General features: G+C 71.6%; 407 protein-coding genes, 1 tRNA gene, 3 rRNA genes, 11 pseudogenes and 1 riboswitch (2 of these 423 only partly in view). Of the genes and pseudogenes, 256 read left to right on the top strand and 166 right to left on the bottom strand.

The window, feature by feature from the left end; genetic code table 11:
* Both O7608_RS24135 and O7608_RS24130 read left to right on the top strand, forming a co-directional pair.
* Positions 1–6186, top strand: the 3' portion of a protein-coding gene (locus tag O7608_RS24135) for a polymorphic toxin-type HINT domain-containing protein (protein ID WP_289206764.1). The gene continues 702 nt to the left of window position 1, outside the view; the window shows 6186 of its 6888 coding nt (coding positions 703–6888); its start codon lies off the left edge, out of view; the stop codon is at positions 6184–6186.
* Entirely contained in the window at positions 6183–6686 is a 504-nt protein-coding gene (locus tag O7608_RS24130; protein ID WP_289206763.1) for an SUKH-3 domain-containing protein, read from the top strand. Before O7608_RS24135 ends, O7608_RS24130 begins: the two co-directional genes overlap by 4 nt.
* Before the next feature lie 615 nt (positions 6687–7301).
* On the opposite strand, the pseudogene O7608_RS32205 reads toward O7608_RS24130, so the two are convergent.
* From O7608_RS32205 to O7608_RS24115, 3 genes and pseudogenes are all read right to left on the bottom strand, one after another.
* A pseudogene (locus O7608_RS32205) lies at positions 7302–7415 on the bottom strand (transposase); the annotation flags it as partial.
* Positions 7416–7936: 521 nt separating this feature from the next.
* Complete coding sequence (locus tag O7608_RS24120; protein WP_289206762.1) at positions 7937–8155, bottom strand: DUF397 domain-containing protein; 219 nt, start codon at positions 8153–8155, stop codon at positions 7937–7939.
* A 2-nt stretch (positions 8156–8157) separates the two neighbouring features.
* Positions 8158–8997, bottom strand: a complete 840-nt coding sequence (locus tag O7608_RS24115) for a helix-turn-helix domain-containing protein (protein ID WP_289206761.1) — start codon at positions 8995–8997, stop codon at positions 8158–8160.
* A 636-nt stretch (positions 8998–9633) separates the two neighbouring features.
* Here O7608_RS24115 and O7608_RS24110 point away from each other — a divergent pair.
* Entirely contained in the window at positions 9634–9774 is a 141-nt protein-coding gene (locus tag O7608_RS24110; RefSeq protein ID WP_289206760.1) for a hypothetical protein, read from the top strand.
* Positions 9775–9925: 151 nt separating this feature from the next.
* Positions 9926–11899 (top strand): phosphatase PAP2 family protein, encoded by a 1974-nt coding sequence (locus O7608_RS24105; protein WP_289206759.1) that lies wholly within the window; start codon positions 9926–9928, stop codon positions 11897–11899.
* Between the two features lie 75 nt (positions 11900–11974).
* Here the strand turns inward: O7608_RS24105 and O7608_RS24100 are convergent, their stop codons facing one another.
* Positions 11975–12748 carry a hypothetical protein gene (locus O7608_RS24100; RefSeq protein ID WP_289206758.1) on the bottom strand — a complete coding sequence of 258 codons (774 nt, stop codon included), beginning with the start codon at positions 12746–12748 and terminating at the stop codon, positions 11975–11977.
* A gap of 233 nt (positions 12749–12981) precedes the next feature.
* Here O7608_RS24100 and O7608_RS24095 point away from each other — a divergent pair, with 233 nt between their 5' ends.
* Complete coding sequence (locus O7608_RS24095) at positions 12982–15438, top strand: low temperature requirement protein A (RefSeq protein ID WP_289206757.1); 2457 nt, start codon at positions 12982–12984, stop codon at positions 15436–15438.
* Here the strand turns inward: O7608_RS24095 and O7608_RS24090 are convergent.
* Positions 15398–16264: an SGNH/GDSL hydrolase family protein gene (locus tag O7608_RS24090; RefSeq protein WP_289206756.1), complete on the bottom strand. Its 867-nt coding sequence runs from the start codon at positions 16262–16264 to the stop codon at positions 15398–15400. The two genes, O7608_RS24095 and O7608_RS24090, sit on opposite strands and share 41 nt — an antisense overlap.
* Before the next feature lie 172 nt (positions 16265–16436).
* Between O7608_RS24090 and O7608_RS24085 the strand changes: the two genes are divergently transcribed.
* Positions 16437–17246: a hypothetical protein gene (locus tag O7608_RS24085; protein WP_289206755.1), complete on the top strand. Its 810-nt coding sequence runs from the start codon at positions 16437–16439 to the stop codon at positions 17244–17246.
* Position 17247: 1 nt separating this feature from the next.
* Here the strand turns inward: O7608_RS24085 and O7608_RS24080 are convergent, their stop codons facing one another.
* The 4 genes from O7608_RS24080 to O7608_RS24065 form a co-directional block, all read right to left on the bottom strand.
* Positions 17248–18402 carry a MalY/PatB family protein gene (locus O7608_RS24080; RefSeq protein ID WP_289206754.1) on the bottom strand — a complete coding sequence of 385 codons (1155 nt, stop codon included), beginning with the start codon at positions 18400–18402 and terminating at the stop codon, positions 17248–17250.
* 26 nt (positions 18403–18428) lie between these two features.
* On the bottom strand, positions 18429–19055 hold the full coding sequence (locus O7608_RS24075) for an RloB family protein (RefSeq protein WP_289206753.1): 627 nt from the start codon (positions 19053–19055) through the stop codon (positions 18429–18431).
* A 3-nt stretch (positions 19056–19058) separates the two neighbouring features.
* Positions 19059–20330 carry an AAA family ATPase gene (locus tag O7608_RS24070; RefSeq protein ID WP_289206752.1) on the bottom strand — a complete coding sequence of 424 codons (1272 nt, stop codon included), beginning with the start codon at positions 20328–20330 and terminating at the stop codon, positions 19059–19061.
* A gap of 108 nt (positions 20331–20438) precedes the next feature.
* Complete coding sequence (locus tag O7608_RS24065) at positions 20439–20876, bottom strand: Lrp/AsnC family transcriptional regulator (RefSeq protein WP_282227942.1); 438 nt, start codon at positions 20874–20876, stop codon at positions 20439–20441.
* A 142-nt stretch (positions 20877–21018) separates the two neighbouring features.
* Here O7608_RS24065 and O7608_RS24060 point away from each other — a divergent pair, with 142 nt between their 5' ends.
* Genes O7608_RS24060 through O7608_RS24010 form a run of 11 tightly spaced genes read left to right on the top strand, consistent with a single transcriptional unit; the run spans position 21019 to position 31627 of the window.
* Complete coding sequence (locus O7608_RS24060) at positions 21019–21912, top strand: tryptophan 2,3-dioxygenase (protein WP_289206751.1); 894 nt, start codon at positions 21019–21021, stop codon at positions 21910–21912.
* A gap of 11 nt (positions 21913–21923) precedes the next feature.
* Positions 21924–23213 carry a kynureninase gene (gene kynU / locus O7608_RS24055; protein ID WP_289206750.1) on the top strand — a complete coding sequence of 430 codons (1290 nt, stop codon included), beginning with the start codon at positions 21924–21926 and terminating at the stop codon, positions 23211–23213.
* On the top strand, positions 23206–24591 hold the full coding sequence (locus tag O7608_RS24050; protein ID WP_289206749.1) for an FAD-dependent oxidoreductase: 1386 nt from the start codon (positions 23206–23208) through the stop codon (positions 24589–24591). Before kynU ends, O7608_RS24050 begins: the two co-directional genes overlap by 8 nt.
* Entirely contained in the window at positions 24588–26096 is a 1509-nt protein-coding gene (locus tag O7608_RS24045; protein ID WP_289206748.1) for a 2-hydroxymuconic semialdehyde dehydrogenase, read from the top strand. The genes O7608_RS24050 and O7608_RS24045 overlap by 4 nt, the downstream gene beginning before the upstream one ends.
* On the top strand, positions 26093–26923 hold the full coding sequence (locus O7608_RS24040) for a 2-keto-4-pentenoate hydratase (protein WP_289206747.1): 831 nt from the start codon (positions 26093–26095) through the stop codon (positions 26921–26923). The genes O7608_RS24045 and O7608_RS24040 overlap by 4 nt, the downstream gene beginning before the upstream one ends.
* Positions 26923–27849, top strand: coding sequence for an acetaldehyde dehydrogenase (acetylating) (locus tag O7608_RS24035; RefSeq protein ID WP_289206746.1), 927 nt, complete (start codon positions 26923–26925; stop codon positions 27847–27849). Before O7608_RS24040 ends, O7608_RS24035 begins: the two co-directional genes overlap by 1 nt.
* Positions 27846–28877, top strand: a complete 1032-nt coding sequence (gene dmpG / locus O7608_RS24030) for a 4-hydroxy-2-oxovalerate aldolase (RefSeq protein WP_289206745.1) — start codon at positions 27846–27848, stop codon at positions 28875–28877. The genes O7608_RS24035 and dmpG overlap by 4 nt, the downstream gene beginning before the upstream one ends.
* Positions 28874–29653 (top strand): 2-keto-4-pentenoate hydratase, encoded by a 780-nt coding sequence (locus tag O7608_RS24025; RefSeq protein ID WP_289206744.1) that lies wholly within the window; start codon positions 28874–28876, stop codon positions 29651–29653. The genes dmpG and O7608_RS24025 overlap by 4 nt, the downstream gene beginning before the upstream one ends.
* Complete coding sequence (locus O7608_RS24020) at positions 29650–30081, top strand: RidA family protein (protein WP_289206743.1); 432 nt, start codon at positions 29650–29652, stop codon at positions 30079–30081. Before O7608_RS24025 ends, O7608_RS24020 begins: the two co-directional genes overlap by 4 nt.
* Before the next feature lie 5 nt (positions 30082–30086).
* Entirely contained in the window at positions 30087–30611 is a 525-nt protein-coding gene (locus O7608_RS24015; protein ID WP_289206742.1) for a 3-hydroxyanthranilate 3,4-dioxygenase, read from the top strand.
* A complete protein-coding gene (locus tag O7608_RS24010; protein ID WP_421357015.1) occupies positions 30581–31627 on the top strand; it encodes an amidohydrolase family protein in 1047 nt (348 codons plus the stop codon). Before O7608_RS24015 ends, O7608_RS24010 begins: the two co-directional genes overlap by 31 nt.
* Here the strand turns inward: O7608_RS24010 and O7608_RS24005 are convergent.
* On the bottom strand, positions 31606–32040 hold the full coding sequence (locus O7608_RS24005) for a MarR family winged helix-turn-helix transcriptional regulator (RefSeq protein WP_289206740.1): 435 nt from the start codon (positions 32038–32040) through the stop codon (positions 31606–31608). The genes O7608_RS24010 and O7608_RS24005 overlap by 22 nt on opposite strands.
* 96 nt (positions 32041–32136) lie before the next feature.
* Here O7608_RS24005 and O7608_RS24000 point away from each other — a divergent pair, with 96 nt between their 5' ends.
* Positions 32137–33396 carry an oxidoreductase gene (locus O7608_RS24000; protein ID WP_289206739.1) on the top strand — a complete coding sequence of 420 codons (1260 nt, stop codon included), beginning with the start codon at positions 32137–32139 and terminating at the stop codon, positions 33394–33396.
* Here the strand turns inward: O7608_RS24000 and O7608_RS23995 are convergent.
* From O7608_RS23995 to O7608_RS23980, 4 genes are all read right to left on the bottom strand, one after another.
* Positions 33365–33565, bottom strand: a complete 201-nt coding sequence (locus O7608_RS23995) for a DUF397 domain-containing protein (RefSeq protein WP_289206738.1) — start codon at positions 33563–33565, stop codon at positions 33365–33367. The genes O7608_RS24000 and O7608_RS23995 overlap by 32 nt on opposite strands.
* On the bottom strand, positions 33556–34320 hold the full coding sequence (locus tag O7608_RS23990) for a helix-turn-helix domain-containing protein (protein ID WP_289206737.1): 765 nt from the start codon (positions 34318–34320) through the stop codon (positions 33556–33558). Before O7608_RS23990 ends, O7608_RS23995 begins: the two co-directional genes overlap by 10 nt.
* Positions 34321–34492: 172 nt before the next feature.
* Positions 34493–34885 carry an MmcQ/YjbR family DNA-binding protein gene (locus O7608_RS23985; protein WP_289206736.1) on the bottom strand — a complete coding sequence of 131 codons (393 nt, stop codon included), beginning with the start codon at positions 34883–34885 and terminating at the stop codon, positions 34493–34495.
* A gap of 40 nt (positions 34886–34925) precedes the next feature.
* Complete coding sequence (locus O7608_RS23980) at positions 34926–35678, bottom strand: MerR family transcriptional regulator (protein ID WP_289206735.1); 753 nt, start codon at positions 35676–35678, stop codon at positions 34926–34928.
* A 63-nt stretch (positions 35679–35741) separates the two neighbouring features.
* On the opposite strand from O7608_RS23980, the gene O7608_RS23975 reads away from it, so the two are divergent.
* Both O7608_RS23975 and O7608_RS23970 read left to right on the top strand, forming a co-directional pair.
* The gene (locus O7608_RS23975; protein WP_289206734.1) at positions 35742–36437 is read left to right on the top strand and encodes a hypothetical protein; all 696 of its coding nucleotides are present in this window, start codon (positions 35742–35744) and stop codon (positions 36435–36437) included.
* A gap of 20 nt (positions 36438–36457) precedes the next feature.
* Positions 36458–36973: an RNA 2'-phosphotransferase gene (locus tag O7608_RS23970; protein WP_502959225.1), complete on the top strand. Its 516-nt coding sequence runs from the start codon at positions 36458–36460 to the stop codon at positions 36971–36973.
* Here O7608_RS23970 and O7608_RS23965 read toward each other — a convergent pair.
* The gene (locus O7608_RS23965) at positions 36958–37926 is read right to left on the bottom strand and encodes an aldo/keto reductase (protein WP_289206732.1); all 969 of its coding nucleotides are present in this window, start codon (positions 37924–37926) and stop codon (positions 36958–36960) included. The two genes, O7608_RS23970 and O7608_RS23965, sit on opposite strands and share 16 nt — an antisense overlap.
* Before the next feature lie 339 nt (positions 37927–38265).
* On the opposite strand from O7608_RS23965, the gene O7608_RS23960 reads away from it, so the two are divergent.
* Together O7608_RS23960 and O7608_RS23955 are read left to right on the top strand one after the other, a co-directional pair.
* Positions 38266–38751, top strand: coding sequence for a hypothetical protein (locus O7608_RS23960; protein ID WP_289206731.1), 486 nt, complete (start codon positions 38266–38268; stop codon positions 38749–38751).
* A 129-nt stretch (positions 38752–38880) separates the two neighbouring features.
* Positions 38881–39744, top strand: a complete 864-nt coding sequence (locus O7608_RS23955) for a phosphotransferase (protein WP_289206730.1) — start codon at positions 38881–38883, stop codon at positions 39742–39744.
* 125 nt (positions 39745–39869) lie between these two features.
* On the opposite strand, the gene O7608_RS23950 is transcribed toward O7608_RS23955, so the two are convergent.
* Complete coding sequence (locus O7608_RS23950) at positions 39870–41237, bottom strand: hypothetical protein (RefSeq protein ID WP_289206729.1); 1368 nt, start codon at positions 41235–41237, stop codon at positions 39870–39872.
* 223 nt (positions 41238–41460) lie between these two features.
* On the opposite strand from O7608_RS23950, the gene O7608_RS23945 reads away from it, so the two are divergent.
* Both O7608_RS23945 and O7608_RS23940 read left to right on the top strand, forming a co-directional pair.
* On the top strand, positions 41461–43353 hold the full coding sequence (locus tag O7608_RS23945) for a DUF6461 domain-containing protein (RefSeq protein WP_289206728.1): 1893 nt from the start codon (positions 41461–41463) through the stop codon (positions 43351–43353).
* Between the two features lie 115 nt (positions 43354–43468).
* Positions 43469–44605 carry a cellulose binding domain-containing protein gene (locus O7608_RS23940; RefSeq protein ID WP_289206727.1) on the top strand — a complete coding sequence of 379 codons (1137 nt, stop codon included), beginning with the start codon at positions 43469–43471 and terminating at the stop codon, positions 44603–44605.
* Between the two features lie 119 nt (positions 44606–44724).
* Here the strand turns inward: O7608_RS23940 and O7608_RS23935 are convergent, their stop codons facing one another.
* The 3 genes from O7608_RS23935 to O7608_RS23925 form a co-directional block, all read right to left on the bottom strand.
* Positions 44725–49338, bottom strand: a complete 4614-nt coding sequence (locus tag O7608_RS23935; RefSeq protein ID WP_289206726.1) for a S8 family serine peptidase — start codon at positions 49336–49338, stop codon at positions 44725–44727.
* Between the two features lie 48 nt (positions 49339–49386).
* A complete protein-coding gene (locus O7608_RS23930; protein WP_289206725.1) occupies positions 49387–49572 on the bottom strand; it encodes a hypothetical protein in 186 nt (61 codons plus the stop codon).
* 112 nt (positions 49573–49684) lie between these two features.
* Positions 49685–52615 carry a helix-turn-helix transcriptional regulator gene (locus O7608_RS23925; RefSeq protein WP_289206724.1) on the bottom strand — a complete coding sequence of 977 codons (2931 nt, stop codon included), beginning with the start codon at positions 52613–52615 and terminating at the stop codon, positions 49685–49687.
* A 281-nt stretch (positions 52616–52896) separates the two neighbouring features.
* Between O7608_RS23925 and O7608_RS23920 the strand changes: the two genes are divergently transcribed.
* Both O7608_RS23920 and O7608_RS23915 read left to right on the top strand, forming a co-directional pair.
* Complete coding sequence (locus O7608_RS23920; RefSeq protein WP_289206723.1) at positions 52897–54477, top strand: pectate lyase family protein; 1581 nt, start codon at positions 52897–52899, stop codon at positions 54475–54477.
* 448 nt (positions 54478–54925) lie between these two features.
* Positions 54926–56113: an ATP-binding cassette domain-containing protein gene (locus O7608_RS23915; protein ID WP_289206722.1), complete on the top strand. Its 1188-nt coding sequence runs from the start codon at positions 54926–54928 to the stop codon at positions 56111–56113.
* Positions 56114–56138: 25 nt separating this feature from the next.
* Here O7608_RS23915 and O7608_RS23910 read toward each other — a convergent pair whose 3' ends face one another.
* From O7608_RS23910 to O7608_RS23900, 3 genes are read right to left on the bottom strand one after another with little or no spacing between them, the layout of a single operon-like run.
* The gene (locus O7608_RS23910; RefSeq protein ID WP_289206721.1) at positions 56139–56672 is read right to left on the bottom strand and encodes a hypothetical protein; all 534 of its coding nucleotides are present in this window, start codon (positions 56670–56672) and stop codon (positions 56139–56141) included.
* Between the two features lie 52 nt (positions 56673–56724).
* Complete coding sequence (locus tag O7608_RS23905; protein ID WP_289206720.1) at positions 56725–58164, bottom strand: HAMP domain-containing sensor histidine kinase; 1440 nt, start codon at positions 58162–58164, stop codon at positions 56725–56727.
* Positions 58157–58852, bottom strand: coding sequence for a response regulator transcription factor (locus tag O7608_RS23900; protein WP_289206719.1), 696 nt, complete (start codon positions 58850–58852; stop codon positions 58157–58159). Before O7608_RS23900 ends, O7608_RS23905 begins: the two co-directional genes overlap by 8 nt.
* Before the next feature lie 297 nt (positions 58853–59149).
* Between O7608_RS23900 and O7608_RS23895 the strand changes: the two genes are divergently transcribed.
* Positions 59150–60205 carry a hypothetical protein gene (locus O7608_RS23895; protein WP_289206718.1) on the top strand — a complete coding sequence of 352 codons (1056 nt, stop codon included), beginning with the start codon at positions 59150–59152 and terminating at the stop codon, positions 60203–60205.
* Positions 60206–60278: 73 nt separating this feature from the next.
* Here the strand turns inward: O7608_RS23895 and O7608_RS23890 are convergent, their stop codons facing one another.
* Complete coding sequence (locus O7608_RS23890) at positions 60279–62708, bottom strand: Tex family protein (RefSeq protein WP_289206717.1); 2430 nt, start codon at positions 62706–62708, stop codon at positions 60279–60281.
* A gap of 184 nt (positions 62709–62892) precedes the next feature.
* Positions 62893–63582 (bottom strand): GOLPH3/VPS74 family protein, encoded by a 690-nt coding sequence (locus O7608_RS23885; RefSeq protein WP_289206716.1) that lies wholly within the window; start codon positions 63580–63582, stop codon positions 62893–62895.
* A gap of 208 nt (positions 63583–63790) precedes the next feature.
* On the opposite strand from O7608_RS23885, the gene O7608_RS23880 reads away from it, so the two are divergent.
* Positions 63791–65344 (top strand): deoxyguanosinetriphosphate triphosphohydrolase family protein, encoded by a 1554-nt coding sequence (locus O7608_RS23880; protein WP_289206715.1) that lies wholly within the window; start codon positions 63791–63793, stop codon positions 65342–65344.
* Positions 65345–65378: 34 nt separating this feature from the next.
* On the opposite strand, the gene O7608_RS23875 is transcribed toward O7608_RS23880, so the two are convergent.
* The 3 genes from O7608_RS23875 to O7608_RS23865 all read right to left on the bottom strand — a co-directional run bounded on the left by O7608_RS23875 (position 65379) and on the right by O7608_RS23865 (position 67368).
* Positions 65379–65711, bottom strand: coding sequence for a recombinase zinc ribbon domain-containing protein (locus tag O7608_RS23875; RefSeq protein WP_289206714.1), 333 nt, complete (start codon positions 65709–65711; stop codon positions 65379–65381).
* A 96-nt stretch (positions 65712–65807) separates the two neighbouring features.
* Positions 65808–66206: a PaaI family thioesterase gene (locus tag O7608_RS23870; protein WP_289206713.1), complete on the bottom strand. Its 399-nt coding sequence runs from the start codon at positions 66204–66206 to the stop codon at positions 65808–65810.
* Positions 66207–66258: 52 nt separating this feature from the next.
* The gene (locus O7608_RS23865; RefSeq protein ID WP_289206712.1) at positions 66259–67368 is read right to left on the bottom strand and encodes an acyltransferase family protein; all 1110 of its coding nucleotides are present in this window, start codon (positions 67366–67368) and stop codon (positions 66259–66261) included.
* Between the two features lie 154 nt (positions 67369–67522).
* Here O7608_RS23865 and O7608_RS23860 point away from each other — a divergent pair, with 154 nt between their 5' ends.
* Positions 67523–69925 (top strand): putative bifunctional diguanylate cyclase/phosphodiesterase, encoded by a 2403-nt coding sequence (locus O7608_RS23860; RefSeq protein ID WP_289206711.1) that lies wholly within the window; start codon positions 67523–67525, stop codon positions 69923–69925.
* On the opposite strand, the gene O7608_RS23855 is transcribed toward O7608_RS23860, so the two are convergent.
* Positions 69901–70452, bottom strand: coding sequence for a hypothetical protein (locus O7608_RS23855; RefSeq protein WP_289206710.1), 552 nt, complete (start codon positions 70450–70452; stop codon positions 69901–69903). The genes O7608_RS23860 and O7608_RS23855 overlap by 25 nt on opposite strands.
* A gap of 300 nt (positions 70453–70752) precedes the next feature.
* Here O7608_RS23855 and O7608_RS23850 point away from each other — a divergent pair, with 300 nt between their 5' ends.
* Entirely contained in the window at positions 70753–72084 is a 1332-nt protein-coding gene (locus tag O7608_RS23850) for a hypothetical protein (protein ID WP_289206709.1), read from the top strand.
* A 64-nt stretch (positions 72085–72148) separates the two neighbouring features.
* On the opposite strand, the gene hrpA is transcribed toward O7608_RS23850, so the two are convergent.
* Positions 72149–76123, bottom strand: coding sequence for an ATP-dependent RNA helicase HrpA (gene hrpA, locus O7608_RS23845; RefSeq protein WP_289206708.1), 3975 nt, complete (start codon positions 76121–76123; stop codon positions 72149–72151).
* Between the two features lie 86 nt (positions 76124–76209).
* A complete protein-coding gene (locus O7608_RS23840; protein ID WP_289206707.1) occupies positions 76210–77376 on the bottom strand; it encodes a phosphotransferase in 1167 nt (388 codons plus the stop codon).
* Between the two features lie 202 nt (positions 77377–77578).
* Between O7608_RS23840 and O7608_RS23835 the strand changes: the two genes are divergently transcribed.
* A complete protein-coding gene (locus tag O7608_RS23835; protein ID WP_289206706.1) occupies positions 77579–78085 on the top strand; it encodes a hypothetical protein in 507 nt (168 codons plus the stop codon).
* A gap of 56 nt (positions 78086–78141) precedes the next feature.
* On the opposite strand, the pseudogene O7608_RS23830 reads toward O7608_RS23835, so the two are convergent.
* Together O7608_RS23830 and O7608_RS23825 are read right to left on the bottom strand one after the other, a co-directional pair.
* A pseudogene (locus tag O7608_RS23830) lies at positions 78142–78882 on the bottom strand (class I SAM-dependent methyltransferase); the annotation flags it as partial.
* Between the two features lie 70 nt (positions 78883–78952).
* On the bottom strand, positions 78953–79366 hold the full coding sequence (locus O7608_RS23825) for a hypothetical protein (RefSeq protein WP_289206705.1): 414 nt from the start codon (positions 79364–79366) through the stop codon (positions 78953–78955).
* A gap of 160 nt (positions 79367–79526) precedes the next feature.
* Here O7608_RS23825 and O7608_RS23820 point away from each other — a divergent pair, with 160 nt between their 5' ends.
* The 3 genes and pseudogenes from O7608_RS23820 to O7608_RS23810 all read left to right on the top strand — a co-directional run bounded on the left by O7608_RS23820 (position 79527) and on the right by O7608_RS23810 (position 81215).
* Positions 79527–80345, top strand: coding sequence for a helix-turn-helix domain-containing protein (locus O7608_RS23820; protein ID WP_289206704.1), 819 nt, complete (start codon positions 79527–79529; stop codon positions 80343–80345).
* Positions 80305–80505, top strand: a complete 201-nt coding sequence (locus O7608_RS23815; protein ID WP_289206703.1) for a DUF397 domain-containing protein — start codon at positions 80305–80307, stop codon at positions 80503–80505. The genes O7608_RS23820 and O7608_RS23815 overlap by 41 nt, the downstream gene beginning before the upstream one ends.
* A gap of 164 nt (positions 80506–80669) precedes the next feature.
* Positions 80670–81215: pseudogene (locus tag O7608_RS23810) on the top strand (histidine phosphatase family protein).
* Between the two features lie 26 nt (positions 81216–81241).
* Here O7608_RS23810 and O7608_RS23805 read toward each other — a convergent pair.
* Together O7608_RS23805 and O7608_RS23800 are read right to left on the bottom strand one after the other, a co-directional pair.
* Positions 81242–82117 carry an RluA family pseudouridine synthase gene (locus tag O7608_RS23805; protein WP_289206702.1) on the bottom strand — a complete coding sequence of 292 codons (876 nt, stop codon included), beginning with the start codon at positions 82115–82117 and terminating at the stop codon, positions 81242–81244.
* A gap of 84 nt (positions 82118–82201) precedes the next feature.
* Positions 82202–82882 (bottom strand): hypothetical protein, encoded by a 681-nt coding sequence (locus tag O7608_RS23800; protein ID WP_289211011.1) that lies wholly within the window; start codon positions 82880–82882, stop codon positions 82202–82204.
* Between the two features lie 168 nt (positions 82883–83050).
* Here O7608_RS23800 and O7608_RS23795 point away from each other — a divergent pair, with 168 nt between their 5' ends.
* Positions 83051–83896, top strand: coding sequence for an alpha/beta fold hydrolase (locus tag O7608_RS23795; RefSeq protein ID WP_289206701.1), 846 nt, complete (start codon positions 83051–83053; stop codon positions 83894–83896).
* Between the two features lie 52 nt (positions 83897–83948).
* Positions 83949–84470, top strand: coding sequence for a hypothetical protein (locus tag O7608_RS23790; RefSeq protein WP_289206700.1), 522 nt, complete (start codon positions 83949–83951; stop codon positions 84468–84470).
* Between the two features lie 16 nt (positions 84471–84486).
* Here O7608_RS23790 and O7608_RS23785 read toward each other — a convergent pair whose 3' ends face one another.
* Positions 84487–84693, bottom strand: coding sequence for a DUF397 domain-containing protein (locus O7608_RS23785; protein ID WP_289206699.1), 207 nt, complete (start codon positions 84691–84693; stop codon positions 84487–84489).
* Complete coding sequence (locus tag O7608_RS23780) at positions 84684–85469, bottom strand: helix-turn-helix domain-containing protein (RefSeq protein WP_289206698.1); 786 nt, start codon at positions 85467–85469, stop codon at positions 84684–84686. The genes O7608_RS23785 and O7608_RS23780 overlap by 10 nt, the downstream gene beginning before the upstream one ends.
* Positions 85470–85634: 165 nt before the next feature.
* On the opposite strand from O7608_RS23780, the gene O7608_RS23775 reads away from it, so the two are divergent.
* Complete coding sequence (locus O7608_RS23775) at positions 85635–85997, top strand: hypothetical protein (protein WP_289206697.1); 363 nt, start codon at positions 85635–85637, stop codon at positions 85995–85997.
* A gap of 7 nt (positions 85998–86004) precedes the next feature.
* Here O7608_RS23775 and O7608_RS23770 read toward each other — a convergent pair whose 3' ends face one another.
* On the bottom strand, positions 86005–88521 hold the full coding sequence (locus tag O7608_RS23770) for a DEAD/DEAH box helicase (RefSeq protein ID WP_289206696.1): 2517 nt from the start codon (positions 88519–88521) through the stop codon (positions 86005–86007).
* A 53-nt stretch (positions 88522–88574) separates the two neighbouring features.
* The gene (trmB, locus tag O7608_RS23765; RefSeq protein WP_421356992.1) at positions 88575–89258 is read right to left on the bottom strand and encodes a tRNA (guanosine(46)-N7)-methyltransferase TrmB; all 684 of its coding nucleotides are present in this window, start codon (positions 89256–89258) and stop codon (positions 88575–88577) included.
* A gap of 101 nt (positions 89259–89359) precedes the next feature.
* Here trmB and O7608_RS23760 point away from each other — a divergent pair, with 101 nt between their 5' ends.
* From O7608_RS23760 to gnd, 3 genes are all read left to right on the top strand, one after another.
* Positions 89360–89881, top strand: coding sequence for a hypothetical protein (locus O7608_RS23760; RefSeq protein ID WP_289206694.1), 522 nt, complete (start codon positions 89360–89362; stop codon positions 89879–89881).
* Between the two features lie 30 nt (positions 89882–89911).
* On the top strand, positions 89912–90526 hold the full coding sequence (locus O7608_RS23755; RefSeq protein ID WP_289206693.1) for a class F sortase: 615 nt from the start codon (positions 89912–89914) through the stop codon (positions 90524–90526).
* A 287-nt stretch (positions 90527–90813) separates the two neighbouring features.
* Positions 90814–92247: an NADP-dependent phosphogluconate dehydrogenase gene (gnd, locus tag O7608_RS23750; RefSeq protein ID WP_289206692.1), complete on the top strand. Its 1434-nt coding sequence runs from the start codon at positions 90814–90816 to the stop codon at positions 92245–92247.
* Positions 92248–92317: 70 nt separating this feature from the next.
* On the opposite strand, the gene O7608_RS23745 is transcribed toward gnd, so the two are convergent.
* The gene (locus tag O7608_RS23745) at positions 92318–93085 is read right to left on the bottom strand and encodes an exodeoxyribonuclease III (protein ID WP_289206691.1); all 768 of its coding nucleotides are present in this window, start codon (positions 93083–93085) and stop codon (positions 92318–92320) included.
* Between the two features lie 7 nt (positions 93086–93092).
* Positions 93093–94016, bottom strand: coding sequence for a proteasome assembly chaperone family protein (locus O7608_RS23740; RefSeq protein ID WP_289206690.1), 924 nt, complete (start codon positions 94014–94016; stop codon positions 93093–93095).
* 480 nt (positions 94017–94496) lie between these two features.
* Here O7608_RS23740 and O7608_RS23735 point away from each other — a divergent pair, with 480 nt between their 5' ends.
* Positions 94497–95429, top strand: a complete 933-nt coding sequence (locus O7608_RS23735) for a hypothetical protein (protein WP_289206689.1) — start codon at positions 94497–94499, stop codon at positions 95427–95429.
* Between the two features lie 46 nt (positions 95430–95475).
* On the opposite strand, the gene O7608_RS23730 is transcribed toward O7608_RS23735, so the two are convergent.
* From O7608_RS23730 to O7608_RS23705, 6 genes are all read right to left on the bottom strand, one after another.
* Positions 95476–96336 (bottom strand): SGNH/GDSL hydrolase family protein, encoded by an 861-nt coding sequence (locus O7608_RS23730; protein WP_289206688.1) that lies wholly within the window; start codon positions 96334–96336, stop codon positions 95476–95478.
* A gap of 65 nt (positions 96337–96401) precedes the next feature.
* Entirely contained in the window at positions 96402–97376 is a 975-nt protein-coding gene (locus O7608_RS23725) for an NAD-dependent epimerase/dehydratase family protein (RefSeq protein WP_289206687.1), read from the bottom strand.
* On the bottom strand, positions 97373–98521 hold the full coding sequence (locus O7608_RS23720) for a cytochrome P450 family protein (protein ID WP_289206686.1): 1149 nt from the start codon (positions 98519–98521) through the stop codon (positions 97373–97375). The genes O7608_RS23725 and O7608_RS23720 overlap by 4 nt, the downstream gene beginning before the upstream one ends.
* Complete coding sequence (locus O7608_RS23715; RefSeq protein ID WP_289206685.1) at positions 98518–100044, bottom strand: class I adenylate-forming enzyme family protein; 1527 nt, start codon at positions 100042–100044, stop codon at positions 98518–98520. Before O7608_RS23715 ends, O7608_RS23720 begins: the two co-directional genes overlap by 4 nt.
* A gap of 40 nt (positions 100045–100084) precedes the next feature.
* On the bottom strand, positions 100085–100873 hold the full coding sequence (locus O7608_RS23710) for a glycosyltransferase family A protein (protein ID WP_289206684.1): 789 nt from the start codon (positions 100871–100873) through the stop codon (positions 100085–100087).
* Positions 100870–101898 carry a 3-oxoacyl-ACP synthase III family protein gene (locus O7608_RS23705; RefSeq protein WP_289206683.1) on the bottom strand — a complete coding sequence of 343 codons (1029 nt, stop codon included), beginning with the start codon at positions 101896–101898 and terminating at the stop codon, positions 100870–100872. The genes O7608_RS23710 and O7608_RS23705 overlap by 4 nt, the downstream gene beginning before the upstream one ends.
* A gap of 143 nt (positions 101899–102041) precedes the next feature.
* Here O7608_RS23705 and O7608_RS23700 point away from each other — a divergent pair, with 143 nt between their 5' ends.
* The 5 genes and pseudogenes from O7608_RS23700 to O7608_RS23680 all read left to right on the top strand — a co-directional run.
* Positions 102042–102308 (top strand): DUF6343 family protein, encoded by a 267-nt coding sequence (locus O7608_RS23700; protein WP_289206682.1) that lies wholly within the window; start codon positions 102042–102044, stop codon positions 102306–102308.
* A gap of 60 nt (positions 102309–102368) precedes the next feature.
* Positions 102369–103331: a TIGR03885 family FMN-dependent LLM class oxidoreductase gene (locus O7608_RS23695; protein WP_289206681.1), complete on the top strand. Its 963-nt coding sequence runs from the start codon at positions 102369–102371 to the stop codon at positions 103329–103331.
* Positions 103332–103693: 362 nt separating this feature from the next.
* Entirely contained in the window at positions 103694–104881 is a 1188-nt protein-coding gene (gene tuf / locus O7608_RS23690; RefSeq protein WP_289211010.1) for an elongation factor Tu, read from the top strand.
* 134 nt (positions 104882–105015) lie between these two features.
* Positions 105016–105630: an ATP-dependent Clp protease proteolytic subunit gene (locus O7608_RS23685; RefSeq protein WP_282227873.1), complete on the top strand. Its 615-nt coding sequence runs from the start codon at positions 105016–105018 to the stop codon at positions 105628–105630.
* A gap of 234 nt (positions 105631–105864) precedes the next feature.
* Positions 105865–106063, top strand: a pseudogene (locus tag O7608_RS23680) (helix-turn-helix domain-containing protein); the annotation flags it as partial.
* A 276-nt stretch (positions 106064–106339) separates the two neighbouring features.
* Here O7608_RS23680 and O7608_RS23675 read toward each other — a convergent pair.
* The 8 genes from O7608_RS23675 to O7608_RS23640 form a co-directional block, all read right to left on the bottom strand.
* Positions 106340–107158 (bottom strand): Rossmann-like domain-containing protein, encoded by an 819-nt coding sequence (locus O7608_RS23675; RefSeq protein WP_289206680.1) that lies wholly within the window; start codon positions 107156–107158, stop codon positions 106340–106342.
* A gap of 44 nt (positions 107159–107202) precedes the next feature.
* Positions 107203–109146: a B12-binding domain-containing radical SAM protein gene (locus O7608_RS23670; protein ID WP_289206679.1), complete on the bottom strand. Its 1944-nt coding sequence runs from the start codon at positions 109144–109146 to the stop codon at positions 107203–107205.
* 72 nt (positions 109147–109218) lie between these two features.
* Positions 109219–109665 (bottom strand): nuclear transport factor 2 family protein, encoded by a 447-nt coding sequence (locus O7608_RS23665; protein WP_289206678.1) that lies wholly within the window; start codon positions 109663–109665, stop codon positions 109219–109221.
* A 2-nt stretch (positions 109666–109667) separates the two neighbouring features.
* A complete protein-coding gene (locus tag O7608_RS23660) occupies positions 109668–110885 on the bottom strand; it encodes a cytochrome P450 family protein (protein WP_289206677.1) in 1218 nt (405 codons plus the stop codon).
* Positions 110886–110894: 9 nt separating this feature from the next.
* Positions 110895–111836 carry an SDR family NAD(P)-dependent oxidoreductase gene (locus tag O7608_RS23655; protein WP_289206676.1) on the bottom strand — a complete coding sequence of 314 codons (942 nt, stop codon included), beginning with the start codon at positions 111834–111836 and terminating at the stop codon, positions 110895–110897.
* Complete coding sequence (locus tag O7608_RS23650; protein WP_289206675.1) at positions 111820–113280, bottom strand: phthiocerol/phthiodiolone dimycocerosyl transferase family protein; 1461 nt, start codon at positions 113278–113280, stop codon at positions 111820–111822. The genes O7608_RS23655 and O7608_RS23650 overlap by 17 nt, the downstream gene beginning before the upstream one ends.
* A complete protein-coding gene (locus O7608_RS23645) occupies positions 113277–114440 on the bottom strand; it encodes an FAD-dependent oxidoreductase (protein WP_289206674.1) in 1164 nt (387 codons plus the stop codon). The genes O7608_RS23650 and O7608_RS23645 overlap by 4 nt, the downstream gene beginning before the upstream one ends.
* A gap of 4 nt (positions 114441–114444) precedes the next feature.
* A complete protein-coding gene (locus O7608_RS23640; protein WP_289206673.1) occupies positions 114445–121782 on the bottom strand; it encodes a non-ribosomal peptide synthetase in 7338 nt (2445 codons plus the stop codon).
* A gap of 155 nt (positions 121783–121937) precedes the next feature.
* Here O7608_RS23640 and O7608_RS23635 point away from each other — a divergent pair, with 155 nt between their 5' ends.
* Positions 121938–122390, top strand: coding sequence for a YbaK/EbsC family protein (locus O7608_RS23635; protein ID WP_289206672.1), 453 nt, complete (start codon positions 121938–121940; stop codon positions 122388–122390).
* Between the two features lie 13 nt (positions 122391–122403).
* On the opposite strand, the gene O7608_RS23630 is transcribed toward O7608_RS23635, so the two are convergent.
* The gene (locus tag O7608_RS23630) at positions 122404–123465 is read right to left on the bottom strand and encodes a helix-turn-helix transcriptional regulator (protein ID WP_289206671.1); all 1062 of its coding nucleotides are present in this window, start codon (positions 123463–123465) and stop codon (positions 122404–122406) included.
* A gap of 509 nt (positions 123466–123974) precedes the next feature.
* On the opposite strand from O7608_RS23630, the gene O7608_RS23625 reads away from it, so the two are divergent.
* Both O7608_RS23625 and O7608_RS23620 read left to right on the top strand, forming a co-directional pair.
* A complete protein-coding gene (locus tag O7608_RS23625; RefSeq protein ID WP_289206670.1) occupies positions 123975–124970 on the top strand; it encodes a 3-oxoacyl-ACP synthase III family protein in 996 nt (331 codons plus the stop codon).
* The gene (locus tag O7608_RS23620; RefSeq protein WP_289206669.1) at positions 124952–125896 is read left to right on the top strand and encodes a 3-hydroxybutyryl-CoA dehydrogenase; all 945 of its coding nucleotides are present in this window, start codon (positions 124952–124954) and stop codon (positions 125894–125896) included. The genes O7608_RS23625 and O7608_RS23620 overlap by 19 nt, the downstream gene beginning before the upstream one ends.
* Before the next feature lie 166 nt (positions 125897–126062).
* Here O7608_RS23620 and O7608_RS23615 read toward each other — a convergent pair whose 3' ends face one another.
* The gene (locus tag O7608_RS23615; RefSeq protein ID WP_289206668.1) at positions 126063–129119 is read right to left on the bottom strand and encodes a glycoside hydrolase family 9 protein; all 3057 of its coding nucleotides are present in this window, start codon (positions 129117–129119) and stop codon (positions 126063–126065) included.
* Between the two features lie 252 nt (positions 129120–129371).
* Here O7608_RS23615 and O7608_RS23610 point away from each other — a divergent pair, with 252 nt between their 5' ends.
* On the top strand, positions 129372–130103 hold the full coding sequence (locus O7608_RS23610; protein WP_289206667.1) for a PP2C family protein-serine/threonine phosphatase: 732 nt from the start codon (positions 129372–129374) through the stop codon (positions 130101–130103).
* 105 nt (positions 130104–130208) lie between these two features.
* Here O7608_RS23610 and O7608_RS23605 read toward each other — a convergent pair whose 3' ends face one another.
* Positions 130209–130997, bottom strand: a complete 789-nt coding sequence (locus tag O7608_RS23605; protein WP_289211009.1) for a SigB/SigF/SigG family RNA polymerase sigma factor — start codon at positions 130995–130997, stop codon at positions 130209–130211.
* Positions 130998–131263: 266 nt separating this feature from the next.
* Entirely contained in the window at positions 131264–132082 is an 819-nt protein-coding gene (locus O7608_RS23600) for a transglutaminase-like domain-containing protein (RefSeq protein WP_289206666.1), read from the bottom strand.
* Positions 132083–132185: 103 nt separating this feature from the next.
* On the opposite strand from O7608_RS23600, the gene O7608_RS23595 reads away from it, so the two are divergent.
* Together O7608_RS23595 and O7608_RS23590 are read left to right on the top strand one after the other, a co-directional pair.
* Entirely contained in the window at positions 132186–132716 is a 531-nt protein-coding gene (locus tag O7608_RS23595) for a MarR family winged helix-turn-helix transcriptional regulator (RefSeq protein WP_289206665.1), read from the top strand.
* Entirely contained in the window at positions 132716–133705 is a 990-nt protein-coding gene (locus tag O7608_RS23590; protein WP_289206664.1) for a pirin family protein, read from the top strand. Before O7608_RS23595 ends, O7608_RS23590 begins: the two co-directional genes overlap by 1 nt.
* A gap of 15 nt (positions 133706–133720) precedes the next feature.
* Here the strand turns inward: O7608_RS23590 and O7608_RS23585 are convergent, their stop codons facing one another.
* The 5 genes from O7608_RS23585 to O7608_RS23565 form a co-directional block, all read right to left on the bottom strand.
* The gene (locus O7608_RS23585; protein WP_282227855.1) at positions 133721–133855 is read right to left on the bottom strand and encodes a hypothetical protein; all 135 of its coding nucleotides are present in this window, start codon (positions 133853–133855) and stop codon (positions 133721–133723) included.
* Between the two features lie 270 nt (positions 133856–134125).
* On the bottom strand, positions 134126–134722 hold the full coding sequence (locus O7608_RS23580) for a YflT domain-containing protein (protein ID WP_289206663.1): 597 nt from the start codon (positions 134720–134722) through the stop codon (positions 134126–134128).
* A gap of 182 nt (positions 134723–134904) precedes the next feature.
* Positions 134905–136275 carry a glycoside hydrolase family 6 protein gene (locus O7608_RS23575; protein WP_289206662.1) on the bottom strand — a complete coding sequence of 457 codons (1371 nt, stop codon included), beginning with the start codon at positions 136273–136275 and terminating at the stop codon, positions 134905–134907.
* 166 nt (positions 136276–136441) lie between these two features.
* On the bottom strand, positions 136442–137224 hold the full coding sequence (locus O7608_RS23570) for a VOC family protein (RefSeq protein WP_289206661.1): 783 nt from the start codon (positions 137222–137224) through the stop codon (positions 136442–136444).
* 121 nt (positions 137225–137345) lie between these two features.
* Positions 137346–139508 carry an ATP-binding SpoIIE family protein phosphatase gene (locus O7608_RS23565; RefSeq protein ID WP_289206660.1) on the bottom strand — a complete coding sequence of 721 codons (2163 nt, stop codon included), beginning with the start codon at positions 139506–139508 and terminating at the stop codon, positions 137346–137348.
* A 141-nt stretch (positions 139509–139649) separates the two neighbouring features.
* Between O7608_RS23565 and O7608_RS23560 the strand changes: the two genes are divergently transcribed.
* On the top strand, positions 139650–140555 hold the full coding sequence (locus O7608_RS23560; protein ID WP_289206659.1) for a mechanosensitive ion channel family protein: 906 nt from the start codon (positions 139650–139652) through the stop codon (positions 140553–140555).
* A gap of 120 nt (positions 140556–140675) precedes the next feature.
* On the opposite strand, the gene O7608_RS23555 is transcribed toward O7608_RS23560, so the two are convergent.
* From O7608_RS23555 to O7608_RS23530, 6 genes are all read right to left on the bottom strand, one after another.
* Positions 140676–141044, bottom strand: coding sequence for a DUF6401 family natural product biosynthesis protein (locus tag O7608_RS23555; RefSeq protein ID WP_289206658.1), 369 nt, complete (start codon positions 141042–141044; stop codon positions 140676–140678).
* 16 nt (positions 141045–141060) lie between these two features.
* Positions 141061–141276, bottom strand: coding sequence for a hypothetical protein (locus O7608_RS23550; protein ID WP_289206657.1), 216 nt, complete (start codon positions 141274–141276; stop codon positions 141061–141063).
* Between the two features lie 158 nt (positions 141277–141434).
* Complete coding sequence (locus tag O7608_RS23545; protein ID WP_289206656.1) at positions 141435–141677, bottom strand: hypothetical protein; 243 nt, start codon at positions 141675–141677, stop codon at positions 141435–141437.
* 152 nt (positions 141678–141829) lie between these two features.
* On the bottom strand, positions 141830–142294 hold the full coding sequence (locus O7608_RS23540; RefSeq protein WP_289206655.1) for an SRPBCC family protein: 465 nt from the start codon (positions 142292–142294) through the stop codon (positions 141830–141832).
* A gap of 42 nt (positions 142295–142336) precedes the next feature.
* Positions 142337–142747 (bottom strand): DUF2795 domain-containing protein, encoded by a 411-nt coding sequence (locus O7608_RS23535; protein ID WP_289206654.1) that lies wholly within the window; start codon positions 142745–142747, stop codon positions 142337–142339.
* 50 nt (positions 142748–142797) lie between these two features.
* Positions 142798–143763 (bottom strand): YihY/virulence factor BrkB family protein, encoded by a 966-nt coding sequence (locus O7608_RS23530; RefSeq protein WP_289206653.1) that lies wholly within the window; start codon positions 143761–143763, stop codon positions 142798–142800.
* Between the two features lie 112 nt (positions 143764–143875).
* Here O7608_RS23530 and O7608_RS23525 point away from each other — a divergent pair, with 112 nt between their 5' ends.
* Positions 143876–144274, top strand: coding sequence for a ChaB family protein (locus O7608_RS23525; RefSeq protein ID WP_289206652.1), 399 nt, complete (start codon positions 143876–143878; stop codon positions 144272–144274).
* Positions 144275–144329: 55 nt separating this feature from the next.
* Here the strand turns inward: O7608_RS23525 and O7608_RS23520 are convergent, their stop codons facing one another.
* A complete protein-coding gene (locus O7608_RS23520) occupies positions 144330–145772 on the bottom strand; it encodes an aldehyde dehydrogenase family protein (protein WP_289206651.1) in 1443 nt (480 codons plus the stop codon).
* A gap of 69 nt (positions 145773–145841) precedes the next feature.
* Between O7608_RS23520 and O7608_RS23515 the strand changes: the two genes are divergently transcribed.
* Positions 145842–147446, top strand: a complete 1605-nt coding sequence (locus tag O7608_RS23515; RefSeq protein WP_289206650.1) for a phytoene desaturase family protein — start codon at positions 145842–145844, stop codon at positions 147444–147446.
* A 41-nt stretch (positions 147447–147487) separates the two neighbouring features.
* Here the strand turns inward: O7608_RS23515 and O7608_RS23510 are convergent, their stop codons facing one another.
* The 5 genes from O7608_RS23510 to O7608_RS23490 form a co-directional block, all read right to left on the bottom strand.
* Positions 147488–147976 carry a hypothetical protein gene (locus O7608_RS23510; protein WP_289206649.1) on the bottom strand — a complete coding sequence of 163 codons (489 nt, stop codon included), beginning with the start codon at positions 147974–147976 and terminating at the stop codon, positions 147488–147490.
* A 148-nt stretch (positions 147977–148124) separates the two neighbouring features.
* Entirely contained in the window at positions 148125–149540 is a 1416-nt protein-coding gene (locus tag O7608_RS23505; protein ID WP_289206648.1) for a hypothetical protein, read from the bottom strand.
* Positions 149540–149953, bottom strand: coding sequence for a hypothetical protein (locus O7608_RS23500; RefSeq protein ID WP_289206647.1), 414 nt, complete (start codon positions 149951–149953; stop codon positions 149540–149542). The genes O7608_RS23505 and O7608_RS23500 overlap by 1 nt, the downstream gene beginning before the upstream one ends.
* Positions 149954–150177: 224 nt before the next feature.
* Positions 150178–151239: an SDR family oxidoreductase gene (locus tag O7608_RS23495; RefSeq protein WP_289206646.1), complete on the bottom strand. Its 1062-nt coding sequence runs from the start codon at positions 151237–151239 to the stop codon at positions 150178–150180.
* 38 nt (positions 151240–151277) lie between these two features.
* Complete coding sequence (locus O7608_RS23490) at positions 151278–151727, bottom strand: SRPBCC family protein (protein ID WP_289206645.1); 450 nt, start codon at positions 151725–151727, stop codon at positions 151278–151280.
* Between the two features lie 76 nt (positions 151728–151803).
* Between O7608_RS23490 and O7608_RS23485 the strand changes: the two genes are divergently transcribed.
* Genes O7608_RS23485 through O7608_RS23450 form a run of 8 tightly spaced genes read left to right on the top strand, consistent with a single transcriptional unit; the run spans position 151804 to position 160519 of the window.
* Positions 151804–153480: an HAD-IIIA family hydrolase gene (locus O7608_RS23485; protein ID WP_421356982.1), complete on the top strand. Its 1677-nt coding sequence runs from the start codon at positions 151804–151806 to the stop codon at positions 153478–153480.
* On the top strand, positions 153477–154454 hold the full coding sequence (locus O7608_RS23480) for a glycosyltransferase (RefSeq protein WP_289206643.1): 978 nt from the start codon (positions 153477–153479) through the stop codon (positions 154452–154454). Before O7608_RS23485 ends, O7608_RS23480 begins: the two co-directional genes overlap by 4 nt.
* Positions 154439–155665, top strand: a complete 1227-nt coding sequence (locus O7608_RS23475; protein WP_289206642.1) for a glycosyltransferase — start codon at positions 154439–154441, stop codon at positions 155663–155665. Before O7608_RS23480 ends, O7608_RS23475 begins: the two co-directional genes overlap by 16 nt.
* Positions 155662–156372, top strand: coding sequence for a D-sedoheptulose-7-phosphate isomerase (locus O7608_RS23470; RefSeq protein ID WP_289206641.1), 711 nt, complete (start codon positions 155662–155664; stop codon positions 156370–156372). The genes O7608_RS23475 and O7608_RS23470 overlap by 4 nt, the downstream gene beginning before the upstream one ends.
* Positions 156369–157853 carry a PfkB family carbohydrate kinase gene (locus tag O7608_RS23465; protein ID WP_289206640.1) on the top strand — a complete coding sequence of 495 codons (1485 nt, stop codon included), beginning with the start codon at positions 156369–156371 and terminating at the stop codon, positions 157851–157853. The genes O7608_RS23470 and O7608_RS23465 overlap by 4 nt, the downstream gene beginning before the upstream one ends.
* On the top strand, positions 157850–158545 hold the full coding sequence (locus O7608_RS23460; RefSeq protein WP_289206639.1) for an SDR family oxidoreductase: 696 nt from the start codon (positions 157850–157852) through the stop codon (positions 158543–158545). The genes O7608_RS23465 and O7608_RS23460 overlap by 4 nt, the downstream gene beginning before the upstream one ends.
* On the top strand, positions 158542–159549 hold the full coding sequence (locus O7608_RS23455) for a glycosyltransferase family 9 protein (RefSeq protein WP_289206638.1): 1008 nt from the start codon (positions 158542–158544) through the stop codon (positions 159547–159549). The genes O7608_RS23460 and O7608_RS23455 overlap by 4 nt, the downstream gene beginning before the upstream one ends.
* Entirely contained in the window at positions 159533–160519 is a 987-nt protein-coding gene (locus O7608_RS23450; protein WP_289206637.1) for a DNA topoisomerase IB, read from the top strand. The genes O7608_RS23455 and O7608_RS23450 overlap by 17 nt, the downstream gene beginning before the upstream one ends.
* Here the strand turns inward: O7608_RS23450 and O7608_RS23445 are convergent.
* From O7608_RS23445 to O7608_RS23430, 4 genes are all read right to left on the bottom strand, one after another.
* Complete coding sequence (locus tag O7608_RS23445) at positions 160511–161305, bottom strand: TerC family protein (RefSeq protein WP_289206636.1); 795 nt, start codon at positions 161303–161305, stop codon at positions 160511–160513. The genes O7608_RS23450 and O7608_RS23445 overlap by 9 nt on opposite strands.
* A 99-nt stretch (positions 161306–161404) precedes the next feature.
* Positions 161405–161914, bottom strand: coding sequence for a hypothetical protein (locus O7608_RS23440; RefSeq protein ID WP_421356980.1), 510 nt, complete (start codon positions 161912–161914; stop codon positions 161405–161407).
* Positions 161915–161963: 49 nt separating this feature from the next.
* The gene (locus O7608_RS23435; RefSeq protein WP_289206635.1) at positions 161964–163601 is read right to left on the bottom strand and encodes a RecQ family ATP-dependent DNA helicase; all 1638 of its coding nucleotides are present in this window, start codon (positions 163599–163601) and stop codon (positions 161964–161966) included.
* Between the two features lie 52 nt (positions 163602–163653).
* Positions 163654–163779 carry a hypothetical protein gene (locus O7608_RS23430; RefSeq protein WP_289206634.1) on the bottom strand — a complete coding sequence of 42 codons (126 nt, stop codon included), beginning with the start codon at positions 163777–163779 and terminating at the stop codon, positions 163654–163656.
* A 165-nt stretch (positions 163780–163944) separates the two neighbouring features.
* Here O7608_RS23430 and O7608_RS23425 point away from each other — a divergent pair, with 165 nt between their 5' ends.
* On the top strand, positions 163945–165561 hold the full coding sequence (locus tag O7608_RS23425; RefSeq protein WP_289206633.1) for a glycoside hydrolase family 3 protein: 1617 nt from the start codon (positions 163945–163947) through the stop codon (positions 165559–165561).
* On the opposite strand, the gene O7608_RS23420 is transcribed toward O7608_RS23425, so the two are convergent.
* Together O7608_RS23420 and O7608_RS23415 are read right to left on the bottom strand one after the other, a co-directional pair.
* Positions 165551–166645 (bottom strand): PQQ-dependent sugar dehydrogenase, encoded by a 1095-nt coding sequence (locus O7608_RS23420; protein ID WP_289206632.1) that lies wholly within the window; start codon positions 166643–166645, stop codon positions 165551–165553. The genes O7608_RS23425 and O7608_RS23420 overlap by 11 nt on opposite strands.
* Positions 166638–166916, bottom strand: coding sequence for a GNAT family N-acetyltransferase (locus tag O7608_RS23415; RefSeq protein ID WP_289211007.1), 279 nt, complete (start codon positions 166914–166916; stop codon positions 166638–166640). The genes O7608_RS23420 and O7608_RS23415 overlap by 8 nt, the downstream gene beginning before the upstream one ends.
* Before the next feature lie 228 nt (positions 166917–167144).
* Between O7608_RS23415 and O7608_RS23410 the strand changes: the two genes are divergently transcribed.
* The 7 genes from O7608_RS23410 to O7608_RS23380 all read left to right on the top strand — a co-directional run bounded on the left by O7608_RS23410 (position 167145) and on the right by O7608_RS23380 (position 171372).
* The gene (locus O7608_RS23410) at positions 167145–167519 is read left to right on the top strand and encodes a hypothetical protein (RefSeq protein ID WP_289211006.1); all 375 of its coding nucleotides are present in this window, start codon (positions 167145–167147) and stop codon (positions 167517–167519) included.
* Between the two features lie 78 nt (positions 167520–167597).
* Positions 167598–168419, top strand: a complete 822-nt coding sequence (locus tag O7608_RS23405; RefSeq protein ID WP_289206631.1) for a DUF1206 domain-containing protein — start codon at positions 167598–167600, stop codon at positions 168417–168419.
* A 189-nt stretch (positions 168420–168608) separates the two neighbouring features.
* Positions 168609–169862, top strand: a complete 1254-nt coding sequence (locus O7608_RS23400) for a mechanosensitive ion channel family protein (RefSeq protein WP_289206630.1) — start codon at positions 168609–168611, stop codon at positions 169860–169862.
* 50 nt (positions 169863–169912) lie between these two features.
* Positions 169913–170335, top strand: a complete 423-nt coding sequence (locus O7608_RS23395) for a phage holin family protein (RefSeq protein WP_289206629.1) — start codon at positions 169913–169915, stop codon at positions 170333–170335.
* On the top strand, positions 170332–170658 hold the full coding sequence (locus O7608_RS23390; protein WP_289206628.1) for a DUF3618 domain-containing protein: 327 nt from the start codon (positions 170332–170334) through the stop codon (positions 170656–170658). The genes O7608_RS23395 and O7608_RS23390 overlap by 4 nt, the downstream gene beginning before the upstream one ends.
* Positions 170655–170927, top strand: a complete 273-nt coding sequence (locus O7608_RS23385) for a DUF4235 domain-containing protein (protein WP_289206627.1) — start codon at positions 170655–170657, stop codon at positions 170925–170927. Before O7608_RS23390 ends, O7608_RS23385 begins: the two co-directional genes overlap by 4 nt.
* A 241-nt stretch (positions 170928–171168) precedes the next feature.
* On the top strand, positions 171169–171372 hold the full coding sequence (locus tag O7608_RS23380; protein ID WP_007075740.1) for a cold-shock protein: 204 nt from the start codon (positions 171169–171171) through the stop codon (positions 171370–171372).
* A 175-nt stretch (positions 171373–171547) separates the two neighbouring features.
* Here O7608_RS23380 and O7608_RS23375 read toward each other — a convergent pair whose 3' ends face one another.
* A complete protein-coding gene (locus O7608_RS23375) occupies positions 171548–172531 on the bottom strand; it encodes an aldo/keto reductase (RefSeq protein ID WP_289206626.1) in 984 nt (327 codons plus the stop codon).
* Between the two features lie 94 nt (positions 172532–172625).
* Here O7608_RS23375 and O7608_RS23370 point away from each other — a divergent pair, with 94 nt between their 5' ends.
* Entirely contained in the window at positions 172626–173678 is a 1053-nt protein-coding gene (locus tag O7608_RS23370) for an adenosine deaminase (RefSeq protein ID WP_289206625.1), read from the top strand.
* Here O7608_RS23370 and O7608_RS23365 read toward each other — a convergent pair.
* The 6 genes from O7608_RS23365 to O7608_RS23340 form a co-directional block, all read right to left on the bottom strand.
* On the bottom strand, positions 173666–173902 hold the full coding sequence (locus O7608_RS23365) for a hypothetical protein (protein ID WP_289206624.1): 237 nt from the start codon (positions 173900–173902) through the stop codon (positions 173666–173668). The two genes, O7608_RS23370 and O7608_RS23365, sit on opposite strands and share 13 nt — an antisense overlap.
* A gap of 296 nt (positions 173903–174198) precedes the next feature.
* Complete coding sequence (locus tag O7608_RS23360; RefSeq protein ID WP_289206623.1) at positions 174199–175605, bottom strand: HAMP domain-containing sensor histidine kinase; 1407 nt, start codon at positions 175603–175605, stop codon at positions 174199–174201.
* 29 nt (positions 175606–175634) lie between these two features.
* Positions 175635–176324 (bottom strand): response regulator transcription factor, encoded by a 690-nt coding sequence (locus O7608_RS23355; RefSeq protein WP_282227815.1) that lies wholly within the window; start codon positions 176322–176324, stop codon positions 175635–175637.
* Between the two features lie 67 nt (positions 176325–176391).
* Positions 176392–177348 carry a glycoside hydrolase family 3 protein gene (locus O7608_RS23350; RefSeq protein ID WP_289206622.1) on the bottom strand — a complete coding sequence of 319 codons (957 nt, stop codon included), beginning with the start codon at positions 177346–177348 and terminating at the stop codon, positions 176392–176394.
* 321 nt (positions 177349–177669) lie between these two features.
* Entirely contained in the window at positions 177670–177966 is a 297-nt protein-coding gene (locus O7608_RS23345) for a hypothetical protein (protein ID WP_289206621.1), read from the bottom strand.
* Between the two features lie 39 nt (positions 177967–178005).
* Positions 178006–179148 (bottom strand): class I SAM-dependent methyltransferase, encoded by a 1143-nt coding sequence (locus tag O7608_RS23340; RefSeq protein ID WP_289206620.1) that lies wholly within the window; start codon positions 179146–179148, stop codon positions 178006–178008.
* A 195-nt stretch (positions 179149–179343) separates the two neighbouring features.
* Here O7608_RS23340 and thrS point away from each other — a divergent pair, with 195 nt between their 5' ends.
* Positions 179344–181353, top strand: a complete 2010-nt coding sequence (gene thrS, locus O7608_RS23335; protein WP_289206619.1) for a threonine--tRNA ligase — start codon at positions 179344–179346, stop codon at positions 181351–181353.
* A gap of 115 nt (positions 181354–181468) precedes the next feature.
* Entirely contained in the window at positions 181469–182008 is a 540-nt protein-coding gene (locus O7608_RS23330; protein WP_421356976.1) for an HIT family protein, read from the top strand.
* Between the two features lie 130 nt (positions 182009–182138).
* Here O7608_RS23330 and O7608_RS23325 read toward each other — a convergent pair whose 3' ends face one another.
* The gene (locus O7608_RS23325) at positions 182139–184262 is read right to left on the bottom strand and encodes an elongation factor G-like protein EF-G2 (protein WP_289206618.1); all 2124 of its coding nucleotides are present in this window, start codon (positions 184260–184262) and stop codon (positions 182139–182141) included.
* A gap of 318 nt (positions 184263–184580) precedes the next feature.
* Between O7608_RS23325 and pgsA the strand changes: the two genes are divergently transcribed.
* The 7 genes from pgsA to O7608_RS23290 all read left to right on the top strand — a co-directional run bounded on the left by pgsA (position 184581) and on the right by O7608_RS23290 (position 190384).
* Positions 184581–185219 (top strand): phosphatidylinositol phosphate synthase, encoded by a 639-nt coding sequence (pgsA, locus tag O7608_RS23320; RefSeq protein WP_289206617.1) that lies wholly within the window; start codon positions 184581–184583, stop codon positions 185217–185219.
* A complete protein-coding gene (locus O7608_RS23315; RefSeq protein WP_289206616.1) occupies positions 185216–186148 on the top strand; it encodes a phosphatidylinositol mannoside acyltransferase in 933 nt (310 codons plus the stop codon). Before pgsA ends, O7608_RS23315 begins: the two co-directional genes overlap by 4 nt.
* A gap of 12 nt (positions 186149–186160) precedes the next feature.
* Entirely contained in the window at positions 186161–187321 is a 1161-nt protein-coding gene (locus tag O7608_RS23310; protein WP_289206615.1) for a glycosyltransferase family 4 protein, read from the top strand.
* Between the two features lie 43 nt (positions 187322–187364).
* Positions 187365–187898 (top strand): hypothetical protein, encoded by a 534-nt coding sequence (locus tag O7608_RS23305; protein ID WP_289206614.1) that lies wholly within the window; start codon positions 187365–187367, stop codon positions 187896–187898.
* Positions 187899–188114: 216 nt separating this feature from the next.
* On the top strand, positions 188115–188993 hold the full coding sequence (gene pdxS / locus O7608_RS23300) for a pyridoxal 5'-phosphate synthase lyase subunit PdxS (protein ID WP_289211004.1): 879 nt from the start codon (positions 188115–188117) through the stop codon (positions 188991–188993).
* A gap of 14 nt (positions 188994–189007) precedes the next feature.
* Positions 189008–189604 (top strand): pyridoxal 5'-phosphate synthase glutaminase subunit PdxT, encoded by a 597-nt coding sequence (gene pdxT / locus O7608_RS23295; RefSeq protein WP_281555546.1) that lies wholly within the window; start codon positions 189008–189010, stop codon positions 189602–189604.
* A 30-nt stretch (positions 189605–189634) separates the two neighbouring features.
* Positions 189635–190384: a YebC/PmpR family DNA-binding transcriptional regulator gene (locus tag O7608_RS23290; protein WP_123601103.1), complete on the top strand. Its 750-nt coding sequence runs from the start codon at positions 189635–189637 to the stop codon at positions 190382–190384.
* A 682-nt stretch (positions 190385–191066) separates the two neighbouring features.
* On the opposite strand, the gene O7608_RS23285 is transcribed toward O7608_RS23290, so the two are convergent.
* Together O7608_RS23285 and O7608_RS23280 are read right to left on the bottom strand one after the other, a co-directional pair.
* Complete coding sequence (locus O7608_RS23285; RefSeq protein WP_282230377.1) at positions 191067–191255, bottom strand: DUF397 domain-containing protein; 189 nt, start codon at positions 191253–191255, stop codon at positions 191067–191069.
* Positions 191242–192231 carry a helix-turn-helix domain-containing protein gene (locus tag O7608_RS23280; RefSeq protein ID WP_289206613.1) on the bottom strand — a complete coding sequence of 330 codons (990 nt, stop codon included), beginning with the start codon at positions 192229–192231 and terminating at the stop codon, positions 191242–191244. Before O7608_RS23280 ends, O7608_RS23285 begins: the two co-directional genes overlap by 14 nt.
* A 75-nt stretch (positions 192232–192306) precedes the next feature.
* Between O7608_RS23280 and O7608_RS23275 the strand changes: the two genes are divergently transcribed.
* The 12 genes from O7608_RS23275 to O7608_RS23220 all read left to right on the top strand — a co-directional run bounded on the left by O7608_RS23275 (position 192307) and on the right by O7608_RS23220 (position 203613).
* Positions 192307–192591, top strand: coding sequence for a hypothetical protein (locus O7608_RS23275; protein ID WP_289206612.1), 285 nt, complete (start codon positions 192307–192309; stop codon positions 192589–192591).
* Entirely contained in the window at positions 192584–192928 is a 345-nt protein-coding gene (locus O7608_RS23270; RefSeq protein WP_289206611.1) for a hypothetical protein, read from the top strand. Before O7608_RS23275 ends, O7608_RS23270 begins: the two co-directional genes overlap by 8 nt.
* 159 nt (positions 192929–193087) lie before the next feature.
* Positions 193088–193300 carry a type II toxin-antitoxin system VapB family antitoxin gene (locus tag O7608_RS23265; RefSeq protein ID WP_281554480.1) on the top strand — a complete coding sequence of 71 codons (213 nt, stop codon included), beginning with the start codon at positions 193088–193090 and terminating at the stop codon, positions 193298–193300.
* 212 nt (positions 193301–193512) lie between these two features.
* Positions 193513–194085: a DUF4352 domain-containing protein gene (locus O7608_RS23260; protein WP_289206610.1), complete on the top strand. Its 573-nt coding sequence runs from the start codon at positions 193513–193515 to the stop codon at positions 194083–194085.
* Positions 194086–194200: 115 nt separating this feature from the next.
* A complete protein-coding gene (ruvC, locus tag O7608_RS23255) occupies positions 194201–194728 on the top strand; it encodes a crossover junction endodeoxyribonuclease RuvC (RefSeq protein ID WP_289206609.1) in 528 nt (175 codons plus the stop codon).
* A complete protein-coding gene (ruvA, locus tag O7608_RS23250; RefSeq protein WP_289206608.1) occupies positions 194725–195327 on the top strand; it encodes a Holliday junction branch migration protein RuvA in 603 nt (200 codons plus the stop codon). The genes ruvC and ruvA overlap by 4 nt, the downstream gene beginning before the upstream one ends.
* Positions 195328–195346: 19 nt before the next feature.
* On the top strand, positions 195347–196438 hold the full coding sequence (gene ruvB / locus O7608_RS23245) for a Holliday junction branch migration DNA helicase RuvB (RefSeq protein ID WP_289206607.1): 1092 nt from the start codon (positions 195347–195349) through the stop codon (positions 196436–196438).
* Positions 196439–196584: 146 nt separating this feature from the next.
* Positions 196585–196932 carry a preprotein translocase subunit YajC gene (yajC, locus tag O7608_RS23240; RefSeq protein ID WP_289206606.1) on the top strand — a complete coding sequence of 116 codons (348 nt, stop codon included), beginning with the start codon at positions 196585–196587 and terminating at the stop codon, positions 196930–196932.
* Between the two features lie 184 nt (positions 196933–197116).
* Positions 197117–199015: a protein translocase subunit SecD gene (gene secD, locus O7608_RS23235; protein WP_289206605.1), complete on the top strand. Its 1899-nt coding sequence runs from the start codon at positions 197117–197119 to the stop codon at positions 199013–199015.
* A 1-nt stretch (position 199016) separates the two neighbouring features.
* The gene (secF, locus tag O7608_RS23230) at positions 199017–200228 is read left to right on the top strand and encodes a protein translocase subunit SecF (RefSeq protein WP_289206604.1); all 1212 of its coding nucleotides are present in this window, start codon (positions 199017–199019) and stop codon (positions 200226–200228) included.
* Between the two features lie 126 nt (positions 200229–200354).
* Positions 200355–200918 (top strand): adenine phosphoribosyltransferase, encoded by a 564-nt coding sequence (locus O7608_RS23225; protein ID WP_289206603.1) that lies wholly within the window; start codon positions 200355–200357, stop codon positions 200916–200918.
* Positions 200919–201093: 175 nt separating this feature from the next.
* Positions 201094–203613, top strand: coding sequence for a RelA/SpoT family protein (locus tag O7608_RS23220; protein ID WP_289206602.1), 2520 nt, complete (start codon positions 201094–201096; stop codon positions 203611–203613).
* Between the two features lie 150 nt (positions 203614–203763).
* On the opposite strand, the gene O7608_RS23215 is transcribed toward O7608_RS23220, so the two are convergent.
* Both O7608_RS23215 and O7608_RS23210 read right to left on the bottom strand, forming a co-directional pair.
* Complete coding sequence (locus O7608_RS23215) at positions 203764–204591, bottom strand: peptidylprolyl isomerase (RefSeq protein ID WP_289206601.1); 828 nt, start codon at positions 204589–204591, stop codon at positions 203764–203766.
* A gap of 44 nt (positions 204592–204635) precedes the next feature.
* Positions 204636–205550 (bottom strand): peptidylprolyl isomerase, encoded by a 915-nt coding sequence (locus O7608_RS23210; protein ID WP_289206600.1) that lies wholly within the window; start codon positions 205548–205550, stop codon positions 204636–204638.
* Between the two features lie 293 nt (positions 205551–205843).
* On the opposite strand from O7608_RS23210, the gene O7608_RS23205 reads away from it, so the two are divergent.
* From O7608_RS23205 to urtE, 8 genes are all read left to right on the top strand, one after another.
* Positions 205844–206560: an MBL fold metallo-hydrolase gene (locus O7608_RS23205; RefSeq protein WP_289206599.1), complete on the top strand. Its 717-nt coding sequence runs from the start codon at positions 205844–205846 to the stop codon at positions 206558–206560.
* Between the two features lie 14 nt (positions 206561–206574).
* Positions 206575–207936 carry a histidine--tRNA ligase gene (hisS, locus tag O7608_RS23200; protein ID WP_289206598.1) on the top strand — a complete coding sequence of 454 codons (1362 nt, stop codon included), beginning with the start codon at positions 206575–206577 and terminating at the stop codon, positions 207934–207936.
* Between the two features lie 143 nt (positions 207937–208079).
* Positions 208080–208997, top strand: a complete 918-nt coding sequence (locus O7608_RS23195; RefSeq protein ID WP_289211003.1) for an acyl-ACP desaturase — start codon at positions 208080–208082, stop codon at positions 208995–208997.
* 196 nt (positions 208998–209193) lie between these two features.
* A complete protein-coding gene (gene urtA / locus O7608_RS23190) occupies positions 209194–210417 on the top strand; it encodes an urea ABC transporter substrate-binding protein (protein ID WP_289206597.1) in 1224 nt (407 codons plus the stop codon).
* A gap of 33 nt (positions 210418–210450) precedes the next feature.
* Positions 210451–211326: an urea ABC transporter permease subunit UrtB gene (gene urtB, locus O7608_RS23185; protein ID WP_289206596.1), complete on the top strand. Its 876-nt coding sequence runs from the start codon at positions 210451–210453 to the stop codon at positions 211324–211326.
* The gene (gene urtC, locus O7608_RS23180) at positions 211323–212540 is read left to right on the top strand and encodes an urea ABC transporter permease subunit UrtC (protein WP_289206595.1); all 1218 of its coding nucleotides are present in this window, start codon (positions 211323–211325) and stop codon (positions 212538–212540) included. Before urtB ends, urtC begins: the two co-directional genes overlap by 4 nt.
* Entirely contained in the window at positions 212537–213310 is a 774-nt protein-coding gene (gene urtD / locus O7608_RS23175) for an urea ABC transporter ATP-binding protein UrtD (protein WP_289206594.1), read from the top strand. The genes urtC and urtD overlap by 4 nt, the downstream gene beginning before the upstream one ends.
* 5 nt (positions 213311–213315) lie before the next feature.
* Entirely contained in the window at positions 213316–214008 is a 693-nt protein-coding gene (gene urtE / locus O7608_RS23170; protein WP_289211002.1) for an urea ABC transporter ATP-binding subunit UrtE, read from the top strand.
* Between the two features lie 22 nt (positions 214009–214030).
* Here urtE and O7608_RS23165 read toward each other — a convergent pair whose 3' ends face one another.
* Positions 214031–214564, bottom strand: a complete 534-nt coding sequence (locus O7608_RS23165) for a PaaI family thioesterase (RefSeq protein WP_289206593.1) — start codon at positions 214562–214564, stop codon at positions 214031–214033.
* Between the two features lie 56 nt (positions 214565–214620).
* Between O7608_RS23165 and O7608_RS23160 the strand changes: the two genes are divergently transcribed.
* A complete protein-coding gene (locus O7608_RS23160) occupies positions 214621–215103 on the top strand; it encodes a winged helix-turn-helix transcriptional regulator (protein ID WP_289206592.1) in 483 nt (160 codons plus the stop codon).
* A gap of 18 nt (positions 215104–215121) precedes the next feature.
* The gene (locus O7608_RS23155) at positions 215122–215514 is read left to right on the top strand and encodes a VOC family protein (RefSeq protein ID WP_289206591.1); all 393 of its coding nucleotides are present in this window, start codon (positions 215122–215124) and stop codon (positions 215512–215514) included.
* A gap of 15 nt (positions 215515–215529) precedes the next feature.
* On the opposite strand, the gene O7608_RS23150 is transcribed toward O7608_RS23155, so the two are convergent.
* Together O7608_RS23150 and O7608_RS23145 are read right to left on the bottom strand one after the other, a co-directional pair.
* On the bottom strand, positions 215530–216213 hold the full coding sequence (locus O7608_RS23150; protein ID WP_289206590.1) for a response regulator: 684 nt from the start codon (positions 216211–216213) through the stop codon (positions 215530–215532).
* A complete protein-coding gene (locus tag O7608_RS23145; RefSeq protein WP_289206589.1) occupies positions 216210–217337 on the bottom strand; it encodes a sensor histidine kinase in 1128 nt (375 codons plus the stop codon). Before O7608_RS23145 ends, O7608_RS23150 begins: the two co-directional genes overlap by 4 nt.
* 136 nt (positions 217338–217473) lie before the next feature.
* Here O7608_RS23145 and O7608_RS23140 point away from each other — a divergent pair, with 136 nt between their 5' ends.
* Together O7608_RS23140 and O7608_RS23135 are read left to right on the top strand one after the other, a co-directional pair.
* Positions 217474–218202: an ABC transporter ATP-binding protein gene (locus O7608_RS23140; RefSeq protein ID WP_289206588.1), complete on the top strand. Its 729-nt coding sequence runs from the start codon at positions 217474–217476 to the stop codon at positions 218200–218202.
* 31 nt (positions 218203–218233) lie between these two features.
* On the top strand, positions 218234–219010 hold the full coding sequence (locus tag O7608_RS23135; RefSeq protein ID WP_289206587.1) for an ABC transporter permease: 777 nt from the start codon (positions 218234–218236) through the stop codon (positions 219008–219010).
* 43 nt (positions 219011–219053) lie between these two features.
* On the opposite strand, the gene O7608_RS23130 is transcribed toward O7608_RS23135, so the two are convergent.
* From O7608_RS23130 to O7608_RS23110, 5 genes are all read right to left on the bottom strand, one after another.
* Complete coding sequence (locus tag O7608_RS23130; RefSeq protein ID WP_289206586.1) at positions 219054–219890, bottom strand: ABC transporter ATP-binding protein; 837 nt, start codon at positions 219888–219890, stop codon at positions 219054–219056.
* Positions 219887–220759: an ABC transporter permease gene (locus tag O7608_RS23125; RefSeq protein ID WP_289206585.1), complete on the bottom strand. Its 873-nt coding sequence runs from the start codon at positions 220757–220759 to the stop codon at positions 219887–219889. Before O7608_RS23125 ends, O7608_RS23130 begins: the two co-directional genes overlap by 4 nt.
* Complete coding sequence (locus O7608_RS23120; RefSeq protein ID WP_289206584.1) at positions 220756–221790, bottom strand: ABC transporter substrate-binding protein; 1035 nt, start codon at positions 221788–221790, stop codon at positions 220756–220758. Before O7608_RS23120 ends, O7608_RS23125 begins: the two co-directional genes overlap by 4 nt.
* A gap of 49 nt (positions 221791–221839) precedes the next feature.
* Positions 221840–223006, bottom strand: coding sequence for an agmatinase family protein (locus tag O7608_RS23115; RefSeq protein WP_289206583.1), 1167 nt, complete (start codon positions 223004–223006; stop codon positions 221840–221842).
* Positions 223007–223236: 230 nt separating this feature from the next.
* Positions 223237–224184 carry a helix-turn-helix domain-containing protein gene (locus O7608_RS23110; RefSeq protein WP_289206582.1) on the bottom strand — a complete coding sequence of 316 codons (948 nt, stop codon included), beginning with the start codon at positions 224182–224184 and terminating at the stop codon, positions 223237–223239.
* Between the two features lie 68 nt (positions 224185–224252).
* On the opposite strand from O7608_RS23110, the gene O7608_RS23105 reads away from it, so the two are divergent.
* The 4 genes from O7608_RS23105 (at position 224253) to O7608_RS23090 (ending at position 227714) form a co-directional block, all read left to right on the top strand.
* On the top strand, positions 224253–224456 hold the full coding sequence (locus tag O7608_RS23105; protein WP_348650086.1) for a hypothetical protein: 204 nt from the start codon (positions 224253–224255) through the stop codon (positions 224454–224456).
* 83 nt (positions 224457–224539) lie between these two features.
* Entirely contained in the window at positions 224540–225340 is an 801-nt protein-coding gene (locus O7608_RS23100; RefSeq protein WP_289206581.1) for a class I SAM-dependent methyltransferase, read from the top strand.
* 38 nt (positions 225341–225378) lie between these two features.
* The gene (locus O7608_RS23095; RefSeq protein WP_289206580.1) at positions 225379–226485 is read left to right on the top strand and encodes a mandelate racemase/muconate lactonizing enzyme family protein; all 1107 of its coding nucleotides are present in this window, start codon (positions 225379–225381) and stop codon (positions 226483–226485) included.
* Positions 226485–227714 (top strand): MFS transporter, encoded by a 1230-nt coding sequence (locus O7608_RS23090; RefSeq protein ID WP_282230403.1) that lies wholly within the window; start codon positions 226485–226487, stop codon positions 227712–227714. Before O7608_RS23095 ends, O7608_RS23090 begins: the two co-directional genes overlap by 1 nt.
* Positions 227715–227720: 6 nt before the next feature.
* Here O7608_RS23090 and O7608_RS23085 read toward each other — a convergent pair whose 3' ends face one another.
* Complete coding sequence (locus tag O7608_RS23085; RefSeq protein WP_282230404.1) at positions 227721–228842, bottom strand: pyridoxal-phosphate dependent enzyme; 1122 nt, start codon at positions 228840–228842, stop codon at positions 227721–227723.
* A 297-nt stretch (positions 228843–229139) separates the two neighbouring features.
* Here O7608_RS23085 and O7608_RS23080 point away from each other — a divergent pair, with 297 nt between their 5' ends.
* From O7608_RS23080 to O7608_RS23070, 3 genes are read left to right on the top strand one after another with little or no spacing between them, the layout of a single operon-like run.
* On the top strand, positions 229140–229919 hold the full coding sequence (locus tag O7608_RS23080) for a class I SAM-dependent methyltransferase (RefSeq protein WP_289206579.1): 780 nt from the start codon (positions 229140–229142) through the stop codon (positions 229917–229919).
* Positions 229916–231139: an ATP-grasp domain-containing protein gene (locus tag O7608_RS23075; RefSeq protein ID WP_289206578.1), complete on the top strand. Its 1224-nt coding sequence runs from the start codon at positions 229916–229918 to the stop codon at positions 231137–231139. Before O7608_RS23080 ends, O7608_RS23075 begins: the two co-directional genes overlap by 4 nt.
* Before the next feature lie 19 nt (positions 231140–231158).
* Complete coding sequence (locus O7608_RS23070; protein ID WP_282230407.1) at positions 231159–231917, top strand: class I SAM-dependent DNA methyltransferase; 759 nt, start codon at positions 231159–231161, stop codon at positions 231915–231917.
* On the opposite strand, the gene O7608_RS23065 is transcribed toward O7608_RS23070, so the two are convergent.
* From O7608_RS23065 to O7608_RS23045, 5 genes are all read right to left on the bottom strand, one after another.
* Positions 231887–232705 (bottom strand): ABC transporter ATP-binding protein, encoded by an 819-nt coding sequence (locus O7608_RS23065; protein ID WP_289206577.1) that lies wholly within the window; start codon positions 232703–232705, stop codon positions 231887–231889. The two genes, O7608_RS23070 and O7608_RS23065, sit on opposite strands and share 31 nt — an antisense overlap.
* 3 nt (positions 232706–232708) lie before the next feature.
* On the bottom strand, positions 232709–234667 hold the full coding sequence (locus O7608_RS23060; RefSeq protein ID WP_289206576.1) for a dipeptide/oligopeptide/nickel ABC transporter permease/ATP-binding protein: 1959 nt from the start codon (positions 234665–234667) through the stop codon (positions 232709–232711).
* Positions 234668–234690: 23 nt separating this feature from the next.
* Positions 234691–235656 (bottom strand): ABC transporter permease, encoded by a 966-nt coding sequence (locus O7608_RS23055; protein WP_289206575.1) that lies wholly within the window; start codon positions 235654–235656, stop codon positions 234691–234693.
* On the bottom strand, positions 235653–237209 hold the full coding sequence (locus tag O7608_RS23050) for an ABC transporter substrate-binding protein (RefSeq protein WP_281554514.1): 1557 nt from the start codon (positions 237207–237209) through the stop codon (positions 235653–235655). The genes O7608_RS23055 and O7608_RS23050 overlap by 4 nt, the downstream gene beginning before the upstream one ends.
* Before the next feature lie 170 nt (positions 237210–237379).
* Positions 237380–237934: a TetR/AcrR family transcriptional regulator gene (locus tag O7608_RS23045; protein ID WP_289206574.1), complete on the bottom strand. Its 555-nt coding sequence runs from the start codon at positions 237932–237934 to the stop codon at positions 237380–237382.
* A gap of 93 nt (positions 237935–238027) precedes the next feature.
* On the opposite strand from O7608_RS23045, the gene O7608_RS23040 reads away from it, so the two are divergent.
* Genes O7608_RS23040 through O7608_RS23020 form a run of 5 tightly spaced genes read left to right on the top strand, consistent with a single transcriptional unit; the run spans position 238028 to position 243156 of the window.
* Positions 238028–238906, top strand: a complete 879-nt coding sequence (locus tag O7608_RS23040) for an oxidoreductase (protein ID WP_281554516.1) — start codon at positions 238028–238030, stop codon at positions 238904–238906.
* Between the two features lie 52 nt (positions 238907–238958).
* On the top strand, positions 238959–239837 hold the full coding sequence (locus O7608_RS23035; RefSeq protein ID WP_281554517.1) for a maleylpyruvate isomerase N-terminal domain-containing protein: 879 nt from the start codon (positions 238959–238961) through the stop codon (positions 239835–239837).
* A 52-nt stretch (positions 239838–239889) separates the two neighbouring features.
* Positions 239890–240339, top strand: coding sequence for a helix-turn-helix transcriptional regulator (locus O7608_RS23030; RefSeq protein ID WP_289206573.1), 450 nt, complete (start codon positions 239890–239892; stop codon positions 240337–240339).
* 5 nt (positions 240340–240344) lie between these two features.
* Positions 240345–240755, top strand: a complete 411-nt coding sequence (locus O7608_RS23025; RefSeq protein WP_289206572.1) for a VOC family protein — start codon at positions 240345–240347, stop codon at positions 240753–240755.
* A 13-nt stretch (positions 240756–240768) separates the two neighbouring features.
* Positions 240769–243156, top strand: coding sequence for an ATP-binding cassette domain-containing protein (locus O7608_RS23020; RefSeq protein WP_289206571.1), 2388 nt, complete (start codon positions 240769–240771; stop codon positions 243154–243156).
* Here the strand turns inward: O7608_RS23020 and O7608_RS23015 are convergent.
* The 7 genes from O7608_RS23015 to O7608_RS22985 all read right to left on the bottom strand — a co-directional run bounded on the left by O7608_RS23015 (position 243141) and on the right by O7608_RS22985 (position 248609).
* Positions 243141–243929: an urease accessory protein UreD gene (locus tag O7608_RS23015; protein WP_289206570.1), complete on the bottom strand. Its 789-nt coding sequence runs from the start codon at positions 243927–243929 to the stop codon at positions 243141–243143. The two genes, O7608_RS23020 and O7608_RS23015, sit on opposite strands and share 16 nt — an antisense overlap.
* A complete protein-coding gene (gene ureG, locus O7608_RS23010; RefSeq protein WP_289206569.1) occupies positions 243929–244687 on the bottom strand; it encodes an urease accessory protein UreG in 759 nt (252 codons plus the stop codon). The genes O7608_RS23015 and ureG overlap by 1 nt, the downstream gene beginning before the upstream one ends.
* The gene (locus O7608_RS23005; protein WP_289206568.1) at positions 244677–245369 is read right to left on the bottom strand and encodes an urease accessory protein UreF; all 693 of its coding nucleotides are present in this window, start codon (positions 245367–245369) and stop codon (positions 244677–244679) included. The genes ureG and O7608_RS23005 overlap by 11 nt, the downstream gene beginning before the upstream one ends.
* A 20-nt stretch (positions 245370–245389) precedes the next feature.
* Positions 245390–247126: an urease subunit alpha gene (locus O7608_RS23000; RefSeq protein ID WP_289206567.1), complete on the bottom strand. Its 1737-nt coding sequence runs from the start codon at positions 247124–247126 to the stop codon at positions 245390–245392.
* Complete coding sequence (locus tag O7608_RS22995) at positions 247123–247545, bottom strand: urease subunit beta (protein WP_289206566.1); 423 nt, start codon at positions 247543–247545, stop codon at positions 247123–247125. The genes O7608_RS23000 and O7608_RS22995 overlap by 4 nt, the downstream gene beginning before the upstream one ends.
* Positions 247546–247553: 8 nt before the next feature.
* On the bottom strand, positions 247554–247856 hold the full coding sequence (locus O7608_RS22990) for an urease subunit gamma (protein ID WP_123601150.1): 303 nt from the start codon (positions 247854–247856) through the stop codon (positions 247554–247556).
* Between the two features lie 132 nt (positions 247857–247988).
* A complete protein-coding gene (locus O7608_RS22985; RefSeq protein WP_289206565.1) occupies positions 247989–248609 on the bottom strand; it encodes a hypothetical protein in 621 nt (206 codons plus the stop codon).
* Positions 248610–248936: 327 nt separating this feature from the next.
* On the opposite strand from O7608_RS22985, the gene O7608_RS22980 reads away from it, so the two are divergent.
* Complete coding sequence (locus tag O7608_RS22980; protein ID WP_289206564.1) at positions 248937–249596, top strand: hypothetical protein; 660 nt, start codon at positions 248937–248939, stop codon at positions 249594–249596.
* Between the two features lie 26 nt (positions 249597–249622).
* Here O7608_RS22980 and O7608_RS22975 read toward each other — a convergent pair whose 3' ends face one another.
* The gene (locus O7608_RS22975; RefSeq protein ID WP_289206563.1) at positions 249623–250828 is read right to left on the bottom strand and encodes a cation:proton antiporter; all 1206 of its coding nucleotides are present in this window, start codon (positions 250826–250828) and stop codon (positions 249623–249625) included.
* 134 nt (positions 250829–250962) lie between these two features.
* On the opposite strand from O7608_RS22975, the gene aspS reads away from it, so the two are divergent.
* From aspS to O7608_RS22910, 13 genes are all read left to right on the top strand, one after another.
* Positions 250963–252783 (top strand): aspartate--tRNA ligase, encoded by a 1821-nt coding sequence (gene aspS, locus O7608_RS22970; RefSeq protein ID WP_289206562.1) that lies wholly within the window; start codon positions 250963–250965, stop codon positions 252781–252783.
* A 143-nt stretch (positions 252784–252926) separates the two neighbouring features.
* Complete coding sequence (locus tag O7608_RS22965) at positions 252927–253550, top strand: winged helix-turn-helix domain-containing protein (RefSeq protein ID WP_289206561.1); 624 nt, start codon at positions 252927–252929, stop codon at positions 253548–253550.
* Positions 253547–254836, top strand: a complete 1290-nt coding sequence (locus O7608_RS22960) for an MFS transporter (RefSeq protein ID WP_289206560.1) — start codon at positions 253547–253549, stop codon at positions 254834–254836. The genes O7608_RS22965 and O7608_RS22960 overlap by 4 nt, the downstream gene beginning before the upstream one ends.
* 95 nt (positions 254837–254931) lie before the next feature.
* Positions 254932–255111 carry a hypothetical protein gene (locus O7608_RS22955; RefSeq protein ID WP_289206559.1) on the top strand — a complete coding sequence of 60 codons (180 nt, stop codon included), beginning with the start codon at positions 254932–254934 and terminating at the stop codon, positions 255109–255111.
* 192 nt (positions 255112–255303) lie between these two features.
* On the top strand, positions 255304–256770 hold the full coding sequence (locus tag O7608_RS22950) for a replication-associated recombination protein A (RefSeq protein ID WP_289206558.1): 1467 nt from the start codon (positions 255304–255306) through the stop codon (positions 256768–256770).
* A 1212-nt stretch (positions 256771–257982) separates the two neighbouring features.
* On the top strand, positions 257983–258363 hold the full coding sequence (locus O7608_RS22945; protein WP_289206557.1) for a hypothetical protein: 381 nt from the start codon (positions 257983–257985) through the stop codon (positions 258361–258363).
* Positions 258364–258614: 251 nt separating this feature from the next.
* A complete protein-coding gene (locus tag O7608_RS22940; RefSeq protein ID WP_421361232.1) occupies positions 258615–259361 on the top strand; it encodes a hypothetical protein in 747 nt (248 codons plus the stop codon).
* 147 nt (positions 259362–259508) lie between these two features.
* Positions 259509–259970, top strand: coding sequence for a DUF948 domain-containing protein (locus O7608_RS22935; RefSeq protein WP_282227752.1), 462 nt, complete (start codon positions 259509–259511; stop codon positions 259968–259970).
* A 16-nt stretch (positions 259971–259986) separates the two neighbouring features.
* Positions 259987–260292, top strand: coding sequence for a hypothetical protein (locus tag O7608_RS22930; RefSeq protein ID WP_282227751.1), 306 nt, complete (start codon positions 259987–259989; stop codon positions 260290–260292).
* A complete protein-coding gene (alaS, locus tag O7608_RS22925; RefSeq protein ID WP_289206556.1) occupies positions 260289–262973 on the top strand; it encodes an alanine--tRNA ligase in 2685 nt (894 codons plus the stop codon). The genes O7608_RS22930 and alaS overlap by 4 nt, the downstream gene beginning before the upstream one ends.
* Positions 262970–263467 carry a Holliday junction resolvase RuvX gene (ruvX, locus tag O7608_RS22920; protein WP_289206555.1) on the top strand — a complete coding sequence of 166 codons (498 nt, stop codon included), beginning with the start codon at positions 262970–262972 and terminating at the stop codon, positions 263465–263467. Before alaS ends, ruvX begins: the two co-directional genes overlap by 4 nt.
* Complete coding sequence (gene mltG, locus O7608_RS22915) at positions 263467–264660, top strand: endolytic transglycosylase MltG (RefSeq protein WP_289206554.1); 1194 nt, start codon at positions 263467–263469, stop codon at positions 264658–264660. Before ruvX ends, mltG begins: the two co-directional genes overlap by 1 nt.
* Entirely contained in the window at positions 264647–265555 is a 909-nt protein-coding gene (locus O7608_RS22910) for a shikimate dehydrogenase (RefSeq protein WP_289206553.1), read from the top strand. Before mltG ends, O7608_RS22910 begins: the two co-directional genes overlap by 14 nt.
* Here the strand turns inward: O7608_RS22910 and O7608_RS22905 are convergent.
* Positions 265511–266701 (bottom strand): multidrug effflux MFS transporter, encoded by a 1191-nt coding sequence (locus tag O7608_RS22905; RefSeq protein ID WP_289206552.1) that lies wholly within the window; start codon positions 266699–266701, stop codon positions 265511–265513. The two genes, O7608_RS22910 and O7608_RS22905, sit on opposite strands and share 45 nt — an antisense overlap.
* A gap of 184 nt (positions 266702–266885) precedes the next feature.
* Here O7608_RS22905 and aroC point away from each other — a divergent pair, with 184 nt between their 5' ends.
* The 6 genes and pseudogenes from aroC (at position 266886) to nusB (ending at position 271165) form a co-directional block, all read left to right on the top strand.
* Positions 266886–268064, top strand: a complete 1179-nt coding sequence (aroC, locus tag O7608_RS22900; RefSeq protein WP_289206551.1) for a chorismate synthase — start codon at positions 266886–266888, stop codon at positions 268062–268064.
* Positions 268064–268558, top strand: a pseudogene (locus O7608_RS22895) (shikimate kinase); the annotation flags it as partial. The gene aroC and the pseudogene O7608_RS22895, both read left to right, overlap by 1 nt.
* 39 nt (positions 268559–268597) lie before the next feature.
* Positions 268598–269677, top strand: a complete 1080-nt coding sequence (aroB, locus tag O7608_RS22890; protein ID WP_289211000.1) for a 3-dehydroquinate synthase — start codon at positions 268598–268600, stop codon at positions 269675–269677.
* Positions 269674–270135 (top strand): type II 3-dehydroquinate dehydratase, encoded by a 462-nt coding sequence (aroQ, locus tag O7608_RS22885; RefSeq protein WP_289206550.1) that lies wholly within the window; start codon positions 269674–269676, stop codon positions 270133–270135. The genes aroB and aroQ overlap by 4 nt, the downstream gene beginning before the upstream one ends.
* A gap of 41 nt (positions 270136–270176) precedes the next feature.
* Entirely contained in the window at positions 270177–270734 is a 558-nt protein-coding gene (gene efp / locus O7608_RS22880) for an elongation factor P (protein WP_289206549.1), read from the top strand.
* Positions 270735–270757: 23 nt separating this feature from the next.
* Positions 270758–271165, top strand: a complete 408-nt coding sequence (gene nusB / locus O7608_RS22875; protein WP_289210999.1) for a transcription antitermination factor NusB — start codon at positions 270758–270760, stop codon at positions 271163–271165.
* Positions 271166–271298: 133 nt separating this feature from the next.
* Here nusB and bldD read toward each other — a convergent pair whose 3' ends face one another.
* Positions 271299–271787: a transcriptional regulator BldD gene (gene bldD, locus O7608_RS22870; protein WP_282227742.1), complete on the bottom strand. Its 489-nt coding sequence runs from the start codon at positions 271785–271787 to the stop codon at positions 271299–271301.
* A gap of 288 nt (positions 271788–272075) precedes the next feature.
* Between bldD and pyrR the strand changes: the two genes are divergently transcribed.
* The 14 genes from pyrR (at position 272076) to O7608_RS22800 (ending at position 288997) form a co-directional block, all read left to right on the top strand.
* Positions 272076–272702: a bifunctional pyr operon transcriptional regulator/uracil phosphoribosyltransferase PyrR gene (pyrR, locus tag O7608_RS22865; RefSeq protein WP_502959140.1), complete on the top strand. Its 627-nt coding sequence runs from the start codon at positions 272076–272078 to the stop codon at positions 272700–272702.
* Positions 272699–273625 (top strand): aspartate carbamoyltransferase catalytic subunit, encoded by a 927-nt coding sequence (locus O7608_RS22860; protein WP_289206547.1) that lies wholly within the window; start codon positions 272699–272701, stop codon positions 273623–273625. Before pyrR ends, O7608_RS22860 begins: the two co-directional genes overlap by 4 nt.
* A gap of 94 nt (positions 273626–273719) precedes the next feature.
* The gene (locus tag O7608_RS22855; protein ID WP_289206546.1) at positions 273720–275018 is read left to right on the top strand and encodes a dihydroorotase; all 1299 of its coding nucleotides are present in this window, start codon (positions 273720–273722) and stop codon (positions 275016–275018) included.
* Positions 275019–275038: 20 nt separating this feature from the next.
* A complete protein-coding gene (gene carA, locus O7608_RS22850) occupies positions 275039–276154 on the top strand; it encodes a glutamine-hydrolyzing carbamoyl-phosphate synthase small subunit (protein ID WP_289210998.1) in 1116 nt (371 codons plus the stop codon).
* Positions 276147–279488, top strand: a complete 3342-nt coding sequence (carB, locus tag O7608_RS22845) for a carbamoyl-phosphate synthase large subunit (protein ID WP_289206545.1) — start codon at positions 276147–276149, stop codon at positions 279486–279488. The genes carA and carB overlap by 8 nt, the downstream gene beginning before the upstream one ends.
* Positions 279485–280555, top strand: a complete 1071-nt coding sequence (locus O7608_RS22840) for a quinone-dependent dihydroorotate dehydrogenase (protein WP_289206544.1) — start codon at positions 279485–279487, stop codon at positions 280553–280555. The genes carB and O7608_RS22840 overlap by 4 nt, the downstream gene beginning before the upstream one ends.
* On the top strand, positions 280552–281952 hold the full coding sequence (bioA, locus tag O7608_RS22835; RefSeq protein WP_289206543.1) for an adenosylmethionine--8-amino-7-oxononanoate transaminase: 1401 nt from the start codon (positions 280552–280554) through the stop codon (positions 281950–281952). The genes O7608_RS22840 and bioA overlap by 4 nt, the downstream gene beginning before the upstream one ends.
* A gap of 55 nt (positions 281953–282007) precedes the next feature.
* The gene (gene pyrF / locus O7608_RS22830; protein ID WP_289206542.1) at positions 282008–282847 is read left to right on the top strand and encodes an orotidine-5'-phosphate decarboxylase; all 840 of its coding nucleotides are present in this window, start codon (positions 282008–282010) and stop codon (positions 282845–282847) included.
* 175 nt (positions 282848–283022) lie between these two features.
* Entirely contained in the window at positions 283023–283340 is a 318-nt protein-coding gene (mihF, locus tag O7608_RS22825; protein ID WP_123601181.1) for an integration host factor, actinobacterial type, read from the top strand.
* A gap of 32 nt (positions 283341–283372) precedes the next feature.
* Positions 283373–283975 (top strand): guanylate kinase, encoded by a 603-nt coding sequence (gene gmk, locus O7608_RS22820; protein WP_289206541.1) that lies wholly within the window; start codon positions 283373–283375, stop codon positions 283973–283975.
* A 93-nt stretch (positions 283976–284068) separates the two neighbouring features.
* The gene (gene rpoZ / locus O7608_RS22815) at positions 284069–284332 is read left to right on the top strand and encodes a DNA-directed RNA polymerase subunit omega (protein WP_282227731.1); all 264 of its coding nucleotides are present in this window, start codon (positions 284069–284071) and stop codon (positions 284330–284332) included.
* Positions 284329–285630, top strand: coding sequence for a bifunctional phosphopantothenoylcysteine decarboxylase/phosphopantothenate--cysteine ligase CoaBC (gene coaBC / locus O7608_RS22810; RefSeq protein WP_289210997.1), 1302 nt, complete (start codon positions 284329–284331; stop codon positions 285628–285630). The genes rpoZ and coaBC overlap by 4 nt, the downstream gene beginning before the upstream one ends.
* A gap of 79 nt (positions 285631–285709) precedes the next feature.
* Positions 285710–286906 carry a methionine adenosyltransferase gene (metK, locus tag O7608_RS22805; protein ID WP_289206540.1) on the top strand — a complete coding sequence of 399 codons (1197 nt, stop codon included), beginning with the start codon at positions 285710–285712 and terminating at the stop codon, positions 286904–286906.
* Positions 286907–287035: 129 nt separating this feature from the next.
* The gene (locus O7608_RS22800) at positions 287036–288997 is read left to right on the top strand and encodes a primosomal protein N' (protein WP_289210996.1); all 1962 of its coding nucleotides are present in this window, start codon (positions 287036–287038) and stop codon (positions 288995–288997) included.
* Positions 288998–289060: 63 nt separating this feature from the next.
* Here O7608_RS22800 and O7608_RS22795 read toward each other — a convergent pair whose 3' ends face one another.
* Both O7608_RS22795 and O7608_RS22790 read right to left on the bottom strand, forming a co-directional pair.
* Positions 289061–290575 carry a family 43 glycosylhydrolase gene (locus tag O7608_RS22795; protein ID WP_289206539.1) on the bottom strand — a complete coding sequence of 505 codons (1515 nt, stop codon included), beginning with the start codon at positions 290573–290575 and terminating at the stop codon, positions 289061–289063.
* A 5-nt stretch (positions 290576–290580) separates the two neighbouring features.
* Positions 290581–293133, bottom strand: coding sequence for an alpha-L-arabinofuranosidase family protein (locus tag O7608_RS22790; RefSeq protein WP_289206538.1), 2553 nt, complete (start codon positions 293131–293133; stop codon positions 290581–290583).
* Positions 293134–293465: 332 nt separating this feature from the next.
* Between O7608_RS22790 and def the strand changes: the two genes are divergently transcribed.
* Genes def through O7608_RS22775 form a run of 3 tightly spaced genes read left to right on the top strand, consistent with a single transcriptional unit; the run spans position 293466 to position 296388 of the window.
* Positions 293466–294056, top strand: a complete 591-nt coding sequence (gene def, locus O7608_RS22785) for a peptide deformylase (RefSeq protein WP_289206537.1) — start codon at positions 293466–293468, stop codon at positions 294054–294056.
* 5 nt (positions 294057–294061) lie between these two features.
* Positions 294062–294988 carry a methionyl-tRNA formyltransferase gene (gene fmt, locus O7608_RS22780; protein ID WP_289206536.1) on the top strand — a complete coding sequence of 309 codons (927 nt, stop codon included), beginning with the start codon at positions 294062–294064 and terminating at the stop codon, positions 294986–294988.
* Positions 294985–296388 (top strand): RsmB/NOP family class I SAM-dependent RNA methyltransferase, encoded by a 1404-nt coding sequence (locus O7608_RS22775; RefSeq protein WP_289206535.1) that lies wholly within the window; start codon positions 294985–294987, stop codon positions 296386–296388. The genes fmt and O7608_RS22775 overlap by 4 nt, the downstream gene beginning before the upstream one ends.
* A 42-nt stretch (positions 296389–296430) precedes the next feature.
* Here O7608_RS22775 and O7608_RS22770 read toward each other — a convergent pair whose 3' ends face one another.
* Positions 296431–297336: a septum formation family protein gene (locus O7608_RS22770; RefSeq protein ID WP_289206534.1), complete on the bottom strand. Its 906-nt coding sequence runs from the start codon at positions 297334–297336 to the stop codon at positions 296431–296433.
* A gap of 157 nt (positions 297337–297493) precedes the next feature.
* Entirely contained in the window at positions 297494–298426 is a 933-nt protein-coding gene (locus O7608_RS22765) for a hypothetical protein (RefSeq protein WP_289206533.1), read from the bottom strand.
* Positions 298427–298905: 479 nt separating this feature from the next.
* Between O7608_RS22765 and O7608_RS22760 the strand changes: the two are divergent.
* A pseudogene (locus tag O7608_RS22760) lies at positions 298906–299565 on the top strand (YceI family protein).
* Between the two features lie 23 nt (positions 299566–299588).
* On the opposite strand, the gene O7608_RS22755 reads toward O7608_RS22760, so the two are convergent.
* Positions 299589–300611 (bottom strand): LacI family DNA-binding transcriptional regulator, encoded by a 1023-nt coding sequence (locus tag O7608_RS22755; RefSeq protein ID WP_289206532.1) that lies wholly within the window; start codon positions 300609–300611, stop codon positions 299589–299591.
* A gap of 145 nt (positions 300612–300756) precedes the next feature.
* On the opposite strand from O7608_RS22755, the gene O7608_RS22750 reads away from it, so the two are divergent.
* The 9 genes from O7608_RS22750 (at position 300757) to O7608_RS22710 (ending at position 312895) form a co-directional block, all read left to right on the top strand.
* On the top strand, positions 300757–302784 hold the full coding sequence (locus tag O7608_RS22750) for a beta-galactosidase (RefSeq protein WP_289206531.1): 2028 nt from the start codon (positions 300757–300759) through the stop codon (positions 302782–302784).
* Positions 302781–303695: a carbohydrate ABC transporter permease gene (locus O7608_RS22745; RefSeq protein WP_289206530.1), complete on the top strand. Its 915-nt coding sequence runs from the start codon at positions 302781–302783 to the stop codon at positions 303693–303695. Before O7608_RS22750 ends, O7608_RS22745 begins: the two co-directional genes overlap by 4 nt.
* Positions 303692–304582, top strand: coding sequence for a carbohydrate ABC transporter permease (locus tag O7608_RS22740; RefSeq protein WP_353850457.1), 891 nt, complete (start codon positions 303692–303694; stop codon positions 304580–304582). The genes O7608_RS22745 and O7608_RS22740 overlap by 4 nt, the downstream gene beginning before the upstream one ends.
* A gap of 56 nt (positions 304583–304638) precedes the next feature.
* Complete coding sequence (locus tag O7608_RS22735; protein WP_289206529.1) at positions 304639–305973, top strand: ABC transporter substrate-binding protein; 1335 nt, start codon at positions 304639–304641, stop codon at positions 305971–305973.
* Between the two features lie 4 nt (positions 305974–305977).
* The gene (locus O7608_RS22730; protein WP_289206528.1) at positions 305978–308101 is read left to right on the top strand and encodes an alpha-galactosidase; all 2124 of its coding nucleotides are present in this window, start codon (positions 305978–305980) and stop codon (positions 308099–308101) included.
* 138 nt (positions 308102–308239) lie between these two features.
* A complete protein-coding gene (locus O7608_RS22725) occupies positions 308240–310519 on the top strand; it encodes an FAD-dependent monooxygenase (RefSeq protein WP_289206527.1) in 2280 nt (759 codons plus the stop codon).
* Complete coding sequence (locus O7608_RS22720) at positions 310516–310878, top strand: putative quinol monooxygenase (protein ID WP_289206526.1); 363 nt, start codon at positions 310516–310518, stop codon at positions 310876–310878. Before O7608_RS22725 ends, O7608_RS22720 begins: the two co-directional genes overlap by 4 nt.
* Positions 310875–312116 (top strand): cytochrome P450 family protein, encoded by a 1242-nt coding sequence (locus tag O7608_RS22715; protein ID WP_289206525.1) that lies wholly within the window; start codon positions 310875–310877, stop codon positions 312114–312116. The genes O7608_RS22720 and O7608_RS22715 overlap by 4 nt, the downstream gene beginning before the upstream one ends.
* 101 nt (positions 312117–312217) lie before the next feature.
* Positions 312218–312895, top strand: a complete 678-nt coding sequence (locus O7608_RS22710; protein WP_289206524.1) for a TcmI family type II polyketide cyclase — start codon at positions 312218–312220, stop codon at positions 312893–312895.
* Here O7608_RS22710 and O7608_RS22705 read toward each other — a convergent pair.
* The 4 genes from O7608_RS22705 to brig1 form a co-directional block, all read right to left on the bottom strand.
* Positions 312871–313857, bottom strand: coding sequence for a hypothetical protein (locus O7608_RS22705; RefSeq protein ID WP_289206523.1), 987 nt, complete (start codon positions 313855–313857; stop codon positions 312871–312873). The two genes, O7608_RS22710 and O7608_RS22705, sit on opposite strands and share 25 nt — an antisense overlap.
* 22 nt (positions 313858–313879) lie before the next feature.
* Positions 313880–316468 carry a DUF6493 family protein gene (locus tag O7608_RS22700; protein WP_289206522.1) on the bottom strand — a complete coding sequence of 863 codons (2589 nt, stop codon included), beginning with the start codon at positions 316466–316468 and terminating at the stop codon, positions 313880–313882.
* Positions 316465–317799, bottom strand: a complete 1335-nt coding sequence (locus tag O7608_RS22695; protein ID WP_289206521.1) for an SWIM zinc finger family protein — start codon at positions 317797–317799, stop codon at positions 316465–316467. Before O7608_RS22695 ends, O7608_RS22700 begins: the two co-directional genes overlap by 4 nt.
* Before the next feature lie 61 nt (positions 317800–317860).
* On the bottom strand, positions 317861–318934 hold the full coding sequence (gene brig1 / locus O7608_RS22690; RefSeq protein ID WP_289206520.1) for an anti-phage DNA glycosylase Brig1: 1074 nt from the start codon (positions 318932–318934) through the stop codon (positions 317861–317863).
* 121 nt (positions 318935–319055) lie between these two features.
* Between brig1 and O7608_RS22685 the strand changes: the two genes are divergently transcribed.
* Positions 319056–320171: an SGNH/GDSL hydrolase family protein gene (locus O7608_RS22685; protein ID WP_289206519.1), complete on the top strand. Its 1116-nt coding sequence runs from the start codon at positions 319056–319058 to the stop codon at positions 320169–320171.
* A 36-nt stretch (positions 320172–320207) separates the two neighbouring features.
* Here O7608_RS22685 and O7608_RS22680 read toward each other — a convergent pair whose 3' ends face one another.
* On the bottom strand, positions 320208–321248 hold the full coding sequence (locus tag O7608_RS22680; RefSeq protein WP_289206518.1) for an SMP-30/gluconolactonase/LRE family protein: 1041 nt from the start codon (positions 321246–321248) through the stop codon (positions 320208–320210).
* Positions 321249–321385: 137 nt separating this feature from the next.
* Between O7608_RS22680 and dapF the strand changes: the two genes are divergently transcribed.
* From dapF to O7608_RS22665, 3 genes are all read left to right on the top strand, one after another.
* On the top strand, positions 321386–322429 hold the full coding sequence (gene dapF, locus O7608_RS22675; protein ID WP_289206517.1) for a diaminopimelate epimerase: 1044 nt from the start codon (positions 321386–321388) through the stop codon (positions 322427–322429).
* Positions 322430–322738: 309 nt separating this feature from the next.
* Positions 322739–324625 carry a S8 family serine peptidase gene (locus tag O7608_RS22670; protein ID WP_289206516.1) on the top strand — a complete coding sequence of 629 codons (1887 nt, stop codon included), beginning with the start codon at positions 322739–322741 and terminating at the stop codon, positions 324623–324625.
* A 276-nt stretch (positions 324626–324901) separates the two neighbouring features.
* A complete protein-coding gene (locus tag O7608_RS22665) occupies positions 324902–325282 on the top strand; it encodes a cellulose binding domain-containing protein (protein ID WP_289206515.1) in 381 nt (126 codons plus the stop codon).
* An 89-nt stretch (positions 325283–325371) separates the two neighbouring features.
* On the opposite strand, the gene O7608_RS22660 is transcribed toward O7608_RS22665, so the two are convergent.
* On the bottom strand, positions 325372–327198 hold the full coding sequence (locus O7608_RS22660) for a hypothetical protein (protein ID WP_289206514.1): 1827 nt from the start codon (positions 327196–327198) through the stop codon (positions 325372–325374).
* Positions 327199–327553: 355 nt separating this feature from the next.
* Positions 327554–328399 (bottom strand): SCO4651 family lipoprotein, encoded by an 846-nt coding sequence (locus O7608_RS22655; RefSeq protein WP_289206513.1) that lies wholly within the window; start codon positions 328397–328399, stop codon positions 327554–327556.
* A gap of 379 nt (positions 328400–328778) precedes the next feature.
* On the opposite strand from O7608_RS22655, the gene O7608_RS22650 reads away from it, so the two are divergent.
* From O7608_RS22650 to O7608_RS22625, 6 genes are all read left to right on the top strand, one after another.
* Entirely contained in the window at positions 328779–328985 is a 207-nt protein-coding gene (locus O7608_RS22650; RefSeq protein WP_289206512.1) for a hypothetical protein, read from the top strand.
* A 109-nt stretch (positions 328986–329094) separates the two neighbouring features.
* Entirely contained in the window at positions 329095–330708 is a 1614-nt protein-coding gene (locus O7608_RS22645) for a sensor histidine kinase (protein WP_289206511.1), read from the top strand.
* A 25-nt stretch (positions 330709–330733) separates the two neighbouring features.
* Positions 330734–331411: a response regulator transcription factor gene (locus O7608_RS22640; protein ID WP_289206510.1), complete on the top strand. Its 678-nt coding sequence runs from the start codon at positions 330734–330736 to the stop codon at positions 331409–331411.
* 100 nt (positions 331412–331511) lie between these two features.
* Positions 331512–332837, top strand: a complete 1326-nt coding sequence (locus O7608_RS22635; RefSeq protein ID WP_289206509.1) for an MFS transporter — start codon at positions 331512–331514, stop codon at positions 332835–332837.
* Positions 332838–332915: 78 nt separating this feature from the next.
* Positions 332916–334685 carry a GNAT family N-acetyltransferase gene (locus tag O7608_RS22630; protein ID WP_289206508.1) on the top strand — a complete coding sequence of 590 codons (1770 nt, stop codon included), beginning with the start codon at positions 332916–332918 and terminating at the stop codon, positions 334683–334685.
* A gap of 103 nt (positions 334686–334788) precedes the next feature.
* Positions 334789–335652: an aldo/keto reductase gene (locus tag O7608_RS22625; RefSeq protein ID WP_289206507.1), complete on the top strand. Its 864-nt coding sequence runs from the start codon at positions 334789–334791 to the stop codon at positions 335650–335652.
* An 82-nt stretch (positions 335653–335734) separates the two neighbouring features.
* Here O7608_RS22625 and O7608_RS22620 read toward each other — a convergent pair.
* The 4 genes and pseudogenes from O7608_RS22620 to O7608_RS22605 form a co-directional block, all read right to left on the bottom strand.
* Positions 335735–336051, bottom strand: a pseudogene (locus O7608_RS22620) (methyltransferase domain-containing protein); the annotation flags it as partial.
* A 137-nt stretch (positions 336052–336188) separates the two neighbouring features.
* Complete coding sequence (locus O7608_RS22615) at positions 336189–339905, bottom strand: MMPL family transporter (RefSeq protein ID WP_289206506.1); 3717 nt, start codon at positions 339903–339905, stop codon at positions 336189–336191.
* Between the two features lie 149 nt (positions 339906–340054).
* Complete coding sequence (locus O7608_RS22610; RefSeq protein WP_289206505.1) at positions 340055–341536, bottom strand: sensor histidine kinase; 1482 nt, start codon at positions 341534–341536, stop codon at positions 340055–340057.
* Between the two features lie 2 nt (positions 341537–341538).
* Entirely contained in the window at positions 341539–342252 is a 714-nt protein-coding gene (locus O7608_RS22605; protein ID WP_421361229.1) for a response regulator transcription factor, read from the bottom strand.
* Between the two features lie 203 nt (positions 342253–342455).
* Here O7608_RS22605 and O7608_RS22600 point away from each other — a divergent pair.
* The 3 genes and pseudogenes from O7608_RS22600 to O7608_RS22590 all read left to right on the top strand — a co-directional run.
* Positions 342456–342857 (top strand): annotated as a pseudogene (locus tag O7608_RS22600) (zinc ribbon domain-containing protein); the annotation flags it as partial.
* The gene (locus tag O7608_RS22595) at positions 342827–342964 is read left to right on the top strand and encodes a hypothetical protein (RefSeq protein ID WP_289206504.1); all 138 of its coding nucleotides are present in this window, start codon (positions 342827–342829) and stop codon (positions 342962–342964) included. The pseudogene O7608_RS22600 and the gene O7608_RS22595, both read left to right, overlap by 31 nt.
* Positions 342965–343090: 126 nt before the next feature.
* On the top strand, positions 343091–343765 hold the full coding sequence (locus O7608_RS22590) for a DJ-1/PfpI family protein (protein ID WP_289206503.1): 675 nt from the start codon (positions 343091–343093) through the stop codon (positions 343763–343765).
* A 33-nt stretch (positions 343766–343798) separates the two neighbouring features.
* Here O7608_RS22590 and O7608_RS22585 read toward each other — a convergent pair whose 3' ends face one another.
* Both O7608_RS22585 and O7608_RS22580 read right to left on the bottom strand, forming a co-directional pair.
* Positions 343799–343993: a DUF397 domain-containing protein gene (locus O7608_RS22585; protein WP_289206502.1), complete on the bottom strand. Its 195-nt coding sequence runs from the start codon at positions 343991–343993 to the stop codon at positions 343799–343801.
* A complete protein-coding gene (locus O7608_RS22580; RefSeq protein WP_289206501.1) occupies positions 343990–344817 on the bottom strand; it encodes a DUF5753 domain-containing protein in 828 nt (275 codons plus the stop codon). Before O7608_RS22580 ends, O7608_RS22585 begins: the two co-directional genes overlap by 4 nt.
* A 208-nt stretch (positions 344818–345025) precedes the next feature.
* Between O7608_RS22580 and O7608_RS22575 the strand changes: the two genes are divergently transcribed.
* Positions 345026–345388 carry a hypothetical protein gene (locus tag O7608_RS22575; RefSeq protein ID WP_289206500.1) on the top strand — a complete coding sequence of 121 codons (363 nt, stop codon included), beginning with the start codon at positions 345026–345028 and terminating at the stop codon, positions 345386–345388.
* 187 nt (positions 345389–345575) lie between these two features.
* On the opposite strand, the gene O7608_RS22570 is transcribed toward O7608_RS22575, so the two are convergent.
* Positions 345576–346520 carry a septum formation family protein gene (locus tag O7608_RS22570; RefSeq protein ID WP_289206499.1) on the bottom strand — a complete coding sequence of 315 codons (945 nt, stop codon included), beginning with the start codon at positions 346518–346520 and terminating at the stop codon, positions 345576–345578.
* Positions 346521–346705: 185 nt separating this feature from the next.
* Between O7608_RS22570 and O7608_RS22565 the strand changes: the two genes are divergently transcribed.
* On the top strand, positions 346706–348319 hold the full coding sequence (locus O7608_RS22565) for an FAD-binding oxidoreductase (protein WP_289206498.1): 1614 nt from the start codon (positions 346706–346708) through the stop codon (positions 348317–348319).
* A 37-nt stretch (positions 348320–348356) separates the two neighbouring features.
* Here O7608_RS22565 and O7608_RS22560 read toward each other — a convergent pair whose 3' ends face one another.
* The 5 genes from O7608_RS22560 to O7608_RS22540 form a co-directional block, all read right to left on the bottom strand.
* A complete protein-coding gene (locus O7608_RS22560) occupies positions 348357–349292 on the bottom strand; it encodes a septum formation family protein (RefSeq protein ID WP_289206497.1) in 936 nt (311 codons plus the stop codon).
* A complete protein-coding gene (locus O7608_RS22555; RefSeq protein WP_289206496.1) occupies positions 349289–350224 on the bottom strand; it encodes a septum formation family protein in 936 nt (311 codons plus the stop codon). The genes O7608_RS22560 and O7608_RS22555 overlap by 4 nt, the downstream gene beginning before the upstream one ends.
* Positions 350225–350285: 61 nt before the next feature.
* Positions 350286–351311 carry a polyprenyl synthetase family protein gene (locus O7608_RS22550; RefSeq protein WP_289206495.1) on the bottom strand — a complete coding sequence of 342 codons (1026 nt, stop codon included), beginning with the start codon at positions 351309–351311 and terminating at the stop codon, positions 350286–350288.
* Positions 351308–352339, bottom strand: coding sequence for a terpene synthase family protein (locus O7608_RS22545; protein WP_289206494.1), 1032 nt, complete (start codon positions 352337–352339; stop codon positions 351308–351310). The genes O7608_RS22550 and O7608_RS22545 overlap by 4 nt, the downstream gene beginning before the upstream one ends.
* Positions 352336–353787, bottom strand: a complete 1452-nt coding sequence (locus O7608_RS22540; protein ID WP_289206493.1) for a cytochrome P450 — start codon at positions 353785–353787, stop codon at positions 352336–352338. The genes O7608_RS22545 and O7608_RS22540 overlap by 4 nt, the downstream gene beginning before the upstream one ends.
* A 467-nt stretch (positions 353788–354254) precedes the next feature.
* Here O7608_RS22540 and O7608_RS22535 point away from each other — a divergent pair, with 467 nt between their 5' ends.
* Positions 354255–354935, top strand: a complete 681-nt coding sequence (locus O7608_RS22535; RefSeq protein ID WP_289206492.1) for a response regulator transcription factor — start codon at positions 354255–354257, stop codon at positions 354933–354935.
* A 59-nt stretch (positions 354936–354994) separates the two neighbouring features.
* On the opposite strand, the gene O7608_RS22530 is transcribed toward O7608_RS22535, so the two are convergent.
* The 3 genes from O7608_RS22530 to O7608_RS22520 are packed head-to-tail and all read right to left on the bottom strand — an operon-like array spanning position 354995 to position 358755.
* Positions 354995–355759, bottom strand: coding sequence for an enoyl-CoA hydratase-related protein (locus tag O7608_RS22530; RefSeq protein WP_289206491.1), 765 nt, complete (start codon positions 355757–355759; stop codon positions 354995–354997).
* A gap of 27 nt (positions 355760–355786) precedes the next feature.
* Positions 355787–357127 (bottom strand): FNR domain-containing protein, encoded by a 1341-nt coding sequence (locus O7608_RS22525; RefSeq protein WP_289206490.1) that lies wholly within the window; start codon positions 357125–357127, stop codon positions 355787–355789.
* The gene (locus O7608_RS22520; protein WP_502959139.1) at positions 357124–358755 is read right to left on the bottom strand and encodes an amino acid adenylation domain-containing protein; all 1632 of its coding nucleotides are present in this window, start codon (positions 358753–358755) and stop codon (positions 357124–357126) included. The genes O7608_RS22525 and O7608_RS22520 overlap by 4 nt, the downstream gene beginning before the upstream one ends.
* A gap of 293 nt (positions 358756–359048) precedes the next feature.
* Here O7608_RS22520 and rpe point away from each other — a divergent pair, with 293 nt between their 5' ends.
* The 25 genes and pseudogenes from rpe (at position 359049) to O7608_RS32190 (ending at position 385801) form a co-directional block, all read left to right on the top strand.
* A complete protein-coding gene (gene rpe / locus O7608_RS22515; RefSeq protein WP_289206489.1) occupies positions 359049–359729 on the top strand; it encodes a ribulose-phosphate 3-epimerase in 681 nt (226 codons plus the stop codon).
* The gene (locus O7608_RS22510; RefSeq protein ID WP_289210992.1) at positions 359726–360688 is read left to right on the top strand and encodes a GGDEF domain-containing response regulator; all 963 of its coding nucleotides are present in this window, start codon (positions 359726–359728) and stop codon (positions 360686–360688) included. Before rpe ends, O7608_RS22510 begins: the two co-directional genes overlap by 4 nt.
* 116 nt (positions 360689–360804) lie before the next feature.
* Positions 360805–360992: riboswitch (FMN riboswitch) on the top strand.
* Positions 360993–361198: 206 nt separating this feature from the next.
* Positions 361199–362263 (top strand): bifunctional diaminohydroxyphosphoribosylaminopyrimidine deaminase/5-amino-6-(5-phosphoribosylamino)uracil reductase RibD, encoded by a 1065-nt coding sequence (ribD, locus tag O7608_RS22505; protein WP_289206488.1) that lies wholly within the window; start codon positions 361199–361201, stop codon positions 362261–362263.
* Positions 362264–362267: 4 nt separating this feature from the next.
* Positions 362268–362912, top strand: coding sequence for a riboflavin synthase (locus tag O7608_RS22500; protein ID WP_289206487.1), 645 nt, complete (start codon positions 362268–362270; stop codon positions 362910–362912).
* Positions 362909–364156 carry a bifunctional 3,4-dihydroxy-2-butanone-4-phosphate synthase/GTP cyclohydrolase II gene (locus O7608_RS22495; RefSeq protein ID WP_289206486.1) on the top strand — a complete coding sequence of 416 codons (1248 nt, stop codon included), beginning with the start codon at positions 362909–362911 and terminating at the stop codon, positions 364154–364156. Before O7608_RS22500 ends, O7608_RS22495 begins: the two co-directional genes overlap by 4 nt.
* Entirely contained in the window at positions 364156–364641 is a 486-nt protein-coding gene (gene ribH / locus O7608_RS22490) for a 6,7-dimethyl-8-ribityllumazine synthase (RefSeq protein WP_289206485.1), read from the top strand. Before O7608_RS22495 ends, ribH begins: the two co-directional genes overlap by 1 nt.
* A 107-nt stretch (positions 364642–364748) precedes the next feature.
* Positions 364749–365315, top strand: a complete 567-nt coding sequence (locus O7608_RS22485; protein ID WP_282227669.1) for a SigE family RNA polymerase sigma factor — start codon at positions 364749–364751, stop codon at positions 365313–365315.
* Positions 365315–366415: a GerMN domain-containing protein gene (locus tag O7608_RS22480; protein WP_289206484.1), complete on the top strand. Its 1101-nt coding sequence runs from the start codon at positions 365315–365317 to the stop codon at positions 366413–366415. The genes O7608_RS22485 and O7608_RS22480 overlap by 1 nt, the downstream gene beginning before the upstream one ends.
* Before the next feature lie 103 nt (positions 366416–366518).
* Positions 366519–366782: a phosphoribosyl-ATP diphosphatase gene (locus tag O7608_RS22475; RefSeq protein ID WP_282227667.1), complete on the top strand. Its 264-nt coding sequence runs from the start codon at positions 366519–366521 to the stop codon at positions 366780–366782.
* Positions 366783–366830: 48 nt separating this feature from the next.
* Positions 366831–367679, top strand: a complete 849-nt coding sequence (gene hisG, locus O7608_RS22470; protein ID WP_289206483.1) for an ATP phosphoribosyltransferase — start codon at positions 366831–366833, stop codon at positions 367677–367679.
* Between the two features lie 175 nt (positions 367680–367854).
* Positions 367855–369315: a benzaldehyde dehydrogenase gene (locus tag O7608_RS22465; RefSeq protein WP_289206482.1), complete on the top strand. Its 1461-nt coding sequence runs from the start codon at positions 367855–367857 to the stop codon at positions 369313–369315.
* A gap of 7 nt (positions 369316–369322) precedes the next feature.
* Positions 369323–370234, top strand: coding sequence for a helix-turn-helix domain-containing protein (locus tag O7608_RS22460; protein WP_289206481.1), 912 nt, complete (start codon positions 369323–369325; stop codon positions 370232–370234).
* A gap of 131 nt (positions 370235–370365) precedes the next feature.
* On the top strand, positions 370366–372276 hold the full coding sequence (locus O7608_RS22455) for a maleylacetate reductase and hydroxyquinol 1,2-dioxygenase domain-containing protein (RefSeq protein ID WP_289206480.1): 1911 nt from the start codon (positions 370366–370368) through the stop codon (positions 372274–372276).
* A gap of 44 nt (positions 372277–372320) precedes the next feature.
* Entirely contained in the window at positions 372321–374090 is a 1770-nt protein-coding gene (locus O7608_RS22450; protein ID WP_289206479.1) for an FAD-dependent oxidoreductase, read from the top strand.
* Positions 374091–374349: 259 nt separating this feature from the next.
* Complete coding sequence (locus tag O7608_RS22445) at positions 374350–377556, top strand: RICIN domain-containing protein (RefSeq protein ID WP_289206478.1); 3207 nt, start codon at positions 374350–374352, stop codon at positions 377554–377556.
* 72 nt (positions 377557–377628) lie between these two features.
* Positions 377629–378678, top strand: coding sequence for a DMT family transporter (locus O7608_RS22440; protein ID WP_289206477.1), 1050 nt, complete (start codon positions 377629–377631; stop codon positions 378676–378678).
* Positions 378679–378843: 165 nt separating this feature from the next.
* Entirely contained in the window at positions 378844–379245 is a 402-nt protein-coding gene (locus O7608_RS22435) for a PH domain-containing protein (RefSeq protein ID WP_289210991.1), read from the top strand.
* Between the two features lie 420 nt (positions 379246–379665).
* Complete coding sequence (infC, locus tag O7608_RS22430; protein ID WP_289206476.1) at positions 379666–380280, top strand: translation initiation factor IF-3; 615 nt, start codon at positions 379666–379668, stop codon at positions 380278–380280.
* A 19-nt stretch (positions 380281–380299) separates the two neighbouring features.
* Entirely contained in the window at positions 380300–380494 is a 195-nt protein-coding gene (gene rpmI, locus O7608_RS22425; RefSeq protein ID WP_282227658.1) for a 50S ribosomal protein L35, read from the top strand.
* Positions 380495–380525: 31 nt separating this feature from the next.
* Entirely contained in the window at positions 380526–380918 is a 393-nt protein-coding gene (gene rplT, locus O7608_RS22420) for a 50S ribosomal protein L20 (RefSeq protein ID WP_282227657.1), read from the top strand.
* Positions 380919–381036: 118 nt separating this feature from the next.
* The gene (locus tag O7608_RS22415) at positions 381037–381933 is read left to right on the top strand and encodes a TrmH family RNA methyltransferase (RefSeq protein ID WP_289206475.1); all 897 of its coding nucleotides are present in this window, start codon (positions 381037–381039) and stop codon (positions 381931–381933) included.
* A 223-nt stretch (positions 381934–382156) separates the two neighbouring features.
* Positions 382157–383218: a phenylalanine--tRNA ligase subunit alpha gene (gene pheS, locus O7608_RS22410; protein WP_289206474.1), complete on the top strand. Its 1062-nt coding sequence runs from the start codon at positions 382157–382159 to the stop codon at positions 383216–383218.
* Between the two features lie 3 nt (positions 383219–383221).
* A pseudogene (locus tag O7608_RS32200) lies at positions 383222–384572 on the top strand (phenylalanine--tRNA ligase subunit beta); the annotation flags it as partial.
* A pseudogene (locus O7608_RS32195) lies at positions 384545–385456 on the top strand (phenylalanine--tRNA ligase subunit beta); the annotation flags it as partial. The pseudogenes O7608_RS32200 and O7608_RS32195, both read left to right, overlap by 28 nt.
* Positions 385454–385801, top strand: coding sequence for a phenylalanine--tRNA ligase subunit beta-related protein (locus tag O7608_RS32190; RefSeq protein ID WP_421361226.1), 348 nt, complete (start codon positions 385454–385456; stop codon positions 385799–385801). The pseudogene O7608_RS32195 and the gene O7608_RS32190, both read left to right, overlap by 3 nt.
* Positions 385802–385893: 92 nt before the next feature.
* Here the strand turns inward: O7608_RS32190 and O7608_RS22400 are convergent, their stop codons facing one another.
* Entirely contained in the window at positions 385894–387237 is a 1344-nt protein-coding gene (locus O7608_RS22400) for an SGNH/GDSL hydrolase family protein (protein ID WP_289206472.1), read from the bottom strand.
* 261 nt (positions 387238–387498) lie between these two features.
* On the opposite strand from O7608_RS22400, the gene O7608_RS22395 reads away from it, so the two are divergent.
* On the top strand, positions 387499–387927 hold the full coding sequence (locus tag O7608_RS22395) for a hypothetical protein (RefSeq protein WP_289206471.1): 429 nt from the start codon (positions 387499–387501) through the stop codon (positions 387925–387927).
* Positions 387928–387934: 7 nt separating this feature from the next.
* Here the strand turns inward: O7608_RS22395 and O7608_RS22390 are convergent, their stop codons facing one another.
* Positions 387935–389020, bottom strand: coding sequence for an NUDIX domain-containing protein (locus O7608_RS22390; protein WP_289206470.1), 1086 nt, complete (start codon positions 389018–389020; stop codon positions 387935–387937).
* Positions 389021–389220: 200 nt separating this feature from the next.
* On the opposite strand from O7608_RS22390, the gene O7608_RS22385 reads away from it, so the two are divergent.
* From O7608_RS22385 to argH, 8 genes are all read left to right on the top strand, one after another.
* Positions 389221–389505 carry a DUF427 domain-containing protein gene (locus O7608_RS22385; RefSeq protein WP_289206469.1) on the top strand — a complete coding sequence of 95 codons (285 nt, stop codon included), beginning with the start codon at positions 389221–389223 and terminating at the stop codon, positions 389503–389505.
* A 170-nt stretch (positions 389506–389675) separates the two neighbouring features.
* Positions 389676–390701, top strand: coding sequence for an N-acetyl-gamma-glutamyl-phosphate reductase (gene argC / locus O7608_RS22380; RefSeq protein ID WP_289210990.1), 1026 nt, complete (start codon positions 389676–389678; stop codon positions 390699–390701).
* A 55-nt stretch (positions 390702–390756) separates the two neighbouring features.
* Positions 390757–391926 carry a bifunctional glutamate N-acetyltransferase/amino-acid acetyltransferase ArgJ gene (gene argJ, locus O7608_RS22375; RefSeq protein WP_289206468.1) on the top strand — a complete coding sequence of 390 codons (1170 nt, stop codon included), beginning with the start codon at positions 390757–390759 and terminating at the stop codon, positions 391924–391926.
* The gene (gene argB / locus O7608_RS22370) at positions 391923–392843 is read left to right on the top strand and encodes an acetylglutamate kinase (RefSeq protein WP_289206467.1); all 921 of its coding nucleotides are present in this window, start codon (positions 391923–391925) and stop codon (positions 392841–392843) included. The genes argJ and argB overlap by 4 nt, the downstream gene beginning before the upstream one ends.
* Positions 392844–394061 carry an acetylornithine transaminase gene (locus O7608_RS22365; RefSeq protein WP_289206466.1) on the top strand — a complete coding sequence of 406 codons (1218 nt, stop codon included), beginning with the start codon at positions 392844–392846 and terminating at the stop codon, positions 394059–394061.
* Complete coding sequence (gene argF, locus O7608_RS22360) at positions 394058–395053, top strand: ornithine carbamoyltransferase (RefSeq protein ID WP_289206465.1); 996 nt, start codon at positions 394058–394060, stop codon at positions 395051–395053. Before O7608_RS22365 ends, argF begins: the two co-directional genes overlap by 4 nt.
* On the top strand, positions 395050–395574 hold the full coding sequence (locus tag O7608_RS22355; RefSeq protein WP_289206464.1) for an arginine repressor: 525 nt from the start codon (positions 395050–395052) through the stop codon (positions 395572–395574). The genes argF and O7608_RS22355 overlap by 4 nt, the downstream gene beginning before the upstream one ends.
* Before the next feature lie 8 nt (positions 395575–395582).
* Positions 395583–397046, top strand: a complete 1464-nt coding sequence (argH, locus tag O7608_RS22350) for an argininosuccinate lyase (protein ID WP_289206463.1) — start codon at positions 395583–395585, stop codon at positions 397044–397046.
* 53 nt (positions 397047–397099) lie between these two features.
* On the opposite strand, the gene O7608_RS22345 is transcribed toward argH, so the two are convergent.
* Complete coding sequence (locus tag O7608_RS22345; protein ID WP_289206462.1) at positions 397100–397447, bottom strand: antibiotic biosynthesis monooxygenase family protein; 348 nt, start codon at positions 397445–397447, stop codon at positions 397100–397102.
* Between the two features lie 32 nt (positions 397448–397479).
* On the opposite strand from O7608_RS22345, the gene O7608_RS22340 reads away from it, so the two are divergent.
* The gene (locus O7608_RS22340; protein WP_289206461.1) at positions 397480–398112 is read left to right on the top strand and encodes a DNA-3-methyladenine glycosylase; all 633 of its coding nucleotides are present in this window, start codon (positions 397480–397482) and stop codon (positions 398110–398112) included.
* Between the two features lie 50 nt (positions 398113–398162).
* On the opposite strand, the gene O7608_RS22335 is transcribed toward O7608_RS22340, so the two are convergent.
* Both O7608_RS22335 and O7608_RS22330 read right to left on the bottom strand, forming a co-directional pair.
* Positions 398163–398429, bottom strand: a complete 267-nt coding sequence (locus O7608_RS22335; protein ID WP_289206460.1) for a helix-turn-helix domain-containing protein — start codon at positions 398427–398429, stop codon at positions 398163–398165.
* 74 nt (positions 398430–398503) lie between these two features.
* The gene (locus tag O7608_RS22330) at positions 398504–398647 is read right to left on the bottom strand and encodes a hypothetical protein (RefSeq protein ID WP_289206459.1); all 144 of its coding nucleotides are present in this window, start codon (positions 398645–398647) and stop codon (positions 398504–398506) included.
* A gap of 52 nt (positions 398648–398699) precedes the next feature.
* Between O7608_RS22330 and O7608_RS22325 the strand changes: the two genes are divergently transcribed.
* A complete protein-coding gene (locus O7608_RS22325; protein WP_289206458.1) occupies positions 398700–400040 on the top strand; it encodes a helix-turn-helix domain-containing protein in 1341 nt (446 codons plus the stop codon).
* Here O7608_RS22325 and O7608_RS22320 read toward each other — a convergent pair.
* Positions 400016–400843: a sulfotransferase family protein gene (locus O7608_RS22320; RefSeq protein WP_289206457.1), complete on the bottom strand. Its 828-nt coding sequence runs from the start codon at positions 400841–400843 to the stop codon at positions 400016–400018. The two genes, O7608_RS22325 and O7608_RS22320, sit on opposite strands and share 25 nt — an antisense overlap.
* Before the next feature lie 256 nt (positions 400844–401099).
* Between O7608_RS22320 and O7608_RS22315 the strand changes: the two genes are divergently transcribed.
* On the top strand, positions 401100–402449 hold the full coding sequence (locus O7608_RS22315; RefSeq protein WP_289206456.1) for a hemolysin family protein: 1350 nt from the start codon (positions 401100–401102) through the stop codon (positions 402447–402449).
* 71 nt (positions 402450–402520) lie between these two features.
* Here the strand turns inward: O7608_RS22315 and O7608_RS22310 are convergent, their stop codons facing one another.
* From O7608_RS22310 to O7608_RS22300, 3 genes are read right to left on the bottom strand one after another with little or no spacing between them, the layout of a single operon-like run.
* A complete protein-coding gene (locus tag O7608_RS22310; protein WP_289206455.1) occupies positions 402521–403201 on the bottom strand; it encodes a TRM11 family SAM-dependent methyltransferase in 681 nt (226 codons plus the stop codon).
* Positions 403202–403252: 51 nt separating this feature from the next.
* A complete protein-coding gene (locus O7608_RS22305; protein ID WP_289206454.1) occupies positions 403253–403882 on the bottom strand; it encodes a hypothetical protein in 630 nt (209 codons plus the stop codon).
* Positions 403879–404553 carry a hypothetical protein gene (locus tag O7608_RS22300; protein WP_289206453.1) on the bottom strand — a complete coding sequence of 225 codons (675 nt, stop codon included), beginning with the start codon at positions 404551–404553 and terminating at the stop codon, positions 403879–403881. Before O7608_RS22300 ends, O7608_RS22305 begins: the two co-directional genes overlap by 4 nt.
* Positions 404554–404570: 17 nt before the next feature.
* Between O7608_RS22300 and O7608_RS22295 the strand changes: the two genes are divergently transcribed.
* Entirely contained in the window at positions 404571–404762 is a 192-nt protein-coding gene (locus O7608_RS22295) for a hypothetical protein (protein WP_289206452.1), read from the top strand.
* An 8-nt stretch (positions 404763–404770) separates the two neighbouring features.
* On the opposite strand, the gene O7608_RS22290 is transcribed toward O7608_RS22295, so the two are convergent.
* The 4 genes from O7608_RS22290 to O7608_RS22275 form a co-directional block, all read right to left on the bottom strand.
* Entirely contained in the window at positions 404771–405805 is a 1035-nt protein-coding gene (locus O7608_RS22290) for an App1 family protein phosphatidate phosphatase (protein WP_289210989.1), read from the bottom strand.
* 103 nt (positions 405806–405908) lie between these two features.
* On the bottom strand, positions 405909–406262 hold the full coding sequence (locus O7608_RS22285; protein ID WP_289206451.1) for an ArsR/SmtB family transcription factor: 354 nt from the start codon (positions 406260–406262) through the stop codon (positions 405909–405911).
* 92 nt (positions 406263–406354) lie between these two features.
* The gene (locus tag O7608_RS22280) at positions 406355–406807 is read right to left on the bottom strand and encodes an OsmC family protein (RefSeq protein ID WP_289206450.1); all 453 of its coding nucleotides are present in this window, start codon (positions 406805–406807) and stop codon (positions 406355–406357) included.
* A 212-nt stretch (positions 406808–407019) separates the two neighbouring features.
* Positions 407020–408624 (bottom strand): flavin monoamine oxidase family protein, encoded by a 1605-nt coding sequence (locus tag O7608_RS22275; protein ID WP_289206449.1) that lies wholly within the window; start codon positions 408622–408624, stop codon positions 407020–407022.
* Positions 408625–408784: 160 nt separating this feature from the next.
* Between O7608_RS22275 and tyrS the strand changes: the two genes are divergently transcribed.
* The 6 genes from tyrS (at position 408785) to O7608_RS22245 (ending at position 419286) form a co-directional block, all read left to right on the top strand.
* Positions 408785–410086 (top strand): tyrosine--tRNA ligase, encoded by a 1302-nt coding sequence (gene tyrS, locus O7608_RS22270; RefSeq protein WP_421356908.1) that lies wholly within the window; start codon positions 408785–408787, stop codon positions 410084–410086.
* Positions 410087–410742: 656 nt separating this feature from the next.
* Positions 410743–412259, top strand: a 16S ribosomal RNA gene (locus tag O7608_RS22265).
* A gap of 354 nt (positions 412260–412613) precedes the next feature.
* Positions 412614–415720, top strand: a 23S ribosomal RNA gene (locus O7608_RS22260).
* Positions 415721–415795: 75 nt separating this feature from the next.
* Positions 415796–415912: ribosomal RNA gene (gene rrf, locus O7608_RS22255) — 5S ribosomal RNA — on the top strand.
* Together the 16S, 23S and 5S rRNA genes form the textbook arrangement of a ribosomal RNA operon.
* 1464 nt (positions 415913–417376) lie before the next feature.
* Positions 417377–418204 (top strand): tetratricopeptide repeat protein, encoded by an 828-nt coding sequence (locus tag O7608_RS22250; protein WP_289210988.1) that lies wholly within the window; start codon positions 417377–417379, stop codon positions 418202–418204.
* Entirely contained in the window at positions 418201–419286 is a 1086-nt protein-coding gene (locus O7608_RS22245) for an HAD-IIA family hydrolase (protein WP_289206447.1), read from the top strand. The genes O7608_RS22250 and O7608_RS22245 overlap by 4 nt, the downstream gene beginning before the upstream one ends.
* 40 nt (positions 419287–419326) lie before the next feature.
* On the opposite strand, the gene O7608_RS22240 is transcribed toward O7608_RS22245, so the two are convergent.
* The gene (locus O7608_RS22240; RefSeq protein ID WP_289206446.1) at positions 419327–419665 is read right to left on the bottom strand and encodes an SCP2 sterol-binding domain-containing protein; all 339 of its coding nucleotides are present in this window, start codon (positions 419663–419665) and stop codon (positions 419327–419329) included.
* Between the two features lie 147 nt (positions 419666–419812).
* Between O7608_RS22240 and O7608_RS22235 the strand changes: the two genes are divergently transcribed.
* The 25 genes and pseudogenes from O7608_RS22235 (at position 419813) to O7608_RS22115 (ending at position 446905) form a co-directional block, all read left to right on the top strand.
* Positions 419813–420349 carry a phasin family protein gene (locus tag O7608_RS22235; protein WP_289206445.1) on the top strand — a complete coding sequence of 179 codons (537 nt, stop codon included), beginning with the start codon at positions 419813–419815 and terminating at the stop codon, positions 420347–420349.
* Positions 420346–420603, top strand: a complete 258-nt coding sequence (locus O7608_RS22230; RefSeq protein ID WP_289206444.1) for a hypothetical protein — start codon at positions 420346–420348, stop codon at positions 420601–420603. Before O7608_RS22235 ends, O7608_RS22230 begins: the two co-directional genes overlap by 4 nt.
* A gap of 24 nt (positions 420604–420627) precedes the next feature.
* Positions 420628–421446 carry a TlyA family RNA methyltransferase gene (locus tag O7608_RS22225; RefSeq protein WP_289206443.1) on the top strand — a complete coding sequence of 273 codons (819 nt, stop codon included), beginning with the start codon at positions 420628–420630 and terminating at the stop codon, positions 421444–421446.
* Positions 421443–422372: an NAD kinase gene (locus O7608_RS22220; protein ID WP_502959138.1), complete on the top strand. Its 930-nt coding sequence runs from the start codon at positions 421443–421445 to the stop codon at positions 422370–422372. Before O7608_RS22225 ends, O7608_RS22220 begins: the two co-directional genes overlap by 4 nt.
* Before the next feature lie 49 nt (positions 422373–422421).
* On the top strand, positions 422422–424179 hold the full coding sequence (recN, locus tag O7608_RS22215) for a DNA repair protein RecN (protein ID WP_289210986.1): 1758 nt from the start codon (positions 422422–422424) through the stop codon (positions 424177–424179).
* 208 nt (positions 424180–424387) lie between these two features.
* Positions 424388–425566 carry a putative cytokinetic ring protein SteA gene (gene steA / locus O7608_RS22210; RefSeq protein ID WP_289206442.1) on the top strand — a complete coding sequence of 393 codons (1179 nt, stop codon included), beginning with the start codon at positions 424388–424390 and terminating at the stop codon, positions 425564–425566.
* Positions 425567–425659: 93 nt separating this feature from the next.
* Positions 425660–426595: a copper transporter gene (locus tag O7608_RS22205; protein ID WP_282227620.1), complete on the top strand. Its 936-nt coding sequence runs from the start codon at positions 425660–425662 to the stop codon at positions 426593–426595.
* A 19-nt stretch (positions 426596–426614) separates the two neighbouring features.
* Positions 426615–427472 carry a hypothetical protein gene (locus O7608_RS22200; protein ID WP_353850456.1) on the top strand — a complete coding sequence of 286 codons (858 nt, stop codon included), beginning with the start codon at positions 426615–426617 and terminating at the stop codon, positions 427470–427472.
* Positions 427473–427484: 12 nt separating this feature from the next.
* Positions 427485–429125, top strand: a complete 1641-nt coding sequence (gene murJ / locus O7608_RS22195; protein ID WP_289206441.1) for a murein biosynthesis integral membrane protein MurJ — start codon at positions 427485–427487, stop codon at positions 429123–429125.
* Positions 429122–430318, top strand: a complete 1197-nt coding sequence (locus tag O7608_RS22190) for a glycosyltransferase family 4 protein (RefSeq protein WP_289206440.1) — start codon at positions 429122–429124, stop codon at positions 430316–430318. The genes murJ and O7608_RS22190 overlap by 4 nt, the downstream gene beginning before the upstream one ends.
* A pseudogene (locus tag O7608_RS22185) lies at positions 430318–432492 on the top strand (hypothetical protein); the annotation flags it as partial. The gene O7608_RS22190 and the pseudogene O7608_RS22185, both read left to right, overlap by 1 nt.
* 132 nt (positions 432493–432624) lie before the next feature.
* A complete protein-coding gene (gene pyrG, locus O7608_RS22180; protein WP_289206438.1) occupies positions 432625–434322 on the top strand; it encodes a CTP synthase in 1698 nt (565 codons plus the stop codon).
* Positions 434319–434936, top strand: coding sequence for an NUDIX domain-containing protein (locus O7608_RS22175; RefSeq protein ID WP_289206437.1), 618 nt, complete (start codon positions 434319–434321; stop codon positions 434934–434936). Before pyrG ends, O7608_RS22175 begins: the two co-directional genes overlap by 4 nt.
* Before the next feature lie 185 nt (positions 434937–435121).
* Positions 435122–436237: an alanine dehydrogenase gene (ald, locus tag O7608_RS22170; protein ID WP_289206436.1), complete on the top strand. Its 1116-nt coding sequence runs from the start codon at positions 435122–435124 to the stop codon at positions 436235–436237.
* 17 nt (positions 436238–436254) lie between these two features.
* Positions 436255–437214 (top strand): site-specific tyrosine recombinase XerD, encoded by a 960-nt coding sequence (locus O7608_RS22165; protein WP_289210985.1) that lies wholly within the window; start codon positions 436255–436257, stop codon positions 437212–437214.
* A gap of 194 nt (positions 437215–437408) precedes the next feature.
* The gene (locus tag O7608_RS22160; protein ID WP_282227613.1) at positions 437409–438338 is read left to right on the top strand and encodes a ParA family protein; all 930 of its coding nucleotides are present in this window, start codon (positions 437409–437411) and stop codon (positions 438336–438338) included.
* Positions 438339–438362: 24 nt separating this feature from the next.
* Positions 438363–439352 carry a segregation and condensation protein A gene (locus O7608_RS22155; RefSeq protein WP_421361221.1) on the top strand — a complete coding sequence of 330 codons (990 nt, stop codon included), beginning with the start codon at positions 438363–438365 and terminating at the stop codon, positions 439350–439352.
* Positions 439349–440185 (top strand): SMC-Scp complex subunit ScpB, encoded by an 837-nt coding sequence (gene scpB / locus O7608_RS22150; protein WP_289206435.1) that lies wholly within the window; start codon positions 439349–439351, stop codon positions 440183–440185. Before O7608_RS22155 ends, scpB begins: the two co-directional genes overlap by 4 nt.
* Positions 440172–440912 carry a pseudouridine synthase gene (locus tag O7608_RS22145; protein ID WP_289206434.1) on the top strand — a complete coding sequence of 247 codons (741 nt, stop codon included), beginning with the start codon at positions 440172–440174 and terminating at the stop codon, positions 440910–440912. Before scpB ends, O7608_RS22145 begins: the two co-directional genes overlap by 14 nt.
* A gap of 100 nt (positions 440913–441012) precedes the next feature.
* Positions 441013–441693 carry a (d)CMP kinase gene (cmk, locus tag O7608_RS22140; RefSeq protein WP_289206433.1) on the top strand — a complete coding sequence of 227 codons (681 nt, stop codon included), beginning with the start codon at positions 441013–441015 and terminating at the stop codon, positions 441691–441693.
* Complete coding sequence (der, locus tag O7608_RS22135) at positions 441690–443075, top strand: ribosome biogenesis GTPase Der (protein ID WP_289206432.1); 1386 nt, start codon at positions 441690–441692, stop codon at positions 443073–443075. The genes cmk and der overlap by 4 nt, the downstream gene beginning before the upstream one ends.
* Positions 443076–443168: 93 nt before the next feature.
* A tRNA-Pro gene (locus tag O7608_RS22130) sits at positions 443169–443242 on the top strand.
* A gap of 113 nt (positions 443243–443355) precedes the next feature.
* Complete coding sequence (locus O7608_RS22125; RefSeq protein ID WP_289206431.1) at positions 443356–444315, top strand: tyrosine-type recombinase/integrase; 960 nt, start codon at positions 443356–443358, stop codon at positions 444313–444315.
* A gap of 448 nt (positions 444316–444763) precedes the next feature.
* A complete protein-coding gene (locus O7608_RS22120; RefSeq protein ID WP_289206430.1) occupies positions 444764–445474 on the top strand; it encodes a hypothetical protein in 711 nt (236 codons plus the stop codon).
* A 687-nt stretch (positions 445475–446161) separates the two neighbouring features.
* Complete coding sequence (locus O7608_RS22115) at positions 446162–446905, top strand: transposase (protein WP_289206429.1); 744 nt, start codon at positions 446162–446164, stop codon at positions 446903–446905.
* Here the strand turns inward: O7608_RS22115 and O7608_RS22110 are convergent.
* From O7608_RS22110 to O7608_RS22090, 5 genes are all read right to left on the bottom strand, one after another.
* Positions 446795–447655: a hypothetical protein gene (locus O7608_RS22110; protein WP_289206428.1), complete on the bottom strand. Its 861-nt coding sequence runs from the start codon at positions 447653–447655 to the stop codon at positions 446795–446797. The two genes, O7608_RS22115 and O7608_RS22110, sit on opposite strands and share 111 nt — an antisense overlap.
* Complete coding sequence (locus O7608_RS22105) at positions 447652–448338, bottom strand: SitI3 family protein (protein WP_289206427.1); 687 nt, start codon at positions 448336–448338, stop codon at positions 447652–447654. Before O7608_RS22105 ends, O7608_RS22110 begins: the two co-directional genes overlap by 4 nt.
* Before the next feature lies 1 nt (position 448339).
* Entirely contained in the window at positions 448340–449152 is an 813-nt protein-coding gene (locus O7608_RS22100) for a class I SAM-dependent methyltransferase (protein WP_289206426.1), read from the bottom strand.
* 76 nt (positions 449153–449228) lie between these two features.
* A complete protein-coding gene (locus O7608_RS22095) occupies positions 449229–450038 on the bottom strand; it encodes an ABC transporter permease (RefSeq protein ID WP_289206425.1) in 810 nt (269 codons plus the stop codon).
* Positions 450035–450616, bottom strand: coding sequence for an ABC transporter substrate-binding protein (locus tag O7608_RS22090; RefSeq protein ID WP_289206424.1), 582 nt, complete (start codon positions 450614–450616; stop codon positions 450035–450037). The genes O7608_RS22095 and O7608_RS22090 overlap by 4 nt, the downstream gene beginning before the upstream one ends.
* 31 nt (positions 450617–450647) lie before the next feature.
* Here O7608_RS22090 and O7608_RS22085 point away from each other — a divergent pair, with 31 nt between their 5' ends.
* On the top strand, positions 450648–451277 hold the full coding sequence (locus O7608_RS22085) for an ABC transporter permease (protein ID WP_289210983.1): 630 nt from the start codon (positions 450648–450650) through the stop codon (positions 451275–451277).
* A gap of 104 nt (positions 451278–451381) precedes the next feature.
* Here O7608_RS22085 and O7608_RS22080 read toward each other — a convergent pair whose 3' ends face one another.
* Both O7608_RS22080 and O7608_RS22075 read right to left on the bottom strand, forming a co-directional pair.
* Positions 451382–452602: a hypothetical protein gene (locus tag O7608_RS22080; RefSeq protein WP_289206423.1), complete on the bottom strand. Its 1221-nt coding sequence runs from the start codon at positions 452600–452602 to the stop codon at positions 451382–451384.
* 188 nt (positions 452603–452790) lie between these two features.
* Positions 452791–453612, bottom strand: coding sequence for an HARBI1 family protein (locus O7608_RS22075; RefSeq protein ID WP_289206422.1), 822 nt, complete (start codon positions 453610–453612; stop codon positions 452791–452793).
* A 173-nt stretch (positions 453613–453785) separates the two neighbouring features.
* Here O7608_RS22075 and O7608_RS22070 point away from each other — a divergent pair, with 173 nt between their 5' ends.
* The 4 genes from O7608_RS22070 (at position 453786) to O7608_RS22055 (ending at position 458367) form a co-directional block, all read left to right on the top strand.
* Complete coding sequence (locus tag O7608_RS22070; protein ID WP_289206421.1) at positions 453786–454712, top strand: endo-1,4-beta-xylanase; 927 nt, start codon at positions 453786–453788, stop codon at positions 454710–454712.
* Positions 454713–454841: 129 nt separating this feature from the next.
* Complete coding sequence (locus O7608_RS22065; protein ID WP_289206420.1) at positions 454842–456416, top strand: DUF4139 domain-containing protein; 1575 nt, start codon at positions 454842–454844, stop codon at positions 456414–456416.
* 99 nt (positions 456417–456515) lie between these two features.
* Positions 456516–457427 carry an ATP-grasp domain-containing protein gene (locus O7608_RS22060; RefSeq protein WP_289206419.1) on the top strand — a complete coding sequence of 304 codons (912 nt, stop codon included), beginning with the start codon at positions 456516–456518 and terminating at the stop codon, positions 457425–457427.
* Between the two features lie 142 nt (positions 457428–457569).
* Positions 457570–458367, top strand: coding sequence for an SAM-dependent methyltransferase (locus O7608_RS22055; protein ID WP_289206418.1), 798 nt, complete (start codon positions 457570–457572; stop codon positions 458365–458367).
* A gap of 3 nt (positions 458368–458370) precedes the next feature.
* On the opposite strand, the gene O7608_RS22050 is transcribed toward O7608_RS22055, so the two are convergent.
* The gene (locus O7608_RS22050; protein WP_289206417.1) at positions 458371–459021 is read right to left on the bottom strand and encodes a nucleoside/nucleotide kinase family protein; all 651 of its coding nucleotides are present in this window, start codon (positions 459019–459021) and stop codon (positions 458371–458373) included.
* Between the two features lie 135 nt (positions 459022–459156).
* Between O7608_RS22050 and O7608_RS22045 the strand changes: the two genes are divergently transcribed.
* A complete protein-coding gene (locus tag O7608_RS22045; RefSeq protein WP_289206416.1) occupies positions 459157–460551 on the top strand; it encodes a family 43 glycosylhydrolase in 1395 nt (464 codons plus the stop codon).
* Positions 460552–460609: 58 nt separating this feature from the next.
* Positions 460610–461373: the 5' portion of a glycoside hydrolase family 43 protein gene (locus tag O7608_RS22040; RefSeq protein ID WP_289206415.1), read on the top strand. 691 nt of this gene lie beyond the right edge of the window; only the first 764 of its 1455 coding nucleotides appear in the window; its start codon is at positions 460610–460612; its stop codon lies beyond the right edge, outside the window.

The raw sequence follows: 461373 nt of genomic DNA, 5'->3' as shown, positions 1-461373 counted from the left end.
AGTCTGGTCGCCCTGGTAGCGGGACCTTCGGGCCCGGCCGGGGACCTGGCTGCGACCTCGCTTCTGCCGTCGTCGACCTGGGCAGTCGGCGGCAACTCCGGTACCTTCAGCTGGTCGCATCCTATGCGGGTGCCGCCGGCAGCCGGCGGTCTGGCCCCATCGGTATCGCTGGCGTACTCGTCCCAGTCGGTTGACGGTCGCCACGCGGCTTCCAACAACCAGCCGTCGTGGATCGGCGAAGGATTCGACACCTCGGGCGGCGGGTTCATCGAGCGGCGGTACCGCGCGTGCGCCAACGACATGGGTGGGCAGGCGAACAACACTGTCAAGACCGGCGACCTCTGCTGGGAGACCGACAACGCCGTCCTGTCGATGTTCGGCCGCGGCGGTGAACTGATCTACAACGCGCAGGAGAGCCGGTGGCATCTGCGCAACGACGACGGCTCCCGGATCGAACGGAAGACCGGCGCGACCAACGGTGACAACAACGGCGAGTACTGGGTACTCACCACTACAGACGGCGTCCAGTACTGGTTCGGGGCAAACCGGCTGCCGGGCTGGGCATCGGGCAATCCGGTCACGAACTCCGCCTGGAACGTCCCGGTCTTCGGCAACGACCCGAACGAGCCGTGCCGTGCCGCCACCTTCGCTGCCTCACACTGCATGCAAACCTGGCGGTGGAACCTCGACTACATTGTCGACCTGCACGGCAATTCCGTTTCTTACTGGTACAGCAAGGAGACGAACCGGTACGGTCGTAACCTCGTCGCCACTGACGCGGCGAGCTACGACCGGGGCGGCTGGCTCGACCGGATCGACTACGGCACGCGCCGGGTCAGCGGGGTCGACTCGGTCTTCGCCACCCCGGCCCCGTCGCGGGTCGACTTCGCGGTAGCGGATCGCTGCCTGAGCAATTGTGGCGTGCGTGACGAAGCGCACTGGCCAGACACCCCCTGGGACTCGGAGTGCACGGGTTCACCGTGCACCGGGATCTTCTCGCCAACCTTTTGGATCTCCAAACGGCTGGCCAGCGTCACGACCCAGGTCCGCTCGGGCGGCGCGTACGACAACGTCGAGCGGTGGACCCTCACGCACACCTTCCCGGATCCGGGCGACGCGACCCGGGCAGGACTCTGGCTCTCCACGATCACCCAGACAGGTCTTGTCGGTGCGGCCATCAGCATGCCGGCGATCGAGTTCACCGAGGTGCAGCTCGCAAACCGGGTCGACACCAACGACTTTGCACCGGAAATGAACTGGCTGCGCATCGCGCGGATCCGTCACCAGAGCGGCGGCACCACCAACATCACGTACTCCGAGGAGGACTGCGTCGCGGGGCAGACGCCGACGCCACACACCAACTCCCGCCTCTGCTATCCGGTGATCTGGACCCCTGAGGGCTATCAGCAGCCGGTGACCGACTGGTTCCACAAGTACGTTGTCAAGACCATCTACGAGACCGACCACACCGGTGGGGTGCCGCCACAGGGCAGCCCACGCACGGTTTACTCGTACAGCTATCTCGACGGCGCGGCCTGGCGGTACAGCGACGACGACGGGCTGATTGACCCGGACACCCGGACCTGGTCGAGCTACCGCGGGTTCAAGCGGGTAGGCGTCACCGTCGGTGACCCCGGCGAGCAGACCTACACCGAGACGCGCTTCTTCCAGGGCATGCACGGCGACCGGGCGGGCCCGGCCGGCGGCACCCGCACGGTCACCGTCGACGGCATCAACGACGAGGACTGGTACGTCGGCCTGGCCCGGGAGTCCAGGTCCCTGAACGGGCCCGGCGGCGCGGTGGTGTCCCGGCAGGTCAACGATCCGTGGGCTTCGCCCGTCACCGCTACCCGGACCATCAACGGACAAACGGTGACGGCCCGGTTCGCCCGGGTCGGCTCGGTGCGGCACTACACGGCCTTGGACGCTGGCCGGGGCGAGCGGTCGACCCGGGTAGTGGCGACCTACGACTCGTACGGTATGGCGGCGACCGTCGATGACCACGGCGACGTGAACGTAACCGGGGACGAGCAGTGCACCAAGCTCGACTACACACCCCGCAACGATGCGATCTGGCTGATGGACCGTCCACATCGGGTGCAGTCCTACGCGGTCGGCTGCGGTGCGACCGGCGGCACTCTTGTCGAGGCCGACGTGCTGGGCGAGATGCGGACCCTGTATGACGGGAACGCGTTCGAGACGGCACCTACCCGGGGTCTGGCCACCCGGGCCGACGAGATGTCGGCCTGGAACAACGGGGCACCGACCTTCGTCACGGTGAGCCAGTCGAGCTACGACGCCCACGGCCGGTCGACCTCCGTGCGGGACGCGATGAACTCCGAAACCACCACCGCCTACACCCCGACGACCGGCGGGCCGGTTACGGCGGTCACCATCACCAACGCGATGCAGCACGTCACCTCGACGACGGTGTCACCCGCCTGGGGGCTGCCGATTGCCACCGTCGATCCGAACGGCAAACGCACGGACATGGTGTACGACAGCATCGGCCGGATGACGTCGCTCTGGCTGCCAGGCCGTGACAAGGCGACCCAGTCGGCGAGTGCGACGTATGCCTACCATGTGCGCAACAACGCGGCGACGACGATCGCTACGTCGCGGCTCAACGCCGCAGGCGCCTACGTCACGTCGTACTCTCTGTATGACGGTTTGCTGCGACCCCGGCAGACGCAGACTCCGTCGCCGTCGGGCGGCCGAATCCTGACCGACACGTTCTATGACAGCGCGGGCCGAGTCGTGAAGGAGTACGGCGCCTACCACGACGGGAGCGCCGGCCCTGGCATAAACCTCTTCACCGCGACCGAAGCGGCGTTCGTGCACACCCAGACCCGTGCCGTCTACGACGGCGCCGGGAGGATGCGGGCGGCGGTCTTCCAGCCTTACGCCGACGAGCGATGGCGCACCAGCGTCTACTACGCCGGCGACCGGGTCGACGTCACGCCACCAGCGGGCGGGACCGCGACCTCCACGCTGTCCGACACCCACGGACGCACCGTCGAACTGCGTCAGTATCACGGTGCAACGCCCACCCCAGGCACCGCTGGGAGCTGGGACACCTCGACGTACCACTACAACCGTAAGGGGCTGCTGCAGCGCGTCACCGACGATCTCGGCAACAACTGGACCTACGGTTACGACTTCCGTGGCCGGCAGGTCCAGGTCGTCGACCCTGACAAGGGAACCAGCACCTTCACCTACGACAACGCAGGCAGGGTCACTACCAGCACCGACGCGCGCGGCGAGAAGCTCGCTTACCTGTACGACCCGCTGAACCGCAAGCGAGCGGTCTACGACGACCAGATCGGCAGCACAACGCGGGCCCAGTGGATCTACGACACCATCCTCAAGGGTGCGCTGACCCAGTCCACTCGGATCGAAGGCGGCTCCCTCTACCAGGTGCGGGTGACCGGCTACACCGACAGCTACCAGCCGACCGGCACCCAGATCACCATCCCCACATCCGAGACCGGACTGGGCGGCATCTACAACTCCTTCCTGACGTGGAACCCTGACGACTCCCTGGCGTCGCTGAGCCTCCCGTCGACGAACAACGACCTGCCGGCCGAAACCCTGCTGTACAGCTACAACAGCCTCGGTCTGCCGACCAAGCTTGAAACGCTGTACGGAGGCGTGTCGAGCCAGTATGTCGCCGGTACCAGCTACAACGCGCTCGGCGAGCCCACTCAGATCACCCTCGACACCGACGACATCGCCGGTGGCCGCGTGTGGCAGGCGTTCACCCGTGAACTCGATACAGGGCGGCTGACTCGGGCAGTCACCGCGCGAGACACCGTCGCACCGAACACGATCGCCGATCTGCATTACACCCAGGACCACGCGGGCAACGTCACCAGCATCCGGGACGAGGCCCAGGATCCGGTCGACGACACCCAGTGCTTCAACTACGACCACCTGCGTCGGCTCACTCAGGCCTGGACGCCGAGCTCGGCGGACTGCGCCACGGCCCCGTCCGCTGCCGGCCTGGGCGGCCCCGCACCGTACTGGCATTCCTGGACCTTCGACAGCATCGGCAACCGCCGCACCCAGTCGGTGCACACCACTGGCGGCACCGCCACCACCACGTACAACTACCCGGCGGCGGGCGCGGTCAGGCCACACGCCCTGGCCTCCACGACTGGGGCGCAGACCGGCAGCTACACCTACGATGCGGCGGGCAACACCGCGACTCGGCCGACCGCCACCTCCGGCACGCAGACCTTGGGATGGGACTCCGAGGGTCGGCTGACCAACTCCACCGACAGCAGCGGAGCGACCAGCTACCTCTATGACGCAGACGGCAACCGGCTGATCCGTCGTGATCCGGGTGGGAAGACGCTCTACCTGCCCGGTCAAGAAATCCGCTACAACTCGGCGACGACTTCGACCAGCGCCACCCGCTACTACAGCCACCTAGGCTCCACCGTCGGATCACGGACCGCGAACGGGTTGTCGTGGCTGGCCAGCGACCACCAGGGCACGTCGTCGATTGCAGTCGATTCGGTCAGTCAGGCGTTGACCGTCCGCCGCCAGACCCCGTACGGCACGCCACGGGGCGCGGTGCCGACCTGGCCGAACAGCAAGGGCTTCGTCGGTGGCACCATCGACAACACGGGCCTGACGCATCTGGGCGCCCGCGAGTACGACCCGGTTGCCGGCCGTTTCATCAGCGTCGACCCGGTCCATGACCTGACCGATCCCCAGCAGTGGAACCCTTACAGCTACGCGAACAACAGCCCGATCACGTACAGCGACCCTTCCGGGTTGATCTACACCGACTTCATGGTCGGCAGTGACCCCCACTTCAACGGCAACAACGCTGGCTGGGGCCCGGGTGCGCACGGAAGTGACATGGCGTCACAGCGGACGACCCACTGCAACGGCACCGGCCCCTACAGTTGTCAGGCGAAGGCAGACGCGGGTCGATATGAAAGCTCGGTAGTCATCAAGATGGGTCCGCCGCCGAGCTGGCAGGAAGAGCTTGTTTATGAAACGATTTGTACGTTAAGCGTACTGTGCCGTGGAATCTCTACTGGTTACGATGCGTACCTGATTGGCGAGGCGCTCTTCAACGGTGATTTCCGCGGTGCGGCGGTTGCGACTGTCGGTTTCCTAACCCCCGGTTGCCCCTCCCGCGTCTGCGGAGGGCTTGCTAGGAGGATTTTCGGAGGTTCCTCCACGCCTGATGCGCCTGGTCCGACGGTGAAGCCGAATACTGGCGCCCAATCACCGGACGCGCCCGCTGGTGGCTCAACTGGAAAGCCGACGACGACCAACGCCGGCTCCGGATCTGGCTCCGGCACCGGGGGTGGCAGGGGTCCGGGGAAGCCGGACAAATGCGAAACGGGGAACAGCTTCGTTCCCGGTACGCTCGTGTTGTTGGCGGACGGTTCGCGTAAGCCGATCGAGGACGTCGAGATCGGCGACCGGGTGGTGGCGAGTGATCCAGAGACCGGTGAGACGGCAGTCAAGGCTGTAACCGCGACGATCGAGGGCACCGGCGACAAGGACCTGGTTGAGATCACCGTCGCGGTCGGCGACGGACATGAATCCCAGGTCATTACTGCTACCGACGGCCACCCGTTCTGGGTGGCCAGTCAGGCGACGTGGCGTGACGCCAGCATGCTGCGGCCTGGTGACGAGCTGCTGGCTCCGGACGGCTCCCGCCTGCGGGCCATCGACATCGTCGCCTACCAGCGGCCCGCTACGGTCTACAACCTCACCGTCGCCGACATCCACACGTACTATGTGCTCGCCGGCACAACACCGGTCCTGGTGCACAACTGCGGACTTGAGGATTTCGCTGATAGTGTCCGGAACCAGCCGGGCACCAAGTTCGCAGCGGAATACACATCACCTTCGGGTGCGAAATACTACAGCACGAATAGGCACGGAACGGCCGGCGAGCTAGAAAACATGCCGGAACTCCGGGACGCAGTTCAAGCAGCCGGGCATCACGGTGGCTGCGCCGAGGTGGGATGTCTTATTCAGGCATACCGAGCTGAAGGTCCATCGGCAATAACCGGGGGATCGATGCAAGTAGTGCAGACTCGAAATTCGATGTCACCAAATGCGCCGGTTCATGGTACGCCCGGCTACCCATGTAGACGGCTTTGCAATCCGCTTCTTAAGAGTCTAAACATTTCATTCGAGGCAGGGCCAGGGTGATCGATCTAGATAAAATCTCCTCGGAGAGCTTGTCGGCTCTCCGAGGAGCTGGTTGGCACGAGAATCGGCAGGTGGATGTCTCGGAGTGGATTGAGCTACTTGCTGCGCAGGGGTACCACATCAATGAACCGGCGCGAAGCACCCTGCAGGCCTTCGGTGGATTGTCGGTGGAGCCGGTCAACGAAGTAGGACCGAATTTCGAGAACGGCGAACCGCTCAATTTTGAACCGATCGATGCTGGCTTCGGACATCACTTATTGGCGGAAGAGCTGCATGAGGCACTCGGTGGCAATTGGTACCCGCTTGGCGAGTGGATTAGCTCTTCAAGCGTGTTCGTCGATGATCGCGGTTGGACAGTGGCGACTGGGCTGGGGTGGATCTGGGAACTTGGCAAAACAGTAGAGGAAGCAATTAACCTCGCCCTACTCGCAAATCGTCCCCTGATCTGTTTGAAGGTTCTCACGCCGGGGGCAAAGCCATGGCCGCCGGACGGGAGTTGAAAGTCTGTAGGTTACTTTCGGTGATGATGCGAGTGCTGGCGGACCTGGGTGTGCGCGTGGGTTGCCGTCAAGCGGCGCATCGGATCGACGAACCGTGATGGAAGGTCGATAGCTGGATCGTCGCGACGGATGTTCGGTGGCGTGCCGCGTAGCGGTGCGGCGTCGATCCCCGGAACCGGTTGCTGTGGGATGACCGGGGTGGAGGGATCGTCACGGCCTTGGCCCTCGATCGGCCGACTCCGCCGCCTTCTCGCGGTTCGGGTTGATGGGCGTGCGCGCGGGGCCGTAGGCCTTGAGCGCGTGCGCGCGGCCCGGCGTAGCCGGGCGCTCGTGGGGTCGGCCAGTGGCGCGGTGCCGGGATTGCTCCTGGTCCGTTTCCGCTGGCCGCCCGCCCGAACCGTACGTGCGAGTTGGCCCCGCATACGGCTCTCCGTGTGTCTTGCCCGTTGTTCTTACAGACCCACGAGACAGCTCGCGGTGTTGAAGTCGGTCGCGTGGCAGCGGTTGGCGGCTGGTCAGGGCGAGTTGGACCTGGGGCTGGACGACAGTCCGGACGCGGGCGGTCCGTTGGAGATCACCAGTTCGCGGATGGGGCACCTGTGGGACGCGTTGTGCCGCGGTGTAGACCGGCCGCAACGCCTTCGCGATTGCGTCCCAGTGCTGACGGGCCGCGTACCGGAACGACGCCCGCAGCAGGTGCACGACACACGTCTGGGTCACCGCCAGGGGTGCGGCGTCGACTGGCTCGATGCCGGCGTTGGCCTTGTACCTCACGATGTCCTCGGCGAGGTCTTGGTGTGCTGTGCTGAGGTCGGCGAGTTCCTGAGCGGCGGCGTTCATGCCGTGGACGTCTTTGGCCATCATCGCGTCAACGACGCGGCCGGCGATCTGTTCTGTTTCAGCAGGAACTGGGCTACGCGCCGGTTGAGGTCCGGGTTGTCGACCATGGCCGCAGCGCCCCCGCGCGCCGGATCGGGTTGTCCGTCTGTGCCGGTATACCGCGACCTGCGCGTTCTTGCCCCGCCGTGCCGGTGTACTGCCGCTGCCATTTAGCGAGATTGGTGTCGGTCGGCAAATGCCGGGGCAGCGCTCGGCGTAGTGCTGCGGCAGCAACCGACGGCGGCAGCCGGGGAAGCTCGTCGAGTTCTGGGGCGTGGTGTCACCGGTGTGCGCGCGCGGGGTCGTGGGCCGTGGCGTGTGTGTGCGGTCCGGCTTCGGCCGGACCGCTTCTGGACTTGGTGGAGCAGATCCTAGCCCAGCGACTTCGGTGTGAGCGCTCCGCGTTCGCCGGCCTTGATCGCGTCGATGAATCTGGTCCAGGTGGGAGTGGTGAAGGCGAGGGTTGGCCCGGCCTGGTGTTTGCTGTCGCGGACTGCGGTGGTGGAGGGCATGCTGGCGACTTCGATGCAGGCGCCGCCGTTGTTGTCGCTGCGGCTGGACTTGCGCCAGGTGGGGTGGGATGTGTTCATGGTCAGCCTCTGGTGTCGTCTGCGATCCGCTGGATGAGGGTGCGGGACTCGACCGGGCCGAGTGCGGCGGCGGTGAGTCGTTCCCAGAGCCGAGTGTATGCCCGGACCGCCTCGGGGCCGTCGAGGTAGTCGGCGTCGGTGAGGGTCTCCAGGTAGACGACTTCGGATGCCATCTCCTCGCCGAAGCGCAGGATGATGAAGTTGTACGACGAGGTCTCGTAGGTGGGGGCGTCGAACGGGAAGACCTGGATGGTCAGGTTGGGGTGGTTGGCGAGGGTTGCGAGGTGGGTGAGCTGCTGGTGCATGGCGGCTGGGTCGCCGAGGGTGCGGCGGAGGGCTGACTCGCTGAGGATCAGGTGGAGGTGGGCTCTGTCGGGCTGGTCGATGACCTTCTGCCGTTCGAGTCGTACGGAGATCTGGCGTTCGAGGTCGTCGGTGTGGGTGCGTTGGTTGAGGGCGCGGATGTAGGGCTCGGTCTGGAGGATGCCGGGGATAACTTCTGGTTGGTACCAGCGGATGTGGGTGGCGTCTGCTTCGAGGTCGAGGTATTGGCGGAACCAGTCGGGGATGACGTTGCGGTAGCCACTCCATCTTCCGCGTTGGCGGCCGGCTCGTGCGAGGTTGCGGAGGGGTTCGGCGTCATCGCGGGTGACGCCGTAGAAGTCGAGGAGCAGGGTGAGGTCGGTTTGGCGGATGCCGGACTGGCCGAGTTCGAGTCGGCTGATCTTGCTGGCTGAGGAGTCGATGATCTTGGCGGCGTCGTCCTGGGTTTTGCCTGCGGTTTCGCGGGCGCGTTTGAGGGCGTTGCCGAGGCGTCGGCGTTGGATCGTCGGGTTGACCATGGTGGTGAGTATCTGACGGCTGTCCCGGTGGGTGTGGGACGTGCCGGGTGGGTTCCCAAAGTGTGTCCTCACACGTACCATCGTTTTTGGACTTGCAAATTAGGAGTGCGGTTCGGGCTTGCGGGAGGTCGTGTGTCTGGGCGTGTCACGTACGACTCGTACCTGGTGGCGGTGGCGGTGACGCTGGCTCGCCGGCATCGGCCGGTGTGGTCCTGGCGCAGGTGGCGGCGGATCTGCCGGTGCGGGTCGGTGTTGCCCTGCCGGGCGCGGCACCGGATTCCGATCAACCGGGGTCACTGGCCGGGGGAGACGCGTTGACGACGCATCGTCCTGTCCGGCCGAGCTGGATCTGCGCTGGCTGTGGCCTTTCGTGGCCGTGCGAGACGCGGCGGCGGGAGTTGCTGGCCGAGTACGCGGGAGCGCGGGTGTCGCTGTCGGTCTACCTGGCGACGTGCCTGCTGGACGCGATGACTGACCTGCCGCAGGACCGCTGCGGCGACGCCTACTGGCGGTTCATGGGCTGGTGGCGGTGAGAGCCGGGGTCGGGCCGGTGGCGGCAACCATCCGGCCCGACCCCGTTCCATCCCCTCCGTAGAAAAGACGTTCCATCCCCTCCGAGAGAGAAGGCGGACGATCATGGACATCTGTGCGTTGACCAGCGCCACAGTGCTCGGTTACCTCGCCGGGCTGTTCTCGATCCGGGTCAAGAGCCGCTGGTGCCCCAAGTGCGGCGAGCTGACCACCGTCCCGCCATCGCCGGCCAACCCGGTGAGGTAGCCGATCGGCGTTGGCGCATCACACCAGGTCACCGGTGGTCGGCGTACCAGTGGGAGACACGTCACTTCTGGATCTAACGATCGCTTGAGTCCACCGACCGTTCGCTGACCGGCCCTGCGCCGTTCATCGGCGTTGGCCAGGGTCAGCAGCCATGACTGCACAGCACCATGCGATAGACCGCCGCGTCTTCCTGCGCGGCTCGGCCGCCCTCGCCGCCCTACCGGTGGCCGGCAGCCTGCTCACCGCCGGGCCGGCGACAGCCGCCCCGGCCACCGCGACCAGCACGGCAGCGGCGACCGCCGCCGGCAACGTGCCGCCGGCGCCCAGCTACCCCGGGTTGCCGTTCGTTGACGACTACCTGACCAACACCAGCGCCAACCGGACCCCGCAGACCAACGCGGCGGTCCGGATCCTCGCCGGATTCGAGCAGCTGTGGACCACCGGCAGCAACTGGGACAACGGCGTACCGCGCAGCGCCGAGGTGCTGCGGGCCAACATCCGGTACGTGGTGAAGGTGGGCGAGGAGCGCACCGAGGTCGAGGCGAAGCAGGCGTACATCTTCGACCGGCAGCACCAGAGCTACAGCGCGATCAGCGGCCTCGGTCCGCTGACGCAGCCGTACCTGGCGGGGTCGCTCGCCGTCACCGGCATCACCGCTGCCCCCGACGGGGTGCCGGACGGGCGGGTCAGCGACGCGCTGCCGCCGGACGCGCCGGCCGGCTCGTCGCTCGGCGCCGGCTCCACCTCGTCGGCGCTGGGCACGGTGGTGCAGCTGGTCAACACGATCCGTGGCCCGCACGCCTCCAGCAACCCGAGCAAGTCCACCTACCAGTATCCGCGGCCGTGGCGGCTCACCGACGACAGCAAAGTGGTCGAGACCGGCGGCATCCCGGTGCTGGGTGTGCCGGTGTACGCGGCGAACACCGCCGTCGTGCCGCAGTTGCTGCGTCAGCGGGCCGACAACCCGGCCGACGACGGTGGTTTCCCCAGCGGGCACGCCAACGCCGCCTACCTGGCGGCGCTGGCGTTCGCGTACGCCGTACCGGAGCGGTTCCAGGAGCTGTTGGCCCGGGCCAGTGACGTCGCGGACAGCCGGATCGTGGCCGGCATGCACTCGCCGGTGGACGTGATCGGTGGCCGGATCCTGGCCACCGCACTGGCCGCCGCCGTGCTCGCCGACCCGGCGTACGCGCAGCTCAAGGCCGACGCCCGGCACCAGGCCGCCGAGTATCTGCAGGCCGCCACCGGCACGAGCGCCGACACGCTGTACGCGTACGCCCACTCGGCCGGGCCGGACACCGACCCGTACGCCGACCGGGCGGCGAACCTGGCGAAGGTGACGCCCCGGCTGACGTACATGTTGCCGCAGGCGCGTAAGGACACCCCGTTCACCGTGCCGAAGGGCGCCGAGACGCTGCTGGAGACCCGGCTGCCGTACCTGGACGCCGAGCAGCGCCGCGAGGTGCTGCGCAGCACCGGGCTGCCGGGCGGCTACCCGCTGCTGGACGGCCCGGAGCAGTGGGGCCGGCTGAACCTGTTCGCCGCCGCCGACGGCTACGGGTCGCTGCGGCGCACCGTACGGGTCACGATGGACGCCGCCGCCGGTGGCTTCCACGCCGCCGACGCCTGGCGCAACGACATCGACGGCGAGGGCATGCTGGTCAAGTCCGGCACCGGCGCGTTGACCCTGACCGGGGCGAACAGCTACACCGGCGGCACCCGGCTGGTCGACGGCACCCTGGTCGCGGCGTCGGAGCGGGCGTTGGGCGACGGCCCAGCGGAGCTGCGCGGCGGCACGTTGCGGTTGGACCGCACCGCCGGGCAGGTCCGGGTACGCGGCGAGTACAGCCAGTCCGGTCAGGCCACCCTGTCGGTGAACCTGACCGACGGCGGTGAACCGCCGCTGGTGGTCGACGCGACGGCGACGCTGAACGGCCGGGCGGCCCTGGTGCTGGCCCTGGACCCGCAGCGGCCGCCGGCGGCGAACGTGTCGGTGCCGGTGCTGCGGGCGGCGAAGCTCGTCGGCACGTTCGGCGCGGTCACGGTGACCGGGCTCGACGGTTACACCGCCGAGCCGTTCCACACCGGCACTGGTGTGTCGGTGCGGCTGCTGAAGACCGCCTGAGCGCAGGCGTGACCCGTGCCGCCCCGGCGATGGCCGGGGCGGCACGGTCGGTCACCTGAGCCGGACGGACGGCGGTCAGGCGGGGGTGGCCCGCAGGACCGGCAGTACGGCGGTGGCCTGGGCGTGGCTGGTGTGGCGCATCACGATGGCGGTGGTGCCGGGCACGTCGTACGGGTTCGTCGTCGGCGGGTACGCGATGCGCTTGCTGGTGCTGACGACCTTGCCGTCGTAGGCGGTGCACCTGGTCTCCCAGGTGTAGACCGCGCCGTTCTGCGGGATGCCGTTGAGCCCCTTGATGGCAGTCGTGCAGGTCGGCTTCAGGGTGCTGAGCACGGTGTCGTTGCTGTCGACGACCTGCTCGAGCAGTGACGAGGTGCTGAAGCCGGCGTGCGCGCGGGCGGTGAGGGCCAGCGGCCCGACGGTGTTGAGGGTGAAGCCGAGCTGGTCGGCGGAGGCCTTGTCGGTGACGACCTCGAGCAGGCTGTCGATGAGCGTCACGCAGGCGGTGGTGTCCCGCGCGTACGCCTGCACGGTGGTCTGGTTGAAGTTCGGCAGGTCGTTGAAGTCGATGATCGCGCTGCGGGCGCAGGCTTTCGCCGGCGCGGTGGCCAGCCGGTCGACCTGGGCCAGGATGTCGGTCCTGGCGTCGTTGATGGTCTTGATGATCTTGTCCGTGGCGTCGTCCAGCGACTGGCCTTCCTTGTACTCCTTGTACAGCTCGTAGGCGGCCTTCGCGGCACCGATGATCGCGGTGAAGTCGAACGCCTGGACGGGGCGGGCACCCAGTGGGAGGGTGACCACGACCGCCGCGACGGCGGCAACGGTACGGCGGAGCAGGACGCGTCTCATCAATCTCCCCTTCTGGCCGACGGCCGTCCCGGCCGGACGATCATCCACTGTGTTGACAATGTCTGCCGGGACACACGTTTTCCCGCAGGTCGCGGGTTTGGTCAGCGTCCCAACTATCACTGGATCATGAATGGACGCCGACTGGACGCGGCGGCCACCGCCGACCCGGACGCGGGTGGGTGAATTTTTCCGATCCGACCGCCACGGCCCGGCCCGGTCGGCACAGTAGGGGCATGGCGGACGGGGGTCCGGCGCCGCCCGAGCTGCGGCGGCGACGGTTTCTCGTCCTACGCCCCGAGGGGACCGCCGGCGATGTGAGCTGGATGGAGCTCTTCATCGACCTGTTCTTCGTGTTCGCCTTCCTGCGGGTCACCAGCCTGATGGCGAGTCAGCTGCACTGGCTGGGGGTCGTCGAGGGCATCCTCGTGGTGCTGATGCTGTGGCACTGCTGGAACTCCTGCGCCTGGCTCGGCAACGTCGTCTACCCGGACAAGGGCCTGATGCCGATTGTCGTGTTCGGGATCGCCACCACGTTGCTGATCATGGGCGTCGCGATTCCCGGCACCTTCACCGCCGAGTCGGGCGGCGTGATCGAGCCGCTGATCGTCGCGACCGGCTACCTGACGATCATCTACGCCGTCATGGTGGTACTGAGCATCCTGCACTGGTCGCAGGGACCCGCCGGCCGGCGCCCGGTGATCGCCTCGTGGGCGACCTACCTGCCGGCCGGACTGATCCTGGCCTGCGCGGTCTGGCTGCCGCCGCGACTCGACCTGCCGATAGACGACCGGTACGTGCGTACCGCGATGTTCGCCCTGGTCGTCGTGATCAACTTCAGCGCGCTGCGGGTGGTCAGCAGCGGCAACGCACAGGTGGTGTCGAGCCGGCACCTCGCCGAGCGGCACGGCCTGGTCGTCCTCGTCGCGCTCGGGGAAACGGTGATCTCCGTCGGCATCAGCCAGGGCCTGAGCGGTGACCGGCCGATCACCTGGCAACTGCTGGTCGGCGCGGCGCTGAGCATCGCCGTGGTCGCCGTCCTCTGGTGGACCTACTTCGACGTCGCCAAGGTCGTCGCCGAGCACGCCATGCAGGGGCTGCCCCGATCCGACCAGTCGCGGATCGCCCGGGACGCCTACAGCGGCCTGCACCTGCCGATGATCTGCGGGCTCATTGTGCTCGCGCTCAGCCTGAAACACGTCGTCGCCTCGGCCACCGGCACCACCGACCATCCCTGGCGCGCCGCGAGCACCGTCCTGTTGTTCGGTGGCGTCATGGTCTACCTCGCCGGGCTGATCGCATTCCAGCGACGTGCCGTCGGCATGCTCGGGCGCAGCCCGATCGTCGGCATCGTGTTCCTGCTGGTGCTTCTGCCGCTGGCCGCCCACACCCCGCCGCTGGCCTCGCTCGGGCTGCTCCTGGTCGGAGCCGCCGCGATGATCGTTGCCGACCGCACCGTGTTCCGTCGGCGACATCTGCGGTTGCACGAGCGGGCCGACCAGGAAGCCGCCAAGATCACCGGGGCCACCCCGAAGGAACTTCTCGTCGACCTGGTCTTCGTGTTCGCGTTCATCCAGGTCACCGTCCTGATGGTGCGGGAGAACTCGGTGCTCGGGGTGCTGCAGGGACTGATCCTGCTGGCACTGCTGTGGTGGGCCTGGGCAAGTTTCTGCTGGGTGACCCACGCGATCCGACGCGACACCGTCCCGGTCCGCCTGGCGATGATCGGCGTGATGGCGGTGACGCTGGTGCTGGGAATCGCGTTACCGCAGACATTCGAACAGGTTCCCGGGGGACTGCCCGGTGCCAGCGTCGTGGTGACCGCGTACATCGCCGGTCGGCTCGTCCATGCCGCGCTGATCCGGCATGTCGCCCGGGAACAGCCGGAACTGCCGGCGGTGCTTCTGGAGGGTGCGCTGCCCAGCGGGCTGGCGCTGGCGCTGCTGGCCGGCAGCATCGTGCTCGACCTGGCCGTGCCCGACGATCGACCCACGGATGTGACCATCACGGCGATCTGGCTGGTCGCTGTCCTGATCGAAATCTTCGGCAACTACCGGACCGGGGTACGCAGCTGGCGGATCCGGACCGTCCGGCACTGGACCGACCGGTACGCGTTGATCATGCTGATCGCCTTCGGTGAGACCATCATCGCCCTCGGGTTCTCCGCCGCGCAGGAGGCGACCTCCGTACTGCTGGTCGCGGTCCTCACGGCCGCGGCGGTCGGGATCTGCACCATCTGGTGGTCCTACTTCCACACCGACGCCGGCCTCGCCCACGACGCCCTGGAAGCCTCCCAGGGCGAGGAGCGAGCGAAACTGGCCCGCGACGCCTACACCTACCTGCACCTGCCGATGGTCGCCGGGCTGATCCTGTTCGCGTTCGGCCTGCGCGAGACCCTGATCCTGCACGGCAGTCTGGTGACCGCCCGCGCACACGCCCTCGGCCACTACGCGCTCTTCGTCGGCCCGGTCGTGTACATCGTCGCGAACCAGGCCTTCTGGTGGCGGGTCTGGCGGCGGGTCAGCGGCTACCGGATCAGCGGTGCGGTCCTGGTCGCCGTACTCGCGCCGGTGACCGCACCGCTGCCCGTGCTGTGGAACATCGTGTTGCTGGCCGGCTTCGGGGTCACCTTCGCGGTGGCCGAGGCGCTGGCTAACCGGCGGCGATCCGGTTCCGCGCACCGGCCGGCGTGACTGCCCCGTCGAGCGCCTTCAGGTAGCCGTCGGTGTAGCCGTCCAGGTTCGGGTGGAACGCATCCTTGAGCGCGGTGACGCCGTTGAGCCACGGGACGTCGCTGCAGACCCGGTGCTTGGCGAACAGGTCGTCGACCGGCACGAACACCCCGTACGGCTTGGCGGTCTTCTCGATGGCCTGGTTGAGCTGCACCGCCGCGTCGTTGATCCAGCCCCGCCGATTTTCATCCAGCGGCGCTTCGAAGCAGAAGTCAGGGGCGAACAGCTGCGCGTAGCCCAGCACCACCAGCTTGGCGTTCGGGGCTTTGGCGAGGATGTCGCCGTACACCTGCTTCAGGTCGCCCGGCAGCGCCGTGTTGATGATCGCGACGGCCGCGTCCACGGCGGCCTTGCAGGTGCTGTCGTGCAGCGCGTCGATGCACTTCTCCAAGGTGGAGGTGAAGCCGAGGTTGTCGCCACCGACGGTGATGGTCACCAGCCTGGTGTCCGGCCCGAGGAAGCCCAACTGGTGGGCGATCACGTCGTCGGTGGTCGCGCCGCTGCAGGCCGCGAAGCCGAACGACATCGTCGGGTGCGCGGCGGCGTACTGGGCGGCGTACGAATGGGTGCTCCGCTTGCAGTCGTCGTCGATGTACGGCTTGGCGCCGACTCCGGAAGAGTACGAGTCGCCGAGCGCGACGTACTGCCGGTCGTCGGTGGCGGACGTGGCGCCGGTCGTGCCGGCTGCGTTGGCGGTGGCGGGTGCTGCGGCGATGGTGATCAGCAGTGCGGCCGAGACGGACAGAGTGAGGGTACGGCGGAGATGTCTGGCACGGTTCAGGATCACGGCTACCTCCCCAGGAATCCGAATTAGCAGCAGGATGCGTCGACCATCGCTGTTAATCAATCCCCGAACGGACCGCTGTCCGCTTCACGACCGATCGGCACGGTCGGCGGCGTGACTGCGGCACCCTGTTGTCGACATCGGCGACCGTCCACGTCGACTGTCGGGAGGACCAATGAGGAAACGAATCCGGCCACGATCGATCGGTGCGACCCTGGTGGCCGCGCTGGTCGGCGCCGTGGCCGCCGCGCTGCTGCCCGCCGCGCCCGCCTTGGCCCTGCCCTCGGGCACCGGCTGGTCGGCGTCGTGGAGCTACTACCATCCCAACGCCTACCAGTACGCCGGCACCCTGCCCGGGGTGAGCCTGACCGGCTACGCCACCGACTACTCCGGCACCTCGAACACGGTCGGGACCATCCAGGACACCGCCAACGACGGGCGCTGCGCGAGGGTGATGCTCTACGCCAACGGCGTCGGGTACCCCGTCGACCAGACGATCTGCGGCAGCGGCCTCAGCCTGAACTACAGCACCGGAAACTACAGCCAGGGACTACTGGTCATCGTCTACCGGATGGTGCAGGGCACCTCGACCCACGACAAGGGCTTCTACCTGCACATTCCAGGCTCGGCGAGCGACTCGCAGCTACGGACGGTCGGCACCGGGGCCAGCTGGTCCTACTACACGTCGACGGCGTTCCAGTACACGGTGACCCGCCCCGGCGTCACGCAGGTCGGGTACGGCTCGCACCAGTCGTTCGACCAGCGCTCCTCGCTGAACACCGTGCAGAAGACCGCCACGTCGGCCGGCTGCGCCACCGGCCGGGTCACCGGCGGCACGACCACCAGCGGCGGCACCTGCACCAACGGCGGCACCGCCTCGTTCAGCCGCTTCGACCACACCTACAACCTGGAGGCCTCCGCCTGCTACCAGCCCACCTCCGGGACCCAGCGCTGCCTCGCGCTGGTCATCCCCGAACCGTGGTGACTCAGCCGACGGCCGCCGCCATCCGGCGTACCGCCTCGGCGATCGTGTCGGGGGCGGCGGCCAGGTTGAACCGGGCGTGGCCGGTGCCGCCGGCACCGAAGTCCATGCCCGAGCTGAGCGCCACCCGCCCCCGGTCGAGGAACACCGCCGCCGGATCTCCACCGAGCCCGAGGCCACGACAGTCCAGCCAGGCCAGGAACGTCGCCTGACCCGGTGCGTACCGCACCTGCGGCAGGTGGGCCGTCAGCAGGTCGGCGAGCAGCCGCCGGTTGGCGTCCACCGCCGCCCGTACGGTGTCCAGCCAGTCGCCGCCGTCGCGGAACGCCGCCGTGTGGGCGATGACCCCGAGGTGGTTGACCCCGTGGCCGACCTCCTGCGGCAGCCGGGCCAGGTCGGTGGCGGCGGCCGGCCCGGCGACCGCGAGGGCGGCCTTGAGCCCGGCGAGGTTCCAGCCCTTCGAACCGGAGATCAGCGTCAGGCCGTCGTCGGTGCCGGGCACCGACAGGTACGGCACGAACGTCACGCCGGAGGCGGTCATCGGCGCGTGGATCTCGTCGACCACCACCCGCACCCCGTGCCGGGCGGCCAGGTCGGCGACGGCCGCCAGCTCGGCGGCGGTGTGCACCGTCCCCGTCGGGTTGTGCGGGCTGCACAGCAGGTACGCCGCCCGGCGGCCGCCCGCGCGGGCGGCGGTGAACGCCTCGGCCAGCACGTCGAGGTCGAGCCGACCGTCCGACCCGAGCGGAGCCTCCCGCACCGGCCGGTCGAGGTTGCGCAGGAACCCGTAGAACGGCGGGTACACCGGCGGGTTGACCACGACGGTGTCGCCCGGCCCGGTCACCAGCTTCAGCATCTCGACCGCGCCGAGCATCACGTCCGGCACGATCGCCGTGCGCGCCGGGTGCAGGCCGTCCCAGCCCCAGCGGGTCGCCGCGAACCCGGCGACCGCCTCGGCGTAGCCGGCCCCGGTGGCGTACCCGAGGTCACCGGCGCGGACCGCGGCGTCGATCGCCTCGACGATCGGCCCGGCCGGGTCGACGTCCATCTCCGCCACCCACACCGGCAGCACGTCCGGCGGATACATCCGCCACTTGATGCTGGTCCGCTGCCGGGCCCGGTCCAGCGGCACCCAGGGCCCCTGCCGCGCTGTCGTCACGGTCGCCTCCGATCCAGGACGTTCGTTCACACTGATCCGCTCGCGGTCGGCTCGACCGCCCTCAGCAGTTCATACATGCCCGACGAGGGGTTGTCGTTGGGGAACGTCGCCTGATTCCGGTCGTGCCGCCGCCCGAGCAGCGCGGCGCGTCGTGCCGCCGCCTGCCGTTGCTGCAGGTAGCGCGTCGGGTCGATCCGCTTGCCGGTACGGCCGTCAAGTTTGCGGCTCAGTCGTTGCGCCTCGGCGGTGGTGAGGAACGCGGTCTGATCCTGAAAGTGCAGAATCAGCCACAGCTCGAAGCACGGGTTGCTGACCGCCAGTCGGATGCCGTGTTCGGCTGCCAGCCGGATGGCCCGGTCGAGGTGCGGATGGTGCCGGGGCCATTCGACGTCGAACACGCACCAGCACTCGTCGACCTCGTCGTCCGCGCTGCGCTCGATCGCCCGGTTGACCAGGGTCAACGGGACCCCCTGGTCCGGGTCGATATCGATGTTGATCGCGGTGCTGTCCCTGATGTGGGGGAGCCGCCGGAGCGCGTTCAGGTAGTCCGGCTCCGATGCCTCACCCTCGCAGAAGATGACGATCGTTCTGCGCTCGGGGCGGGTCGCGGTCCGCCGTCGCAGGTCCTTGGCCCGCGTCCGTCTCGGTGTCACCGGTCAGCCGATCAGTCCGAGTGCCCGCAGGATCTCGGTGCGGTCGACGTCGGGTAGCGCGCCGAACCGTCCGTGCAGGTACGCCTTCTCCAGGTTCTGCGACCGGCGCACGCGTTCGCCGGCGAACTCGGCCAGCGCGCCGAGGCGGGTCGCGCCGTCGACTGCCTTCTCGGTCAGCCAGACCTCGTCCCGGTTCAGATGATTGAGCAGGCTGGTGTCGTGCGAGGTGAAGATCAGCTGTGCCCCCGAGGGGTTCGTCGCGGGGTCGGTGAACAGCCGGATGAGCTGCATGGACAGCGTCGGATGCAGGCTGGCGTCCAGTTCGTCGAACAGCAGCAGGGAACCGGCCTTCAACGCGGTCAGCACCGGGCCGATCAGCTGGAACCAGGTGCGGGTCCCCTCCGATTCGGCGCCGAAGTCCAAGGGGACCGCTTCGTCGCCCGTACGGTGCAGCAGCCGGATTCGTCGTCGCCGGGTCGAGGATCGCGGGTCCTGGCCGGACGCTGCTGCGCCATCGTCGATCACCACGTCCTCGATGCCGAGGTCGGCCATCCTCAGCAGCGCCAGGGCCTGAGCCCGGTCCGGACGCAGGTCCTCGAGCCCGGGCAGCACTTCCTGGCGCGCCCCAGCGGCATCCTCGAACCAGTGTCGGGTCGCCAGATGAGGGGCCTGCCGGACGAATGGGCGGCGACGCGGCCCCGGCTCCAACGTCTGTACGCTCAGCAACTCCTCGGCGGGGCCGGAAACGAGGGGTTCGCGGAACCGCCGGGCAGCTGACAAGGCGAGAGTACGACTGGTCAGCAGCTCACGGGTGCCCGACAGGTGGCCGAGGCCCCGTTGCAGCGTCAGTTCGTCACCCTCGCGTTCGAAGATCCGACGCCGCTTGCGTTCCGGATAGTGGAACAGGCCTTCGTAGCGGATCGCGTCTGCGTCCAGCTCGACGACGTACTCGAAGCGGACCCCGCCGAGGATCAGTTCGACGGTGAACTCCGATGGGCTCCGTGGACCGTGGCCGAACGCGAACGGCTCGACCGGAATCCCGTCGTCCCAGAACCGCAGCGAGTCGGCGACCGCGTCGCGCAGCCAGGTGAGAGCCGCAACCACGTTGGACTTGCCGGAGGCGTTGGGACCGTAGATGGCGGCGACCGGCAGGAGGCTCTCGTCGATGCTGTCGACCCGCTGCACCGCCGGCCGGTCCCGGTCGACGGCGACCATCGACAGCTCGACCGGTCCGAGGATCGAGCGGAAGTTCGCCGCCTCGAAACGGATCAGCACAGCACCTGCCTCCTAGCGCATGACCCCGCAACCATACCGCAGTTTCTGGCGAGAATTGACAGAATCGCGGCTCTGTCGACGTCCAGTCGACTGTCACGCGGTGCTGAGTCAGTCGGCGGCGGTGACCGGTCGCCAGTCCAGCGGAGTGGAGAGCACCATCGTGCTGGACGGCTGGCCGTACGGGGCGAGCCGGTCGATGACGTCCTCGAAGGCGTCCATCGACGCCGCCGCCACCTTCAGCATCGAGCAGGCGTCGCCGGTGATCCGGTGGATCTCCCGGATCTCCGGCCAGGTCGGCACCTGCGGGTCCCGCAGGATGCAGTGCGACCCGTAGCAGGACATCCGGATCAGCGCGATCACCGTCCAGCCGGCCCGGGTCAGGTCGACGTGCGCGTGGTAGCCGCCGATCACCCCGGACTCCTCCAGCCGGCGGACCCGCTCGGCGACCGCCGGCGGTGACAGGTGCACCCGGCGGGACAGCTCGCTGAAGGAAAGTCGGGCATCGGCCTGCAACTCACGCAGCAGCGCCCAATCCATCTCGTCCACGGACACTTTCCCTTCGTTAACCGATTACCCCAATCTAGCCACGGACCTGCAGGTCGCGGCCGCGTACCGCCGTTGATCCGGTATTCAGCGACGGACCGCAAGTCGGCAATCATGGGCGGCACAGCAAAGGAGGGCAGCCGACGTGAACAGCACCGACGTGGCCAGCCCACCGGCCGTGCGGCCGGTGGACGCCGCCGAACGCGCCGCCCGCGCCGCCGCCAACGCCGGCGAGCCGACCCTGGAGTTCGGCGACCGGGTGCCGTACGACGCGTACGTGCACGCCAGCACCCTGCACAGTTTGCAGCGCACCCTCAGCGACGACCCCGGCGAGATGTCGTTCCTGATGGTCAGCCAGATCATGGAGCTGTACTTCGGGCTGACCCGCCACGAGCTGCGCGAAACCCAGCGACTGCTGCGCGCCGACCAGGTCTGGGAGGCGGTCGCCCCGCTGCGCCGCGCCGCCCTGCACCTGGAAGGGCTCAACGCCTCCTGGCAGACGCTGCGCTGGATGACGCCGGCAGACTTCAACCGGTTCCGCAACCTGCTCGGCGAGGGCTCCGGCTTCCAGTCGGCGATGTACCGGCAGCTGGAGTTCACCCTCGGCATCCGGACCCCGTCGCTGATCCGCCCGTTCCGCCGCCAACCCGAGGTGTACGCCGAACTTGAGCGGACGCTGCACACGCCGAGCCTGTGGGACGACGTGATCGCCCTGCTGGCCCGCGCCGGCCACGACATCCCGGCCGACCTGCTGACCCGCGACGTCGCCACCGAACACGAGCCGCACCCGGCGGTCGAGGCCGCCTGGGTGGAGGTCTACCGTGCCAACACCCCGGACAACCACCTGCGGCTGCTCGGCGAGGCGTTGACCGAGGTCGCCGAACAGTTCGGCGACTGGCGCTACAAGCATCTCAAGGCGGTGCAGCGCACCATGGGCGCCAAGGTCGGCAGCGGCGGCTCCGCCGGCCTAGCCTGGCTGCAACGCAGCATGAACCGGGTGGTGTTCCCGGAGATCTGGTCCGCCCGGACCGGCATGTGAGAGGCTGCCGCATGTTCACTGAGGACGACGCCCGCCGCCGCGACGCCGCCGACCCCGGGCACCGCGACCTGTTCCACATCCCGCCGGCCACCGGCGGCGACCACCCCGACGTCGCCTACTTCGCCGGCAACTCCCTCGGTCTGCAACCGAGGGCCACCCGCGCCGAACTGCTCGACGACCTCGACGACTGGGCCCGGCTCGGCGTCGAAGGCCACCTGGAGGCCGGCCGGCCGTGGCTGCCGTACCACGAACTTCTCACCGACACCGCCGCGCGACTGGTCGGCGCCCTGCCCAGCGAGGCCGTGGTGATGAACTCGCTGACGGTCAACCTGCACCTGCTGATGGTGTCGTTCTACCGGCCGGCCGGCGACCGGACCCGGATCGTCATCGAGGACTCGGCGTTCCCGTCGGACAGCTACGCGGTGCGCAGCCAGGCCGCCTTCCACGGCCTCGACCCCGACCGTACGGTGGTCCGGCTGCGGCCCCGCCCCGGCGAGGACACGCTGCGCACCGACGACATCGTGGACTACCTGCGCACCGAGGGCGACCGGGTGGCGCTGGTGCTGCTCGGCGGGGTCAACTACCTCACTGGTGAGCTGCTGGACATCCCGACGATCACCGCCGCTGGCCGGGCCGCCGGCGCGGTCGTCGGCTGGGACCTGGCGCACGCCGCCGGCAACGTGCCGCTGCGGCTGCACGACTGGGGCGTCGACTTCGCCGCCTGGTGCTCCTACAAGTACCTCAACTCCGGCCCGGGCGCGCTGGCCGGCGCGTACGTGCACGAACGCCACCACGGCGATCCGACGCTGGCCCGCTTCGAAGGCTGGTGGAGCACCGAGCCGGCCACCCGGTTCGAGATGACCCCGGTGTCGCGGCCACCGGCCAGCGCCGACGCCTGGCAGATCTCCAACCCGCCGATCTTCGCCATGGGTCCGGTCCGTACCTCGTTGCAGATCTTCGACGAGGTCGGCATGCCGGCGCTGCGCGAACGCAGCGAACGGCTCACCGGCTACCTGGAGCAGCTGCTCGACGAGATCGTGGCGGGCCGGCCGGTCAGCGTCGTCACCCCACGGGACCCGGCCCGACGCGGCTGCCAGCTGTCTTTGCGGATCAGCGATGGGTCGGGTGCGCATGCGCTGACCGCCCGGCTGCGCCACGAACACGGGGTGATCGCCGACGCCAGGGAACCGGACATCGTCCGGCTCGCCCCGGTGCCGCTGTACTCGACGTACCACGACTGCTGGCGGGCCGCCCGGGCGCTCGCCGCGACCCTCCCGACGGAAGGCGGCGACGATGTCTGAGCGCGTACCGGTCGCGGTGGTCGGCGCCGGCCTGGCCGGCAGCCTGCTCGCCTGCTTCCTGGCCCGCCGGGGCCTGCCGGTCACCCTCTACGAGCGGCGGTCGGACCCGCGACGCGGCACCGCCGAACGCGGCCGGTCGATCAACCTGGCGCTGTCCGAACGCGGTCTGGACGCGCTGCGCCGCATCGACCTGGCCGACCAGGTGCTCGCCGACGCGTTGCCGATGCGCGGCCGGATGATCCACCCGGTCGACGGTGACCTGGACTTCCAGCCGTACAGCGCCGACGGGCAGCGGGCGATCAACTCGATCGGCCGGGGCGCGCTCAACAACGCGCTGCTCGACGCCGCCGAGGCCGCGCCCGGCGTCACCGTCGTCTTCGACCACCGGCTCGTCGGCCTCGACCCGGATTCCGGCGAGGCGACCTTCGACACGCCGCAGGGCACGGTCCGCGCGCAGGCGCAGGTCGTGCTCGGTGCCGACGGCGCCGGTTCGGCGGTACGCGGCCAGCTGCTCGCCCACGGCCTGGTCGACGAGAGCCTCGACTTCCTCGACTACGGGTACAAGGAGCTGACCATCCCGGCGGTCGGCGGCGACTACGCCCTCGACCCGGGTGCGCTGCACATCTGGCCGCGCGGCACGTCGATGATGATCGCCCTGCCGAACCCGGACCGCTCTTTCACCTGCACCCTGTTCTGGCCGACCGGCGGTACGTCGAGTTTCGCCTCGCTGAGCAGCCCGGCCGCGATCGAACGGCACTTCCGCGAGCACTACCCGGACGTACCGCCGCTGGCGCCGGATCTGGTCGACGACTACCAGCACAACCCGGTCGGTCTGCTCGGCACGGTGCGCTGCGACCCGTGGCAGGTCGGCGGCCGGGTGGCGCTGCTCGGCGACGCCGCCCACGCGGTCGTGCCGTTCTACGGTCAGGGCGCCAACTGCGCCTTCGAGGACGTCGTCGAACTGGACCGCTGCCTCGACGACACCGGCGGCGACTGGGCGGCGGCACTGCCGCTGTACCAGTCCCGCCGCCAGGCCAACGCCGAAGCGATCGCCCAGATGGCGCTGGCGAACTTCGTCGAGATGCGCGACAAGGTCGCCTCCCCGACGTTCCAGACGTTCCGCAAGGTCGAACACGCCCTGGAACGGGCACTGCCGGGGCGCTACGTGTCCCGCTACGAGATGGTCTCCTTCACCACCATCCCGTACGCCGAGGTCAGGCGACGGGTCCGGCGGCAGCACCAGGTGCTGGCGGCGGCGGTGGCCGGGACGGCGGCGCTGTTGGTAGGGGCACTCGGCGCCGCCGTCACCCGGTCCATCCGCAAGGGACCCGGGTCTGCCCGACGAGGACACGGGCCTGCCCGGAAGGGACGAACATGACGCTGTGGCACCCCGACCTGTACGCCGGCCGGCCGGCCGCCGACGGCCCCGGCCTGCTGCGCAACTTCGTCGACGGCCGGTTCGTCGACGCCGGGAAGCGGTTCCCGAAGGTGTCCCCGGTGACCGGCGAGACGGTCTTCGAGGTCGCGGAGGCCGACTCCGCGACGGTCGACGCGGCCGTCGCGGCGGCCCGCGCGGCGCTGCGCGGACCCTGGGGCGGCATGGCCGAACGGGACCGGGCGGCGGTGCTGCGGGCGGTCGCCGACGAACTGGACCGCCGGTTCGACGACCTGGTCGCGGCCGAGGTCGCCGACACCGGTAAGCCGGTCAGCCAGGCCCGGACCCTGGACATTCCGCGCGGGGCGGCGAACTTCCGGGCGTTCGCGGAGATCGCCGCGACCGCGCCGACCGAGTCGTTCACCACGGTCACCCCGACCGGCGGCCGGGCGTTGAACTACGCGGTCCGCAAACCCGTCGGCGTCGTCGCGGTGATCGTGCCGTGGAACCTGCCGCTGCTGCTGCTGACCTGGAAGGTCGCTCCGGCGCTGGCGTGCGGCAACGCTGTCGTCGTCAAGCCGAGTGAGGAGACACCGGCGTCGGCGACGCTGCTCGCCGAGGTGATGGCGGCGGCTGGCGTACCCGACGGGGTGTTCAACCTGGTGCACGGCTTCGGGCCGGGCGCGGCAGGGGAGTGGCTGACTACCCACCCCGGCGTGGACGCGATCACCTTCACCGGCGAGTCGGCGACCGGGTCGGCGATCATGCGGGCCGCCGCCGACGGGGTGAAGGCGGTCTCGTTCGAGCTGGGCGGCAAGAACGCCGGCCTGGTCTTCGCCGACGCCGACCTGGACGCCGCCGTCGCCGGTTCGGTGCGGTCGTCGTTCACCAACGGCGGCCAGGTGTGCCTGTGCACCGAGCGGCTGTACGTGCAGCGGCCGGTCTTTGACGAGTTCGTCGACCGGTTGGCGGCCGCCGCCCGCGACGCCCGGTACGGCTGGCCCGCCGACGAGACGATCTCGACGATGCCGCTGATCTCGCACGGTCACCGGGACAAGGTGCTCGGCTACTACGACCTGGCCCGCGTCGAAGGTGCCGAGGTACTCGCCGGTGGTGGTGTGCCGACCTTCGACGACGCCCGCGACGGCGGCGCGTACGTGCAGCCGACCGTGTTGACCGGGCTGGGCTCCTCGGCGCGGCTGCTGCGCGAGGAGGTGTTCGGCCCGATCTGCCACATCGCCCCGTTCGACACCGAGGAGGAGGCGTTCGCGCTGGCCAACGACTCCGACTACGGCCTCGCGGCGACGGTGTGGACCCGTGACGTGGGGCGGGCGCACCGGGCCGGTGCCGGACTGGACGTCGGCATCGTCTGGGTCAACACCTGGTTCTTACGGGACCTGCGCACCCCGTTCGGCGGGGTCAAGGCCTCCGGGGTGGGCCGGGAGGGTGGCGTGCACTCGCTCGACTTCTACTCCGAACTGACAAACGTCTGTGTGGATCTGACATGACTGTGGACATCGAGGCCGCTGTCGCGGCGCTGACCGGGGCGTACGACACCGGGGTGCCGTGCCCGCCGCTGCGGGACCGGCTGCTGCCGACCGGTGACGTCGCCGCCGCGTACGCGGTGCAGCGGGCGACCGTCGCCGGCTGGTCGGCCGTCGGCCGCCGCCGGGTCGGCGCGAAGATCGGCCTGACGTCGCCGGCGGTGCAGGCCGCGTTCGGCGTCTACCAGCCCGACTTCGGGGTGCTCTTCGCCGACATGGCGGTACCCGACGGCGACGAGGTCGACCTGGCCGGGCTGATCCAGCCCAGGGTGGAGGCGGAGGTGGCGTTCGTGCTCGGCGCGGACCTGCCGGACGGGCCGGCGACCGTGGTCGACGTGCTGCGGGCCACCGACTTCCTGCTGCCGGCGATCGAGATCGTCGACTCCCGGATCACCGACTGGGACATATCCATCGTGGACACCGTGGCGGACAACGCCTCGTCGGGGCTGTTCGTCCTCGGCGACCGGCCGGTGCCGGCCGCCTCGGTGGACCTGCGCGAGTGCGGCATGGTGCTCGAATCGGCCGGTGAACCGGTGTCGGTCGGTGCCGGGGCCGCCTGCCTCGGCAACCCGGTGCACGCCGTCGCCTGGCTGGCGTCGACCATGGCCGCCGCCGGGGATCCGCTGCGGGCCGGCGACGTCGTGCTCTCCGGTGCGCTCGGCCCGATGGTGCCGGTCACCCCGGGGGCGGCGTACGAGGCACGGATCGCCGGGCTCGGCTCGGTACGGACCAGATTCAGCGCGAAACCGGCCGACCGGTCGGCCGACGGCGAGTCAGGGGAGGGGTCGTAGTGGGCGTCGGAGTGGCGGTGATCGGGTCGGGCAACATCGGCACCGACCTGATGATCAAGGTGCTGCGGCTGTCGGAGTCGCTGCGGATGGTGGCGATGGTCGGCATCGACCCGGAATCCGACGGGCTGGCCCGGGCCCGCCGCCTCGGCGTGGCGACCACCGCCGACGGGGTCGACGGCCTGGTCGCGATGCCCGAGTTCGCCGACGTGCGACTCGTCTTCGACGCCACGTCGGCCGGCGCGCACCGGCGCAACAACGAGATCCTGCAGGCGCACGGGCGGACCGTGGTCGACCTGACCCCGGCCGCGATCGGCCCGTACGTGGTGCCACCGGTCAACCTGGACGCGCACCTGGCCGAGCCGAACGTCAACATGGTCACCTGCGGTGGGCAGGCGACCGTACCGGTCGTCGCCGCCGTCGCGGCGGTGGCCCCGGTCGCGTACGCGGAGATCGTCGCCTCGATCGCGTCCCGCTCGGCCGGTCCGGGCACCCGGGCCAACATCGACGAGTTCACCCAGACCACCGCCCGCGCCCTGGAAGTCGTCGGCGGTGCCGGCAAGGGCAAGGCGATCATCGTGCTGAACCCGGCCGACCCGCCGCTGCTGATGCGCGACACCGTCTACTGCCTGATCCCGGCCGGCGTCGACACCGGCGCGGTCGCCGACTCGGTGACGGCCATGGTGGCGTCGGTCGCCGAGTACGTGCCCGGCTACCGACTCAAGCAGCGGGTGCAGTTCGACCCGGTCGACGCGTACGTGCCGGCGCTGGGCAGCCATTTCACCGGCACCCAGGTGTCGGTGTTCCTCGAAGTCTCCGGTGCCGGGCACTACCTGCCCGCGTACGCCGGCAACCTCGACATCATGACGTCGGCGGCGCTGCGCACCGCCGAACGTCTGGTCGCTGTCCGAGAGGGGGCTCAGCGATGACCCGGCTGTACGTGCAGGACGTCACGTTGCGCGACGGCATGCACGCCATCAGGCACCGGTACACCGTCGAGGAGGTCCGGGCGATCGCCGCCGCGCTCGACGCGGCCGGCGTCGACGCCATCGAGGTCGCCCACGGCGACGGCCTCGCCGGCTCGTCCGTCACCTACGGCCACGGCGCGGCGTCGGACGCCGACTGGATCACCGCCGCCGCCGAGTCGATCAGCCGCGCGACGTTGACCACGTTGCTGCTGCCCGGCATCGGCACCATCGACGACCTGCGGGCAGCCCGCGACCTCGGCGTCACCAGCGTCCGGATCGCCACCCACTGCACCGAGGCCGACGTCGCCGCCCAGCACATCTCATGGGCCCGCGACAACGGCATGGACGTCGCCGGGTTCCTGATGATGTCGCACATGAACACCCCGGAAGGGCTCGCCGGGCAGGCCAAACTGATGGAGTCGTACGGGGCGCACTGCGTCTACGTCACCGACTCCGGCGGCCGGCTGCTGATGGACGACGTCGCCGCCCGGGTCGACGCCTACCGCGAGGTGCTCGACCCGGGCACCCAGATCGGCATCCACGCCCACCACAACCTTTCCCTTGGCGTGGCCAACAGCGTCGTCGCCGTGCAGCACGGCACCACCCGGGTCGATGCCTCCCTCGCCGGGATGGGCGCCGGGGCCGGCAACGCCCCGCTCGAAGTCTTCACCGCCGTGGCCGACCTGCACGGCTGGAAACACGGCTGTGACACCTTCGCGCTGATGGACGCCGCCGAGGACCTGGTCCGCCCGCTGCAGGACCGGCCGGTCCGCGTCGACCGGGAAACCCTGTCGCTCGGCTACGCCGGCGTCTACTCCAGCTTCCTGCGCCACGCCGAACGTGCCGCCGACCGCTACGGCCTCGACGTGCGGTCCATCCTGATCGAACTCGGCCGCCGCCGGATGGTCGGCGGCCAGGAAGACATGATCACCGACGTCGCTCTCGACCTCGCCGACGCCGCCAACACCGCCCACGGAGGCAGCCAGTGACCAGCACAGACGTCGACCTCGCCGGGTTGGCCGCCCGGCTCGACGAGGCGGCCGTCACCGGCACCCCGATTCCGCAGCTCGCCGAGGCGCACGGCGTCGACGTCGACGCCGCGTACCGGGTGCAGCAGGCGCTGATCGCCCGCCGCACCGGCCGGGGCGAACGCCTCGTCGGCGTCAAGATGGGGCTGACCAGCAAGGCGAAAATGGCGCAGGTCGGCGTCGACTCCCCGATCCTCGGCCAACTCACCGACACCACGCAGGTGCCCGACGGCGGCAGCGTCGACATCTCCGGGCTGATCCACCCCCGGGTCGAACCGGAGATCGCCTTCCTGCTGGACAGGCCGCCGACACCGGGGATGCCGTTCACCGACGCGGTCCGGGCCGTCGCCCCCGCCCTGGAGGTCATCGACTCCCGGTACGCCAACTTCACCTTCTCGCTGCCCGACGTGATCGCCGACAACACCTCGGCAGCCCTGTTCACCGTCGGGCCGTGGCAGCCGGTCCCGGACGGCGTCGACAACCTCGGCGTACTGCTGGAGGTGGACGGACGCACGGTGCAGACCGGGTCGACGGCGGCCATCCTCGGCGACCCGCGCCGGGCCCTCGCCGCCGGCGTCGCCCTCGCCGACCGGCACGGCCCGGCCCTGCGAGCCGGCTGGATCTTCCTGGCCGGCGCGGCCACCGCCGCGGTGCCGCTGGCCCCCGGCGCGCACGTGCGGGGCACCGTCCAGGGGCTCGGCACCGCCGCCTTCACCACGATCGGCGGTACGCTGTGACAGCGCATCTGGTCGCCGGCAAGGCCACCCCGCGCGGGGCGTTCCCGCACGTCAAGGTCGCCGGTGGGTTCATCTTCGTCTCCGGTACGTCGAGCCGCCGCCCCGACAACACCATCGCCGGGGCCACAGTGGATGAGTACGGCACGACCGAGCTGGACATCCGCGAGCAGACCCGCGTGGTGATCGCCAACATCGCCGACCTGCTCGCCGCCGCCGGGGCCAGCCTCGCCGACCTGGTCTCCGTCACCACGTACCTGGTCAACATGAACGACTTCGGCGGCTACAACCAGGTCTGGGCCGAACACTTCGACCACACCGGACCGACCCGCACCACCGTCGCCGTCCACCAACTGCCGCATCCGCACCTGCTCATCGAGATCCAGGCCGTCGCGGTCGTGCCCGCCGACGCCCCCACCCGGAAGGAGTGACACCCGTGAGCGACATCGCCGAACCGGTCAACTTCCCGCACTGGGTCAGTGAGAACGAGCATCTGCTCAAGCCGCCGGTGAACAACAAGCAGCTGTTCCCCACCGGCGACGATTTCATCGTGCAGGTCGTCGGCGGCCCCAACCAGCGCACCGACTTCCACGTCGACCCGTACGAGGAATTCTTCTACCAGGTCAAAGGCAACATGCACGTCAACCTGATGACCGACGACGGTCCGCAGACCGTGCACATCCGCGAAGGCCAGATGTGGGTGCTGCCCGGCTACGTGCCGCATTCGCCGCAACGCCCCGAGGCCGGCTCGATCGGGGTCGTCATCGAACGGGTCCGGGAGGAGGGCACCCTGGAGAAGTTCCAGTGGTACTGCCTCGACTGCGGCAACCTGGTGCACGAGGTGGAGTTGCAGGTGCGCGACATCGTCGCCGACCTGCCGCCGGTCTTCACCGCCTTCTACGGTGACGAGTCCGCGCGTACCTGCGACAAGTGCGGCGCGCTGCATCCGGGCAAGGGCTGAGCCTCGCCGTGACCGACGCCGGGCAGACCATCGACGTCCACACCCACCTGGTGCCCAAGGGCTGGCCGGATCTCGCCGCCGCGTGCGGCGGGACCGGCTGGCCGTGGCTGCGCGTCGACTCCGAACGGGCCGCCATGATCATGGTCGGGGAGACGGAGTTTCGCCCGGTCGGCCCGCAGACCTGGGACCCGGCGACGAGGCTGGCCGACATGGCCGCCGACGGGGTCGACGTGCAGGTGGTCTCCCCGACGCCGGTGTTCTTCGCCTACGATCGCCCGGCCGACCAGGCGGTCAAGGTGGCCCGGATCTTCAACGACCTGACCCTTGAGGTCACCGCCGCCGGTGGCGGAAGGCTGGTGCCGTTCTGCCAAGTGCCGTTGCAGGACCCGGACGCCGCCTGTGCCGAGCTGGATCGCTGCCTCGCCGCCGGGCACGCCGGGGTGGAAATCGGCAACCACGTCGGTGACCGCGACCTCGACGACGCCGGCATCGTCGCCTTCCTGCGGCACTGCGCCGACGTCGGCGCACCCGTCTTCGTCCACCCCTGGGACATGCCGGACGGGCCACGGCTGGACCGGTGGATGGCCCGCTGGCTGTCCGGCATGCCCGCCGAGACCCACCTGTCGATCCTGGCGCTGATCCTCGGCGGCGGCTTCGACCAGTTACCCCGTACGCTGCGGATCTGCTTCGCGCACGGCGGCGGCAGCTTCCCGTTCTGGCTGGGCCGCGCCGACAACGCCTGGCACCGCCGGGGCGACGTGGTACGCGGCCGGTCGGCGCACCCGCCGAGCCACTACCTGGACCGGTTCTACGTCGATTCGGTGGTGTTCGACCCGGCGGCGCTGCGGCTGCTGGTCGACACGATGGGTGCCGACCGAGTGCTGCTGGGCAGCGACTACCCGTACCCGCTGGGGGAACGGCCGGTCGGCGCGGTGATCGACAAGGCGGACTTCCTCACCGCTGACCAGCGGGCTGCCCTGAGCGGCGGCAACGCCTACCGGTTCCTTACCGGCTGACCGGCGGCGACCTGCCGGAGCAGGGTGGCGAGTTCGTGCAGCAGTTGCGGCGGGCAGTCGGTGAACGGGCTCGCCTCCAGCGTCGCCGCGATGATCTCCTGGCGTACCTGTCGGCCCTTGTCAGTGAGGGCGAGCACCCGGCCGCGTCGGTCGGTGGGGTCGACGCTGCGCTCGACCAGTCCGCGCTCGATCAGCTGGTTGGCGATGAAGCTGAGGTTGGGGGCGTTGCAGTACAGGCGCTCGGCGAGCGCCTTCATTGACAGGGCCGGTCCGGTCGGGTCGATCGCCCACAGCGCCTGCGCGGTCGCGTTGGTCAGCCCGTGGGCGGTCAGGGCGGGTTCGAGCCGGTCGCTGGTCGTCATGAAGATCTCGTGGTTGGCGCGGATGGCGTCAACGAGGTCCCGGTGGTCCACCGGCCGACGGTACCACTTGCGCTTCGAGTCTCGAACTATTGCGGTCTGAAACGCTTCGAGTATCGAAGTATGTCGTCAAAGCTGAGGAGCCGCACCATGACCCAACTGGCCGAACCGCTCGAACTGCCCAGCGGGCAGGTCCTGCCGAACCGGATCGCCAAGGCCGCCATGGAGGAGTTCCTGGCAGTCGACGGTCAGCTGCCCGGCACCGAGCTCGCCACGCTCTACCAGCGCTGGGGTGCCGGCGGAGCGGGGCTGCTGATCACCGGGCACGTCATGGTCGACGAGCGTGCCCTCGCCGACCCCTCCGACGTCGTGCTCGCGGACCGTACCCCGCTGGAACCGTTCCGGCGCTGGGCGGCGGCGGCGACCGCTGGCGGTGCCCGCGCCTGGATGCAGATCAACCACCCCGGTCGGGTCGTCTACGCGGACATGCCGGGGCTGGCCTGGTCGGCGTCGGACATACCGGTCAGCATCGGGCGGCTGTCCCGCTTCTTCGCCCAACCCACCGCGATGACGCCGGAACAGATCGACGAGGTCGTCGACCGGTTCGGTCGCACGGCACAACGAGCGGTCGAGGCCGGATTCGACGGGGTGGAGATCCACGCTGCCCACGGCTACCTGATCAGTCAGTTCCTCTCCCCGCTGACCAACCGGCGGACCGACCGCTGGGGCGGTGAACTGCGCAACCGGGCCCGGCTGCTGATCGACGTGGTCACCGAGGTCCGGCGTCGACTGCCCGACGGCGCGGCGGTCGCGGTCAAGCTCAACACCGCCGACTTCCAGCGCGGCGGCTTTGACCCGGACGACGCCAGGCAGGTGGTCGGCATGCTCGCCGACACCGGCGTCGACCTGGTCGAACTCTCCGGAGGGTCGGTGGAGAGCCTGGCCACCAACGGCTACCCGGCGGACGGACACACCCTCGCCCGGGAGGCGTACTTCCTCGACGCCGCCGCGACGATCATCCCGCAGGCCCCGGTGCCGGTGATGCTTACCGGCGGCGTCCGCCGCCGCGCCGTCGCCGAGCGGGTACGCACCCAGGGCGCGGCTGTCGTCGGAGTGGCGACGGCACTCGCCGTGGACCCGGAGCTACCGCGGCGCTGGCTGCGCGGCGAGGAAGCAGCGGTCACGGCCCCGGGCCCGCGCTGGAAGAACAAGCACCTGGCCTCGGCGGCCACCCAGGCCGTCGTGCACTGCCGGCTCCGCCAGGTCGGGCGAGGAGCCGCCGACCCCGGCCGGGCAGACCCGGTCGTCTCCCTCATGCAGGAGCAGCTCCAGCGACGCCGGTCGCTGCGGCGCTACCGCCGCTGGTTGGCGGAGCCGGTCAGCGTACGGACGTGGTCTTGGCCAGGGTGACGAACGCGGACCAGGCGGCGGGGGCGAAGGTCAGGGTGCCGCCGTCGCGGTCCTTGGTGTCGCGGACGTGGACCCGGCCGGGCACGTTGTCGGCGACCTCGACACAGTCACCGCCAGCGGGGTTGCTGCGGGTCGACTTGCGCCAGCGAGGGGTGGTGCTCAGCTCCATGTCTGCACCGCTTTCAGGATCATGTCGTGGGACTCCTCGACAGGCAGAGCATAGCTGCGGACACCTTCCCAGGACCGCTCCAATGTCTGCACGTCGGCCGGGTTGCTGATCACGTCACCGCCGAAATGGGAATCGACGTAGCCGAACACGTGATCGTCCACGGTCGCCATCGCGAACGAGCCGTTGAGCCCGTGGTAGGCGTCGGCGCTGCCCGGCACCACGTGCACCCAGATGTTGGGGCGTGCCGCCGCCTCGGCGAGACCGCGCAGCTGCTCGGCCATCTGCTCCGGCGTGCCGACCTGGCGGTGCAGCACGCCGCGGTCGATGACGGCGATGAACTCGGCCGGGTCGTCGGCGCGGGTGAGCACCTGCTGGCGGGTGAGCCGGTTCGCCAGCCGGGTCGGCACGTCGTCGACCGGGCCGACGCGCAACAGTCGTTCGGCGTACTCCCGGGTCTGCAACAGACCCGGGACGACCGCGAGCTGGAACGATCGCAGCAGGGTGGCCCGCTCCTCCATTTCGGCCCACGGGCGCAGGAAACCGGCGAAGGACATTCCGCGCGCCTCGGCGGAGGCGCGCTGCACGCGGTCGCCGCTGCCCAGAACGTCGTCGAGGATCTTCGCGTTCTGCTGCACCGGGACCAGACGGCCGTTCTCGTAACTGCCGATCGACGACGCGCTGAGCTGGATCAACGCGCCGAGCTGCTGCTGGGAAAGCCCGCGCTCGGTGCGCAGGGTGCGAATGATGCGGTGCACCTCGTGCATTGTCGGATCCCCGATCTGCCGATGGTGGGGCGGTGCGTCGAATGCCACCCCTACCTCTATCAGTACGACGGATCGGAGTCCATGATGGAGATCGGATAGATTCCGGATAGTTTGTGTGATCGATATCGGGTTCTGTCGGATGGGGTTCTGTCGACCCGTCGACCTATCGGGCGTCGAGCCGGGCCACCCGACGGGGCCCGGCGGTCCGCCGGTAGCTGGCGTCGAGCAGCTCGCCGATCTCCGCCCAGTCGGTGTCGTCGGCCAGGTCCACCCCGACCCAGCCCGAACTGGCCAGGTACGCCGGGGCGTAACAGCGTGGCTCGGCCAGCAGCGCCGCCCGCTCGTCCGGGTCCACCAGCACCAGTACGGAGTGATCATGCTGCTGGTAGACGCCGTCGACCTTCACCGAGCCGCCGTAGTAGGCGAACACCTTCGTGGTGTAGAAGGCTGGATGGCCGTGTGAGATCTTCTCGGCGGCGTCGGGGAAGGCCAGCGCGAGCCGGCGTACCTCGGCGAGCAGCGGGTCGGCGTCGTCGAACATGATCGGGTGCGGCATGACGGTAGGTAATCACACCCGGCTGACACTTCGGTCCCGTTCACCGAGCCGGCCGGGCGCGCTGATGCAGGCGGGTCGGTCGGTCCGGGCGGGCCGCGACCGGGATCTCCAGGACGGTGACGGCTTCCCCGTCGCCGTCGACCAGGTGATCCTCCGCCGTGGGACCGGCGACTGTCAGATCTTGGCGGGGCAGCCAGGCGAACAGCTCGAGCCCGGCGCGGACCACGCCGGTCGCCGGTGCGACAACGGCCCGGACCACGGTACGGGCGGGCAGGTCGAGCCGCTCGCCGGGCCCCTCGGTCGCCACCGCCGCCCGGAACACCGCCTCCGGCCAGCCGCGGAGCCAGGTCAGCAGCACCGTCGGCGGCCGCAGACACAGCGTTGCCAGCTCGGCGGGATCGGCGACCGTCAGATGGCGTACCCGCAGCCGGCGGGCACCGACCTGCGCGACCTGCGGCAGCACCGATGCCGTACCGGCGAGGTGGTCCTCGGCGTCGGCGACCGTCGCCGTACGGGCGGCGATGTCGTCGCGCAGCACCGCCACGGTCTCGGCCAGGGCCTGCCGCAGCTCGGCGTCGGGGGCGTCCAGCAGGTCGGCGATCCGGCGCAGCGACAGTCCGAGGCGTTGCAGGCCACGGATGCGTTCCAGCCGGGTCAGTTCGGCCGCGCCGTACCAGCGGTAGCCGGTGAGCTGGTCGGTCGCTGCCGGCGGCAGCAGCCCGACCTTGTCGTAGTGCCGCAGGGTCCGCTCGGAGACCCCGACCATGCGCGCCACCTCACCGATCCGCCACACGCCGGTGTCCTCCTGCCCCGCAGTGTTGACTCTGCCCCTGCGGCAGGGTTTTAGCGTGCCGCCATGGATGCCGTTGAACGCGATTCCGCCGCCCGGCTGACAGGCGTACTGCTGCTGGGGTCGTTGCTTGCCATGCTCGCCGGTGTCGGCGTTGTCGTGCCATCCGGGTTGACCCTGAACCCGGCCGACCCGGCCGCCGTGCTGACGGCGGTGCACGCCCGGGTCGAGCTGCACCTGATCGAGTTGGCCCTCGACGTGATCGGCTGGCTCGCCCTGCTCGCCGCCGGTCTGGTGCTGGCCGCGCGTCCCGACCGTCCCCGCGCACACCTGTCCGTGCTGGCCGGCGGACTGCTGACCGGCGCCGGCCTGGCCGGGCTGCTGCACGACGCCGGAAACCTGGCGGTCACCCAGCTCGCCGCCGACCCCAACCAACCGGCTGCCGTGGCGGTGGCGGAAGGGCTGCTGCTCACCGCGAAGTGGACGGTCAACCTGGCCGGGCTGCTCTGGGTGGCTGCGACCGTGGCGGCCGCGTCCGGCATCGCGTTGCCGACCGGGTTTCGGCGAGCCGGTCTTGCCGCCGGGGCGTCCGGTCTCGCCGCGGTGGTTCTACCCTGGACGACCGGGACCGCCGGACCGTCTGCGGTGCTGGAACAGTTCGGCTACCTTCTGCACCTACCGGTGATGCTCTGGTGGGGCGTGCTGGGGTGGCGGCAATGCCTATGCGGGCGCGTGCGCCGGCCGGCCACAATGCGGATGTGAACGACAAGTTGTTGGTCAGGATGAGCAAGCGGATGTCGCTGGCGTTGCGTCACGCACCAGCTCGGTTCGCGCTCGAACTGGACCCGGCCGGCTGGGTTCGGGTGACGGATCTGCTCGCCGCGCTGCGGATCACCCGGCTGGAGTTGGACACCGTTGTCGAGCGGGACGGCAAACAACGGTTCGCGCTGCGCCGTGACCCCGACGGCACCGAGCAGATCCGGGCGAACCAGGGGCATTCGGTCCCGATCGCCCTGGGGCTGGTCGCGCTGCCCCCGCCGGAGCGGCTCTACCACGGCACGTCCGCTGCCGCGCTCGACTCGATCCGGGCCACCGGGCTGCACCGGGCCCGGCGCCACCACGTGCACCTGTCGGCGGACACCGACACGGCCCGCCGGGTCGGCGCCCGACGGGCCGGTGGCGTCGTAATCCTCACCGTCGACGCGGCGGCGATGGCCCGGGACGGTCACCTGTTCTACCGCAGCGCCAACGGGGTGTGGCTCACCGACGCGGTGCCGCCCCGCTACTTGGATGTCTGAGCGCCGACGCGGGCGTCGATGGTCGCCATCAGGTCGGCCGGGAGCGGGCCGGCGGCTGCCGCCGCGAGACACTCTCGCAGCTCGGTGCGGTTCTTCACACCGAGGACGACGGTGTCGACGCCCGGCATCGACAGCGTGTACCGGTGGGCCAGCGACGCAGCGGACTCGCCCAGCTCGCGGGCCAGCTCGCGCAGCGGCGCGGCCCGCCGGAAGTCGATCATGGTCGGATGCTCCGGCGGCAGGTCCCGGTCCACCGCGTCGGTGAACGCGCCGGCCGCGACCGCGCGGATGCCCATCACTCCGACGCCGTACCGGCCGGCGGCCGTCAGGATGTCGCGTGGCCGGGAGCCGTCACCGTCCGGCCGCAGCAGGTCGCCGGGGGAGTCGAGCAGGTTCGTCACGCACTGGGCGACCGCCGGGGTCGGCTGCTCGCCGAGCACTCGGATTATCGCGTCCGACTCTTCGACGGCGGTGATCCCCCAGGCGCCGATCCGGCCGCGCCGGACCAGGTCCTCGAACGCCGGCCGGACGGCCCCGGTGAACAGGTCGGCGGAGGTGACCCCGGTGGTGCCCGGCGCGGCCTGCGCCACGATCGGATTGTGCAGCAGCAGCACGTCTACGGCGGACAGTCGCATCCGCTGCAGGCTGTCGTCGAGGGACTGCTCCAGCAGGGCCGCGACGTCACCGGCGGCCGGGTTGCCCAGCCCGCACTTGGTGACGACGCGTACGCCGGCCGGCAGATTGCCGTCGAACGCCGCGCCGACCACCCGCTCCGCCTCGCCGTCGCCGTAGCCGGGGGCGACGTCGAGCAGGTCGATGCCGGCGTCGACTGCCTCCCGTACGGTCGCCACCGCCTCGTCCCGGTCGGTGACGCCCCACACCTGGCCCAGCCCGCCCCCACCGAGGGTGAGGACACTGACCGGTCCGATGCTGCCGAGGCTACGCTTCTCCATCGCCGTACGTTCCTTCCGCCGCGATCTCAGGTACGGCCGAAGTTTCCCACTTCGAGCACACTCGAAGTCAACCGTGGACAGGCTCGGCCATCTATGGGTGATCAGTGTGCCAGCCGTCGGTCAGGCCGCCGGGAGGGTCTGGCCGAGACGAGTCACCTCTGCCTGTTCGAGATTTCCAAGACATTGACTAGTATCACGAAGATGGCGTCGGAGACATCGAACTAAACCAATGATTAACGGTCGGAAAGGGACAAACACGTGAATGGTTTCGACAGGCGAATGGGTGGACTGATCAGCCGGTCGCTCCATCGGCTGACGGTTGTCGCTCTGGCTGTCACCATGGGGCTCTTCCTGCTCCCGGCGGCAGTCGCGCAGGCTGCCACGTGGCGGTCGGCGACATCCACCGGATGGGGGCCGAGCCCGGCCGCCGGCCAGCAGAACGCGGCGAACAACGCCCGCGCGGCGCTCACCTCGCTCGCCGCGAACCTCGGCGAGACCTGCAGCAATGTCACGGTCTCTGCGCCGCGACACCTCTACACCGCGCCTGACGGCTCGGCGTACGTCTACGAGGCGACAGCCACCGGCTACTGTGTACCGGCCCCGCCGCCGCCGTCGTACACCGTTGCCCGCTCGGCGACCCGGCAAGGCAGCGGTGCCACCTCGACCAGCGCGATCCAGAACGGGGCCCAGGCTGCCCGCGCCGACATTCTCGCCGTCGGCGTTGCCTGCGCGAACTGGGCGACGAATGCCAGCAATGTGTTCACCGCACCGGACGGATCCTGGCACGTCTACAACGTCACGGTCAGCGCGCTCTGCACGAACTGACAAGCCGGCATTCGGCAGGCTCGGGTGTGACACACGCGCAAACGCACTCGGACAGTCGTCAGCCCTGCGCCGTCGACGTGGCCGCCTGTCCGTGTAGGCCGGCGCGCCCCGCCCGTAGAATCCGGGGCTGTGGACCCGGCGCTCGGCACGCTCACCGGGCAGCAGCGGTCGTTGTTGGACCGCTGGCTGCCCGGCGTGAGCGTCGAGCGGGACCACAGCTGGGGCCTGGTGGCGACCACCGTCCTGGGGGTGACGCATGCCGGGTCGCGGTTCATCGTCAAGGCCGGCGGCCACGACGACCATCACCTCGCCCGCGAGTTGCACGCCCACCGGCACTGGCTGCGCCCGTGGACCAGGATCGGCCGCGCCCCGACGTTGGTGTACGGCAGCGCCGAGGCGAAGCTGTTGATCACCCGGTTCCTGCCGGGTGATCTGGCGCTCGGCAGCGGGCACGCCGACGACCCGGACATCCACCGGCAGGCCGGCGAATTACTGGCGATGCTGCACGCCCAGATTGCCGTCACCGACGTCGACCACGAGCGGCGGGAGAACGCCAAGTCCCTGTCCTGGCTCGCCGGCCCGCACCGGATCGACGACGACACGGTACGGCGGTTGCGCGCCGAGATCGCCAGCTGGCCGACGCCGTCGGTGACCCTGGTGCCCACCCACGGCGACTGGCATCCGCGCAACTGGCTCGTCGACGGTGGCGTGGTCAGCGTCATCGACTTCGGCCGCGCGGCGCTGCGGCCCGCGTACACCGACCTCGCCCGGCTGGGCGTCAACGACTTCCGCCGTACGCCGGCCCTCGAAGCGGCGTTCCTCGACGGCTACGGCACCGATCCGCGTACGGCCGACGCATGGCACCGCACCCAGGTCCGGGAGGCGATCGGCACCGCCGCGTGGGCCTACCGGGTGGGCGACGAGCGGTTCGAAGCCCAGGGCCACCGCATGATCGCCGACGCGTTGGGCGACCGATCCCACCGTCGGGCATGAGCGAAACGCCGATTCAGGCACAATTTCGGTACCTCTGCAGGAGCAGCAGCTCGTCGATCCAACCAAGGAAGACGTCGAGATCGTCGCCTGCAGCTACCACTACGAACGGTAGCTGCCGGGCGACGTCAGCCGGCGGCCGTACCGCCGAGGGTCGCCAGGGTCTCCTCGGCGCGCGTGACGTCGGCGACCGCCTGGGTGTCACCGAGACCGCTGTAGAGCTCACGCTGCCAACGCAGGCAGTCGCGCAGCAGCGAACGGATCCCGGCATCGACGATCGCGTGCGGGAACAGGCTGCTGACCAACCCGGTCAGCCAGTTGGCGGCGTCGACGGCTACCTCAGACTGACCGTCATCGTGCCACTGCCGGCCCGCCCGGTACAGCACCCGGCACCAGGCCGGCCCGTACCGGTGGAACTGGTAGCGCAGCTGGCTCGTCCCGAGCTGGGACGTGCCGGCGAACAGCACGTGCGCGTCCAGGGCCAGCCGCATGCCGGACCGCGGATCGCCCCGATCGAGCGCCGCCTCACTGAGCCGGGCCAGCTGGACCGCCACGTCCGGTGCCTGCGCCAGCCGTACCCGCAGCAGCGGGACGAGCGGCAGGCTCGCTGCGGCCAGGCCGGGCAGCCGGGCCTTGAGGTCCGGGGCCAGCTCGGCGAGCACCGCCGGTAGGGTCGGCCGCTGTCGCAGCTGGTCGATGGCGTCCTCCCAGGCATCGGGCCGGCCCGAGTGGTCGGGATCGACGAGACGGCGGACCGCCTCGGCGAGGTCGTGCTGGCCGAGCGCCCGGTACGCGATGTACGCGACGTCGACCGCCAGCCGGAACTCGTCCCAGTGCTTTGTCCAGGCCGCCTCGCGCTGCCAGGGCTGCACGGTTGCGAGACTCTGTGCGTACCGGGACACCGCGTACCCGGCGGCAGCGGCCACGATCTCCGGATCGCCGCCGACCTTCATCTGGACGTACCCGGCTCCGGTGGCGGTCAGCGCCTGGTCGAAGTCGGACGGCGGATCGGCGGACTGTGCGTGCACGACGTACGTGTACAGCGCCTGCTGGGCGTCGACGAGGCCGGAGAACGGGTGGCCCAGCTCGGCGTGTGCGCGGGCCCTGATGATCGCGACGTCGGCGAGGATCCGTTCGGTCACGGGACCCCCGGACGAGCCGGGTAGTCCGTCGACGGCGATATCCCGGATCTGCATCATCCCGTCACCGGCCGATGCGCCGCGTAGCTCGGCGACCATCTCCCAAGTGGACTCGGCTGCCGTCAACGTGTCCACCGCGGCCCGGTTGTCGCCCCGCCGATGCTGCACGTCGCCGAGCGCCAACTGGATGCGGCCGAGCAGCTCCTGGTGATCGACAGCGGACGGGTCCTGCGCGGCAGCCGCCCCAGCCAGCTGACAGGCGTCCTGGTAGGAGTGGGCGGCCTCGGCGAGATCACCGCCCGCCCGTGCCTGGTCACCCTTGTCGACGAGCTTGTGGATCTGTCGTTGCGTGAACATCACGCGATCCTCCCGGCCGGGTTGTGTCGCGGGGTAGGGCCGGCAGCGACGTGAAACGCGTCGAGGACGGCTGACGAGCCGTTCCCGGTCCACGTTAGCCAGCGGACACAACCCCGTCGCCAAGTGGAGCGTCACGGGCGAGCTGGTGCGTGTTCCTGTCAGACCCGCTCATTAGCCTCCCGGCGATGTGCTGTGCGGTGCCGACGCGGCGGGGGAGTTGCGCATGAACGAGTTGTCGGATGTGTTGGTGGCGGAGTGTGCGCGGGCGGTGCGGGATGCCGTACCGCTGATCGCCGGCCGGATTCCGGCGGGCCCGGCCGCCCGGCTGGGCCGGTTGGCCGTGCCCGACGACGAGATCACGGCCGGCCGGGACGCCTGGGGGTCTACCGGGCCCGCCGCCGCCGCACATCCCACCGTTCCCGGCGGGTCGGTCGATCCGGCCGCGCTGGTGGCGCTACGCGGCCTGGGACACCTGTCGACCGAACGGCTGCTCGGTGCGTTGGAGCTGACGGTCGCCGATCTCACCCTTTCCGGGGTGCCGGACCTGTCGCAGCTGCTGCCCCCGCCCCCGACCAAAGGTCAGTTCCTGTTCGCCACGACCGGGCACGACGGCGAGGCGCTGTCGGCGGTGACGCTGCTGGAGCGGCTGCGCCCCGGCATCGTCGACCTGGTCGAGACACTGACCCGGCGACTCGCGGCCCACCCGCACGTCGCGCCGCTGCTGGCGGTCTCGCCGGGTGCCGACAACGGGTCCGACGTCGACGTCGACGGGTCCGGAGCCGACAGTGCGGGGTCGGGCACCGCACGGGAGGCGGCGATGGTGGCGCGACACGGGGCCGGACATCTCGCGCTGGCGGTGGCGACCGCCGTCGCCGTCGTCGACCAGGCCCGGATTCCGCCGATCGTCGACCGGGCGGTGGCGACGGTCGGGCTGGGGCTCGGGGTGGCCGTGGAGATTCTGCGGCGGGCACCGATGCCGCCCGGGTACGCCGACGCGCTGCTCGCCCGGATCCGCGACGAGTTCGCGCCGATGCGCAGCTTCGAGCGGGTCGAGGTGACCGGTCAACGATTCGCGTTGCGGGAAGGGCAGCGACCCGTCCTGCCTGTGGTGACCGACGACGCGTTCGCCGGCAACGGGCTGGTCGCGGTCGTCGACGGTGGTGCCGTGGTCCGTACCGGTGCCACGAACGGGGTCGTCTCGGTGGAGTTCGCGGTGTTGGCGCAGCCACCGGAGGAGGTGTCGCTGTCCGGCTGGGAGGAGGTCGTCGAGGTCAGTTGGCGGGCGGCGCAGGGTCGGGCGTCGCTGGTCGGAGCGACCGACGTGGGCGGCGGTCCGTGGCGGCAGCGACGGCGTAACCGGACCGCGCCGTGGCCCGGCGACTACCGGCTGCGGGTGCATGCTCAGGGGCGCGACGACGGCGACAACGAGTTCGAACGCTACGAACTGATGGTGTGGCCGGCACCGCCCACCCCGGATGTCGTGCACCTGCGGACCGATCGACTGGGTCACCGGCTGCGCGGCGAGCCGGAGCCGGTGCGGCAGCCCCGCCCGGAGCACGCGTACCGCTGGGTGCGGCGCGGTCCGCTGTCCGTCGCCGGCACCGTGACGGTGGCCACCGGCGTCACCGTAGACGACGTACTGCGGGCCTTCGGGGCCGATCCGGCCCGACCCACGGCGATCGACGAGATCGAGCAGCAGATGTACGGCGGGGGTCGCCTCGATCCCTGGGTGACCGTGCGTGACACCGGCGGCGCGGTGATCGTGGTGGAGGTCAACGGGTACGAGGGCACCCACGGGTCGGTGCTGCGCACGGCGTCGGCGCGGGGCCGGGCGGCGAGCATGTTCTGGAACGTCAACGCGGTGACCCGGTTGTCCTTCGCCGAGCGGGGTGAGCTGATCGAGTCGTTCGAGCCGTGGGGTGACACCGAGGTCGCCCCGGTCGTCGTCGAGGCGATCGCCGGCCTCGACTTCGACGTGCCCCGCGACCGGGTCGAGAAGGGACTGGTCGCGGTGGAACGGTTCACCGGGTACGGAGTCACCGAGGCGGATGTCGCCCGCATCTGGGACGCCGGCGTGGGCTTTCGGGTCACCGACCAGGACCGGTCGTTGACTTAGTAGGGATCCTAAACAAAGCTGAGGGTGCGCTCCCATCGGCGGTCCCCGTCACCGGGGCCGCGCGGCCACCGTTGCACGGCCGCCCGGCACCGGTGTGACCTCGGAAGGATCGACCATGTCACGAAGAACCACTGTGTACACGGTGCTCGCCGCCCTCGCCATGGCCCTCGGCCTGGCGGTGCCGCTGGCGGCGCCCGCCGCCTCGGCCGCCACCCCGGTGCGGATCATGCCGCTCGGCGACTCCATCACCGCCGGCCCCGGCTGCTGGCGGGCCCTGGTCTGGGACCAGCTGCGCCGCGCCGGGCACACCGACATCGACTTCGTCGGCAGCGCCTCCGACGGCGGCAGCTGCAACTACGGCTTCCCGTACGACCCCGACCACGAGGGGCACGGCGGCTTCTCCGCGGTCGGCATCGCCAACAACAACCAGCTGCCGCCGTGGCTGACCGCCGCACGCCCGGACGTCGTGGTGATGCACCTGGGGACGAACGACCTGTGGGGCGGCTGGCAGTCGATGGACACCATCATGGCCGCCTTCACCACACTGGTCGGGCAGATGCGGGCGCACAATCCGGACATGAAGCTCCTGGTCGCGCAGATCATTCCGCACCACGGCTGCGCCACCTGCCCGGCCGACACGGTCACGCTGAACAACCGCATCGTCGGCTGGGCCGCCGGCCTGACGACGGCCCGGTCACCGGTCGCCGTGGTGGACCAGTGGACCGGCTTCGACGCCGCGACCGACACCGGCGACGGCGTACACCCCAACGACGCCGGGTTCCGCAAGATGGCCGACCGGTTCGCACCGGCGATCGCGCGACTTCTCGGCACGCCGACACCGACACCGACACCGAGCGTGACCGGCACTCCGAGCCCGACGCCAAGCACGACCGGCCCACCACCTGTCACCCCGACGCCGACGGTCGCCCCGACCACGACGCCGCCGGCCGGCGGGAACTGCACGGCCACCTACCGGGTGGCCAGCCAGTGGAACGGCGGCTTCCAAGGTGAGGTGACCGTGCGCAACACCGGCCCGGCGGCGACGTCGGCGTGGACCGCGACGCTCACCCTCGGCGGGGGCCAGCAGGTCGGCCAGGCGTGGAACGCCACCGTCACCCAGACCGGCACGACCGCCACCGCCCGCAACGCGAGCTGGAACGGTAGCCTGCCGCCCGGCGGTACGGCGAGCTTCGGCTTCCTCGCCTCCGGCGTCGGTGCCACCGGAGTCTCCGTGACCTGCGCCGTGAGCTGATCCGACCGTCCAACGGCGTACGCCCCGAGGGGTCTCCTCGGGGCGTACGCTCCAGGTGGCTCACCGTCGACGGGTCACCGACCGGTGAGCCGGTCACGGATCAGCTGGTGACCAGCGCGTCAGCTGGTCTCCAGCGCTCCGGCCGATCGGCCACACATCTGACGCAGCGCCCAGTCCTCGACCCGTACGCCACCGGCGGTGATCTGGGTCTGGCGGGTCTGCGGCATGTAGCCGTCCTTGGCCACGATCATCGTGACCGGATTGTGCCGGTGGTCGAGCCAGTGGGCGTAGCCGCCGTCGGTGCCGGTGGCCAGCGGCAGCTCCATCGTCCACGTGCTCAGCTGCACCGTCGCCCCGGTGATCGGGGTCCGGTCACCGTCGCAGCCGACGGCGGAGACCGTACCGGTGATCTTGCCCCAGGTGTCCGGTGGGGTGACCGTCATCGTCACCGGCACCGCGTCGACCGCGTACGGGGTGTCCTCGAAGACGGCGACGCTGCTGGTGTAGGTGCCCGGCTGGGCCACCTCGGCCGTCAGCGTCATCGTCACGGTGACGCTCTCGCCCGGGGCGATCGTCGCGGTAGCCGGATCCACCGCCAACCACGCGGTGTCCTGCGTCGACCCGCACTGGTCGAAGCCGGGCAGCAGTTCCACGGTCGTCGTCGGCTGGAAACCGGCGACCGACGAGCCGCCGACCCGGTAGAACCCGCAGGCGCTACCCGGCCGGAAACCGGGACTGTTCGCCGCCGGCAGGCTCGACCACGCGTCGGTCACCGGGTCGTAGGCGTACCCCTGGTTGGTGATCGCCGCAAGGCCGGTGCCGCCGCCGGAGACCAGCAGCTGGTTGTCGGCGCTGTGGTACGCCGAGCCCCACAGGTTCACCGGCAGGTCCGCCACCGGTGTCCAGGCGTCGGCGGTCGGGTCGTAGGAGTAGCTGGCGGTCACCGGCTGGCTGTTGGACAGCCCACCGGCGCAGATGACCCGGCCGGCGACCGCACCGCAGGACTGCCAGCCGATCGGCACCGGGTACGGGGCCACGGTCTCCCAGGTGTCGCCGCGCGGGTCGTAGCGGAACACCTGGTCGCTGTTGGGCGTGCAGCTGGTCGTCGTGCAACCGCCGATGACGTACAGCTGGCCGTCGAGCACCGCCGATCCGGCGGCGGCCGACGCGGCCGGCACGTCGGCGCCCGTGCTCCACGCACCGGTGGCCGGGTCGAAGATCAGCGTGTCGGTGTTCAGCGCGCTCCAGCCGCTGACCAGGTAGACCTTGCCGTCGATCACCCCTTCGGCGGCCTGGCTGCGGGGACCGTTGGGCAGGTCGGCGAGCCGGGTCCAGGTCTGGGCGGCCGGGTCGAAGACGTACACCTCCGCCAGCGTCGAGCTGCTGGAGCCGCCGAACGAGTACACCTTGCCGTCGACGGTGACCGCGCTGTTGTCCATCACTGTGCGGGGCAGACCCGGCAGGTTCAGCCACGGTTCAGCGGCCGGGGCCGCAGCGTCCGTCGGGGCCGGCGCGGCGGTCGGCCCGAACCCCGCAGCCGGGTCCGCGCCGGACAGCCGCTCGATCGGTACGTCGACCGGAACGGTGCGCACCGGCGCACCCGGTGCCGACGCGAGCGCCCGGGATCCGACCCGGGTGCCGTCGGCGCGGGCGATCTCGAAGTCGTCGGCCCGTTCGGCCAGCTCCACCTCGGCCGGCGCGCCGCCGGTGTTGGTGACGGTGACGCGGGCCGTGGTCGTGCCGCCCAGCGGTACCGTCGCGGTTACCGGTGCCCCGGTGACGGTCAGCTGGCCGGCGGCCAGGTTGTAGTTGTGCCGGGTGGTCCAGTCCTCGGCGACGTCGGCCCACCGGGTCAGCGGCGCGTACTGGTTCGCCGTAGCGGTGATCCGGTGCCGGCCGGCGGGGGAGAACAGCGCGTAGAACCCGTCGTCGATCCCCGGGTCCGTCGGCGTGGCGACGGTACGGGTGCCCGCGCCGACCCGGTCCACCGGGGTGACCTGCGCACCGACCAGCCCGGCCCCGGTGTTGGCGTCCCGCACGAAGCCGGCGACCAGGCCACCGTCGACCACGAGGCACTCGAACTCGGTCTCGGCGATCCAGTCGACCGCGTTGCGGAACACCCGGGCACTGTCGTCGTGCCAGACCGCCGGTCCGGTGTTGTAGCTGGCCGCGTGCATCGACAGCAGCACGTGTCGGTTGTTCGCCCGCTGCTGCACGCCGATGCCGACCCCGACTCTGCCGGCCTCCGAGGTGACCGCGTTGGCGATGACCATCCGACCGTCACCGCCGTAAGCGTCGAAGAAGCCGTAGTACTTGGAGTAGTTGTCCGTCTCGTCGAAGGCGATCCGCCCGCCGAGCGGGAAGCCGGCCACCACCGGGTGTTCCTGCATCACCTGGTACGACAGGTCACCCTCGGTGTCGTAGACGATGCCGCTGCTGCGGGTACCCGGGTTGCCGGTGTACTGGCTGAGCATGTAGATGCCGTTGCCGCCGGTGTTGGACCAGGTGTCGAGGAACAGTAGACCGACGCCGGCCGCGTCGGTGTCGGCCAGGAACCGCAGGAACGTCTCCTGGCCCGGGTTGCTCGGCTGGTTGACGATGATCGCGTCGTAGCCGGTGACGTCGGTGTCCCAGTCGACCTCGGTGCTCGGCACGCCCTGCGCGTCGAGGTAGTCGCCGAGCTGACCGGCGTCGTCGCCGAGAATGCCGATGCCGGCGGAGAACGCGTAGCCCGGGGCGGTCCCGCACCGCTCGACCGTCGCGGCGACGTCCACGGTCCGGTTGCCGCCGCGCAGCTCGACCGCCTGTTCGACGATGCCGTAGCCGTCGTACTGCGGCTCCACCACCAGCGTGTACCCCGTGTGCGCGGGCAGGGTCACCTGGTAGCGGCCGGTGAACGGGTTGGTGAAGGTGCCGACCGGGGTGCCGTCGACGGTGACCTTGGCGTACAGCGGCCAGCCGTGGCCGGAGCCGTCACGGACCAGACCGCTGAGCGTCACGGTCGGCAGCGCGGTCAGCGCCACGTCGACGGTGGTCGCGCCACCGGCGGTGATCGTCGCTTCGGCGGTCTGCGGGGCGTAGCCGAACGCGGTGACGGTCACCGGGTAGGTGCCGACGGTCAGCCGGGCCGAGTAGGAGCCGTCCGCGCCGGTGACCCGCTCGCGGGCCGGCTCGGTGTCGATGGTGACGGTGGCGCCCTCGATCGGCTTGCCGGTGGCGGCGTCGGTGACGGTGCCGGTCAGGGTGCCGGTGTCGCCGACCGGTGCCGCTTCCAGCAGCGCCAACGCGTCGAGCCGGCCCTCGCCGAAGACGTTGTTGTCGGCGCCGGTGCCGCCGCACTGCGGGTCGGCGGTGTCGATCGCCGTCCGGTCCAGCAACTCGCGGGTAGCGTCGGTGTCGCCGATCAGCGACGGTGCCGCCGACCACAGCAGCGCCACCGCGCCGGCGACGTGCGGCGACGCCATCGAGGTGCCGTCGTCGGTGTAGTAGCTGCTGCCTGGCCCGGAGGAGCGCACCGCGACGCCGGGGGCGGCGATGTTCGGCTTGAACTCGCCGTCCTGGCCGGGGCCTCGGCCGGAGAAGCCGGCGATCCGGTTGTCGCTGTCGTACGCGCCGACCGAGTAGTTGATCGTGCGGCTACCGGGGGAGCCGCTGGACTGGCAGCCCAGCGAGCCACTGTTGCCGTTGGACCAGATGCCGAGGATGCCGGCGGCGTCCCACGCCGTCATCACGTCCTCCATGAACGGATCCATCGACGGCGCCCGGCTGCCCCACGAGTTGTTGATCACGTGTGGCCGTCGGCCCGCGTCGGGGTTCTGCCCGGCGAGGTCGGTCGGGGCGAGCAGCCACTCACCGGAGGAGACCAGCGCGGCGTCGCTCGGGCAGCAGCCGTTCGCCGCGATCCAGGTGGCCTCGGGGGCGACCCCGATCCGGTTGCCGGGGCCGCCGTCGCCGACCATGGTGCCCATCGTGTGGGTGCCGTGGGTGCCCCGGTCACAGGGCCCGTCGGCGCAGCGGCCGTCGGCGTCGAACCAGTTGTAGTCGTGGTCGAACGTGCCGTCACCGAGGTTGCCCCGGTAGCTCGCGACCAGCGCCGGGTGGTCGAACTGCACGCCGGTGTCGAGGTTGGCGACGGTGATGCCGGCACCCTTGGTGCCGTACTGGTCCCACACGTCGTCGGCGTTGATGTTGGCGACACCCCACTCGACGGCTTCGTCCGCCGTGGGGGTGCGGGTCGACTCGTCGGCGGTGGGGGTGCCCGGCGCCGGGTCGATCAGCTGGTACTCGACCGGCTGGTACAGCCCTTCGACGTCGGAGCGGGCCGCCAGCTGCCCGGCGAGCGTCGCCGAACCGTCGTGGACGTAGATCGCGTTGGACGCCCAGAACGACTGGTAGGTCACACCCTGGGTGTCGAGCAGGTGCCGTACGTTGGTCTGGCTGGTGGCGGCGGCGGTCCGCAGCGCCCGCACGACCGCCTCGCCCCGGGCCGTCCAGTCGTCGATCTGGCGGGCCTGCGACAGGTCGGCCTGGGCGGTGAACCGGATCCACAGGTCGGTGCCGCCGGTGGCCTGCAGCGACCGCTCCAGCTCCGGTTGAATCTTGTCGGCGGCACTGCGCGCCGGGGCGTCGCCCGGTTCCGGGCCGGGTCGGGGTGCCGCCGTGGCCGGCAGTGGCGCGACCAGCGCCACCCCGGCCAGCAGCACCAGCGACAGGGCTCGTGCGATGGATCTCATCGATGTCCTTCCGTGGGATCGGCCACGCGGGGTTGGCGCGGTCGCTCCTTACAGGGGTTGGTACGGGTCGCGGCGGTCGCTGTCGAACGCCGCGCCGTCGGGTGCCGGACCGTCGGTCGGCGCGGCGGCGTCGTCTCCGGTGTCGGCCGGTACGGCCACCGCCTCGCCAGGTCCGTCGGCGGCGGGATGATCGGGGCCCGGCGCATCGATGGGCCGGCCCGGCGGCATGTGCATACCGTCATGCTGCTGACCCGACGGGACGCTAGCTATCCAGCAGATACGTCAAAAAACCTGGATGCCACAGTGGATCAGCCTCGTCCGGTGACAGTGGTGTTGCGGACGGGTTTCAGCTGTCCGCCGAGAGAACTCCCGCCTCCATCGCGGCGACCGCCAGTGCCGTCCGGGTGGACACCGACAGTTTGCGCATCGCGGAACGCAACTGCTGATCCACTGTGGCAGAAGACTTGGTCAGGATCCGGCCGATCTCCCGGTTGGTGTGTCCTGCCGCCACCAACCGGACCACGTCCAGCTCGCGGGGGGACAGCTGGTCGCCGTACCCCTTGCGGCCGCCCCGCCAGCGGCGTGGCACCTGCCCGCCGTGCGCGCGCAGCAGCGTCGCCACCCGGTCGGCGTCGCCGCTCGCACCCAGGTCGGACAGCGCGGCGTGGACCTCCGTCAGCAACTCCCGGCCGGGCCCGGTCCGACCGGCTGCCAGCAGCGCCGCCGCCTGTTGTTCGCGGGCCAGCAGGGCGTCGTACGGGCGGGGCAGGGCCGTCCAGGCGCCGGCGGCCCGGTCGAAACCGGCTGCGGCCCGGTCGTGGTCACCGGCGGCGGCGGCCAGCGCCGCCCGGCACGTCGCAAGCGCGGCCTGCGGGCCGGGCGCGTCGCGACCGGCCAGCCCTCGGGCGAACCGGCGGACCAGTTCGGCGGCCGGGCCCGGCCGGCCGGCGGCCAGCAGCGCCGCGACCCGCGCAGGCGCGATATCGGTGGCCCACACCCAGACCCGCTTCGCGACGACGGTCGCCATCGGTGCTTCGGTGACCCGCGCCGCCCGGTCGATCTGACCGTCGTCGAGCCACAGTCGGGCCAGCGCCGCCGCCGGCTCCATCGTGTCGTCCACCGCGCCGCGCCCGGTCGCCTCGTCCAACACCAGCTGAAAATCCTGCTCGGCGGCGGGCCGCCGGCCCTGGGCGGCGGCCAGCCGGCCGGCCAGGCGGACCCCGGCGAGATACACGCCGGGGCGGTCCCGGTCGGCCTCGGCGAGGTCGCCGGCGCGGCGGGCCAGACCGTCCCAGCGCCCCGCGAACCAGTCCAGGTTGGCCTGTTCGATCAGGATGTTGTAGCGCAGTCGGCTCAGCTGCTCGACGTCGGCGAGGTCCATCGCGACCCCCAGGTGGCGTGCCGCGTCGGCGTACCGGCCCCACAGCAGCGCGCCGGTGCCGACATTGGCGTGGATCCGGGCGATGTCCCGGCGTTCGGCCGAGGTCGCGCCATCGATGGGTATCCCTGCCACCAGGTCCCATGCCTCGGGTTCACCGAGCATCAGCAGTGCGGCCGCCCGGTTGCCGGTCAGCGACAGCCGGTCGGCGGCGGCGGTGATGTCGGGCATCAGCGCGGCGGCGCGGCGTAGCCAGCGCAGGTGGGTGACGGCCGGCCACGGGCCGGCGTACGCCCAGCCCAGGTAGGTCATCGCCCGGGCCGCCTCCAACGGATCGTCGAGGTGGTCGACGGCGCGGCCGAGTTCGGTCAGCGCGGCCTGCGCCTCACCACCGATGATCAGTAGCCGACCCAACGGGTTACGGATGTCGGCCTGCTGCCGGGTGGTCAGCCCGGCCGAGCCCAGCACGGTACGCAGCGTGCCGACCACCCGGTGGTACACGTCGTCGACCGGTTCCCGGCGGCCGAGCGCCGCCACCGCTGCCGTACGGGCGATCCGGGCCTGCTCGGGTGCGGGAAGTCGGGCCGTGGACAGCACCTCGTCGAGGGTGACCACGGCCGAGGTGTGGTCCCCGGCGGCGATCATCCGTTCGGCGGTCCGTTCGGCGTACCGGGCCCAGTCGGCGGTCTCGCCGGCCTCCCGGAAGTGGCGGGCCAACCGGGCGACCGGCGGCGGGTCGAGTGCCTCGACCGCCCGAGCGGCGCGCAGGTGCAGGATGCGGCGTTCGGCCCGGGGGACGGCGTCGTAGACCGCGGTGGCGGTGAGCGCGTGGCGGAACCACCACCGGCCGTCCTCGCCTTCGTCACACTGCAGCAGGCCAGCCGCTGCGGCCTCGGCCGAGGCGGTCCGGCAGGCCCGCCGCAGCAGCCCGGCGGTGGCCGCGAGGGTGGCCTCGTCGCACGGCTCAGCCAGGACCGCCGCAGCGCGCAGCACCCGCTGGGCCGGCTGGGTCAACCGGCCGACCCGTTCCCGGGTCGCGTCGCGGACCGACTCCGGCACCTGCAGTTCGTCCAGGCTCAACCGGACCCATCGCCCGTCGCGGTGGACCACGTCCGCCCGGTCGCAGAGCAGCCGCACCGACTCCTCGACGACCAGGGGCACCCCGCTGGTGCGCTGGTGCAGAAAGCTGGCGAACTCGGCCGACATCGGGTTGCCGTCGAGCATCGACGACACCAGCGCCGCCGTGTCGGTCACGTCCAGCGGGGCCAGGGTGATCCGGACCGGTGCGCCGGTGGTCGACGACCGCGCCGACAGACGCAGCAGCAGCGACTGGTCGTCGACCTCCTCGGGCCGGTAGGTGACCACCAGCCCCGGCCCGCCCGGCTGCGGGCGGGCGGCAAGAAGGAGCAGGAACTCCAGGGTGGCCTCGTCGGCCCAGTGCGCGTCCTCCACGACGAGCAGGTCGACCCCGAGCGCGCCGATCACCTCGTCGAGGGCCCGGAACAACCGGTGCCGCGCGGCGCGGGCGTCGTCGGTCGGCTCCGGGGCCGGCGGCAGTTCGGCCGACCATTCCGGTACGAGTGGGCGCAGCGCGCCGGCCAGCGGGCTCAGCCGTACCCCGGTCAACCGGTGTCGGGCATCGCGCAGGCCGTCGACGATCGGGCCCAGGGTCAGCGACTCCCGCATCGGCGGACAGACCGCGAGCAGGGTGCTGGCGCGGCGCCCCGGCAGCGCCGCCAACGCCTCGCGGACGAGGCGACTCTTGCCGATGCCGGCTTCGCCCCGCACCAGCACCAGCGTCGAGGGCCGGGTCAGTGCCCCGACCAGCGTGGCCGTCTCGCCGGCCCGGCCCACGAACCGGGGCGGGCGGACCGCCACCGGGTGCCCACTCACCCGCATCGTCGCAGGCTAATCCTGACCGGACGGTCCGATGGTGACGTGCGTGGGTCAAAGCGCGAACGAGACGAAGAACGGGTCGCGGTCCGTCCCGTGCGATTCGGTGCAACAAATCTGCACATGGCCAGCTATTGCCCTGAGGAAAACCCTTTCCTACGATTGCGTTTCGTTGATGTTTCGCACCAGGGCCGGGTGGGAGGCAGATCGAAGGACATCGCTGACGGCGGGTCTGCGGGACGGGCAACGTCGCCCCGCCGCGAGACACCAGGAGAAGGTGAAGCACCATGAGACGACCAGTCGCACTGAGACTCCTCGCGGCAGCGGCCACGACAGCCGTGGCCGCAACGATCGGGGTGGCCCTGCTGACGCCCCAGGCATCGGCCTCGGTCACCGGCAGCGCCACCGGTTTCGCGACCGGCAACGGCGGCACGACCGGTGGCGCGGGTGGCCAGACCGTACGGGTCAGCACCGGCACCGCCCTGCACGCGGCGCTGTGCAACCGGGCCAGCAGCAGCACTCCGATCATCATCGAGGTGCAGGGCACCATCAACCACGGCAACACCAGCAAGGTGTCGGGCGACAGCTGCAACACCGCCGACGGGGTGATCGAGCTCAAGCAGATCAGCAACGTCTCGATCGTGGGGGTCGGCAGCGGAGCGGTCTTCGACCAGGTGGGCATCCACATCCGCGAGGCCCGCAACATCATCATCCAGAACGTGACGGTCCGTAACGTCAAGAAGTCCGGCTCGCCGACCTCCAACGGCGGGGACGCCATCGGGATGGAGGCGTCCGTCCGCAACGTCTGGGTCGACCACGTCACCCTGGAGGCATCGGGCGGGGAGTCGGAGGGCTTCGACGGCCTGTTCGACATGAAGAACGACACGCAGTACGTGACCCTATCCTACAGCATCCTGCGCAACTCCGGCCGCGGCGGCCTGGTGGGCTCCAGTGAGAGCGACCGCTCGAACGGGTTCGTCACCTACCACCACAACCTGTACGAGAACATCGACTCCCGCACGCCGCTGCTGCGCGGGGGGATCGGGCACATGTACAACAACTACTACGTCAACCTCAACGAGTCCGGGATCAACTCCCGTGCCGGGGCCCGCGCCAAGGTGGACAACAACTACTTCGAGGACTCCAAGGACGTCCTCGGCACCTTCTACACCAGTGAAGCCGGCTACTGGCAGGTCGGCGGGAACATCTTCGACAACGTGACCTGGTCGTCGCGCGGCGGCGACACCAACCCGGCCGGCCCGAATCCGCAGTCCAACACCAGCGTCAGCATCCCGTATCCGTACCCGATGGACGGGGCGAGCTGCGTGCCGAACCTGGTCCGGCAGCTGGCCGGTGCCAACAAGGGCAACCGGGTGTCCAACGGCAGCTGCACCCCGCAGAACCCGGCGCCCACGACGCCGGCACCGAACCCGACGACGCCCGGTCCGAACCCGACCACCCCGGGGCCGAATCCGACGACGCCGGCACCGGGTCAGCCCGGTGGGACCAACCTCAGCATCGGGGCCGGTGCCGACGGGTCCAGCAAGGCCAGCGGCACGAGCTACGGCAACGCGGTCGACGGTGACCTGGGCAGCTACTGGTCGCCGAACGGCTCGACCGGCCGGATCTCGGTCAAGTGGGGGTCCGCGACCACGGTCGCCGCGATCGTCATCCGGGAGGCGTCGGGTGCCGCCGGCAACATCGGTTCCTGGCGGGTCGTCAACAACGACAACGGCGCAGTCCTGGCCACCGGAAGCGGGGCCGGTGTGATCCGGTTCTCGCCGACCTCGCTGAGGAAGATCAACTTCGAGATCACCGGCGCGAGCGGCACCCCGCGGGTCGCCGAGTTCGAGACGTACGCCGGATAACCGACCCATCCTGGGCCCGGCCGACCACTGTCAGCTGCGGTCCAGCGTGATCCCCTACCAGGATGCTGATCCCGGTAGGGGATCACCGGTGCCGGTTTGCCGATGCCCGGGTCCGACCAACGGTGCGAACGGTGCGTTACGCACCGTCATCGACCCTGCGGGCAAATGTCGATCCAGCGTTATTCCTCTGAGGAATAATTATACCCCTGTGGAATAACGGTTTTCGGCAGTACTGCCCCCGAGGGCTCTGACGGGAGCTGCCCGACCAGCCGCGATGCTACGGTTGCCGCATGCACTCAGGTACCGCGTCGCGGAAGCTGCGCCGCCGCCGCTGACGGCGGCAGGGTGACCAGCATTTCCGCGACCTGACTCTGCTCCGCCGTCCCTGGCGTTCCCGCCGGGCGGCGATTGCGCGCTGCCCGGCTCCACGGCGAGCTGAGAGCAGACAGTGAACAACTCCGGGAACAACCCACCATTCGACCTGACGTCAGCATCCGACCTCGGCTGGGGTAGTGGACTGCCAGCCGGTGACCGGGCCCACGTTCGGGCCGACGGACTCCACGTCGTACTCGGCGGACGGGCGGTCCTGGCCGACGTCAGCGTCGTCGTCTCCGCGACGTCGCGGCTGGCCATCGTCGGTGAGAACGGCCGTGGCAAGACGACGTTGCTGCACGTACTGGCCGGCATCATCCGACCCGACCAGGGCACCGTACGGCGCGTCGGCACCTTCGGCGTCGCCCGACAGACCCTTCCCGCCTACGCTGGCGAGACCGTCGGTGACCTCACCATGGGCGCGATCCGCGCCTCGCAGCGCGCGCTGCGGGCACTCGACGAGGCTTCGACCGCGATCGCGCAGGGCCGCCCCGGCGCCGACGAGGCCTACGCCACCGCGCTGGACGCCGCCACCCGCCTGGACGCGTGGGACGCCCACCGTCGGGTCGACGTGGCGCTGGCCGGGCTCGACGCCTGCCCCGACCGCAGCAGGCCGCTGTCGACGCTGTCGGTCGGCCAGCGTTACCGGGTCCGGCTGGCCTGCGTGCTGGGTGCGTACTACGACCTGCTGATGCTGGACGAGCCGACCAACCACCTCGACGTCCGACCCGGGCTGCCCCTGCTGCGCTGCCACGACGTCACCGTGGCGGCACGGTTGTCCCGGCCGGTCACCGTCGAGTTGGACGGCGGCGACCGGCTGCTCGTCACCGGGCCGAACGGGGCGGGCAAGTCGACCCTGCTGGCCGTTCTCGCCGCGCACCTGGCCCCGTCGGGCGGGTCGGTCACGCACCTCCCCCCGGCGCGGGTCGCCTACCTCGGTCAGGAGGTTCCGCCCTGGCCGGCCGACCCCACCGGCCTGCTCGACCGGACCGCCTCGGGCACCCCGGTCGGGCGGATGTCCCACGGTCAGCAGCGTCGGCTCGACCTCGCGTTGCGGTTGGCGCAACGACCGAACCTGCTCATCCTCGACGAGCCGACCAACCACCTGTCGGCGGTCCTGGTCGACGAGCTGACCACCGCCCTGCTGGCCACCCCGGCGGCGGTGGTGGTCGCCACCCATGACCGGCAGTTGCTCGACGACCTGTCGGGGTGGCCGACGTTGCGCCTCGATACCCCGCCCGACGCCGGGACCGACGCCACCTGACCGTTCGAGGTGGTTCGGCGACGGCTCAGTCGCTGCCCGGGTGCCGCACGATCCGGGCGAGCACGTCGTCGCCGTCACGGACGCCGACGACCCGGACCTCGGCGTCGAGGTCGAGCTGCGACAACTCGACCTCGTCGCCGTCGTCGACCACCCGGCACTCGTCGGCGCAGGTCCAGTCGAGGGTGAAACCGTCGATGGACTCGACGGTCAGTGTGCTGCCGTCGACCGACTCGACGGTGCCGCGTTGGCCGACGACCGTACGTGGCCCGTCGTCGGTCTGCACGGTCAGTTCGCCGTGCAGTGCCGCGCCGCGCGGGCCACCACCGGCGAACGGGTGCCGGCCGCCCCACGGCCCACCCCGCCGGCCCGGGTAGTCGTCGCGCCAGTCGGCGAAGCTGTCGTAGTCGTCGATGACGCTGGTCAGCGCCGCAACGCTGACCGGCTCGCCGGTGCCGCCGTCGGTGCCGGTCGGCCCGCCGGCCGCGCAGCCGGCGAGGACCACGGCGGCGGCACCGGCGGTCGTCGCGGTCAGGACACTGGTACGCAGTGAACGTCTCATGCGTACCAGCGTCGGCCAGGGCCACGAAGACCCGGTGAGCCGGACGTTCGGATCAGGTAAGGCCACCCGGGGCCACCGGTCCGCCCGGTCGGCGCGGCAGCAGCACGGTGAACACCGCACCGCCGCCAGGGGAGTGGCCGGCGGTGATCCGGCCGCCGATGCGCTGGGTCAACCCGGCGGCCAGCGCCAGTCCGATCCCGGTGCCGACCGAGCGTTCACCCCGGTAGCGACGGTGCAGCGCGCCGCGTTCGAAGATCACCGCGAGGTCGTCGTCGGTGAAGCCGGGACCGTCGTCGTGCACCTGCACCGCGACGGTGTCCGGCTCCGTGGCCGGCGGATCCGACGGTACGCCGACCCGCACCGTGCCGCCCGCCGGCACCACCCGCAGCGCGTTGTCCAGCAGGATGTCGACGACCTGCCGCAGCCGCCCGGGGTCGGTGCGTACCGGCAGCGGGGCAGGGGGAACGGCCAGCGCCACGGTCACCCCGGAGCCGGCGAACCGGGGCGACCAGGCGGTGACCGCGTCGGCGAGCAGCGTACCGAGGTCGACGTCGGCGACCTCGATGGTGAAGTCGGCGGCCTCCAGCCGGGCCAGCGCCAGCAGATCGCCGACGAGGCGGTCCAGCCGGTGTGCCTCATCGAGCATGATCCGCCCGGTGGGTCCGGTGGCGTCGGCGTCGACGACGCCGTCGGCGAGCGCCTCGGCATAGCCGCGCAGGGTGGTCAACGGGGTCCGCAGCTCGTGCGAGATGGACAGCAGGAAGTCACGCTGCCGGGCCTCGCTGGCGGCCAGCGCGGCGGCCAGGTCGTTGAGGGCGTGGGCCAGCTGCGCCGCCTCGACCGGAGGTTCGACCGGAACCCGGACGGTGCGGTCGCCGGTGCGCAGCCGTTGCGCCGCGTGGGCGGCGGCCCGGATCGGTCGGGACAGCCGGGCGGCCAGCAGCACCCCGGCGACCAGGCCGGCACCGAGCCCGGCGACCAGCGCCAGCCACAGGTTGCTCCAGACCAGTCTGCCGGCCCCGGGACGCAGTGGCTGCAGCAGCACCACGGCCGTCTGTCCGCCGGTGGGTCGACCTTCCACCAGTGTGGGCCGGCCGTCGATGCGGGCCGGCCGGCGGGCGGCCACCGGTTCACCGGCGGCCAACCGCCGGAGCACCGAATCGGGCAGTTGCCGTGGCACCGAACCGGGCGCGATGCCGACCAGCTCGATGCCCTGTCCGGCCAGTTCGCCGGCCAGCCGGTCGAGCAGCGCGGCCCGCTGGGCGTCGTCCGAGGCCCCGCTGACGGCCGCCGCGACCAGGTCGGCCCTGGCGGCCAGCGAGGCCCGTGCGCCGCGTTCGGTACCCCGCACCCCGAGCGGGATCGCGACGGCGGCGGTGACCAGCACCGACAGCAGGGCGACGGCGCAGGCGACCCCGACGGTACGGGCGGTGAGCGTGCCGGTGATCCGATGCCGTACCGGTGGGACGGTGGCGGTCCCGGCTTCAGCCATCGGCGGTGTAGCCGACGCCCCGGACGGTGCGGATCACACCGGCGGCATCGCCCAGTTTGGCGCGGATCTGAGCCACGTGGACGTCGACGGTCCGGGTGCCGGCGTGCGCGGCGTACCCCCAGACGGAGGCGAGCAGCTCCTCGCGGGTGAAGACCCGGCCCGGTCGGCGCATCAGGTGTGCCAGCAGGTCGAACTCGGTCGAGGTGAGTACGGTGGGCCGTCCGGCGGCGGTGACGGAGCGTCGGGCCGTGTCGACGGTGACGGTGCCGAGGGTGTGCACCACCCCGGTGTCGGGCGGGCCGAGGCTGCGGCGTCGGATCGCGCGGATCCGGGCGAGCAGCTCGCGGGGGCTGAACGGCTTGGTGACGTAGTCGTCGGCGCCCAGCTCCAGCCCGACGACACGGTCGACCTCGTCGTCGCGGGCAGTGAGGAAGACGACCGGGGTCCAGTCGTCGTCGGCGCGCAGTCGCCGGCAGATCTCGGTGCCGCTGATCCCGGGCAGCCCGATGTCGAGCACGGCCAGCACCGGTCGTAGCCGGCGGGCGGCGGCCAGACCCGCGTCGCCGTCGGCGCAGACGTGGACACCGTAGCCGTCGCGGGTGAGGTAGAGCCGGACCAGGTCGGCGATCGGCTGTTCGTCCTCGACGACGAGCACCAGTCCACGGTCCGGTGGTGGTGCGGTGGTCATCCGGCAATCATCGTCGGGTCGGGGCACGGCGGCATCAGCTTCCGGTACGGATCAGGTAAAAGTTCCCGGTACGGATCAGGCAAAAGTCGTTGGTGGCGGGTGATTCCCGGATTGTCGAACGGACCGGATGCCGCATCAAATCAGATCACGGTCAATGACTTCACGAACACGCTGTGCGCTCATTAGGCTGATGGAATTCCTAACTCCATAGACGGAGGTAGATCAGTGTCTGTCCTCACTCGATCCGGCACCGGTCGCGCGCACCCGCGCCGGAGCATCCTCGCCCGAGGCGTCGCCGTGCTCGCCACGGCCGTGCTGGCCGCTGGCGCGGCGCTCGCCGGGGCCGCACCGGCGCAGGCCGCCGTACCCGACCGGTGGGGGTTCGCCTACCTGCAGACCCCCACCCCGGCGCCCGGCACCATCCTCGACACCACCCGCCAGTGGGGCGGCTGGAAGGCCGGCGCCCCGGCGCTGTGGGCCACCGTGAACCAGATCGGCGTGGGACGGTACCGGGTGAACTTCCCGAACACGGCCTCGCGCAACGGCGTCGCCCATGTCACCGCCGTCGACAACGCGCCCCGCTGGTGCCAGGTCTTCCAGACCTACCCCTCCGGCAGCAGCCAGATGGTCGAGGTCCAGTGCTACCGGCCCGGTGGTGCCCCGGACAACGCCCGGTTCGTCGTCGACTACACCTCCGCCTCCGGCGTCCTGCCACCGGGGCCCGCGTTCGGCTACGTCAAGGCCAACCCGGTCGGCGCGCTGATGTCGTCGTACAACTCGGCCGGAGCCGGCAACGTGGTCACCCACCTCGGCCCCGGCTTCTACGAAGTGAAGCTCAACGGCCTCGGCAACGCCCTGCTGGACGGCAACCTGCAGGCCACCGCCGAGCACCCGAACAGCCCCCGGCGCTGCAAGATCGCCCGGTGGACCTCCACCGGCGGCACGATCCTGGCGTACGTCTTCTGTTTCGACCCGGCCGGAGCGATGGCCGACAGCTTCTTCAACCTGACCTACCACCGGCAGCGGCCGATCTTCGGTGCCGTCCCGCCGAGGTACTTCGCCTATCTGTGGTCCCCGGCGCTCGGGGGTGGCACCGACTTCAACTCGGCCGGCGGGGTCAACACCATCATGGTCTCCGGCGTCGGGCAGTACATGGCGACCCTGCCGCTGGTCGGCTACCGGATGACCACCGTCCAGGTCACCGCGTTCGGTACCACACCGGACTACTGCAACCTGCAGGCACCGTGGCTGGTCTCCGGCACCACGGTCTTCGTCCGTAACGTGATCTGCTTCAACGCCGCCGGAGCCCAGACACCGAACGACTTCTTCCTCACCTACTCGTCCAACATCTGAACCAGGCCGGACGACCGCTGACCGACGGCGGGTGGGGTGGGGCCGACCGGCCCACCCCACCCGCCGCACGTCGTCAGGCCAGTCCCGCCCGGCGCAGGGCATCGGCGAGGGCGCCGTCGGCGTACCCGCCGCCGGCCGGCCGCCCGCCCCCGGAACCCGACCGACCACCGCCCCCGGATCGGCCGCCGCGCTGACCGCCGCCGTGGCCCCCACTCTGGCCACCGCCCTTGCCCGATTGGCCGTCGCGCCCCGCCGACCGCTGCTGACCGCCGCGACCGGGCCCGCCGCCGGCGTCACGCTGACCCGGGGTCCGGGCCGCACCGGGCTCGTCGTCCAGCCGCAGGGTCAACGAGATCCGCTTGCGCGGTACGTCCACCTCGAGCACCTTGACCCGCACGATGTCACCCGGCTTGGCCACGTCGCGCGGATCCTTCACGAACGTCTTGGACATCGCCGACACGTGCACCAGGCCGTCCTGGTGCACCCCGACGTCGACGAACGCGCCGAAGGCGGCCACGTTCGTCACCACCCCCTCCAGCACCATGCCGGTCCGAAGGTCGGCGAGCGTCTCCACCCCGTCGGCGAAGGTCGCCGTCCGGAACGCCGGCCGAGGGTCGCGGCCCGGCTTCTCCAACTCCGCCAGGATGTCGGTGACCGTCGGCAGACCGAAGACGGCGTCGACGAAGCGCTCCGGCTTGATCCGGCGCAGTGTCTTCGTGTCGCCGATCAACGTGCGCAGGTCGCTGCCGGTGTCGGCGAGGATCCGGCGGACCACCGGGTACGCCTCCGGGTGCACGCTGGACGAGTCCAGCGGGTCGTCGCCGTCGCGGATCCGCAGGAAGCCGGCACACTGCTCGAACGCCTTCGGGCCGAGCCGGGCCACCGACCTCAACGCCTCCCGGGACCGGAACGGCCCATGGCTGTCACGGTGCAGCACGATGTTCTCGGCCAGCCCGGCACCGATGCCGGAGACCCTGGTCAGCAGCGGAGCCGATGCGGTGTTGACGTCCACCCCGACTCCGTTGACGCAGTCCTCCACGACGGCGTCGAGCGACCGGGACAGCTTCGTCTCGGAGATGTCGTGCTGGTACTGCCCGACCCCGATCGACCGAGGGTCGATCTTGACCAGTTCGGCGAGCGGGTCCTGCAGGCGCCGGGCGATGGAGACCGCGCCGCGTAGCGACACGTCCAGGTCCGGCAGCTCCTGCGAGGCGTACGCCGAGGCCGAGTAGACCGACGCGCCGGCCTCGGAGACCATCACCTTGGTCAACTTCAGCTCGCCGTGGCGGGCCATCAGGTCGGCGACCAGCTTGTCGGTCTCCCGGGACGCGGTGCCGTTGCCGATCGCGACCAGCTCGACCCGGTGCGCGGCGGCCAGCTTCGCGAGCGTGTCGATCGAGGCGTCCCACTGCCGGCGGGGCTCGTGCGGGTAGACCGTCTCGGTGGCCACCACCTTGCCGGTGGCGTCCACCACCGCCACCTTCACCCCGGTCCGGATCCCCGGGTCCAGCCCCATCGTGGTCCTGCTGCCGGCCGGTGCGGCGAGCAGCAGGTCGCGCAGATTGGCGGCGAACACCCGGACCGCCTCGTCCTCGGCCGCCTGCCACAACCGCATCCGCAGGTCCGCGCCGAGGTGGATGAGGATCCGGGTGCGCCAGGCCCAGCGCACCGTGTCGGCCAGCCACTTGTCCGCCGGGCGCCCCTGGTCGCTGATGCCGAACCGGCCGGCGATGATCGGCTCGTAGCTGCTCGGCCCGGCGACGGCGTCGGCCGGCACCTCCTCCGGCTCCATCGTCAGGTCCAGGACCTGCTCCTTCTCGCCGCGCAACATCGCCAGCACCCGGTGCGACGGCAGCTTCGTGAACGGCTCGGCGAAGTCGAAGTAGTCGGCGAACTTGGCGCCCTCGGTCTGCCGGCCCTCGCGTACCCGGGAGGTGAGCCGGCCCCGCGACCACATCCGCTCCCGCAGCTCGCCGATCAGGTCGGCGTCCTCGGCGAAGCGTTCCACCAGGATCGCCCGCGCACCGTCCAGCGCGGCCGTGGCGTCGGCGACTCCCTTGTCGGCGTCGACGAAGCCGGCGGCGACCGTCCGTGGATCCTGGGCCGGGTCGGCGAGCAGCGTCTCGGCCAGCGGCTCCAGCCCGGCCTCCCGGGCGATCTGCGCCTTGGTCCGCCGCTTCGGCTTGTACGGCAGGTAGATGTCCTCCAGCCGGGCCTTCGAGTCGGCCGCCATGATCTGTGCGGTCAGCGCGTCGTCGAGCTTGCCCTGGCTGCGGATCGCCTCCAGGATCGCGCCCCGGCGCTCCTCCAGCTCCCGCAGGTAGCGCAGCCGCTCCTCCAGGGTGCGCAGCTGCGCGTCGTCGAGCATCCCGGTGGCTTCCTTGCGGTACCGGGCGATGAACGGCACCGTCGCACCGCCATCGAGCAGCTCGACGGCGGCGGCCACCTGCCCCGACCGTACTCCCAGTTCCTCCGCGATCCGTTGATCAATCGCTGTGGTCACGTCGCGTGCCCCGCTCCAACTTCCCGGCGTGCCGGCGGTGGTGTGCCCGCCGGCTCGCTGCCTGCCGCCCGCCGGCCGGCGTCGCGGCGGCGGGGACCACGGTGCGCGGTCCGACAAGCATTCTGCCGGCAACCGGGGACCGGTGTCGCGCCACCACGCGACCGCGAACGCCGCAGGGGACCGGTCACCAGGCGACGGAGGTGTCCCGTGCCGGCCACAACCGGACCGCCATCCGGGACCGGGTCGGCTGCCCGTTGATCGCCGCGACCACCGCCGTCAGCTGCGGGTCGAGCCCGGCGGCGGTGGTGGTCAACTGACTGCGCACCGTCGGGCCGTACATGGTCACGAACCATGCGTCGGCACCGGTGGCGCGGACGATCTGGGCCAGTGTCGCGGCACGCCGACCGACCGGCCCGGAGCGGCCGAGCGCGTGCCCGAGCCGCACCCGGGGGCCGACCGCGCGGACCGGATCCATCGCCGGGAACCGCGCGACCGACCGTCGGGTCAGCGGTTGGCGGACGACCTCGGTACGCAGCACGCCGAGCGCCTCCAGGTCCTCGGCGACCACCCCGGGCAGCCCGGGACGCATCAGGGTGATCCAGTCCGGCACCGGTTGACGGGGCTCCCGCCGCAACTCCGCCAGCAGCGGATCGGCGACCGGATCACCGATCGGCAGGCCGTCGGCCGGCACCAGCAGGCCGTCGTCGCGTACCTGCGCCCGGCCGGCCAGCACCAGGGTGGCGATCGCGGCACCGGCCAGGCCCGCGCCGAGCGGTTCCGGGCCGATCATCGGCCGTCCGGTGCTGTCGTCGAGCGCAACCAGGAAGAACTCCTCGGTCAGCGTCAACTCCGAAGGAGTCCGGGCACGGGGCATCGAGTCGTCCCTTGCGGCGGTTCTGGTACGCGAGTCGAGCAGGACCCAAGCAGCGGCCCGACGAAATGACCTTGCTGCAGCGGAACCTTACGACGCCGGACCAATCAGCTCAACCCAGTGCTTTGCCGGACACCGCCAGAGGTCGCCCGGCAGCGCCGAACGGCACCCCGGGCCTCCGACGACGTCCGTACCGGGTTAGCGTCTGCTGATGAACCGGGCACCGGAACCGGACCGGCCGGCGCGGCCGTCCGCCGATGACGACGCCGACCCGCGCGCCCGCCGGCTGTTCGGCCGGCGCGCGGCGGCCGCCAGCGACCTGGCGGGCAGCCCGTTTCGGGCCGACCGGGACCGGCTCGTCTCCTCGCCGCTGTTCGCCCGCCTCGGCGGGGTCACCCAGGTGATCAGCCCTGGTGGGTCCGGTCTGCTGGTGCACAACCGGCTCACCCACAGCCTGAAGGTCGCCCAGGTCGGCCGGGCCATCGCCGAACGGTTGACCGCCGACGACCGGCACCGGGGTCTGCTGGACAAACTCGGCGGCTGCGACCCGGACGTGGTGGAGGCCGCCGCGCTCGCCCACGACCTCGGCCACCCGCCGTTCGGGCATCTGGGCGAGCGGGTGTTGGACCGGGTGGCCCGGCTGCGGCTCGGCCTGCCGGACGGCTTCGAGGGCAACGCGCAGTCCTACCGGATCGTGACCAGCACGGAGATCCGTGGCACGGCGGCGGTGGGGCTGGACCTGACCGCGGCGGTACGGGCGGCGATGCTGAAGTACCCGTGGACCCGGCGTACCTACCCGGACCCGCATCCGAGCACGCTGCGCCCGGCACCGCGTGGCGCGGCCGTCGCGCCGGACGACCCGTCGACCGGTTCGGTCAAGTTCGGCGCCTACACCACCGAGGCCGCCGACCTGCGGCAGGCCCGCGAACCGTTCGCCGGGCTCATCGACCCGTGGCAGCAGACCGTCGAGGCGTCCATCATGGATGTCGCCGACGACATCGCGTACGCCATCCACGACCTGGAGGACTTCCACCGGGTCGGTGTGCTGCAACAGGGCACGGTGGCCGGGGAGCTGACCGCCTGGCAGCGGGCGATGACGGAGCTGGCCGGCCTCACCGACGCCGAGATCGGGGCGACCACGCACCGGCCCGGCCGGGCGATCGAAGGGCTGCGCCGCCAGCTGCACCGCAAGGACAGTTGGATCGCCTCCGACGAGGTCTTCGCGGCCGCCGTCGAACACGTCCGGCGGGAGCTGGCCGAGGGCCTGCTGATGGTGCCGTTCGACGGGTCGATCGAGGCCGAGGAGAACATCACCACGTTCTCCGCCCGGTGGACCCGCCGACTGGTCGACGCGATCGGGGTCACCCCGGACCCGCCGGTGCGGTCCGGGCACGTCCTGCTGGCCACCGCACAGTGGCACGAGGTGCAGGTGCTCAAGTTCGTGCACCACCGGTTCGTGCTGGCCCGCCCGGATCTCGCCCTGCACCAGCGGGGCCAGGCCGACCTGCTGGCGACCCTGATCGACAAGCTGTTGGCCTGGTTGACCGACCCGGACGAGCAGGCGCGGCTACCCCGCCGCCTGCACGACCTGGTGGAGCTGGCAACCGCCGAACTGGCCGGCCTGGTCGCCGACCCCGGTCCGCCCGCCCGGGGGCGGGCGATCGTCGACTACGTCGCGTCGCTCACCGACGGTCAGGCCGTCGCGTTGCTCGACGCGCTCACCGGCCGGTCCGGGCAGCTCTGGACCGACGCGTTCGTGCTGTGACCGGCTGATCGTGGCCTGTGGCCCGGTGCGTCGGTCAGTCCCGCCAGTCGTAGTCGAGATCGACCAGGCTGGAGCCGACCGTGATCCGGGCCAGGACGGCGAGCAGGGCCGACCGGCGCTGGTCACGGCTGACGATGTCGGCGGCGTCGGCGTTCAGGTGGACGTACCGCTGCCAGATCAGTTGCTCGATCTCCTCGGCGTTGATCAATCTCCGGTCACACTGTGTGTCGGGGCATGCGTAGTACCGGATGCCGTCGTCGGCCCAGGCAGGGATCATCGGACGGTCCGCGCAGCGGAGCAGTCCGCGCAGGATGTAGAGATCAGTTTCGGTGGTGCCAGGTCGTGCGGGGTTGACCATGGTGTCCATCCCTCATCGCCTCCTGCCTGTGTGTACGGCTGGGCGAGGAGTCCGGTTCGCCGGCACGACGTACCAAATGTGGTTGATCCGGCCGGGCTGGGCGGTCTACCCGGCGCGGCCGTTGCCCGGTCGCAGGTTCTGCAGCCGCACCTGCCCCAGGGCGACCAGCCGACCGTCACCGTCGGTGATGTCGACCTTCCACAGTTGCTGACTGTGGCCGCGATGGACCGGGGTGCCGACGGCGGTCAGTTCGCCGCCGCTGACCGCCGCGAGGAAATCGGTCTGGTTGGCGACGCCCACCACCCGGCCCTGATCGCCGATCCAGAGCGTGCCGCCGATGCTCGCCGCGCTCTCCACCAACGTGCAGTACACCCCGCCGTGCACGATCCCGTACGGCTGGTGCAGCGCGGCGGTCACCGGCATCCGCAGCCGGACGGCGTCGGCGGACGCCTCGTCGAGACGTATCCCGAGCAGGCCGTACAACCCGCTGTTCAGCTGCTGCATGTCGTCTCCTGTCCCTGGCCCACCGCGCGGGCCGGTGCGGCCCGCGCCGAGCCTAGCCAGGACGGCCGGCCCCGGCCGGGACGCCCCTGGTCCGTTCGCCCCGTTGCCTGGCCAGCCGCATCGCCGGCCGCTCCACCCAGCGGTGCAGCGGCACCGCCAGCAGGTAGGACCCGACCAGGAACGCCACCGCCAGGGCGACCGCCTGCCCGGCCGGGAAGACCCGGTCCCGGCCGAGGAGGTGCATCACGCTGATGATCACCACCATGTGCACCAGGAAGAAGGCGTACGACACCTCGCCCAGGTGCACCGCGAGCCGGTCCCGCCACACCGACCGCCGACCGCCCAGGTCGGCCAGGGCTGCCGCCGGCACCAGCAGGCCGATCGTGACGATCGTCGCGGCGGTGTCGCGCGCAGCGGCCGGCAGCCACCCGACGGCGAGGTAGTTGACCACCCACAGCGCCGTCGCCAGCGGGAGCGCCGGCCCTCGCCAGGCACCGCGCAGCACCAGCAACGCCAGCACGATGCCGAGCAGGAACTCCAGCATCCGTACCGGTGGGAAGACGTAGACGAACCACCGGCGGTGCTCGGCGGCGACGAGAGCCTGCGCCACCAGCGGCATCGACCACACGGCGAGTGGCACCACGATGGCGGCCACCCGCAACGCGCCGGTACGGAGTCGCCGCAACCCGGCGTACAGCAGGGGAAACGCCAGGTAGAAGGCGATTTCGCAGGAAAGTGACCAGGTGACCGGGTTGATCCCCAGGTAGTAGACGTCCGAGGGATGCCAGGCGTGCACCAGCAGGGCCGAGCTGGCCAGCAGCTGTGGCCAGGAGTCCGGTGTCCGGGCGGTCACCACCAGCCCGACCAGCGCCAGACCCAGCGCCACCAGATGCGCCGGATAGACCCGGACGATCCGGTTGCGCAGGAAGCGTCCGGGCCGGTGACCGGAACGGACCGACCAGGTGAGCACGAAGCCGGACAGGACAAAGAAGAACGACACCCCGAGGTCGCCGGCGTCGAACAGCAGGCCGGCCCACCACACGTCCTGCGGGTCCGCGAGCGGGATGAACGAGTACGCGTGCACGCCGAAGACCAGCAGGGCGGCGGCCCGTAGCCCGGTCAGCGACGGCAGCCGGCCGGGCGCAGGTGGGGTGGCAGGCACGGCGGGACATGTCTCCCGCGCCGTCGACCGCTAAACAGCCGCCGTCGTCGCGGCTGACCGGTCCGACCGTGCCGGCACGTGTTCCTGACCAGGGCAGGTCCGCAGCGGGCTTGGTATGGTGTGCGCCTGTTTGACGAATCAGCCGGTGGATGACATGTGCGCAGGGGCCATCGTGGTGCGACCCGCCGCGCCGGGGACGACCCGCGCCTGTTCGTCGTTGCCGGCGCTGGCCCTGCTCGTCGTCGGCGCCGTGGCGGCCGTGCTGTACGGCGTCGTCGACTCCCCACTGATTCACGGCTCAGCGTTCGTCGTCGCTGGGGTGGGCGGGGCCGCGGCTGTGGTGGTGGGACCCCGCTGGCACGGTGCCCGACCGCGACTGGCCTGGGCGTTGCTCGCCGCCGCGTGTGTCTGCTTCCTCACCGGCGCGCTGGCACGGCCGTGGGCGGTCGGCCAGGACGGGACGTACGCGCTGGCGGCGGACGCCGCGACGGTGCCCGGCTACCTGTTCATGCTGCTCGGGTTGGCGGGGCTGCTGCGCACCCGGGGCCGACTGCCGTCCCACGCGGTCATCGACGGGCTGATCGTCTTCATCGGTGCCGCCCTGTGTTCGGTGCTGCTGCTGGCGGTACCGGCCGGCAGCATCACCGGCCGTCCGGCGTTGGTGTCGGCCCTCGCCGCGCTGTACCCGATCTTCGACGTGATCCTCGTCCTGCTGCTGGTCAGTCTGGCCTTCACCACCGCCGCGCGGCGGGCCAGCTACCTGTTGCTGGTCGCCTCGATGAGCTGCCTGCTGCTCGGTGACGTGCTGTACGCCATCATCGGGGTCTCCGGCCAGCTGACCGGCTCCCGCCTGCTGGACCTGCCGTTCCTGGTCGGCTTCCTGCTCATCGGCGCGGCGGCGCTGCACCCGTCGGTGGTCGAGCTCGGCCGGGCCGCCCCGCTGCCGGTGCAGGCGTGGTCCTGGCAGCGGCTGCTGCTGATCGGTCCGGCGTTGGCCGCACCGTTCCTGTTGACGGTCTTCGTCTCCGGCCGGTCCGCCACCGACCGGCTGGTGCTCGGGGTCGGCGGCGCGGCGATGGTGGTACTGCTGATGATGCGGGCGGTCTCCGCCGTGCAGGGCTATGCCGCCGCGCAGCGTCGCTACGAGCACCGGGCCACCCACGATCCGCTCACCGGCCTGCCCAACCGGTTGATGCTCGCCGCCGAGGTCCGTCGGCTGCTGACCACGCGTCCGGCGAACCGGACGTGGATCTGGGTGTTCTTCCTCGACCTCGACGGCTTCAAGCTGGTCAACGATTCCTGGGGGCACCACGCCGGCGACCAGCTGATCGCCGAGGTGGCGGGCCGGCTGCGCGCGGCGCTGCCCCCGGCGGCGATGGTCGCCCGGGTCGGCGGCGACGAGTTCGTCGTGGTCCACCTGGGTGACCGCTCGGACGCGCTCACGGTGGCCGACCGGATCATCGACTGTGTGAACACGCCACTGCAGATCCGCCAGGTCGAGGCGGTGATCACCGCATCGGTGGGTATCGCCGGGACCGAACTGGGCCCCGCCGGCGTCCGCGCCGACCCGCCGGTGTCCGCCGACGCGCTGCTGCGCGACGCCGACACCGCCATGTACCAGGCCAAGGCCGACGGCCGGGGCCGGTGGGTGATGTTCGACGCGTCGATGCACGAACGGGTCCGGGAACGGGTCGACATCGAGCAGGCGCTGCGGACGGCGCTCGCGCAGGACGACCTGCGGTTGGCGTACCAGCCGATCGTCGATCTGGAAAGCGGTGCCCTGATCGGGGCGGAGGCGTTGCTGCGTTGGGAGCATCCCGAGCGCGGGCCGGTGTCGCCGGCGGTGTTCATCCCGATGGCCGAGGACACCGGGCTGATCGGACCGATCGGGCGCTGGGTGCTCGACCGTGCGCTGCATCAGGTCGCGCAGTGGCGCGCCGACGGCACGGTCGACGCCGACTTCTGGATGTCGATCAATGTGTCACCCCGGCAGTTGCGCGACCCCGGGCTGTCCCGGGCGCTGGACGACTGCCTGGCCCGGTACGACGTACCGGCGTCGGCGGTGGTGCTGGAGATCACCGAGTCGGTGATGATCGACCCGACCAGCGCCACCGGCCAGGTCCTGTCCGACCTGCGCCAGCGCGGCATCCGCATCGTCGTCGACGATTTCGGCACCGGCTTCTCGGCGCTCGGCTACCTGCGGAGCCATCCGGTGACCGGGGTGAAGGTGGACCGTGCGTTCGTGGCCGGGCTCGGGGCGAGCGCCAAGGATGAGGAGATCGTCCGGGCGGTCGTCGCGATGAGCAGCGCGCTGCACCTCACCGTGGTCGCCGAGGGCGTCGAGACGCCGCTGCAGCAGAGCGTGCTCGCGGTCCTCGGCGTGCTGTACGGCCAGGGCAGACTCTGGGGGGAACCGGTGGAGCCACAGGAGTTCGTCCACCTCTGGTCGGCGGAGGTCGGCCCGGCGGAGGTCGGCCGGGCAGAGCCGATGGCGACCGCGGAGCCGGAGCCGATGGCAGCGGCGGAGCCGACTCAGGGCCGCGGCGGCGGCTCGTAGAGCCAGAACGTCTGTTCGTCGAGCCGCCGGGCCCCGGTGCCGGCGGTCAACGACGTCAGTGTCTGGTGGATCGCCCTACCGAGCCCGATCTCGTCGTTGCGGCGGCAGATGTCCAGCGCGGCGATGCCGTCGCAGGCGCGTACCCGCTGCCACATGTCGGCGATCACCGACTCGAAGATCCCGCAGCCACGGCTCGCCGGGTGGATGGCGAAGAACCCGATGTACCAGATGCGTTTCTCGGCGTACAGCTGTGGCCAGTGGTGCGCGAAGTAGTCCGGTGAGATCAGTGGCATCGCGTCGAGCTCGTTGGTGAAGGTCGCGAGCGCGGCCAGTTCGTCCGGGCGACCCGGGTCCCGCCCGAGGTACTTCAGCACCCGTTTGTCACTGATGACGTGGTCGAACTCGACGCGGTCCATGACGTGCCGTTGCACCGCGGTCACCCGCAGTTCGTCGAATGCGTCGGTGTACAAGCGCCAGGTCGCCTCGGTCAGCTCGGCGGGAACGTCCGTACCGACCTCGATGTGCATGATCATCCCTCCGGGCCGCGTCGCGTGCGTGGGGGGTGGACGGACCCTGCCGTTCAGTATGGGTGACAACTGAGTGTTAGGTCAGCTCGACAGACACTGTGGCACAACGGGTTCGTCGGACAGCCGGACCGATCCAATGTAGAGTTCATACACGCAGTGTCCGGAGGTGGACACGAAGCGGGTGCCCCCGGGCTGCTCGTCGCGATTTCTTCCGCTGCGATCGATCCGTCCGGCGGTCGGCTGCGTACCTCCGGGTGGGCACCTCGGTGCATGGTGCCCGCGAGCCGAGGAGGGCCCGTCATGCAGCGACCGGCACAGGGGGCGCAGCCCGCAGCGATCGAACTCGGTCCGGTCGACCGTCCGGAGCCGTCCGGGTCGTCCGGGTCGTCCGGCGGCCCGACGGTCCCGCTGGCCGAGCCGGGCAACTCCGCGCCGTACCGGCCCGACGGGGCCTGGCCGGGCCGCCCGCCCAGCGACGCCGGTGATCCGGCCGAGGACCACCTTCCGCCACTGTCCGGCGACGACACGGTGACCGGGCCGCCCCGGCTGCTCCCACCGCCGCCGTGGCTGGCCCGGGAGTTGGACCGGCCCGAGCCGGTCGCCCCGGCCGTACCGTTCTTCGACCGTGGCTCCGGCGACGCCGCCGCCGACGCCCGTGGACCCGACGGGTCCGGCGACTGGCCCGACGGCGGCGAGTCCGACCATCGCGACGACCCGGCGTACGGGGCCTCGCCGAGCTGGACGGCCCCGGACTGGACGCCGCCGACCGGTCCACCGGACGGGCCGCCGACCGCACGTCGCCGCCCCCGGCGGTTCGCCCTGCTGCTGACCGGTCTGCTCGCCCTGTTCCTGGTGGCCGCCGTGGCCGGTGCCAACCTGATGCAAACGCGCGGCGGTGGCGGCGGTGGCCCGACCGCCGACGCGCAGCCCGCCCCCGCCGCCCCGGACTCAGCCGCCGGCGGCGCACCCGCACCGGGAGCGGTCGACGACGGCGACCCGGTCGAGACGGCCCCGGCCACCGAACGACTGGTCACCGGCCCGCGCGGCGACCTGCAGGAAGCCGAGTTCGACCTGGTCAGCGGCACCACCACGGTCAATATCCGGGCGGTCGACCTCGGCGACGAACTGTACCGGGTGAGCACCCCGATCGATGCCGACGTGCAGCCACGGATCATCGCTGACGACGACAGCCGGATCCAGCTGCACCTGGTGCCCAGTGGGCAGACCGGACCCGGCGTCGTCGACATCCAGCTGAACTCGGCGGTCCGCTGGCAGCTGCGCCTCACCGGCGGCGTCGCCCAGCACGCGATCGACCTGACCGCCGCCGACCTCGACGGCGTCGACATCGTCGGCGGGGCGGCCCGGATCGACCTGGCACTGCCGGCACCCGACGGCACGATGACGGTACGGATGACCGGCGGCGCCAACCAGTTCGTGGTCAGCGCCCCGGACGGTCCGCCGGCCCGGGTCAGCTTCGGTGCCGGCGCCGGCGACGTGACCCTCGATGACCGTCAGCGCGGTGGTGTCGCCCCCGGAGCGGTCTTCACCGGCCGTGGCTTCGCCGACGCGACCGACCGGTACGACATCGACGTCGTCGCCGGTGCCTCCGTGTTCACCCTGCAACGCGACTGACGAATCAGCGACGACTGAGCCGTCGCCGCCGCCCTGGCGTCGGCGGGCCGGATCACCCGACGGCTCAGTCCGCCGTTTCCGCCTCGTCCATCATCCGGTAGATCCGCTGCTCCGACACCGGGTACGGGGTGCCCAGCGCCTGGGCGAACACGTTCACCCGCAGCTCCTCGATCATCCAACGGATCTGCCGGGCGGCCTCGGTGTGATGCCGGGCCGGCGGCAGCCCGTCGAGCAGTTGCTGGTACTCCCGGCGTACCGTGTCGATCCTCGCCTGCTGGTCGCGGTCCCGGCGCGGATTCTGCGGCAGCTTCTCCAACCGGCGGTCGATCGCGGTCAGATAGCGGGGCAGGTCCGCCAGCCGCGCGTACCCGGTGACCGTCACGAACCCCGGGAAGACCAGCGCGGCGAGCTGGTCGCGGATGTCGGTCAGCGCCGCGACCAGGGCCAGGTCGGTGGTACGCCCGAGTCGCTGCTGCACGTCGTGCGCCGCCGCCAGCACCCGGCGTACCCGGTTGACCACCTCGACGGTGGTGTCGACCAGCCCGGCGCGGACCTGCTCGCGCAGCGCCGCGAAGCCGTCGGCGTCCCAGGCCGGCCCGCCCGCGTCGGCCATCAGCTTGTCGACCGCCGCCCCGGCGCAGTCCTCCAGCAGCTCCACCACGTTGCGGTACGGGTTGCGACTCAACGCCAACTTGTCCTGGTTGGACAGCCGGCCGGCGACGAACTTCGCCGGCGACGGCAGGGTGATCAGCAGCAGCCGCCGGGTGCCCGCCCACATCGACCGGTCCCGGGCGGCGGCCCGGTCGAAGACCCGGACCGCCACCGAGTCACCCTCGTCGACCAGCCCCGGGTACGCGGTGACCCGGTAGCCGGCCCGGTCCTGCTCGACGCTGCGGGCCAGGGTGCCGATGCTCCAGTCCCGCAACCCCCGGCGCTCCACGTCCGGCGCGGCGGCGGCCACCACCTTGCGGACCTCGGTGGTCAGCTGCCGGCGCAGCGCCGCGAGGTCCTTGCCCTCGGCGACCGGCTTACCGTCGGTGTCCACCACCCGGAACGTCACCCGCAGATGCGCCGGCAGCCTGGTCAGATCCCAGGCGTCGTGCGGCACGACCACCCCGGTCATCCGGCGCAGCTGCCGGGCCAGCGCGTCCAGCAACGGCTCGGCACCCGGGGTGATGGCGGCCAGCGCCGCGCGGGCGAAATCCGGCACCGGTACGAAGTTGCGGCGCAACTGCTTCGGCAGCGACCGGATCAACGCGATGACCAGCTCCTCGCGCAGGCCGGGCACGTGCCAGTCGAAGCTGTCGTCGGAGACCTGGTTGAGCATCGCCAACGGCACGTCGACGCTGACCCCGTCGACGGCCGAGCCCGGCTCGAACCGGTACGTCAGCGGCAACGCCATCCCGTCGGAGTGCCACTCGTCGGGGTAGTCGGCCGGGTCGACCCGGCCCTTGCCCTGGTTGACCAGCATGTCCCGGTCGAAGGTGAGCAGGTCGGGCCGGTCCCGGCGGGCCTTCTTCCACCAGGAGTCGAAGTGCCGACCGGAGACCACGTCGGCGGGCAGCCGCTGGTCGTAGAACTCGTAGAGGGTCTCGTCGTCGACCACGATGTCCCGCCGGCGGACCCGTTCCTCCAGCTCACCGACCTCGTCGAGCAGTGCCCGGTTGTCGTGGAAGAACCGGTGCGGGGTGTGCCAGTCGCCCTCGACCAGGGCGTGCCGGATGAACAGCTCCCGACTCAGCACCGGGTCGACCCGGCCGAAGGTGACCTTGCGGCCGGCGGCCAGCGGTACGCCGTACAGGGTGACCTTCTCGTAGGCCATCACCGCCGCCTGCTTCTTCTCCCAGTGCGGCTCGCTGTACGAGCGTTTCACCAGGTGACCGGCGAGCGCCTCGACCCACTCCGGTTCGACCTTGGCGACCGTACGGGCCCACAGCCGGGACGTCTCGACCAGCTCGGCCGCCATCACCCAGCGGGGTGGTCTGCGGGCCAGCGCCGAGCCGGGGAAGATCGCGAACTTGGCTCCCCGGGCACCCAAGTACTCCGGCTTGGCCGGGTCCTTCACCCCGACGTGCGACAGCAGACCGGCCAGCAACGACTGGTGTACGGCGGCCGGCGCGGCCGGCTCACCGCCCCGGTCGACCGGCACGTTCATCGACCGCAGCACCTGCCGGATCTGGCTGTGGATGTCCTGCCACTCACGGACCCGCAGGTAGTTGAGGAACTCGGCCCGGCACATCCGCCGGAACGCGCTGCCGGAGCGTTCCCGCTGCTGCTCCCGCAGGTGGCGCCACAGGTTGAGCAGGGCGACGAAGTCCGACTCCGGATCGGCGAACCGGGCGTGCGCCTGATCGGCCTGGGGTTTCTGCTCCGCCGGCCGCTCCCGGGGATCCTGGATGGACAACGCGGCGGCGATCACCGACACCTCGTCGACGCAGCCGTTGCCCTCGGCCGCGAGCACCATCCGGCCCAGCCGGGGATCCACCGGCAGCTGCGCCAGCCGCCGCCCGACAGCCGTCAACCGGGGCGGCAGGCCCGGCGCGGGCGGCTCGATCGCGCCCAGCTCGTGCAGCAGCGCGACGCCGTCGGTGATCTGCCGGCGGTCCGGCGGCTCCACGAACGGGAACGCGGCGATGTCACCCAACCCGATCGCGGTCATCTGCAGGATCACCGAGGCCAGGTTGGTCCGCAGGATCTCCGGATCGGTGAACTCCGGCCTGGACTCGAAGTCGGCCTCGTCGTACAGCCGGATGCAGATCCCGTCGGAGGTACGCCCGCAGCGGCCCTTACGCTGGTTGGCCGACGCCTGCGACACCGGCTCGATCGGCAGCCGCTGCACCTTCAACCGGTTGCTGTAGCGGGAGATCCGCGCCGTACCCGGGTCGATGACGTACTTGATGCCCGGCACGGTCAGCGACGTCTCGGCGACGTTGGTCGCCAACACCACCCGCCGACCCGGATGTGGCTGGAAGATCCGGTGCTGCTCGGCGGCGGACAACCGGGCGTACAGCGGCAGGATCTCGGTGTCGCGCAGCCGGGGCCGGTTGGCGACCAGCTTGCCCAGCGCGTCGGCGGCGTCGCGGATCTCCCGTTCGCCGCTGAGGAAGACCAGGATGTCGCCGGGGCCCTCGTCGGCGAGCTCCTCCACCGCCGCGCTGATCCCGTCGACCTGGTCGAGCGTCACCGTGCCCGGGGTGGCGTCCGGGTCGTCCGGGTCGACGGTCTCCCGCAGCAGCGGCCGGTACCGCACCTCCACCGGATAGGTCCGCCCCGACACCTCGACCATCGGCACCGGCGGCCGGCCCGGCTCGCTGAAATGGTCGGCGAAGCGCTGCGGGTCGATCGTCGCCGACGTGATGACCACTTTGAGGTCGGGGCGGCGGGGCAGCAACTGCTTGAGGTAGCCGAGGATGAAGTCGATGTTCAGGCTGCGCTCGTGCGCCTCGTCGATGATCAACGTGTCGTACTGGCGCAGCATCTTGTCGTGCTGCAGCTCGGCCAGCAGGATCCCGTCGGTCATCAACTTCACCAGGGTCTGGCCGCCGACCTGATCGTTGAACCGGACCTTGTAGCCGACCACGTCGCCCAGCGTGATGCCGAGCTCCTCGGCGATCCGGTCGGCGACGGTGCGGGCGGCCAGCCGGCGCGGCTGGGTGTGCCCGATCAGCCCGCGCACCCCACGACCCAGCTCCAGGCAGATCTTCGGGATCTGGGTGGTCTTGCCCGAGCCGGTCTCACCGGCCACGATCACCACCTGGTGGTCGCGGATCGCCGCCGCGATGTCGTCGGCGCGTTCGCTGACCGGCAACCCGGCGGGGTAGCTGACCTGCGGCACCGCGTCCCGCCGTCGCTGCACCGCCTGCTGCGCCGCCGCGATCGAGGCGGCGATCTCGCCCAGCGCGGCCTGCCGGGCCTGCGGATCCCGCACCTTGCGCACCCCGTCGAGGCGCCGGCGCAGCCGCTGCTCGTCACGAAGAGTCAACTCGGGGAGGAGTGTGAGCAGGCCAGCGGGGTTCGGCGCAGGGGAGGGCGGGTTCATGGCGTTGACCACGATACCCGCCGCTCCCGGCCCGGTCGCCCGGGTTTCCGGCCGCCTGTCTCTGGTGCAGGCCACCTGTCCCGGGTTCAGGTCACCGCGTCGAGCAGGCGCTCCAGGGTGGTACGGGTCGGCAGGTGCGTCAGCAGGTGGTGGACGCTGCGGTCGGCGTACCGCCGATCTTCGGCCGTCCCCGCCGCCAACGCCGCCTCGACCTGCTCGCAGACGTAGTTGATCAGACCGGTCGCCGCGCCCCGGAAATCGGCCAGGCACAGCGTCGGTGCGCCCCCGGCCCGCTGCCGGTAGCCGTCGATCAGCGCCCGCGCACCGACGGCGTCGACCCGACTGTGCGGGGCGACTGCCCAGTCCAGCAGGGCGTTCGCCAACTCCCAGGCCGGCGGCTGGCCACCGGCGTGTTCCCAGCCGACGACGACGAGGCGACCGTCGGGGGCGAGCCGGGTCTGCGCCGGCCCGAACGTGTTGTGGGTCAGCACCGGATCCGGCACGGGCACGTCGCGGCCGATCGCCGCCAGGTCCTCCAGGGCCGGCACCGCCGCCGCCAGCTGACCGGCCCAGGGCGCCTGCCGGGCGGTCGCGGTGCCAGACAGCCCGGCCCAACTGGCCGGGCCGAGGCGTCTGGCGTGCCACGGGCTGACCCGGTCGACCGGCAACGCCAGGCCGTGCAGCGTGGCGAGCACGTCGCCGGCCGCACCGGCGACCACCGCACTCACCGGGGCCGCGAGCGGCGGCCCGGCCGGCAGATCCCGGTACGCCCGCCAGCGGTGACCACCTACGGACTCGACGATGTTGCCGTCGCGGCTGCGTACCGGGGTCGGCAGCAGCCCACCGGCCGCTGCGGCGGCCAGCTGCAGGGCGACGTCGGTGTCGGCGTCGACGATCGGCAGCCAGGTGTCCATCGTACGGACGGTGAAGCGTCCCCGGTCGGTGGTGATCGACCAGCGGCGGCCGATGTCGTCCGGGCGGGCCAGCGAGCGCATCGGGCCGACGACGGTGCCGAGGCCGAACCGGTCGGCGACCGCCCGGGCGAGGGACGGATCGGCCGTGTCGGCCCGCCCGTGCATCCGGTCGACCTCGGCCTTGAGCTCCGGCCAGGTACGGAAGCCGTACTGACCGGCCAGCGTCGTCTGCGCGTCGGCCAGGGTCACGGTCGGATCGACCTCACGCAGCCCGGCCAACAGTTCCTTGGCCTGCTGCCGCAGGTGGTGCAGGTGTGGGTTGTCGGGGAGCGTCTTCATGGGAACCTCGCTCTGTGACCCGGACTCGCACGGGCGGATTCAGAGCTGCGGTGTCCGTCGCTCGAACCTCGGACCTGGGGTGGCTTCGAACCTTCCGGCGAGTCTCGGCGCGATCCCCGACGCGCTGTCGGCCAGTGTAGCGGCCCACGCCAGCCGGTGCTGGGGAGCGTGGATCTGCTGGAGCGCAGGTAGCGTCGACGCCATGGCTTTTCCGGCCGTCCGCCTCATCGGCTGCTTTCCCGAGGCTCACGGGTTCGTGCTGCTCGACCCCGCACGCCTCGACCGGCACCTCGGTGCCGACAGTGCGGGCCGCGACCTGCTGGAGCTGTTCACCACCACCGATGCAGGTGACGCGGTCGTCCGGGCAGGCATCGCGATCCCGCTGATGGGTGTGGACGCCGGGTACTACACCGTACTGGTGCGGCACGTCGGGGATCCTGCGCCGTGGCCCGCACCTGCCCTTTCCTCGCCAGGCGGGGTCCTGGGCACGGAGACCGGCTCCCTGCTGCTCTGCGGCGCTGGCTACCTCACCCGCTGGACGCCGGGCCATCCGCGACACCGCCGCGTGAGCGTGCCACCGGGCTGGTACACCACCGAGATCCGACGGTACGACCACGCGGAGGGCACCGACGACGCGGCGTACGAGTTCCGGCTGACTCCCACCCCGGCCAGACGGGTGTCACCCGGTCCGCCACAGCGGATCCGGTGACACCCGCCTGCACGCGCGGTCCGCTGCAGCCGAGTTCCAGCCAGCTGGACCGGGAGTCAGGTGACGAGCAGGCGGAGACCAAGCTCAGCGGCGTCGAGCGCGGTCAGGTCACGGTTGCGGTCGGCCCACCGACCTGAGGCAAGGTCGGCACGCAGGTCGCGTACTGCCCGCTGCTCGACCTCGGGCCCGACTCTGCCCCAGACGGAGGTTCCCCGACGGACCTGCTCGTCGAGGTATGCCTCGGGGCGGCGCCAGTAGGCCTCGAAGAAGCCGTCGGCACAGTCCCATGGAACGAGCACCGGTTCCGCGCGTGCCCCGATCGTGTCGGCCAGCTCGGTGATGGACGGCCGGCCGACGAGAAAACCGGCGACCTCCGGCAGATAGTCGCGGATCAGCCAGAAGCGACGGTGCCAGCCGGATTCGCTGGTGTCGTGGGTGAAGACCACCACCCGGCGGGCCACCCGTCGCAGCTCGCGCAGTCCGGCGATCGGGTCCGGCCAGTGATGGATGGTGGCGAACGCCATCGCCGCGTCGAAGGACCGGTCCGCGAACGGAAGGCGCTCGGCGGTAGCGGCCACGCAGGGTGCCGCACCTGCGGGACGCTGTGCCCGCATCAGCGCCGATGGCTCCACTGCGGTGACGGCCCGGTCGGTGGGCTCGTAGGAGCCGGTGCCGGCCCCGACGTTCAACACCGTCCGCGCATCGCCGAGCGACGCCCAGACCTGTGCGGCGATCCGTGGCTCGGTCCGCCGCGTCACGGTGTAACCGGCCCCGATGGAGTCGTACAACTGCGTGCCCGACATGCCAGCGACCGTACCGGTCAGTGATGGTCTCGGAGCGCTCCGTCGCTCGCTCCTGCGCCCGTGCTCATGCGTCGGTGTCGTCGCTCGGGTGGTCGGCGGGCATCAGCCCGGACAGGTGCAGCACCGCCCGGACGCGCCGCGCCGAGCCAGGGTCCCACCGGTCGAGGATGGCGAGCGCCCGCAGTGACGGCCGGCACGGTGCGACCACCCCGCCGCACCGGTGGCACTCGCCGGTGGTCCGGTTCGGGATGTGGGTCCGGGCGGTCTCGTTGGCCTGCCGGATCGCCGCCTCCAACGCGGGAGAGCGTGGCGGGGCGCCGGCGAGCTGGAACGGCCAGTCGCGGTCGGGGTCGGTCTGCCCAGGGGTACGCCTGGGCAGCGGAGGCCGGTTCGGGGTCGGGTCGACATTGCGTGGCGTACCGATCGAGGTGTACCGGGCGAGCTGGGGTGTCCCGCCGATTCCGTCGTTCCTTGGCACTGTTCCCCCTACGTGGAGAGTGCGATTCGGAAGACCCGGAGGGGTAAGTTTGCCGACCGTCCCCTCCGGGTCTGATTTCCACCCTGGACCATCCGCCGCCCGTTCGGGTATGTGTGGGGTTGTAATAGGGTCACTACAGATCTCGCTGGGGGAGACGTGAATGGCGATCATGAATGAGTTTCGGCACACCCTGCGGTTGCGGCGGACCGAGAAAGGGCTGTCGCAGGACGCTCTCGGCTCGCAGGTGCACGTGACCGGTTCGCAGATCGGTCACTACGAGACCGGGCGGTCGCTGCCACCGGACGACGTGGCGGTCAACCTGGACCGGGTGCTCGGCACCGGCACCGAGCTGCGGGATCAGGCCGCGCGGGCCCGCGACGAGGCGGTCGCCCCGTGGATGCGGCCGTGGAAGCTCAACGAGTCCCGCGCGGTGCAGCTGCGCTGGTTCGAGCATTCGCTGATTCCGGGCCTGTTGCAGACCGAGGCGTACGCCCGGGAGGTGATTGCCGCCGGGACGCACACCGAGGTGCAGGTCGAGGAGATGACCCGGGAGCGGCTGGAGCGGCAGGCGGCGGCCCTGGAACGGGCGCACCCGCACCCGGTGCCGCTGACCGCGATCATCGGCGAGGCCGCGCTGCGGATCGGCCCGCCGACGATCATGAAGGACCAGTTGGAACATCTGGTCGACATCGGCCATCGGCAGACCGTGCACGTCCGGGTCCTGCCCTTCTCCGCCGGGCTGCATCCGGGCCTGACCGGGGCGTTCGTCTTGGCGACCCTGCCCGACGGTGGGACGGCGGCGTACATTGAAGACCAGACTGCGGGGCGGGTCTGCGAGACCGCGGACAAGCTCCGCCATCTGGTGCTCGCCTGGGAGATGATCTGCGCGCGGGCACTACCCTGTGACCAGTCCCGTGACCTCATCCTGAAGGTGATCGATGAGCATGAGCGAGCCAGTGTGGCGCACCTCCACCCGTAGCGGCAGCAACGGCGGCGCCTGTGTCGAGGTCGCCGACAATCTCCCCGGCCGGGTCCTCGTCCGGGACACCAAGGACCGTGCCGGCGGGACGTTGACTTTCGCCCCGTCGGCCTGGTCCAGCTTCGTCGCCTCGACCAAGCGTCCCACCGTTGCCGCCTGACCGGACCACCAGTCGCGTTTGATGATCAGGTGAGGCTCATCCACGTCATCATCGACGATTTACGTGGATGAGCCTCACCTGATCATGTTCGGCTCAATGGGTGAGGTGCAGGAGGCGACGCACCACGTCGACGGACTGGGGTCGGTGGGTGGTTCGATTCCGACCTGACTGAGCGCAGCGCTGCCCAGGCCGAGCGGATCGCGCAGGCGCTCGCCGGGCGGTTGGCGGCCGATGCCGCCGTCGAGGTGCGCTCGTCCGACCTGCTGCGCGCCCGGCGCACCGCTGAGGTAGTCGGGAAGCGGCTCGGGGTCTAGGTGCAGCTCGACGCCGACCTGCGTGAGAAGTTCTACGGCGAGGCTGGTGGGCGTCCGCAGGCGTGGCTGGACGAACGCTTCATTGCACCGCCCGTCGTGGGGGAACGGATGCGTCACGACGAGGGGATCTCCGGCGCTGAGACGAGATGGGACCTGGCTGTGCGGGCCTACGCCGCGCTTGAGCGCATAGTGCACTCAGGAGCAGACCAGCAGGTCGTGGTGACCCACGGAGGCACGGCCACCTTCCTGGTCACGGCCTGGATCGGCGTGCCGATCGACTCAGCAGGTCTGGCGAGTTTCCGCTTCTCTCCCGGAGGCATCACCCTGCTGCGCGAAGACGACTACTTCCACAACCGTACGGTCGTGCAGCTCAACGGTCTCGATCATCTGGTCTGATACCCGAGTTCAGCTCCGAGTCCGGGTCAGCCCTGGGCGCGGAGCCGCCGGTACGCCGCGTCCAGCTCCGCGACCGATGGTGCGCCGGTGGGCAGCGGCTGCCAGAAGTCGGCGTCGGGGGTGGCCGTCACGTCGACCCGGTTGCCGTCGGCGGTGTCGAAGCCGAGCCGCCAGGCGTGCAGATACGTGCGTAACCCATTGGCGGCGGCCGTACGGTCGAACAGCGGGTCACCGACGATCGGGTGCCCGATCCAGGCCAGGTGCACCCGGATCTGGTGGCGTCGGCCGGTGAGCGGCGCGACGGCGAGCAGCCGGTGCGTGGCGTCGGCCGGGTCCGCCGTACCGGCGTCGGTTGCCGGCGTACCGGATCCGGTGGTGACCCCGTCGGACCCGGCGGTGACGTCGGTCAGCCGGCTCTGCGACGGATAGGTCTTGACGTGGTCGAACTCGGCCCCGGCGGGGAGCGACCAGCGTGCGGTGGTGGCGTCGAAGCCGATGTCGGCGCGGTTGCCGGCGACCCGGACCCGGTTCTTGCGGCCGACGCTCAGCGGCAGGTCGACCACGCCGACCTCGGGCAGCGCCGCGCGAGCGGCATCGGTGGCGGAGCCGACGTCGGCGGCGGCGACCACGGCCAGATAGACCTTTTCCACGGTACGGCGGTTGAACTGCCGGGTCAGGTCGCCGTGATGGGCCAGCTCCTTGGCGAACAGGATCGCCCCGGAGGTGTTCTTGTCGATGCGGTGCACCGGGAAGACCGGCTCACCGGCCTCCTCGGCGAGGCGGGCCAGGTCGGTGCCGTGCCGCTCGCCCATCACCGACACGCCGGGAGGCTTGTTCAGCACCAGGGCGGTGTCGTCCTCGAACAGGACGGCACCGGCGCGAAGTTCGGTCCACAGGTTCACCGGTGCCCGAGGATACGCCGCACGTGGCGGCGTGCCCTCGGCGCACCCGTGATCGCATCAAGGGGCGATGGTTGCCTGGACGACTCAGGCGGTGGTGGACCAGATCGCGGTGAATGCGGCGGCCTCACCGGCCAGCCAGCGCTCCACCTGGTCGGGGCGGGAGGTGACATCCGGACGCCGGAACGTGGTGCCGCGTCGCAGGTCGACCAGGACCGGCTCGGCACGCGGCAGCACCTGGTCCATGTGCCGGGCCATCAGGTGCAGGGTCGCGGTGTACGCGTCGGGGCTCGGTGGCTGATCGTCGAAGTGGATCCGGACCGCTTCGGCGTGCCCGTCGGCGTACCGCAGGCCGAAGTGTGGGTTGATCTTGACGGGGAGGTTGCCGACCATGCCCAGGGCGTCGTGGGTCTGTGCCAGCTCCACCTGGCTCAGGTCTCCCAGCGTCTCCAGATAGCGCTGGGCACCCGGGACGAGGGTGGCGTACAGCGGCTGCCAGCGCTGGGCGACCTGCCCGACCACGGCGGCCAGGTGGCTGCCGCCGGTGCGGAACCGGATGTCGGCCTTGAGCGCCTTGACCAGTTGCCCGTGCGGGTTGAACCCGGAGCGGCTGGCCCGCTGCCGGCGCAACCCGCCGACGAAGGTCGCCTTGGCCGGCCCGGACTGCCCGACATACCGGGTGAAACCGAGCAGGGTCGCGTACGGAACCGGGGTGGGGTTGGTCGGTGCGGCGGTAGGGCTCGAAGTGGCGGCAGGAGGGGGTGCGATCACGGCGTTCCTTCCCAGGTCAGGAGCCGGATTAGTACACCCATTCTAATCGAGAAGTGACGCTGCGCCCAGTCTTTGATCACGCTGCGCCGACGGCGTGGTTGACAAGCCTGGCTAATGCTGTTAGCTTACTAGCTATCTAAATTAGCTAACGGTCTGGAGGTCGTGATGACCGCGTACCTGTCCCTCGACGGCGGGCGCATCGCCTACGAGGTCACCGGCGACGGCCCACTCGTGGTCCTCGCGCCCGGCATGGGCGAGAGCCGCTCCGCGTACCGGTTCGTCGTCCCGCAGCTGGTCGCGGCCGGCTACCGGGTCGCCGCCACCGACCTGCGGGGCACCGGCGAATCCAGTATCGGCTGGCCGGCGTACTCCCGTACCGACATCGCCGGCGACCTGGTCGCGCTGATCCGGCACCTGGGTGGTCCGGCCGTGCTGGTCGGGCACTCGATCTCCGGCGGGGCGGCCACCATCGCCGCTGCCACCGCGCCCGAGCTGATCACCGCCGTTGTCGAGCTCGCACCGTTCACCCGGAAACAGTCGATCAGCCTCGGCGATCTGCGCGTCAAGCGGTACCGGCAGGGCATGACCCGGCTGCTGGGCGCGGGCATGTTCGGCAGCGTCGGACAGTGGCTGCGCTACCTCGACGTCGCCTTCCCCGGGCGCCGGCCGGCCGACTGGTCCGAGCAGCTGGCCCGGACCGAGGCCCGCCTACGTGAGTCCGGCCGGATGAAGGTCCTGCAGAAGATGGGCCAGTCCAGCCCGGCCGACGCCGGAGCGCAGCTCGGCAACGTCCGCAGCCGCGTACTGATCATCGAGGGGACGCTCGACCCCGACTGGGCCGACCCGCGCGCCGAAGGTGAGGCGATCGTCGCGGCGCTGCCGGCCGGCCTCGGTACGGTGGCGAACATCGACGGAGCCGGGCACTACCCGCACACCCAGTTCCCCGACGAGGTGGTCGCGCACATCCTTGCGTTCCTCGCCGAGACGGCCCGGGTCGAGGACCGGTCCTGACCGATCCGAGAACCCGTCCTGACCGGACACCGCAGGGTGGCATCATCGGCAGATGGACAGCGCGGCGATCCGGGGCAACGTCCGTACCGTCGTCGGGCTGGTCGGTGTCGCGTTGGTCCTGGCCGCGGTCGTCAGCCTGACGCCGCGCGGTGGGCCGGCGGCGGCCGGGTCGTGGCAGCCGCCCGCTGGTCATGTCCTCGCGGACACCGTCGAGCTGGGCGACGACCGCGCGTTGCGGCTGTGGACGAAGCCGGGCGCGTGGTACGTGGAGCGCCTGATCGACGGGCAGCACGAGGAAATCATCGGCGCCAGCGTCGGAGGTGACCGGTACACCGTCACCGAGGTGTTCGAGGCGTACGTCGGCACCGTCCCGCGCGCCGAGGCTCAAGCGGTCTCGGTCCGGTCCCCGGGCGGTGCGGCGGTCCGCGCCGAGGTCAATGACGGCGTCTTCATCGTCGGTGGCCGGGTCGCCGATGCGGGAGAGAACCGGTTGCTCGTCACCACACTGGACGCGGCCGGCGTGCGGGTCGGCGGTGAGACCGAGGTCCCGATCGCCGGGCGTCCAGTGCGGTGACGAACAGGTGGCGGTGCTAGCGGGTGGATCGCCCGGTCGGGTCGGACCTGGTCGCGGAAAGGAACGCCGACCAGGCGGTCGGTGCGAAGGCCAGCGTGCCGCCGTCGCGGTCCTTGGTGTCCCGGACCAGCACCCGCCCAGGCAGGTTCTCGGCGACCTCCACGCAGCTTGTGCTGTCGCTGTGCGTGCTCTTGTGCCACCGGGGCGCGGTGCTTATGTCCATCTCTCAGCCGTCCTCATGATCAGTTCTAGGCTCTGCGGGCCAGATAGAGCGTAGTCGCGGATGCTCTCCCAGGTGCGTTCCAGACTGGTCGCGTCGTCCGGATTTTCTACGACTCGCCCCTGCAGGTAGCCCTCCAGGTAACCGACGGATCTGCCGTCGACGGTGGCGATGACGAACGGCCCGTCCAGCCCCGGGTACGCCCCGGCATCGGCCGGGACCACCTGGACCCGGATATTGGGCTGCTCGCAGGCGGCGACGACCGCCGTGAGTTGTTCGTGCATCACGCACGGGTCGCCGACCCGGCGGTGCAGGACGCTCTCGTCGATCACGGCGACGAGTTGGCACGAGTCAGGCAGCCGGTGGAGGATCTCCTGCCGGTCGAGCCGGGTGGCCAACGCGACGTCCATCGCCTCGCCGCGCACGCCGTACGCCATCAGCACGGCGCGGGCGTACGCCTCGGTCTGCAGCAGCCCGGGCACCGCCAGCGGTTGGAAGACCCGGATGAGGGTCGCCTTGCCCTCCTGTTCGATGAACGGTCGGTACCAGACCGGGGCGCGTTCGCCGACGACGAATTCGCGATAGAATTTCACGAACGCGGTGCCGAATGCCCGGTCCACCGCACTCAGATAGTCGGGTAGCGCCGGCCGTTCGCCGCGTTCGATCGAGCCGACGTGTGATGTCGAGAAGTGGATGCGCTCGCCCCACGCTTCCTGGGTGAGCCCGAGCATCTCACGGACGCGGCGCAGTTCTCCTACCAGATATTCACTCCCGCTCACAATACCTTCACATCCCTCAACTTACCGCTGTTATGTATGTGATCTTGCGAGCGTCACCGGCTCGCTACACCAGGTCATCGCCTATCTTCCATTGATGCCATCCCACAGTCCAGGGTGGAAGACGACGGCGGACGTCCGGTCCGCGACCGACCTGGGAGGGACCAGATGCTGAGGAACGACGGAATCGGCGGCACGCCACGTCTGGCCCGCTACACCGCGATCGGCGTACCGCGCGGCAACCGGCACGCCGAACCGACTCCGAACCGGGCTGCGTTGCTCAAACGCAACCCCGGGGTCGCCGTGCTGCACCGGGCCCGCGACATCGTCACCACGCACCTGCCCAGCCGGCTCGGCGAATGCCGGGTGTGCGGGGCGGCGGCCATGTGCGAACCATTCACCAAAGCGATGGCCGTGCTGGACCGCTGGGATCCGGTGCGCGCCCGCCGCGTCCGGTCGGTCCTGGAGTACGCCGGCCTGTGGCCGGACGCCTCATCCGGCCCGCCGCCGGAGGCCGACCGTCAGAGCTGACCGACCGTCAGAGCTGACCGACGTCGGTGATCCGTACCACCGCCGCCCCGGCCTCGTCCGAGGCGGCGAGGTCGACCTCGGCGCTGATGCCCCAGTCGTGGTCGGCGGCCGGGTCGGCGAAGATCTGCCGGACCAGCCAGCGCTCCCGCTCCTGCGTGATCATCAGCAGCGCCGGGCCACGGGCGTCCGGACCGGTGCCGATCTCGTCGTGCTCGGCGAAGTAGCCGTCCAGCGCGTCGGCCCAGGCGTCGGCGTCCCACCCGGTCCCGGCGTCCAGCTCACCCAACTCGTCGTAGCGGCGCAGAGCCGCCAGCTCCACCCGCCGGAACATCGCGTTGCGCACCAGCACCCGGAACGCCCGCAGGTTGCCGGTGACCGCTGGCGGCCGGTCGTCGACCACGACCGGCGTATCCGGATCCGTCGGATTGCGCAGCCGCTCCCACTCGTCGATCAGGCTGGAGTCGACCTGGCGGACCAGCTCACCGAGCCACTCGATGAGGTCGATCAGCTCCTCGGTCTTGGCGTCGTCGGGCACCGTCTGACGCAGCGCCCGGTACGCGTCGGCCAGGTACCGCAGCACCAGACCCTCCGAGCGGGACAACCCGTAGAAGCTGACGTACTCGGTGAACGTCATCGCGCGTTCGTACATGTCGCGGACGACGGCCTTGGGTGCCACCTCGTGGTCGGCCACCCAGGGATGACCCCGCCGGTACGTCTCGTACGCCACCTCCAACAGCTCGGCCAGCGGCTTCGGGTGGGTCACCTGGTCGAGCAGTTCGAGGCGGGCCTCGTACTCGATGCCGTCGGCCTTCATCTGCGCCACCGCCTCGCCGCGCGCCTTGTGCTGCTGCGCGGAGAGGATCTGCCGGGGGTCGTCCAGGGTCGCCTCGATGATCGACAACACGTCCAGGGCGTACGTCGGGGACTCGACGTCGAGCAGTTCCAACGAGGCGAGCGCGAACGGCGACAGCGGCTGGTTGAGCGCGAAGTCCAACTGCAGGTCCACGGTGAGCCGGACCCGCCGGCCCTCGGCGTCGGGCTCCGGCAGCTGCTCGACCACACCGCCGGCACGCAGCGCACGGTAGATCGCGATCGCCCGGCGGATGTGCCGGCGCTGCGCCGCCCGGTCCTCGTGGTTGTCGGTCAGCAGGTGCCGCATGGCCGCGAACGCGTCACCCGGGCGGCTGATCACGTTGAGCAGCATCGCGTGGCTGACCTGGAAGCTGGAGGTCAGCGGCTCCGGTTCGGCTTCGATCAGCCGGTCGAAGGTGGGTCGACCCCAGCCGATCGACCCCTCCGGCGGCTTCTTGCGCACCACCTTGCGGCGCTTCTTCGGGTCGTCACCGGCCTTGGCCAGGGCCTTCTCATTGTCGATGACGTGCTCCGGGGCCTGCACCACGACGGTGCCCAGGGTGTCGAACCCGGCCCGGCCGGCCCGCCCGGCGATCTGGTGGAACTCCCGTGCCTTGAGCAGCCGGGTGCGTACCCCGTCGTACTTGGACAGACCGGTGAACAGCACCGTACGGATCGGCACGTTGATCCCCACGCCGAGGGTGTCCGTACCGCAGATGACCTTGAGCAGTCCGGCCTGGGCGAGGGTCTCCACGAGCCGCCGGTACTTGGGCAGCATGCCGGCGTGGTGCACCCCGATGCCGTGGCGGACCAGCCGGGACAGGGTGCGCCCGAACCCGGAGGTGAACCGGAAGTTGCCGATCGCCGCAGCGATCGCGTCCTTCTCCGCCCGGGTGCAGACGTTGATGCTCATCAGCGCCTGGGCGCGTTCCAGCGCCGCCGCCTGGGTGAAGTGGACCACGTACACCGGCGCCTGGTGGGTGCTGAGCAGCTCCTCCAGGGTCTCGTGCAGCGGGGTCATCGCGTACGAGTAGATCAGCGGCACCGGCCGCTGCGCGGAGGCGACCACGGCGGTGGCCCGCCCGGTACGCCGGGTCAGGTCGTCGACGAACCTGGTGACGTCGCCCAACGTGGCCGACATCAGCACGAACTGGGCCTGCGGCAGCTCGATCAGCGGCACCTGCCAGGCCCAGCCCCGGTCCGGTTCGGCGTAGAAGTGGAACTCGTCCATCACCACCTGGCCGACGTCGGCGTCGGCACCGTCGCGCAACGCCAGGTTGGCCAGGATCTCGGCGGTGCAGCAGATGATCGGCGCGTCGGCGTTGACGCTGGCGTCACCGGTGAGCATGCCGACGTTGGCCGGGCCGAAGACGTCACAGAGCGCGAAGAACTTCTCCGACACCAGGGCCTTGATCGGCGCGGTGTAGAAGGTGACCCGGTCGTCGGCCAGGGCGGCGAAGTGCGCGCCGGTGGCGACCAGGCTCTTGCCCGACCCGGTCGGGGTGTTCAGGATGACGTTCGCCCCGGAGACGATCTCGATGAGCGCCTCTTCCTGGTGCGGGTACAGCGCCAGGCCCCGGCCGGCGGCCCACTCGGCGAACCTTTCGTAGACGGCGTCCGGGTCGGCGTCGCGCGGCAGCAGGTCGGTGAGGGTCGGGGTGGTCTGCGTCATAGTCGTTCCATCGTGCCCGTCGCGGCCCGCGCCGACCAAAGCGGGGGGCACACTCACCCGTCAGCGGTGTCGAAAGATCGTTCGAAGACGAGGTCGTACGCCGGCCGGCCGGCCCGCACGCCGCGCCGTTCGAACTTCGTCTGCGGCCGGTACGCCGGTCGGGGCGCGTACCCGTCGTGCGTGTTGACCAGCTCCGGGTCGGCGGTCAGCGTCGCCAGCATCACCTCGGCGTACGGGGCCCAGTCGGTGGCGCAGTGCAGCCGCCCGCCCCGACGCAGCCGGGAGCGCAGCAGCGCCACGTGGGCCGGTTGGATCAGCCGGCGCTTGTGGTGGCGTGCCTTGGGCCAGGGGTCCGGGAAGTAGGCGTGCACCGCGTCCAGGCTCTGCTCCGGCAGACAGCGGCGGGCCAGGTCGAGGGCGTCGCCGACGGCGACCCGTACGTTGGTCAGCTCCCGCTGCTCGATCAGCGCCAGCAGGTGGGCGATGCCGGGGGTGTGCACCTCGACGGCGAGGTAGTCGCGGTCGGGGTCGGCGGCCGCCATCTCGGCCGTGGCGTCGCCCATGCCGAAGCCGATCTCCAGCACCACCGGCGCGGTCCGGCCGAACACCGCCGGCAGGTCCAGCGGCGCCGGCAGTTCGGCCACGGTCGTCGCGTACGCGGCGAACAGCCGGTCGAGGGCGTCGTGGTGCCGGCCGCTGAGCCGGCCCCGGCGCGGATGGTACGTGCGGATGCTCACGTGACGGCAGCCTATATCCGACACAGTGCGTGTCCGGGGTGTCATCCAGGGCAGCGGGGTGGGAGGATCGGCGGCAGGGCCGCGAGGAGGATGGTGACCCGATGTCCGTACGTCGTTCGTCCGCTGCCGTCGTGCTCGGCGCCGCCCTGGGCCTGGCGACCGGGGTCGCCCTCGTGGTCGGAGGCGGGCTGGCCGGTGCGGCACCGGCCCACGCCGCGAACGTGTTCGTCGAGTTGAATCCGAGCACGGTCGAGTCCGGTTACCTGGTGGGCATCCGGGCGAGCTGCACCGACAACACCGCGTCGGCCACTGTGGAGTCGGACGCGTTCGGCACGGTCGAGGTGCACCCGCAGTTCGAGGTGCTCACAGCGGCGGTGACGGTGCCGGCAGGGACCGAGGCCGGCAGCTACCGGGTGCGGCTGAACTGCCCGGACGACCGGTCGGCGGCGACCACGCTGTACGTGCTCGACCCGACCCGGCCCAGCCGCGGCCCGGCGACCGGGTTCGGCGGCACCGCCGGCGACGGCGGCGACGGTGGACTGCGTACCGGCGTCGGGGTGGTCGCGTTGGCCGCCGCCGGCGTGCTCGGCGTGCTGACCCTGCGCCGTCGCCGCGCGGCCTGACCGCGACGGCCAGGGGGGAGGACAGCGGGCGTGGCGAAGGGTGGTCGGCGCAATTGGACCGGGCCGGTAGCGCTGCTGCTCGGGCTGTTCGGCGTGTTCATGATCGCCTTCGGCGACGGTAACTGGCGGGACCTGCTGGCCGGTGGCAACAATCCACCACCTCGGGAGTTTCCGGTGCTGGAGCCGAGCCGGCCGATCCGGATCGCCATCCCGTCACTCGACGTGCGGGCCCCGGTGCACGCGGTCGGGGTCGCCGACGACGGGTCGATCGCCGTACCGTCGCTGCGGCGGCACAACCAGGCCGGCTGGTACGACCGGGGACCGACCCCCGGCCAGTTCGGTCCGGCGATCATCGTCGGGCACGCCGACACCCGCGACGGTCCGTCGGTGTTCCACGAGTTGGCCGACATCGCGCCGGGCGCGACGGTCGAGGTGACCCGTCGGGACCGCACCGTCGCCATCTTCGAGGTGAACTCGGTGACGCACCACGCCAAGGACGCGTTGCCGATCGAGCAGGTGTACGGCGACTACACCCGGCCCGGCCTGCGACTGATCACCTGCGGGGGCGAGTGGCGCGGCGACGGCATCGGCTACGCCGACAACATCGTGGTCTTCGCCTCGTTGGTCGACGTCCGCGATAGCTGACCCGACGACCGGGTGAACCGTTGCGCGGCGACCGCCGTACCCCAGGGCATGACCCGTCCGATCCGTCGTGCGCCGACGACCCGCCCGTGTCCGGGGTCGACTCCGCGTCCGATGTCGAGGGCGTCGGTGACTGCCGGGGCGGGTGCCGGCCGGCGGTAGCCCCACCCCGGCCCACTCCGGGGCGGCCCGCGCGGACGAGCCTTCACCACCGCCGGCCGCCCCGGGGTGTCCCGCCATCCGGAAGGCGGAAAGATGACCAGCACAACCTGCAGCACCGAGGAGGAGTCATGAGCCAGACGGCGCAGATCGGGGTCACCGGTCTGGGGGTGATGGGTCGCAACCTGGCCCGGAACCTCGCGCGGCACGGCCATGTGGTGGCGGTCCACAACCGGTCGGTCGGCCGGACCAAGGAGATGATGGCCGAGTTCGGCCACGAGGGCACGTTCCTGCCGGCGGAGAGCCCGGCGGAGTTCGTGGCCTCGCTGGAACGCCCGCGTCGTGTGGTGATCATGGTGAACGCGGGTGCCGCCACCGACGCCGTGATCAACGAGTTCGCGCCCCTGCTGGAGCCGGACGACATGATCATCGACGGTGGCAACGCGCACTTCCTGGACACTCGTCGGCGCGAGGCCGAGCTGCGCGAACGCGGCCTGCACTTCGTCGGCACCGGGGTCTCCGGCGGTGAGGAGGGCGCGCTGCACGGGCCGAGCATCATGCCGGGCGGGTCCGAGGAGTCGTACGCCGCGCTCGGCCCGCTGCTGGAGGACATCTCCGCCAAGGTCGACGGCGCGCCGTGCTGCGTGCGGATCGGCCCGGACGGTGCCGGCCACTTCGTCAAGATGGTGCACAACGGCATCGAGTACGCCGACATGCAGCTCATCGGTGAGGCGTACGACCTGCTGCGCCGCGCCGGCGGACTCAGCCCGGCGCAGATCGCCGACGTGTTCCGTAGCTGGAACGCCGGTCGGCTCTCCTCGTACCTGATCGAGATCACCGCCGAGGTGCTCGGCCACACCGACGTGGCCACCGGCAAGCCGTTCGTCGACGTCGTGCTCGACCAGGCGGGGCAGAAGGGCACCGGGCGGTGGACCGTCCAGGGCGCGTTGGACCTCGGGGTGCCGGTGAGCGGCATCTCGGAGGCCGTGTTCGCCCGGGCGTTGTCCGGCCACGCCGACATCCGCGCCGCCGCCGCCGACCTGCCGGGCCCGGTGGAGAGCTGGGCCGGTTCGGCCGACGAACTGATCGCCGATGTCGAGCAGGCGCTGTACGCGTCGAAGATCGTCGCGTACGCGCAGGGTTTCCACCAGATCCAGGCCGGCAGCGCCGAGTACGACTGGAACATCGACCTGGGTGCGGTGGCCAGGATCTGGCGGGGCGGCTGCATCATCCGGGCCGCCTTCCTGGACCGGATCCGGGCGGCGTACGACGCGGCACCGCAGCTGCCGACGCTGTTGACCGACGGCTACTTCGCCGAGGCGCTCGCCGGCGCCCAGCAGGGCTGGCGTCGGGTGGTCGCCACCGCCGCGCAGATCGGTGTGCCGGCTCCCGGGTTCGCGTCCGCGCTGGCCTACTACGACGGGCTGCGTGCCCCCCGGCTGCCGGCTGCCCTGATCCAGGGGCAGCGGGACTTCTTCGGTGCGCACACCTACCGCCGGGTCGACGCCGAGGGCAGCTTCCACGTGCTCTGGGCCGGCGACCGCAGCGAGGTCGAGTCCCGCTGACCGCCGGACGGTCGACCGTGGTGGCACCGGCGCAGGCCGGCGCCACCACGGTCGCCGACCGGGGCAGTGTTCAGTCCAGGTCGACGACGATCGGGGCGTGGTCGGACGGCCCCGGTCCCTTGCGGGCGTCGCGGTCGACGTACGCCGACCGGACCCGCCGGTTGACGGCGGAGCTGGCGTAGACCAGGTCGATCCGCATGCCCATGTTCTTCGGGAACATCCCGGCCCGGTAGTCCCAGTAGGTGTACGGGTGTGGGCCCTTCATCGGCTGTGGCACGACGTCGACCAGCCCGAGGGCGAGCAGGTCCGCCAGCGCGGCCCGCTCGGCCGGGGTGACGTGGGTGGAGCCGGCGAAGACGGCCGGATCCCACACGTCGGCGTCGGTCGGCGCGACGTTGAAGTCGCCGCAGACGATCAGCTGCGGTCCGGCCTCGGCGGCGAGCGCGTCGCGCAGTCCGGCCAGCCAGGCCAGTTTGTACTGGTAGTGCGGCGAGTCGAGAGTACGCCCGTTCGGGACGTACACCGACCAGACCCGGACTCCGGCGCAGTCGGCCGAGACGGCCCTCGCCTCGGGGTCCGGGAAACCCGGTTCGCCGACGAATCCGGTGCGTACCTCATCGAGGCCGACCCGGGACAGGACGGCGACCCCGTTCCACCGGCCGTCGCCGTGCGCGGCGACGGCGTAGCCGAGCTCCGCGACGGCGTCGGTCGGGAACGCCGCCGCCGGACACTTCGTCTCCTGCAGGCAGACGACGTCCGGCGCGCTGTCGGCCAGCCAGCCCAGCAGCCGGGGTAGCCGCGCCTTGACCGAGTTGACGTTCCAGGTGGCGATGCGCACCGGGGGCTCAGCCGGAACCGGGCAGGTCACCGGGGCGGGTCTGCTCGGCCAGGAAACGCTCCAGCTCGGCGCCGAGCTCGTCGGCGGTGGGCAACGGGCCGTTCGGCTCGGCGAGCAGGTTGGCGCTGCCGCGTCCCCTGGTGAACGTGTCGTACTGCTCCTCCAGGGCGCTGACCAGGGAGACGGCCTCCTCGGTCTGGGCGACCTGCCGGTCGATGTCCTCGCGGACCGTCTCGGCCGCCTCGTGCAGCTGCTCGGTCGGCAGCAGCAGACCGGTGGTGCGGGACACCGAGTTGAGCAGCATCTCGGCGGCGGCCGGGTACTCGGCCTGCGCGACGTAGTGCGGCACGTGCACGGCGAAGCCGACGGCGTCGTGCCCCTGCTGGCCGAGGCGGTACTCCAGCAGGTGCCCGGCGCTGCCGGGGACCTGGACCCGCTGCAGCCACGGTTCGTAGCCGCTGATCAGCTCACGCCGGCTGGCGTGCGCGGTGATCCCGGTGGGCCGGGTGTGCGGCACGGCCATCGGGATGGCGTTCAGGCCGATCGTGGTGCCGACGTTGAGCCGTCGGGCCACGGCGATCACCGCCGCCGTGAACCGCTCCCACTGCAGATCCGGTTCCGGCCCGCCGAGCAGCAGGAACGGGGTGCCGGCGTCGTCGCGCATCAGGTGCACCTCGAGCCGGGGCTCGTCGTAGTGCTCCCAGTGGTCCTCGACGAAGAGCATCACCGGCCGCCGCGACCGGTAGTCGAGCAGCTGGTCGATGTCGAACGTCGCCACGACCTCGTGCTCGAGGCTGGTGAGCAGGTGCTCCCGGGCGAGGCGGGTCGCGTTCCCGGCGTCGACGAAGCCCGTCATCGCCTGGATCAGCACCGGCTGGCCGAGCTCGGGCAACTCGTCGACGATGTTGTAGAGCTCGTGTGGGTCGAGCACCGGGCGCAACCTCCTGTCGGAAACGGTACGGCGGGCTGTCGAAACGGTACGGTGCGGACGACATCCCTGTAGTCAGCAACGCTAGTCCTACGCCGACGCATTCCGCTTTCCCGGGCACTGATGTGGCGTACCGGAAGTCGCGACCCGCCAGCCATGCCGCTACTTGGAGTTAATTCTTGACTCCTTTCGGTTATGGATCATGGTGGCCGGCCGGCCGGCGGACGTCGGCGTCGGCGGATCGGTTGGTCGACGGCTACGAAGGGTTGATGGAGGCGGGGGAGGGGTCGGGGTTCCGATATCTGCGAGGTCTTCGCCACTCTGGTGGGCACCCTGGCTGAATTCCCGAAATTTATGATTTATCCGCATCGACCGGTCGTGTCGACGACTCCCCGGTCCTGACCGATTACTCAGTGCAGGATTGTGGCCTCGATCACAAGATCACTGTAGGTAATCGGGGTGCGGCCTGCCTAGCCTCGTCGAATGCCTGATGACCACACCACAAGGAACGAGGACGCCACCCTGAGTCGCGATAGCCGTTCGGCTGATGTCGCCTCAGGTGTCGGGCCAACCGGCGCGCTACGGGCCGCCGCCGTCGCCGGGTGGGAGCGCCTGCGCGAACAGCGCCCGTCGGGCCGGCTCGTCGTCGCCGCCGTCGTCGTCTGCGCGCTCGGCGTCGTCGCGGCCGTCGAGTCGACCGACGCCACGTCGACGGCTTCGGTGTCGGAGGCGGACCTGCAGCGCCGGGCCGAGGCGCTCGACGACGCCACCCGTGCCAAGCGCCCGGACCCGGGCACCGACCCCGCCGCGGCCGCCGTCGCGGCGGCCGACCCCGCCGCCCAGTCGGCGGCCGACGCCACCGACGCGCCGGCCACGGACGCCACCGACGAGCCGGCGGCGGCCGACCCGGACCTGACCACGGAGTCCCCCGCGCCGGCCGAGTCGCCGACCGCCGAGCCCACCCCGACCACCATCGCCCCGGTAGCCGGCCTCTCCCAGGTGCAGATGGACAACGCCACCATGATCGTCGACGCCGGTCTGGCCCTGCAGATGCCCCGTCGGGCGATGGTGATCGCGGTGGCCACCGCGATGCAGGAATCCACCCTGCTCAACCGGGCCAGCGAGGTGCTGCCGGAGTCCAAGAACTACCCGCACCAGGGCACCGGCTGGGACCACGACTCGGTCGGGCTGTTCCAGCAGCGGACCAGCACCGGCTGGGGCGCGGTCGCCGACCTGATGAACCCCACGTACGCGGCGACCCAGTTCTACCTGGCCCTGCAGCGGGTCCCCGGCTGGGAGCAGCTGCGCCTGACCGAGGCGGCCCAGGCCGTGCAGGTGTCGGCCTACCCCGAGCACTACGCCCAGCACGAGACGGCGGCCGACGCCGTGGTCACCGCCATCCTCGCGACACGCTGAGCGCGTACCCGATCCTGATTCCTCCCCCTCAAGGCGGGCGGCCTGGTCATTCGGCCAGGCCGCTCGCCGCATACGCCACCTCGGCCAGCAGATTCTGGCCGTCCGTGTCCGGGTGGAAGTAGTCGAGCTGGTTCAGATCGCCGAGCCGGAACTGCGCCTCGTACGCGGCGCCGCCGTCGAACCGGCAGCGGTCGCCGTACGCCTGACAGGCCCGGGCCAGCTCGGCGTTGTACGCCGCCACCCGCTCGCGGACGGCGGCCCGCCGCTGCGTCGCCGCCCCGTCGGTGGCGGTCGGGTCGGCCAGCATCGACGGGCACACCCCCCGGTTCCAGGCCCGGACCGCCCGCTCCTGGTCGTGCCCGAGCTCCCACAGCCGGTGCAGGTCCGGGATGCTCAGCACCAGGACCTCCGCCTCGGGCAGCCCGTCGCGCAGCACCCGCAACCCCCGGTCGACGTCGGCCCGGAACGCGTCGACCGGCGTCATGTCGGTCACCGACGACCGGCAGGCGTCGTTCGCGCCGATGAGCACCGTCACGTACGCCGCCGACACCTCCACCGCCGACGCCGCCTGATCGGCCAGCGCCGCCGCCCGTGCCCCGGGCACCGCGAAGTTGTGGTCCTGCCCCCGGATCCGGTCGTCGGCGTCCAGCACCCGCCGGTACAGGCTCTCCACTCGGAAACCGTCCCCTGTGGACCACGAGTTGCGGTGACAGGCGGTCAGCACGATGCAGGAGCCGTACCCGGCGGTGATGGAGTCGCCCAGCGCCGCGATCGACGTCGGCAGGTCGGCCCGGGGCGGTGGTGGTGGTGGTGGGTCGTCCGGCGTACCGTCGCCGTCTCCGGCCTCGCAGGCGAGGGCGACCAGTGCGCAGATCGCGGCGGCCCCGGCCACCCACCGTCGGTGCACGGTACCTCCTGGGCGTCAGCTGGCAGTGACGACCGTGTCACTATATGCGCTTGTCGTATGTGCTGTCATGGATGCTCTGGCAGCCCGGCGGCCGGGTCGGTGGACCGCCCGGCGGCCCGGTTCGCGGACAGCTCGGTGAGGAAGTCCGGCAACACCCGGCGCGGCGACCAGCCCTGCTCGTACGCCCGCCCCAGGTCCAGCACCGTCTCGTACGCGAGCTGCTCCACGGCGTACCGGGTCACCCGGCCGGCGCCCGGTACGCCGAGCCGACCGGCCACGGTGGCCACCGTCGCCGCGCCCAGCGCCACCCGGACCGGTACCCGGACCAGCCGGGCCGGGCGACCCAGCGCCGCCAGCACCCCGGTGACCACCGCGTCGCGCGAGTACGGCGTCGCGTCCGCGACGTTGTACGCCCCGGCCGGCCAGCGCACCGCCGCCAGCACCGCGTCGGCCAGGTTCTCCACCGCGGTCATGCTCATCCGCACGTCCCGACCCGGCAGCGGCAGCCGCCCCGCCCGGACCGCGCCCAGCAGCCGGGGCAGCAGATGCGGATCCCCGGCCCCGTACACCGCCCGGGGCCGCAGCACCACCGCGCCGGCGGCCAACGCCAGCCGCTCACCGGCCGCCTTCGTCCGCCCGTACGCGGTGCGCTGGCCGTCGGTCGGATGGTCCTCCCGGATCGGTGCCGCGTCGCCACCGGGCCGGTAGACGCTGGCGCTGCTGACCCAGACCAGCGGTCGACCCGCCACTGCCCGCAGCAGCCGGTCGGTGCCGGCCACGTTCACCGCGTGGTACGCCGCCTGCGCCCCCGGTGCCGGATCCCCGACCGCTGCCGCCAGGTGCAGCACGACGTCGACGCCGCGCAGATCCGGCACCTGCCGACCCGCGTCCCAGGGCACGTGCCGCCCCACCGGGCCGGGCCGGCGACCCACCGAGACGACCCGCGCCCCGGCGGCGGCCGCCGCCCGCGCCACCGCCGCCCCGCAGAACCCGCTGGCACCGGTCACCGCGACCCGTACCCCGGCCAGGTGGGCGCTCACCGCCGCGACCGGGTCGTCGCCCGCACCGTCAACCGGGCCCAGCCCGGCAACGCCGACCGGCGGTCCACCCGGGCGCCGGTCACCACCGGCCGGTACGGCGCCAACACCGCGAGCACGTCGGCCAGCTGGGCATGGGCCAGCCGGGCACCGGGACAGCGGTGCGGCCCGGTGCCGAACACCAGCTGCCCGACCGCCGCCGGCACCGGCGTACCCGGATCCGGTGCCGGCCGCCCGGCACGGACCGCGTTGCGGGCCACCAGCAGCAGCCGGTCGCCGGCGCGGACCGGTACGCCGGCCAGTTCGGCGGCACCGGCCGCCACCCGGGGCAGCACCGGGCTGGCTGCGGTGACCCGCAGCAGTTCGGCGACCAGCGCGTCGCGGGAGCCGGCGTCGGTCGCCGCCGCCCACCACCGGTCGTCGGCACACCACGCGACCGCCCGGGGGATCGCCGCCATCGTGGTGTTGATCGAGGCGACCGCCAGCATGCTGGTCCGCGCCGCCTCCTGCGGCGCCGCACCGAGCAGCCGGGCCAGTTCGGCAGCGGCCCGTGCGGTGGCCCGCTGGTCGCGCCGCGCCCGCCCCGGCCACCGCAGCCCCGGCAGATGGTGCCGGGCGGCGGTCGCCGCCGCCGCCCGGGCCGCCGCCGTCAACGCGTGACCCGGGGTTGCGGCCGTACCGGCGGCGACGTCGACGTCGAGCAGCGCCAGGGTGGCCGCCCCGGCCAGCTCGGCGACCACGTCGACGATGTCGATCTCGGCCCCGTCGCCCAGCGGCGCCAGCCGTCGGCGCAACACGTCGAGCCAGACCGGCCGCAGCCGGGCGACCCCGTCGGAACCGAACACCGTGGCCGTGTCCCGGCGGGTCCGCCGGTGCCCGGAACCGTCCTGATCGAACAGGAATTCACCACCCCCGGTGGCCCGCCGGGCGGCCCCGGCGGTGGTCCGCTCCGCCGACCGGTCCAGCGGCACCCGCCGCAGCGCGTCGGCGAACGGCGTCGCGTGGTGCACCAGCACGGTCCGGCCGATCCGCCGGACCGGCACCCGCCGGCCCGCGCTCAACAGGGCGAACAGCACCGGGTGGCTGGCCAGGTAGACCCGGCGGTCCCGGCGGCGGCCCCGCCCGGGGTGCGGCCGTGGCTCACTCACCACGCACCGCCGTCGCCGCCCGGCCGGCCACCAGCAGCGCTGCCGCCCGGCCCGCCGCCTGCTGCGGTCGTCCGCCCGGCCAGTACCCGCGCTGCCGCCCCACGGTCCGGCTTGCGGGACCGGCCGGCCAGCGGCACCCGGGCGAACACCACCCGGTCCGGCCGGGCCGACCCCATCCTGGCCAGCACCGGGCGCAGCGCCGCGCGCAGCCGCGCCGGGTCGGCCCCCGGCTCCGGCTGAACCATCGCCACGAGCTGTTCGTCGCCGTCGGCCCCGGGCACCCCGACCAGCACCGCCAGCGCCACCCCCGGCACGTGCAGTGCCGGCTCGTACAGCCCGGGGTAGATGTTCTCCGCCGCCCGCAGCACCATGTCCTTGCACCGCCCGGCGAGCACCAGCCGACCCCCCTCGAGTCGGCCGACGTCGCCGGTGGCCACCTCGGTCAGCGGCGGCTCACCCAGGTACCGGTCCGCCTGCCCCGGCCCGGTCAGCCACACCTGGCCGGTGTCGTCGACGCGGGCCGCCACCCCCGGCAGCAGGGCACCGACGAGATCACCGTCGGCTTCGTACGCCGCCTTCTCCGCCTGCTCGACGGCGGCGGCCGGGAACAGTTCGGTCAGCGCGTACACCCCGTACGCCCGGTGCGCCCCGGCCCGGCGGACCCGGTCCAGCAGCGCGGCGCTGACCGGGGCCGAACCGCTGAACACCTGACCGGTCAGCCGGGGGGAGCGGTCCAGCAGCGCCCGTAGCTGCGGCGGCGTCAGGTACGTCGCCTGCGGGCGGAGCCGGCCCACCTGCCGGGCCAGCAGCGCCGCCGACCTCGCCGGCAACGCCACCGGCGCCCCGGCGGCCAGCGCCGGCACCAGCACGAAGAACATCCCACCGAGCACCGGCACCCGCGGCGTCGGCGCGACCAGGTCGGTCACCGCGCGCATCCCGGCGGACAGGCCGGCCCGGGTGTGCACCACCGCCCTCGGCCGGCTGGTCGTGCCGGAGGTGAAAATGATCACCGCGTCGCCGTCGCCGTCGTACGCCGCCGGCACCGGCCCGGACCCCGGCGGCAGCACCGGTGCGCCACCGGGCAACCGCCGGCCGACGGTGCGCACCGGGGCGATCCGGGTCAGCTCCGGCAGTGCCAGGTGTGCCCGCCGGGCCAGCGGCCGGGCCCAGCCGGCCACCGCCTGGGCCGCCGCGTCGGCCAGCACCAGCGCCGGGCGGGCCAGTGCCAGCCGGGCGGTGAGCACCTCCGGCCCGGCGGTGGGGTCCAGCACCGCCACCCGCACTCCCAGGTGGTACGCGGCCAGCAGCACCGCCAACGACCGGGGACCGGGCCGCACCGCCACACCGAGGGTGTCGCCGGCGGCCAACCCGTGCCGGTGCAGCGCGGCGACGTACCGGTCGGTCAGGTCGGCCAGCTCCCCGGTGGTGGCCCGCACCCGGGGTCGACCGGTCAGCGGCGCGGCGGTCAGCACCGCCGGCCGCTCCCAGTCGGCCCGCAAGGTGGCCGCGAGTCGGTCCAACATCAGCTGCCTCCCCGCCGGTGCCGGGTCATCGCGGATCCGGTCATCGCGGATCCTCGGTCAACTCACCGGCACCCCGGTCCAGGTACCACGCGGCGGTGCGCCGGACACCGTACGCCCGCAGCCGGCGGGTCGAGTTCTCCACCACCATGTCGCGCCGGTGGCTGATCGCCGACGTGGTCCGCCGTACCCGGTTGAGGAAGGTCCGGTCGGTCGGCGACGGCCGGCGTGGCATCCCCCCGCAGGCCTGGTACAGCTCGGCGGTGACCGCCATGTTGTTTCCGGCGTGCATCCGGTACGGCGCCAGGTAGCCGTCGGCGCGCCGGTGCGCCGGCCGCAGCCGGCCGAACGACGCGGCCAGGAAGACCAGCAGCCGGAACCCGGCCCGACCCACCGGGCCGTGCTCGTCGCGGCGGGCCCGGATCGCGCCGCAGACCAACCCGGCACCGCCGGTCAACCCGGCCCGCGCCGCCGCCACCCAACCGGGGTGCGGCAGACAGTCCGCGTCGGTGCGGGCCAGCAGCAGTGCGCCGTGCCCGATGGCGTACCGGAACCCGGTGTCGACGGCGGCACCGACGCCCTTGCACGGCTCGTGCAGCAGCCGTACCGGGAACGGCGCGTCGGCGGCGAACCGCTCGACCACCTCGACGGTGCCGTCGGTGGAGCCGTTGTCGACCACGACCAACGTGAAGTCCCGGTCGGTCTGGTCGGCGAGCGCGGCGAGGGTGTCGCCGATGCGGGCCTGCTCCTGGTACGCCGGCACCACCACCCACAGCGGCCCGGTGGGGACGGTCGCGCGGTCGCCGCCGCGTTTTTCCGGTGCCCTCCTCACGGCTTCTCCCAGACCATCGTCATCACGCTGACGCCGCCGCCCAGGCCGATCGCCAACACCCGGTCGCCGGAGCGCAGTTCGGCGTCGACACGGGCCAGTTGGACGCCGAGCGTGGCGCTGGCCAGGTTGCCCAGCTCGCCGACGGTGACCACCAGCTTCTCCTTCGGTACGCCGGTGACCTCGATGAACCGCTCCAGGTACGGCACGCTCACCTGGTGCACCAGCACCCGGTCGTAGTCGACCCAGTCCCAGCCGGTGCGCTGGCGTACCCGGTCCAGGATGTCGGTGCCGATCTGCTCGAAGACCCCCCGCAGGGCGTGGCCGTCACCGTGGAAGTAGGTGTGTTCGTCGCCGCGCGGGTGGCGGGACCCGCCGCCGAAGATGCCACCGACCGACCAGTGCGCCGACCGGGTCTCGGTGTCGACGTCGACGATCCCGCCCCGGCGTACCGGCTCGACCAGCACCGCCGCGCCGCCGTCGCCGAAGGTGTAGCCGGCGAACGCCGTCCGCGCCTGCGCCAGGCTGTCCAGCCGGGGCCGCATCACCCGGGTCGGGGTCTCGCCGGTGACCACCAGCGCCCGTTGGGCACGCCCGGCCAGGATCATCGACCGGGCCAGGTCGATGCCGTTGAGGAAGCTGTTGCAGGCGTTGGTGACGTCCACGGCGTGGGCGTGTCCGCCCAGTTCGGCCTGCACGATGTGCGCGGTCGCCGGTTCGACAAGGTCCCGGCTGGCCGAGGCGAACAGCAGCAGGTCGACCTCGTCGACGCCGCGCCCGGCGGCGGCGAGGGCCTGCCGGGCCGCCCGGACAGCGAACGTCGAGGCGTACTCGTCGTCCGCGGCGATCCGGCGGTGGTCGATTCCGGTCATCATCCGGAACAATCCGGGCGGCAACGCGACGTCGCTGGCGACGGCGATCCGCTCCTGCAGGCCGGTGGTGGTCAGTTCCCGGTCGGGCAGGCTGGCGCCGACCCCGGTGATGCCGACCCGTTCGGGGTGCCACCCCGGTGGCGACGTGTCGTTCATCTGCTCAGCTTCCTGCCGGACCCGGTGGGTCCGGATGAGTAGGGGTGCTCAATGCGTCCCGGTGTCGTAGCCCAAACGCGGTGGGCCCGGACCGGGTACCGGTGCGAGGTTACGGGTCCGTCCCTGCCGGGTACACCGGTCCGATGGCTACGAAATCCCAGCCCAAGGGGGCCAGAGGGACTGTCGGACACGCCAACAGCGCGCTCAACCTGCGGCTGGCGATGGCCAGCTTCGGACTGGTCTTCTGCGTGGTGGCCGGGGCCCTCGCCTGGCGCGCCGACCTGATCGCCGGCGCGGTGATCCTGTGGGTCCTCGCGGCGATCGCCGTGGTCGACCTGGTCGTCATCCAGCGCCGTCGCCGGGCCCGCCGGCAGGAGGAACCGGGCGTACGGCACTCCCTGTTCGAATGAGCCGTCGGCACCGACGGTGGATGGGATTGGCGGAAACGGTCATCGGGTAGATGACCGGCCATGACGCGCTTCGGCCTGCACTGCTCGCACGAACAGATCCACCCGGCCCGGCTGCTGGACGCGGTGCTCCGCGCCGAGCAGGCCGGCTTCGACGCCGCGATGGCCTCCGACCACTTCGCCCCGTGGAGCGAGCGGCAGGGCCACTCCGGCTACGTCTGGTCCTGGCTCGGCGCCGCGATGCAGGCCACCAACCTGCCGTACGGGGTGGTCAACGCGCCCGGCCAGCGCTACCACCCGGCGATAGTCGCCCAGGCGATCGGCACCCTGTCGGCCATGTACCCGGGACGGTTCTGGGCGGCGCTGGGCACCGGGGAGAACGCCAACGAACACATCACCGGCGATGCCTGGCCGCGCAAGGCGGTGCGGTCGGCCCGGCTGCGCGAGTGCGTCGACGTGATCCGGGCCCTGCTGGCCGGCGAGGAGGTCAGCCACGACGGTCTGGTCACCGTGGACCGGGCCCGGGTGTGGACCCGGCCGGACACCCCGGTCGACCTGTTCGGTGCGGCGGTGACCGAGGCGACCGCCGCGTGGTGCGCCGACTGGGCCGATGGGTTGATCACCGTCAACGCCCCGGTCGAGCACCTGCGGCGGATGGTCGCCGCGTACCGGGACGCCGGCGGTCGTGGCCGGCTGGTGCTGCAGGTCCACCTGAGCTGGGCGCCGGACGAGGCGCAGGCCGAGGCGATCGCCCACGACCAGTGGCGGACCAACATCTTCGCCCCGCCGGTGGCCTGGGACCTGGCCACGCCCGAGCACTTCGACATCGTCGCGGACCAGGTCACCGTCGAGCAGGTACGGCGTACCGTCAACGTGTCGGCGGACCTGTCCCGCCACGTCGACCAGCTGGCCTCCTATGTCGCGCTGGGCTTCGACGAGATCTTCCTGCACCACGTCGGCCAGGAGCAGGCCGCGTTCATCGACGCGTTCGGCGCCGAGGTGCTGCCGAAACTGCGGACCGCCTGACCACCCGACCCGCTGATCCACCGGGTGGCGTTCGTACGGTGCCCCGTACCGGCCGGAATTCGGTCGACCGTCCAGGCGTTGACGGCTAGCGTGACCACCATGTTCGGCACCGTCGGCGTTGTGCGGCCCGCAGGTCTCCACCTGCCGGGTGCCGCCGTCGGGTGCGCGTGGCTGGCTGATACCCGAGGCTGACCCTCCTCCCGCTGCGGCAGAACCACGGAGGAGGGTGGCCCGGACCTCCCGGCGTCGCCCCTTTCCCGGCGTACGTCGTGGAGCGCGGTTCTGGCGCGGTTCGCGGGGCTTGGCATCCCGCCCGCGTGACGTCGTCCGCCAAGCAGACTCCACTCTGGAGCAGCATCATCATGGCCAAGAGTCAGTTCGTGCGCGCGAAGCCGCACCTCAACATCGGCACGATGGGTCACGTCGACCACGGCAAGACGACCCTGACCGCCGCGATCACCAAGGTCCTCGCCGTCCGGGACCCGGCCGTCAACCGGTTCGTCTCCTTCGACGGCATCGACCGGGCACCGGAGGAGGTGGCGCGGGGCATCACCATCAACATCTCCCACGTCGAGTACGAGACGGCCACCCGGCACTACGCCCACGTGGACATGCCGGGCCACGCCGACTTCGTCAAGAACATGATCACGGGGGCGGCGCAGGTCGACGGGGCGATCCTGGTCGTCTCGGCACTCGACGGGGCGATGCCGCAGACCCGTGAGCACGTGCTGCTCGCCCGGCGGGTCGGGGTGCCGTACCTGGTGGTGGCGATGAACAAGGCCGACGCGGTCGACGACCCGGAGTTGCTCGACCTGGTCGAGCTCGAGGTCCGGGAGCTGGTTTCCGAGTACGGGTTCCCCGGCGACGAGCTTCCGGTGGTCCGGGTGTCGGCGCTGCGGGCGCTCGAAGGTGACCCGCGCTGGGTGGCCTCCATCGTGGAGCTGCTCGACGCCGTCGACCGGTACGTTCCGGTGCCGCCACGCGAGCTTGGCGAGCCGTTCCTGATGCCGATCGAGAACGTGCTGACGATCTCCGGTCGGGGGACCGTGGTGACCGGTGCGGTCGAGCGCGGCACGTTGCGCCTCGGCGACCAGGTGGAGGTGGTCGGCCTCGGTCCGACGGTGTCCACGGTCGCGACCGGGCTGGAGACGTTCGGCAAGTCGCTGGACACCGCCGAGGCCGGCGACAACGCCGCCGTGCTGCTGCGCGGGGTCAAGCGGGACCAGGTGCAGCGGGGCCAGGTGGTGGCGTTGCCGGGCAGCGTCACGCCGCACCAGCGCTTCACGGCGCGGCTCTACGTGCTGACCACCGCCGAGGGTGGGCGGCACACGCCGTTCTTCGCCAACTACCGGCCGCAGTTCTACTTCCGTACCACGGACGTGGTCGGGTCGGTGGACCTGGGCGACCGGACGATGGCGATGCCGGGTGACACCGTCGAGGTGACGGTGGAGCTCGGCAAGCCGATCGCGATGGACGTCGGGCTGGGCTTCGCGGTCCGGGAGGGCGGCCGTACGGTGGCCGCCGGTACGGTGACCGCGCTGCTCGACTGATCACGGCTGTCGTCCGCCCGTGGTTCTGCTCTCAGCTAATCTCCTGACAGCAGAACCACGGGCGGACTCCCTCGGCGTGCGCGATGCTGGAACGGACACCCGATGACGATCCGCTCGACCGAGGAGATTTACGGATGGACTTCAAGACACCTGCCATGCGCGGTGACGGGGCGGCGGCCAGCTTCGGCGACCAGGTCTACCACCGGTTGCTCCAGGAGCGGGTGATCTTTCTCGGGACCCAGGTCGACGACGCTTCGGCGAACGCGATCTGCGCTCAGATGTTGCTGCTCGCCGCCGAGGACAGCAAGCGGGACATCTTTCTCTACATCAACTCCCCGGGTGGCTCCATCAGCGCCGGGATGGCGATCTACGACACGATGCACTACGTCAAGAACGACGTGGCCACGCTCGCGCTCGGCTTCGCCGGGTCGATGGGGCAGTTCCTGCTCTGCTCCGGTGCGCCCGGCAAGCGCTATTCGCTTCCGCACACCCGGATCATGATGCACCAGCTCTCCGGCGGCATCGGCGGCACCGCCGCGGACATCGCGATCCAGGCGGAGAACATGCTCTACGTCAAGCGGACCACGATCGAGCGGATCGCCTTCCACACCGGTCGCACCTACGAGGAGATCGAGGCGGATTCGGACCGCGACCGGTGGTTCACCGCCGAGGAGGCCCGCGAGTACGGAATGATCGACCACGTCATCACCACGACCACCCAGATGTCGTTGGAAGGGTCGATCTCCTGAACCGGGGCGTCGCCTGACGCTGGCGACATCCGATTCGTCGGCACACCGGCGGCGCGGTCGAACCGCGCCGCCGGTGCGTTCGTCACCCGGTCGACCGAGGAGTCGACCGGTCCCGTCGCCGGACCCTGCCCGTCCCGTCGCGCTCCACAAGTGCATTGCGGTCAGCTAGATTGGACTACTGGCGGCCGTGCGTGTTCCGCCACCAGAGGTGATCACGACTGCGGGCGGAGCGAGATGCTGTTGCGACAGGTTATCGGCTCGGTGTTGCGCAGGATCCGGCTGCGGCAGGGGCGGACCCTGCAGGACGTGGCACGGGCCGCTGGCGTGTCCACCCCGTACCTGTCGGAGCTGGAACGCGGCCGTAAGGAGCCGTCGTCGGAGATCCTCGCGTCGATCTGCCGTGCGCTCGGCGTACCCCTGGAGGAACTGCTGCAGCAGGTGCTGGAGGAGCTGTCCAAGATCCAGCCCACGGTGGTCCCGGCTCCGCTGCGTGGCCTCGCCCGGGGTCGCCTTCCGGTCCTGCGCGGCGGGGCCGATGCCGCTGGCCGACCCCACCGTGCGATGTCCCGCCGCCCGGCCGGCAGAACCGATGTGCCCGGGGCCCGGCGTGCCGTGCGGGCCCGGTTGGTGCGTCCGACGGGCTGGCCGGGGCGTCTCGCCTGACCGGCGCGGCCGAACTGGCCGACCTGGCCGGTCGTGATCAGCCGGATTAGCCCGACCGGCGACGGTAGACGTCGATCGTCGACTGCCCCTGGAAGAGGTACTGCGGCTGCGGCTCGCTGACCACCACGTCGATGCCGAAGTCCGCGCAGTACGCCTGCGCGAAATGGCAGCCGGTGACAGCGAACACCACCAGACGGGTGCCGTGCTCGGCGGCGGTGCCCAGCAGCGCCGACAGCGTGTGACTCGGAAGGGTCTCCCCGCAGACGAGCGCGACGTCGCTCTCGGCGATCAGCCGGGCGCTCTCCTGCCCCGACACCACCGGTACGCCGAGAATGCCGTTGGCGATCAGGTCCGGATCGAAGTCGCTGGCGGTGATCTCGACGTCCTCGGCGAGCAGGTGGTGGATCAGGTTGCCCATCACCCCTACGTTCGCGACCCGCCGCCCGCCGGTCGCGTCCAGCAGCGCCATCGCCTCGTCGACGACGATCCTCGCCCGGGCCAGCGCCTTGTCCTGCGGCAGACCGTCGATGAGGTGCCGGCGGGTGGGCCGGGCCGGCAGCGAGCCGAACGCGGCATCCAGGATCGCGATGTCCTCCTCCACCGACAGGCCCCGTACCTCGCGGCTGTCCTGGCCGAGCAGGGCGTCGACCTCGCCGCTGAGCCGGACCGAGCCGAAGTCGGCATAGCAGCAACCCTGCCGCTTCGCCTGGGCCATGACGAAGCTGTACGTCATGAACCGCTCGTACGGGGTGGGGTAGGCCCGGTAATCGACACTCCACAGGCCACGCAGGGTGAAATCCTCGTCGGGAATCCCTCGACTGCGTTCCCGCACGATCGTGCGCAACGTGTCCAACATGGTGTCCATCGATGCTGCTCCTGCCGTTGCCGCTGGTGGGGAACCGGTGTCGCTCAGTGGGGATCGGCGGCCGGCTCCGCCGGCGCCGAGTTGCGCCGGGTGCCCCAACGCCGCTGGGTCGCCTCGTGGATGTACCAGATGTCGTCCTCGGTCAACCGCCGTGAGACGACCCCGGGAAAGGCCTCCTCGAAATAGATGTACGGTGGCCGATTGTCCACGGTGGGCGAGTGGTAGTCGAGCGACTCGGTCATCTGATGCTGCCGGGTGATCGGGGTCGCCGGATGGTAGGTGAGGATGTTCGGGCTGGCCAGCATCAACAGGCCGGCGTCGATCAGCTCACCGACTCCGTCGATCGTTTCCTCGATCGATGTGCGGTCCTCTCCTTCCAGACCGAACAGCACCGACGATCCGACCGGGATACCCGCGTCGCGGATCCGTTCCAACGCGGTCCGTACCTTCTGCGGCCAGGGGAACTCCGCCGATCGGCGCAGATTCTTGTGAATGTTGACCATCACCTGCTCGGACATGCTCTCGATGCCGAGATAGAGGTAGCCGCAGCCGGCCTGCTTGAGCAGCCGCAGTGTGTCGACCACGTCGGCTTCCTTGTGCAGGGTGGTCAACAGGTCGACGGTGACCTGCCCACCGAAACGCAACTGCCGCAGCCGCTGCCAGTCGCCCTCGTCCTCGATCCATTTGCGGTACCGGGGCGGCAGTTCCGCCGGGGTACTGGCCGCCCGCAGCGCGGCCAACTCCGTGCAGAAGGCCCGGATGAGCGGAAAATTGCCACTCCAGAAGATCGAGTCGTCGAAGAAGACCGCCTCGGCTCCGTAGCTCGCGCACGCGCAGATCCGTTCCAGGGCGGCGGCCACCGGTTCGGTCCGGAACCGTCGCAGCCCGCCGGCGAGCGGCGCCGCCTCCGAGCAGAAGTCACAGTGGTACGGGCAGGCGTTGGAGACGGTCATGTGGGCGGTGCGTGCCGGTGTGCCGTCGGGGCGGGGGAAGACCGGGAACCGGGCGCGGATCGCGAAACCCTGGTACGGCATCGGCAGGTCGGCCAGGTCGTAGGCGGCACCCTTGACCGGGAAGGCGTGCACCGCGTCGGCGGTACGCGCGCACAGCAGGGACGTGCCGGGGATCTGTTCGCCGGCGGCGGCGAGCAGGTCCAGCGTCGCCACCACCTCGTCGACGTCGGTGGCGCGGGTGCGCACGTCCATCGACAGGGCGATGGCCTGCATCAGCAGGTGCAGGCTGAAGTAGCCGTCACCGGAGATGAGGAAGTCGACCACCGGCCGGGCCCGGCCCTCGTCGATGGCCCGCAGGGTGGCGCTGTACTCCAGCGCGAGGGTGCCGTCCGGGCGGTAGCGCATCGTCTCGTCGATGTGCCGTCCGCCGAACACCACCAGACAGTCGGGGACCTCCTGTTTCACCAGCTCGGCCATCTGCAGCGCGTACCGGTGGCCGGGGGAGACGGTGCTGACCAGGAAGACCCGGGGCCGACGACGGCGGACGTCGTCGCGCAACTGCGCACGCGCGGGCGCGTCCCAGACACGGGGGTCGAAGACGCTGCGGTCGGAGTTGCTGTCTGCGGCGTGCCAGCCCCGTGGTCCGTGCTGCGCGGCGAGCCGGTAGGCCTTCGACGGGGCCGCGCCCCAGTCGGGGCAGAGTCCGGGGAAGGCGGCGCGGTGCTCGGGGGCGGCGGCCGCCGACTGCAGAGCCGCGTCGACGGTGACGCTCAACGCCGCGTACAGGCACATCGGGTCGCCCGGGTAGGTGATCTCCCCTTCGGTCGAGGTCATCACCGGTGCCAGGGCGGCGAGCACGGGGAAGGCGCGGGTCCGCCACTGGGAGCGGATGTCGTCACCGGGGCAGTCGGCGGCCAGCGCGGCGGCCCGCTGCCGGTGCAGCTGCGCCAACCGCCGGGTCGCCGCGTCGCGGTCGACCGGCGGCGGCCCGGCGAACCCGGGGTGGGCGACGACGGCACGTACTCCTGCGGTCATCGGGCTCGACCCCGTCGGGTCGGGTCGGCGCTGGGACCGGCCGGTCTCACGACGAGGCGGCCGGCGGTCGGCTCAACCACGGGCCACCTCGGCGGCTGCGGCCTCCCCACCCAGCGCGGCCAGGACGACCGTCGGGTTCCAGAAGTCCCGGTAGTGGCGGATCCGATCGCCGGAGGTCCACACCACCGAGATGTACGTCTGGTGCATCGGCAGCCCGGTGGCCAACGCGGTGCCGGTGCCGGTGAACTCGGCGACCACCAGGTCCGGCGCGGCGCTCGGGTGGAACCGCAGTTCGTCGAAGCGCAGTGACAGGTTCTCGGCGTACTTGTCCATCTGTTCGCGGATCTGCTCGTGGCCACGGAAGACGGCCGGCCAGCCCGCCGGGGCGTACGGGAACTCCAGCACGCCGTCGGAGGTGAACAGGGCGACCCAGTCGGCGATAGCGGCGCGTTCGAGCAGGTCGAGGTGGTGGGCGAACAACCGCTCGGCGGCGGTACGGGCAGTGGCTCCGGTGGGCATGCTCAGGCGCCTTTCGTCGATACGGGCAGGCTGATCAGTGCGCGCAGGAACGTGGTGTCCAGCCAGCGCAGGCTCTCCACCGGCGCGGCCAGCGACAGCTGCGGGAAACGCCGCAGCAGCCGGCCGATCGCGATCTGGCCCTCGACCCGCGCCAGCGGGGCACCGATGCAGTAGTGGATGCCGTGGCCGAAGCCGAGGTGGCCGTCGGAGGGGCCGCGTACGTCGTACGCCTCCTGCGGCGCGAAGCGCTGCGGATCGCGGTTGGCGTGCGCCAGGGAGGCGAGCAGGAAGGCACCTTCCGGGATGGTCACCTCACCGACCTGGACGGGGGCGGTGGTGAACCGCAGCATCGACATCAGCACCGGGCCGTCGTAGCGCAGGTACGCCTCGATCGCCTTCGGCAGCAGGCCCGGGTCGGCCTGGATCGCGGCGAGCTGGTCCGGGTGGCGCAGCAGGGTGAGTACGCCGTTGCCGATCAGGTTCATGGTCGTCTCGAAACCAGCCATGATCATCAGGTAGGTCATGGCGACGAGCTCGGACCCGCTGAGCCGGTCGCCGTCGTCGCGAGCCTGGATCAACGCGGTCAGCAGGTCGTCGGCGGGATGCGCCTGCTTGGCCGCGATGAGCTCCTCCAGGTAGGCGGTGATCTCGGCGGCGACCGCCTCGGCGGCGTCCGGTGACAGCGGGGTGGCCTGCTGCTGCGCCCAGCCCCGGAACCGTTCCTGGCCGTCGGCGGGGATCCCGAGCATGTCGCCGATGACGGCCAGCGGCAGCGGGAAGCAGTAGCTGGACATCAGGTCGACCTGGTCCTGGTCGGCGATCGCGTCGAGCAGCCGGTCGGCGATCTGCTCCACCCGGGGCCGCAGGTGCTCCACCCGCCGGGTGGTGAACGCCCGGGTCACCAGCGACCGCAGCCGGGTGTGGTCCGGGGGGTCGGCGTTGAGCATGTGCCCGATCAGCGTGCCGCCGATCACCGGTCGGTGCACGCCGGTGACCGTGGTGAACAGTTCGGCGGCGGCGGTCGCGTCCCGGGCCACGTGCGGGCTGGCCAGGACGGTCCGGACGTCGTCGTAACGGGTGACGATCCATACCGGATGGTCTGTGGCGAGGTACGCCGGGCGGGCCGGTCCGTCGACCCGCAGCCCGTCGTAGAGCGGATGCAGCGGCGAGATCATCTCTTCGCCGAGGATCAGGGTGGCATGTTGCGGTGCGTGGGTCACGAGGTCTCCTCAGCGGCCGGGCGAGGTGCTGGCGGGTTCCCGGCCGACGGCCGGCGGGGGGCCGACGATCGCGCCGAGCTGACGGTCGAAGGCGGACGCCGGCAACAGCCGGGTCATGAACCGGGCCTTCTTGACGTCGGCGCCGACGACGTAGCGGATCTTCGGCCGGTGCGCGGTCAGCGCGGTGCGGACCGCGTCGGCGAAGTCCTGCATCGTGGTGGTGCTGGCGAGGGCGCCCTGTTCGTTGGCGTCGACGAAGCTCAGCAACGACGACCGGTACAGGCCGGCCACCGACTCCGGTGCCGCCTGCAGGGTGCGCAACGCCGTCTCCCGGGTCTTGCGCCAGATCGGGGTCATGATCGCGCCGGGCTGTACGACGCTCACCGCGATGCCGAAGGCGCGCAGCTCCCGGCGCATGATGTCGCTGAGCGCCTCCTTGGCGAACTGCGACGCCGCGTACGCCCCCAGGTACGGCACCGCGACCGTGCCGAGCCCCGACGTGACGTTCACGATCCGGCCGCCGCCCCGGCGCAGCGCCGGCAGCATCGCCCGGGTGACCATCACCGACCCGACGACGTTGGTCTCCAGCTGGGTCCGCAACTCCTCGCGGGTGACGCACTCCAGCGGCGCGGTGACGCAGATCCCGGCGTTGTTGACCAGCCCCCACAGGCCCGCCGCGCCGGTCTCGGCGGCGACCTCCTCCGCGGCGCGCTGCAGCGTCGCGTCGTCGGTGACGTCCAGCAGTACGGGGCGGACGGTGCCGGTTCCGGCACCGGCTCCGGCGGCGGCCTCCCGCAGCTGCGCGCCGTCAGCGGCCCGCCGCACGGCGGCGAACACGGTGAAGCCGTGCCGGGCCAGGTCGACCGTGGCCTGCCGGCCCAGTCCTGACGACGCGCCGGTGACCAGCACCCAGCGTCCCTGCGGCGGTACCGGCTCACGACTGGTCCACATGGGTGTCCTCCTGTTCGGTGCGGGCGGCTGCCAGCGCGGTCAGCAGGGTGTGCAGGCAGGTGTCGACCAGGGCGACGGCCCGTTGCTCGTCCACTGCCTCCCGGACGTAGGTGAAGTTCCAGAACAGCCGCCCTCCGCTGGTGGTGACGGTGGCGACGAAGTAGCCGTTGACCGACAGCCCCGTCACGAACTGCGCACCGGACAGCGCCCAGTCGCCGAGCCGGTCGGGGAGGTCGTACCGGCCGACGTTGGACACGCACAGGTTGATCGGGCTGGTCTGTTCCATGAACTCCAGGAACGGACGGCCCTCGGCCACGGTCGGCGGGCAGCCGCCGCGGACCAGGTTCACCAGGGCGAGGTGCTCGCCGAGATCCCGGCGTCGGGCGACGTCGGCGCTGACCGACCGGGCCCGGTCCCACACCGTCGCGGTGGGCCGGCAGTCCACCAGCGACGGTACGGTCGCCACGTAGGTGCCGACCTCGTCCGGACCGACCGGCGGCTCCAACGCTCCACGGAAGTCGATCGGCGAGCCGATCATCAGGTACACGACGTCGGACCGCTCGGCCGCCACCGCGCCGGCCAGTGCCGCCACCAGCGCCCCGTGGACGGTCGTGCCCTCCCGCCGGCAGGCGTCGGCCAGCGCGGTGAGCTGGTCGGCGGAGAGTTCCCGGTGGATCAGGCCGGTACGGCGCCGCTCGAACGGTACGTACCGCCCGGGTTCGAACCGGGCCGGCCGGTATAGGCCGACGTCCCGTTCGTCGCGTTCCTGCTTGGCCTGCAGTACGGCGGCCCCGGCCGCCCCCCGGTGCGGCTCCGGTAGGAGGTCGTCGGGGGGCGGCAGGGCGCGCTCGCGGGCCGGCGACCACGCCGACGCGGCGGCGGCCGGCCCCAGCGGTGGCGGGGCGGCACCGTCGTCGGGTCCGGCGGCGAGCCGGGCGCACTGCTGCGCCCACTGCCGGACGAGGGCGAGCACGGTGGTGCCGTCGGCGACGCCGTGCGGCAGGGCGATGATCAGATCGACCGCCGGTGGTGCGTCGCCGCCGATGGTCAGGGCGGTCGCCCTGGCCAGCGGGCCGGTGTGCCGGTCGATCGGGTCGACCAGCTCGTGTTCGTTGCACCACCGCACCCAGCTGTCCGCGTCGTCGGGCCCGGCGGCGGTGGGCTCGCGCAGCGGGACCGGCCGGTCGGTGGGTACGTACCGTGGATGTCGTCCGTCCTCGTCGGCGCGGATCGCGACCTGCAGCAGCGGATGCCGTCGCTGCACCGCGTCCAGCGCCGCGCGCAGCACCGGGCCCGCGATCGTGGCGTGCACCCGGACCCGGCCGATCACGGTGAGCGGTGAGAGCTGGTCGGCGATCCAGTACCAGCGTTCGACCGGGCTCAGCTCCCGGTCGACGACCGCCTTCGCCGATACCGGCCCGGTCGTGGCCGGCCGGCTGCTCACGACGCCCCCTGGAAGGTCAGTGCCGCCCGGTTGCGCGCGTCGATCGAGCGTTGCGGCACCCACCGGAAGTACACCCGGCGGCCGAGCACGGCCAGCGGATGTTCGGCCTGCTCGATGCGGCTCAGCGCGTACGACGCCTGCACCATCTGGTGGGTACGGGGGCGGCGGGCGTCCTCGTAGGCGCGCAGCCCGGCGCTGATCGTGTCGGCACCGGCCAGGCACTGGGCGAGCACCACGCCGTCCTCGACCGCCATCGCCGCGCCCTGACCCAGACTGGTCATCATCGGGTGGGCGGCGTCGCCGAGCAGGGTCACCGGACCGGTGCCCCACGAGCCACGGAACGGGCGGTCCTGGGCCGGGATCGTGATGATGGTGTCCTCCGGCGTGGCCCGCAGGACGGCACCGACCTCGTCGGCCCAGCCGGCGTAGGTCCGCTCGATCTCCTCCCGGTCGCCCTTCCAGGTCCGGGCGGCCTCACCGGGCATGTTCATGGTGCCCCACCAGTAGACCCGGCCGTTGCCGATGTCGGCGAGCCCGAACCGTCGGCCGCGTCCCCAGTAGTGCGCGGCGTAGCCGGGGGTCACCCGGGTATGGGTGAAGTGCGGCGTTGCGAGCCAGCAGATGTAGTCGCCGTCGCGCAGCTCCTCCGGTCCGAGCAGCTGTCGGCGGATCGCCGACCGGATTCCGTCGGCGCCGATCAGGACGTCGCCGCGTACGGTGTGCCCGTCGCTGAAGGTCACCTGGACCTGATCGCCGTCGATGTCGTACCCGGTCGCGGTCGCGCCGAGGGTTACCGATTCCTCACCGACCTGCTCCAGCAGCGCCTGTTGCAGATCGGCGCGGTGCACCGCCAGCATGGGCACTCCGAACTCCTGGATGAAGTGTCGGTAGTGAATGGTGCGGATCACCTGACCGGCGGCGGACTTGAAGTGCAGCCGGTCCCACTGCACGGCCCGACCGTCGAGGTTCAGCTCGATGCCCATCTGGCGCAGTGCGACCGACGCGTTGCAGGTCAGCGCCAGAGCGCTGCCGGTGGGCAGCAGGTCGGTGGCCCGTTCGAAGATCCTGACCTGGTAGCCGGTGCGGCGCAGCGCTGCGGCGGCGGTCAGACCGCCGATCCCGGCACCGACGACGATGGCCGTCGGCGGTGGACTGCTCATTGGCTCACTCCTCGACAGAAGGTTGCGGTGGCGTCGGGTCGGACACGAGACAGGCGTTCAGCCGGTCGGCGAGCACCCGGACGTGGGGTTCGTCGAGCAGGTCGAGATGGTCGCCGGGGACCTCCACGACGGTGAGGCCACCGCCGGCCCAGTCGGTCAGCCCGTTGTCCGGGTCGGCGTGGCGGCTGTGGGCGGCCTCGTGCATCGGGCGCAGCGCTGCCGGCAGCTCACCGCTGGCCCGTAGCAGCACGATCGGGTCGACGTACGGCGGTGGCCGGTGGTCGAGCAGCGCCTGCCAGTTCGCCTGGAACACCCCGAACAGTCGCTCGACCACGCCGCGTGAACTACCGTCGGGCAGCACACCGGCCGCCACCGCCCGCCGCAGAATGAAATCGAGCCGGTCGCCGCGCTCGGGCAACCCGCCGGGCAGCGCCTCGGTGGGAGTGGCGCCGCGCTCGAACCAGCACAGCTCCCAGAAGAACCACTCCAGCAGGGCGTCGTCGGCCACCGCGTCCGGTGTCGGTGTACCGGGGGTGATCGAGTCGAGCAGGATCACCCGTACCGCCGCGTCCGGCTGCGCCCGGCGTAGCTGGGCGGCCATCTCCAGGGCGACGAAGCCGCCGAACGACCAGCCGCTGAACACGTACGGGCCGGTGGGGCGCACCCGCCGTACCGCCGTCAGGTAGCTGGCGGCCAGCTCCGGCAGGCTGCGCAGCGGCTCGGCTCCGGGGTCCGCGCCGGCCGCCTGCAGCGCGTACACCGGCTGGTCCGCCGGCAGGTGCCGGCTCAGCGGTACGTAGCAGAGCACGTTGCCGCCGAGCGGGTGCACCAGGAACAGCGGCGGCCGGGTGCCGTCGCGGCGCAGCGGGACGAGCGGGTCGAAGGCGACCGGCGCGGACCGCTGCCGGAGCCGTACCGCCAGCTCGGCGACGGTCGGGGCGGCGACGAGCGCGGCGATGGGCAGGTGGACGCCGTAGCGCTGCTCGACCGTGACCGCCAGGCGCATCGCGGCCACCGAGGTGCCACCGAGATCGAAGAAGTTGTCGTGGATGCCGACCTGTGGCAGCCCCAGCAGGTCGGCCAGGAGTTCGGCCAGCGCCCGTTCGTAGCCGTCGCGGGCCGGTGCCGGCCGGCCGGCCGTGGCGGTGGGCAGCGGGAGCCGGCGCAACGCGGCGTCGTCGCGTTTGCCGCTCGGGGTCACCGGCAGCCGGGGCAGCCAGACGAAATGCGCCGGCACCATGTAGTCCGGCAGGCTGACCCGCAGCCGCTTGCCCAGATCGGAGACGTCGACGACGTCGGCGTCGCCGACCAGGAACGCGACGAGCAGGGCGTCGCCGGCCTCCCGCCGGTGGGCCACCACCGCCACCGCACGGACCGCCGGCTGGTCCTCGGCGGCCCGCAGCAGTGCGACCTCCACCTCGGCCAGCTCCACCCGGAAGCCGCGGATCTTCACCTGGGTGTCCCGTCGGCCCAACCAGACCACGTCGCCGTCGGGCAGCACCATCGCGACGTCGCCGGTGCGGTACAGCCGGGCGCCGGGCCGGTCCGGGTGCGGCAGGAACGCCCGGGATGTCAGTTCGGGCTGGTCCCGGTAGCCGCGGGACAGGCAGGCTCCGCCGAGGTAGATCTCCCCGGGCGCGCCCGTCGGGACCGGCCGCAGCCGGTCGTCGAGCACGTGCAGTTGCGCGCCGCTGATCGCCCGGCCGATCGGCGGCAGCACCGGGAACCGGTCTGGATCCCCGGACATCAGCCAGGTGGAGGCCAGGTTCGTCTCGGTCGGGCCGTACTGGTTCTCCAACAGCAGGCCCGGCAGCCGCCGGCAGAGCCGACGGATCTCCTCGGTGATGCGCAACTGCTCACCGGAGGAGACGATCACGCGCAGCGCCTGCGGGACGACGTCGAGCGCATCGACCGCCTCGGCGAACTGCTGGAGCGCGACGTAGGGCAGGAAGACCCGTTCCACCTGGTGTTCGTCGACGGTGCGCAGCAGCGCCGACGGGTTGCGCCGGTCCGCCTCGCTGATGATCCGCAGCTCGCCGCCGCAGGCCAGGGTGGAGAAGATCTCCTGGAACGACACGTCGAAGCCGAGCGGGGCGAACTGCAACGTACGGGGCGCGCCCGCGCCGGTCGGTACCGACACCTGCCACTGCACGTAGTTCGCCCACAGCCGGTGGGTCAGCTCGACGCCCTTGGGGCGGCCGGCCGAGCCGGACGTGAACAGGATGCAGGCGATGCTCTCCAGGTCCAGGTCCAGGTCCAGGTCCGGCGACGCGGCCGGTCCGGCGCCGTCGTCGGCGAACAGGGCGTCACCATCGCTGGCGATCAGGGCGTCACCGTCGCTGGCGATCAGGGCGTCGATGTCGAGCAGCGTGGTCGGGTCCGACCCGTCGCCGAGCAGGCCCCGGTGTGCCCGGTGGGCGACGATCCGGACCGGCCGGGCGATCTCCAGCACGGCCCGGATCCGCTCCCGGGGATAGCTGACGTCCAGCGGGACGACCGCCCCACCGCTGCGGCAGATGCCGAGTACGACGGCGACCAGTTCCGCGCTGCGGTCCATCGCCACACCGACCGGCACGTCCGGTCCCACCCCGAGGGCCCGCAGGCGGGCGGCGATCCGCCCGGTGACCTCGTCGAGCTCCCGGTACGTCCATCGCCGGGCACCGTCGCCGATCGCGGGCGCGTCCGGCGTACGGGCAGCCTGGCCCCGGAACTGCCGGACCACGTCGGTCGGCTCGCCGGCCGGTCGGCGTACCGTGACGCCATCGGTGGTGTCGTCGCCGGCGACCAGGAAGCCCCAGTCACGCGCCTGCTGCGGGTGCCGGGTGAGCCGGTCCAGGATGCGCAGGTAGGTCTGCGCGTACAGGTCCGCCTGGACCCTGGTGAACACCGTGCCCGCGCAGTCGACCCGCAACCGCAACTGGTCATCGGCCGGATCGAGGATCGCGTTGAGCAGCAGGGTGAAACTGGTCTCCTCCCAGACCTGCAGCCCGGTGAGCACCGGCGTCGGCCCGGCGACCAGCGGGGCCAGCGCGTGCGGGTGGACGTAGTTGAACGCGGTGCCGAGCCGCTGCCCGCCCATCAGCCGGGTGATCTCGCTGAGTGGGAACCGGCGGTACGGGTGCGCCTGCTGCTCGGCGAGGTGGACCTGCCGTACCGTGTCGGCCCACGCGCCGTCGGACGTCGTGACCCGTACCGGCAGGGTGTTGAGGAACAGCCCGGCGACCCGGTCGCCGTCGGCGACTTCGGGCCGGCCGTGGGTGACCAGGCCGGTGACCACCTCTGGCGCGCCACTGAACAGCTGCAGCATCAGGCAGTGCGCGGCGAACAGCACCGACTTGACCGGCACCGCCAGTTCGGCGGCGAGCCGGCGGACGCCGTGGCGCAGCGCGGGCGGCACCGGCTGCTCGACGACGATGAGCTGCTCGCCGGTCGGCGGCTGGTACGCCCGGAACCCTTCGACCTGGGTCGGTTCGGCACCGTCGAGCAGGTCCTGCCAGTACGCGCGGGCGTGCGGCGACGCGAGCGCGGCCCGTTCGAGGCGGATCAGCTCCGCCCCGCTGACCGTCGGCGCCGGTACGGGTGCCGCCACCGCCTGACCGGTCCGGTGCTGGTAGTCGCTGACCAGTTCGTGCACCAGACTGGCCACGCTCCAGCCGTCCAGCAGCGCGTGGTGGAAGCTCAGGACGAGGTCGACCGCGGTGGCGCGGGGGAAGGCGTGCAGCTGGTACAGCGGTGGCTGGTCGAAGCGGTACCGGTGGAACCGCCGGTGCTCGACGTGGGCCAGGATGGTCCGCTGCGCGGTCTCGGCGTCGACCTCGCGCAGGTCGGTCACCGTCAGAGCGCCGGCGACCCGGTGGTGCACGATCTGCAGCGGTTCGAAGTAGCCGGCGAGGTCGAACGACGAACGCAACGCCGGGTGCCGCGAGACCAGCGCATCCATCGCCGCCTGCAACGCCTGCGCATCCCAGGGCAACCGCAGTGTGTAGCGGAACACGTCGTGGTAGACGGCCGACGACTCCCGCTCCCGGCTGTGGAAGAGCAGACCCAGGCTGAGCCGCGAGATCGGGTACGCGTCTGCGGCGTGCAGCAGCCGGGCCCGGTCCCGGTCGGTGACCAGGTCGAACGGCTGCGGCGGTGCAGCCTCGGCCGAAGCCGTTGCCGGGCCGGCAACGGCGACCGTGGCGGCGGCCCGATCGGCCTGGGCCGCCTGCTCGGCGATGGTCGGCCAGCGGACCAGATCGCCCAGGGTCAACGCGAGTCCGTGCCGGGCCGCCTCGGCCCGTAGCCGCAGCATCAGGATCGAGTCGCCCCCGACTCCGTAGTAGTTGTCCCAGACCCCGACCTGGTCGACCCCGAGCACGTCGGACCAGATCCCGGCCAGCGTCTGCTCGGTGGGGGTACGCGGCCGGTCCGCGCCGTGCGGGCCGGCGGCTGGATCCGGCAGCGCCCGACGGTCGGTCTTGCCGTTGGGAGTGAGCGGCACCGCGTCGATGCGGACGAAGAAGCTCGGCACCATGAAGTCCGGCAGCGACCGGGCCAGCCCGGTGCGCAGGTCGGTCGGGTCGATCGGCTGGTCGGCGACGTAGTAGCCGACCAGCCGAGTGCCGTGGGTCGCCGACCGGTGGTCCACCACCACCGCGTCGCGCACCCCGGGCAGCGTCGCCAGGTGGCGTCGGACCTCGCCGAGCTCCACCCGGTTGCCCCGGATCTTGACCTGCTCGTCGAGCCGGCCGAGGTACTCCAGGTTCCCGTCGGCGAGCCAGCGGGCCAGGTCACCGGTGCGGTACATCCGTTCGCCGGGGCGCAACGGGTCGGCGACGAACCGGTCCCGGGTCAGGTCCGGCCTGTCGAGGTATCCCCGGGCCACCCCGACGCCACTGACGCACAGCTCACCGGCGATCCCGGGCGGTTGCGGGGTGCCGTGCGCGTCGAGCACGGACAGCCAAATGTTGTCGATCGCCCGGCCGATCGGCACTCGGTCGTCCACGGCCTGCGGCCCGGTCGGGCAGTCGTAGTACGACACGTCGACGGTGGCCTCGGTCGGGCCGTAGAGGTTCACCAACAGGGGCAGCGGCCGACCGGCCGGCGGGTCGGCGTGGAAGATCCGGTTGAACTGCCGTACCCGCTCGGGTGTCAGCGCCTCCCCACTGGCGAAGACCAGCCGCAGAGTGACGGCCTGCCGGCGACGCTGCGGGGCCCTCTCCAGTAGGTCCAGCAGCGGTCCGAGCATCGACGGTACGAAGTGGATCACGGTGACCTGGCACCGTTCGATCACCTGCAGCAGCTGGTCCGGATCCCGTTCGCTGCCGGGCGGGGCCAGCGCGAGGCGGGCACCGGTGAACGACCACCAGAACAGCTCCCACACCGACACGTCGAACGAGCTCGGTGTCTTCTGCAGCAGCACGTCGTCGGCGCCGATCGGGTACCGGCGTTGCATCCAGTGCAGCCGGTTGACCACCGACCGGTGCTCCACCATCGTTCCCTTCGGCCGGCCGGTGGAGCCGGAGGTGTAGATGACGTAGGCGAGATCGGTCGGTCGGGGGAACGCCGCTGGCACCGCACCGGGTGCCCTGCTCAGCCACGGCGTCACCGGGACCACCGTCGAACCGGGAGCCGGCATCCGGGCCACGGCGTCGGCGGCCGACGCGGACCCGTCGGTCAGGACGATCCGGGCGGCGCTGTCGGCGAGCAGCGTCGCGATCCGCTGTGCCGGGTAGCCCGGATCGACCGGTACGTACGCCGCACCGGCCCGCGCCACGGCGTGCACCGCGACGACCAGTTCCAGGCTGCGGGCGGCGAGCACCGCCACCCGGTCGTCGGCCCCGATACCCCGGCCGCGCAGCTCGGCGGCGAGCGCGTCGACGCTGCGGGCCAGGTCGGCGAAGGTGAGCTGTCGCCCACTCGCGTCGTCGACGACCGCGGCCCGGTCCGGATGCCGGTCCACGGCGGCGGCGAACAGGCTGGCCAGGGTGGCGTCGTGCGGGTACGGCACCGGCGGGTCGGTGTGCCCGGCGACCAGCTCGTCGATTTCGGCCCCGGTGAGCAGGGGCAGCGCGGCGAGGGCGGTCGCCGGCTCGGCCAGCGCGTGGCGCAGCAGGGTGGTCAGTTGCCGACCGACCTGGGCGATGGGCAGGTCCTCGTCGAACACGTCGCAGCCGTAGCCGAGCTCCACCACGACGTCGCTGACCTCGTCGAGTTCGTTGATCAGTACGGCGAGCGCATCCGGATCGTGCGACGGGTTGGTGGCCACGGTGCGGTAGCTGGCGTCCGGTACCGGCACCGGCGCCGACCAGCGCATGTAGGAGATGGTGACGTCGAACAGCTGGCGATGGCCGGCCCCGCTGGCGCGCAGGTCGCGCAGCAGGTCGCCGAGTGGGTAACGTTCGTGGCGCTTGAGCTGCCGGGTGTCCTGGCGGATCTGGTCCACCACGGTCCGCACGGACCGGCCTTCGCCCAGCGGCACCCGCATCGGCAGGGTGTTGGCGAAGTGGCCGGTGAGCGCCCGCTCGGTCCCGGTGAGCCGGTTCAGCAGGGAGACGCCGACGAGCACCTCGTCGCTGCGGTGCACCCGGCCCAGGTAGCCGGCGATCACCGCGGTCAGGAAGGCGAACGGGCTGTCCCCGCCGGCCCGGATCCGGTCGATCAGGGCCCGGTCGACCGTGAAGCGTTCGATCGCCGTACGCCGGGTGCCGGCGGGGCTGCGCCGGTGAAACAGCGCCGGCTCCACATCGCGCAGGTACGACCGGAAGAAGCTGCTGGCCCCGGCGCGGACGTCGTCGATCTGCTCCTGCTGGTCGAGCACCGACTGCACGTAGGACGGTGCGTCCACGTGGGCCGGCCGACCGCTCCGTACCCGGTGGGCGTAGTCGTCGCGAACCTGGCCGACGAGTACGTTGAGGCCCCAGGCGTCGCAGACGATGTGGTGACACTGCACGTAGGCGTAGACCACCGACTCGCTCTCCCGAAGAATCCACAGTCCGTAGAGGCGTTGGCGGTGCAGCGGGAACGGGCGGTCGAAACGGTCGGCGATCCATGCCGCGCACGCCGCCGCCGGGTCGGGCGTGGCGGTGAAGTCGACGATCTCGACCACCGGCGCGGCCGGCTCGTACCACTGCCACGGCGTGCCGTCGGCCTCGTCGAAGCGCAGGTGGAACGAGTCGTTGCGGGCGATCGCGGCAGCCAGGGCGTCGCGCAGCGCCGGCACGTCCACCCGGCCGTCGAACCGGTCGTAGATGCAGCAGTTGAACTGCGGCAGGTGCGGGAACCGGGACGCCGCCACCCAGACGTCTCGCTGGTGGGGAGAGAGGGGAAGGTGTGCGGATGAAGGCAAGGAGAGCTCCACGTGCGTGTCGGTGGACGGCGGATCGACCGTCCTGCGTGGTTGCCAGGCAACAGACTCACCCGCGCCTCCACAGGTATCCAGCGCGTCCGGAGCGTGGTCTTGACGCGACCAGCCTCGTCCCGCCCACCCCCGGTGGTGTCAGGTACGGTGCGCAGGTGAGTGAGCAAGGGAACGTCGACCCTCGTCAGTGGGGGGTGACCGGCGAGGTCCGGGTGCTGCCGGTGGCGGTGCCGACGGCGGCGGACGCCGCGCGGGAGCTGGGCTGCGCGGTCGGTGCGATCGTCAACAGCCTCGTCTTCGCGGCCGACGGCGCACCGGTGCTGGTGCTCGCCAGCGGCGCGCACCGGGTGGACACCTCGCTGGTCGCCGCGCAGCTGGGTGCCGCCAAGGTTCGCCGGGCCAGCCCGGAACTGGTGCACGTCGCGACCGGCCAGCGCGTCGGCGGAGTCGCGCCACTGGGCCATCCACGACCGTTGCCGACCCTGGTGGATCAGCACCTGGCCGACTACCCGCAGGTGTGGGCCGGCGGCGGCGACGAGTACACGATGTTCGCCACGACCTATCCGCAGCTGCTGGCGCTGACCGGCGGCCAGCCGCTGCGCGGTTGAGCGGGGAGGCGGGTCAGGCGGCCCGGTAGCCGTCCCGGTCGGACCGGGTCAGGGTGGCTTCCGGGGCGCCGATCAGGATCAGCGCCCGCGCGGTGCTCGGCTGGCCGGTTGCCAGGCCTGCGGCACCGCCGAGGTAGCCGGCCCGGCCCTCGCCGGTGACGGGTCGCCGGTCCGGCGTGGTGGGCCGGCTGTCGGCCGGCAGATGCAGGAACAGGCTCAGCGCCGACGAGGTGGCGTCGTGCAGCACCAGCAGCCGCAGGCCCACGACGCCGGAGCCGTCCGGTCGCCGGAAGTGCCGGATCCACGGCTGGTGGTCACAGACAGGGTGGGCGTCCCAGATCCGGCGGAAGCTGGGGCTGCTGATCCGAAGGTCATGGACCAGTTGGCTCGGTCGGGACTCACCGAGCCAGTTGACCGACGACCGGCGCAGGTGCGCCACGATCGACCGCGCCTCGTCCGGCCAGTTCGCCAGTCGATCGCGGGCCTGCCGGTCGGTGAACATCCACCAGACGATGTTGCGCCGGTACTCCGGCTGCCGGCCGAAGTCGGTGTACCACTGGGTGGTGGCCGGGTTCCAAGCCAGCACGTCGCCGTACTCGTTGCAGACGTAGGCGGGGTAGCGGTGCGACATGTCGGCCACCATGCTCAGCGCTTCGCGCAACGCCACCCGGGCGCTGCGCCGCACCGGTGGCTCCTGGGCGACCCGGCGCAACTCGAACAGGTAGCGGCGCTCCTGATCGGTCAGGCCCAGCACCTCGGCGACCCGTTGCAGGCGTTCCGTGGAAGGCGCCGGGTTGCGGCCCTGCTCCAGCCGCGTGTACCAGGTCGGACTCACCCCGGCCAGCACCGCCACCTCCTCACGGCGCAGCCCGGGGGTGCGTCGCCGGATGTCGGCGGGCAGGCCGACCTCGGACGGGTCGCGGCGGATCCGTCGCGAGGTGAAGAAGGAGCCGAGGGCCCGAAGGAACGTCTCGCCGGTGCGCTGGCGCGCCGGGCTGTCGGCGGCAGCGTCGTGGTCGTGCTCCGAGCCGGAGCACACCGGGATCTCGTCACGCCAGGCTTTCCACTCTGTCATCGGGTTCCTTCCCCGTCGACTACTGCCACCGGCGGTGTGCCGCGGTGGCGATCCGGCGGGTGTCCGCCGCCATGGGTAAAGATCGAGGCGGCCCGGCTCGCCGGGCCGGAGCACGGCCGGCGGCCCACCTCGCGGGCAGCCACCCGTGATGCCCGACGATTACCACGAGGCATCGATGAGTTCCGCTCAGTTACCTTTCGCTTTCTACACGCGCGCGGGTGACAACGGCAAGTCCCCGATCTTCGGCGGCTGACCGGCAGCCGTGCCACCAGCGGCGGATCACCGACGTAGCCAGGTCACGACCAGGCTGGTCCTGCGAGGACCAGTCACCGGGCGGCCGGTCTCGGCAGGACCCGTCGCCGGGTGGACGGTTATCGCGCTACCCGCCTCTTCGCGCGCTGGATACCGCACCCGGCGTCGACGAGACTGACCATCCGCCACCGGACCGGGCCGCCACGACCCAGGCCGACCGGTCCGGCCCCGGCAGCATTCAGCGGAGGGCAGCAGCGGTGAGAACACCATCCGTGGCCATTCTGGGCACCGGTTCGTACCTGCCGAAGGACGAGGTGCACAACGAGGAGGTCGCGGCCCGTGTCGGGGTCGACCCCGACTGGATCGACACCCGTACGCAGATCCGGACCCGCCGCTACGCCGCGCCGCACGAGGCCACCTCGGACCTGGCCGCGTCCGCCGCCGAGCAGGCTCTGCGTCACGCCGGGACCGACCCGGACGAGATCGACTACCTGATCCTGTCCACTTCGACACCCGACGCCCCGCTGCCGTCGACCGCCTGCGTCGTACAGGATCTGATCGGCGCCCGCAACGCGGCCGCGTTCGACGTCAACATCGCCTGCAGCGGCTTCGTCTACGCGCTGGCACTGGCCGACGGCCTGCTCGCCCGTCGGCCGGGGACCCGGGCCCTGGTGGTCGCGGCGGACATCTACTCACGGGTCCTCGACTTTCAGGACCGGCGTACCGCTGTCCTGCTCGGCGACGGCGCCGGCGCGGCCGTCCTCGGTGCCGCCGACGGCGGCGGCCTGTGCGGGTTCAAGCTGGTGGCCGACGGCGCGGCCCGTGACCTCATCTGGATCGATGCCGGCGGCAGCCGTCGGCCCGCGTCCGCGCGGACCGTCGCCGACGGGTCCCACTACCTGCGGATGCAGGGCCGGCGGGTGAGCGAGTTCGTCGTCGACCGGGTGCCCGCGACGATCGCCGCGCTGCTCGCCGAGGAGCGGCTGCCCGCCGCACAGGTCGACCACTTCGTGCCGCACCAGGCCAACGGCGTCCTGGTGGCCGAGCTGCCCGGCCGCTGCGGGCTCACCGCCGCCGCCACCCACCGCACCGTCGAGCGCTACGGCAACATCGGCAGCGCCTCGGTGCCGGTGACCCTGGACGTGGCGAACCGGGCGGGCCTGCTGCACGACGGGCAGTCGGTCGTCCTCGCCGGCTTCGGTGCCGGCATGTCGGTCGGTGCTGCACTCCTGCGGTGGACGGCGACCCGGTGACGCCGGCCGACGGGGACCCGGGCACCGTCGCGGGCGGCCACCCGCCGACGGCGGCCGACGGCGACGCGGGCATCGACCGGGTCGGCGTCCTCGGCTGCGGACAGATGGGGGTCGGTATCGCCGAGGTGGCCGGCCGGGCCGGCCTCGACGTCGTCCTGGTGGGTTCGAGCGAGCAGTCCCTGGCCGCCGGCCGGGCCCGGCTCGCCGACTCACTGCGGCGGGCTGTCGAACGTGCGGTGTACGACGCGGCGACGGCCGCCGCGATCCACCACCGGGTACTGCTGACCACCGACGTCGGGCAGTTGGCCGACCGGCAGATCGTGGTGGAGACCACCGTCGAGGACGAGCAGCGCAAGCGGCAGGCGTTCATCCTGCTCGACGAGGTGGTGAAGGACCCGACGGCGATCTTCGCCACCAACACGTCGTCGATCCCGGTGGGAAACCTGGCCGCGGCGGTGAGCCGCCCGGAGCAGGTGGTGGGCACCCACTTCTTCCATCCGGTGCCGGTGATGCCGCTGGTCGAGCTCACCGCCGGGCTGCAGACCACCACGACGACGGTACGCCGTACCCGGCAGCTGCTCGCCCAGCAGCTCGGCAAGCAGGTGATCGACGCGCCGGACCGCGTCGGCTTCGTGGTGAACGCGCTGCTGGTGCCGTACCTGATGGCGGCGGTACGGATGGCCGAGTCCGGCTTCGCCCGGCCCGCCGAGATCGACGACGCGATGGTCGGCGGCTGCCGGCATCCGATGGGCCCGCTGCGGCTGGTCGACCTGATCGGTCTGGACGTGCTCGAATCCGTCGCGGACGCGCTCTACGCCGAGTTCCGCGAGCCGACCCACGCCCCGCCGCCGCTGTTGCGCCGGATGGTCCGGGCCGGACGGCTCGGCCGCAAGTCGGGCCGGGGCTTCTACGACTACCCGGTCTGACCGGCCGGACCTGACCCGGATCAGGCCGGACCCGACCCGGATCAGGCCGGACCCGACCCGGATCAGGCCGGATCAGGCCGGATCCGGACTGACCCGCCCGGACAGGTGGCGATGGTGGTCGGCCGGTCGCCTTGCCGGAAGCGACGGGCCGACCACCATCACGTTCTCAGGAGCAGGCCACCCCGTTGACGGTGATCAGCTCCGGCGCCGGATTGGCGCCACCACCGGTGGTGGCGTTCAGCCCGAACATCACCGTGGCACCCGGACCGATCCGACCGTTGTAGGTCTCGTTGCGTGCCGTCACGGTCGCACCGGACTGGGTCACCCCGGCCAGCCAGGCTTCGCGTAGCCGCTGGTCGCCGGTGAAGGCGAACCGGGCCGTCCAGCCGTCGATCGCGGTGGTGCCGGTGTTGGTGATGTCGACCTGGGCGGTGAAGCCGCCGCCGCCGGCCCAGGCACCGTAGTTGACGTACTCGGCCCGGCAGGCCAGTGGTGCGACAGCGGCCTCGGCGTCACCCTGGTCGCCGAGGAAGGACGCGATCCAGCTCAACGCCGAGTTCCAGTTGATCGCCACCTCGTTCGTCGCGTAGGACTCGATGTCGTCGACGTAGCAGAACATCGGCGCGCAGCCGGCCAGCAGGTCCCGGACGAACGGGTCGTCCAGACCGGCGTTGGCGCCACCGGCGATCGATCCGGCCGGAGGGATCGGCAGGTCCGGGTCGAGCTGGTTGGCGAAGATCCGGCTGTGCTGGTTGCGCGGGTAGACCGTGCCCCAGCCGGTGACGTACGAGTGGTTCAGCGCGTTGCGGCCGAAGATGTAGTCCATCGCCTGCACCGCGCCGTCGCGGTAGGCGGCGTCACCGGTCATGTCGTACGCCGTCGCCAGCACCACCGCGTTGTTGATGATGTTGCTGTTGCCGCCCCAGAAGTAGGAGCCGCGGTTGCCCGGCAACGGCAGCCCGTACGCCTGACCCGCCAGGGTGGCCAGGTAGGCGTCGGCGGCATCGGTCACCGACGCCCGGATCCGTTCCCGCTCCTGCGGGGCCAGCCCGTTGGGCACGGTGGCCAGGTCGAGCCGACCCAGCGCGGCGGTGCTGCCCCAGCCGAAGCCGTTGGGGTCGAAGACGTTCGCGGTGTGGTGCCGTGACGCCGTCACGTCGGCCAGGTATCCCTGCTCCCCGGTGGTCAGGTACAGCTGGGCGGCGGCCCAGTAGAACTCGTCACTGACGTCGCCGTCGCTGTAGGAGCCACCGCCGTTGCCGTCGTTGGGGTCGGCGATCCGGTCAGGGTTTGCCCTGGCGGCCGCGTACGCGGTCTTCGCCGCGGTCAGGCACTGGCCGGCGAAGGCGGCATCGTACGGGGCGTACAGCCGGGCACACTGAGCGGTGACCGCTGCCAGGTTGAGCGTGGCCGCGGTCGACGGCGGGTGCAGTTCGCGCAGCTCGGGGTCGTCCTCGGGCTGCATCGGCATGCCCGTCCAGTTCCGGTCGTGCATCTTGTGGTGGGCCATCCCGGCCAGCGGCTCACCGGCCGGCACCTGCATCCGCATCAGGAACTCCAGCTCCCAGCGGGCCTCGTCGAGGATGTCCGGTACGCCGTTGTCCCGCTCGGGCACCCGCAGGGTGCCGTCGGCCAGGGCGGCACCGCCGTCGGCGCTGGGCGCGGTCTTGGTCCGCTCGAAGGCGCTCAGCAGCTGGTAGGTGGCGATCCCGCCGTTGACGACGTACTTGCCGTGGTCACCGGCGTCGTACCAGCCGCCGCGCACGTCGAGCCGGTAGTCGCAGACCCCGGGCTGGCACGGCACGTCGGTGTCGCCCTGGTTGGGGGCCACGCCCAGGTGCCCGGCCGGGCGGGCGTACTCCTCGCCGACCAGGTCGCCGTCGATGGCGATGCCGCTGCGCTGGATGTAGAAGAACTGCAGGGCGTCGGAGCGCAGCTGCTGGTAGATGTCGCCGGAGATGGCGAACGGGTAGCTGGTCTCGCCGTCGGCGACCAGGGTGAACCCGGTGCCGGTGCCTCGGTACGCGGAGAAGTCGACGGTGTGCACCTGCTCGCCGGAGGCGGCGTCGAGCCCGCGCGGGGTGCTGGTGCCGCTGGCGGCCACGCTGCCGTCGGCGGCGTGCAGGGCCCAGTCCAGGGGCGTCTCGGCGTCGGTGACGATGGTCGCGTTCTTGGGCCCACCGGGCAGGTAGCCGACCTGGTTGACCCGGACCCGGGGGCCGGTGTCCGGCTCGTACGGTGGTTCTTCCTCGCCGCCGCGCAGCGACACGTCGTCCAGGCAGAACGTGTACGCCGAGGCGTTGCCGCCGAGCTGGAAGGCGAGTTGGGCGCGGGCGGTGTCCTCGGTGGCGACGAAGGTCTGCTCGACGCGCTGCGGGTCGCCGGTCAGCGTCAGGTCGCGGTTGAAGTAGCCGGTGTACGGGTCGGCGCCGAGCTGCACGACGGTGCGGACGGTCGCGGCGGGTTCGGCGCTGACCTCGAAGGCGATCGCGTACTCCTCGCCGGCGATCAGCGGTAGACCCTCCTGCAGGATGCCGGCGTCCCACGGGTTCGCCAGACCAGCGGGAACGTTCGCGCAGAGCCGTCCGTCGACCACCTGAGGGCTGGCGGTGCCGTAGCTGATCCAGCCGGTGGTGCCGTCGCTGAAGTCGCCGTTGGTGATCTGTTCCGGCCCGCCGGGCGGTGGTTGCGCGCTGTCGTCGCTGATCAGCGAGACGTCGTCGAGGCAGAGGGTGTAGTCGGCGGTGCCGCCGCCGAGCTGGAACGTGAAGGTGCCGTCGGGGGAGTCGAGGTTGGCGGTGAACTCGGCGGTCACCGTCTCGGCCGTCGGGCCCAGGTCGAGCTGGCGGCTCAGTACGGTGGTGTACGGGGCGGCGTTGAGCTGCACGTTCGCCCGGACGCTGGCCGGCACGTCGGTGGTGGCGGTGAAGGTCAGGCGGTACGCCGCACCGTCGATGAGTGGGATGTCGTTGTGCCCGATGCTGGCGTCCCACGGGTTGGCGGTGCCGGCGCCGACGGTGGCGCACAGCCGCCCGTCGGTGGCGGCGAGGGTCACGTTGTCGGTGGCCCACCAGCCGGTGGTGCCGTCGTCGAAGCTGCCGTTGACGATGTGTTCGCGTTCCTCGGCGTGGGCCGAGGCCACGGTGAGGGCCGTCAGCGCGAGGACGCTGGCGCTGGTGGCGGCGAATAGCGCGACCGCGCGGCGTCGTCTGGGTCGGGTCACGGGGGTCCTTCCGTGCAGGGGCCGGGGGACGTTCTGGGAGCGCTCCCATAGATCTGCAACGATGTTGCCAGGGCGTTTCCGGAGTGTCAATCAATGTCGCCGTGTCGTCCGGCGGCCACGCTCCCATGCTGCCGGTTATGCTAAAAAAGTACCGATTTAGGATACCGGGACCGGCAATTCTTCATGATCTTTGGCATCTGCATGCTGATCTACTAGAGACATTTCGGCCCTCTTCCTGGCAGGCTGCCAGCCATGACCCTGAAGCTGCGTTCCGCGGCGGTGACCGACCGCGGCCTCATCCGGAGCGGGAACCAGGACTCGGTCCATGCCGGAAACTGGTTGGTCGCTGTCGCCGACGGGATGGGCGGGATGGCCGCCGGGGATCTGGCGAGCAAGATCGCTATCGAAGCGATCGCCCAGCTCGACGTCGCGACGGCCGACGACGAGCTGGTGCCCCGCCTGCGGAGTGCGGTCGAGGCGGCCAGCGCCCAGATCCGGGCGGCGGTCGAGGCCGATCCGGCCCGGGAGGGGATGGGTACGACCCTGACCGCGCTGCTGTTCGCCGGCTCCGGCACCGCGATCGGGCTGGCCCACGTCGGTGACTCCCGGGCCTACCTGCTGCGGGGCGGGGCGCTGGAGCAGGTGACCCGGGACGACACGTTCGTGCAGATGCTGGTCGACGAGGGTGTGATCACTGCGGAACAGGCGGCCAGCCACCCTCGGCGCGCGGTGGTGACCCAGGCGCTGCAGGGCGACAACGTCAACCCGGCGTACCAGGTCCTCGAGCCGCAGACCGGTGACCGGTGGCTGCTCTGCAGCGACGGCCTGTCGAACGTCGTACGCGCGGAGAGTATCGCCGAGGTGCTGGCCACCTACGCCGACCCGCAGGCCGGCGCGCAGCGGCTGGTGGACCTGGCGATCCGGGCCGGTGGGCCGGACAACATCACCGTGGTGATCGGCGACATCACCGAGGTCACCGACTGAGCATCGGCCGCACCGACTGAGCGCCCGACGCGGTGCGGCCGCCCCGGCGTGTGTCGGAGCGGCCGCCTGGTGTCAGCTACGGGCATCCACCTGCCCGATGATCGTTCAGTACGTCGACTGCAGTTGACCCCGCAGCTTCGTCAGCGCCCTGGCCAGCAGCCGCGACACGTGCATCTGGGACACGCCGACCTGGTCGGCGATCTGCGACTGGGTCAGGTTGCCGTAGAACCGCAGGGTCAGGATCCGCTGCTCCCGCTCGTCCAGGGTGGCCAGGGCCGGGCCGAGCGCCACCCGTAGCTCGGCGAGCTCGTACTCGCGGTCCTCGGCACCGAGCATGTCGGCCAGCTCGGTGGCCCGCTCGCCGTCGCCAGTCGGCGTGGACAGCGACACCGCGTTGTACGCGCGGGCACCCTCCAGCCCTTCGAGGACCTCCTCCTCGGTGATCCGCAGGTGCGCGGCGATGTCGGCGACCGTCGGCGAGCGGCCCAGCGTCTGCAGCAGGGTGCTGTTCGCCTCGGAGATGCTCAGCCGCAGCTCCTGCAGCCGACGGGGCACCCGGATGTCCCAGGTGCGGTCCCGGAAGTGCCGCTTGAGCTCGCCGATGATCGTCGGAATGGCGTACCCGGCGAAGTCGACACCCCGGCTCGGGTCGAACTTGTCGATCGCCTTGATCAGGCCGACCGCCGCGGTCTGGGCCAGGTCGTCGGTCGGCTCGCCGCGCCCGCTGTAGCGCTGGGCGAGGTGCTGGGCCAGGGGCAGCCACGCCTCGATCGCGCGATCGCGCAGCGCCTCCCGGGACGGGTGACCCGCCGGCAGGGCGGCCATCGCGTTGAGCAGCTCGGTGGCGCTGTCGGCGGGGGCGTTGGCCCGCTGGCCGAGGGTGGCGCCCGACATGGTCTGGTCGGCGGTCGCCGGCTCGTGCACCGTCGGGCGTCCAGTGAGTGTCGCGGTCATGGTGGTCCTCCCTGCACCTCGTCCGCGGATATGGAAGGTGGTGCGTTCAGCTGTACTCGCTAGGGTCTTTCGGCCTCTAACACTAGCCTGGTCGGTCAGCTGAAAGCTAGCCGAAAGTACGATGTATTTAACGCCCACTATTCCTCAAGTCGGACATTTTGCCGCCCGATCGCCTCACTTCTCCACCCGGGGTACCCCCGGATCGGTCAATGAAGCGCCACCAACTTCTCGGGATCGTCGACGGGAAGTTCGCCCTCGGTCACCGCCAGTACCGACATGCCGGTCAGGTCCACCGCCCCGCCGACGGTGGTCGCGAACGCCACGTCCGCCGCGTCCCGGCCTGTCGCGATCCGCACCAGGCTGCTCCGGGGGGCCAGTCGCGTCGCGTCCCACACGTACCAGTGGTCGTCCACCGCGGCCTCGGTCACCAGGTGGAAGTCCATCGGTGACAGGCCGGGGGCGTAGACCGCCACCACCCGGGCGGGAATGTCCATGGCGCGGCAGAGGGCGACCGTGAGATGGGCGTAGTCCCGGCACACGCCGGCCCCGCCGAGCAGGGTCTGTGCCGCGTCCGTGCTCGGCCCACTGGCACCCGCGGTGTAGGTGGTGTGGTCGTGCACGTAGCTGCAGATGGCCCGCACGGTGTCGGCGTCGTCGCCGTGGCCGGCGAAGCGGGCCGCCGCGAACCCACCCAGCCGGTCCGACGGGCAGTAGCGGCTCGGCCGTAGCGACACCACGCGCTCCCACGCCGACACCGGGGCCGGTGCCGCCGGTGTCGGCCGGGTCACCGTCGCCTGGTACCGCACGGTGATCCGGCCGGGCGGTGCCGCCAGCAGGTGGTGGCGCCCGCCGGCGGCCCAACTGTCGGCCACCTCCTCGGGGACCGACTCGTCGGCTGCGGTCGTGGCGGTCAGTCGGGCATCGGGCCCCTGCCGGTACGCCGTCACCTGCAGCGCGATCGTCGTGGTCGTCGCCACCTCGTAGGTCAGCTCGCAGCCGACCGTCACCGCCGTCTCGTCACCCATGACTCGTTCATACCCATCCGCCACGCTGCCACCAACCGTGACGCGACGTGGGTCACCGTACGGGCATTAGTTGAAATTTGAAATAAGCGCTAGTCTGGGTGTCATGGACGACCAGCGCGACGCGCAGCGCCTCGCCGCCTGGCGGGCCTACATCGAGTCCAGCCAGCGGCTGCTCACCCTGCTCGGTGACGAGTTGCGCGAACACTGCGGGCTCAGCCTGGCCGACTACCACGTCCTGCTGCTGCTCTCCGAGGCCCCTGGGCGGCGCCTGCGGATGGGCGAACTGGCCAGCCGGCTGGTCTTCTCCCCGAGCCGGTTGACCTACCAGGTCGCCACCATGCAACGGCGGGGCCTGGTCGAGCGGCAGAGCTGCCCGCAGGACCGACGCGGCAGCCACGCGGTGCTCACCGCCGAGGGCCTGAACCAGCTACGGGTGGCCGCGCCCGTGCACCTCGCCGCCGTCCGCCGGGTCTTCCTCGACCACCTCGACGACGCCGACATCGCCCAGCTGGGTCAGGTGTTCGGCGCGCTCGATGCCCGCCTCGGCGGACCGTCGGCCGGCGCCAGCGGACCCGACTGCGGCGCCGAGGTGACATCCATCGTCAGCACCACACCAGCCCGAAAGAGGACCTGATGCCCGCGATCACCGTCGACGACGTACTCGTTCTGCCCCGCCTGCCGCAGTTCGATCCGGCGGCCGGGACGATCCGGCCGGTGCGCCGGGTCTCCACCGCCCCGAGCGGTTTCGAGGGCGAAGGCTTCCCCGTCCGTCGGGCCTTCGCCGGGGTACCGATGACCGAGCTCGACCCGTTCCTGCACCTCGACCAGATGGGAGAGGTGGAGTACGCCCCCGGCGAACCCAAGGGGACCGCCTGGCACCCGCACCGCGGCTTCGAGACCGTCACGTACATCATCGACGGGATCTTCGACCACCAGGACTCACACGGCGGGGGCGGCACCATCACCGACGGGGACACCCAGTGGATGACCGCCGGTTCCGGGCTGCTGCACATCGAGGCACCGCCGGAGCACCTGGTCGTCAGCGGCGGGCTGTTCCACGGCCTGCAGCTGTGGGTGAACCTGCCCCGGGTGAAGAAGTTCGCACCGCCGCGCTACCAGGACATCCGGGGCCGTGAGGTCGGTCTGCTCACCACCGGCGACGGCGGCGCGCTCATCCGGGTGATCGCCGGCGACGTCGCCGGACACCGCGGCCCGGGTTCCACCCACACCCCGATCAGCATCGCCCACCTCACCGTACAGCCCGGTGCACAGGTCGACCTGCCGTGGCGGCCGGACTTCAACGCCCTGGTGTACGTGCTCGGCGGCCGGGGAACGGTCGGCACCGCGCCGCATTCGGTGCGCACCGGGCAGCTGGCGGTGCACGGGCCCGGGGACACGTTGCGGATCACCGCCGACGCCCGGCAGGACAGCCGGACGCCGCAGCTCGACGTGTACGTGATGGGCGGTGAGCCGATCCGTGAGCCGATCGCCCAGTACGGGCCGTTCGTGATGAACACCCGGGCGGAGCTGGTCACCGCGTTCGAGGACTACCAGGCCGGCCGGCTCGGCGTCGTACCGGCGGCCCGGACACCACACAGCGGCGGCCAGCAGCCGCCGCTGTGACGCCGGGACCGGCCCTCACGACACGAGGAAGACCCCGAGGACGCCGAGTACCACCATTACCAGGACCGCCACCAGCAGGCCCTGTTCGCTGGCGACGGTGTCGCCGGTGTACGACTGCTGGGGATCCGGGGTGACGATCTCAGTGCTCATCGTGCCTCCTCAGCGTGCTGTCCTGGCCTGACAATGACGGTAGGCAGCCGGCCGCGTCCGTGAATCCCGAACCTGTGCCACCTACGGGTGTCGCCGCAGGCTCATGTACCCGCCCCGCTGCGGCGGACACCCGGATCGGCCGAGGATGTCGGTGAGTTCTGCCCGATGGACCGGCCCGGGCACCGGTACCGAGCCCAGCACGGACACAGCACGGACCGGGCGGCCACGCCGCCCGGTCCGTTGGTCGCTCGCATCGATCGACCGGTGCGCCTACCTCCCGGCGCGGCCGGCTCCGGCCCGGTCTGCCAGCGCCTGACGCGCCTGCTCGGCGAACTCGGCGTCCACCGTCACGCCGTACTGGCTGGCCTGGAGCAGACTGCGCGAGGAGAAGTCCCGGCGGCCGCCGGTCATCGCGTGCGCGACGGCGCCGAAGATGGCCCCCCAGACGGCACCGATGACCAGCGCGGTCACGATGATGCCGAGCCAGTTGACCACGGCGAAGATGCCGATGAGCAGACCGATGAACAGACCGAACCAGGCACCGGTACCCGCGCCGGCGGCGGCGGCCCGCCCGACGGTCAGCCGGCCGGTGACGTCCTCGACCAGTCGCAGGTTGGTGCCGATGATCGCGGTCCGTTCGACCGGGAACTTGCTGTCCGAGAGCTGGTCGACGGTCCGCTGAGCGGCGGCGTAGTCCGGATGGTTGGCGATCGTGACCGTGGACCGGTCCTGATCACCGGGCTGCGGTGCGGCACCTGGCGTGGTGGGGTAGGCGACGGGCCCGGCAGGCACGCCCGCCGGGAAGTTGGCCGTGTCCCCGAAGGTGCCGGGCGTCGAGGCGTCCGTACGGATCGTGGATCTGGTCATGGATGGCCTCCCTTCCCGCAGTTAGTGCCCCGGGAAGGGGACGGATAACCTACCGGCCGCGACGGACGTGGCACGATTTCGGCCCCTCCCCGTCGACGGGGAGGGGCCGAAACGTAGGTCCGGAATCGGCCGGACCTCGGTCCGCCCGCGCCAGGGGCGGTAGGCACGGGACGGACCCGGCGCTACCCGCTACAGGCGGCGCCGTTGAGGGTGAAGCTGGACAGCGGCGGCAGGGTGCTGCCGCTGTAGGTGCCCTGGAAACCGATGCTGACGGTGGATCCGGACGCCAGCGAGCCGTTCCAGGCGGCGTTGCGGACGGTGATCTGGCTGCCGGACTGGCTCCAGGTGCCGTTCCAGCCGTTGCTCAGGCTGACGTTGGAACCGGCGGTGAAGGCCAGCGTCCAGTTGCTGAGCGAGGTGCCCTGGTTGGTGATCCGGATCTCCCGGGTGAAGCCGCCACCCCACTGGTTGGTGGTGTAGCTGACGGCACATCCACCCGCCGGCGGTGCGGTGGTGGGTGGTGCCGTGGTCGGTGGTGCCGTGGTCGGCGGCGCGGTCGTGGGCGGCGGCGCGGTGGTCGGGCCGGCGGCGATGGCCAGGTCGTACGCCCGCTGCGGCACGAACTGCCCGGCGGCGGCGATGCAGCCGTCGGCCTCGCCCGGCAGCTTCACCCAGAGGAAGGCGTCGATCTTGCTGTCGCCGGTGTTGGTGGTGCTGGCGGTGCCGATCGCGCGGCCGGCCGGGTCGCACCACTCGGAGCCGAGCGGGCCGTTGCCGTTGCGGCTGGTGTCGATCACCGCGGTGAGGTGGTTGGCGCCGGTGGCGTTGATGACCGCCTTGACGTAGTTGACTGCCTCGCTGGTGCTGCGGTAGTTCGACACGTTGCTGGAGATGCCGTGGGCGCTGTTGGCCACGTCGGCGCCGGTCAGCATGCTGGCCATCGCCGAGGGCGAGTGCCACGCCGAGTGCCCGGCGTCGAAGTAGACCCGGGCCTGCGACGAACCGGCCTTGAGCGCCTTGCCGGCGTACGCCATCGACGCCCGGACCTCGGCCTGTTCGCCCGCGCTCATGCAGGTGCCCATCAGGGCGAGCACGTCGGGCTCCAGCACGATGTACGCGGGGCGGTTGCCGAGGCCGGCGGCGACCTGGTCGACCCACTGCCGGTACGCGGTGTGGTTGGGGGCACCCCCGCTGCTGTGGTTGCTGCAGTCGCGGTTCGGGATGTTGTAGACCACCATGATCGGGATCTTGCCGGCGGCCGCGGCGGCACCGACGTAGGAGCTGACCTGGTTGCGGACCTCGTTGGGGTTGTACTGGGTGAACCAGCGGCCCTGGGGGACCGAGGCGATCCGATCGCGGATCACGTTCGCCCGGTAGTCACCGGGGTTCGCCGCCACCCAGCGGGCGGCGGAAGTGTCCGGGTCGACGTAGAAGACGGAATCGGCGGCCTGGGCGGCCGTGGGCTGCAGCAGCCCGACACCGACCGCGGTGGCGACCGAGAACGCCAGGACGGCGGCGGCGCCAACTGCGGTGAGCGCAGATCTCCTGCGCATGGGCACTCCCTCCGGGTAGGGACGATATATTGAAAGCACTAACTGGAAGCGCTCCCATGGATATCGACTACCGTACGGGCGTGTTGCCGATATGTGAAGAGCCCGTGACGTAGATGTCCAGAAACTTCTATATGATGATATATCGATGGTGGGCCGGCTGCCGTGGTCAGTCCAACGGCGTACGGAACTGCGGAAGCAGGGCGATGACCCCGAACGCCGCACCCGCCGGGTCCGTCAACTGCGCGTACGTGCCCGCACCGGCGACGTACGGGCCGAACGTCACCTGACCGCCGAGGGCCTCGCACCGCGTGACCGCCGACGCGCAGTCGTCCACCTCGAACGTGGTTCGCCAGTGGGCCGGCACCTGGGGCGGGTACGACACGGTCATGTCGATCAACCCGGCCACCTCGCGGGTGGTGCCCACCCACCACTCCTGGTAACTGGCGGAATCGCTGTAGCTGCTCGCGCGGGCCGTCCAGCCGAAGAGGCTCCCGTAGAAGCTGCCGGCTCCGCTGACGTCGCGGGTGGCGAGCTCGTTCCAGCAGGCCGCGCCGGGTTCGCCGCTGACCTGTGCGCCGGGGAAGGGGTCGCGCTGCCACAGTCCGAACACCGCGCCCTGCGGGTCGGCGACCAGTGCGGCGGCACCCCGCTGGGCGTACCGGGTCGCCGGCGTGAGCGTCGCCGCGCCGGCCTGCGTCGCGGCGACGACCGTCGCGTCGAGGTCGTCGGTGGCGAGGTAGGTCACCCAGGCCGACGGCGCCGCAGCGGGCGCGGCGACGAGGCCGGCGGCGGCCAGGTCCCGCAGGTGGAAGTCGACCGAGCCCGAGGCGGGATGGTCGGCGGGCTTCCAGCCGAACAGCTCGCGGTAGAACTCGATCGAACCCTCGGGGTCGCTGGTGCGTAGCTCGGACCAGCAAGGGGTGCCCGCAGGGTAACCTCTGATTCGCACCGTGTGTTCCTCTTCGCGTCATTTATCCCGTTTGGCGTGACCAGTTACTCTACGCCGAGGAAACGCCGGACGCGGGTCGGCTGAACGGCCGAATTGATGTCACGTTCGGTGAAGATCAGGGTTACGTGTCGACCGGAAGCATGATCTCGAACCAGACCGTCGAACCACGAACCGACGGGTCAGTGCCCCAGGTGTCGCTCAACTGCTCGATGAGTCCGAGCCCCCGCCCGCGACTGCTCAGCGTGTCCGTCCGGGCCCGGCTGACCGTACCCCGGGTGCCACTGTCCGCGACCGACACCAACAGTCGCTCCTGGCTCAGGTCGATCTCCACCCGCGCCTCGGTCCCGGCGTGCAGCAGCGCGTTCGTGGTCAACTCGCTGGCGCACAGCACCGCCGGGCCGATGACCGACTCCGGCACCCGCCACTGTGCCAACTGGTCGGCCAGCCAGTGCCGGACCCGGCTCGGCGCGATCGGCTCGGCCGGCACCAACAGCCCTGCCGACCGACTCGGTGCCGCGGCGTGCTCCACCGCGAGCACCGCCACGTCGTCGTCGGTGGTTCCGGCCACCGCTCCACTCGCCACCGCGCACAGGTTGCGCGGATCGCTGGTGCCGGTCGCGGCGATCGCCGCCGCCAGCGCCGACATGCCGGCACCCAGATCGTGACCCCGGCGCTCCACCACCCCGTCGCTGAACATCAGCAGGGTGTCTCCCGGACGCAGCACCACGTCCACCGGCTCGCGCGGCCCGGCCAGCCCGAGCGGTACGCCGGGCGGCACCTCGGCGAACTCGGCCCGTGCCGCCGGGGTGCCGGGACGGCGGATCAGCGGCGCCGGATGACCAGCGCTGGCCAGCGTCAACCGCCCGGCCGACGGATCGAGTACGCCGTACAGCACGGTGACGAAGAGCTCCTCGTTGCGGCTCTCCGCGCCCAGGCTGTGCACCAGCCGGTCCAGTCCCGTCAACACGGCGGCCGGCGCCGGATCGGTCAACGCCAGCCCGCGCAGCGCCGCCCGGACCTGGCCCATCAACGCCGCCGCCCGTACGTCGTGCCCGGCCACGTCGCCGAGCACGACGGCCAGCCCGCCGTCGGGCAGCAGGAACGCGTCGTAGAAGTCGCCGCCGGCCGAGTTGCCGTCCACGCCCGGGTCGTAGCGGGCGGCGAGCCGGAAGCGGGGCAGATCCGGCAACTGTTCCGGCAACATGCTGCGTTGCAGCAGTTGCGCTGTACCGTGCTGGGTCTCGAACCGGCGCGCCCGCTCCGCCGCCTGGGTGACCAGTTCGGCGACCGCCGCCAGCAGCGCCCGCTCGGCCGGCGGCCACTGGTGCGGCTCCCGGTAGCCGAATGTGATCCCGCCGCGCAGCGAACCCGCCCGCAACGGCAGCGCCGCGAGCGCCGCCACCCGCTCGTCGTGGCGGTCGATGGCGTACCGGGCCAGTGGCCGACCGTCGCTGGTGAAGCGGGGGACACCGGTGGTGCCGACGGCCGCCAGCGGCGTCGCGGCGTCGCGTGGCAACCGCCGCCAGACCGGCGGCAGCCGTTCGTCGGCCTCGTCGAGCAGCTCACCACGGACCCGACGGACCACCCGCCACCCGCCGCCGTCGTCGATGCCGATCGCCACCTGGTCGATGTCGAACGAGGCGAGACCGTAGCGCAGGGCGACCCGGGCCACGTCGTCGAGGGTGAGGGTGCCGGCCAGCGCCGCCGTCAGCTCACTCAGGCTCTGCAGCCGGTGGGTGATCGCGCCGGTCTCGGTGGCGACCGAGAGCATCCCGATGATCGTCCCGTGGCTGTCGCGCACCGCCGAGTAACCCCGGGTGTACGCGGTCGTGCCGCCGGCACCGTCGATGTCCGCGACGAACGGCGCCACGGTCTCCGACTCGAGGAACGGCTCCCCGGTGCGGTAGACCCGTTCGACCACGTCACCGACCCCCGGCTGGTGCCACGAATCGGCGAAGACCTCGGCGGCGGGCTGGCCGAACGCGTGCGGGTGCTTGTCGCCGAGCAGGTCGGCGTACGCGTCGTTGTAGATCATCAGGAAGTCGTCGCCGTACACCAGCGCCATCGGCACGGGGGAGGCCAGCAGCAGATCGACGGTGGCCCGTACCGCCGGGTCCCAGCCGTCGACGGGCCCCAGCGCCGTCTGCGCCCAGTCGTGTCGTTGCACCAGGTTCGGGCCGTCCGGCGGCGGGGCCACCGGCGCCGACGCTCCGGCGGCGACGGCGGAACGGGCAGCAGGTACGCCGGTGGGGGTGTCGCGGGTACGCCCGGTGCTGCCTGCCATGGGGGGCAGCCTATCCGGGCGGTGACCGGTGGGGGGCGTGGACCGCCGCAGGGTGGGTATGCGGGCCGGCGGTAGGCGATGCAGCGCGTCCGAACGACAGCGAGGCGACGCATCGACAGACGAGGCGGAAGGGAGGACCGGATGTCCTCAACGTACGCGTCGGCGCAGGTCGATATTGGGAATGCGCTGACTGACATGTGGCGGTCCGTGATACTTTTCGTGCCCCGGGCCATCGCGTTCATCGCGATTCTCGTGGTCGGATGGTTGATCGCGCGGGCCGTCCTGAAGGGTGTCGACAAGGCGCTCGAACGCGTCGGGTTCGACAAGGCCGTGGAACGTGGCGGTATCGGTCGGGCGCTGGAACGCACCCGGTACGACGCCAGCGACATCCTGGCCAGACTGGCGTACTACGCGGTGCTGCTGTTCACCCTGCAGTTTGCTTTCGGCGTCTGGGGACCGAACCCGATCAGCGACCTGATCAGCGCCGTCGTGGCGTGGCTGCCCCGGGCGTTCGTCGCCATCGTGATCGTGGTCGTCGCGGCGGCCATCGCGACGGCGGTACGTGACCTGGTGTCCGGCGCACTCGGCGGGCTCTCCTACGGGCGGGTGCTGGCGACCGCAGCGTCGGTGTTCATCATCGCGCTCGGTGTCATCGCGGCGCTCAACCAGGTCGGGATCGCCACCACCGTCACCACACCGGTGCTGATCGCGGTCCTGGCCACCATCGCCGGCATCCTGATCGTCGGCGTCGGTGGCGGTCTGGTCCGTCCCATGCAGCAACGGTGGGAGGACTGGCTGACCAAGGTGGCCCACGAGTCCCAGGCGATCCGGGACAGCCACCAGGCGTACCAGGCGGGGCGGGAGGACGTGGGTCAGCGGATGAACGAGCCGACCCAGGTGATCCCGCAGGGCCAGCAGGCACCGGCGATGTCCGGTGGCCGGGAGGCGGCCAGCGGTCGGGGCATGACCGGCCCCGGCGCCGGTCAACCAGGTGGGATGACCAACCCGCCCGGCGGGACGACCCGGCCGGGCGGCAGCACCGGCTGACCGCGTCGCCCGCCGATGATTTTCCGGGGGCTTGTCACGGGACGGGCGTCGCCCCGCCGGTGACAGGCCCCCGACCGGGCGTCGGTATCCGTCGCCCGGTCGGGGTCGGCAACAGCTGGGTCAGCGGTGGCAGCTGGCGGCGAGCTGGCAGACGGCCACCAGCCGCAGCGTCACCCAGTCGGCGCGGCTCCAGTCCGTCGTTGGTCCGACCGGCGGGTGCCAGCCGGACTCGACGGCGGCGTCGCGCACGCCCTGCGCGTACCGGGCCAGGGTCACCGGGTGCAGTGGCCGCAGGTCCGCCCAGAGCCGGTCCCGCACCCCCGCCCCGTGCTGGTCCAGCTCGGCCAGCAGGCCGGGGGAGCCGGCGGCGGCGCGCAGACCGTGATCGCCGAGTGCGGCGTGCAGATCCTGCAGCGTGCTGCGTGCCGAGCGCCGGGCCGCCGGCGCGGCACGCAGGCTCGGGACGGGGCTGCCGTACGGTGTCGTCACAGCTGGCGGCGGTCTGCTACTCGGCCCGGCGGTCGGCCGTGGCGGGGCGGCGTCGTGCCGCGTCGTCGGCGATGATCACCGTGGCCACCATCAGCGCCACGCAGACGCTGAACAGCCAGGAGTCATCGGGGAGCAGATAGGCCGAGACCGGAGCCTGCAGCGCGGCCAGCACGAAACCGAGCCAGGCCCAGCGCCGTTGACGCGTGGTGAGGAAGCCAGGGGCGGGACGCATCCAGAAAGTCTTGCGCGGCGGAGCCGGACCGCCGTCAGCCGATCGGTCGAGGATCAGTGGCCGATCCGCCCCATGTCGGAGCTAGCGGACAATCCGGCCGGGCGAGTGGGCTGCCCGGGCAGGCAGCGTCGCACCGGGCAGCGGGAGCCCGTCCCGGGTCAGTTCGGTCCGGTCCGGCCGGTGGTCGACGGTCGGTACGCCCGGTCGGGGTCGGTGGCGTGCCGCTGCGTACCGCCCTCGGCGGCCTCCGGGCCGTGCCCGAACTCCTCCTCGGCCCCGGCGTCGCTGCCGGTCACGTCGTCGACCTCCCCGTCGGCCGCCGGCGCGGCCACCGCGCGTTCCAGGTCGCGCAGGGGCAGCCGCTGTTCGTCACGCCAGACACCGTCCACTGGATCAGTCATGTCCGCCGGGTTACCCGCAACCCGGGCCGGCAAACGCCCCGAGGCGCGCCGGCCGGGCACGCACGACGGCGCGGACCCGGTCCGGGTCCGCGCCGTCGTGCACAGGTCGATCGCCGGGCTGCCCAGCTGTGGGTCGGGGCTCCGGCCGGACGTCACGGTTGGGGCCGGGGCACCTCGCCGCGCCAGGCTCCGGTCTCGACGCCCTGACGGTTCTCGATGAACTCCTTGAAGCGCTTCAGATCGCCCTTGACCCGGCGGTCGACGATGCCGAGCTTGTCGCCGGCCTGCTCGGCCAGCCCTTCCGGGTCGAACTCCATCTGCGCGGTCACCCTGGTGTGGTGGTCGTCGAGCCGGTGGAAGGTGATCACACCTGCCTGCTTGACCCCGCCGGTGGCGGTCCAGGCGACCCGCTCGTCAGGGATCTGCTCGGTGATCTTCGCGTCGAACTCGCGGGTCACCCCGGCGATCTCGGTGGTCCAGTGGGTCATCGTGTCCGACACCTGGGTGACCTGGTCGACACCCTCCATGAAGTGCGGGAACTCCTCGAACTGGGTCCACTGGTTGTACACGGTGCGCACCGGCACCGCGACATCGACGTACTCCGTCACTGCACCCATCTGATGTTCCTCCTCAGTTCCGCCGGGCCGCGGGCGGCGCGGTCACCAGCGGGTCGATTCGTTGGCGTGGCCGAGCGCGGCCCACACCTCGGACACCGTCTGGAACGTGCGGCCCGCCGGCAGCTGGTCGATTTCGTCGAGTACGTCGGCGGGCGCCTCGTTACCCTCGGCGCTGCGCCGCAGGGCGCTCCGGTCGCCGGGCAGCGCCGAAAGGTTGATGTAGCGGCCGAGTCGGCTGCGCTGCTCCACGTCCTCGCTGGACATGCCCTGCGGGGTGCCGGACCGGTTGTCGCCGGCCGGCACGGTGGTCGGCTCCGGCTGGTCCTCACCCGGGGGCTCCGCTTCGTGCCACTCCTGCGCCCGGCCGCCGGCGGTGCCCTGCGTGGTCCCCCGGATGTCGTGCGCCATGCTGTCGTCCACCCGGGGGCTGTGCTTGCTGTTGCCGCGTTCCATAGCTGTTCGACTACCCGGCAGTGCCGGCCTCAAACACCGGCGTGGGTCGGTCAGTCGGCCGGGGTCCGCGGTGGCAGTACCGGATCGGCCGGATCAGGGTTGCCGGCCTGGACGGCCCGGCCGCGCTGCACCCCCGCGTTGATCTCGACCCCGAGCATCACGGCCAGGTTGGCCAGGTAGAGCCAGACCAGGAACGCGATCACCGCGCCGAGGCTGCCGTAGGTGACGTCGTACGAGCCGAAGTACGCCACGTAGGTGCCGAAGCCGGCCGAGGCGACCGCCCACAGCAGCAGCGTCACCGCACCGCCGACCGCCAGCCACCGGAATTTCGGCTGTCGGACGTTGGGGGCCACCCAGAACAGCAGGGTCAGCAGCCCGACCATGATGGCGACCAGCACCGGCCATTTGACCAGGTTCCACGCGGTTCGCGGGGCCTGACCCAGGCCGAGCAGGTCACCGACGGCGTCGGCGACCGGCCCACTGACGATCAGCATCGTGGCGACCAGCGCGACCAGCACCAGCCCGGCGGCGGTCAGCCCGAGCTGCTGCGGCTGCAACCGGTAGAACGGCCGACCCTCGGACACGCCGTAGATCGCGTTGGCCGCCCGGGTGAACGCCCGGACGTAGCCCGATGCCGACCACAGGGCCGCCAGCAGGCCGAAACTGAGCAGCACCCCGGCCGAACTCTGCTGGTTCACCACCTCGTCGACGACGGTGACGAACCCTTCGTTGCCGACCACGGCACCGGCACCGACATCGTCGGCCAGGTCGACCACGGTGCCCACGGTCCGCTCGCCGTCGGAGACCAGCCCGACCAGCGCGACGACGACGATCAGGGACGGAAACAGCGCGAGCACCCCGTAGTAGGTCAGTGCGGCGGCCCAGTCCAGACAGTTGTCGGCCATGAACTTGCGACCGCTGCCGACGAGGACCGTCCGCCAGGTGGCGGGGGTCAGCTCGCGGAGCCGCACCGGGCGTCGGGGGTCGGTCTCGACGGTGTCGGCGGTGGATTTCATACCCTGCCTCGTTACCCTCGGTGTCCACCGGCAAACCGGTGGTCCGGGTTTGCCGGATCCCGGGGCGGGCACAGTGTCAGGTGACCCGACCCCGAGAGTCGAGGAGGCGATCATGCCAGCTCGTGAGGAACTTCCCAGCACGCTGCGCCGTTCGTCGCGCAAGGCGCAGGACACCTGGTCCAAGACACACGACGCGGCGGTCGAGACCTACGGCGAAGGGGAGCGGTCGCACCGCACCGCCTTCGCGTCGCTCAAGCACTCCTTCGAGAAGGTCGGCGACCACTGGGAGCCCAAGGAGAAGAAGGGCCCCAGCGACGAGCAGGCCGCCCGGGGCTACCAGGACCGGCCGGCGGCGGGTGCCGGTGGTGTCGACGCCCGGGCGTCCAAGGACCACCTGATGGAGGTGGCCCGCCGGCTCGACGTCAAGGGCCGCTCGTCGATGACCAAGGACCAGCTGGTCACCGCGATCGGCAAGGCGAACCGCCGCGAGACGGCCCGGGCCCGCGAGTAGTCGCGGTCCGTCGGCCGGCACCGGTGCGTCGGCGGCCCGTCCGGGCGTACGGAGCTCACCAGCGCCCGTCCGGGCCGTCGGGGCCGGTCAGGTGCAGCACCTTCATCACGGTCATCTCGTCCAGCAGCTCCGGCCCGTAGCCGAACCCTTCGCCGCTGCCGCGTCGGGGATGCGCGGCCCCACCGGGCGCGCCGCCGAAGACCGAGTTGACCTTCACGGTGCCGACCGGCAGTTCCCGCCAGGCCCGCTGCGCGTGGCTCATCGACCGGGTGAGCACGGTCGCCGACAGACCGTACGCCGAACACGCCGCCCGGGACAGGGCCTCGTCGAACGAACCCACGGTCATCACCGGCGCCACCGGACCGAACGTCTCCTCCCGCATGACAGCCATGTCGTCTGTGCAGCCGGTCAGCACCGTCGGCGGGTAGTAGGCGCCGGGCCCCTCCGGCAGGTGGCCCCCGCAGCGGGCCGTCGCCCCGGCCGCGAGAGCCGCCGACACCTGCGCGTGCACCTGGTCGCGGTGCCGGCGGTCGACCAGCGGGCCCAGTTCGGTGTACGGGTCGCGGGCCGGTCCGAGCCGCATTCCGGCGCAGTGTTCGGCCAGCGCCGCCACGAACGGCTCCGCCACCGCGCTGTGCACGTAGATCCGTTCGACGCTGACACACACCTGGCCCGAGTTTGCCAGCGCGCCGAGCGCCGCCTGTTGCGCCGCCCACCGGGGGTCGACGCCCTCGTCGACGATCAACGCGTCGTTGCCACCGTTCTCCCGCAGAACCTTCGCCCCGGTACGGGCACCGGCCTGGGCGATCTCCCGGCCGCTCGCGGTGGAACCGACGTGGGCGACCAGGTCCACCCCGTCCGAGCCGGCGATCCGGGCACCGACCGTGCCGTCCCCGGTGAGCAGCGCGAAGACCCCGTCCGGCAGCTCGTCGGCGACCAACCGGCCGAGCAGGGCGCCGGTCGCGGGGCAGCGCTCGCTCGGCTTGTGCACCACCGTGTTGCCGGTGACCAGCGCGGCGCCGAGCAGCCCGCAGGCGACCGCGATCGGGTCGTTCCACGGGGTCAGCACCGCCACCACACCGCGCGGTACGTACGCCATCAGGTCCATCGCTGCCGGGTCGCCGGCCAGCGCCCGCCCCCGGTGCACCGGGCCCAACTCGGCGTACTGGCGCAGGGTCGCCACCCCGGCCGCGATGCCGGCCCGGGCCCCGGCCAGCGGCTTGCCCATCTCCGCGCTCTGCGCCTCGGCGACCCGGTCGGCGGCACCGGCGAGGGCGTCGGCGACGCGGTGCAGCGCTTCCGCCCGCTGCGCCGCGGGAGTGGCGGCCCACGTCGGTGCCGCCTCCCGCGCCGACTTGACCGCCGTCTGCACGTCCGCGGCGGTGGCGATCGGGCTGCGGCTGACCGGTCCGCCCTCGGACGGATCCTCGACCACCAGCTCCGCGCCGTCGCCGAACCGTCCCCAGATGCCGTCGATGAACTGCTCCACGTCGTACATCCCGGGACGGTTCCCGTTGTCCGCGTCGGCAAACGTTTGGCCCCCACCAGCCGGGGTAGCCAGGCGACGATGACAAGCTCGGGTGTGCAGACAGCGGACGCGGTCGTCATCGGCGCCGGACACAACGGACTGGTCGCCGCCAACCTGCTCGCCGACGCCGGCTGGGACGTGCTGGTGCTGGAGGCGACCGACGCCGCCGGCGGGGCCGTCCGGTCCGCGCAGGTCACCGCGCCTGGCTACCTCAGCGACCTGTACAGCTCGTTCTACCCGCTCGGGTTCGCCTCCCCGGTGCTGCGCGAGCTGCGGTTGGCCGAGTTCGGGCTGCGGTGGCGGCATGCCCCTGACGTCTTCGCCCACCTGCTGCCCGACGACCGGGCGGCGGTGGTCAACCTCGACGCACGGCGTACCGCCGAGTCGCTGGAGGCGTTCGCCGCCGGCGACGGCGAACGCTGGCTGTCGGCGTACGCGCAGTGGCGGTCGCTGTCGGCGCCGCTGATCGACGCGCTGTTCACCCCGTTCCCGCCGGTGCGGGGCGGTGCGGCGATGCTGCGGCGGCTGCGGGTCGCCGGGGCGGTGCGGCTCGCTCGGCAACTGCTGCTGCCGGTACGCCACCTCGGTCGGGAACTGTTCGACGGTGCGGGCGGGCCGGCGCTGCTCGCCGGCTGTGCCCTGCACACCGACCTGTCGCCGGACGACGTCGCCTCCGGGGTGTACGGCTGGCTGCTGGCCATGCTCGGCCAGGAGGTCGGTTGGCCGGTGCCGGTGGGCGGGGCGCAACGTATCACCGACGCGCTGGTCGCCCGGCTGGGCGCGCGCGGCGGTCGGGTGGTCACCGGTGCGGCCGCCGATCGGGTGCTGATCGCCCGTAGCCGGGCAGCCGGGGTGCACACGGTCGACGGCCGGCGCTGGCGTGCCCGGCGGGCGGTGCTGGCCGACGTACCGGCTCCGGCGTTCTTTCTCGACCTGGTGGGTGCCGCGTGGTTGCCGCCCCGCCTGGTGGACGACCTGAGCCGGTTCCGCTGGGACGGGGCGACGGTGAAGGTGGACTGGGCGCTGTCGGGTCCGTTGCCGTGGCGCAACCCGGCGGTCGCCGGGGCCGGCACGGTCCACCTCGGCGCCGATCTCGACGGCCTGACGAAGTACGCCGCCGCGCTCGCCTGCGACGAGGTGCCAGCGGATCCGTTCCTGCTGCTCGGCCAGCTGACGACGGCGGATCCGACCCGGTCGCCGACGGGCACCGAATCGTTGTGGGCCTACACGCATCTGCCGCACCGACCACAGTGGCGACCCGAGGAGGTCCTCGACCACGTCGCCCGGATGGAAGCGCTGCTGGAACGCCACGCACCCGGGTTCGGTGCGCTGGTGCGGGCCCGACACGTGGCCGGCCCGGCCGACCTGCAGCAGGCCAATCCGAGCCTGGTCGGGGGAGCGGTCGGTGGCGGCACCTCGGCGGCGTACCAGCAGTTGTTCTTCCGGCCGGTGCCCGGCCTGGGCCGGGCGGACACGCCGGTGGACCGGCTCTTTCTCGCCTCGGCGTCGGCGCATCCGGGCGGTGGGGTGCACGGCGCGCCGGGGGCGAACGCCGCCCGGGCGGCGCTGGCCCGCGACCGCGCGCTGACCGGCGGCCTGTACGGCGCGCTCGTCTCGACCGCCCAGCGGGCGGTGTACCGCTGATGTCTGTGCCGGGTGGCTGACGGCTGTGCTTCCGGGTGGCGTCAGTCGATGACCATGCGGGGCCGGCGGTGGGCGGGTGGCCGGGGTGCCGGGACCGGGTCGGCCGGGGGCACGGCGGCCGGCGGCGGCACCGTCGGCACCGGGACCGGCCACAGCCCCCAACCCGTGGTGTCCTGCTCAGCGGCGGCGTTCTGCCTGATCGACAGGTGGACATGGCCGGTGTGCGGGTTGCTTCCACTGTAGATTCGGCGGGACCAGTCGGTACTGCGGTTGGCGATCTGCCGTTCGAAAATCCAGTACTGGGCGGCCGGATGGGCCTCGAACGCGGCGAGCAGTGTGGCCACGTCGACGCCGTCGCGGTCGACGTCGATCGCGTTCACGGTGCCCCGGATGTTCGGATTGTGGTCCGAGGTCCGGCTCGCGTGCGACGCGTCGCCGATCCAACCGTCGGACCTGCGGTCCCGGTCCGGCCAGCGGGCGTCGATCTCGATACGGAGCACCTGCAGCGACGGTGCCAGGTAGTAGGACATCGCACCCCCTGTTGTCGTCGGCCCGCGCAGTGGTGTTTGTGTGCGCGATATGTTACCTAGAGTAACCGACGTCTCGGTGTGTCGCCGGATCGGCGAACCCGGCCGGCGATGTCGGATCGAGGCGCGCGACGACGGCCCGCCCCGTGGCCTACGAGCCCGGCGGACGCGGCCAGGACTCCTCAGCCGGGGCGGCCGCCGGCTCCGGCCGGCTAGCCGCGGTGCCGGGTTGCGGTGGCCGGGGCGCCAGAGCGGCATCATCAGCGTCCGGTGGCAGGGGGGCCGCCACGACTGCTGGAGCGGCCGGGGTGTCAGCGTGCGGAGACGGCGGCACCGGCGCCGCCGAGGGCTCGGCCCGTGCGTCGGTCCACAGCGCTCCGCCGGGCAGCAACGAACGGAAGTCGAAGGCGCACTTGCCGCAGGTACGCAACGCGGTCTCCGCCCGACGGTCGCCACAGCGCCGGCAGAAGGTGACCACGGACTCCTCAGCGGACAACCCCTGGCACCGTGGGCAGGCGAACGCCGGCCCCTTGCTCTGCGCGAGCCGACCGGCCAGGACGAACGGGCTGATCACGGCACTGACGGTGGTCGCCAGGTCCCGGGTGCGCCGGTTGCGCTCCTGAAGACGCTCCAGCTCGGGGTTCACGATCTTCTCGAGTCTGCAGGTGGTGCAGACCTGCAGGGTCCGCACCGGGAGCAGCTCCCGGAGCTGGGCCTGCTGGTGCAGGAAGACCACCACCGGTACGTCAGCGGTGTCGACGGTGAATCGGAACGACCCACCGTCACCGGCGGTGGCCGCCGTCGCCGCGACGTACTCCTCCACCCGGTACACCAGGGACTGGATCTGAGCCACCAGATGGGGCGGCATCTGGCCGGGCCGGCTGGTGATCAGCGTACCGACGGTGAGCATGCCGTCGGCGAGTTGCGGGGGGACCTCGGCGACCTTCCCCGGCGCCAGGAAGGTGAACGTTCCGGCACCGGTCCGGCTCACCGGCGTACCGGATCTCGGGCCCGACCCGTCGAGCAGCCGGCTGGTGTGCCGCGACAGCGCCGAGCCGGCCTGTGCCGCCCAACCGGCCGCGTTCTGCATCACCGCGACGTCACCGGGGCCGACGCGGCGCCACCGGGGTGGAAATCCGCTGGCGGCCGCCGGATCGAGCCGGGCCAGCACGCCGTCGACGGCGGCCAGCACCTCGGCGAACACGTCCTGGTAGGCGGCGGTGGCCCCCCAGTTGCGGCCCACCTTGGCCGGCCAGCGGTCGACGATCCGCACGGTCACCCCGCAGCCGCCGTCGTCGGTCGACTCCAGCCCGATCGAGACCCCGACCGGGATCTTCGCCGGCTGCAGCGTGACCGCCCCGAGTGCCGAGCCCCGGGCACCCTCGATGACGGTCAGCTGCTCGGTGGTCAGCGTGAATCCCCGCTCCCGGACCGCCGCCAGCACGTGCTGACGCACAGCGGTCAACGGTACGGCGACGCTGCGCCGCGCTCCGGCTGCGAGTCGACCTGCGGTCCCGGCTGCGGCTTCGGCGCCCCCCGGTACCTCGGCGACGTCGATCCAGCTCATCAGCTGTCGAGTCCCGCGTCGGCGTCGAAGGTAGCGGCAGTGCTGTCGTACAGGCTCACCTCCGCCGCCGCCGCGTCGATGTTGTAGTCCGCCGCCGCCGCGTAGTCGCCGGCCTTGGCGGCCTCGTCGGCGGCCAGCGTGTACCCGCGTTCGGCGGCGGCCAGGGACGCCTCCGCCGAGGCGTCGAATCCGGCCGCCACGCTGTCGGCCGCGTCCTGCACGTACGCATCGGCGGACCGGGCCCAGTCGCCGCTGTTGCCGCCGTGCCAGTCCGCCCAGTCCTCGTCTGCGGCCGCCTTGTCCAGATGCGTCTGGACGGACGCGACGACCTGCTCCGGCATCGCCACCGGCTCGGCGGTCGCGGCGGCGGAGTCGTCAGCCAGGTAGCCGCCCCAGTCCGAATCAGTTGTCACCGTTGGCCTCCGCTGTCAGCGGTCGCGACAGCAGGGCCGCGCCATGATCGTCATCTCCGCCGATCATGCCGCTGCTGGTCGGGCCGGCTCCATCCTCCGTCCGTGTCGTCGCCGTCGTCCGGGCGCGGGCGCAACCCCGCCGCTGGTACCGGCGATCCGGCTGCCGGTCCCTGCGGCACCGGCCCGGTCGGCGGGCCGCAGTGGTCCGCGCGGATCGTCCGGGGTCAGGCCTGGGCGCCCCGCATCCGACCACCTGGAGCGGACGCGGCCGTGCGTACCCGGCCGGAACCGGCGCGGACCAGTGCCTGGGCCACACCGAGCCCGGCGGCGAGCAGTGCCGTCGCGGTCTGCTTGTGGGTCACCGCCCACAACGCGAGCGACCGCCGATGGGCCGTGTCGTCGAAGACCCCGTGCGCGCCGTGGTCGACGTCGGCGTCGGCCGGTGCGTCCACGTTGTCCCGCCAGGACGACCGGTCGATCACCTCTGCGGTCTGCTGCGAGTCGAAGCCGACCTGGCGCAGCGCCAGGAACCGGTCCAGCAGCCCGGGGGCCAGCACGTCGGCCAGTCGGGCCCGCAGCGTCGGCCCGCCGACGTTGACCTCCCGGGGCCCCTTGTCCGCCGCCCAGCAGATCGCCTGCGCGGCGACCTCCGGCTGGAAGATCGGCGGCACCGGCTGCGGGTGCCTCGGCAGATGGGTACGCACCCAGGAGAACTGTGGGGTGTTCACCGCCGGCAGCTGCACCATCGACAGTTTGATCTCCGGGCTGGCCTGGAGCAGTTCGGCCCGCAGCGAGTCGTTGAAACCCTGGATGGCGTGCTTGCTGGCGCAGTAGGCCGACTGCAGTGGGATACCCCGGTAGGCCAGCGCCGAGCCGACCTGCACGATCGTGCCGATCCCGGCCGGGCGCATCTGCCGCAGCGCCGCCAGGGTGCCGTGCACCGTACCGAGATAGTTCACCTCGGTGACCCGGCGGAACTCGTCGGCGCTGATCTCCCAGGTCGGGGCGAACACCGAGACCATCGCGTTGTTGATCCACACGTCCAGTCCGCCGTTGCGCCGGGCCAGGTCGTCGCCGGCCCGCTCGACGGCCGCCGCGTCGGCGACGTCCACCTGGTAGGTGGCGACCGCCTCGGCCCCGAGCTCCCGGCACTCGGCGGCCGCTGCGGCCAGGCCGGCCTCACCCCGGGCGATCAGTCCCAGCCGGGCACCGCGTCGGGCGTACCGTTGGGCGGTCGCCCGCCCGATGCCGGCGCTGGCCCCAGTGATCATCACGGTCTGACTCATCCCGTCCACCCTCCTGTGCCGTCGGTGCCGTACGCGGGTCAGGTCTCCACGGCGACCTTGCGGGTCGCGATGTCCGACAACCGCCGCAGCGTCTCGCGGTTGCGGTGGTGCAGGACGAGGTCGTCGAGTTTCGTCCGTACCCAGTGCAACGGGCCGGCGGTGAACGACTCGGCGATCGTCACCCGCGTGCCGTTGCCCTCGGTGCCCGCCAGCCGGAACACCACCGTCGCCTCGCCCAGCGGCCACAGTCCGGCCCGCAACGTCAACTCGGTCGGTGGGTCGCAGGAGACCACGGTCGAGGTGTCCGACAGCGACAACGGCCACGGCCCGGCGGTGTGGTGCAGGGCGGCCCCCGGCTGCGGCCAGTGGTCGTCCACGTCGCGGATGTGGACGGTGCCGACCACCCAGTCGCTGTAGGTCCATCCGTTGGCCAGCACGGCGAAGACCTGGTCCGGCGGGGCGGGGATCACCCGCTGTACGACAGCCACGAAGGCACCGGTACCCGGCCTCCGGCCGGCTAATCCGCGCGAGCCCCAAATGGTGCGGACCGGACGAAGGTGAAGGATGTTTACTCGCCGCGCCCCCGGGAACCCGACCGGCGTGCGAAGCGAACGGACCAGCCGCAGCCGCGGGCTGTTCGACGCGGTGCTGTTCGACCGTGACGGGACGCTCGTGCACGACGTGCCGTACAACGGCGACCCGGACCGGGTACGCCCGGTGCCGGGCGCCCGCGCCGCGCTGGACCGGCTGCGCGCCGCCGGACTGCGGCTCGGCGTCGTGACGAACCAGTCCGGCCTGGCCCGGGGCAGGTTCACCACCGAGGACCTGCAGCGGGTGCACGCCCGCGTCGAGCAGCTGCTGGGCCCGTTCGACACCTGGCAGGTCTGCCCGCACGACGACGCCGACAGCTGCCGGTGCCGCAAACCGGCCCCCGGCATGGTCCACGCGGCGGCCGCCGCCCTGGGCACCGTCGCCCGCCGCTGCGTCGTGGTCGGCGACATCGGCCGGGACATGGTCGCTGCCGGTGCCGCCGGCGCCACCGGCGTCCTGGTCCCCACCGAGCAGACCCTGCCGGCGGAGGTGGCGGCCGCCCCGGCGGTCGCCGGCGACCTGCCCGGCGCCGTCGACCTCATCCTGCGCCGGCACCGGATCAGCGCGGCTGCCGACGGCACCCGCCGCCGCCGGGTGCTGGTCGTCCGGTCCGACTCGGTCGGTGACGTCCTGGTCACCGGTCCGGCGATCCGCGCCGTCGCGGCCAGCGCCGACGAGGTCGTGATGCTCTGTGGCCCCCGGGGCCGCGCCGCCGCCGAACTGCTGCCGGGCGTCGCCGAGCTGATCGAGTGGCCGCTGCCGTGGATCGACCCGGACCCCGCCCCGGTCGACCCGGCCGCCCTGCACCGGCTCACCGACCGGCTGGCCGGTGTCGGTGCCGACGAGGCGATCGTGTTCACCTCGTTCCACCAGTCACCGCTTCCGCTGGCCCTGCTGCTACGGATGGCCGGGGTGCCACGCGTCGCGGCGATCAGCGACGACTACCCCGGGTCCCTGCTGGACGTGCGCCACCGGGTGCCGCCCGGACTGCCCGAACCGGAACGTGCCCTGTCGCTCGCCGCCGCCGCCGGCTTCGCCCTGCCCGGCGACGACGAACCGGTGCTGCGGCTGCGACCCGGATGCCTGCGGCCGGCCCCGCCTGCGGCCCTGGCGGACGCGCCGGACGGGACGACCGACGCCGCGGCGACCGGCGCTCCACCAGGGGGGTACGTCGTGGTGCACCCCGGCTCGTCCGTCGAGTCCCGGGCCTGCCCACCCGAGCGCTGCGCGGAGTTCGTCGACGCGCTGCACTCCGCCGGCCACCGGGTCGTCGTCACCGGTGGCCCCGGCGAACGCTCGCTGAGCACCACGGTCGCCGGGCGTACCGGCATCGACCTGGGCGGGCAGACCTCGCTGGCCCGGCTGGCCGCTATCCTCGCCGGAGCCGACGCGGTGGTCGTCGGCAACACCGGGCCGGCCCACCTGGCCGCCGCCGTCGGTACCCCGGTGGTCAGCCTCTTCGCCCCGACCGTGCCGTTCGGCCAGTGGGGGCCGTACCGGGTGCCCTGGGTGCGCCTCGGCGACCCGGTGGCCGGCTGCCGCAACACCCGGGCCGCCCGCTGCCCGGTCCCCGGGCACCCCTGCCTGTCGACCGTCTCCGCCGACAGCGTCGTCGACGCGGTCCGACTGATCAACGGGACGGTCGGATGAACATCCTCCTCTGGCACGTCCACGGCTCGTGGACCACCGCGTTCGTCCACGGCAAGCACCACTACCTGGTCCCGGTCACCCCGGACCGGGGGCCGTACGGGCTGGGCCGGGCCCGGACCTACCCGTGGCCGGACAGCGTCGTCGAGATCCGCCCCGGTCAGCTCGCCGCCGCCGACGTCGACCTGGTGGTCCTGCAACGGCCCGAGGAGTGGGAACTGGCCACCAGTTGGCTCGGCCGTACCGTCGGCCGCGACGTCCCGGCCGTCTACGTCGAACACAACACCCCCAAGGGCGACGTGCCGGCGACCCGGCACCCGATGGCCGACCGTGACGACCTCACCGTGGTGCACGTGACCCACTTCAACGACCTGTTCTGGGACACCGGTGGCACCCGTACCCGGGTGATCGAGCACGGCATCGTGGCACCGACGGCCCGCTACAGCGGCGAACTGGAACGGTTCGCGGTGGTCACCAACGAGCCGGTCCGCCGGGGCCGGGTCACCGGCACCGACCTGATGCCGCGCTTCGCCCGGGTGGCGCCGCTCGACGTGTACGGCATGGGTGTCGCCGGCCTTCCCGAGGCGCTCGGCGCGGCGGTGGCCGGGCGGGTCACCGTCCACGACGATCCGCCGCAGGCCCGGATGCACGCCGAGGTCGCCCGGCGGCGGGCGTACCTGCATCTGTGCCGGTGGACGTCGCTGGGCCTGAGCCTGATCGAGGCGATGGCGATGGGTATGCCGGTGATCGTGCTCGGCACCACCGAGGCGGTCGCCGCGGTGCCGCCGTCGGCCGGAGTGTCGACCACGAGGATGCAGACCCTCCTCGACGCCGCCCGGTGGCTGCTCGACGAGCCGGACGCCGCCCGCCGGCTCGGCGACGGCGCGCGACGTGTGGCGCAGGACCGATACGGACTGGACCGGTTCCTCGCGGACTGGGACGAGCTGCTGGAGGAGGCGCTATGCGCATCGCGATGATCTCGGAGCATGCCAGCCCGCTCGCCGCGCTGGGCGGGGTGGACGCCGGCGGCCAGAACACCCACGTCGCCGAGTTGTCCACCGCGCTCGCCGCCGACGGGCACGAGGTGCGGGTCTACACCCGGCGGGACGCCGACGACCTGCCGGAACTGGTCCGGATGGACAACGGCGTGACGGTGGTACACGTCCCCGCCGGTCCCGCCGCGCACATCGCCAAGGACGAACTGCTGCCGTACATGGCGCAGTTCAGCCGATGGCTGGTCGGCCAGTGGAGCGGCGACTGGACCCCGACGGTCGCGCACGCGCACTTCTGGATGAGCGGACTGGCGGCGGTCGACGCCGGCCGGTCGACCGGGGTGCCGGTGGTGCAGACCTACCACGCGCTGGGCACCGTCAAGCGGCGCCACCAGGGTGCGATGGACACCAGCCCGCCGCGTCGCATCGGCTACGAGCGCGCGCTCGGCCGCAGCGTCGACCGGGTCATCGCCCAGTCCCAGGACGAGGTGGCCGAACTGATCCGGATGGGGGTACCCCGGGGCCGACTGTCGGTCGTGCCGTCCGGGGTCAACGAACACACCTTCTCGCCCGACGGGCCAGTGGCCGGGCGCGACCCCGACCGGCACCGGGTGCTGACCGTCGGCCGGCTGGTCGCCCGCAAGGGCTTTCAGGACGTCGTACGGGCCATGCAGCTCGTGCCGGACGCCGAATGCGTCGTCGTCGGCGGCCCACCAGGCTCCGCGCTCGACGTCGACCCGCAGGCCCGCCAGTTGCGCCAACTCGCCGAGTCCTGCGGTGTCGGCGACCGGGTACGGCTCGTCGGCGCGGTGCCCCGCGAGGAGATGCCACAGTGGTACCGGTCGGCAGACGTGCTGGTCGCCGCCCCCTGGTACGAGCCGTTCGGGCTGACCCCGCTGGAGGCGATGGCGTGCGGCGTACCGGTGATCGGCACCGCCGTGGGCGGGCTGACCGACACGGTCGTCGACGGCCTCACCGGCGACCTCGTTCCGCCGCGGGATCCGAAGGCGCTCGGGATGGCGCTGCGCCGGCTGCTCGCCGACCGGGTCCGCCGGTTCGCGTACGCGACGGCCGCGCTGGACCGGGCCCGCCAGTGCTACTCGTGGCAGCGGGCCGCCGACCAGTTGACCGCGATCTACGCCACGGTCAGCGGGGTGCGTCAGCCGAGCCAGCCGAGCCAGGTGGTGGCCGGATGAACGACCCGCACTCGCTGATCGACAGCCACCTCGCCGGACTGGCCGAGGCGCTGCTGCCGTACCGGGAGGTGGCGTCGCGGCTGGGTCGCTGGGGGTCGGAGCTGGCCTGGACCCTGGGCCACGGCGGCCGGCTGCTGGTGGCCGGCAACGGCGGCAGCGCCGCCGAGGCCCAGCACCTCGCCGCCGAACTGGTCGGCAAGCTGCGCGCCGACCGGACGCCGCTGTCGGCGATCGCACTCACCGCCGAGACCTCCTCGCTCACCGCGATCAGCAACGACTTCGGCTTCGACGAGGTCTTCGCCCGCCAGGTCCGCGCCCACGGCCGCCCGGGTGACATCCTGCTGCTGCTGTCGACCAGCGGCCGCAGCGGCAACCTGCTCGCCGCCGCCCACGCCGGTCGCGAGGCCGGGCTGCGCTGCTGGGCCTGCACCGGCCCGGTGCCGAACCCGCTCGCCGACATCTGCCCGGAGGTGCTGGCGGTGCCGGCGGCGGATCCGCAGGTGGTGCAGGAACTGCACCTGGTCACCGCCCACCTGCTGTGCGAGTACGTGGACCAGACCCTGCCCGCCGTCCTCGGCCTGGTCGACGCGATGGGTGCCGCCGCCGGGGCGGGCACCGCCGACCGGGTGGGTGCCGCCGGCTCCGCGCCCGGTGGGGCGACCGTCTCCGGGCTGCCCGTCGTCGACTCCCACGGCGGCCGCCCATGACCACCGCCCCGATCGTCGTGGTCGGCGACACGTTGCTCGACCGCGACATCGACGGTGCGGTCACCCGGGTCTGTCCGGACGCCGCCGCCCCGGTGCTCGACGAACGCCACGTCACCGACCGGCCCGGCGGCGCCGGGCTGGCCGCTGTGCTCGCCGCCGGCCAGGGCCGGCCCGTGGTGCTGGTCAGTGCGTTCGCCGACGACGTCGCCGGCGCCCGGTTGGCGGCGCTGCTCACCACCGCCGGGGTCGACCTGCATCCGCTGCCGCTGGGTGGGGCCACGGTGGAGAAGATCCGGCTGCGGACCCGGGGCCAGGTGCTGCTGCGGCTGGACCGGGGCGGCACCGGCACCGTACGGGGCGATCTGTCGCCGGCCACCGGGGAACTGTTCGCCAGCGCCGCCGCCGTGGTGGTCAGCGACTACGGCCGAGGGGTGGCCCGGCTGCCGGCGTTGCGGACAGTGCTCGCCGCCACCTCGGCGCCGGTGGTCTGGGATCCGCATCCCCGGGGTCCGGCGGCGGTGCCCGGCGTCCGCCTGGTCACCCCCAACGAGACCGAGGTACGCCAGTTGACCGGGCAGCCGGCCGGGGACACCCGGGTCGCGACGGCGGCCGGCTGCGCCGAGGAGTTGCGGCTACGGTGGCGGGCCGGGGCGGTCGCGGTCACGATGGGCGGCGACGGGGCGTTGCTGTGCCACGCCGGCAGTGTGCCCCTGGTGGTGCCGGCCCCGGCCAGCGCCGACGGGGACACCTGCGGCGCGGGGGACCGGTTCGCCACCGCGGCGGCGATCGCGCTCGCCGACGGAGCGGTGGTCTCCGAGGCGGTCCAGGTCGCCGTCCGGCAGGCGTCGCGGTACGTCGCCGACGGTGGTGCCGCCGGGGTGCGCCGGCTGCTGGCGGTGACCGGGGCACCGGCCGACGCGCAGCGGGCCGGGGCCGGCGTACCGCCGGTGGTGGTGGAGGCCGTCGCGGCACCGGACCGGATCGGCCCGGCGGCGGCCGGGGCGCTCGCCGCCGAGGTACGGGCCGCCGGTGGGACGGTGGTGGCCAGCGGCGGCTGCTTCGACCTGCTGCACGCCGGGCACGTCTCGGCGCTGCAGGCGGCCCGGCAGATGGGCGACTGCCTGATCGTGTGCGTCAACTCCGACGCCAGCGTGGCCCGGCTCAAGGGCCCGGACCGCCCGGTGGTCCCCGAACGCGACCGGGTCCGGCTGCTGGCCGCGTTGGCCTGTGTCGACGCGGTCGTGGTGTTCGACGAGGACACCCCGCACGCGGTGCTGAGCTGGCTGCGGCCCGACGTCTGGGTCAAGGGCGGCGACTACGCCGGCGACGGCACCGGCGAGCCGGACCTGCCGGAGGCCGGACTGCTACGGCGGTGGGGCGGGCAGACGGCGGTCGTGCCGTACCTCGACGGTCGGTCCACCACCAGCATGATCGCGACAGCGCGTGATCGGGATCCGCAACGACGGAAGGAGCTGGCGTGACGAACCCCGTCACCGGTCCTGCGGTGCTGGTCACCGGCGGTGCGAGCGGCCTCGGCGCGGCCGTCGTCGAACTGGTGGCCGCCAACGGCTACCGGCCCTGCGTCATCGACCGGCGACCACCGGCCGACGGCGTGCCGTGGGTCGACTGCGATCTGGCCGACACGCGGGCGGCCGAGTCGGCCACCCGCCAGCTCGCCGAACAGCTGGGCGGGCTCGACGCGGTGGTCACCGCCGCCGGCATGGACGTCCCGGGCCGGCTGGACGCGCTGCCCGGCGACGTGTGGGAACGGATCGTCGCGGTGGACCTGCTCGCCACCGCCGCCGTGGTCCGGGCCGCGTTGCCCTGGCTGACCGAGGCGCGCGGATCCGTCGTCACGGTCGCCTCGACGCTCGGCGTGAAGGCGGTCAGTGACGCGACCGCGTACTGCGCGGCCAAGTTCGGGGTGGTCGGCTTCACCCGGGCGCTCGCCGCCGAACTGGCCGGCACCGTCGGCGTCACCCTGCTGGTGCCCGGCGGGATGCGGACCGCGTTCTTCGACGACCGTGACGCGCAGTACCGACCGGGGGCCGACGCCGCCCTCAACGACCCCGCCGCCGTGGCGGCCGCGGTGCTGTTCGCGATCCGGCAGCCGGCCGGCTGTGCGGTACGCGAGCTGGTCGTCTGCGCCGACCGGGAATCGTCCTACCCGTGATCGTCGTGCTCCGGGCGCTCGGCATCGGCGACCTGGCCACGGCCGTACCGGCGCTGCGCGGTCTGCGCGCCGCCCATCCGGCGCTGCCGGTCGCCCTCGCCGCGCCCGCCGTCCTGGCGCCGTTGGCCGAGCTGACCGGTGCCGTCGACCGGCTGCTGCCGGTCGACGGGCTGGCCCCGCTGCCCGCGGTGGCCCCGCCGCCGGACCTGGCGGTCAATCTGCACGGGAAGGGCCCGCAGTCGCACCGGCTGCTGCGGACGCTGCGACCCGGACGGCTGTGGGCGTACGCCAGCCCGCCGGCCGGCCACGACGATGGACCACCGTGGCACGACGACGAGCACGAGGTGACCCGCTGGTGCCGCCTGCTCGACTGGTACGGCGTCGCCTGCGACCCGACGGATCTGCGGCTGCGTCGCCCCCCACCGGACCGGGTCGCGGTCGGGGTCACGGTGGTGCACCCCGGTGCCGCCTCGGCCCGCCGGCGTTGGCCCGCGGACCGGTTCGCCGAGGTGGCCCGGCGGCTCACGGCGGCCGGACACCGGGTGGTGGTTACCGGGTCGGCCCGGGAACGGCCGCTGGCCGAGGTGGTGGCCGCCGGGGCGGGACTGCCCGCGACGGCGGTGCACGCCGGTCGGCTGGAGCTGTCCCGGTTCGCGGCGTTGCTGTCGCACGCCCGCCTGGTCGTGGCGGCGGACACCGGTGCGGGGCATCTGGCGACCGCGTTCGGGGTGCCCTCGGTGCTGCTGTTCGGCCCCACGTCACCGGCACGCTGGGGGCCGACGATCGACCGCCACCGGCACCGGGTGCTGCAGTACCCGCACCTGTCGGCCGGCACCGAGGAGCCGGGCACCGAGGAGCCGGGCACCGAGGAGCCGGGTGCCGGGGAGCCGGGTGTCGGGGAGCCGGGCCGGTCCGGCGGCCCGCACCCCGCGATGGCGGCGATCTGTGTCGACGAGGTGCTGGCGGCGGTGGACCGGGTGACCCGCGATGCGGCTGCGGCGTAGCGACCTCACGGCCGCCGGTTACCGGCGTCGCCGACGGGGTCGGGGCGTCATGTACCTGGACGGCGACGGGCGGGCGGTCAGCGACCGGCAGGAGTTGGCCCGGATCCGGGCCCTGGCGATCCCACCCGCGTGGCGGGACGTGTGGATCTGCCCGGACGCCAACGGGCACATCCAGGCCGTCGGATTCGACGCCGCCGGCCGCCGGCAGTACGTCTACCACCCGCAGTGGCGCCTGCGTCGGGACACCGCGAAGTTCCACCACGTACGGCGGGTGGCCGACCGGCTGCCCCGGCTGCGCCGCCGGGTCGCGGTGGATCTGCGCGGTCGTGGCCTGCGCCGGGAACGGGTGCTGGCGGCGCTGGTGCGGCTGCTCGACCTGGGCATGTTCCGCATCGGCAGCGACCAGTACGCCGCCGGCGACGATCCGACGTTCGGAGTGGCGACGCTGCGGGGCAGCCACGCCCGCTCCGGCCGGGGGTGCGTGGTGCTGCAGTTCCCGGCCAAGGGCGGCCTGGCCCAGCAGCGACGGATCGACGATCCGCAGGTGTGCGCGGTGCTGCGCGCACTGCGCCGCCGTCGACGCGGCGATCAGCGGCTGTTCTGCTACTGGGACGGGCGGCGCTGGCGGGAGGTGCACAGCGACGAGATCAATGACTATCTGCGGCGGGTCAGCGGCACCGAGATGACCGCGAAGGACTTCCGTACCTGGCACGCGACGGTGCTGGCCGCGACCCGGCTGGCCGCGCTCGGAGCACCCCGGTCGACGGCGGCCCGGCGCCGGGCGGTGGCCGGGGTGATGCGCGAGGTCGCCGACCTGCTCGGCAACACCCCCACGGTGGCCCGTGCCTCCTACGTGGATCCACGGGTGGTCGAGATGTTCCACCGCGGCCGGGTGGCCCGCCTCGGTGCCGGCGAGCCCACCCGCGATGCCGCCGAGCAGGCGGTACGGCGACTCCTGCCGCTACGGTGAGGTGGTGCCGCCGCCCGGCGTGGCCGCCGCCGACGGCTCCTTGACGAAGGTCGGATGCAGGCTGACCGGGGCGGCACCGCCCTTGGACTGGCGCGAGCGCAGCCGCAGGTTGAGGAACTCCACGAAGATCGAGAACGCGATCGGCCCGTAGACGTAGCCCTTGGGGATGTGCTGGCCGAGCCCTTCGGCGATGAGGCTGCCGCCGATCAGCAGCAGGAACGACAGGGCCAGCATCTTGACCGTCGGGTGTCGGTTGACGAACGCGCTGACCGTGCCGGCCGACACCAGCATGATGATCATCGCGATGATCACGGCGGCGACCATGATGGTCAACTCGTTGACCATGCCGACTGCGGTGATCACCGAGTCGAGCGAGAAGACCACGTCCAGGATCAGGATCTGGACGATCACCCCGGCGAACGAGGCGGTCTTGCGGCCGCCGCTGTGGTCGGCGCCCTCCAGATGCTCGTGGATCTCGTACGTCGCCTTCACCAGCAGGAACAGGCCGCCGAGCAGCAGGATCAGGTCGCGGCCGGAGATCTCCTGGCCGACGACGGTGAACAGCGGCGCGGTCAGCCCGATCACCCAGGACAGCGAGGCCAGTAGCAGCAACCGGGTGATCAGGGCCAGGGAAATGCCGATGGTGCGCGCCCGCGCCTGCTGATGCTCGGGAAGCCGCCCGGCGAGGATCGAGATGAACACGATGTTGTCGATGCCCAGCACGATCTCGAGCAGCAGCAGGGTCGCGAACGCGATCCACAGCTCGGGGCTGGTCAGAAGCTCCATGATGCTCCCAGGAAAGGGGTGTCCATCGAGCCGCGACCGGCCCGCGATCCCAGACCGTACTGCCGGGGGTCAACCTCGGCGGCACCGGGAGCCGTGGTCTCAGTCGGTGAGCACCTGGGCGAGCCGGTCGCGGAACCGCCGCTCCGACTCGGTCACCGTCTCCCCGCCGATGCCCAGCAGACCGCCGGTGGCGGCGGCACCGACGACCTGTTCGGCGATGCCGACCAGCCAGTGCTTGTAGGCGCCGGCCTCGCCGTCGTCGACCCGTGCGGTGAGCAACCGGGCGGCCTGACCGGCCCGGTCGAGTACGTCGGCGATCAGCGCCTGCGGGTCGGCCGGCTCCGGCACCGGCAGTTCCTCCCCGGTCTCGGGGTCGCCGACCCGGCTGACCAGTTCGCCGGCGACGGCGCTGACCAGCGGGCTGGCCGACTCCCGGCCGGCGCCGATGGCCTCCAGCCCGGCGGCGCTCTCCGCCCGGGTGCGTCGCCCGCCGTCGGACTCGGCGGCGCTGGCCGCGGTCAGCACCGCCTGCGGCAGCCCGACCAGCAGGCCCCACTCCTCGTCGGAGAATCCGAGCTCGGTGTACACCGGCAGGTCCGTCACGCTCATGCCCCTCTCACGTCCGACCGCCGCATCGGTGTCCGGCGGTCGATGATCCTCAGTGTGACTCGGCGGCCAGCAGACCCTGCTCGCTGACCACCGGTACGGACAACGTCTTGTATCCGACACCGTCGAAGAGCACCGTCATCCGGTCCTGCTCGTAGCCGAGGACCATGCCGGCTCCCCAGTCGGCGTGTCGCACCATACTGTGTACCGGGAACGGGCCACTGGCACCGTCGTCGGCGGTGCTGGTGCCGGCGTGGCAGCTGTCACAGTGCCCGCAGACGTCGCGCATGTGCTCGCCGAAGTAGGCCAGCAACGCCTGGCTGCGGCAGCCGTTCGCCTCGGCGAACGCCCGCATCATGTCGGTTCGGGTCCGCTGGACCGCCTGGCGGCGGGTCGCCGCCGCGACCGCGTCACCGGCGGCCCGGTCGGGCAGTGGCGCGTACGGCGGGCGGACGAACCGGCCGCCGGCGACGGCGCGGGCGGCCCCCACCTCCTCCAGCAGTGCCAGCAGCTGCCCCAGTTTGCGGGCCCCCAGCCCGCAGCGGGCCCGCAGTTGGCTGCGGGTGGCGCCGTCGGCGTCCAGCAACGCGGCCAGGTCGCGCAGGTCGTCGTGCTCCGGCGGGCTGGTGGTGAAGTAGCGCTGCAGCCCGACGTCCTCGGCCCGCCACAGCAACAGCGCCCGCGCCGGGGCGCCGTCGCGGCCGCCCCGGCCGATCTCCTGCAGGTAGCTGTCGGGGGAGTCGGGCAGCGCGGTGTGCGCCACCCACCGTACGTCCGGTTTGTCGATGCCCATGCCGAACGCGGACGTCGCCACCATCACCGGAACCTGCCCGTCGAGGAACTCCTCGTGCAGCCGCTCCCGGGCACCGGCGGCCATCCCGCCGTGGTAGCAGCGGGCCGGGTGACCGGCGTCGTCGAGCCGGGCGGCCAGTTCCTCCGCCGCCCGCCGGGTCGGCACGTAGACGATGCCGGGCGGCGTTTCGGCGTCGAGCAGCGCGAGCAGCCGGCGCCAGCGGTAGTCCTCGGTCGGGCAGTGGGCGACCTCCAGGAACAGGTTGGGCCGGTCGAGCCCGGCCACCACCAGGTGCGGATCGGTCAGCCCGAGACGGTGCACGATGTCCTCACGCACCGGCGGCGAGGCCGTGGCGGTGAGCGCGACGATCGGGGGTCGACCCAGCTCGCGGACCAGGTGTCCGATCGACAGGTAGTCGGGTCGGAAGTCGTGGCCCCAGGCGGAGATGCAGTGCGCCTCGTCGACGGCGACCAGGCCGGGGCGCAATTGGCGGACCTCGGCCAGCCGCTGCGGGTCGCAGAGCTGCTCAGGGGTGGTGAACAGGAACCGGGCCCGGCCGGTGCGGATCTCGTCGAGGGCGGCCTGTTGCTGGGCCGGTGTCTCGGCGGAGCTGATCCGGACCGCCCGCAGGTCGGGCTGGCCCCGGTCGTTGAGCGCGGTGATCTGGTCCTGCTGCAACGCCAGCAGCGGGGAGATCACCACCGTCGGGCCGGCCAGCATGGTGGCCGGCACCTGGTAGACGGCGGACTTGCCGGCACCGGTGGGGAGTACGACGAGGGCGTCACGTCCCTTGAGCAACGCGCGCATCGCGCCGAGTTGTCCGGGACGCAGCGCGGACCAGCCGAACCGCTGGCGGGCCGTGCGTCGTAGGCGGGGTGAATGCAGGGGCAGCTTCATCGGAAGCCGTGGTTACCCGGCGGGTACGCCGATCAAACGGCTGGTGCGGCGGTCACCGGAACATCGCCCGTAGGGCGGCGATCAGCAGCAGGATGCCCAGGACCGCGCCGACCACCTGTACGCCCGGTATGTCGTGCCAACTGGTCTGCTCGGCGGCGAACGAGACGATCGGTGCCATCTCCGCACTGTGCCACATCGTGCCCGGTCGGCGACAGGTCGTGGTCGATGGCTGCCGGGCGGGCGGTGCCGTGGTGGGTCCCGATTAATAGGAAGGTTTATTGACTGAACTGATCGCCGGGTGTGACCATGGCTGCTCCCACCGTCGCGAAAGGGTCCACGCCGCATGGTCGACTCCAGTCCCAGTCTGCGGCGGATGGCGGCCGCCGTACTGCAACCCGGCTTCGTCGGCACCAGCGTGCCGGACTGGGTGCGGCGCTGGACCGCCGACGGGCTCGGCGCGGTGGTGCTGTTCGACCGCAACGTGCGCGACGCCGCGCAGGTCGCCGCCCTCACCTCGGCGTTGCGGGCCGAACGACCTGACCTGCTGGTCGCCATCGACGAGGAGGCCGGCGACGTGACCCGGCTCGAATCCGGCACCGGCAGCTCCCGGCCCGGCAACCTGGCGCTCGGCGCGGTGGACGACCCGGCGCTGACCGAGCGGGTGGCCCGGGACCTCGGCCGGGAACTGGCCGGGGCCGGGATCACGCTCAACTACGCCCCGGTCGCCGACGTCAACTCCAACCCGGACAACCCGGTGATCGGCGTCCGGGCCTTCGGCGACGACCCCGACCTGGTCGCCCGGCACACCGCCGCGTGGATCCGTGGCCTGCAGTCCGCCGGGGTCGCCGCCTGCGCCAAACACTTCCCAGGGCACGGCGACACCAGCGTCGACTCGCATCTGGACCTGCCCCGCATCGACGCCGACCGGGTCCGGTTGGACGCCGTCGAACTCGCCCCGTTCCGGGCGGCGATCGCGGCGGGCACCGCCACGGTGATGACCGGCCACCTGTCGGTGCCGGCGATCGACCCGGGGTACCCGGCCACGCTGAGCCGTCCCGTCCTGGTCGACCTGCTCCGGGGGGAGCTCGGCTTCACCGGCGCGGTGATCACCGACGGCATCGAGATGCGGGCCGTGACCGGCCGCTACGGCCTCGGCGGGGCCACCGTACGGGCGCTCGCCGCCGGGGTCGACGCGGTCTGCGTCGGAGGGGAACACTCCGACGAGGCGACGGTCCGGCTGCTGCGCGACGCGATCGTCGACGCGGTCGTGACCGGAGTGCTGCCGGTGTGCCGGCTGGCCGAGGCGAGTGAACGGATCGCCCGGCTGGCCGATTGGACCCTTCGGCCGCCCGGCGTGCCGACCGTCGACAGCGCCGTGCCGACCGCCGGCGGCGCACCGGACGGTGCCGGGGTCGGGCTGGTCGCCGCCCGCCGGGCCCTGCGGCTGCGGACCGCGACGCCGCTGCCGCTGACCCGGCCCGCCCACGTGGTCGAGTTCGCGCCCCCGCACAACATCGCCTCCGGTACGCAGACCCCGTGGGGACTCGGCCCGGCGATGACCGCGCTGCGCCCCGACACGGTCACCGTACGGCTGACGGCCGCCGACCTCGACACGCCCACAACCGGCGGCCTGCCAACAGCCGGCGACCCGACGGCCCGGCTGGCTGCGGTCCTTGCCGCGGCCCGCGACCGTACCGTCGTCCTGGTCGTCCGGGACCTGCACCGCCACCAGTGGATGGCAACGGCGGTCGAGCAGGCGCTGGCGGTGCGCCCCGACGCTGTCGTCGTCGAGATGGGCGTGCCGGTACGGGTCGTCGGCGGCACCCACCTGGCCACCTACGGGGCGAGCCGGGCCAACGCCGAGGCCGCCGCCGAGCTGCTGGTCGGCCGGCGAGGCCGCGACGGTCTGTCGACCGCCGGCGGTGGTCAGCCGGTGACCCGGCCGGTGGTCAGCCGGTGACCCGCAGGATCCGGTCGTCGTCGGCGTCCGGATCACCCCGGCCGTCCCGGTTGGACGTCAACACCCACAGGGTGCCGTCGGGCGCGACGGCGGCGTGCCGCAGCCGGCCGTAGTCGCCGCGCAGCAGCGTCTCGGCGCCGGTGCCGTCCGGGTTCACCCGGTACAGCCGTTGGCCGCGTAGGCAGGCCAGCCAGAGCTTGCCCTGGTGGAACGCCAGGCCGCTGGGTGAGGCGTCCCGGGGCGACCAGGTCGCGACCGGGTCGACGAACTGCGCCAACTCGGCGACACCCTCGGCGTCCGGCCAGCCGTAGTTGCCGCCGGGAGTGATCAGGTTCAGCTCGTCGTGGCGGTTCTGGCCGAACTCGCTGGCGTACAGCTGGCCGTCCGTACCCCAGTCCAACCCCTGGACGTTGCGGTGGCCGAGGCTGAACACCGGTGAGTCGGGGAACGGATTGTCCGGTGGTGGCGTGCCGTCCGGGGCGATCCGTAGGATCTTGCCGGCCAGGCTGGCCGGATCCTGGGCGGCACCCCGCTGCCCGGCGTCCCCGGTTCCGGCGTACAGCATCCCGTCGGGTCCGAAGGCGAGTCGCCCGCCGTTGTGTGTCGCCGCCCGGGGGATTCCGGTGAGGACCGGCTCCGGCGCGCCGGCCGTACCGTCGGCGGCCAGCCGCAGCCGGACGATCCGGTTGTCGGTCGCGGTCGTGTAGTAGAGGTACACCCAGCGGTCGTCGGCGTGCCGCGCGGAGACCGCGACCCCGAGCAGCCCGCCCTCGCCGCCGGCGACGGCGTCGCTGATCCGGGTGAGCTCCCGGACGGTGCCCTGCTGATCGACGACGAGTAGCCGGGTGCTGTCCCGTTCGGTGACCAGTGCGCTGCCGTCCGGCAGGAACGCCAGGTCCCACGGCGCGGCCAGACCGCTCGCGACCACCTCCACCTCGGCGGGTGCCTCGGGCGCGCCGGATATCGTCGGGTCGCTGAACCAGCCGAGCCGGCCGCCGACCGCGATCACCGCCGCGGTCAGTACCGCCACGGCGGCCAGCGCCGCCACCGCCCGCAGCGGCCGGGAGCGGGGCCGGTCAGTCACCGGCGACCAGCGACGCGAACTCCGGATGCCGGTCGATGTAGGCGGCGATGAACGGGCACTGCGGCACCACCTGTTCATCCCGTTCGCGGATCTGGCTGAGCATCCCGTGGGCGAGCGCGTCGCCGGCGCCCTTGCCGCGATGGGCGGGGTCGATCTCGGTGTGCGTCACGGTCACCGTCCCCGGCGTGAGCCGGTACGCCGCGAACCCGGCCAGCGCGTCGTCGATCAGGATCTCGAACCGGTGGCGTGCGGGGTCGTCCTGCACCAGCACGGTCAACGTCAGGCACCTCCTTGGCCGGTGGACGGCCGTCGACGTCATCGACCACGGGCCGGCCGACACCTGCGCCGGCCGGTCGTCGCCCGTCGAGCCTATCCGGCCCGTTGCGCGTCCGACGCGCCGATTGCTTCGCCTTGTCCCGGTACCCTGGGAGCTGTGACGAACGCCCCCCTGCCGCCGGCCGCCGCCGGCCTGCCCACCGCCACCGCCGACCCGGCCGCCATGACCGACCCGACCCGGTCCGCCCTGGCCGTCCCGACAGCTGGCCGTCGCCGGGCCGGTCGGCTCGCGGCCTCGTTCGCCGGGCTGATGCTCGGTGCCGCGGTGCTCGCCGGCTGCAGCTCCGAGGGTGCCAGCACCGACTGCGGGCTGGACGCCTGCACGGTGACCTTCGACCGGGGCGTCGAGGCCAGCGCCAGTTTCCTCGGCATCGAGGCCAAGCTGATCGGAGCCGAGGGCGACCGGGTGACCGTCGAGGTGGCCGGCGAGCAGGTGACCCTGACCACGGGTCAGCAGGCGACCGAGGTCGGCGGGATGGCCGTCACCCTGGAGCAGGTCACCGACTCCCAGGTGGTGGTCCGGGTCGCCCGGCAGTGACCTGACGATCTCCTGCGGGCCGGTGCGGTCGCCGACCCGCAGGTTTGACGGTGGTCGGTACCGGTCATTGAAGCGGCCATGCCGAACACCCGCGACGCCCGACGCACCGCCCACCAGGTTGGCGAGAGCCGCTGGCTGGAGACGCTGGCCAGAGTCGGATTCATTGGATACGGAGTCGTCCACCTGCTGGTGGCCTGGCTCGCACTGCAGATCGCCTTCGGACGCTCCGCTGCCGACGGCGACCAGTCCGGTGCCCTGCGGACGCTCGCCCAGCAGCCGTTGGGCACCGTGCTGCTGATCGCGGTCGCGGTGGGGCTGGCCGCGATGGCGCTCTGGCAGGGGATCGAGGCCGCGGTCGGGCACCGCGCGGAGCAGGGCCGCGACCGGGTCGTCGAGCGGGTGCTCTCCGCCGGGCGTACGGCGGTCTATCTCTCCTTCGCCTGGACCGCCGTGCAGGTGTTCCGGGACGCCAACGCGGACACCGCCGGGCAGCAGCAGGCGATGAGCGCACGGGTGATGGCCGAGCCGGGTGGCCGGTGGCTCGTCGGTGCCGCCGGTGTGGTGCTGGTCGGCATCGGGATCGGCATGGCGGTCAACGGGATCACCCAGCGCTTCACCAAGCACCTGCGGACCGGGCAGATGAGTGCGAAGGCACGCCGGGTGATCTGCCGGCTGGGTATGGTCGGATACGTCGCCAAGGGTGTCGCGTACGGCACCGCCGGGGTGCTGGTGGTCGTCGCCGCTGTGCAGTACGCACCCGAGCGGGCCCGGGGCCTGGACGCGGCGCTGCACACGCTGCGGGAGCAGGCGTTCGGCACGCTGCTGCTCTGCCTGGTGGCGGCCGGCTTCGCGGCGTTCGGTGTCTACTGCTTCGCCCAGTCCCGCTACCGCAAGGTCTGAGACGTGTGACCGGTCACTGACTGGTGGCCCCGCCTGGCGGTCCGGCGACACTCCCGGCATCCTTGGCATTTCGCTGCCAAAGATCGCAAATCGCGCGATCGTCCCCGGCCGCCGACCGATCGCCCGTACGCCGATCGCCACCGGCTGCGCAGCCGGTGGCGATCGTTCGCGCGATGGAGGGAGAAATTCGTGCATCCGGTTGTGGTGACGGCGACAGTGACCGTCGGATCGGCCCTGCTGGCGGTCGGACTGGTGGCCATCGGTCACCGGGTCGTACGCCGGCTCGGCCGGCGCTCGGTGCTGCTCGCCGAGCTCGCCACCCACGCCCACCGGCCCCTACTGGTGGCGGCGACCGTCGCCGCGGTCCAGTTCGCGGTGCGGTTCTCCACCGGGTACGCCGTCGGCGAACCCTGGCGGCGGACCACGTTGCACCTGCTGGTGCTGGCGACCATCGCCTCGTGTGCCTGGCTGGTCGGGGCACTGCTGCTGGCCCTGGAGGACACCACGCTGGCCCGGTTCCGCACCGACGTGCCCGACAACCGGCACGCCCGGCGGCTGCACACCCAGGTGGTGATGCTGCGCCGGGTCACCATCGCGGTGATCGTGGTGCTGACCATCGGCGTGATGCTGATGACCTTCCCCGCCGTCCGGGGCGTCGGTGCCAGCCTGCTCGCCTCCGCCGGGGTCATCGGCGTGGTGGCCGCGCTCGCCGCGCAGAGCGTGCTCGGCAACGTCATCGCCGGCCTGCAACTGGCCTTCAGCGACGCGGTGCGCATCGACGACGTCGTCGTCGTGGAGGGCGAGTGGGGCCGGATCGAGGAGCTCACCCTCAGCTACGTCGTGGTGCACATCTGGGACGACCGCCGGCTCATCCTGCCGACCTCGTACTTCACCACCCGCCCCTTCCAGAATTGGACCCGGACCCGGGCGGCGGTGCTGGGCACCGCCGAGTTCGACCTGGACTGGTCGGTTCCGGTGCAGGTGATGCGCGAGGAGCTGCGTCGCCTGGTCGAATCATCCGAGCTGTGGGACGGCCGGGTCTGCGTGCTGCAGGTGACCGACGCGACGGGCGGCACGGTGCGGCTGCGTGCCCTGGTCAGCGCGGCCGACTCACCGAGCCTGTGGGATCTGCGCTGCCTGGTCCGCGAACATCTGGTCCGGTGGGTCCGCGACCAGCGGCCGACCGCGTTGCCCCGCTGGCGGGCCGAGGTCGGCGACGGCAACGGCCTGTCCGACTGGCTGGACCTGCGTCCGCCGGCCGCCGCCGCCCGCGACCGAGGCGGCCGCGACCGGGTCGGCCGGGGCCGCGTACGGCCCGCCCTGGACGCCGAGCCACCAGACGACGCCCGGCTGTTCGGCGGCGGTGCCGACGGCGAGGCCCGGGCCTCGGTCTTCGTCGGCCCGGACGATTCCACCGGCCCGGATCCGCAGCGACAGGATTGATCTGGTCCCGGGCCGGGCATACAGCGGCGAACAGCGGGAAAGGAGGCACCATGGCCGACGTCTTGCACCGGCCACCCGCCGAGCAGTCCACCGCGGAACTCGTGCAACAGGCAGGTGAGCAGATATCGCGGCTGGTCCGTGACGAGCTCGCGCTGGCCCGGGCGGAACTGACCGAGAAAGGCAAACACGCCGGAAAGGGCATCGGCCTGTTCGGCGGCGGCGGTGTCGTGGCCCTGTACGGCCTCGGCACGTTGATCGCCGCGGCCGTTCTGCTGCTCGGCCAGGCCTGGCCGCCGTGGGTAGCGGCGTTGGTCGTGGCGGTGCTGCTCTTCGCGGTGGCCGGTGGACTGGCACTGGCCGGCCGGCGTCAGGTCCGGCAGGCGGCCCCGCCGGTACCGACCGCGACGGCGGACAGTCTGCGCGCCGACATGACCGTGGTCGGCGCGGCCATGAAGCGGGGGCGGCAGTCGTGACCTCGCACAACGGCAGATCGGGCAACGGCAGCGGTGACCTGGACCTGCTGCGGGCCGACATCCGACGGACCCGGGCCGAGCTCGGGCAGACCGTCCAGGCACTGGCCGCCAAGACGGACGTCAAGAGCCGGGTGCGCGTCGGTGCCGCGCGGACCCGGCGTCGGCTGCGGGACCGGGCCGACCAGGTACTGGTCGACGTACGCCGCACCGGCCTGGACGTACGCCACCTGGGATCGCGCGGCGCGCTGCCGGCGGTGGCGGTGGCCGGCGTACTGATCAGCGTGGCCGTGGTGTGGGTGACGATGCGAGGGAGGCGCCGGTGAGCAAGCCGGTCAACAAGCTGGCCTACCGCCCGGTGGGCCTGATTCTGGGAATGGCCGCCGGAGCCCTGGCCGGGGCGATCTTCCGACAGGTGTGGAAGGCCGCCGCCGGGGACGACGACGCGCCCAGCGCGATCGACGAGGAGCGGGGCTGGGGCGAAGTGCTCGCTGCGGCGGCCCTGCAGGGGGCGATCTTCTCGGTCGTCCGGGCCGCCGTCGACCGGGGCGGAGCGACCGGTGTCCGCCGGTTGACCGGCCGCTGGCCGGGCTGACGACGGTGACCGGATTTGCGCACGCCACGAGGGCGTGAACGGCGTCTCAGGTCACATGTCGGCGACGTTCGTCAGGTAGGCTGTGCGAAGTTTTTGCGTACGTGGTTTGCTGTCCACGCTGTTGCGAGACAGCGTGGGTTGAGAGTCCTCCTTCACCGGGGGCCACCTCAGGCGCCGCTGCTCGAAAACGGCCAACCGGCCGCACGGCGTGCTTGGCCGCCAGTTTCAGAAGGAGATACACATGGCGCAGGGAACCGTGAAGTGGTTCAACGCAGACAAGGGCTTCGGCTTCATCACCGTCGACGGCGGGGGTGCTGACGTGTTCGTCCACTTCTCGGCCATCCAGACCAGCGGCTACCGGACGCTGGAGGAGAACCAGCGGGTGGAGTTCGAGATCGCCCAGGGCCAGAAGGGCCCGCAGGCCGAGCAGGTCCGCCCCATCTGACCCTCAGTCGCCGACGCGACGTCGGCTGCTGGGCCCGGCTCTACCCGGGAAGCTTGTGCAACAGGAAGCCCCGTGTCCGCACCGGACGCGGGGCTTTCCCGTCACCGGACACCGGGCGTGCTGCCCTCGTGGGGCCGACCGGCCGGCGACCGGGCGGCCCACGAGGACGCGGCTGTCACCACCGGTGGTGCACCTGCGGCCGGATCAGCTCGTCGTAGACCTGCGCCACGGCCTGCCGGGCCGCCTCGTCCAGCGGTGCCAGACCGGCCGCCGCCGCGTTGTCGCGGGCCTGCTGCGGGTTACGGGCACCGGGGATCACCACGGTGACGCCCGGCTGGTCCAGGATCCAGCGCAACGCGAACTGCGCCATGGTCGCCTGCTGCGGCACGAGCGGCGCGAGCCGGCGGACCGCCGCCAACCCGGTGCCGAAGTCGACGCCGGAGAAGGTCTCACCGACGTCGAACGCCGCCCCGTCGCGGTTGAAGTTGCGGTGGTCGTCGGCGGCGAACCGGGTCTGCTCGTCGTACCGGCCGGAGAGCAGGCCACTGGCCAGCGGCACCCGCGCGATGATGCCGACCCCGGCGGCGGCCGCCGCCGGCAGCACCCGCTCGACCGGTTTGAGCCGCAACGCGTTCAGGATGATCTGCACGCTGGCGACACCCGGCCGGGCGATCGCGGCCAGCGCCTCGTCGACGGTCTCCACACTCACCCCGTACGCGGCGATGCGCTTCTCCGACACCAGGGTGTCCAGCGCGTCGTAGACCGCGTCGGTGTGCAGCACCTCGGTCGGCGGGCAGTGCAGCTGGACCAGGTCGAGGGTGTCGACGCCGAGGTTGGCCCGCGACCGGTCGGTCCAGGCCCGGAAGTTGTCCAGCACGTACGCGGCCGGCTCCTGCGGCACCCGACGGCCCATCTTCGTGGCGACGAACAGCTCGCCCGACCCGGACTCCCGCAGGAACCGGCCGATGATCCGCTCGCTGCGCCCGTCGCCGTACACGTCGGCGGTGTCCAGGAACGTGGTGCCGGCGTCGACGGCGGAGGTCAGCGTCGCCAGCGCGTCGTCCTCGCTGACCGTCCCCCAGTCCGCGCCGAGCTGCCAGGCGCCCAGACCGATCACACCCGCTGTGCGGCCCAGCCGCGGAAACGTACGCTTGTCCACCAGGCGAGCCTAGTCGACACCCCGGACGGTACGCTCGGCGCAGCCGGTCGCCGCCGAGGCGAACCGGCATGGTACGAGGAGGTCGCAGCAGCCGGTGAGTCAGCCGCCACCCGTGACGCCCGAGTTGTCGGCGTTCGTCGAGGGCCTGCCGAAGGCCGAGTTGCACGTGCACCACGTCGGGTCGGCGTCGCCCCGGATCGTCGCCGCGCTCGCCGGTCGGCACGAGGGCCAGAGCCCGGTGCCGGCCGACCCGGACCTGCTCGCCGACTACTTCGTCTTCCGCGACTTCGCCCACTTCATCGAGATCTACCTGAGCGTGGTCGACCTGGTCCGCGACGACGAGGACGTCTGGATCCTCACCCACGAGGTGGCCCGGGAGCTGGCCGCCCAGCAGGTCCGCTACGCCGAGCTGACGGTGACGCCGTACTCGCACGTGCGCCGGGGCATCCCGGCACCGGCTTTCTGCGCCGCGCTCGAGGACGCCCGGCACCGGGCCCGCGCCGACTTCGGCGTCGAGCTGCGCTGGTGCTTCGACATCCCCGGCGAGGCGGGCCTGCCGGCGGCCGAGGAGACCCTGCGGATCTGCCTGGACGAGGCCCCGGACGGGTTGATCAGCTTCGGTCTCGGTGGGCCGGAGATCGGGGTGCCGCGTCCGCAGTTCAAGCCGTACTTCGACAAGGCCAGGGCGGCCGGGCTGCATTCGGTGCCGCACGCCGGGGAGACCACCGGGCCGGAGACGATCTGGGACGCGCTGCGGGAGCTGCACGCCGAACGGATCGGGCACGGCACCTCCTGCGTACGGGACGCGCGGTTGGTCGATCACCTGGCGCAGCGGCAGATCCCGCTGGAGGTCTGCCCCACCTCGAACCTGCGGACCGGGGCGGTCCCCGACCTGGCCGCGCACCCGCTGGCCGAGATGGTGGCGGCGGGGCTGCTGGTGACGATCAACTCCGACGATCCGCCGATGTTCGGCACCAGCCTCAACCAGGAGTATCTCGTCGCCGCCGGGCTGCTGGGTGCGGACACGGCGCAGCTGGCGGGGCTGGCCCGCAACGCGGTCACCGCGTCGTTCCTGCCCGCACCGGACAAGGCGCGGCTGACCGGTGAGATCGACCGGTACGTGGCCGTGGCGGGTCAGCCCCGGTAACCGCCGGCGTAGCTGGGGTCCTGCCAGCAGGCGAGGACCGCGATGACCAGGGCGCCGACCACCGCCACCCAGCGCAGCAGTTGGCGGGGGGTGACCAGGGCGGGTTCGTCCTCGAACTCGGCGTCGGGTCCGTCCGGCGGCGCAGGCTCCAGTGGTTCGGCGCCTTCGTCGTCGCGCCCGTCCCGCCGGGCTCCGGTGGGGGAGTTCCGTAGCGGCGGTGACACGTACACCTACCTCTGTCCAAGGTGGGCGCGCGGCGGGACGACGATGTTGGGGGACCGGGCCCCGCCGCGCGCAAGCAACCCTGGACCTTGGGACACGGGACGGTACTGCGGGTGACGGTCCAGGGCTGCCGATGGGTTCGCAGCAGATGCTGCCACCCGGTGTGTCCCCAACGGAACGGCGTTAATCCAGACCTAAGAAAAGCTTGCGCCACTGAAGACCGGGACGTGACCTGCGCCCGGGTCAGCCCCGTCGCCGCAGCCGGGAGGTACGCGGTGGGCCGGTACGCAGGGGTCGGTCAGTGCGGCGCGGCGGGGGAGTCCGCGTCGGGTTGCCGGCCGCGTACCGGGTTGCGGTCCCGTTCCCGGGCCAGCCGTCCGACCAGGCCGAACCGGCTGGCCGGCCGGGGCGGGGCGGCCTCGGCGTCGGCGAGCAGCATCACCACGCTGGCACCGCCGAGCCGGGCCCGGTCCAGGCTGACCGAACCGTTGGCCTGCAACGCCACCCGTCGGGCGATGTCCAGGCCGAGCCCGGTGGAGCCCTGATCGCTGGCACCACGGCGCAGCGCCCGGTCGGGGTTGGCGATGCCGGGACCGGCGTCGTCGACCCGGATGGCCACGTACCCGTCGCGGCGCGAGACCGCCACCTCGAACGCGGTGCCCTGCGGGGTGTAGCGGAACACGTTGCCCAGCACGGCGTCGAGGGCGGCGGCCAGCTCCGCCCGGGGCACCGGGACCGGGGTCCGCAGCTGCGCGCCGATCACGGTGTACGCGCGGTTCTGGTCGCCGGCCAGCGCCGACCAGAAGACCATCCGGTCGCGGACCACCTCGGCCACGTCGCAACTGCCCGGCCCGGTCTCCTGGGTGACCGTCTTGCGGGTCGTGTTGATCAGCACGTCGACTTCACCTTCGAGGGTGACGATCGCCTGCCGGATCCGGCGGATGGTGCGGCGGCGGTCCAGTTCGGCCTCGCTGAACGAGCCGACGCTGGTGTCGTCGGAGTCGAGCGCGTCGGCGTCCAGCCGCAGCACCGTCAACGGGGTGCGCAGCCGGTGGGACAGGTCGGCGACGAGCTCCCGTTCGTCGGTACGGGAGGCGACCAGCCGGTCCGCCATCCGGTTGAACGCGTACCCGGCCTCGGCCAGCTCGCGCGGACCGCTCGGCTGGATCCGGACCCCCAGGTCGCCGTCCCCGACCGCCATTGCCGCCTTGACCAGGCCCTTGGCCGAGGCGACCGCGCGGGCCGCGATCCGGTCCACCACGATGACCGAGCAGACCACCAGGCCGGCGGCGATGCCGACGAGCAGCAGCCAGGTGCCGGTGGCGCCCTGGTTGAGCTCGGCGTCGGCGACGAACACCTCGACGACGGTCACCGCCTCACCGACCGTCACCGGCTCCAGGTGCAGCACCCCGCCGTCGGTGGCCACCACCACCGGCGCGGTGCCGGCGGCGGCATCGGCCACGTCGCGGGTGCTCGCCCGGGGCGTACCGCCGAGGTCGAGCCCGTGCACGACGGGCTGCCGCTCGGCGCTCTCACCGAGATTGGCCACTGCTTGGCGGACCGATTCCGGGTCGTTGCTGATCGCCAGCGCGCCGCGCACCACGGCGGCCCGGCGGGCGGCGTCGGCGAGGGCCTGTTCCCGGGTCTCCTGCTGCAGCTGCAGCCCCAGCGGAATGAGGAAGACCAGCGCGATGATCGACGTCATGCCGGCCCCGAGGTAGGCCAGCGCCAACCTCAGTCGGGTACCACCAACCGGAAGCCGACCCCCCGCACGGTGCGCAGGTAACGTGGCTTCGCTGCGGATTCGCCCATTTTGCGGCGAAGCCAGTAAAGATGCACGTCGATTGTCTGGTCCTCGCCGACCGACGGCTGCCGCCATACCTCCTCCAACAGCTCCCGGCGGGACACTACCCGACCTGGCCGGGCGGCCAGGTAGGCCAACAGGTCGAACTCCTTGCGGGTCAGCGCCAGGGCCTCGCCGTCCAGGGTCGCGCTGCGCTCCCCGACGTCGACCCGCAGGCCACCCACCTGGTGCACGGCCGGCGGGACCGAGCGGCTGGCCCGACCCGCCCGGCGCAGCACCGTGGTGATCCGGGCGTCGAGATGGGCACCGGTGAACGGCTTGACCATGTAGTCGTCGGCACCGGCACGCAGCAGCCGAACGATCGCCTGTTCGTCGTCGCGGGCGGTGGCGATGATGATCGGTACGTCGGTGATGCCGCGCAGCATCCGCAGCGCGTCGGCACCGTCCAGGTCGGGCAGGCCCAGGTCGAGAACGACCAGGTCAGGGGTTTCGGCGGCGACCCGACGCAGCGCGTCCAGGGCCGTGCCGACGGCGTGGACCGCGTGTCCCCGGTCGGCCAGCGAGCGCAACATGGCGCCGCGCACGACGTGGTCGTCCTCGACCAACAGCACCGTAGCCACCACACGACCGTACTGCCCTTGGCAAGTCGCCCGCCGGCACGCCCCGCCGGGCGAGCGCGCGGACCGGTCAGCCCGCCGCCGGATAGGTCAACCCGAAGCCGTACGGGTACAGCGGCGACTGCCCGTCACCGTGGTGGATCGGCTGCTGATCGGCACCAGCCATCCAGGTGACCGGCAGTTTTCCGGTCGGCGCGCGGACCCCGAACAGCACGTCGGCGACGCCGGCGCCCTCGGTGCCGGGCAGCCACGACGCGAGCAGCGCGGCCCAGCCGGACACCTGCCCGGCGACGTCCAGCGGTCGGCCGGAGACCAGCACGACCACCACCGGTACCCCGGCGGCCCGCAGCCGTTCGATGGTCGCCAGGTCGGTGTCGCGCAGCCCCATCGCCGCCGGCCGGTCACCCTCGCCCTCGGCGTACGGCGTTTCCCCGACCACCGCGACCGCCACCCGGTAGGAGCTGTCGATCCCGACGCCGGTGGCGTCGTAGGTGACCTGCGTGGACGGGTCCACCGCCGCCCGGATCCCGGCCAGGATCGACGTCCCCGGGGTGATCGGGCCGCTGCCGCCCTGCCAGGTGACGGTCCAGCCGCCACTCTGGTGGCCGACGTCGTCGGCGTTGCCGCCGGCGACGAAGATGCGGTTGCCGGCCGGGTCCAGCGGCAGGATCCCGTCGGTGTTGCGCAGCAGCACCTGGGAGGCGGCCACCGCCTCCCGGGCCAGCGCCCGGTGCGCCGGGGCACCGACGCTGGCGGTCAGCGACCGGTCGGCGTACGGCCGCTCGAAGAGCCCGAGCTCGACCTTCTTGGTCAGGATGCGCCGGACCGCGTCGTCGACGCGGTCCGTGGCGACCCGACCGGCCTCGACCTCGGTACGGAGCAGGTCGATGAAGCGTCGCCAGTCGGTCGGCACCATCGCCATGTCGATGCCGGCGTTGACCGCCTGGCGGACGTCGGCCGCGCTCATCCCCAACGGGTACCGGGTGAGGTCGCCCGGGGTCACCGAGGCGCGTTCGGCCTGGGTCATCAGATACCTTCCGTGGCTACTCCGGCCTTCAGGCCGGGGAGGAAACGGACTCCTGCGGAGCAGGGCAGGGAAGTCGATTCGCCGCCGAGGCGGATCGTCGTCCACCACCCGCACACCGGAACGTGCGGACAGGTGTGCTAATGTGGCGTTGCCTTGCCGGTGACAACCAAGCCGGTCGGGTCTACCGCCGGGCTGGTGGGAAGTGACGTCTGTGGAGACCGTGTAAGGCCGATGGGCGGTATTCCGTCCCTTGCCGTTGATTCGGGTCGGCTGTGGTCGGCGAAGCAGAAAACTCAACCCGTGAGGGTCGAATCTCCCTGATTAAGCAGGGGGAGATGTCAACTGGCCGATCTTGTCGTCGAGGCTCATCCGGGCGAGCAGGTCGGTCACCCGGGCGTCGACCGAAGCGTGCGGGTCCCGGTAGGTCGCCTCGCCCGGCGGCGACGACACCCCGGCGTCCGGGCCCGCTGCCGGATCCGCTGCCAGATCCGCTGTCGGCGGCCCGGACGCGGCGGTCAACCGGGCGACGGCCAGCCCGCCGGCCAGCAGCGCGACGATCAGAGCACCGAGCAGGACGCGGACACGGCGGCGGGGCAGCGGCAGACGGAGGGTACGCACGAGCGGAGGGTACGCACGCGTGGCACCGTCGTCGATCCCTCAGGGCAGTCGCAGCACCCAGCGGTACGCCTGCACCAGCCCGGTGTCGAAGCCGGCCGCCGAGCCCCACAGGAAGATCCGGAACTGCCGGTACATCGCCTCGCCCCAGCGTTGCACGATCTCGTCGCGGGCGGCGTCCAGCCGCCGCGCCCATTCCCGGCAGGTCAGGTAGTAGTTGTGCCGGTCATCGGCGATGCTGCACAGCTCGAACGGGGAACGGGCCACGTGCCGCAGGTACTGGTGCAGCAGCAGCGGCGCCGAGCGCCCCGGGTAGATGTAGCGCTTCATGAACGCCGACGCCGCGTGCTTGCGGCGCATCGCCAGGGCGTCCAGGTAGACGTGCCCGCCGGGGGTGAGCAGTTCGGCGTACTTGCGCAGGGTGCGCCGGTAGTCCGGCAGGTGCTCGGTGACCCCCATGTTGACGATCGCGTCGTAGCGGCGCTCGTCGGTGAACGCCAGGATGTGCTGGCGTACCACCCGCACCGCCAGCCCTTCCCGGTCGAACAGGTCGGTCAGGTAGCGCTCCGATTCCCGCGACAGCGTCGTCGTGGTCACCTCGACGCCCCGGCGGGCGGCGTGTTCGGCGAACGCCCCCCAGCCTCCGCCGACCTCCAGCACCCGGTCACCGGGCTTGACGCCGATCGCGTCCAACGCCAGGTCCATCTTGCGGGTCATCGCGTCCTCCAACGGTTCGTCGTCGGCGACGAAGACCCCTTCGGTGTAGCACCGGTGCCGGGTGTCCAGGAAGGTCAGGAAGAAGTCGCTCTCGGCGTCGTAGTGGTGCGAGATGGCCCGCCGGTCGTCCTCGCGCCGGCCGCGCAGCACTCCGGTGACCAGGCCGGAGAAGCGGGCCACCGGATGCAGGTCGCTGAAGAAGGCACGCATCCGCAGCGCCGCAGCCAGGTCGCCGTCAAGGTCGAGCCAGCCCTGCCGGTACGCCACGGCGACCGCGAACTGGTCCAGACCGGCCAGCGCCCGCGCGCCGCGCGGATCCCGTACGGCGATGGTGAACTCGGGCGCACCCGGCCCGAAGTGGTGTTCCGCCCCGGCCTCGTCCACCACCGCGAACGGCACCGGTGGCCGACTGGCGAAAAATGAGTCGTAGCGGCGCCGCAACGCGCCGACCATGTCGGTGGGAGCCACCGCGTCAATCTAACGCCGCGACGGTGCCGCCGTCAGGAGTTCGCCGCGGGACAGCAACGTAGCGTAAACACGCCGTCGCCGTCGCCGGCGCCGTCGGCTGCGGCCCGGCAGCGTCGCCGTCCGACCCGCGCGTGGCGACCGCTAGCATCGGCAACGGCCTCGTCGCCGTACCGTTTCTGACCGAAGGAGTCCGTCGTGTCCGCAAGCGCAGCCCCACCCCAGGCCGAACCCGTCGCGGTCCCGGCCGGGACGACGGCCGCGGACGCGATCGCCGCCGCCGGTCTGCCGGTGAACGGCCCGAAGGCGATCGTCGTGGTCCGGGACCCCGACGGCACGCTGCGGGACCTGGACTGGTCACCGGAGACCGACGTACGGGTGGAGCCGGTCGCCATCGACTCCCCGGACGGGCTCGCCGTGCTGCGCCACTCCACCGCGCACGTGCTCGCCCAGGCGGTGCAGGACCTGTTCCCCGAGGCGAAGCTTGGCATCGGCCCGCCGATCGTCAACGGCTTCTACTACGACTTCGACGTGGCCAAGCCGTTCCAGCCGGACGACCTCGACCGGCTGGAGAAGCGGGTGCAGGAGATCGTCAAGTCGGGTCAGCGGTTCCGTCGGCGGCGCTTCGCCGACCTCGACGCCGCCCGCGCCGAACTCGCCGACGAGCCGTACAAGCTCGAACTGATCGACGTCAAGGGGGCCGCCGACTTCGACGCGGCCGAGGTGATGGAGGTCGGCGGTGGCGAGTTGACCATCTACGACAACATCGACCCGACGTCGGGCAAGACCTGCTGGTCGGACCTGTGCCGGGGTCCGCACCTGCCGTCGACCCGGCTGATCGGCGCGGTCAAGTTGATGCGCAGCGCGGCGGCGTACTGGCGGGGCTCCGAGCGCAACCCGCAGCTGCAGCGGATCTACGGCACCGCCTGGCCGACCCGGGACGCCCTCAAGGCGTACCTGAAACTTCTCGACGAGGCCGCCCGCCGCGACCACCGCAAGCTCGGCGCGGACCTGGACCTGTTCAGCTTCCCCGACGAGATCGGCTCCGGCCTGCCGGTGTTCCACCCCAAGGGCGGCATCATCCGCCGGGAGCTGGAGGACTACTCGCGGCGGCGGCACGAGCAGTCCGGGTACGAGTTCGTCTACTCCCCGCACATCAGCAAGTCGAAGCTGTTCGAGACCTCGGGGCACCTGCCGTACTACTCCGACACCATGTTCCCACCGGCGGAGATGGAAGGCGCGCAGTACTACCTCAAGGCGATGAACTGCCCGATGCACAACCTGATCTTCCGCTCGCGGGGGCGGTCGTACCGGGAGCTGCCGCTGCGGTTGTTCGAGTTCGGCACCGTCTACCGGTACGAGAAGTCCGGCGTGGTGCACGGGTTGACCCGGGTGCGCGGGCTGACCATGGACGACTCGCACATCTACTGCACCAAGGAGCAGATGCCCGGCGAGCTGCGCTCGTTGCTGGCCTTCGTGCTCGACCTGCTGCGCGACTACGGCCTGGAGGACTTCTACCTGGAGCTGTCGACCCGCGACGACTCGGACAAGTTCATCGGGGACCCCGCCGAGTGGGAAGAGGCCACCGAGACGCTGCGTCAGGCGGCGGTCGACTCCGGGCTGGAGCTGGTGCCCGACCCGGGCGGCGCGGCCTTCTACGGCCCGAAGATCTCGGTGCAGGCGCGCGACGCGATCGGCCGGACCTGGCAGATGTCCACCATCCAGTTGGACTTCAACCAGCCGAAGCGGTTCGGGCTGGAGTACCAGGCCGCCGACGGCACCCGGCAGCAGCCGGTGATGATCCACCGCGCGTTGTTCGGCTCGATCGAGCGGTTCTTCGGCATCCTCACCGAGCACTACGCGGGCGCGTTCCCGGCGTGGCTGGCACCGGTGCAGGTGGTCGGCATCCCGATCCGTGGCGAGCACGGCGACTACCTGGCCGAGTTCGTGGCGATGCTGCGGGCCGAGGGCATCCGCGCCGAGGTGGACTTCTCCGACGACCGGATGCAGAAGAAGATCCGTACGGCGCAGCAGCAGAAGGTGCCGTTCATGGCGATCGCCGGGGACGCCGACGTCGCCGCCGGCACCGTCTCGTTCCGATACCGTGACGGTACGCAGCGCAACGGGGTGCCGGTGGCGGAGGCGGTGGCGCACGTCGTCGACGTGGTGCGCTCACGCACCAACGCCAACCCGACCGCCGCCGAGTGAGCCGCCCCGCCCGCACTGCCCGCGCTGCCCGTCCCGGCGGCACCGTCCGGGTCGCCGGCACTGCCCGCGTCGCCGGGGCGGTCGTCTTGTCGTGCCGAGCCCGTAGGATCACGAGGTGACTGGCGCGACCGGGCAACCCGGGCCGGATGGCCTCGAACGACTCTGGACGCCGCACCGGATGGCGTACATCTCCGGTGCGGACCGTCCCGACGGCGGCTACGACGCCCCCGGCGGCTGCCCATTTTGTCTGGCACCGCAGCGTCCCGCCGAGCAGAGTCTGGTGGTGGCCCGGGGTGAGCGGGTCTTCGCCGTGCTCAACCTCTATCCGTACAACCCGGGTCACCTGATGATCTGCCCGTACCGGCACGTCGCCGACTATCCGCAGCTGGACACGGCGGAGACCGCCGAGCTGGCCGCCTTCACCCAGACGGCGATGCGGATGGTCCGGCGGGTCAGCAGCGCCCACGGGTTCAACATCGGCATGAACCAGGGGTCGGTGGCCGGTGCCGGCATCGCCGCCCACCTGCACCAGCACGTGGTGCCCCGGTGGGGTGGCGACGCCAACTTCATGCCGGTGATCGGCCGGACGAAGGTGCTGCCGCAGTTGCTGGCCGACACCCGCGACCTGTTCGCCGAGGCCTGGCCAACCAGCTGACCCTGCTCCCGCCCACCCCGCGCCCGCCCTGCCCCCCGCCCGCCCTGCCCCGACGATCTTGCACTTATCGTTGGACAATTCCGACAAAAGCTCTCGATAACTGCAAGATCGTCGGTGGAGTGGGGGCGGGTCAGCTGGCGGGGGCGGGCTCGTAGTGCGCGAACGCCCGGCTGAAGGTGCCGGCCCCACTGGTCATCGAGCGCAGCTCCACCGCGTACCGCAGTAGTTCGGTCGCCGGCACCTCGGCCCGGACCACCGTCCGGTCGGTGTCGTCGTCGGTCGGCGTCGTACCCAGCACCTTGGCACGTCGCCCAGCCAGGTCGCCGAGCACCGCGCCGACGAACCCGTTCGGCACCGTCACCGCGACATCGTCCACCGGTTCCAGCAGCACCGGCCGCCCGGTCGTCGCCGCGTCGCGCAGCGCGAGCGCGCCAGCGGTCTGGAACGCCGCGTCGGAGGAGTCCACCGGATGCGCCTTGCCGTCGACCAGGGTGATCCGCAGGTCCACCACCGGGTGACCGGCGACGACGCCCCGGCTCAGTTGGGCCCGGATCCCTTTCTCCACCGACGGGATGTACTGGTGCGGCACAGCGCCACCAACCACCCGGTCGACGAACTCGACACCACTGCCCGGCGGCAGCGGCTCGACCTCGATGTCGCAGACGGCGTACTGGCCGTGCCCGCCGGACTGCTTCACGTGCCTGCCGTGCCCCCGGGCCGCCACGGTGAACGTCTCCCGCAGCGGCACCCGGACCGGTTCGGTGGTCAACTCGACGCCGCCGCCGCGTAGCCGGTCCAGCACCACGTCGGCGTGCGCCTCACCCATGCACCACAGGACCAGCTGTTGGGTCTCGGCGTTGCGCTCCAGCCGCAGCGTGGGGTCGCCGGCGACCAGCCGGCCCAGGTTGCGCGACAGGGTGTCCTCGTCGGCCCGGCTCGCCGCCACCACCGCCACCGGTAGCAGCGGTTCGGGCATCTGCCAGGGCTCGACCAGCAGGGGATCGTCGGCGGCGGAGATGGTGTCGCCGGTCTCCGCGCTGCCCGACTTGGCGATCGCGCAGATGTCACCGGCGACGCAGAACGGCACCTCCTGCAGCTGCGCCCCCAGTGGACGGTAGACGTGCGCCAGTCGTTCGTCGGCGTCGTGATCGGGGTGACCGCGGTCGGCCAGCCCGTGCCCGGCGACGTGTACCCGCCGGTCCGGGCTCAGCGTGCCGGAGAAGACCCGCACCAGCGACACCCGGCCGAGGTGCCGGTCCACGGTGGTCCGGACCACTTCGGCGACCAGCGGGCCGGCCGGGTCGCAGCGCAGCGGCGGCCGGGGGGATCCGTCCACTCCGGTCACCGCCGGCAACGGGTGCTCGGCCGGGGTCGGGAACGCGGCGGTCAGCAGCCACAGCAGCGCGTCGAGCCCCACGCCGGTGTGCGCGCAGACCGGCAGCACCGGGTAGAAGTGCCCCCGCGCCACTGCCGTCTCCAGATCGTCGACGAGCATCTTCGGGTCGAGCTGTTCACCGCCGAGGTACCGGTCGAGCAGGGTCTCGTCCTCGCTCTCGGCGATGATCCCTTCGACCAGCTCGTTGCGGGCCTCGGTGATCGCCGGCAGGTGCTCCGGGTCCGGCGGCCGCACCTGCGGCGGGTGACCGGCCGAGTAGTCCAGGACCTGGCAGGCGAGCAGGTCCAGCAGCCCGATGATCTGCACCCCGTCGTCGGCCAGCATCGGCAGGTGCAGCGGCAGCACGTTGTCGCCGAATACCCGTTGGCACAGCGCCACCGCCTCGTCGACATCCGCCCGGGGGTGGTCCAGCCGGCTGATCGCCACCGCGCGTGGCATCTCCACCGCCGCGCACTCCTCCCACAGCGCTGCGGTGGCCGCGTCCATCCCGTCGGCGGCGCTGACCACGAACAGCGCCGCGTCGGCGGCCCGTAGCCCGGCGCGCAGCTCACCGACGAAGTCGGCGTACCCGGGGGTGTCCAGCAGGTTGACCTTCACCTCCCGGTGGACCAGTGGGGCGCAGGTCAGAGCGACCGAGCGTTGCTGGCGTACGGCGGCCGGATCGTGGTCGCACACCGTGGTGCCGTCCGGTACGGTGCCGGCCCGGCCGATCACGCCGGAGGCGGCCAGCAGCGCCTCGACCAGGGTGGTCTTACCCGATCCGGAGTGCCCGACGACGACGACGTTACGGATGCGGTCCGGATCGGTCACCGCTGTGCCGGCCCCGGAGCCGCTGCGATCGTGGTTCTTCTGCGCCATGACGTGCGCACCTCCTGGCTGACTGCGTGCGTGGGGCGGGAGCCGTGCTCCGTGACGGGTGACGACTGCGCCGCCGGATGACCGGGGGGTGATTCCGCGGCGACGTCGTCGGGCGGTGGGGGCCCGCTCGGTAACGTGAGCGGTGCCCGGGCGAGCTCACTCACGTTCACGAGTCGATCCCACACCCGCGACGCGCCGTACACAAGTCCGGCGCGCGGCGACGCGCCGTAGACAGAGCCGGCGCGCGGCGACCGAGTCCGGGCCGTGTCCACGGCCACCGTGCCGCCCGTTTCCACCGACCGTTATCGTGGGACCGCCATGGCGAAGATCTTCAGAGTGTCCGTCCGCGCGGGCATCACCCGGGTGATCGAGCCGGTAGCCCGCGGACTGCTCAGTGTCGGGATCCCGCCGAACGCGGTCACGGTCGCCGGCACCGTCGGTGTGCTCGTCGGCGCGATCGGCTTCGGTGCCCGGGGGCACCTGATCACCGGTCTGGTGATCGTGACCCTGTCGGCGTTGACCGACGTGCTCGACGGCACCATGGCCAGGCTGCGCGGTGGGTCCAGCACCTTCGGGGCGTTCCTGGATTCGAGCATGGACCGGGTCGCCGACGGGGCGATCTTCGCCTCGGTGGCGTACTGGCTCGCCGTCAGCGGCAATCGGCCCGGAGCCGTCGCCGCCTTGATTTGCCTCGTCGCGGGCGGCATCGTCTCCTATGTGAAGGCGCGCGCCGAGGGCCTCGGCATGAGTTGCAACGTCGGTATCGCCGAACGCGCCGAACGGCTGATCCTGGTCGGGATCGGGGGCCTGCTCAGCGGCCTCGGGGTCAGCTGGGGGCTGCCGGCGGCGCTGTGGCTGCTCGCCGCGCTGTCGTTGGTGACCGTCTGGCAGCGGATCGTCCACGTCCACCGGCAGAGCGCCGAGCTGGCGCGCTCGGCGCAGGGCGTCGACGCGTGACCCCGGTCGAGTTCGGCTACGCGGCGGCCTGGCGGGCGGTCCGGGCGATGCCCCGGCCGGCGGCGGCGGCCCTGTTCCGCGCCGGTGCCGACCGCGCCCACCGGCGCGGCGGGCCGGCGGTACGTCGGCTCGCGGACAATCTGCGCCGGGTGGTCGGGCCCGACCTGCCGGCGGCCGAGTTCGACCTGCTGCTGCGCGACGCCGTACGTTCCTACGCCCGCTACTGGATGGAGATGTTCCGGCTGCCGTCGTTGAGCCGCCAGCAGCGGCTCGCCGCGTTCGACCTGGCCGGGTCGCAGATGCTGGCCGAGAACGTGGCGGCCGGGCAGGGTTCGGTGGTGGCGTTGCCGCACGCCGGCAACTGGGACGCGGCGGGCGCCTGGGTGGCGGCGAACGGCTGGCCGCTGACCACGGTCGCCGAGCGGCTGCGCCCCGAGGGCGTCTACGACCGGTTCGTGGCTGCGCGTGAACGCCTCGGCATGGAGATCGTCCCGGCCACGGGCGGCCCGCGTCCACCCTTCGACGTCCTGCTGGACCGGATCGGGCAGGGTCACGTGGTGCCGCTGCTGGCCGACCGGGACCTGTCCGCGCGGGGCGTGGAGGTGACGTTCTTCGGCGGTCGGACCCGGATGCCCGCCGGGCCGGCCCTGCTGGCGCTGCGCACCGGCGCCCCCTTGTACGTCAGCGCTATGTGGTTCGAACCGGACCGGGCGCGCGGGGCCCTGGAGGGTCCGCTGCCGCTGCCCGACCCGGCGTCGGGCTCGCTGGACGAGCGGGTACGCCGGCTCACTCAGCAGGTCGCCGACCGGATGGCCGCCGGCATCGCTCGGCACCCGCAGGACTGGCACATGATGCAGCGGCTCTGGCTGGACGGGCAGCCGGGCACCGACCGTGGCCGCTCGGGCACCGGCGTCGCCGGGCCGGGATGAGTGGAGGCCAGCGTGCGGGTCGGCATCGTGTGTCCGTACTCCCTGGATGTTCCCGGTGGGGTGCAGAACCACGTCATCGATCTCGCTGAGGCGCTGATCGGTCTCGGCCACGAGGTCAGCGTGCTGGCCCCGGCGGACGAGGACGCGGACCTGCCGCCGTACGTGGTGGCCGTCGGGCGGTCGGTGCCGGTGCCGTACAACGGTTCGGTGGCCCGGGTCAGCTTCGGGCCGGTGGTGACCACCCGGGTCCGGCGCTGGCTCAACCGGGGCGAGTTCGACGTCCTGCACGTGCACGAGCCGTTCGCGTTGAGCGTCAGCCTGCTGGCGGTGCTCTGCGCCCGGGGCCCGGTGGTGGCGACCTTCCACACGGCGATGACCCGCTCGCGGGCGCTGGCGGCGGCCCAGGGCATGTTGCAGCTGGTGCTGGAGAAGATCACCGCCCGGATCGCCGTGTCGGCGCTGGCCCGCAAGGTGCAGGTCGAACACCTCGACGGGGGAGCGGTGGAGATCCCCAACGGGGTGGCGGTGGCCAAGTTCGCCGACGCCGAACCGCTGCCCGGCTGGCCCGGCGAGTGCGCGCCCGGCAGCGGCGGCACCCTGGGTTTTCTGGGCCGGTTCACCGAGCCGCGCAAGGGCTTCGGGCTGCTGCGCCGGGCGTTCGTGACGATGGCACCGCACCGGCCGGGCCTGCGGCTGCTGGTGGCCGGTCCGGGCCGGCCCGCCGACCTGTACGCGGACATCCCCGATGAACTGCACGACCGGGTCACGTTTCTCGGGCTGGTGTCGGAGTCCGACAAGGCCCGGATGCTGCGCAGCGTGGATCTGTACGTGGCGCCCAACACCGGGGGTGAGTCGTTCGGGATGATCCTGACCGAGGCGATGGCGGCGGGGGCGGCGGTCGTCGCCAGTGACCTGGACGCCTTCCGCCGGGTGCTCGACGGCGGTCGGGCGGGGGAACTGTTCCCCACCGGCGACGCGGTGGCCATGGGCCGGGCGGTCACCGATCTGCTCGACGACGAGCCCCGCCGGTCGGCGTTGGCCGCGCACGCCCGGCAGGTGGTGGCGGGCTTCGACTGGCCGGCGGTGGCTCGCCGGGTGCTGGAGGTGTACGCGGCAGCGATCGAGGCCACCGACGGCCGGGTGCTGTACCAGGAGTGGGCGGAGCCACGGTGAGCGGGACCACGGCGTACCCACGGGCGGCACTACGATGCCGGGAATGTGGTGGGTGGTCGGTGTGAGTGTCGCGGTCGTGCTGGCGTCGGCGTACCTCACCTGGACGGCGGCCCGGGTCGACCGGCTGCACGTACGGGTGGCGGCCGCCGCCCGCGCGCTCGACGCCCACCTGCTGCGCCGGGCGGCGGCGGCCGCCGTGCTCGCCGAGGAGAAGTACGGCGTCGAGCTGTACGCGGCGGCCCGGATCGCCCTCGACGCGGCCTCCCCGGAGGAGCGTGAGGCGGCGGAGAACGACCTGACCCGGCAGTTGCGGGCGACCGCGCTGGTCGGCGACGACCCGGCGACCGAGGCGGTGGTGGTGGCGAGTCGGCGGCTGGTGCTGGCCCGCCAGCTGCACACCGATCTGGTCCGGGACGCGTTGCTGGCCCGGCGGCGTCCGCTGGTGCGGTTGCTGCGTTTTGGTCGACGCCACGACGAGCCCCGGTACTTCGACATCGACGACCCGACGTTGACCCGGGATCCGGATCTGTCGTCGTCGCCGGCGGTACGCGGTGGCGGCGACACCGCCGTCAGGTAGGCCGACACCGCCGTGAGGTAGGCCACAGGGCAGGCCACCGGCTTGTCGATTGGCTGTCGGTGGACCCTGTCGGCGGGCGTAGCATCGGCAACGTCCCTCTCCGTACCGTCGCCGAGGAGCCGATCCGCCGTGTCCGAGACCGTCGACCCGTCCGCCACCGCGGCCACCACCACGCCCGTTTCCGGCACCGCCGCCAGCTCTGCTCCCGGCGCTGCTGTGACCGGCTCCGCCCGGGTCAAGCGCGGCATGGCCGAGATGCTCAAGGGCGGGGTGATCATGGACGTGGTCACGCCCGAGCAGGCCAAGATCGCCGAGGATGCCGGCGCGGTCGCGGTGATGGCCCTCGAACGGGTCCCGGCCGACATCCGCGCCCAGGGCGGGGTGTCCCGGATGAGCGACCCCGACATGATCGACGGCATCATCGCGGCCGTCTCCATCCCGGTGATGGCCAAGGCCCGGATCGGACACTTCGTCGAAGCGCAGGTGCTGCAGGCCCTCGGCGTCGACTACGTCGACGAGTCCGAGGTGCTCACCCCGGCCGACTACGCCAACCACATCGACAAGTGGGCCTTCACCGTCCCGTTCGTCTGCGGTGCGACCAACCTCGGCGAGGCGCTGCGCCGGATCACCGAGGGCGCGGCGATGATCCGCTCCAAGGGCGAGGCGGGCACCGGCGACGTCTCCAACGCCACGACCCACATGCGGCGCATCGGCGGTGAGATCCGCCGGATCACCTCCCTGTCACCCGACGAGCTGTACGTCGCCGCCAAGGAGATGCAGGCACCGTACGACCTGGTCAAGGAGGTCGCCGAGACCGGGAAGCTGCCGGTGGTGATGTTCACCGCCGGCGGGATCGCCACCCCGGCGGACGCCGCGATGATGATGCAGCTCGGCGCCGAAGGGGTCTTCGTCGGCTCGGGCATCTTCAAGTCCGGCAACCCCGCCCAGCGGGCGGCGGCGATCGTCAAGGCCACCACCTTCTACGACGACCCGGACGTGCTCGCGAAGGTGTCCCGGGGCCTCGGCGACGCGATGGTCGGCATCAACGTCGACGACATTCCCGTGCCGCACCGGCTCGCCGAGCGCGGCTGGTGAGCACCGACAGCGGGGTGCGGGTCGGGGTCCTCGCCCTGCAGGGCGACGTCCGCGAGCACCTGCGGGCGCTGACCGAATGCGGTGCCACCGCCCGCCCGGTCCGTCGCCCCGAGGAGCTGGAGCAGGTCGACGCCTTGGTGGTGCCCGGCGGCGAGTCGACCACGATCAGCAAACTGGCGGTCGAGTTCGACCTGCTGGAGCCGATCCGCAAGCGGATCGCCGCCGGCATGCCGGTGTACGGGTCCTGCGCCGGCATGATCATGCTGGCCGACGAGATCCTCGACGGCCGGCCCGACCAGCTGTCCTTCGCCGGCATCTCGATGGCGGTGCGGCGCAACGCGTTCGGCCGGCAGGTGGATTCCTTCGAGGCGCCGGTGGTCATCGACGGTGTCGACGGCCCGCCGTTCCACGCGGTTTTCATCCGCGCGCCGTGGGTCGAACGGGTCGGCGAGGACGTCGAGGTGCTGGGCCGGGTAGCCGCCGGAGCGGCCACAGGTAGGATTGTCGCGGTTCGGCAGGGCAATCTGCTCGCCACGGCCTTCCACCCAGAGCTGACCGGCGACGGTCGGGTGCACCGACTGTTCGTGGAGATGGCCGTCGCGGCAGGCTGACCCCGCAGGTGGGAAGCGACGGAGGTGCACATGTCCGGCCACTCCAAGTGGGCGACGACCAAGCACAAGAAGGCGGTCATCGACGCCAAACGCGGCAAGATGTTCGCCAAACTGATCAAGAACGTCGAGGTCGCCGCCCGGACCGGCGGGGGTGACCCGGCCGGCAACCCCACCCTGTACGACGCCATCCAGAAGGCGAAGAAGAGCTCCGTACCCAACGACAACATCGACCGCGCGGTCAAGCGCGGCTCCGGCCTGGAGGCCGGCGGCGCCGACTGGCAGACGATCATGTACGAGGGGTACGGGCCGAACGGTGTCGCCCTGCTCGTCGAGTGCCTGACCGACAACCGCAACCGGGCGGCGACCGAGGTGCGTACCGCGCTGACCCGTAACGGCGGTTCGCTGGCCGACGCCGGCTCGGTGTCGTACCTGTTCTCCCGCAAGGGCGTGGTGATCGTGCCCAAGGGCGAGCACTCCGAGGACGACGTCATGCTCGCGGTGCTCGACGCCGGTGCCGAGGAGGTCAACGACCTTGGCGAGGCCTTCGAGGTGGTCAGCGAGCCAGGTGACCTGGTCGCGGTGCGCACCGCGTTGGTCGACGCCGGCATCGACTACGAGTCCGCCGAGTCGTCCCTGGTGCCGAGCATGAACGTGCCGCTGGACGAGGACGGTGCCCGGCGGATCTTCAAGCTGATCGACGTCCTGGAGGACTGCGACGACGTGCAGAACGTCTACGCGAACTTCGACGTCTCCGACGAGATCATGGCCGCCGTCGGCTGACCGGGCGTCGTTCACCGCCCTAGCTATCCCTCGGACTGTCAGAAGCCCAGCGAGTAGCCGGAGGGTGAAACTCCATCCGGCTACTCGACAGCAAGGATTCGAGAGAGAGGGGTTGCCGTTAATGTGCTTCTCCGAGCAAGGCGTAGACTGCTCACCCTGGCTTCGGTTCTCGCGGTTCTCGTAAGCGGTTCAGCGACCTATGCGTGCACGTTAGCTCGGCCCGCTGGTGCCGAGCTCGTTCTGAGGGTTCAGGCTGAACACTGTCCGAGTAGTGCCAGTAGGTGCTACTTGCTGCCGCTGCCGGAATCCGATGTAATAATGGTCTCCGGTCCGGAAATATCTATGTCGGGTCAAACCGATGGCTCGGGAGTTGCACGTTTCTGGCTCCAGGAGCCTGGAACTTACGTCGTGCGTGTGGATTCATTCGCAATCTTTCCCAACACCCTGTCCAAGACTCTGGCTATCGATGACGAGGACACCGCACTGGGGGGTAGTGTCGCAGTGGAGCTGACGGGCCAGCTCGCCTCCTAGTAATCATCGGCTGCTAGTGATCCGCACCCTGAAATTCGCGGACAGTATGTCGTGCAGCAATGGGCAGGAGCGGATCACTTGAGCGGCGTGCCAAGAGCCCCGGACCCATCCAGGTGGGTCCAGGGCTCTTGTTGTCCGTCCGTACGCGGATTCAGCTGTGCGTCTTTGTCACCTCGACGAAACGCGACCAGGCGGTCGGGTGGAAGGTCAGGGTGCCGCCGTCGCGGTTCTTGGTGTCCCGGACGTGGACGCGGCCGGGAAGGTTGTCTGCGACCTCGACGCAGTCGCCGGTGCCGTTGCTGCGGGTGCTCTTGCGCCAGCGTGGCTCATCTGTGTTCATTCAGCGTCCTCAGGATCAGGTCTCGGGACTGGACCACGGGCAGGGCCAGCGCGTCAATCTCCTCCCAGGCTAGCTCCAGGTGTCCGAGGTCGCCACGGGTGGTCGGCGCGTGGCCGGTCAGTTGGTCATCGAGATGGCCCGATCGCCGGCCGTCCGGCAGGTTGGCGATCACGAACGCTCCGGAGAGCCCGACGTGGATGCCCTCCGACTCGGCCGGGATCACCCGGATGCGGACATGCGGCCGATGGCCGACGTCCACCAGGTGCCCGAGCTGGTCCATCAGCACCTCGCTCGGCCCACGCCGCAGCACCACCTCGCCGATGATCGCCGACAGCCCCACCGGGTCGTCCCGGTCGATCGTCGCCGCCTGGCGTTCCCGCCGCTTGGCGACCAGTGCGTCGACCTTGCCGGCGTTCGACGGCACGGCCGAGAAGACCTCGCGCATGTACGACTCGCACTGCAACAGCCCCGGCACCAGCATCGGTGCCCAGCTGCGCAGCAAGGTCGCCCGGCGCTCTTGGTCGAACCAGGAGCGCAGCCAGGGCTGCCGGTCCTCCCGCGCGTCCTTGGCCGCCCGTTGGATCTCGTTTCCGGTGCCGAAGAACCCGTCCAGGCGTTCCGCTGTGCCCTCCTGCGGCACCAGCTTCCCCGACTCGAACTGCTGCACCAGGGACTTCGATACGCCGATCGCCGCCGCGAGCCGGTCCTGAGCCATCTTCCGGCTGGTCCGTAACTCGCGCAGGCGAGCCGGCAGGGAAGGTAGGTCATTCACGATTATCACCCCGAATGGTCGGTCGACAGGTGTGCCATCGTCGGGCAATGGCCGAATCCATCTTCCGCCCACTGCCGGGAACAGTCCAGGGTGGAAATCGACGGAAGTGCAACCCGGTCGACTCCACCCGAGGGGGTACGGATGATCAGGAACGACGGAATCGGTGGTGAACCACGCCTCGAGCGATATCGATCTTTCCAACACGACCCGAACGACACGTCGAGCGCGGAGCGCGCGGATGCTTGCCCGCCCGCTCCGCCCAGGTCGGCAGAGTCCTCGGTGGCCGCCCGGTCCCCGGAACTGTCCCGGGCGGTCCACGACGCGAACTCGACCGCCCGCACCCACATCCCGAACCGGACCACCGGGGAATGCCATCGGTGCGGCGGCGTACCCGGACCCTGCCGGCCGTTTCTGAGGGCGATCGCCATCCTGGACCGCTGGGACCCGAGTAATGCCCGGCGGATTCGCGCCGTACTGCATCTCTCCGGGTTGATGACCGCCGGCTACCCGCACGACGGCCGTGACGAGTCCGCCGAGTCGTACGGAGCATCGGACGATGACTGACGACGAAGCTCTGGTGTGCCCCGGGGATCTCGTGGCGCTGCGGCAGTGTGACCACGTGGACGCCGATCGCCCGGTCCGGCTCCGGGTTGAGGAGGTATGGCCGTCCCCGGAGTGGTTCTCGTGGGTGACGCTCTACGGTCGGGAGGTCAGCGACGACCCACGGCGGCACGGCAGCATCACCAGCGTGCGGGCGTACCGCGACGCGTTGCGCCAGCCCGGGGCGGTCATCAGGACGCCCGCCCCGGTGTGCGCCTACTGCCGCGAGCGACTCGCGGCGGGCAGTCCCATCGTTTCCCCTGTCCCTCCTCGGGACCCAAGGCTTCCGGGTCCCAGCTGAACGCCCCCGGGGCCTAGCACTTGTTGAGCCTGATGCCACAGGTGCATCTTGATGCACCTGTGGCATCAAGCCGTCGGAGCACTGTTGGGTCCCGAGAGCCGGCACGGGCACAACGTGCACCTGCCGGCCGAGCGGAGAACCATCCCCTAGGAGATGTCCATGGCCGCGACGCACCTGCATCTTGATGAGGACCTGTTGACGGAAGCCGCTGCCGCGTTGGGCACGACCACGGAGCGGGAGACGGTGACCGACGCTCTCCGGCAGGTGGTGAGAGTAAGCCGCGAACGGCGGCGACGAGCACTGGCTGACCTGCAGGAGATCGCCGCCTCCGGTGGCTTCCACCTCGACCGCCTCGATGGACTCGACCGGTGAGACCAACTGGTCGAGACCGGAGTCTTGCGCTGCACGCCCTCGCTGCTGGGCTACGCGATCGTGGCCACGGCTGTCTGCCGCTCGGTGCCGCGCGGTTTGACAACGTCTCCTAGCGTCACGGGGACGTCAAAGATCACCTGAGCCGGCGGCTCTCCACTGTCGTGGTTCGGGTGCGCAGATCCAGTCGCAACAGAGCCGGAAATGAGGACACGATGGCCAACAGGAAACTCGGTACCGCAGTTGCCCAGATCGCCGTGCTCGGCGTACTCGGGCTCATCGCCACAGGCTGTTCATCGACGGAGGGGACGCCGTCGTCGAGCGTCGAGGAAACAGCGGCGCCGTCGCAGGCCGACGAACCGGCCGACGGCGCCGATGCCGGCGGTGACACCAGCACCGCGGCGGATCCACTCCCGTTCACCGAGGAACTCAACGGGCGCAGGCTCACCGTCGAATCGTTCGGCACCTCCGCCGCAGGCTCCCCACTGTGGGAGGTCGGCGAGGGCAACGAGGTGCTGTACCTCCAGGTGAAGATCGAGAACATCGACGCCGAACCCTGGGAGTCGAACGTCGTGCAGTTCTTCCTCCTCGACGAGTCGGACGAAACCTACGCCCCGTCCTTCTACGACGCCGAGGTCGGGGAAGCCCCGGACGCGGTCACCCTCGCCCCCGGTGATTCGGTCGAGGGGTACGTCCCGTTCGAGGTCCCCGCCGGCACCACCGGCCTGCGTCTGGAGTACGCGGTCGACCTGAGCCAGAACGCGGTTATCGACGTGCAGCTGAACTGACGTACCGGCCGGGTGGCTCCGGTACGCGTGTCGGCTGTCCCGGCCCGCCGCTGGTTGGCTAGGGTGTCGAACACACGTACGTGTGGCGGCGGTGTCGGCTGGGGGAGGATCGGCGGTGCGGGTGCTCGGGGTCGACCCTGGCCTGACCAGGTGCGGGGTCGGCGTGGTGGAAGGCGTGCCGGGTCGGCCGTGCCGGCTGGTCGCGTACCACGTGGTGCAGACCGACCCGGGCGACGACCTGCCGGACCGACTGCTGCACCTCGACGAGCGGCTGACCGCCCTGGTCGCCGAGCATCAGCCGCGCAGCGTGGCGGTCGAGCGGGTGTTCAGCCAGCACAACGTGCGTACCGTGATGGGCACCGCGCAGGCCAGCGCGGTGGCCGTGCTGGCCGGCGCGCGGGCCGGGCTGCCGGTGCGGACCTACACCCCGAGTGAGGTGAAGGCGGCGGTGACCGGTTCCGGCCAGGCCGACAAGGCCCAGGTGACCGCGATGGTCACCCGGCTGCTGCGGCTGGACCGCCCACCGCGCCCGGCGGACGCCGCCGACGCGCTCGCCCTGGCGATCTGCCACATCTGGCGAGGTGGTACGCATGACCGGCTGGCCGCCGCACAGCGGGCGGCCCGGAGCGGAGGTGCCCGATGATCGCGAGTCTGCGCGGGGTGGTGCTGGCGGTCGCGCCGGACAGTGCGGTGATCGAGGTCGGCGGGGTCGGTCTGGCGGTGCACTGTGCCCCGGGCACCCTGGCCAACCTGCGGCCCGGCGGCCCGGCCCGGCTGGCCACCAGCCTGGTGGTCCGGGAGGACTCGCTCACCCTGTACGGCTTCGCCGACGACGACGAGAAGCAGCTGTTCGAGCTGCTGCAGACGGCCAGCGGGGTCGGGCCCCGGCTGGCGCAGGCGGTGCTGTCGGTGCTCACCCCGGACGCGGTGCGCAAGGCGATCGCGAATGCCGACACGGCGGCGCTCACTCGGGTGCCGGGGATCGGCAAGAAGGGCGCCGAGCGGCTGGTGCTGGAGTTGCGGGACCGGGTCGGGCCGGTGCCGGTCGGTGCCGACGGCGCGGCCGGGGTGACCGCCGGGGCGTGGCCGGAACAGGTCCGGCAGGCGTTGGTCGGGCTGGGCTGGACCGCCGGGCAGGCCGACCAGGCGGTGGCCGCCGTGGCGGAGAGCCTGGACGGCCCGCCGCCGCCGGTCCCGGTGCTGCTCAAGCAGGCAATCAGGCTGCTGGGCAGGACCCGGTGAGCGACGAGGGTAGGAGCAGGTGAGCGAGGAGGTCGACGGGCTGGTGTCGGCGTACGCCAGCGACGCCGAACGCGACGCCGAGGTCAGCGTCCGACCGCGCCGGCTGGCCGAGTTCATCGCCCAGCACCGGGTCCGTGACCAGCTGGACCTGCTGTTGAAGGGGGCGATGGGCCGGGGTACGCCGCCGGACCACATCCTGCTCAGCGGGCCGCCGGGGCTGGGCAAGACGACGCTGGCCAACATCGTCGCGGCCGAGCTGGGTGCGGGGATCCGGGTGACCAGCGGCCCGGCGATCGAGCGTTCCGGTGACCTGGCCGCGATCCTGACCAGCCTGGCCGAGGGCGACGTGCTCTTCATCGACGAGATCCACCGGATCGCCAAGCCGGCGGAAGAGCTGCTCTACAGCGCGATGGAGGACTTCCGGGTCGACGTGGTGGTCGGCAAGGGGCCGGGTGCGACGGCGATCCCGCTGGACGTGGAGCCGTTCACCCTGGTCGGCGCGACCACCCGGGCGGGCCTGTTGACCGGTCCGATGCGGGACCGGTTCGGGTTCGTCGCGCATCTGGACTTCTACGAGCCGGCCGAGCTGGAGGTGCTGCTGCGCCGGTCCGCCGGCATCCTGTCGGTGCCGATCACCCCGGACGGCGCGGTGGAGATCGCCGGCCGGTCGCGGGGGACGCCCCGGATCGCGAACCGGCTGCTGCGCCGGGTCCGCGACTACGCCGAGGTCCGTGGGGCCGGGGTGGTCGACCGGGAGACGGCGCGGGCGGCGTTGACCGTGTACGACGTCGACGAGCTCGGTCTGGACCGACTGGACCGGGCGGTGCTGGGCGCGCTGATCGGCTCGTTCGGTGGCGGCCCGGTCGGGTTGTCGACCCTGGCGGTGGCGGTGGGGGAGCAGCCGGACACCGTCGAGGAGGTGTGCGAGCCGTTCCTGGTGCGCGCGGGGCTGCTGGCCCGTACGCCGAGGGGGCGGGTGGCGACCGAGGCGGCGTGGCGTCATCTGGGCCGGGTGCCGCCGCCGGGTGCGCTCGGCGGGCCTGGCTCCGGGACCGGATCCACCCGTGGCACCGTGGCGGATAAGCCGGATTTATTCAACTTTGAGGCTTAGATTATCTCGTGATCTGAACGTGATCAGTGCCGCGCGCTGGGTTCTCAGTCACACCGACTAGACTCGCCGCGGTCTGTACGGCACGTGAGATCCTGCCTCCGCAGAGCGTACCGGCCCTGCGGGTGGCTGACGGAAAGGTTGTTGTTGTGCTCTTGGCACAAGACGGCGCTGCTGGCGGCGCCAGCTTCATGCCGATTCTGATGATCGCCCTGCTCTTCGGCGTCATGTACTTCATGATGATCCGGCCACAGCAGAAGCGCCGCAAGGAAGCCGAGCAGATGCAGTCGTCGATCGGCCCCGGCGACGAGGTGGTCACGATCGGCGGCCTGTACGGCACCGTCTCGAGCATGGACGACGAGACCGTGATGCTGGAGGTGTCGCCCGGCGTGCACGCCCGGTACGCCCGACCGGCGATCGCCCGCGTCGTGCAGAAGACCGACACGCCGGCGGTGACCGAGTCGGTCACGCCGGACGAGGTGCCGACCAAGGATTGACCCACCCCGGGTCAGCGCGCTTTCGTTACATCGAAGATACTGATCGTTGTGTTGCCGGTCACGGTCGCCCCGACGGGCGGTCGCCGCCGGTAGGACGACCACCCCACCGCCGCGTCCACCGGTGGCGTCAACCGCTGCCGCCCCGGTGCACAGCGGCCGAACTGCGCAGGGAGACAGGACCGCCGTGGCACCACCTCAGGGACAGATGCGCCCCGGGCGGCAGCTCGCCGCTCTCGGGCTCATCTTCGCCGTCCTCTACCTTCTGGTGTTCTTTGCCGGAGCGAGCGGCAGTTGGCAGGACCGGCTCGAGCCGAAACTCGGCCTTGACCTGATCGGCGGCACCCGGGTCACCCTGGAGGCCACCACCGAGGACGGCAGCGCGCCGCCGGCCGCCTCGCTGGAGCAGGCCCGCGACATCATCGAGAACCGGGTCAACAGCCTCGGCGTGTCCGAGGCGGAGGTGGTGACCGAGGGCGACCGCAACATCGTCGTGTCGCTGCCCGGCCAGAACCGCGACCTTACCGAGATCGGCAACGCCGCTGAGCTGCGCTTCCGCAAGGTGCTCAAGGCGACCGACGGCGGCGAGCCGGCGCAGCCGCAGGCCAGCCCGAGCCCGAGCGAGGCAGCCGAGGGCGGCGAGTCGCCGGCACCGGGCGACTCCCCGTCGCCGGACCCGGCGGCGTCCCCCGAGGCCGAGGCCGAGGCCAGCCCGTCGGCCGGCGGCGAGGGCGGAATGGCCCAGCCGGACCCGAGCGCGTCGCCCGACCCCAGCCCCAGCGCCGAGACCAGCCCGTCGGCGACGCCGGCCCCCGACGCCACCGACGACGGCCCGGCCGACCTGGCCGCCGTCCAGGCCAAGGTGGGCGAGGGCGCCTGGTCCGCCGCGACCGGCCTGCAGGCCCCGGCCGACTTCAGCGCCGACCCGTCGTTGGCCGACACGCTCGCCCCGTTCAGCGAGCTCACCCCGGCAGAGGTACGGGTGCTGCCGGCCACCGTGCAGTACAACGTGCCGTACGTGACCTGCGACAAGCTGGCGCTGCGCCAGGCCGGCTCGATCCGGGACGAGTCGCAGCAGGTCGTCGCCTGCGAAGGACTGATCAAGTACTTCCTCGACGAGGCCAAGGTGGTCGGCACCGACGTCAGCGACGCCAGTGGCGTGGTGGACCAGACCACCGGCCAGTGGGTGGTCAGCCTCAACTTCACCGGCTCCGGGCAGCGGGCCTGGACCGAGCTGACCCGCGAGGCGTTCAACAACACCGACCAGCAGTGCGAGGCCAGCGCGCTCGGTCAGGACGGCAAGTGCCGGGTCGCGGTCGTACTCGACAACGAGGTGATCTCCTCACCGGAGATCCAGGGCGTGCTCACCGGCGACTCGCAGATCACCGGTGACTTCACCGGCGCCACCGCCAACGAGCTGGCCAGCAACCTGCGCTACGGTGCCCTGCCGCTGACCTTCGAGCCGCAGGAGGCGCAGAGCATCTCCGCCACGTTGGGCACCGAACACCTGCGGGCCGGCCTGCTGGCCGCCGGCATCGGCATGCTGCTGGTCGCGGTCTACTCGTTCTTCTACTACCGGATGCTCGGCATCGTCATCTTCCTCAGCCTGATCCTGTCGGCGCTGCTGGTCTTCGGCGCGCTGGTGGTGCTCGGCCGGCAGATCGGCTTCACCCTCACCCTGGCCGGCATCGCCGGTCTGATCGTCTCGCTGGGTGTGGCGGCCGACTCGTTCGTGCTGTACTTCGAACGCCTCAAGGACGAGATACGCGAGGGCAGGAGCCCGCGCAGCGCCGTACCCCGGGCCTGGATCCGGGCCCGGCGGACGATCATCTCGGCCAACGCGATCACCCTGATGGCCGCCGTGGTGCTCTACATCGTCTCGGTCGGTACGGTGAAGGGCTTCGCCTTCGCCCTCGGCCTCGCCACCGTCCTCGACCTGGTCGTGGTCTTCCTCTTCCGGCACCCGATCATGTCCATGCTGGCCCGGACCAAGGCGTTCCTGTCGCCCCGGGTCAGTGGCCTCGGCCGCGCGGTGAAGACCGAGGACGAGACCCCGATCCGCAACCCGCGCGTCAAGGAGGCCTGAGATGAGCAGCGGATTCGCTGGACGCCTCTACCGGGGTGAGGCCAATCTCCCGATCATTCCGCGGCGCAACACCTGGTTCACGATCGCCGCAGTCCTCCTCGTGCTGGCGATCGCCAGCGTCGCGATCCGGGGCTTCAACCTCGGCATCGACTTCCGGGGCGGCAACGAGTTCCAGGTGCCGTCGAGCGTCGGCACCCTGCTGGAGGCCGAGGACGCCCTCGACGCCGAACTCGCCGAGCTGGACACCGCCGAGCCACTGGAAGTTGTCTCCGGTCAGGAGGTCGGCGGCACCACCTACCTGTTCCGCACCGGCGAGCTCGACTCCGCGCAGACCGAGGCGTTCAAGCAGGGGCTGGCCGAGCGGCTCGGTATCGAGCAGGACGCGATCAGCGACAGCCGGGTCAGCGGTGCCTGGGGTGGCCAGGTCACCCAGCGGGCGCTGCTGGGCCTGCTGGTCTTCATGGTGCTGGTCACCATCTACCTGGTGCTGCGCTTCGAGGCGCGGATGGCGATCGCGGCGGTCATCGGCCTGGTGATCGACCTGGTGCTGACCGCCGGCATCTACTCGGCGTCCGGCTTCGAGGTCACCCCGTCGACGATCATCGGGTTCCTGACGATCCTCGGCTTCGCGCTGTACGACGTCGTCGTGGTCTTCGACAAGATCCAGGAGAACACCCGGGGCGTCACCGGCGGCAGCAACCAGACCTACGGGGAGGCGGCGAACCTCGCTGTCAACCAGACCCTGATGCGGTCGATCAACACCTCGATCGTGGCGCTGCTGCCGGTCGGTGGTCTGCTGTTCATCGGGGCCGGTCTGCTCGGCGCCGGCACGCTCAAGGACCTGGGTCTGGTGCTCTTCGTCGGTATGGGCGCGGCCTTCTTCGTGTCGATCTTCGTTTCCTCACCGCTGGTGACGGTGTTCAAGGAGCAGGAGCCCAAGTACAAGCTGCACGCCCAGCGGGTGCAGGCCAAGCGGGCCTCGTTGGCCGAGCGCGGGCCGGCCCGTCGGACCGCCGCGCGTACCGAGGCGGCCACCGGGGAAGAGGCGGCCGTCGCCGACACCGCCACCGACGCCCAGGCCGACGAGGCGCTCGCCGGTGCCGCGCCCAAGGCCGGTGCGAGGCCCGCCGGCAAGCGTCAGTCCGGCGGCCGGGGCGGTCGCCCGGGTGGCGGCGGGAACCGGAAGCGACCCAGCGGCGCGAAGCGTCGCTGACGTATCAGAGGTAGCGACAGACGTATCAGAGGTAGTCATATCGGCCGGTACGGGCACACCAGTGGATCCCGCAAGGTTGCCCGTACCGCCCACCACGCGGGACGATCCGTGAGGAAAGGGACGCAGGTGACGCAGACCCCGTCGGCTGTCATCGGGGACAGCGGACCCGAGGCTGCCGCACTGGTGGCCAGCCGAGTGCTCGACGTACCCGATTTTCCCAAGCCCGGCATCGTGTTCAAGGACCTGATGCCGCTGTTCGCCGACGGTCCGGTCTTCCGTGAGGTGGTCGACGGCATCATCGCCCACCACGGGGCGGAATCGTTCGACGTGGTCGCCGGCATCGAGGCGCGCGGCTTCGTGCTCGCCGCGGCGATCGCCTACGCCACCGGCACCGGCGTGGTGCCGGTCCGTAAGGCCGGCAAACTGCCCCGCGCGTCCTTCGCCGCCGCGTACGCGTTGGAGTACGGCGAAGCGGTCCTGGAGGTGCACCAGGACGCCTTCACCGCCGGCCAGCGGGTCCTGGTCGTCGACGACGTGCTCGCCACCGGCGGGACCGCCGGGGCGACTCTCGACCTGGTGGAGCGCGCCGGCGGTACGGTGTCCGGCTTCACCGTACTGTTGGAGCTGGGGTTCCTGGCCGGTCGGGAACGGCTGGCACCCCGTCCGGTGCACGCGCTGTGGCGGGTGTGACCTTCCCCCGCGTACGGTGATCCGTTCGTCACGACCGGCCCGGCTGGCGGGCGTGGCACAGGCCGGACGGGTAATATTGCGGTCCCTGTCAGTCAGGGGCGGTTCCCCCTGGCTAGCGCGGCAGCGGTCCGGCCGGATACGGTCGGCTCACATCCGGCAGAGGTGAGGGAGGCCGGTGTCCTACGACGTCACCCCTTCCGTGGAGGGCACTGTGCAGCCGACTGGCGAGGTCGACCCGACTTCGGGCATGGCCAATGGCGCGGCGACGCCGCCGGTGACGCCGGGCAACGGGGCGGCTCCGACCGCGCACGGCGCGGCCACCGGTAGCGGCGCGGCCGCCGGCCCGAACGGACACCCGGTGGAGGCCGTCAACGGCGTCGGTGCGGGTGTCCCGGCCAGTGCGGCGGCGGAGCCGGTCGGTAACGGGTTCGGCTTCTCCGGCGCGCCGACCGGGCGGCGGGTGCGGGCCCGGCTGGCCAGGTTCAACGCGCCCTGGCAGACGCCGCACATTCCCGAGGTGCTGGAGCCGTTGATCGCCACGCACCGGCAGAGTCACCCGAAGGCGGACCCGAAAGACCTGCAGCGCGCGTTCGACGTCGCCTCGAAGTGGCACTCCGGGCAGTTCCGCAAGTCCGGGGACCCGTACATCACCCATCCGCTGGCGGTCGCGACGATCCTCGCGAACCTCGGCATGGACACCACGACCCTGGTCGCCGCGCTGCTGCACGACACGATCGAGGACACCGGCTACCCGCTGGAGCAGATGCGGGTGGACTTCGGCGGCGAGGTCGCGCTGCTGGTGGACGGGGTGACAAAGCTCGACCGGGTCAAACTCGGCGACGCGGCCAAGGCCGAGACGATCCGCAAGATGGTCGTGGCGATGGCGAAGGACCCGCGGGTTCTGGTGATCAAGCTGGCCGACCGGCTGCACAACATGCGCACCCTGACCTTCCTGCCCAAGGCCAAGCAGGAGCAGAAGGCCAAGGAGACGTTGGAGATCCTGGCGCCGCTGGCCCACCGGCTTGGCATGAACACGGTCAAGTGGGAGCTGGAGGATCTGGCCTTCGGCACGCTGTTCCCGAAGCGGTACGAGGAGATCAACCGGCTGATCGGCGAGCACCAGCCGCAGCGGGACACCCAGCTGCGCAAGGTGACTCAGAAGGTCCAGGTCGACCTGCGGGCCGCCAAGATCAAGGCGGAGGTGACCGGCCGCCCGAAGCACCTCTACTCGATCTACCAGAAGATGATCGTGCGGGGGCGCGACTTCAACGACATCTACGACCTCGTCGGCGTACGCATCCTGGTCGACACGGTCCGGGACTGCTACGCCGCCCTCGGTGTGATCCACGCGAACTGGCAGCCGGTTCCCGGCCGGTTCAAGGACTACATCGCGATGCCGAAGTTCAACATGTACCAGTCGCTGCACACCACGGTCATCGGGCCGACCGGCAAGCCGGTCGAGATGCAGATCCGCACGTACGCGATGCACCGCACCGCCGAGTTCGGCATCGCCGCGCACTGGAAGTACAAGGAGCTCAAGGGCGCGACCGTCGTCGGCCCGCCGGCCCACATCGACGAGATGACCTGGCTACGGCAGCTGCTGGACTGGCAGCGGGAGGCGAGCGACCCGAGCGAGTTCCTCGACGCGCTGCGTTTCGACCTGTCCAGCCAGGAGGTGTACGTCTTCACCCCCAAGGGTGACGTCATCCCGTTGCCGACCGGGTCGACCCCGGTCGACTTCGCCTACGCGGTGCACACCGAGGTCGGGCACAAGTGCATCGGGGCCCGGGTCAACGGCAAACTGGTGCCGCTGGAGTCGACCCTGTCCAACGGCGACGTGATCGAGATCTTCACGTCGAAGTCGGCGACCGCCGGCCCCACCCAGGACTGGCTGGGCTTCGTCAAGAGCCCCCGCGCCCGCACCAAGATCAGGCAGTACTTCAACAAGGAACGCCGCGAAGAGGCGATCGAGACCGGCAAGGACGCGATCGCCAAGGCGATGCGCAAGCAGGGCGTGCCGCTGCAGCGGATGCTCACCACCGACTCGCTGATGGCGATCGCCCGCGACCTGCACCTGGCGGACGTGGCGTCGCTCTACGCCGCCGTCGGTGACAGCCAGGTCTCGGCACAGTCGGTCGTCCAGCGGCTGATGGCCAGCCTTGGTGGTGAGGAAGGGGCTGCGGAGGACCTCGCCGAGACGGCGGTGCCGACCCGGCCGCACCGGATCCGCCACTCCGGTACCGACCCCGGCGTGGTCGTCCGAGGGGTCGACGACGTCTGGATCAAGCTGGCCCGCTGCTGCACTCCGGTGCCGCCGGACACGGTGTTCGGCTTCGTCACCCGCTCCGGCGGGGTGAGCGTGCACCGCGACGACTGCGTCAACGCCGAGGACCTGCGGGTGCAGGAGGAGCGGCTGGTCGAGGTCACCTGGAGACTGACCTCGGCGTCGACGTTCCTGGTCGCCATCCAGGTGGAGGCGCTGGACCGGCACAAGCTGCTGGCCGACGTGACCCGGGTGCTCTCCGAGGAACGGGTGAACATTCTCTCCGCGACGGTCACCACCACCCGGGACCGGGTGGCGGTCAGCCGGTTCTCCTTCGAGATGGCCGACCCGAAGCACCTGGGCCACCTGCTCAACGCGGTCCGCAAGGTCGACGGGGTGTTCGACGCCTACCGGGTCACCTCCGGTTCCTGAGCCGGACTGCCCCGCCCCGACCCCCGCTGCCGGTTCCCGGCCCGCATCCGGTTGCACGCACCACACGTGATCGGGTCCGGTTCCCGCGTCGGTACACCGACGCGGGAACCGGACCCGATGGTCCGCAGGCTTACCGCTACCGCAGCGAGGTCACTGCGGTTCGCTGACGGTCAAGCTGTTGATCAGGATGTCGTTGTTGGGGTGACCGCCGCCGGGGGACGGGTCGAACGCGCCGTCGTGTCCGGCCTCGGTCGCTTCCTGGATCACCTCGAGACCCTCGGTGACCTGACCGACGATCGTGTAGTCGGGGCTCAGTTCGACATCCTGGTAGATGAAGAAGAACTGGCTGCCGTTGGTGTCCGGGCCGCTGTTCGCCATCGCCATCACCCCGGCCGGGTAGGGGGGCCGGTCGTCGATCGGCAGGTTCTCGTTGGCGTACTGGTAGGTCGGTCCGCCGGTGCCGTCGCTGTCCCGGTATCCCTCCCCGGTGGCGCTCGGGTCGCCGCACTGCAGCATCCCCGGGAACATCCGGTGGCACTTGGTGTTGTCCCAGAACTGGTTGCTCGCCAGGTGGCTGAAGCTGGCCGCCGTGCACGGCACCTCGGCCAGGTTCATGGTCACCTGGATCTCACCGAAGTTGGTGTCCAGCGTCATCACCTGGGTGCCGGAGTCCGGTGGGGTGGTGGTCGGCGGCAGCCCCACGTCCTTGACGGTGGGGGTGCGCTGCTCGGCGGGGATCTCGTTCCAAACACAGGTGGTGGCGGCCGGGTCGCCCTCGGCCTGCGGAGTCTCGGTCTCGTCGTCGCCGAGGCTGGCGACCAGCCACACCGTGCCGGCCACGACGAGCAGCAGGGCGACACCGGCACCGATACCGGCCTGCAACTGGCGGCGCTTGCGGGCAGCCGCAGCGCGCTCGGCCATCTCCTTCTCGAGGCGGGCCCGAGCAGCGGCCCGCTGCCGCTCCCTGGTCGACGTCACGGTGGTCCTCCTGGAATCGGGTTATCTGGTGCTGACTGTCGTCGTCAGGACGCGGTGCTGGCCGACGGTTCCGGCTCGGGACTGGCCGACGGCGACGGTTCCGCGCTGGCTGACGGCGATGGCTCCTCGACCGGCTCGCCGACGGTCAGGCTCTGGATGACGACATCGGTCTCCGGCTTCACCTGCGCTCCGCTGCCGTTGTCCACTCGGGGGAGCGCCCCGATCTGGTCGACCGTGGCCATGCCGGCGGTGACCTTACCGATGATCGGGTAGCTGGGGAACTCGGTGGTGAAGTCCCTGAAGAAAATCTTGAACTGGCTGCCGTTGGTGCCCTGCGGCACGCCGACCGCGACCACCGTACCGGCCGGGTAGAGCGGCGGCTGGTCCGCCGGGTCCACGGCCGGGTCCGCCGACGGGTCGACCTGCGGTGCGACCGGCACGTTCTCGCTGAAGTACGAGTACGTCGGCCCGCCCTGCCCGGTGCCGCTGGGGTCGCCGCAGAGGATGGCACCCTCGTCGGTGATCTCGTGGCAGGTGGTGTCGTCGAAGAAGTTGCGGCTGGCGAGGTGGGCGAAGTTGGCGGCCGCGCAGGGGGCGGCGGACAGGTTGAGCTCCACGGTGATCGGCTCACCGACGCTGGTGGTGATCGTCATCGGTTGGACGCCGCGGTTCGGCGGGTTGACGGACTCGGGCGTCCCGACGTCGGTCAGGTTGCTGTTGGCCGCCGGGTCCTGCGGCGTCCAGGTGCAGGTGCTGCCCGCCTCCGTGGTGGTCTCCGGCTCGCGGTCGAAGGCACCGAGGGCCCACGCCGAACCGGCGGTGATCACCAGCACCGCGAGGCCGGCACCCAACCCGGCGCGGATCCGCCGCTTGCGCCGCGCGCTGGCGGCACGCCGGGCCATCTGCCGGTCGAGCTTCGCCCGCGCCAACTTGCGCTGCCGGTCCCTGCTGGAAGCCACCCGTGCTCCCCTTTCGTGTTCGTCCCCGCGTCCAGTGGCGGGCGCGCCGGATCCGGGCGCCTTTGCGGTGCGCCACGCCACATGCCCGCCAGAGTGTACGGGTATCCGCTGGGAAATTGTTGTATGAGGTCCGCTCCGTATCCAATCGGAGATCATCATTGTGACGGATGCGTCTGCCGGGGTGTGCGCCGGCCCGGCAGGTGTGCCACCGCACGACCGGTGCCACCGACCGTTAGGCTCGGCCACGGCGCTGCCCGACCTGTCGTGCGGGCAGGCCGGGAGGAGGCAGGGGCGTGCTCATCACTGGTTTCCCGGCGCAGGCGTTCGGCACCAACTGTTACCTGGTGGCGACCGGGCCGGGCGAGCAGTGCGTCGTCGTCGACCCCGGCATCGGCGTACTGGACCAGTTGGAGCAGGCGTTGGCCGAGTACCGGTTGCAGCCGGCCGCCGTGCTGCTCACCCACGGCCATCTCGACCACACCTTCTCGGTGGCGCCGGTCTGCGGGGCACGGGGTATCACCGCGTACGTCCACCCGGGCGACCGGGAGATGCTCGCCGACCCGACCAAGGGCCTGTCGGCCGATCTGACCGCGATGTTCGGCGGTCGGCTGCCGTACAGCGAACCCGACGACGTGGCCGAACTGACCGACGGCGCGACGCTGCTGCTCGCCGGTCTGGAGATCAGCGTCGACCACGCCCCTGGCCATACCGGTGGGTCGGTGCTGTTCCGGCTGCCCGGCGCCGGCTCGCCCTGGGAGGCCGAGCAGGTCTGCCTCTCCGGCGACGTGCTGTTCGCCGGTTCGATCGGCCGCACCGACCTGCCCGGCGGCAGCATGCCGGCGATGATGACCAGCCTGCGCGACAAGATCCTGCCGTTGGCCGACGACACCGTGGTGCTGCCCGGCCACGGCCCGGCCACCACCATCGGTCAGGAGCGCGTGAGTAACCCCTACCTGCACGAGGCCGCCGGCGGCGACATCGCCGCGCCGGCCCGCCGTACCGGACTGTGACAAGGACGCACCTGATGAGCAAGCCCAGGCCGATCTCCGGCTTTCCGGAGTGGCTGCCCCCGCAGCGGATGATCGAGCAGTACGTGATCGACCGGCTGCGCCGTACCTTCGAGCTGTACGGGTTCGCCCCGCTGGAGACCCGCGCGGTCGAGCCGCTGGACCAGCTGCTGCGCAAGGGGGAGACCTCGAAGGAGGTCTACCTGCTGCGTCGACTGCAGGCCGATCCGGATGCGCAGACCGGTGACGACGCCCTCGGGCTGCACTTCGACCTGACCGTGCCGTTCGCCCGCTATGTGCTGGAGAACGCCGGCAAGCTGCAGTTCCCGTTCCGCCGCTACCAGATCCAGAAGGTGTGGCGCGGCGAACGGCCACAGGAGGGTCGCTACCGCGAGTTCCTGCAGGCCGACATCGACATCGTCGACCGCGACGAGCTGGCCCCGCACCACGAGGCCGAGCTTCCGTTGATCATCGGTGACGCGCTGGCGAGTCTGCCGATCCCGCCGGTGCGCATTCAGGTCAACAACCGCAAGGTCTGCGAAGGCTTCTACCGGGGGATCGGGTTGACCGATCTGGACGCCGCGCTGCGGGCGATCGACCGGCTGGACCGGTTCGGCCCGCAGCGGGTGGCCGAGCTGCTGATGAGTACGGCCGGTGCCAGTGAGAGCCAGGCCAAGGCCTGCCTGTCGCTGGCGGAGATCTCGGCGCCGGACGCCTCGATCGACGACGCGGTGCGCGGGCTCGGCGTCGAGCACCCGCTGCTCGACGAAGGGCTGGCCGAGCTGGTCGCGGTGCTGCAGACCGCGGCCGCGCACTCGCCCGGCCTGTGCGTCGCCGATCTGCGCATCGCCCGCGGCCTCGACTACTACACCGGCACGGTCTACGAGACCCAGCTGCAGGGGTACGAGCGGTTCGGCTCGATCTGCTCGGGTGGCCGCTACGACGATCTCGCCTCGGCCGGGGCGGACCGCTTTCCCGGGGTCGGCATCTCGATCGGCGTGTCCCGACTGCTGGGGCTGCTGTTCGGTGCCGACGCGCTGTCGATCTCCCGGCCGGTGCCGACCTGTGTGCTGGTGGCGCTGCCATCCGAGGCCGACCGGCCGGCCGGCAACCGGGTGGCCGACGCGCTGCGCCGGCGGGGGATCGCCACCGAGGTGTCGCCGTCGGCGGCCAAGTTCGGCAAGCAGATCCGGTACGCCGAGCGTCGGGGTGTCCCGTACGTCTGGTTCCTCGGGGTGGACGGCGAGCCGGACAGCGTCAAGGACATCCGGTCGGGGGAGCAGGTCGCGGCGGCGGCCGATGCCTGGCTGCCGGCCTCCGGCGACCTCGTACCGGAGGTCTCCGGGTCGGTACCGACGGCCTCCGGTTCGGCGACATAGCGGACAATCGGCCTTGATAGCCGCGATCCGTCGGGGAGAAGTGGCGGCGACGGCAGCAAATAACCTACGGTTGCGTAAGTTACGTAGCCGTAGGTTGTTGTCGTGTTGGGAGAAAGTCGTTGACCGTCGCCGCCACCGCCCCGATGTCCCAGACCGCGCTGCTCATCGAGCTCGAACCGGTGGTCGCCGACAACCTCAACCGCCACCTCGGCCTGGCCAAGGAATGGTTCCCGCACGAGTACGTGCCGTGGAGTGAGGGACGCACCTTCGACGGACTGCTCGGCGGCGAGGCGTGGTCGCCGGAGGACTCGCAGATCCCCGACATCGCCCGGACCGCGCTGATCGTCAACCTGCTGACCGAGGACAACCTGCCGTCGTACCACCACGAGATCGCCTCCCTGTTCGGTCGCGACGGCGCCTGGGGTACCTGGGTGCACCGGTGGACCGCCGAGGAGGGCCGGCACGGCATCGCCATCCGGGACTACCTGACCGTGACCCGGGCCGTCGACCCGGTGGCGTTGGAGCGGGCCCGGATGGAGCACATGTCCAACGGGTACGCCAACGTCCACGGCGACGAGGTGCTGCACTCGCTGGCGTACGTGTCGTTCCAGGAGCTGGCGACCCGGATCTCGCACCGCAACACCGGCAAGGCCACCGGTGACCCGCACTGCGAGCGGCTGCTCGCCCGGGTCGCCGCCGACGAGAACCTGCACATGATGTTCTACCGCAACCTGCTCGGCGCGGCGTTCGAGCTGGCGCCGAGCCAGGCGATGCGGGCGGTCGCCGACGTGGTCGCCGACTTCCAGATGCCCGGTGCCGGGATCGACGGCTTCGCCCGCAAGTCGGTGGCGATCGCCCTGGCCGGCATCTACGACCTGCGCCAGCACCGCGACGAGGTGCTCGCGCCGGTGCTGCGCCAGTGGGACATCTGGAACGTCACCGGCCTGGACGCCGACGGCGAGGCGGCCCGGGAGCAGCTGGCCGCGCAGATGGACCAGTTGGAGACCGCCGCCGCGCGGTTCGAGGCCCGCCGCGAGGAGCGCCGCGCCCGCGGCCGCTGACCTGCGGGTACGGCCCGCCCGTCGACCACCAGGCAACAGCCCAGCGTGCTGGCACGCAGCGTACGGCTCGCCTCACCGAACGTTCAGGTTCGCGGTGAGGCGGGCTTAACGCGTTGGAAATCGATACGTCGAGATTCGTGAAACTCCGCCTCCCTACGTTTCGTGGCACCCACAACTTCGGCTGAAGGGGAGTTGGATGCCACGACGCTTCCGGGGCGGCCTCGCCGCACTCTGTATATTGTCGACATTGGTCGCCGCGACCGCCTGTGCCGAGGACCCCACGTCCTCGGGCAGCGGCGCTGACTCCGACACCATCAAGGTCGGCATCCTGCACTCGCTGAGCGGCACCATGGCCATCAGCGAGGTCACCGTACGCGATGCAGAGTTGCTCGCGATCGAGGAGATCAACGCCGCCGGCGGCGTACTGGGCAAGCAGATCGAACCCGTCGTCGAGGACGGTGCCTCGGACTGGCCCACGTTCGCGGAGAAGGCGCAGAAACTCATATCCCAGGACAAGGTCGCCACCGTCTTCGGTGGCTGGACGTCGGCCTCGCGCAAGGCGATGCTGCCGGTCTTCGAGCGCAACAAGGCGCTGCTGTGGTACCCGGTGCAGTACGAAGGGCTGGAGAGCTCGCCGTACATCTTCTACACCGGAGCGACCACCAACCAGCAGATCGTGCCCGGCCTGGACTACCTCAAGGAGCAGGGCCACCAGACGATCTTCCTGGTCGGCAGCGACTACGTCTTCCCGCGCACCGCGAACAAGATCATCAAGGCGTACGCCGAGGCCAACGGGATGCAGGTCGTCGGCGAGGAGTACACCCCGCTGGGCCACACCGAATACAGCACCGTGGTCAACAAACTCCAGCAGGCCAAGCCCGACGCGGTCTTCAACACCCTCAACGGCGACAGCAACGTCGCCTTCTTCAAGCAGCTGACCAGCGCCGGCATCACCGCCGACGCGATGCCGACCGTCTCGGTCAGCGTCGCCGAGGAGGAGGTCGTCGGCATCGGCCCGGAGAACGTCGCCGGACACCTGGTGGCCTGGAACTACTACCAGACCACCGAAGGCGAACGGAACACCGCCTTCGTCGAGGCGTTCAAGGCCAAGTACGGCGCCGAGAAGGTCACCTCCGACCCGATGGAGGCCGGCTACAACGCCGTCTACCTGTGGGCCGCCGCCGTCGAGGCCGCCGGTACCACCGAGGTCGAAGCCGTCAAGGAAGCCGCCGGCGGGATCAGCATCGACGCCCCCGAAGGCAAGGTCACCATCGACGGCGACAACCAGCACGTCTACAAGACGGCCCGGATCGGCGTGGTGCAGCCCGACGGCCAGATCCAGGAGGTGTGGAACTCCGGTGAACCCATCAAGCCGGATCCGTACCTGACCGGCTACGACTGGGCCGAGGGCCTGTCCTGACCGGTCGGTAGCAAGCGGAGGGAGGTGCCCGCCATGGCGGTACTCAACCAACTGGTCATCGGCGCGAGCATCGGAGCGGTGCTGCTCCTGATCGCGCTGGGCCTGACGTTCACCTTCGGTCAGATGGGCGTCATCAACATGGCCCACGGGGAGTTCATCCTGGCGGGCGCCTACACCGCGTACATGATGCAGGGGCTGGTCGGGGCGCAGGCCGTCCCGGCCGCCCTGCCGGTCGCGTTCCTCATCGCCGGCACCATGGGCCTTATCCTGGAACGCCTGGTGATCCGGCGCTTCTACGGCCGGCCCCTGGACACCCTGCTGCTCACCTTCGGCGTCAGCCTGATCCTGCAGCAGCTCGCCCGCGACATCTTCGGCGCGCCGAACGTTCAGGTCACCGCGCCCGGCTGGCTCACCGGCGGGATCGACGTGGCCGGCGTACGGCTGCCGTACAACCGGATCTTCATCATGGTCCTCGCGGTCGCCTGCGTGGTGGCGATCTCGCTCTACCTGAGCAAACTCTCGTACGGCCGACGGATGCGGGCGGTGATGCAGAACCGCCAACTCGCGGCGGTGACCGGCGTGGCCACCCACCGGGTCGACCAGCTCACCTTCTTCATCGGCTCCGGCCTGGCCGGCGTCGCCGGGGTGGCCTTGACCCTGATCGGCCCGGTCGGTCCGTCGCTGGGCACCTACTACATCGTGGACGCCTTCCTCGTCGTCGTGGCCGGGGGACTCGGGCAGCTGCGCGGCGCGGTCATCGCCGCGATCGCCCTCGGCGTCATCAACAGCTATGTCGAGTTCTGGACCGATGCCAGCCTCGCCAAGGTGGTGGTCTTCGCGGTGATCGTGGCCTTCCTCCAGTTCCGTCCACAGGGCATGTTCGTCCTCCGTTCCCGGGCGCTGACATGAGCGCGGCCCGGACGACCGGTGCCGCCACGCGGCCGGCGGCCCGCTTCACCGCCGGCCCGGCCGCCCGCTGGCCCGGCCCGGCCGTCTTCGTCACCGTCGGCGTCGTGCTGCTGGTCGTCGCGCCGCTGGCGCTCAGCCCGTTCCGGCTGGACCTGCTGGCCAAGTACCTCTGCTACGCCATCGTCGCGGTCGGTATCTACCTGGCCTGGGGACGCGGCGGCATGCTCACCCTCGGCCAGGGCGTCTTCTTCGGCCTCGGCGGTTACGCCATGGGCATGTACCTCAAACTCTCCGACGCAGGCGAGGGCAACCTGCCCGACTTCATGGTGTGGAGCGGGGTGGAGACGCTGCCGGCGATCTGGGCACCGTTCCGCAACCCGTTCTTCGCCCTGGCCATGGTGGTGGTGCTACCGACCGCCGTGGCACTGATCCTCGGCACCCTGGTGTTCCGGCAACGGGTCCGCGGCGCCTACTTCGCCGTACTGTCCCAGGCCCTGGCTGCCGCGTTCGTGATCCTGCTGGTCGGCCAGCAGGGCCTCACCGGCGGCACCAACGGCCTGACCAACGTCCAGTTCTTCTTCGGCCTCGACCTGTACGACCCGACGCAGAAACGGATCGTCTACTACGTCTGCGTCGGTGCGCTCGGCCTGGTGTTCCTGGCCGCCTGGCAGCTCACCCACTCCCGGTTCGGCAAGCTGCTGGTCGCGATCCGCGACGGCGAGGACCGGGTCCGGTTCCTCGGCTACGACCCGGCCGTGGTCAAGACCCTGGTGTACGCCCTGTCGGCGGCGATGGCCGGGATCGCCGGCGCGTTGTTCGTGCCGGTGGTCGGCATCCTCGGCCCGGCCGACCTGGGTGTGGTGCCGTCGATCGAGATGCTGGTCGCGGTCGCCATCGGCGGGCGGTTCTCGCTGGTCGGCGCGGTCGGCGGAGCGATCCTGTTCAACTACGGCAGTACGGTGCTCAGCGAGCAGTGGCCGTCGGGCTGGCTCTACCTGCTCGGTGGCCTGTTCATCGCGGTGATGATGTGGGCACCCCGGGGACTGGCCGGGCTGCTCGCCGACGGCTGGTCGGCGGTACGGCACCGCTGGCCCGGCCGACCCACCGGCGACCCACCGGGTGCGGCCCCGGTCTCGCCGGCGGCCGGCGACCCGGTGACACCAGCGCAGACACAGCCGGCGGCGACCGCCTCGGTCGGAGGTGACCAGCGGTGAGCGGCAAACTGGAGGTCCGCGACCTGAACGTGGTCTTCGACGGGTTCCGGGCGGTCACCGACCTGAGCCTCACGGTCGAGCCGGGTGAACTGCGGTTCCTGATCGGACCGAACGGTGCCGGCAAGACCACCCTGATCGACGTCGTCACCGGTCGGACCCGGCCCGCCTCCGGGTCGGTGCGATTCAACGGTCAGGAGCTGGTCGGCCGGCGCGAACACCAGATCGTCCGGCTCGGCATCGGCCGTACCTTCCAGACGTCGGTGGTGTTCGAGCAGCTCACCGTCCTGGAGAACCTCGACCTGGCGGCCAGTTTCCGCCGGCGGATGGTCGGCCTGCTGCGCCGCCGCCGGGGCGTGTCCGACGAGGTGTCCCGGGCGTTGGAGACCACCGGACTGGCCGACCTCGCGTTCGCCCCGGCCGGGGTGCTGTCCCACGGTCAACGGCAGTGGCTGGAGATCGGCATGCTGATCGTGCAGCAGCCCAGCCTGCTGCTGCTCGACGAACCGGTGGCCGGGATGAGCCGCAGCGAACGGGACCGCAGCGGCGAGCTGCTGCGCGAGGTCGCCAAGGACCACACCGTGATGGTGATCGAGCACGACATGGAGTTCCTGCGCCGCTTCGCCAGCACCGTCACCGTGCTGCACGAGGGCACCCTGCTCTGCGAGGGCACCGTCGCGCAGGTGCAGGCCGACCCCCGGGTGCAACAGGTCTACCTCGGCCGTGCCCGGGAGGAGAACACCGAACCCGTCGCTCAGGAGGCGTCGCCGTGACCGCCATGCTCACCGTCGAGGGCCTCGACGTCTCCTACGGCCGGGCCCAGGTGCTCTTCGGGGTCGACCTGCAGGCCCCGGCCGGTGCGCTGGTCTGTGTGATGGGGCGCAACGGGGTCGGCAAGACCACGCTGCTGAAGGCAATCACCGGGGTGCTGCCGGTGCGCGCCGGCCGGGTCACCTTCGAAGGCCGCGACATCACCAAACTACGTACCCACGAGCGGGTGCGGCTCGGGCTCGGCTACGTGCCGCAGGGCCACGAGACGTTCCCGCAGTTGACCGTCGCGGAGAACCTGCAGGTGGCGATCGAGGCGGCCGGGACCGACAAGGCGGCCCTGGACGAGGCGCTCGACCTGTTCCCGGCGTTGCGCGGTCTGCTGCGTCGCCGGGCCGGGTTCCTCTCCGGCGGCCAGCAGCAGCAGTTGGCGATCGCCCGCGCCCTGGTCACCCGGCCGAAGATGCTGCTGCTCGACGAGCCGACCGAAGGCATCCAGCCGTCCATCATCGTCGAGATCGAGGAGGCAATCGAACGGCTGCACTCCGAGGCCGGGCTGGCGATCCTGCTGGTCGAGCAGTACCTCGAACTGGCGCTGCGGCTGGCCGACCAGTTCGTCATCCTCGACGCCGGCGAGGTGGTCCGGGCCGGCGACAAGGAGGACCTGCGCGACGAATCGGTCCGCCAACTGCTGTCGGTGTGAACCGGCGGGTGTCCGGGGGTGGTCAGGTCGTCGGCGGTAGCTCGAACAGCAGGCAGGACGAGGTGGCGTGGGCGGCCAGCCGGCCGGCGGCGTCGGTCAGCTTCGCCTCGGCGTACGCGGTGCGCCGCCCGCGCTGCACGACGGTGCCCTCGCAGCGCAGCGTGCCCGAGGCGAGCGTGACCGGGCGCAGGAACTTCACGTTCAGGTCGATCGAGGTGTAGCTCGTCCCGGCCGGCAGGACCGAGTGCACCGCGCAGCCGGCCGCGGTGTCCAGCAGCGTCGAGATGATCCCGCCGTGCACCGTGCCCAGAGCGTTGTAGTGGAACTCCTGCGGCGTCAGCGTGGTGACCACCCGGCCGTGCTCGGGCTCCAGGCCTTCGAGGCCGAGCATCACCATCACCGGTGGGGCGGGGATCTCACCGGAGGCCATCGCCCGCAGCTGGTCCAGCCCGTCGAGGCCGTTCAACGCGGCCAGCCGGACCGTCGCCGGGTCGGTCCACGAGAAGGTACGGCTGCGCTGCGTCGCGTCCGGCGCCGGCTGCTGAGTCTGCGTCATCATTGCAGGCTGTCAGCCAGTTGCTAGGTCTGTCAACGAGACCTAGCCTGGTGACGGTGAGACCTACCGCACTCGACTGGTCCATCGACAACTGCACCATCGCCCGCACCATGGAGATCCTCGGCGAGCGGTGGACCGTCGTCGTGCTCCGCGAGGTCTTCAACGGCGTCCGCCGCTTCGACCAGATGCGCGAACGCACCGGCGTTCCCCGCCAGGTGCTGACCAACCGGCTCGCCATGCTGGTCGACCAGGGCCTGCTGCGCCGGCACCCGTACCAGGAGCCGGGGGAGCGGCAACGCTACGAGTACCGGCTCACCGGCAAAGGTCTCGACCTGTGGCCGGTGCTGATCGCCCTGCTGCAGTGGGGTGACCGGTACTGCGCCGACCCGGACGGCTCGGCGCTGACCGTGACCCACCGCGACTGCGGCGCCGAGGTCGGCGTGACCATGCGCTGCGCCGCCGGCCACGACCTGGTCAGCCCCCGCGACGCCCTGCCCCGTCCCGGCCCCGGTGCCCGCCTGCGCACCCCCGCTGCCTGACCACCTACGCTGCGCAACGTGCACATCTCGCTCACCGCGATCATCGTCGACGACTACGACCCGGCCATCGCGTTCTTCACCAGCGTCCTCGGCTTCGAGCTGGTCGAGGACTCCCCGTCGACCACCAACGACGGCCGCCCCAAACGGTGGGTGGTGGTGCGCCCGCCCGGCGCCGAGACCGGCCTGCTGCTGGCCCGCGCCGACGGCGACGCCCAACGGGCGGCGGTCGGCAACCAGGCCGCCGGCCGGGTCGGGTTCTTCCTGCGGGTCGACGACTTCGACGCCGCGTACCAGCGGATGACCGACCACGACGTGCGGTTCGTGACCGCGCCGCGCACCGAACCGTACGGCAAGGTTGTGGTCTTCCTCGACATCGCCGGCAACCGGTGGGACCTGGTCGGCCCGGCCTGAACGGTCGCTCCCTGCTCAGCGGAGCAGGCCGTGGTGCAGGGCGCGCAGCACCGCGCGGGTGCGGTCGCGGGTGCCCAACTTCAGCAGTACGGCCGACACGTGGTTCTTGACCGTGCCCTCGGCGAGGAACAGCGCCTCGGCGATCTCCCGGTTGGTGTAGCCGGTGGCGACGAGCCGCAGCACCTCACGTTCCCGTTCGGTCAACTCCTGGATCGGCGGGGCGTCCCCGTCGACGGCGACCGGAGCGTCACCGGCGGCGACCGCCCGCAGCAGCCGGTCGGTGATCGCCGGCTGCACCAGCGTGCCACCGGCGGCGAGCGTGCGGACCGCGCCGATCAGTTGTTCGAGGGTCACGTCCTTGAGCAGGTAGCCCCGCGCCCCGGCGCGCAACGCCTGCAGCACGAGTTCGTCGTCGTCGAACGTGGTCAGCACCAGCACCGGTATGTCGACCCCGTGCTCGCGCAACGTCCGTAGCGCCCAGATCCCGTCCCGGCCGGGCATCCGCAGATCCAGCAGGACCACGTCCGGCCGGTACTCCTCGACCGCCGCGACCCCCGAATGCCCGTCGTCGGCCTCGGCTACCACGACGATGCCGTCGGCCAGCTCCAGCAGGCTGCGGATGCCCTGGCGGACCAGGGTCTGGTCGTCGACGACGCAGACGCTGATGACGGGACCACCGGTCTCGCGGCCACTGGTCATGCCGCCGGCACCTCGGCCCGCACCCGGAAGCCCCGCCCACTATCCAACGACACCCGTCCGCCGAGCGCCTCGACCCGTTCCCGGATCCCGCACAGCCCGTTGCCCGGCCGCACCTCGCCACCCGTACCCCGGCCGTCGTCCCAGGCCGACAGCCGCATCGTGCCGTCGTCGTCGCTGATCTCGATCCACAGGTTGGCCGCCCCGGCATGCCGGATGGTGTTGGTCACCACCTCCTGCACGCAGCGGACCAGCGCGGTGACCCGTTCCTCGTCGACGGCGATCCCGTCGGCGACCCGCAGGTGCACGGCGGGTTCCGGCAGCTCCGCGACGATCCGCTGCAGAGCCTCGCGCAGGTCCGGGGCGTGCCGGCGCAGCTCGCCGACGGTGCCACGGACGTCGGCCAGCAGGTCCCGGGCGACCTGCCTGGCCCGGGTGACGTGCTCGGCGGCCGGCGGTGCGCTCTGGTGCGCGGCGACCTCCAGCTCCAGGGTCAGCACCGTCAACTGGTGGCCGATCAGGTCGTGCAGCTCCCGGGCGATCCGTAACCGCTCGTCCGACCGGGTCGCCTGCGCCAGCAGCGCGGTCGCCGCCCGCAACTCGGTGTGCGCCTCGGCGAGCTTGCGTCGGGTCGCCAACTCCCGCAGGTACGTCTGCACCGACAACACCACCCCCACCTGCAGCAGGGCGTACAGCAGTGCGTTGAGCAGTCCCTGGGCGACCGCACCCGAGTTGAGATACGCCGCTGCGGCCGCGACCACCGTGTTCAGTGCGATCACAGCCGCTGTCACCGGCCACGGATTCAGGTAGGTGCTGACCGCCGCGCCGAACACCAGCAGGATCTGCGTCCACCCGAACGCCGGTGCCATCAGCACCACCGCCACCCCGAGGCCGACCTGCGCGGCGAAGACCAGCACCGTGCCGACGTCGCGGACCCGGTCCACCAGCAGCGTGCAGACCACCAGCGCCATGACGAACCCGGCGAAACACGCCCACCACAGCCACACCGGGACAAGGAACGCCCCGGCTGCCGGGCCGCGACCCAGCACCAGCACCGGGGCACCGACGGCCAGGCAGGTCAGTACGCCGACCACCCCGGACCAGGGGCGGGGATCGGATCGGCTCACCCTCGTCATGCTAGGCGGCCCGGTCGGTGTACCGCCCCTGCCGGAAGTCACCCCCACCGACCGTGACCACCGGCAGATCCGCCGGTCGGCCCGGTCGCCATAGCGTGCAGACGTCCCCAACCGAGGAGGTACGGCGATGCCGGCGATCACCGTCGAGGACATCCACAAGCGGTACGGGGCGACCGTCGCCGTGGACTCGGTGAGCTTCACTGTCGAGGCGGGGGAGGTGCTCGGCGTACTGGGGCGCAACGGGGCCGGCAAGACCACGGTCGTGGAGACGATCGCCGGACTGCGCCGGCCCGACCACGGCCGGGTGCGGGTGCTCGGTCTCGACCCGTGGCGGGACCGGGCCCGGCTGCGTCAGGTGCTCGGCGTACAGCTGCAGGCCGCCGCGCTGCACGCGGCGCTGACCGTCCGGGAGCTGGTCCGGCTGTACCGCAGCTTCTACGCCGACGGTGCCGACCCCGACGAGCTGATCGACCTGCTGGGTCTCGCCGACCGCCGCGACACCCGGTTCGAGAAGCTCTCCGGCGGCCAGCAGCAGCGGCTGTCGATCGCCCTGGCGCTGGTCGGCAAGCCCAGGGTGGCGTTGCTCGACGAGCTCTCCACCGGGCTGGACCCACAGGCCCGTCGACGCATCTGGGCGGTCGTCGAACAGTTGCGCGACGACGGGGTGACGGTGCTGCTGGTCAGCCACCTGATGGAGGAGGTGGAGCGGCTCTGCGACCGGATCGCCCTGATCGACCGGGGCCGGCTGATCGCCCTCGACAGCCCGGCCGGGCTGATCACGCGAGCCGAGCGCAGAGCCGCCGACACGGGGACGGCAGCACCGTCAACCACCCTCGACGACGCCTTCCTCACCTGACCGGCCAGCCGCTCGACACCGAGGAGGAGACATGGTGACCGGGCCGGAGATCGTCGTACGCCGGCCCGGACCGCGCGCCTGGGCCGCGCTGGTCGCCGCCGAGTGCCGGATGGTGGCCCGCGACACCGCCGGCCTGGTCGTCCCGATCGGGCTGCCGCTGCTGATCCTGGTGATGAACGCGGTCAGCGTGCACGGCGACCAGACGCTGCCCGGTGGCCGTACCGTGCTCGACGGGTACGTGCTGCCGTTGGTGTTCACCGTCATCATCGCCACCGTCGGCGTGGTCAACATGCCGAGCTTCCTGGCCTACTACCGGCGGACCGGGGTGCTGCGCCGGCTGGCGGTGACTCCCGCCCACCCGGCGATGGTCCTGGCGGCGCAGGTGGTCACGAGCCTGCTGCAGACCATCGTCGGGGTCGGGCTGGCGCTCGGGGTCGCGGTGGTCGCGTTCGGTGCCCGGCCGCCGGGCAACCCCGGCCGTACGGTGGCCGTCGTCGCCCTCGCCGCAGCAGCCATGTACGCCGTCGGGATGCTGGTGGCGGCGGTCGCGCCCAGCGGCAACGCGTCGGTGGCGATCGGCCTGACGGCCTTCTTCGCGATGGGCGCGACCGGTGGCCTGTTCGGGCCGACGAAGAACCTGCCGGACCGGGTGGCGATGGTCGGTGAGGCGCTGCCGTTCGGGGCGGCCGTGCAGGCGGTCGGCGCGGCCTGGGCGGGTGAGCCGCCGCAGCCGCGCCACCTGATCGCCCTGGCCGTCGCGACCGTGGTGAGCGCGCTGGTCGCCGCCCGGTTCTTCCGCTGGCAGTGACGCCGATACCAGCCAGCGCCGCCAGCCTGAGCGGGGCGGCCAGTCAGCCGCCGGACCCGGCGGCGGCGTGCCGCTGGTGGTAGGCGCGGACCTGGTCCTCCACCTCGGCACGCAGGGCCAGGAACTCCGGCAGCCGCTTGACGGCCAGCTCCCGGGGCGTCCCGTCGCGGTCCGGCGGCAACTCCACCGGCAGATCGGCGGCGACCCGACCCGGGTCGCTGGCCAGCACCACCACCCGCTGCCCGAGGAAGACCGCCTCTTCGACGTCGTGGGTCACCATCACCACGGTGGTGCCGGTGTCGGCCCACACCCGGCGCACGAACAGCTGCATGTCCTCCTTGGTCTGCACGTCGAGGGCACCGAACGGCTCGTCGAGCAGCAGCACCTGCGGCTCGCAGGCCAGCGCACGGGCGATCGCCACCCGTTGGCACTGCCCGCCGGAGAGCTGCTTCGGCAGCGCGTGCCGCAGCCCGGTCAGCCCGGTCTCGGCCAGGTACCAGGCGACCCGCCGGGCCCGTTCGGCCCGGCTGATCGGCAGCAGCTCCAACCCGAACGCGACGTTGCGTTCCACCGTCCGCCACGGGTAGACGGCACCGCTCTGCAGCACCAGCCCTCGGTCCGGTCCCGGTCCGGTGACCGGCGCGCCGTCGAGCAGCACGGTGCCCCGGCTCGGCGCGGCCAGCCCGGCGATCAGCGACAGCAGGGTCGACTTGCCGGATCCGGATGCGCCGACCAGGCAGACGAACTCGCCTCGGCGTACCGCCAGATCCACGCCGTCGAGCGCGCGCAGTGACCCGCCCGCGGCGGCCCGGAAGTCCTTACCGACGCCGTCGAGGCGCACCAGCGGCGTGCCGGCGGCTTCGGCTTCGGTCGCGGTCACGTCGTCCACCTGCCGATCCGGTCGCGGGTGGCCCGCAACGTCAGGTCGATCGCCACCCCGATCAGCGCGATCACGATCAGTACGGCGAAGATGCTGTCGAGCTGGTTGAAGCGTTGCGACCGGACGATCCGGTAGCCCAGCCCCGACTGGGCGTTGATCAGCTCGGCGACCACGACGAAGTTCCACGCGGCGGCGGCGTTGACCCGGATCGCGTCGATCATGCCGGGCAGTGAGTGCGGCACGATCACCTTGCGCAGCACCTCGAAGCGGCGGGCACCCAGGGTGTAGGACACGTCGATCAGCCCCGTCGGCACGGTCCGGACCACGTTGGCGGTCATCAGCGTGTTGAAGAAGACGGTCGCGATGAAGATCAACGCGACCTTGGACGGCTCGCCCAGCCCCAACCAGATGATCAGCAGCGGAATGAACGCGCTGGCCGGCAGGTACCGCAGCAGGCCGATCATCGGCTCCAACGCCGCCCGACCCGCCTGGAAGCTGCCCATCAGCAGCCCGAGCGGCACCGACACCGCCACCGCCAGGCCGAAACCGCGCAGCACCCGGCCGACGGTCGCGGCGGTGTCGGTCCACAACTGACCCGTACGGGCCATCTCCACTCCAGCCGCCACCGACTCCAGCGGGGACGGCAGGAAATCCGGCTGCCCGTCGACCAGCATGCTGCCGATCTGCCAGGCGGCCAGCGGCACCACGATCGAGGCGACCGTCAACGTCCACCGGCCGGCCGCCGGGATCGGCGTACGGATGGCCAGCAGCGCCGGCACCCGGCGGGCCGGACGCCGCCGGGGCAGCGGCCCCCACGACGTCCGGTCCGCGCCGTCGGTGGCCGTAGCCGGCTCCCGGGTGACGGTCACGGCGACACCGCCGCCACGAACTGCCCGTCGAGCAGTCCGTCCAGCGGTGGTGCCTCGTCGACCAGACCCGTCTCCACCAGGAACTCGGCGATCGAGCGGGCCTGGAAGTCCAGGTTGGCCGGGGTGTCGCCCGGCGCGAACGCCGCCTGGTTGTCGGCCAGGTCGAAGATCGTCGTTCCGGCGTCGTACGTGCGGTAGTCCTCGACGCTGACCCCCGCCTGCGTCGCCATGATCTCCACCGCCTCGTCCGGGTTGGCGGCGATCCAGTCCAGGGTGTCGAACCAGGTGTCCACCACCGCCTGTACCTGCTCCGGATGCGCGGCCACGAACTCCGAGTCGAACACCAGGTGGTCGGGGATCGCGCCGGGGAAGTCCGCCGAGGTGGCGATCGCCTTGCTGCCCTCGCGGCCCAGCGCGGTGGTGGTGAACGGGGCGAACGCCCCAACCGCGTCGACCTGCCCGGCCAGGAACGCGGCGGCGGCCGCGTCGGTCAGCAGCGGGCTGATCTCGACGTCGTCGGCGCTGAGCCCCGCCTCGGCCAACGCCAGCAGCAGCAGGTAGTGGTCGACCGTACCTTCCTCGATCGCCACCCGCTTACCGGCCAGGTCGGCCACCGAGTCGATCCCCGGCGCGGCGATGATCTGGTCGTTGCCGGTCGAGTTGTCGTTGACCAGCACCACGGTCTGCGCCGCACCGCCGCTGACCGACGACAGCGTGTCGTTGAGGGTCTGACTGTTGGCGTCCAGGTTGCCGGTGGCCAGCGCGGTCAGGCTGTCGGTGTAGCTGTCGAAGTAGGTCAGCTCGACGTCGACCCCGTTGGCTTCGAACAGGCCCTGCTCCTGCGCGACCTGCCAGGGGAACCAACCCGGCCAGGCGCTGAACCCCAACCGTACGGTGGTCGAACCGGACCCGGAACTGTCGGAATCGCTGTCGCCGCAGCCGGCGGCGGTGACCAGCAGCGTCGCCGCGCAGACGGCCGCGATCAGGCGGCGGGTGGGGGATCGGCGGGAAGATCCGGCGGTACGTCGCATCTATGTCCTCCAGCGGAGAGGTGGATTGCGGGGGAGGTGTTGCCGGGGTTCAGCGGCGCGGCAGGTGCCCGGCGCGGACCAGGCAGCCGAGGGTGTCGCAGATGACGCGGGTGGCGATCAGCGAGGTGATGTCGGCGTTGTCGTACGGCGGCGAGCACTCCACCACCTCGATGCCGGCCAGCGGCCGTTCGGCGATCAACTGGATGAACTTCAGCACCTCGCGGGGCAGGAAACCGCCCGGCTCCGGCCAACCGGTGCCGGGCACGAACGCGGCGTCCAGACAGTCCACGTCGAACGACAGCCAGACCGCCTCGGCCCTGTCCCAGGCCACTTCTAGGGCCTTTTCGGCGGCGGCCTCGATGCCCATCTCGACGCAGTCGGTGACCGTCATGATCGTGGTGCCGCGTTCCCGGCCGACCTTCACCCCGGGGCGGGGCGCCTGCCAGCCGCCGATGCCGATCTGCACCAGGTTCTTCGGTGGCACGTTCGGGATGTCGGTGGCGTGGAACCACGGGGTGGTGTGCATCCGCTCGTCGAGGTCGGTCTCCTGGGTGTCGACGTGCCGGTCGAAGTGGATGATGCCGAGGTTGCCGTCGAGGTGTTCGGCGACGCCACGAACCGTCGGGTAGCCGATCGAGTGGTCCCCGCCGAGCACCACCGGGAACGCCCCGGAAGCGTAGACGTGGCTGACCGCCTTGGAGATCTGGTCGAAGGTCTTCTCGATGTTCGCCGGGATGGTGAACACGTCCCCGAGGTCGGCGATCGTGATCGACTCCCGCAGGTCGACGCCGAGTTCGAACGAGTACGGCCCGTACAGCGCGGAGATCTTCCGGATGCCCTGCGGCCCGAACCGGGTCCCAGAGCGGTACGTCGTGCCACCGTCGAACGGCGCGCCGAGCACCGCCACGTCGTACTCGCCGCAGCGGCGCACGTCCTCGACGTACGGTGCCTTCAGGAAGGTGTTGATCCCGGCGAAGTGTGGCAGCTCGCCACGGGAGAACGTCGGGATCCGCTTGTCGACGATCGAATCGGCACCGGGCAGGCCGTACTCCAGGCCCCGGGCGATCTCCTCTTCCCACTTGGTGGTGGGCAGTTCGGCCTCGCGGGCGACCGCGTACGCTGCCTCCGGGCCGTAGTTGCCGTGCAGCTCGGGTTGGTCGCTGGGCTGCTGGTCGCGGTGCTGGTGATTGTGGTGATGATGGTGGTGCAAGCCCACGGGGCACCTCCGAATGAGGGCCTGGCTGAGGCACAGCCAGACATCCGGCTGCCTCCCGGGCTTTTGTCCCGCCGTGGAACGCCGCCCGCCACGCTGGCGGCCCGACGCCTGCACCTCTCGGACCTGTCCCGTCCCCGGCTGCCCGTGCCTGGCTGCCCGGCGGCGGCGGAACCCTAGGTGCGCCTCACCGTTGGTGAGTCACCCCGGAGTAGACGCCGCTGTGGTTTCGGTCACTTTGCCGACCCGTTGCCGTCGGGTATCGGCTGCGCCCGGGCGGCCAGGTCGTACCAGACCCGCTCGTACGCAACGACGTGCGCCGGCTGGTCGAGGTGCATCGTCCCGGTCAGGGTGTCGAGCCGGACCAGCCCCGACCCGGCCGGCCGCCGTCCGGGGACCGTCGTGGCGGCGGCGAAGCGCAGCAGGGTGAACGGGTTGGTCATGCCGGCGTGCGCGCCGCCGGCCAGCGGCAGCACCCGTACCGAGATCCCCGGCCTGATCGCGAGCGCCCGCAGGTGGTCGAGTTGCGCCCGCGCCGTCGCGTCGTTGCCGACGGTACGCCGCAGCGCCCCCTCGCCGACGATCGCCTGCACCGCCGGCGGATGCGGGTGGGTCAGCAGGTGCCGCTGCCGCGCCGCCAGCTGGTCGAGGCGGGCGGCGATGTCGTCGTCGCTGCGCAGACCGGCCGGGCAGCGCAGCAGCGCCTCGGCGTACCCCGGGGTCTGCAGCAGGTCCGGCAGCGTCGCCTGGCCGTAGCAGCGGATGAGCGTCGCGGACTGTTCGAACACCGGGTACGGGTCGGCGTCGATCGGCAGTCCGGCCAGCCCGTCGTGCCACCAGCGCCCGCCGCTGGGGCGGTCGATCTCCGCCGCGAGGGCGAGCAGCCGTTCCCGGGTCTCGTCGTCGGCCCGGTACAGCCGGCACATCGCTGACATGTCCGCTTCGGTCCAGCGCACCCGCGGGTCGCCGGCCTCGATTCGCCAGAGCGTGCTGTTGCCGCGTCGCAGCTTGTCGGCGGCGACGTCCTGGGACAGCCCGGCCTCGTACCGCAACGCCGCCAGGCACCGTCCCACCTGCCGCCGCAGCAGGGCCGTCCCGCCGGCCTGCGCGTTGATGCCCGCCGTCCGGGCGGCTCTCCCGTTGTACGCCCCGGCCCGTCGGCCGTCACCCCTGCCAGTCATACCCAACAGGGTGAAACAATTGCGGGCAACCGTCAAGTGCGGTTGCCTGCAGCCTAACTTGCGAGAGTGTGGACATCGACCTGGTCGGCAGCGCTGAGATAGCCGAGATGCTGGGCCAGCCAGGCGGCCCGCTGTCCCGTCAACGCACGTACACCATCACCAGGTCTCGAACCTTCCCGCTGCCGGTTGCGAAGCTCAAACAGGGTGAGGTTTGGCTTCGCGCCGATGTCGAGCGGTGGATTCAGGAGAACCGGCCGCCCCGGGTCAGCTGAGCCGCGTACCGTCGTGATCCCGCAGTGGCCATAATGTGGGAAGCTGCTCCCGAATTGCGAGACAGCCGGTCTATCGTCGGAGCATGTCAGCTGTATACACGCACGGTCATCACGAGTCGGTGCTGCGCTCCCACCGCTGGCGTACCGCCGAGAACTCGGCCGCGTACCTGCTGCCGCACCTGCGGCCCGGCCAGGCGTTGCTCGACATCGGCGCCGGTCCCGGCACCATCACCATGGACCTCGCCGCGCTCGTCGCTCCCGGCCGGGTCACCGCCACCGAGGTCACCGACGAAGCGCTCGCCCTGTCCCGCGCCGAGGCGCAGGCCCGGGGCGTCACGACTGTCGACTTCACCACGGCCGACGTACACGATCTGCCGTTCCCCGACGACGCGTTCGACGTGGTCCACGCCCACCAGGTCCTCCAGCACGTCGGCGACCCGGTCCGCGCGCTCGCCGAGATGCGCCGCGTCTGCCGGCCCGGGGGAGTGGTCGCGGCCCGCGACAGTGACTACGACCGCTTCGCCTGGCATCCCGCCGTACCCGAGCTCGACGAATGGCTCGCGCTCTACCAGGCGACCGCCCGCGCGAACGGCGGCGAACCGGACGCCGGTCGCCGGCTGCTCTCCTGGGCGCGGGCCGCCGGGTTCGGTGACGTCACGCCCGGCGCCTCCGCCTGGTGCTACGCCACCGACGAGGACCGCCGCTGGTGGGGGACCATGTGGTCGGAGCGCATCGTCGCCTCCGAGATGGCCCGGCAGATCCTCGCCGCCGGCACCGCCACCCCCGCCGACCTGCGACGGCTCTCCGCCGGCTGGCTTAGCTGGGCCGACGCGCCCGACGGCTGGTTCGCCATCCTGCACGGCGAGATCCTCTGCCGTCCCTGACCCGGACGCCAGATCGATCACCGTGGATTATCGGCGTGGTGCGTGACAAGCTGATCCGCATGGAGCTCGACGTCCGTCGGATGACCCTGCGCCTGTTGACGGTGTTCCGGAGTTCACAGCACTCCTACGACTCGACGGACACCTGCCTCGTCGCCGTCGTCCACGACGGCGTCACCGGCCTGGGTGAGGGCACACCGGCCTGGGCGCACGGCGAAACCGTCGAGCAGGTCGTCGCGGCGGTCGCCGAACACGGCAGAGACGTCCTCGGCCCGGACCTGTCCGATCCGGACCGGGTCCTGGACCGGGTGGCCGACTGGGACGGACCGGTCGGCGCGCGGATGGCACTCGACGGCGCGGTGCACGACTGGGTGGGCCGGTCCGCCGGCGTGCCGACATGGCAGTTGTACGGCGTACCGCGCACCATGCCCGAGCCGACCGGGTACACGATCGGGCTCGGCAGCGTCGCGCAGACCCTGGAGCTGGTCGCGAACGCGCCGCCGGTCGGCGCGTTCAAGATCAAGGTGCGCGGCGCCGAGGACCTCGACCGGCTGGCCGCCGTCCGCGCGGTCACCGACCTGCCGGTGCGGATCGACCCCAACGAGGCGTGGGACCTGCGGACCGCGCAGGAACTGACCCCGGCCCTGCGTGCCCTCGACATCCAGCTCGTCGAGCAGCCGTTCCCGAGAGACGCGGTCGAGGCGTACCGCCGCTACCGTGAGCTGCCCGACCGGCTGCCGGTCTTCCTGGACGAGGGCTGCACCGACGTGGACAGTGTCCGGGCGGCCGCCGGCCTGGCCGACGGGGTGGTGGTCAAGTTGGCCAAGTCCGGCGGGGTCCGGGCCACCCGACGGGTGATGGAGGCCGCCCGCCAGGCGGGCCTGTCGGTGATGCTCAGCTGCAACTGCGAGTCGGAGCTAGCGCTGAGCCAGGCCGCCCTACTGGCCCCGCTGGCCGAGCGCATCGACATCGACAGCCAGTTCCTCCTGCGCGACCCCCCGTTCCGGGGGCTGGGCCTCGACCAGGGGCGGATCGTTCTCGGCGACGCCCCAGGGCTGGGCGTGCTGCCGTCCGACCAGCATGCCTTCGGCGGCGTCGACCCGTCGACCGGGGTCGGTGTCCGATCCGACGGCGGGCCGGCCGACTGATGGCCGCACCGGCCACCCCCCGCGCGGCTGCGGGCAACCGCCCCTGGTCGGCGTTGCGCAGGGGTTCCTTCACCCGTGCCCAGTGGGCCGTGCTGATCGGCGGATTCCTGGTCAACGTCGGCTCGTTCTCGATCTATCCGTACCTGGCCGTGCTGCTGCGGGAACGCATGGGCGTGGGCATGGCGCAGGTCGGGGTGGTGCTCGGGGCGGCGACCCTGGTGCAGTTCGCCAGCGCCCCGGCGACCGCTGCGGTGGCCGAGCGGGTCGGTCTCAAGCGGGCCCTGGTGGCGGCCCTCACGCTGTACAGCCTCGGCGGGGCGGCGTTCCTCGCGGGACAGCGGTTCCCGGTGCTGACCGTCGCCGGCCTGTTGCTTATCTCCGGCGGCGGATCACTGTACTCGCCGGCGTACCGCAGCTATCTGGTGCACGAGGTGGGCGACGAGCAGCGGCCCCGGCTGGTGTCGGCAGGCAACGCCGCAGGCAACCTCGGTATAGCGGTGGGGCCGGTGGTGGGGGCGTTGTTCGTGCACCGGCCGACCGTGATGTTCGCGGCCGTGACGACGGTGTACGCCGGTGTGGCGCTCGGTCACGTCTTTCTCCGCCGGGAGCGGCAGGTCGCCGACGCGCCACCGGTGGAGCCGTTCCGGCGGATGCTGCACGGGGTGGCGGTGCTGCCGTTCGTCGTCACCGCCGTGTCGTTCTACGTGCACATGCAGTTCTACCAGTACCTCTCCAGTTACGCCCAGGGCCGGATGGCGACCCTGTTGTTCGGGGCGGCGATGATGGGCTATTCGCTCGGCCTGGTGGTGGTGCAGCCCCTGGTCGCCGAGCGGGTGGGGAGGATGAGCTACCCGGCGGCGATGGCCATCGGATTCGGTGCCCTGGCGACCGGGATGGCCGCGTTCGCGGTTGGCAACGGTCCGGCGGTGGTCTGCGGGGTCGCCGCGATCAGCGCCGGCAGCGCCGTGTTGTTCCTCAAGAACGACCTCGAAGCGTTGGCGGGGTCGAGAAGGTCGGCGACGGTGGCCTTCGGCCAGCAACGGCTCGCGGTGGGGGTCGGTTCGTTCCTCAGTGGCGTCGCCGGGGGCAGCGTGTACGGGGCGTTCGAACAAGTCGGGTTCCTACCCGGCTTCTGGCTGGTCGTCGCCGCCCAGTGTGTCGTCCTTCCGGTGCTGGTGCTCACTGTCGGGCGATGGCTGGGACGCCGCGTACCGCAGCAGGGTTCCTAGCTGCGCTCATCCGGCCGTCGCGGGCCGGTCTGTTGCGGGCCGGTCTGTTCCTGGGCCGCCGGTGACGGCGGCGGGGTGCAGGTCCTGGCCGGCTGACGGCGGATGGGCGCGTCGCGCCCACGGCAAGGTCGACCAGGGCGGGGCCAGCTCGTCGAGAGAGGCAATCTCCACCGGCTCCAACGTCTCCATGTCGAGGGCTTCGCGGTGGCGGGCGAAGACCTTGTCGACGTACCGATGGCCGGTGTCGGCTCCGATCAGCAGATGCACCCGTTCCGGGTGGCGGCGGGCCTCCCACCGCGCTGCGAGGTACGCCGCACCGGTGGAGAGGCCGGCGAAGACCGCATGAGACCGCATCAGCGCGATGGTGCCGGCCATGGCGTGGCGAAAGCCGATCCAGTGCACCTGGTCGTACAGTTCGTGGTGGACGTTGTCGAAAGGGATGGCGCTGCCGATCCCGGCGATGATCGCGTCCGGATCCGGAAACCGTTCACTGCCGAAGCTGACGCTGCCGAACGGTTGGACACCTACGAGCCGGGTCGACGGGTCGTGGGCGCGGATCGGCAGAATCAGTCCGGCGCTGGACGCACCGGTGCCGACGCTGGCGACGAGGGTCAGCGGGACCTGCGGTACGGCGGCCCGGACGAGTGTCGCCAGTTCGGCATAGCCGAGTCGGTGCACCGGGTCGTGGTACTGGCGCATCCAGTGCATGCCGGGGTTGGCGCGCAGGAGCTCCCGTACCCGCGCCACGCGTCGGTGCTGGTCCAGTCGCAGATCGCTCTCGACGGGCATCTGGTGCACGGTGGCGCCGAGGATCTCCAACTGCGACCGGATGGTCGGGGTCACCGTGGTCGAGGCGACGATGTGGCAGCGCAGTCCGTACCGGTGACAGGCCATGGCCAGCGCGAGGGCGTAAATTCCGCTGGAGCTGTCGACGAGGGTGTCGCCGGGGCGGACGGTCCCCGCCGCCAGCAGGGCCCGTACCGCGCCGAGGGCGGCGTAGACCTTCAGGGTCTCGAACCGGGCCAGGATCATGGTGTCCGACAGGCGGATGAGGCTCGGTGTCTTGATGGCGTCTGTGACGTGCAGGTGTACCGGCGGCGGGGGCGTCGACGGGCCCGTGGACGGCATGGGCTGATCGCTCCTCTGATGTTCATCACATTGTCGTCAGGGAATGTGTCTGCTCGGTATCGAGGCGTTCCGTTGACATGTTGGTCGCTCCGAGTGGTGGATTGGTTCCTGTTGTCGTGCGAATCAGGACGCTGGCAGTCGAGCGCTGGACAATGTCCGACATCGATATAATGATCCAGGATTCATTTGCTTCACCCTGATGTGGAGGTGATCAGTTTTCTTCGGTCGGCGGGGAACTTCCGCACGTCGTTGAGCGACCTGTAAGGCGTCAGTCGTCGCATGAGTTCGGAGCTGCCGATGGAGTGGTTTGCAGACGACGGGTTCTGGGTGGACTTCGCCGGCGCGTTGTTCGCCCCGCACCGTCAGCAGGAGGCCCGGAACTGGGTGGCGACCTCGCCGCTGCTGGAGGTCGCAGCCGGGACCAGAGTGCTGGACCTCGGCTGCGGTCCAGGTACCTACGCCGTGCCGCTCGCCGCACGCGGTGCCCGGGTCACCGGGGTGGACCTGAGCGCGACCATGCTGGACCGAGCCGACCTCGCCGGCGAGCAGGCCGGAGTGACGCTACGTCTGGTCCGCGCCGACATGCGGGAGTTCGTCGAGCGGGACAGCTACGACCTGATCATCAGCATGTACACCTCGTTCGGGTATTTCACCGACCCGGCCCAGAACCAGCTCGTACTGCGCAACGCCTGGCAGAGCCTGGTGCCAGGCGGGCGACTGTTGCTGGATCTGTTCAGCAAGGAGATCTTCGCCCGGTGGGCGGGCACCCCGAAGGTCGTCGAGGTGAGCGGCGGACATCTGGTCATGCGGGACACCATCCTGGACGACTGGACCCGGTTTCGTAGCGACTGGACCCTGATCCGGGGCGACACCGCCCGGCACGCGTACTTCGAACAGTTCGTCTACAGCGCCGCCGAGATCCGCACCATGCTGGACACCGCCGGATTCACCGGCATCACCTGCTTCGGCGGCTTCGCCGGTGAACCGTACGACAATCACGCGCAGCGGCTGATCGTGCAGGCGAGCCGTCCTGCGCAGGCGAGCCGTCCCCGGCAGGCCGAGGAGGCGGGGGCGTGACCATCGTGTCGCTGGAGGCGTTGACGTTCGGCCTCACCCGGCTGCGCGACGCCGCCGCCGAGTCCGGGCACCGGCTGTGCCTGCTCACCGGGGACCGGTCAATCTACGCGTACGAACTCGACCGGCTCGGACCCGACGACGTGACGGTGATCGACGTCGACACCACCGACGTGGCCGCCTGCGCCGCCGTGCTCGACCGGCTGCCCGACCTCGCCGGGCTGGTCAACTCCACCGACACGTGGATGCTGCCCGGTGCGACGCTGGCGGCCCGGTACGGCCTGGCCACGCTCGGCCCGCAGGTAGCCCACACTCTGCGGGACAAGGCACAGGTCCGTACCCTGCTGCACCGGGCCGGACTCAGCCGCGCCGACGCGCTCCGCGTGGAGCCCACCGGCGAGGCGGTCGCCGGGGCGGTCGCGGCGATCGGCTACCCGGTGATAGTGAAGGACTCGGCGGGCACATCGTCCCGGTCGGTGTGGCTGATCCGCGACGACGCCGAACGCGACCGGACCGCCCGCGAGGTCGCCGAAGCCACCCTGCTGGGTCGACACCTGGTGGTCGAACCGTACTTCCCGGGCCCGGTGTACAGCGCCGAGACCGTCAGCTGGCGTGGGCACACCAGACTGCTCGGGATCGCCGTGCACATTCACACCCCCGAGCCGGTCCGTCGGGAGGAGGCCGTCGCTTTTCCAGTCGCGCTCCCGCCAGCCGAGTCGGAGCGGCTGGCGACCTGGATCGGGGAGGTCCTCGCCGCCGTCGGGTTCACCGACGGCGTGGCACACACCGAGTTCGCCCACACCCCGGCCGGCCCCGAGGTCGTGGAGATCAACGGCCGGATCGCCGGGGCGGTCATCGGGGAGATGATGTGCCGGTCGCTCGGGGTGAACGTGTACGCGGCGGTGACCGACACCGCGCTCGGCCGACGGCCCCGGCTGCTCGACGCACCACTGAGTGCCGACCGTGGCTACGGCATGACGTTCCTGCATCCACCGGCGGCCGGCCGACTCGCCGGCTGGCGCGGACCCGAACGGCTACCGATGTTCCCCGGCGGCCCGGAGTTCTTCCCGACCGCCCAGCCCGGTGACCGGATCGTCCACCTCGCCGACCAACGCGGCTGCACCGCCCTGGTGATGGCCGAAGGGCCCACCGCCGAGATCGGGCTCTACCACTCGCTGGCCGCCGCCGGCACCGTCACCCACGACATGCGACCGCTGCACTGAAGCCTCGGACAGGAGCCTCATGACCACGTACGGACCGGAGACCTACGGTGAGCGCAACGCCGACGTCTACGACGAGTGGCACGCCGACCTCGACCCGACCGATGCCGTCGACTGCCTGGCCGACCTGATCGGGCACGGGCCGGCCGGGCCGGTCCTCGAACTGGCGGTCGGCACCGGCCGGGTCACCGTTCCGTTGGCGGGTCGCGGGATCGATCTGCGGGGCATCGACGCCTCCGAGGCGATGGTGGCCCGGATGCGGGCCAAGCCAGGCGGCGACCGGATTCCCGTCACCATCGGCGACATGGCCGACGTCGATCCCGGCACCGACGACCGGTTCGCCATGGTCTTCGTCGTCTTCACCACCTTCTTCTTCCTGATGACCCAGGAGGAGCAGGTGCGGTGCTTCGCCAACGTCGCCCGACGACTGCTGCCGGGCGGGCTGTTCGTGCTGGAGTGCCTGGTGCCCGACCTCGCCCGCTACCAGCGGCAGCAGAGCGTCGACGCCCACCGTGTCGACCACGACCACGTCCGCCTGGTCGCGGTCCGCCACGACCCCGTAGACCAGCGTTTCGACGGCCAGCACATCCTGATCAGCAACGACGGGATGCGGCTGGCCCCGGTGTCGATGCGCTACGCCTGGCCGTCCGAGCTCGACCTGATGGCCCGCCTCGCCGGTCTGCGCCGTCGGCACCGCTGGGGTGGCTGGCGCCGGGAGCCCTACCTCGGCACCGGCACCCACGTCACCGTCTACGACAACCCGGCCGGCTCGGACGCGTGACGTCGTGGCCGGTCGGTGGCGCCGAGGTCGATGGTGGGGGTCGCCGCGAGCAGCGCCCGGGTGTACGGATGGCGCGGGCCGCCGGTGACCTGCCCGGTCGGTCCCTGCTCGACGATGCGGCCGTGCCGCATGACCGCGACGCGGTTGGCAAGTTGCCGGACGACGGCGAGGTCGTGGGAGATGAACAGGCAGGCCAGGCCGAGCCGGTCGCGCAGATCGCACAGCAGGTTGAGGATCTTCGCCTGCACCGATACGTCGAGCGCGGTGACGGGTTCGTCGCACACCAGCAGGCGTGGTCCCAGCGCCAGCGCGCGGGCGATCGCCACCCGTTGCTGCTGACCGCCGGACAGCTGCCGGGGCCGGCGTCCGCCGACCGCAGGACCGAGCCCGACGAGGTCGAGCAGCTCGTCCACCCGTGCGGCGCGGGACCGGCCGTTGCCGACCCGGTGGATGTGCAGTGGCTCGGCGAGGGCCTGGCGCACCGTCTGAGCGGGGCTGAGGGTCAGGTACGGGTCCTGGAACACCATCTGGACCTGTCGTCGGTGTGCCCGCAGCGCGCGACCGCGCAGGGCATGGACGTCGACACCCTCGAACCGCACCGATCCGACCCGGGGCCGGTGCAGTCCGGTGACCACGCGGGCGAGGGTCGTCTTGCCGCAGCCCGATTCGCCGACGAGCCCGACGATCTCGCTGGCGGCGACCCGGAGCGTGACGTCCTCGACCACACTCTGCCGGCCCCGGCCGTGCCGCCGGGGGTGGTCGGCGGTGAGCTGTTCGATCTCCAGCATCGGTCAGTCTCCGTCCAGGTCGCCGAGTGCCAGAAGGGGCGGCGACGCTCCGGCCGCACGGGTACGGGGGCACGCCGAGCGGTGCGCCTGGACCGGTCCCACCGGCAGCAGTACCGGCTGGTCATGGCCGCATCCGGCTACGGCGATCGGACACCGGGGAGCGAACGCGCAACCTGACGTGTCGTCCGGCCCGGCACCGGAGCGTCCCGGCATGGTGCGGAACCGGGTGCCCGGTGCCGCACCGGGACGCGGCACGGCGTCGAGCAGACCCCGGGTGTACGGATGGTCGGGATGACGGACCACGGAGTCGAGCGGCCCGTACTCCACGATCCGGCCGGCGTACATCACGGCCACGGCGTCGGCCAGCCGGGTGACCACCGCCAGGTCGTGACTGACGACGACCATGGCCATGCGCAACTCGTCGCGGAGCTGCCCGAGCAGGTCGAGCAGCCGTGCCTGGACGGTGACGTCGAGCGCGGAGGTCGGTTCGTCGGCGACGAGCAGCTCCGGCTCACCCGCGATCGCGACGGCGATCTGGACCCGTTGCCGCATCCCGCCGGAGAGCTGGTGGGGATACTGGCCGGCGACCGTCGCCGGGTCGGGCAGACCGGCGAGGCGCAGCAGCTCCTCGCTGATCCGGCGGACCGCAGCCCGCCGACCTCGGCTGCCCGCGTTGCGGACCGCCTCGTCGACGTGCGCACCGATGCTGCGCAGTGGATCGAACACGGCGAGACTGTCCTGGAAGACCACCCCGACTTGGCGGCCGTTGACGTGGCGGCGATGGCGAAATGTGAGTCCGATGAGTTCACGTGCCGTGGATCCGGTCCGCAGCCGCGCGGAACCGGCGACGAGCGCGCCCGGGTCCAGCAGGCCGAACGGCGCCAACGCCGAGGTGGTCTTGCCGCTGCCGGACTCGCCGACGATCGCCAGCGTCTCGCCGCGGCGTACCGCGTAGGAGACGTCGGCGACGGCGCGCCGGAAGCCACCGGCACGTGGATAGGCTACGGACAGGTTCCGCACCCGCAGCAGTACGTCGTCGTCGGCAGCGGCCCTCGACGTGACGGTGGCCGTGGTCTCCGTGCTGCCGGTTGCGGGCACCCCGGGCCCCGGCCGCCTGGGTCGCGGCACCCGCAGCCGGGCCGGAAGTATCCAACGCAGCACCGACGGGCGCTCGTCGCCGACCGCCAGCCGTTCGCCGAGCAGGTTGCTCGCGAACACGACGGCGGTGATCGCGATACCGGGCGGGTAGGCCAGCCACCAGGCGGAGGCAAGGTAGGGGCGTCCTTCGATGAGCATCTGTCCCCACTCCGCCTGCGGTGGTGGGATGCCGAGGCCGAGGAAGCTCAGCGTGGCGACGCCGAGCACGATGGAGCCGACGTCGGTGCTGGCATAGACCAGGCACGGGGCGAGGGCGCTCGGAAGCAGATGACGGCCGATGACGCGCACCGGGCCGGCGCCGAGCAGCCGCAGCGCGTCCAGGTGCGGACTGGCCCGCAGACCCGCGACGCGGGCGCGGGCGATCCGCGCGTACGGGGCCCACGTCCACAGCGACATCGCGACGACGAGATTCTCCACACCGGGGCCACGTACGCCGATGACCGCCAGCGCCACCAGCATTCCCGGTAGCGAGACCGCCATGTCGATGACCCGGGCGACGATTCGGTCGACCCAGCCACCCAGGTATCCGGCGACAGCGCCGGCGAGCACCCCGATGGTCACCGAGACCAGCAGGACCGCCGCCGTGACGGCGAGTGAGATTCGCGCACCGTGCAGGAGCCGGCTGAGCTGGTCACGGCCCAGCTGGTCGGTGCCGAGCAGATGGGCCGCCGACGGCGGCAGCAGACTGGCCGACAGATCGTTGGCCGCCGGGTCGGCCGGCGCCAGCACCGGTGCGAGCAGCCCCACGACCGCGAACCCGGCCAACGGCAGGCCGACCAGCGCCGTCCGTACCGGGGCGGGCATCGTCCACTTTCCATGTCCGGCCGTCATCCGATGCCCGACCGGGCCCGGGGATCGACGAGGACCTGCACGACGTCGGCGAGCCGATTGGCCAGGATGAAACCTCCGCCGAGCACGAGCGCGCTGGCCTGCAGGGCCGGCACGTCACGGGCGGCGGCGGCGTGGACGAAGTACGCCCCGAGACCGGGCCAGCCGAAGACTTGTTCCACCACGACCGTGCCAACCAGCAGACCGCCGATGATCACCCCGGTTACGGACAGGATCGGCCCGGCCGCGTTCGGCAGACCGTCCCGGAGCACGATAGACATCGGCCCGCTGCCCCGGGCCAGCGCCGCCAGGACGTACGGCCGGTCGATCGCTTCCCGTAACGTGACAGCCACCACCCGGCTGAGCACTCCGGCCGCCGGCAGCCCGAGCACCGCCATCGGCATCACCCAGGTGGCGGGACCGGCCATGCCTGACGTCGGCACCAGTTGCCACCGTAGAGCCAGCAGCAGAACCAGGAGGTAGCTCAGCCAGAACGCCGGCACCGACGTCGCCAGCAGCGCCCCGATCCGCAGTACCCCACGCAGCGGCCCCCGCCCGGCCACCGCCCCGGCGACGCCGACGGTCATCCCCACCACCACGGCCACCACGACCGATCCCGCCACCAGCCCCGCCGTCACGGCCAGCCGGTCGGCGACCTCGGGGCCGATCGGCAGGTTCGTCCGCAGTGACAGTCCGAAGTCGCCGGTGGCGGCGTCGGCCAGCCACCGCACGTACCGCACCGGGGCGGGAGCGTTCAGCCCAAGTTCGGAGCGGACGGCCTCGACCTGCTCCGGAGTCGCCGGCCGGCCGGCCCGGGTGGCCGCCAGCACCGCGGCGGGATCGCCGCGGGCCAGCAGCACCAGCGCGAACGTTCCGGCCGACAGCGCGAGCAGCACGCCGACGGTGTCGACGGTCCACCGTACGAGGTGGCCGCCGACGGACCGTGGCCGCAGGGACACGCTCACCCGACGGTGACCCCGGTCAGTTCGAGATCTACGTCGGTGGGCGGCACCGCGAAGCCGTTCACCCCGTCGCGCACCGCCCACAGTCGGGGCCGGTACACCAACGGGACGAACCCGGTATCAGCGGCCACCGCCTCGTAGAGGTCCTGGTAGGCCTCGGAACGTTCAGCGGGGTCGGTGGCGAACAACGCCTTGTCGACCAGGTCCTCGGTGGTCGGCGTCACCCACAGCGGCGCTCGGGCCCCGTCGGTGAACAGGGACACGATCGAGCTGGACGGGTCGTACGGGGCGCCGAGGGTTTCGAAGAAGGTCAGGTCGTACCTGCCCTCGGCCCGCTCGTCGTAGTAGGCGGCGGCGTCGACCGGGACCAGTTCCACGCCGATCCCCACCTCCTGCAGAGCGGAGGCGATCGCGGCGGCCATGGTGCGCGGATCGAGCTGCCCCTCGGCCGGTGCGGCCGGGATGAGCAGCCGCAACGACAGCGGCTCGCCGTCGCGGGTCCGGATCTCCCCTTCGCGGAGGTAGCCTGCGGTGTCTAGCACCCGCCCTGCGGCGGCCCGGTCGAAGCCGACCGGCAGATCGGTACCGGAGTCCGGCACGCTCGGCGGGAACACCCGACGGGCCGGTTCCGCTTGGCCCAGGAACAACGCCGTCGCTAGCGCCTCGGTGTCGATCGCCCGGCCGACGGCCTCTCGGACCGCCCGGTCGCCGGCGGGGCCGTCGGGGTTGAACCCGAGCAGGATCGAGACGTCCGCCGCGCCGGTGATCAGCCGTACGCCGGCGCGATCGCGCAAGGACTGCGCCTCCACCGGCGTGATCGGGGCCAGGTAGGCGCCGCCGATCAGATCGATCTCGCCGTTGGTGAGTGCGTCGACGCGGGCCTGCGAATCCGGGATCACCTTGAACTCGAGCCGTTCCAGACTGGGCTTCGGCCCCCAGTAGTCGTCGTTGCGCTCCAGCACGGTGCCGGTGGCGCCGTTGGACACCAGCTTCCACGCCCCGGTGCCCACCGGGTCCTGGAAGGTGCCGTCGGCGCCGGCGGACTCCGGGCTGAGCAGCCGGACAGGACGGACGATCGACAACTCCTGCAGCAGCGGTTCGTACGGTTCGGACAGGGTGAGCACGACTGTGTCCGGATCCGGGGCGTCCACAGCGGAGACGACCTGCGAGGCCCGGAAGAACGAGAAGCGTTCGTTGCCCACCCACCGGTCGAAGTTCCACTTGACGGCCATGGCGTCGACCGGCGTCCCGTCGGTGAAGTGCACGTCGTCGCGTAGGTCGAAACTCACTTGCCGTCCGTCCGGTGCCACCGTCCAGGACTCGGCCAGGCCCGGCTCCAGTTGCCCGTCCTCGCCGTAGCTGACCAGTGGCTCGTAGATGGCGTCGAGGAGCAGGAAGTTGCCGGTGAACGCGTGCGGGTCCAGTGCGCCCGACTCGGTGCCCAACCCGATCCGCAATGTCGTCGAGGTGGCGCCACCACCGGAGTCAGCGCTGCAGGCTGTGGTGAGTCCGATCGACGCGGCGAGGACGGCGGCAAGCATGCGGGGTCGCGGCACGGAGCGCTCCAGATAGACGTCAGTCAATAATGTGTCCCGGGGTCCGATAGGAGTAGTCGGTGCAACGGCGTCGCTGGTTCCCGGCACAACCGTTTCGATGTCGCGGACCGGCGGCGCGCCGGACCCGGGTCGCCGGGTTCTACGGTCGCGGGCGGAGTGACGAGCTGGCTCTACGGGCGCGGGCCGGGGGTGACGAGCCGGCGTACGGCGGTGGCCACGCTGGCCCGGCGCGCGGCCACCGACGTCGGCGCCGGATCGTCGTAGGCCCGGGCGACGGCGAGAACGACGGCGAGCAGTTCGGCGGGCGGGAGCGTGTCGTCGACCAGGCCGGCGGCCTGGGCCTCGGCCAGGGCGGCCAGTTTTCGTCGGGTCGAGTGGTGGTTCTGCTCCATCCGGGCGAGCTCGCCGGGCCGTTCGAGGGTGTGCCACTGCAGCAGTCGGAGCAGGTCCGGGTGCGTGACGCCGAAGTCGAACATCGCGGTGGCGTAGCCGGGTATGTCGTCTGCGTCGAAGGGCACCGCTTCCATGAAGCGCTCCAGGTGGGTGGCGAGGGTGGTGTCGAAGAGCCGTTCCTTGCTGCCGAAGTACGCGTAGATCAGCTGCTTGTTGGCGCCGGCGCGCTCGGCTACCCGGTCGACCCGGGCGCCGGCCAGGCCGTGGGCGGCGAACTCGACGGTGGCGGCGTCGAGGATCCGGTGCTTGGTGGCGGTGGAGTCGCGGACCATGCCGCCAGCCTACCCAAAACCAACTGGTTGGTTGACAACTGCGCGGGTAGCGCCGATGATGTAACTATCTAGTTGGTTACCAAGGGAGAGATCATGAGCGACAAGGTCGCCGTCGTCACCGGCGCCTCCTCCGGCATCGGCGAGGCCACCGCCCGCAAGCTGCGCGCCATGGGCTACCACGTCTACGCCGTCGCCCGCCGGCTCGACCGGATCACCCCGTTGGCCGACGTCGGCATCCGGCCCGTGCGGGCCGACATCACCGACGACGCCGCGCTGGTCGACCTCGTCAAACAGGTACTGGCCGAATCCGGGCGGGTCGACGTGCTGGTCAACAACGCCGGGTACGGTTCGTTCGGCGCGGTCGAGGACGTGCCCTTGGACGAGGCCCGCCGCCAGTTCGACGTCAACGTGTTCGGCCTGGCCCGGCTGACGCAACTCGTGCTGCCGCAGATGCGCCGGCAGGGCAGTGGACGCATCGTCAACATCTCGTCAATCGGTGGGAAGATCCACGAGCCGCTCGGCGGCTGGTACCACGCCACCAAGTTCGCCGTCGAAGGACTCAGCGACTCGATGCGGATGGAGCTCGCCCCACTCGGCATCGACGTGGTCGTCATCCAGCCCGGTGCGATCGCCACCGAGTGGCCCGCCATCGCCGGCCAGCATCTCCTCGACACCTCGGGTCGCGGCCCGTACGCCGACCAGGCGGCACTTGGCGCGGCCATCCTCGCGGTCGAGGACGGCCCGGCGTCGCCGCCCTCGGTGGTCGCCGACGCCGTCGCCAGAGCGGTGCGCGCCCGCCGGCCACGGACCCGCTACCCCGTCGGCCGGGCCGCCAGGGTGATCCTGGCGGCCCGGCGGATTCTGCCCGACCGTGTCTTCGACCGCTTCGTCCGTACCATGCTGCGCACCCTCGCCCGTGTCGTCGCCAGGCGCGACCCCGGCCAGGGTCGGCTCATCGGAAATCGCGCATGAAACGCGCAACGTCAAGGAACACTGTCGACGCAGCCGGTGCCACGATCACCGGATGAGTTTCGTTGTGCCCGTTGACCGCTGGACCCTGGCCCGTACGGCGTTGAGTGTCCTCACCGACCGATTCCAATCACTGCTGACAGTCGACAGTCAGCCGAAGGCGATGGCGACCCGCGACTGGACGGTGTCGGACACCGCCGCGCACGTGGTGAGCATCGCGATGCTGTACGTCACCCTCGTCGAGGGTGACGAGCCGCCGCTGCAGATCCCCGACATCCGCGCGGCCCTGTCCGCCGCGAACGTCGACACCGTCGCCGACGTCAACGACCATGTGCTGCGGCACTTCACCGAACGCGACCCGGCTCGCCTCGCCGAACTGCTCGGCGAGGCGACCGACGCGATTCTCGCGGCGACCGCCCAGCTGCCGCCGGAAAGGACCGTCCAGTGGCTGGGCGACGCGCGGGTGCCGATCGCCGGCATGGTGGCACACCTGGTCAACGAGCTGCTGGTGCACGGCTGGGACATCGCCCGGGTGTTGCGCCGCCCCTGGTCGATGCCCGACGACTACGCGTCGCTGTACTTCGACCAGTTCTTTCTCGGGATGCTGCACCACGACTACGGCGTCCTGCTGGACACCTCGCGGGCAATGCCGAAACGGCCGATCGCGGTGCAGTTCCGTTCTGCGTACACCCCGACCGCGACCGTCGTGCTCGGTGACGGACGGATCCGGCTCGCCCCACCGGACGACCCGGTCGACGTCCGGCTGCGGTTCCGTCCGGCCCGGTTCAACCTGATGCTGTTCGGTCGGACCGGCACCGCCGTCGCCGCTCTGCGTCGCGACGTCGTCGTCGGAGGGCCGCGGCCGTGGCGCCTGCCCGCCTTCCTACGTGTCGTTCACATGCCGAACGCACGCTACGCTCCCGCCGCACCGTAGGTTGGGCCGCGCCGGGCGGGAAGTGCCGACGGGGTGTGGCAGCATCGCCCGGGTGACCGGCAGTGCGAGGCAGGAGCAGCACCTGGGCGACCTGGCGCGGCTGCGCCGGGTGCGCGACCGGATCGACCGGGAGTACGCCCGGCCACTCGACGTCGAGGCCCTGGCCCGTGGCGTGCACATGTCGGCCGGGCACCTCAGCCGCGAGTTTCGGCGCGCCTACGGCGAGTCGCCGTACGCGTACCTGATGACCCGGCGCATCGAACGCGCGATGGCGCTGCTGCGCCGGGGTGACCTGAGCATCACCGACGTCTGTTTCGCGGTCGGCTGCGCGTCGCTGGGCACCTTCAGCACCCGGTTCACCGAACTGGTCGGCGTCCCGCCCAGCGTCTACCGGCGCCGGGCCGGCTCCGCACGCCCGGAGATGCCCGCCTGCCTGGCAAAACAGGTCACCAGACCGATCAGGAATCGAGAAGCACGGGCCCCGGCGGCGCAACTAGCGTGACCGCCATGGACATCACGATTCACTCCAGCTTCCTGCCGCATGACGACGCCGACGCCGCGTTGGCCTTCTGGCGTGACCTGCTCGGCTTCGAACTGCGCCTGGACGTCGGCTACGACGGGATGCGCTGGCTCACCGTCGGCCCGGTCGACCAGCCCGGCACCGCGATCGTGCTGCACCCGCCGGGTGTCGACCCCGGCATCACCGACGACGAGCGCCGTACCATCACCGAGATGATGGCCAAGGGCACCTACGCCGGCATCCTGTTGGCCACCAGCGACCTCGACGGGGTCTTCGAGCGGCTGCAGGCCGGCGACGCGGACATCGTCCAGGAGCCGACCGAGCAGCCGTACGGGGTCCGCGACTGCGCCGTGCGGGATCCCGCCGGCAACCTGATCCGCATCCAGCAGACTCGATAGGTAGGGGATTTCGATGAGCAGGGCCACCGCGTCGGGGGAGCGGCCGTCCACCCCGCACGCCGCCGACAGTCACGACCTGATCCGGGTGCACGGCGCGCGGGTGAACAACCTCAAGGACGTCAGCGTCGAGATCCCGAAACGCCGGCTGACGGTGTTCACCGGGGTCTCCGGTTCGGGCAAGAGCTCGCTGGTGTTCGGCACGGTCGCGGCCGAGTCGCAGCGCCTGATCAACGAGACGTACAGCGCCTTCGTGCAGGGGTTCATGCCGACGCTGGCCCGGCCCGAGGTCGACGTGCTCGATGGGCTGACCACGGCGATCATCGTCGACCAGGAGCGGATGGGCGGCGATCCGCGGTCCACGGTCGGCACCGCCACCGACGCCAACGCGATGCTGCGGATCCTGTTCAGCCGGCTCGGGCAGCCGTACGTCGGCCCGCCCAACGCGTTCTCCTTCAACCTGGCGTCGGTGCGGGCCAGCGGGGCGATAACCGTCGAACGCGGCGCCAGCAAGACCACGAAGCAGACCTTCACCCGGCTGGGCGGCATGTGCCCGCGCTGCGAGGGTCGGGGGTCGGTCACCGACTTCGACCTGACCGCGCTGTACGACGACAGCAAGTCGCTCAACGAGGGCGCGCTGACCATCCCCGGCTACAGCGTCGACGGCTGGTACGGGCGAATCTTCAGCGGCTGCGGTTTCTTCGACCCGGACAAGCCGATCCGCAGGTTCACCAGGTCGCAGCTGCACGACCTGCTGTACAAGGAGCCGACCCGGATCAAGGTCGACAACGTCAACGTGACGTACGAGGGTCTGATCCCGCGGATCCAGAAGTCGTTCCTGGCCAAGGACGTCGACGCGATGCAGCCGCACATCCGGGCGTTCGTGCAGCGGGCGATCACCTTCACCACCTGCCCGGACTGCGCCGGCACCCGGCTGAACGAGGCGGCCCGGTCGTCGAAGATCAACGGGATCAACATCGCCGACGCGTGCGCGATGCAGATCAGTGACCTCGCCGAGTGGGTCCAGGCGCTGGCCGAGCCGTCGGTCGCACCGCTGCTGACCGCGCTGCGGCACACCCTCGACTCGTTCGTGGAGATCGGCCTCGGCTACCTCTCGCTGGACCGCCCGGCGGGCACCCTGTCCGGCGGTGAGGCGCAGCGCACCAAGATGATCCGGCATCTCGGGTCGTCGTTGACCGACGTCACCTACGTCTTCGACGAGCCGACCATCGGGCTGCACCCGCACGACATCGCCCGGATGAACAACCTGCTGCTGCGGCTGCGGGACAAGGGCAATACGGTGCTGGTCGTCGAGCACAAGCCGGAGACGATCGCGATCGCCGACCACGTCGTCGACCTCGGCCCCGGTGCCGGCACCGCCGGCGGCGAGGTGATGTTCGAAGGCACCGTGGACGGGCTGCGGGCCAGCGTCACCGTCACCGGCCGCCACCTCGACGACCGGGCCAACCTGAAGAAGTCGGTCCGCGAGCCCACCGGCGCGCTGGAGATCCGTGGCGCGAACGCCAACAATCTGCGCGACGTCGACGTCGACATCCCGCTCGGTGTGCTGGTCGTGGTGACCGGGGTCGCCGGCTCCGGCAAGAGTTCGCTGCTGCACGGGTCGATCCCGGCCGACGCGGGGGCGGTGTCGATCGACCAGACCGGTATCCGAGGCTCTCGGCGCAGCAACCCGGCGACATACACCGGGCTGCTCGACCCGATCCGCAAGGCGTTCGCGAAGGCCAACGGGGTCAAGCCGGCGCTGTTCAGCGCCAACTCCGAGGGCGCCTGCCCGACCTGCAACGGTGCCGGGGTCATCTACACCGACCTGGCGATGATGGCCGGCGTCGCCACCGTCTGCGAGGACTGCCAGGGCCGGCGGTTCCAGGCGGCGGTGCTGGAGTACCAGCTCGGCGGCCGGGACATCAGCGAGGTGCTGGCGATGTCGGTGGCCGAGGCCGAGGAGTTCTTCGCGTCCGGCGACGCCCGCACCCCGGCCGCGCACGCCGTCCTGCGTCGGCTCGCCGACGTCGGGCTCGGCTACCTCACCCTCGGCCAGCCGCTCACCACCCTGTCCGGCGGCGAGCGGCAGCGGCTGAAACTGGCCACCCACATGGCGGAGAAGGGCGGCGTCTACGTTCTCGACGAGCCGACCACCGGCCTGCACCTGGCCGACGTCGAGCAGTTGCTCGGCCTGCTCGACCGGCTGGTCGACGCCGGCAAGTCGGTGATCGTCATCGAGCACCACCAGGCGGTCATGGCACACGCCGACTGGATCATCGATCTGGGGCCGGGTGCCGGTCACGACGGTGGTCGGATCGTCTTCGAGGGCACACCGGCCGACCTGGTCGCGGCCCGTTCGACGCTGACCGGTGAGCACCTCGCGGCCTACGTCGGCGGCTGAGCCCCGGCCCGGTCGGGTTCGGCCCGGTCGGGTTCGGCCCGGTCGAGTTCGGTGCGGACGCCGCGGGCGGTCGGGCCGGTCGTGGTGACCAGCACCGCCGGCCCGCCGGCCAGCGGCAGCCGGGCCGCGCCGGGGCCGAGCGGGCCGGCCGCCGGGGGCCCGCCGGCTGCCCACTCCGGCCGGACCACCAGCACCGAACCGGTCGCCTTCGCCCCGGCGAGCACCGCCGGCCCGGCCCAGCCGTCGGCGCGCGGGCCCACCGCCAGGTCGGTGCGCAGCACCGTGCGGCCCGCGTACCGGACGGTGGTGTCGATCCGGGCGTCACCGGACGGCTCACCGTCGCGCCCGCAGACCAGCTCCTCCCGCCACAGCAGGGCCGCGCCGTCGGCCAGCTCCACCACCGATCGGGACAGGTGGTGGCAGCCGGCGGCGGCGATCAGCGGCTCCGGCAGCCAGCGCAGCTCGCCGCCGGTCGCAACCCGGACCAGCATCTGCAGCGTCGACCGGCGGCCGTCGGGTCCGGGCAACGCCAGCGACGCTGCGACAGTACGCAGACACACCCGCGCCCCCGGCCCGACGTCGACGTCCAGCCGCAGGTCGTCGCCGCCGAGCGGGCCGGCCGCCGCGCCGACCAGATGCACCTGGACCTCGTCGCCGGCGGCGGCTGCCGGGCCGGTGCGGCGCAGCACCAGTGGCGGCTCGCCGCGCAGGCAGACCAGCCGGGTCCGCCCGGCGGCGTCGACCTCGGCGACCAGCCGGGCGTGGGCCCGCATCAGCCGGCGACCTCCGCCGGGGTCTGGGCGCGGGCCCGCAGCAGCCCCCGGATCCAGTCGGCCACCGGCGTCGCCGTCCGGTCCTGCACCAGCGACAGGAACACCGTCGGCAGCTCGCCCCGGCGGGCGGCGGCGTCGCGCTGCATCACCGACAGGTCGGCGTTGACCAGCGGCGCCAGGTCCGTCTTGTTGATCACCAGCAGGTCGGCGGTGCTCACCCCGGGCCCGCCCTTACGCGGCACCTTGTCACCGCCGGCCACGTCGACCACGAAGATCTGCTGGTCGACCAGGCCCCGGCTGAACGTGGCGGTCAGGTTGTCCCCGCCACTTTCCACCAGCACCAGATCGAGGGTGCCCAACTGGTCGGACAGGTCCTCGATGGCGTCCAGGTTGGCGGAGATGTCGTCGCGGATCGCGGTGTGCGGGCAGCAGCCGGTCTCCACCGCCCGGACCCGCTCCGCCGGCAGGACGCCGTTGCGCAGCAGGAAGTCGGCGTCCTCGGTGGTGTAGATGTCGTTGGTGACCACGGCCAGCCGCAACTCGTCGGCGAGCGCCCGGCACAGCGCGGCGACCAGCGCGGTCTTGCCGGAGCCGACCGGCCCGCCGATGCCGATCCGCAGCGCGGGGGAGCCGTCCGGCAGCCGGGGCGGGTGCGGGTCGACCCCCGGATCGGGGTGGGTGTGCGGTACCTCCCCGTCGGTGTGCGCGTGCGGTTCGGCGGACCCGCCGTGGACGTGGGTGTGTGGTTCAGGACGCAAAGAGACGCACCTCCCAGGTGGCGTGGTGTTCGGCGTCGACCTCCGGGATCGGGGCCGAGCCGGCGGGCAGGTCGTCGACCGGCCGGTCGGCCAGGGCGGCCGCCCCGGCGGCGACCGCGTCGATGTCCGGCGCGAGCCGGGCCAGCAGGCCGTGCACCGCGTACGGGTCGAGGCCGAGCAGCCGCACGGCGGCGCTGGCCGGTCCGGTGACGGCGGTGTATGCGGCGGCCAGCGCCGCATCGGCCGGGCCGAGGCCGGCGGCGGCGGCGACCACGCCGAGCGCGACCGGCTGGTGGCGGTCCCGGGGGCCGCCCGCCGGCAGCGCCCAGATGCCCCGTCCGGCGCGCAGCAACGCCCGGCCCTGTGCCCGCGACGCGCGGCGCAGCGCGGGCGACGGGGTGCGGGCGTCGATACCGTCGTCGAGCGCGTCCAGCCGGCCAGGGCCGGCCCCGTCGTCGGTCGCGGCTGTTGCAGCCGCGGCCGCGAACGCGGCGGCGGTACGCCCACCGGTGGTGAGCCGGCCGGTCAGGTACGCCGCCACGCCGGCCAGGTCACGGACCCGGCCGGCGACGACGGCCGCCTCCAGCCCGCTGGAGTGGGCATGCCCGCCGGCCGGCAACCGGCCATCGGCCAGCACCAGCAGCGTGGCGAGCCCGCTCATCGGCGGGTCCGGGCGTGACACATCGTCATCATCGCCGGCGGTCAGAACAGGAAGTAGCGCTGCGCCATCGGCAGCTCCACCGCCGGAGCCGGCTCGATCGTCTCCCCGTCGATGCGTACCGTGAACGTGTCCGCGTCGATCTCGATCCGGGGGGTGGCGTCGTTCAGCGGCATGTCGGCCTTGCCCCGCCGCCGGGTGTCGGCGACCGGGGCGAGCCGGCGACGGATCCCGAGCCGGTCACCGAGCAGCGCGTCGATCGCAGCCGGCGCGACGAACGCCAGGCTGGTGGCGGCCGGCACGGTGCCGTACGCGCCGAACATGGGCCTCGGCAGCATCGGCTGCGGGGTCGGGATGGAGGCGTTCGCGTCGCCCATCTGCGCCCAGGCGATCATGCCGCCCTTGATCACCAGGTGCGGCCGGACGCCGAAGAAGACCGGATCCCACAGCACCAGGTCGGCCAGCTTGCCGGGCTCCACCGAGCCGACCTCGCCGTCGATGCCGTGCGCCACCGCCGGGCAGATCGTGTACTTGGCGACGTACCGCCTGGCCCGGATGTTGTCGGCAGCGCCGTCGCCGGGCAGCGCGCCCCGGCGGGCCTTCATCACGTGCGCGGTCTGCCAGGTACGCAGGATGACCTCGCCGACCCGGCCCATCGCCTGCGAGTCCGAGCCGATCATCGAGATCGCGCCGAGGTCGTGCAGGATGTCCTCACCGGCCATCGTGGACGGCCGGATCCGGCTCTCGGCGAACGCCAGGTCCTCCGGCACGCTCGGGTTCAGATGGTGGCAGACCATCAGCATGTCGAGGTGCTCGTCGAGGGTGTTGACGGTGTGCGGGCGGGTCGGGTTGGTCGACGACGGCAGCACGTTCGGCTCGGCCGCCACCCGCATGATGTCCGGTGCGTGCCCGCCGCCGGCCCCCTCGGTGTGGTAGGCGTGGATCGACCGGCCGGCGATCGAACCGAGGGTCGACTCCACGTAACCGGCCTCGTTGAGCGTGTCGGTGTGGATCGCCACCTGCACCCCGGAGGCGTCGGCGACCCGCAGGCAGGCGTCGATCGCCGCCGGGGTGGTGCCCCAGTCCTCGTGCAGTTTGAAGCCGCCGGCCCCGCCGCGCAGCTGCTCCCACAGCGACGCCTCGCTGACCGTGTTGCCCTTGCCGAGCAGCAGCACGTTGACCGGCCAGGGGTCGAGCGCGGCGAGCATCATGCCCAGGTGCCACGGACCGGGGGTGACCGTGGTGGCCTTGGTGCCCTCGGCCGGCCCGGTGCCGCCGCCCATGATCGTGGTGATCCCGCTGGCCAGCGCGGTCTCCAGGATCTGCGGGCAGATCAGGTGTACGTGACTGTCGATCGCCCCGGCGGTGAGGATCTTGCCGTTGCCGGCGATGATCTCGGTGCCCGGCCCGATGACCAGGTCCGGGTGCACGCCGTCCATCGTGTCCGGGTTGCCGGCCTTGCCGAGCGCGACGATCCGGCCGTCGCGGATGCCGACGTCGGCCTTGACGATCCCCCAGTGGTCCAGCACCACCACTCCGGTGATCACCGTGTCCGGAGCGCCGTCGGCCCGGGTCGCCAGGGACTGGCCCATCGACTCGCGGATCACCTTGCCGCCGCCGAAGACCACCTCGTCGCCGTACGCCGGGGTGCCGTCGGCGCCGGGTGGGGTGCACCGGTCCTCTTCGATCTCGATCAGCAGGTTGGTGTCGGCCAGCCGGATCCGGTCACCGGCGGTCGGTCCGAGCAGGGCGGCGTACCGCCGTCGGTCCAGGGTGCTCACGCCGCGTCTCCCGCCTCGTCGCCGTCGCTGTCGCCTGCGGTGCCGCCTGCCGTAGTGCCGGGTCGCCGTTCGTCGACCGGGCCGGCGCACTCGCCGCGCAGCCCGGCGACGATCCGCCGACCGCCCAACGGCACCAGGTCGACCTCGCGGTCCACCCCGGGCTCGAAGCGCACCGACGTGCCGGCGGCCACCGCCAACCGGTGCCCCCAGGCGGCGGCCCGGTCGAAGTCCAGCGCCGGGTTGGCCTCGGCGAAGTGGTAGTGCGACCCGACCTGCACCGGCCGGTCCCCGGTGTTGACCACGGCCAGGGTCAGCACCGGTCGGCCGGAGTTGAGGGTGATCGGCCCGTCGCCGGGGATGAGTTCACCGGGAACGACTGTGCCGCCGTCGGTGCCCGACGGCGTGGGTGGTGCGCTCAATCTCGCTCCTAGGAGATCGGCTCGTGTACGGTCACCAGCTTCGTCCCGTCGGGGAAGGTGGCTTCCACCTGCACCTCGGGGAGCATCTCCGGCACACCGTCGAGCACGTCCTCGCGACCGAGCACGGTGCGCCCGGCCTCCATCAGCTCCGCCACGCTGCGGCCGTCCCGGGCACCTTCCAACAGGAAGGCGGTGATCACCGCGGTCGCCTCCGGGTGGTTGAGCCGGATGCCCCTCTCACGGCGCTTCCAGGCCACGTCGGCTGCGACGTGGATGAGCAGTCGCTCCTGCTCGTGCCGGGTGAGAAACAAAACCGGACCTCCATGAGCGATCGAGACCTGGGTCGTGGCAGATGCTGGCATTCTGACATTTCAATCACGTTACGTACACGTATCCGACTCACTGGGTCGGCGACGCCACCTGCGCAGGTGAGGCGGCGACCGTCACTCGTACAGGGCGGCGTCGACCAGGATCGCCACCCCGTCCGGCAGTTCGCACCGGACCTGGATCTTGAGCTCCTGCATCCCCTCGACGACCGCGTTGAGCGATCCGGGCTGCACGGCGGTCGCCTCGTACTGTCCGCCGCCGACGTCCCACACCAGGCGGCCGTCGCGGGCGCGTTCGCCGACCAGGACCTCGACGTGCATCCGGGCATCCGGTTGGCTGTCGAAATGCGGCCGAACGGTCGCCTGGAAAGTGTCGAATCGGCCGAAGAGTTGATAGGCGACCTCGCTGACCTTGTCATTGCTCTGGTTGCTCGGGCACTTGATCACGATGGCGCGTTGAAACTCGGCGGTCTCCCGTAGTTCGCGCGGAAGTTCCGTGAGATTGGCGGTGCCGGCGTGTGCCGGGAGCGCGGAAAGGTATTCGATCCTGGTCGCGGCCGGTGAGCCACCCGCAGGGGCGTCTGGCGACGTGACCGCCGGCACCGTCGCCGAGGGGGTGGTCGACGCCGGTGGCACCTGGCCTCCGACTGGGAAGCGCCAGTCGAGCACGGCGACGATCACCCCCAGCGTGGTGACCACCAGGCCGACCACCGCCAGCCGTTCGGATATTTTCCGCACCGACCGACGCGGTCGCTCACGGCCTTCACCTGCAGATTGTCCATTGTCAGGCATGGTTCGTCCATCGGGGTAGCGGAGAATGATTGTGGCGGCATGCCACCATTACCTTACTCGATCGACCTAGTGGATCGGTGGCCTCTCCGAGTGCGTCGACGTGAACCGTGCACACGGTTTCTGAGGTCCCTGAGTGATTGTCGGCCGTGCCTGGCCGATGCGCATATGGAGGAACCGATGTCAATAACCGGAGATGGTCCGTCGGCGACAGCTGGTACCGCATCGCCACGGCGATCAACCGGCAGGCTCCAGCGGCTGCTGGTCGGAGTGTCTGTGATGCTTGCGGTGGCCGCGTTCGTGCTCGCCGCCACCGCGACCGTGATCGCCTGGCGGGCTTCGGACCGGGTCGACGCGATGGCGACGCCCGACGGCGGTGACGGCGGGTCGGAGCCGGGCGCGGAGCCGACGATCGAGGCCTCCGCGAGGCCGGACGGGCCGGAGCCGACTGGACTGCCCGATGATGTGCCGTCGGCCAATCCGACCGCGCAGCCGACGCTCGACGCGCAGACCCGGTACACGGTCCACTACTCGCAGGAGCCACTGACGCTGCGGGTGTTCGGCAACAACAGCAGCATGCACGCCGACCTGGACGAGCCGCGGGCCGACGTGCTGTCGTCCGAGGCGGACATCACGTTGCGTGCCGGTTACAGCAACGCGCCGGCCAACCTGGTTCTCGGCCGCGACGTACGCGGCAGCCAGGTGGACGCGCCAGGGCTCACTCCGCACGACTGCTCGGAACAGATCCGTATGGCTCCGCTCGGTGCCGAGGCCCGGGTGCCGGTCCAGCAAGGTGTGGTGCTCTGCCTCTGGACGAGCCGTGCCGCAGCCGTCAACTCGGGCCGGGCGCAGCTTGTCGTGCAGTTGGAGATCACCGGGGCCTCCCCTGATGGGGAGGTCAGCCTGGAGATGAACGCGTGGAAGATCCCGGGGTGAGGATCTGCGACGGGAGCCACCCAAGGTCAGCTTGGATGGCTTCCGTCCCTGTCCGAGCCCGGGTCGGGGGCGGTACGCCGGGTCTCGTCGAAGGCGTTGGCGACCAGGACGTCGGTCGACGAGTGGGCCAGGATGGAGATCACGATGGTCAGCGCGACCAGGTGGAAGACCAGGTCGGCGGCGTCGATGCCGCTGTTGAGCACCAGCAGGCCGTAGACCACCGAGGCGAACCCCTTCGGGCCGAACCACATGGCCGCGACCTGCTCCCGGGCGTGCATGCCGGAACGGAAGAAGGCGACTGCCAGCGCCACCGGCCGCGCCACGACGATCGCCAGCACCGCGAACACCCAGCCGGGCCAGGAGATCTCACCGAGGAACTCGACCGAGATCAGCGCGCCGAAGACCAGCAGGGCGGCCAGCTTCAACAGCTCGGCGACGTTCTCGCCGAAGTGTTCGAAGGCGACCCGCTGGCGGGGGCCGAAGGTGGCGATGGTGCTGCCGGCGGCGAACGCCGCCAGGAACAGGTTGCCGTGGGTGAGCTGCCCCAGGGCGAGCACCAGCAGGCCGATCGCGACGCCGTTGAGTGGGGCGTAGTGCGCCGAGGTGCCGAACCAGCGCAGCCGTTCCAGCATGATCGCCGCCAGCGGTACGGCGACGCCGATCACCAGACCCAGGGCCAGTTCGGTGGCCAGTTCGCCGAGGTGCAGATCAGTGGAGCCGTTGGCGACGGCCAGGAAGAGGATCACGAACGGCAGGGCCAGGCCGTCGTTGGCGCCGGACTCCACGTTGAGCAGGTGCCGCAGCCGGTACGGCACCTTCTGGTTGCCGACCAGCGCGGCGGCGAAGACCGGGTCGGTGGGGGCGAGGACCGCGCCGATCAGCAGCGCCTCCGGCCAGTCCAGGCCGACGACGAGGTGGGCCAGCGCGGCGGTGACGGCCATGGTGAGCGGCAATCCGACGCCCAGTGCCCGGGTCGGCAGCCGCCAGCGAGACCGTAGATCGCGCCAGCCGACCCGCATGCCGTCGCTGAACAGCACCGCGAACAGCGCCAGCTCGGCCAGGGTGCCGACGATGGGGGAGTCGGGCTCGATGTCGAGCACACCGGTGGTCTGCGGGCCGAGGACGAAACCGGCGATCAGGAACAGCGCGGCGGTCGACAGGATGGTGCGGTGCGCCAGCGCCGAGACCAGTACGGCCAGTAGCAGTACGGCGGCGAAGGACAGCAGCAGCATGCGCCCTCCGGTCACCGGGGATGGCGGTTCGAGTGGATCGTACGCCGGACGTGGCCGGGATCGACGCCGAAGCGGATCGGCCGGGCTGACACAATGCGGGTGCAGTCCGTACCCGCGATGAGGAGTTCCGTGCCGTGATTCGTACCCATGACGCTGGCAGCCTGCGCCCGACGCACGCCGGCACGTCGGTGACGCTCGCCGGCTGGGTGGCCCGCCGGCGCGACCACGGCGGTGTCATCTTCGTCGACCTGCGCGACGCCTCCGGCGTGGTGCAGGTGGTGTTCCGCGAGGAGATGCAGCTGGCGCACGCGCTGCGCAACGAGTTCTGCGTCCGGGTGACCGGCACCGTCGACCGCCGCCCGGAGGGCAACGACAACCCGGAGCTGGCCACCGGCGAGATCGAGGTGACCGCGACCGAGCTGACCGTACTGTCGGAGGCGGCGCCGTTGCCGCTGCCGATCGACGATCAGGTCGACGCCGGCGATGACGTCCGGCTGCGGTACCGCTACCTGGACCTGCGGCGCAGCGGGCCGTCGGGGGCGCTGAGGCTGCGGTCGCGGGCCAACCAGATCGCCCGTACGGTGCTGCACGACCGCGACTTCGTGGAGATCGAGACGCCGACGCTGACCCGGTCGACGCCCGAAGGTGCCCGCGACTTCCTGGTGCCGGTGCGGCTGCAGCCCGGCACCTGGTACGCCCTGCCGCAGTCGCCGCAGCTGTTCAAGCAGCTGCTAATGGTCGCCGGCATGGAGCGCTACTACCAGATCGCCCGCTGCTACCGCGACGAGGACTTCCGGGCCGACCGGCAGCCGGAGTTCACCCAGCTGGACATCGAGATGTCGTTCGTCACCCAGGACGACGTGATCGAGCTGGGTGAGTCGATCGTCGGTGCGCTCTGGCGGGAGCTGGCCGGGCACGACATCACCGGACCGGTGCCGCGGATCACCTGGCACGAGGCGATGGACCGGTACGGCTCGGACAAGCCGGACCTGCGCTACGGCGTGGAGCTGACCGAGCTGACCGACTTCCTGCGCGGTACGGCGTTCCGGGTGTTCGCCGGGGCGATCGACGCGGGCGGCTACGTCGGCGCGGTGGTGATGCCCGGCGGTGCCGCGCAGACCCGTAAGGAGCTCGACGGCTGGCAGGACTGGGCCAAGGCGCGCGGCGCGCGGGGCCTGGCGTACGTGGTGCTGGACGCCGAGACCGGTGAGCCGCGTGGGCCGGTGGCGAAGAACCTGTCGGCGGAGCACCTGGGTGGGCTGGCCGACGCGGTCGGCGCCAAGCCCGGTGACGCGATCTTCTTCGCTGCCTCGACCAACCGGCGGGAGGCGCAGGAGTTGCTCGGCGCGGCCCGCATCGAGATCGCCCGGCGGGCCAACCTGATCGACGAGAGCGCGTGGGCGTTCTGCTGGGTGATCGACGCGCCGATGTTCGAGCCGACCGAGGAGGGCGGCTGGACGGCGGTGCACCACCCGTTCACCTCGCCGACCGACGAGTGGCTGGACCGTTTCGATGGTGCCCCTGGCGAGGCTCTGGCGTACGCGTACGACATCGTCTGCAACGGCAATGAGATCGGCGGTGGCTCGGTTCGTATCCACCAGGGGGATGTCCAGCGGCGGGTCTTCGACCTGCTGGGCATCACCGAGCAGGAGGCGTCGGACAAGTTCGGCTTCCTGCTGGAGGCGTTCAAGTACGGCCCGCCGCCGCACGGCGGTATCGCGTTCGGCTGGGACCGGATCTGCATGCTGCTGGCCGGGGTGGACTCGATCCGTGAGGTGATCGCGTTCCCGAAGACCCGGGGCGGGTTCGACCCGTTGACCCAGGCGCCGACGCCGATCACCGCGCAGCAGCGGGCGGAGGCCGGGGTGGACGCGAAGCCGAAGCCGCCGGCCGGTGTCGCGCCGACCCCGGCGGCCGGTACGGCCGGGGTGGCCGCTCCGGTGGAGCCGTCCTGACCTGCGGACAAGTGGATGAGTGGGCTGGGCCCGGGTGCGGTACGCACCCGGGCCCAGCTGCGTCTTGAGCGCAGGACGCTGGTTGCAGAGAAAGTGTGCAAAGATGTTGTGCACACTTCCTTTGTATAGTTACTCTGCATCTCATGGACGAGCAACTCTCGACGGTCTGGCTCACCGGGGACCAGGTCCGCACCCTGGCCCACCCGCTGCGGCTGCGGCTGCTCGGCGCGCTGCGCCTGGACGGCCCGGCGACCGCCACCACCCTGGCCCACGAGCTGGGCACCAACACCGGCGCCACCAGTTACCACCTGCGCAAGCTCGCCGACGCCGGGCTGGTCCGCGAGGAGCCGGCCCGGGGCACCGGCCGGGAACGCTGGTGGCGGGCGGTGCACCAGGAAACCGCCTGGCACAACACCGCCTTCGACGCCGACCCGGATGCCCGCGCGGCCGCCGACTGGCTCAACAGTTATTTCCTTCAGCTGTTCGTCCAGCGTGCCGAGGAGTGGCACACCGCCCGGGACGGTTACCCGCCGCAGTGGCGTGCGGCGGCCGACTACTCCGACACCCGGTTGACCCTCACCGCCGACCAGTTGCGTCGACTCAACGCCGAAATCGCCGAGGTCGTCGAGCGCTACCGCACCGACCCCGGCCCCGGCGACGGCGTGCCCGAGCAGGTGCTGCTCTACAAGTACGCCTTCCCCCGGGTCATCAAGGGCGGTGACCGGGACGGTACGGCCGGGGACGAGCCGGTCGGAGACGAACGGTGACCGGAGGATTGACCGTACGCCAGATCCACCGGCGTTACCTGGTCCTGCACAGTCTGCGCTGGGCGCCCACCGGGCTGCTGATCCCGGTCACGGTGCTGCTGATGCTCGAACGTGGGCTTGCCCTGCCGCAGATCGGCCTGGTCGTCGCCGCACAGGGGTTCGCCGTACTGCTGCTGGAGTTGCCGACCGGCGGCCTGGCCGATGCGATCGGCCGCAAGCCGGTACTGATCGGTGCCGCTCTGGCGAACCTGGCGTCGCTGACGCTGCTCGTGATCGCCGACTCGTTCGGGGTGTTCGTCGCCGCGCTGCTGCTGCAGGGTGTCTACCGGGCGTTGGAGAGCGGGCCGCTGGAGTCCTGGTACGTTGACGCGACGCTGGCCGCCGACCCCGACGCGCGGTACGAGGACGGCCTGGGCCATGGTGGCGTGGTCGCCGGTCTGACCATCGCCGCCGGGGCCCTGACCTCCGGCGTGCTGGTGGCGATCGGTCCGGTCGGGCCGGTCAGCGCGTTGACCGGACCGGTCGTGGTCGCCGGGGCGCTGCAGGTCGTCGGCCTGCTCGGCCTGGCAATGCTGCTGGTCGAGGTACGCCCGGCGGCCGGGGCGTCGACGCTGGGTGCGTCGGTCCGGCAGGTGCCCGCCGTGGTGCTCGGCGCGCTGCGGCTGCTGCGGCGTTCCCGGATCCTGCTCGCTCTGATCGCGGTCGAGCTGTTCTGGGGATTCGGCATGATCTCCTTCGAGACGCTGATGCCGGTACGGCTGGCGGAGGTAGCTGGCGATGCCGACCGGGCGGCGGCGCTGCTCGGCCCGGTCGGCGCGGTGGCCTGGTTGGCGTCGGCCGGTGGCGCCGCGCTGGTGCCGGCGCTGAGCCGCCGGCTCGGCGCGCCGGTGACCGCCGCCGCGTTCCGGATCCTGCAAGGGGCGACCGTGGTCGCGATGGCGCTGCTCGCCGGGCCGGTCGGGGTGATCGCCGCCTACCTGGCCTGCTACGCCGTCCACGGCGCGTCGAATCCGGTGCACCTGGGTCTGCTGCACCGGCAGGTGGACGGCCCGCACCGGACCAGCGTGGTGTCACTCAACTCGATGGTCGCCCAACCGGCCGGTGCCCTCGGCGGGGTGGTGCTGCTGGGTGTCGCCGGCGCTGCCTCGGTCAGCCTGGCGATGCTGGTCGGCGCGGCGGTGCTGGCGGCGGCCGCGCCGCTGTACCTGGTGGCCCGGCGCCCGCGCCCGGTGCCGGATCCCGGGGCGCGCCCGGTGCCGACCCCGACGGCGGGGGCGTCGGTGTGACCCGACCGGCGGCGCCGACCTGGTCCTACCTGGATTGGCCAAGGGGTCTGCCGGGTATGGCAGAGCCGACCCACTGAACCCCCCAGGAGGATGTCATGCTCGCCATCGTCGCGGCAGTCGTCTTTGGTTTCGCCCTGCTTCTCGACCTGCTCAACACCGATCTGGGTGCCCCGGACCTGTTCAACTGGAACACGCTGGTGCTGATCGGGCTGCTCTGCCTGGCGCTGTTCCATGCCGGCATCGGGAACCGCCGCTGGTCCCGGCGTCGGCGGTGAACCGGCGGACGGGCTGACCTGAGCCGTCGTTCGGCGCGCGCCGCCAATCCCCATCGGGTCCGACGCGCCACCTACCCACCGGGGCCGACAGGTAGCCGGTGACCAGGGACGGCTCCCTACGCGTCGGGCGGTGTCCGGGCCCGATCTCGGCGGGTTTCCGGCAGCCGAGATCGGGCCGGTACTGTCTTCGTGATGGAGTCCGACGCCCTTTTCACCTACCCCGCTTCCGGGGGGCGGCCCGACGTGGCGCCCCCCGGAAGCGCCGTGGTGTCAGGCGGGGTCGGCAGCAGCGGCGCCGCCCCTGACCCGCAGGCACCGCTGCCGGTACGGATGCGCCCGGCCAGCATCGACGAACTGGTCGGCCAGGGTCACCTGCTGGCGCCGGGTGCCCCGCTGCGGCAACTGGTGACCGGGGCGGCGCCGATGTCGGTCATCCTGTGGGGCCCGCCGGGCTGCGGCAAGACCACCGTCGCCCACCTGGTGGCCCGGGCCACCGACCGGCGGTTCGTCGCGATGTCGGCGCTGTCCGCCGGGGTCCGCGATGTCCGCGCCGTGATCGACGAGGCCCGTCGGCAGCGGCGCACCGGGGGTCTGCCGACCGTCCTGTTCATCGACGAGGTGCACCGCTTCAGCAAGACCCAGCAGGATTCGCTGCTGGCGGCGGTGGAGGACCGGACGGTGACACTGCTGGCCGCCACCACGGAGAATCCCCACTTTTCGGTCATCTCGCCGTTACTGTCGCGGTGTGTCCTGCTCACCTTGCGTCCGCTCACCGACGACGCGGTCCGCGACCTGCTGCGCCGGGCGGTGACCGACCCGCGTGGGCTCGGCGGGGCGCTGCGGTTGTCGGCGCCGGCCGAGGACCATCTCGTCCGGCTCGCCGGCGGCGACGTCCGCAAGGCGTTGACCGCGCTGGAGGCTGCGGCTGCGGCGGCGACCGCCCGCGACGTCGACGAGATCGACCTCGACACCGCCGAGCAGGCGATCGACGTCGCTGCGGTCCGCTACGACCGCGACGGCGACGCGCACTACGACGTCACCAGCGCGTTCATCAAGAGCATGCGTGGCTCCGACGTCGACGCCGCACTGCACTGGCTGGCCCGGATGCTGGTCGCGGGCGAGGACGCCCGCTTCATCGCCCGGCGCATCGTCATCTTCGCCAGCGAGGACGTCGGGATGGCGGACCCGGGTGCGTTGTCGGTGGCGACCGCCGCCGCCCACGCCGTCGAGTACGTCGGCCTGCCGGAGGCACAGCTCAACCTCGCGCAGGCGGTGATCCACCTGGCCACCGCTCCCAAGTCCAACTCGGCCACCACCGCGCTGTCCGCCGCGATCGCCGACGTACGGGCCGGCAAGGGTGGGGCGGTGCCGGCACACCTGCGCGACAGCCACTACTCCGGTGCCCGGCAGATCGGCCACGGCCGCGGCTACCGTTACCCGCACGACGATCACCGTGGCGTGGTCACCCAGCAGTACCCACCCGACGAACTCGCCGGTGTCGACTACTACCGGCCGACCGAGCATGGTGCGGAGCGCGCCGTCGCCGCGCGGATGCCGGTGCTGCGTCGTATCGTGCGTGCGACATCCGGCCCGGCGTCCGACAACGCCACCGCATCCGATGACAGCGGCAGCCTGGCTGCCGGGGAGGTACACCAGTGAGAGCGCGCGGTTCTGACCGCCCGGATGCACCCGACGAGCGTCGTGAGGCCAAGGCCAAGGGCCGCCGGTGGGGCCGGGCACAGGTCGAGGAAGAGGTCAGCGGCGAGGAGACCGGCTGGCTGGACGACCTGCGTACCGCCAAGGAACAGCAGGTCGACATCGGGCCCGGCGGTGGCGGCGACCGCCCGTCGCCCGAGGGCCCGCCGCCACGCGCGCAGCGGCCCGCTCCGCCCCCGCCCGCCGGGGGGGCCGCACCGGCAGATGTCCGGCGGCCCGAGCCGCCCCGGCCGCCCGGACCGCCGCCTCCGGGCCGTGACCCGAACAGGCCTGCCCCGCAGCCGTCCGCTCCCGGCGTGCCGGTTCCGCAGTCCGGCAACGCCCCGCCGTTGCCGTCCGCGCGGGCGGCAACGGCCCCGCCCGCTCCAGGCCGGCCCGGCGTCCGACCGGCACCGGGTCCGGGCGAGCGGCCGGGTCCGGGTGACCGGTTCGGTACGGGCGAGCGGCCCGGCCCGGGTGACCGGTTCGGTACGGGCGAGCGGCCCGGCCCGGGCTCCGGCGAGCCGGACCGGGGACCATCTCCCGCACCGACCCGTGGCGGCCGACGCCGTGCCCCGGAGCCTGACGACCCGGCCGACACCTGGTCGGACCGCTCCGGTCCCCGCCCGGGTTTTCCTACGGGCCAACGACACCGGGCTGATGCCGCGCCGACGCCTGGCCCAGGGTCACCGGTCGGACCGGTGTCGCCGGCCGGCGACGGTCCGCCACCGGCGGGTCGCCCCGGCACGTCACCCTCCGCCGGGCCGGTGTCGCCGGCACCTGGCGGTCCGCGCCGCAGCCCGGGCCGCGGTGGTATGGCCGCGCCGGTGGTACCCGGCCCCGGCGGCGCGCTGCCGCCCGGCCGTGACTCTCGGCACGACCCTTCGCCCGAGCCGCCCGGCCGCCCGGCCGCCCGGCCGGCCGGCCCCCCACCGGCGGCCCGGGTCGGCATGCCCAGTGCCGGCGCCGCAGCCAGGGTGCGTCCGCCTGGGCACGACGATCCGCCGACCGCCGGGTACCGCGACGCGCCACCGCCCGGCGTCGGGCGGCCACCGATGCACGGCCAGCCACGGCCGCCCGCTCCCGGGCGGTTCGACCACCCGGAGCACCCGGGCGGCGGCATGTTCCCGGGTCGGCCGTCCGGCGACGGCCCACAACGGCCCGTCTCCGGCGCCGGTGGCCCCCCTCGGCCGGTCTCCGGCGCTGGAGGCCCGGGTGCCGGTGGCCCGCAGCGTCCTGTCTCGGGTGCCGGTGGTCCGCCCCGGCCCGTGTCCGGTGGCCCGCAGCGTCCTGTCTCGGGTGCCGGTGGCCCTCCTCGACCGGTCTCCGGCGCTGGGGCGAGCGCCCCGGTGGCACGGGCGGCTGCGGCCGCCCCGGTCCGGCCCGCCGATCAACCACCGATGCCCGGACCGGGCGGCCCCCGACCGCCGGTCGGCCCCGGCCCCGCCCGAGGTGTCCCGGACGGTGGTCCGCGCCCGGGACCGGGCCCCGGTGGTCAACGTCCCGCACCCGGGCCGGCCGGTCCCCGGTCGGCGCCGGACGGCCCGCGACCGGTGACCGGGGCGGCAGGCGCACCACCGCTCCACGGCAGACCCGGACGCCCGTCGGCGTCGCCGGAGGATCCGACCGAGATCCGCCCCCGGGATCCGGCCGCCCTGCGCGCCCCCGGGCCCGTCGCCGACCGTGGCGGGCGGACAGCGGTGGCCGCCGTACCCAGGCCGGTAGCCGGCACGCCGCACGGCGGTCCCGGGCCCGACGGACCAGGCCGGGACGACCCTGGCCGCGACGCCGCAGGAGCCACCGGCGCGATCCGGTCCGCCGCCGGCGGCCCGGTCCGGCCCGGTGCCGGCCCGGACGACGGTGCGTCGGGGCCCGACGGCGTTGCCGACGACGAGTCGACCCGGCAGCAGCGGCGCCTCCGCGCGGTGGCGCTGATCATGGTCGCGGTGGTCGTCCTGGCGGCGCTTCCGCTCTACTTCGGGATCCGGGCGGCGACCCGGGATCCGGTGTTCAACTCTCTCGACCGGCTCGACGTGCCCGGCTGGGCGGCGCTGGAGAGCACCGACGCCGTCAGCGGCAGCCGGTGGTGCCTGATCGACTGCCGGTTCCGCGAGCGGACCATGACCTCCGAACGTGGCCCTGAGGAGACCGCCCAGGTCTACACGGCGGCGCTCACCGACGCGGGCTGGCTGCCGTGGAAGGTCGAGCTCTGCCCGTCCCAGCCGGTCGACGGCCAGTACACCTGCTGGACCCGTGACGAACTCACGTTGGATCTGTGGGTCCGGCCGCCGGCCTGCTCGGAGGACCTGCTCGCGCAGCGGCCGACGGTCGAACCGCCGGCCGGTGACGCCGCCGAGGGGGATCCGGCCGCTGAACCGCCGGGCAGCGGGGCCGACAACTGCAGCGGATCCGTGGTGTCGATCAAGGTGCGCAACGCCATCGACGACGACCGGATGAAGCCGCAACCGAGCCTCGACCCGTCGTTGACAGGTGAGGATCCCGACCCGGTGTATACCGACGACCCGCTGCTGGACCTGGACGTCGAACCGTCGTGAGCGGACCTCCGTCACGGACGGTAGGGTCTGCACCGGTGGCGCCGCGTCCGGTGCGTACTGCGGCGGAGCAGCGACGACGACCGACGCTGGCGCCGGGGTGCGCGGCCGGCGTGGCAGGTGGTTGGTGAACGAGGAGGACAGGCAGGCATGGACGGTGGACAGATCGCGGCACTGGTGGCCGCCGGGGCGTTCCTGATGCTCGTGCTCGTGCTGGCGGTGCCGATTCTGCGACTGCGGCACACGGTGGACGCGGCGACCCGGGCGATCAACGACCTCAACGACCGGACCGGGCCGCTGCTCGGCCAGGTGAACGCCTCGGTCGAGAACGTGAACACCGCTCTCGGACAGATGCACACGACCCTCGACGGCGTGAACATCCAGCTTGCCAAGATCGACACGATGACTTCGCACGCCCAGAACGTGACCGCCAATGTGGCCAACCTGGCCACTGTGGTCTCGGCCGCGGCGGCCAATCCGCTGGTCAAGGTGGCCGCCTTCGGGTACGGCGTACGTCGGGCCGCCTCCGCCCGGCGCAACGCCGAAGCCGAGCGCGACGTCCGCGCCGAACTCAAGCAGCGACGCCGGGCGGCCCGGCGCAACGCCGGATGACCGGGAGGACGCTGTCATGAAACGCCTGCTCTGGCTCGGCGTCGGCCTCGCTGTCGGTGCGCTGGTGGTGCGCAAACTCACCCGGACCGCCCAGTCGTACACCCCTGCCGGGATCGCCTCGTCGCTGTCGGAATCCGCTGGTGGTCTGGTGGAGTCGGTCCGTACCTTCGTGGAAGACGTCCGTGACGGCATGGCCGAGCGTGAGCAACAGATCCAGGCCGCGTTCGCCGAGGGCGTGGCGTTCGATGACCAGTTCGCCGAGCTGCGGGGCGACCCACGCATCGGCGACGACGAGATATTCCCCCAGGAGGACGTCCGGTGAAAACGGCGGAGATCAAGCGGCGGTTCCTCGCGCACTTCGAGGCCAACGGCCACGCCGTGGTGCCGTCCGCTCCGCTGCCCGCGATCGATGACCCGAACCTGCTGTTCATCAACGCGGGCATGGTGCAGTTCGTGCCGTACTTCCTCGGCCAGCGCACCCCGCCGTTCCAGCGGGCGACGAGCGTGCAGAAGTGCATCCGGACGCCGGACATCGACGAGGTCGGCAAGACCTCACGGCACGGCACGTTCTTCCAGATGAACGGCAACTTCTCGTTCGGCGACTACTTCAAGCAGGGCGCGATCCCGCTCGCCTGGGACCTGTCGACCAAGCCGGTGGAGCAGGGCGGGTTCGGCATGGACCCGGAGCGGATCTGGGTGACGGTCTACCTCGACGACGACGAGGCCGCCGACATCTGGCGGCAGACCGGGGTGCCGGCGCACCGGATCGTGCGCCGGGGCAACAAGGACAACTTCTGGTCGATGGGCATCCCCGGCCCGGCGGGGCCGTGTTCGGAGCTGTACTACGACCGGGGTCCGGCGTACGGGCCCGACGGCGGTCCGGAGGTCGACGAGGACCGGTTCCTGGAGTTCTGGAACCTGGTCTTCATGCAGTACGAGATCACCAACGTGCAGAGCAAGGAGGTCTTCGACATCGTCGGGGACCTGCCGAAGAAGAACATCGACACCGGCATGGGCCTGGAGCGGATCGCCTCCATCCTGCAGGGGGTGGACAACCTCTACGAGATCGACGAGGTACGCCCGATCCTGGACCGGGCCGCCCAGCTGACCGGCAAGCGGTACGGTGCCGGCTCCGGTCAGGCGGCGAGCGAGTCGCACCCCGACGACGTACGGCTGCGGGTGATCGCCGACCACGTGCGGACCTCGCTGATGCTCATCGGCGACGGGGTGACCCCGAGCAACGAGGGTCGTGGCTACGTGTTGCGCCGGATCATGCGGCGGGCGATCCGGTCGGTGCGGCTGCTCGGCTGGCAGGACCGGGCGTTGCCGGAGCTGCTTCCGGTGGCCCGCGACTGCATGGCGCCGTCGTATCCGGAGCTGGCGGCCGACTTCGAGCGGATCTCGACGTACGCCTACGCCGAGGAGGACGCGTTCCTGTCGACGCTGCGTTCCGGGACGACGATCCTGGACCTGGCCATCTCCGAGACGAAGACGGCCGGCGGCGCGAAGCTCTCCGGTGACAAGGCGTTCCAGCTGCACGACACCTACGGTTTCCCGATCGACCTGACCTTGGAGATCGCCGCCGAGCAGGGGCTGTCGGTGGATTCCGACGGGTTCCGCCGGTTGATGTCCGAGCAGCGGGCGCGGGCCAAGGCGGACGCGCAGGCGCGCAAGACCGGGCACGTCGACATGTCGGCGTACCGGGGGGTGCTCGACGCCGGTGGGGCGGTGGACTTCACCGGGTACGCCGAGGTCGCGCGGGAGTCGCGGGTGCGGGCGGTGCTCGGCGCGGGCGGTGTGTCGCTGCCGGTCGCGGGCGAGGGCGACGTGATCGAGTTGGTGCTCGACAGTACGCCGTTCTACGCCGAGGGCGGTGGTCAGCAGCCGGACACCGGTCGGCTGACCGTGGGTGCCGGCGAGGTCGAGATCTTCGACGTCCAGTCCCCGGTTCCGGGGCTGGTCGTGCACAAGGCGAGGGTGGTCCGTGGCGAGGTGCGCACGGGGGAGACCGGGTACGCCGAGATCGACATCGCGCGTCGCCGGGCGATCTCGCGGTCGCACACCGCGACCCACCTGGTGCACCAGACGATGCGCAACTTCCTCGGTGAGTCGGCCACTCAGGCGGGTTCGCTGAACGCGCCGGGTCGGCTGCGGTTCGACTTCAACACCCCCGGCGCGGTGCCGCCGTCGGTGCTTGTCGACATCGAGCAGCAGGTCAACGAGGTGCTGCTGCGTGACCTGGAGGTCAACGCGTTCATCACCTCGCAGGAGGAGGCGCGGCGGCTCGGCGCGATGGCGCTGTTCGGTGAGAAGTACGGCGACGAGGTGCGGGTGGTCGAGGTCGGCGACTACGCCCGGGAGCTGTGCGGCGGCACCCACGTCACCCGTTCCGGTCAGCTGGGCCTGGTCAAGATCCTGTCCGAGTCGTCGATCGGGTCCGGGGTCCGCCGGGTGGAGGCACTGGTCGGGATCGACGCGTTCAACTTCCTGGCCCGTGAGCACCTGCTGGTCGCCCGGCTCGCCGAGCTGTACCGGGTGCCGTCCGAGCAGGTGGCCGACCGGGTGCAGCAGACCGTCACCCAGCTGCGCGACGCGGAGAAGGAGCTGGAGAAGCTGCGGGCGCAGCTGGTGCTGGGCGGCGCGGCGGCGCTCGCGGCGCAGGCCCGTGACCTTCGTGGGGTGGCGTACGTCGGCACCGAGGCGCCCGACGGTGCGGGCGGCAACGACGTGCGCACGCTGGCTCAGGAGATCCGGGGCAAGATCGATCCGGCCCGGCCGGGGGTGGTCGCGGTGGTGGCCCGCTCCAACGGCAAGGCGTCGCTGGTGGTGGCGGTGAACGCGGCGGCCAAGGCGCGTGGTGTGGCCGCCGCTGATCTGGTCAAGGGCGCGCTGCACGGCCGGGGTGGCGGCAACGCCGACCTGGCCCAGGGCGGTGGCCTGCCGGCGGCGGAGGCGGCGAGTCTGCTGGTCGCCGTCGAGAAGGCGATCGCCGAGGCGCCGTGACCCGGGCGGAGACGGGCGGGTCGGCGCCGTACGGGTTCGTTCGTGGGCGCCGGCTCGGGGTGGACGTGGGTCAGGTCCGGGTCGGGCTGGCGATCAGCGATCCGGACGGCATCCTGGCCACTCCGTTGCTGACGGTGCAGCGCGACCTGTCGACCGCCGGTACCGGAGACACTACCGTTCCAGCCGATATTGCCAGAATTGTCCAGATAGTCAGCGAACACGAGGTACGGGAGGTTATCGTCGGCCTGCCGGTGAACCTCGCCGGTCGTCACGGCCCGGCGGCCGATGCCGTCAGCGCGTACGTCCGCTCACTGAGCGTGGCGATTTCGCCGATTCCGGTCCTGATGACCGACGAAAGGATGTCGACGGTGGTCGCTAGCCGTAGGCTGTCGGAGCGGGGCGTACGAGGACGGCGCCAGCGCGCGGTGGTCGACCAGGCGGCCGCCGTGGAGATCCTGCAGAGCTGGCTGGACGCGCAGCGGAGGCGGATGTGATGATCGACGAACTGGACCTCGCTTTCGAGGACCGGGCCGACAAGGGCCGGCACCGTCGTGGCGCGCGCCGCAAGTCCTCGGGCGGCGGCGGGCGCGGCAAGACCGCTGCGGCCCTGCTGGTCACCCTGCTGATGCTCGGTGTGCTCGGCGGTGGTGTCTGGTACGGCTTCGACCGGCTGCAGAACTACTTCGCCACCCCCGACTACGACGGCGGCGGCACCGGCCAGGTGGTCGTGCAGGTCCGTCCCGGTGACTCCGCCACCGACATCGGCAACACCCTGGTCGAAGCCGGGGTGATCAAGAGCACCAAGGCCTTCACCAACGAGGCGCGCTCGAACTCCCGCAGCCAGAACATCCAACCGGGCTTCTACAACCTGCGTCTGGAGATGAGCGCGGCGACCGCGCTGAGTCTGCTGCTCGACCTGGAGAACAAGGTTTCCAACCGGGTCACCATCCCGGAGGGGCGCACCGCCAAGCAGATCTACCAGGCGCTGGCCGAAGCGACCGACATCCCGGCCGAGGAGTTCGCCGCCGCCGCGCAGGACCCCCTGGCCCTCGGCGTGCCCGACTGGTGGCTCACCCGGACCGACGGCGAGCAGGTCACCGCGTCGGCGGAGGGCTTCCTCTTCCCCGACACCTACGACTTCGATCCGAACGTCACCGCCCCGGAGATCCTCACCCTGATGGTCGACCGGTTCCTGACCGTCACCGGCGAGATGGAGTACGCCGAACAGGTCCAGGCGGAGCGGGGCGGGATCAGCCCGTACGAGGCATTGATCGTGGCGTCGCTGGCCCAGGCCGAGGCGGGCATCGCCGAGGACCTCGCCAAGGTCGCCCGGGTGGCCTACAACCGGGTCTACAGCGAGACCTTCCCCTGCAGCTGTCTGCAGTTCGACGTGACGGTCAACTACTACTGGGAGCTGACCGGCAAGCCGACCAAGGCGTCCAAGGACATGACCCGGGAGGAGCTGTACGACGCGAACAACCCGTACAGCACCCACGCCCACAGCGGGCTGCCACCCACGCCGATCAACAACCCTGGCCGGGCCGCGCTCGAAGGGTCGGTCAACCCGCCGGACGAGGACTGGGTCTTCTTCGTCGCCATCGACAAGGAGGGCCGCTCGGCGTTCGCCACCACCGTCGAGGAACATGACGCGAACATCGAGATCGCCCGACGGAATGGCATCCTCTGACCTGCCCGGCGGGTCCCGTACCGGGGCCCGTCCGGTCGACAGGCACCGGGCCGCGGTGCTCGGCACGCCGATCGCCCACTCGCTCTCCCCGGTGATCCACAACGCCGGGTACCGGGCCGCCGGACTGACCGACTGGCACTACACCGCGATCGAGTGCGCCGAGTCGCAACTGGCCGACCTGATCGCCGGCCTGGGCCCGCAGTGGGCCGGCCTGTCGGTCACCATGCCGCTCAAGGAGGCGGCGCTCGCGGTGGCCGACCGGGCCACGCCGGTGGCGGCCGCGATCGGCGCGGCCAACACCCTGGTACGCCGACCCGACGGCACCTGGTCGGCCGACAACACCGACGTCGGCGGGATGGTCGCGGTGCTGCGGGAGGCCGGAGTCGGTGCCGGGGCGCGGTTCACCGTCCTCGGTGCCGGCGGTACCGCGCGGGCCGCGCTGGCCGCCGCCGCCGCCCTCGGCGCCGGTCAGGTGCAGGTGGTGGCCCGTCGCGCGGCCGCGATCGCCGATCTGGCCCCGGTCGCCGACGCCCTCGCGGTCCCGGTCACCGGTGTCGGCTGGGACGACCACGCCGCCCTGGCCGAGGCCGTCGACGTGGTGGTGTCGACCGTGCCCAAAGGCGTCGCCGACCCGCTCGCCGGCCTGCTGGGCTGGACACCTGCGACGGTCTGCTTCGACGCCATCTACGACCCCTGGCCGACCCCGCTTGCCACGGCGGCGGCCGCCGCCGGCTGCCGTGTGGTGTCCGGTCTCGACCTGCTGCTCGCCCAGGCGATCGGCCAGTTCGAACAGTTCACCGGGGTCGCCGCGCCGGTGCCGGCGATGCGGGCGGCGCTGCACGCCGCCCGGTCAGCCACGGTCGCGCCCGGTCAGCGTCAGCACGGCGACCAGTGACAGCCCGGCCGCACCGCAGATGATCAGCGCCATCGGTAGCGCGTCGCCGGTGCCGGCCAGCCCGACCAGCGGGGCGGCCAGCGCGCCGATCCCGGAGCCGGTGGCACCCAGCAGGGCGGCGGCGGTCCCGGCGTGCCGGGCGTGGTGCTCCAACGCCAACGCGGTGCCGTTGGGCATCAGCATCCCGACGGTGGCGACATACACCGCCAGCGGCACCAGCACCAGCACCAGCGTGCCGGTGCCGGCCCCGGCGACCAGCAGCCCGGCGGCGGCCAGCCCGGCGACCAGCGCGCCGACGAACAGCCGGCGTGGCCCGTGGCGGCCCACCAGCCGGGCGTTGAGCTGGCCGAGACCGATCAACCCGATCGCGTTGACCCCGAACACCACGCTGTACGCGGCGGCGGACAACCCGAACCCGTCCTGCAGCACGTACGGCGACCCGGCGATGTAGGTGAACAGTCCGGCGAAGGCCAGGCCCTGGGTCAGCGCGTAGCCGACGAAGGCCCGGTCGGTCAGCAGCAGCCGCACCGCCCGGGCGGTCCCGGCCAACCCGTCGGGGTTGCGGCGCTGCACCGGAAGGGTTTCCGGCAGCCACCGGGCGAGCACGACGGCGAGCAGCGCGGCGATCACCGCCAGGGCGACGAAGATGCCCCGCCAGGAGGTGAACCGCAGCACCACCGCGCCGAGCGCCGGTGCGGCGATCGGCGCCACCCCGAAGATGATCAACAGCCGGGAGAAGAACCGCACCGCGTCGGCACCGGAGTAGAGGTCCCGCACGACGGCGCGGGCGACCACCACCCCGATGCCACCGGCGAAACCCTGCGCCAGGCGCAGCCCGGCGAGCGCCTCGGCGGTCGGCGCCAGCGCGCAGGCCAGGCTGACCACGACGTATCCGGCCGTGCCCACCAGCACCGGTCGACGCCGGCCCCACCGGTCGCTGAGCGGACCGCCGACAAGTTGGCCGAGGGCGACGCCGATCAGACAGGCGGTCAGCGACAGCTGCACCCGGGCCGGTGCCGCACCGAGGTCGTCACTGATCGCCGGAAACGCCGGCAGGTACATGTCGATCGACAGCGGACCGACCGCGGTGACCGCGCCCAGCAGGACGAGCAGCACCGCCGGTCGGCGGCGGACGTCGTACGGCACGGTGGCCACCCCCCCGGAATCCCACCAACCGTACGGTAGGTCGGGCCGGCCGCCGTCTCATGGGTGCGCCACGTTCGTGGTGTCCGCGGCGGGTGCCTGCCGCATCACGCCGTGGTGTCCGGAGGGCGGGACGGCCGGGCCGCGCGGTGCCGGCCGCCGGCCCGGTCGTGGCACACTTTCCGACGTGTTGCGCTGGCTGACTGCAGGTGAATCCCATGGCCCCGCGCTGGTGGCCCTCCTCGAAGGCGTTCCCGCCGGCGTCGAGGTGACCAGCGCCGAGATCGGCCGCGAGCTGGCCCGCCGCCGACTCGGCTACGGCCGGGGTGCGCGGATGGCCTTCGAACAGGACGAGATCGAGATCATCGGCGGTCTGCGGCACGGGGTGACGCTGGGCAGCCCGGTGGCGATCCGGGTCGGCAACTCGGAGTGGCCGAAGTGGCGCACGGTGATGGCGGCCGATCCGGTCGACCCGGACGAGCTGGCCGGCCAGGCCCGCAACGCCCCGCTGACCCGGCCCCGGCCAGGGCACGCCGACCTGGCCGGGATGCAGAAGTACGGCCACACCGACGCGCGGCCGATCCTGGAGCGGGCCAGCGCGCGGGAGACCGCGGCCCGGGTCGCGGTCGGTACGGTCGCCCGGGCGCTGTGCCGCCAGGCACTCGGCATCGAGATCGTCTCGCACGTGGTCGAGCTGGGGTCGGTCGCGGCCAAGCCGGGGCTGCAGCCACGCCCGGAGGACGCCGAACGGGTCGACGCCGACCCGCTGCGCTGCCTCGACCCGGAGGCGAGCGCCCGCATGGTCGCCGAGGTCGACGCGGCGAAGTCCGACGCCGACACCCTCGGCGGCATCGTGGAGGTGCTCGCCTACGGCGTACCGCCGGGGCTGGGCAGCCACGTGCAGTGGGACCGCAAGCTGGACGCCCGGCTCGCCACCGCGCTGATGTCGATCCAGGCGATCAAGGGTGTGGAGATCGGTGACGCCTGGCAGCAGGCCCGCTCACGTGGCTCGGTCGCCCACGACGAGATCATCCCCACCGCGTCGGGGGTCCGACGGGTGACCGACCGGGCCGGCGGCCTGGAGGGCGGGATCAGCACCGGTGAACCACTGCGGGTACGGGCGGCGATGAAGCCGATCTCGTCGCTGAACCGGGCGCTGTCGACAGTGGACGTCACCACCGGTGAGCCGGCGACGGCGATCAACCAGCGTTCCGACGTCTGTGCCGTCCCGGCGGCGGCGGTGGTGGCCGAGTCGATGGTGGCGCTGGTGCTCGCCGAGGCGCTGACCGAGAAGTTCGGCGGCGACTCGGTCGCCGAGATCCGCCGCAACCTCGGCGGCTACCTGGACCATCTGGTGATCCGCTGATGGCACCGGTGTGTGTGCTGGTCGGCGCGCCCGGGGCCGGCAAGACCAGCACCGGTGAGGCGTTGGCCGCGCTGCTGGGCTGCGAGTTCCGCGACACCGACACGGAGATCGTCGCCGCCGCCGGCAAACCCATCCCGGAGATCTTCGTCGACGACGGCGAGGCGCATTTCCGGGAGTTGGAGCAGGCCGCCGTAAGCGACGCGCTGCGCACCTGCGCCGGGGTGCTGGCCCTGGGCGGCGGTGCGGTCCTGGCCGAGGCGAACCGGGCGCTGCTGGCCGGCCATACGGTGGTCTACCTGAGCGTCGAGCTGGCCGACGCGGCCCGCCGGGTCGGGCTCGGCGCCGGCCGCCCGTTGTTGGCGCTCAACCCCCGGGCGACCCTCAAACACCTGATGGAGCAGCGCCGGCCGCTGTACGAGCAGGTAGCCACCCACCGGGTGGCCACCGACGGCCGGACCCCGCAGGAGGTCGCCGAGGAGATCGCGACGCTGTTGCGGGCCACCGACGACGGGCAGCGACTAGGCTCGGCGTCGATGGACGCCACGACCCGCATCCCGGTGCCTGGTGACCGCCCGTACGACGTACTGGTCGGCCGGGGGCTGCTCGACACACTGCCCACGCTGCTGCCCGACGCGCACCGGGTGGCGGTGCTGCACGCGCCGCCGCTGAAGGCGCACGCCGACCGGATCGCCGCTGCGTGTGCCGCCGCCGGTGCGCAGCCACTGCTGATCGAGGTGCCCGACGCCGAGGCCGGCAAGTCGATCGACGTGGCGGCACAGGCCTGGGCGATGTTGGGCGACGCCGGCTTCACCCGTACCGACGCGGTGGTCGGGGTCGGCGGCGGCGCGGTGACCGACCTGGCCGGTTTCGTCGCCGCCTGTTGGCTGCGCGGGGTCCGGTGGGTGCCGGTCGCGACCAGCCTGCTCGGCATGGTCGACGCCGCCGTCGGCGGCAAGACCGGGATCAACACGGCCGCCGGCAAGAACCTGGTCGGGTCCTTCCACCCGCCGGCCGGGGTGATCTGTGACCTGAACCTGCTGGCCAGCCTGCCGCTGACCGACCTGGTGGCCGGGTTGGCCGAGGTGGTCAAGTGCGGGTTCATCGCCGACCCGGCGATCCTGGACCTGATCGAGCGGGATCCGGCGGCCGCCACCGACGCCACCAGCGCGTCGGTACGGGAGCTGATCGAGCGCGCCGTACGGGTCAAGGCCGACGTGGTCGGCGGCGACCTGCGGGAGTCCGGGGTGCGGGAGGTCCTCAACTACGGACACACGCTGGCGCACGCGATCGAGAAGGTCGAGGGCTACCGCTGGCGGCACGGGCACGCCGTGTCGGTCGGCCTGGTGTACGCCGCGACCCTGGCCCGGCAGGTCGGCCGGCTCGACGCCGAGGTCGCCGACCGGCACCTGGCGGTGCTCACCGCGCTGGGGCTGCCGACCACGTACCGGGCCGACGCCTGGCCGGACCTGCTGGCCGCGATGCGGGTGGACAAGAAGGCGCGGGGTGCCCGGCTGCGGCTGGTGGTCCTCGACGGGCTGGCCCGCCCCGGGATCCTCGACGGGCCGGACGACGAGGCGTTGGCGCGGGCGTACCGGTCGGTGGCCGGCGCGTGAAGGCGTACGTGTTGAACGGGCCGAACCTGGGCCGGCTGGGCAGCCGTCAGGTCGACGTCTACGGTGAGGTCAGCTACGCCGACCTGGTGACGATGTGCGTCGAGACCGGGCGGCAGGTCGGTCTCGACGTCGAGGTGCGCCAGACCGACGCCGAGCACGAGATGCTCGGCTGGTTGCACGCTGCGGCCGACGCCGAGGCGGCGGTGGTGCTCAACCCGGGTGCGTGGTCGCACTATTCGTACGCGGTCCGCGACGCCTGCGCGATGCTGCGGGGTCCGCTGATCGAGGTGCACATCTCCAACATCCATGCCCGGGAGCAGTTCCGGCACCACTCGGTGGTGTCGGCGGTGGCGACCGGGGTGATCTGCGGACTCGGGGTGGACGGCTACCGATTGGCGCTGCGGCACATCGCCCAGCTCGCCGCAGGCCGGGCCGAGGCGACGACGTCGGACCGATAGACTTGGCAGGTCCGTCCGCCAATTGAAGATCAAGGCAGGAAATGGCCACCACCAACGACCTGAAGAACGGGCTGGTTCTCAACCTCGACGGCGAGCTGTGGTCCGTCGTCGAATTCCAGCACGTCAAGCCCGGCAAGGGCGGCGCCTTCGTGCGCACCACCTTGAAGAACGTGCTCTCCGGCAAGGTCGTCGACAAGACCTTCAACGCGGGCACCAAGGTCGACACCGCGACCGTCGACAAGCGGACCATGCAGTACCTGTACGCCGACGGCGAGGACTACGTCTTCATGGATCTGGAGACCTACGACCAGATCACCGTCGTGGGTGGCACGGTCGGTGAGGCCGCGAACTATCTGCTGCCCGAGGCCGAGGCGATCGTGGCGACCCACGAGGGCGTGCCGCTCTACATCGAGCTGCCGACCAGCGTGATCCTCGAGGTGACCTACACCGAGCCGGGGCTGCAGGGGGACCGGTCGACCGGGGGCAACAAGCCGGCGACGGTGGAGACCGGGGCGACGGTGCAGGTGCCGCTGTTCATCACCACCGGTGAGAAGATCAAGGTCGACACCCGCGACGGCCGCTACCTCGGCCGCGCCTGATGGCCGAGGGTCCGAAGACCTCGATGCCGGCGCGCCGCAAGGCGCGTAAGCGGGCCCTCGACGTGCTCTACGAGGCGGACCTGCGGGACATCCCGCCGGAGCAGGTACTGATCGGTTACGTCGCCCGGTTGTCACCGCGGCCGGAGCACCTCGACTACGCGATCGGTCTGGTGGAGGGCGTTTCCCGGCACCGGAGCCGGATCGACGAGCTGATCGGCAGCTATGCCGAGGGGTGGACGCTGGAACGGATGCCGGTGGTTGACCGCAACCTGGCCCGCATCGCCGTGTTCGAGCTGCTCTACGTCGACGAGATCGACGACCCGGTGGCCATCACCGAGGCGGTGGAGCTGGCCCGGCAGATGTCGACCGACGATTCGCCGCGGTTCCTCAACGGGTTGCTGGACCGGATCGCCGAGTACACCCCGCACTAGACGGCCGGGCCGTCTCCGGCTGTCCGGGCCCACACTGGCGAGCTGGTGTCTCGCCGCCGTCCTGTGTCCCGTAGGCGACGGGGTCCGATCCCGCAGGATCGGACCCCGTCGCCGGTTGGTGCGCCGGCTGGCGTCAGGAGGCGAAGAACGCCCGGGGGTCGGCGACCAGTACGCCGTGCTCGTTCAGCCGTTCGATCAGGCCGGACGGCGACGAGTCGTACACGATCGCCAGGGCGCGCAGGTCGTCGGCGCGGATGGAGAGCACCCGACCGTTGTAGTCGCCACGCTGCTGCTGGATCGCCCGGGCGTACCGGGCGACGTAGGCGAGGTCGTCAGCGACCTCGTCGTACAGCCGCTCCAGGTCCAGGACGATCTTGCTGGTGGGTTCGTGGCGTACCCCGCTGCCGTCGGGCAGCAGTTCCGACACCGGAACCCGGTAGAAGTCGGCCAGTTCAGCCAGGCGGGAGACGGTGACAGCCCGGTCCCCACGCTCGTAGGAACCGACGACGACAGCCTTCCAACGCCCGTTCGACTTCTCCTCCACCCCCTGCAGGGACAGCCCCTGCTGCTGACGGATGGAGCGCAGGCGGGCGCCCAACGACTTGGCGTACTCAGAGGGCATACGGACTCTCCCAGTGCTTTGCCCGGGGCTTTCCCCAGCGATCGCTACGGAGCGTGACGGTACGGCGGTTCGCAAGCGCGGTCAAGTGGTGAATAGTAATGAGTGAGCAAGATCGTAACGAGTTGCCCGGAATTTCGTCTTACTGATGCGACACTCAGCGCCCCTGATCCGGCCGGTCGGTGGACGCTGGTAACGTTCGGCGTGACCGCTGACCAGCCGAGGTCCGGCTGGCGGTGCCCCCGACGTCCTTTAACGACCCGTCCCGTGAGGCGGGGAAGGAGGTCCGCTGTGGCCTACCCATCGGCCACCCAATCACCGGCGACGATGCCACCGTCCGTAAAGTGCATCCTGACCAGCGCAGACATTGCGCGAACCGTCGACCGGATCGCCCATCAGGTGCTGGAGAAGACCAGCGGCGCGCAGCGCACCGTTCTGCTCGGAATTCCCACCCGGGGCATTCCACTCGCCCGTCGCCTGGCCGACCGGATCCGGACCTTCGAGGGCGTCGACGTCCCCGTCGGTGTGCTGGATATCACTCTTTACCGGGACGATCTGCGACTCAAGGCGACCCGGGCGGTCGGCCCCACCGATCTGCCGCCGGCCGGCATCGACGGGCAACGGGTGATCCTGGTCGACGACGTCCTCTATTCGGGTCGGACGGTACGCGCGGCCCTGGACGCGATCAGTGACCTTGGCCGGCCCAGCTCGGTCCAGTTGGCGGTCCTGGTCGACCGGGGGCACCGCGAGCTGCCGATCCGCGCCGACTACGTCGGCAAGAACATCCCGACCGCGCTGACCGAGAACGTCAAGGTGCTGCTCGCCGAGACCGACGGCACCGACGAGGTACGGCTGTTCAGCTCGCCGGGTCCGACGGCGCAGGACCCGGCAGCGGCGCGGGACGGCAGCCACCGATGATCCGACACCTGCTGTCCGGGGCCGACCTGGACGCCGCCACCGCCACCCGGATCCTGGACACCGCGGTCGAACTCGCCTCGCTGGCCGGCCGCGAGGTCAAGAAACTGCCGACGCTGCGCGGACGGACCGTGGTCAACCTCTTCTACGAGGACTCCACCCGGACCCGGATCTCGTTCGAGGCCGCCGCCAAGCGGCTCTCGGCCGACGTGATCAACTTCTCGGCCAAGGGCTCCAGCGTCTCCAAGGGCGAGAGCCTCAAGGACACCGCGCTCACCCTGCAGGCGATGGGGGCCGACGCGGTGGTGATCCGCCACCCGGCGTCCGGGGCGCCGCACCGGCTCGCCAACTGGGTCGACGGTTCGGTCGTCAACGCCGGCGACGGTACTCACGAGCACCCCACGCAGGCACTGCTCGACGCGTACACCGTCCGGGCCCGGCTGGGTCGCCTCGCCGGCCTGCACGTGGTGATCGTCGGCGACGTGCTGCACAGCCGGGTCGCCCGCTCCAACGTGCTGCTGCTGACCACCCTCGGGGCCAAGGTCACCCTGGTCGGGCCGCCGCCGCTGATCCCGGTCGACATCGCCACCGCGCTCGCCTCCGGGGTCGGCGTCGGCTACGACCTGGACACCGTGCTGCCCACCGCCGACGTGGTGATGATGCTGCGGGTGCAGCACGAACGGATGGCCGACTCCTACTTCCCGTCGGCCCGGGAGTACTCCCGCCGCTACGGACTCGACGGCGCCCGGCTGCGCCGACTGCCCGACCACGCCATCGTGATGCACCCCGGCCCGATGAACCGGGGCATGGAGATATCCGCCGACGTGGCCGATTCGCCCCGGTCGACGATCGTGGAACAGGTCGCCAACGGGGTAAGCGTCCGGATGGCCGTGCTCTACCTGCTGCTGGGTGGTCGCGGCGCATGAGCCACGACCGTCAGTCACCGCACCGGTCACCCGGCAGGCACCAGCACCTCCGAGGGCACCACGGACCTCAGGCGTACGACGAAAGGATCTCGCTGTGAGCGCGTACCTGATCAAGGGCGTGCGCGTCCTCGGCCGCGAGCGGACCGACCTGCTGCTGCGCGACGGCGTCGTCGCCGAGGTCGGCCCCGGCGTGGCGGCCGCCGGCGCCCAGGTGGTCGACGCCGACGGCCTGGTCGCCCTGCCCGGCCTGGTCGACCTGCACACCCACCTGCGCGAGCCCGGCCGCGAGGACGCCGAGACGGTCGAAACCGGGTCGCGGGCCGCCGCGCTCGGCGGCTACACCGCCGTCTGCGCCATGGCGAACACCTCACCGGTCGCCGACACCGCCGGCGTCGTCGAGCAGGTCTGGCGGCTCGGCCGGCAGGCCGGCCTGGTCGACGTGCAGCCGATCGGCGCGGTCACCGTCGGGCTGGCCGGTGAACGCCTCGCCGAACTCGGCGCGATGGCCGACTCCGCCGCCGCCGTGCGGATCTTCTCCGACGACGGGCACTGCGTCGCCGATCCCCGGCTGATGCGCCGCGCCCTGGAGTACGTCAAGGCCTTCGACGGCGTCATCGCCCAGCACGCCGAGGAGCCCCGGTTGACCGAGGGCGCCCAGATGCACGAGGGCGAGGTCTCCACCCGGCTCGGCCTGACCGGCTGGCCGGCGGTCGCCGAGGAGGCGATCATCGCCCGGGACGCGCTGCTGGCCGAACACGTCGGCAGCCGGCTGCACGTCTGCCACCTGTCCACCGCCGGCAGCGTGGAGATCGTCCGGCAGGCCAAGGCGCGCGGCGTGCGGATCACCGCCGAGGTCACCCCGCACCACCTTCTGCTCACCCACGAGGCACCGGTCAGCTACGACCCGGTGTTCAAGGTCAACCCGCCGCTGCGCACCGGCGAGGACGTCGCCGCGCTGCGGGCCGCGCTCGCCGAAGGCGTCATCGACATCGTCGCCACCGATCACGCTCCGCACGCCGTCGAGGACAAGGAGTGCGAATGGGCGTACGCCCGACCCGGCATGCTCGGGTTGGAGACCGCCCTGTCCGTGGTGCTGCTCACGACCGCCCTGCACGACGCCGACGGTGTACCAGACTGGGAGCTGATCGCCGAGCGGATGTCCCGGGCCCCGGCCCGGATCGCCGGGCTGACCGCGCACGGGCACGACCCCGCGCCGGGCGCCCCGGCGAACCTCACCCTGGTCGATCCGGCCGCCAGCCGGACCGTCGACCCGGGGGAGCTGGCCAGCCGCAGCCGCAACACCCCGTACGCGCGGATGGTGCTGCCCGGCCAGGTGGTCGCCACCTTCCTGCACGGCGACGCGACCGTGCTCGACGGAAAGGCCGTGCGATGAACGACGACGCCACCGCCGCGCTGCGGCGGGTACCGGCGCTGCTGGTGCTCGAGGACGGCCGGGTCTTCCCGGGTGAGAGCTACGGCGCGGTCGGGGAGACCTTCGGCGAGGCGGTGTTCACCACCGCGATGACCGGCTACCAGGAGACGCTGACCGACCCGTCCTACCACCGGCAGGTGGTGGTGCAGACCGCACCGCACATCGGCAACACCGGGGTCAACGCCGACGACGACGAGTCCGACCGGATCTGGGTGGCCGGCTACGTGGTCCGCGACCCGGCCCGCCGGCCGTCCAACTGGCGCGCCACCGGCGACCTGGAGCAGCGGCTCGCCGCCGAGGGCGTGGTCGGCATCTGCGGGGTCGACACCCGGGCGCTGACCCGCCACCTGCGCGACCGGGGGGTGATGCGGGTAGGCGTGTCCAGCCTGACCGACGACCCGCAGGAACTGCTCGCCAAGGTCCGCCAGAGCCCGCAGATGGTCGGCGCCGACCTGTCGGCCGAAGTGACGACCGGCCAGCCGTACACGGTCACCGCCCAGGGCGAGCACCGCTACACGGTCGCCGCGCTGGACCTGGGCATCAAGCGCAACGTGCCGCGCCGGCTCGCCGAGCGTGGGGTGACCACCCACGTGCTGCCGGCGACCTCGACGCTGGAGCAGGTCCTGGCGACCGGCCCGGACGCGGTGTTCTTCTCCCCCGGGCCGGGTGACCCGGCCACCGCCGACCATCCGGTCGCGCTGGCCCGCCAGGTGATGGGGCGCCGGATCCCGCTGTTCGGCATCTGTTTCGGCTCGCAGATCCTCGGCCGGGCGCTGGGCTTCGGCACCTACAAGCTCGGCTACGGCCACCGCGGCATCAACCAGCCGGTGCTGGACCGGGCCACCGGCAAGGTCGAGGTGACCAGCCACAACCACGGATTCGCCGTGGACGCCCCGCTGAACACGGTGATCGACACCGACTTCGGCGGTGTCGAGGTGAGCCACGTGTGCCTCAACGACGACGTGGTCGAGGGGCTGCGGGCCCGCGAGGTGCCGGCGTTCACCGTCCAGTACCACCCGGAAGCGGCGGCCGGCCCGCACGACGCGGACTACCTGTTCGACCGGTTCGTCGAGCTGATCGAGGGAAAGCATGCCTAAGCGGACAGATCTGCAGCATGTCATGGTGATCGGCTCCGGGCCGATCATCATCGGCCAGGCCTGCGAGTTCGACTACTCCGGCACCCAGGCGTGCCGGGTGCTGCGCGCCGAAGGGCTGCGCGTGTCGCTGGTCAACTCCAACCCGGCGACCATCATGACCGACCCCGAGTTCGCCGACGCCACCTACGTCGAGCCGATCACGCCCGAGTTCGTCGAGCTGGTCATCGCCCGCGAGCGCCCCGACGCGCTGCTGCCCACCCTGGGTGGGCAGACCGCGCTGAACACGGCGGTCGCGCTGCACGAAGCGGGCGTGCTGGACAAGTACGGCGTGGAGCTGATCGGGGCGAACATCGACGCGATCCGCCGCGGCGAGGACCGCCAGCTGTTCAAGGACATCGTCGCGACCGCCGGCGGCGAGACCCCGCGCAGCCGGGTCTGCCACAGCATGGCCGAGGTCCGCGACACCGTCGCCGAGCTGGGTCTGCCCGTGGTGATCCGGCCGTCGTTCACCATGGGCGGGCTCGGCTCCGGCATGGCCCACACCCCGGACGACCTGGAGCGTATCGCCGGCGCGGGACTGGCGGCTTCGCCGGTGCACGAGGTCCTCATCGAGGAGAGCGTGCTCGGCTGGAAGGAGTACGAGCTGGAGCTGATGCGCGACCGCAACGACAACGTGGTCGTGGTCTGCTCCATCGAGAACATCGACCCGATGGGGGTGCACACCGGCGACAGCGTCACCGTCGCCCCGGCGATGACCCTCACCGACCGCGAGTACCAGCAGATGCGCGACATGGGCATCGCCGTACTTCGCGAGGTCGGCGTCGACACCGGCGGCTGCAACATCCAGTTCGCCGTACACCCGCAGACCGGCCGGCTCGTCGTCATCGAGATGAACCCCCGGGTGTCGCGGTCGTCGGCGCTGGCCTCCAAGGCGACCGGCTTCCCGATCGCGAAGATCGCCGCGAAGCTGGCCATCGGCTACACCCTCGACGAGATCCCCAACGACATCACCAAGCAGACCCCGGCCGCGTTCGAACCGGTCCTCGACTACGTCGTGGTCAAGATCCCCCGGTTCGCGTTCGAGAAGTTCCCCGGCGCCGACCCGGAGCTGACCACCACGATGAAGTCGGTCGGCGAGGCGATGAGCCTGGGCCGCAACTTCACCGAGGCGCTGAACAAGGCGATGCGCTCGATGGAGACGAAGGCCGCCGGTTTCTGGACGACGCCCGACCCGGCCGACGCCACCGTCGAGTCCACCCTGGCCGAGCTGGCCACCCCGCACGACGGCCGGCTCTACACCGTCGAACGGGCGCTGCGGCTGGGTGCCACCGTCGATCAGGTCCACGTCGCCTCCGGCGGCATCGACCCCTGGTTCCTCGAGGAGATCGCCGGTCTGGTCGCGCTGCGCGGCGAGATCGAGGCCGCGCCGGTGCTCGATGCCGCGCTGCTGCGCCGGGCCAAGCGGGCCGGGCTGTCCGACCGGCAGGTGGCCGCGCTGCGTCCGGAGCTGGCCGGCGAGGACGGGGTACGCACGTTGCGGCACCGGCTCGGGCTGCGCCCGGTCTACAAGACCGTAGACACCTGCGCCGCCGAGTTCGCCGCCCGTACGCCGTACCACTACTCCAGCTACGACGCCGAGACCGAGGTCGCCGGCTCGGACCGGCCGAAGGTGCTGATCCTCGGCTCCGGGCCGAACCGCATCGGGCAGGGCATCGAGTTCGACTACTCCTGCGTGCACGCGGTGATGGCGCTGGCCGACTACGAGACCGTCATGGTCAACTGCAACCCGGAGACGGTCTCCACCGACTACGACACCGCCGACCGGCTCTACTTCGAGCCACTCACCTTCGAGGACGTGCTGGAGGTCTGGCAGGCTGAGGACGCCAGCGGCAGGGCTTCCGGCGGCCCCGGTGTGGTCGGCGTGATCGTCCAGCTGGGGGGCCAGACCCCGCTCGGACTGGCGCAGCGCCTCGCCGACGCCGGCGTGCCGATCGTCGGCACCCCGCCGGCCTCGATCCACCTCGCCGAGGAGCGTGGCGCCTTCGGTCAGGTGCTGGCCCGGGCCGGGCTGCGCGCCCCGGCGCACGGCACCGCCGTGTCGTTCGAGCAGGCCAAGGCGATCGCCGACGAGATCGGCTACCCGGTGCTGGTCCGCCCGTCGTACGTACTCGGCGGGCGCGGCATGGAGATCGTCTACGACGACGCGACGCTGCGCGACTACATCGGCCGGGCCACCGACATCTCGCCGGAGCACCCGGTGCTTGTCGACCGGTTCCTCGACGACGCCATCGAGATCGACGTGGACGCGCTCTGCGACGCCACCGGCGAGGTCTACCTCGGCGGGGTGATGGAACACATCGAGGAGGCCGGCATCCACTCCGGCGACTCGTCCTGCGCGCTGCCGCCGATCACCCTGGCCGCCCCGCACCTGGCCACCATCCGGCACTACACCGAGCAGATCGCCCGTGGCGTCGGGGTCCGCGGTCTGCTCAACGTCCAGTACGCGCTCAAGGACGACGTGCTGTACGTGCTGGAGGCCAACCCCCGCGCCTCGCGGACCGTACCGTTCGTCTCCAAGGCGACGGCGGTGCCGCTGGCCAAGGCAGCGGCCCGGATCATGCTCGGGGCCACCGTGGCGCAACTGCGGGCCGAAGGGTTGCTGCCGGCCACCGGCGACGGCGGTACGCTGCCGCCGGACGCGCCGATCGCGGTCAAGGAGGCGGTGCTGCCGTTCAAGCGGTTCCGCACCCGCGCCGGGCACGGCGTCGACTCGCTGCTCGGCCCGGAGATGAAGTCCACCGGCGAGGTGATGGGCATCGACCCGGCGTACGGCAAAGCCTTCGCCAAGTCCCAGGCGGCGGCGTACGGGTCGTTGCCGACCAGCGGCAAGATCTTCGTCTCGGTCGCCAACCGCGACAAACGGTCGATGATCTTCCCGGTGAAGCGACTGGCCGACCTCGGGTTCGACATCGTGGCCACCGCCGGCACCGCCGAGGTGCTGCGCCGCCACGGCATCTCCTGCGAGTTGGCCCGCAAACACTGGGAGGAGCCCGGTTCGGGCGGCCCCGACGCGGTGTCGTTGATCGCCGCCGGGGAGTTCGCGCTGGTGATCAACACGCCGCAGGGCTCCGGGGCCAGTGCCCGCTCCGACGGGTACGAGATCCGCAGCGCGGCGGTCGGTGCCGACACCCCCTGTGTCACCACCGTGCCGGGCGTGGCCGCCGCCGTGATGGGCATCGAGGCGCTGATTGCCGGCGACATGTCGGTCCGGCCGTTGCAGCAGCTGCACGCGGCGCTGCGGCCCGAGACAGCCGCCGGGCAGGCGGGGCGGTGAGCGGCGGGGGCGGCTACCGGCTGGCCCGTTCGGCGTTGTTCCGTCTCGGTGGCGGCGACGCCGAGGCCGCCCACGAGTGGACGCTGCACCGGCTGGCCACGCTGTCGCGGCATCCGGTGGCGCTGGCCGCACTGCGCGCCCGGTACGCGGTGGCCGCGCCGCGTACCGTCTTCGGGGTCGACTTTCCCAACCCGGTCGGGCTGGCCGCCGGGATGGACAAGGACGGCCTGGCGCTGCCGGCCTGGCCGGCGCTCGGCTTCGGCTTCGTCGAGGTCGGCACCGTCACCGCCCAGGCACAGCCGGGCAACCCCCGTCCCCGGCTGTTCCGGTTGCCGGCCAGTGAGGCGGTGATCAACCGGATGGGCTTCAACAACGCCGGTGCCGAGGCGCTCGCCGACCGGCTCGCCGTCCTCGGCCGGCTGGAGCAGCGGCGCGGGTTCGGCCGGGCCCACCCGGCGTACGCCGACCGTCCGGTGCCGCTGGGCATCTCGCTGGGCAAGTCGAAGGTCGTCCCGATCGAGGAGGCGGTGGACGACTATCTGGCGTCGTACAAGGCGCTCAGCGGCTACGGACAGTATTTTGTGATCAACGTCTCCTCGCCGAACACCCCGGGGCTGCGGCAGCTGCAGGACCGGGAACACCTCGACACACTGCTGGCGATGCTGGTGGGCGAGCGTCCGATCCTGGTCAAGATCGCACCGGACCTGTCCGAGCCGGCCATCGCCGAACTGCTGGAGGTCTGCCTGGCCCGGGGAGCGGCGGGGGTCGTCGCCACCAACACCACCTTGTCGCGCGCCGGCCTGGCCGCCGCTGACACCGGCGCGGCGCAGCAGGCCGGCGGGCTGTCCGGCCGTCCGCTGACCGACCGGGCCCGCGAGGTGGTCTCCTTCGTCCACCGGGAGACCGACGGCGCGTTGCCGATCATCGGGGTCGGCGGCGTCCTCGACCCGGACGACGCGGCCCGGATGTTCGACGCCGGGGCCAGCCTGGTGCAGCTCTACACCGGGTTCATCTACCGGGGGCCGGCGCTGGTCCGGGCGATCGTGCGGCGGGTACGGGGGCGATGAGCGCACAGCGGCCGGTGGCCGGTGGGTGGCCGCCGGCGCAGCTGCTCGACATCGACCGCCGGCACGTCTGGCACCCGTACGCCGCGCTGCCGCCGGCTGTCGCACCGTACCTGGTGGACAGCGCTGCCGGGGTCCGGTTGCGGCTGGCCGACGGCCGGGAGCTGGTCGACGGGATGTCGTCGTGGTGGGCGGCCGTGCACGGCTACCGGCACCCGGTGCTCGACGCGGCCGTCACCGACCAGCTGGGCCGGATGGCGCACGTGATGTTCGGCGGCCTGACCCACGAGCCGGCGGTCCGGCTCGCGCACACCCTGGCGCAGATCACCCCGTCCGGCCTGGAGCACGTCTTTCTCTGCGACTCCGGCTCGGTCAGCGTCGAGGTCGCGATCAAGATGTGCCTGCAGTACCAGCTGGCCCGGGGGCGGCCCGGTAAGCGACGGCTGGCCACCTGGCGGGGCGGCTACCACGGCGACACCTTCCATCCGATGAGCGTCTGCGACCCCGAGGGCGGGATGCACCACCTGTGGCGGGGGGTGCTGCCGGCTCAGGTGTTCGTGTCCGCCCCGCCGGCGGACTTCGGCGCGGCCCCTGACGAGGGCTATCTCGCCGAGCTGGTCGACGGGATCGCCCGGCACGCCGACGAGATCGCTGCGGTGATCGTCGAGCCGGTGGTGCAGGGCACCGGCGGGATGCGCTTCCACCACCCGGGGTATCTACGGGCGCTGCGGGAGGTGACCACGGCGCACGACGTACTGCTGATCTTCGACGAGATCGCTACCGGCTTCGGCCGTACCGGCGCGTTCTTCGCCGCCGAGCATGCCGGTGTCACCCCTGACGTGCTCTGTGTCGGTAAGGCGTTGACCGGTGGGTACCTGACACTGGCCGCCGCGCTGTGTACGCCCGAGGTGGCCGCCGGTATCTCCGCCGACGGGGTGCTGGCGCACGGACCCACCTTCATGGGCAACCCGTTGGCCTGCGCGGTGGCCAACGCCTCGATCGACCTGCTGCGGGCTCCGGTCGCTGCGGACACTGCGGCCTGCGGGCCCGGCGGCGCGGTGACCGGTCCGCCGGCGGCCACCGGTGGGCCGGCGGCCGGGCCGTACTGGCAGCACGCCGTACGTCGGATCGAGGCCGGCCTGCGGGCGGGCCTGGCTCCGGTCGCGGCGCTGCCCGGGGTGCGTGACGTACGGGTGCTCGGCGCCATCGGGGTGGTGCAGCTCGACCGTCCGGTCGACGTGGCGGCGGCGACCGACGCGGCGGTGGCCGAGGGAGTCTGGTTGCGGCCCTTCCGGGACCTGATCTACACGATGCCGCCGTACCTGACCGACGACGACGACGTCGCGCGGATCGCCCGTGCGATGGCGGCTGCGGCCGCAGCGGTACCGCGCCGAGGATGACCCCGGCCGGCTTTCGCCGGTCCGCGTGCCGGACCGCCGGACAAGGAGGCAACCGATGGAGACCTTTGGCGAGCGGCTGCACCGGGCGGTGGCCGTCCGTGGTCCGCTGTGCGTGGGCATCGACCCGCACCCGCAGCTACTGGCCCAGTGGGGTCTGCCCGACGACGTCGACGGCCTCGCGCGGTTCACCGCGACGGTGGTCGACGCGCTCGGTGACGTGGTCGCGGTGGCCAAGCCACAGTCGGCGTTCTTCGAACGTTTCGGGTCCGCCGGCATCGCCGTGCTTGAGTCAACTATCCGACAGTTGCGCGACGCCGGGGTGCTCGTCCTGCTCGATGTGAAGCGGGGCGACATCGGGTCCACGGCCGCCGCGTATGCCTCGGCGTATCTCGATCCGGCCAGTCCGTTGGCCGCCGACGCGGTCACGGCCAGCCCGTTTCTGGGGGTCGGCGCGTTGGCGCCGATGTTCGAGTCGGCTGCCGAACACGGCGGTGGCGTCTTCGTGCTCGCGTTGACCTCGAATCCGGAAGGCCGTCAGGTGCAACATGCACGACTGTCCGATGGGCGCACAGTCGCGCAGACGGTGATCGATGAGATTTCGCAGCTCAACGCGGGTGCGCAGCCCATTGGCAGTTTCGGTCTGGTGGTCGGGGCGACCGTTGGCGACACCGGTCACGAACTGTCGAACGTCAATGGCCCGCTGCTCGCGCCGGGCCTCGGTGAGCAGGGTGGTCGGCCCGAGGACCTGCGCACCGTGTTTGGGCAAGCGCTTTCCGCAGTCCTGCCCTCGTACTCGCGACAGGTGCTGCGCAGCGGGCCGGAAGTGGCGGCGTTGCGGGCTTCGGCCGAACATACGCTTGCTAAGTGTCGGGCCGCCCTGGACCCTGCGATCTGAGTGAGCGATCCATCACCACGCAGTGATCGAGGGGGTCCCACGTTGCCGAAAACGTCGCTGACCGCTAGTTTTCCCGGCGCTGGGAACCACATGCCCCTTTGGGGCCCAGCCACACCACGTTTCACAGATGCGGCGGTGCGATCCGCCCGTCGCGATAGGGACCTGAGGAGAACTGGTGCCGCTCCCGTCACTGACCCCCGAACAGCGTGCAGCCGCGCTGGAGAAGGCCGCGGAGATCCGTAAGGCCCGTGCTGAGTTGAAGGAGCAGCTCAAGCAGGGCAAGACCACCCTCGCCGCCGTGCTCGACCGGGCGGAGTCCGACGACGTTGTCGGCAAGCTGAAGGTTTCCGCCGTGCTGCAGGCGATGCCGGGCATCGGCAAGATCCGGGCGACCCAGATCATGGAGAAGCTCAAGATCGCCGACAGCCGTCGCCTCCGTGGCCTCGGCGACCAGCAGCGCAAGGCCCTGCTCGGGGAGTTCGCCGCGAACTGACTCGCGGCAGGGTGTAGAAACAAGCAGTGACCATGTATGACGACGCGCGCCCGGCAGCTCGGCTCACGGTCCTCTCCGGCCCCTCCGGGGTCGGCAAGGACAGCGTGATCGAGCTGATCCGGGCGCGCTCGCCCTGGATCTGGCTGTCCGTCTCGGTGACCACCCGCCCGATGCGGGACTACGAGGTTGACGGCGTTCACTACTACTTCGTCGACCGGCCCGAGTTCGAGCGGATGGCCGCCAGCGGGCAGCTGCTCGAATGGGCCGAGTTCGCCGGAAACCTGTACGGCACGCCGCGCAGCGCCGTGGAGCAGCGGCTGCACGCCGGTGAGCCGGTCCTGCTCAAGATCGACCTGCAGGGTGCCCGGCAGGTCCGTAAGGCGATGCCCGAGGCCCAGTTGGTGTTCCTCGCTCCGCCCAGTGTCGAGGAGCTCAAACGGCGGCTCGTCGGGCGGGGCACGGACGACGAGGAGACGATCCGTCGCCGGCTTGCGCATGCCGACGAGGAACTCGCCGCCGAGCAGGAGTTCGACGTGACCGTGGTCAACGACCAGGTCGGGCGGGCCGCCGCCGAGCTGGTAGGATTGCTCGGTTCATCGTTATTGACGCCGGTACATCCACAGCACACGGCCTGACTCACCCGTACGGTCCGACTGAGCGTACGGTCTGATCCAGCGCACGGTCTGACCCGGCGACACACCTGACTCGACGACACAGAGGTTGCATCCGTGGGATCCATCGCCAGCCCGGAAGGCATCACCAACCCGCCCATCGACGAGCTGCTGGAGAAGACCTCCTCGAAGTACGCCCTGGTGATCTTCGCCGCCAAGCGTGCCCGTCAGGTCAACGCCTACTACAGCCAGCTCGGCGAGGGCCTGCTGGAGTACGTCGGCCCGCTGGTCGAGACCACCCCGCAGGAGAAGCCGCTCTCCATCGCCATGCGGGAGATCAACTCCGGCCTGCTCGTCGCCGAGCCCACCGACCAGCCCTGAGCGGCGCCCCAGCGGGCCCTGACGGCGCCCCAACGGGCCGTGGGCCGGCCCGGGTCGTTCTCGGCGTCGGCGGCGGGATCGCCGCATACAAGGCCTGCGAACTGCTCCGCCTGCTGACCGAGTCGGGCCACCAGGTGCGGGTGGTGCCGACCGTGGCCGCGTTGCGCTTCGTCGGTGCGCCGACCTGGTCGGCGTTGTCCGGGCAGCCGGTCGCCGACGACGTCTGGAGCGACGTCCACGAGGTGCCGCATGTACGCCTCGGGCAGCAGGCGGATCTGGTCGTGGTCGCCCCGGCGACTGCGGACCTGATCGCCCGCGCCGCGCACGGGCTCGCCGACGACCTGCTCACCAGCACTCTGCTGACCGCCCGCTGCCCGGTGGTGCTCGCTCCGGCGATGCACACCGAGATGTGGGAGCACCCGGCGACCGTCCACAACGTGGCGGTGCTGCGGGCCCGGGGGGTCCGGGTCATCGAGCCGGCCGTCGGCCGGCTCACCGGGGCCGACTCGGGCAAGGGCCGGCTGCCGGCACCGGCGCAGATCTTCGAGCTCCTGCGCGAGGTACTGGAGCGCCCCGGCACCCAGCCGGCCGACCTGGCCGGGCGGCGGGTGGTGGTGACCGCCGGCGGGACGCGCGAACCACTCGACCCGGTCCGGTTCATCGGCAACCGGTCGTCCGGCAAGCAGGGGTACGCGTTCGCCCGTACCGCCGCCGCCCGGGGCGCCCAGGTCACGTTGATCGCCGCGAACGTGACGCTGCCTGATCCCGCCGGGGTGGAGCTGATCCGGGTGGGCAGCACCGAGGAGCTGCGGGTCGCGACGCTCGCCGCCGCGCGGTACGCCGACGTCGTGGTGATGGCCGCCGCACCGGCGGACTTCCGGCCGGCCACCTACACGCCCGAAAAGATTAAGAAGGGCGATTCCGGTCGTCCGCCGGTAATCGAACTCGTCACCAATCCGGACATCGCCGCTGAACTGGGCGCGGCGAAACGGCCGGGGCAGCTGCTGGTCGCGTTCGCCGCCGAAACGGGTGACCTGATGGCGAACGCCCGGGCGAAACTGGTGCGCAAACGCGCCGACCTGATCGTGGCCAACCAGGTCGGCGTCGACCGGGTCTTCGGTGCCGACGCCAACGCCGCGACCGTGCTCGATGCCGACGGCACGGTCGCCGTGCTCGACGAGCGCAGCAAGGCCCGACTCGCCGACGACGTGTGGGACATCGTCCGGGACCGACTGCCCCGTCCCGCCGGTGGTGGGGCCGACCGTCCACCGCCAGCGGCGCCGGCCTCGGCGCAGTGACGTTGCTCAGCGAGGCGCCAGACACCGGCGTTGGTGACTAGACTGCCGTGAACCAATGACTTCGGAATCAAGGAGTACCGTGTCACGCCGCCTTTTCACCTCCGAGTCTGTGACGGAGGGTCATCCGGACAAGATCGCTGACCAGATCAGTGACGGGATTCTTGATGCGTTGCTGGCGCAGGACCCGCGGTCGCGGGTCGCTGTGGAGACGTTGATCACCACCGGTCAGGTGCATGTGGCCGGGGAGGTCACCACGCAGGCGTACGCCGATATTCCGGCGATCGTGCGGGAGACGATCCTGGGGATCGGGTACGACTCGTCGAAGAAGGGGTTCGACGGGGCGTCGTGCGGGGTGAGTGTGTCGATCGGTGCGCAGTCGCCGGACATCGCGCAGGGGGTGGACACGGCGATCGAGTTGCGGGTCGGTGAGTCGGCCGATGACGCGTTGGACGCGCAGGGCGCGGGCGACCAGGGCATGATGTTCGGGTTCGCGTGTGCGGAGACGCCCGAGCTGATGCCGTTGCCGATCGCGTTGGCGCACCGGTTGGCGCGACGGTTGTCGGCGGTCCGCAAGGACGGGACGGTGCCGTACCTGCGGCCGGACGGCAAGACGCAGGTGACCGTGGAGTACGACGGGTGGCGTCCGGTGCGGTTGGACACGGTGGTGGTGTCGAGCCAGCACGCGGCGGACATCTCGCTGGAGTCGCTGTTGACGCCGGACGTACGCGAGCACGTGATCGGGCCGGAGCTGGAGGGACTCGGGCTGGACACGGAGGGTTACCGGTTGTTGGTGAACCCTACAGGTCGGTTCGAGATCGGTGGTCCGATGGGCGACGCGGGTCTGACCGGTCGGAAGATCATTGTGGACACGTACGGTGGGTACGCCCGGCACGGTGGTGGGGCGTTCTCGGGCAAGGACCCGTCGAAGGTGGACCGTTCGGCGGCGTACGCGATGCGGTGGGTGGCGAAGAACGTGGTCGCGGCGGGGTTGGCGGAGCGGTGCGAGGCGCAGGTGGCGTACGCGATCGGCAAGGCGCATCCGGTGAGCCTGTTCGTGGAGACGTTCGGTACGGAGACGGTGCCGGTGGAGCGGATCGAGCGGGCGATCGGTGAGGTGTTCGATCTGCGGCCGGCGGCCATCATCCGGGATCTCGACCTGCTGCGGCCGATCTACCGACCGACGGCGGCGTACGGGCATTTCGGTCGGGAGTTGCCGGAGTTCTCGTGGGAGAGCACGGACCGGGCAGCGGATCTGAAGTCCGCCGCTGGCGCCTGATCCCAGCGGCGTCGTCGGTTGGCGGGCCGCCCGCCGCCTGCCCGGCCGGGCAGGCAGGATGAGGCGGTGACCACCCGCGCGCGCACCGACCGGCAGCCGGCAGACCGGCTGCCGGTCGCGCGGATCTGTGTGGACGTGCCACTTGCGCACCTCGACCGGCCGTTCGACTACCTGGTCCCGGCTGAACTCGACGACGGCGTTCAGCCGGGTACCCGGGTCCGGGTCCGCTTCGCTGGCCAACTGGTGGCCGGGTGGGTGCTGGAACGGGCCGCCACCTCAGGCCACGACGGCAAGCTCGTCTTCCTCGACAAACTGATCTCGCCGGAGCGGGTGCTCAGCGCGGAGATCGCCGGACTGGCCCGGACCGTCGCCGACCGGTACGCCGGACACCTGGCCGACGTGTTGCGGTTGGCGGTGCCGCCGCGACACGCCCGGGTCGAGCAGGAACCCCGCGCACCGGAGTCCGGTGCCGCCGACTGCGAACAGCCTGAGCCCGACGCGGCGTCGTCCGGTGCGGTGCCGACCGGCGCGGCGTCGAGCGACGCTGACGGATGGGCGGCGTACCCGTCCGGGCCGGCGTTCCTGCGGGCCGTCGCCGACGGCCGACCGGCCCGCGCCGTCTGGGCCCCGCTGCCCGGCGAGGACTGGCCGGCCCGGTACGCCGAGGTGATCGCCGCCGCCGTACGGGCCGGCCGGGGCGCGGTCGCGGTGCTACCGGACGGACGCGACGTCGACCGGCTGGACACGGCCCTGCGCTCGGCGCTCGGCGCCGGCCGGCACGTGGTGCTCACGGCGGCGCTCGGCCCGGCCCGCCGCTACCGGGCGTTCCTCGCGGCGAGCCGAGGTCTGGTGAAAGTAGTAGTCGGCACCCGGGCGGCGATGTTCGCTCCGGTCGCCGATCTGGGCCTGGTCGCCATCTGGGACGACGGCGACGACGTGCACGCCGAACCCCGCGCTCCGTACCCGCACGCCCGGGAGGTCCTGCTCACCCGGGCACAACTGGGCGGGGTCGCGGCACTGCTCGGCGGCTTCGCCCGGTCCGGCGAGGCACAACAGCTCGTCGAGACCGGCTGGGCCCGGGAGATCGTCGCCGCCCGGGCGACGGTTCGGCGACGTGCCCCCCGGGTCACCCCGGCCGGCGACGACGCCCAACTAGCCCGGGACGCCGGTGCCGCCACCGCCCGACTGCCCAGCCTGGCCTTTGCCGCCGCCCGTACGGCGTTGCAGGCCGGGACACCGGTGCTGGTGCAGGTGCCCCGGCGCGGCTACCTGCCGGCCGTGTCCTGCGCGGACTGCCGGACCCCGGCCCGCTGTCCGCATTGCGCCGGCCCGCTGGCCCTGCCGGCGGCGACCGCCACCGCACAGTGCCGCTGGTGTGGCCGGCCGGCCGCCGGCTACGCCTGTCCGCACTGCCAGGGGCGGCGACTCCGGGCCGCGGTCACCGGTGCCCGGCGTACCGCCGAGGAGCTGGGTCGGGCGTTCCCCGGCACCACGGTGCGGACCTCCGGCCGTGACGAGGTGCTGACCTTGGTGCCGGCCGACCCGGCGGTGGTGGTCGCCACCCCCGGGGCCGAGCCGGTGGCCGCCGGCGGCTACGGTGCCGTTCTGCTGCTGGACACCTGGGCGTTGCTGACCCGGGCCGACCTGCGCGCCGGAGAGGAGACGCTGCGCCGCTGGCTGTCCGCCGCCGCGCTGGCCCGGCCGGCGACCGACGGCGGCCAGGTGGTGGTGATCGCCGACGGCGGGCTCGCTCCGGTGCAGGCGCTACTGCGCTGGGACCCCGGGTGGTTCGCGGCCCGCGAGCTCGCCGACCGGCGCGAGCTGGGTTTCCCGCCAGCGGCCCGGATGGCCAGCGTGACCGGACCGGCCGAGGCGGTCGACGAGCTGCTGGCCGCGTTGCGGATGCCGGACGGTGCCGAACTGCTCGGTCCGGTGCCGGCGGCCGACGGCCAGGAACGGATGCTGATCCGGGTCCGCCGGTCGCAGGCGGCCGAGCTGGCCCGACACCTGCGAACGGCGGCCGGCACCCGCACCGCCCGCCGGACCGGTCAGCCGGTACGCATCCAGATCGACCCGCTCGACCTGCTCTAGCCCGGGACCCGCTCGACCTGCTCTAGCCCGGGCCCCGCTCGACCTGCTCTGGCCCGGGTCCGGTCAGCTGAGCCGGAAGGCAGACTGTGCCCCGGCGGCGGGACCGATGGTCAGCTGCCCGTTCTCGTGGCGGACGAAAGCCGACGGGACCCCGGCGAGGCGCAGCGAGATGCGTCCGTTCACCCGGGGAATCCGGTGGAAGCTCGCCTGTGCGGCGAACTCGTCGTCGTCGGCGGCCGGGTCGAGGCGTACGGTGCCGTTGACCGCCCGCAGGTAGTGTCCCGGCCGGTCGACCGACTGGATCGACACCGTGTCCGCCCCGGCCAGCCCGGCACCGATGCGGAACTGGGTGTCGGCCAGCCGCTGGGCGTCGGTGTCGACCAGCACGGTCGCACCGACGTGACGCACGAAGGCGGCACGGCTGGTGTCGGCGGGCGAGAGCCGCACGATCGGCCCGCCCTCGCCGACCGGGATCCCGAACAGCGGATTGCCGTCGGCGTCCCAGTAGAGCTTCTGCACCCGGGCGTGCCGGTTCGGGTCGTACAGCGGGTCGCCGACGATGTCCCGGTAGTCCCGGGCGTGGTAGACCAGCACCGTCGTCTTACCGTCCTCGGCGACGGTGAACGAGTTGTGTCCCGGGCCGTACCGGCCGGTCTGTTCGTTGGTGACGAAGACCGGGTCGGGCGTCTTCGTCCAGGAGCGGTGGTCGAGCAGGTCGGCGCCGGCGTCGGCGGTGAGCAGGCCCATGCAGTAGCGGGAGTCGGTGGCGCTGGCCGAGAAGGTCATGAACACCCGTCCGTTGCGGACGATCACCGCCGCGCCTTCGTTGACCGCGTAGCCCTGCACCTCCCACGGGCGGGTCGGGGTGGCGATGCGCACCGGCTTGGTCTTCAGCGTCCACGGGTCGGCCAGCTCGGCGATGTACAGGCTGGAGTTGACCGCGATCTCCGGCTCACCCTGGGCCCAGACCAGGTACTGATGCCCGTGATGGTGGAACGTGGTGGCGTCCAGGGCGAAACTGTCCCACTCGGTGACGATCTGACCCCGCAACTGCCAGCCGGCCGGGTCCCGGGGGTCGTCCAGCGGGGACTCCAGCACGTACATCCGGATCCGGAACACGTTGTCGGAGTCGCCGGCGGCGAAGTAGACGTACCACTTGCCGTCGATGCGGTGCAGCTCCGGCGCCCAGATGTGGCCGCCCATCCGGCCGCTGGCCGGCCGTCGCCAGATCACCGTCTCGGCGGCGGTGGCCAGCCCGGCGATGGTGGGCGCGCCGCGGACCACGATCCGGTCGTACTCCGGCACTGAGCCGGTGAAGTAGTACATGCCGGCGACCGGGTAGGTGACGAACGGGTCGGCCCGCTGGTGGACGAGCGGGTCGACCGTCGGGACGCCGTACACCTGAGCGTCGGTGGGTGCGCCGACCGGGCCGGTGGTGTTGCCGGCGGTCGGTGCGGCGGCGGCCGCGTCCGGCCGCCCGATACCGGTGGTCAACCCACCGACCAGGCCGGCGGCGGCGACACCGAGGCCGCCGCGCAGCAGGGCGCGTCGGTTCACGTCGTACGTCAAGGAAGCCACCTCACTCACTTCGTGCGGATGCGGATGAAGGTCACGGAGTACGGCTCGAAGGTGTGCGTGAAGCGGGACGCGACGCCGGTGAGCGGGGTGGTGACCGGCTGGATCGGTTCGGCCGAGCGGGTGTTCTGCTCAGCGGGGTCGCCGCTGATCACGGTCATCTGAGCGGTCGACCGGACCGGCAGGTCGCCCAGGTCGATCATGGTCACGGCCGCCTTGTCCTGCGCGTTGACCACCTTGACCAGGAGGTCGCCGGTGGCCTCGTCGCGGGTGACGACCTGGGCGAACGGGCGGGTGACCCGGTCGTCGACGAATTCGCCCCACACCTCGCCGTCCAGCAGCAGGGTGACCTTGTCACCCCGTACCTTGACGGTGATGTCGTACGTGGTGCCGGTGGTGATCTGGTTCGGCTTGGCGATCAGCGTCTCCTTGGCCCCGTTCGTGGCCTTCTCCACCGCGCCCTGGGTGTTGTTCCAACCACCCAGGTTCCACCAGTAGAAGTTGCCGGCGTCCTTGACACCGAACCCGATCAGGAAGCCCTCCGCGCCGGCGTTCTTCGTGGCGGTCAGCGACAGGTCGTAGTCGGCGGCGGTGATCTCGGCGGCGGCGACCATGGTGTCCTGGGCGGCCGTGTCGCTCTGGGTGTACGCCTCGTCGACCACCGACCAGCTGCCCCGGTTCGCGACCGGCGTCCACTGGTCCGCCCCGGTGGCGAAGTCGTCGCTGAACAACACCGTGCCGTCCGGGGCGGTGACCTTCACGTCGTCGTAGGTCGCCGAGGTGGCCCAGGTGGACAGGCCGATCCGGCCGGTGATCGGCTGGGTGCCGAGGGCCGGCCCGGTGGCCCCACTGGGCACCGTACGGTCGCCGACGTTGGTCATGAACAGCTTCTGCACCTGGTAGCTGGTCGTGCCCCAGGATTCGTCGTTGTCGAACCAGATCAGGTCCGGCCGCCACCGGACGTGGTCGATGTTGGCCAGCAGCGGGGCGTACGAGGCCATCTCGACGATGTCGGCGTTGCGCTCCAGCCCGGTCATGAAGGCCGCCTCGGCCAGCGAGTTGTAGAGCTTGTTGTCCTGGGAGGCGTACTCGCCGAGGAACACCTTCGGCCCGGCGCGGTCGTAGCTGTCGTAGCGGTCGTTGTTCTGTAGGAACCAGGCCGGGCTGTTGTAGTAGTGCTCGTCGACCATCTCCACCCCGGCGGCCCGGTTGAGCTGCCACAGCCGGTCGAAGGTGGCACCCTGGTCGTCCGGTCCGGAGTTGCTGATCACCGTGATCTGCGGGTACCGCGCCTCGATCGCGGCCCGGAACCGCTGGAAGTTGGCGAAGAACGCCTCGGGCAGGTTCTCCTCGTTGCCGACCGCGACGTGGGTCAGGTTGAACGGTTCCGGGTGGCCCATGTCGGCGCGCAGCCCGCCCCAAGTGGAGTCGGCCGGGCCGGTGGCGAACTCGATCAGATCCAGCGTGTCGGAGATGTGCCGCTGCAGCAGGGGCTCGTCGACAGTGGGCTGGTTCTGGCCGCAGCCGGTGACCAGGGCCGGTACCACCGGCAGCGGCATCGCGCCGATGTCCTCGGCGAACTGGAAGTACTCGTAGTAGCCCAGTCCGTACGACTGGTTGTAGCCCCAGAAGTTGGCGTTGGTCGCCCGGGTCTCCACCGGTCCGACGGTGTCCTTCCACTGGTACGAGCGGGCCCGTTCCCAGCCGGACCCGGCGTCGTAGCCGTCCATGCTGCCGGTGTTGACCAGGCAGCCGCCGGGGAAGCGGACGAAGCCCGGCCGCAGCGCCTCGATCTTCTGGGCCAGGTCCTTGCGCAGACCGTTGGGTCGGCCCCGGAAGGTCTCCTGAGGAAACAGCGACACCATGTCCAGCCGTACGGTGCCGGTGCCGCCGGCGAGCACCGCGAGCCGGCCGACGTCGGAGGTACGGTGGGCGGTGAACGTGGCGGTGTACCTGGTCCAATCGTCGCCGTGGACGCGCAACCGCTGCGGTTCGGCGAGTCGGCGGCCGTCGACGTCGAGCAGCCGGACGGTCAGCTGGTTGCCGGTGGAGTCGGTGCGGGCCCAGACCGAGAAGTCGTAGCGTTTGCCGGCCTCGACGGCGATTCCGCTGTTGTAGCCGGAGTTGGTCACCCCGTAGCGTCCGCCGGCGATGTTGTCCAGGTCGAGCCGCAGGTAGGTGCGGTTCCGATCGTTGAGCCGGCCGTCGTCGTCGACCGGGGTCGCGGTGCCGGACCCGCCGGCTTCGGTGCCCGGGGCCCAGCCGGTCAGTCCGGTGAAGGACTGGTTGTCCACTGGTAGGAACTCGAAGGACCGGTTACGGACCAGTTCGGCGTAGAGGCCGCCGTCGGCGGCGTAGTTGATGTCCTCGAAGAAGACGCCGTACATGGTGTCGCTGATCGGCACCCCGGCAGCGGCCGGATCGACCGTGATCGTGTACTCCGGCTCCGGTCGTGGCGGGTCGGCCAGGCTCGGTCCGGTGGCTACGGCCGCGGTGGCGACGAGTGCTCCGACCAGCAGCGCGCTGCCGGTCAGCCCGGGTCGTGCGGTTGGTAGGTACATGGGCTGCCTCCTGATCGCCGGGCCAATGGCGGGCGGGCGTCCGTCCGGTCGGGGTCGGTAGGGGGTTGTGGTCGCGGTGCGGTGGGTCGCGGTGCGGTGGGGTCGCGGTGCGGTGGGGTCGCGGTGCGGGGGTGGGCGCGCTGGCAGCGGGCTCCAGCCTGGAGCGGAACCGGAATGTTAACGCTAACAGGGACGGAGTACTACGGTTGCATCACCATCTCGTCAATAGCGTCGTCGCGGCTTCATATGGACGACCGTCGCGCCCGTCACCATGACCGGCGCACGCCCGTAGACTGGGGACACCGTCTGCCCACGACAAGGAGCCTGACCGCGTGACCGTCCAGCCCATCCGACTCTTCGGCGACCCGGTGCTGCGCACTGCGGCCGAGCCCGTGGTCGACTTCGACGCCGAGCTGCGCGGGCTCGTCGCCGATCTGACCGACAGCATGACCGATCAGAACGGCGCCGGCCTCGCCGCGCCACAGCTCGGTGTCGGGCTGCGGGTCTTCACGTTCCACGTCGACGACCTGCTGGGCCACCTGGTGAATCCGGTGCTGGACTTTCCCGACGAGGAGGAACAGGACGGCCCGGAAGGCTGCCTGTCCATCCCGGGGCTCTACTTCGACACCAAGCGTCGACAGAACGTCGTGGCGAAGGGCTTCAACGAGTACGGCGACCCGGTGCAGATCGTCGGCAGCGGCCTGATGGCCCGTTGCGTACAACACGAGACCGACCACCTCGACGGGGTGCTGTTCCTCGACCGGCTCGACCCGGCGACCCGTAAGGAGGCGATGCGGGCGATCCGCCAGTCGGACTGGTACGACGAGGCCGCCCCGCCGACCGTCAAGGTCAGCCCGCACCGTTCGTCGGGCGGCCTGTTCCGCCCCGGCGGTGCCACCAGCCCGTTCGGTCTGGGCAGGTGACCGGGATGCGGCTGGTCTTCGCTGGCACCCCCGAGGTCGCCGTACCGGCGTTGGACGCCATCGCCGCCAGCGGACACGACCTGGTCGCCGTGGTGACCCGGCCGGACGCGCCGGCCGGCCGGGGCCGCCGGCTGGTCCGCTCGCCGGTCGGTGCCTGGGCCGACGAGCGGGGCATCGAGGTGCTGACACCTCAACGGCCCCGCGAGCCGGAGTTCCTGGACCGGCTGACCGCGTTGGCACCGGACTGCGTGCCGGTGGTGGCCTACGGTGCGCTGGTGCCGCCGGTGGCGCTGGCGATCCCGGCGTACGGCTGGATCAACCTGCACTTCTCGCTGCTGCCCGCCTGGCGGGGGGCGGCGCCGGTGCAGCACGCGGTGCTGCACGGCGACGAGGTGACCGGCGCGAGCGTGTTCCAGCTGGAGGAAGGCCTGGACACCGGGCCGGTGTTCGGCACCGTGACCGACCAGGTCGGATCGACCGACACCGCCGGTGACCTGCTGCACCGGCTGGCGCACAGCGGCGCCCAGCTGCTGGTGGCGGTGCTGGACGGGATCGCCGCCGGGACCGCGCGGGCGCACACGCAGCCGACCGACGGGGTGTCGCTCGCCCCGAAGCTGTCGGTGGAGGACGCCCGGCTGCGCTGGACCGACCCGGCGTTCGCGGTGGACCGCCGGGTCCGGGCCTGCACGCCGGCACCCGGTGCCTGGACGACGTTGCGGGACGAGCGGGTCAAGCTCGGACCGGTCCGGCCGGTGCCCGACGGCCCGCCCCTGAAACCGGGGGAGTTGCTGGCCGAACGCAACCGCCTGCTGGCCGGCACCGCGACGGTACCGGTCGCGCTGGGTGAGGTGCGGGCGGCTGGCAAGAAGGCCATGTCGGCGTCGGACTGGGCCCGGGGTGCCCGGATCAGCACCGGCGAGTTCTTCCAATGAGCGTGGGCACCGACCGGACGCGGCGCGGCCGCCGACACGTCGACCCGGCCCGGGACGCGGCGTACGAGGCGGTCGCGGCGGTGCACCGCGACGACGCGTACGCCAACCTGGTGCTGCCGACGATCCTGCGGGACCGGCAGCTCCACGGCCGGGACGCGGCGTTCGCCACCGAGCTGACCTACGGCACCCTGCGGATGGTCGGCACCCTGGATCTGATCATCGCCCGAGCGGCCGGCCGGGGCGTGGACCGGATCGACCCGCCGGCCCGCGACGCACTGCGCCTCGGCGCGTACCAGCTGCTGCACACCCGGGTGCCGGCGCACGCCGCCGTGTCGTCGACGGTGGACCTGGTGCACAACGTGGCGACGGGCGCGGTCGGGTTCGCCAACGCCGTACTGCGGGAGATCTCCGGCCGTGACCTGGACACCTGGCTGATTGAGCTGGCACCCGACGAGCAGACCGACCCGATCGGCCACCTGGCGGTCACCTTCCACCATCCGGAGTGGATCGTGCGGGCGTTCGCCGAGGCGCTCGGCGACGACCTGGCGGAGACGACCCGGCTGTTGATCGAGGACAACGAGCGACCGCCGGTGCACCTGTGTGCCCGGCCGGGGCGGGTCGAGGCGGCCGCGCTGGCCGACGAGGTCGCTGGCGCGCCGGGGGCCTTCTCGCCGTACGCCGTCTACCTGTCCGGCGGCGCGCCCAGTGACCTGTCGGCGATCAGGCAGGGGCGGGCGCACGTACAGGACGAGGGCTCGCAGCTGGTGGCAGCGGCGTTGACCGCCGCCGACGTGCCCGGCCAGGACACCCGGTGGCTGGACCTGTGCGCCGGCCCCGGCGGTAAGGCGGCACTGCTGGGCGCGCTCGCCGTCGACCGGGGCGCGCAGGTCACCGCGGTGGAGATCGCCGAGCACCGGTCCCGCCTGGTGGAGCAGGCGGTCCGCGGGCTGCCGGTGACCGTGCGGACGACGGACGGCCGGCGGGTCGGTGCCGGTGAGGATCTGCCGGCGGCTTCCTTCGACCGGGTCCTGGTCGACGCGCCGTGCACCGGGCTCGGTTCGCTGCGGCGCCGTCCCGAGTCGCGCTGGCGCCGTCAGCCGTCGGACCTGCCGCCGTTGACCCGGTTGCAGCGGGAGTTGCTCACGGCCGGTCTGCGCGCGGTCCGCCCGGGTGGGGTGGTGGCGTATGTGACCTGTTCGCCGCATCGGGTGGAGACCCACGTGTCGGTGACCGAGGCGGCGCGGCGCAGCGGCGTACCGGTGGACTTCGTCGACGCGCGGCCGTTGTTGCCGGCGGGGATGCCGGGCCTCGGTGACGGTCCGTCGGTGCAGTTGTGGCCGCACCGGCACGGCACCGACGCGATGTTCCTCGCGGTGCTGCGCCGGACGGATAAGCAGTAGCGCGTCGCCGTACGGTTCAGTCGTGGCGCACCACCGTAGGGGTCAGTTCTGCCGCACCGGCAGGGCGGCCGGTCCGCCGTCACGGACCGAGCGGGTCAGCGGCGGGTCGTCGCGCCACAGCAGGCACCGTACGGTGAGGTTGCCGTCGTCCCACTCGTCCTTGAAGGGATAGTCGTAGATGGTGCCGACGCGGTACCGCAGATCGTCGTCGACGGGAAGCGCGGCGTACTCGGCGACGACCTGCCGGCACCGTTCGTGGACCCGGTCGGAGTTGGCGGCGAACTGGTCGTAGGGCAGGTCGCTCTCGACGTACAGGCCGGCGAACTCGCTGCGGTGCGGCTGCGTGCAGGCCACCGGGGTGAGCACGTCAACGTCGCCTCCACTGACCGAGCCGGGGTTGAAGCAGCCCCAGCGCAGTGGGCCGTCGGGGCCGAGCGCACCGGCCAGGCTGCCGGTGCGGGTCACCAGGCTGCGGTCCTGCATGCTGGTCATCTCGCCGACGTCGCACCGGTACCAGCGGGCCCCGCCGGACCAGGCGGCGGTCGACGGGACGACGACGTCCAGTCGTACCCGGCCGGCCTGCCAGTCGTCGCCGAGGAACTGGCGGACCCGCTGGTCGCAGCTGTGGCGGGCGACGCGACGTGCGGCCGAACCGTGTGCCGGAGCGCGGTCGCTGACGGCATGCGTGCCGGTGAAGATGCCGACGAAGACGGTCTCCAGGTCGTGCGGCCGGTCGCAGGTGACGGGGGTGTAATCGTCGCGGTGGCCGGTGCCGTTCGTGGCGACCGGGTGGCAGGCGCCGACGTCGGGAACGAACGGTTTCGGGGTCGGCATGACGGCCCAGCCGTCGGTGAGTTCACCGCCTGCGGTACGCGGTGCGAGCCCGCATCCTGCTGCCGCTGTCAGGACTGTGACCGCCAGGAGCAGCCGGATCCACCGCCGTCGCATCGCCGTACGTCCTCCCGTGGCCGGGTGATCGTAGGCGGTTAAGTCTACTGCAAGTAGTCGAACATATCTCTAGAGTGATCGTCTGCTCCGTTGTGACGGGTACGGCCCGACGGTCCGTGGTGGACCGTCGGGCCGTACCCGGTGCTGTTGCCGTCGCTCAGCTGGGCTGGGCGAACGTGACGGCCTGTGGGCCGTTGGTCCGGATCGGTTCGCCGGTCGCACTGCTGAAATCGGTGCCACCGTGCCAGCGATGCTCCGCACTGCAGACACAGTGGATCTTCACCAACTGGCGGGGGAGGACGACCAACGAGGCGGTGGTCGCCGCGTCGTCGAGCTCCACGACCCCGACCGGGTCCTTCGTGATCGCGTTGTGCAGCACGATCCGACCCGGGCCGGCGGGCGCCTCGGCGATCTCCACGGTCACGCTGGTGCCCGCCTCCAGCTCGTGCTGGTACGGCGGAGCGTTGACGTCCACATCGACGAGCGTGGCCCGCAGCCGGTTCCCGACGTGGCCACTCCACTGGTACGGGTACCCGTCCGCCTTGAACAGCAAGGGCCACTGGTACGGCCCGAGCCAGTCGATGATGAACATGCCGTCCTCGGCCACCGGCGAGTAGCGCGGATCCCGGGAACCGTCCGGGACCGGTGCGACGATGCCGACTGTGCCGTTGGCCAGGGCGGCGTCGTCGGCCCCGGTCAGTACGCCGGTCACGACCGACCGGTCGTCCAGTCGGATGGTCGGGCCCGGCTTGACCTCATCGGCGGTGAAAGTGAACCACCGTGCCTCTTTCTGGGTGCCCGTGCCACCGGTCTGGCCCACCCATTGTGCGCCGTACCGACTGCCCGAATCGGGCAGGGCGAACAGGTTGTACGAGCCGGTCCCGGGAACCGGTACATTGACTCGTCCACGCGAGTCGCTGCGTGTCGGGCACACGTCCGCGAAGCTGAACGTGAACACCGGTACGGCGAACACACAGATGTCGGCGACCGGTTCGTCGGTCGCGGCGTCGATCACGCTCGTGCGGATGCCGGGACCGGTGAAGTCCGTGGTGGCGTACGCCTGCGGTGCGATGGTGGCACCGGCGAACAAGGCCGACGCGACAATGGATCCGAGGACGAGTCGCCTTTTCCGGTTGCCGACCGAACGTGGTTCGACGGCGCGGTGTGCGCCGACTCTGCTGCGTGTGGAAAATCGAATGATCCTCAAAGAGGTTGCCCCTTTCACGTTTCACGCAACGGCTGGGTGCTACGGGATTTTGTAGCACGGAAAATCGTCGATTCCCGGTTGCGGATGCCGGTGCGGCGAGCGTTTTGTCATCGATCTGGGCCTTTTCCGCCCGAAGGGAGGTGAAGTGTCGGAGAAAACGAGAAGAGGAATTGCGTTCCGGTGGGCCCGGTACCGTCCGGTCGTGGCCGATCCCGTAGGTGGCGCGGGTGGCCGGGATCACCACTGGCCGGGCGCTCAGCCGGCCCACGTGAGGATCCACCCGCACCCGCAGCTGGCAGTTGGCGCACACACCCCACCTATGCTGGGCAAACAGGTACCAGCTACCGGGGGACACGTAAACGATGAACGGCTCCGCCACCCGGTCCTGGGGTGGAATGACCATCCCGGCGCCGGGTGTTTACCAGCTCGATCCGGCCCACAAGCGGATCGGCTTCCTTGCCCGCCACATGATGGTCAGTCCGGTACGGGGCGAGTTCACCTAGGGCGGCGCGACGATTGTGGTCGAGGACGACCCGCTGCGGTCGCAGGTGGTGGCGAGCATCCGGACGGCCAGTATCGACACCAACCATGCCGAGCGGGACACTCACCTGCGCAGCGCCGATTTCCTCGATGTCGAGCGATACCCGACGCTGGAGTACCGCAGCACCGGCATCCAGTGGCAGCAGGCCGACGACCCGATCTTCTACTGGGCCCGGCTGCGCAGCCACCGTCCCGGCCGTACGGCGCCGGCACCGCCGGCCACGCAGGCCAGCGCCCGGCGTTTCGTGCTCGCCGGCGAGCTGACCGTCAAGGGCGTGACCCGCCCGGTCGACCTGCAGGTCGAGTTCGGTGGTGCCCGACGGGATCCGTACGGGCAGGAGATCTTCGGGTTCAGCGCGACCGCCGAGATCGACCGGGAGGAGTACGGTCTGGTCTGGAACGTGGTGCTGGACAGCGGCGGCTTCCTGGTCGGCAAGAAGGTGCTGATCGAGATCGCCGGCGAGGCGATCCACCAGGGCTGACCTGCCGTGCCGGCCCGCTTCGGTCAGGCGGATCCGCGCCAGACGACGGGGGTGGGCAGCAGCACCCCGCCGGGTGCGACGGGTGCCCCGTTGAGCTGGCACAGCACCAGGTCGGCGGCGCGGGCGCCGATCTCCTTCGCCGGCTGGTGCACGGTGGACAGCGGCGGGTTGGTGCGTCGGGCCCAGGCGCTGTCGTCGAAGCCGACGACGCCGACGTCGGCCGGTACGGTCCGGCCGGCCTCGCGCAGGGTCTGGATCGCTCCGGCCGCGACCACGTCCGAGGCGGCGAAGACACCGTCGAGGTCGGGTGCCCGCTCCAACAGGGTCTGCATGCCGCTGACGCCGCACGAGTAGTCGTAGAGCGGGACCTCGACGACCAGCCGGGGGTCGAACCGGTCGCCGAGGCCCTGGCGGAAACCGGTGAGCCGGTCGGCGCCGGAGTCGCGGTTCAGGGCGGCGGCGATCATGCCGATGCGCCGCCGGCCGGTGGCGGCCAGCCGCGCGGTGATCTCGCGTGCCGAACCGACGTTGTCGACCCCGACGTACGGGATCTCCTGGGCCAGGTCGGGCGGATGCCCGACGAAGGTGGCCGGCAGTTTCAGGTCGGTGACGACCCGGGTGATCGGGTCGTGCACCCGGGCCGAGACGATCACCGCGCCGTCGACGAAACCGCCGCTGAGGTAGCGGGCGACCCGTTCGGTGTCGCGGTCGGAGTCGACCACCAGGTTGACCATCTGGTACTCGGCGGTGGAGAGCACCGCGTTGGCCCCCAGCATGATCGCCCCGATGTTCGGGTCCTCCAGGAACAGCGAGTGCGGTTCCAGCACGATGAAGCCGACCGCCTGGGAGCGCTGGGTGACCAGGTTACGGGCGGCGGTGTTCGGCACGTAGCCGACCTCGGCGATGGCGGCGAGGATCGCGGCGCGGGCGGTGGGGGAGACGTAGCCGCCGTTGAGGACCCGGCTGACGGTGCCCCGGGACACGCCGGCGGCGGCGGCGACGTCGTGCACGGTGGCCCGCTTCGTCGTCGGTCTCGGCCGGTTCACGCCGATCACTGTAGCGGCCGGCCCTTGACCTGCGGCGGAACCCGGCTCTAACGTGTGCACGTTCACACATTCGTTCGCCGGTTGTTCACGCGACGAAATGTGTGCACGTGCACACACATCCGCGACGCACAGCGAGGACATCCCGATGACACCGCCCCGTGACCGGTCGGCCGCACCACTGCTGCCGTCGATCCGCGGCATCGCACTGGGCTGCGACTACAACCCGGAGCAGTGGCCGTCGACGGTGTGGCGCGAGGACGTCGCGCTGATGCGGCAGGCCGGCGTCGACCTGGTGGCGATCAACATCTTCGGCTGGTCGAGCATCGAACCCCGGCCGGGCGAGTACGACTTCGCCGCCCTCGACGAGGTGATCGGCCTGCTGCACGACGCCGGCATCCGGCTCAACCTCGGCACCGGCACCGCCTCCCCGCCGCCCTGGCTGACCACCCGCCACCCCGAGGTGCTGCCGCAGGCCGCCGACGGCACCACCCGGTTCCCCGGCGGGCGGCAGGCGTGGTGCCCGAGCTCACCGGTGTTCCGCGAGCACGCCCTGGCGCTGGTCGAGCAGGTCGCCCGCCGCTACGGCGGGCACCCCGCCCTGGCGCTGTGGCACGTCTCCAACGAGCTCGGCTGCCACAACGCGCTGTGCTACGACGAGACCAGCGCGGTCGCGTTCCGGCGCTGGCTGCGGCAGCGCTACGGCAGCGTCGAGGCGCTCAACGACGCCTGGGGCACGGCCTTCTGGAGTCAGCGCTACGGCGACTGGGACGAGGTGGACCCACCCCGGGCGAACCTGTCGGTGGCCAACCCGGCGCAGCTACTGGACTTCCACCGGTTCAGCTCCGCGCAGCTGCTGGAGCACTATCGGGCCGAGGCGGCGGTGCTGCGCCGGCACAGCGCCGCGCCGATCACCACGAATCTGATGGTAACCGCTCATATCAGGAACCTAGACTACTGGTCCTGGGCTCCTGACCTGGACATCGTCGCCAACGACCACTATCTGGACCACCGGCTCGGCGACCCGGTCGCGGAACTGTCCTTCGCCGCCGACCTCACCCGGGGGCTGGCCGGGGGAGCGCCGTGGATGTTGATGGAGCAGGCGACCGGCGCGGTCAATTGGCAGCCCTGGAACCTCGCCAAGGAGCCGGGCCAGATGATCCGCAACTCGCTCACCCACGTCGCCCGGGGTGCCGACTCGATCTGCTTCTTCCAGTGGCGGGCCTCCGCCGCCGGTGCCGAGAAGTACCACTCGGCGATGCTGCCGCACGCCGGCACCGACACCACCACCTGGCGGGAGGTGCTGCGGCTGTCGGAGGTGCTCGACCGCGTCGGTGAGGTCGTCGGCACCCGGGTCCGCTCCGACGTGGCCATGCTGTTCAGCTGGGAGTCCTGGTGGTCGGCCGACGGTCCGGCCCGCCCGTCGACCGAGGTCCGCTATCTCGACCAGGTGCACGCCGCCTACACCGGCCTGCGGGAGCTCGGCGTCACCTGCGACGTCGTCGCCCCCGACGCCGATCTCACCGGCTACCGGCTGGTCGTCGTGTCGTGTCTGCACCTGGTGACCGACGAGCAGGCCGCAGGGCTGGCCGACTACGTCGACGCGGGCGGCCACCTGCTGGTGACCTTCTACAGCGGCATCGTCGACGAGCACGACCGGATCCGCCTCGGCGGCTACCCCGGTGCCTTCCGCGACCTGCTCGGCGTGGTCGGCGAGGAGTTCGTCCCGCTGCCGCCCGGTGCCGAGGTCGCCCTGGACAACGGGGCACACGCCCGATGGTGGACCGAGCGGTTGCGCACCACCACCGCCGCGACCCTCGCCCGCTACGCAGACGGCCCGCTGCCCGGCACCCCGGCGGTCACCCGCAACGCCCACGGTGCCGGCACCGCCTGGTACGTGGCGACCGCGTTGGCCCCCGACGGGCTGCGCGGCGTGCTGCGTACCGCCGTCGACGGGGCCGGGGTTATCCCGCCCGGTCCGGAGAACGACGGCTCGGTCGAGGTGATCCGCCGCGTCGGTGCCGACCGCAGCTACCTGTTCGTCGTCAACCACGGCCGTCGGGAGATCCGCCACGCCGCCACCGGCTACGAGCTCGTCACCGGGACCCCGGTCGACGGGCGGCTGCGGGTCGGCCCCGGCGAGGTCCGGGTGGTCAGAGAGGAGTCGGCCCGGTGATCAGATCCCGTACGGCGCGGTCGACGGCAACCGGCCGCCGCCGGGCACCCGTACCGCACAAGAGCGCCATCGCGATCTTCGTGGTGCCGTTCGGGGCGCTCTTCGCGCTCTTCTACGCCGTCCCCATCGGCTACGCCGTGGTCCAGTCGCTGTACGTCGTGGAGCGCACCGGCACCTTCGGCCCGGCCCGGGAAGTCTTCGGTGGGCTCGCCCAGTACCAGCGGGTCTTCACCGACGGCCCGTTCTGGTCCTCGATCGGCCGGGTGCTGCTGTTCGGCGTGGTCCAGGTACCGGTGATGCTCGGCGTCGCCCTGCTGCTGGCTCTGCTGCTGGACTCCGGTCTGGTCCGTGGGCGGCGGTTCTTCCGGCTCGCCTTCTTCGTGCCGTACGCGGTGCCCGGCGTCGTCGCGGCGATCATGTGGGGTTTCCTGTACTCGCCCAACCTGTCGCCGTTCGCCGCCGTCACCGGCCGGGTCGACCTGCTCGGCGCCGACCTGGTGCTGTGGTCCATCGCCAACGTCGTCACCTGGGTCTACGTCGGCTACAACATGCTGATCATCTATTCGTCGCTGCTGGCGATCCCGCCGGAGATCTACGAGGCGGCCCGGCTCGACGGCGCCGGTCCGGCCCGGATCGCCTGGTCGATCAAGATCCCGATGGTGATGCCGGCGATCGTGCTGACCACCGTCTTCTCCATCATCGGCACCCTCCAACTGCTGGCCGAACCGCAGGTGTTCCGCACCTTCAGCTCGGCGGTGTCCAGCAGCTACACCCCGAACCTGACCGTCTACTCCACCTCGTCGATCCCCAACTTCAACCTGGCCGCGGCCTTCTCGGTGGTGCTCGCCTTGGCGACCTTCGCGCTGTCGTTCACGTTCCTGAAGTTCACCCAGCGTCGGAGCGCGCGATGAGCGCCCCGGCCCGGACCCCCGCCGGCCGCACGTCCACCGGTACGTCGACCCGCGAGTCGCTGCTGTCGCGGTCCGCCGCGACCCTGGTCATGCTGGTCTGCACCGCGTACTTCCTGGTGCCGATCTGGTGGCTGGTGGTCGCCTCGGCGAAACCCGACGGGCGGGTCACCCAGGGCGCGCCCCTGTGGTTCGACGACTTCTCGCTGGTCGACAACGTCACCGAGGTCCTCACCTACCGCGACGGGGTGTTCCCGCGGTGGATCCTCAACAGCCTCGCCTACACCGGCGGCGCCGCCCTGATCGGCACCCTGCTCGCCGCGATGTGCGGGTACGCCCTGGCCAAGTACCGGTTCCCCGGCCGGGAGACGCTGTTCAACGTGGTGCTCGGCGGGGTGCTGGTGCCGGCGACCGCGCTCGCCCTGCCGCTGTTTCTGATCTTCAGCCGGTTCGAGGCGACCAACACCTTCTGGTCGGTCTTCCTGCCCAGCCTGGTCAACCCGTTCGGGGTCTACCTGGCCCGGATCTACGCCGCCGCCAGCGTGCCGGACGAACTGTTGGAAGCGGCCCGCCTCGACGGTGCCGGTGAGGTACGGACCTTCTTCACCGTCGCCACCCGGCTGATGCTGCCCGCGCTGGTCACCATCTTCCTGTTCCACTTCGTCGCGGTCTGGAACAACTTCCTGCTGCCGCTGATCATGCTCGGCGACGAGCGGCTGTTCCCGGTCACCCTCGGCCTCTACACCTGGAACACCCAGGTCAACCAGCTGCCCGAACTGCGTGGCCTGGTGCTCGTCGGCGCGCTGCTGTCGATCGTGCCGCTGGTCGCCGCGTTCCTGCTGCTCCAACGCTTCTGGCGGACCGGCCTCGGGGCCGGCTCGGTCAAGTGAACCCTGCCTGTTTCGCCGTACCTCGTCCACCCACCGATAACGAGAGAAGGATTTCGATGAGACTCCCCGCCTCGACGGTCGGCGTACTGCTCGCCGGCACGCTCGCGCTGACCGCCTGCTCCTCCGGCGACTCCGGCGATGCCGGTACCGGTACCGACGCCGCCACCGACTGCAGCCCGGCCGAAGGCCCGGTCACCCTCGACTTCACCTCCTGGATCCCCGGCATCGAGCAGGTGGTCGAGGTCTGGAACGAGCAGAACCCCGACATCCAGGTCAACGTGCAGACCGGGCCGAACGGCAACGGTGGCACCTACCAGAACTTCTTCAACCAGCTGCGGGCCGGCAACGCGCCGGACCTGGGCCAGATCGAGTACGACGCACTGCCCAGCTTCCGGGTCCAGGACGGCCTGGTCGACCTCGGTGCCTGCGACATCGTGCTCGACGCCCAGGACCAGTTCGTCGACTGGACCTGGGGGCAGGTCAGCTTCGGCGAGGAGGGTTCGGCGTACGCCGTACCGCAGGACGCCGGACCGATGGCCCTGTTCTACCGGGCGGACCTGTTCGAGGCCAACGGCATCGAGGTGCCGACCACCTGGGCCGAGTACGCGGCCGCCGCCGAGACGGTCCGCGCCGCCGGCGGCTACATCACCAACTTCTCCTCCAGCGACATCAACCAGTTCGCCGGGCTGGCCTGGCAGGCCGGCGGCCGGTGGTTCGCCAACGACGGCGACCAGTGGACGGTGGACCTGACCGACCCGCAGACCACCCAGGTCGCCGAGTACTGGCAGGACCTGATCGACCGGGACCTCGTCTCGACCGTGCCGCCGTGGACCACCGAGTGGGACAACGCCTACAACAGCGGCTCCGCCTGGACCTGGGTGTCGGCCGTGTGGGGTGCCAACTCGATCAGCTCCGGCGCGCCGGACACCGCCGGCAAGTGGGCGGTCGCGCCGATGCCGCAGTGGAACGCCGGTGACCAGAGCGCCGGCAACTGGGGCGGCTCCTCCACCGCCGTTTTCCGGGGCAGCGAGCACGTCTACGAGGCAGCTCAGTTCGCCCTCTGGCTGAACACCTCCGAGGAAGCGCTGACCCTGCTCAACGCCGAGGCGAACCTCTACCCGGCGACCACCGCCGGTGCCCAGCTGCCGGCGTTGCGCGAGGGCGTGGAGTTCTACGGCGGCCAGCCGATCTACGAGGTCTTCGCCGAGGCGTCGGCGCAGGTCGCCGCGGACTTCGTCTGGGGCCCGACGATGACCCAGACCTACGCCGACGCCTCCGACGGCTTCAAGGCGGCGGTCTCCGGGCAGGGCACCCTGCTGGACGCGCTGACCGCCGCCCAGACCTCTACCGTGGATACCCTGAAGTCCCAGTCCATCCCGGTAGCGGAGTGACCATTTGATCGCGCACCTGCGGGCCGCGGGCGCCAGCCTCGTGCTGGACGCCCGTGGCCCGTACCCACCGGTCGTCCTGCACTGGGGCGGCGACCTCGGCGACCTCACCGAGGCCGAGCTGACCGATCTGGCGGAGGCGGCGACCCCGCCGGTGCCACCCAGCGCGGTCGACCAGCCGCTGCGGCTCACCCTGCTGCCCACCCCGGGTCAGGGCTGGACCGGCCGGCCCGGCATCGCCGGACACTGGGCCGGGCGGCCCGGCGACGGCAGACCCGGGGCCGGTCGACCCGTCGACGACCTGCGGTTGCACACCGTCGGCCGGACCGGTCCCCGTGACCTGGTGATCGAGTGCGGCCCCGCCGCCGGCGGGCTGCGGGTCACCACCGATGTCTCGCTCAGCGAGCAGGGCGTCCTGCGGGTCCGCCACCAGGTGCGCAACACCGCCGAGGTCGACCTGCACCTGACGGCGGCGGACGTCGTGCTGCCGGTGCCGGAGCAGGCCGATGAGGTGCTCGACTTCACCGGGCTGTGGGCCCACGAGCGGCGCCCGCAGCGTGGCCGGATGCGCGACGGCACGTGGACCCGGCAGACCCGCCACGGCCGACCCGGCCACGACGACCCGTACCTGATGGTCGCCGGCACCGCCGGGTTCGGGTTCCGGCACGGCCAGGTCTGGGCGGTGCACCTGGCGTGGAGCGGCGACAAGCAGCTGTACGCCGAACGCCAGGCCACCGGGCACAGCCTGCTCGGCGCCGGTGAACTGCTCGCCCCCGGCGAGATGATCCTGCCGCCCGACAGCATCTACACCACGCCGTGGACGGTCGCCGTCTGCTCCGACGCCGGACTCGACGGACTCTCCGAGCGGCTGCACGGCTGGATCCGGGCCCGCCGGCCACTGCGCGGACCCCGACCGGTGGTGCTCAACACCTGGGAAGCGGTCTACTTCGACCACGATCTCGACCGGCTGACCCGGCTCGTCGACGCCGCCGCGCAGGTCGGCGTCGAACGCTTCGTCCTCGACGACGGCTGGTTCACCGGCCGGGTCGACGACCGGCGGGCGCTCGGCGACTGGTCCGTCGACCCGCAGCGCTGGCCGGCCGGCCTGGGGCCGCTGGTCGACCGGGTCCGCTCCCGGGGCATGGACTTCGGGCTCTGGGTGGAACCGGAGATGGTCAGCCCCGACTCCGACCTCGCCCGCGCCCACCCCGACTGGCTGCTCGGGCCGACGCACGCCCCGACCTGGCGGTACCAGCGGGTGCTCGACCTGGACAACCCGGACGCCTACCGGTATCTGCGGGAGCGGCTCGGCGCGCTGCTCGACACGTACCCGATCGCCTACCTCAAGTGGGATCACAACCGCGACCTGCTCGCGGCGGGCGGCGCGCACCGGCAGACCACGGCGCTGTACCGGCTCCTGGCCGACCTGCGGGTGACCCACCCGGACCTGGAGATCGAAAGCTGTGCCTCCGGTGGCGGCCGCATCGACCTGGGCATCGGCGAACTGGTCGACCGGTTCTGGACCTCCGACACCAACGATCCGCTCGACCGGCAGCGGATCCTGCGCTGGACCAGCGTACTGATGCCGCTGGAGTACCTCGGCGGGCATCTGGGTGCCGGCACCGCGCACGTCACCGGCCGGGCCACCGACCTGGGTTTCCGGCTGGCCACCGCGCTGTTCGGGCACGCCGGGATCGAATGGGACCTGACCGCCGCGACCGACGCCGAACGTGCCGACGTCGCCGGGTGGATCGCCGCGTACCGGCGGCTGCGGCCGCTGCTGCACACCGGGACGCTGGTGCGTACCGACAGCCCCGACCCGGCCCGGCAGCTGTACGGGGTCGTCGACGCCGACCGCAGCGCCGGCGTGTTCGCTCTGGTGGCGCTCGACGCGGCGCGGTCGGCGCTGCCGGTGCCGCTGCGGCTGGCCGGCCTCGACCCGCAGCGCCGCTACCGGGTGAGTCCACTGCGGATCGGCCCGGCGCCGACGACGTTGCAGGTGCGCCCGCCGGCCTGGCTGCAGCGGGGCGAGGCGGTCCTGCCCGGCCGGGTGCTGGCCGAGATCGGGCTGCCCGCGCCGCTGTTGCACCCGCAACAGGCGGCGCTGTTCACCGCCGAGGCGGTCGGCTGAGCGCACGCCTGCAGATCATCGTCCCGACGGGTCGCCGGCGCGTCACCGGCCACCCACTGGGCCCCGTACGGCGTTGACGGCCGGGTGACGCGGTGTCGGACAAGGTCAGGTCCACCGCACGCCGTTCAGGGGGACCACATGATCAGGACGATGCTCCGGGTCCGCGCCCGCAGCGGATTCGAGACGGTTGTGGAGTCAGCGTGGCAGGCCGTCGCCGACGGCATCGGCGCCGCGCCCGGCAACCGACTGCGCCAACTGCTCGTCGACGCCACCGATCCGCGTACCTTCGTCGTGGTCACCGAATGGGCCGACGACGACGCGTTGCGCGACCACCTCGACGGGCCTCTCGCCCGGCAGTGGGCCGACGCCGTGGTGGCCGCCTGTGAACCACCGGACGCCGGCAGCTACCGGGTGATGCGTGGCCGGGCCGGCGCCGACACCCGGATCTACGTCGACGTGGCGATCACCGTCCCGGCCGACCGGGTCGACGAGTTCCACCGTGGGCACGCCGAGGTCGTCAGCAGACTGTCTGGGGTGGACGGCTACCTGCGTGAGGAGCTGCTGCGCGAACCCGGCACCCCCGTGCACCACATCTTCGCCGAGTGGCGCAGCCAGGAACAGTTCCGCCGGTGGATCTCCGACCCCGACCACGAACGGGCCGAAGCCGGCCCGATCGCCGAGTTCCTCGTCGGGATCCGCCCCCGGATCTTCCACCCCGCCGACCCGCCGACCGACCCGCCAACGGTGTCGACCGATCCACCGGCGGCACCGGCCGACAGCACCGACGTGCTGATCGTCGGAGCCGGCCCGACCGGGCTCACCGCCGCGATCGAACTCGCCCGCCGAGGCATCGACTGCCGGGTGATAGACACGCTCACCAGCCCGCCCGCCCAGGCGGACAAGGCGATCGGCGTGCACTGCCGCACCATGGAGATCTGGGAGGACCAGGGCGTCGTCCGGGAGGCGATGAACGCCGGCAGCTGGCTGACCGGCCAGGCGGTCTTCGTCAACGGCCACCAGGTGTACCGGGGCAGCTGGGAGCTGCCGGACCTGCCGTACGCGCACCTGGGCCTGCCCCAGTACGAGACCGAACGGATCCTCACCGACCGGCTCGCCGCTCTCGGCGTACGGCCCCGGCGCGGCACCGCGCTCACCGGCTTCACCAGCGACGACGACGGCGTCACCGCCACCGTCGCGCACGCCGACGGCACGACCGGGACCATCCGGGCCCAGTACCTCGTCGGCGCCGACGGCGCGCACAGCACCGTCCGCCAGCTGCTCGGGCTGACCTTCACCGGCGGGCTGGGCCGGTTCCCGCAACTGTTCATGCTCGGTGACGTCGACCTCGACTGGGACATGCCGGCCGGGCACCTGCTGCGGTTCATCCACGAGACCGACGGCCAGCTGGACAACATGCTGGTCTGCGTACCGCTGCGGGGTGAGTCCCGGTACCGGATCGCGACGATGGCGCCGCCGCGCTACTTCGCCGCCACCCGGGGCGAGAACGCCCCGCCCGGGTTCAGCGCCGAACTCGACGAACCCACCCTCGCCGATGTCCAGACGGTCCTGGATCAGCTCGCTCCGGCCGGCACGACGGCGTCGAACCTGCGCTGGTCGTCGATCTTCCGGATCAGTCACGGCATCGTCGACCGCTACCGCGTCGGGCGGGTCTTCGTCGCCGGCGACGCCGCCCACCTGCACCCACCCGCCGGCGGCCAGGGCATGAACACCGGTATCCAGGACGCCTGGAACCTGGCCTGGAAACTGGCGTTGGCGGTGCGTGGCCTGGCCGCGCCCGGACTGCTCGACAGCTACCAGATCGAACGCCGACCGCAGGGCGAACAGGTCGTCGGCCGCGCGGTGCGGCTGGCGTTCACCGACGAACTGGAGCGCGAGGACCTCACCGGCCAGTTCCTGCAGGAGATGTCGATGCTGGTCAGCTACGCGGACAGTCCACTGGTCGGTGAGGCGGTGGCCGACCCGGACGCGCTGCGCGCCGGCCCGGCGGCCGGCGACCGCGCCCCCGACGTGTACGGGCTGCACCGCCCCGGGGTCGGGCATCCGCTGCGGCTGCGGGACCTGACCCGGGGCACCCGGCACACCCTGCTGCTCTACGCCGACAGCACCGACGAGACCTCCCTCGCCCTGGTCGACAAGATCGGCACCGACGTGCGGGACCAGGCGTACGGCGAGGTCGAGGTGTACCTGATCGTCGGCCCGGACGCGGCGACGCCGTCGCTGCCGCATCCGCCGGTGGTCCGCGACACCGACGGGGCGGTGCGCACCCGGTACGGCATCACCGGTGCCGCCGCGTACCTGATCCGACCGGACGGCCACGTCGGCTTCCGCAGCCAACCGATCGACGCCGAGGCGCTGCGTCACCACCTGCACCTGGTGTTCGGCGGCGGTCCACGGTGACCACGCCACCGCCGTCCGGCGCCGTCCGCGCGATCCTGGCGATGCGCACCCGACCCGGCTGTGAGCAGCGGTTCGAGGACGAATGGCGGGCGATCGCCGACCAGATCCGGACGCTCGCCGGCTGCCTGCGTCAGGACCTGCTCCGCGACGCCGACGACCCGCGCAGCTACCTGATCGTCACCGACTGGGCCGACCGGGGCCGGTTGGACGCCTTCGGTCGCAGCGCCCAGCGGGACCGGCTGCTGCGGGTGATCCGGGACCTGCGGGAGTCCGCGCAGCGACACACCTACCAGGTCCTGCACAGCGTGCCGAGTCAGGTGCTGCACAGCGTGCCGAGCGAGCCGGAGGAGACGCGATGACCGCCGATGCGCAACGACCGGTACCCGCCGGGGAGTTCTTCACCGACGAGTACGCCGCCGACCCGTACCCCACCTACGCCCGGATGCGCGAACAGAACCCGGTCCAGTTGGTCTCCTCACCCCGGTTCGACTCCTACCTGATCACCCGCTACGACGACGCCCGTGCCGCGCTGACCGACCACCGGCTGTCCAAGGATCTGTACGGCCCGGAAGGCCACTACCTGCGGTTCTTCGGGCCGAACTCGGACGGGTTGAACAAGAACATGCTCAACTCCGACCCGCCGGAGCACAGCCGGCTGCGGCGACTGGTGTCCCAGGCGTTCGCGCCCCGGCGCATCGAGGCGCTGCGGCCCCGGGTGACCCAGGTCGTCGACGACCTCATCGACAAGTTCGCGACCCGGGGCGAGGCGGACCTGATGCACGACTTCGCCGTACCGCTGCCGATGGTGGTGATCTGTGAACTGCTCGGCGTGCCCAGGGCCGACCACGAACAGGTGCTCGGCTGGACCCAGGTGATCCGTACCTCCGGATCGGCCAGCCGGCCCCCGGAGCAGGAACGGGCCGCCGTGCAGCAGGTGCAGTTGCTGCTGCACGACTACCTGACCGGGCTGGTCCGGGCCAAGCGGGTGGCACCGGCCGACGACATGGTCAGCGCCCTCATCGACGCCTGCGACCAGGGCGGGAAGCTCTCCGAGCGGGAGCTGGTCTCCACCGCGTTCCTGCTGCTGTTCGCCGGCCACCAGACCACCGCCGACTTCATCGGCAACGCCATGCTGGCGCTGCTGACCCACCCCGACCAGCTCGACCTGCTGCGGCAGCGGCCCGAGTTGCTGCCCGGCGCGGTCGAGGAACTGCTGCGCTTCGACGGCCCGCTGCCGATCGCCAGCCCCCGGGTGGCCACCGAGGACATCGAGTACGACGGCGTACGCATCCCGCGCGGTGCGGCGGTCGGCGTCGTACTCAACTCGGCCAACCACGACCCGGACCACTTCACCGACCCGCAGCGGCTCGACGTGACCAGCGAACGCGGCCCGCATCTGGGCTTCGGGCACGGTGTGCACTACTGCCTCGGGGTCTCACTGGCCCGCATCGAGGCAAGGATCGGCATCGGCACCCTGCTGCGCCGGCTGCCGGACCTGTGCCTGGCCGTACCGGTCGACCGGGTGCCCCGGCTGCCGGCGGCGTCACCGTTCCGTGGCCTGCTGGAGCTGCCGGTGCGGTTCACCGCCGCAGGCTGAGCCGCCACCTGACCGTCGGGCCTACCGGCCCGGCTGAGCCACCACCTGACCACCGGGCGTACCGACCCGGGCTGATCCGACCGTTCTGCGAGGAGTTTGTCATGGTCTTCCGAAACGTGATCGTCTGCCGCATGGTGCCGGGCAGCGAGGACAAGATCGCCAAGGTGTTCGGCCACTACGACAAGGCCACCCGGCCACAGGACTTCGGTGTGATCGGACGCATCCTGCTGTCCCACCACGACCTCTACATCCACATCGTGGAACGCAACGAGGACCCGGCGATCTCCGGCCAGAACCGGGGGCTGCCGGCGTTCAAGGAGATCGCCGAGGCGATCGGCCCGTACGTCACCCCGTACCCGCGCAACTGGCAGAACCCGTCGCACTCGGTCGCCAAGGAGTTCTACCGGTGGGCGCCAGCCGACGACGCCGGGGCGCAACCGGACCCGGGCGAGCGGCACCTGACCGTCATCGTCGGGCGGATCAAGCCCGGCGCCGAGGAGAACGTGGCCCAGATCTTCACCGAGTCCGACGCCGGCACGCTGCCGGTGGAGATGAGCGTGACGGCCCGGTGGCTCTACTCCATCGACGACGTCTACGTGCACCTGCTCGAACGCTCGGTCGCGCACACCGCCGACGACGCCCGAATCCACGACAAGCCGAAGTTCGGCAAGATCATGCAGGAGCTGAGCCCGTACATCAGCCCGTACAACCAGGACACCTGGCGCGGACCGGTCGACGCGGTGGCCACCGAGTACTACCGCTGGCGCGCCGAGGACTGACCCCGCCGGACCAGGGCCACCGCCACGGCCAGTACCAACCCTGGCAGGGCGCCGCCCACCGGCAGGACCCAGGCCGGGACGTGCAGCAGCGGGCCGAGCGGTCCGTCGACGGTCGGCGCCGCACCGACCTGGTAGACCTGCCCCGGCAGGCCCTGACACTCCACGGTGACGGACGTGGTGCTGGACACCTCGACGGTGCCCAGCACCACCGTCACGATGCTGTCGCTGTTGTCCGTGAACGGCACCGACGGCGCCCTCACCCGGATCCTGGCACCACCGGAGTCAGTGACCTGACAGTCCTCGGCGGACCATTCCTGACCGTGGTCGCGGAAGATGGCGCTGCGCCCGGTGGGCAGGACGACCGGCACCGGCTGCCCGACCGGCACCGTGACGAACCCCGCCGGCAGGAACCGTGCGGTGGCCAGCTCCGCACCGACGCGGACGAACTCGGGTACGGCGAGCAGACCGGCGACCGCCCCGGCGGCGGCGACCGCGTACCACCCCCGTCCCCGACCCCGCGTGTCGTCCCGCCGGAACAGCCCGATCCCGAACCCGACCGTGGCGGCACCGACCGCCAGCAGCGCACCGACCAGCCAGGCCCACGCCATCGCCGCCACCGGGTCTGTCCCGTCGACCCTGGCCGACTCCACGGGGATGACGTACCGGTAGGTGGCCTCGTCCGCCACCAGGTGCGCCACGGCAGCACCGGCGCCGGCGCCGGCGGCGATCGCCCACCGGCGGACGACGGCGACGCGTTCCAGCCCCGGCGACGAACGGACACCGACCAGGTACCCGACGCCCAGCCCGAGGCCGGCCGCGACGACCCTGGCCGCCGTCGCCAGCTCCGCCCGCTCCGGGCGGTAGCCCTCGTGCCCGACGGCGTCCAGCCAGATCAGCGGCAGCATCAGTCCCGCGACGACGGCGCAGCACCACACACCGCCGCCAAACAGCAGCCGCGTCACGCCGATCCGTCCCACTGCCGCGTCACGCCGACGCGTCCCGAAGCCGGCGGGCTTCGGTGACCAGCCGGCTAGACCCGCCCCGACCGGCGACGTCGGCGAGCCCCGGCACGTCGATGCGTACACCGGTGGTCGCCGCGTTCTGCGCGGCCAGCGCCAGCAGGTCCGGCAGGCCACGCGGCGCGGGTCGGCAGGTCAGCAACGCCGGCAGCGCGGCGGCCAGGATCCGCCAGACGGTCAGCGGCGCCCCGGCGGCGGTCGCGTCCCGCAGCGGCCCGACGACCCGGGACAGGGTGATCATCCCGTCGGCGGCCAGCGACCCCAGATGGGTGCCGACCGCCGTCGGGTCGAGCCCGCCGTCGGCGGCCAGCATCAGCAGCGCGTCGACGGTCGCCACCCGGTCGGCCTCGTGCCGGGCGGCCAGCCCGTACGCCACCGCGAGGTCCAGCGCCGGACCGGCGGCGCCGGTGCGTTCGGCGAGCATCGGCAGCAGCACGGCGCCGCCCGGCTCGTCGAGGTCCGCGCACCCGGCGACCAACGGCAGGGTGTACGCGGCGACCAGCCCCCGGTAGCCGGGCAGCTGCGCCGGCCAGAGCCGTTCGTCGAGCAGCAACCTGACGTCGACCGGTCGGGGCGTCACATCGAGCAGCCCGTACGGGTCGCCGGCCCCCGGCGGCGCGGCCACGTCGACGAGTCGGCGCCGCTGCGGCAGCCGGTCGTGCCGGTAGTCGTAGCCGCCGTGCCGGTCCCGCCGGGCCACCGTCACCACCCGGTGGTGCCCTCGGGGCAGGCCGCCGGCGCGCAGCCAGGCCGCCAACTCCTGCCCGGCCGGGGTGCCCAGCGCCGCCGCCTTCGCCGCCAACGGCTCGTCGACGGCGGCCGGCAGCCGCAGCAACGCCTGGGCCAGGTCCGCTGGCCACGGCGGCTGCCCGTCGAGCCGGGCAAGCCGGTCGAACAACGCCTCCGGCTCGATCGCCCCGGTGGCGAGCGTCGGGGTGGCCAGGGTCGGTCCGGCGGTCCGCTCCGTCGTCCCGTGCCCCGCGACGAACTGCCCGATCTCGGCCACCCGGGTCCGCAGCAGCCGGCGCAGGATTTCCCCCTGCGGGTCGGCCGGCCGCTGCCCACTGGTCGGCTCCCGGCCCCACGCCGCCGACAGCGACGCCCAGGCGCGGGCCGAGACCGTCTGGTCGGTGCCGGCGACGATCGGGTCGCTTGCCCCGGCGAGGACCCGCAGCACCACCGTGAGGCCGCCGAACCTGTTTTCCGGCAGCGACGGCCAGACCATCGCGTGCGCCCGGTTGAGCACCGGCGTCAGCGCGGCCGCCACGCCTGCCCGGTCGGTGCGGCCCAGCCGGACCACGCCGGCCAGGATCCGCTCCAGCTCCAGCGGCGCGGTCCACTCGGCGGCGAACATCGCGGCCACCTGCTCGGCCAACTCGTCCGGACCGGTGATCGGCGGTGGCACCGGCGGCGGCGCCCCCGCCGGGGGCAGGGTGTCACCGACGTGCCGCACCTCGGCAGGTGCGCTCACCTGGTGGCCGTGCCGGGCGGCGAGCGCGTTCGCCCGTTCGGCGATGTCGATCTCCGGGTGGTCGGCGGCGACCGCCAGCACCCGCGCGATCCGCGCCGCCTGGGCCCTGTCGCGGCGGGCTGTCTGGTCCAGCCAGGTCAGCTGGGCCCGTACCAGGGTCTTCTCCGGCCGGACCAGGACGGCGGGTGCGGTGTCGAGCAGCGCATCCAGGTCGATGTCCGGCACCGCGCGCAGGCTCCGTTGGGCCGCCGTGGCCGCCGTCGACGGCCCGTCGGCCAGCAACCGCAGGTACGCCGGCAGTCGGTCACGGACCTCGTCCACGGTCGGTGCCAGCGCCTCGTGCAGCGCGACGAAGACCCGCAGCGCGGCCGGCCGTTCGCCGCGCAGCAGTCGACCGAGCGTGCCGTCGAGCAGCATCGACCGGTCGAGCCGGCCGTCGGCGGCCAGCTGCGCCAACGCCGCCGGCAGCTTCAGCGGCGCGTCCGTACCGTCCTGATCGTCCTGCTGGAGCCGGGCCCAGGACCACTGGTCGCCGACACCGTCCACCTCGAACAGCCGCGGTGTCAGCGAATCCAGCCAGGGATCCCCGCGCAGCCGATCGACCAGCGCGGCCCGCCGTTCGTCCTCGGTGGGCCGACCGACGATCGCCGCCCAACCGAGGACGAACCGGTCCTCGGCCGGCGGCGGTGCCTGCTCGGCGTGCAGCAGGTCGGCCACGAACCGCCAGCTGTCCCCGGGCGTGGACCGGTCGACACGCGCGCAGAGCCGGTACGCCAGATCCGCCAGCCAGGTGACGCCCCGGCGGCGGGCCACCTCGATCACCGGGGTCGCGGGCACCTGCCGCAGCGAGACGTTGCGTCGGCCCAGCACCTCGGCGACCTGGGCGGCGCTCGGCAGGCAGCCGACCGCCGCTATGGCCAGCGCGGTGGCCTGCCAGCTGCTCCACCACTCGTCGCGGCGGCGACGAACGTGGGCCACCAGGTCGGTGCCGAGCCGGCGGCGCTGCGTCTCGTCGAGGCCGTCGACGGTGGCCGTGGCGGCGGCGATGTCGCCGGTGTGGAGAAAGTCGAGCGGGTCGGTCACGCCGTCGCCTCCACCGGTGCGGTGACCATCGTGGTCGCCAGGACATGTTTGCACGGCCCCCGGCCGCCCCGGTGCCGCGCCCACCAGACGCAGGTGCAGGTGTGGCCGCCCTCCGGCAGTCGCCGTACCCGGTACACCTCGTCGCCATGGTGGACGGTCGCGCCCGCGTCGTCGACGGTCACCGCGCCGGTCTCGACCAGCGCACGGGCACCGGCCAGCCGAGGGTTGTCCCGCTCGGTGCGGCCGGGGTCGTAGGGCAGCACCCGGTGGAAGTAGCCGGCCCGGGCGACGTCGTAGCCGACCCGTCCGGCGGTGCCGAGCAGAGTCAGCGCCGCGCGTACCCGTCGAGCGGTGATGCCGGCCGCGTCGGCCAACGCGTCGACGTCGACCGTCGGCTCCCAGTCGAGCAGCGCACCGACCAGCTCGGCGTCGTCGGTCACGTCGTCACTGGCGAGATCACGCAGCACGCCGCCCTCACCGGAGAAGCCCCGAGTCGGGTCCGGTGACAGGGCCAGCGACAGGCTCATCCCGCCCAGGTCCAACTCCCAGACGCTGGCCACCGGTGCGGCACCGGCCGCTACCGCCGGCCCGTACACCCGCAACGCGACGGCGTGCCGCAGCAGGCCGCGCAGCGCGACCAGCCGACCGGCGCCGGCCAGGCACCCGGCACCGGGCGCGGCGCGGGAGGTCAGCCGCAGTGACCGACCGGCCGGCACCGCCCACAGCACCGACCGGTCGGCGGCACCGGGCAGCCGCTGCAGGAACGTCGCGGCCTCGGCGACCGGGATCTCCGCCCGTAGGCCCATCGCCGCCGCGACCACCTGCACCTCGGCGAAGCCACGCAGCCAGCGGCGCGGCAGCGGCACCTTGCGCTCGACGACCTGTCCATCCATGGTCGACACCGTCACATCGTCCGGGCCGACCGACAGGTGCAGCGGGTCCAGCCCGCCGACCCGGGCCAGGGCCTCGCGCAACGGCGGGTTGACGTCGACGTTGGTGGTGCCGTGCGCGACGATGTCACCGTCCAGCCCGTCCGGGGTCACGTCGAGCCGGGCGTACACGCCGCAGCAGCCGGAGAAGGACTCGAACCGCAGCCGGTCCCGGCTGCCGGTGACCACCGGGTCGAGGCTGGCCGGGTCGACCGGCCGGTGGTAGCGGGTGCGGGCCACCTCGGCGACCGCCAGCAGCCCGGCGGCGGCAGCCGTCGGCGCGGTGAGGAACCCGGTGAAGAACCGGGGGTGGGCGGCCGGCCCGCCGCTGGTCTGCAGGGTCAGGTCCCGGTCGGCCAGGGCGGAGGGGCGAAGATACTGGTACGTCGCGGTGGCGCTCACGCCGGCGCACGTTACCCACGCCCACCGACATCCGCCGCCCACCAGCGAGTCGACGTGGCGGTCACGGCTCGGCAGGCTGGTCGGCGTACCGTGCCGCGTCTTGCATGACGGTGTTCCAGGTGGCCTCGTACGCGGCGTCGGCGACGGCCAACCAGAAGTCGTTGGGCAGTCGGTCGGGCACCGGGGCCCGCGACGGCAGATCGGCGGTGATCAGCCTGGCCAGGTCGTCAGCGGAGACTCGGTCGCGGGCCCAGGCAAGGGTCCGCAGGTCGGGGGACCAGCCGAGCGGCTCATCGTCGCCCCGGCGGGGCGACGGGGTGGGGTTCGCGGCGGTCGGGCCGGCGGGTGGGCGGAAGTCGTCGGACAACGCCCACCGGAGCAGTTCGGTCTCGGGGCTGCTCGGCGGGCCGGAGCTTCCCAGATGCCACTCGACGACGAGCCGTTGCCCGGACGGCAGTGCGAAGACCCGGACGGCGCGGCTGCCGACATTGGAGCCATAAGGGATGCCGCCAAGACCGAGCTTGACGATGGGGGGCAGGTCCAGGCTCTCGGCGACGCCGAGCCACGGCTTGCCGAAGGCGAAGACATGGTCCGTGGCCAGCTCACCGATCGGCTCGAACACGAACTGTCGGATGATGTCGGCCGGCGGCTTCATGCTGCCGGTCACCTTGGTCGAATGCCACGGGTAGCACTCGAACACCAGCAGGTTGCGCTCGGTGAGCGTCGGCTCGTGGAGCCAGCGGCGGGCGAAGGCGCGTCGGTCCCGCCAGTACTTGTTGTCCCCGAGCCGGGTCTGCCAGGGGTCCCGGAGGTAGGGGCCGCTCGCGGCCCAGGACCGGTAGGAGCCGTAGCGTCGAATCTCCTCGGCGAAGGTTCCGGTCCGGGACTGGAACTCCGGGAAGTACTTGCCGGGATTGAGGCCGAGGACGACGACGACCGGCTCGTCGGGGGCCAGGCCGGTGAGATCGCCGATGTACGGCTCGGGAAAGCCGTCGCGGGTCACCGCACCCAGGCCGGTGCCCTGAAACGACGCGTACCACTCGGGCAGCGGATCCGCCATGGGATCGCGGCCGTCGAGCCACTGCTGCACGTGCTGATCCCAGAATGCCGCCACCCGTTCCCGTGCCGTCGTCATGCGGGGCACCTTAAGGCATCCATCCTGGCCGCGTGCCCCTAAAATATCGACGTTTATGATACCGTGTCGGGGATTGGTCGACAGTGGTCGATCAATGGGGTCTGGTAGAGGGAGCTCAGTGGTGCGAAGGGTTCCGGTGGCCGCCGTGCTGGCGGCCGTACTGCTCGGGACGACCGTGCCGACCACGGCGGTCGCCGGTCCCGGCGGCCCCGACCACCGGCACGGTGGTCTGGACCGGGTGCACACAGCCGGTCGGGTCGTCGTCGACGGCACCACCGCGCGGTACAGCTGGCCCGGCGTCTACTTCGAGGGCCGGTTCCGGGGCACCGGCATCGGGATCGTCCTGGACGACCCGCACGCCGACTACGACGTCCAGATCGACGGCCGGACCGTCGCCACCCTGGTGACGCCGGGCGCGATCACGCACCGGGTCGACGGGCTACGGCCCGGTCGGCACACCGTACGGGTGGTCAAGCGCAGCGAGAGCCAGTGGGCGACCAGCGGGTTCGGCGGTTTCGTGCCGGGGCCCGGTGGTGCCGTCCTGCCCGCACCGGCGCCACGGCACCGCCAGATCGAGTTCATCGGCGACTCGCACACCGCCGGGTACGGCAACGAGTCGACCAGCCGGGACTGCACCGGCGACGAGGTGCACCGGACCACCAACGCCGACCGCAGCTTCGGCGCGATCACGGCCCGCCGGTACGGCGCCGACTACCAGATCAACGGGTACTCGGGCCTGGGCATGGCGCGCAACTACGGCGGCCACTCACCGGGAACCACCTACCGCACGTACTACGACCGGGCGCTGCTCGCCGTCGACGGCGACGTCTGGTCGCCGCCGCGCAGCTGGCGGCCGCAGGTCGTCGTGGTCGGCCTCGGCCTCAACGACTTCTCCACCGACATCGCCCCGGGCGAGTCCTGGACGCCGGAGACGCTCAGCGCCGCCTACCGCGACGCGTACCACGGCTTCCTCGACCAGTTGCGCGCCCGGTACGGCAACCGGACCCAGGTCGTGGTCACCGCAAACGAGATGTGGAACACCACCGCGTTCCGGGACGCAGTCACCCAGGTCGTCGCCGAGCGCACCGACCGGGGCGACGACCGGGTCCGGATGTGGTACGTCGAGAGCGCCGGCCTGGACTCCCTCGGCTGCCACTGGCATCCGTCGGTCGCCGACCATCAGGTGCTCGCCGACCGGCTGAGTGCCGTACTGGACGAGCTGCCGCTGCGCTGGTGACCCGACCTGCGGCGGTCACGTGTGTGGTGGCTGCTGTCAGGGTCGCGGCACCGCCACCACCTCGTACGTCGTCTCCGGGGTGACCTCGACGCCGAACCGGGCGTTCGGCAGGTAGAGCAGGTCGCCGGCGGCGGCGACGGTGGTCGGCACGTCGAACCGCTCGTCGGTGATCCGCCCGACGATGTCGCCCTGGCTGCCGGCGGCGTTGATCTGCAGCTCGACGAGGGTGTTCGCCCGGTTCTGCACGACGAACAGGGTCTGGTCGACCACCAGGAGCCCGTCGCCGCCGACCAGGAGCCCGTCGCCGTTGACGTCGACGACGCCGGTGCGGCCGGTGACCCCGGTCGCCGGGTCCACGGTGAACAGCAGTCCGGTGTTGGACTGCACGATGATCAGGTTTGTGCCACTGGGGCTGGCGGTGACGCCGTTCGCGTTGATGCCCTCGTCGTAGACGATGTCGCCGGTGAGCGGGATCCGGCGTACCTGCGCGGCGTCGGGCAGCGCCCCGGTGGCGTCGGTCGGCAGGTGGTAGACGACCGGGTTGGTGGAGTCGGTGAAGAAGGCGCCGGCGTCGGTGACGGTGACGTCGTTGACGAAGCTCTCCGGCACGGTCGCGAGGTCGTAGCGGGCGAGCAGGTCGCCGGTGTCGGCGTCGATCACCCGGGCGTCGCCGGCCGGGCCGCCGGCGACGAAGAGCCGGCCCTGTGCGTCGAGGGCCAGGCCGACCGACGGAGTGCCGGGTGCGTCGCCGATCAGCTCACCGACGCCGGTCGTCAGGTCCGCGCGGAAGATCGCGCCGTCGGCGAGGGATCCGACGTACGCGGTGTGCCGCTCGGCGTCGATCGCGATGCCTTCGGGGGCGAACCCGTCGGGCAGCCGTACCGTGTCGACCAGTTCGACGCTGCCGCCGCCGGCACCGACCGGGTCGCCGCCGGCACCGACCGGGTCGCCGCCGGTGCCGGCCGGGTCGGTGCCGTGCTGGCCGGCGGCGGCCAGGCCGGTGGCGAGCGCGAGCGCGCCGGCCAGGGCCGCCGCCGACACCGTCACGCCGATCGCGGTACGCCTGCGGTTCACCATCGGTGATGCCTCCTGTGTTCCGGTCGACCACCTGGACCGGTCGACGCCCTACCGGAAGGCACGGCGCGAACTGGTGTGACGTTCACCGGGTCGGACACCGGACGGCGGGCGGTACGGTCGCCGTACACTGGTCGCCGGTGTCGGACGGTAGCGGCGGCGGGTCGCGGGCGGGGGAGCGGGTACGGATGAGGTCACACCTGCCGGTCCTCAAGGCGCACGGTTCGCAGAACGACATCCTCGTCATCGAGGGCCGGCCGGGTGACTACGCCGCCGACGCGGACGTGCCGCACCTGGTACGCCAGTTGTGTGACCGGTCCGGTCCGCTCGGCGGCGGCGACGGCGTCTACTTCGTCGATCTGGCACCGGCGGTGCCGCAGGCGGCGTTCTTCAACCCGGACGGGTCGTTCGCGAAGCTGTGCGGCAACGGCATGCGCTGCGTCGGCCGGCTGGTGCTGGACACCCGGGAGGCCGATCGGGCGGTGGTGCGGGCCGGCGGCAGCGATTTCGTGGTGCTGCGGGCGGAATCCACCCCGGAAGGGGTCCGGCAGACGGCCGTCGAGATGCCGAAGGTGGACTTCGACCCGGCCGAGCCGGTGCTCGCCCTGGCGCAGCCGCACGTCGACACGCCGGTGCCGGCGTTGCACCCGACGCTGGGGTTGACCGCGCTCGCCGTACCGAACGACCATCTGGTCGCGGTGGTGGAGAAGTTCGACGAGGCCGAGCTGGTCGCGACCGGGCTGCGGATCGTCGCCGCCACGGACGTGGTGCCACGGGGGGCGAACCTGTCGTTCGTGTTCGCGCTCGACGACGACGAGATCTACGTGCAGACGTACGAGCGGGGGGCCGGGCTGACCCCGTCGTGCGGTTCGGGGGTGGTCGCCTCGCGGGCGGTCTGGTCCCGGCTGGGGCACGCCGACGCGGGGGAGCGGATCACCGTCCGTAATCCGGGTGGGGTCGCCACGGCCTGGTTGACCGGTGACGGATCCGCCTGGCAGGCCACCCTGCAGGGCAACGCGTCGTACGTCTACCGCGCCGACGTCGACCTCGCGGCGGTCGTTTCCGGCGTGGTCGGTCGTGTCGAGCGCGACACGTTCGTCGACGAAGTCGAGGCATTCGCCCAGTTGCGACGGAACAACCACAGTGTGCTGCACGCCGCCGGCGTGTATCCGTCGGTCGGCTGAACCGGGCCGAACCGGAGCTGAATCCGGGCTGAATCCGGGCTGAATCCCATTTTTGCCCGCCGTCCGATGGTCCGTCGCCAGAGTTCGGCCATCAATCAGATGAATTTGTATCGTCGAAGCCAAATGTTTCGATGGTCGGTGGTGTCGTCGGTGTGTGGCGGCCGAACGGGTCAGGATACGGGAACATGAGACTGAATCACATATCTCTACATCGATCTGATTTCGGCCTAGCATCTGTGTCAGTCAGATTCACGGTCATCGGTCGACCTGTCACAATCGGGTCGGCCGGGTATCGAAAGGAGGCGGGAGATGACCTTCTCCCGGCCGTCCCGGCGCCACTGGCGCCTCGCCCTCACCGCCACCGCGGTCGCCGCAGCCACGGTCGCCTTCGCCGCGCCGGCCAACGCCGCGCCGGCCAACGCCGCGCCGGCGGAGGGCCCTGTCCTGTACGCCGGTGAGTCCACCACCGTCGCCGACTCCTACATCGTGGTGTTCAAGGACGAGCGGGTGTCCCGCACCGGGGTGCCGGCGGCGGCCCGCGCCGTCGCCGCCCGCCACGACGCCGCGGTGGTGCGCACCTACACCGACGCGCTGCGCGGCTTCGAAGCGAGGATGAGCGAGAAGGCGGCCAAGCGGCTCGCCGCCAGCCCGGCCGTCGAGTACGTCCAGCAGAACCGTACCGTCTCCCTCGCGGCCACCCAGACGCCCACCCCGTCCTGGGGGCTCGACCGGATCGACCAGTCGGCACTGCCCCTGAACAACAGCTACACCTACCCGAACTCCGGGTCAGGTGTCACCGCGTACATCATCGACACCGGCATCCGCTTCTCGCACAGCGACTTCGGCGGGCGGGCGGTCACCGGGTTCGACGCGGTCGACGGCGGTAGCGCCGACGACGGCAACGGTCACGGTACGCACGTCGCCGGCACCGTCGGCGGCACCGCGTACGGCGTCGCCAAGGACGTCACGCTGGTCGGCGTACGGGTGCTCAACAACAGCGGCAGCGGCACCTACGCGGGGGTCATCGCCGGTATCGACTGGGTGACCACCGACCACGCGCCGGGCGAGTCGGCGGTGGCCAACATGAGCCTCGGCGGCGGCTTCGACCAGGCGGTCAACGACGCCGTGACGCGGTCCATCGCCGACGGTGTCGTCTACTCACTGGCCGCCGGCAACAGCAACGCCAACGCCTGCAACTACTCGCCGGCCAGCACCCCGGCCGCGATCACCGTCGGCGCCACCACCAGCACCGACGCACGGGCCAGCTACTCCAACTACGGCACCTGTGTCGACATCTTCGCCCCGGGCAGCGCCATCACCTCGGCCTGGCACACCGGCGACACCGCCACCAACACCATCAACGGGACCTCGATGGCCGCACCGCACGTCGCCGGTGCCGCCGCGCTGGCGCTGGCGGCCAACCCCGGCTACACCCCGGCGCAGATCGGCAACCTGCTGATCGCCGACGCGATCGACGGCGTCGTCACCAACCCGGGCACCGGCTCGCCGAACAAGCTGCTGTACGTCGGCAACATCGTCCCGCCCACCCAGGACTTCACCGTCGAGGTGGCTCCGGCCGGCGCGACGGTCGACCCGGGCGACCCGGCGAGCGCCACCGTCAGCACCACCACCGCCGTCGGTGACCCGCACACCGTCACCTTCAGCGTCACCGGAGCGCCGGCCGGCGTCACCGCCACGTTCAGCCCGGCATCGGTCACCTCCGGCGGGGCGACGACCCTCACCCTTGCCACCGCCGCGTCGACCGAACCCGGCACCTACCGGCTGACCATCGTCGGCACCGGCCCGGAGACGTCGCAGTCGGCGCCGTTCACGCTCACCGTCAACGGTCCGCCCGGCTGCTCGCAGACCAACTCCACCGACTTCCCGATCAGCGACAACAGCACGACCGAGAGTCCGATCGTCATCAACGGCTGTGCCGGCAACGCCCGGGCCGCCAGCACCATCGAGGTGAACATCTACCACACCTGGATCGGTGACCTGACGGTCTCGCTGATCGCTCCGGACGGCAGCGCCTACGTGCTGCACAGCCGGACCGGCAGCAGCACCGACAACATCTTCCAGACCTACACCCGGGACCTGTCCAGCGAGGTCGCCGACGGCACCTGGAAGCTGCGGGTGCAGGACTCGGCCAGCCTGGACACCGGCTACCTGGACAGCTGGACGCTGAACCTGTAGTCGGGCGCCGAACACACCGCCCGGAGCTCCGGCGTACCGCCGGGCTCCGGGCGTTTCGCGTAGCCGGACGCATAACCGATTTGTTCTGCGATTCGCGCATGTGACTGCCATCGCATGTCGGGCATGGGTGATCAGTCGGCATACTTTGGCTGATATGCCGAATGCATGCCGGACTGATTCGCCACGGCATTTGAGCATTCGACTATGGCGAACAAAATGACATCCATGAGTGGTGATCGATTGTCGTATGGTGGGTCACCTCGGACAATCAAGTGGATGGTGGTGATCCCCGTGCGGAAGCTCATCGGCGTGCTCGTGGCTCTGGCGGTGGGCGTGGCGGCGACCCTGGCCCTCACCTCACCGGCGCAGGCGACGACGGCGACGTTCACCCAGACCAGCGCCTGGTCCACCGGGTACGTGGGCGAGGTGGTCGTCACGAACGACTTCACCGTGCCCATCACCGGCTGGGAGGTGGCGTTCACCCTGCCGGCCGGCTCGTCGGTGTCCAGTGCGTGGAGCACCCAGGTCGCGACGACCACGCCGCACTACACAATGATCAATACGAGCTGGAACGGCTCACTCGCACCGGGCCAGTCGGTCACCATCGGGTTCGTGGTGACCGGCACCGGCCTCCCGACGATCCTGTGGCCGCTCTGACATCCGCACGCCGCGCCGGTGACGGCGGGTGTGCCCGGGGCCGTTCCTGCCCGGGGCACACCCGCCGTCACCGCGACGCAATGCCGGGGTCAGCCGCCGGCGGGCGTCAACTTGATGAGCTCCCAGCCGCCTTCCGGCACCTCATCGGTCGGGTCGGTTCGCAGATTCATCGGATTGCCCATGCCGAGATAGAGCGTCGACCCATCGGCGACCATCGTGCGGAAACCGTAGTTGAGGTAGTTGCCCAGCCCCTGGGTGTCGACCGGGGTGGCGGGCTTGTTGTTCGACTCGAACATCCACAGGTCGCCGCCGTAGAGCGCCGGGTCGATGGTGATCGGGTTCAACTCGTCGCTGAGCCCATTGGCCGCCCCCCGGAAGCCCGTCTCGGCCGCCGCCTGCGGCAGCAGGTCCTTGGCGAGGTAGCTCCAGTCCATCGTGCCGACGAACAGCCGCCCGTTCGAGACCGCCATCGTCCAGGTGTAGTTGGTGTAGATGTTGCCGAATCCCATCCGTCCGTACTTCGGGCGGTAGCCGGTGAGGGCCCACCGCCAGGCACCGACGCCGTAGTCCGCGGCAGGGTCGTACACCGGCAGGACCGCCTGGCCGTAGAGCAGCTCGGTGCTCTCCTGCGCGGTGCCGAACGACCGTCCCCGGAAGATGCTCACCGCCCGCTGCGAACGCTCCAGCGTCGCGCGGGCCGCAGGCTCGTCCGCCGGCGGGTACGCCTCGGCGACCATCGCCGTGGACTTCATCGGCACGTGCATGGTGCCCCAGTAGAGGTGCCCACGGTACGAGGCCAGCGCGCCGAGGCCGTACGAGCCGGCGATGACCGGGTCGGGCTCGTAGGACGCCGCACTCCACACCTGGGTCCACCCCTCGGCGTCGTCCGGGGTGAGCCCCGGCTCGCCGTCGAGCAGCCGAGGGCTCATCCACACCCCGGCGATGCCGGGATCGGCCTGGGCGGTCGGGACGACGCCGACGCGGACCGGCTCCGCGTCGGGGCCCGGGCGTGCCCCCGCCGAGGACGACCCTCCCGCCGCCGACCAGGTGCTGACGAAGACCCGACCGTCGTGCACCTCCAGGTCGGCCACCTGCGCCGGCAGCTTGCCTACCTCGACGAAGTTGAACGGGTCGTCCCGGTCGCCGGCCCAGCGCAGGATGTAGCCGCCGTCGCGGCCGTTCGGGCCGACGCCGACCCCGGCGTACAGCACGTTGTGGGCGACCACGAAGTGGCGGATGTTGCCGTACTTGGCGAAGTTGGCCGACCCCAGGTACTCGCCGGTGGCCGTGTCGAACGCGAACATGTTGACGGTCGCGCCGAGCGCCGGCCCGGCCAGCAGGACGACGCCGTCGTGCGTGCCGCCGGCCCGCAGCCCCAGCGTCCGGCGCAGCCGCGACAGGTCGTCGGCGGACGCGCCGGTGATCTCCGCGGTCTTCTCCGTCAACGTTGCCGAGGCCAGGTCGTAGACGTACGCCCGGGGCTGGCGGTGGTCGCCGACGCTGACCGGCATCGTCGGGTTCTGCTTGACCACCTGGCTCTCGGCGAACTCGCACACGTAGTCGTCGGTGATCCGTGGGTTCGGCAGGGCCAGCGTTGCCCCGGTCACTATGCAGTGGACGTTCGCCCCGGTGCCGAACCAGAGACGGTCGTCGGCCTTCGCGAGCGACCACACGTACGCCTGGTTGACCTTGGCCTGGCCCTGCGCACACGGCGGCCCGGCGGGGTAGGGCAGCCCGATGCCGACGAAGCACTCCTCAGGGGTGGCCTTGGCGAGCAGTTCGTGCGCGAACGCCGGTGATCCGGCAGACACCGCCTGCTGGCCGACCGCCGGTGCCGGGGCCACGACGAGGGCCGGTAGGACGAACAGTGCGATGGCGGAAATCAGTCGCCGTCGGGATATCAGGGGCCAGCGCATCAATTCCCTTTCTTTCGGCACGATCCACACCCGCCGCCGGGGGACCGCATTCCGTGGCAGAACGGGCAGTACGGAACACAGCATCGAAACCCTGGTCACGGGCGCGGACGGTGGCAATGTCGGCTTCGTGAGGTGAGCTGAGTGTCCACCCAGTCAGGACAGTAGACAACGGTGATTGCCGTCTGATTTCCGACGTCCACATCAGATGTGGGCAGCTACCGGAGTGGCCGTCACTGATCGTCGTGACACCAATTGCCACGGGTCACCATTGGAGGTGCGGTGTGGTCACCGAGGGGATGCGCAAACGACGCCGCCCGGACCCCGCAGCGCGGGATCCGGGCGGCGTCGGGTCAGCTCAGGCCTCGACGTCGGCCAGCAGGTCCTGCAGGTCACCGAACATCTCCGCGAAGTCCAGCGTCTCCGCCTCCGCCGGCGCCTCGATCGACACCGGGGTGCCGTAGTCGGTGTAGTCGACCGTGATGTCGCTCATCGTCCCCATCACCATCTTCACCCGGCGCGGCTGGTACTGCTCGTCGACCCACACGTCGGCCTTGACCTCGGTCACGCCGGCGGCGGCGAGCTGCTCCTGGACGCCCTCGCGCAGCTCGGCGTCGAGCTGCCCCAGGTAGGACTCGACCGGGCTGGTCGACGTGTAGTGCACCGTCTTGACACCGTCGATGGTCTCCTCACCGACGACCACGACCTCCTTGCCCTCGAGAAGGGTCTGCACGCCCTTGACCGGGTCCATGTCGTCGACCTGCTTGGCGAGCTCCTCAGAGCCGGCGCCCAGCGCGGCGAGGTCCATCTTGAACCACTTCTTGCCCTCCATCGACGCCTGCTCCGCCTCCGGGATGCTCACGTAGAACGTGGTCCCGATGGTGCGCACGGTGATCTCCCCGTCCTCCGGGTCGACCATCGTCAGCTCGGCCTTCGGCTCGTCCCCGAAGGCGATGACGCCGCTCATGTCCATCGACTCACCACCGGCGGTGCCGGTCATCGTCACCTTCACCGAGGTGGCCTTGTTGGTGGTCTCGATGGTGCGCTGCAGCGACCCGACCGCGTCGGTGGCGAGCTGCGTCAGCACGCCGGTCCCACCGCCGGCGGCGACCTCGGCCGCCGGCTGCGCGCCACCGCAGGCGGTGAGGGCGAGTACGGCGACCGAGGCCACCGCCACGGAAGCGGCCCTGTTCAGTGTCGACACGAAGTGAACTCCCTGTTCAGCTGTCCCAGATTGTCGGCCGGCATCGTACCGGGGGCGGTCAACCCAACTGGCCGTCGACCACCGGCCGGCGATTCCCCGCTCACCTACGACTTTCGTCGTAGACCGCCACCGTCGGAGTTACCACCAACCGATGACGACTCGTGCGCCGATTCTCGGCACGCTTGAGCCACCCCACAAAAGACGGAGGAACAGTCAATGCGCAAGGTGGCAATCGTCGTCGCGGTCGTGGTCGTCGTCCTGTGCGGCGGTCTCAGCTGGGTCGCGTACCCAGGCGGTCGACCTCGGCAGGGAGATCATCCAGGCCGGGGTCAGCCGCGAGGAGTTCGCCGTCCAACGGGTCGGCACGCCGGAGGCGCAGGTGCGGGCGGCGCTGCCGGAGCCGCTGACCGACATCAAGGACCACGAACTGTACGGCGACGACCCGGACAAACTCGGGATGCCCGCCGGTGCCTCGTGCGTCTACTACACGATCACCCCGTTCGAGGCCGAAGGCCCGGACCTGTGGCGGTTCTGCTTCGTCGACGGCGCGCTCGCGGAGAAGAGCGCCATCACGATCCCGCAGTGACGCCGCCCGCCCCCGGTGGCCCCCGACCGGCGCGACGGCCGGCGATCGGCCAGAATCCCACCGACCCGCCGTCGTCCACGCCTGACACCACCGAAGGAGCACCTCCGCGATGACGACGTTCCGGTGGGCGGCGTGGTGGCACGACCGGACAGCCCGGTGGCCTGAGCGGGCACGGCGGTGGCGTACCCAGGTGGTCGGGGCCGGGCCGTGGCGCCTGCTCTACGAGATCTGCCTGGTGGCGCTGGTCACCGTGATGGCGACCCTGGCCGCCGTCGGCGCCGACTGGTACCCGCTCGCGCCCTGGTTGGTCGGGCTCACCACACCGGTGCTGATGGTGCTGCGGCTGCTCCACCCGACGACGGCGTACGTCGCCGCGGCACTGATCGGCCTCGCCACCGGCGGACAGAACAGTCTGCTGCTGGCGGTGCTGAGCGCCGTGCTGGCGTACCGGGTGGCCCGGTGGTGGCAGGTCGTCGCCGCGCTGGCCGTCGCCTGGGTCAGCTACGTCGGGTCGACCCGCTGGTCGGAACCGGTGACGGCGGAACTGGCTGTCGCGTACTCGGCGCTGTTCGTCCTGGTGGCGATCTTCCCGGCCGGTGTGGCCCGGCTGGTGCGGCGGCGCCGCCGCCTGCTGGCGGCGCTGCACCACCGCAACGTCGCGCTGCGCCGGGAGCAGGGCGAGATCGCCCGTCAGGCGCAGACCCGGGAACGGGCCCGCATCGCCCGGGACCTGCACGATTCGCTGGGTCACAAGCTCACCCTGATCTCGCTGTACGCCGGGATGCTGCGGACCTCCGAGGGCGACCAGCGGACCGAGGCCACCGACCTGGTGCGGCAGACCTCCTCGGCGGCGATGACCGAGCTGCGGCAGATCCTCGGCATCCTCGGCCAGGACGACAGCCAGTCCGCGGTGCGGCCGTTGACCGGTCTGGACGAGCTGGCCGCGCAGGCCCGGGCCGGCGGCGCCGAAGTGGAGGTCGTCCGCCAGGGAGAAGCCCGACCGCTGGCGGCGTTGACCGAACACGCGGCGTACCGGGTGATCCAGGAGGGCCTGACCAACGCGTTGCGCCACGCCAGAGGCGGGGTGATCGTCCTGCTGCTGCGCTACGAATCCGACGCGCTGGTGGCCGCCGTCACCAACACCGCCGGGCACCGGGTCGCCCGGTCCACCTCCCAACAGGGACTGATCGGGTTGGCCGAACGGGTCCGGATCGCCAAGGGCATGCTCTACCACGGTCCGACGCCCGACGGCGGTTTCCGGCTGGCGGCCACCCTGCCGTACCTGGGTGACGAACCCGCTGCCGCCGGGCACCGTCCCCCACCGGTGGCCGGGGCCGACTTCGACGGCCTGATCGAGCGGCACCAGCGCCGGTCCCGGCTCACCCTGGCGGTCACCGGGCTGGCCATCGCCGCCTGCCTGGCGTTGTGTCTGGCCGGGGCCTGGCTGGCCATGACGCTGGTCGTGGTCGACCGCGACACCTACGACGCGGTGCGGATCGGCCAGTCGGAGGACGAGGTCCGGGCGGTGCTGCCCGACGTCGACGTGGGCGTGGTCGACGCCGACGGTGCCGGTCGCCGGACGCCCGCCGGTGCCACCTGCGTCGACTACGACTCGTCGATCCTGGACCAGGCCGACTCCGGCACCGAGCGGACCCTGTACCGGTTCTGTTTCCGCGACGCAACGCTCGTCGACAAACAGATCGTCAAGGAACCGCGACAGTGATCCGACGACGATGAGGGACGACACGATGGCCGACCCCGTACGGGTGCTCCTGGCTGACGACGACTCGCTGATCCGTACCGCGATCGACGCGGTGCTGCGACCGGCGACCGACATCGAGCTGATCGCCCAGGCCGCCGACGGGCGGGCCGCGATCGACCTGGCCGTACGGCACCGACCGGACGTGGCGCTGCTGGACATCCAGATGCCGGTCCTCGACGGCCTGGCGGCGCTGCGGGAGATCCGCCGGCTGGCCCCGGCGGTCCAGATCGTGGTGCTGACCACCTTCGGTGAGGACGAGTACGTCGCCCAGGCGCTCGCCGACGGAGCCGCCGGCTTCCTGCTCAAGGAGTCCGCCGTCGACGAACTCGTGTACGCCGTGCGCGCCGCCGCCGCCGGCAACGCCTACCTGTCACCGAAGATCACCCGACAGGTGCTCAACCGGCTACCCACTGTCACTGTACGTCCAGAAGAGGACCTGAAAAGAGTCGACATGCTCAGCGATCGGGAACGCGAAGTCCTGGTACTGCTGGCCCAGGGCCTGTCCAACGCCGAGATCGGCCAACAGCTGTTCGTCTCCGAAGGCACCGTGAAGACCCACGTGTACCGGGTGTTCGCCAAGCTCGGCTGCGAGAACCGGGTCCAGGCGGCCATGCTCGCCCAACGGGCCGGCCTGCTGGAGCCGCCCTCCGGTCCGGCCCGCTGAGTGACGAGCGCGGCAGCGGAAGATCCACCCGGAGGATTGCGCCCGCCGGCCCACTGGTTACGGTCGGTTGACCGTACCGGTGACGACGACGAGGTGACCCGTGTCCGAGGTGGATCAGAAGCAGCCGCAGCAGGTGCGGGCTGTCCGCCGTACCGTCGACGTCGCCCGGGTCGGGCGGTGGCTGGCCGGTCCGGCGGGCCCCGGCGTCGTCGGGGTCTTCTTCACCGTCGCGACGGCCGCGTTCAGCGCGGCCGGTGGCATCGCACCGGACCTGGCCGCCGAGGGCTGGACCGGCGGCCGGGGCGGCTGGCTGGTGGCGTTCACCCTGGCAGGGGTCGTCACCCTTGCCGTCGGCGTCGGAGCCTGGTGGTGGCGTAACCGGCTCCGCGACCGCCTCGGCGTCGCCTACGTCGTCAACGAGGTGGCGGCCGGCTGGACTCCGGAGCAGAAGGACGGCTTCCTCAACGACGTCCGGGGCCGGTTCGCCGTGTTCCGGCCGGTGCCGCCGCTGCGCACCTTCGACCGGGCGGCGGTCTGGCCGCAGGGGGCGGAGGCGGTCCGCTGGGGCCGCGACGTCGACAACCTGGTCCGCCACTTCCAGGTGGCAAGCTACGACCCGGACGGCCGGGACGCCGCCCTGGACCGGTCGTTGTTCGTCTGGGCGCCGTGGCCGGTGGCGGCGGCCTTCGGACACAAGGTGACCGTGGCTGAACGGGGCCGGGCGCTGCAGGTCCGCCAGCGTGACAGCTTCGGCCGGCAGGGGCCGCTGCGGGTCGGCCCGGTCGAGCCCGGGCACACCTTCCAGGGCCCGGCCGACCGACCCGACGGCGGGCTCTCCGGGGAGCTGCGGGTGCAGCGCCACCCGGCGAGGCTGCGGGTCACCACAGACGGGGTCGCCACAGACGGCGTCGCCACAGCCGGGGTCGCCTCCTCGGTCGTCGCCACCGACGACGGGGCGACGCCGGAGATCCTGCTGCTGGTGCTGCGGACCAACCATCACGAGTTCGGCCCACTGCCGAGACTGCCGGCCGATCTGACCCAGCGGGCCGCCCACGACGACGCGGCCGCCGCCAGCGACCGCGAACCGCTCGTCGTCGAGCTGCACGACGCCGCCGGGCTGGGCCTGTCGGAGACCGTGTCGACGACGCTGCGCGAACGGCGCTACCTGCCCCGGCCGGGGGAGACACACCACCACTGGCAGGACTATCCGCAGATCGTGGCGACGGCGGCCCAGTGGATCGCCGAGCAGGCGGCCAGCGCACCGGGCGCGACGATCCTGCTGGGCGCGCAGGTCCCCCAGGAGGTGGCGGTCGGCCTGGGCGTCCGGTCGGCCCGGCAGGCCGGCTGGCCGCGCGAGTTGTGGCCGCTGGTGCACTCCGTCGGCAACGGCACCTTCACCGTCCCCCGACTCAACCTGGGCCGGTAACCGGGGATCTGGGTCAGTTCGACGGCCCCGCCGGCACCCTGCGCGGCTGTTCTCTGACTATAGTCAGAGATTGTGGGCATGACGTCTCAGACCCAGACCATCCGTGCGTTCAACCGCCTCGTCACCGAGAGAATCGGCGTGCTGGAGGACCGCTACCTCGCCCGCGACCGGCCACTGAGCCTCGACCGTCTGCTGTGGGAGATCGGCGAGGCTGGCATCGAAGTCCGCGAGCTGCGCAGCCGTCTCGGGCTCGACTCCGGTTACACGAGCCGGCAGCTCCGCGCCCTGGAGCAGGAAGGTCTGGTCGCCGTGTCCGCGTCGGAACACGACAGCCGGGTCCGTCGAGCAACGCTCACGCCTGCGGGGTTGGCAGAGCTGACGGTGCTGGACCGGCTCTCCGACGAACTCGTCGAGACGATTCTGGCTCCACTGACCGAACGTCAGCGAGATGAGCTCGTCGCGGCGGCGACGACCGTGCGACGCATGTTCACCGCGTCAGCGGTCACGATCGCTGCGGTCGACCCTGCCAGCGACGCGGCGCGGTGGGCGGTCGACGCGTACCACCGTACGCTCGACGAACGTTTCGACGGCGGGTTCCGGCCGGAGCGCAGCATTCCCGCCGTCGACGACACACTGCGTCCCCCGTCCGGACAGTTCCTGCTGGCGACGTTGCAGGACCGCCCCGTCGGATGCGTCGCCGTCACGAAGGTCGACGAGACGGCGGCAGCGATCCGACGACTCTGGGTGTCGCCCGAGCTGCGCGGGCTGGGAGTCGGCCGGCGCCTGCTCGACGCGGCCGAGCAGGCGGCCACGTCCCTCGGGGCGAGCGCCGTCCGGCTGGAGACCAACAGGTCCCTCACCGAGGCGATCGGCCTGTACCGGGCAGCCGGGTACGACGAGGTCGCCCCGTTCAACGACGAGCCGTACGCACACCACTGGTTCGTCAAACCGCTGCCCGGCGGCGGCACCGGTGCCCCACCTGGCGGAGTCGGCTTCATCGGGCTGGGCATCATGGGCCTGCCGATGGCCCGGCGGCTCGCGCACAGCGGCGTCCGGCTGACCGTGTGGAGCCGCACCCCGAAGGCCGACGAGGAACTCGACTCGGCCGGCACCCGCACCGCCGTCGACGTCACGGAGGTGTTCGCCCGCAGTGACACGGTGTTCGTCATGCTGCGCGACGCCGACGCGGTCGACCAGGTCCTCCGCGACGTCCCTGGAGGGCTCGCCCGTCTCGTCGCCGGACGCACGATCGTCAACATGGGAACCCTCTCCCCGGAGTACTCGAAGGCGCTGGCCGACGAGGTCGAGAGCGCCGGCGGACACTACGTCGAAGCGCCGGTCTCCGGCTCCCGGGTGCCGGCGCAGGACGGCAACCTCGTCGCGATGGTGGCGGGCCGTCCCGACACCGTCCGACGCGTCGCCCCGCTGCTCGATCCGATGTGCGCGCAGATCACCATCTGCGGACCCGTGCCATCCGGTATCACGATGAAGCTTGCCGTCAACGTGTTCCTGATCGCCCTCGTGACCGGCCTCGCCGAGGCGTTCCACTTCGCGGACAGGCACGGTCTCGATCCACGCCTGCTGCGTGAGATCCTCGACGCCGGGCAGATGTCCTCCCCGATCTCCCGGGTCAAGACCGCGAAGCTGGTCGCGGGCGACCTCACCGCGCAGGCAGCGATCTCCGACGTACAGATGAACTCCGCGCTCATCGTCGACGCGGCTGTCTCCGCAGGTGCCGCCGTCCCGCTCAGCGACCTGTGCCGTGCTCTCTACGCCGACGCCGTGCGGCGCGGCGACGGGGCGCTCGACATGGTCGGCGTCATCCGTACCATCGCGGTCGGGCGGTAACTCTGCCGTTGGACAGATCAGCCGCTCACGGGAGAGGGTGAAATCCGGGCAGAGCGGGTACGTCATCCCGCAACGCACCGAACAGCTTCCAGGAGGAGTCTGCATGCACACCCGCTACATCGGTGAGGTCGGCGTCGGCGCGATCGGGCTCGGCGGTATGCCGATGTCGATCGAGGGACGTCCCGACGAGCAGCGGTCGATCGCCACGATCCACGCCGCGCTGGACGCCGGTGTCACCCTGATCGACACCGCCGACGCCTACCATCTGTACGCCAACGACGTCGGCCACAACGAGTCGCTGATCGCCCGCGCCGTGGCGACCTACGGTGGCGACACCTCCGACGTGCTGATCGCCACGAAGGGCGGTCACCTGCGACCCGGCGACGGCTCCTGGACGCAGAACGGCTCGCCGGAGTACGTGAAGAGCGCCTGCGACGCGTCGCTGAAGCGGCTCGGCGTCGAGGCGATCGGCCTCTACCAGTTCCACCGGCCCGACCCCAACGTGCCGTACGCGGACTCGGTCGGCGCGATCCGCGACCTGCTCGACGCCGGCAAGATCCGCCTCGCCGGCATCTCCAACGCCGACCCGGAGCAGATCCGGCTCGCCAACGACATCCTCGGTGGCCGGCTGGTCAGCGTACAGAATCAGTTTTCCCCGGCCTTCCGCTCCAGCGAACCGGAGCTGGAGCTGTGCGCCGAACTCGGCATCGCGTTCCTGCCGTGGAGTCCGCTTGGCGGTATCTCCAGCGCCGCCGACCTCGGGTCGCGGTTCGCGGCGTTCGCGCAGGTCGCGAAGGAGTACGGGGTCAGCCCGCAGCAGGTCTGCCTGGCCTGGATGCTGGCGAAGTCGCCGGTGGTGATCCCGATCCCCGGGTCGTCGCGCCCGGAGACGATCCGTGACTCCGTCGCGGCGGCCGACCTCACGCTGTCGGCCGAACACCTGGCCAGCCTCGACCAGGCCGCCTGACCGCCCGGCCCGCCCGGCTGCCGGAGCTGGTCCTGCCGCTGCCGGGCGGCGGCGGACCCGGGAGCAGCCACCGGATCCATGTGTCGGCCAGCGACGGCCAGTCGACGAGGAGGTCGGCGAACTCGGGGAGGTAGTCGCGGGTGAGTCAGAACCGCTCACGCCAGCCGGTGTCAGCGGCGTCGTACGTGAACACCACCACGCGGCGGGCCACCCGCCGCATCTCCCGCAACCCGGCGACGGGGTCCGGCCAGTGATGGGCGGTGCTGACCGCCATCGCGGCGTCAAAGGACTGGTCATCGAACGGCAGGCTCTCCGCAGCGGCGGCCAGACACGCGCTGCACCCGGGGGCCGCTGCGCCCGCATGACCGCCGACGGTTCCACCGCCGTGACGTCACGGTCGGGACTACCGGCTGGTCCCGGTCATTCTCATGCGCCGCGGTCCGCGGATCACCGACGCGCTGCGGCTGGCGCCGCGATCCGGAGCAGCGGCGATCGGGTCAGCCGGTGCTGACCCGATCGCGTGATCAGCACACGCCTCAGCAGAACCACCGGGTGATGCGCGGCGGCTGCCACTCGCCGGTCAGCACGTCGTCGGTGGGTAGGTAGACCCGCATGTAGACGTGGAAGGTGCCGGTCGGGGCGGGCAGCCAGTTCGCCGTCCCGCCGGGTGGTGGAGTGGTGGACAGGAACAGGTCGAGTGATCCGTCCTGGTTCACCGTGAGAGCGGAACGATCGCTGAGGGCGTACCGGTTGAGCTCGTTGGGAACGAGGAAGTAGTTCTCGTCGTACATTGTCACCGACCAGAATCCGTCCGCGCTCGTCGGTGGGAGAGCGCCCGGCCGGAAGTGCAGTCGGTAGGAGTGTTCACCGCTGAGTGGCTGGCCGAGCAGATCGGACTGGGAGAAATAGTACGTCGACTCGGCGGGCACGTTGGCGCCCAGGCCGCCGGCGGCGATGCCGGCTCGGAGCAGGTAGTCGGTGCCGTAGGTGCCGGCGCTGAGGCTCGACCGCCACGTCCGCCCGGCGGTGGGGAACGCGGCTTCCGCGTGGCCGGCGGCGAGGTACGCCTGCCCGTCGGTCACCGCCGCCTCCAGGGTGGCGACGGCCTGCGGATCCCCTTGGCTCGGGTTCCCGCCCGGCTCGACGCTGAGCGCGGCGAGACCGGCGAGTGCCGGCGCGTCGGCGGCCGGTGGCGGGTCGGCCGCGAGCACGGCGGCCAGTTCGTCGAAGAAGGCGGCGCCGGCGTCGTAGGGGGTCTGTGGCCGTGGCAGGTTCGCACAGTCGGGCGTAGGCAGCGGCGGCGGCGTGCCGGTGGCGGGCGTTTCGAGGACGGCGAGCTGGTACCCGGCCATGACAGCCCAGGCGGCGGACACGTCGTCGGGGTTCTTCACGAGTGTGCGACCCAGCAGCCATACGTCCCAGGTCGGCGCGGACACCGACGTGACGCCGGTCGGAAGCTCACCGGACCATCCGGGCGGAACGATTGCGTACCTGCCGCCCGCAGGGTCCACGGTGCTGGTGCCGATGTTGGTGAACACGTTGGTGTACATGTCGAGGAACTGGAAGTTGTAGTACCGGTCGTCGATCGCCGGTACCGTCAGCACGACCGGCCCACGACGCAGGTCGAGCCATGCGATGGAGTAGAGGGTGTCGACGTTGGGTGCCACCACGTCACGGCTGGCGGGAGTGGTGAGCTCAGGCGAGCTCGCCAGCGTGTTGACGTTCCCGATGGCGCACAGTTGGTTGGCCCGGGTGCGGGCGGCAACGACCGGAGCGTAACCGTATAGGTAGGCGTCGATGCCGGACGTCGTTGTCGACGCGGTGGCTTGGGCGCCTGACGGCACCGCGAGGCACCCGACGAGCGCTGCGATCACGGTTACCGACATGGCTGCCAGAGGGCGGGTGGGCATGCGAACCTCCCTGATCGAATTGATTGAGAGATCGGTGATAAGCGCTTTCGTGCGGCCCGTGCTACCGGCGGTGCCTCCTCTTGAGGAGGACGGCTTCCTGCTGGTTGGGGCACCCCTGTCACTGCCTTTGCCAGGTGATGGAGTGCCGTCGGGATCGGGATCGGATCCCGACGGCGGCGATGGTGCGCGGGTGATGTCGTCCTCGGTGCGGGTGTGTCCCTCGACGGAGCCGGCGGCGTCCCCGTCGGCCGGGCGGTCCAGTGCGACACCTTCCACGTCCATGGCGGGCAGCAGACGGTCGAGGCGGTGCGGCAGTGTCCAGGCGTGTGTGCCGAGCAGCCCGAGTGCGGCGGGGACCAGCGTCATCCGGACGAGGAAGGCGTCCAGGAGCACGCCGAGGGCCAGCGCGAAGGCGATCGGGCGGACCGTTGCCGTCCCGCTGACCACGAAGCTGGCGAAGACCCCGATCATGATCAGTGCGGCGGCCGCGACGACCCTGCCGGCGTGCCGTGCTCCCTCGCGTACCGCCTCCCTCGGCTCGCGGCCGTGGATGACCGCCTCGTGGATCCGGGAGACGAGGAAGACCTGGTAGTCCATTGCCAGACCGAACAGCACAGCCATCACGATGATCGGCATGAAGCTCACCAGGGAGCCGGTGGCGCCGTCGCTGAGGATGCCGCCGAGCCAGCCCCACTGGAACAGCACCACGGTGACGCCGAGGGTCGCGCCGAGGGTGAGTAGGTAGCCGACCGCGGCGATGAGGGGCACCAGCAGGGAGCGGAAGACCATCGTCAACAGCACCATCGACAGGCCGACGACGACCAGGGCGAACGGCAGGATCGCGGTAAGCAGCCGGGCGGAGACGTCGACGCCGAGCGCGGTCGTCCCGCTGACCTGGATGGTTGCGCCGGTCGTGGCGGTGATGTCCGCGGCCTCGTGCCGGATCGTCTGCACCACGTCGGCGGTCGCCGGGTCGGCGGGTCCGGTCGCGGGGATCACCTGGATCAGCGCGTACCGGGCGTCGGCGGAAATCCGCGGCGGCGCTACCGACGCTACCCCGGGAATGTCGCTGAGACCTTCGGCGACGGCCGTGGCGGCCGTGTCCGGCTGGCTGGACCTGGAGAGGTCGGCGAGCACGAGGACCGGACCGTTGAGCCCGGGTCCGAACTCGTCGGAGACCGTGTCGTAGACCTGGCGCGCCTGGTCGCTGTTCGGCAGGCTCCCGTTGTCGGGCAGCGCCAGTCGCATGCCCGTCACCGGCACCGCCAGGACGAGTAGCGCGCCGACCCCGGCGGCGAGGATGACGACGGGCCGGCGCAGCACGCCCCGCACCCAGCGCTCGGCGCCGGGGACCGCGCGGCCCTCGGCGACGGCCGTGGCCCGCCGGCTGTCCCGCCCGCCCGGGCGCGGCGCCAGCCGCCGCCCGGCCACCGACAGTAGGGCCGGCAGCAACGTGATCGCCACCAGCACCGCGAGGAGCACGGTCGCCGCCGAGGACACCCCCATCACGGTGAGGAACGGCACCTGCGCCACGGCCAGGCCAAGGAGGGCGATGATCACGGTCGACCCGGCGAACACCACCGACGACCCCGCAGTGGCGGTGGCCCGGGCGACGGCCTGCGCGACGTCCGCCCCTGCGGCCAGTTCGGCGCGGTGGCGGACGACCAGCAGCAGGGCGTAGTCGATACCGACCGCGAGCCCGAGCATGAGCGCGAGCGTCGGGGCGGTCGTGGAGATCGTGGTCAGGGTCGAGGCCACCCAGATACCGACCAGCCCGGCGGCGACGCCGACGAGCGCGGTGAGCAGGGGCAGCCCGGCGGCGACCACCGACCCGAGGGTGACCGCGAGGACGACGACCGCCAGCAGGAGGCCGATCACCTCCGCCGCGTGCGAGGCGGAACTCGGCCCGCCGGAGAGGGCGTTGCCGCCGAGGAGCACGGTCAGCCCGGCCTGCTCGGCCGGGGCCATCGCAGCCCGGACGTCGTCGCCTGTCGAGTCGGGCAGTTCGCCCTTGAGTACGTCGAACTGCACGATGGCCAGCCCGGATCGACCGTCGGCGCTGACCGTGCCCGGGGCCTGCGGTGGCGCGACGGCCCGCACGTGGTCGATTTTGGACACCGCCGTCAGCGACCGCTGGACGGCGGCGGTGTAGGCCGGGTCGCTCACTGTCCCGCCGTCGGGTGCCTCCAGCAGGATCTGCAGCGAGGTCCCGCCTGCACTGGGGAACTCCTCCTGCAGCACGTTCAGGGCCGCCTGGGATTCCGAACTGGGGATGGTGAACTCGTCGGTCAGGGCGCTCCCGCGCGCCGCGAGGCCTCCCACGAGGGCCAGGAGCAGCAGCACCCAGCCTCCGATCACGATGAATCTCTGCCGGTGCGCGAACCTGCCTACGCGCTGCAACAACCGGGCCATCAGCTCGTCGTCCCTTCCGCTGTCCGGCGGGCCGGATGCCCGCTCGCCGTCCAGTCGACCGGCATGAGCTGACGGTGCGCCTATCCGGACCCTGACGAGCCCCTGCCGGGAACCTGATGGTTGGCTGACGGCAGCGCTGTGGGTGCCGCGACCGGGAGCCGGACGGTGATCGTGGTGCCCTCGCCGACCACCGACCGGCCGGTGACCTCGCCGCCCTGCGCGGTCACCAGGGCTCGGACGATGGACAACCCCAGCCCGGAGCCGGATCCGTCCCGGGACCGGCCGGCGTCGACTCGGTAGAACCGGTCGAACACCCGGGCCAGGTCGTGCTCGGCGATGCCCGGTCCGTGGTCGACGACCTCGACGGCGACCTCGCTGCGGGCGGCGGGGCCGACGGCCAGTTCGACGGGCGTGCCGGCCGGGGTGTGCTGGACGGCGTTGCCGACGAGGTTGCGGAACACCTGCTCCAGCCGCGGTGCGTCGCCGAGCACGGTGACCGGTCCGGCCGCCTGCAGGGTGATCGCCCGGTCCGGCTTGATCACGCGCGCGTCCTCGATGACGCCTTCCAGCAGGGGCAGCAGGGGGACCGGTTCGGCGGCGAGCGGCCGCCCGGCGTCCATCCGGGCGAGCAGGGCCAGATCCTCGACGAGCAGGCGCATCCGGCCCACCCCGGCCTCCATCCGGCCCATCGCCCGGTCCAGGTCGTCGCGGTCCTCCAGGCCGCCCTGCACGTATAGGTCGAGCCAGCCGCTGATGCCGGTGAGCGGGGTGCGCAGTTCGTGCGAGGCGTCGGCCACGAACGAGCGCAGGGCCTGCTCGGCGCGGCGCCGGGCTTCGAACGCCTCGGTCAGGGCCGCGGCCAGCCGGACCGTCTCGGTACCGGAGCCGTGGGCGAGATCGCCGAAGTCGTGGTCCCCGGCGCCTCCGGCGATCTGGTCGGCGGCCTCAGCCATCCGTTCCAGCGGGCGCAGGCCGCGACGCAGGCTCAACGCGGCCACCGACCCCAGCACGATCAACGCGGCGACGGCGAACCCGAACCCGGTCCGCCGCAGGCGGACGATCACCGCCACGTCGTCGGTCCGGTCGACGGCGACGACAAGGAACCCGAGCGGGATCGACGTGCCGTCGCCGGACTCCACGACCAGTCCCGTGGCCCGGGCACGGGCCACCAGGAACGTACGGCCCCCAGCGGTCAGGTCGGCGGGTTCCCCGATCGGCAGGTCGCGGGTAGCTGCGACGAGGTCGCCCGCCGGTGGTGGTGGGCCATCTTGGAGCCGGTCGAATGTGAACGCCGGCCGGCCGCTCATGTCCAGACCGACCACGACCACGCCGGCGAAGGCGGGCAACGCGTCCGGCTCGATCACCACCCGGTCACGTCCGCTGAGGATCCCGCCGACGGAGGCGTTGATGTTCCACAGCCGCTCCTCGGCCCGCTCGGCGAGGTAGCGCTGCAGGAACAACGAGGTCAGGGCAGGACCGCCGACCAGCCCGACGAGCAGCAGGACGAGCAGATGGACCAGGAGCCGGCGACGGATCGACAGCGGCCGCACGGGCCGCCGCACCCTCACCGGGGCTCCCTCACCGCGTACCCGAAACCACGCACGGTGTGGATCAGCGGCACGGACGCACCGTCATCGATCTTGCGGCGAAGATTGGCGACGAACCGCTCGACGACGTTGGCGTCCCCACCGAAGTCATACCCCCACACGTGCTGCAGGATCTGGCTCTTGGACAGCACCCGCCCCGCATTGTTGAGTAGAAAGACAAGCAGCCGGAACTCGGTCGGCGACAAGTGCACCGGCCGCCCCGCACGAGTAACCAGGTGAGCATCGAGGTCGACGGCCAGGTCGGCGAGCAGCAGCCGGTTGTCCTTGGACGGCACGTCGGTGCCCGCCGTCCGTCGCACCAGCGCCTCCAGCCGGGCGACGACCTCGGCAACGCTGAACGGCTTGGTGACATAGTCGTCGGCGCCGAGCCGCAGCCCCTGGATCCGGTCCTCCACCTCCTGCCGCGCGGTCAGGAACAGCACCGGCGTGGTCTTGCCCCGGCCGCGCAGCAGCCGGACGGTCTCGAACCCATCAAGGCCAGGCATCATCACATCGAGCACGACAACATCGAACTCCTGGCCGGTCAGGCGCACCAACGCCGTAGCGGCGTCGGGCACGGCGTGCACCTCCCAGCCGGCGAACCGCAGGGTCGACTCGAGTAACTCGCGGATCTGCGCGTCGTCGTCGACGACCAGGACTCGTGGCACCGGCACCCGCACATCCTCCTCCACTACCGGCCCAAGGCGAAGCGCACAGCTGAAGTGCACAGGCACGCGCGCATGCCGGCCCACCCGGACGTCCGTAGCTACCGGAATGCGGGCCAGTGCTCCGGCCTTCGGCTGGGCGGTGAAGCCCGCACTGGGAGGGTCGCCAAGGCCCGAGCAGTGCCTAACCGGGACGGTTCGGCGTTCGTGACGCCGGGTGGGCCAGCTTCACCAGCATGTTGGAGTACAAGGCCGCGCGGCACGGGCGGACGTTCGGCCGGATGGACCGGTTCTTCCCGTCCACCCGGATGTGCTCCGACTGCGCACGCGTCGACGAGAAGACGGCGCTCGACGTTCGAGCGTGGGACTGCGCCTGTGGCAGTCACCATGACCGGGACGTCAACGCCGCCATCAACATCAAGGCCGCCGGGCAGGCGGACTTCAACGACCGTCGAGCGCGGGTAGGACCGGGACTCGTCCCGGTACCGCGCGGTGAAACGGTAACCCACCGGAACGCCGCGCGTGTCACGCGCAGCGTGGCTGGAATCGCCGTCCTTCCGGGCGGCGAGGATGTCAAGGCAGCGAGACGATTCCGCATGTCGTGGCCCGTGCGGTGCTCGGCGTACTGGTGATCGTCCTGGCTGGTCGGACCACCCGCAACCGGATCTTCAGCCTCGCCACGGCGCTGCCGTTGGCGCTGCTCGGCCTCGGAGCGTTCCTGGCGGCCAGCTTCGGCTGAACCAAAGGATCCTTCCCGTGCGTCACCCGGAACCAGCACGGTTTTATCGCCGACTATCTATCAGCTGGCATTGGTGACGGAAGGACGTAGATGAAGCGACGGGCGATGTTGACGGGTGGGGCGGCGGTGGGCGTCGGAGCGCTGGCCGGCGGACCGGTTGCGGCTGCGGCGACGGCCGCGCCGCCGCGTGACACCAACAGACCCTTGCGGGTACGGATCGTAATGTTCGATGGTGTCGAGGAGCAGGACTTCATCGCCCCGAAGGAAGTGTTCTCGCTGGCTGGGTGGTACAGCGAGCGGGAGATCGACGTCAACTACATGGTGCACGGTTGGCCACGCCTGGTCACCGCCGCGTTCGGCACCGAGGTACGGGTCAAGCACGGTTGGCAGCCCGAGACAGCTGACGTGATCATCGTGCCCGGTGGTGGTCGACCCGGCGAGCCCGGCATCTGGGCGGAGATCGAAGACGGGGCGCTGCCCAGCGCACTCGCGGCGGCTCCCCGGCCGAGGCTCATCATGTCGTCGTTGTGCACCGGCGCGGTGCTCCTTGCCGTGGCCGGCTTGGTCGATGGCCGTCCCTGCACAACGCACACCGTCGCGAAGCAGCAGCTGGCCTCGCGCGGCGGCATCGTCAAGAACGCCCGTGTCGTCGACGACGGCGACCTCGTCACCGCCGCCGGCATCACTTCCGGCCTGGATCTGGGGCTGCACCTGGTGAAGCGTCTGCTGGGCGCGGACGTCGCCATCCGCGTCGAGGAAGCCCTCGAATACCAGGCACGGGGCACGGTCTGGACCCAGTGAGCCGGCAGACCGTGCCCCGTGCCGGGAGAGGTGTCAGTGGGGGAGGGTGCCGGTTTGTAGGGCGGTGGTGAAGGTGCCCCACTGGCGGGTGGTGAAGGTGAGGGTGGGGCCGGTGCGGTCCTTGCTGTCGCGTACCTCGGCCTGGCCGGCGTGCCGGCGGGCCTCGACGCACTCGCCGCCGTTGCCACCGCTGCGGCTGGAGGTGAACCAGGGGGTGTCGGGCTTCATCGCAGATGCTCCTCGATCGGGACCGACTGCTCACGGATCAGCCGGAAAATTCGACGGTACTCCGCCAACTCCTCCGGGCGCTCCAGGTAACGAGCGCCCACATGGGACTCCACGTAGGCGATGTCCGGGTCGTCCGGGTCGGCGAAGTCCAGCAGAGTGAACGGGCTGACCATCGCGGCGTGTGCACCGGCGGACCAGGGCAGGACGCGGACCTCGACCCGGACCCGTCGACCCAGACTGGCCAGGTGGGCGCGTTGCTCGGCCATCACCGCTGGGCCGCCGACCTCGCGGACCAGCGCGCCGGCACCGAGGACCGCCACGATCCGAGCCGGCTGCTCGCGGTCGTAGTAGGAGATCTGCCGATCCAGCCGTGGTGAGACCTGGCGTTCGATCTGCTGGTCGGATGCCTGCGGGTCGGCGGCGCGGAAGACGGCGCGCATGTAGTCCGGCGTCTGAAGCAGGCCGTGAATCAACTCCGGGTTGTAGTTGTGGATCTCGGTGGCGGCGGCTTCGAGGCCGACGTACAGGCGGAACCAATCCGGTACGGCGTCGCCGTGCGACTCCCACCACCCGTGATCATCACTGGCGGCGGCGAGTCGGGTCAGCGCGTCTGTCGTCTCCGGATCGGCACCGTAGAACCAGCACAACCCGCGAACGGTGTTCATCTTGACCGGAAACTTGCCGGTCTCGATGCGCCACAACGTCGTACGCGAACAGACCTTCGCCCGCTCCACCTCCTGCTCGGTGCGGGACGACTCCTCCCGCAGCCGGCGCAGTCGTCGCCCCAGCTGACGGCGCACCACAGTCGGTCCGGTGACCGGCATCGCTTCACCTTCCTCTCGTCGCCACACCCAGCACCCGCGCCAATGTTTCACAACGGAACCGCTGGTCGGGTCGGTCGCCGAATTCGCCACATCACAGTGGAGACGAGCCGGCGTCCACGATTGAGTCTGCCGTACGCGGGCTGGAAATGTGGTCCGCCACAGGGGTCAATTCATGGAATCCGGTATCTCATGACGGAGGTTTGCGAACATGAGTGAGCGCACCGCCAACGACGGACACGTACCGCCGACCGGCGTGTCCCGCGTCGACCGCGCGGGCCGGTCCGAGTTTCCGCTCGACGGACTGCTGACCTGTGCCGGCTGCGACCGTCGGCTCGCCTGCCTGCAGACGCTCAGCGGCCGGGCGTACGGCGCACCGTGCGGCTGCCGGCCCGGCCCGGTCAACGCCGAGAAGATCGAACGTCTCGTGCTCGACGCGGTCGTCGCCCACGGACGTGGCGTGCTGATCCAGATCGAGGACGCCGCCGATCCGGGCAGCCTGATGCGTCGCTTCCTGGCCGAGGTCTACGTCGGCACCACCATCGACGAGCTGGACCTCATCTGGCTGTACTGACCGGTACGGCGGTCAGAGCGGGTGGGTGGCGCAAGGACGGTGCCGCAGCCCGACGTAGAAGACCGGGCCGACCTCCGGCTGCCATACCCCGCACCTTGAGCGTGACCCCCGACAGGTACTGCGACGTCAGCGGGCCACCGGTACTCATCGTGTGCGGCCTGTTGGCGGTTGCGCCTGAGGGGCCAGGTCACCGGACCGGCAGCAGCTCAGGCCCGCCGCCCTTGGCCGACTCGGTCAGCAGGGTAAACGAATCCGCCATGTACAGGAAACACCGCACCCGTGGGTCGCCGTCCCATCTGAACCTGTCCTCAATGTCGAACCAGACCGTGCCGATCCGGTTGGGCAGGTCGTCGTCGACCGGCAGCTCCGCGTATTCGGCGACCAGCTGCAGACATCGCTGATGCAGCATGTCCGACTCGGTCCCAGTGGTGTCGAGGTCGACAGTCGGTAGAGTTCGCCGGTCGACCGATCCGACGAACTCGCTGTGATGCGGCACGCGGCAGTCGACCGGTTCCATCGCCGCGACATAGCCGTCGCTGTCCAACGGCGTTTGGTAGCAGCCCAACCGGAGCGGAGCATCGCCGGCCAGCGCGCCGCGTAGGCTCCCGGTCCGCGGGGTCACCTTGATGGGAGTCATCACGCCGCTGACCTCGGCCAGATCGCAGCGGAACCAGCGAGCCCCGTTGCTCCAGGCGGTCTGCGTCGGCATCACCACGGTCAACTTGATCAGCCCGTGCTGCCAGATGTCGCCGAGAAACTCGGCGGCGCGTGTCTCGCACTCCTCCAGGGCCGCTTCATACGTTTGATCGAAACCGACCGGGGTGGTCGTCCGCCGTGCGGCGGCCCCGGTGAAGGTCCCGACATGCACCGTCTCGAACCGGTGCAGCCGCGTGCAGTCCACCGGCAGGTAGTACCTGACGCTGCCGGAGGTGGCCTTGTCGCGGTGGCAGGTGCCGGCCTGCGGGGTGAACAGAGTCGGCTCGCCGAAGCTGGCCCAGCCGTCAGCCAGGTCACCGTCGATGCCCTCAGGCGGGGGCGCGCAGCCGGCTGTCACGAGCAGGGACAAGACTGTGAGCAGCGCCGCCAGTGCCGCCAGGGCCGGCGACCGGCCACCGCCTCGCCGTTGTGTCACGATCCGACTGCCTCCACGTCCGCCAGCTCGATGTCCGCCAGCACAGGCGGCGAGGGTACGACACCGGCGCCAGTCGCGGCTACCGCGATCGCGGTAGCGGCCCGCCTGCGTTCGGACGACGATTCGCCGCGCGGACGGTGCAAGCATCGCTTCGTACGGCACATCTGTTCCAGATCGGAGAAGGCATGTCTGGTCCGACCCGTCGTGGACTGATCGCCGGCGCTGCGGCGCTGGGAGGTGTGATGCTGACCGGCGCTCCGGCGGCAGCGGGGGTGCCGTCCAAAGAGGGCGTACGGGAGTCTCCGGTGATCCTGCCGGACGACCCCCGCTACGAGGACCTGGTGCTGCGCCGGACGAACGAGCGCTTCTTCCCACGGCCCGGATCGTTCCGGCTGCCCACCACCACCGAGCAGGTGGTGCGGGCGGTGCAGGACGCGGTGCGTGCCGGCAAGCGGGTGACCGTGCGCAGCGGCGGGCACTGCTACGAGAACTTCGTCGGTGCCGGCGCGGAGGTCGTCATCGACATGTCCGCGATGCGGCAGGTCACGTTCGACCGGCGCCGCACCGCGTTCATGATCGAGCCAGGTGCCAGCCTCTGGACGGTGTACGAGCGGCTCTACCTCGGCTGGGGCGTCACCATTCCCGGCGGCCAGTGCGGCGGCGTCGCGGCGGGCGGGCACATCCAGGGCGGCGGGTACGGCGCGCTGTCGCGGCAGCTGGGTTCAGTGGTCGACTACCTGTACGCGGTGGAGGTCGTCGTCGTGGACCGCGCAGGCCGGGCGCGGGCGGTCGTGGCGACCCGCGAACCGGATGACGCCAATCGTGACCTGTGGTGGGCGCACACCGGGGGCGGGGGCGGGAACTTCGGAGTGGTCACCCGGTACTGGATGCGCACCCCCGAAGCCACCGGCGACGATCCCACCCGGCTGCTGCCGAGGCCACCCGCCGTGACGCTGGAGACGACGATCGCGTGGAGCTGGGACGCGATGACCGAGGAGTCGTTCCACCGGCTGCTGCGCAACTACGGGCAATGGCACGAGCGCCACAGCGCGCCCGACTCCCCGTACGCCAGTCTCTTCAGCCTGCTGCCGATCACCCGCCGCAACCCCGGCGCGGACCCCGGCGCGTTCGCCATGGTGACCGCCCTGGACGGCACCCTGCCCGACGCCGACCGGCTGCTCCGCGACCACGTCGCCGAGGTCACCGACGGCGTACCGGGCACGATCACGGTCCAGCCGCCCCGCCGGCTGCCGTGGCTGGCCGGGGTGAAGGCCCAGTCACTAGGCCAGGCCGACGAGGCCGGGATGCACAAGCTGAAGGCGGCCTACCTGCGCAAGAGCTTCACCGACGCGCAGATCGCCACCGCCTACACCTACCTGACCAGCGCGGACCACCAGAACGAGACCGCGATGCTGCTGCTGGTGTCGTACGGCGGCAAGGTCAACGCCGTGGCACCGGACGCGACCGCCATGCCCCAGCGGGACAGCATCATGAAAGCGGTGTACGTCGTCATCTGGACCGACCCGGACCGCGAGCAGGCGAACCTGGACTGGATCCGGCGGTGGTACGCCGCGATGTACGCCGACACCGGCGGTGTGCCGGTCCCGAGCAGCGTGAACGACGGCTCGTACATCAACTACCCGGACGTCGACACCACCGACCCGCGATGGAACACCTCCGGAGTGCCGTGGCACACCCTGTACTACAAGGACAACTACCGCAGGCTCCAGCGGGTCAAGGCCCGTTGGGATCCGCGTGACCTGTTCCACCACGCCATGTCGATCACGCTGCCGCGCTGAGCAGGCACTGGACGGAACGTACCAGGCCCGCACCGGGTCAGGACACCACCGGCAGCAGGTCGGGTCCGCCGTTCCTCGCCGACCGGGTGAGCGGCGGATGGGAGTCCCACAGGTACAGGAAGCAGCGGACCTGACGGTCTCCGTCGACCCACTCCTGCCGGCTCGGCTCGAAGTAGAGCGTGCCGACCCGGTTCGCCAGATCGTCGTCGACCGGCAGTGCCGCGTAACGCGCGATCAACTGGAGGCACCGTTCGTGGACGGTGTCGTCCTCGACGTTGAAATCGTCGTAGTCGAAGGCGTCGCTCTCCGCGTAGGCGCCGACGAACTCGCTGTAGTGCGGCTCGCTGCACGCTACCGGATCGATGGCCGCGAGATAGTCGTTGATGTTCCAGATCGGCTCGTGGCAGCCCAGCGCCAGCGGCGACTCGCCGGTCAGGGCGCCACGCAGGCTCCCGGTGCGCGGCACCACCTGGCCGAGGAACACGCTGCTGATCTCGGCCAGGTCGCACCGGAACCAGCGCGCCCCGGCGTTCCAGGCCTGCTGCGTCGGCACCACCACCCGGAGGGTGAGCCGGCCGTGCTGCAGCGACTGCCCGAGGAACTCGGCGGAGCGGGTGCCGCACTCGGCACGCGCCGAGACCCGGGTCGGCGTTGCGGGCGCCGGTACGATCGTCAGCTCCGCGTCGGCACCGGTGAAGGTGCCCACGTGCACCGTCTCGGCCCGGTGCAGCCGGTCGCAGTCGACCGGCTCGTAGCGTTGGGCGCTGCCGGAGACCGCCTCGCTGCGATGGCAGACGTAGTTCGCCGGGACGAAGACGGTCGGTGTGTCGAACCCGGCCCACCCGTCGGCGAGGTCACCGTCGACGCCTTCCAACGGCGGCGGTGCGCAGCCGGCCACCACGGACAGTGCGGCGGCGGTCAGCAACGCCGCCAGTCGGGCCCGCACCGGCGCGGGAGTCTGCCGCCGCGTCACGCGTACTGCACCGGCAGAGCGCTGGTGCCGCCGGCGCGCACCGACCGGGTCAGCAGCGGATCGGCCCGCCAGGCGTAGCAGCGGATGGTCCGGTCACCGTCGGCCCAGTCCGACGCGGCGGGGTAGCTGTAGACGGTGCCGACCCGGTACTGCAGGTCACCGTCATCCGGCACCTTCGCGAACCCGGCCACCACCGTCTTGCACCGGCGGTGCACCTCGTCGGCGTTCGACCGTACCTCCTGGTGGCTGAGCTTGTCCTCGACGTACGTCCCGGCGAACTCGGACTGGTGCGGTGCGTCGCAGTCGACGCGCTCGACGAGCAGTTCGCCGTCGCTGGCGACGGACGCCGAGTCGAAGCAGCGCAGCGGCACCGAACTCTCGGCGTCGGTCAGCACACCCGCAAGGGTGACCGACCGGAAGATGATGTTGTCGAAGTCGGTGCCCTGGGTCTCCCCGAGGTCGCAGCGCAACCACCGGGCACCGCCGTCCCAGGCCTGCTGCGACGGGGTGACCACCACCAGCCGCAGCGTCCCGGACCGCCAGGAGCCGCCGATGAACTCCGTGACCCGCTGATCGCACTCGGCGCGGGCGGCGAGCCGGGCGGCCGACCCCGGCTCCGGTGCGGTGTCTGCCGCGGCGTGCTCGCCGGTGAACTCGCCGACGTGCACGATCTCCAGCAGGTGCATCTGGGTGCAGTCGATCGGGATGTAGTCGACCATGGCACCGGAGGTCGTTTCCCGGTTGTGGCAGACACCGGCCTCGGGCACGAACGGGACCGGCTCGGCGAGTGGAGTCCACCCACCGGTCAGGTCACCGTCCACTCCGTCCGGCAGTTGTCCGCACCCGGCGACGGTCGCCACCGTCAGCGTCAGCGCCGTGGCCAGCACAGCTCGTCGTCCGTTGCCGGACCCGACGATCCACTGTCGCGCCATGCCCTGCCTGCCCTCCGTCGCCGTGACCCGGCCGGCGAGCCTACGGCATCGCCCCGTCGGGTCAATGGTCGCGGGTGGTGGCAAGGTCCGCGAAACCGGCGAGCACCGCCGCGCCGTCCCGGCCCGGACGGGCCGCCGCCAGGCAGGCCAGCGCGTCGAGCCGGTGCCGGTCGGCCTCCTGCCGGGCCCAGTCACGGCCACCGGCCTGCTCGACCAGCTGCGTCGCGCGGCGTACCTGGGTGTCGGTCGACGCGCCCGGGATCGCGTACAGCGACGCCAGCTCGGCCCCGGCGGCGGTGCCGCTGGTCAACGCGTACACCACCGGCAGTGACTTCTTACGCCGCCGCAGGTCGGCGCCGACCGGCTTGCCGGTCACCGCCGGGTCGCCCCAGATGCCGAGCAGGTCGTCGGTCAACTGGAACGCCATCCCGAGGTGGTGGCCGTAGCCGCGCAGCCCGTCGACCCGGTCGGCGTCGGCGTCGGCGTCGGCGCTGAGTGCGCCGAGGGCGCAGGCGGCCGCGATCAGCGCCGCGGTCTTGCCGGCCGCCATCGTCAGGCAGGCATCCAACCCCACCGTGGTACGGGACTCGAACGCCACGTCGGCGCTCTGCCCGCTCACCAGGTCCAGCAGCGCCCGGCACACCTCCGCCGTGGCGGCCGGCCGCCCGCGTACCGTGTCGAGGGCCAGCGCGAGCAGCGCGTCGCCGGCCAGGATGGCCTGCGCGTCACCGAACGCCGCGCCGGCGGTGGGCCGGCCCCGGCGGACCTGGTCGTGGTCCATCACGTCGTCGTGCAGCAGGGTGAAGTTGTGCACGAGTTCGACCGCGACCGCCGCCGGCACCGCCGACGCGGCCGACCCGCCGACCGCGTCGGCGGCGGCCAGGGTCAGCCCGCCCCGCAGCCCTTTGCCCCAGCCTGCGTCGGTGGGGTCACCGGCGGCGTCGCACCAGCCGAAGTGGTACTCGGCGACGGTGCGCACCGGGGTGGCGAGGCGGCGTACCGCGTGGCGCAGTGGGGGTTCGAGCAGCGACCGCGCGGTCGCCAGCCGGGCCCGGACGTCACGTGGCGTGGTGGCCGCTGCGGTCAATGCTGGCTCCCGAGCAGGGCCGCCTCCAGGTACTCGGCCGGCGGTGCGGCGGCGTCGACCGACCCGGCCGGGCGGTAGCGGCGGGTCCGGGCGGACCAGTCGACGTTGCCCCGCATCCAGCTGCGCATCCCGGCCAGGTACGGCACCAGCACCGCCGCGTGCCGGGGGTGGTCGGCCAGCGCCGCCGCTTCGACGGACAGGAACAGCGCGGTCTCGGCCCTGATCGCCCGCACGACCCGGTCCACCGCCGCGTCCCGGTCCAGCCCGTGGTGGTGCTGCACGATGTACGCCAGGTTGTGCACCTCGCCGAGGGAGCGTTCCTTGTCCAACGAGTAGACGTCGTTGGTCCAGCAGACCACGTTGCAGGCGGCGTCGAGCGCGGTCCGCACCGGCGGGCTGTCGTGGACGACGTCGGGTACGTCGATCCGTTCGACGATCTCGATCAGGTCCATGCAGACGTAGATCGCCCCGGTGTGCCGGCGGTTGGCGATGTAGGTCGCCTCGTCGGGCACGATGCCGGCGAGCCGGTTGCCGGCCTCCCAGGTGGCGGCGGTGGTCAGGCACTCCTGCAGGTGCCGGACGAACCGCTGTCGCCAGCGGGGCGAGGCGTCCGGAGCGGTCCGCTGCCACAGGTCGGCCAGCGACGACACCGCCCGGGGCACGTCGCGGCGTCGGGCGAGCGCGGCACCGTGGTCGGCGGCGGTCAGCACCGCCCGCATCGCGGCCATCACCTCGGCCAGCTGTTGCGGGTCGCGCCCGTCCGCGCCGTCGTCGAGCTGGTCGTCGACCAGGAACAGCCAGGCGAACCAGTCGGCGGTCAGCTCGGCGTGCCGGGCGTCGGCGCGGGGGTAGACCATGGCCGCGAACCAGCCGAAGTCGGCGTGGTCGAAGCGGGCACGGGCGCTGTCGCGCAGCACCAGGCCGGTGTCGCGTACCCATTCGGTCAGGTGCGCGCGGGCCCGGGCGACGTGCGGGTTGACCTGGTACGGGAAGCGGTCGAGGATCTGCTGTACGGGATCGAGGGTCACCGGCGCTCCAGGGTGAGATGGACCCCGCCGTGGGGGTGCAGGGTGATCAGGGCCTCGGGTCGTACCTCGGGTGCGCCCAGCGGCGACACCAGCCGGTACCGGCTGGCCACGGTGGCGAGCACCAGCACCAGTTCGGCGAGGGCGAAGTGTTTGCCGATGCAGACCCGGTGGCCGCTGCCGAACGGCACGTAGGCGTGTTTCGGGCGGCGGGCGATCTGCTCGGGGGTGAACCGCAGCGGGTCGAAGCGGTCCGGGTCGTCCCAGAAGTCCGGGTGGCGGTGCAGGAAGTAGCTGTTGATCAGCATGTTGGTGCCGGCCGGCACCCGGTAGCCGTCGATCACGTCGTCGGCGCTGGCCCGGCGCATGAACTGGTACGCGGGGGAGTAGATGCGCAGCGTCTCGTCGGCGACCATCCGGGTGTACGGCAACCGGGACAGGTCGTCGACGGTCGGCAGCCGTCCGGCGAGGACGGTGTCGACCTCGGCGTGCAGTCGTGCCTCGGCCTGCGGGTGCCGGGCGAGCAGGTAGAACGCCCAGGACAGGGTGTTGGTGGTGGTCTCGTAGGCGCCGATGCAGATGTTGAGCACCTCGTGGTGCAGCTGCTCCAGGTCCATGCCGTTGCCGTCCTCGACGTCAACGGTGTGCAGCAGCAAGGTCAGCAGGTCGGTGGGCTCCGACTGCCCGGCCGGGTCCGCGCCGGTGGCCGATCCAGTGGCCGTCCCGGCGTCCGCTGCGGTGTCCGGCGGTTGTACGTGCAGTCGCCGCTGGATGAAGGTGGAGACGAAGTCGTCCATGGTGGCGATCGCGGCGTGCAGCCGGCGGTGCCGGCGGATCGGTACGGTCAGCGGTGGGAACGGGAAACGGAAGAACGCCCCGAGAATCGCGTTGGCCTCGCCGAATGCGCGTTCGAACGCCTGTGCGCTGGCGCCGACCTCGGCACTGAACAGTGACCGGTTGACGATTCGCAGTGCGAGCTGACCGATCTCGTCTGTCACGTCGATGGTGCCACCGGGGCCGTAGTTCCGCTCCCACCGGTCAAGCATCTGCTCGGTTTCATCTGTCATGTTGCGGGTGAACGTGGCAACCGTACGGGGTGTGAAGTGCGGTGCCATCATCCGCCGTTGTCGCCGCCACAGTTCCATGTCGGGATTCGCGATGAGGCCCTTACGCAGGACCGGTCGGACCACTTTGAACAGTACGGCGTTCTTGTCGTATTTCTCCCCCTCGTCGACGAGGACGTGCCGGATGTAGTCAGGGTGGTTGACCAGCACCATCGGGATGCCCAGCGGCCGGAACCGGAAGATGTCGCCGTACCGGTCGATGCCGCGCCGCAGGAAGGTGATCTGGTCGCGTTTGAAGGCGAGGGTGCCGCCGACTCCGCTGCCTAATCGAATGGTGGGAATCTCCCTGGCTGCGGTGGTGACGTGGCCGCGTTGGTCGGAGGACATGGCGACGCGCCTTCCCGGGTCGGGGTCGCTGCTGGGGTGGTGGGTTGGCAGTGAATACTCGGCGATCATCGCATTGTCACCGATTTGTGTCAGGCTGATGTCGCTGTCGTTTCAGATTGTTTCCTGAGCGCAAAGAAGCTGTCGGTGGGTCATGTGATCATGGATTCTTGGTTTCTGTCCGCTCTGCGGTGATCACCTTACCGAAGGTGGCGACTCCACTACAAACAACAATTTGTTTTGACAATTGTGGTCCTTGAGGTCGTTTCTGAGTTGCGGGGAGAATGTTCCGTGATGTCGGTTAGGTAACGAATGCCCACTTAGCTCTGTCGAGGATGGAGAGATGGTGTGGCCGCACGTGCGGGGTCGTCGTCCGGGAAGGCCCAGACTGGAATAGTTCAAGTTTTGACTGTTGTCGGGTCGAATTTTGACGGGTTAACTATTCGATGTTTCGATGCGAACATGTCTCCATGGACGACCTGCCCGGCGGGACGAGCGGCCACCTGCTCGTCGTCGAGAACGATCCGGACGTCGCCGGCACGCTCGTCGCGCCGCTGCGCGTCGACGGCTACCGGATCGACCTGGCCCGCGACGGCCAGCAGGGCCTGCATCTTGCGCTGTGCCAGCGGTACCAGGTGATCGTCCTCGCCCGGCGGCTGCCGGTGATCGACGGTATGGACCTGGTCGGGCGGTTACGTCGCCGCGCGGTCGCCGCCCGGGTGCTGCTGGTCAGCACCCTGGCCGATCCGGCCGAACGGGTCCGTGGCCTGGACGCCGGTGCCGACGACTACCTGGTCAGGCCGTTCGACGTGGCCGAGTTCAGAGCCCGGGTCCGGGCACTGACCCGCCGTCGGTTCGACACCGCCGAGCTGGTCCCGATCGGTGCGGCGCAGCTCGATCTGGCCCAACGCCGGGTACGCCTGCCCGACGGCCACCAGGTCGCGCTCAGCGCCCGGGAGTTCGCGCTGATCCGGCTGCTGGCCACCCATCCCCGGACGGTGCACAGCCGGGGACAGCTGCGCCACCGGGTGTTCGGCGCCGGTCGTTCCCCGACCACAGTGGATACCTACGTGCACTACCTGCGCCGCAAACTCGGCGACGGCGTCGTGCGGACGGTGCACGGGCTCGGGTACCAGATCGGCACCCTGTGACCCGGCCGGTCGACCGGAGGCGGTGGCACGCCCCCGGCCGACCGGCCGCCCCGTCGCCGTCAGCGCCCGGTGAACCGGGCCGGTCGCTTGTCGACGAACGCCGCCATGCCCTCGCGTTGGTCCCCGGTGGCGAACAGGCTGTGGAAGACCCGGCGCTCGAACAGCACGCCGGCGCTCAGGCCGACCTCCTCGGCCTGGGCGACCGCCTCGCGGGCCAGCTGCGTCGCCAACTTGCTCCGGGCCGCGATGGTGGCCGCCGCGGCCTGCGCCTCGGCGAGCAGCCGGTCCGCCGGCACCACCCGCGACACCAGACCGAACCGCTCCGCCTCCACGGCGTCGACCTGCCGGCCGGTCAGGATCAGGTCCATCGCCCGCGCCCGACCCACCAGCCGGGTCAGCCGCTGGGTGCCGCCCATTCCGGGCATCACCCCGAGGCTCAGCTCCGGCTGGCCGAAGCGGGCGTCCTCGGCCGCGAAGATCAGGTCGCACATCATGGCCAGCTCGCAGCCACCGCCGAGTGCGTACCCGGCCACCGCGGCGATCTTCGGGGTGCGCAGCGCGGCGAACGCGTCCCAGCCGGCGAAGTGGTCGGTCGACGCGACGTCGAGGAACGACTTCCCGGCCATCTCCCGGATGTCGGCGCCGGCCGCGAACGCCGGCGCCGAGCCGGTGACGACGAAGCAGCCCACCCCGGGGTCGCGGTCCAGCGGAGTCAGCGCCGTCACCAGCTCGTCCACCGTCGCGGTGTCCAGCGCGTTCCGTACCTGCGGGCGGCACAGCGTCACCGTGACCACCCGGTCGGCCTTGTCGATCATGATGCTCATTCGGGTTCTCCCTCTGCCGCGTCGTGGTCAGGAATCCCAGATGGCGCCGTACGCCGGAATTCCGCGCCGTTCCAGCCCGTGCACCACCTGCCAGGTCAGCCGGCGGTTGGATATGCAGATGACAGCTTCGGCGTCGAACTCGACGTACGCCCGGTACGCCAGCGCGAGGATGTCCGGCTTGCCGTCGCGGTCGGTGTCCCACAGCACGGCGTCGGCGCTGCTGGCGAGGATCTCGGCCACCAACTCGTCGCCGAACGTCTCCCGGTGCCGGCGGGCCGCCCACACCAGCCGGGCCGGCACGTGCCCGGCCAGCAGGTGCGGCAGGACCGGGCCGATGCCGCTGCCGGTGGCCACGTACACCACCCGGCGGAACAGCGTCTCGATGTTGGCCACCCCCGCGGTGGGGATGCCCCGGATCCACACCTGCTCCGGTGCGTCGTCGATGAACTGCCCGGTCCAGTCGCCGGCCCGGGACACCGCCAGCCGGAAGCCGCCGCGCCCGGGCGCCGGTACGTTGGCGAACGAGTGCCACTGCCGCAGTGGGCTGCGGCTGACCGGGGTGGACGATCCGGGAAACGGTGTCACGCCGTGGTCGAAGTGGACCAGTGCGACGTGCGAGGACGGGCGGACCACCTCGACGGCGACCCGGCGCAGCCGCAGCCAGGGCAGCGCGACGCTGACCGTCAGCACGGCCAGTATCCAGGCCTGGGGTGTGCCGGCCAGGTCGGCGGGGGAGCCGGCCACCAGTGCGGTCTGCGCCCACAGCAGCGCCAGCGCCGCCCAGCCGCCGAAGCGGTGGACCCGTTCGAACAGGTCGTGGTGCGCCGACCGGACCGGCGGCAGCGCGGTGGCCACCATCCCCAGCAGCAGGACGGCCACCGCGTAGGCGGTCAGCAGCGCCGCCGTACCGCCGGGCCCGCCATGGACGGTCATGGCCGACAACTGCCCCAGGAACCAGGCGGTGCCGGCCAGCGCCGCGCCCACGTGCAGGCCGCCGAAGTGGTACACCTTCGCCAGGCTCGCGCGGACCCGCAGCGGCCAGCTGACCGGCGCCCAGGTGGCGAGCCGGAACAGCAGGTTGATCACGTACTGCTGGCGGACCAGGACCGCCAGCGCCACGTTGGCCAGGGCCGCCGCGCCCAGCGCCGGCACCCCGTTCGGCCCGGCCCACCAGCCGGCGCTGGCGCCGTACCCCAGCAGCGCGAGGTTGCCGGCGAGCACCGTCGCGACCAGCCGGTGATGGTGCATGAGCCGGGGGTGGGCGAGCAGCCCACGCCACCCGGGCAGGACCGGTGGCAGCGTCGTGCCGGGCGTCGGTTCACCGGTGGACGGTGCCGTCGGTGACCGTCGGGTCGAGACGGCGCTCACCGCTGTGCCCCGGTGGCCAGCCGGTGCAGAGCGGCCCGGTCCACCTTGCCCCGTCCGGTGATCGGCAACTCGGGCAGCGGGTGCACGGCCGCCGGCACGCAGTAGTAGGGCAGTGCGGCGGCGACCGCGTCGCGGCACCGCACGGGATCCACCTCGGCGGGGGTCACGAAGGAGACCAGTTCACGGTCGGAGAGCTTGAGGGTGACCGCGTGCCGGCAACCCGGCACGGTCTCCAGCACGGCGGAGACCGAGTCCAGCTCGACCCGGAAGCCGCGGACCTTCACCTGGTCGTCGGTGCGGCCCAGGTGCTCCAGTTCGCCGTCGGCGGTCCAGCGGCCGAGATCACGGGTACGGAACATCAGCCGGCCGCCGCCGAGGAACGGGTCGGGTGCGTACCGCTGCGCGGTGAGCTCCGGGTCGTCCAGGTACCCGGCCGAGACGCAGTCACCGCCGGCCCACATCTCGCCGACCTCGCCGATGCGGCACGGCCGGCCGTCGGCGTCGAGCACGTAGACGGTGTTGTTAGGGGTGGGCCGGCCGATGGTGAGCCGGTCGGCCGCCGGGTGGTGCCGGTGCATCGTGTTGACGATGGTCGTCTCGGTGGGCCCGCAGCAGTTGTAGAAGGTCCGGCCGGCGGACCACCGGTCGGCCAGCGGCCGCGGACATGGCTCGCCGGCGACCGCCACCACCTTGACCTGGTCGCACCGGGCCAGGTCGATGCGGCCCAGCACGGTGGGGGTGGCGATGACGACGTCACAGCGGGCGGCGGTGGCGGTGAGGTCGCGGTCGCGGATCAGCAGCGTCGCACCGTGGCTGAGGCAGCCGAGGATCTCCCAGGCCGCCATGTCGAACGCCACGTTGAGCAGCTGCGCCACCCGCCATCCCGGCTGGATGCCCAGGTCCCCGGGGGAGGTCAGCACGATGTTGGCCACGTTGCCGTGCGTCACGGTGACCCCGTTGGGCCGTCCGGTGGTGCCGGAGGTGAACAGGATGTAGCAGCCGTCGTCGGCCCGCACCGGCCGGGACGGTCGCGCCGGGGGCACCGGTGGCACCGGCTGGGCCATCAGCTCGTCGACCGCGATCCGGGGCACCGCCGGCAGGTGCGGTGTCCGGTGCATCGCGTCGGCGGTGGTGAGGACGACCCGGCACCGGGCGGTCGACGCGATCTGCCGCAGCTGTCCGACGGGTGTGATCCGCACGTCCTGCGGCACGTATGCCGCGCCGGCCTTCAGACTGGCCAGGATGGCCACCAGCATCGGGATCGACCTGCTGGCGAAGACGCCGACCGCGTCCGTGGTGCGCACACCCAGGGCGATCAGCCGGTGGGCGAGCCGGTCGGCCTGGCGGTCCAGTTCGCGGTAGCTGATGGTGGTGCCGAGGTGTTCGGCCGCGATCGCGTCCGGTGTGGTGGCCGCCCAGCGTCGCACCGCGAGATGAATCCCCGGCGGCGCCGCGGCGACCGTCGGGCCCTGCCCGAACTGGCGGAACAACTGGCGGTCCCGGGGTGGCAGGTGGTGCAGCAGCGGCCCCTGCCAACCATCGGTCGACAGCGGGCGGATGGTCGGCACGGTCGGGCCGCTGGTGCGCGGCGGTGCGTCGTCGATCATGCCGGTGCGGTGCGACAGCATGGCTTGCTCCTCGATCCCGGGCCGCCTCTTGCGGCCCAATAGATCGATGGTTGACGATTCTTCTGGGAAATTTCTTGGATTTGTTGTGATATGTCTTGATCGTGGTCAATCTTCGGGAAGGAGGGATTCACTGCGGCAACGGCGGCGACTGCGGGTGGAGGGCTGTCCGTCGACCCGCGCGGGTCCGGCCTGACACGACGACCCGATGCCTGAGTTGTCCCGATATGCGGACAATCGGAGCCGATCCGCGGTGGCGGATGTGGAACGCTTGCTCACGTTCGTAGACTGGCGCGGTGACCGCACCAGCGCCGATCATCGCACCCAGCATCCTGGCCGCAGACTTCTCCCGCCTGGCCGACGAGGCGCACGCGGTCGAGGGGGCGGCCGACTGGCTGCACGTCGACGTGATGGACAACCACTTCGTGCCGAACCTCACGATCGGCCTGCCGGTCGTGCAGAGTCTGCTGCCGGCCACCACGTTGCCGTTTGACGTGCACCTGATGATCACCGACCCGCGTCGCTGGGCACCGGGCTACGCCGACGCCGGGGCGTACAACGTGACGTTCCACGCCGAGGCGTGCGACGACCCGGTCGCGCTGGCCAAGGAGCTGCGGTCGGCCGGGGCCAAGGCCGGGTTGGCGATCGACCGGGACACCCCGGTCGACGACTATCTCGACCTGCTGCCCAGCTTCGACACTTTGCTGATCATGACGATCAAGGCCGGGTTCGGCGGGCAGCGGTTCATCCCCGAGATGCTCGACAAGGTCCGCACCGCCCGTCGGCACGTGGCCAGCGGCCACCTGGAGCTGCGGATCGAGGTCGACGGCGGGATCGCCGCCGACACCATCGAGCAGGCCGCCGCCGCCGGTGCCGACGCCTTCGTCGCCGGCACCGCCGTCTACGGCGCGGCCGACCCCGCCGAAGCGGTACGCAGACTCCGCCGGGCCGCCGAGCGGACCGCGCCACGGTGGTGAGCCCCGACGGGGCCGAGCCCCGGCCCGATCTGATCCTGGTCGTCGACGACGATGTCGACATCGCCCGGTTCGTCGAGGTCAACCTGCGGTTGCACGGGTTCGACGTGATTCTGGCCCACGACGGTCAGGAGGCGATCGAGGTCATCGAACGGCACCGCCCCGACCTGGCGGTGGTCGACCTGATGATGCCCCGCATCACCGGTCTGGAGCTGACCCGCAAGCTGCGCGCGGACCCGATGACCGCCGCGCTGCCGATCATCATGCTCACCGCGAAGGGGATGACCGCCGACAAGGTCAACGGGCTGACCGCCGGCGCCGACGACTACCTGGTCAAACCCTTCGACACCTCGGAGCTCATCGCCCGGGTGACCTCCACGTTGCGGCGTAACCGCGAGTACCGCGAGGTGTCGCCGCTGACCGGCCTGCCGGGCAACACCCGGGTCAGCCGGGAGATCACCGACCGGGTCCGCAGCGGCGCCGACTACGCCGTCGGGTACGTCGACATCGACCGGTTCAAGAGCGTCAACGACGTGTACGGGTTCGGCCGCGGCGACGAGTTCATCTCCACCCTGGCCCGGTGCATGCACCGGGCGGTGGTGTCGGTGGGGCTGCCGCCGGCCTTCCTCGGCCACATCGGCGGCGACGACTTCGTGGTGGTCTGCGCGCCGGAGCAGGTGCGGCCGATCATCGAGAAGGCGATCCTCGACTTCGAGAAGGCCGCCGACGAGCTCTACGATCCGGGCGACGCCGCACGCGGCTACGTCGAGGTCAAGGACCGGCGCGGCAATCTGCAGAAGGCGGCGTTGGTCACCCTCTCGGTGGGGGTCGCGGTGTCGGCCGGTCCCCGTCGGTTCAGTGAACCCCGCGAGATCATCACCGTGGCCAACGAGATGAAGTCGGTGGCCAAGAGTCAGCCCGGGTCGTACATCGCGGTCGACCGGCGGTTGTCCCCCAGCTGAGCTGGGAATCCCCTCCCCACCGCCGGACTCTGTCAGCTATCCGACAGTTGTGATGTCCGCCGCGTCCCTGGCCGAGGCCACCGGGATCCGTGTAAGACTCGGAATCAGCACCCACCACGCGCTGGCGGGACTCGGTGAAATTCCGAACCGGCGGTGATCCACGGCACCAGTCGTGGTCAGCCCGCGACCCGGTCGTCGACACGACGCCCGGTGGACCTGGTGAAAATCCAGGGCCGACGGTTGGGCCAGATCGTGCCACCACGGCACGGACCGGCCCAGACAGTCCGGATGGGAGACAGCGCGCGGATACGGACGCCCAGGTGTGGCGTGCCCGAAACGGCACCGCCATGCCCGTGCGGCACCCCGGTGCCGGTCCCACGTGGGCCGGTGACGACCCCGGGGTCGCACCCGCCGCCGCATCGCTGTCGCCGGCACCCCGCCCCGGGGCCCGGCACCTCCCGCCACCCGTCGCGCGTACCCGGCCCGGCTGGCGAGGAGACGACGACGGCGATGGCGACCCTCACCGAAGACGAGGCGATGCGACACGCGATCGCCCTCGCCCTGCGCGGCCTCGGCGCGGTCAGCCCCAACCCGATCGTCGGCTGCGTCCTGCTCGACCCGGCCGGCCACGTCGTCGGCGAAGGCTTCCACGCCTACGCCGGCGGCCCGCACGCCGAGATCGTCGCCCTGGCCCAGGCCGGCGAACGGGCCCGGGGCGGCACCGCCGTGGTCACCCTCGAACCGTGCAACCACGTCGGCCGGACCGGACCCTGCTCCACCGCCCTGGTCGACGCCGGTGTGGCCCGGGTCGTGCTCGCCGTACCCGACCCCAACCCGATCGCCGCCGGCGGCACCGAGACGCTGCGCGCGGCCGGCATCGACGTCGCCGTCGGCCTGCACGCCGACCGCGCCGAGGCCGCCAACATCGCCTGGCTCACCGCGGTACGCCGCCGCCGGCCCTACCTGATCTGGAAGTACGCCGCCACCCTCGACGGTCGCTCCGCCGCCGCCGACGGCACCAGCATGTGGATCACCTCGGAGGTGGCCCGCGCCGACGTCCACGCGCTGCGCGGCACCACCGACGCGATCATCGCCGGGGTCGGCACCGTGCTCGCCGACGACCCCCGGCTCACCGTGCGCCACCCGCGCGACGGCACCCTCGCCATCCGCCAGCCGCTACGGGTCGTCGTCGACAGTCACGGACGTACCCCGGCCGACGCCCGGGTCCGCGACGGCGCCGCCGACACCTGGATCGCCACCGCCGCCGGAGTCGGTACCGACCACCGGGGGCGGGTCGACCTCAGCGCCCTGCTGACCGGCCTCTACGACCGGGGGGTGCGTGGCGCGCTGCTCGAAGGCGGACCGACGCTGGCCGGGGCGTTCCTGCGCGACGGCCTGGTCGACCGGGTCGTCGGCTACCTCGCGCCCAGACTCCTCGGCGCGGGCCCCGCCGCGCTCGGCGACGCCGGTGCGTACACCATCGGCGACGCCCTCGACCTGACCATCGTCGACGTCACCCAGGTCGGCCCCGACCTGCGGATCACCGCCGAACCCCGGCAGAAGAAGGAAGGCTGAGCCGATGTTCACCGGCATCATCGAGGAGCGTGGCGAGGCCGGCACCCTGGACTGGCACGGCGACAGCGGCGTGCTCACGATCCACGGTCCGCTGGTCGCCGCCGACGCCCGCCACGGCGACTCCATCGCCGTCGACGGGGTCTGCCTGACCGTCGTCGCGGTCGACGGCGCACGGTTCACCGTGGACGTCATGAAGGAGACCTTCGACCGCAGCGCGCTGGGCGGGCTGCGCCCCGGCGATCCGGTCAACCTGGAACGCGCGGCCACCCTCGCCACCCGTCTCGGCGGACACCTGGTGCAGGGCCACGTCGACGGCGTCGCCACCATCGTCGAGCGCGTCCCCGGCGACCGGTGGGAGCAGGTGCGGTTCAGCCTCCCCGCCGGCCTTGGCCGCTACCTCGTGGAAAAAGGTTCGATCGCTGTCGACGGCGTCTCGTTGACCGTGATGGAGGTGTCCGACGACGAACCCGCCGTGACGGGCGACGACGCCGGCTGGTTCAGCGTCGGACTGATCCCCACCACCCTGCAACTCACCACACTTGGCCGCAAACCGGTCGGGTCCCTGGTCAACCTGGAGGTCGACGTGATCGCGAAGTACGTGGCGAAGCAACTGCGCCAGCCGGCACCCACCAGCGGGGTCCGCCCGTGACGGCCGCCGAGTTCGGCACCGTCGAACAGGCCCTCGACGACCTGGCCGCCGGCCGGGCGGTGGTCGTGGTCGACGACGCCGACCGGGAGAACGAAGGCGACCTGATCTTCGCCGCCGAACACGCCACCGCCGAACTCGTCGCCTTCATGGTGCGCCACACCTCCGGCTACATCTGCGCGCCGCTGCCCGAAGCCGACTGCGACCGGCTCGAACTGCCGCCGATGTACCACACCAACCAGGACCGGCGCGGCACCGCGTACACAGTGACCGTCGACGCCCGCGAAGGGGTCAGCACCGGCATCTCCGCCGCCGACCGGGCACACACCCTGCGACTGCTCGCCGACCCGGCCACCAGCCCGGCCGACCTGGCCCGCCCCGGCCACATCGTGCCCCTGCGGGCCCGCCCCGGCGGAGTCCTGCACCGGCCCGGCCACACCGAGGCCGCCGTCGACCTGGCCCGCCTCGCCGGACTGCACCCCGCCGGGGTGCTCTGCGAACTGGTCAACGACGACGGCACCATGATGCGCCTGCCCGACCTGGAGAAGTTCTCCGCCGACCACGGGCTCACCCTGATCACCATCGCCGACCTGATCGCCCACCGGCGACGGACCGAGACCCACGTCGAGCGGGTCGCCCAGGTCCGGCTACCGACGGCGTACGGGGTGTTCCGCGCCTACGGCTACCGGGTCGCCCACGACCCCGCCGAGCACCTCGCCCTGGTCCTCGGCGACATCGACGACGGCCGCGACGTGCTGGTCCGGGTGCACTCCGAGTGCCTCACCGGTGACGTGTTCGGCTCGCTGCGCTGCGACTGCGGCCCGCAGCTGGACGCCGCGCTGGGCCGGGTCGCCAGCGAAGGCCGTGGCGTCGTGCTCTACCTGCGCGGCCACGAGGGGCGCGGCATCGGGCTGGCCCACAAACTGCGCGCCTACCAGCTGCAGGACCAGGGCCGTGACACCGTCGACGCCAACCTGGAGCTCGGGCTGCCCGCCGACGCCCGCGACTACGGCACCGGCGCGCAGATCCTGCACGACCTCGGTGTGCGGTCGATCCGGCTGCTCACCAACAACCCGGACAAGCTCTCCGGGCTGGCCGGGTACGGGCTCACCGTCGTCGGCCGGGAACCGCTGACCATCCACCCCCACCCGGAGAACCTGCGCTACCTGCGGACCAAGCGCGACCGGATGGGCCATCTGCTCGACGGGCTCGACCCCGTCGGCGAACTCTCCGGAGGTAGGGCGTAATGGCGGGATTCGGCGAACCAGGTGTCATCCGGGTCGACGCCGCCGGACTACGGGTCGGCGTCGTCGCCGCCCGCTGGCACGCCGACCTGGTCGACGTCATGCTCGGCCGGGCCGTGGCCGCCGCCGAGGCCTGCGGCGTCACCGAGGTACAGGTCGCCCGGGTGGCCGGCTCGGTCGAACTACCGGTGCTCGCCCAGGCGCTGGCCCGTCGCTGTGACGCGGTGGTCGCCCTCGGCGTCGTGGTACGCGGTGCCACCGCGCACTTCGACTACGTGTGCCGGTCGGTCACCGACGGGCTGACCCGGGTGTCGCTGGACGAAGCCACACCGGTCGGCCACGGAGTGCTCACCGTCGAGACCATCGCGCAGGCCCGCGACCGGGCCGGACTGCCCGGCTCGGCCGAGGACAAGGGGTGGGCGTCGATGGTCGCCGTCCTCGACGCCGCGCTCGCGCTCCGCGCGGTGCACGCCGTACCGGCCGGCTGACCGCGACACGACCCGGTCCGCACCCGACAGGCAACCCGGTCCGCACCCGTCACGTTCCCGCCGCTCGCGCGGTAAACCAGATGCGCCGGTGACACGTCGTAGTTGACGTGGCACCCGAACTGGTCACCGGCCTGCACCCGGGGAGGACGATGCTGCGGCAGCGGACACCGACGTCGACGTGGGCGGCGGACGAGGCGGTCACCGCCCTGTTCGCCGCGCACTACCGTCCGCTGGTGCGCCTCGCCACCCTGCTGCTGCGGGAACCGGGCATGGCGGAGGAGATCGTGCAGGACGCCTACGTGGCCCTGCACAGCCGCTGGTGGCGGCTGCGCGACGCGGACAAGGCGGTCGGCTATCTGCGCGTCACCGTGGTCAACCGCTGCCGGTCGGCGATCCGGCACCGACGCGTCGTACAGGCCCACCTCGCCGCCGCCCGGCCCGGCCCGGACGCCCCCAGCGCCGAAGCCGGCGCCCTCGACCAGCTGCGCCACGACGACGTGATCACCGCACTGCGTGCCCTGCCGCCCCGCCAGCGGGAAGCGATCGTCCTGCGCTACTACGCCGACCTGTCCGAGGCGCAGATCGCCGACGCGATGGGGGTCAGCAGGGGAGCGGTCAAGAGCCACACCGCGCGCGGAATCGCCGCGCTGCGCACCAGCCTGGACGGCCTGTGATGGACACCGACGACACCCCTGGCGACGCCCGTACCGGTGATGTGCTGCGGCGGGCGCTGCGCGCCGAAGCCGACCGGGTCGACGTACGACCCGACGCCCTGACCGCGATCCGCGAAAGGGTCGACGCCCGGCAGCGACGCCGCATCCCGGTCGCCCTGGCCGGCACCGCCGCCGCGACCGCCGCCGCCACCCTGGTCGGCGTGGTCGGCTGCCTACCGACGATGCCGCACTCCGACCCGCCACCCGCCGCCAGCAGCAGCGGTCCGGTGACCCCCGGGGTGGGTGCCACCGGCCCGGTCGGCCCCGCGTCGGCCGGCGACGCCCCGGCCGTCGGCGCACCCGGAGACGACCCGACCGCCAGCGACCAGGCCGGCGACCCGGTGGCGACGCTGCCGGTCTACTACGTCGGCGGGGCCGACGGCCAGCTGCGGCTCTACCGCGAGTATCACCGGTTCACCGCCACCGGCGCCGGCACCCTGGGCGAACTGCGCGCCGCGCTCGGCGAAATGCTCACCGGTGCCCGGCTGCGCGACCCCGACTACCGCACCCTCTGGCCGGTCGGCGCCGAGCTGACCAGCGTCTGGACCCAATACGACATCGTCGGGGTGAACATCAGTGGCGCCGACGTCGCCAACCTCGACGCCGCCGGGGCCGCCGCCGCCGTACAGCAGCTCGTCTGGACCGTGGCCGGCGTCGTCGGCGGCGACCCCCGGATCCGGCTGCTGCTCGACGGCGAACCGGTGCCCCGGCTGTGGGGTCACGTCGACACCCGCGACGAGATCACCAAGGGGGCCGCGCTGGACACCCTGGCCATGCTCTGGCTGATCGACCCGCAGCACGGCGACACCGTCGGGCGGACCTTCACCGTGCACCTCGCCGGCAGCGTCCACGAGGCCACCGCCCAGCTGCGGGTCCGCCAGGGTGAAAAGATCGTCCACCAGCGGTACGTCACCCTCGACGCGGGCGCGCCCGGCCGGGGCGAGGGCTTCGCCGAGCTGACCCTGCCGCCGGGCGACTACACCATCGAGGCGTACGAGGAGTCGATGGTCGAGGGCGAAGGCGAACGGCACCTCGTCGACGCGGCGGTCACCGTACGCTGACGTCACCTGGCGACCCGCCCGACCGCCGTACCGTGATCAGCAGATGGACCGGTGCGGACCCGGTGCCGACCCGCCCGTCACCGGGCTGCCACAATCGGGCACCGTGAAGACGTTCGAGGAGCTGTTCGCCGAGCTGCAGGCCAAGGCGGCGGCCGGGACCCCCGGCTCGTCGACGGTCGCCGCGCTGGAGCGCGGGGTGCACGCCATCGGCAAGAAGGTCGTCGAAGAGGCCGCCGAGGCGTGGATGGCCGCCGAGCACGAGAGCCCGGACCGGGCCGCCGAGGAGATCTCCCAGCTGCTCTACCAGGCGCAGGTGCTGATGCTGGCCACCGGACTGGAACTCAAGGACGTCTACCGACATCTCTGACCCGCCCTTGCGACCGTGAACCGTCGATCGATCAGGAGCGAGACCGAGATGCTGCGCATCGCCGTACCGAACAAAGGCACCCTTTCCGGACCGGCCGCCGACATGCTGCGCGAGGCCGGCTACCGCCAGCGCACCGACCCCAAGGACCTCGTCTGCCGCGACGAGGCCAACGACGTCGAGTTCTTCTACCTGCGGCCCCGTGACATCGCCACCTACGTCGGCACCGGTGAACTGGAGCTCGGCATCACTGGCCGGGACCTGCTGATCGACTCGGCCAGCCCGGCCGAGGAACTGCTCGACCTCGACTTCGGCGGGGCGACGTTCCGGTTCGCAGCCCGACCCGAGACCCTGACCCGGGTGCCCGAGGAGATCGCCGGGCGGCGCATCGCCACCGCCTACCCCGGGGTGGTCGAACGCTACCTGGGCGAACACGGCCTGAAGGCCGACGTGATCCGGCTCGACGGCGCGGTGGAGAACGCCATCCGGCTCGGCGTCGCCGACGTCATCGCCGACGTGGTGGAGACCGGTGCGACGCTGCGCCAGGCCGGCCTGGTCACCGTCGGCGACCCGATCCTGCGCTCCTCGGCGGTGCTGGTGCACCCGGCCGGCACCGCCACCACCGGGCAGGCCGACCAGCTGATCCGCCGCCTGCAGGGGGTCCTGGTGGCCCGCCGGTACGTGATGCTCGCCTACGACGTGCGCGCCGACCTGCTGGAACAGGCCAGCGCGTTGACCCCGGGCATCGAGTCGCCGACCATCTCGCCGCTGCACCGGGAAGGCTGGGTGGCGGTGCAGGCGATGGTCCGCCGCGCCGAGGTGCACCGGATCATGGACGAGCTGTACGAGGTCGGCGCCCGCGCCATCCTGGTCACCTCCATCCACGCCTGCCGCCTGTAACAGCCGAGCCGCTCCCCGCTGAGCGCGGTCGGTCGGCGTCGACCGACGACGGGCCGCCGGCTGGCCACGGTCGGGTGACCGGCCGCGCCGATCCTGCCGGTGAATGCCGGTTCCAGTGGTGGATTCCCCGTTGTTCCGGGAAGGTTACGACAACCGGTTCGACAGGAGGTTCACCATGGCTCTGCTCGACACGACTATGTGGCACGGTGCCGTCTACAGCGACGGCTGGACCGAGGCGGCCGGGGGCACCATGGCCGTGACCTCCCCGGCCACCCGGCAGGAGATCGGCCGCGTCGGCGTCGGCAACGCCGACGACGTGGCGCGGGCCTGTGCCCGGGCCGCCGCCGCGCAGCGGGACTGGGCGGGTGCCCGCTACCTCGACCGGGCGGCGGTGCTGCGCCGCGCCGGGGCGCTGTTCGAGCAGTACGCCGACGAGATCGGCGACTGGCTGATCCGGGAGGCCGGCTCGGTCCCGCCGAAAGCGGCGGTCGAGACCACCACCGCCGCCCAGGAGTGCTACGAGGCGGCGGCGCTCGCCTCGCAGCCGCTCGGCGAGATCCTGCCGACCGGGCAGCCCCGGCTCAGCCTGGCCCGCCGGCTACCGGTCGGGGTCGTCGGGGTCATCGCGCCGTTCAACTTTCCGTTGATCCTGTCCATCCGGTCGATCGCGCCGGCCCTGGCGTTGGGCAACGCGGTGGTCTTCAAACCCGACCCGCGTACGGCGGTCTGCGGTGGGGTGTCGATCGCCCGGGTGTTCCAGGAGGCGGGTCTGCCCGACGGGCTGCTGCACGTGCTGCCCGGCGGCGCCGACGTCGGTGAGGCGATCGTCGCCGACCCCCGGGTCCGGGTGATCAGCTTCACCGGCTCCACCGCCGCCGGCCGCAAGGTCGGTGAGGCGGCCGCCCGTCACCTCAAGCGGGCCCACCTGGAGCTGGGCGGCAACTCGGCGCTCATCGTGCTCGACGACGCCGACCTGGACCTCGCGGTCTCCGCCGGCGCCTGGGGGTCGTTCCTGCACCAGGGGCAGATCTGCATGGCCACCGGCCGGCACCTGGTGCACGAGCGGATCGCCGACCGCTACGTCGAGCAGTTGGCGGCCAAGGCCGATCACCTGCCGGTCGGCGACCCGGCGAAGGAGCAGGTTGCGCTCGGCCCGATCATCGACGAACACCAGCGGGACAAGATCCATTCACTGGTCACGGCCAGCGTCGACGCCGGTGCCCGGCTGGCCGCCGGGGGAACCTACGACGAACTGTTCTACCGGCCGACGGTGCTCGCCGACGTCACCCCGGCCACCCCGGCGTTCGCCCAGGAGGTGTTCGGCCCGGTCGCGCCGGTGGCGACCTTCGCCGACCTCGACCAGGCCGTCGCCCTGGCCAGTGACACCGAGTACGGCCTGTCGCTGGGCATCCTCAGCCGGGACGTGATGGCGGCGATGGCGTTGGCCGACCGGATTCCCAGCGGCATCGTGCACATCAACGACCAGACGGTGGACGACGAGGCGGTCGCGCCCTTCGGCGGGGTGGGCGCCTCCGGCACCGGCAGCCGGTTCGGTGGGCCGGCGGCGAACATCGAGGCGTTCACCGAAACGCAGTGGCTCACCATGCAGGGCACCATCAGCCGGTTCCCGTTCTGAGCGCCCGGTGAGCCGCCCGAGGGGCACCGGGCACCACCCGGTGCGGGAGCTGTCGCTCCAGGACACCACCGGCATTCTCCGGCAACCCTGGGTCCGGCCGGACCGGACCAGCGCCGGCCTCGGCTGGTCCGACCTGTACGTGTCGACCCAGCGGGAGCAGCCGTACCGGGCGGAGTTCGATCCCGCCCCGAGCCACCTGCTGATCCTGCACCGCGACGGGCCGGTCCGGGTGCGCCGCGGTCACCTCGGGTTGACCTCGTCGTGCACGGTGGCACCCGGCGGGTTCTTCGTCCACCCCGCCGGCAAGGACCTCACCGTCGAACTGGGCGGCCCGCTGGACACGGTGCATGTCTACCTGCGCGACGAGGCGCTGCAGGCCGCGCACGACGGCGCCCCGGTCGAGCTGACCGAGCAGCTCGGCGTCGTCGACCCGCTGCTGCGGCAACTGGTGCTGACCCTGGACGAGACGATGCGCACCTGGGAACCGGCCGCGCGTACCTATCTGGACCAGGTGGTGACGCTGCTCGCCGGGCAGCTGGCCCGCCGGCACAGCGTGCGGCGGGCTCGTGACGAACCGGCGGCCCGGCGCCAGACCGGGCTCGGCGACCGGCAGTTCGCCCGGGTCCGCGCGCTGCTGGCCGACCGGCTCGCCGAGCCGGTCCCGCTGGCGCAGATGGCGGCGGTGGCCGGGCTCAGCGTCAGCCAGTTCTCCCGGCAGTTCAAGGCCCGCACCGGGGTGGCGCCGCACCAGTACCTGCTGAACCTGCGGGTCGAGGCGGCCTGTCGGCTGTTGCGTGACCCGACCCTGCCGATCGCCACGGTCGCGTTGCGGTGCGGGTTCTCCCACCAGGAGCATCTGACCCGGGTGATGCGGGCGCGCCTGCAGACGACACCGGCCGCGCTGCGGCGCGGTTCCTGACCAGCGCGCCGGCCGGTACGGCAGCAGGAACGTGCCGATACGGCAGCAGAAACGTGCAGGAAATGCTTCGGTGACGCGGCCGATACTCGTCTGACCCGTCCGACCGGGACGGCAGCGGATCGGAGTCTTCGGTGACGTCGTTCGTGCACACCGGCACCGCCAACCGTGTCGTGTTCGGCGCCGGCAGCATCACGCAGCTGCCGGCCGAGGTCGACCGGCTCGGCCGGGGCCGGGTGCTCACCGTCGCCGGCACCGGTCGGCCCGCGCTCGCGGCGTCCGTCGCCGACCTGCTCGGGCCGCTGCACGCCGGCCACTTCGACCGGGTCGCCATGCACACCCCGGTCGACGTGACCGAATCGGCGTTGCGCCTGCTGCGCGACACCGGTGCCGACTGCGTGGTCAGCCTCGGCGGCGGCTCGGCCACCGGGCTCGGCAAGGCACTGTCGGTGCGGACCGGTCTGCCGCAGATCGCCGTCGCGACCACGTACGCCGGGTCGGAGGTGACCCCGGTGCTCGGCGAGACCGACACCACCGGCAAGGTCACCCGTACCGATGCGCGGATCCTGCCGGAGACCGTCATCTACGACGTCGACCTGACCGTCGGGCTGCCGGTGCCGTTGACCGTGACCAGCGGCGTGAACGCGATCGCGCACGCCGTCGAGGCGCTCTACGCGCCGAGCGCCAACCCGATGGCCGACGCCATCGCCGTCGAGTCGATCACCCGGCTGGCCGCCGCCCTGCCGCGGATCGTGGCCGACCCCGCCGACCGGCAGGCCCGCACCGACGCGCTGCTCGGTGCCTGGCTGGCCGGTGTCTGCCTGGGCGCGGTGGGCATGGGTCTGCACCACCGGCTGTGTCACCTGCTCGGCGGGTCGTACGGGCTGGCCCACGCGCCGACGCACACCGTCGTCCTGCCGTACGCGATGGCGTACAACGCGGCCGCCGCGCCACAGGCGATGCGCCGGGTCGCGGCGGCACTGGGCCGGCCCGACGCGCCGAGCGGCATGTACGACCTGATCGCGTCGCTGGGCGGCCCGACGTCGCTGCGTGAACTCGGGCTGGACGTCGACGACCTGCCGTCGGTCGCGCGGGCCGCCACCGACCGGCCGTACCCGAACCCCCGGGAGGTCACCGAGGCCGGTGTCGGGCAGCTGCTGCGCGACGCCTGGGCCGGCGCCCGCCCGGCCGGGCCGCCCGACGTCGGCTGGCTCACCGATGAGGTGGTGGCGAGTTTCGCGGCCGCGCCGGATGCCCGGGTCGGCCGGCTCGCCGCCGACCTGGTCCGGCACCTGCACCACTTCGTCGCCAGCAACGAGGTGACCCAGGACGAGTGGCAGTACGCGATCGACTTCCTCACCCGTACCGGGCAGCTCTGCGACGACCGCCGCCAGGAGTTCGTGCTGCTGTCGGACGCGCTGGGTGTGTCCAGCGTGGTGGACCTGCTGGCGAACTCCCGGACCCCGCAGACCACCCCGTCGGCCGTGCTCGGCCCGTTCTACCTGCCCGGCCCGCCCGCCGAGGCGCTCGGCGCGGACATCGCCGCCGGCCTGCCCGGCGTCCCGCTCTGGGCCGACGTGCGGATCGTCGACCTGACCGGGGCGCCGGTGGGCGGTGCCGTGGTCGACGTCTGGCAGTCCAACGAGGACGGATTCTACGACGTACAGCTGCCGGAGCTCGCCGGTCCGGTGCTGCGCGCCCGGTTCCACGCCGACCCCGACGGCCGGGTGTACTTCTGGTCGATCCTGCCGTCGGCGTACCCGATCCCGGACGACGGTCCGGTCGGGCAGCTGCTCGCCGGCACCGGCCGGCACCCGTACCGGGCTCCGCACCTGCATTTCATGATCAGCGCGCCGGGCCACCGCCGGCTGGTCACCCAGCTCTTCGTTGCCGGCGGCGCCTACCTGAACTCCGACGCGGTCTTCGGGGTCAAGCAGGACCTCGTCGTCGAGTTCCCGCCCGGTGCCGGCACGCCGCCGCACGGGCGGGCGGTGACCGACTGGCGCACCGTCACGTACACGTTCCGCATCGCCCCCACCACCTGACCCCCAGGGAGACCACCGTGACGACCTCCGCCGACCGTGGCCCCGTGACGACCTCACGCGACAGCGGCCCCGTCGAGACCGACGTGCTGATCGTCGGCTCCGGCCCGGCCGGTGGCGCGGCGGCGCTGCTGCTGAGCACGTACGGCGTGCCGAACATCGTGGTGACCAAGTACGGCCGGCTGGCCGACACGCCCCGGGCGCACATCACCAACCAGCGCACCATGGAGGTGCTGCGCGACGTCGGGATCGAGCAGCAGGTGGTCGCCCAGGCGACCCCGCAGCGGCTGATGGGGCAGACCCCGTTCTGCACCAGTCTGGCCGGGGAGGAGTTCGGTCGGCTGCACACCTGGTACACCCACCCGGCGCGGCAGGCCGACCACGACCTCGCCTCCCCGACGGCGATCTGCGACATGCCGCAGCATCTGATGGAGCCGGTGCTGGTCGACGCGGCGGTCGCCCGGGGCACCCGGCTGCGCTACGACACCGAGTACCTGTCGCTCGTCCAGGACGCCGACGGGGTGACCGCGACCGTCCGCGACCGGCTGCGCGGCGACGAGTACCAGATCCGCGCCCGGTACCTCATCGGTGCCGACGGCGGGCGCAGCCGGGTCGCCGAGGACATCGGGCTGCCGATGGTCGGCCGGATGGGCGTCGCCGGCAGCATCAACATCGTCTTCGAGGCGGATCTGAGCCGGTACGTGGCGCACCGGCCGAGCACGCTCTACTGGGTGCTGCAGACCGGTGCCGACGTCGGCGGCATCGGCATGGGCCTGGTGCGCTGCGTGCGGCCGTGGAACGAATGGCTGATCGTGTGGGGCTACGACATCGACGGCCCGCCGCCGGACCTGACCGAGGAGTACGCGCGGCAGGTGGCGTACCGGCTGATCGGCGACGAGTCGATCCCGCTGCGGATCACCTCGTCGTCGGCCTGGACGGTCAACCACCTGTACGCCGAGCGCTACCACAGCGGGCGGGTCTTCTGCGCCGGCGACGCCGTGCACCGGCATCCGCCGTCGAACGGGCTGGGCAGCAACACCTCCATCCAGGACGCGTACAACCTGGCCTGGAAGTTGAAGCTGGTGCTCTCCGGCGCGGCCGACCCACGGCTGCTGGAGTCGTACTCGGCCGAACGCGCGCCGGTCGGGCGGCAGATCGTCGACCGGGCGAACCGCAGCATCGGCGAGACCGGACGGATCTTCCAGGCGCTGGGGCTGCTGTCGACCGAGGACCCCGAGCAGATGCGGGCGAACATGGCGGCCCGGACCCGGGCCGGTGCGGCGTTCGAGACACAGCGGCGGGAGCTGCGCGAGGCGATCGCGGTCAAGGACTACGAGTTCAACACGCACGGGGTGGAGCTGGACCAGCGGTACGTCTCCGGTGCGGTGCTGTCCGACGGTACGCCGCCGCCGGTGAACCCACGCGACGCCGAGTTGTACCACCATCCCACCACCTGGCCGGGTGCCAAGGTGCCGCACGCCTGGCTGGGCCGGGGCACCGAGGCCGTGTCCACCCTGGATCTGGGCGGCCGGGGTCGGTTCGCCGTGCTGACCGGGGTGGGTGGACGGCCGTGGCTGGCCGCCGCCACCGCGCTCGCCGCCGACCTGGGCGTCGACGTCGTCGGTCACCTGATCGGCCCCGGTGGCGACTACGAGGACCGCTACGGTGACTGGGCGCGGCTGCGCGAGGTCGAGGACACCGGATGTGTGCTGCTGCGTCCGGACAACTACGTGGGCTGGCGCTGCGTACGGCTGCCTGCGGATCCGCGCCAGGCGCTCGGCGCGGCGCTGCGACACGTTCTCTCAGTCGACAGTTGACTCCGGGCTCTCAGGCGGCAGCTGACTCCGGGCCGGTCACGGGGGTTGACGGTGCCCGACGGTGGTGCAACCATCTGCACCACTGTTTGCGCAAACATTGCCGGCGTGTTGCGGTAACGCGTTCGGTGGCCATCGGTGGTGTCCCGGGGGAGATCCCCCTCCGCCACCACCGGACCGGCGATGTTTGCGCAAACATCGACTGTGGTGGCGACCGGGCACCGCCCCGGTGGCCGGAACCAGCGGACGGAGGCCCGCCATCGTGAACAGACACAGCACCACCCGGCGACTTGCCACGGCGGTCAGCGCGGTGATCGTGGGTGTCAGCGCCAGCGTGGCCGGACCCGCCCACGCCGCCACCGACACCTCCGCCGCTTCCCCCGGTTCCACCGCCACCGCCGACGTCGACGCGGCGGCAGTGGTCACCGTCCGACCGGATCCGGCCTACCTCGGACAGCCCTTCCAGGGCTGGGGCACCAGCCTGGTCTGGTTCGCCAACGCCACCGGCGACTACCCCGACGAGATCCGCGACGAACTCGCCGACCTGCTCTTCGGCGACGACGGACTCAACCTCAACATCGCCCGCTACAACATCGGCGGCGGCAACGCCCCCGACGTGCCCGACTACCTGCGCCCCGGCGGCGCCGTACCCGGCTGGTGGCAGGCGCCCGAAGGCACCACCCGCACCGACCGCGACTGGTGGAACCCGGACGACCCGACCCACTGGAACTGGGCCGCCGACCCGGCGCAACGCTGGTGGGTGGACCGGATCAAGGCCGACGTCACCCACTGGGAGACGTTCAGCAACTCGCCGCCGTGGTTCCAGACCGTCAGCGGGTACGTCTCCGGCGGCTTCGACGCCACCACCGACCAGATCCGCCCGGACACCGTCGACGACTTCGCCACCTACCTGGTCCGCGTCACCGAGCACCTGGAACAGGCACACGGCATCGACGTCGCCACCATCGACCCGCTCAACGAGCCGAACACCCCGTACTGGTCGACCCGGCTCGGCCCCGACGGCCAGCCGGTCGGCGGCCGCCAGGAAGGTGCCCACGCCGGGCCGACCAGCCAGCAGCAGGTCATCGCCGCCGTCGACGCCGCGCTGCGGGCCGCCGGCAGCGACACCGCCATCGCCGCGATGGACGAGACCAACCCGGGCACGTTCCTGACCAACTGGAACGCCTACAGCGCCGCGACCCGGGCGCGGATCGCCCAGCTCAACGTCCACACGTACGGCACCGGGCAGCGCACCGCCGTCCGCGACCTCGCCAAGGCCGAAGGCAAGCCACTGTGGATGAGCGAGGTGGAGGGTTCCTACGGCAGCGGCGGGCAGGACTTCACCAGCATGCTGCCCGGCCTCGGCATCGCCCGCAACGTCGTCGACGACCTGCGGGAGCTGGAACCGGCGGCCTGGGTGCTCTGGCAGCCCGTCGAGGACTACGACAACATGGCCCCCGGCGGCGAGTTCCCGGCCGGATCCAACTGGGGCAGCATCCAGGTGCCGTTCGACTGCACGGCCACCGACACCCTGCAGACCTGCCCCATCTACACCAACACCAAGTTCGACACGCTGCGCAACTTCACCCACCACATCCGCCCCGGCGACCGGCTGATGGCCGTCGACGACCCGGACAGCGTCGCCGCCCTCGCCACCGGCAAACGGGCAACCGTCGTGCACGTCAACGCGACCACCGCCGCCCGTACCGTCCGGTTGGACCTGTCGGCGTTTCGCACCGTCACCGCCGACGCCACCGTCACCCCGGTGGTGACCAGCGCCGACGGTGCGCTGCGCACCGGCACCCCGGTCCCGGTCCGCGACCGCGCCGCCAGCCTGGACGTGCCGGCCCAGTCGGTGACCACCTTCCTGATCGACGGCGTCTCCGGTGTCCTGCTCGACGAGACCCTGATCCGCGACACCCACGTCTACCGGCTGCAGGGCGTGCCGAGCGGACGGTCGCTGACCCCGTCCGGCTCCGCCCTGGTGATCCGCACCGACGTGCCGCAGGCCCCCGAACAGCTGTGGCAGCTCACCCGGCTGACCGACGGCTACGACAACCGGGCCCGCTACACCGTCGGCACCGTCGACGGTGACCGCTGGCTCGCCGTCGTCGACGACACCGCCACCCTGGTCGACGCCACCGGCACGCCCGGTCCGCAGGCGCAGTGGATCCTCTCCACCACCGGCGACGGCACGTACACCGTCGTCAACGTCGCCACCGGTCGGCTGCTCGACGTCGGCGGTCAGGCCACCAACGACGGTGCCGCCGTCTCCGTCTGGCTGCCGAACTCCGGCGCCAACCAGCGCTGGCGGATCATCGACGAACGGGTGGTCGGCCTCACCCCGGTCGAGCTGTTCACCACCCCCGGGGTCGCGCCGACGCTGCCGGCGACGGTGGTCCCGGTGCACCCGGACGGACCCCGGGGCGCACTGCCGGTGACCTGGCGCGACATCGCCCCGGTCCGGTGGCGCGAGACCGGCACCGTCGCGGTCACCGGCCGCGTCGTCGACGCCCAGGGCCGCACCCACCTCGCCCGGGCCACCGTCGTGGTCGACACTCTCGAATCCACCGTGCCGACCCGGGCCAAGACGTTCGTCGGCGGCACCCCCGACCTGCCGGCCACCGTCACCGCGACGTCGAGCCAGGGGATCACGGTGACCCGGCCGGTCGACTGGGACACCGCACCGCCCGGCGCCTTCGACGAGGTCGGAGTGGTCACCCTCACCGGCCGCGCCGACGCCGGTGCCGGCGTCACCCTGCCCGCGACGGTACGGGTCCAGGTCACCGCGCCGGTCGAGGCGACCACGCCGGTCGCCGGGGTCGAGGCCAGCTTCACCGAACCCGGCTACTCCACGGTGGGCCTGACCAACGGCAACCTCACCGACAAGGCCTGGTCCAACTGGCGCTCCGGCACCAAGAACGCCACCGACACCCTCACCGTCACCCTGCCCCGGGAACACACCCTCAACCGGGTCCGGGTCCACTTCTACCGCGACGGCTCGGACAGCTACGCCCGCAGCGTCACCGCCCAGCTGCGCGACGGCGCCGGCAACTGGGTCGACGCCGGGGAGCCGGTCACCGTACCGACGCCGACGCCGACCGCGCCGGTGGTCGACGTGCCGGTCACCGCCACCACCGACGCGGTCCGGCTGCTCCTCACCGCCCACCCGGACCGGCACATGACGCTCAGTGAGATCGAGGTCGTGGTGGCCGCGCCGGGCACGTCGGCGGTCGCCGACGCCGGGAGCATCGCCGTCGACGGGGTGCCGCTGGCCGACTTCGACCCCGGGCGCACGCAGTACGCCGTACCGGCGGGTGAGCGCCCCGGGCAGGTCGACGCGACCCCCGCCGACCCGTACGCCGACCTGACCGTCACCCAGGCGCAGCCCGACGCGCCGACCGCGACCGTGGTGGTGACCAGCGAGGACGGCACCCGGACCCGGACCTACCGGATCGACTTCCAATGACCGGCGGTACGGACCCGGCGGCGGCGATCTCGGTCACAGACACCGGTGGCGGCCGGCTGTGACAGTGGGTGGGTGAGCACACCGGACGATCCGCCACCCACCGTACGGCCGGCGGCGCGCCGCCTTCCCGGGGTGCTGGCGCCCTGGCTGGCGCTGGTCGTCGCCGGCCTCGGCGGCGTCGCGTCCGCCTCGCAGAGCGCGGTCAACGCCGAACTCGGCGCCCGGATGGGCAGCGCCGCCATCGGCGCGGTCGCCAACAACATCGGCGGCTCCCTGCTGGTCGCCGCCGGACTGGTGCTCCTGCCGTCGATGCGGTCCGGGCTGCGCACCCTGCGGGCGGCCCGGCTGCCCTGGTGGACGTACCTGGGTGGGATCGGCGGGGCGTTCTTCGTCACCACCGCCACCTACGCGGTGCCGGTGCTCGGGGTGGCGGTGCTGACCATCGCCCAGGTGGCCGGCAACAGCCTCGGCGGGCTCGTCGTGGACCGGGTCGGGCTGGCGCCCGCCGGCCGGCTCGCGGTCACCGGTCCCCGGCTGGCCGGGGCGCTGCTCGGCGTCGGCGCGGTCGTGGTGGCCCAGCTGGGGCGGCCGGTGGGGCAGTTTGCGGTCGGGTTGATCGTGCTCGCCGTCGTCGGTGGGCTGGCGGTGTCGATCCAGTCCGCGCTCAACGGCCGGGTGTCGGCGGCCAGCACCACCGCCATGGGCATCGTGGCGAACTTCGTGGTCAGTACCCCGTTGGTGCTGATCGCCGCCGGCCTGCTGGGGGCGTACGGGGCGGCTGTTGGCCGTCCCTGGCCGGGCGAGTGGTACCTCTACCTCGGTGGGCTGTTCGGGGTGGGCATCGTGGTGGCGCTGCTGGTCGGGGTCCGGTCGGTGGGGGTGCTGCGGACCGGTCTCGGGGTGGTCGCCGGCCAGCTCGTCGGCGCGCTGCTGATCGACGTAGCCGTCCCCGGCGGACCCGGTGCCAGTTGGGGACTGCTGGCCGGCGCGGCACTGATCATCGTCGCGGTGGTCGTCTCCGGCCGGGGTGCCCGTCAGCCTGCCCGCACCACCCCTCCGACTCCCAAGATCGCGACGATCTTGCAGAAATCGATGGACAAAAGCGACAAAAACTCTCGATAACTGCAAGATCGCGGCGGCGGGGGACCTGCTGTGGTCGGCGCCGCGTCGCAGGGTGGCAGACTTGGGCGGGTGGCAGACGAGCTGACAAAGGAGTCCCCACCGACGGCGACGCCCGCCCCGGGGGGTACGGGCAACGTGGTCGTCCGGCCGCGCCGGATCCGGGTGATGTGCTGGTCGTTGGCGGCCGCGCTGGTGGTGGTGTTCACGACCGTCAGCTTCGGCCTGACCGGCTCCACCGGGGAGAACCTCGGCACCTTCCAGCGTGGCGACCAGGCGGCGATGATCGGCCTGGGCGTGCTCGGTGCACTGATCATCCTGATGTTCACCCGGCCCCGGGTCGCCGCCGACGCCGCCGGGATCCGGGTCCGCAACGTCCTGCGCTCGTACGAGCTGCCGTGGGAGCTCGTGGTCGCGGTGCGGTTCGACCGGGACGCCGCCTGGGCCAGCCTGGAGTTGCGCGACGACGAGCTGGTCCCGGTGCTGGCGTTGCAGGCGGTCGACCGGGAGCACGCCGTCGAGGCCGTCCGCGCCCTGCGGGCGCTGCACGCCGCCGCCACGAACGGCTGAGCCCCGCCACACCGCCACGGGCGACCGTCGCCACCAGGCGGTGAGTTCGCCAGGCCGAGGGTGGGCCTGGCCCACGGTTTGCGGTGCGCCTGGTATCGTTGACAAGTCGACCATGCTGTCGCCGTCCCGCGCTCCTGTCGGAGCCTGGTCGGCGGCGGTCACGAAAGCGGAGCGCCTGCTCCCACCCGCATCGCGGATCAACCTCCAGCGGTCGGGTCCGGTCACCCGACACGCGACGGATCCCCGCCGCCTGTGGGGTCGACGCCGTCGACGGCGTCAGCTGACCGGTCGAGCAGGCCCTGGCATGTGTGCCAGGGCCTTCTGCTTTCCCCAGGTGTCCCCAACCGGGGGGTGCCTGCGGCGGGCGACGGCACCACGCAGATTACGACTCGAGGAGGCCCCATCAGCGTCGAACCACGCGTGAACGAGCAGATCCGGGCACGTGAGGTCCGACTGGTCGGCCCTGAAGGTGAGCAGGTGGGCATCGTCCCGCTGGAGCGCGCCCTGCAGCTGGCCGCGGACGTCGACCTGGACCTGGTTGAGGTTGCGCCGATGGCGCGCCCGCCGGTGTGCAAGCTCATGGACTTCGGCAAGTTCAAGTACGAGAGCGCACTCAAGGCGCGCGAAGCGCGGCGTAACCAGCAGCAGACCGTCATCAAGGAAATGAAGCTCCGGCCCAAGATCGATCCGCACGACTACGAGACCAAGAAGGGTCACGTGGTGCGGTTCCTCAAGGCCGGCGACAAGGTCAAGGTCACGATCATGTTCCGTGGTCGGGAGCAGAGCCGACCGGAGCTGGGCTACCGGCTGCTGCGCCGGCTCGAATCGGAGATCTCGGATCTGGGGTACGTCGAGGCCGCCCCCAAGCAGGACGGCCGGAACATGATCATGGTGCTGGCCCCGCACCGGGCCACCAAGGCAGCGGCGGCCGCCGCCACCGCGGCCCGGGTCGGACCCGGCCGCGAACCGCGCGACGGTGTCGCCGAGGGAACACCGGCCGCCGAGGTCGAACCCGCCGGCAACACCGGCGAGTGACAGGGGAGAGACGCAACAAATGCCAAAGATGAAGCCGCACACCGGCATGGGTAAGCGGGTCAAGGTGACCGGACGGGGCAAGATCCTGTCCGAGCAGGCCGGCAAGCGCCACCTGCTGGAGGGCAAGCCCTCCACCCGGACCCGTCGGCTCACCGGCACCGTCGAGGTGTCCCCGGCCGACGTCAAGCGCATCAAGAAGCTGCTCGGCCGCTGACGCGCGCCACTGACCTGAAGGAGTAGGTGAAATGGCACGCGTCAAGCGGTCCGTCAACGCTCAGAAGAAGCGCCGTACCCTGCTGGAGGACGCCAGCGGCTACCGGGGCCAGCGCTCCCGGCTGTACCGCAAGGCCAAGGAGCAGGTGCTGCACTCGATGCAGTACGCCTACCGGGACCGTCGTGACCGCAAGGGCGACTTCCGGCAGTTGTGGATCACCCGGATCAACGCGGCGGCCCGCGCCAACGGGATGACCTACAACCGGCTCATCCAGGGCCTGCGCCTGGCGGGTGTCGAGGTCGACCGCAAGATCCTCGCCGATCTCGCGGTCAACGACGCCCCCGCCTTCGCGGCGCTGGTCGAGGTGGCCCGTACCGCAGTGGCCGCCGAAGGCACCGGCGGCGCGGCGGCCCAGGCCGCCTGACCCGCACGAACCTGATCCGCGCACAGCGGCAGGCGAGCAGCAGCACGCGCACCGCGGCACCAGCCGCGAAGCGCAACAGCACACAGCACGACACACGGCACGAAACGAGGCGTCCGGCATGACCGCACCACGGCCAGCCGGACGCCTCGACCACGTTCCGGCCGAGGCAACGGGCCAGTCCCCGGGCGGGCGGACAGCGGCACCGTTCACCACCCGTACCCCCAGGATCGTGGCCGCCCGGCGGCTGCACCGCCGCCGCGACCGCGACGCCACGCGGCGCTTCCTCGCCGAAGGCCCGCAGGCGGTCCGCGAAGCCCTCGCCGCGCCGGGCGTGGTCCGGGAACTGTTCACCACCGCCGCCGGCCTGCACCGGTACGCCGACCTCGTCGACGCGGCGGCCGCCACCGGTGCCACCGTCTCCACCGTCGACGACGACGCCCTCACCGCGCTGACCGAGACCGTCACCCCGCAGGGCGTCGTCGCCGTCTGCGACCACGTCGACGTCACCCTCGACGCCGCGCTGGGCCGGCGCCCCACCCTGGTCGCCGCCCTCGCCGAGATCCGCGACCCCGGCAACGCCGGCACCGTCCTGCGCACCGCCGACGCCGCCGGAGCCGGCGCGGTGATCTTCGCCGGTGCCGCCGTCGACCCCTACAACGGCAAGTGCGTCCGGGCCAGCGCCGGCAGCCTGTTCCACCTCGACGTGGTCCGCCACGACGACCCGGCCCACGCCGTCGACGCGCTCCGCGCCGCCGGCCTGCGGGTGCTGGCCACCACCGGCCACGGCGACACCGACCTCGACGACCTCGCCGACTCCGGGGCGCTGGCCGCGCCCACCGCCTGGCTCTTCGGCACCGAGGCCCACGGCCTGCCCGTTGAACTGGTCGACCGCGCCGACGCCCGGGTCCGGGTCCCGCTGTACGGGCGCGCCGAGAGCCTGAACCTGGCTGCCGCCGCCGCCGTCTGCCTGTACACTTCGGCCAGAGCACAGCGCCCAGGAAGGCCCCCGCGATGAGCGTCAGCGACCAGCCGATGCGCCGTCACCGGCGCCGTGGTTGCGGTGTGCCACCTCGTCAGCTGTTTACCCGGCCCGCCGGTTCCGGCGGGCAGCAGGGCTGAACCGACACCACCCTGCTCCCTGGCACCCACCGGCGGGCTGCGGCAACGCCGCGCGTCCGTAGACTCTTGCCGGTCATCGGCCCCGGTGACCGCACGCCGCGAGGGAGTGCCCGCACGTCATGACCTACCGCAACGACCCATACGATCCGAAGCAGGTCGCGCTGCTCGACCCGGCCGCGCTCGCCGGTGCGGTCGCCGACGCCGAGAAGGCGTTCGCCGAGGCCGCCGACCTGGACGCGTTGACCGCGCTGCGCCACCAGCACCTCGGTGACCGCGCCCCGATCGCGCTGGCCCGCCGGGAGATCGGCGCCCTGCCGCCGGCCGCCAAGTCCGACGCCGGCAAACGGGTCAACGAGGCCCGCGCCGCCGTGCAGGCCGCGTACGACGCCCGGCGCGGCGAACTCGAAGCCGAACGGGCCCGCCGGGTGCTGGCCGAGGAACGCGTCGACGTCACCCTGCCGTACGACCGCCGCCCGCGCGGCGCGCGGCACCCGCTGACCACCCTGATGGAACGCATCGGTGACCTGTTCGTCGGAATGGGCTACGAGGTCGCCGAAGGCCCCGAAGCCGAGCTGGAGTGGACCAACTTCGACGCGCTCAACATCAGCCCCGACCATCCGGCACGTGGGCTGATGGACACCTTCCACCTCGACCTGCCCGGCCTGGTGCTGCGCACCCACACCTCACCGGTGCAGGCCCGCACCATGCTGACCCGGCAGCCGCCGATCTACGTGGTCTGCCCGGGACGGGTCTACCGCACCGACGAACTCGACGCCACCCACACCCCGGTGTTCCACCAGGTCGAAGGGCTCGTCGTCGACCGGGGCATCACCATGGCGCACCTCAAGGGCACCCTCGACCACTTCGCCCAGGCGATGTTCGGCGCCGACGCGCGGACCCGCTGGCGGCCGCACTACTTCCCGTTCACCGAGCCGTCCGCCGAGTTCGACGTCTGGTTCCCGCAGCACCGCGACGGGCCACGGTGGGTCGAATGGGGCGGCTGCGGCATGGTCAACCCCCGGGTGCTGCGGGCCTGCGGCATCGACCCGGAGGTCTACTCCGGCTTCGCGTTCGGCATGGGCATCGAACGCACCCTGATGTTCCGCCACGGCATCAGCGACATGCGCGACATGGTGGAAGGCGACGTGCGGTTCACCCGCGCGTTCGGGATGGAGGTCTGAATCATGCGGATCGCAATCTCCTGGCTGCGCGAACACGTCGACCTGCCCGCCGACCTGACGACGCAGCAGCTCGAAGACGCCCTCGTCGGGCTCGGCCTGGAAGTCGAGTCCATCGTCGACCTGGCCGGCTCGGTCACCGGCTCCCTCGTCGTCGGCGAGGTCCGCGAGATCGAGGAACTCACCGGCTTCAAGAAGCCGATCCGGTTCTGCCGGGTCGACGTCGGCACCGCCAACGGCACCGGCGAACCACAGGAAATCGTCTGCGGCGCCACCAACTTCGCCGCCGGCGACAAGGTCGTCGTCATCCTGCCCGGCGGGGTGCTGCCCGGCGGCTTCGCCATCGGCGCCCGCAAAACCTACGGGCGCAACTCCAACGGCATGATCTGCTCCGCCCGCGAACTGGGCGTCAGCGACGACCACGCCGGCATCATCGTGCTGCCACCGGACGTCACCGCCGCGCCCGGCGACGACGCCCGGCCCGTCGTCGGCCTCGACGACGTCGTGGTCGAGGTCGAGATCACCCCCGACCGGGGGTACGCCATGTCGGTACGCGGGATCGTCCGGGAACTCGCCCAGGCGCTCGGCGTACCGTGGCGGGACCCGGCGGCTGTCGACGCACCCGGCGCCACCGACACCCCGGCGTACCCGGTCGAGGTCCGCGACACCGTCGGCTGCGACCGGTTCGCCGCCCGGATCGTGCGCGGCATCGACCCGACCGCGCCGACGCCGCAGTGGATGGTCCGCCGGCTGACCACCGCCGGGGTACGCAGCATCAGCCTCGCCGTCGACATCACCAACTACGTGATGCTCGAACTCGGCCAGCCGATGCACGCCTTCGACGCCGACCGGATCGCCGGCCCGCTGGTGGTGCGCCGGGCGGTCGCGGGGGAGAAGCTGACCACCCTGGACGGGGTGGCCCGGGTCCTCGACGCCGAGGACATGGTGATCTGCGACGACACCGGGCCGATCTCGCTCGCCGCCGTGATGGGCGGCGAGACCAGCGAGGTCGTCGCCGACACCCGTACCGTGCTGTTCGAGGCCGCCCACTGGGACCCGGTGATGGTCGGGCGCACCGCCCGGCGGCACAAGCTGTTCAGCGAGGCCGCCAAGCGGTGGGAACGCGGCGTCGACCCGGCGCTGCCGCTGGTCGCCATCGACCGTGCCGTCCGGCTGCTCACCGAACACGCCGGCGGCGAGGCCGGCGCGGAGATCCTCGACATCGACCACGTCGCCCCACCGGCCCCGATCGTGATCGACGCCGGGCTGCCGGGCCGCCGGGTCGGGGTGGCGTACCCGCCGCAGCGGGTCGTCGAACTGCTGGAAGCCGTCGGCTGCACCGTGGCGACCGGCGCGCGGGCCGGAGTGGCCAGCGCCAGCACCGTCGCGACCGGGGCGGCGACCGCCACCTCGGCGGCGTCGGCACCCGACGACGGCGCCGCGCCGCTGGTCGTCGCCCCGCCGAGCTGGCGGCCCGACCTGACCGACCCGGCCGACCTGGTCGAGGAGGTGGTCCGGCTGGACGGCTACGACAACGTGCCCAGCGCCTTGCCGCCGGCCCCGGCCGGGCGTGGGCTCACCGCCACCCAGCGGCGACGCCGGTCGGTGGCGCGGGCGCTGGCCGAAGCCGGCCACGTCGAGGCGCTGTGCTACCCGTTCGTCTCCCCGCGGGCCGCCGACGACCTGGGGCTGCCCGCCGACGACCCGCGCCGCGACGCGGTCCGGCTGGCCAATCCGCTGGCCGACACCGACCCGCTGCTGCGCACCACCCTGCTGCCGCCACTGCTGGCGACGCTGCGGCGCAACATCGGCCGGGGGCAGCGCGACGTCGCGCTCTACGAGATCGGCGTGGTGTTCCAGCCCCGCACGGGCGCTGCCGCGCCACCGGCGATGGGCGTCGACGACCGGCCCGACGACGCGGTGTTCGCCGCCGCCGACGCCGCCGTACCGCACCAGCCGTGGCACGTCGCCGTGGTGCTCGCCGGTGAGGTGGCCCCGGGTGGCTGGTGGGGTGCCGGACGCCCGGCCAGCTGGGCCGACGCCGTCGAAGCCGGCCGGATCGTGCTCGACGCCGCCGGCGTCCCGGCCGGCCGGGTCGAGGTCCGGGCCGGCGAGTACGCACCCTGGCATCCCGGCCGCTGCGCCGAGCTGCTGGTCGACGGGGTCGTGGTCGGCCACGCCGGGGAGCTGCACCCGGCGGCGGTCGCCGCGCTGGAACTGCCTCGGCGTACCTGCGCGATGGAGCTGGACCTGGACGCGGTGCCGCCGGCTCCGGTCGTGCCGGCACCGGACTTCGCCAGCTTCCCGCCGGCGTTGATCGACGTCGCGTTGGTCGTCGACGAGGCCACCCCGGCGGCGCAGGTCCGCGCCGCGCTGGTGGCCGGTGCCGGCGAGCTGCTCGAATCGGTCCGGCTCTTCGACGTGTACGCCGGCGAGCAGCTCGGCGCCGGGCGCAAGTCTCTGGCGTACAAGCTGGTGTTCCGGGCCCCGGACCGCACGCTGACTGTGGAGGAGGCGGTGGCGGCCCGCGACGGCGCGGTCGCCGAGGCCGCTACGCGGCTCGGGGCCACCCTGCGCGGCGCCTGACCGTACCGACGCCGGAGTCCCGGCCCGGTCTGCCCGTGGTCGCGGCGGACCAGGCCGGGACCACGGGCAGACTGGACTGCCAGCGACCGTGGTCAGCGGCGCAGCAGGGCGGCGAGGTCGACGGCGTCGGCCATCGCGGCGCAGCCGGCGTCGTTGGGGTGCAGGTGGTCGCCGCTGTCGTAGGTGGCCGCCAGCCGGTTCGGATCGGTCGGGTCGGCCAGCGCCGCCGCGAAGTCGATAACCCCGTCGAACGCGCCGCTGGTCCGAATCCAGTGGTTGACGTCGTGCCAGATCTCCTGCCGCTCAGGAGTGTCCAGGAACGAGCCGCCGAACGGCGGCACGGTGCCACCGAAGATCGGCAGCCCCTGTGCCCGGGTCTGCACGATGACCTGCTGATAGCCGGCGATGATGTCGGCGGCCGGGGTGCTGTAGCCGATGTCGTTGGTGCCCTCCAGGAGGATCACCGCCCGTACCCCGGTCTGGGCGTAGACGTCGCGTTCCAGGCGGGCCAGCGCAGGCACACCCCAGTACGGTTCGCCGTCGCGCGGGGCGAGCAGCCGGTTGCCACCGAGCCCGGCGTTCACCACGGACAGGGTGGGTCCGGGGCGGTCGTGCAGCCGGCGGGCGAGATGGTCCGGCCAGCGTTGGTTGGCGTTGCCGGTGGTGCTGGCGGTGTCGGTGATCGAGTCGCCCAGCGCGACGACGCTGCCGACGACCCTGGGGCCCGCCTGTATGTCGATTCCGTCGACCAGCATCCAGCACGGCGTGTCGGCGTACCCGTCGGCGGTCGGTGCGGTCGCCCGGTCACCGGCCGCGAGGTGGTTGCCCTGGGCGGTGAACGGATGGTTGGTCACCGGCCCGGTCGGCTCCGGTACGTAGACGCTGACCAGCAGGGTGCTGAGTGCGGCGACCCGCAACGGCACCGGGTCGCTGAGTGCCCGCCCGCCGGCGGCCACGGTGACCTCCCGCTGCCCGCCGAAGGTCAGCTCCCGCATCGAGCCGGCGACAGCGGTCGCACCGTCGCGTTGGACGGCGACCGACGCCCGGCCGACCTTCAGTGCCCGGGTGCCGAACGTGTTGGTGACCCGTACCCGCACCGCCGTGCCGCCGGCGCTGACGAAGGCGACGTTGCGGATGGTCTGGTCGGCCAGCCCGTCCCCGGCCGGGCAGTCCGACCAGGGAATCGTGCTGCCCTCGACCGGGCTCGGCGCCCAGGCGGCGACCCATGTCGCGCCGCGCCCGTCGGTGCCCGCCGGTCGGGCGTGTGCCGAGGGCCCTGAGGGTGCGGCCGCGCCGACGGTCGCGGCGAGCGCGGCCGCGATCGTGACCGCCAGGACTGAGCCACCGCTGAACGCCGCCGCCCGCCCCGCTGATCGGGTACCTCGGACCGGGGTGGTTGAGTCAGCCGTGTAGGTGTGATTGTCGCTGGGACGCACGCCCACCTCCTTTTCGGTCGGCCCGACCGGACGTCGGGCCGATTGACAATGATAGATATATATATCGATCCAGGTGGTTGCGTCGCGGTTGTGGCAGGCTCCCGCAGCGGGGAACGCGGGAGCGGAAGCCGGTCCCACTCCCGCCGACGTCGCGCGTCTCGCCGCCACCGTCGGGATCATCCAGCTCTGAGACTTCTTCAGGTCAGGTCTCGGTTCCGATGTGGGCGAAACGTGGGCCGACCCTCCGACTAGGATGCAGGCATGCCTCAATGGCGGACGACACGTCTGGTCGCCGGCGCGTCGATCGTCGTGTTCGCGGTGGCCGCGTTCACCACCGGCCAGCCGGACTGGGGCTGGTTCCTCACGCTCGCCGTCGGGCTGCCGTACGCGGTCCTCGCCATTCCCGCGCGGTGCGGCGAGCCGCTGTGGCGCGACGGCGACTGCCCGTACCTGGGGCCTGGTCTGCTGGTCGGCTGCCACCTGCACCGCCTCGACAAGATCGAGCGGCTCCTTGGCGCGCAACCACGGACCCCGGCCGGCGACCGCCAGGGCGGGTCGGCCGTAGCGCTGCCGCCGGGCCGCAGTTCAGCCGTGGCGCGCCGCGTCGGGGAGGGTCTGGGTTTCGTCGCCGCCCTGCTGGGCGCCGTCGCCGGTCTGCTGGTCCTGCTCGGGGTGCCGTCGCCCGGGTAGCCCGAGGTCACCGCTGCCGGGTCTGCCGGTAACGGGCCAGCAGTTCCAGCACCTCGGCCTTCAACCCGCCGACGAACTCCGTGGCCGGGATCGCCGCGAACTCCTCCTCGCTCATCCAGCGCAGCTCGGAGTGATTGCCTGAGGACGGCTCACCGCGCCCGACCCGGCGGCAGAGGAACCGGATGCCCGGGATCACCGGCACGTCGGCCTCCCGGATCGTGTAGAAGCAGTGCAGGTCCTCGCGGACCTCGACGTCCAGGCCCATCTCCTGCTGAAAGTGCCGGCGGACGCCGTCAGTGAACGTCTCGGAGTAGCGAAGCTGCCCTCCGCAGCCCTCCAGGAGGCCGGGAAACAGCGCCCGCTCGGCCGACCGACGGGCCAGCAGTAGCCGGATGCCGCCGCTGTGGTCCTCGGTGAAACAGATCCCGGCGACGTGCACCTCGGGCGTCTCGCGCAGCCGTTCACGCGGCACGAACTGCGAGGCGATCTCGTGACTCACCCAGACCGGCACCTCGCCGATACCGCGTAGCCGACGGATCTGGCTGGTCATGCCGCGCACGTCGCGGGGGAGCTCGGGGAAGTCGTCGCGGTCGATGACGATGCCGAACGGGCGGGCCTCGGCGCACAGCCGGGAGCACTTGTTGAGGTTGTGCCCGGCCCAGTCGTCGCCGGTGCGGATGACCTTGCGGACGACGCCCCAGCCGAGTCGTAGGTCGGTGCGGTGGCCGACCCGGTTGGCGAACTCAGCACAGTGTCGGGCGAAGTCGGCGTCGACGCGGTTGACGATCGTCAGCACCCGGGAGAGCATCGCCGCCAGTTCACGAGGGCTGTTGCGTTCCGGGATCTCGCAGATCAGCAGGGCACCGTCGCCGAGCGGCTTGAGGCTGTACGTCTCGGGGAAGCGTCGCCGCAGGATCGTGAAGAACCCGGCGATGAACTGGTCGAGGTTGATGAAGACCTCGTTGGTCTCGGACCACCGGGTGAATCCGCGCACGTCGACGAAGATCGCCAGGACGCTGCGGTCCTCCGCCATGTGCGCTCCCACCGCCTCGTCGGGTCCCGCACGGCTCCGCTGGTGATCTGCCCGGTCCATGCTGCCGATGCTAGGCAGGAGCCGTCCCGATCGCCGGCTGCGACACATCCGCCGATACCGCATCGCCGGGGTGTCTTCTGAAGGTGTCTCGCGTCCAAGGGTCGGTGTGTCGACCTTAGCCGACAATGGACAGCTGTGGATCGACTGTCCGTACCTCGACACCGACCGCGTCGGCACCGGTGGTGGTTAGGCTGGGCGGTATGCCGAAGGCCATCTGGAACGGGCTCGTGATTGCCGAGAGCGACGACACGGTCGTCGTCGAAGGAAACCACTACTTCCCCAGGTCGTCGCTGCGTGACGACCTGGTACGCGACTCCGACACCCACACGCACTGCCCGTGGAAGGGCGACGCATCCTACTTCTCGCTGGAGCACGAGGGTCAGCGCAGCGCCGACGCCGTCTGGTACTACCCGGAGCCGCTACCGGCGGCTGACATGATCCGGGACCGGGTCGCCTTCTGGCGCGACGTCGAAGTCGTCGACTGACAGCGGCACGTCACTCCTCCACCCCCTCAGTCCGCGACGATCTTGCAGTTATCGAGAGCATTTGTCGGAATTGTCGATCGACAACTGCAAGATCGCGAGGATCTTGGGAGGGTCTTGCCGGGGCAGCTGCATCCTGATACCTTCCACTGCATAGAAATGCGGAGGTGGGTATGGGCATCCGGGTCGCCGTCGCCGGCGCGAGCGGGTACGCCGGGGGAGAACTGCTGCGGCTGATCGCCGGGCACCCCGAACTGGATCTGGTCGCCGCCACGGCGCACAGTCAGGCGGGCGCGCCGGTCGCCGCCGTACATCCGCATCTGGCCGGCCTCGACCTGACCTTCGCCGGCACCGACGCCACCAGCTTCGCCGACGCGGACCTGGTCTTCCTCGCCCTGCCGCACGGGGAGTCCGCAGCGATCGCCGCGACCCTGCCCGCCGGGGTCAAGGTCGTCGACCTCGGTGCCGACCACCGGCTGACCGACGCCGCCGCCTGGGACCGCTACTACGGCGGCCGGCACGCCGGTGCCTGGACGTACGGCCTGCCGGAGCTGCCCGGCCAGCGGGACCGGATCGCCGCCGCCGACCGGGTCGCCGCCACCGGCTGCTACGCCGTAACCATCACCCTGGCACTCGCCCCGCTGATCGCCGCCGGCGCGGTGGACCCCACCGACGTCGTGGTGGTCGCCGCCAGCGGCACCTCCGGCGCCGGCCGGGCCGCCAAGACACACCTGCTGGCCAGCGAGGTGATGGGCAGCCTGTCGCCGTACAAGGTCGGCGCGCATCAGCACGTCCCGGAGATCAAGCAGGCCACCGGCGCGACCAGCCTCTCCTTCACTCCGGTGCTGGCCCCGATGCCGCGGGGCATCCTGGCCACGGTCACCGCCCGCCCGGCCGGCGGTGCCGACGCCGCCGGAGACCAGGCCGCCGCCGTGCGCGAGGCGCTGACCGCCGCGTACGCCGACGAACCGTTCGTGCACCTGCTGCCCGCCGGCAGTTGGCCGACCACCGCCGCGACCCTTGGCTCCAACGCCTGCCACCTGCAGGTGACCACCGACATCGACTCGGGACGGGTGATCGTGACAAGCGCCATCGACAACCTCGGCAAAGGTGCCGCCGGCCAGGCCGTACAGTGCGCCAACCTGATGCTCGGCCTGCCGGAGACCACCGGCCTGACTGCGCTCGGGGTCGCGCCGTGAGCGCGAGGAACGCAGCGCAGCGGAGTCCCGCAGTCGCGAACGAAGGGTGGCTCAGGTGAGCGTCACGGCACCGAAAGGGTTCCGGGCGGCCGGGGTGGTCGCCGGGCTGAAGGCCAGCGGTGCGGCCGACGTGGCGTTGGTCGTCAACGACGGGCCGGCCACTGCCGCCGCCGGGGTCTTCACCGCCAACCGGGTGCAGGCCGCACCGGTGCGGTGGAGCCGGCAGGTGCTGCGCGTCGGTGCGCTGCGGGCGGTGGTGCTCAACTCCGGCGGGGCCAACGCCTGCACCGGGCCGGCCGGCTTCCAGGACACCCACGCCACCGCCGAACACGTCGCCGCGACGCTCACCAAAGCAGGCGGTACGGGCGTCGGGGCAGGTGAGGTCGCGGTCTGCTCGACCGGGCTGATCGGGGAGCGGCTGCCGATGGACAAGCTGCTCGCCGGGGTCGATGCCGCGGTGGCGGCGTTGTCCGCCGACGCCGGACCGGCCGCCGCCGAGGCGATCATGACAACCGACACCCGGTCGAAGACGGTGGTGATCGACGGCGCGGGTTGGCGGGTCGGCGGGATGGCCAAGGGCGCGGGGATGCTCTCCCCGGCCATGGCGACGATGCTCTGCGTACTGACCACCGACGCGCTCGCCGACGCCGCCGATCTCGACGCCGCGCTGCATGCGGCCTGCCGGACCAGCTTCGACCGCATCGACTCCGACGGCTGCCTATCCACCAACGACACGGTGCTGCTGCTGGCCAGTGGCGCCTCCGGGGTCACCCCGTCGGTCGAGGAGCTGACCGCCGCGGTCACCGCCGCCTGCGCCGACCTGGCCCGGCAGCTGATCGCCGACGCCGAAGGGGCCAGCAAGGAGATCGCCATCGAGGTGCTCGGCGCGGCCAGTGAGGCCGACGCGGTGCAGGTCGGCCGGGCAGTGGCCCGCAACAACCTGGTCAAGACCGCGCTGTTCGGCAACGACCCCAACTGGGGGCGGATCCTCGCGGCGGTCGGTACCACCAGCGCCGCGTTCGACCCCGACCAGCTCGACGTGGCGATCAACGACGTGTGGATCTGCCGGGACGGGGCCGCCGCCGCGCCCCGCGACCAGGTCGACCTAACCGGCCGGCAGGTGCACATCCGCGTCGACCTGCACGCCGGGACCGACACCGCGACCATCTGGACCAACGACCTGTCCCACGCGTACGTGCACGAGAACTCGGCGTACTCGACATGATCGACCCGCACACCCAGCTCAGCCGGGACCTCAGTGCCGCCCAGGCCAAAGCGGCCACCCTGATCGAGGCGCTGCCCTGGCTGGCCCGTTTCCACGGCGAGACGATCGTGGTCAAGTACGGCGGCAACGCCATGATCGACCCGCAGCTGCAGCGGGCGTTCGCCGCGGACATGGTCTTTCTGCGTTACGCCGGCATCCGGCCGGTCGTGGTGCACGGCGGCGGGCCGCAGATCTCCAGCATGCTGCGCCGGCTCGGCATCGCCAGCGAGTTCAAGGGCGGCCTGCGGGTCACCACCCCGGAAGCGATGGACGTCGTCCGGATGGTGCTCGTCGGCCAGGTCGGCCGGGAACTCGTCGGCCTGATCAACGAGCACGGGCCGTACGCGGTCGGTCTGTCCGGTGAGGACGCCCACCTGTTCACCGCCGTGCGCCGCCCCGCGTACGTCGACGGCGAACCGGTCGACGTCGGCCAGGTCGGCGACGTCGACACGGTCAACCCGTCGGCGGTCGCCGACATCATCGCCGCCGGCCGGATTCCGGTGATCTCCACGGTCGCCCCCGACGTCGACGGCGTCCTGCACAACCTCAACGCCGACACCGCCGCCGCCGCGCTGGCCATCGCGCTGGAGGCCCGCAAACTGGTCGTCCTCACCGACGTGCCCGGCCTGTACGCCGACTGGCCCGACACCGCCAGCCTGATCAGCCGGATCACCGCCGACGACCTGGCCGGCCTGCTGCCCACCCTCGCCGCCGGCATGGTGCCGAAGATGGAGGCCTGCCTGCGGGCGGTACGCGGCGGGGTGCCCGCCGCGCACGTGGTCGACGGCCGGGTCGCCCACTCCACCCTGCTGGAAGTCTTCACCTCCGAAGGCTTCGGCACCATGGTCACCGATCCGACGAACGACGGGGAGTCCTGAATGACCTCGCTGCGGGACCGCTGGTCCGCATCGTTGATGGACAACTACGGCACGCCGCCGCTGGCGCTGGTACGCGGTGAGGGTGCCACCGTCGTCGCCGAGGACGGCCGCCGCTACCTCGACCTGCTCGGCGGGATCGCGGTCAACGCGCTCGGCCACGCCCACCCGGCGATCGTCGAGGCGGTCACCCGCCAGATCGGCTCCCTCGGCCACGTCTCCAACCTGTACGTCGCCGAGCCGCCGGTCGCCCTGGCCGAACTGCTGCTGGCGCTGACCGGTCGCCCCGGCGCGGTGTTCTTCGGCAACTCCGGTGCCGAGGCGGTCGAGGCGGCGTTCAAGCTGTCCCGCCGGACCGGGCGCACCCACGTGGTCGCCACCCACGACGGCTTCCACGGCCGGACCATGGGTGCGCTGGCGTTGACCGGGCAGCCGGCCAAGGCCGACCCGTTCCGGCCGCTGCCCGGCGAGGTCACCCACGTGCCGTACGGCGACGCCGACGCGCTCGCCGCCGCCGTCACCGACCGCACCGCCATGGTGATCCTGGAGCCGATCCAGGGTGAGGCCGGTGTCGTGGTGCCGCCGCCGGGCTACCTGGCCGCCGCCCGGGAGATCACCACCCGGCACGGAGCCCTGCTCACCCTCGACGAGGTGCAGACCGGGGTCGGGCGGACCGGCCACTGGTTCGCCCACCAGGCCGACGGGATCACCCCGGACGTCGTCACCCTGGCGAAGGGTCTCGGCGGCGGGCTGCCGATCGGCGCCTGCATCGCCTTCGCCGACACCCAGGTCGGGGACCCGGCCGCACCACTCACTCCGGGCGCGCTGCTCACCCCGGGCAGTCACGGCAGCACCTTCGGCGGCAACCCGGTCTGCTGCGCGGCCGCGCTCGCCGTACTGCGGACCATCGCCGCCGACGGTCTGCTCGACCACGTCAAACGGGTCGGCGAGCAGTTGCGCCGGGGCGTCGAGGCGCTCGGCCATCCGCTCGTCGCCTCGGTACGCGGCGCCGGCCTGCTGCTCGGGATCGTGCTCACCGCGCCCGTCGCGCCGGCGGTCGCCGTGGCCCTGCGTGACGCCGGATTCCTGGTCAACCCGGCGCAGCCGGAAGTGATCCGGCTGGCCCCGCCGCTGATTCTCACCGCCGAGCAGGCCGACGGGTTCCTCGCCGCGTTGCCTGCCGCGTTGGACGCCGCCACCACCACAGGAGAAGGCTCGTGACCCGGCACCTGCTGCGCGACGACGACCTCAGCCCCGCCGAGCAGTCGGCGGTGCTGGACCTGGCCGCCGCGATGAAGGCCGACCGGTACGGCCACCGGCCGCTGGCCGGCCCCCGTTCGGTGGCGGTGCTGTTCGACAAGCAGAGCCTGCGGACCCGGTTGTCGTTCGACGTCGGCATCGCCGAGCTGGGCGGCAACCCGATCGTGGTCGACACTCAGGCCACCCATTTCGGTCGCGGCGAGACCCTGGCCGACGCCGGTCGGGTGCTGTCGCGCTACGTCGCGGCGATCGTGATGCGTACCTACGGCGACGACCGGCTCGCCGAGGTCGCCTCGGGGTCGGGCGTGCCGGTCGTCAACGCGCTCACCGACGGGTTCCACCCGTGTCAGCTGCTGGCCGACCTGCTGACCGTGCGGGAACACTGCGGCGGTACGGCCGGGCGGACCCTGACCTACGTCGGCGACGCGGCGAACAACATGGCGAACTCGTACCTGCTGGCCGGGGCGACCGCCGGCATGCACGTACGGGTGTCCGGGCCGGCCGGCCACGACCCGGCGGCGGCGGTCGTCGCCCGGGCCGCCGAGATCGCCGCCTGGACCGGCGGATCGGTGCAGCTGATCCGGGACCCCCGGGAAGCCGTCGACGGTGCCGACGTGATGGCCACCGACACCTGGACGTCGATGGGGCAGGAGGCCGACGGCCGGGACCGGCGGACGCCGTTCTGGCCGTACCAGGTCAACAAGGAACTGCTGGCGCTCGCCGCACGCGACGCGATCGTGCTGCACTGCCTGCCGGCGCACCGGGGTGAGGAGATCACCGACGACGTGCTCGACGGCGGCCACAGCGCCGTGTTCGACCAGGCGGAGAACCGGTTGCACGCGCAGAAGGCGCTGCTGGCCTGGCTGGTCGCCCAGACCGGTGACGATGTGCGTGCCGGTGCCGGTGGCGGTGTGGGTGCCGGCGACGACGGACCTGCCGGGGGGCACCGGTGACCGGGCCGGGGACCCGCACCGCCCGGCACGCCCGGATCATCGAGCTGATCCGGGCCAAGGCGATCCGCTCCCAGACCGAGCTGGCCGAGCTGCTCGCCGGTGACGGGATGCAGGTCACCCAGGCGACGCTGTCGCGTGACCTGGAGGAGCTCGGTGCCGTCAAGGTGCGCGGGCGCGACGGCGGGCCGGCGGTCTACCTGATCCCCGAGGACGGCAATCCGACGCTGCGCCCGTCCGAGCAGGCCCCGGCGCGACTGGTCCGGCTGCTGCACGAACTACTCACCGGGGTCGACGCCAGCGCCAACATCTGTGTGCTGCGGACCCCGCCGGGCGCGGCGCAGTTCCTGGCCAGCGCGCTGGACCGGTCCGGCCTGCCGGACGTGGTCGGCACGATCGCCGGCGACGACACCATCCTGGTCGTCGCCCGGGACCCGGCCGGCGGCGCCGAGCTGGCCGAGAAGCTGTCCGCCTGGGCCGCTACCCCACCCAGCGACGCCCGGCTGTCGGGCACCGGGAGCTGATCAGCACAATGGTCGCCGTGGACGACAAGAACCTGACCGCGAACACCGCCAGCCCGAACCGCACCAGTCTGTGGGGTGGCCGCTTCGCCGGCGGCCCCGCCGAGGCCCTGGCCCGGTTGTCGGTCAGCGTCCAGTTCGACTGGCGGTTGGCGCCGTACGACATCGCCGGTTCCCGGGCGCATGCCCGGGTCCTGGCCGCCGCCGGTCTGCTGGACCCCGACGAACTGGGCCGCATGCTGGCCGCCCTGGACGACCTGGAGGCGGCCTGCGCCGCCGGGACGTTCCGCCCGACCGTCGACGACGAGGACGTGCACACCGCGCTGGAGCGTGGCCTGCTGGAACGGCTGGGTTCGCTCGGCGGCAAGCTGCGCGCCGGGCGGTCACGCAACGACCAGGTCGCCACCGACCTGCGGCTGTACCTGCGTGATCACGCCCGTGGGCTGGCCGCCCAGCTGGTCGAGCTGGCCGGGGCGCTGGTGGAGCAGGCGGAGCGGCACCTGGACACCCCGGCGCCGGGGATGACGCATGTGCAGCACGCCCAGCCGGTGACGTTCGGTCACTGGCTGCTGGCCCACGTCCATCCGCTGCTGCGTGACCTGGACCGGCTGCGGGACTGGGACGCGCGTACCTCGGTGTCGCCGTTGGGCGCCGGCGCGCTGGCCGGCTCCGGGCTGCCGCTGGACCCTGGTGTGGTCGCCAAGGAGCTGGGCTTCGAGACCTCGTTCGCCAACTCGATGGACGCCGTCGCCGACCGGGACTTCGCCGCCGAGTTCCTGTTCGTGACCGCGATGATCGGCGTGCACCTGTCCCGCCTCGGCGAGGAGGTGGTGCTCTGGACCTCGCAGGAGTTCGGCTGGGTCGAGCTGGACGACGCCTTCGCCACCGGGTCGTCGATCATGCCGCAGAAGAAGAACGCCGACATCGCCGAGCTGGCCCGGGGCAAGTCCGGTCGTCTCGTCGGTGGGCTGGTCGCGGTGCTGACGATGCTCAAGGGCCTGCCGCTGACCTACGACCGGGACATGCAGGAGGACAAGGAGCCGGCGTTCGACGCGGTGGACACCCTCGCGCTGCTGCTGCCGGCCCTCGCGGGGATGATCTCCACCATGACGGTACGGGTGGACCGGCTCGCCGCCGCCGCGCCGGTCGGTTTCACCCTGGCCACCGAGGTGGCGGACTGGCTGGTCCGCAAGGGGGTGCCGTTCCGCGACGCGCACGAGATCACCGGCAAGCTGGTGGCGCTCTGCGCGGCCCGGGAATGTGCCCTCGACGAGGTCTCCGACGACGACCTGCGGCTGGTCAGCGAGCACCTGGACGCCAGCGTGCGCGACGTGCTGTCGGTGCGTTCGGCGCTGGCGGCGCGGACCACGCCGGGTTCCACCGGCCCCGGGCCGGTGGCCGACCAGTTGGCCTCGGTGGTGGAGCAGCTCGACCAGTGGCGGGCCTGGGCGGCGGCGTCGGTCGTGCCCCGCTGAGGTTGTCGACCCGCAGGGGCAGCCGGTCGTGGGGTCAACCGGCGACCGTGCGGTCACGTGGTGCCGGTGCCGGCCGGCGGGAACCGGTAGGCGCGGTCGACCCGGGCGACGTGCACGGTGAAGCTGGCGTACCACCGGGCCCGGCCGGCGTCCTGGGCCGCCTGGTGCTCCACCTGCCGGTGCCAGGCGGCGATCGAGGCCTCGTCACGCCAGTAGGAGACGGTGATGCCGAGGCCGTCGCCGCCGCGGGCGGTGTCGACGCCGAGGAACCCCGGCGCGGCGGCGGCGAGCTCCAGCATCCGACGTGCGGTCTCGGCGTACCCCTGCGGGTCGTCGTGGCTGAGCCGGGAGGTGAAAACCACCAGGTGGTACGGCGGGGACGGGGTCTGTGCGGGGTTCATCGGTCGCTCCCGGGGTGTGGTGTGCTGGTGCCATGAGATCACCCGTACCGGCCGGCGACCTGGCGGCGGTGCTCGCCGGGCCGGTCGACGTGGCCGCCCGCGCGTTGCTGGGCTGCGTGGTCACCGCCGGTGACGTCGCGGTCCGGCTCACCGAGGTCGAGGCGTACGCCGGGGTCGGCGCGGATCCGGCCTCGCACGCCCACCGGGGCCGTACGCCGCGCAACGCGGCGATGTTCGGCCCACCCGGACGCCTCTACGTGTACTTCAGCTACGGCATGCACTGGTGCGGCAACGTGGTGACCGGCCCACCCGGCGAGGCGGCGGCGGTGCTGCTGCGGGCCGGGGCGGTCGTGGCCGGCCACGGGACCGCCCGGCGTCGGCGCGGCGTACGGGTGCCGGACCGGGATCTGGCGCGGGGGCCGGCCCGGCTGATGGTCGCACTCGGTCTGGACGGTGCGGCCACCGACACGTCGGTGCTCGACGGCTGCGGTCCGGCGTCGTTGACGGCACCGGCTGACCCGGTGGAGGTCGCGGCGGTCCGCAGCGGGCCCCGGGTCGGGGTGGGTTCGGCCCAGCAGACCCCGTGGCGGTTCTGGCTGGCCGACGAGCCGACGGTCAGCGCGTACCGTCGTGCCGCGCCCCGCCAGCGCACGGCCCGGCGGTGAACCACCAACGGCCCGGCGGTGAGCCGGCCAGCGGACCTGCGGTGGACCGGCTAGCGGACCTGCGGGGTCGGCCGCTCGGCCCAGGTCAACAGGCCGTCCTCGACGGCGCAGCGGGCAAGGTCGAGCTTGGTGTGGGCGGGTCGTCCTGCGGCGGCGTACTTGCGCTTGACCCGCTCCAGGTACTGCTTGGCGGTGCCGACGCCGACGCCGACGCGTCGGGCCGACGCGTCCATGGTCAGTCCGGACAGGTAGGCGACGAGGACGGCTGTCTCCTGCGGCGACAGTCGTGGGGTGCGGTGGCGCGAGGATGTGGACACGATGGCCTCCCGGAGCGCGGTGACTCCGGAAGGTTAGGCAGTTGACTCCCAACGAGTCAACGAGTTGACTGTGATTAGTCGGGCAGTCCACAACAGGACGGCCAGCCCCACAGATTCGACTCGTGTTGCCCGCCGCCCGAGGCTCCGGTCAGACCGGTCGCTACCAGGGCGAGTACCCCGACCAGCGCGGCGAGCAACGCCACGCGTACAAGCTTCATCGCTCCTCCTTGAGGTGAGTTAACCTGCACGCAGTAAATAAGGGGGCCGGACGTGAGTCAACAAGTTCACCCGGACTTCCCTCGTCGGCTCCGCGCCCTGCGGACCGCGCGCAACATGACGCAGCGCGAACTTGCCCGGGGAAGTCTGTCGGTCAGTTACATCTCGCTGCTCGAGTCCGGCCGGCGCTCGCCCAAACCGGAGGTGCTGCGCGAGCTGGCGGCCACCCTGGGCTGCTCGGTGGCCGAGCTGGCCGGTGACGCCGACGCCGAGGCCACCCGCCCGGCGGCGCTCACCCTGTCCTACGGCCATCTCGCCATCGAAGCCGGCGACCCGACCGAGGCGGAACGGCAGTTCACCGCCGTGCTGACCACGGACCCGCCCGACCCGGTCACCCGATCCGAGGCGCAACTCGGGCTCGCCCGGGCGCTGGCCGAGCAGGGCCGGCTCACCGAAGCCGCCGCGCAGTACGAATCGCTGCTGCGCGACAACCCCGACGGGCCGGCCTTCGTCGCCTCCCTGGGCATGGTGATCAGCTGGATCCGGTGCCTGTACGAACTCGGCGAACTGCAACGGGTCGTCGAGGTCGGCATGGGCACCCTGGAGCGCGTCGACCGGCTCGGCGCCTGGGAGTCCGAGGACGCCGTCCGCCTGCTGGCGACCGTCGCCGCCGCCCACTCCGAGCTCGGCGACCTGCGCCAGGCCGAACGTCTGCTGCGTGAGGGGATGAAACGCGCCGAACGGATCGGCTCACCGCGCGCCCGCGCGGCGCTGCTGTGGAACGCCAGCCAGGTCGCCTGTGAGCAGGGCAGCTATCGGGAGGCGCTGGAGCTGGCCGGGGAGGCGCTGACCTTCTTCCGGCAGGACCGGGACCGGCGCAGCGCCGCCCGACTGCTCACCGCGTACGGCTGCATCCTGCTCAGCCACAGCCCGCCCCGCCTGGACGAGGCGCGGACGACCTTCGAGCGGGCGCTGCGGGAGCTGACCGAGATCGGCGGCGGTATCGACCGCGGCTACGTACTGACCGAACTGTCCCGCACCCTGCTGTTGCAGGGCGACGCGGCCGCCGCCGCCGACACCGCCCGCCGGTCACTGACCGAACTCGGCGGCCAGGCCCACCTGGAACGGGCCCGGGCGCAGACCGCGCTCGCCGCCGCGCTGGCCGCCACCGACGAGGTGGAGCAGTCCCGGGAAACGTTCGCCGAGGCGGCCCGGACCCTCGCCGGGCTGCACGCCTCCCGGCAGGCGGCCAGGGCCTGGGCCGAACTCGGCGACATGCTGGCGGACACCGGCGACCCGGTGGGCGCGGTCGAGGCGTTCCGCCAGGCCACCGCCGCCGTCGCGTTGGGCCGGCCGCTGCCGCAGACCGCTCAGCCGGCCCGTCGGGCCGGATAACCCCACCCCGTTGCGAGGTCGTACAGCGGGTCCGGCAGCGCCAGGTCCGGCACCTCACGCGGTGGCTGCACCGTGCCGGTCCGGATCCGGCCGGTCCAGTCGCCCAGGCCGGCCTTGATCGTGCCGTGGTCGAACCGGCCGTACTCCAGCATCGCCGGTTCCCACTCCAGCCCGAGGAAGGCGCAGATCCGCCGGGTCGCGGCCGCCGGGTCGGCCGTCAGGTCCTCGTAGCGGACCGTGTGACCAGGCAGCGCCCGCCGTGCCTCGGCCAGGCTGGACAGGTACCGCCCGACGCTGTCGGCCGCCTCCTGCGGGGTCTGCTGCGGGCGGGCCCGCGACCAGGAGTCGAGGATCGCCGCCGGATGGCGCAGCAGGAACAGGAACCGGGCATCCGGCCAGACCCGGGCGATCCGCGACCACATGAACACGTTGTGCGGGGTCTTCTCGGCCAGGATCCGCTTGCCGCTGCGTTGCAGAGCGGTGTCCAGCACCCGGTCCCACAGCAGGTGGGTGACCTCCTGGGCGTCCAGGCCCAGTTCGGCCATGCTGTTGGTGATGTAGTGGTCACCCAACTGCACCCGCAGCTTGCTCAGGTGCAGTTCGTGGGGGGCGTAGATGGCCGAGTGGCTGTCCAGCATCATGCGCAGCAGCGTCGACCCGGACCGTACCGACGACAGGACGAAGACCGGCTGCCGCAACAGCCGCTGCGGCCGACGGACGAGCAGCCCCCGGCCGCCCCGTCGAGAAATCTGCACCCCGGTCGACCGCGCGATGCGTACGGCGAGGTGGTGCTTCCAGCTCATACGGTCCGACCTTAGGAACCCTAGCTGGGAAAATGCTAGGGGTAGCCGCCATCGGGCATCGGTGGGCCCGGCCGGGACGAGGAGCGCGACGGGCCGGACACCGCCGGTGCCGCCGGGAGTGGCAGGATTCGCAGTCGTCCCGGCTGGGCATTGCTGGGCGACCCGGACGGGCGCTCGTCCGCGACCCGGACGGGCGCTCCACGCGCGACCCGGACGGGTCCGCTGCGGCGCGGTGGCGACGACGGAAGGTGCACACGTGCAGGGGTACGGGACGCAACTCGCACTCGTCGGGGTCCTGGTGGTGATCAACGCCGTTTTCGCCGGCAGCGAGATCGCCCTCGTGTCGTTGCGGGAGAGTCAGCTGCAACGGCTCGAACGGTCCCGGCGCACCGGCCGGGTGCTGGCGAAGCTCGCCAAGGACCCGAACCGCTTCCTCGCCACCATCCAGATCGGCATCACCCTCGCCGGCTTCCTGGCCTCGGCGACGGCGGCGGTGTCGCTGGCCCGACCCCTGGTGCCACTGCTGGAGGCGCTCGGCGGTGCCGCCGAACCGGTCGCGGTCGTGCTGATCACCCTGGTGCTGACCTTCGTCACCCTGGTCTTCGGTGAGCTGGCCCCCAAACGGATCGCGATGCAGCGGGCCGAGCAGTGGGCGCTGGCGGTGGCCCGGCCGCTGGATGTCCTGGCCAGCCTGGCCCGACCGGCGGTATGGGCCCTCGGCGCCACCAGCGACCTGGTGGTACGGCTCACCGGTGGCGACCCCAAGGCCGCCCGGGAAGAGATCAGCCCGGACGAACTTCGTGACATCGTCGCCGGGCACCGGGCCTTCACCGTCGAACAGCAGACCATCATCTCGGGGGCACTGGAGATCGCCGACCGTCGGCTGCGGGCCGTGCTGGTGCCCCGGCTGGAGGTGTTCTGCCTGGACAGCGGCACCTCCGCCGAGGCCGCCCGGATCGTGCTGGCCGCCTCCGGACACTCCCGGGCTCCGGTGGTCCGCAACGGGATGCTCGACGACACCGTCGGCGTCGTCCACCTGCGTGACCTGGTCGGCGTACCGGACGACCGGCCGGTCGACGCCGCCGCCCGCCCGCCGATGCTGCTGCCGGAGTCGCTGCCGGTCGTCGACGCTCTGCGGCAGTTCAAGGCCGAGCGCCAGCACATCGCCCTGGTGGTCGACGAACGTGGCGCCGTCGACGGCATCGTCACCCTGGAAGACGTGCTCGAGGAGATCGTCGGCGAGATCTACGACGAGACCGACCGGGACGTCCGCGCGGTCCGCACCGAGAGCGACGGTACGTTGCTGGTGCCCGGCACCTTCCCGATCCACGACCTGCCCGACATCGGGGTGGAGCTGCCGGCCCGCCCCGCCGGGGACTACACCACGGTCGCCGGTCTGCTGCTGGCCAGGCTCGGTCACATCCCGACCAGCAGCGGCGAGTCGGTCGCCATCGACGGCTGGACGCTGACCGTGGCCGCCGTCGACCACCATGCCATCTCCGCCGTACGGCTGTGCCGGGCGCCGGACCGGGACGCCGCCGCCGACAGCACCGACGCCGCCGTGGCCGCAGACCCGGTCACGAACGGTTCGACCGAGCCGCGCTGACCCTGCGCCGACATGGTCGACCAGCGCGGCCGCGCGCGGGTCGGACCCGGTCAAGGGCTGGTCAGACCCGGTCAGACCGGCGGGCGCTGGAACACCAGGCAGTAGTCACCGGTCAGCCAGGCCGGCGGCGCGTCCCAGCAGAGGAACACCTCCTGGCACAGCGTCAGGTGCGCCCCGACGACCCGTCCGACGTCCCAGGCCAGGGTGGTGACCCGACCGTCGATCCGCATGTTCGCCACGTTGACCACCGCGTACCCGCCGGGCCGCAGGACCTGGGCCACCTGCGCGAAGATGTCACCGATCTCCTCCAGGTAGGTCGGGTAGTGGCCGTCGAGGGTCTCGTAGGCGTTGAGCGGATTCTCCGGGTGGTTCACCGCGTCCATGTACGGCGGGGAGGTGAGGCAGAGGTCGACTGGGCCGGGCACCAGCGTGCGCAGCTTGCGCGCGTCCCCGTTGAGCACCTCCACGCTGCCGGACCCGGACCCGGACCCTGCGCCGGCAGCCAGCCGGCTGCGGATCAGCTCGACCCGCTCCGGTAGCAGCTCGATCCCGACCGCCTGCCGGCCCATCCGCTGCGCGGTGACCAGTGTGGTGCCGAACCCGGCGAACGGGTCGAGCACTGTGGCACCGGGGACGCTGTACTCGGCGAGCACCGCCTCGACCAACGACTCCGGGAAATGCACCTCCTGGTCCTCACCGTCGGGCAACTGCGCGGCCAGATCCGCGGCGGACAGGTGGAGCCAAGGTCTCACCGCACCATTGTCCCCCGACCTGATCCGCGTCGGCGACCGGTGTGCCCGGGGTCAGTCCGCGTCGTCGGCCGGCGACGCCGGGCCCCGGTTGCGCAACGCCACCCAGGTGGCACCGAACACCACCGCGCCGGCCACACAGACCGCGACCGTCCGGCCGTTGCCGGTCCAGCCCAGCCACTGCTCCAGCAGCAGCCGCGACCGCGACGACGGGTCCACCAGGGTGATCGCGACGAAGACGGCGGCCAGTGTCCCGGCCCCCAGCGCGAACGAGCTCGCCCACGGACCCTCCGGTCCGAAACGCCGGTGCAGCACCATCGTCGCCCGGACGATTCGCCGGGCCCGCACCAACCGCAACGTACCCACCGTGTACAGCAGCCGCAGCACCTGCAACGGGCCGAGTGCCAGCACCGTCACCGGGACCACCACCAGAGTGAACCCCACCAGGCCACGGTTGCGCCGTAACCAGCCGAGCCGGTCACTGGACAGCGCCAGCAGCACGACGCTCTCCGCCACCAGGACCGCCCCGCTGACCCAGTGCAGCACCTCGCCGAACATGGCCAACGTCCCACCGGCCAGCGTCAGGAACACCGCCGGCACCGACGCCAGCGCCGCGACCAGCACCGGCACCGCGAGCCGCCGCTCCCACCGGGCGCTGCGGTCCTCGGTCGGCCCGCCGGTCATGACGTCTGGTCGCTGGCCCGCTCAGCTTCGCCCGCCGACGGCACCGACACCGGAATCTCCCGACCGAGCCGGGCACCACCCTGCAGACGCAGGTCGTCGCCGCTCCAGAACCGGCCCGGGTCGTACCAGTTGCTGCGCCGGCCCGTTGGCAGCAGTCCCATCGCCTCGTACGTGACCGCCACCACCTCGGCGCAGTAGACGCTCTCCCACTGCCCGGCCGTGCGCTGGCGCATCGCCGGGGCGGGCACCCGCCCGCGCAGCCAGCGCCAGGCCAGTTGCGCGGTCGACGGGAACGGCGTGCCGTCCAGCCGTGCGACCGTCCGCAGTACGGCGTCCTCCATGGCCGGGTCCGCCGGTGGATCCAACTGCCGCAACCAGCCCCGTTGACCGTACCGGCGGGCCCAGACGGTGACCGCGTCACGCAGATCGTGCAGCTGCACGCCACGATGATGGGTGCCCGACCACATGTCCGGCAACGAGCGACCGAGCTCGGCGTGCCACAGCAGCGGCGGAAGGTCGTCGATCACCACGGCCATGCCCACGTGGTTCACCGGGCTGTTCGTGGTCAGCTGGATGGCGCGGTCGGGCACTGTGCGCCCGCGGAACAGCCACAGGTCACCGGTGCGGGTCAGCTCCACCGCAGCGTCGAGGGTAAGTGGGCCGCCGGTCATCCGACTACCCTAGGCGGATGCGTTGGTGGAAGGTAACGGGCCTGGCCGCGTTCGTCGGCGTCGCGGCGACCGGTGCGGTGATCGTCCGGGCCGAACGGCGCCGCCGGGCCTACACGCCGGAGGAGGTCCGTGGCCGGTTGCGGCAGCGACTGGCCGAGGCCGGACCGGCCGCCGCGTCTGCGGACGCGGACGCGGACGCGACCAGCTGACCGTACGGTCACAGCAGCTCCGCCTGGCGCAGCAGATGCGCCAGGCCGGCGCCGTCCGGCGCGGACAGCCAGCGACGCCCACCAGGTCCGGCGGTACGCGACGTCTCGCCCGCCGGCGCCGGCAGGTTACCGGCCAGCACCGCCTGGGTGGGGGAGAGCCGGCGGATCGCGACAGCCGCGACGCTGTCGGGATGCTCGGCGGCGAATTCGGCGTAGATCTCCTGGTCGTGCTGGCCGTCGTCGCCGACGAGCAGCCACCGCACCTGCGGAAACTCGTCAGCCAACCGGGCCAGGCTGGCGCGCTTGTGCTCCCGGCCGCTGCGGAACCACCGTTCCGCCGTCGGCCCCCAGTCGGTGAGCAGCAGCGGACCCGCCGGGTACAGATGCCGGGACAGGAACCTGCGCAACGTCGGCGCGACATTCCAGGCCCCCGTCGACAGGTAGAGCACCGGCGCGCCGGGATGTGCGGTGACCAGACGCTCGTACAACACGGCCATCCCGGCCACCGAGGCGCGCGCGTGTTCGTCGAGGACGAACGTGTTCCACGCGGCCAGCATCGGCCTGGGCAGCGCGGTCACCATCACCGTGTCGTCGATGTCGGAGATGATGCCGAAACGCACCTGCGGATCCACGATCCGTACCGGGGCCTCCACCGGTTCGGCGTCGCCGCTGTACAGCCGGACCGAGGCCCAACCCGGCGAAAGGTCGGCCGGCACGACGGTGTCCACGAAGCCGCCCCGGTCGGCCTGCACCTGGTGTTTGCGGCCGCCGGCCTCGATGACCACCGGCGCGTGCTTGACCGGCAGGGTCGCGAAGCTGCGCCAGCCCCGGACCTTGTGCGGACGTCGGGGGTGCGGATCCGGGCGCCCCAGCAGCACCCGCGCCATCACCCGCACCCAGCCCGGAGCGCCGTAGCCGGTGTACGGGATCAGCGTCACGTCCCAGCCGCGCCGACGCAGGCGTCGTTCGAACAGGGCGTGGATGGCATCCTCCAGCCGCACGGCCCGCTGGGCACCACGAGCAGCCGGGCTCACGGGAGTCATCGCCACGGTGCCACCCTGCCACAGCGGTCCCGTTCGGGCGCGGCGTGGTGATGGCCCGGGCCGCCCGACATCGGGCCCCCCGGACCGGGCCGCAGCGAACGGATCACCCTTCCGGAGCAGACAGCAGCACCGACAGACGGCGGATGGCCGCAGGGCGGGGCCAGTAGTAGACCCAGGTACCGCGTCGTTCGCAGTCGACCAGCCCGGCTTCCCGCAGCACCCGCAGATGGTGCGAGATCGTCGGTCCGGTCAACGCGAACGCCGCCGAAAGGTCGCATACGCAGACCTCCGCCCCAGCGGAGGCGATCATGGACAGCAGCCGCAGCCGGACCGGGTCGGCCAGTGCCTTGAACGCGCGCGCCAGTTCACCGGCGTGCTCGGCGGGAACGGCGGCGCTCATCAACGGCGCGCAGCAGGGCACACCGGTGCCACCCGGCTCGACCAGGGTCTGCTCCATGGGTCAACCTTGGCAGCCGGCGGTACACCCGGCAAGCACAGCGCCGCCGTCGCGACACCGCGCTCGCCGGGACTGTGCCCCGACCGGACCGGTCAGGCCGGATCCAACTCGATCTCCACCCGGGGTACGTCGACGAGGCTGTTGTGCACCGTGCAGTGGGCCGCGACCGCCCGCAGCGCCGCCCGCCGTCCCGCCGGCAGATCGGCCGGTGCGGTGACCTCGATCCGGATGGCGCTGACCCGCGCCGGCCGGTCGGTGGCCATCACGTACCGGGCGGAGACGGCGAGACCTTCCCTGGACAGTCCGTGCCGCTGGAGGTAGCGGCCGGCGTAGAAGGCGACGCAGGAGGCGAGCGAGGCCACGAACAGTTCGACCGGGGTCGGTGCGCCGTCGTCGCCGCCGTTGGTCGCCGGCTGGTCGACGAACACCTGGTGACCCCGGACCTGCACCGCGTACCGTTCACCGTCGACGTGACGCACGGTCAGCCCGGCTCCGGTCGGATCGTGCCGGACCTGCGGCACCCGTTCGGTGACCATGGTGTTCATCGTGGTGCTCCTTCCGCCGGTGACCGATCCTGCTCTGCCGGCCACCTTCAGCACACCAGTTGGCGAGCGGCCGGGTCAGTGCCGTACGACCCTGACCCGGCCCGGTCGTGCGACCCGAGCGTCCGGGACGTCCGCCCCACCCGGCCAACCCGCTCGGCCGGTACGGGAGAGTCCAGCCGGCTCAGCCGGCCAGCACGGGGAGTCCAGCCGGCTCAGCCGGCCAGCACCCGGGAGTGCAGCGCGCCGACGACGGCCCGGGCGGACAGCAGCGCCCCGTGCTGCCAGGCAGGCGTGCGGCTCAACCAGTCGCCGGCGAAGTAGACCCGCCCGGCCGGGCGCAGCAGCAGGTCGTACGCCGGTGATCCGTACGGCGCCGACACCCACGCGCCCTCGATGTGGCGGACCCGGTGCCAGGCGACCGAGAACGAGGTGGCCGCCTCGGTGCGGTACCGCTCACCGTGGATCTTGACGCCCTGGGCGATCGCCCGTTCGTGGCGCTCGGCGGGCGTCAAGAGTCCGTACGAACGGGCGGCGGACCCGGTGTTGTAGTAGCCGACGATCAGGCCCCGATCGGCGTGGAAATCGTGCGAGGGGTACCAGACGTGGGCCAGGTCCAGATCCGTTTCGGTGATCCCGCCGTAGATCCGCAACTCCTGTTCCCACCAGCGGCTGCGGTACTCGATGCCGATCTTCCCCGCCGGTGCGGGCGGGAAGCTGGCCAGCGCCGACTGCACCGGTGCGCCGAGGTTGTGTGGCACCCGGGCCATCAGGTGCGGTGGGAGGGTCGCCACACAGAACTCGGCGGTCAGCCGTCGGAGGCGGCCACCTTGCCGGTAGGTGACGGTCACCGTGTCCGGCCCGTCGACCACGTCGACCACCTCGGTGCCGGTACGGACCACGCCGGGACCGACGGCGCGGACGAACGCCTCGACGATGCGGTCCATCCCGCCGACCGGCTGGAACATCAGCATCGCCTGGTCGTAGCCGAGCTCGAAGCTGAAGTAGCGCCCGACGTTGCTGGCCAGCACCTCGGACAGCGGCGGTGGCGCGCCCAGCGGCGTACCGACGTCGTTGCCCGCTCCCGGGTCGGTCGCGTATCCGCGCCGGGTCGTCCCGGTGTACGCCCAGCCGGCGCTGCGCCCGCCGATCGCTCCGAAGCTCTGCAGGAACGACAGCAGCCGGTCCTTGTCGTCGGCGGTGAGCTGCCCGTCCAGAGCCCCCTGGTCGGTGGCCTTGGCGAGCAGTTCGGCTACGTAGCCGTACATGTCGGCCTTCGCGGTCCGGTACCGTACCGGGTTCGCGGTCGGCGCCGCGTTCGACTCGTTGTAGATCATCGCGTTGGCGTTGGCGTTGGTGAAGACCTCCACCGGGACGCCCAGCTCCCGGCAGTAGTCCATCGTCACCATCCACTGCGCGATGCGGGCTGGTCCGGCGTTGAAGTACGTGCCGGCATGGTAGGCGGCCCGCTGCACGTGTCCGTCCAGATCCGTCTCGGTGCTGCCCCGGCGGATCGTCAGACTGCGGCCACCGACGATGTCGCGCGCCTCGAGGATGGTGCACCGGTAGCCGGCCTTGCCCAGCTCGTACGCGGTGGCCAGGCCCGCGACGCCGCCGCCGAGGATCACCACCCGGCCGGCGCTACGTCCGGTCACCCGCAGGTCCCCGGCACGGGGCGGCGTGTACGGCGGTGTCGCGGTTGCCGCACTCGGTGCCAGGCCGAGCGCGCCCATGGTGGCGAACAGGGCGCCAGCGCCACCGCTGACGCCGACCTGGTGCAGAAAGTGGCGTCGGCTGACGCCGGGGGACGGCTCGGTCACATCGACATCCACAGCCTCGGATCTGATCGGCAGGGATCGATCATGTGAGCGACGTGTTGCCGGAAGTGTCCGACTAGATGAACGACAAGTTTCGATGCACTGGTGTGCCGGTCACCACCTGCGCCGCAGGTGGGAAACCGGATGTCGCCGCAACCCGGCGATGAGAGACAATCGCGCGGTGACGGACCAACGAGACCCCACGGGTACGCCGACGGTGCTGGATGAGCTGCGCTGGCGTGGCCTGATCCAGGACACCACGGACGCGGTGGAGCTGGGCGCACAGCTGACCCGCCCGACGACCTTCTATGTCGGCTTCGACCCGACCGCACCGAGCCTGCACGTCGGGCATCTGGTGCAGGTGGTCACCGCCCGCCGGCTGCAGCAGGCGGGACACCGGCCGCTGCTGCTGGTCGGTGGCGCCACGGGGCAGATCGGCGACCCGAAGGAAGGTGGCGAGCGTAACCTCAATCCACCCGAGGTCGTCGCCAGCTGGGTGGACCGGATCAGGGGCCAGCTGGCCCCGTTCGTCTCGTTCGACGGCCCCGCCGCGGCGCTGGCGGTGAACAACCTAGACTGGACGAGCCCGATGTCGGTGGTCGAGTTCCTCCGGGACGTGGGCAAGCACTTTCCGGTCAATCGGATGCTGGCCCGTGAGGTGGTGCGCGCCCGGCTGGACAGCGGCATCAGCTTCACCGAGTTCAGTTACCAGCTGCTGCAGGCCAACGACTTCTTCGAGTTGCACCGCCGGTACGGTTGCGCGCTGCAGTTCGGCGGCTCCGACCAGTGGGGCAACATCACCGCAGGGGTGGACTACGTCCGTCGCCGGGGTGCCGGGCCGGTGCACGCCTTCACGACTCCTCTGGTCACCCGCGCGGACGGCACCAAGTTCGGCAAGACCGAGGGCGGTGCGGTCTGGCTCGACGCTGCGTTGACCAGCCCGTACGCCTTCTACCAGTTCTGGGTCAACGTCGACGACCGCGACATCGGCCGCTACCTGCGGTACTTCAGCTTCCGTGACCGTGACGAGATCGAGTCCCTGGAGCAGGAGTCCGCCGCCCGGCCGGCGGCGCGTGCGGCGCAGCGGGCGTTGGCGCAGGAGCTCACCACCCTGGTGCACGGTGCACCGGAGGCGGCCCAGGCGATGGCGGCAAGTCAGGCGTTGTTCGGCCGCGGTTCGCTCGAGGAGTTGTCCCCGGAGACGTTGCAGGCCGCGCTGCGGGAAGCGGGCCTGGTGACGGTGCGTGGCGAGGTGCCTGCGGTGGCGGTACTGCTCAAGGAGTCGGGTCTGGTCGGCAGCCTCAACGAGGCACGTCGAGCGATCGCCGAAGGTGGCGCATACGTCAACAACCAGCGGGTGGTCGACGTCGACGCGGCGGTGCCGACCGAGGCGCTGTTGCACGGGCGCTTCCTGGTCCTGCGCCGGGGCAAGCGCACTTTTGCTGGCGTTGAGCTGGCAAGATAGTCCGCCAGCGATGGTGTGACGTGGGACGCGTCCGCTCGATTTGACGTGTGATCGGGCGGGCGCGTAACTTTCTCTCTGCCCGCAGGGGAACGGACGGAAACGCCGAGGCGAAAGCCGGAGCGAGAGGCCAGAACTGCGGGACGACCTTCCAGGTCCGGGTGTTCTGACACCGAACGGAGCTGGTCGGGCGGGGCCGCTGAGGTCGCACCGGCAAGGCCGGGGCCGATTTGGCGCGGCGAGGCCGACCGAGTAAGGTTGACGACCGCAGGGTACCGGGCAGCCGACGGAGACGTCGCGGCCGGCCTGCAAGACCCGGGTACGGAGCAGCGGTACGATGCTGCCTGGAACCGGTCAGGTCAAAACGGCACTAAGCACCACGATCCGGAAAAACCCGGGTTGACGGGGCGAAAGAGTCGGAGTAAGGTAGTAAAAGTGCCCGGCGGAAGTCGGGTGGGACGGATGGCCCTGGTGGGGTTGCCTGCTTGGTGTGGGTGGTTCTGCTGGTGTGTGTTTGTTCTTTGAGAACTCAACAGGGTGCTTGATAAGCCAGTGCCAAAGTTTGTTTGGTTCCCGGCTGGTTGACTGCTGCTTTGGTGGTGGTTTTCTGGTTGGTGATTCCTTGGCATTTTATATGCCGGGTTTGATTCTCTAAATTTTTGTTGGAGAGTTTGATCCTGGCTCAGGACGAACGCTGGCGGCGTGCTTAACACATGCAAGTCGAGCGGAAAGGCCCTTCGGGGTACTCGAGCGGCGAACGGGTGAGTAACACGTGAGCAATCTGCCCCAGGCTTTGGGATAACCCCGGGAAACCGGGGCTAATACCGAATATTACATGCTGCCGCATGGTGGTGTGTGGAAAGTTTTTCGGCTTGGGATGGGCTCGCGGCCTATCAGCTTGTTGGTGGGGTAATGGCCTACCAAGGCGACGACGGGTAGCCGGCCTGAGAGGGCGACCGGCCACACTGGGACTGAGACACGGCCCAGACTCCTACGGGAGGCAGCAGTGGGGAATATTGCACAATGGGCGGAAGCCTGATGCAGCGACGCCGCGTGAGGGATGACGGCCTTCGGGTTGTAAACCTCTTTCAGCAGGGACGAAGCGCAAGTGACGGTACCTGCAGAAGAAGCGCCGGCCAACTACGTGCCAGCAGCCGCGGTAAGACGTAGGGCGCGAGCGTTGTCCGGATTTATTGGGCGTAAAGAGCTCGTAGGCGGCTTGTCGCGTCGACTGTGAAAACCCACAGCTCAACTGTGGGCTTGCAGTCGATACGGGCAGGCTAGAGTTCGGTAGGGGAGACTGGAATTCCTGGTGTAGCGGTGAAATGCGCAGATATCAGGAGGAACACCGGTGGCGAAGGCGGGTCTCTGGGCCGATACTGACGCTGAGGAGCGAAAGCGTGGGGAGCGAACAGGATTAGATACCCTGGTAGTCCACGCTGTAAACGTTGGGCGCTAGGTGTGGGGGGCCTCTCCGGTTCTCTGTGCCGCAGCTAACGCATTAAGCGCCCCGCCTGGGGAGTACGGCCGCAAGGCTAAAACTCAAAGGAATTGACGGGGGCCCGCACAAGCGGCGGAGCATGCGGATTAATTCGATGCAACGCGAAGAACCTTACCTGGGTTTGACATGGCCGCAAAACCTGCAGAGATGTGGGGTCCTTCGGGGGCGGTCACAGGTGGTGCATGGCTGTCGTCAGCTCGTGTCGTGAGATGTTGGGTTAAGTCCCGCAACGAGCGCAACCCTCGTTCGATGTTGCCAGCGCGTTATGGCGGGGACTCATCGAAGACTGCCGGGGTCAACTCGGAGGAAGGTGGGGATGACGTCAAGTCATCATGCCCCTTATGTCCAGGGCTTCACGCATGCTACAATGGCCGGTACAATGGGCTGCGATACCGTGAGGTGGAGCGAATCCCAAAAAGCCGGTCTCAGTTCGGATCGGGGTCTGCAACTCGACCCCGTGAAGTCGGAGTCGCTAGTAATCGCAGATCAGCAACGCTGCGGTGAATACGTTCCCGGGCCTTGTACACACCGCCCGTCACGTCACGAAAGTCGGCAACACCCGAAGCCGGTGGCCCAACCCCTTGTGGGAGGGAGCTGTCGAAGGTGGGGCTGGCGATTGGGACGAAGTCGTAACAAGGTAGCCGTACCGGAAGGTGCGGCTGGATCACCTCCTTTCTAAGGAGCGCTCTCCCGGCGAAGGTCGGGTAGGGAGCCTGCCGCCTCCGAGTGTGGGGTGGGGGTGCTCATTTGGCGGAGACACTGGTGAGTTCGTGTCGGCAACGGCTGATGCTGCTGGTACTGCTTCTGCTTTCGGGTGGGGGTGTGGAGAGTGGTGTTGGTGCGGCTGGTGTGAATGTAGAGCATCCTGTTGGGTCCTGAGGGAACAAGCCACGTGTGGGTTGTTGTCTTGGTGTGCCAGGCATGGCCTGGTCTCGCATACCGGCTGCCGGTTGGTGGTGCTGGTGTGGGGCTTGGGGTTGTGGGTTGGTCGTTTGTTGAGAATTACACAGTGGACGCGAGCATCTTTGTGGTCAAGTTGTCAAGGGCGAACGGTGGATGCCTTGGCACTAGGAGCCGATGAAGGACGTGGGAGGCCGCGATAGGCCTGGGGGAGCTGTCAACCAAGCTGTGATCCCAGGGTGTCCGAATGGGGAAACCTGGCATCAGTCATGTGGTGTCACCTGCACCTGAACTCATAGGGTGTGTGGAGGGAACGCGGGGAAGTGAAACATCTCAGTACCCGCAGGAAGAGAAAACAACAGTGATTCCGTGAGTAGTGGCGAGCGAAAGCGGATGAGGCTAAACCGGCTGCGTGTGATACCTGTCAGGGGTTGCGTGGTCGGGGTTGTGGGACTCTGCTGATCGGACTGACATCCGGTCGAGAAGTTACAAAGCCAGTTGCTAGCCGAATGGTGTGGAAAAGCCAACCGTAGGCGGTGATAGTCCGGTAGGTGAAAGTGGCTGGTCTTCTGTGGATGTTCCCGAGTAGCGGCGGACCCCTGAAATCTGCCGTGAATCTGCCAGGACCACCTGGTAAGCCTAAATACTTCCTAGTGACCGATAGCGGACGAGTACCGTGAGGGAATGGTGAAAAGTACCCCGGGAGGGGAGTGAAATAGTACCTGAAACCGTTCGCCTACAATCCGTCGGAGCCTTTAGGGGTGACGGCGTGCCTTTTGAAGAATGAGCCTGCGAGTTAGTGGCATGTGGCGAGGTTAACCCGTGTGGGGTAGCCGTAGCGAAAGCGAGTCTTAATAGGGCGTTGAGTCGCATGTTCTAGACCCGAAGCGGAGTGATCTAGCCATGGGCAGGCTGAAGCGCGGGTAAGACCGCGTGGAGGGCCGAACCCACCAACGTTGAAAAGTTGGGGGATGACCTGTGGTTAGGGGTGAAAGGCCAATCAAACTCCGTGATAGCTGGTTCTCCCCGAAATGCATTTAGGTGCAGCGTCGCGTGTTTCTTGCCGGAGGTAGAGCACTGGATGGTCTAGGGGGCCTACAAGCTTACCGAAATCAGCTAAACTCCGAATGCCGGTAAGTGAGAGCGCGGCAGTGAGACTGCGGGGGATAAGCTTCGTAGTCGAGAGGGAAACAGCCCAGATCGCCAGCTAAGGCCCCTAAGCGTGTGCTAAGTGGAAAAGGATGTGGGGTCGCTTAGACAACCAGGAGGTTGGCTTAGAAGCAGCCACCCTTTAAAGAGTGCGTAATAGCTCACTGGTCAAGTGGTTCCGCGCCGACAATGTAGCGGGGCTCAAGCACACCGCCGAAGCTGTGGCATTCACGCGTGTACTTCGCTGATTCTCTTCGGAGGGTTGGTGCAGGTGTGTGGATGGGTAGGGGAGCGTCGTGCCGGGGGTGAAGCAGCGGGGTGACCCAGCTGTGGACGCGGCACGAGTGAGAATGCAGGCATGAGTAGCGAAAGAAGGGTGAGAAACCCTTCCGCCGGATGACCAAGGGTTCCAGGGCCAGGCTAATCCGCCCTGGGTGAGTCGGGACCTAAGGCGAGGCCGAGAGGCGTAGTCGATGGACAACGGGTTGATATTCCCGTACCCGCGAAGGAGCGCCCATGATGAACCTCGTTGTGCTAACTGCCCGAACTTGGTGAGGTTTTCGGACTGATCTGAGGGAGCGCGGGAACCTGGCGGGTAGTAGTCAAGCGATGGGGTGACGCAGGAAGGTAGCTGATCCCGGCCGGTGGTTGTGCCGGGGTAAGCGTGTAGGCCGTACCATAGGTAAATCCGTGGTGCATGAGGCTGAGACGTGATGCCGAGCCGATTCAGGTGAAGTCAGTGATCCTATGCTGCCGAGAAAAGCCTCTAGCGAGCTTCTAGCGGCCCGTACCCCAAACCGACACAGGTGGTCAGGTAGAGAATACCGAGGCGATCGGGCGAACTGTGGTTAAGGAACTCGGCAAATTGCCCCCGTAACTTAGGGAGAAGGGGGGCCGGAGACGTGAAGCCCCTTGCGGGTGGAGCGTTGTATGGCCGCAGAGACCAGGGGAAAGCGACTGTTTACTAAAAACACAGGTCCATGCGAAGAAGTAATTCGATGTATATGGACTGACGCCTGCCCGGTGCTGGAACGTTAAGGGGACCGGTTAGCTCTTCGGGGCGAAGCTGAGAACTTAAGCGCCAGTAAACGGCGGTGGTAACTATAACCATCCTAAGGTAGCGAAATTCCTTGTCGGGTAAGTTCCGACCTGCACGAATGGCGTAACGACTTTCCTACTGTCTCAACCACAGGCCCGGCGAAATTGCAGTACGAGTAAAGATGCTCGTTACGCGCGGCAGGACGGAAAGACCCCGGGACCTTTACTATAGCTTGACATTGGCACTCGAATTAGCTTGTGTAGGATAGGTGGGAGACTGTGAAGCTGGTACGCCAGTATCGGTGGAGTCATTGTTGAAATACCACTCTGGTTGATTTGGGTTTCTAACTTCGGACCGTGATCCGGTTCAGGGACAGTGTCTGGTGGGTAGTTTAACTGGGGCGGTTGCCTCCTAAAGAGTAACGGAGGCGCCCAAAGGTTCCCTCATCCTGGTTGGCAATCAGGTGTTGAGTGTAAGTGCACAAGGGAGCTTGACTGTGAGACTGACAGGTCGAGCAGGGACGAAAGTCGGGACTAGTGATCCGGCACTTGCGTGTGGAAGCGGTGTCGCTCAACGGATAAAAGGTACCCCGGGGATAACAGGCTGATCTTCCCCAAGAGTCCATATCGACGGGATGGTTTGGCACCTCGATGTCGGCTCGTCGCATCCTGGGGCTGTAGCAGGTCCCAAGGGTTGGGCTGTTCGCCCATTAAAGCGGTACGCGAGCTGGGTTTAGAACGTCGTGAGACAGTTCGGTCCCTATCCGCCGCGCGCGTAGGATACTTGAGAAGGGCTGTCCCTAGTACGAGAGGACCGGGACGGACGAACCTCTGGTGTGCCAGTTGTCCCGCCAGGGGCACGGCTGGTTGGCTACGTTCGGAAGGGATAACCGCTGAAAGCATCTAAGCGGGAAGCTCGCTTCAAGATGAGGTGTCCCACCCACTTGATGGGGTAAGGCTCCCAGTAGATGACTGGGTTGATAGGCCGGAGATGTAAGCCAGGTAACTGGTTCAGTTGACCGGTACTAATAGGCCGAGGACTTGACTTCGAAGGTGTACGCGTCCACTGTGTGATTCTGGGCAAACGAACATTCCTGTGGGTGTGTTTGGTTTGTTGTTAGGGTTACGGCGGTTATGGCGGAGGGGAAACGCCCGGTTACATTCCGAACCCGGTAGCTAAGCTCTCCAGCGCCGATGGTACTGCACTCGTGAGGGTGTGGGAGAGTAGGTCACCGCCGGACATCTTTACAGTTTAAGGGCCGCTCCCTGCGGGGAGCGGCCCTTAACTGTGTGCGCCCGCCGTGCGTCGGTCCGGCGGCATCAGGGAGGATAGAGTCGTGAACCCAACTGGGCAGGATGGCGACCGACCTCGCCGTGCCGATGACCGCGGCAGCAGGACCGGTGGTGCCGGCCGTGCCGGAGGAAGCCGTAGCGGTGGCGCTGGTCGCGCTGGCGGCCGTGCCGGAGGCGGTGATGGCCGGCCGTCGCGCGACGACAGAGGTCCCCGTCGTGACGATGACCGGGGCGCGCGTCGGGAGGGATCCTGGCGCGACAACGACGCCCGGGGTCGCGACCATGGCGACGCTGCCCGCCCGGACCGGTTCCGTTCGGACCGTAGAGACTCGCCAGCCGGCGGCCGCCGCGGCGACGGCGGCTACCAGCATCGGGACGGTGGCAGCCGCCCCACGGTCGGTGACGGCGATCGCGCGAGAGGTGGCGACCGTTCCGGCTACAGCGGTGGCCGTGACCGCACCGGTGGGTACTCGCAGCAGCCTCGTCCGGCACGCCGTGACGGTGGTTCCTACCGTCGGGACGACGCCGGTGGAAGACCAACGTACGGCAGCGGCACGCGGGACGGCCGCGCGACCGGCTCGACCGGATCCACTGACGGCCGTCCGTCGCGCGACGGCACCTGGCGGGCACGGACCGACCGTCCGGCGACACCGTCGGGTGACCGCCGGGCACCGTACCGGGGCGACGACCGTGACCAGCGGGGCTCGCGTCCATGGGCGGACCGGGGCGACGACCGTGACAGCCGCCGTCCGGTTCGCCGTGACGGCGACCGGCGCGACGAGTCCCGCGCAGGCAACTGGCGTGACCAGCCTCGGGGCGACAGGCGAGAGGGGCAGACCGAGCGCGGTGGCGATTCCCGTGGCTACCGGCCCGCCGACCGACCTGCGTTCCGGCGCGACGAGGGTGCCGGTGACCGGCGTGGCGGCAACTGGTCCTCGTCGGCCGGAGCCCGCCAGCGCGGCAGCGACACCAGCCGCAGCGACCGCGCGCCGCGTCACGAGGACCGTCGGCACGAGGACCGACGCGGTGGCGACCGACGTACCGGTGGCCATGGTGACAGCGGACGCCCGTCTCGGCCCGAGGGCCAACGGTGGTCGGATCGTGGCGGTGCCGGTCGACAGGGCGAGCAGGGCCGTCCTGACGCCCGTGGCGAGCGGGCGGCCCGACCCAGCTACGGCGACCGCCGCCCGTCCGGCGGCGACCGGGACAACCGCGCGGGCGACCGCCGGCGGTTCGACGGTGACCGGACGCAGCGGCCCCGTTCTGCGGCGCGAGCCGACACCTCGGCCGCGCCCCGCTCACGACCCCTCGATGACGACACGCCGCGCTCGGGCGGCGAGCGTGCGGCGGCGCCGGAGTTGACCGAGGACATCGTCGCCACCGATCTGCACGGCGAGGTGCGGGCCGAGCTGCTGGGCCTTGCCCGTCCGGTGGCGGAGACGGTCGCCCGGCACCTTGTCGCGGCCGGCCGGTCGATCGACGAGGACCCTGATCTGGCCCTGGCCCACGCCCTGGCTGCCCGGCGTCTGGCGTCCCGGATCGCGGCGGTACGCGAAGCGGTGGGACTTTCCGCCTACCGCGCCGGCGACTGGACGACCGCCGTGGCGGAGTTGCGTACGTACCATCGGATGTCGGGCCGGCAGACGCATCTTGCGGTGCTTGCAGACTGTGAACGGGCGCTGGGCCGCCCGGAGCGTGCGATTGACATCTTCCGGGGTGCCGACCGTGCGGCGTTGGACCACGAATCGGCCATCGAGTTGCTGATGGTCGCCGCCGGTGCCCGTGGCGATCTGGGCCAGTCCGAGGCCGCAGTGGCGATGCTGCAGGTCCGGGAGTTGACTGCCGATTCGGACCAGGCGTGGTCCGGCCGGTTGCGGTACGCCTACGCCGACGCGCTGCTGCAGGCCGGTCGCAAGGACGAGGCCCGGGAGTGGTTCGCCCGGGCGACCGAGGCGGACGTGGACGGCTCCACCGACGCGGCCGAGCGGCTGCTGGAGCTCGACGGAGTGGTACTGACCGGCGACGACGACGGGTCCGACGACGACGCGGTCGGCACCGATGCCGCCGCCGCCCCTGGTACGGACACCGGGACGCAGCAGCGGGCCGACCAGCCAGAGCGACCGGAGCCGGCTGCCGGGGCTGAGCCGTCGTCGGAGGCCGAGCCGTCGTTGGAGGCTCAGCCTTCGCCCGAGGCTGAGTCGTCGGAGGCCGGGCCGTCGGCCGAGGACACGACGCGGTGACGGGGGCCGGTACCGTCGCCGGGCACCAGTCAGGCCTGTCCGCTGACTGTGACCTGGTCATCTTCGACCTGGATGGCGTGATCTACCTGATCGACCGGCCGATCCCGGGCGCGGTGGATGCCGTGGACCGCCTGCGCGGTATGGGATTGCCGGTGGCGTACGCCACGAACAACGCCTCCCGGCGCCCAGCCGATGTTGCCGGGCTGCTGTCCGGGATGGGTGTGCCGGCGACCGAGACGCAGGTGCTCACCTCGGCCGGCGCGACCGCCTCGGTGCTCGCGCAGCGCTACGGGCCGGGCACGAAGGCACTGGTGGTGGGTGCCGACGCGCTGCGTCAGGAGATACTCGCCGCCGGGCTGGTGCTGGCGGCGGCGGCCGACGACCAGCCGACGGTGGTGGTCCAGGGATACGGTCCCGAGGTCGGCTGGGCCGACCTGGCCGAAGCGTCGGTGGCGATCCGGGGCGGTGCCGACTGGGTCGCCACCAACACCGACCGTACGCTGCCCAGCGGCCGTGGCCCGCTGCCCGGCAACGGGTCGCTGGTCGCGGCGCTGCGCACCGCGCTGGACCGGGACCCTGACCAGGTCGTCGGCAAACCGGAGCCGGGACTTTTCCTCGCTGCGGCGCGGCGCGTCGGTGCGCAGCGTCCACTGGTGGTGGGTGACCGGTTGGACACCGACATCGAAGGGGCGAACCGGGCCGGAATGGCCAGCCTCCTGGTGCTGACCGGGATCAGCGATGCCCAGGAACTGCTCGGTGCGCCACCGGCCCGCCGCCCCACGTACGTCTCGGCTGACCTGCGCGGCTTGTTCGACCCGGCGGCGGCGCGGCCGATCGCTGGCGACGGTGTTGGTTCGGACGACCCGACAGCCGAGGCGGGATGGCGGGTACGCGGCGATGCTGACGGCGTCGGTCTGATCCTCGACGGATCCGCCGACGGGCCCGCCGATGGATTCGACGGTGCGGTGGCGGCGCTTCGGCTGTTGTGCCGGGCGGTGTGGCGCGACGGAGGGCCGCCGGGGCCGATCCGGGCCGGATCGGACGCGGCCGGTTCCGCGTTGCGGGAACTCGGCCTGGGGTGAGCGGCCGGGTGCGCCACTGTGGCCGGTAGCCGCCGGCCTTTCAGAGCAGCTTGCGTAGCTTGAGCAGGTCGAACGGGCTGGCGCTGACCGACAGCCGACGACTGGCAAGGGCACGGCCGGCGTCCAGATCGCCCCGGACGAGGGCAAGCAGATCGTCACTGCCGATGTTCAGGGCGATCTTCGCCCTGGGGTCGTCGCCGTCGGCGATGTCGACGAGCCGCCCGTCGGCCAGCCGTGCGTGGAACGCGGCGTCGAGGTCGGTGATTCGGCAGGCCAGGGTGCGGTCCAGGTTGACCCGGTCGCGGACTTCGTCGGCGTTGTCCGCGAGCCTGGCGGCGAGCTCGTGCAGCGCCTGGCGGCACTCGTCGACGCTGGCCATCGCACCTCCCGGTCAGGTGGGTCGTGGATCGTCCCGCGACCGTGCGTGGGCGGCACGCCGGGCGCTGGTACTGGCACCGTACCGCACTGTGCCGGCGTGTCCCGGTAGCGTGGCGATCGAACATTCTTCGCGGTGAAGGAGTGGGACATGCGTGACGCCTGGCGAGCGTACCTTGAAGTGGCCCTCGGGCTGACCGAGGCGTCTCGGAAGAAGGCGGAGCAGACCGCGCGGTCGCTGGTGGGCAAGGGCGGGGCCACGGCCGCGCAGCTGCAGGCGATGGCCGAGGACCTGTTCACGGCCGGGACCGCCAATCGGGAGTCGTTGACCCGTCTGGTCCGCCTCGAGGTCGACCGGGCGCTGGACGCGGTCGGGCTGGCCAAGGCCGACGAGGTGGCCGCCCTTCGGGAGCGGATCCGCCGGCTGGAGGGCGACATGGAACAGGCACGGGCGCGTACCGCCGCCGCGACCGCCGCCGCGGCGACCGCTGAGGCGTCCTTGCCGGCTGCGGAGCCGGGCGCCGCCGCGTCACCCGCTCCGGCGGCAGGCAAGGCGGTGGCGAAGAAGGCCGTCGCGAAGAAGGCCGTCGCGAAGAAGGCCGTCGCGAAGAAGGCCGTCGCGAAGAAGGCGGTGGCGAAGAAGGCTGTCGTGCAGGAACCCGGTGTCGGCCCGGTGGGTGGGCAGTGACCAGCACAGGGCCGTTTCGTCCGATGCCGCCGCCCGGCGACCGGGCAACCGCTGCGGTGGCGGGCCCGGACGCGACCACGACCGACCCGGTTCCCGGCGACCCGGCGGCACAGCAGACCGGTCACCCGGCGGTGGACGCGGCGGTCCAGGCGATCCGCAACGCCGCCGGGCTGCCGCCCGCCGACCAGATCGCGCAGTACGAGGCGGCACACGGCACCCTGCAGGAGACGCTCGCCACGATCGACCAGGGCTGAGCATGGACACGACGCCGGAGATCCATGGCACGCCGTAACCGTCTCGACGTCGAACTGGTCCGTCGGGGTCTGGCCCGGTCCCGGGAACAGGCTGCAGAGTTGATCACCGCCGGCAGGGTCGAGGTCCGCGGTGTCGCCGCCGCAAAGGCGGCCGCGATGGTCGACCCCGCCGACGCGGTCCGGGTCCGCGGCGACGACCCGGCCCAGGGGTACGTCTCGCGTGGCGCCCACAAGCTCATCGGTGCGTTGGACGGCACCGGCGTACCGGTCGTGGGCCGGCGGTGTCTCGACGCCGGTGCCTCCACCGGAGGGTTCACCGACGTACTGCTGCGGCGCGGGGCGGCCGAGGTCGTCGCGGTCGATGTCGGTTACGGCCAGCTGGCCTGGTCGCTGCGCGGCGACGAGCGGGTATGGGTGCACGAACGGACCAACGTCCGCAACCTCACCACCGACCAGATCGGCGGTGCGGTCGACCTGACGGTCGCGGACCTGTCGTTCATCTCCCTGCGTCTGGTGTTGCCGGCGCTGTGGGCGTGCACGGCACCCGACGGCGATCTGCTGCTCATGGTCAAACCACAGTTCGAGGTGGGCCGCGACCGGGTCGGCAGCGGCGGGGTGGTCCGTGATCCAGCGCTGCGCGCCGAGGCGGTGCACGACGTTGCCCTGGCGGGCGAGTCGCTCGGCCTCGGTGTGGCGGCGGTCGTGGCCAGCCCGTTGCCCGGCCCCCGGGGCAACGTCGAGTTCTTCGTCTGGTTCCGCGTCGGCGCACCGCCCGCCGACGCACGGCAGATCCGGGCTATCGTCGACGCCGGTCCGGCGACGGAGGAAGGTGGAACGCGGTGAACGCGACAGTTCCGACCGGCGGTGCCCAGGTGGCACCGTCGAGCGTCCGGTCGGCGCTGCTGGTGACCCATACGGGGCGCCAGCGCAGTACCGACCACGCCCGTACCGTCGCCGCCGACCTGATCGAGGCCGGGTTCGGGGTCCGGGTGATCGCCGAGGAGGCCGACGACCTGGACCTGCCGGGTGTGTCACCGGTCGACGGGCCGGACGCCGCCGTCGGAGTGGAGATCGTCTTTGCGCTCGGCGGCGACGGCACCTTCCTGCGGGCCGCCGAGCTGGCCCGTCCGGCGAAGGCCCCGCTGCTCGGCATCAATCTCGGCAAGGTGGGCTTCCTCGCCGAGGCCGAGATCGGTGACCTCGACCGGGCGGTACGGCAGGTCGTCGCCCGCGAGTACACGGTGGATGAGCGGTTGACCCTGGACGTGCGGGCCGAGCTGGAGCACGGGGTGGTCATCGACTCGTGGGCGCTCAACGAGATCAGCGTCGAAAAGGGGCAGCGCGCCCAGATGCTGGAGTTGATGGTCGACGTGGACGGTCGGCCGCTGTCGCGCTATGGCGCTGACGGTGTGGTGTGTGCCACCCCGACCGGCTCCACGGCGTACGCGTTCTCTGCGGGCGGGCCGGTCGTGTGGCCGGAGGTCGAGGCCCTGCTGTTGGTGCCGATCAGTGCGCACGCCCTGTTCAGTCGCCCGCTGGTGACCGCGCCGAGCTCGACGTTCGTGATCACCGTGGATCCGTACACCACGTTCGCGGTGCTGTGCTGCGACGGGCGGCGGGTCTACGACCTGCCGCCCGGAGCGCGGGTGACGGTCCGCCGGGGCGACCTGCCGGTACGGGTGGTCCGGCTGCACCCTCGGCCGTTCAGTGACCGGCTGGTCGCCAAGTTCGACCTGCCGGTGAACGGCTGGCGGGGAAACCGTCGCTGAGCGGGCCCCGGGTGGTCAACGTCGGCTCCCGCTACTACTGTCGGTGGCTGTGCTGGAAGAGCTGCGCATCACCGGGCTGGGCGTCATCGAGGACACCACGCTGCCGCTGACCCGTGGCATGAACGTGATAACCGGCGAGACGGGTGCCGGTAAGACCATGGTGGTGACCGGTCTCGGGTTGCTGTTCGGCGGCCGGGCCGACGCCGGGCGGGTCCGCGCCGACCCTGGCCGGGCCATCGTGGAGGGCCGGCTGCGGCTGGTCGGCGCGACCGGTGCGGTCGTGCACGGGCGGATCGTCGACGCCGGGGCGGAACCCGACGACGACGGTGTTCTGTTGCTGACCAGGACGGTCACCGCTGAAGGGCGGTCCCGTGCCCACGTCGGTGGCCGCAGCATGCCGGTCTCCGTACTCGGCGAGATCGGCGACCAGGTGGTCGCCGTACACGGGCAGTCCGACCAGCTGCGGCTGCTGCGCCCGGCTGAACAGCGGGCCGCGCTCGACCGGTTCGCCGGCGCCGAGCACGAGAAGCTGCTCGACACCATGCGCGAGGTGCACGGCCGGTGGCGGCAGGTCAGCGACGATCTGGCCGATCGGCGGCGCAACGCGCGGGAGCGCAACCAGGAGGCCGACCTGCTGCGCCTGGGTCTGGACGAGATCACCCGGGTCGATCCGCAGCCGGGCGAGGAGGCCGAGCTCAAGGCCGAGGCGCAGCGACTGGAGCACGCCGAAGGGCTGCGGGCCGCCGCGCAGGTGGCGGTGCTGGCGCTCGCCGGTGGGGGCGACACGGCCGACGACACGCCCGACGCCACCGGTCTGCTCGGGGCGGCCCGTCGGGCGTTGGAGGCCCAGGCGGGGGTGGACCGGATCCTCGGCGACCTCGCGGCCCGGGTGACCGAGGCGGCGACCCTGGTCGGTGACGTCGCTGCGGAGCTGTCCGGCTACCTGACGGCGCTCGACGCCGACCCGCAACGGCTGCAGGCGGTCTACGAGCGGCGGATGGCGTTGCGTGGGCTGACCCGCAAGTACGCCGACGACGTCGACGGGGTGATCGCCTGGGCGCAGCGGGCCCGGGAGCGGCTGGCTGACCTGGACACCTCCGACGAGCTGCTCGACGAACTCGACCGGGAGCGGGCCCGGCTCGCCGAGGAGGTGGCGGAGCTGGCCAGCCGGGTGTCGGCCGCCCGCCGGTCGGCGGCGGTGCGCTTCGCCGAGCAGGTCAGCGTGGAGCTGGCCGGGTTGGCGATGCCGCACGCCCGGGTCGAGGTGGTGGTCCTGGCCCGCCCGCCGGGCCGGGGTGAACCGGCGTTGACCGTCGACGGCGTCGAGGCCGGTGTCGGACCGGACGGTGCCGACGAGGTGGAGTTGCGGTTGTTGGCGCATCCGGGCGCTCCGGCGTTGCCGCTGCAGCGGGGGGCGAGCGGGGGTGAGCTGTCCCGGGTGATGCTGGCGATCGAGGTGGTGTTCGCCGGTGCCGGCGGGCCACCGACGCTCGTCTTCGACGAGGTCGACGCCGGAGTCGGCGGTCAGGCGGCGGTGGAGATCGGTCGACGCCTCGCCCGGCTGGCCCGTAGCCATCAGGTGCTGGTGGTGACGCACCTGCCGCAGGTGGCGGCGTTCGCGGACCGGCATCTGGTGGTCGCGAAGGACACTGGGGGAGCGGTCACCACCAGCGGCGTCCGGGTGGTCGAGGACACCGACCGGGCCCGGGAGCTGGCCCGGATGCTTGCCGGTTTGCCGGACTCGGACCTGGGTATCGCGCACGCGGAGGAGTTGCTCGCGGTTGCCGCGCGGGAGCGGCGCGGCTGACCCCTGACCGGTCGGTGCGTCGGTGCGGTGAGCAGGGTGTCGACGGTCGGGGCCGTCCCGGTGTGCGCTGCGGTGCCGACAGACGGGCGGCGATGTGGTTCGCTAGAACAGGGGCGTGCCGGACCGGGCGGCTGGCCGCTCCTGCCGGCCGTGACGCGGCGGGCATGTCGCGCCGGATTCCGCTGCCCCCCATGCCAGGATGGTAAGGATGCGTCTACCCACCTTGCGCCGGGCCCGGACCGCCGAGCCCGGGACGATCTCCGGCACCGCGCGGCTCGACCGCCGGACGAAACGGCTGGTCGGGCGGCTGCGTCCGGGCGACATCGCGGTCATCGACCACGTCGATCTGGACCGGGTCGCCGCAGACTCGTTGGTCGCGGTCGGGGTGGCCGCGGTGCTCAACGCCAAGCCGTCGGTGTCCGGTCGGTACCCCAATCTCGGCCCGGAGGTGCTGATCCAGGCGGGGATCCCGCTGGTGGACGATCTCGGCGAGGACGTGTTCGACAAGGTCCGTGACGGCGACACGGTCCGGATCGACGGTGCCACGGTCCTGGTCGGTGACGCGCAGGTGGCCTCCGGGGTGCGGCAGGACGCCGACTCGGTGGCCCGGTCGATGAGCGATGCCAGGGAGGGCCTGTCGGTCCAGTTGGAGGCGTTCGCCGCCAACACGATGGAGTACCTCAAACAGGAGCGGGATCTGCTTCTCGACGGTGTCGGCGTGCCGGAGATCGAGACCCGCATCGCTCGCCGGCACTGTCTGATCGTGGTCCGTGGCTACGACTACAAGGCCGATCTCGATGTGCTGAGGCCGTACATCCGTGAGTTCAAGCCGGTGCTGATCGGGGTGGACGGCGGCGCGGACGCCCTCGTCGAGGCCGGCTACACCCCGGACATGATCATCGGTGACATGGACTCGGTGACCGACGACGTGCTGCGCTGCGGTGCGGAGGTCGTCGTACACGCCTACCCGGACGGCCGGGCTCCCGGCATGGACCGGGTTCGTGAGCTCGGCGTGGAGGCGGTGACCTTCCCTGCGGCCGCGACCAGCGAGGACCTGGCGATGCTGCTGGCCGACGAGAAGGGTGCCACCCTGATCGTGGCGGTCGGTACGCACGCCACCCTGGTGGAATTCCTCGACAAGGGCCGGGGCGGGATGGCCTCCACGTTTCTGACCCGCCTCAAGGTGGGCGGTAAACTGGTCGACGCCAAGGGCGTCAGCCGCCTCTACCGACAGAGCATCTCCGGATCGTCGCTGCTGCTGCTCGTGCTCTCCGCAATCGCCGCGATGGCGTCGGCCGTCGCTGTTTCCACGGTCGGTCAGGCCTATCTCGGAGTGGCTTCCGAGTGGTGGGACAATTTCGTCTTCCAGGTGGGGCAGCTCTTCTGACGGACGGGGCGGCTCCGCCAGCGGAGAAAGGCCTGGTAAGAGCGTGGACGGAGCAACCGGTCACGCGCAGACGGATCGGAGAAGGCGGCAAGAGTGATCAACTTCCGTTACCACGTGGTGTCGCTCACAGCGGTCTTCCTCGCCCTGGCGATCGGCCTCGTCGTGGGTACCGCCGCGTTGAACGGCCCGGTCGCCGATTCGTTGAGCGACAACGTGAATGCTCTACGTAAAGACAATACCCAGTTGCGGGAGACCGTCAACAGCCTGCGCGAGGAGGTCGACCGCGAGGAGGACTTCGTCGCCGAAGCCGCGCCGATCCTGCTGGCCGACAAGCTGGCCGGCCGGCGACTGCTGGTCATCTGCCTGCCCAGCGGCCGGGACCACGCCGAGGGGGTGGTCGCGGCGCTGGACATGGCCGGGGCGACGGTGACCGGTCGGATCGACGTACAGGACAAGTTCGTCGATCCGGACAACGGCGTCAACCTGCTCGAACTCGCCACCGCTGCGGCCCGACCCACAGTTCCCACCACCGGACTGCCCGGCAACAGCGACGGTGTCGAAACCTCCAGTGCGCTGCTGGCCAGTGCGTTGCTGGACCGCGCCGAGCAGCCGGCGGTCGACCCGGCGGATCTCGCCGCAGTGCTCGACGCGTACGGCGACGCCGGTTACATCACGGTGGAGACGCCGGTCACCGGCCCCGCGGAGGCCGTCGTCGTGGTCAGCGGTCAGCCGTACGTCGACCGACAGGCGGCCAAGAAGGACGCCGCCGTGGTGACCATGGTCGTGCAGTTCGACCGCAACAGCCAGGTGGTGGTGGCCGGCACCGGGTCCAGCGACGGCAACCTGATCTCGGCGGTACGCGGCGATCCGACCCTCACCCAGTCGATCTCCACCGTCGACAACGGCAACACCACGGCCGGGCAGGCCGTCACCGCTCTCGCCACCGCCGAGCAGTTCACCCTCGGGCAGGCCGGGCACTACGGGCTTGGCGCCGGTGCCACCAGCCTGATGCCCAAGCGCCCCGAATAGCACCCCGGAGCAGACCCTGATGTTGACCCGTGGCCCGCTGGGCCTGTCGCTGGCCGCCGCCGTCGGGGTGGTCGCCGCCCGGGCGGCGCTGCGTACCACCCGCCGGGTGGCCCCGCGCGGCGTCCTGGACCGCACCAACTTCCGTGGCCGTACCGTGAGCCTGGCCGGCGGTCCGGCGTTGGCCGTCGGCGCGTCGCTGGCCGCCGCCCTGGGCGCCGGGCATCCGGCGGGCGCCGCCGCCAGTCTGGTCGCCGGTGCCGGCGCTGGTGCCGTCGGTCTCTACGACGACATCGTCGGCGCCCGCCCGGACCAGCGGGCGGCCAAGGGGTTCGCCGGTCACCTGGCGGCGCTGCGGCGCGGACAGGTGACCAGCGGGTTGGTCAAGATCGTCGGGGTCGGGGCGACCGGGGTCGCCGCCGCTGCGCTGCTCTCCGCCGACCGGCGTCGACCCACCCGCCATCCGGCGGTCCGCGGTGCCGACCTGCTGCTCGGTGCCGGGGTCATCGCCGGCATGGCCAACCTGGTCAACCTGCTCGACCTGCGGCCGGGTCGGGCCGCGAAGGCCGGGCTGCTCGTGGCCGGACCGCTGCTGACCGGTCCGTCGGCCGGGACCGCCGCCGGCACCGCCGGCGCGGTCCTCGGTCTGCTGCCCGACGACCTCGACGAGCGGGTGATGCTCGGCGACTGCGGTGCCAACTCCCTCGGCGCCCTGCTCGGGGTGGCCCTCGCCCAGCGCAGCGGTCCGGTCGGTCGGGCCGCCGCACTGGGTGTCATCGCCGCCCTGACCGCGGCGAGTGAGCGGGTCAGTTTCACTCAGGTCATCCAGCGCACCCCCGGGCTCCGGGAGCTGGACGCGCTGGGTCGCCGGACCCCCTGACCGGCGCCGGCGATGACCAGTCGGGCGGTCGCCACCCGGGTCGCCGGTGCGGCCACGGTGATCGCGGTGCTCACGGTGGCCAGCCGGCTGGTCGGGTTCGGGCGGACCGCGGTCTTCGCCTGGTCGGTCGGCCCGACCACGCTGGGCGACATCTACCACGCGGCGAACACCATCCCGAACATCGTGTTCGAGATCGTCGTCGGCGGCGCGTTGGCGAGCCTGGTGGTGCCCCTGCTGGCCGGCGCGGTCGCCGCCGACGACCGCGCCACTGTCTCGGCCACCACATCGGCCCTGCTCACCTGGACGTTGAGCCTGTTGGTCCCGTTGGCGGTGCTGCTCGCGGTGGCCGCCGGGCCGATCATCCGGCTGCTCGCCGACGACGGCGGCGCGGACCAGATCGACGCCGGGGTGCTGATGCTGCGCCTGTTCGCACCGCAACTGCCGCTCTACGGCATCGCGGTGGTCCTCATCGGGGTGCTGCAGGCCCACCACCGGTTCGCCTGGCCGGTCCTCGCACCCTTGCTGTCCAGCGTCGTCGTGATCGGCACCTACCTGACGTTCGTGGCCGCCGAGGGCCGACTGGCCGACCTGCCACAGGTCGGCGCCGCCGGACAGACCCTGCTCGCGGTCGGTACCACCGCCGGGGTGGCGGTTCTGTCGTTGAGCCTGATGATTCCACTGCGCCGGCTGCGGCTGCGGTTACGGCCGGCGGTGCGCTTCGTGGGCGCGGCCCGCACCGCCGTCGGCGGGTTGGCGACGGCTGGTGCGGTCACCGTCGGCACCCAGCAGGTCGCCCTGCTCACCGCGGTCTGGCTCTGCCTGAACTGGGGGGCGCCGGACGGTGCCGTCGTGCTGTTCGCCCTGGCCCAGACCGTGTTCCTGCTGCCCTGGTCGGTGCTGGCGGTGCCGTTGGCGACCGCCGCCTACCCGACAATGGTCGCCGCCCACGGCAGCGGTGACCACGACGGCTACCGCGCCGCCCTCGCGCCGGCGGCCCGCCTCGTGGTACTCCTGGCCAGCTTCGGCGCCGCCGCGCTGGTCGCCGTCCGGGTACCGGCTGCGGCGTTTCTCGTCCCGCCGGAGCAGGCCGGCGCGCTGGCGGCGGGGATCGCCGGGTTCGCGCCGGGGCTGATCGGCTACGGACTGTTCGCCATCGGGTCCCGGGCGCTGTACGCCGCCGGCCGACCCGCCGCCGCCGCCGGCGCGGTCGCCGCCGGTTGGAGCGCGGTGATCCTCAGCGCGGTGCTGCTGGCCACGACCCTGCCCGACACCGACCGGGTGCTGGCGTTGGCGATGGCCAACGCCGTCGGCCTGTCAGTGATGGGGGTGCTGCTGGTGGCGGCGTTGCGGCGCGTCGGTGGCAGGCCGGTGCTCGCCGGCCTCGGCCGGGCCACCGCGATCGGCCTCGGCGCCGGGGCGGCGGCGGCGGTCGCCGGCGGCCTCGTCGCGGTCGGGACCGGGCCGGGTACGGCCCCCCCGACGACAGCCGGTGCGGTCTGGCAGGGCATGCTGTCGGGAGCGACCGCGGTGGTGGTCTTCCTCGCGGTCTGCCTGCCACTGGATCGCCACGATCTGCGCCCGACGATCGCCAGGGCGCTCCGGCGGGTCGCGGCCCGCGCCCGGCCGGGCGGGAAGGGGACGGAGTCACCGTGAGCGACGTGACGCGGACCGACTGGGCCGGCACGGTGCTACTGCTGCTCGGCTCGAGCACCGGCGGTGTCGGACAGCACCTGACGTCGCTGACCGCCGGACTGGTCGGCGGCGGTGCCCGCGTGGTCGTGTGCGGCCCGCAGGCCACCGAGGAACAGTTCGGCTTCACCGCCACCGGCGCGACCTTCGTCCCGGTGGAGATCCCGGCCAGCCCGACCCTGGCGGACGCGTCGGCGGTCCGGACCCTGCGACGGGTCCTCGCCGCGAACCCGGTCGACGTGGTGCACGCGCACGGGCTGCGGGCCGGCCTGGTGGCCGTACTGGCCCGCCCGTCCGTACCGGTCGTCGTCACCTGGCACAACACCGTCATGGCCGGAGGGCTTCGCGGTCGACTGTCGCGGTGGGCGCAGCGCCGGGTGGCCCGGTCCGCCCGGGTCACCCTCGGCGCGTCGCCGGACCTGGTGGCGCAGGCGACGCGGCTGGGGGCACCGGACGCCCGGCTGGCCCCGGTCGCCGCCCCCGAGATGCCACCACCGACGCGCAGCCGCGCCGCCGTACGGGCCGAGTTCGGTGTCGGTCCCCGGCAGCCACTGGTGCTCTCGGTGGGGCGACTGCATCCGCAGAAACGCTACGACCTGCTCGTCGACGCCGCAGCCCGCTGGCGGGAGCTGGATCCGCCGGCGCAGGTGGTGATCGCCGGTTCCGGCCCGAGTTACCTGGCGCTGGCCGCGCAGATCTCGGCGGTCCGGGCCCCGGTCACTCTGCTCGGGCACCGTACCGACGTGGCCGACCTGCTGCTCGGCGCCGACCTGGCGGTCGTGTGCAGCGACTGGGAGGCCCGGCAACTGTTCGCTCAGGAGGCGCTGCGCGCCGGCGTACCACTGGTGGCCACCGGGGTCGGTGGGGTGCCCGAACTCGTCGGCGACGCCGCGGTGCTCGTCGCACCCGACGACGTCGACGCGCTCGACACGGCGGTGCGGGACCTGCTGCGTGACCATCAGCGGCGGGCGGACCTGGCCGGCCGGGGGCCGCTGCGCGCCCGGTCGTGGCCGACGGAGGCCGACACCGTCGACGGCGTCCGGGCCGTCTACCGGGAACTGGCCGGCGAGTGCGGCCCCGCCGGAGGGCGGGCCACCTCGAGTAGCCGTACCGACCGTGGCGCACGGGCCGACCAGGTGGGCGAGGGGTCCGGCTGATGCGTCACCGGCTCGTGCCGCTCCTGCTGATGTCGGTGTTGCTCGCCGTCGCGGCGGCGGCACTGGCCGACCGGCCCGCAGTCGGTACGTCCGGACGCACCGCCGACTACGTGATCGTCGTCGGGGTGCCCGGGCTGCGCTGGGACGACGTCGACCAGGCCACCACCCCGGCGCTGTGGCGGCTCGCCGAGGGCGGCTCGATCGCCTCGTTGTCGGTGCGCAGCGCCCAGCGTCCGACCTGCCCGGCCGACGGCTGGGTGACCCTCGGTGCCGGCACCTACGCCGCCGCCGAGGGCAGCGGGGTCGATCCGGCCGGCGACTGCGTCGAGCAGCCGGTGACCGTGGAACAGCCCGACGGGATTGGTGGTTACCTGCCGTCCCAGGCAGCGACGGTGCGGCTCAACCAGGAACGGCTGGCCTGGGGGGCGGTACCCGGCGCGCTGGCCGAGTCGGTGCGCTGCACGGTGGCGGTGGGCCCGGGTGCCGCGCTGGCCGCCGCGCGGCCCTTCGGCCGGGTCGACCGGTACGAGCCCGAACTTCCCGAGGATTCGCGGGACCTGCTCGCCTCATGCGTACTGTCGATCGTCGACGCCGGGGTGGTCGCCGGCACCGACCCAGCCGAGCGGGCCGCGTCGGCCCGCCAGGCAGACGCGCAACTGACCCGGGTGCTGGCGGCCCGGCCGGCCCGGTCGCTGGTGCTGGTGGCCGGGCTCGCCGACACCGGCACCAGCGACCGGCTGCACGTCGTGGCCGCCGACGGACCGGGCTGGCAGGACGGCTGGATCACCTCACCGACCACCGGCCGCGACGGGTACCTGCAGCTGGTGGACCTCGCGCCGACCGCGTTGCAGGTGCTCGGCCGGGAGCAGCCCGACGGGCTGTTCATCGGCCAACCGGCGAACGCGGTGCCGGGCAGGCCAGCCGACCTGGCGACGGCCATCGCGGCCCCGGCCGACGCCGACCGTGCGGCGCGCGCCCAACGGCAGGCGTCGAACTGGTTCTTCGGGCTGCTCGCCGGCTTCCAGAGCCTGCTCGCAGTCGCCGTGGTGCCGCTGCTGCGGCGGGTCCGGCGCACCGCCGGCCGACCCGGGCCGGATCCGGTGGTCCGTCGGGCGGGCGCGGTGCTGGAGGTGCTGCTGATCGCCGCCGCATTGGCGATCCCTGCGGCGTTGCTGGCCGACGTGGTGCCCTGGTGGCGCAGCGCTCATCCGGGGCTGCTGCTGGTCGGGATCACGCTGGTGGCGGTCGCCACCGCCACGGCGGCGGTACGGATCAGCGGTCCGTACCGCCGCACGCTCGGGCCGATGGCTGCGGTCGCGACGATCGCGGCGGCGGTGGTGGCCGCCGACGTGCTGACCGGTTCCCGGCTGCAGCTCAACGGCGTCACCGGGTACTCGGCGACGGAAGGAGGGCGCTACGCCGGGCTGGGCACCATCGGTCTGGGTGTGCTGATCGCCGGGACGTTGCTGGCCGCCGGCTGCCTGGCCCAGCGGGTCCGCCGTACCTGGCGGGTCACGGTGGTGGTGGCGATCGGCGGTGCGGCGGTCGTCCTGGTGGGCAGCCCGTACCTGGGTGCCGACCCGGTCGGGGCGATCGCGTTGACCGCCGGGGTGAGCATCGCGGCGGCGATCAGCACCGGCGGTTGGCTCAGCCTGCCCAGGGTGGCCTGGGCGACGATCGCCGGCCTGGTGGTGACCGCCGGGTTCGCGCTGCTCGACCTGCAGCGACCGGAGACCGAACGGGGCAGCCTGGGCCGGTTCCTGACGGCGCTCGCCGACGGCACCGGCGGGTTGACGCTGCACCGTTCCTCGTCAGCGAACATGTCGACCCTGCTGGGTAGCCCGTTGACGATCCTGGCCCTGGTCAGCGCGGCGTTGGTCTGGTTCGGCCTGCTGCAGTCCTGGGGTGGGCTCAAGCGGCTGTTCGGTATCTATCCGGCGGTGCGCGCGGCGATGGCGGGCATCGCCGTGTCGTCGGTGATCGGCGGTGGGCTGGCCGGTGCCGCGCTCGACGTCGCCGGCGCGGCGGCGGCGGTCACCGTACCGATGGCGACTCTGCTGGCGCTGCGGGTGCTGGGCCATTCGGCGGACCGGACCCGACCGACGATCGGCCCCGACCCGCAGGGCTCCGGTTCCGACGGTCCCGGGTCGGACGGTCCCGGGTCGGACCCGCCGCCGGTGGCCACCGAGGTCGACGAATCCGCTGGTTCGGTAGGTGTTACCGTGGAGTCCCGTGGATCGCGCCAGCAGCTTCATCAGTGACGCGCCGGTCTGCACGACCAGTCAGACGACCCACGGGAGCACGCCTTGGCCCCTTCGACACAAACGGTACGGCACATTTTCGTCACCGGGGGCGTCGCGTCCTCACTCGGTAAAGGGCTGACCGCGTCCAGCCTGGGCAACCTGCTCACCGCCCGGGGTCTGCGGGTGGTCATGCAGAAGCTCGACCCGTACCTGAACGTCGACCCCGGCACGATGAACCCCTTCCAGCACGGCGAGGTGTTCGTCACCGAGGACGGCGCCGAGACCGACCTCGACGTCGGGCACTACGAACGGTTTCTCGACCGTGACCTGTCCTGCAAGGCGAACGTCACCACCGGCCAGATCTACTCCGCGGTCATCGCCAAGGAACGCCGGGGCGAGTACCTCGGCGACACGGTGCAGGTCATCCCGCACATCACGAACGAGATCAAGGCACGGATCCGGGCGATGGGCGAGCCGGACGAGCAGGGCCTGGTGCCGGACGTGGTGATCACCGAGGTGGGTGGCACCGTCGGCGACATCGAGTCGTTGCCGTTCCTGGAGGCGATCCGCCAGGTACGACACGACGTTGGCCGGGACCGCTGCTTCTACCTGCACGTGTCGCTGGTGCCCTACCTGGTGCCCTCCGGCGAGTTGAAGACGAAACCGACCCAGCACTCGGTGGCCGCCCTGCGCAGCATCGGTATCCAGCCCGACGCGATCGTCTGCCGCTCCGACCGGGAGATCCCCGACAAGCTCAAGCACAAACTGTCGCTCTACTGCGACGTCGACCGGGAAGCGGTGATCGCCGCGCCGGACGCGCCGAGCATCTACGACATCCCGAAGGTCCTGCACCGGGAGGGACTCGACGCCTACGTGGTGCGCCGGCTCGGCCTGTCCTTCCGGGACGTGGACTGGAGCAGCTGGGACGACCTGCTGGAGCGGGTGCACCATCCCCGGCACACGGTCACCGTGGCGTTGGTCGGCAAATACGTCGACCTGCCCGACGCGTATCTGTCGGTGTCCGAGGCGATCCGGGCGGCCGGGTTCGGGCACCGGGCCCGGGTACAGGTCCGCTGGGTGCCCAGCGACGAGTGTGTCAGCCCGAACGGCGCCGCGGCCGCGTTGGCCGGCGTCGACGGCATCGTCATCCCCGGCGGGTTCGGCGTCCGGGGCATCGAGGGCAAGATCGGCGCCGCCCGGTACGGTCGGGAGAACGGTATCCCGGTGCTCGGCCTCTGCCTCGGTCTGCAGTGCATGGTGATCGAGGTGGCCCGTAACGGTGCCGGCCTGGTCGGCGCCAACTCGGCCGAGTTCGACGACGACGTCGAGCATCCGATCGTCGCGACCATGGCCGATCAGGAGCAGATCGTCGCCGGCCGCGGCGACCTGGGTGGCACGATGCGCCTCGGTGCCTATCCGGCCCGGCTGTCCGAGGGGTCGATCGTCGCCAGGGCGTACGGCACCACCGAGGTCAGCGAGCGGCACCGGCACCGGTACGAGGTGAACAACGCCTACCGCGAGGTGCTGGAGAAGGCCGGTCTGCGGATCTCCGGCACCTCACCGGACGGCCGGCTGGTCGAGTTCGTCGAGCTGGACCCCGCCGAACACCCGTTCTTCGTCGCGACCCAGGCCCACCCGGAGCTCAAGAGCCGCCCGACCCGGCCGCACCCGTTGTTCCATGCGTTCGTCGGTGCGGTCATCGTCTACTCCGAGGCCGACCAGTTGCCGGTGGACCTCGGATCCACCGGCGGTCAGTCGTGACGCGCGATCCGGCGGCGGACCATCACGTCTACCAGGTGCGGCAGCGCACCGACCGGTTCACCGGCGCGGTCTTCTCGGTCGTCAGCGACGACGTGACGATGCCGGGCGGTGGCGTGGCGAGGCGTGACTACGTGCGCCACGTCGGCGCGGTCGGGGTGGTGGCGCTCGACGACGACGGCCGGGTCGTGCTGGTCCGCCAGTACCGCCACCCGGTCGGCCGGTACCTGTGGGAGCTGCCGGCGGGACTGGTCGACGTCAGCGGGGAGGACCTGCCTGCGGCGGCCCTGCGCGAGTTGGCCGAGGAGGCCGACCTGCAGGCCGGGCGACTCGACCTGCTGGTCGACCTGCACACCTCGCCGGGCTGTTCGGACGAGACGATCAGGATCTTCCTCGCCCGCGACCTGTCGGTGGTGCCGCGGCCGCAGCGCCACGACCGTCGTGACGAGGAGGCCGAGATGCAGGTCCGCCTCGTCGATCTCGACGAGGCGGTGCGGATGGTCCTGGCCGGGGAGGTCACCAACGCGGCGGCGGTGGCCGGGCTGCTGGCCGCCGACCGTGCCCGGCGAACCGGCTGGGCGGTGTTGCGTCCGGCCACCGACCCGGTGCCGTGTTGACCGACGGTGCCGCCACCCGGCGACCGGGTGGCGGCACCGCCGGTCGCCGGGGAGCGCCCGACTGACACATCGTCAACTCCGGACGGCATCGGCTGCCAAGGTGTTGGCCGGGCGCGCTGCCCGACGGCCCTAGACTGCGCCGAGTACGGACGGGCAGCGGTGCCTGCGGAAGAGGTGACGGCGACGTGTTGGTGGGAATTCCCCGCGAGGTCAAGAACCACGAGTACCGGGTGGCGGTCACTCCGGCCGGCGTCCACGAGTTCGTCCGGGCCGGGCACCAGGTGCTGATCGAGGCCGGCGCCGGTGCCGGCTCGGCGATCACCGATGACGAGTTCGCCGCGGCCGGGGCGACCATCGTGGCGACGGCGGACGACGTGTGGGCGGCCGGCGAGCTCGTCCTCAAGGTCAAGGAGCCGATCGCCGAGGAGTACCACCGGATGCGACGCGGCCAGGTGCTGTTCACCTACCTGCACCTGGCGGCCTCCAAGGAGTGCACCGACGCCCTGCTGCAGCAGGGCGTCACCGGGATCGCGTACGAGACGGTGGAGACCGCCGACGGCGCGTTGCCGTTGCTGGCGCCGATGTCCGAGGTCGCCGGTCGGCTGGCCCCGCAGGTCGGCGCGTACCATCTGATGCGCTCCGGTGGCGGTCGCGGAGTGCTGATGGGCGGGGTCTCCGGTGTCTACGCCGCCAAGGTGGTGGTCATCGGGGCCGGGGTGTCCGGCATGAACGCCGCCGCGATCGCCCTCGGCATGCAGGCCGAGGTGCTGCTGCTGGACCGCAACATCAACAAACTGCGGCAGGCCGACGCGATCTACCAGGGTCACCTGCAGACCGTCGCGTCGAACACCTACGAGGTCGAGCGGGCCGTGCGCGACGCGGACATGGTGATCGGCGCGGTGCTGGTCCCCGGGGCGAAGGCACCCAAGCTGATCTCCAACGAGTTGGTGTCCCGGATGAAGCCCGGCAGCGTGCTCGTCGACATCTCGATCGACCAGGGCGGGTGCTTCGAGGACTCCCGGCCCACCACCCACGCCGATCCGGTCTACCGGGTGCACGAGTCGGTCTTCTACTGCGTGGCGAACATGCCCGGCGCCGTCCCGCACACCAGCACGTACGCACTGACCAACGTCACCCTGCCGTACGCCCTCGAACTGGCCAACCACGGCTGGCGCGACGCGCTGCGCCGGGACCGGGCCCTCGCCGCCGGCCTCAACACGTACGACGGCGAGCTCACCTACGGCCCGGTCGCCGAGGCGCACGGCATGACCAGCCGGCCGTTGACGGAGGTGCTTGGCTGATCGACCACGACGACGTCCTGCCCGAGCGACCCGTCGACGCGCTGCACCGCGTCGTCCGTGGCTACCTGGACCATTTGACGGTGGAACGCGGGCTGTCCCGCAACACGGTGCTGTCCTACCGCCGTGACCTGGAACGCTACCGGGCGGCACTTGCCTCGACCGGCGTCCGGGACCTTGCCCAGGTGCGACCCGAGCGGATCACGACCCACCTGGCCACGTTGCGGGCCGGCGGCGACGGGCAGGCACCGCTGTCGGCGGCGTCCACCGCCCGGGCCGCCAGCGCCATCCGGGGCCTGCACCGGTTCGCCGCCCGGGAAGGGCACGCCGGCGTCGACGCCAGCCGGGACGTCCGCCCGGCGTTACCGCCCCGCCGGCTGCCCCGCGCGCTCGACGTCGACCAGGTCGAGCGGTTGCTGACCGCTGCCGGAGGCCTCGACCCTGCCGGTGCGCCGTTGGCCGTCCGCGACCGCGCGCTGCTGGAGTTCCTCTATGGCACCGGAGCGCGGATATCCGAAGCGGTCGGCGCGGCCGTCGACGACCTCGACCTCACCGCCGCGGTGGTGCTGCTGCGCGGCAAGGGTGGCCGGCAACGGCTGGTGCCGGTCGGCCGGTACGCCGCCGACGCGCTGCGCGCATACCTGACCCGGGTGCGTCCCGCACTCGCCGCCGCCGGTCGGGGCAGCCCGGCGATCTTTCTCAACGCCCGGGGCGGGCAGCTGTCGCGGCAGAGTGCCTGGATCGTGCTGCGGCGGGCGGCCGAACGGGCCGGGCTGCCGGTCGACGGGACGCACGCGGTGTCGCCGCACACCCTGCGGCACTCCTACGCCACCCACCTGCTCGACGGTGGCGCGGACGTCCGGGTGGTGCAGGAGCTGCTCGGCCACGCGTCGGTGACCACCACCCAGGTCTACACCCTGGTGACCGTCGACCGGCTCCGAGAGGTCTACGCCACCTCGCATCCCCGTGCTCGGCGTTGATCCGCAGGCAGGCGACGGGGCGTGCCGGGTCGACACGCCGGGCAGGTGCCCGCCACGCCCCCGCCCGGTGGCGTACAGTCGGGCAACGGCGCGGCTTTCGTACGGCGGCAGGCGAAGGCCCCGCAGCGGCGACGCCGCTGCAGACGCCGGTCGGCTCCGGCGCCGGGCAGTCGTCGGGAGGGGGCGCACAGGACATGGCGGGCAACAGTGACCGTGCCGAGGCGTGGACCTCGACGCTCCGCGAACAGCAGGCCGGGCTCGATCTCAGCGCCGAGCTCGGCCCCGCCGATCCGACCGCGTACACCACGCGCAAGCCGATCCCGGAGCCGATGCCGACCGACCGGCACGGCCCGGCCCGGGTCATCGCGATGGCCAACCAGAAAGGCGGGGTCGGCAAGACCACCACGACGATCAACCTCGGTGCCGCGCTGGCCGAGTACGGCCGCAAGGTGCTGCTTGTCGACTTCGACCCGCAGGGCGCGTTGTCGGTCGGCCTCGGGGTCAATCCGCACAATCTGGACCTTTCGGTCTACAACCTGCTGATGCAGGACGACGTGACCGCCGAGGACGTGCTGATCAAGACCGATGTGGCCGGACTGCATCTGCTGCCGGCCAACATCGACCTGTCGGCCGCCGAGATCCAGCTGGTCAACGAGGTCGCCCGGGAGATGGCCCTGGCCCGGGTGCTCAAGTCGATCCGCAAGGAGTACGACTTCGTCCTGATCGACTGCCAGCCGTCACTCGGCCTGCTGGCCATCAACGCGTTGACCGTGGCGCACGGGGTGCTGATCCCCCTGGAATGCGAGTTCTTCAGCCTGCGCGGTGTGGCGCTGCTGCTCGACACCATCGACAAGGTCCGCGAGCGGCTCAACTTCGACCTGGAGCTGGAAGGCATCCTGGCGACCATGTACGACAGCCGCACCACACACTGCCGGCAGGTGCTGCAGCGGGTCGTCGAGGCGTTCGGCGACAAGGTCTACCAGACGGTGATCACCAAGACGGTCAAGTTCCCCGAGTCGACCGTCGCCGGCGCGCCGATCACCAGCCTCGACCCGGCGTCGTCCGGTGCCCGCAACTACCGCCAGCTCGCCCGCGAGGTCATCGCGCACCACGCGGAGCGCTAACCTGCGGTGCGGCTCGCGCAGCGGGTGGACTACGGTCGACTGGTGAGCGCACCGACGGCCGCCGACGTGGCTACCGACCCGGCGGCCCTGCCGCCGACCGGGGCCTCCGACGACGCCGGTGCGGCCCCGCCCGCCGAGGGCACCGGGTTCACCGTGCGGTTGGCGAACTTCACCGGTCCCTTCGATCTGCTGCTGCAGCTCATCGGCAAACACAAGCTGGACGTCACCGAGGTGGCGCTGCACCAGGTCACCGACGAGTTCATCGCCTACATCCGGGCGATGGGCGACGACTGGGACCTCGACGAGGCCAGCGAGTTCCTGGTCATCGCGGCCACCCTGCTCGACCTCAAGGCCGCCCGCCTGCTGCCCGCCGCCCAGGTCGAGGACGAGGAGGACCTGGCGCTGCTGGAGGCCCGGGACCTGCTGTTCGCCCGGCTGCTGCAGTACAAGGCGTTCAAGGAGGCTGCGGCGCACATCGCCGAGTTGGAGACCGCCGGTGCCCGCCGCTACCCGCGGGCGGTCACCCTGGAAGAGCGCTACGCCCGGGCGCTGCCCGAACTGGTGCTCGGCGTCGGCCCTGCCCGGTTGGCCAAACTGGCCATCAAGGCGATGACGCCACGGGTGGTGCCGGTCGTCACCATCGACCACGTGCACCAGGTGCGGGTCAGCGTACGGGAGCACGCCACCCTGCTGCGCGACCGGCTGCGCCGGGTCGGCACCGCCACCTTCGAGACGCTCTGCCTTGACTGCGAGTCCACCCTGGAGATCGTCGCCCGGTTCCTGGCGCTGCTGGAGCTGTACCGCGAAGGTCTGGTGGGCTTCAGCCAGGAGCAGGCGCTGGGCGACCTCACCGTACGCTGGACCGGCGGCGCGCACGGGGGAGCGGAGCTCACCGTCGACGAGTACGCCGGCCAGCCGGCGGAAACCGACACCGCGGCGACGCCCGCCGCGCCGTCAGATCCCAGCGGGCCGCACGCCGGTCAGTCGGACGCCGGCCAGGAGGAGGCTTCGTGAGCAGCGACGAGCAGCCCGACTCGCTTGCCGAGCAGGCCGCGGCCTGGGTGCCCCCGTGGGCGCGGGCCAGCGTACCGTCGCAGAACGCCGCCGCCCCGGAGCCGGCACCGCCCCCCGCACCCGCGCCCGAGCCGGTCCCGGCGGCGGAGCCACCCGCCGCGTCCGACGGGCAGCCCGAGCCGGAGCCGGCGGCTGAGCCGGAGCCCGAGGCACCGCCGGCGCCGACCGCCAGGTCTCAGCCGGCACCTGAACCGGAGCCGGCGGCACCCGCCGCACTGGCGCTGCTCGACGACGCCGAACTCAGACCGGCGATCGAGGCGATCATGCTGGTGGTCGACGAACCCGTTTCCGAGAACGTGCTCGCGCAGGTGCTGGAGCAGCCGACCGAGCGGGTCGGCGCGATGCTGCGGGAGATCTCCGACAGCTACACCGCCGCCGGGCACGGGTTCGACCTGCGCCGGGCGGCCGGTGGGTGGCGGCTCTACACCCGCCCCGAGTACGCGCCCTATGTGGAGCGGTTCGTGCTCGACGGGCAGTCGGTGCGACTGACCCAGGCCGCGCTGGAAACCCTGGCGGTGGTCGCCTACAAGCAGCCGGTCACCCGGGGCCGGGTCTCGGCCATCCGGGGGGTCAACTGCGACGGGGTCATCCGGACCCTGACGACACGGGGGCTGATCGAGGAATGCGGCAGCGAGCCGGAGAGTGGCGCCTACCTCTACCGTACGTCGACCCTGTTCCTGGAGAAATTGGGGTTGAACAGCGTCGAGGAGCTACCCTCGCTGGCGCCGTTCCTGCCCGACGACGTGGAAGAGATCGCCGATGCCCAACGATGACGACAGTGGTGTGCAGCGCCTGCAGAAGGTGCTGGCCGCCGCCGGCGTCGGCTCCCGCCGCGCCTGTGAGGACCTGATCTTCCGACGGCGGGTGACCGTCGACGGGCGGGTCGCCGAACTGGGCGACAAGGTCGACCCGCGCAACGCGGTGATCCACGTCGACGGCGAACGGATCGTCACCGACCACCGGCTGGCGTACCTGGCGATGAACAAGCCCCGCGGCGTCGTGTCGACCATGGCGGACGAAAAGGGCCGGACCGCGCTGTCGGATCTGCTCGACCGGGTCGACCAGCGGGTCTACCACGTCGGCCGGCTGGACGCCGACAGTGAGGGCCTGCTGCTGCTGACCAACGACGGCACGTTGGCGCATCGCCTGATGCACCCCTCGTACGGTGTGCCGAAGACCTACCTGTGCGAGGTCGCCGGACCGGTTCCCCGGGCGGTGGGCCGCCGGTTGCTCGCCGGCGTCGACCTCGACGACGGGCCGGCCAAAGTGGACAAATACGCACTGCTCGACACCCTCGGTCGGACCGCCCAGGTCGAGGTGGTGCTGCACGAGGGGCGCAACCGCATCGTCCGACGGCTCTTCGAGGAGGTCGGGCACCCGGTCTCCCGGCTGGTCCGGACCGCCATCGGACCGATCCGGCTCGGTGACCTGCGGCCCGGTCGGACTCGGCGGCTCAACAACGCGGAGGTCGCCGCCCTGTTCGCAGCAGTCAATGACTAGCCAGGCATGATGGAGCCCGTTGGTGGGCACCCGTGAGGGTGCGCGCCGACGTACCTCGGTGGGACGGCCGGGGACAGTGGTGCGGGTGAGAGGAGCGACGGTGGCTGAGCAGGAACGGACCGGGCACTTTGTGGTAGCGGTGGACGGCCCGTCCGGATCGGGAAAGTCGACCGTCTGCCGGCGCCTGGCCGGCGCGACCGGTGCCCGGTACCTGGACACCGGCGCGATGTACCGGGCCGTCACCTGGGCGGTACTGCGTTCCGGCGTCGATCCGCACGATCCGGACGGGGTCGGCAAGGTCGCCGCCGACGTCACCCTGACCGTCGGCACGGATCCGACAGACCCGCACATCAGCGCCGACGGTGTCTCGGTCGACCGCGAGATCCGTAGCGCCGAGGTGACCTCCGCGGTCTCCGCGGTCGCCGCCGTCGCGGCGGTCCGGGAACGGATGGTCGCCGAACAACGGTCCCTCATCGCCGCCCATGCGCCGATCGTCGTCGAAGGGCGGGACATCGCCTCGGTCGTCGCCCCCGACGCCGACCTCAAGGTCTACCTGACCGCGTCCGCCGAGGCCCGGGCGATGCGCCGCAGCGCCGAGACCGCCGCCGACGTGGCGGCCACCGCCCAGGCGCTGGCCCGGCGCGACCAGTTCGACTCCAACCGGGCCGTGGATCCGCTGCGGCAGGCCCCGGACGCGGTCGTACTCGACACCACCGAGCTGGGCATCGACGAGGTCGTCGACCAGCTCCGCCACCTGCTCGCCGCCCAGGCCGCCCGGTGAACGCCGAGGCGGTACCGCAGGAGTTGACCGACCCGACCGCGCCGGTACCGGTGGTCGCTGTCGTCGGCCGCCCCAACGTCGGTAAGTCCACACTGGTCAACCGGATCATCGGTCGTCGGCAGGCGGTCGTGGAGGACGTGCCGGGAGTCACCCGGGATCGGGTGCCCTACGACGCCAACTGGTCCGGCCGGCAGTTCACCATCGTCGACACCGGCGGCTGGGAACCGGACGCGCGCGACCGGGCGGCCGCCATCGCGGCGCAGGCCGAGGCCGCCGTCGCCACCGCCGACGTGGTGCTGTTCGTCGTGGACGCCACGGTCGGCTCGACCGACGTCGACGAGGCCGCCGTCAAGATGCTGCGGCGCAGCGCCAAACCCGTCCTGCTGGTGGCCAACAAGGCGGACAACACCAACGTCGAACTGGAGGCGACCAGCCTGTGGTCGCTCGGTCTCGGCCAGCCGTACCCGGTCTCCGCGCTGCACGGGCGCGGCTCCGGTGACCTGCTCGACGCGGTCCTCGACGCGCTGCCCGATCCGCCGCCGATGGCCGAGCCGGGCGGGCCGCGTGGCCCTCGGCGGGTGGCACTCGTCGGACGGCCCAACGTCGGCAAGTCCAGCCTGCTCAACCGGCTCGCCCGGGAGGAACGCGCGGTCGTCGACTCGGTCGCCGGAACGACCGTCGACCCGGTCGACAGCATCGTGGAGATCGGCGGCGAACCGTGGCAGTTCGTTGATACCGCCGGGCTGCGTAAACGCGCCAACCGGGCCAGCGGTACGGAGTACTACGCCAGCCTGCGCACCGCCGGGGCGATCGAGGCCGCCGAGGTGGCCGTCGTCCTGCTCGACGCCAGCGAGACCCTCAGCGAGCAGGACCAGCGGGTGCTGTCGATGGTCGTCGAGGCCGGTCGGGCGTTGGTGATCGCCTTCAACAAGTGGGACCTGGTCGACGCCGACCGGCGCTACTACCTCGAGAAGGAGATCGAACGCGATCTGCGTCGCATCCCCTGGGCCATCCGGGTCAACATCTCCGCCCGGACCGGCCGGTCCGTGGAGCGGCTGGCCCCGGCGTTGCGGACCGCCCTGGCCAGCTGGGAGACGCGGATCCCGACCGGGCAGCTCAACCAGTGGATCACCGCGCTGGTCCAGGCCACCCCCCACCCGGTACGCGGCGGCCGGGCTCCGCGCATCCTCTTCGCCACCCAGGCCGGCGTCGCCCCGCCCCGGTTCGTCCTGTTCACCACCGGCCCACTCGACGCCGGCTACCAGCGGTTCGTCGAGCGGAAACTGCGCGAGGAGTTCGGTTTCGAGGGCACCCCGATCGAGGTGTCGGTGCGCCCCCGTAAGCAGGTCGGGCCGGGTGGTCGCGGCAAGGCCCACGGCTGACCCGCAGGCTCGGCCCGCCGGGTAGGGGTCGTGTCGTCCGGATCCGCCATGCGCTACGCTGTACCGGTTGCCGCAGGTGCTGCTTGACGGCAACGGGACGTGGCGCAGCTTGGTAGCGCACTTGACTGGGGGTCAAGGGGTCGTCGGTTCGAATCCGGCCGTCCCGACAGCGCGAGGGTTTCCGCAGGTCAACGACTTGCGGAAGCCCTCTTTTCATTGCTTGGCATGGATGCCCGGTCTAGCACGCCGCTGTTGAATTACAAAACTCGGGCAGGTTGCCATGGCACTGTTGGATCTTCAGAAGCTGACCGGAGGACTGTCCCGGACGTGGGCCGGGTTCCTGCGGGACTGGGACCGGTCGCTGCGTTCGGGGAACTATCCGGAGACGACTCGGTACAACTATCTCCTCGCGGCGGCGCAGCTGGCGCGGTACCTGGGGGAGCACTCGCCGGACCCGGACGCCGACGACGGCGCAGCCGACCCGTGTGTGGTCTCCAGGGCGCACGTCGAGGCGTTCCAGGCGTGGATGGTGGAAACCCGCTCGGCGTCGACGGCGCTGAACAAGTACAAGTGTCTGCAGCAGTTCTTCCGCTGGTTGCAGGGCGACGAGCAGGTCATCGACCGCAATCCGATGGACCGGCTGCGGCCGCCGAAGACGCCGACCAAGCTGGTGCCGGTGCTGGGTGAGGCGGACACGGCGAAGGTGCTGCAGGCGTGTCGGGGCAAGGGGTTCGTCGGCCTGCGCGACGAGGCGCTGGTCCGGTTGTACGCCAACACCGGCGCCCGTCTGTCGGAGGTGGGCATGCTGCTGGTCTCCGACGTGGACATGAACACCGAGTCGGTGCACTTCCACGGCAAGGGCGCCAAGGACCGGCGGGTGCGGTTCGGGCCGAAGACCGCGCGGGCCCTGTCGCGGTACCTGCGCGCGCGGGACAACCACAAGGGCGCCGCGTCGCCGAGCCTGTGGCTGGCCGACCGGGGCGCGGCGCCCTTGACTCCGAACGGCATCAAGATCCGGCTCAAGCGGCTCGGCGCCGCCGCCGGGGTGCCGGATCTGCACGCGCACCGGTGGCGGCACAGCTTCGCGCACGAGTGGAAGCTGGCCGGTGCGGACACCGGCGATCTGATGCTGCTGCTGGGCTGGGCGTCGGAGGACATGCCGCGCCGGTACGGGGCCAGTGCCGCTGCCGAGCGGGCGATGGCGACGCAGCAGCGCATCGGTATCGGCGAACGCGTGTAGGTAGGTGGTCGGCGCGGCGCGTACAGGATGGCGGGTCCTGCGCGCCGTGCCGTCCGGGTGGGTGAGCTGCCGCGGGCGTTGCGAAGGAGGGTAAGAGATGACCTGCCCGCCCCGCAGCGCCGCGCGTTGGCCGCCGAGCTGACTGGCCTGTCCGAGGCGTTGTGGCGCTGCTACACCCACCCAGCCAGCGCTGCGGACAACCTGGACGTCAACACCGAGGGGTGGCGGCGCGCGCAGACCAGGAACGGGTTCGCGTCCGTGGCCGACCACATCCGCCGACCGAACCTTCCAGACGACCACGACAGCCTCCTGGTCTCGTACGACCCGGTCGAGGAGCTAGCGCACCGGGTGGGTCGCTGCCTGCACCGCGCCGCCGACGCGGAACTGTCCGCTGTGGTGATCGCTGAGGTGGAGATGGAGCTGGCCGCTGTGGAACGCGCGGAGCTGGGTGACCTGTCCGGCCGAGCGGTGCAGGCCGTGCCTGACCCGGCAGGACGCCTCCCCGGTACAGGTCGCCGCCGCCGACCAGGTTCTCGCGACCAACCCGCTCGGCAGCGACGAGCTGTTCCTCGAGCTGGACCCGACGTCGGCGTGTGTCGCCGCGGCGCACTGGCTGCAGGCCGCCGCGGACGCGGCGGCGGAGTTGTCCGGGATCGCCGCGACCGCCGTGGTGACGGAGGCCGACAACATCGAGGCGTTGCCGCACGAGACACCCACCGCCGTCCTCGAGCTGATGGAGATCGGCCTGTCACCGACGGCTGCGGTCACCAGCCTGATCGGCGACGCCGTGGCCCTGGCCGAGGGCGAGGCACCTGACGTGTACGAGCTGCGGAAGAAGATCGAGGAAGCCGAGGACGACGCCGAACGGTACGGACAGGACGAACCGCATTCGACGGTCGGGTTCCGGAAGATTCGGCTGACCACGTTGAATCCCCGCAGGCCGGCCCGGGACATGCTGGAAGACCTGCTGTCCGGAATCCGGGGCTGCTGGCTGCTCTACCAGGAGTACGCCGAGATACCGGGCGACCCGACCGACGAGGACGACGACACGCAGACGTCGAACGGCGACCTGGACGACGCGATCGACGCGGGGTTCTGCGACGCGGTGCGGGCCAGGGCGGCGGGCGCCCGGCAGCGGCTGAACCTCGACGGGCGTTGACCGGCCTCCGCCACCGACCCGGACCACTGGCCGTCGGTAGATTCGGGCGACACCCCGCAGCATCCATGCGCGTGGCTCGTCGGGCAACAGCAAGGGGGGGCGCAGCCTAGGGTGCCAGGGGAGGGACGACGGCTGGGGTCTACCGAGTCTGAGGAGAGGAACCCCCGGGTGAGTCTGGCCGGCAGCGACAGGAACGTCGCCGACGTCAGGTGCCCCGTAGGCGCGTCGTGGCGACTCACGGTTGAGTCGCGGTCCGTTGTCGCCGTGGCCGTTTGGGTCGCGGTCACGTCACTGGTGCGGACCGCAGGGACGGCTGGGTCGGGACAGCACGACCTGCGCCGGAGCGGTCGTGCTCGTCCAGTTCAGGAGCCTTACCCTGCCATCGCGCCGAGAGTGATGATCAATTAGCGCTGCGGTCGCAGGCTCGTATCCCAGGGGTGGCCAGAGGTGGCACCGAGCCGTCCTCGTCTGGCTCGGCGAAAGCGAGGACAGCACCGATCTTCCCGTCGGCGAGGCGCAGTCGGCCGGAGGCCGACAACCGTCGTCTTGCCTCCTCGGCCCAGGCCGCGAGGGCCTTTGCGTCGATGGTCCCGTCCGGGCCGGTGCCGGGACTGCGTAGATTTCCGTGTTTGACCTGGGAGTGGTCCGTTGGACAGGAGGTCGATCCTGTCCAGGAAGGACCACGTCATGGCAGACAAGAAGAACCCGGTTCAGCTTGCGGAGCCGATGACGGCGGAGCGGGAGTTCGCCCAGCAACTAATCGAGCGGGCCAAGGCCGACGGAGTCTCGTTGGTCGGACCGGGTGGGCTCCTCACCGGGATCACCCGCACCGTCCTCGAGTCACCGCTCGACGCCGAGATGGACGCCCACCTCGACACCGCCGGTGTCGACGAGGAGACCGGTCGGCGGACCAACATCCGTAACGGCCACGGGGCCACGACGGCGCAGACCGAGGTCGGGCCGGTGCGGATCCAGGTCCCCCGGAACCGGGCCGGGTCGTTCACCCCGCGGATCGTGCCCAAACACGCTCGCCGCCTCGACGGCTTCAACGAGGCCATCCTGTACCTGTACGCCAAGGGGTTGACGACCGGGGAGATTGCCGCCCACCTGACCGACGTGTACGGCGCTGACGTGTCCCGGCAGCTGATCAACCGGGTCACCGACAGCGTCCTGGCTGACATGGAGGCCTGTATGGGCGGCGCGGTCGATTCTTGCGGGAGATCGACATGGTTCCGCGCCGCCCACATCAGGTTACTGGTCTCGTACCTGGTTGATCTCGGGTGCCGGCCCGGCCGTGGCCTGAGCCGGTACGTGAGGAAGTCACGTGGTGGGCTTGCCGCCGAGGGGTGCGGCCGGGGTGGCGTGGTGGTAGTGGGGGTGTATGGCGGGTGGTTGTCGGAGGAGGTAGCGCAGTGCGAAATCGGCGGCTGAGGGGAGGTAGCCGGCGGTGCGCCACTGTGGGTCGCCGTCGAGGTGGTGGCCGGCGGCGGTGAGCCCGGTGTGGATGCCGGGGAGGTGGGCCGCTCCCCAGATCATGACGGTGTCGTCGGTGGTCGTCGTGGCGGCGTCGAGGGCGAGTGCGGTGCGGGTGTCGGTGAGGACCTGGGTGACGGCCCGCAGGCGGGGGTCGCGGTGGGGCCGGGGTACGGCGTTCTTCGCGGCCAGGGCGGCGATCATGCGGGTGCTGATTGCGAAGTAGGCGTAGACGCGGCTGAGTCGCCAGACCTGGTGGTCGGGCCAGTCGAACAGGGCGCGGCGGGTGGTGAGGTAGTGGGTCATGGCGTCGGTGCCGGCGTGGCGGATGACGTCGAGGTCGGTGAGGTCTTTGCGTTGCCAGGTGGGGTGGTGGAGCAGGCTGGGTTGGCGTACCCAGCCGAGGGGAGCCATCCGGACGGTCTCGAGGTCGCGGAGGGCGTTGAGGTCGTCGAGGACGGCCTGCTCTGCCTGGGTGGGGTTGTCGCCGGGGGTCTGGTACTGGGCGTTCTCGTAGTGGACGACGTATCCGTCGTGTTGGTAGCGGTCGATGTCGTGCAGCAGCTGGTGGTAGTAGGCGGGCTCGGCGTAGTGGTGGGTAGCGACGACGATGATTCGTTGCCCGCTGTCGGGGTGGCGGTAGGCGCTGAGCGGTGTCTGGAGGATGAGGCGGCGGCGGCCGGTGGTGAGTCGGAGGTAGGGGGTCATGTGCTGGTTGTCCTCGGTGCGGGTGGGTGGGCGCGGTCGGTGGTGAGGATGGTGAGGATGTCGGACAGGGCGATGGGGTCCAGGTCGAGCACGATCTCGTGGTGTCGGGGGTCGTAGTCGACGTTGACGACGCCGACGAGGTAGTGCTCGCCAAGGCGGACGCTGACGGGGTTGGTGCGGCGTCGGGCGAGGAGCGCGATGATCTGCTCGCGGTTGAGGGTGTCGCCGCGGAAGGTATGGCTGGTGGGCATGCTTCGGCCGGGGATCGCCTGGCGGTACCAGCGGAGGGTGGGAATCTCGTGCCAGCCGGGCCAGTCGGTGTTGATGGTGGTCCATCCGTCGCGTTGGCGCAGGACGATCTGTTCGTGGTGGACGAGGGTGGCGTCGCCCGGATGCGCTCGCAGGAGGGTGACGACGCTGTTGATGATGTCGGCGGTTTCCTGGTCGGCGTTGGTGTGGTGGGGCCGGTGGCGGTAGAGCAGTTCGAGGCGGGCGTTGTGCTGGCCGTAGGAGCCAGCGAGGTTGTCGTCGTCGTCGGGGTGTAGGGGCCAGGCTTCGACGGTGATGCCGTCGCGGGCGACGCCGATCTCGACCGGTTCGGCGTGCAGCACGGTTCCGACCAGGTTCAGGACGATGGCGACCGGTGCGGTGGCGGTGGTGTAGAGGCGGTACTCGGCGGCCATGTCAACTGCCGGTGGGGACGCGGCCGACGTGGGACAGGGCGAGGTTGCCTTTGACCACCAGGTCGGTGTGGAGCAGAAGCGTACGGAAGGCGTCGATGTCGTCGGGAGTCATGCCGGCGGCGACGAGCCGGTCGCGGATGACCCCGGCGGTGGCGTAGGGCAGGAGACAGCCGGCCTGTCGGCCGGTCCAGGTGCCGGTGTGGCCGGTCGTGTCGACGTGCAGGCCGAGGGCGCGCATCGCGTGGTGCGCGCGGCGACCCCACGTCAGGTCGTTGCCGGAGCCGGTGAGTACAGCGCCGAACGCCCGGTGGTAGGCGGCGAAGAGCCGGTCGGCCTCATCGGGGTCAGGCGCGGACAGTACGGAGCTGCGCCAGGTGGGTTCGAACTCCTCGACGATGAGCAGCCCGCCGGGGGTGAGGGCGTCGACGAGCCGACCGAGTACGGCGGTGCGCTGGTCGGCGGGCAGGTGCGCGAGGAGGAGCCGGACGTGGATGAGGTCGTAGCCGTCGTCGGGCAACGGGTCGGTGACGATGTTGTGGCGGATCAGCCGGACGCGGGGGCGTCGGCGGCTCGGGGTGAGGTCGATGTCGGTGGCGGTGACGTCGCCGTGCGGGGCCATCTCGGCGAGGGTCGCGGCGATGCAGCTGGCGCCGACGGCGACGACGAGGCATCGGGCGTCGGCGCGGACTCCGACCCGGCGTAGCTGCCGGCGGGAGAACGGGTCGAGCATGCCGGCCAGGGCGTCGAGCATGACCGCGTTGTCGTCGCGGGTGTCGGGTGGGGCGTCGCCGAACAGGTAGGTGGACGTGGTCACAGCTGTCTCCTTCAAACAGTAGGGGTCAGCGGGCATGGCCTGGACCCGGCGGTTCGGATGCGCGCCTGCCCGGGGGTCAGGCGGTCGTGTGGCGGATCCACGGCGCTGCCCGAGTGCAGGCGGCGGTGAGGAGCCCGTACATCGCGGTGCTCATGGCGGCGAGGACCGTGATGGCGGCGAAGGCCATGTCGGCGCGGGTGCCGGCGTTCTGGATGACGACGCCGAGCCCGGCGAGCCCGCCAAACAGTTCAGCGACGACGGCGCCGATCAGGGCGAGGGGTAACGCGATCCGCAGCCCGGAGCACAGGTGCGGTAGCGCGGCCGGTAGCCGGACCTTGACGAACGTCTGCCAGCGCGACGCGGTCAGGGACCGGGCCAGCTCGACCAGATCCGCCGGGGCGGCCGTCAGGCCGGTGGCTGTCGCGAGGGCGATCGGGAGGAAGCACATCAGCCAGACCAGGACGATCTTCGGGCCGGCGCCGAAGCCGAGGGCGATGATCAGCACCGGCACCAGGGCGGGTTTCGGTAGCACGCTGAGGACCAGCAGGGTCGGGGTGAGTGCCCGCGCCAGTGGCCGGGACATCGCCAGGACAGTGCCGAGCATGACCGCCGTGACGGCGGCGAGCGTGTAGCCGGCCATCGCCGTGGTGAGGGTGACGGCGGCGTGGTGGAGCAGGTAGCCGGGCTGGTCACGGATCACGGCGGCGACCGCGTACGGCGGCGGCACGATGTAGTCGGCGACGCCGGACACCTCGACGGCTGCCCACCAGACGGCGACCAGCCCGGCCACACCGAGGACCGGCGGGCAGACTCCGGCGACCACCGTCCACAGCCGCGCGGTGGCTGCCGAGGCGAGCCCAGGCGTTGGCGGCGTGGACTGGTTCATCCGACGAGGTCGGGGGCGATGATGTCCGGCGGCGTCAGCCCAGCGGGTATGGCACCGGCACCGTGCAGGATCGCGATGTTGCGGGCCACCCTCGCCTCGTCGAAGTGACCGAGGCGTCCTTCTGCCGGGGTGACGTAGCCGCGCAGCGCGGTCAGCTCGGCGGTAGCGAGGTGGGCCTGCTGGCCCTGCGTCTCTGGCTGTGCCGCGTACGCCTTGCCAGCCGGCTCGGGGTCCTGCATGCAGTAGACCAGACCGCGTAGCAGCGCCCGGTTGAACCGGCGGACCACGTCGGCACGGTTGGTCGCGGTCGCTGTGGAGACGGCCATCGCCGACCCGTGCAGGTCACCGATCCAGTCGACGAACGGCAGCACCGACAGGTCCTGCTTCGCGACGGACCGCACCGACTCCACCGCCGGCACGAACTGCGAGATGGCGTCGACTCGTCCTTCGGCGAGCAGCGCCGCGTGCTGGGCCGGCACCGGGTTGCTCACCCACTGCACACCCGAGGGGTCGAAACCGGCCAGCTGCGCGTACGTCGGGAACAGCACATGGTTGATGCCGCCCGGCAGGTACGACAACCGCCGGCCCGCCAGGTCACCTGGCGTGCGGATGCCCGACGACGCGTTGACCGATGCGCTGTTCGACGCGCAGAACACCGGTGTCCCGGCCGCCGAGGCGCAGCGGTACGCCCAGGCGGCCGTCTGGTTCGACCCGGCCGCGACCGACGAGCAGATCAGCGCACTGAAGGACCGGCTGGCCGACGCCGGCTACACCGGGAGCACGGTCGCCGATCAGCTCGGCGCGTTCCGTACCGTCATCGACGGCATCGTCTGGGTGCTGAACGCCTTCGCGGTGATCGCGCTGCTGGCGGCAAGCTTCGGGATCGTCAACACCCTGTTCATGTCGGTGCAGGAGCGGACCCGTGAGATCGGCCTGATGAAGGCGATGGGCATGGGCTCGGGCAAGGTGTTCGGCCTGTTCAGCCTGGAGGCCACGTTCATCGGTTTCCTCGGCAGCGCCATCGGCGCGGTGCTGGCGGTCGCGGCGGGCACCGCGATCAGCAGCGCACTGGCCGGCAGTTTCCTCGCGGACCTGCCGGGGCTCACGCTGATCGCCTTCGAGCCGGTCTCCATCGCGGCGATCATCGGCCTGGTGATGGCGATCGCGTTCCTGGCCGGCACGCTGCCCGCGTCGCGGGCGGCCCGGGCCGACCCGGTCGACTCGCTGCGCTACGAGTAGCCGCAGCTGGCAGGTAGGCCACCGGACGCACGAGGTGCCTGGCGGGATGGAACTCCCGCCAGGCACGTCGCCGTTTCGTCAGGGTCAGTCGGGCCGACCGTGGATCAGAGCCGGAAGTACGAGTTGGTGGTGGAGCTGTTGTACGGGGAGTAGTTCCAGTAGTGGTACATCAGGCCGAGCTGGCCCCACTTGGACCGTACGTAGTTGCCGGTGCCGACCCAGATGCCGGAGTGGTCGTCACTGGCGTACGACAGTTTCATGTTGGAGAACCACTGGTACGGGATCTGCCAGCGGGTATAGCTGCCGTCCTGCCAGTAGCGGTCGTCCCCGGGGGTGTTCATCCACCGGTCGTTCGCGCTGGAGGTGCTGTACCAGGCGTACGAGTGGCAGTTGTACTTGCGCGAGGCGTTGCGTTCCCGCGACGCCGACGGATAGTTGGTCGCCACGTAGCTGTTGTAGCTGCTGATCTGGGCGCTGGTCAGCTCGGACGTCATGGTGATCACCGAGACGGCCGAGCCGTTGGGGGTGTAGACGGTGCTGGCGTAGTCCAGCGTCCCGACGTCGTCGCTGACCGGGTGGGCGACGCTGGGGTCGGTCAGGTGCGCCCGTACGGCCGCGACGGTGGTTTCCACCGCGCCCGGCCGCAGCTGCACAGCTTCGCGCAGCAGCTCCGAGCGGGACCAGTCCCAGCTCTCCCGGGTGGCGAGCGCGCGACCGAGGAGCACCGCGGTCGGTTCCAGGCCGGCCTGGCCGTACGTCGTGGCATCGGTCTGCTTGGCGCGGTGTACGGCGAGGCCGAGCCGTAGCAACTCCTCGGACTGCGCGGCGGTGAGGGTGGCGAGCACCTGCGGCTGGGCGAGGACGGTCTCCAGTTTCCACACGGCCAGCGCCCGGTCGCCGGCGTCGGCGAGGGACTCACCGCCGCGGGCCGCGACGTTCAGGGTCCGGTAGCGCGTGAGCAGTTCCTGGCCGGCGTCGGGGCGGCGGAGCAGTTCCTGTAGTCCGGTGAAGCGGGCGGTGACGGTCTCGAAGCCGTGTTGGACGCTGTTGAAGGCCAGGGCGTCGGGCAGCAGCGGGTACGCCAGGACGGCGTCGACGAGCAGCGGGGTCCGCAGGACGGCGGCGGTCTTGGCCGGCATCTGTACGGCGTCGACCATCTCCTGGTGGCTGCCGAGCGCGCGCCACTGCGCGGAGCCGGGGGTCACCTGGTAGGTGAAGGGTCGGTCGGCGGCCGAGACCGGGGTGCCGGGCGTGAGGGTGGCGACGAGGGCGCCGGTGACGGCGGCGACGAGGGCGCGCCGGGTCAGGCGGGCAGGACGGGACATCCGTGATCCTCTCGACGAAGAACGGGTGCGGCACCATCATGATTCAGATACTTCGATTGATGCCGACTTCGAAAAGGTAACAAGATCCACAATGGATTGTGACGTCCCGGGCGCAAGCCAGAGATGGTCAATGTCAGTGAGCCTTTGCGAGTAACGGTTCGCGACTGGGTGTAGTGCCGGTACTCGGCTCAGGTGGTTCGGTTGTGCTCGATGTGGAGGATGACCAGTGCCGCAGCGACGATGTTCCCGATCTTCCACGGGCACAGGCTGACGTTACGTAAGGCCTTGAACGTCGTCTTGAGCAGGCTGTTCCCGCGTTCACCGACCGCGCGGAGCCGGTTGTGGGCGTGGTTGAACGTCTGCTGCAGGTCGGTGAGCTCACCGTTTTTGGGCTTCTTGAACGCGACGGCGATGGTGTCGGCTTCGCCTTCGTAGCCGAGGTCGGCCAGGGTCCGCATGTTCTCGCGGATCTCGGTGAGGGTGGTCAGCAGGCCGGGGTGGGCGCGCAGGCAGCTGGTGTCGTGTTCCCGGCCGGGGCGTACCGGCGAGGTCCACAGCGGCCAGCCGTCCGGGGCGGTCAGGACCTGGATGTTGCCGCCGTGGTTCTTGTGCTTGGCCGACCACCACAGGTCGACGCCGGGGGTGGGACCCGGGGTGGCGATCCGGTCGGTCTCGATCAGGGTTCCGTCGAGCAGGACGTGGTCGTAGCCGGCGGCCTTGGCCGCCGGCAGCGCGCCGTGTAGGCCGGGTGCCTGGGCGGTCAGGACCGTGATGGCCTCGTGCAGGTGGGCGTACCCGGTGGACAGGCTGATCGTGTTGTCGCGGGCCAACTGGCTCATCCGGGTGCCGTCGAGCAGCCAGCGCAGGACCAGCACGGCCTGGCGGAAGCAGGTCAACACCCGCCGTCCCCGGCGGGTGCCGCGCCGGAGACGTTCGGCGTGCAGCAGTCCGGAGAGGTGGAACACGGTCTCGTCGCGTACGGGCAGCGTTGCGGTATAGGTGATACTCATGAGCGGCGCGGGACTCCGGGGTCGTGGTCTGTGAGAGGAACACTTCGTACCGGCGTTCCGCGCCCTCATCGTTCATCCCGGCTCACCAGGGCGATTCCCACACATCTTGACCGTTCCGGACACCGCGCCCGGTGATCAGAGCCTTACCCGGAAAGGCTCAGTGGCCGCACAGCATGAACCGGGACGCCAACGGTGACGGTGACTTCTTCGACCCCGGTGACACCGACGTCATCCGGGACTCGTTCATCCGGGCCAGGCAGGTCGTGCAGGCCGGCGGGCTGTCCACCAAGCTCTGTATCAACGACTACGACGTCGAGGGCCTGACGGTCCGGGGCGGTACCCCGAACCGCAAGTCCGACGCGCTGTACGAGATCGTCCGTAACTACCGGCAGTACATCGACTGCGTCGGGTTCCAGGCCCACTTCAACGACAACCCGAACAGCATCATCACCGACGACCTGCAGGCCAACATCCAGCGCTTCGCCGACCTCGGCGTCGAGGTGCACCTATCCGAGGTGGACATCGACGACGACCTGAGCAACAACGACATCGGCGCGGGTCAGGCGGAGAACTACCGTAAGGTCGTCCGGGCCTGTCTGAACGTCGAGAAGTGCACCGGCATCACCGTCTGGGGCATCTCCGACAGTGAGTCGTGGCGCTCCTCGGAGCGGGGTCTGCTCTTCACCGGCGGTAACGGCAACTACCAGAAGAAGGCCGCCTACCATGCGGTCCTCGACGAGCTGAACAAGGGCCGCACCGTCGTCACTCCGCCGCCGACGACCGCGCCGCCGACGACCCCGCCGCCGAACCCGTCCGGCTGCTCGGCCACCGTCTCGCTGAACTCCTGGCCCGGTGGCTTCGTCGCCACCGTACGGGTCACCGCCGGCAGTTCGTCGATCAACGGGTGGAGCGTCCAACTGACCCTGCCGTCCGGGGCCACCGTGACCAACGCCTGGAACGCCAACCGCAGCGGCAACAGCGGCACCGTCCGGTTCAGCAACGTCAGCTACAACGGCGCGGTGGGCGCGGGCCAGTCGACCGAGTTCGGCTTCCAAGGGACCGGGACAGCGACCGGTATGACCCCGGTCTGTACCGCCTGAACGCCTCCTGTCCTGGACGGGCCGTCCGGGCCCGTCCAGGACAGGGAGAGCACCCGTCACACCGCACTGGGGCCCGGCGCGACACGGGGACCGGTCGGCCGCAAGCGTGATTCGACTACTCTCGCCGCCGTGGACACCACCAAGGTCGAGGCGCCCGTCGTCGGCGTCACCGCATATCCCGACCGGGCCCGGGTGACCCGGCGCGGCGGGGTCCGCCTGGCGGCTGGTCGGCACCGCGTACGGGTGGCTCCGCTCCCGCTCGGCCTGCGCCGGGACTCGGTCCGGGTCGGCGGTCGGGGCCCGGCCACCGTGCTCGGCGTCGACGTGACCACGTGGCGACAGGCCCGCAGCGGCGACGCGCAGGTCGTCGGCCTGGAGCGGCGTCGCCGTGAGCTGGCCGACGAGTTGGCCGGGGTCGACGACGCGGACGGCATCGAGCAGCAGCGTGGGGAGTTCCTGGCGAAGTTGGCCGAGCGGGCCGGGGGCACCTACGCCCGCGCGCTGGCCGCCGGCGACGCGACGCCGGGCGACGTGGCCGACTTCACCGACGCGGTGGCCACTCAGCTCACCGACTCGCGGGCCCGTCGCCGTGGCCTGGCCCGTCGGCGTACCGAACTGACCGAGGAACTGGCCGCCGTCGGGCGGGATCTCGCCGCCGCGCAGGGCAAGCGTGAGCCGGACCAGTTGGCCGTCGAAGTGGTCGTGGCAGTGGATGCCGACGATGCCGAAGTCGAACTGGAGTTGACCTACCTGGTGGAGGGGGCCAGTTGGCAGTCCTCCTACGACCTACGGCTGGTCGAGGACACCGTGACGGTCACCTGGTTCGCAGTGGTCAGCCAGAGCACCGGCGAGGACTGGCCGGAGTGCGAACTTCAGCTCTCCACCGCCCGGCCGGCCGCGACGACGGGGGTGACCGAATTGTCGCCCTGGTTTCTCGACCGGCTCCAGCCGGCACCTCCGCTCGCGGTGTCGGCGGACATGCTGGCCGGGATGCCGACACCGAGCGAGGCGGCGGCCAGCGGCCCGGTCCGGTCCGCAGCGGCCCGGCCACGGCTGCGGGAGCGCGTCGCCGACGTCGCCCAGGGGGTCAGCGCGGCCACGTACCGGCCGGCCCGGCCGGTGGCGGTGCCGGCCGACGGCAGCACACACCGGGCCACCGTCGCCGTGTTGGAGCTGCCCGCCAGGCTGGACCACGTCACGACGCCGGTGGTCACCGCTGAGGCACATCTGCGGGCCACGGTACGCAACACCTCGGAGCACACCCTGTTGCCTGGGCCGGCAGCGGTGTTCCACCACGCCGACTTCGTCGCGTCCGCCAGGCTGCCGATGTGGGCGCCGGGTGAGGAGACCAAGTTGGCGCTGGGGGTGGACGACCGGCTCAGGGTGGAGCGGAAACTGCATCGGCGTGTCGAGACCAAGGCAACGCTCGGGTCGACCCGACGGCGTGAGGTGGAGTACCGGATCATCGTCGGCAACCACACGACCCGCCCCGCGAACGTGGAGGTGCGCGATCAGCTTCCGGTGGCGCGTGACGAGGCGGTGGTGGTCCGGGAGACGGTGGTCGTACCGCCGTCGGTCGAGCGTACGGAGCTCGGTGAGTTGACCTGGCGGCTGTCGCTCGCTCCGGGCGAGATCGGCGAGATAGCGCTGGGCTTCCGGGTGGAGCTGGCCAAGGGGGTCGAAGTCGCCGGCTGGCGCGAGTAGCCCACGGCACGGTGCCTGCTGCCGGTGCCGATCCGGAGCGGGATGGTTCCTGAAGATCCGGAGCGGGATCGTTCGCGACAACATGAAAGGGACGCCGTCATGCCCCTGTCGGACCCGCAGGTCCTGCTCGCCTCCTGTACCGCGCTGCCGGAAGGCGACGGCGACGAGGCGGAACTGGTCGACGCACTCGGCCATCGGGGAGTCGCCGCCGCGTGGCGACCGTGGGGTGGTCCGGTCGCCCCGCAGACCCTGGTCGTGCTCCGCGCCACCTGGGACTACCCGGACCAGCCCGCCGCCTTCCTCCGGTGGTGCGCCGAGGTGCCGCGGCTGGCGAATCCGGCTGAGCTGGTGCGGTACAACGCCGACAAGCGGTACCTGCTCGACCTCCAGTCGGCGGGGGTGGCGACCATCCCGACGACCGTCGTCGACCCCGGCGACCCGGCGGCGGACGCACCGGAGTCGATCGCAGGTGGTGCCGAGTACGTCGTGAAGCCGGTGGTCGGCGCGGGGTCGCGGGGTGCCGGGCGGTTCGGGCCCGGAATGGCGGACCAGGCCCGCAGCCTGATCCGGTCACTGCACGAGCAGGGGCTCGCCGCCCTCGTGCAGCCCTACCAGCAGGCGGTGGACACCGATGGTGAGCAGGCCCTGGTCTTCGTCGAGGGTCGGTATTCGCACGCGTTCTGGAAGGGACCGATGCTGGCCCGAGGTGCCGTCGACACCGTGGGCGAGCTCTACCTGGCCGAGCGCCTCGCCGCCACGACGCCGGACAGGGCGACGCGCGCGTTGGCGGAGCGCGCACTCGCGGTGGTCGCGCGCCGGGGTGGGGTGGTGCCGGAGCAGTTGCTCTACGCGCGGGTGGACGTGGTACGCGGCACGGGTGGCCCGTTGGTGCTGGAGGTGGAGTTGATCGAGCCCAGTCTCGGATTCCGGTACGCCGACAGCGCCGCTCTGGACCGCTTCGCCGACGCGATCGTCGCCCGCGTGAACGGTTCCACTCTCAGCACTGGATGACCGAAGTTTTTCGGTCCAGAGTGGGCGGTTCCGCAGTGGCGTGGTTAGGATGTCCTGTCGTCGACACGTGCCCAGCCGTACCGGGGTGCGGTAGGCGTCGCCGGGTCCGACCCCGGACACCCCACCCTCCAGGAGCCGTGACATGTCCGACACCGACCCCGAACTCGCCTCGAAGCTCCAGGTCGACGTGCCGCATGCCGCGCGGATGTGGAACTACTGGATGGGCGGCAAGGACAACTTCCAGGCCGACCGGGATGCCGGTGACGCCGTGGCCAGCGTCTACCCGGAGATCGCGGTGATGGCCCGGCAGTCCCGGCGGTTCCTCATCCGCGCCGTGCGGTTCCTGGCCGCCGAGGCTGGTGTCCGGCAGTTCGTCGACGTCGGGACGGGGCTGCCGACGATGCAGAACACCCACGAGGTGGCCCAGGGCGTCGCGCCGCAGTCGCGGACCGTCTATGTCGACAACGACCCGTTGGCGCTGGTGCACGCCCGGGCCCTGCTGACCAGTTCGGGCGCTGGCGGAGCGGTCACCTACGTGGACGCGGACTATCACGACCCGGAGCGGATCCTCGCTGGGGCGAGGTCGGTGCTGGACCTGCGGGAGCCGACGGCGGTGCTGTTCATGGGGGTCCTTGGGTACGAGCCCGATCTCGACGTTGTCCAGTCCATCGTGGATCACCTGATGGGCACCGTCGCGTCGGGAAGCTTCCTCGTGTTGTGGGACGGCACCGACACCAGTCCTGCGGTGGTACGGGGTGCCGAGAAGCTGGTGGAGAGCGGGGGAGTGCCCTACGTCCTGCGCAGTCCTGAGCAGCTCGCCGAGTGTTTCGAGGGTCTGGCCCTGGTGGAGCCGGGCCTGGTGCCGATCACCCGGTGGCGGTCGGACGACCCGGACGCTGGCCACATCGACGCCTACGGCGCGGTGGCCCGTAAGCCCTGACGGTCACCCGGTGGTCGGGCCGAGCGGCCCGATCCTGGCCATGTCGATGTCCAGGTCGGCTCGGTCGCGGCTGCTGCTGATCAGTGCGGCGTTCGGGTCGTCGACGGCTCGGACCCAGTCGCGGGCGGCCTGTTCGGACTTGCCGAACTCGACGTGCCGGCGGACGAGCCGGTCGCGACGAAGGTCGTCGTCGAGGTGGCAGTACCACACCTCGGCCAGCTCGGCGCGGACCTGCGGCCACGGCGGCTCCGCGGCGAGCAGGTAGTTGCCCTCGGTAACCACCAGGCGTACCTGTGGGTCGACCGGGATGGTGCCGGCGATCGGCTGTTCCAGGTCGCGGGCGAAGCCGGGAGCCCAGATGGTCCTGTCGTGGTCGGCCCGGATGCGGCGCAGCAGCGCCAGGTAACCGTCTGCGTCGAAGGTGTCGATGGCGCCCTTGCGGTCCCGGCGGCCGAGTTGGCTCAGTGCGGCGTCGGACAGGTGGAACCCGTCCATCGGCACGGCGGCGACCGCCTCGCCGTGGCGGGTCAGTTCGTCGACGAGCGCCGCCGCGAGGGTCGACTTGCCGGCGGCGGGGCAGCCGGTGATGCCCAGCACGTGCCGGCCCTCGGTCGGCACGAGCCGACGGGCGTGCGCGACGAGTTCAGCGAGCATGCGTCAGCCTAGCTGCCGATCGCGGGCCACCATTGACAGGACTCCGTGTCCCAGTTAACACTGTCGATCTCAGCTGGCAATTTCGTCGTAACTGCCGCCGATCGTGATTGTTAACGCAAACATAGGAGTGTCTGGATGCGACACCGCGTTGGCCCGGTCCTGGCGGCGATGCTCTGCCTCGCCGTGATCGCCGGCACCGGTGCACCGGCCGGCGCCGCGCCGCTGCCGACCGGGACGCACTCCCTGGAATCGGTGAACTACCCCGGGCGGTACGTTCGCCACCTGAACCAGGCCGTCCAGCTCGAACCGGTCACGCCTGCCAGCCCGGTACAGGCCCGGCTCGACGCCACCTTCACCATCGTCAGCGGGCTGGCCACCCCGGACTGCTACTCGCTGCAGACCCGCGACGGACTGTTTCTGCGACACCGCGACTGGCTGTTGCGGGTCGACGTCAACACCGGCGACGCCGCCTTCCGGCGCGACGCCACCTTCTGCCCGGTCGACGGGTCGGTCGCCGGCACCGTCGCGCTCGCGGCGTACAACTATCCGACGCACCGGATCCGGCACCGCGACTTCGGTCTCCGGCTCGACGCGTACCAGGACTCCGCCAGCTTCCGGGCGGACAGTTCGTTCCGGCTCGCCCCGCCGCTCGCGCCGGCGACCAACCAGGGGCCGGCCATCCCCGGGCTCTTCGCCGACCCGCACCTGACGATCTTCAACGGCCGGTACTACCTGTACCCGACGACCGACGGCTACGCCGGCTGGGCCGCCCCGTACTATCAGGCGTTCTCCTCACCGGACCTGGTCAACTGGACCGCCCACGGGGTGATCCTGGACCACGGTCCCGACGTGTCGTGGGCCGACGACTCCGCCTGGGCGCCGGCGGTCGCCGCCCGCGACGGCCGCTACTACCTCTACTTCTCCGGGGGTGCGGCCAGCGGCGACCCGGTCAAGCACCTGGGCGTCGCCGTCGCCGACACCCCGACCGGACCGTTCCGCGACGCGCTCGGCCGGCCGCTGATCCGGGGCGGCCAGTACTCCGGTCAGGCCATCGACCCGATGGTCTTCACCGACGACGACGGCCGTTCCTACCTGTACTGGGGGCAGGGCGCCGCACGGGTCGTCCCGCTCGGCACCGACATGGTCTCGTTCGATCCGGCGCAGGTGCGCCTGATCACCCCGGCTGGCTACAACGAGGCGCCGTTCGTCTTCAAGCGAAACGGCACCTACTACTTCATGTGGTCGGAGAACGACACCCGCAGCGAGGACTACCAGGTCGCGTACGCCACCGGGCCGTCACCGCTCGGCCCGTGGACCGCCCGGGGTGTGGTGCTGCAGAAACGCCTCGTCGACGGAATCAAGGGCACCGGACACCACTCGGTGATCCGGATTCCCGGCACCGACACCTGGCGGATCGCCTACCACCGGTTCGCCGTACCGGCGGGCAACGGCACCAACCGGGAGATCGTCATCGACCCGCTCGAGTTCGCCGCCGACGGCACCATCCGCCCGATCACCCCCAGCCGCTGACCGGACCTCAAGCCAGCCAGACCCAAGTCCGACCCGAGCCCACCCCCTGGGAGCACCGATGCCACGAACCGCCGCGCGGCTGGGCGCCATCGCCCTCGCCGCCTGCCTGCTGTTCACCTCCTGGACCGCTGTCACCCCCCAGCGGGCCGCCGCCCTCGACCCGTTCACCGGATACCTCATGGTCCACTTCACCGGCGAGTCGGCCAACGGTGAGCAGATCCACCTGGCCCACAGCACCGACGGGCTGCGCTGGACCGACCTCAACAACGGCGGGCCGGTCCTGCTCTCCACGGTCGGTACCCGGGGGGTCCGTGATCCGGTGATCATCCGGTCGCCGGCCGGCGACCGGTACTGGATCATCGCCACCGATCTGCGGATCGCCAGCGGTACGTCGTGGAACGACGCGGCCAACCGGGGCAGCACGTCGATCGTCGTCTGGGAGTCGAACGACCTGGTCAACTGGTCGCCACCCCGGCTGCTCAACGTCGCCGCCGGCATCGCCGGTGCGGGTAACGCCTGGGCGCCCGAGGCCATCTGGAACCCGGCGACCGGCGACTACGTCATCTACTGGGCGACCAACTCGTCGCGCGACGGAGTGACCAAGCACCGGATCTGGTACGTACGGACCAGCGATTTCCGCACCGTCACCAGCCCGCAGCTCTACATCGACCGGGGCAGCGGCCAGGGCATCATCGACACCCAGATCATCGAGGTGCCGAACAACGTCGGCGGCTACCGCTACTACCGGGCCTCGGCCGACGGGCACATCACGATCGAGGCGAGCAACTCGATCCTAGGCGGCTGGACGACCCTGGGTAACCT

It is taken from the genome of Solwaraspora sp. WMMA2056 (genome assembly GCF_030345095.1).
GTDB lineage: Bacteria > Actinomycetota > Actinomycetes > Mycobacteriales > Micromonosporaceae > Micromonospora_E.
The sequence above is the reverse complement of the archived record's forward strand: the minus strand, read 5'-3'. Positions and strand labels throughout refer to the sequence as shown.

What these genes read in the sequence shown, in the direction of transcription:
- urtB (WP_289206596.1), top strand. Translation starts at nt 210,451, where the DNA reads ATGGCGGTACTCAACCAACTGGTCATCGGCGCGAGCATCGGAGCGGTG.
- O7608_RS24095 (WP_289206757.1), top strand. Translation starts at nt 12,982, where the DNA reads ATGGCGGACGGGGGTCCGGCGCCGCCCGAGCTGCGGCGGCGACGGTTT.
- O7608_RS23605 (WP_289211009.1), bottom strand. Translation starts at nt 130,997, where the DNA reads ATGTCGGGCGCCACCCTCGGCCAGCGGGCCAACGCCCCCGCCGACAGC.
- O7608_RS23970 (WP_502959225.1), top strand. Translation starts at nt 36,458, where the DNA reads ATGAGCAAGCGGATGTCGCTGGCGTTGCGTCACGCACCAGCTCGGTTC.
- O7608_RS23700 (WP_289206682.1), top strand. Translation starts at nt 102,042, where the DNA reads ATGGCTACGAAATCCCAGCCCAAGGGGGCCAGAGGGACTGTCGGACAC.
- O7608_RS23135 (WP_289206587.1), top strand. Translation starts at nt 218,234, where the DNA reads ATGGTGACCGGGCCGGAGATCGTCGTACGCCGGCCCGGACCGCGCGCC.
- O7608_RS23165 (WP_289206593.1), bottom strand. Translation starts at nt 214,564, where the DNA reads ATGACGCAGACTCAGCAGCCGGCGCCGGACGCGACGCAGCGCAGCCGT.
- O7608_RS22110 (WP_289206428.1), bottom strand. Translation starts at nt 447,655, where the DNA reads ATGACCCCCTACCTCCGACTCACCACCGGCCGCCGCCGCCTCATCCTC.
- O7608_RS22965 (WP_289206561.1), top strand. Translation starts at nt 252,927, where the DNA reads ATGGACGAGCAACTCTCGACGGTCTGGCTCACCGGGGACCAGGTCCGC.
- O7608_RS23560 (WP_289206659.1), top strand. Translation starts at nt 139,650, where the DNA reads ATGTCCTCAACGTACGCGTCGGCGCAGGTCGATATTGGGAATGCGCTG.
- O7608_RS22540 (WP_289206493.1), bottom strand. Translation starts at nt 353,787, where the DNA reads ATGTCCTCCGACCAACGCGGCCACGTCACCACCGCAGCCAGGGAGATT.
- O7608_RS23885 (WP_289206716.1), bottom strand. Translation starts at nt 63,582, where the DNA reads ATGCCCCGTGCCCGGACTCCTTCGGAGTTGACGCTGACCGAGGAGTTC.
- O7608_RS22125 (WP_289206431.1), top strand. Translation starts at nt 443,356, where the DNA reads ATGGCACTGTTGGATCTTCAGAAGCTGACCGGAGGACTGTCCCGGACG.
- O7608_RS23770 (WP_289206696.1), bottom strand. Translation starts at nt 88,521, where the DNA reads ATGACGCAGACCACCCCGACCCTCACCGACCTGCTGCCGCGCGACGCC.
- O7608_RS22225 (WP_289206443.1), top strand. Translation starts at nt 420,628, where the DNA reads ATGGCACGCCGTAACCGTCTCGACGTCGAACTGGTCCGTCGGGGTCTG.
- O7608_RS22680 (WP_289206518.1), bottom strand. Translation starts at nt 321,248, where the DNA reads ATGGTGAACCGCAGGCGTACCGCGATCGGCGTGACGGTGTCGGCGGCG.
- O7608_RS23435 (WP_289206635.1), bottom strand. Translation starts at nt 163,601, where the DNA reads ATGAAGCTGCCCCTGCATTCACCCCGCCTACGACGCACGGCCCGCCAG.
- O7608_RS23540 (WP_289206655.1), bottom strand. Translation starts at nt 142,294, where the DNA reads ATGGGTGCAGTGACGGAGTACGTCGATGTCGCGGTGCCGGTGCGCACC.
- O7608_RS23515 (WP_289206650.1), top strand. Translation starts at nt 145,842, where the DNA reads ATGACAAGCTCGGGTGTGCAGACAGCGGACGCGGTCGTCATCGGCGCC.
- O7608_RS22535 (WP_289206492.1), top strand. Translation starts at nt 354,255, where the DNA reads ATGGACGACCTGCCCGGCGGGACGAGCGGCCACCTGCTCGTCGTCGAG.
- O7608_RS23530 (WP_289206653.1), bottom strand. Translation starts at nt 143,763, where the DNA reads ATGAAATCCACCGCCGACACCGTCGAGACCGACCCCCGACGCCCGGTG.
- O7608_RS23410 (WP_289211006.1), top strand. Translation starts at nt 167,145, where the DNA reads ATGACCGACCCGACCCGGTCCGCCCTGGCCGTCCCGACAGCTGGCCGT.
- O7608_RS23285 (WP_282230377.1), bottom strand. Translation starts at nt 191,255, where the DNA reads ATGAACACAGATGAGCCACGCTGGCGCAAGAGCACCCGCAGCAACGGC.
- O7608_RS22555 (WP_289206496.1), bottom strand. Translation starts at nt 350,224, where the DNA reads ATGGCGCGACAGTGGATCGTCGGGTCCGGCAACGGACGACGAGCTGTG.
- O7608_RS22330 (WP_289206459.1), bottom strand. Translation starts at nt 398,647, where the DNA reads ATGAAGCTTGTACGCGTGGCGTTGCTCGCCGCGCTGGTCGGGGTACTC.
- O7608_RS23820 (WP_289206704.1), top strand. Translation starts at nt 79,527, where the DNA reads ATGGCGATCATGAATGAGTTTCGGCACACCCTGCGGTTGCGGCGGACC.
- hisG (WP_289206483.1), top strand. Translation starts at nt 366,831, where the DNA reads ATGCTGCGCATCGCCGTACCGAACAAAGGCACCCTTTCCGGACCGGCC.
- O7608_RS23940 (WP_289206727.1), top strand. Translation starts at nt 43,469, where the DNA reads ATGTCACGAAGAACCACTGTGTACACGGTGCTCGCCGCCCTCGCCATG.
- O7608_RS23595 (WP_289206665.1), top strand. Translation starts at nt 132,186, where the DNA reads ATGGACGACCAGCGCGACGCGCAGCGCCTCGCCGCCTGGCGGGCCTAC.
- O7608_RS23520 (WP_289206651.1), bottom strand. Translation starts at nt 145,772, where the DNA reads ATGTACGACGTGGAGCAGTTCATCGACGGCATCTGGGGACGGTTCGGC.
- O7608_RS23140 (WP_289206588.1), top strand. Translation starts at nt 217,474, where the DNA reads ATGCCGGCGATCACCGTCGAGGACATCCACAAGCGGTACGGGGCGACC.
- O7608_RS23360 (WP_289206623.1), bottom strand. Translation starts at nt 175,605, where the DNA reads ATGACGTCGATCATCGCGCTGGTCTTCCTCATTCCGCTGGGGCTGCAG.
- O7608_RS23975 (WP_289206734.1), top strand. Translation starts at nt 35,742, where the DNA reads ATGGATGCCGTTGAACGCGATTCCGCCGCCCGGCTGACAGGCGTACTG.
- O7608_RS23425 (WP_289206633.1), top strand. Translation starts at nt 163,945, where the DNA reads ATGGTCGACTCCAGTCCCAGTCTGCGGCGGATGGCGGCCGCCGTACTG.
- O7608_RS23785 (WP_289206699.1), bottom strand. Translation starts at nt 84,693, where the DNA reads ATGGACATAAGCACCGCGCCCCGGTGGCACAAGAGCACGCACAGCGAC.
- O7608_RS22055 (WP_289206418.1), top strand. Translation starts at nt 457,570, where the DNA reads ATGTCCGACACCGACCCCGAACTCGCCTCGAAGCTCCAGGTCGACGTG.
- O7608_RS23470 (WP_289206641.1), top strand. Translation starts at nt 155,662, where the DNA reads ATGAACGACCCGCACTCGCTGATCGACAGCCACCTCGCCGGACTGGCC.
- O7608_RS22770 (WP_289206534.1), bottom strand. Translation starts at nt 297,336, where the DNA reads ATGCGACGGCGGTGGATCCGGCTGCTCCTGGCGGTCACAGTCCTGACA.
- murJ (WP_289206441.1), top strand. Translation starts at nt 427,485, where the DNA reads ATGACCAGTCGGGCGGTCGCCACCCGGGTCGCCGGTGCGGCCACGGTG.
- O7608_RS22575 (WP_289206500.1), top strand. Translation starts at nt 345,026, where the DNA reads ATGAGTGAGCGCACCGCCAACGACGGACACGTACCGCCGACCGGCGTG.
- O7608_RS22775 (WP_289206535.1), top strand. Translation starts at nt 294,985, where the DNA reads ATGAGCGTGGGCACCGACCGGACGCGGCGCGGCCGCCGACACGTCGAC.
- O7608_RS23045 (WP_289206574.1), bottom strand. Translation starts at nt 237,934, where the DNA reads ATGGTCCGCGACTCCACCGCCACCAAGCACCGGATCCTCGACGCCGCC.
- brig1 (WP_289206520.1), bottom strand. Translation starts at nt 318,934, where the DNA reads ATGACGACGGCACGGGAACGGGTGGCGGCATTCTGGGATCAGCACGTG.
- O7608_RS22050 (WP_289206417.1), bottom strand. Translation starts at nt 459,021, where the DNA reads ATGCTCGCTGAACTCGTCGCGCACGCCCGTCGGCTCGTGCCGACCGAG.
- O7608_RS22095 (WP_289206425.1), bottom strand. Translation starts at nt 450,038, where the DNA reads ATGAACCAGTCCACGCCGCCAACGCCTGGGCTCGCCTCGGCAGCCACC.
- steA (WP_289206442.1), top strand. Translation starts at nt 424,388, where the DNA reads ATGCGTCTACCCACCTTGCGCCGGGCCCGGACCGCCGAGCCCGGGACG.
- O7608_RS22955 (WP_289206559.1), top strand. Translation starts at nt 254,932, where the DNA reads ATGCTCGCCATCGTCGCGGCAGTCGTCTTTGGTTTCGCCCTGCTTCTC.
- O7608_RS23035 (WP_281554517.1), top strand. Translation starts at nt 238,959, where the DNA reads ATGAGTTTCGTTGTGCCCGTTGACCGCTGGACCCTGGCCCGTACGGCG.
- O7608_RS22280 (WP_289206450.1), bottom strand. Translation starts at nt 406,807, where the DNA reads ATGAACACCATGGTCACCGAACGGGTGCCGCAGGTCCGGCACGATCCG.
- O7608_RS23575 (WP_289206662.1), bottom strand. Translation starts at nt 136,275, where the DNA reads ATGCGCAGGAGATCTGCGCTCACCGCAGTTGGCGCCGCCGCCGTCCTG.
- O7608_RS22105 (WP_289206427.1), bottom strand. Translation starts at nt 448,338, where the DNA reads ATGGCCGCCGAGTACCGCCTCTACACCACCGCCACCGCACCGGTCGCC.
- rpmI (WP_282227658.1), top strand. Translation starts at nt 380,300, where the DNA reads ATGCCAAAGATGAAGCCGCACACCGGCATGGGTAAGCGGGTCAAGGTG.
- O7608_RS22305 (WP_289206454.1), bottom strand. Translation starts at nt 403,882, where the DNA reads ATGACCGGCGGGCCGACCGAGGACCGCAGCGCCCGGTGGGAGCGGCGG.
- O7608_RS22115 (WP_289206429.1), top strand. Translation starts at nt 446,162, where the DNA reads ATGGCAGACAAGAAGAACCCGGTTCAGCTTGCGGAGCCGATGACGGCG.
- O7608_RS23860 (WP_289206711.1), top strand. Translation starts at nt 67,523, where the DNA reads ATGTGCGCAGGGGCCATCGTGGTGCGACCCGCCGCGCCGGGGACGACC.
- O7608_RS22340 (WP_289206461.1), top strand. Translation starts at nt 397,480, where the DNA reads ATGAGATCACCCGTACCGGCCGGCGACCTGGCGGCGGTGCTCGCCGGG.
- O7608_RS23395 (WP_289206629.1), top strand. Translation starts at nt 169,913, where the DNA reads ATGGCCGACGTCTTGCACCGGCCACCCGCCGAGCAGTCCACCGCGGAA.
- O7608_RS24100 (WP_289206758.1), bottom strand. Translation starts at nt 12,748, where the DNA reads ATGAGACGCGTCCTGCTCCGCCGTACCGTTGCCGCCGTCGCGGCGGTC.
- rplT (WP_282227657.1), top strand. Translation starts at nt 380,526, where the DNA reads ATGGCACGCGTCAAGCGGTCCGTCAACGCTCAGAAGAAGCGCCGTACC.
- O7608_RS23150 (WP_289206590.1), bottom strand. Translation starts at nt 216,213, where the DNA reads ATGACCAGTGGCCGCGAGACCGGTGGTCCCGTCATCAGCGTCTGCGTC.
- O7608_RS22390 (WP_289206470.1), bottom strand. Translation starts at nt 389,020, where the DNA reads ATGGACCGGGCAGATCACCAGCGGAGCCGTGCGGGACCCGACGAGGCG.
- O7608_RS23600 (WP_289206666.1), bottom strand. Translation starts at nt 132,082, where the DNA reads ATGGGTGACGAGACGGCGGTGACGGTCGGCTGCGAGCTGACCTACGAG.
- O7608_RS22060 (WP_289206419.1), top strand. Translation starts at nt 456,516, where the DNA reads ATGCCCCTGTCGGACCCGCAGGTCCTGCTCGCCTCCTGTACCGCGCTG.
- O7608_RS23440 (WP_421356980.1), bottom strand. Translation starts at nt 161,914, where the DNA reads ATGAGCGTGACGGACCTGCCGGTGTACACCGAGCTCGGATTCTCCGAC.
- O7608_RS23505 (WP_289206648.1), bottom strand. Translation starts at nt 149,540, where the DNA reads ATGAGCTGGATCGACGTCGCCGAGGTACCGGGGGGCGCCGAAGCCGCA.
- carB (WP_289206545.1), top strand. Translation starts at nt 276,147, where the DNA reads ATGCCTAAGCGGACAGATCTGCAGCATGTCATGGTGATCGGCTCCGGG.
- O7608_RS23735 (WP_289206689.1), top strand. Translation starts at nt 94,497, where the DNA reads ATGCCTGATGACCACACCACAAGGAACGAGGACGCCACCCTGAGTCGC.
- O7608_RS23070 (WP_282230407.1), top strand. Translation starts at nt 231,159, where the DNA reads ATGACCACGTACGGACCGGAGACCTACGGTGAGCGCAACGCCGACGTC.
- O7608_RS22145 (WP_289206434.1), top strand. Translation starts at nt 440,172, where the DNA reads ATGCCCAACGATGACGACAGTGGTGTGCAGCGCCTGCAGAAGGTGCTG.
- O7608_RS23465 (WP_289206640.1), top strand. Translation starts at nt 156,369, where the DNA reads ATGACCACCGCCCCGATCGTCGTGGTCGGCGACACGTTGCTCGACCGC.
- O7608_RS23430 (WP_289206634.1), bottom strand. Translation starts at nt 163,779, where the DNA reads ATGGCACCGATCGTCTCGTTCGCCGCCGAGCAGACCAGTTGGCACGAC.
- O7608_RS24110 (WP_289206760.1), top strand. Translation starts at nt 9,634, where the DNA reads ATGGACATCTGTGCGTTGACCAGCGCCACAGTGCTCGGTTACCTCGCC.
- O7608_RS22975 (WP_289206563.1), bottom strand. Translation starts at nt 250,828, where the DNA reads ATGCTGCTGCTGTCCTTCGCCGCCGTACTGCTACTGGCCGTACTGGTC.
- O7608_RS23960 (WP_289206731.1), top strand. Translation starts at nt 38,266, where the DNA reads ATGGGGCTCTTCCTGCTCCCGGCGGCAGTCGCGCAGGCTGCCACGTGG.
- O7608_RS22085 (WP_289210983.1), top strand. Translation starts at nt 450,648, where the DNA reads ATGCCCGACGACGCGTTGACCGATGCGCTGTTCGACGCGCAGAACACC.
- O7608_RS23655 (WP_289206676.1), bottom strand. Translation starts at nt 111,836, where the DNA reads ATGTGGACCAGTCGTGAGCCGGTACCGCCGCAGGGACGCTGGGTGCTG.
- O7608_RS23040 (WP_281554516.1), top strand. Translation starts at nt 238,028, where the DNA reads ATGAGCGACAAGGTCGCCGTCGTCACCGGCGCCTCCTCCGGCATCGGC.
- O7608_RS24045 (WP_289206748.1), top strand. Translation starts at nt 24,588, where the DNA reads ATGACGCTGTGGCACCCCGACCTGTACGCCGGCCGGCCGGCCGCCGAC.
- O7608_RS23950 (WP_289206729.1), bottom strand. Translation starts at nt 41,237, where the DNA reads ATGTTCACGCAACGACAGATCCACAAGCTCGTCGACAAGGGTGACCAG.
- O7608_RS22365 (WP_289206466.1), top strand. Translation starts at nt 392,844, where the DNA reads ATGACCTCGCTGCGGGACCGCTGGTCCGCATCGTTGATGGACAACTAC.
- O7608_RS23265 (WP_281554480.1), top strand. Translation starts at nt 193,088, where the DNA reads ATGGCCGCGACGCACCTGCATCTTGATGAGGACCTGTTGACGGAAGCC.
- O7608_RS24085 (WP_289206755.1), top strand. Translation starts at nt 16,437, where the DNA reads ATGAGGAAACGAATCCGGCCACGATCGATCGGTGCGACCCTGGTGGCC.
- O7608_RS23705 (WP_289206683.1), bottom strand. Translation starts at nt 101,898, where the DNA reads ATGAACGACACGTCGCCACCGGGGTGGCACCCCGAACGGGTCGGCATC.
- O7608_RS23930 (WP_289206725.1), bottom strand. Translation starts at nt 49,572, where the DNA reads ATGCACATGCCGCCGGGCCGGCCCATCGATGCGCCGGGCCCCGATCAT.
- O7608_RS23945 (WP_289206728.1), top strand. Translation starts at nt 41,461, where the DNA reads ATGAACGAGTTGTCGGATGTGTTGGTGGCGGAGTGTGCGCGGGCGGTG.
- argC (WP_289210990.1), top strand. Translation starts at nt 389,676, where the DNA reads ATGGGCATCCGGGTCGCCGTCGCCGGCGCGAGCGGGTACGCCGGGGGA.
- O7608_RS23875 (WP_289206714.1), bottom strand. Translation starts at nt 65,711, where the DNA reads ATGGACACCATGGTCAACCCCGCACGACCTGGCACCACCGAAACTGAT.
- O7608_RS22435 (WP_289210991.1), top strand. Translation starts at nt 378,844, where the DNA reads ATGTGCTGGTCGTTGGCGGCCGCGCTGGTGGTGGTGTTCACGACCGTC.
- O7608_RS22935 (WP_282227752.1), top strand. Translation starts at nt 259,509, where the DNA reads ATGGACGGTGGACAGATCGCGGCACTGGTGGCCGCCGGGGCGTTCCTG.
- O7608_RS23880 (WP_289206715.1), top strand. Translation starts at nt 63,791, where the DNA reads ATGAACCGGGCACCGGAACCGGACCGGCCGGCGCGGCCGTCCGCCGAT.
- O7608_RS23445 (WP_289206636.1), bottom strand. Translation starts at nt 161,305, where the DNA reads ATGGAGCTTCTGACCAGCCCCGAGCTGTGGATCGCGTTCGCGACCCTG.
- O7608_RS23850 (WP_289206709.1), top strand. Translation starts at nt 70,753, where the DNA reads ATGCAGCGACCGGCACAGGGGGCGCAGCCCGCAGCGATCGAACTCGGT.
- argH (WP_289206463.1), top strand. Translation starts at nt 395,583, where the DNA reads ATGGTCGCCGTGGACGACAAGAACCTGACCGCGAACACCGCCAGCCCG.
- O7608_RS23120 (WP_289206584.1), bottom strand. Translation starts at nt 221,790, where the DNA reads ATGCGACGTACCGCCGGATCTTCCCGCCGATCCCCCACCCGCCGCCTG.
- pyrF (WP_289206542.1), top strand. Translation starts at nt 282,008, where the DNA reads ATGGAGACCTTTGGCGAGCGGCTGCACCGGGCGGTGGCCGTCCGTGGT.
- O7608_RS23685 (WP_282227873.1), top strand. Translation starts at nt 105,016, where the DNA reads ATGGACTTCAAGACACCTGCCATGCGCGGTGACGGGGCGGCGGCCAGC.
- secF (WP_289206604.1), top strand. Translation starts at nt 199,017, where the DNA reads ATGAGCAGCGGATTCGCTGGACGCCTCTACCGGGGTGAGGCCAATCTC.
- O7608_RS22520 (WP_502959139.1), bottom strand. Translation starts at nt 358,755, where the DNA reads ATGCTGTCGCACCGCACCGGCATGATCGACGACGCACCGCCGCGCACC.
- O7608_RS23760 (WP_289206694.1), top strand. Translation starts at nt 89,360, where the DNA reads ATGTCCGTACGTCGTTCGTCCGCTGCCGTCGTGCTCGGCGCCGCCCTG.
- O7608_RS22740 (WP_353850457.1), top strand. Translation starts at nt 303,692, where the DNA reads ATGAGCGCCCCGGCCCGGACCCCCGCCGGCCGCACGTCCACCGGTACG.
- O7608_RS23480 (WP_289206643.1), top strand. Translation starts at nt 153,477, where the DNA reads ATGAACATCCTCCTCTGGCACGTCCACGGCTCGTGGACCACCGCGTTC.
- gmk (WP_289206541.1), top strand. Translation starts at nt 283,373, where the DNA reads ATGTATGACGACGCGCGCCCGGCAGCTCGGCTCACGGTCCTCTCCGGC.
- O7608_RS23110 (WP_289206582.1), bottom strand. Translation starts at nt 224,184, where the DNA reads ATGACTGGCAGGGGTGACGGCCGACGGGCCGGGGCGTACAACGGGAGA.
- bioA (WP_289206543.1), top strand. Translation starts at nt 280,552, where the DNA reads ATGAGCGCACAGCGGCCGGTGGCCGGTGGGTGGCCGCCGGCGCAGCTG.
- O7608_RS22565 (WP_289206498.1), top strand. Translation starts at nt 346,706, where the DNA reads ATGTCTGGTCCGACCCGTCGTGGACTGATCGCCGGCGCTGCGGCGCTG.
- O7608_RS22070 (WP_289206421.1), top strand. Translation starts at nt 453,786, where the DNA reads ATGAACCGGGACGCCAACGGTGACGGTGACTTCTTCGACCCCGGTGAC.
- ruvA (WP_289206608.1), top strand. Translation starts at nt 194,725, where the DNA reads ATGATCGCGAGTCTGCGCGGGGTGGTGCTGGCGGTCGCGCCGGACAGT.
- O7608_RS22235 (WP_289206445.1), top strand. Translation starts at nt 419,813, where the DNA reads ATGCGTGACGCCTGGCGAGCGTACCTTGAAGTGGCCCTCGGGCTGACC.
- dmpG (WP_289206745.1), top strand. Translation starts at nt 27,846, where the DNA reads ATGACCCGGCTGTACGTGCAGGACGTCACGTTGCGCGACGGCATGCAC.
- O7608_RS23665 (WP_289206678.1), bottom strand. Translation starts at nt 109,665, where the DNA reads ATGCCCACCGGAGCCACTGCCCGTACCGCCGCCGAGCGGTTGTTCGCC.
- O7608_RS22295 (WP_289206452.1), top strand. Translation starts at nt 404,571, where the DNA reads ATGCGTTGGTGGAAGGTAACGGGCCTGGCCGCGTTCGTCGGCGTCGCG.
- O7608_RS22415 (WP_289206475.1), top strand. Translation starts at nt 381,037, where the DNA reads ATGACCGCACCACGGCCAGCCGGACGCCTCGACCACGTTCCGGCCGAG.
- O7608_RS22725 (WP_289206527.1), top strand. Translation starts at nt 308,240, where the DNA reads ATGATCAGGACGATGCTCCGGGTCCGCGCCCGCAGCGGATTCGAGACG.
- O7608_RS23020 (WP_289206571.1), top strand. Translation starts at nt 240,769, where the DNA reads ATGAGCAGGGCCACCGCGTCGGGGGAGCGGCCGTCCACCCCGCACGCC.
- fmt (WP_289206536.1), top strand. Translation starts at nt 294,062, where the DNA reads ATGCGGCTGGTCTTCGCTGGCACCCCCGAGGTCGCCGTACCGGCGTTG.
- O7608_RS23580 (WP_289206663.1), bottom strand. Translation starts at nt 134,722, where the DNA reads ATGACCAGATCCACGATCCGTACGGACGCCTCGACGCCCGGCACCTTC.
- O7608_RS23305 (WP_289206614.1), top strand. Translation starts at nt 187,365, where the DNA reads ATGTGGTGGGTGGTCGGTGTGAGTGTCGCGGTCGTGCTGGCGTCGGCG.
- O7608_RS24105 (WP_289206759.1), top strand. Translation starts at nt 9,926, where the DNA reads ATGACTGCACAGCACCATGCGATAGACCGCCGCGTCTTCCTGCGCGGC.
- O7608_RS22715 (WP_289206525.1), top strand. Translation starts at nt 310,875, where the DNA reads ATGACCGCCGATGCGCAACGACCGGTACCCGCCGGGGAGTTCTTCACC.
- O7608_RS23870 (WP_289206713.1), bottom strand. Translation starts at nt 66,206, where the DNA reads ATGCAGCAGCTGAACAGCGGGTTGTACGGCCTGCTCGGGATACGTCTC.
- O7608_RS22045 (WP_289206416.1), top strand. Translation starts at nt 459,157, where the DNA reads ATGCGACACCGCGTTGGCCCGGTCCTGGCGGCGATGCTCTGCCTCGCC.
- efp (WP_289206549.1), top strand. Translation starts at nt 270,177, where the DNA reads ATGGCCACCACCAACGACCTGAAGAACGGGCTGGTTCTCAACCTCGAC.
- O7608_RS22395 (WP_289206471.1), top strand. Translation starts at nt 387,499, where the DNA reads ATGCCTCAATGGCGGACGACACGTCTGGTCGCCGGCGCGTCGATCGTC.
- O7608_RS23715 (WP_289206685.1), bottom strand. Translation starts at nt 100,044, where the DNA reads ATGTTGGACCGACTCGCGGCCACCTTGCGGGCCGACTGGGAGCGGCCG.
- O7608_RS22585 (WP_289206502.1), bottom strand. Translation starts at nt 343,993, where the DNA reads ATGAAGCCCGACACCCCCTGGTTCACCTCCAGCCGCAGCGGTGGCAAC.
- O7608_RS23015 (WP_289206570.1), bottom strand. Translation starts at nt 243,929, where the DNA reads ATGCGGGCCCACGCCCGGCTGGTCGCCGAGGTCGACGCCGCCGGGCGG.
- O7608_RS23485 (WP_421356982.1), top strand. Translation starts at nt 151,804, where the DNA reads ATGTTTACTCGCCGCGCCCCCGGGAACCCGACCGGCGTGCGAAGCGAA.
- O7608_RS22385 (WP_289206469.1), top strand. Translation starts at nt 389,221, where the DNA reads ATGCCGAAGGCCATCTGGAACGGGCTCGTGATTGCCGAGAGCGACGAC.
- O7608_RS23790 (WP_289206700.1), top strand. Translation starts at nt 83,949, where the DNA reads ATGGACAGCGCGGCGATCCGGGGCAACGTCCGTACCGTCGTCGGGCTG.
- O7608_RS23645 (WP_289206674.1), bottom strand. Translation starts at nt 114,440, where the DNA reads ATGAGCAGTCCACCGCCGACGGCCATCGTCGTCGGTGCCGGGATCGGC.
- O7608_RS23545 (WP_289206656.1), bottom strand. Translation starts at nt 141,677, where the DNA reads ATGACTGATCCAGTGGACGGTGTCTGGCGTGACGAACAGCGGCTGCCC.
- O7608_RS23325 (WP_289206618.1), bottom strand. Translation starts at nt 184,262, where the DNA reads ATGGCGCAGAAGAACCACGATCGCAGCGGCTCCGGGGCCGGCACAGCG.
- O7608_RS22290 (WP_289210989.1), bottom strand. Translation starts at nt 405,805, where the DNA reads ATGACTCCCGTGAGCCCGGCTGCTCGTGGTGCCCAGCGGGCCGTGCGG.
- O7608_RS22240 (WP_289206446.1), bottom strand. Translation starts at nt 419,665, where the DNA reads ATGGCCAGCGTCGACGAGTGCCGCCAGGCGCTGCACGAGCTCGCCGCC.
- O7608_RS23905 (WP_289206720.1), bottom strand. Translation starts at nt 58,164, where the DNA reads ATGGCTGAAGCCGGGACCGCCACCGTCCCACCGGTACGGCATCGGATC.
- argB (WP_289206467.1), top strand. Translation starts at nt 391,923, where the DNA reads ATGATCGACCCGCACACCCAGCTCAGCCGGGACCTCAGTGCCGCCCAG.
- tuf (WP_289211010.1), top strand. Translation starts at nt 103,694, where the DNA reads ATGGCCAAGAGTCAGTTCGTGCGCGCGAAGCCGCACCTCAACATCGGC.
- ribH (WP_289206485.1), top strand. Translation starts at nt 364,156, where the DNA reads ATGGCGGGATTCGGCGAACCAGGTGTCATCCGGGTCGACGCCGCCGGA.
- O7608_RS23590 (WP_289206664.1), top strand. Translation starts at nt 132,716, where the DNA reads ATGCCCGCGATCACCGTCGACGACGTACTCGTTCTGCCCCGCCTGCCG.
- O7608_RS23085 (WP_282230404.1), bottom strand. Translation starts at nt 228,842, where the DNA reads ATGCCGTCCACGGGCCCGTCGACGCCCCCGCCGCCGGTACACCTGCAC.
- O7608_RS22750 (WP_289206531.1), top strand. Translation starts at nt 300,757, where the DNA reads ATGACACCGCCCCGTGACCGGTCGGCCGCACCACTGCTGCCGTCGATC.
- O7608_RS23025 (WP_289206572.1), top strand. Translation starts at nt 240,345, where the DNA reads ATGGACATCACGATTCACTCCAGCTTCCTGCCGCATGACGACGCCGAC.
- O7608_RS23565 (WP_289206660.1), bottom strand. Translation starts at nt 139,508, where the DNA reads ATGGCAGGCAGCACCGGGCGTACCCGCGACACCCCCACCGGCGTACCT.
- bldD (WP_282227742.1), bottom strand. Translation starts at nt 271,787, where the DNA reads ATGCCCTCTGAGTACGCCAAGTCGTTGGGCGCCCGCCTGCGCTCCATC.
- O7608_RS23910 (WP_289206721.1), bottom strand. Translation starts at nt 56,672, where the DNA reads ATGAGACGTTCACTGCGTACCAGTGTCCTGACCGCGACGACCGCCGGT.
- O7608_RS23585 (WP_282227855.1), bottom strand. Translation starts at nt 133,855, where the DNA reads ATGAGCACTGAGATCGTCACCCCGGATCCCCAGCAGTCGTACACCGGC.
- O7608_RS23350 (WP_289206622.1), bottom strand. Translation starts at nt 177,348, where the DNA reads ATGACCCAGGCCGAACGCGCCTCGGTGACCCCGGGCGACCTCACCCGG.
- O7608_RS24050 (WP_289206749.1), top strand. Translation starts at nt 23,206, where the DNA reads ATGTCTGAGCGCGTACCGGTCGCGGTGGTCGGCGCCGGCCTGGCCGGC.
- O7608_RS23630 (WP_289206671.1), bottom strand. Translation starts at nt 123,465, where the DNA reads ATGACAGAGTGGAAAGCCTGGCGTGACGAGATCCCGGTGTGCTCCGGC.
- O7608_RS22530 (WP_289206491.1), bottom strand. Translation starts at nt 355,759, where the DNA reads ATGAGCATCATGATCGACAAGGCCGACCGGGTGGTCACGGTGACGCTG.
- O7608_RS24000 (WP_289206739.1), top strand. Translation starts at nt 32,137, where the DNA reads ATGACCCAACTGGCCGAACCGCTCGAACTGCCCAGCGGGCAGGTCCTG.
- O7608_RS23855 (WP_289206710.1), bottom strand. Translation starts at nt 70,452, where the DNA reads ATGCACATCGAGGTCGGTACGGACGTTCCCGCCGAGCTGACCGAGGCG.
- O7608_RS22160 (WP_282227613.1), top strand. Translation starts at nt 437,409, where the DNA reads ATGGCGGGCAACAGTGACCGTGCCGAGGCGTGGACCTCGACGCTCCGC.
- O7608_RS23380 (WP_007075740.1), top strand. Translation starts at nt 171,169, where the DNA reads ATGGCGCAGGGAACCGTGAAGTGGTTCAACGCAGACAAGGGCTTCGGC.
- pheS (WP_289206474.1), top strand. Translation starts at nt 382,157, where the DNA reads ATGACCTACCGCAACGACCCATACGATCCGAAGCAGGTCGCGCTGCTC.
- O7608_RS23670 (WP_289206679.1), bottom strand. Translation starts at nt 109,146, where the DNA reads ATGACCGCAGGAGTACGTGCCGTCGTCGCCCACCCCGGGTTCGCCGGG.
- pgsA (WP_289206617.1), top strand. Translation starts at nt 184,581, where the DNA reads ATGGCGAAGATCTTCAGAGTGTCCGTCCGCGCGGGCATCACCCGGGTG.
- O7608_RS22080 (WP_289206423.1), bottom strand. Translation starts at nt 452,602, where the DNA reads ATGTCCCGTCCTGCCCGCCTGACCCGGCGCGCCCTCGTCGCCGCCGTC.
- O7608_RS22465 (WP_289206482.1), top strand. Translation starts at nt 367,855, where the DNA reads ATGGCTCTGCTCGACACGACTATGTGGCACGGTGCCGTCTACAGCGAC.
- O7608_RS23065 (WP_289206577.1), bottom strand. Translation starts at nt 232,705, where the DNA reads ATGCTGGAGATCGAACAGCTCACCGCCGACCACCCCCGGCGGCACGGC.
- O7608_RS24120 (WP_289206762.1), bottom strand. Translation starts at nt 8,155, where the DNA reads ATGAACACATCCCACCCCACCTGGCGCAAGTCCAGCCGCAGCGACAAC.
- O7608_RS22735 (WP_289206529.1), top strand. Translation starts at nt 304,639, where the DNA reads ATGAGACTCCCCGCCTCGACGGTCGGCGTACTGCTCGCCGGCACGCTC.
- O7608_RS23995 (WP_289206738.1), bottom strand. Translation starts at nt 33,565, where the DNA reads ATGGAGCTGAGCACCACCCCTCGCTGGCGCAAGTCGACCCGCAGCAAC.
- nusB (WP_289210999.1), top strand. Translation starts at nt 270,758, where the DNA reads ATGCCGGCGCGCCGCAAGGCGCGTAAGCGGGCCCTCGACGTGCTCTAC.
- O7608_RS22480 (WP_289206484.1), top strand. Translation starts at nt 365,315, where the DNA reads ATGGACACCGACGACACCCCTGGCGACGCCCGTACCGGTGATGTGCTG.
- O7608_RS23090 (WP_282230403.1), top strand. Translation starts at nt 226,485, where the DNA reads ATGGCCGCACCGGCCACCCCCCGCGCGGCTGCGGGCAACCGCCCCTGG.
- hrpA (WP_289206708.1), bottom strand. Translation starts at nt 76,123, where the DNA reads ATGAACCCGCCCTCCCCTGCGCCGAACCCCGCTGGCCTGCTCACACTC.
- O7608_RS23815 (WP_289206703.1), top strand. Translation starts at nt 80,305, where the DNA reads ATGAGCATGAGCGAGCCAGTGTGGCGCACCTCCACCCGTAGCGGCAGC.
- O7608_RS22860 (WP_289206547.1), top strand. Translation starts at nt 272,699, where the DNA reads ATGATCCGACACCTGCTGTCCGGGGCCGACCTGGACGCCGCCACCGCC.
- O7608_RS22790 (WP_289206538.1), bottom strand. Translation starts at nt 293,133, where the DNA reads ATGTACCTACCAACCGCACGACCCGGGCTGACCGGCAGCGCGCTGCTG.
- mltG (WP_289206554.1), top strand. Translation starts at nt 263,467, where the DNA reads ATGATCGACGAACTGGACCTCGCTTTCGAGGACCGGGCCGACAAGGGC.
- O7608_RS22645 (WP_289206511.1), top strand. Translation starts at nt 329,095, where the DNA reads ATGACGACGTTCCGGTGGGCGGCGTGGTGGCACGACCGGACAGCCCGG.
- O7608_RS22710 (WP_289206524.1), top strand. Translation starts at nt 312,218, where the DNA reads ATGGTCTTCCGAAACGTGATCGTCTGCCGCATGGTGCCGGGCAGCGAG.
- aroB (WP_289211000.1), top strand. Translation starts at nt 268,598, where the DNA reads ATGGACGCCACGACCCGCATCCCGGTGCCTGGTGACCGCCCGTACGAC.
- O7608_RS23080 (WP_289206579.1), top strand. Translation starts at nt 229,140, where the DNA reads ATGGAGTGGTTTGCAGACGACGGGTTCTGGGTGGACTTCGCCGGCGCG.
- O7608_RS23920 (WP_289206723.1), top strand. Translation starts at nt 52,897, where the DNA reads ATGAGACGACCAGTCGCACTGAGACTCCTCGCGGCAGCGGCCACGACA.
- O7608_RS24115 (WP_289206761.1), bottom strand. Translation starts at nt 8,997, where the DNA reads ATGGTCAACCCGACGATCCAACGCCGACGCCTCGGCAACGCCCTCAAA.
- O7608_RS23550 (WP_289206657.1), bottom strand. Translation starts at nt 141,276, where the DNA reads ATGCGTCCCGCCCCTGGCTTCCTCACCACGCGTCAACGGCGCTGGGCC.
- O7608_RS22640 (WP_289206510.1), top strand. Translation starts at nt 330,734, where the DNA reads ATGGCCGACCCCGTACGGGTGCTCCTGGCTGACGACGACTCGCTGATC.
- O7608_RS22660 (WP_289206514.1), bottom strand. Translation starts at nt 327,198, where the DNA reads ATGCGCTGGCCCCTGATATCCCGACGGCGACTGATTTCCGCCATCGCA.
- O7608_RS23835 (WP_289206706.1), top strand. Translation starts at nt 77,579, where the DNA reads ATGGCTTTTCCGGCCGTCCGCCTCATCGGCTGCTTTCCCGAGGCTCAC.
- hisS (WP_289206598.1), top strand. Translation starts at nt 206,575, where the DNA reads ATGAGCAAGCCCAGGCCGATCTCCGGCTTTCCGGAGTGGCTGCCCCCG.
- O7608_RS23695 (WP_289206681.1), top strand. Translation starts at nt 102,369, where the DNA reads ATGACGCGCTTCGGCCTGCACTGCTCGCACGAACAGATCCACCCGGCC.
- O7608_RS23195 (WP_289211003.1), top strand. Translation starts at nt 208,080, where the DNA reads ATGTCCCAGACCGCGCTGCTCATCGAGCTCGAACCGGTGGTCGCCGAC.
- O7608_RS23100 (WP_289206581.1), top strand. Translation starts at nt 224,540, where the DNA reads ATGTCAGCTGTATACACGCACGGTCATCACGAGTCGGTGCTGCGCTCC.
- O7608_RS22320 (WP_289206457.1), bottom strand. Translation starts at nt 400,843, where the DNA reads ATGAGCTGGAAGCACCACCTCGCCGTACGCATCGCGCGGTCGACCGGG.
- O7608_RS23060 (WP_289206576.1), bottom strand. Translation starts at nt 234,667, where the DNA reads ATGCCCGCCCCGGTACGGACGGCGCTGGTCGGCCTGCCGTTGGCCGGG.
- O7608_RS23795 (WP_289206701.1), top strand. Translation starts at nt 83,051, where the DNA reads ATGACCGCGTACCTGTCCCTCGACGGCGGGCGCATCGCCTACGAGGTC.
- urtE (WP_289211002.1), top strand. Translation starts at nt 213,316, where the DNA reads ATGCTCACCGTCGAGGGCCTCGACGTCTCCTACGGCCGGGCCCAGGTG.
- O7608_RS22200 (WP_353850456.1), top strand. Translation starts at nt 426,615, where the DNA reads ATGTTGACCCGTGGCCCGCTGGGCCTGTCGCTGGCCGCCGCCGTCGGG.
- O7608_RS23510 (WP_289206649.1), bottom strand. Translation starts at nt 147,976, where the DNA reads ATGTCCTACTACCTGGCACCGTCGCTGCAGGTGCTCCGTATCGAGATC.
- O7608_RS22670 (WP_289206516.1), top strand. Translation starts at nt 322,739, where the DNA reads ATGACCTTCTCCCGGCCGTCCCGGCGCCACTGGCGCCTCGCCCTCACC.
- O7608_RS23675 (WP_289206680.1), bottom strand. Translation starts at nt 107,158, where the DNA reads ATGGACACCATGTTGGACACGTTGCGCACGATCGTGCGGGAACGCAGT.
- O7608_RS22630 (WP_289206508.1), top strand. Translation starts at nt 332,916, where the DNA reads ATGACGTCTCAGACCCAGACCATCCGTGCGTTCAACCGCCTCGTCACC.
- O7608_RS23935 (WP_289206726.1), bottom strand. Translation starts at nt 49,338, where the DNA reads ATGAGATCCATCGCACGAGCCCTGTCGCTGGTGCTGCTGGCCGGGGTG.
- O7608_RS22665 (WP_289206515.1), top strand. Translation starts at nt 324,902, where the DNA reads ATGGTGGTGATCCCCGTGCGGAAGCTCATCGGCGTGCTCGTGGCTCTG.
- O7608_RS32190 (WP_421361226.1), top strand. Translation starts at nt 385,454, where the DNA reads ATGGAGCTGGACCTGGACGCGGTGCCGCCGGCTCCGGTCGTGCCGGCA.
- O7608_RS23475 (WP_289206642.1), top strand. Translation starts at nt 154,439, where the DNA reads ATGCGCATCGCGATGATCTCGGAGCATGCCAGCCCGCTCGCCGCGCTG.
- O7608_RS23610 (WP_289206667.1), top strand. Translation starts at nt 129,372, where the DNA reads ATGACCCTGAAGCTGCGTTCCGCGGCGGTGACCGACCGCGGCCTCATC.
- O7608_RS22300 (WP_289206453.1), bottom strand. Translation starts at nt 404,553, where the DNA reads ATGACCGGCGGCCCACTTACCCTCGACGCTGCGGTGGAGCTGACCCGC.
- O7608_RS22910 (WP_289206553.1), top strand. Translation starts at nt 264,647, where the DNA reads ATGGCATCCTCTGACCTGCCCGGCGGGTCCCGTACCGGGGCCCGTCCG.
- O7608_RS23900 (WP_289206719.1), bottom strand. Translation starts at nt 58,852, where the DNA reads ATGACCACCGCACCACCACCGGACCGTGGACTGGTGCTCGTCGTCGAG.
- O7608_RS23495 (WP_289206646.1), bottom strand. Translation starts at nt 151,239, where the DNA reads ATGAGTCAGACCGTGATGATCACTGGGGCCAGCGCCGGCATCGGGCGG.
- O7608_RS23775 (WP_289206697.1), top strand. Translation starts at nt 85,635, where the DNA reads ATGCTGAGGAACGACGGAATCGGCGGCACGCCACGTCTGGCCCGCTAC.
- gnd (WP_289206692.1), top strand. Translation starts at nt 90,814, where the DNA reads ATGAGCCAGACGGCGCAGATCGGGGTCACCGGTCTGGGGGTGATGGGT.
- O7608_RS23925 (WP_289206724.1), bottom strand. Translation starts at nt 52,615, where the DNA reads ATGCGGGTGAGTGGGCACCCGGTGGCGGTCCGCCCGCCCCGGTTCGTG.
- O7608_RS22580 (WP_289206501.1), bottom strand. Translation starts at nt 344,817, where the DNA reads ATGCCGGTCACCGGACCGACTGTGGTGCGCCGTCAGCTGGGGCGACGA.
- O7608_RS23840 (WP_289206707.1), bottom strand. Translation starts at nt 77,376, where the DNA reads ATGAAGACGCTCCCCGACAACCCACACCTGCACCACCTGCGGCAGCAG.
- O7608_RS23535 (WP_289206654.1), bottom strand. Translation starts at nt 142,747, where the DNA reads ATGGAACGCGGCAACAGCAAGCACAGCCCCCGGGTGGACGACAGCATG.
- O7608_RS23450 (WP_289206637.1), top strand. Translation starts at nt 159,533, where the DNA reads ATGCGGCTGCGGCGTAGCGACCTCACGGCCGCCGGTTACCGGCGTCGC.
- O7608_RS22345 (WP_289206462.1), bottom strand. Translation starts at nt 397,447, where the DNA reads ATGAACCCCGCACAGACCCCGTCCCCGCCGTACCACCTGGTGGTTTTC.
- O7608_RS23290 (WP_123601103.1), top strand. Translation starts at nt 189,635, where the DNA reads ATGTCCGGCCACTCCAAGTGGGCGACGACCAAGCACAAGAAGGCGGTC.
- O7608_RS22950 (WP_289206558.1), top strand. Translation starts at nt 255,304, where the DNA reads ATGGAGTCCGACGCCCTTTTCACCTACCCCGCTTCCGGGGGGCGGCCC.
- O7608_RS22285 (WP_289206451.1), bottom strand. Translation starts at nt 406,262, where the DNA reads ATGGAGCAGACCCTGGTCGAGCCGGGTGGCACCGGTGTGCCCTGCTGC.
- O7608_RS23525 (WP_289206652.1), top strand. Translation starts at nt 143,876, where the DNA reads ATGCCAGCTCGTGAGGAACTTCCCAGCACGCTGCGCCGTTCGTCGCGC.
- O7608_RS22625 (WP_289206507.1), top strand. Translation starts at nt 334,789, where the DNA reads ATGCACACCCGCTACATCGGTGAGGTCGGCGTCGGCGCGATCGGGCTC.
- kynU (WP_289206750.1), top strand. Translation starts at nt 21,924, where the DNA reads ATGTTCACTGAGGACGACGCCCGCCGCCGCGACGCCGCCGACCCCGGG.
- O7608_RS22500 (WP_289206487.1), top strand. Translation starts at nt 362,268, where the DNA reads ATGTTCACCGGCATCATCGAGGAGCGTGGCGAGGCCGGCACCCTGGAC.
- O7608_RS23965 (WP_289206732.1), bottom strand. Translation starts at nt 37,926, where the DNA reads ATGGAGAAGCGTAGCCTCGGCAGCATCGGACCGGTCAGTGTCCTCACC.
- tyrS (WP_421356908.1), top strand. Translation starts at nt 408,785, where the DNA reads ATGAGAGACAATCGCGCGGTGACGGACCAACGAGACCCCACGGGTACG.
- O7608_RS23405 (WP_289206631.1), top strand. Translation starts at nt 167,598, where the DNA reads ATGCCGAACACCCGCGACGCCCGACGCACCGCCCACCAGGTTGGCGAG.
- urtC (WP_289206595.1), top strand. Translation starts at nt 211,323, where the DNA reads ATGAGCGCGGCCCGGACGACCGGTGCCGCCACGCGGCCGGCGGCCCGC.
- O7608_RS22930 (WP_282227751.1), top strand. Translation starts at nt 259,987, where the DNA reads ATGAAACGCCTGCTCTGGCTCGGCGTCGGCCTCGCTGTCGGTGCGCTG.
- O7608_RS23270 (WP_289206611.1), top strand. Translation starts at nt 192,584, where the DNA reads ATGACTGACGACGAAGCTCTGGTGTGCCCCGGGGATCTCGTGGCGCTG.
- O7608_RS23260 (WP_289206610.1), top strand. Translation starts at nt 193,513, where the DNA reads ATGGCCAACAGGAAACTCGGTACCGCAGTTGCCCAGATCGCCGTGCTC.
- urtA (WP_289206597.1), top strand. Translation starts at nt 209,194, where the DNA reads ATGCCACGACGCTTCCGGGGCGGCCTCGCCGCACTCTGTATATTGTCG.
- ribD (WP_289206488.1), top strand. Translation starts at nt 361,199, where the DNA reads ATGGCGACCCTCACCGAAGACGAGGCGATGCGACACGCGATCGCCCTC.
- O7608_RS22075 (WP_289206422.1), bottom strand. Translation starts at nt 453,612, where the DNA reads ATGAGTATCACCTATACCGCAACGCTGCCCGTACGCGACGAGACCGTG.
- O7608_RS23985 (WP_289206736.1), bottom strand. Translation starts at nt 34,885, where the DNA reads ATGCCGCACCCGATCATGTTCGACGACGCCGACCCGCTGCTCGCCGAG.
- O7608_RS24040 (WP_289206747.1), top strand. Translation starts at nt 26,093, where the DNA reads ATGACTGTGGACATCGAGGCCGCTGTCGCGGCGCTGACCGGGGCGTAC.